Here is a 354,744-nt window from a genome sequence, read left to right as displayed (position 1 = left end):
CGAGTTGGTCCCACTCCTTCCCATCCCGAACAGGACAGTGAAACGACTTTGCGCCGATGATAGTGGACGGACGTCTGTGAAAGTAGGTCATCGTCAAGCTTTTATTCCGCAAACCCCACAGGTAACCCCTGTGGGGTTTTGTCTTTGCGGCGACCGAATGTATTGCGCTCGGGATCTCTCGCGCGATACCACCAGCCGCAATCCCAATGAAAAACCCCTCGCAGGAATATCCTGCGAGGGGTTTTGTTTTTGCGGCGCTCAGGTAAAAGCTTTTGAGCCAAAGCGGTAAAGCCGCTCAAGAGCGGCTAGGGCAGTTGGCGTCGCAAAGCGGCGAAGAACAGTTCGGATTGCAGGCGTTCGCCTTGGACCTGTGCGGCCACCTTGGCCGCCAGGTCAGGGTTGACCGGCAGCAGCGGGCGTCCCGTTGATTGCGCAAGCACCTGGGCGGTACAGGCGCGTTCCAGGAAGAACAGGTCGTCATAGGCATAGTCCAGTCTTTCCCCGCAGACTACGACGCCATGGTTGCCGAGGAAGACCACGTCTGCGCCCTGCATCGCATGGGCGATGCGTTCGCCTTCGCTGACGTCCAGCGCCAGGCCGTTGTAGTGTTGGTCGATTGCCAGGCGGCCGTGAAAGCGCATGGCGTTTTGCGACAGCGTGGTGTCGAGCGCGCGATCCGAGGTAAGGGTCAAGGCCGTGGCGTAGGGCATGTGCGTGTGCAGCACACAGGCCTTGCCGGCGATGCGGTGGATGGCGGCATGGATGAACATGGCCGTGGGCTCGACTGCATGCCGGCCGGCGAGCTTGTTGCCTTGGGCATCGATCAGCACGATGTCGTCCGCTTGCATTTCATGCCACATCAACCCGCGGGGATTGAGGAGGAAATGCTCCGAGTCGCCGGGCAGGGCCACGCTGAAGTGATTGCAGACGCCTTCGCCCAGACCATGCGCGGCCGCGGCCCGTAATGCGAGCGCAAGGTCGGCGCGCAGTGCCGCGACAGGTTCTGCGTGAAATAGCGCTTCGGCGTGGCGAGGATCGTGGTTCATGTCTGCCTTTTCTGATGTCTGGGTTTGTTAGGCCTGGTGCGGAACTGCCGGACCAGGATCAGTACAGGTCGCCATCCACATAGAACCACTGGCCGTCTTCGCGCACGAAGCGGCTGAGTTCGTGCAGGCGGTGGGCGCGGCCGGCCTGGCGGCTGCGGGCGACGAATTCCACCGTGGCGTGCTCGGGGTCTTGGCTGCGTGTCTGCTTGATCGCCAGACCCAGCCATTTCAGGTCGGGCGGATTGGGCTCGAGCGCGCTGGGACGGGTGCTGGGGTGCCAGGTCGCCAACAGATAGGGCAGCTCGTCCAGCACGAAGGCGCTGTAGCGCGAGCGCATCAGCGCCTCGGCGGTGGGCGCTTGCATGGCTTGCGTGCCTTCGTGCCAGCGCCCGCAGCATTCGGAATAGGGCTTGGGACCGCCGCAGGGACAGACCGTGGAAGGGAGCTTGGATTGCTTGGTCACGGTGCGAAATGCCGACAGGGTTCAGGCCAGCAGATCGCTGTACTCAGGGTGGCGGCGAATGTAGGTGTCGGCGTAGGAGCACAACGGCCGCACCTTCCAACCCCGGGCGCGGGCGTCGTCCAGCGCATATTTGGTCAGCGCAGCGGCGATGCCGCGTCCGCCCACCTGGCTGGGCACGCCGGTGTGCGTGATTGCCATGGTGCTGCCTTGCAACTGGTAGTCGAGCACGCACAGGACGCCATCGACGGTGGCGGTGTAGCGGGAAAGGGCGCTGTCATGTGTTACGGAAATCATATGGAGCAATCCTGCTATGGCAGAGGGCAGGCCCAGTGGCCTGCCGGTATTGAGGGATATGGCGCATTCCGGCCCGCTGCGGGCCGCCGCCGTTTCAGCGCTGCAGTGCTTTCAGCAGTGCTGTGAGTTGCGCATCGCGCTCCTGGACCAGGTCGGCGATGCTGCGCTCGCCTGCTTCGGCGTTGACGCCCGCGATCAGGCGCTGTTGCAGTTCGGGGGTGACTTCCGGCGCGCCGAGATCGTCCCACCAGGTCTGGACCGGGCCCAGCAAGTGGTCCATGAAATTGGCCAGCCCGCCCGCGCCGCCGCCCAGGTTGAAGGTCATGTGCGGGCCGAACAGCGCCCAGCGCAGGCCCGGGCCTTGCGACACGGCGGCGTCGATGTCGGCCACGCTGGCGACGTTTTCGGCTGCCAGGTGTATGGCTTCGCGCCATAGCGCGGCCTGCAGCCGGTTGGCGATGTGGCCGGGGACTTCCTTGTTCAAGCGGATGGGGTACTTGCCCAGGCTGCGGTAGAAGGCGATGCAACGATCGATGGTGTCGGCCGAGGTTTGTTCGCCGCCGACCACTTCGACCAGCGGAATCAGGTGCGGCGGATTGAACGGATGCCCGATGACAAAGCGCGAGGCATGGCGGCACTGCGATTGCAGGCGGCTCATGATGAGGCCGGAGGAGCTGGACGCGACGATGACCTGCGGCGGCAGCACGGCGTCCATGCGCGCAAAGAGGGCAGTCTTGAAGTCTTCGCGCTCGGGCGCGTTTTCCTGCACGAAGTCCGCGCCGGCCAGCGCGGCCTCCAGGTCAGGCTCGAAGCGCAGCGCATCAGCGGAGGCGCCGGGCAGCACGTGTCCAAGTTCCGCCAGCACGGGCCATGCTGCCTGTACGCGGGCGCGCGTCAGCGTTTCGGCGTCGGCGGCGGGATCGCTGACGACGACCTCAAGGCCGCGGGCGAGGAACAACGCAGCCCAACTGGCGCCTATGGTGCCGGCGCCGACGATGGCGACGCGGCGGATGGCGGGCGGGTTGGACGTGGCAGGGCTGGACATGCGGGTCTCCTGTGAGCACGGATAGGAGCATTGTGAAGCAAACGCCGGCCCGTTGCCACGCGCATGCCGCGCGGGCAAGATAGCGGCTCCCTTTGACCTCCAGAATCCAGGAGTCCTGCATGAACGCGACGCCAGCCTCCCGATCCGCCGTGCCGTATTTTTGCCAGTGGGAGTCGGCGCATCGGGCCAGCGAAATCATCCAGGGCACGCTGGCCCTGGCCGATGACCCGGCCTGGCGCGGCTCGGGCGCGCGCGACGTGGATGAGTACGCGCGCTGGGCCAGCCACGTCTGCGGCATGGCCTGCCTGAAGATGGTGCTGGCGGCCCGCGACGGGCGCCAGTATCCGACGTTGGAGCTGGCGCGGGGCAGCTTGGCTTACGGCGCCTATACGGTGGAAGGCGAACAGATCAAGGGCATGATCTACGCGCCGTTCGTGCGCTACGTGGACGAGGCATTCGGCCTGGCGGCGCGCGTGCATGTCGATCTGCGCGCGGACGAACTGCCTGGATTGATGTCCCAAGCCGCCTATTTCATGGCGCTGGATACGCTGGCCCGAGCGGCAACCGCCCAGGAAGGGCGGGCACCTGGTGCTGGTGACTCGCGCAACGCCGGACTCGGTGACCTTCCACAATCCTTCGGGGGAGCCCGGCACGCAGGCCGATGTCGAATTGCCGCTGGCCGTCTTCGACGAATTTTTCGCGGGGCGTGGCGTGGCGATACTCCCCGCCGCGAACGTTTGAGCGCTGCGGCCTTCATGGCCTGTGAAGGCCGCAGCCTTGCCCGCGTTCAGGCATTGCGCGCGCGTTGCAGGTAGCGCCATGCAAGCACGGCAGCGAGCAGATAGCCTGAGGTGATGACGATGTAGGCCGCGGGCAGGCTGGCGCTCCATTGCGGCAGCAAATGCAGGATGGTGCCCATCAGCGCGACGCCTACCAGCGCGCCGGATTGGCGGTTGGCATTCAGGGCGGCGGCGGCGCTGTTGGCGTGGCTCTTGCCCGAGACCTGCATGACCACGCTGGTCATGGCGGGAACGGCGACGCCCACGCCCAGATTGGCCACTGCGACGATGACGGCGAACGGCCAGTAGGCCATGTCCGGCGAGAACATGACGATTCCCGCGGCGCTCATGGCAGCGGCCAACGATACCCCGCCCAGCAGCGCCGCTGGCACGTTCCAGCGCGCCGATACCCGGCTGGACAACAGATTGCCCAAGGAGAACACGGCCAGCATGGGCACCAGCTGCAGGCCGGTCTCCAATGCGTCCGCGCCGCGTGCATGCTGCAGGAACAGGCTGAGCAGGAAGAGCTGGCCGTAGGCTGCCAGATTGATCAGAAAGCCGACGCCGTTGGCTGCCGCGAATTGCGCGGTGGCGAACAGGGCGCGCGGGATGATGGGGTCGGCATGGCGGCGCTCGCGCCGCACCAGCAGCAGGGCGGCGGCCGCGCAGAGGACCACCGTGCCCAGTATGAGGTTGGAGGACCAGCCGTAGGCGTTGCCCTGGATCAGCACGAAGCACAGCGAGGACAAGGCGATCACGCCCAGCAGGTGGCTCAGCGGATTGAGGGCGCGCGGGCGGCGCGCAACCGCCTGGATGCGGCGTCGCGCCAGCCATAATCCGGCCAATCCCAGCGGGATATTGATGAGGAAGATCCCGCGCCAGCCAAATTGGTGGATCAGCACGCCGCCCAGGAGCGGGCCGGCAGCGCCTGCCACCGCCACGATCGCGGACCAGGCGGCCAGCATGCGGTTGCGCACCTGATCGTCGTCGTAGGCATGGGTCAGCAGGCTGAGGGAACTCGGCATGAACAGGGCCGCGCCCAGCCCCTGCAGCATGCGGGCCAGGATAAGCATGTCCGCGTTGGGCGCCAGGCCGCAGAGCAGGGACGCCAGGGTAAAGACGCCCAAACCGGCCAGGTAGATCGTCTTGGCGCCATAGCGGTCGGCCAGCGCTCCTGCCACCAACAGCAGGGCCGCGAAAGTGAGGGTGTAGCCGTCCACGATCCAGACCAGATCCGTCAGGGGAACGGTGAACTGCACTGCGATGCTGGGCAGGGCGACGTTGACGACGGTGACGTCCAGCATCGCCATGACGAAGCCGATGGCCAGCGTGACTAGCGGCAGCAGGCCGGCCGCGGCGGGTTTGGCGGCCAGCGAGGGCGCGGTGAGGTTGGGGCAGGCGGAACTCATGGCTGGTGGTGTGGCGAGGCTGTCGAGGACTGAAGCTTAGACCTCTGCTTTGATGCAAAAAAGCCGAATAATTGCTTTATAGTGATGCAAAAATGCATCCTTAGGGCGAACGCGATGGACTGGGACAACGCCAGGATCTTCCTGGCCATCTACCGGGTGGGAACCCTGCGGGGCGCCGCCGCGCTGCTGCAGATCGACCAGGCCACCGCCGGGCGCAGGCTGGCGGCGCTGGAGTCCTCGCTGGACGCGCGGCTGTTCCTGCGCACGCCGGGTGGATACGTGCCCACGGCGGCCGGCGAACTGGCGTTCGCGGCCGCGGAGCGCATGGAGCAGGCGGCGGACCAATTGCAGCGCCAGATGCAGGGGCTGGATCATCGCCTGTCCGGCGTGGTGCGCGTGGCGACCTCGGAAACCGTGGCCAGCTACTACATCATGGAAGCGGTGCGGCGCGTGCATGCCCAGCACCCCGACATCCGCGTGGTGCTGTCCACGGCCATCCAGATCAGCAACCTGACGCGCCGCGAGGCTGACCTGGCGATACGGAACATCAAGCCGGACAACCCCGATTTGATACACCGGCACCTGACGCGCAAGGAGGTCGGGCTGTACGCTTCGCGCGCCTACCTGGCTGCGCATGGCGAGCCGCGGCCGGGCACTGCGTTCGCGGGGCACACGCTGGTGACGTACCAGCAAGCGGTGCTGCCGGGCTGGTCCGACACGTTTTGCGGCGAGCCCACGGGCAACGGCCGCATCGGCGTGGAGCTGAACTCCGGCCTGATGATCCTCGAGGCGGTCGCGGCCGGGCTGGGCATCGGCGAGGTGCCCACGCACATGGCGCCGGGGTATCCCGAGCTGGTACGTATCTGGCCGACGCGCAGCGAACCCTACGATTTGTGGTTGGTGATGCACGGCGACCTGAACCGCACGGCGCGCGTGCGCGCCGTGGCCGACGCGATAGTCGAGGTCTTCGAGGAGGACGAGTAGCGTTCCGGGCCGGCGGCGGCTTGTGGGCAGGCGCGGCAGGCGCTAAGGTTTGCCTGATCTTCCATGCAACCATGATTCAGGAGTCGCGCGTGTCCGATCTTTGGCGTTTGTCCGCAGTTGAGCTTGCCGCCCGCATCCGCAAGCGCGAGGTGTCCGTCCGCGAGGCCGCGCAAAGCGCGCTGGACCGGCTGGATGCCGTCAATCCCGCGATCAATGCCGTGGTGGACCACCGCCCGGACGATGTGCTGGCCCAAGCGGCGCAAGTGGATGCGATGCTTGCGCGCGGCGAAGACCCGGGGCCCTTGGCCGGCGTGCCCGTTACCGTGAAAATCAACGTGGACCAGGCGGGTTACGCCACGACCAATGGCGTGAACCTGCAGAAGGATGTGATCGCGGCGGAGAACAGCCCGGTCGTGGACAATCTGTTGCGCGCGGGCGCCGTGATCCTGGGCCGCACCAACACGCCCGCGTTTTCCTTGCGCTGGTTCACCGGCAATGCGCTGCATGACGATACCTTGAACCCGCGCAATCCGGCGCTGACACCCGGCGGCTCGTCGGGCGGCGCGGCTGCCGCGGTGGCGGCTGGCATCGGCCATCTGGCGCATGGCACGGATATCGCCGGCTCCATCCGCTATCCAGCCTATGCCTGCGGCGTGCATGGCCTGCGGCCGTCGCTGGGGCGCGTGGCGGCGTACAACGCGGCGCTGCCGGAACGCTCGATCGGGGGACAGTTGACCGCGGTGTCCGGCCCGCTGGGGCGCAGCATCGCAGATCTAAGACTGGGCCTGGCCGCGCTGGCGGCGCGGGATGTGCGCGATCCTTGGTGGGTGCCCGCTCCCTTGGTCGGGGCCGAGACGCCGCGCCGGGCCGCGCTATGCCTGAATCCGGACGGCATGGACACCCAGCCCGCCGTGGTCAAGGCCTTGCAGGAAGCCGCCCGCCGACTCAGCGAGGCAGGCTGGACGGTGGATACGCTGGATGCCGTGCCGCCGATGCAGGAGGCGGCGGACCTGCAGATCCGCATGTGGCTGGCCGATGGCTACGACGCCATGGTGGCAGCCGCGGAAAAAGAAGGCGATCGCGGAGCTCTGGTAGCGCTGGCTGGCCAGCGCGACAAGGCGGCGGGGGCCGACCTTGCGAGTTTTTCCGCCACGCTGACGCGGCGCGCTACGCTGACGCGCCTGTGGGAGTTGTTCTTCGCCGAGTATCCCGTGCTGTTGCTGCCCGTGTCGGCCGAGCTGCCGTTCCCTGACAAGCTCGATCTGCAAGGCGATGCCGCCTACGCGCGTGTCTGGCGCGCGCAGATGACGCAGATCGGCGTGCCGTTCATGGGTTTGCCAGGCCTGTCGGTGGCGATGGGCAGCGCGATGAGCGAGGCAGGCGCGAGCCCGGTGGGCGTGCAGGTGCTGGCGGGACGCTACCGCGAGGACCTGTGTCTGGATGTGGGGGAAATCATCGAGGCGGGCGCAGCGCCCATCGAGATCGCGCAGCCCGCGGCCCGCTAGTCCGCAAGAGCGGACCAGGCGGGCAGGGGACGGAAGTTCGGTGTGCGGCCGGGCGGGCTAGGGCTTGCTGAAGTGCAGGCGCAGGACGCCGAGGTCGCCGTAGGCGAGTTCGAGATCGCGGTTGGCGGGCACGTCCAGGAAGCCGGCATAGGAGCCGGTGATGACGTGCTGGCCGGCGCGTAGTCCCAGACCTTGTTCGCGCAGGAAATTGGCCAGCCAGTAGAGCCCGGCCTTGGGACGATCGTTCGGGTGGATGCCCGCGTGCTGCTCGGTTTCAACCCCGTCCACGGACAGCGTGATGCTCAAGGCGCCGGGGGCATCGTGCGGGGATGCGATGCGCGGACCCAGTACCAGCCCCTGGTTGAACATATGGTCGGCCAGGAGTTCCGGCAGGCTGGCATGTTCCGGAGCCGCATAACGGCAGCCCAGTACTTCCAAGGCCAGGCGCGCGCCGCCGATGGCCGCGTCCACTTCGGACTCGGTGTAGGGCTCGGGGCGCGCGGGCAGATCCCGGGCAATTTCGAACGCGATCTCGGGTTCGATGCGCACGGTCTGGGTCCGGGCCGCAACAGGGCCGGCTCCGGCGTACGCGATGGTCGAGGCATAGATCGGCGCGACCACGCTTTTCTCGGGCGTGGGCAAGGCGCTCTTCCAGGCGCCGATGTCGTCCTGATGCTTCTCGAGCAGCAGCTGCGCGGTGCGTTGCTGCACGGCGAAGGCCTGGTTCAGCGATTGGGGACGGCAGTCGGCGGGCAGGCGCGGGCCGGCGATGCCGGACTCGCGCGCGGCGACCAGATAGCGGGCCGCTTCGAGGCTGCCGGGATAGTCTTCGATTCTGATCTGCATGGGTTCAAGCTCCCAGGAACAGCATGATCCAGAGCACGATCATGGCGATCAGGCCGAGCCAGCACGAACCCCAGAAGCCGACGATCGGCCATTTCAGCGATAGCGGCGTCTTCTTCGGATCGACGTGGGAGAGCAGGTCGTTGGCGTTGCCGATCAGCCAGAAGCGCGTGCCGGGAAACATCAGGCGGAAAAAGTAATCCAGCATGATGGATGCCTGGATCGCAAGCGGATACTGATTGAATTGACGGTGCTGCAGGTACGGGTGCTTCAATTTGGCGTTGATCTGCTTGCTCTTGAAGAACAGCACGACGCCGCTGAGCGTGCATGTGATGAAGCACAGCAGGAAGAGGCTGAAGGCCATGGCCATCGCGGGTGAGTACATGGGGATCTCAGGAAGACGCGGCGCGCCGTGTTCGGATGAAAAGAATGCCTGCGAAAAACTGCTGGCCGTATTGTAGAAGGCTTGCCGCGGCCCCGTGTTCAGGGCCGCGTCAGTCTGCGTGCAGTCGGAGGCTCGGGATCAGCCGCGCACCTGGCCTTCGCCGCTGAGCACCCACTTCAGCGTGGTCAGGCCTTCCAGGCCGACCGGGCCGCGCGCGTGCAGGCGGTTCGTCGAGATGCCGATCTCGGCGCCCAGGCCGTATTCGAAACCGTCCGCAAAGCAGGTCGGCAGGTTGACGTACACCGAGCTGGAGTCGACCTCGCGCTGGAAGCGCTGTGCGGCGGACAGGTCCTCGGTGACGATGGCGTCGGTATGGCCCGAGCCCCAGCGCGCGATGTGCTCGATGGCGTCGTCCAGCGTGTCGACGATGCGCACCGCCAGGATGGGACCCAGGTACTCCGTGGCCCAGTCTTCTTCCGTGGCCGGTTTGGCGTGGGGCAGCAAGGCCAGCGTGCGGGGGCAGCCGCGCAATTCGACGCCGTGCTCGGTGAGGGCCGCGGCCAGGCTGGGCAGGATGGAAACGGCGGCGACCGCGTCGACCAGCAGCGTTTCCATGGCGCCGCAGATGCCGTAGCGGTAGGTCTTGGCATTGAAGGCGATGGCGTGCGCCTTGTCCGGATCGGCCGCCGCGTCGATATAGACGTGGCAGTTGCCGTCCAGGTGCTTGATGAGCGGCACGCGCGCCTCTTGCGACAGGCGGGCGATCAGCCCCTTGCCGCCGCGCGGCACGATGACGTCGATGTGCTCGGTCATGGTGATGAGCTTGCCGACGGCGGCGCGGTCGGCCGTGGCGACGACCTGCACCGCGTCCTGCGGCAGCCCCGCGGCGGCCAGGCCGGTCTGCACGATGCGGCCCAGCGCGATGTTGGAATGCAGGGCTTCGCTACCGCCGCGCAGGATGGCGGCGTTGCCGGACTTCAGGCACAGCGCAGCTGCGTCGATGGTCACGTTGGGGCGGGATTCGTAGATGATGCCGATCACGCCCAGCGGCACGCGCATCTGCGCCACGCGCATGCCGTTGGGGCGTACGCTGGTGGCGGTGATGCTGCCGATGGGATCAGGCAGGGCGGCGATCTGGCGCAGGCCCTCGGCCATGTGCGCCAGTGTCTTGTCCGACAGGGTCAGGCGGTCCAGCAGCGCCGGCTCCAGGCCGTTGCTGCGCGCTGCGGCCAGGTCTTTTTCGTTGGCGGCCTTGAGTTCGTCGTGGCTGGCGGCCAGGGCGTCGGCCATGGCGAGCAGCGCCTGGTTCTTGGCGGCGCCGGTGGCGCGCATCATGGCGCGCGAGGCGCGGCGGGCGTTTTCGCCCAGGGTGAGCATGGCTTGTTCGATGGAGGACGTGGACATGGCAGCGTCGATCATGAGGATGGGGCGGCGCGGACGCCACCTGGAGATTCAGTGTATATCCGGCCGCGAGGCCGGGCGAATGCCAGCGCATGGGCTGGCGCGGGAGGCGAAGGCGGCGGCTATGCCGCCTTCACGGTCGTCCGCCAGCGGCGGCGACACGCAGCGCGAGCCGCGTCATTTCTTCCCAGGGATCGGACAGGCGTCCTGGCACCGACAGGCCCTTGATCAGGCGATCGACCTCATGGGCATGCTGCACGGCGGCCGGCCACACGTTCGGCTGCACCCGGTTCAGCGCCTGCAACGCCAGCCGCTCGTGCGCGCCGAAAATGCGCAGGCGGCGCATCAGGCCGTTGACGTCCTGGCCCAGGGCGCGCGCTTCGGCGATGCGGGCCAGCAGGCGGATTTCCTCGCCGACCGCCCATAGCACCAGCGGCAGCGCTTCGCCTTCGGCGCGCAGGCCGTCGATCATGCGGATGGTGCGGCCGGTGTCGCCGGCGAGCATGGCGTCGCGCAGGCCGAAGACGTCATAGCGCGCAACGTTCAGCACCGCTCGCTCCACGTCCTCCGCGGCCAGCTGGCCTTCGGGGTAGAGCAGGCCCAGCTTCTGGATTTCCTGGTGGGCGGCCAGCAGATTGCCTTCCACCTTGTCGGCCATCCATTGCAGGGTGGCGCCGTCGGCGCGCTGGTTCTGGCGCGCCAGCCGCATGCCGACCCAGGCGGGCAGGCGGCCGCGTTCGATGTTGGCGATGTCGACCATCATGCCGCCGCGGCTCAAGGCCTGCACCCAGCGGCTTTCGCGGGTGGCCTTGTCCAGGCGCGGCAGGGCGATCAGCACGAGCGTGTCCGGATCCGCCTGCTTCTCGGCCTGTTCGGCCAGCTTGGCCAGGGTGTCGGCGCCGGACTTGCCGGGCTTGCCCGTCGGGATCTTGATTTCGAGGATGCGGCGGTCGCCGAACAGCGACACGCTTTGCGTGGCGGCGGTGACCGAGCTCCAGTCGCTGCGCGCGTCCATGACCATGGACAGGCGGTCGGTGTAGCCCGCGTTACGGGCCGCGGCGCGCAGCGCGTCCACGGCCTCGGTCACGAGCAGGGGTTCGTCGCCGGACACCGTGTAGAGCGGGGCCAGGCGGTTGCCTGGCCGCTGCAGGTGCTCGGCCAGGCGATCCGCGTCCAGGGGCTGTGCCATCTAACGCAGGATGGCCGGATCGGTGGTGGACGGCGTCTGCCACGGCGCGGGCGTGCGCTTTTGTTCCGGCGTGGTCGGGTCGTACAGCGGGGTCTCGCCGTCTTCCGCGCGCTCTTCGGCATTCTCGAATGCATGGCGCACTTCCGGCGCGGTCATGCGGCGCAGCAGGCGGGACACCAGGTCGCGCTGCATGGCCCGGTACAACGTTTCGATCTGGCCTTGCTTGGCTTGCACCACCTGGTCGTCATAGGGCATTTCGCGGTAGATCGACAGCGTGGTGTCCGGGATCAGGGCGCGGCCCTTGGCATCGATGAGGCGGAACGTGTAGTTGATGCCGAGTTCGTATTCCTCGACACGGCCCTGGGCGTTCAGCGACACCTCTCGCAGGGTGCGAGTGTCGGCGACCTGCTGCAGGATGGCTTGCGCCTCCTTGGGGGTCGACACGAGCTTGGTGTTCGGCGAGGCCGCGCGCAGCGCGCGGCGCACGTCGGCGCCGAACTGCGTGGTGTCGGAAATGCCGACATACAGCGTATCGAACGGCATCGGCGTGACGCCACGCAAGGCGAAACCGCAAGCGGAGAGCAGCATGAACAGCGCCAGGCAGGCGCCGCGCAGCAGCCAGGACTGGCGGGGGGAGTGCGTTTGTTGCCCGGCGAAGTGCATGCTTGACCTCATCAGCCTACGACGTTGACCAGTTTGCCCGGAACCACGATGACGCGCTTGGGCGGACGGCCTTCCAGGAAGCGGGCGACCTCTTCCTGGGATGCCGCGAGCTTTTCGATGTCTTCCTTGGCGGCCTTGGCGGCCACGCGGATGGAGCCGCGCAGCTTGCCGTTGACCTGGAGCATCAGCTCGATCTCGTCGGCGACCAGCGCCGCCTCGTCCACGTGCGGCCAAGGCGCGTCGAGCAGGTCGCCCAGCTCGTGGGCGTAGCCCAGGTCGCGCCACAGGTGCCAGGTGATGTGCGGCACCACGGGATACAGCACGCGCAGCAGCACGCCCAGCGTTTCGGCGTAGGCGGCGTCCGCGGCTGCGCCTTCGGGCAGCTTGGCGTCGTCGATGGCGTTGAGCATCTTCATGCATGCCGACACGACGGTGTTGTACTGGATGCGCTGGTAGTCGTAGTCGGCTTGCTTGAGCAGGCCGTAGACCTCGCGGCGCAGATCCTTGACCGGGGCCGGCGCCTGCGCCCAGTCGGCGCCATGGGCCAGGCCGCGCGCGATGGCCTCGCGCTGGCCGTAGCTGATGGACCAGAGGCGGCGCAGGAAGCGGTTGGAGCCTTCGACGCCAGAGTCCGACCATTCGAGGGTCTGTTCCGGCGGGCTGGCGAACATGACGAACAGGCGGGCCGTGTCCGCGCCCAGCGTGTCGATCAGCGATTGCGGGTCGACGCCGTTGTTCTTCGACTTGGACATCGTGCCTACGCCGCCGTAGGTGATGGCGGAGCCGTCCGACTTCAGCTTGGCGCCGACGATGGCGCCGCGGTCGTCGTAGACGTTTTCGACGTCTTCCGGCCAGAAGTACTCGATGCCGCCCTGCGGCGTCTTGCGCGAGTAGATATGGTTCAGCACCATGCCCTGGCACAGCAGCTTGGTGAAGGGCTCGTCGAAGTTGAGCAAGCCCATGTCGCGCATGACCTTGGTCCAGAAGCGGGCGTACAGCAGGTGGAGCACCGCGTGTTCGATGCCGCCGATGTACTGGTCCATCGGCATCCAGTAGTCGTTGCGTGCGTCGACCATGGCGTTATCGTTGCCCGGCGAGGTGTAGCGCATGAAATACCAGGACGAGTCCACGAAGGTGTCCATCGTGTCCGTTTCACGGCGCGCCGGCTTGCCGCACTTGGGGCAGGAGCAGGACAGGAACGCCTCGTTCTTGGCCAGCGGATTGCCGCTGCCGTCCGGGATGAGGTCGTCGGGCAGGACCACCGGCAGGTCTTTTTCCGGAACCGGGACCGGGCCGCAATCCGCGCAGTGGATGATGGGGATGGGGGTGCCCCAATAGCGCTGGCGCGAGATGCCCCAGTCGCGCAGGCGCCAGGTGGTCTGCTTTTCGCCCAGGCCTTGCGCGCCCAGGTCGACGGCGATGGCGTCGACCGCTTCCTTGTGGGAGAGGCCGTCGTACTTGCCCGAATTGATGGTGCGTCCGGCTTGCTTGTCGCCGTACCACTCCTGCCAGGCATTGGTGGAGTATTCCTTGCCGGCCACGTCCACGACCTGCACGATGGGCAGGTCATATTTCTTGGCGAAGGCGAAATCGCGCTCGTCATGCGCCGGCACGCCCATCACGGCGCCATCGCCGTAGGTCATGAGCACGTAGTTGCCGACCCAGACCTGAACTTCGGCGCCCGTGACCGGGTGCGTGACGTACAGGCCCGTGGGCATGCCTTCCTTTTCGCGCGTGGCCATTTCGGCCTCGGTCGTGCCGCCCAGCTTGCATTGTTCGATGAACGCGGCCAGTTGCGGATTGGAGAGCGCGGCCTGCGTGGCCAGGGGGTGTTCCGGCGCCACGGCGCAGAAGGTCACGCCCATGATGGTGTCGGCGCGGGTGGTGAAGACGTACAGCTTGCCGTCCTGGATCAGCTGGCCGTCCTGGCCGGCGATCTTGTGCGGGAAAGCGAAGCGCAGGCCCTCGGACTTGCCGATCCAGTTTTCCTGCATCAGGCGCACGCGCTCGGGCCAGCCGGGCAGGTCGTTCTGGACGGCGCCCAGCAGTTCGTCGGCGTAATCGGTGATGCGCAGGTAGTAGCCGGGGATCTCGCGCTTTTCGACCAGCGCGCCCGAGCGCCAGCCGCGGCCGTCGATGACCTGTTCATTGGCCAGCACGGTCTGGTCCACCGGGTCCCAGTTGACGACCTGGGTCTTGCGGTAGGCGACGCCCTTTTCCAGCATCTTGAGGAACAGCCACTGGTTCCACTTGTAGTACTGGGGATCGCAGGCGCACATTTCGCGCGACCAGTCGATCGCCAGGCCCATCGCCTTCATCTGCTTCTTCATGTAGGCGATGTTGTCGTACGTCCACTTCGCCGGCGGCACCTTGGACTTGATGGCGGCGTTTTCCGCCGGCATGCCGAAGGCGTCCCAGCCCATGGGCATCAGAACGTTGTAGCCGCGCATGCGCAACTGACGGGCCATCATGTCGTTGATGGTGTAGTTGCGCACGTGGCCCATGTGCAGCTTGCCGCTGGGGTAGGGCAGCATGGAGCAGGCGTAGAACTTCGGCTTTTCGGAGCCGTCGGCGTTCTTGGCGTGTTCGTGGACCAGGTAGACGTCGCGCGCCTGCCAATCTTGGTGGGCGGCTGCTTCGACGGTATTGGGGAGGTAACGTTCCTGCATGGGCTCGTGCACGATGGCAAAAAAAGGGTGAGCCGCCTCGCCGCGCGGGCGCGGAGGCGGCCAAAACCCCTGATTATAGGAGGTGCTAGGCGCGGGCAGGGGACGGAGCCGTTTCGGGGATGCGCGCGCTGGGCGCCAGGGCGCCATAAGCCAGCGTAATCACCCCGAGGACGGCGCCCGCCGTGACCACGCCGGGCCAGCCAAAATGGGCGTACAGCCAGGACGATACCAGCGAACCGGATGCGCCGCCGATGAAGTAGCTGGTCATGTAGCCGGCCGTCAGCCGGCTGCGCGCTTCGGGGCGCAGGCGGTAGAGGGCGCTGCTGTTGGTGACGTGCACGCCCTGGATCGCGAGATCCTGCACCAGGATGCCGACCAGCAGGGCCAGCACCGACACCTGGCCGAAGGCGATCAGTCCCCAGGAACCCAGCAGCAACAGCAGTCCGACGCGGGTGGCGAGGTTGCCCAGGCCGCGGTCGGCAAGGCGGCCGAAGCGGTTGGCGGCGTAGGCCCCTGCGGCGCCCGCCAGCCCGAACAGGCCGATGGTGGTGTTGCTGTATTGATAGGGCGGGCTGGCCAGCAGGAAGGTCAGCGGCGTCCACAGCATGCTGAAGGCCGCGAACAGCAGGCCGCCCAGCAGCGAGCGGGCGCGGAACAGCGGTTCCTCGACGAACATGCGCAGGATGGAGCCCAGCAGGCGCGGGTAGCTCAGCCCGGCCGGACTCTGGTGGCGCGGCAGCAGGCGCCACAGGGCCGCGGACATGATCAGCATCAGGATGGCCGCCACCCAGTACACGGTGCGCCAGCTGCCCACGTCGGCGAGCGCGCCGGCGACGGTGCGGGCCAGCAGGATGCCCAGCAGCAGTCCGCTCATGACGGTGCCCACGGCCTTGCCCCGCTCATGCGGCGCGGCCAGCGTCGCGGCGAAAGGCACCAGGATCTGGGCCACCACGGACAGCATGCCCGTCAGCGCCGTGCCCAGGATCAGCACGCCGATATTGGGGGCGAAGGCGGAAATCAGCAGACCGCCCGAGGACAGCAGGTTCATCAGCACGATCAGGCTGCGGCGCTCGAACATGTCGCCCAGGGGCACGAGCAGCATCAGGCCCACCGCATAGCTCAGCTGCGCGGTGGTGACGATGCTGCCCGCCGTGGCGCTGGACAGCGAGAATTGCTCGCTGATCGTATGCAGCAGCGGCTGCGCGTAATAGTTGCTGGCGACGGCGAGGCCGGTCGCGACCGACATCAGCAGGAGGATGGGCGCGGTCAGGACCGGCGTCTGGGAGGACTGGGTAGCGGAAGTCATGGATCGGGATCGGGGATGATGGCTGCGAAAGAGGGCTCGGCTCAGGCGCCGATGCCGCCAGGCGTTTCCTGGTCCTGCTTGATCAGCAGCTTCCTGAGGAGGCCGGCCAGTTGCTTGCGCTCGGCTGCGGACAGCGGTTCAAGCAGTTCATTGAGGTCCTTCAGGTAGTCCTTCAGCACCAGCTTGATGGTGCGCAAGCCTTCGGCCGTGAGCGACACGATGACGCCGCGCCGGTCTTCCGGATTGGGGCTGCGCGTGAGCAGGCCGGCCTGCTCCAGGCGGTCGAGCCGATTGGTCATGGCGCCGGAGGTCAACAGCAGGGCCTCCACCAGCTTCTGCGGATTCAGCGCGTAGGGCGAGCCGCTGCGGTACAGCGTGGCCAGCACGTCGAATTCGCCCTGGTGCAGGTCGTAGTTGCGGAAGCTGCGGTTCACGTTGCGCGCGGCCAGCGCGTTCAGACGGAACACACGGGTGACGACGGACATGGCGGCGAAGTCCTGGGCGGGACATTCGGCGGTCCATTGGGAGATCACCAGATCGACGAGGTCATTCATGGGTGCACGGGCTTTATTTTTACGTGAAGTATCTTAACATGAAGATAAATTGGAAAAAGCCGACCTATGCGTCGTGCAGGCCGGCCGCGGCAAAAAAAGAAGGGCCCGCCTCTTGCGAGGCGGGCCCTTCCGGCTTGACCGGAACTACGCGCGATTTACTGCGCGGCGTCCTTCAGCTTCTTGAGCGGGCGAACCTTCACCTTGACCGAAGCCGGCTTGGCGGGGAACCAGCGCTCTTCACCGGTGAACGGATCCTTGCCGAAGCGCTTGGCCTTGGCCGGAACCTTCTGCACGGCAACCTTGAACAGGCCGGGCAGCGTGAATTCGCCAGCGCCCTTCTTGTCCACGGAGCCCAGCACCGAGGTTTCCAGGCTGGCCAGGACGGCCTTGACCGACTTGGCTTCAACGCCCGATTGCTCAACGATGTAGGCGATCAGCTGGGTCTTGTTCAGGGCGGCCTTGATGGCCTTGGGGGCAGCAGCGACCTTCTTGGCGGCGACGACCTTCTTGACGGCCGGCTTTGCAGCGGGCTTCACAGCGGGTTTGGCAGCAGTTGCCTTCTTTGCGGGCGCCTTGGCGGCGGGCTTGGTGACTTTCTTGGCAGGAGCTTTTGCTTTCGTGGCCATGGTCAAAATCCGTATGTTGAGGTCATGGAGCAGCGCGCGCCGGGTATCGGCGTTTGACGCTACGCGGCCGATGATAGCGGAAGAGTGGCGATTAATGCGGTTTTCTAGCGGGTTTTTGGCCCTTGTTTGTTGTTTTCGACACAGAAAGTGCTTTGTAGAAGGGCTCCAGCAAGATGTCGTGACATTCATCGCGCATCTTTTCAGATGCCTGCGGCACTGAACCAACTGCGCCGGGCATGTTCCAATTGCGTGCCCTGCGCGAGACCCGCGCGGAAAAAACCAAGCATGGAAGCGAAGCAGTCATATGTTGATGAAGAAGTTGGCGGCGAGCCTGATCGTCGCGGCCGCGTGCATGTCGGGCGCCGTGGCGCAGACGGTGCCCGCGCCGGCCCTGTCGGCCAAGGCCTGGCTCTTGCTGGACGAGACCAGCGGACAGGTGATCGCGTCGCATGCGGCGACGACCCGGATCGAGCCCGCGTCCCTGACCAAGATCATGACGGCCTATGTCGTGTTCGAGGCGCTCAGCAAGAAAGAGCTGTCCGCGGCGCAAATGGTCACGGTGTCGACCCGCGCCTGGAAGGTGCCGGCGGGCAGCTCGAAGATGTTCCTGGAGCCGGGCTCGAAGGTGTCGGTGGACGATCTGCTGCGCGGCCTGATGATCCAGTCGGGCAACGACGCGGCCATCGCGCTGGCCGAAGCCGTGTCGGGCAGCGTCGAGGCCTTCGTGGCGCGGATGAACGACACCGCCGCCAGGCTCGGCCTGCACGCCACGCATTTCGCCAGCCCGCACGGCTTGCCCGATCCGGGGACCTACTCCACCGCCAGCGACCTGTCCATGCTGGCCACGCGTTTCATTCGCGATTATCCGCAGCTCTACAGGACCTACGATTCGGCCAAGCAGTTCACCTACAACAAGATCACGCAGCCGAACCGCAACCGCCTGCTGTGGCTGGATCCCAGCGTGGACGGGCTGAAGACCGGGCATACCGAATCGGCCGGCTATTGCATCGTCGCCACCGCGCAGCGTCCTAATGGCGCTGACCAGCGCCGCCTGATCACGGTGGTGGTGGGCACGGCGTCGGACAAGCTGCGCACGCAGGAAAGCCGCGAGTTGCTGGAGTGGGGCTTTCAGGGGTTCAATACCATCAAGCTGTACGCGCGCGGCCAGGCGGTCGCCACGCCCGAGGTATGGAAGGGCGAGCAGGACAGCCTGAAGGCCGGATTCGCGCGCGATGCCTACGTGACGGTGCCTGCGGGCGCCAAGGTCGAACCGGTCTGGACACCGCAGGATCCGCTGATTGCGCCGATCGCGGCCCAGTCCGCAGTGGGCGAGGTGCGTGTGCTGGTGGACGGCAAGCCCGCCATGCAGTTTCCGGTGGTGGCACTGGAACCGGTGGCCGAGGCCGGATTCGCGGGACGCGCGTGGGATTCCATCCGCTTGTGGTGGCGTGGCCACGCCGGATAACGGAGGTGTGCGATGGCGGTGAGCTTTCCTGGAGGCCCGGCCCCGGCGCCGGGCGCGGATGATCCCTTGGCTTTGCTGTCGGCCTGCCATGGCCGCATTTCCCGCCAGTGCGCGACCTTGGGGCGTCTTGCCGCGCACCTGCCGGTGCATGGCAGCGACGCCGCGGCTCAAACCGCGGCGGCCAGCGTCATGCGCTACTTCGATACCGCGGCCGCACACCATCACGAGGACGAGGAAGAGGACCTGTTTCCGGCCTTGATCGAATCCATGGCCGGCTCTGACGCCGTCTGTCTGCATGCGCTGGTGGACGGCCTGATGGCCGAGCACCGGCAGTTGGCGCGGCGCTGGGAGCCCTTGCGCCAGGCGCTCGCCGAGATCGCGGCGGGCCGCCAGGCCGAGCTGCCCGCCAGCCAGGTGCAGGATTTCACCGATGCCTACGCCGCGCATATCCAGCGTGAGGAAAGCGAACTGCTGCCGATGGCGGCGCGGCTGATCCCGGACGATACGCTGGCCGGGATCGGGCAGGCCATGAAGGCGCGACGCGGCGGCGAGGCCGGCTGACGTTTCGGGCAAGGCGGGGATTGGCGCTACGATGGCCGCAGCCGGCGCGCGGCGCGCCGGGTTTTTGCCTACGTGTCCGCCATGACCAGAAACGCCCGTTTCCGCCAGAAATTGCAGGATCCCGTCTTGATGCACGCCATGTCGGCGCACAACCCGCTGTCCGCCAGGCTGGCGGCCGATGCCGGGTTCGACGCCATCTGGGGCAGCGGCTTCGAGCTGTCGGCCAGCTACGCCGTGCCCGATGCCAACATACTCTCGCCCTCGCAGCACCTGGACATGATGCGGGCGATCGCCGCCGCGGTGGACGTGCCCGTGATTGCCGACATCGACACCGGATTCGGCAATGCCATCAATGTCTCCTACATGGTGCCGCAGTACGAAGCTGCGGGCGTGTCGGCGGTGGTGATGGAAGACAAGACCTTTCCCAAGGACACGAGTCTGCGCGCGTCCGGCAGGCAGGAGCTGGTGCGGATCGAGGAGTTCCAGGGCAAGATCGAAGCCGCCTGCAGCGCCCGCCGCGATGCGGATTTCTGCGTGATCGCCCGGACCGAGGCGCTGATCGCGGGCGCCGGCGAGCAGGAAGCCTTGGTCCGGGCGCGCGCGTATGAAGCTGCGGGCGCGGACGCCATCCTGATCCATTCCAAGCAGAACACGCCCGACGAGATCCTGTCGTTCGTCGCGGCATGGCAAGGCCGCGCGCCGCTGGTGCTGGTGCCCACCGCCTATCCGCAACTGCGCGAAGCCGATATCCAGGCGCTGGGCAAGGTCGGCCTGGTCATCTATGGCAATCACGCCATCCGCGCCGCGGTGGGGGCGATGCGGGACGTGTTCGCCCGCATCCGCAGCGATGGCGGCATCCATCAGGTGGATGCGGCGCTGCCGGCGGTCAAGGAAATCATCGCGCTGCAGGGCGATGCCCATATGCGGGAGCTGGAGCGCCGTTACCTCAAGTAAGCGGGACGCGTTGCGCGCGAGGGGCGCTAGCGATTACGCTAGACGACCCGCCGCCCGCCCTGTGCGCCGCAGGCGGAACCAATCAGAAAGCAGATGCCGAGGGACAAGAAAGAATGATGCAGGGGGGGATGAGCGTCGCGCGCCGGTTGTTCGGCTCGTGGGTGGACGAGGTCAATGCGCGGACCTTGCGCGCGGATGCGACGGCGGGCTTGCTGGGCGCCTTGCTGGTGTTGCCGCAGGGCGTGGCGTTCGCCATGCTGGCGGGCCTGCCGCCCGAGTACGGCCTGTATTCCGCCATCGTTCCCTGTATCGTCGCGGCGCTCTTCGGGTCCAGCCGCCATGTCATGTCGGGCCCGACCAATGCCAACTCGTTGGCGCTCTATGCGGTGTTGACGCCGCTGGCGGTGGCCGGCAGCCAGGGCTACATCCAGCTGGCGCTGGCCGTGACCGTGCTGGTCGGGCTGATGCAATGGCTGGTGGGCACGCTCAGGCTGGGCTCGCTGGCGCACTTCATCTCGCCGTCGGCGCTGTTCGGTTTCACCAGCGGCGCGGCGCTGCTGATCGCCGTGCATGCGCTGAAGGACGCGCTGGGCATGCCGTCGCCGGACGCGCACGGCGCGGGCGCCTTGCTGGCCAGCCTGGCCGCGAATCTGGCGCAGGTGCACTGGGGCGCCTTGCTGGTGACCCTGACCACCCTGGCCGTGGCGCTGCTGGTGCGGCGCCTGGACAAGCGCAAGCCCTACATGTTGGCGGGGCTGGCGGCGGGCGCGCTGGCGGCCGCGGGCTTCAACGCGCTGACCGAAGGTGCGCCGGTGTCAGTGCTGGGTGCGCTGGCCCAACCTTGGCCGCCTTTCCATATTCCCAGCGTCGATTGGCGCGCCTTGCCCGAACTGCTGAGCGTGGCCTTCGCGCTGACCATCGTGGCGCTGGCGCAATCCATCTCCATCGCCAAGGCCGTGGCCACGCGTTCGGGCCAGCGCATCGACGCCAACCGCGAATTCGTGGGGCAGGGGCTGTCCAATATTGTGGGCGGCTTTTTCTCCTGTTACCTGTCTTGCGGGTCGCTCAACAGGTCCATTCCCAACTACGAGGCTGGCGCCAAGACGCCGCTGGCGTCCGTGTTCTCGGCCTTGCTGCTGGTGGCGCTGGTGGCCCTGTCCGCGCCGCTTTTGGCCATGATTCCGCACGCGGCGATTTCCGGGCTGCTGCTGCTGGTGGCCTGGACCCTGTTCGACATTCCGCGCTGGCGGCAACTGATCCGCACCCAGCGCGGCGAAGCGATCATCGCCGCCGCCACGCTGGCTGCCACCATCACCATACGCATGGAAGTGGCGATCCTGCTGGGCACGGTGTTGTCGCTGATGGTCTACCTGCACCGCACCTCGCGGCCGGCGATGCGCACCATGGGCTTCGACTCGCGCGGCTTGGAGCGGCGCTTCGTGGTGTTGGAGCACGCGCCGGATGCCTTGCCGGAGTGCCCGCAACTGAAGCTGCTGCGCATGGAAGGGTCGGTCTATTTCGGCGCTGCCACGCACGTGGCGCAGCGCCTGCATGAGCTGCGCGCGGCGCCCGGCGCGCCGCGCCATCTGCTGGTGATGGCCAAGAGCATGAATTTCATCGACATGGCGGGCGCGCAGGTCTGGGAAGACGAACTGGCCGCCAGGCGGGCCATGGGCGGCGATCTGTACTTCCACCGCCCGCGGCCGGAAGTGCTGGACATGTGGCGTCGCACGGGTTTCCTGCAGCGGCTGGGCGAGGACCATATCTTTCCCGACAAGGCGACCGCGCTGCATACGATCTACGCCAAGCTGGACCGCGGCATTTGCGAGGGATGCCAGGCCAAGATCTTCTGGGAATGCCAGCCCAACGGGCTGAGGAACGACTGAGGCCGCGTGCGCGGCCGGCTCAGGCCGGCTGCGGCGCTTCCGTGCCCAGATAGGCCGCGCGGACCCGCTCGTCGGCCGCGATCGTTGCGGGTTCGCCCTCGGCCAGCAGGCTGCCGCGCACCAGCACTGCGATGCGATCGGCGTGCTTGAACACAACATCCAGGCTGTGCTCGGTGAACAGGACCGCAATGCGCTGGGTGTCCGCCAGCGTGCGCGTCAGCCGCATCAGCGCATGGCGTTCATTGGTGGCCATGCCCGCCGTGGGTTCGTCCATCAGCAAGAGGCGCGGCTGGTGCGCCAGCGCCATCGCCAGCTCCACCCGCTTGACGTCGCCGTAGGCCAGCGTGCCGCAATGCTCCTGCGCCTTGTCCGCCATCTGCACCTGGGACAGCAGCGACATGGCCTCCTCGGCCGCGTGCCGGGTGGCCCGGCGCCACGGATTCAGCAGCAGCCGGTCGCGCGACAGCAGCGCAGTCTGCACGTTCTCGCGCACCGTCATGGAGCGGAAGGTGGCCGCGGTCTGGAAGGTGCGTCCCACGCCCAACCGGCAGATCTTGCCTGCCGACAGGCCTACCAGTTCGCGGCCGTCCAGCAGGACGGAGCCCGAGTCGGGCCGCAGCTGGCCACCCAGCGCGTTGAAACAGGTGGACTTGCCGGCGCCGTTGGGGCCGATCAGCGCCAGCATCCGGCCCGCTTCCAGCGTGAAGGACACGCCGGCCAGCGCGTCGATGCCGCCGAATGATTTGCGCAGGTCCCGGACTCGCAGCAGGGGGGCGGTGTTCATGCGCGCCTCCTGTTCCAGCTTGCGGCCAGGCGCGCGGCAGCGCCTGCCAGCCCCTCGGGAAACGCCATGACCAGGGCCAGGATGGCCAGCCCCAGCACCGCGTGCCAGTACTCGGTGCTGCGCGCGGCGGCATCCTGCAGCCAGGTGTAGGACGCAGCGCCAACGAGCGGGCCGGCCAGCGTCTGCAACCCGCCCAGCAGCACCATGACCAGTCCGTCCACGGAGCGGCTCACGGCCAGCGTGTCGGGCGCGATGCTGCCCTTGGAAAATGCGTAGAGCGAGCCTGCCAGGCCGGCGGCGAAAGACGCGGCCACGAAGCCCGCCCATTGCACGCGCCGCGTGTCCATGCCCAGCGCCTCGGCGCGCAGGGCCGAATCGCGCACGCCGCGCAGCGCATAGCCCAGCGGCGAGAACGCCAGGCGGCGCAGCCAGGCGATGCCGGCCACGCACAGCGCCAGCGTCAGGTAATAGAACCAGGGGCCCTGGGCGAGCCAGGCCGATGGCCACAGCCCGATCAGGCCGTTGCTGCCGCCCGTCACGTCATCCCATTGATAGGCCAGCGCCCAGAGGATCTGCGCCACCGCCAGGGTCAGCATCGCCAGGTACACGCCCGACAGGCGCACGCAGAACCAGCCGAACAGCAGGGCGCCGAGCGCCGCGGCGAAGGGGCCGAGCAGCAGCGCCGCTTCCATCGGCACGGCCGCCAGCTTCAGGAGCAGCGCGGCGCCGTAGGCGCCCAGGCCGAACCAGGCGGCATGGCCAAACGAGGTCATGCCGGCCAGCCCGGTGAGGAAATGCAGGCTGGCGGCAAACAGCGCGGCGATCAGGATTTCGGTCAGCAGGATGCCCAGATAGGGGCTGTGAGCGGCCGCCACCGGCGCCAGTACCAGGAGCGCCAACAGCGCGCCATAGGCCAGCCGCAGGCCGCGGCCGGCCGGCGCGATGGGGCGCTCCGGGGCGGCGGTGTGGGATGCCGGCTCGGGCGGTTTGCCCAGCAGACCCCAGGGCCGCACGACCAGCACCACGGCCATCACGGCGAATTCCGCCAGCAGCGTGAGCTTGGACAGATTGAAAAGCCAGGGGCCGATCTGCACCTGTCCCAGGAACACGAACAATGCCTTGACCGAGCAGATCAACAAGGCGGCGAGGAAGGCGCCGGGAATCGAACCCAGGCCGCCCACCACCACCACCACGAACGCGCTGGCGATGATCTCCAGGTCCAGGCCCAGGGTGGCGGGTACCCGCGGCGCGGCCAGCGCGCCGCCCAGGCCGGCCAGGAACGCGCCCAGGGTGAATGCCGAGGTGAACAGCCAGGCTTGATTCACGCCCAGCGCGGCCAGCATCTTGCGATTTTCCGCCGCGGCCCGCAGCAGCCGGCCCCAGCGCGTACGCATCAGCAGCAGCCAAAGCAGGCCCAGTACCACGGGGCCGGCGGCGATCAGCAGCAGGTCGTATTCGGGATAGCGCCGGCCCAGGATCTGCACGGCGCCAGACAGGCCGGGGGCGCGCGCTGCGAACAGGTCTTCGGGGCCCCAGATGGCCAGCGCGGCGTCGCCGATGATGAGCACCAGTGCAAAGGTCGCCAGCAGCTGGAACAGTTCAGGCGCCTGGTACAGGCGCCGCAGCACCAGCCATTCGGCGGCCGCGCCGATAAGGCCCGTGGCCAGCGCCGCCAGAAGCAGCCCGGCCCAATAGCCGGCGCCGTCGCCGAAGTAGTTGGTGAAGGTCCAGGCCAGGTAGACGCCCAGCATGTAGAACGAGCCGTGGGCGAAGTTCACCACGCGCGTGACGCCGAAGATCAGCGACAGGCCGGCGGCGACCAGGAACAGCGCGCTGGCGTCCGCCAGCCCATTGAGCAGCTGCAGCAGCAGCCCTGACAGGCTCATCAGTGCGCCGGACGCATCTTGCGCACTTGCTCGTCAGGCGGCTGCAGGCGTGCGCCGTCGATATAGGCGAAGTCCTTCATGATGCCCTTGCCGTCTTCCACCGCGGTCACGCCCACGTACACGCCCATGGTCGACTGGTGGTCGATCTTGCGGTATTGGATGGGGCCATAGGGCGTGTCCACCTTCAGGCCGGCAAACGCGTCGACCAGTTTTTCGGTGTCCACTTCGCCCGCAGCCTTCAGGCCCTGGGCGATGGACATGAGGGACGCGTAGCCCACGACCGAGCCGACCTTGGGCGTTTCGTTGTAGCGCTTCTTGTAGGCTTCGACGAACGTGGTGTTGGCCGGGGTGTCGATGGCGTACCAGGGGTAGCCCGTGACGATCCAGCCGGTGGGCGTGTCGGCGCCCAGCGGTTCCAGGTATTCGGGTTCGCCAGACAGCACCGACACCACGGCGCGGTTCTCGAACAGGCCGCGGGTATTGCCCTCGCGCACGAAGCGCGTCAGGTCGGCGGCGAACAGCACGTTGAAGATCGCGTCGGGCTTGGCGTCGGCCAGGGCCTGCACCACGGCGCCGGCATCGACCTTGCCCAGCGGCACGGCCTGCTCCGCGACGAACTCCACGTCGGACTGGAACGAGGTCATCATGGCCTTGAAGGTGGCCACCGCGGACTGCCCATACTCGTAGTTGGGGTAGACGATGGCCCAGCGCTTCTTGCGCAAGGCCAGCGCCTTGGGGGCCAGCGCCGCCACGTGCATCCAGGTTGAGGGGCGCAGACGGTAGGTGTAGCGGTTGCCGTCCTGCCAGGTGATCTTGTCGGTGAGAGGCTCGGCCGCCAGGAAGAACACCTGCTGCTGTTTGGCGAAATCCGTCAGCGCCAGGCCGGTATTGGAAAGGAATCCGCCGAACAGCAGCTCGACCTTTTCGCGGGCCAGCAATTCCTGGGCCGCGCGCACCGAATCGCCGGGGTTGCCGTTGTCGTCGCGCGAGATCACTTCCAGCTTCCTGCCCAGCACGCCTCCGCCGGCGTTGACCTCTTCCAGCGCCAGCTGCCAGCCCTTTTTATAGGGGCCAAGAAAGGCGGGTATCGCCTTGTAGCTGTTGATCTCGCCGATGCGGATGGGTGGCTCCTTGTCCTTGGCCGAGGCGGCGGGAGCCAGCGCCAGGGCCAGGAGTGCCGGCGCCACGGCGCGGCGCAGCAGGGTAAGGCAGGGACGGAACATGTCAGGTATCGCGTGGAGAGGGAATCTGGCGCCAGCAGGCGCGGCGGATGACAGCGGCCCAATTGGAACATGGGCCTTCGCCCCGGGGCAATAGACAAGGCGCCCCATGCGGCGCTCGCCAGAAATGAAAAAAGGCCCTGCGGTGCAGGGCCTTTTCGACTTGCGGGAAAACCGGCTGAATTACTTCAGCTTGGTTTCCTTGTAGTCAACGTGCTTGCGAGCGACCGGATCAAATTTCTTGATCAGCATCTTCTCGGGCATGTTGCGCTTGTTCTTGGTGGTCGTGTAGAAATGACCCGTGCCGGCAGTCGACTCGAGCTTGATCTTTTCGCGGATACCTTTGGCCATGTCGTGCTCCTAGTATGTAGATTGGCGGGGAGGCTGATTAAGCCAGTTCGCCGCGGGCACGCATTTCGGCCAGCACGGCGTCGATGCCGTTCTTGTCGATCGTGCGGATGGCCTTGGCCGAAACACGCAGGCGGACCCAGCGGTTTTCGCTTTCAACCCAGAACCGGCGCGATTGCAGGTTGGGCAGGAAGCGACGCTTGGTCTTGTTGTTCGCGTGCGAAACATTGTTGCCCACCATCGGGCCTTTGCCGGTCACTTGGCATACGCGTGCCATGGATGCACCTCTTTAGGTCGTTCTTTTGTCGCGCATCGCTTGGGGGGTAGACAGGGTTTCAGCCGCCGGGCTGTAGAGGCGCTTGCGCTGCCTTTGCCGGCCACCCAGTCTTAGTGGATGAGGGGGGATCGGAGTGGCTGTTAAAGCCCGTCTGGTCCGCCCCAGTGCTTATACCCGCTGCCTGCCACCCGCGGAATTCTTGGAAGAATCTCTGGGATTTCCTAAGAAAATCGCCAGACGTTGCGCGGTTGGGGTCAGAGTGCTGAACTACAAAGCATAGTAGTCCGGCACGGGAAACTTCATGTGAAGACTTAGATTCTAATACGAAAAGCCTAAATAAATCAAGCGGCCAGGCTACTTGGTGTGCGATTGCGCCACGCGGCCCGAGATCCAGGACAGGCAGGCGCAGGCCGCCAGCGTGGTCGTCAGGGGCAGGGCGCTGTCGGTCTGCCAGGCGCTGACGGCGAAACCGGCCAGCGCGCCGCAGGACAATTGCAGCGTCCCCAACAGCGCGGAAGCCGCGCCCAGCCGCTTGCCCTGGTCCGCCAGCGCCAGCGCCGCCGAGTTGGGATTCACGAAGCCCTGGCTGCCCATGTAGCAGATCAGGCACAGCATCAGCAGGGGCAGGGTCATCCAGCCGCCCAGCGTCAGCGCGACCGCCGCCAGGCTGGCGCAGGCCAGCGAGGTCAGGGCGCGGCGCTGCAACTGGCGCGGCGTGTAGGTGCGCAGCAGGCGCGCGCTGATCTGCGAGCAGACGATGAGCGAGAGCGCGTTGGTGCCGAACAGCAGGCCGTAGTACTGGGGCGGCACGCCGTAGAGTTCGATGAAGACGCGCGGCGAGCCGATGATGTAGGCGAACATGCCGGCCTGGCCGAAACCGCCGGCCAGGCTGTGCGCCATGAAGCCGCGATGCGCGAACAGGTCGCGGTAGTTGCGCAGGATGGTTTCCCAGCGCAGGGGCACCACGCGTTCAGGCGCCAGCGATTCCTTCATGATCAGGATCACGGCAGCCATCAACATCGCGCCGCCGGCCAGCATGACCCAGAACAGGCTGCGCCACGAGGTGATGGCAAGCAGTTGGCCGCCCGCCAGGGGCGCGAGAATGGGGGCCAGGCCCATGATGAGCATCAGCAGCGACATGGCGCGCGCGGCTTCATGGGTTTCGTAGTGGTCACGGATGACCGCGCGCGGGATCACAATGCCGGCGGCCCCGCCCATGGCCTGCACCACGCGCCAGCCGGTCAGCGCTTCCACCGACCCCGACAGCGCACAGCCCAGCGAAGCGATCATGAACAGCGTCAGCCCCACCAGCAGCGGCGGCTTGCGCCCGTAGCGGTCGGCCATCGGGCCATAGAACACCTGCGCCATCGCCAGGCCGATCAGGTAGGCGGCCAAAGTGCGTTCGACGTCGCCGCGCGACACGCCCAGGTTCGCCGCGATCGTGGGGAACGCGGGCAGGTACATATCGATGGCGAACGGACCGATTGCGGTCAGCGCGCCCATGAGTATCAGCCAGCCAGGCAGGCCGCTGCGAAAAGACTGTGATGGGGGCATGTGGATTGCGGGGTAGCGCAGTGACAGGGCCCGGATGCGGTTTGTTGCACGGTTTGGGCCAAGTAAACGACTGTATCACGGGCAACCTTACAAGCAAATTGCAAGTTTTTTCCGATAAAGTCATTGCGGTCCGTACGTATTCCAGAGGAGAAGTCGTGAATCCTTTGTTGTCTGTTGTGGAACGCAAACTCCAGGCCCTGCCGGTCCCGGTCCAGCTGGTTCTGCCCGACGGCGCCGTGCTGGGGCCGCCCGAACCCCGCGTTCGTTTCGTCACGCACGACAAGACTGCGCTGGCGCACCTGGCCGAAGGCGCAGTGGGCGTGCTGGGGCAGGATTACGTGGAAGGCCGCATCGACATCGAAGGCAATATGCGCGATGTGATGGCCGCGGCGTCGGCGCTGCTGCCGGGCTCGCCGGTGGACGCGGCGCGCGGCGGCTGGCTGACCGAGCTGGTGCGCAAGGTGGTGTCGGTCTGGCGCCATTCGGTCGAACGCGACGCCAAGCAGATCGAATTCCACTACGACCTGTCCGATGATTTCTACGCGCTCTGGCTGGATCCGCGACGGGTCTATTCCTGCGCCTACTACCGTGAACCGGGCATGACGCTGGCCCAGGCCCAGGAGGCCAAGCTGGACCACATCTGCCGCAAGCTGCGCCTGCGTGCAGGCGAGCGGTTCCTGGATGTGGGGGCGGGGTGGGGCGGCCTGCTGCTGTGGGCTGCCGAGAATTACGGCGTGGACGCCACCGGCATCACCCTGTCGCGCAACCAGCATGCCCATGTCAGCAAGCTGATCCAGGAGAAGGGGCTCGCAGGCCGGGTCCGCATGGAACTGCTGGACTACCGCAAACTGGACGAATCCGCGCCCTACGACAAGATCGCGTCGGTCGGCATGTTCGAGCACGTGGGCCGCGCCCAGCTCGAGGGCTACTTCGCCAAGCTGCGCCGCCTGCTCAAGCCGGGCGGACTGATCATGAACCATGGCATTACCGCTGCCGGCGTCTACAACGCCGAGCTGGGCAACGGCATGGGCGAATTCATCGAGAAGTACATCTTCCCGGGCGGCGAATTGACCCACGTCAGCGTGGTGATGGAAACCCTGACCAACGGCGGGCTGGAAGAGGTGGACGTGGAAAACCTGCGGCCGCATTACGCGCGCACCCTGTGGGCCTGGAGCGATGCGCTGGAGGCGCGCCTGCCTGAAGCGGCGCGCATCCTGGGCGGCGAGCAGGGCGAGCGTTCGCTGCGCGCCTACCGGCTGTACCTGGCCGGCTGCGCCATGGCGTTCGAGCACGGCTGGATCGCGCTGCACCAGATCCTGGGCCAGCATCCGGCGACAGGACGCGCCGATGAGCTGGACAATCCGCCGGACCTCGCCTACCCCTGGCGCCGGGACTACATGTACGCCAAGAACGAGTAGCGGTCAGCGGGTGTCCGCAGGATGGCCGGTTTCAATGGGTTTGACACCGAGAAGTGGGCCGAAACGCGTCCGCCCACTGGCCGGAACCGCGATTTCCGGCCAATTCGAAACCGCTAAAGCGTATGGATATGAATTTATTATTTACTGAATGTATCTTTGCGTCTGAATCAAAATCCCCTAGGGAAAGCTGCTGTTTCACTCCTTGCGATTGCGGGTAATCCCGGACCGTTTTTTCCGGAAATGTATCTGATTCATTCCGAGGTGGGGTTGGGCTGAGCATCAATTTCGTTTAAGATGCTGGCTTCTTCGTTCAGTTTGTTCACTTTCTGTGGGTTTTCAAAAACTGCGTTTTTGAAGCTCCTGTCTTGCAAGATGCCGCACCCTCGCGGACCGTCTTGTTGCTAGTGTCGGTTTGTATTGGCGGTTCTGCCCGTCTTCCGCACAACCCCCTTAGCTCCATGGCACCTCCGGGCCCAAGCCTGGCGTGTGTCCCTGAACCTATGGAGGCAAAAGCCAATGCGTTTTACCCCTGTCAAGACCCTGGCCGCCGCGGCTGTGTTCTTCGCCTTTGCCGGTGCGGCCCAAGCCGCCGACGCCGTCCAGTGCGAAATCAAGCGCCCGGTCAATTTCGGCGCGATGAACTGGGAATCCAATCTGGTCCTGGTCGACGTCGAACGTTTCATCATGGAAAAGGGCTACGGTTGCAAGACCGAGACCTTGCCGACCGAAACCCTGCCCGCCCTGGCTGCGCTGGAGCGCGGCGACCTGGATATCAATACCGAGATCTGGCTGAACAGCGTCGCCGACCCCTGGGACCGCGCCGAGAAGACCGGCAAGGTCAAGCGCATCGGCGATCTCTACATGGGCGCCGAGGGCTGGTACATCCCGCGTTACACGGCGGAGCGCCTGCCCGAATTGAAGTCCGCCGCCGACCTGCCGAAGTTCAAGGACAAGTTCAAGGATCCGGAAGAGCCCGGCAAGGGCCGTTTCTACGGCTGCCCGGCAGGTTGGGGCTGCGAGATCACCAGCAACAACCTGTTCCACGCCCTGAAACTGGACGACAGCTACACCCTGTATTCGCCCGGCACGGGCGCGGCGCAGAAGGCGGCCCTGATGTCGGCCTACAAGCGCAAGCAGAACGTGGTCTTCTACTACTGGTCGCCCACGCCGCTGGTGGGTTCCATGGACCTGGTCAAGCTGGACATGCCGCCCTACGACGCCGAAAAGCACAAGTGCCTGACGTCGCCCAAGTGCGCCAAGCCCGAACCCAGCGCCTATCCCGACAATCCCGTCTTCACGGCGGTGAACACCAAGTTCTCCGAGGAAGCGCCCAAGCTCACCGAATTCCTGTCCAAGGTCTCGGTGCCGCTGCCGGTGATCAACGAAACCCTGGCCCACATGGAAGAGTCCGGCGACGAAGCCAACGCCGTGGCCAAGTGGTTCCTGAAGAACAAACCCGACGTCTGGACCAAGTGGGTCCCCGCCGACGTCGCCGGGCGCGTCCAAAGCGCGCTGTAACCCGCCATGTTCCTGGCTGCGCGCCGTCGCGGTGCGCTCCGGCCCTTCACGGGGCCGGATTTCTTGGCCAGGATGGCCGCCGGCCGGGCGCTCGCGGCCGGGCGCTCGCGCCCGGACCGAGATGCGCTGGCGCTGCCGGGATGGCCGGCCGTTTTCTAGCTGGAAGCCGCAAGCTTGCGCCGCATTGCCCGATTCCTGGGCATGCGGTCGCGGTCCGGGCGGTGAGTGCGCCAGAATGGAGTAGAACGAATGTTTCCTGAAATTATTCCCGCCCGGCAGGTCCGGGGGGCGATCGACGGCTTTGTCGATCACTTGGTCACCAACTATGCCGACACGCTGGAGACTCTGTCCCAGCCCGTGCTGCATGCCCTGGTGTGGCTGGAGCAGCTGCTGCGCAATTCGCCCTGGTGGGCGGTGGTCGCGGTGACGATCGCGATCGCCTGGGGCGTCAGCCGCCGCATCGGCCTGAGCCTGGCGATGGGCGCGCTGCTGTGCGTGATCGGCGTGCTGGGCCTGTGGGACGCCGGCATGCAGACGCTGGCGCTCATGATCATGGCGGCCGGCCTGTCGGTGATCATCGGCATCCCGCTGGGCGTGCTGATGGCGCGGGTCAACTGGCTGCGCTCCATCATGCTGCCGGTGCTGGACGTGATGCAGACCATGCCCAGCTTCGTGTACCTGATTCCCGTGGTCATGCTGTTCGGCCTGGGCAAGATCCCGGCCATCATCGCCACCGTGATCTATGCCGTGCCGCCGCTGATCCGCCTGACCGACCTGGGCATCCGCCTGGTCGATCGCGAAGTGCTGGAAGCCTCGCGCGCCTTCGGTGCCAATCCGCGCCAGCAGCTGTTCGGCGTGCAGTTGCCGCTGGCCTTGCCCAATATCATGGCCGGCATCAACCAGACCACGATGATGGCGCTGTCGATGGTGGTGATCGCCTCGATGATCGGCGCGCGCGGCCTGGGCTATGAAGTGCTGCTGGGCATCAACCGCCTGGAAGTGGGCCGCGGCCTGCTGGCGGGCTTGGGTATCGTGGTGCTGGCCGTGCTGTTCGACCGGATCACGCAATCGTATGGACAGCGCATGCGCATGGGAGGCCAGCGATGAGCAAGATCGAGGTCAAGAACATCTACAAGGTCTTCGGGCCGCACCCGAAGAAATGGCTGGAAGCCGCCCAGGGCGGCATGAGCAAGGAACAGCTGCTGGCCGAAAGCGGCCACACGCTGGGCCTGCGCGACATCAGCCTGTCGATCGAAGAAGGCAGCATCTACGTCATCATGGGCCTGTCGGGTTCCGGCAAGTCCACGCTGATCCGCCACTTCAACCGCCTGATCGAACCCAGCGCCGGCCACATCCTGGTCGACGGCGTGGACGTGGTCAGCCTGAACAAGCGCGACCTGGAAGTCTTCCGTCAAAAGAAGATGAGCATGGTGTTCCAGCGCTTTGGCCTGTTCCCGCACCGCACCGTGCTGGACAACGCCGCCTACGGCCTGACCGTGCAGGGCGTCGGCCGCGCCGAACGCGAAAAGCGCGCCCGCGAGTGGCTGGACCAGGTGGGCCTGTCGGGCTTCGAGAACCAGTACCCGCACCAATTGTCGGGCGGCATGCAGCAGCGTGTCGGCCTGGCCCGGGCGCTGGCCACCGACGCCGAAATCCTGTTGATGGACGAGGCCTTCTCGGCGCTGGATCCGCTGATCCGGCGCGAAATGCAGGACCAGTTGCTGCAGTTGCAGGCCAAGCTGAACAAGACCATCGTCTTCATCACCCATGACCTGGACGAAGCCCTGCGCCTGGGCAACCGCATCGCCATCCTCAAGGACGGCGAACTGGTGCAGGAAGGCACGCCGGAAGACATTCTGCTGAATCCGGCCAATGACTACGTGCAGTCCTTCCTGCAGGACGTGAACCGCACCAAGGTGCTCAACGCCACGCACGCCGTGAATCCGGCGCGCCTGACCCTGACCATGCGTTCGCGTCCCGCCCATGCCATGGACCGCATGCGCGCCCTGAGCTACGAGTACGCGCCGGTGCTGGACGGCAAGCGGCTGGCCGGCGTGCTGACCGCCGAGGCCGCCACGCGCGCCATCGAGGAAGGCGCGCGCGACATTTCCCGCTACGTCGAGGATCTGGCTTCCGTGCCCGCCACCGCTGGCCTGGGCGAGGTGCTGGCCCAGCTGGTGCACAGCGACCAGCCGGTCGCGGTGACCGGCGAAGACGATGAGTTCATCGGCATGCTGTCGCGCAAGAAGGTGGTGGAGCTGGTGACGCCGGCCCTGGCCGAAACCGCGCCTGCGGCGGAAGCCGCCGCTGCCGTCGACGCGCAGGAGCAGTCCGAACCCGAGCGCCGCGACCAGGCGGCCTGACAGGGAGAAACCCTAATCCAGATCGAGGCCGCGCGGCCGTCAGCGCGGTCCTGATCCGGATATGATGGTTTGCCGGCCGCCTGGGCCGGTTTCTCCTTTTTCGGAACATCGGAATCAGTCATGCCTATTTTGAATGTCCAGATCATGGAAGGCCACACGGCCGCCCAGAAGGCCGCGTTGCTGCAGGCCGCATCCAACGCCGTTGTCGAGAGCATCGCGGCGCCGCTGCCCAGCGTGCGCATCGTGCTTCAGGAAGTGCCGGCGGAGCATGTGATCGTGGGCGGCGAAATCGGCAAGGCCATGGCGCGCGTCGACGTCGCGCTGATCTCCGGCCGCGACGAAGCCAAGAAGGCCGCGCTGATCGCGGCGCTGAACCAGGCGGTGTGCGCCAGCATCGGCATCTCGGGCCAGGACGTGCGCGTGCTGCTGCGCGACGTGCCAAATACCGACATGGGCGCGGCCAACGGCATCACGGCCAAGGCCAACGGCCGCTGAGCTTTGCCGTCCGCCTGGCAGCTCAGACAGAAGCGCCCGCGATTCGCGGGCGTTTTTGCATCTGCCTTCAGCAACCGTCAGTCCAGCTTCACGTTGGCGGCCTTCACCACCTCTCCCCACCGCGCGATTTCGCTCTTGATGTAGGCGGCATATTCCTGCGGCGTGGATCCCAGCGCCTGCGCGCCTTGCGCCTTGAGCTGCCTGGTCATTTCAGGCGATTGCAGCGCGCGCCGGATTTCAGCGTTCAGCTTGTCGATGACCGGCGCGGGCGTGCCCGCCGGCACCACCACGCCTTGCCAGGCGCCCATCTCGAATCCGGGCGCCACCGTTTCCGCCACCGTCGGCACGTCGGGCAATTGCTCGCTGCGCGCGCCGCTGGTCACGGCCAGCGCGCGCAGCTTGCCTTCGCGGATGAAGCCCAGCGAATCGTTCAGCGTATTGGTCATGAGCTGCACCTGCCCGCCGACCAGATCCGTCATGGCCGGGGCGCTGCCGCGATAGGGGACGTGCACCGCGTCGATTTCGAGCGAGCGCAACAGCAACAAGGCGCCCAGGTGCGTGACGTTGCCGGCGCCGGCCGACCCATACGACAGCTTGCCGGGATGCTCGCGCGCATACTGCACGAACGTCCGGGTGTCCGGCGCCGGCACGGACGGATGCACCAGCAGCACCAGCGGGATCACCGCCGTGGACGACACCGGCGCGAAGTCCTTGACCGGATCGAAGGCCAGCGACCGGTACAGATTGGGGCTGAGCGCGATGGAGGAGGTGTTGTACAGCACGGTGTAGCCATCGGGCTTGGCGGCAGCCGCGTACTGCATGCCGATGTTGCCGTTGGCGCCGCCCTTGTTCTCGACCACGACGGTCTGGCCCAGCTGGTCAGTCAGCTGCTTGGCCAGCACCCGGGCGACCAGGTCGGTCGGCCCGCCAGGCGGGAAGGGCACCACCATGGTGATGGGGCGTTCGGGCCACGCTGCGTGGGCGCTGGCGGCGGCGCCCAGCGCGAGAATGGCGAGGCTGCCTGCCAGCAGTGCTTTCTTCATTGCTTGTCTCCTTGTGCTGTTCTTGTGACGCGGATCGCGTCCCGGCGCCAGCGCCCTCTACGGGGGGCGCTTGATCGCCTGATGATGGTTCAGGGCCTGCCGGCCAGCATGCGGGTGGCCGTGTATGCCATTACCGGCTTGCCGTGCTGGTTGCGTACTTCGATGACCGAGGCGACCACCGCCCGGTTGTGCTGCGAGGTGGGACGTATGCTCGTGACTTCGATCTCCGCCCAGATGGTGTCGCCCGCGACCACGGGCGCCAGCATTTTCTTGTGGACTTCCAATAGCGCCAGCCCGGTGCCTTGCACCATGCCCTGCATGATCAGCCCCTCGATCAGGCCGTAGGTCAGGCCGCCGGGGGCGGGGCGTCCCTGGATCGCGCCGTGGGCATACGTGGCGTCGATGAAGATCGTCTCCAGCATGCCGGTCACGCTGATGAAGTTGACGATGTCGGTCTCGGTCACCGTGCGGCGGAAGGTCTGAAAGCGCTGGCCCACGGCCAGGTCCTGCCAGTAATAGCCCTGGCCAAGCTGCTTGATATCGTCGGCGTTGCGGTCTGCGGTCATGCGGAGTCCTTGCGGTTGTTCGGGGTTGAGGGATGCGCGTCGCGGGCTGCGCCCGATTCCAGAAGCCCGGCGATCTGGGCTTCATCCAAGCCGGCCTGGCGCAGCACGTCCAGCGTGTGTTCGCCCAGGCGCGGCGGCATCGCGGGCGGCACATGGGAATGCTGCAGACGCACCGGGTTGCGGGGAAAGCGGTAGCGGCTGCCGGAGGCGCTGTCGAGCGGCGCGAAGAAGTCCACGCTTTGCAGGTGCGGGTCGGCCTCCAGGTCCTGCAGGCGGTTGATGGGCGCGGCGGGAATTTCCAGGCGCGCGCACAGCGCCAGCCAGTAGGCGGTATCGCGCCCGGCCACGATGCCGGCCTGCAGTTCATAGAGCGTTTCGATGTGCCGCGTGCGCGACGCGATGTCGGTAAAGCGCGCGTCTTGCGCCAGATCGTGGCGGTCCGCGGCGATGAAGAAGTCGTGCCAATGGGCGTCGGTGTAGGGCATCAGGCAGACATGGCCGTCGGCGGTCTTGCAGGGCTTGCGCCAGGGCGTGAGCACGCGCGGATAACCGGCCTCGCCGGGCTCGTCGACCAGGTGCCTGCCGTAGTAGTGCTCGACCAGCGCGTAGGACGCCATGCTTTCGAACATGGGCACTTCCAGCTGCTGGCCCGCGCCGGTGCGCTCGCGCTGGAACAGCGCGGCCAGGATGGCGTGCGCCGCGATCAGTCCGCAAGTCTTGTCGGCGGCCACGGTGGGCAGGTAGCGCGGTGCGCCGGTCTGGCGGTCCACCAGGTCGGCCAGGCCCGACAGCCCCTGGATGATGTCGTCATAGGCGGGCTGGCCGTCGTAGGCGCCGCCCGCGCCGAAGCCGTACAGGCCGGCGTAGACCAGGCGCGGGTTGCGCGCGCATAGCGTGTCCGGATCCAGTCCCAGCGCGGCCATCTTGGCGGGGCGCATGCTGTGCATCAGCACGTCGGCCTGGTCCGCCATCGTCAACAGCGCCTGGCGCGCCGCGGCCTGCTTCAGGTCCAGCACGATGCTGCGCTTGTTGCGGTTCAGGCCCAGGAAGATGGCGGCCAGCCCGGATTCCTGGGCGGGGCCGGTATGCCGCGTCGAATCGCCCGCAGGCGATTCCACCTTGATCACATCGGCGCCGTAGTCGGCGAGTATCTGCGAGGCGTAGGGGCCGAACACCACGGACGTCAGGTCCAGGATGCGCACGCCGCCCAATGCGCTGGCTTGGGATAGGGGAGTGTCTGTCATGGCGGAAATCCTATCGGCCGTCGGCATACGCGTCTAATATGGCGTAGGTATTGGGCGATATGGAATTTGTTATGGCTATCGATTTGCGGCAGCTCCGGCAGTTCGTCACCATCGCGGAGTTGGGCAGCTATCGGCGGGCCGCGGACACGCTGCACATTGCGCAACCGGCGCTGTCGGTCTCGATCCAGAAACTGGAACACGCGGTGGGCGCGCCGCTGCTGGTGCGCGGCCCCAAGGGCGTGACGCCGACGCCGGCGGGACAGGCATTGATGGCGGACGCGCGCCGTGCGCTGTTCCACGCCGACCAGGCGCGCCAGGCGGCCCGCCGCGTTGCGTTGGGCGAGTGGGGCACGCTGCGGCTGGGGTTTGTGGGTTCTGCCACCTACATGCTGCTGCCGCGCTGCCTGCCGGCCTTCCGGGCGCAGTATCCGGACGTGCAGCTGGACCTGCGCGAGGACAGCACGGTCGGCCTGGTCGCAATGCTGCGCGCCAACGATATCGATGCGGGCCTGGTGCGCGGTCCGCTGGCGGAAGACGCAGCGCTGGATTCCTGGGTGGTGGAGCGCGACGATCTCATCCTGGCCGTGCCGGCAGGGCATCCGTTGGCCGCGGGCGGGCCGGTCAGCCTGGAGCGTGCCCGCGCCGAGAACTTCGTGCTGTATTCGCCCCTGAAGGTGCCGGGTTTGCACGGCGTGGCGCAGGCGCTATGCCTGAAGGCGGGATTCTCGCCGCGCATCAGCCAGGAGGCGATACAGGTGCAGACGCTGATCAGTCTGGTCGCCAGCGGCATGGGCCTGGCGCTGGTGCCGGGCGTGACGCGCGCGTATTCCACCCCGCACGTGGCCTTCGTGCCGCTTAACGACGCCGACGCGCACGATGCGCTGTCCCTGTCGCTGGTGACACATCGCGACACGTCCTGCGCATCGGTGCTGCGCCTGCGCGACTGCATGCTGAACCCTGCGGGCTGAGGTCGCGGCTACGTCTTCAGGCCCAGTTCGGCCACGAATCTCTTTTCTTCCGCGACCTGCCGGACCGCGAAGTCGGTGTAGGCGGCGCTGTCCATCAGCATGTGCGGCTGGTCGGCGGTTTCCAGCGCGCGGTTGTATTCCGGATCGCGGGACGCGCGGTGGAATGCCTGCTGCAAAATGCGCGTGACCTCGGGATCCATGCCCTTCGGTCCGGCGATGCCGACTGGATTGGCCGCGACGATGGGATAGCCCAGTTCCGTCAGCGTGGGCACGTCGGGCACGCGTTTGGCGCGGGTTTCACCCAACACCGCGAGCAAGCGCGCCTTGCCGGTGTCTATCATCGGCCCCCAGCCCGCATCCGAGATCATCTGGATATGGCCGCCCAGCAGCGCGGTGGTCTCTTCGGCCGCGCCCTTGTAGGGGATGAAATTGAAGCGCGTGTTCGTCAGCCGCGACAGGCGCTCGATCGCGATGCGCCCCGAGCCGCCGGTGCCGGTGCCGCCGTAGCTGATCTTGTCGGGATGGGCGCGCGCGTCGGCGATCATCTCGTCCAGCGTGTGCCAGGGCGCGTCCTCGCGCACCACGATGGCGTACGAGTAGGCGGTCATGCAGGCGACGTAGGTGAAGTCCTTGAGCGGGTCGTAGTTGACCTGCTGCAGAAAGGGGTAGCGGAACAGCGTGCCTACCACCACCGACACGGTATAGCCGTCGGGTGCGGCGGTCTGCGCCATGGCCGCCGGGCCCAGCGTGCCGCCTGCGCCTGGCCGGTTGGCAATCACGACCGTCTGGCCCAGTTCGCGCGAGGCAGCGATCGCCAGCGCGCGCATCTGGGTGTCCGTCGCGCCGCCCGCCGGAAACGGCACGATGAGCGTGACGGGGCGGGCCGGAAAGCCCGAGGCGCTGGCCTGACGCGGCAAGGCCAGCGTGGCGGGCAAGGCCGCACCCAGCTTGAGCAGCCTGCGGCGCAGGGGCGAGGGAAGGCTGCGATGTGGATCTTTCATGATTGTCTCCGTCCTGGTTATGGTCGCTTGGGTGGCGGGCGGGGCTGGCCGTATGTGCCTACAGCGCAATGCCGCGCCCGATCAGGCTGGCGACGTCCGGCTCGCTGTAGCCGGCCTCGCGCAGGATCTGATCGGTGTGTTCGCCCGGCAGCGGAGCCTGGCGATGTATGGCGAACTGGAAGCCCGACATCTTCACCGGGCTGGCCACATGGGTGTTACGGCCATAGACCGGATGCTCGGTCTGCAGCGGCATGCCGCGGGCGACGAACTGCGGATGCGTCAGGCCCTCCGCCAGCTTGAGCACGGGCGACACGCAGCAGTCGGCGCCTTCAAACAGTTCCAGCCAATGCGCCAGCGGCCGGGATCCGAAGATCTGCTGCAATTCGCGGCGCACGCGCGCCTGCTGCGCCGCGTCGCCGTCGCGATGCAGCGGCGCCAGGTCGGGGCGATCCAGCCGCCGGCACAGCGTTTGCCAGAATTTCAGCTCCAGCGCGGCGACCGCCAGATAGCGCCCGTCCGCGGCGCGGTACTGGCCATAGCAGGCCAGCCCGCCGGACAGGGTATCCGCGCCCGCCGGCCGCGTGTCGCCGCGGGCATTGAGCGTGGCCAGCGGCACGACGGCGCCGGCCAGCAGGCCGTCGGCAATGGCGATATCGATGTACCGTCCGCGCCCGCTGCGCTGGGCGTCGTACAGCGCGGCCAGGATGCCCATTACCGCCGTAAGCGAACCTCCAAGTATGTCGGCCACGGGCAGGTTCGACAGCGCCGGCAGATCGGGCCCGCAGCCCATCTGGTCGGCGACCCCGGCGCAGGCCGCATAGTTCAGGTCGTGGCCGGCGGCGTCGCGCTGCGGACCGTCCTGTCCGTAGCCCGTGATGCTGCAGTAGACCAGCCGGGGATTGTGGCGCGCCAGGGTGGCGTAGTCGGCCTGCAGCCGCGCGGCCACGCCTGGACGGAAACTCTCGATCACCACGTCCGCGCCGCGCGCCAGCGCGGCCAGCGCCGCCTGTCCCTCGGGATGCTTGAGATCCAGCCGCAACCCGCGCTTGTTGCGGTTGCAGATGGCGCGCAGGGGCGGCGGCGCATAATCGCCCGCCTGCGTATCCTCGATCTTGATGACGTCGGCACCCAGGTCGGCCAGGTATTGCGCGCCCAACGGGCCGGGCAGCAGCCGCGACAGATCCAGGATCCTGACGCCCGCGAGCGGGGCGGTGTTCGGTGTATCCAAAGAGGGACTCCCGTAAATACGAAGTGGCATGCCCATTCGGGGTTCGGGCCAGTCTAGGCGCGGCTTTCCGGCTGACCAATGGCGGATTCGCTGATTGCGCTTGGCGAGAATGCTCACGCCGGCCATTCCTGTGCGCGCAGGCTTTGGCTACCATCGATCCATCGGCGTACGCCGGCCGCTGGATATCCTCATGACCCATCACACCATCGCCGTGGGACATATCGCCCAGATCCTGCAAGGCGCGCGCAGCCGAGGCGTGGACGTGGACCGGGTCCTGACACGCGCCGGCGTGCCGCCGTCCCTGCTGCAGGCGCCGATGGCGCGGGTATCGCAGGCGCAGCTCGCACAGATCATGCGGACGCTGCGCCGAGCCACCCGGGACGACTTCCTGGGCATGGGCCAGCATCCGGTTCCCATGGGGGCGTTCGACCATGCCTGCCGGCTCGCGCTGCGGGAAGACACGGTGGGGCAGGCGCTGCGCGTGGCGTTCCGCTACTACCACGGCGTGCTGCGGGATTTCACCGCCCGCTTGTGCGTGAGTGGCGAGCGGGCGCGCATCGTGCTCGACTCGCGCGCGCCCAGCAGCTGTGCGCGCTGGTATGGCGAACGCTCCTTTCTATTCTTCACGCTTGGCGTGGCCAACTGGCTGGCGGCGCGGCGCATCCCCATCCTGGGCGTGGACTACAGCAGCGGCGCACGCAGCGCCGATGCGCACAGGCTGTTCTACGCGCCGGTGCGCTATGGCCAGCCGGTGACGGGCCTGTGGCTGGAGTCGCGCTGGCTGGCCTTGCCGGTGGTGCAGAACGAACAGACGCTCAAGCCGTTTCTGGCCAATGCGCCGTTCGACCTGTTGGTGAAGTACCAGGACCGCACCACCCTGACCGATCGCATCCGCCGCCTGTTGCGCAACGATCTGTCCAGGGAGTTGCCGTCGCTGATCCAGGTCAGCGCGCAACTGGCGATGACGCCGCAGACGCTGCGGCGGCACTTGCGTGAAGAGGGGCAGGGCTTCCAGGCCCTGAAGGATGACTTGCGGCGCGATGCCGCAGTCGAATATCTGGGCCGCCACGATCTATCCCTGATGGATATCGCCGAGCGTCTGGGCTTTTCCGAACCCAGCACCTTCCACCGCGCCTTCAAGAAATGGACCGGCGTGTCGCCGGGAGAATACCGCCGCAACCGCCTGGTCTGCGGCCCCGAAGGCCGGCAAGCCGCTGACACTTTTCGCCTATCGGTTTGACGCCTGCGGCCATTGCCGCGATCCGGCTCCAAGGAGGAAGCTAGGGGCTCGAGGACGAACGCACGCTGTTCCGCGCAAGGAGCACGGCGCCGCAGGAGACGAGCACCATGTATCTGACACAAGGCCTGCATCGTGCAGGCCGGCTGCACCCCGGCAAGATCGCGCTGTGCGAAGACGCACGGCGCTGGACCTACGCGACGCTGATCGATTGGACCGCGCGCAAGGCCGCCGTGCTGCGCGGCCATGGCGTGCTGCCGGGCGATCGCGTAGCGTTCTGGGGCGCCAACGGCGCGGACTATGTGTCGTGGATCCTGGCGTGCTGGTGGCTGGGGGCGGCCGTGCTGCCTTTGAACACGCGCTGGAGCTGCCCAGAGCTTGCGCAGGCACTGGCCGACTGCAGTCCGCGCCTGCTGTTGGTGGACGAGACCATGGCCCCGCGCATGGCCGATGTGGACGTTCCTGCCAGCACGCAGCCGCTGTCCGCCGACGTGCTGGAAGCGCACGCCGCCGCGGCCGCGCCGCTGGACGATGTCCGTGCGGGTGGCGATGCGCTGGCCGCGATCCTCTTTACCGGCGGCACGACCGGCGCGCCCAAGGGCGCCGTGCTGACGCACGCGAACCTCTGGAGCGCTGCGGTGGCCAGGATGGCTACGGTCCCCACGCCGCCCGACAGCCGCACCCTGCTGGTCGCGCCGCTATTCCATGTTGCCGGATTGGGTCGATTGATCGGACAGTTTGTCGCGGGCGCATCGGTGGCGGTCCAGCGCGGCTTCCAGCCCCGCGCGGTGTTGCAGGCCCTGCAGGACGACGGCGTAACCGAAGTGCTGCTGGTGCCCAGCATGATCCAGATGCTGCTGGACGAACCCGGATTCGCGCAGTACCGGCTGGACGGCGTGCGGCGCGTGATCTGGGGCGCCTCGCCGATTTCCCGGGCGTTGCTTGACCGGGCGCTGGCGGCCTTTCCGCAAGCAGAGTTCGTGCATGCCTACGGCATGACCGAAACCGCCGCCACCGTCGCTATCAATGCAGACGTGCGCCAGGGCGGCGCGCGCACCGAATCGGCGGGACGGCCTGCGGTAGGCGTGGAGACGCGCATTCTCGCGCCCGATGGCAGCGAGGCGGCGCCCGGCGCCGTTGGCGAGCTGTCGGTGCGCGGGCCCATGGTGATGCAGGGTTACTGGAACCGGCCTGAAGAAACGCGTCGCGCGTTCGACGGGGACTGGTTGCTGACGGGCGACGCAGCCCGCCAGGACGAGGATGGATACCTGTACATCGTCGACCGCCTCAAGGACATGATCGTCAGTGGCGGCGAAAACGTTTACGGCGCTGAAGTGGAAGGCGTGCTGGCCCGCCACGCGCTGGTGGCGCGCTGCGCGGTCATCGGCGTGGCGCACGCGCGCTGGGGCGAGGCTGTGCACGCGGTAATCGTGCCGCATCCAGGCATGGCCGCCGACGCCGACGCCCTGGACAGGCATTGCCGCCTGCAGCTTGCCGCCTACAAATGTCCCAAGACCTACGAGTTCCTCAGCGAATTGCCCATGTCGGCCGCCGGCAAGGTGCTGAAGTCCGTGCTGAGACAAGACCATGAATCCAGGCGCGCGGCCGTCGCTGCGCCCGCTCATCAGGAGAGTCAGACATGAATCGGAAAGTATGGGTGGCAGGGGTCGGCATGATTCCTTTCAGCAAGCCCGGCGCCAGCGAGGCATATACCGTGATGGGCGCGAGCGCCGTGCGCCAGGCCCTGCGGGACGCGGGGCTGCAATACGACGCGGTCCAGCAGGCCTACGCCGGCTATGTCTACGGCGATTCGACCGCCGGCCAGGCGGTGGTCTACGGCGTGGGGCTGAGCGGTATTCCGGTGTTCAACGTCAACAACAATTGCGCAAGCGGTTCGTCGGCCCTGTTCCTGGCGCGGCAGGCGGTGGAAAGCGGGGCGGTGGAGTGCGCCCTGGCGGTGGGCTTCGAACAGATGGTGCCTGGCGCGCTGAAAGGCGTGTACGAGGACCGCCCGTCGCCACTGCAGGACTTCGTCCTGGCGATGAGCGAAATGCAGGGTTATGACACGGCCAAGCCGCGCGCCGCCCAGTTCTTCGGCGGCGCGGGCCGCGACTACATGAAGGAGCACGGCATCGGCGCCGACGTCTTCGCCCGCATCGCGGTCAAGGCGCGCCAGCATGCCGCGCGCAATCCTTACGCCGTGTTCCGCCAGCCGGTCACGCTGGACGAGGTGCTGTCCGCGCCCATGATCTTCGATCCGCTGACGCGCCTGCAATGCTGCCCGCCGACCTGCGGCGCGGCGGCCGCCATCCTGTGTTCGGACGAGTTCGCGCGCCGCCACGGCCTGGCGCCCGCCGTCAGCATTGCCGCGCAGGCCATGACGACGGACACGCCGTCCACCTTCGGCGCCGGCGACATGCGCAAAGTGGTGGGCTTTGACATGACGCGGGCCGCAGCCGACCAAGTTTATGAGGCCGCCGGTATCGGCCCTGACGACGTGGACGTGGTCGAGCTGCACGACTGCTTCACCGCCAACGAGCTGATCACCTACGAAGGCCTGCGCCTGACGCCCGAGGGCAGCGCCGAGAAGTTCATCCTGGAAGGCGACAACACCTACGGCGGCAAGGTCGTGACCAATCCATCCGGCGGCTTGCTGTCCAAGGGCCATCCGCTGGGCGCAACCGGCTTGGCGCAGTGCACCGAGCTGGTGTGGCAACTGCGAGGCCAGGCGGACTTGCGCCAGGTCGAAGGCGCCAGGCTGGCGCTGCAGCACAACCTGGGACTGGGCGGCGCCTGCGTGGTGACGCTGTACCAGGCGGCCTGAGGAGAACGCAATGCTCGATACCAGCCATATCGGCGCCGCCTTGCCGGCGTTCAACGCGACCGTGGAGGCAGGCCGCCTGCGCTTCTTTGCGAAGGCCACCGGCCAGGACGACCCGGTCTACACCGACGAAGCCGCCGCGCGAGCGGCCGGCTACCGGGGACTGCCGGTGCCGCCGACCTTCTTCTTCTGCCTGGAAATGGACAGCCCCCGGCCCGCAGCCATGCGTGAATTGCTGGGCATAGACATAGCGCGGGTGCTGCACGGCGAACAGGGATTCGTCTACCACGCCATGGCGCATGCCGGCGACGAATTGCGCTTTGAACCGCGCATCGCCGACATCTACGCCAAGAAGGGCGGCGCGCTGGAGTTCGTCGTGCGCGAAACCCGGGTGACCGACGCCGAGGGGCGCCTGGTCGCCGAACTGCGCGCGACGACCGTCGTGCGCAACGCCTAGGAGACAGGAATGACTGCGGCCATGAATCATGACGCCAGGGCCGGCGACGAGCTGCCCGGTTTTACCGCGGGGCCGATCAGCCGATTGGGGCTGGCGCTGTATTGCGGCGCCTCGGGCGACCACAACCCGATACACGTGGACCTGGATTTCGCGCGAGCCGCCGGCATGGACGACGTCTTCGCCCACGGCATGTTGTCGGCTGCCTATCTGGCCCGGCTGCTGACGAACTGGGCGCCGCAATCGGCGTTGCGCGAGTACGCCGTGCGCTTCGTGGCGATCACGCACGTGGGCGACGAGGTCCGCTGTTCCGGCAGCGTGGTGGAACGCTTTGAAGCGCAGGGAGAAACCCGCTTGCGGGTGGAGCTGCATGCGCGCAGCCAGACCGGCGAACTGCGCCTGAGCGGCGTGGCAGTGCTGGCAATTCAGTAGCCCAGGAAAGGAGAGAACGATGGGTACATTGGAAGGCAAGGTCGCGCTGGTTTCGGGCGCGGGACGCGGCATCGGGCAGGAGATTGCGCTGAAGCTGGCGCGCGAAGGCGCCAACGTGGTGGTGAACGATCTGGACGCGGTGCCTGCGGAAGAAACCGTGGCGCTGATCCGCAAGGCGGGCGGCCAGGCGCAGGCCTGCGCGGGCAGCGTGATCGAAGCGGGCTTTGCCGAACGTTTCGTCGGCGCCGCCGTGGACACCTATGGCGGCCTGGACATCATCGTCAACAATGCCGGCTACACCTGGGACAACGTGATCCAGAAGATGACGGACGAACAATGGGACGCGATCCTGGCGGTGCACCTGTCCGCGCCGTTCCGCATCCTGCGGGCGGCCTCCAGCTTCATCCGGGTCGCGGCCAAGGCCGAAGCGGAACAGGGCAGGGAAGTGTTCCGCAAGGTCGTGAACATCTCGTCGACTTCCGGAGTCATGGGCAATGCCGGCCAGGCCAACTACTCGGCCGCCAAGGCCGGCATCAACGGGCTGACGCGCGCATTGGCCAAGGAATGGGGTCGCTACAAGGTAAACGTCAATAGCGTGGCCTTCGGGCTGATCAAGACGCGCCTGACCGAAGCGCCGGCCGACGGTGATGCCACGCTGGATATCGAAGGCCGGCAGATCAAGGTGGGCGTCAATCCGCAAGTGCTGAAGAACGCCGAAAGCCTGATCCCCATCGGCCGCGCCGGCACGCCGGCGGAAGCCGCAGGTGCGGTGTACCTTTTCTGCCTGCCCGAGTCCAACTACGTCAGCGGCCAGGTCCTGGTCGTCGGCGGCGGCCGTCCTTGAAAGGGGGGAAGCGCTATGGACACGCCACGGCAAGGCTGGATGGATGCGGACCTGACGCTGTTCCAGGATTCGACGCGCCGCCTCTTCGAAAAGGAGTTCGTGCCCGACGAAGAGCGCTGGCGCAAGCAGCAGCACGCGGACCGCGAGGTCTGGAACAAGGCGGGCCGGTTGGGCCTGCTGTGCGTGAGCATGCCCGAGGCCTATGGCGGGGGCGGAGGCAACTTCGCGCACGAGGCCATCGTGGCGGCGGAGCAGGCGCGCGCCATGGTGCACGGCTTCAGCAACAACGTGCACAGCGCCATCCTGGCGCATTACATACTGAACTACGGCACGGAAGAGCAGAAGCGGCGGTGGCTGCCACGCATGGCCACGGGCGAACTGGTGGGCGCCATCGCCATGAGTGAGCCGGGAGCCGGGTCCGACCTGAAGAGCGTGCGCACCACCGCCGTCAAGCAGGGCGAGCAGTATGTCCTCAATGGCTCCAAGACCTTCATCACCAACGGCTTGCACGCGGACCTGGTCTGCGTGGTCGCCAAGACCGATCCCCAGGCGGGGGCCAGGGGCGTGTCGCTGATCATGGTGGAAACGCAGGACCTGCCGGGCTTCAGGCGCGGGCGGTTGCTGGAGAAGCTGGGTCAGAAAAGCCTGGACACGGCGGAGCTGTTCTTCGATGGCGCGCGCGTGGGCGAGGACTGCCTGCTGGGTGGCGTCGAGGGCCGCGGCTTCGCCCAGCTCATGCAGCAGCTGCCGCGCGAACGGCTGCTGATCGCGGTGGGCGCCGTGGCCACCATGCGTCGCGCCATCGAGGAAACCCTGGCCTACGCGAGCACCCGGCAGGTCTTCGGCCAGGCGCTCATCGAACTCCAGAACACGCGCTTCAAGCTGGCCGAGTGCGAGACAGTCGCCACCATTGCGGCGCGTTTCGTCGACGATTGCATCGAGCGCCAGCTGGCGGGCACGCTGGACCTGTCCACGGCGGCCATGGCCAAGTGGTGGACCACGCAGATGAACTGCCAGGTGATCGACGAATGCCTGCAATTGCACGGCGGCTACGGCTACATGCTTGAATACCCGATAGCCAGGCTGTACGCGGATGCGCGGGTCGGCAAGATCTACGGCGGCTCCAACGAGATCATGAAGGAAATCATCGCGCGCGCCATGACCGCCTGAGGCGCATGGCGGACAGTCAGAACAACGATGAGGAGACAAGATGCACCAAGCGCATTATCGGTACTGGCCCAAGGGGCTGCCGAAGGAGATCAGCCCGCCGCAGTCCAGCCTGTACTTCAACCTGGAGGCGTCCGCCACGCGCTATCCGGGCAAGGCCGCCATCGTGTTCTACGACACAGTGCTGGACTACGCGCGGCTCAAGCGCGAGGTCGACGCCCTGGCCGGCTACCTGCAGCACAGCGCGGGCGTGAAGGCAGGCGACCGCGTCCTGTTGCTGAGCCAGAACTGTCCGCAGTTTGTCATCGCGTACTACGCGATCCTGCGCGCCGAGGCGGTGGTGGTGCCGGTCAATGCCATGAGCACGCCGGACGAATTGGCGCATTACCTGGCGGACAGCGGTGCCCGCGTGGCCTTCGCGGCCCAGGAACTGTGCGCGCGGCTAGACGGCTTCGCCGCTGACGGACGCCTGGAGCGTGTCATCGTCCACACCTATTCGGATTATTTGCAGGGACCGGCTCCTGATGCGCCCGAATGGGTCGCCGCGCCCAGGCGCGCACCCGATGTGCGGGGCGGCGTGCCCTGGTACGGCGCGCTGGCGGTCAACGTACAGCCGTTGCCGCACCGGGCCGGGGCGAAGGACCTCTGCCTGCTGCCTTATACCTCGGGCACCACTGGCCGGCCCAAGGGCTGCCGCCATACCCACGGCACCATGAATGCATCCCTGGCCGGTTCGCAGCTATGGCGCGGCCTCACCTCCGAAGCGGTCATCATGGGCGTGGCGCCGATGTTCCATCTGCTGGGCATGCAGAGCTGCATGAATACGCCCATCCTGCTGGGCGCCACGGTGGTGGTATTGCCGCGCTGGGACCGCGAAGTGGCCGGGAGGCTGATGGCGCGTCATCGCGTCAGCGTCTGGGCCGCGCCGCCCGCGATGGTCGTGGATTTCTTCGCGCAACCCGGCATCGAAAAGCTGGACCTGTCCAGCCTGGCGCAGCTATGCGGCGGCGGAGCCCCCATGCCCGAGGCGGTCGCTGCCATGTTGGCCAGCCGCTACGGCATCACCTACAACGAGGCCTATGGGCTGACGGAAACCGCTTCGTTCCTGCACTGCAATCCGCTGGACCGCAACAAGCGCCAATGCATAGGCGTCCCCACCTTCGGCGTGGACACGCGGATCGTGGATCCGGCCACGCTGGTTGAACTGTCCCAGGGTGACACCGGCGAACTCGTCACGCGCGGCGCGCAGGTCATGCTGGGGTACTGGAACAATCCGCAGGCCGATGAGGAAGCCTTTTTCATGCTGGACGGGCAGCGCTATTTCCGCACCGGCGATTTGGGCCGCGTGGACGAAGACGGCTATTTCTACGTGACCGATCGCCTGAAGCGCATGATCAACGCATCCGGCTACAAGGTCTGGCCGGCGGAGGTCGAGAACGCGCTGTACGAGCATCCGGCAGTCCACGAGGCCTGCGTGATCGGAGTGCCGGATGCCTGCCGCGGCGAAACGGTGAAGGCTCTGCTGGTGTTGCGCGACGAGGCGCGCGGCAGCGTGCGCGAAGAAGAGGTGATTGCCTGGGCGCGGACGCGCATGGCTGCCTACAAGGCGCCGCGCATCGTGGAGTTCGTGGAGGTTTTGCCTAAGTCCAGCACGGGCAAGATCCTGTGGCGGCAGCTGCAGGAGGAGGGCAAGACGGCGGCCTAGCTCGGCGTGTCCGGCAGCTCAGGGGCCGGCGGGCCGCTCCTGGCCATTCTCGGCCCGCACCCCTGGCGCAAGCGGCTGATGCAAGAAGGGGCGGTTGGCTAGCCTATCTCAGGGTGATCCCCGTCTGTTGCACGACCCGCGTCCAATATTGGCGATCGTCGTCTATCCTTGCGGCGAGATCCCTTGACGTGCCGCCTTCAGCGATCAGTCCCAGTTGCGCATAGCGCTCGCGCACGTCGCTCGTTGAAAGCACGGTTGCCACATCTGTCGTGATGCGGTCGGCCACGGCCTGAGGGGTGCCGGGCGGCGCGTATAGCCCAACCCAGGTATCCCGGTTCAGGCCGGCGATGCCCAACTGGTCGAAGCTGGGCACGCCGGGCAGCAGGGGCGAGCCCGCCGGCGTGGTGACGGCCAGCACGCGGGTCTTGCCCGTCTGGGCCGCCTTGGTGGCGCCGGATGCGCTCAGGAAGGCGCTGCCTACGTGTCCCCCTAGCAGGCCGCTCAGATTGGGGCCTTCTCCCGCAAAGGGTATGTGGGTGATGTCGATGTCCATTTCGCGCTTGAGCAGTTCGCCGAAGAAATGCGTGCTCGTGCCTTCGCCGCTGGAGCCGAAGCTCACGGCACCGGGCTTGGTGCGAGCCAGCTCGACATACTGTGCGAGGCTATCCGCCGGAACCGCTTGCCGGTTGACCAGTAGCGCGACCGGTGTGGTGAAAAGGGTGGACACGGGCACCAGGTCCGCTGCCGCCGGCGCAGCGCCATCCTGGCCGCGGCTTAGCTGTTCGTTAAGGGTCGAATTGGTCGCCGCGACCAGGGTGTTGCCGGGCGGACTCTTGGCCGCCAGGGCCAGGCCGATGCGGCCGGAGGCGCCGGGGCGGTTCTCGACGATCACGGCCTGATTCCACAGGACGCTCAAGCGCTCGGCCAGGATGCGGGCGGCGCCATCGACGGCGCCGCCCGCGGGGTAGGGCACGATCAACCGCACCGGCTGGTCTGGGTAGGGGTCGGCGGCGCAGGCGGGCTCGGGGTTGAGCGCCGCGATCGCGACGGCCATGAACGCGATCAAGCGGATGGCATGGTGCATTGCTGGTCTCCCTTGTGCATATCGAGCGCTCAGATCACGCCGGCCGCGCGCAGCCGGGCGATGCTGTCTGGCGGCAATCCCAGCAGCTCGCCATAGACCGTTTCATTGTCTTGCCCCAGTTCGGCGCCAGCATGGCTGGGCTCCGTCGGATCGCGGGCGAAGCGCGGCACGACGTTGGGCATCTGCAGCATGCCGAAGTCGCGGTCCGGGACGTCAACGATGGAACGCCGCGCCACCACGTGGGGATCCTTGATCACCTGTTCGATGGTGTAGATCGGCGCCAGCGTGCCGTTGGCCTGTTCGAAGGCCGCGAGCACCTGGTCCAGATCGTGTCCGGCGCACCAATCGATGAAGACGCGGTTCAACTCCTGTTCATGCAGGACCCGGCTGGCGTTGTTGGCGTAGCGGGGATCCAGCGTCAGGTCCGGCCGGCCGATGGCCTGGCAGTTGTTGGCGAACATGGAGTCGATCGAGCCGGCCATGGATACCCAATGGTTGTCTCGCGTCCGGTAAACCGCGGAAGGTGCGGAGTAGGGGCTGCGGTTGCCGTTCCGGGCGGGCACGGTACCAAGCTGCTGGTAGACCCCGGGCATGAAGTCCAGCAGCCGGGTGATGCACTCCGTCAGCGCAAGGTCGATCTCTTCGCCGGGCCGGGCAGGGTCGCGGGCGCGGGGCCATAGAGCCGTGAGGATGCCGATGGCGCCGAACAGTCCACCGATCGAGTCGCCGAGCGGCACGCCGGCGTGCATGGGCTCGTCCTCGGCATGCCCGGTGACGGTGGTCAGCCCGCCCATGGCCTCGAAGATCCGTGCGAAACCGGGCCGCTCCGAGTAAGGGCCGGACTGGCCGAAGCCCGTGACCCGCAGGATCACCAGGTTGGGCTTCAGCGACCACAGCACTTCCTTGGTCAGGCCCCAGCGGTCGAGCGTGCCGGGCCGGAAGTTCTCGATCAGCACGTCGAACTGCGGCACAAGCTGCTTGAAAATGTCGGCGCCTTCCGGCGTGCGCAAGTCCAGCGTGGCAAAGCGCTTGCCGCGCTGGGCGGTCTTCCACCATATGCTTCTGCCATCCTTGAACGGCGGAAAGGCGCGCATGCCGTCGCCCTTGCGCGGCAGTTCCAGCTTGAGCACGTCGGCGCCGTAGTCGGCGAGCAGCGTGGCGGCGAAGGGGCCAGCGAGGACGGTGGCGATGTCCAGCACCTTCAGCCCGGCCAGGGGGCCTGTCTTGGCGTCGCGTCCTGTCATCATCGCGGCGCCAGTTGGCGGGCGATGATCTCCTTCATCACCTCATTGGCCCCGCCATAGATTTTCTGGCCGCGAGAATCCACGTACATGCGCGCGATGGGGTATTCACGCATGAATCCATAGCCGCCGAAGAGCTGCAGGCAGCGGTCGACCGTCTCGCACTCCTTCTGCGTGCCCCACCATTTCGCCATGGCGGCGGTAGCGGCGTCCAGTCTCCCTTGTTGCTGCCAGGCGATGCACTGATCGATGAATACCCGCGCCAGCGCGGCCTCCGTCTTCATCTCGGCGAACTCGAAACGGGTGTTTTGCAGCTTGAACAGGGGCTGGCCGAAGGCCTGGCGCTGATGCACGTGTTCCAGCGTCAGGCGCAAGGCCCGTTCGATGCTGGCGACGGCGCGTATGCCGATCAGCAGGCGCTCATAGGGCAGCTGCGCCATCATCTGGGCGAATCCCTGGCCTTCCCCGGCGCCCAGCAGGTTGGCGGCGGGAACCCTGGCCTCATCGAAGAAGAGTTCCACGGTATCCTGCGCCTTGAGTCCGATCTTGTCCAACGGCTCACCGCGGCGAAACCCCGCCAGCCCGCCGGTTTCCACCATCAGCAGCGACACGCCCTTGGCGCCCAGGGTGGCGTCGGTCTTTACGGCCAGCATCACCAGGTCCGCATGATGGCCGTTGGTGTTGAAGGTCTTGGAGCCATTGACCACATAGCTGTCGCCATCGCGCCGCGCGCGGGTCTTGATGCCTTGCAGGTCGGAGCCGGCGCCGGGTTCGGTCATGCCGATGGACGCGACGATGTCGCCGCTGGCCATGCCCGGCAGCCAGCGCCGCTTCTGCTCCTCGTTGCCGTAGTGGTGCAGGTAGTGGCCGACGATGTAGTGCGGGCCGAAACCAGGGCCGAAGCCGCATTCCGCGCTGACTTCGACCAGCGCCGCCAGATGGGCGTAATCGCCGTCGCCACCGCCATGCTCCGAAGGAAGATCAGCCAGCAGGAAGCCCATCGCGCCGAGCTGATTCCAGACCTCGCGATCGACGTAGCCCTGCGCCTCCCAGGCCGGCAGGCGCGGTAGCAGTTCGGCGCTCCAGTAGCGGCGGGCAGTTTGCTGGAACTGTTCGATCTCTGGCGTGCGCCAGGGGGATTGGTATTCGTCCATCAACACGTTGTTTCTCCTTTCTTGTCCGATGTGCGCCGGTCAGGCGCCGTACTTGCCCAGCACGGAGACGCTGCACACGTTCTGCCAGGGAAAGCCGCCCAGGTTGTGGATCACACCCAGGGCGGGATCGTCGGCGCGCTGGCGGGCGCCGGCGCGGCCCAGCATCTGCAGATACATCTCGTAGGCCATGCGCAGTCCGGTCGCGCCGATGGGATGGCCAAAGCACTTGAGGCCGCCGTCGATCTGGCAGGGAATCGTGCCGTCCGCGTCATAGAATCCGTCCAGCACGTCATGGGCGCCGCGCCCTTCAGCCGAGATGTGCATGTCCTCCATCGTCACCAGTTCAGTGATGGAAAAGCAGTCGTGCACCTCCAGCAGGTCGATCTGCTGGCGCGGCCGTCCTATGCCGGCCTCTTCATAGGCGCGGGCCGACGCGACCCGGGTGGTCTGGAAGTAGCTGCCGTCCCAGCTGTCGTGCCCGGCTTCGCTGCCGCTGGATACCGCCAGCTGGAGCGCCTTGATTGCCACCAGGTCGCGCTTGCCCAGGCCGCGCGCGATGTCAGGCGTGGTCAATATCGCGCAAGCAGCGCCGTCCGAAACGCCGCAGCAGTCGTACAGGCCCAGCGGCTCGGCGATCATCGGCGCGTTGATCGCGTCCTCCATGCTGATCGGATTGCGGAGATGGGCCTTGGGATTGCGGCCGGCGTTGGCGTGGCTTTTCACCGAGATATGGGCGATGGCGCGCTTCAGGTCGCGCGCATCGACGCCATGCTTGGCGCGGTAGGCGCTGGCCAACTGCGCGAACGAGCCGGGCGCGCTGATGTTGGGCCACACGATGTCGTTGAGCGGACCGCGCGGACGTTGGGGCAGGCCGCCGTAGCCGGTGTCCTTAAGCTTCTCCACACCGAAGGCCAGCGCAAAGTCGCAGGCGCCGGAGGCCACCGCATAGGCGGCGCCGCGCAGCGCTTCCGACCCGGACGCGCAGAAATTCTCCACTCGCGAGACGGGGATGTTGGGCAATCTCAGGGCAACGCCCAGCGGTACGCCGCCGCTGCCCAGGTGCTGCGTTTCGATGCCGGTGCCCAGCCATGCCGCCTGGATCTGTTCCTTGCCGATCCCGGCATCCAGCAGGCATTCGCCGAAGGCCTCCACCGCGAGGTTCTCAGCGCTGCGATCCCAGCGCTCGCCAAAGTGCGAGCAGCCCATCCCCAGGATCACCACCTTGTCACGAATTCCCGTTGCCATGCCTGTTCTCCTTAGGGTTGGCGACGGTCGCCTTCCAGAAATAGCGGGTGTAGCCGCGCGCGGCGTCGTACGCCTTGATCCGAAAGCTCATGCGCAGCGCAACGCCGACAGCGAGCTCGTCTTCGTCCATGTCGGCGTAGTCCATCATCAGGCGGCCTCCGCCTTCGAACTGAACCATGCCGTAGCAGGCAGGCGGATCGGGGGTATAGGCCAGGCGGTCCGCCGTGTAGCTCATGATCCTGGCCGGGGTGTCGGCGAACGGCAGGTCCTCTTGCGTGCCGCTGGCGCCGCAGGCGGGATTGACGCAGATGTCGGCGCGCGGCCACTGGGCCGTGCCGCAAGCGCGGCAACGCCCGCCGACGAAGCCGTGCACCGCCTTGCGGTTGCGGTATTCGACGGAGAGCGGCGTAAGCTTGTCGTTGTCGGCGCGCATGCCGCGTTCCAGCGCAAGCTGGTCGTTGAAAACCAGGAACTTCATGTAGTTGTCCTCGGCCTTGCCGCGCGCCAGCCAGCCTTGCGCGCCCAGCCGGCCAGGCAGGGCGGCCAGGGCCGGGGTGGTGCGCAAGACCAGCACGTCCACTCCCTGGCCGAATGCGACCAACACCAGCACTTGCCCCGGGGCGGCCGCACCCAGAGCATGTGCCAGCATCAGCAGCGGATGGGCGCAGCCAGCGTTGCCCACCGTGGCCGCCAGCGTGTCATGCGCGCGGTCGGGCGGGATGCCGGCGAGCTTGGCGATCCGCTGCGCCGCGCCCTTTTGCGGCAGCGCCACGCACAGGGTATCCACCTGGCCAGGGTCCAGCCGGGCCTGGCGCAGCGCCGCCGAGATGGCCTGCGGAATCTGCGCGCTGTGTCCTTCCTCGCGTATCCAGCGCTCTTCCCAATAGGTGTCGGTGGCCGCGCCGACGCCGCGATAGTGGTCGGCCATGTCGATGCTGCGGCTTTCCAGCGCCAGGGGTTCGGCGATGGCCTCGCCATCGCCCACCAGCACCGCGCCCGCGGCATCGCCGTACAGCAGCTCCTGCGCGCTGGCCACTTTGGCCTTGCGGCGGTCGCTCGCCACGACCAGCGCGCTGCGTCCAGCGCCCCCGCGCAGCGCCTGCATCAAGGCGGAGGTTGCACCGCGCTGCGAGGACGCGACGTCGATGGCGCCGATGTCCTCGGCCAGATTCAAGGCCTGCGCCACGATGCTGGCGTTCAACCGGCTGGCGTAGGGCAACGAGGTCGAGGCCAGCAGCAGGTCGTTCACGGCGGGGCTATCGAACCCCTGCAGGCAGTCGCGCGCGGCTTCCACTGCCATGGTGATGGCATCCTCGTCGTAACCGCACATGGAACGCTCGCCGGCGCGATGTGCCGCCAGCGAGGTGTCGTACCAGGAATGGCTGCGCACGATCGCCTCGCGCTGCAGGCGCAGGCGCGGAATGTAGGCGCCGAAGGAAAGTATGCCTCTCATGCGCCTGCTCCGTGCGCCGCGTCGATGATGGCCAGACCGTTGTTCAGCACCACTTTCTGGCGTTCCAGCGCCGTGGCGCGGAAGCGGACTTCGCCGCTGGCGCCCCAGGCTTCGACGCGGATGGTCTCGCCGGGATAGACCGGCGCGCTGAAGCGCACGTCGATGCGCTTGAGTCTGGCCGGCTCGTAGTCGCACAGCATGCGCAGCAGCCCGTGGCAGGCGATGCCGTAGGAGCAGAGGCCATGCAGGATGGGCCGCTCGAAACCGCCCGCGCGCGCGACCTCGGGGTCCGCATGCAGCGGATTCAGGTCGCCGGACAGGCGGTAGAGCAGGGCCTGGGATGTTAGCGTGGGCAGGTCGCAGACGTGTTCGGGCGTGCTTTCCGGCAGCTTGGCGGGCGCCGGTGACGGGCCGCTGGCGCCGCCGAAGCCGCCGTTGCCGCGCGCCATCACTGCCTGTTCCACGGTGGCAAGCAGGGCGCCGTCGCGCGTTTCCAGCGTGCGTTCCACGAAGAAAAGCGCACCGACGTCCGGCCCCTTGTCGAGGATGTCCTTGATCCGCGTACGTCCGATGACGGTGCCGGCTGGCGCCAGCGGACGATGCAGCTGCACCGACTGGCTGGCGTGCAGTACTCGGCGCCAGTCTATGCCGGTGTCGGGTTCCTGCATCCAGAAGCCGGGGTAGCCTAGCACCGCGGCCTGGGTCGGCACCGCCAATTGCCGCTCTTCGTAGACGAAGGGCAGTTCGCGCGCATCCAGCGGGTCGCGGCCCAAGCCCAGTCCCAGCGCGTACAGGATGGAGTCCTTGGCGGTGTAGGTCTGCTCCACCGGTTCGAAGTGGCGCCGCATCAGTTTGTCGGGGTCGAGTCTCATGGCGGGCCTCATACCGGAGTCCAGGCGAAAGCCTCGCGCGCGCTTTCCAGCGGCACCAGACTGGGCTGCATCGCAGGGATTGCATGCTCGGCGATGGCTTCGACGGTCCAGCCTTCCGAGCGATGCACGCTGCGTACCGGCCGCGGCTGGCTGAACAGCATGATTTCGTTCTTGCGCACGCCGAAGATCTGCCCGCTCACGCCGGCGGCCAGGTCTGACAGCAGGTACACGACCATGGGGGCGATCTTGTCGGCGGTCATCTGCTTGAAGCGTTCCAACCGGCGCTTCTGCTCCTCGGTTTCGTCGGGCAGGGTGCCGATGAGGCGGCTCCAGGCCCAAGGCGACACGCAGTTCGAGCGTACGTTGCAACGTTCCATTTCCAGCGCGATGGAGCGCGATATCCCGACGATGCCCAGCTTGGCCGCCGAATAATTGGCCTGGCCGATGTTGCCCACCAGGCCGGCTGCCGAGGTCATGTGCACGTAGGCGCCGGACTGCTGCTCGCGGAACATCGCGGCGGCGGCGCGGCTGACGTTGTAGGTGCCTTGCAGATGCACGTCGATGACCTGCTGCCAGTCCACGTTGCTCATCTTGTGGAACATCCGGTCGCGCAGGATGCCGGCGTTATTGACCACGCCGTCCAGCCGTCCGAAGTTATCGACGGCGGTCTGTACCATGCGCGCCGCCGCATCCGGGTCGGAGACGCTGTCGCCGTTGGCGACGGCGCGCCCGCCTGCCTGGCGGATTTCCGCGACCACCTCGGATGCCGGGTCCAGCGTGCCTGCGCCTTCGCCGTTCGGACTGCCGCCCAGATCGTTGACCACCACGGCTGCGCCCTCGCGCGCCGCCAGCAGGGCGATTTCGCGGCCGACGCCGCGGCCGGCGCCGGTGACCAGAACGACTTTCCCTTCAAGTACTCCAGCCATTTCATCTCCTTGGCAGGTTGATCCGTACACCCGGAATCGGGATGGGCCAACTGTAGGCATGGAGGGCGAGCGGGGTAAGCACGCGCAGCGGATGGCAGGTATGCAGGATCGGCAACGCTCAGGTCGATTCGCGGTGATTCGGTCCGTGCTGCGTGGCAGCAAGAACGCTCCCGGAGCTGCTGCGGGTTGATCCCGATCCGGCATGGATGAAGCAGCCGGTCGGCGCGCGCTTGCCGCAACGCAGCACCTTTGACGCGGCGCCGCGCCAGGCCGCATGGGCGCGATACGCCCTGATATGATCAAAAAAAACCAATGCAGGCTGTCCCATCCCGGCAGGAGACAGAAAGTGAAACTGGTGGCCCGCGCAGCCGATGAGCTGAAGATCGAGAACGTGTCCGCTTTCGTCGCGACTGCGGAGTCAGGCAGTTTTTCGCAGGCGGCGGTGCTGCGGGGATGCTCGCAGTCCATGCTGAGCCGGCGGGTATTGGAACTGGAAGAACAGTTGGGCGGCCGCCTGTTCAACCGCACTGGCCGCGGCGTGCTGCTGACCGAGTTGGGCGTGGCGCTGCTGCCCGTGGCGCAGGGACTGCTGGATGGCGCCACCGGCTTCCTGGAGCTGGCTTCCTCCACCAATGAGCAGCCGTCCGGCACGGTGGAGATCGCCTTGCCGCGCTGGGCCGCCGAAGGCCCGGTGTCGATGCTGGTGAATCGCATAACGTCCCAGTTTCCCAGGATCCATCTGGTCATACACGAAAGCTACAGCCGCGACGTGATGGACAGGCTGGCGGCGGGCAAGCTCGATATCGGCGTCTTCAACAGCTGCCAGCCCGAGCCGCCCGCCCAGGCACAGCGCCTGTTTTCGTCCGACCTGGTGCTGCTGGGCCGGCGCGATTCGCCGCTGTTGCGCGACCCCACCGTGCCGCTGGCCGCATTGAACGGCTTGTCCATCGTGATGCCGCCTTCGCCCAACCCCGTGGAGGCCGTGGTGCGTGAACGCACCCGCGACATGCAGCTGGAGTTGCGCGCGGAACTGGAGATCAACTCCGGCGCGATGATCCGCGAGGTGGTGCGCCGCTGCGGCCGCCATGCCATTACCCAGGTGCATCGCATCGAGGACTACCTGGACGAAGGCGACCTGGCGATTTCCCGCATCGTCGAACCGGCGCTCACCTTGCACACCTTCTGCGCCACCGGCGCCAAGCACCGCATCAACCGCGCCAGCCTTGCGGTAGAGCGCTGCCTGGTCGCGGTGCTGGGAGAGCACTTCGTCCGATTGCAGCAGGCCGCGCAGATGCGCGAGGCGCGCTGGGCCAAGGCCTGGCAGACAGCTGTTCAGACCGTGCATAGCTGATCGTCGGTTCCCGCATGGCACGCCGGAGTTCTTGTCGCTATCGTGACAGGCCACAAGAACCCGAGGAGACGAAACCATGTCCGTTGCCAGAACCGCGTGGCGCGCTGCAGTGCTCGCCTGCGCCGCACTGCTTGCTTCGATGCCGGCCGCAGGAGCCGGAGCCGATGCCTATCCTTCACGGCCCATACGCTTCATCGTGCCCATCGGACCCGGCAGCAGCGGCGATACGATGACGCGCACCTTCGCCGAGCACCTGCGCAAAGTGGCGGGCCAGTCCACACTGGTGGAGAACCGGCCCGGCGCCGAACTCTCGCTAGGCACCCAGGTGGCGCTGAGCGCGCCAGCCGACGGCTACACCGTGGTGTTGATCAGCCCCAGCGCGACAGTGATCAACCCATTGTTTGTAAAAGACTTGCCGTATCGCCCCGAGGATCTGCTGCCGATGATCAACGTGACCCGGCACGTGGCAGTGCTGGTCGCATCGGTGAGTTCGCCATACAAGAACCTGGGCGACGTCGTCGCGGCAGCCCGCCGCGACAAGGGCGGTGTCAGCCTGGCCACCTACGGCAACAGCTATCGCCTGGGCGCGCTCGACCTGGCCAGCCGCGCGGGCGTGGATTTCAACCATGTCCCATACAAGGGCGCCGCGCAGGCAGTGGCGGACGTGGTGGGGGGCTCGGTGGATCTGGCGTTGATAGACATCGCCGGCGCCGCGCCCCTGGTCGCCTCGGGGAAAATCCGGGCGCTGGCCGTAGCCGGAGACCAGCGTCATCCGCTGTTGCCCGACGTGGCGACCGTGCAGGAATCGGGCTATCCCGGCTACTCCCTGTACATTTTCATAGGCTTCGCCATACACGCCAAGACGCCTCCGGCGATAGCCGGCAAGCTTGAAGACATGATGCGACAGGTCATGGACGATCCGGCGCTGCGGGCGCAACTGGCCCAGCAGAGCGGTGGCGAAGTGGTGGGGATTGGGAGCAAGGAATTCTCCCGGGAAATTCAGGCCGAAAAGTTGCGGTACGGGGAGTTGGCGCGCACGGTCGGCGGCGCGCTGCCCTGAACTAGGGCCGGCTCGGCCGCGATCTCCCGCCAATATCCTGGATGTATCGGCTGACCCAAATATAGTATTTCCGGCGCTTGCAGTTCTTACCTAGGATGTCCAGCAAGACATTCTGGAATGGGAGCTGTCATGTTCGAAGGTGGTGTTTGCAGGATATCCGGGCCGCGCGGGATGCGCGTGCGGGCGGGGCGTTCGGGGTGCAGGGCATGAGTGGCCCGTTGGAAGGCGTGCGCATCCTGGATGTCACCACGGTGCTGATGGGCCCCTACGCCACGCAGATACTGGGAGACCTGGGCGCGGACGTGGTCAAGGTCGAACCTCCGGCCGGCGACAACGTGCGCGGCATCGGCCCGGCGCGGCATCCTGGCATGGGCGGAATCTTTCTGCACGCCAACCGCAGCAAGCGCAGCGTCGTGCTGGACTTGAAGCGGCCCGCCGGCCGCGACGCGCTGCTGAAGCTGGCGGCGACCTGCGACGTCCTGATCTACAACGTGCGGCCCCAGGCCATGGCGCGGCTGGGGCTGTCTTATCAGGAGCTGGCGCAGGTCAATCCGGCGATCCTGTATGTGGGCGTCTACGGCTACGATCAGCGGGGGCCCTATGCGGCGCGCGCCGCCTACGACGACCTGATCCAGGGCGCGGTGGCCATCCCGGCGCTGTCGGTCCAGGCTGGCAGTGAAACACCTCGGTACGCGCCCAGCGCCATTGCCGACCGCATCGTGGGCATCAGCGCGGCCAACGCGGTCAGCGCCGGCCTATACCACCGGGCCCGGACAGGACAGGGGCAGGCCATCGATGTGCCCATGTTCGAGACCATGGCGCAATTGATTCTGGGCGATCACATGGCAGGCCAGTCCTTCGAGCCGCCCTTGGGCCCTCCCGGCTATCCGCGCATCCTGAACGCGGACCGGCGCCCCTATGCCACGCTGGACGGGCATATCTGCGTGTTGATCTACGCGGACAAGCAATGGGCGGCATTCTTCGAATTGATCGGCCAGCCTGGGCGCGAGTCCACCGACCCGTGGTTCCGCGACATAGGGACTCGCACCCAGCACATCCATGCGATCTATCGCCTGGTGTCGGACGAGATCGCCAAGCGCACGACCGCGCAATGGCTCGAGGCGTTTGAGGCGGCGGATATTCCGGCCATGCCCATGCACACGGTGGAGTCGCTGCTGCGCGATCCACAATTGGAAGCTGTCGGGTTCTTCAACACGGTCGAGCATCCCAGCGAGGGCAAGCTGCGCACGATGGCGGTGCCGTCGCGCTGGTCCGGCACGCCGCCCGACCCCTCGCGGCATGCGCCGCGGCTGGGCGAACACAGCGTCGAGGTGCTGAAGGAGGCCGGCTACCCGGATGAAGCCATTGCCACGCTGCTAAGGGATGGCGTGACCTTGACGGCGACCAACGATGCCGCAGTGACCGGAGCTGCCCATGACTGATTTCCTGAAACTCGAGCGCCATGGGGCCGTGCTGCTCCTGACCATGGACCGCGCGGCTACACGTAACGCGCTGTCCGATCCCGACGCGATCGACGCGCTTGTGGACGTCTGCGCCGAGGTCAACGCGGACATGTCGGTGCGCGCCGTGGTGCTGACCGGCGCGCACGGCGTGTTCTCTTCCGGCGGCAATCTCAAGACCTTGTCCGCAGCCGTCGGCGCCGGCCTGGGCGAGCCGGTGCGCAGCCGGCAGGCCTACCGCGATGGCATCCAGCGCGTGCCGCTGGCTCTGTGCAATCTGGAAGTGCCGACGATAGCGGCGGTCAACGGGCCGGCCATCGGCGCGGGCTGCGACCTGGCCTGCATGTGCGACATGCGTCTGGCCGCCGAGGAGGCGCGCTTCGCCGAGAGCTTCGTCAAGCTGGGCCTGACGCCGGGAGACGGCGGCGCCTGGCTGCTGCCGCGGGTGGTCGGCATGTCGCGCGCGTGCGAGCTGGCGTTTACCGGCCGTAGCGTCGACGCCGCCCAGGCGCTCGACATGGGCTTGGTTTCGCAGGTGCTCAGCCAGGAGGCGCTGCTGCCGGCCGCCATGGCCCTGGCACAGGAGATTGCCCAGCATTCCGGCCATGCGCTGCGTCTGACCAAGCGCTTGCTGCGCGAAGGCCAGCACACCCGGCTGGATACCCTATTGGAATTATCGGCCGGCTTCCAGGCGTTGGCGCACCACACGCAAGAGCACGCCAGCGCACTGGACGCATACCTGGACAAGACGCGCGGCTGAGGCTTGCGCCCTGGCCACGGCAGCCTCGCCGACGCGCAACCGACAACGAGGCGACATAAGGAGGAGATCCATGGAGACAAAAAGAAGAACGCTGGTGGCCGCTTTAGGCGCGCTGGCTGGCCTGCCGCTGGCGCGCGCCGTCGCCAATCCCGCGGCGTGGCCGGCGCAGCCCTTGCGGCTGATCCTGCCTTACGCGGCGGGCGGTCCGACCGATGTGCTGGCCCGGGCCGTGGCGCAGCACGTGGCGCGGCAACTGGACCAGCCCGTGGTCGTCGAGAACAAGACCGGCGCCAGCGGCAACATCGCTGGCGAAACCGTGGCGCGCGCGCGGCCCGACGGATACACCCTGCTATATCACTCGTCGGGCCTGGCTATCAGCCCGGCGCTGTACCGGCAGCTGCCCTATGACCCATTGTGCGATTTCGCGCCGGTGGGGCTGACGGCCTCGATCCCGTTGGTGCTGATGACGACCAATGCCTTGCCGCCCAGGGACACCAGCGAATTCATCGCCTACCTCAAGGCGCGTCCCGATGCGCTCAGCTATGGCACTGGCGGCGTCGGCAACATCACGCATTTGAGCGTGGCGCTGTTCCTGCATGCCACCGGCACGCGCGCCGTGGGCATTCCCTTCAAGGGCACCAATCCGGCCATGGTGGCGATGCTGGGCGGCCAGGTGCAGTTCATGGTGGACGCGATCAGCTCGGCGCTGCCTTATATCCGTGACGGCAGGGTCAAGGCGCTGGCCGTGACCGGCGCCGAACGGTCGCCCGCGTTGCCGCAGGTGCCGACGCTGCGCGAAGCCGGCTTGCAGGACCTTACGATGAGTACTTGGCAAGGCGTGCTGGCGCCGGCTGCCACGCCGCAGCCGGTGATCCAGCGCCTGAACCAGGCGGTGGCCGCGGCGGTGCGCGATCCGGCCATCGCCGGACCGTTTACGGCGCAGGGGGTAGACCTGCGCAGTTCCTCGCCCGCCGAGTTCCAGGCTTATCTGGGGCAGGAGGTCCGGCGCTGGGGCGACGCGGTCAGGTTGGCAGGCATACAGCCTGAATGAATATGGCAAACGCCATGGCCGCGAGGCCATGACTATGAATGGAACAGCCTTGCGGAGACAAGTATGAATATCAGGACCCTGGCCATGACGGCGATGCTGGGCGCGGCGCTGGCGCTGGGCGGCAACGCCCGCGCCGCGGAAAAGTATCCCTCGCATCCGGTGAAGATCATCGTCTCGCTGCCGCCCGGCAGCGGCGCCGACACCACGGCGCGATTCCTGTCCAAACATCTGGCCGAGCAGTTCGGACAGCCGTTCATCGTCGAGAACCGGCCGGGCGCCAACAGCTTCATCGCCGCCCAGGCGGTGGCGACCGCCGCGCCGGATGGCTACACGATGTTCGTGGCCAGCAATTCGCCCATGACGACCAACGCCGCCGTCTTCAAGCACCTGCCCTATGACGCGATCAAGGATTTTTCGCCGGTCGCGCCCATCGCGCGTTTTCCCATGGCGCTGGTGGTGCCGGCCAACTCGCCATACCGCAACGTGGCGGACCTGGTATCGGCCGCCAGGGAAGCGCCCGGCAAGCTGAACTTCGCGAGCGGAACCGCGACCTATCAGGTGGTGCTGGAGCTGTTCCATGAGCAGAACGGGATCAAGGCCACGCACGTGCCGTACAAGGGCACGTCGGCCGCCCTGGCGGATCTGGCGGGCGGCGTGGTGCAGTACAGCCTGGCCGACGTCAGCGCCGCGCTGCCGCTGATACGCGGCGGCAAGCTGAGGCCGCTGGCAGTGACCAGCGCGAAGCGCATCAAGGACCTGCCGGACGTGCCTACGATGCAGGAGAGCGGCACCAAGGGCTACGAGGCCTATGCCTGGACGGCCGCGTTCTTTCCCGCGAAGGTCGATCCCGCCATCGTGGCGCGCGTGTCGGATGCAGTGCAGGCGCTGGTGCGCAGCGACGAGGGCCGCGCGTTCATGGCCAATCTGGGCGGCGAGTCGTTTGTCGGCGGCCCCGAGACGCTCGCGGCCTTCCAGAAGGACGAGCTCGAGTCCATGCGGCGCATCGCCAAGCTGGCCAATATCCAGCAGGAGTAGACGCGTCCAGGCCCCGTCATTCGGGGGCCGCGACCGTGGGCGCCGGCCGCATCAGGCGGCAGGCCATCTCGACGAAATTGGCGGTGGTAGGGGTGGCATTGTCCGGGTGCACTGCCAGGGCGATGCCCACCTTGATGGTTTCGGCCAGCTGCGAAACATTGACCAGGCGCACATTGCTGCCCGCTTGCCGGCGGGCCACCGCCGGCACGATGGCCACGCCCAGCCCGCTTTCGACCAGGCTCAGGATGGTCTGCACCTGGATCGCTTCTTGCGCAATGCGCGGCACTACGCCTGCCTGCTGGAAGGCATACATGACCAGCGCGTGCATGCCCGGAACATGCGTGCGCGAATAGCCGATGAACGGCTCATCCGCCAGTTCGCTCAACGCGACGTCCTCGCGCTGCGCGTGGCGGCTGCCCGCTGGCACTGCCAGCATCAGATGATCGGGTTGCAGCAAGGTGATGCGAGCGGCCGTGGGTTCGAGCACAGGGAATCGAACTAGCGCCACGTCCAGCGTGTGCGCGTCCAGCCGGCGCAGCAGATCGACGGTGGTGGACTCCTCGATGATCAGGTCGACGCGCGGGTAGTCCTTGCGGAATTCCGACAGCAGCCGCGGCATCAGCGAGTAGGTGGACGAGCCGACAAAGCCCACCTTCAGGACACCTTGTTCGCCGCTGGCACCTTCCCTCGCCGCGCGGCGGATCTCCTCGGCATAGAACAGAGTGGTACGTGCATACCGCAGCACAACCTGGCCTGCTGGCGTGGGCTGCAGGCCGGCCGGCAGCCTATCGAAAAGCTGTACGCCGAGCTCTTGTTCAAGCTTCTTGATCGCGGTCGACAGTGGCGGCTGTGCCATGTGCAGCCGCTCGGCGGCCCGATGGAAGTTGAGTGTTTCGGACAGGACCAACAGCTGCTTGAGCTGGCGTAGCTCCACGGGCGCCTCCCTTGATGCGCCGGGCTCGCGATATTTGTGATGTATTGCCCGGTCCACATCTAATATTAGACCGTGATGTGCCCCCCGTGTAGATTGCCATGAAGCCCGCGCGCTCCGCCGCGGGCCGGGTTTGCACGGCACTTTCGCAAATTGGAATGCGCGCGGCGGCGCCGTGACGCCGCGCGTTCCGGGGATCACATTGGGCGCTATCAACGAGGCACTGCAGCTTGCCGCGATTCCTGCGCAGGATGAGGCGTTGCGTCCGTCAGTGCGCGCCTTTCTGCGCGAGGCGCTGAAGGACATGCCGGCGGACCTACGGGCGCGCTCCTGGATGGGCTATGACGCGGAGTTCAGCCGCGCGCTGGCGAGGCAGGGATGGCTGGGCCTGACCTTGCCCGCCGCCTATGGCGGCGCGCAACGCAGCAATTTCGCCCGCTTCGTGTTGAGCGAGGAGCTGCTCGCGGCGGGAGCGCCGGTGTCGGCGCATTGGATCGCCGATCGCCAGACCGCGCCATTGATTCTGCGTTACGGCTCGCAGGCGCAGCGCGACTTCTACCTGCCGCGCATCATCCGGGGCGAAGCCTTCTTCGCCATTGGCATGAGCGAGCCCGATACCGGATCCGACCTCGCCAGCGTGCGCACGCGCGCTACCCCTGATGGCGACGGCTGGCTGCTCAACGGCCGCAAGATCTGGACCACCAACGCCCACCGCTCGCATTACATGTGCGCGCTGGTACGCACCTCGGGCGTGCCGGAAGACCGGCACAAAGGGCTGTCGCAGATGATCTTCGACCTGTCCTTGCCCGGCATTGAAATTCGTCCGATCCGCGACATCGCGGGAGATGCGCATTTCTGTGAAGTCCTGTTCGACAACGTCCGCTTGCCGCGCGATGCGCTGGTAGGCGAAGAGGGCAGCGGCTGGCGGCAGGTCACGGCTGAACTGGCGCTGGAACGCAGCGGTCCGGAGCGGATCTATTCCAGCATGGTGCTGATGGACGGCTGGCTCGCGCATCTGCGCCGGGCTTCCTCGCCGGACGAGGCGCAGATCCGCCTGGCGGGGCGCTTGGCCGGGCGGCTGACGGTGCTGCGGGCCATGTCGCTGGCGGTGACGCAGCGCCTGAACGAAGGGGCCGACGCCAGTCTTGCGGCCGTGCTGGTGAAGGACCTGGGTACGGAGTTCGAACAGGCCGTGCCCGAATGGATAGGCCAGGCCTTGCGCGCGAACGCCAATGCGGCGCCTGACGAGACGCTTGCCCGCACGCTGGCCTACCTGACCCTGATCAATCCGACCTTTTCACTGCGCGGCGGCACCCGCCATATCCTGCGCGGCATCATCGCGCGCGAGCTAGGCCTGCGCTAAGGCCCATCGAACACTGAAGGAGGGCCCATGCCGGCATCCATGCAGCAAGACCTGTACGACGAATTTGCGCGCGCCCTGGCTGGCTTGTGTCCGCTGGAGCGGGTCCGCGAGATCGAGGCGGCCGGCGAGGGCGCTGGGGCGGACAATCTCGTCGCCGATACGTGGCGGGACATCGATGCGCTCGGTTACGTGGACGCGTTGACGCCCGCGGAACTGGGCGGCGCAGGACTGTCGCTGGAGGACGCCGAGGGTTTGCTGCGTGCGGCGGGCGCCCTGGCGCTGCCTTACCCGCTGGCCGACACCATGCTCGCGCGCGCCTTGTTGCGCACCAGCGGCCAGACCGTGCCCGAAGGGCCCATCGCCCTGGCCCGAGCGCTGCCGGGGCCGCGCGGCCTGCGTTGCGTCCAGACGCCAGGAGCCGGACTGGCGCGCACCCTGTTGGTCCAGCGCGATGACGGCCTGTTGCTGGTGGCCGCGCCCGCCGCGTCGGACCCCGGCTTGTTCCGGCCGCGCGCGAGCGCCGCGCCCGAATGGGCGGGCTCACCGGCGGTCCTTGGCCGCATCGCCTTGCCGGACGACGCCGTGCGGGCCTGGCGTGACGCCGCCGACGCCGCCGGAATAGCCGGCGCGATGCAGGCGGTGCTCGATCGCTGCGTCGCCTTTGTAGGCGAGCGCCAGCAGTTCGGCAAAGCGCTGGGGCGCTTCCAGGCGATCCAGCAAGAGATCAGCATGCTCGCGGAGCAGGTGGCATCCACCGCCATGGCAGCACGGCTGGCATGCGCCAGCGGGGCCCTGTTTCCCGACGCCACGCTTGCGGCCTGCGCGCGGCTGCGGGCAGGCGAAGCCATTCCACTGGTGTGCGCCCTGGCGCACGCAATACACGGTGCAATCGGGATCACCGAAGAGCTGGCCCTGGGCATATACACCACGCGGCTGCATGAGTGGCGCGCCACCGGCACGAGCGAAGACGAGTGCGCCAGCCTGATCGGCAGGCAACTGCTGGCCGGCGACAGCCCGACCTTGCTGGACTTCGTGCGCGGCGTCATGTCGGCTGTGCCGGCGCGCGTTGCCGCGTAGCGCAAGGCGGACCGACAGCCGCGCATTCTTCGAACTCCCTTGCAATCGAGGTATCGACTCATGTCCAACCATTCAGATCCCGTCGTCATCGTCGGCGCGCAGCGCACGCCCATTGGCGCTTTTCAGGGAGCCTTGTCGCACTACACCGCGCCCGAGCTGGGCGCTCATGCGCTGGCTGCCGCAATCCGTCAGGCGGGTCTGGCACCCGATGCCGCCCAGGAGGCATTGATGGGCTGCTGCCTGTTCGCCGGACTGGGGCAGGCGCCCGCGCGCCAGGCCGTGCTGGGCGCGGGGCTGCCAATCACGGTGCAGGCGACCACGCTAAGCAAGATGTGCGGCTCGGGCATGAAGGCCGTAACCCTGGCGCACGACATCTTGAGCGCCGGATCGGCGGACCTGGTGCTGGCCGGCGGGATGGAGTCGATGAGCAACGCGCCGCACCTGATACCCAGGGCGCGGCAGGGATACCGGCTGGGCGATGGGCAATTGCTGGACCATATGTACCGCGATGGCCTGCAGGACGCCTACGAAGGCCATCTGATGGGGCACTACGCCGATCTGGCGGCGCGCGAGCACGGTTTCAGCCGCGCCCAACAGGATATCTATGCGGAACAGAGCGTATTGCGGGCTCAGGGCAGCATCGCCTCCGGGGCTTTCGCGGCGGAGATTGCGCCCATCGCGGCGCGGAATCGCCGCGGCGTGGCGCCAGGCGCGCTCGTTGTCGACGACGAGACGCCGGGCCTTTGCGACGCGACGCGGCTGGCCGGTCTGAAGCCGGTGTTCTCCACGGACGGCACGGTCACGGCCGGCAACGCGTCCTCGATCTCGGATGGTGCGGCCGCGCTGGCGCTGACGCGCCAAAGCCATGTGGCGGCGCTGGGACTGACGCCGCGCGCGCGTATCGTCGGACATGCCGCCGCAGCGCTGGCGCCGGGACAGTTCCCGGTCGCCCCGGTGCACGCTATCGCGCGTCTGCTCGACCGGGTGGGCTGGAGTCGCGACTCGGTGGACCTGTACGAGATCAACGAAGCCTTCGCGGTGGTTGCCCTGATCGCGCTGCGCGACCTGGGCCTGCCCGCCGAGCGGGTCAACGTCGAAGGGGGCGCCTGCGCGTTGGGGCATCCCGTGGGCGCGACCGGCGCGCGCATCATCGTCACGCTGCTGCACTCGCTCGAGCGGCGCGGCCTGCGCCGCGGCGTGGCCAGCCTGTGCCTGGGCGGAGGCGAAGCCACGGCCATCGCCATTGAATTGTGTTGATCCGGCGGCACATGCGCCGCCATGCATGGGGAGACGAACACATGGGACCTTTGGCTGGAATCAGGATCATCGAGCTGGCCGGCATCGGTCCGGGACCGATGGCGGCCATGCTGCTGGCCGACATGGGCGCGACCGTCCTGCGGATCGAACGCAAGGAGCCCGCCGACCTGGGGGTCAAGCGCGAGCTGAAGTACAACCTGCTGCTGCGCAGCCGGCGTTCCATCGCGCTGGACCTGAAGGACCCGCGCGCCGTCGCCCTGGTGCTGCGGTTGCTGCGCAAGGCCGACGGGCTGATCGAAGGATTCCGTCCCGGCGTGACCGAGCGGCTGGGCCTGGGGCCGCAAGCCTGCCTGGCGGAGAACCCCCGGCTGGTCTACGGCCGCATCACCGGCTGGGGGCAGGACGGCCCGCTGGCGCAAGTGGCCGGACATGACATCAACTACATCGCCGTCACCGGCGTGCTGGACGCCATCGGCCGCGCAGGCCAGCCGCCCACGCCGCCGCTCGCGCTGGTGGGCGATTTCGGCGGCGGCGGCCCCTATCTCGCATTGGGCATGCTGGCCGCCATCATCGAAGCGCGCCAGTCCGGGCAGGGCCAGGTGGTGGATGCCGCCGTGATGGACGGCGTGGCCTCGATGGCAACGGCGTTCTACGGCCTGGCCGCGTCGGGCGCATGGCAGTCCCAACGGGGCAGCAACATCCTCGATTCGGGCGCGCCGTTCTATGACGTGTACCCATGCGCCGACGGCCTATGGCTTTCGGTCGGCCCGATAGAACGCCGCTTCCACGAGCTGCTGCTGCGGCAGTTGGGCCTGGACGACAATGCCATCCGCGAACTGGGGGACCACCAGGACAGGAACACGTGGCCCCGTTTGCGGACGGTGCTGGCTGCGGCCTTCGCCCAGCGCAGTCGCGACGACTGGTGCGAAAGGCTGGCACATCTGGATGTATGCGTGGCGCCCGTGCAGACGCTGAGGGACGCCGCCATGCATCCGCAGGTCAGGGCGCGCGGCACGCTGCTGGAGGTGGACGGCATCACGCAGCCCGCGCCGGCTCCGCGCTTCAGCAGGACGCCCAGCGCCAGGCCGACGGCGCCGCAGCCGCCGGATGCCGAGGCTTTGAAAGATTGGCTGGATCCGGAGGACTTCGAGGCATACGGCAAAGCGCTTTGAAAGCGGCCGCCGCTGGCCGCGAGCTGGCGCAGGCTCCCAGTCCAATCCGGTTTCGTTCGCTCGATCGGCCGCGCCGGCCGGGGCCGTGCGATCGGAAACCGTGGATTGCCGGAGGGCGGATTTGTGGTGATAATTGCGATTAATTCCCATTATCGAAGTAATCCGACCACGTCCTCGCCATGCCTCCCCCCGACCCGACTTCCGCCGTCGCCGTGCAGCGCATCTACGACGCGCATCACGGCTGGCTGTTCGGCTGGCTGCGCCGGCGGCTGGGCAACAGCGCCGACGCCGCCGACCTGGCCCAGGACACGTTTGTCGGGTTGCTGAGCAGCTATCGCCGGCGCGCCATGCCGGAGTTGCAGGAGCCGCGCGCCTACCTGACCACCATCGCCAAGCGCTTGATGGTGGACCTGTACCGGCGCCATGCGCTGGAGCAGGCCTACCTCGACGCCCTCGCGGCCATACCGGCGCGGCATGCGCCGTCGGAAGAGCAGCGCCTGATGGTGCTGCAGACGCTGCGCGAGGTGGACGCCTTGCTGGCGGCCCTGCCGGACAAGGCCCGGATCGCATTCCTGCTGTCGCAACTCGACGGCCTGACGTACGAGCAGATCGGCGTCGAGATGGGGGTGAGCGTGCGCACGGTCAAGCGCTACATGGCCGAGGCCTTCAAGCATTGCATTCTGGCGGCGTCATGACGGCAGCGACGGACGCCATCGATCCGAAGATCGCGGGCGAAGCCGCGGATTGGCTGGTGCGGTTGCATTCGGGGCGCTTCTCCGATGCGGACAAGCTGGCCTGTGAGCGTTGGCGCCAACGCAGCCCCGAGCACGACCGCGCCTGGACCCGGGCGCAGGCTGTCCTGGCCAAGTTCGGCGGCTTGCCGCCGGGGCTGGGGCGGGCCGCCATGAACGCGGACGCGACGCGGCGCGCGGGTCTGCGGGTGCTGGCGGGACTGATCGTGGGGGTGCCGGCGGGCTGGCTGGCATGGCGCACGGCGCCCTGGCAGAGCTGGACGGCGGACTACGCCACCAGCAGTGGCGAACGCCGGCAGTTCCAGCTGCCGGACGGCAGCGTGCTGGCGCTCAATACCGCCTCGGCGGTGGACCTGGACTATTCGGCGGAACAACGTCTGGTGCTGCTGCGGGAGGGCGAAATCCTGCTGCGTTCGGCCCATGCGGCGCCGCCGGACCCTCGGCCGCTGCGGGTGCGCACCGCCGAAGGCAGCGTGCAGGCCTTGGGCACGTACTTCGGCGTGCGGCAACTGGATGCGCGCAGCCGGGTCGCGGTGATCGAAGGGCAGGTGCGGCTGCAACCGCGTGCGGCGGCGGCGGCGGGCGTCGTGCTGGCGGCAGGGCAATGCGTCGAGTTTTCGGACCGTGAAGTCCTGGCGCCTCGCGCCTATGTCCATCCGCCGCAAGCCTGGCTGGATGGCGTGCTTTATGCGGACGACATGAGGCTGGCCGACTTCCTGAAGGAGCTGGCGCGCTATCGCCCGGGCCTGTTGCGCTGCGATCCGGCGGTGGCCGATCTGCGCATCTCGGGCGGGTTCCAGGTGGATGACACCGATGCGGTGCTGCTGGCGGTGTCGCGCAGCCTGCCGGTGCGGGTGGTTTCGCGCAGCCGCTACTGGGTCAGCGTGGTGCCGGCCTGACCGTGGCGCGCGGATTTTTGGCCCCTTTTTTCGCTTCGTCCGACAAGTCCATATAGCACCTTCGCTCGTACTTCGTCGGGATCAGCATGCTTTCAAGCAAGAACAACGCGGCCAGGCCAGCTTGCCGCACGAACCGCCGCGCCGCCGCTGGCGCGCTCTGCGCGGCACTGGTGGCAGTGGCGCCGGCCATCCACGCGCAGCCGGCTGCGAATACGTCCGGCGCAGCCGTCCAGGCACGGTTCGACATTCCGGCGGGCCCGCTGGGACCGGCGCTGTCGGCCTTCGCCGGGGTGGCTCGCATCAATCTTTCGTTCGACCCGGCGCTGGCCGAAGGCTTGCGCACGGCCGGGCTGCAAGGCGCATGGACGGTCGAGGCCGGGCTGGCCAAATTGCTGGCGGGCACGCCGTTGGCGGCGCGGCGCGATGGCGCCAATGTCTACACGCTGAGGCGCGTGCCCAACGAGCCGGCGGCAGTGCTGCCGGCGGTGCGGGTGGAGGGCACGGACGAGTCGGCCTACGGACCCGTAGCCGGCATCGTGGCGCAGCGCAGCGCCAGCGGCACCAAGACCGACACGCCCATCCTGGAGATCCCGCAGACGGTGAACGTGGTCACGCGCGACGAGATAACGATGCGAGGCGCGCGCAGCATCGTCGAGGCGCTGGCCTACACGCCGGGCGCCTATTCGCCGGGCGGCAGCGCCGATCTGCGCTACGACAACATCTACCTGCGCGGTGGCCACGCCGCGCGCAACAACCTGGACGGCGCCCGGCTGCCATTTGGCGCATACAGCTTCGGCATGCTGCAGATCGAGCCCTACGGGCTGGAGCGGGTGGAGGTGCTGAAAGGGCCGTCCTCGGTGCTGTACGGCCAGAATACGCCCGGCGGCCTCATCAATATGGTCAGCAAGCTGCCGACGCCGGCGCCCCAGCGCGAGATCGAGTTGCAGACCGGGAGCTATGGCCGGATCCAGGCTGCCGCCGATTTGAGCGGCCCGATGGACCAGGACGGACAGTGGAGCTATCGCCTGGTCGCATTGCAGCGCGATGCGGCCCAGTCCGCCCATTACTCGGAAGAGGACCGGACCTTCGTCGCTCCGGCATTGACGTGGCGGCCGTCGGCGGCCACCTCGCTGACCTTGCTGGGCTTCTATCAAAAGGACCACCAGGTGCCCATGTACGGCAATCTGCCGGCGGCAGGCACGCTTTACTCCAATCCCAACGGCCGCATTCCCCGCGACCGCTATACCGGCGAACCCGGCTGGGATACCTATGACCGGGAGCAGTACTCGGCGGGCTATCTGTTTTCGCACCAGTTCAACGACACCTGGACCGTCAGGCAGCAATTGCGCTACAGCCACATGCGGGGCGAGGCGCGCACCACCGTGGGCTACATGCTCAATCCGGTGGACATGCGCACCTGGTCGCGTTCGATGTCGCAGGGCAAGGGCACCGGGGCGACGCTGAACGTGGATACCCAGGCCGTCGCGCGCTTCAACACCGGCCAGGTCGGGCACGAGTTCCTGGCTGGCTTCGACTATCTGGACATGCGCGACACCTACCAGTTCGCCAACGTCATCGCCGGCGTGCCGCCGCTGGACCTCTACGATCCGGTGTATGGGCGGCCCCGGCCGGGCATCTCGGACCTGATTCCCCGCATCGATTCGCGCCAGCGCACCGAACAGTCCGGCGTCTACGCGCAGGACCAGATCTCGTACGGCAACTGGCTGCTGACGCTGGGCGGCCGCTACGACATGGCGCGCAGCACGACCCGCAATCTGCTGACGTCCGGCAAGGTCGCGCAGAACGATTCGGCCTTTACCGGCAGGGCGGGCCTGACCTACATGCTGGAAAGCGGCCTGGCGCCTTATGTGGCGTACTCGACGTCCTTCGCGCCCACGGGCGGCACCGACTACGAGAGCAACCCCTTCCAGCCGACCAAGGGCCGGCAGATCGAGGCGGGATTGAAGTACCAGCCGCCGGGCAGCGACAGCATGGTGACGCTGTCGGCCTATCAATTGACGCAAACCAACGTGCTGACCAGCGATACCACGCCGGGCCGTCCGCCGGGCTTCCAGCTGCAGGCGGGCGAGGTCCGCTCGCGCGGGATCGAACTGGAAGGCAAGGCCAGCCTCGCGCGCGGCTGGGATGTGATCGCCTCGTACTCCTACGTCGACGCCGTGGTGACCAAGAGTTCCAACGTCGACATCGTCGATGGCGCGCCGCAGTCGCGGCAGGGCAAGAAGCAGTACTACGCGCCGGCGCACCAGGCCGCGGCATGGCTGGCATACAAGGTGCAGGAGGGGCCGCTGCAGGGTCTGGGACTGGGAGCGGGCGTGCGCTACATCGGCGCCGACTGGGGCGATGCGGCCAACACCTTGCGCATTCCGGCGGTGACGCTGGTCGATGCCGCCCTGTCCTACGACCTGGGCCGGATGCAGCCCGCGATGCGGGGCATGACGCTGTCGCTGAACGCCAGCAACCTGTTCGACCGCACGTATGTGGGCACTTGCGTGACCACCACGTCGTGCACCTACGGCGCCGGGCGGCTGGTGTTGGCCACGCTGCGGTACGCATGGTGAGGCCGCACGGCAATTGGCGCGGCGTGACGGCGCGCGCGGGCGCGGCCACACTGGGCGCGTATGCGCTGGTTTGGGCCGCTGTGGCAGCGGCGGCGCGACTGCCGCTGCCGCCTGCCGACGCCATCCTCTATCCGGCCCTGGCCGCCATTCCCGCGCACGTGGGCCTCGCGATATGGGCTTTCGCGGCCCGCAGCGTGGGCCGCGTGTGGCTGATCATTGCCGCAGGCTGCGCGGGCTGCTGGGCCATGGCGTGGGGAGCGGCGGCATGAACGCCTATCCGGAAGGAAGCCTGCGCCAGCGCATGGCCTGGCTGCATACTTGGGTCGGCCTGTTGTTCGGCTGGCTGGCGTTTGCAGTGTTCCTGACGGGCGCGCTCAGTGTCTACGCGCCTGAAATCAGCCTCTGGATGAAGCCGGAGAGTTCCGCGGCTGGTCGAGCGGACCAGCCGTCAACCCTGGAGCGCGCGCAAGACTGGCTGGCGCGCAATGCCGCGGCGGCGGCTTCCTGGCGCATCGAGCTGCCGGATGCGCGCCGTTCCCTGCTGGGGCTGTCATGGGAGGATGAAAAGGGCGGCGGCGCCGTGCTGCTCGATCCGGCCAGCGGGCGCGAGATCGTGCCGCGTGACACCGAGGGCGGCGACTTCCTGGTCGAGTTCCACTACAGCCTGCATGCTGGCCAGGCCGGCATCTGGGTGGTCGGCGCCTGTACCCTGGCGCTGCTGGCGGCGCTGGTTTCCGGCGTCATTGTGCACCGGCGCTTCTTCGCGGATTTCTTCCTGTTCAGGCCGCGTGCTTCGCCCGGCCGCGCGTGGCTCGATGCGCACAACGTCCTGTCGGTGCTGCCGCTGCCGTTTCATTGCATGATCCTGCTCACCGCCTTGAGCACGCTGTTGCTGGGCTATCTGCCCGCAGGCGTGCAAAGCCGCTATGGCGGCGACGTGGCGGCGATGGTGGCGGACGTGTTTCCGCAGCCGCCGGCCAGTTCGCCGCGCAGCGGTGCGAGCGCAATGCTGCCGCTGGCCGCCCTGGCGCAGCGCGCCGAGGCGGAACTGGGCGCGGGCAAGATCGCCGCGATCACGGTCAGGCAGCCTGGCACTCAAGGCGCGCTTGCGGATGTCTGGCGCCGGTACGATGACCGCCTGCTGGCCTTTCCCGACCGCGTCAGCCTGGATGCGGCGACGGGCCGGGTCGTCGATGCGCAAACCGCCTATCCTGGATCCTTGCAACTGATCCGGACGCTCGGAGGGCTGCACTATGGCTACTACGCCGCGCCGCTGCTGCGCGCGCTGTACTTCCTGCTGGCCCTGTCAGGCGCCGCCATGATCGCGACGGGACTGGTCCTGTACACGGCGCGGCCGGCGGCGGCCGCCTCCCGCTTCGGCCGCGCTGCGCACCGGTTGAATGTGGCGATGATCTGCGGCCCGACGTGCGCCTGCGCCGCGTACCTGCTGGCCAATCGCCTGGCCTGGCCACATGCGGCGGGGTTGCATGAACGCGAGGTGACGGCTTTCTTTCTGGCATGGATGGTTTGCGGCGTGCATGCCTTGGTGCGAGGCGAGCGCCGCTTGTGGACGGAGCAATGGCGGGCGGCGGCGCTGCTATGGCTGGCCGTGGCTTCTGCCGATATGCTGGCGATGGCGTTCGACGAGAGCCTGAGGTCGGCTTGGGCACGGCCGCTGCATCTTGCGGTCTGGGTGGCAAGCATCGCCGCCGCCTGCGTCTTCGGCTACATGGCGCATCGCGCCAGCAAGCGCCGGGAGTAAGATCGGCCGCATGGCTTGCAAGCGGACCTGAACCGCTTGCGCTATAAGCCGTGAAGTCGACGATGAAATCCGGGGATGTCCATGTTTATCCGTCAGCTCTCCTATCTCCTGGCCCTGGACAAATACCGGCATTTCGGACGGGCGGCGGAAAGCTGTCATGTCTCGCAACCCGCGCTGTCCAACGGCATCCGCGAACTGGAGCGCGAACTCGGAATCACGATCGTCAAGCGCAACCGGACCTTCGAAGGCATTACGCCCGAAGGCGAGCGGGTGATCCAATGGGTGCGGCAGGTGATGGCTTCGCTGGAGGGACTGCGGCAGGAGGCCGATCTCGTGCGCAGCGTGCCGCAAGGCCACCTGGCGATAGGCGCCATTCCCACTGCCAACCATGCGGCGACGCTGCTCAGCGCCCAGTATCGGGAGATCCTTCCCCAGCTGACGCTGGAAGTCACCTCGCTCAGCACTCCGGAAATCCTGCGCCGGCTGAAGGCCCAGGAAATCCAGTTGGGCATCCTCTATGAGCGGTCCGTGCTCGACAGCGCCGACTTTGACGTGATGCCGCTGTACGCCGAGCGCTACGTGCTGGTGGCGAACGAGCAGGCCTCCTTGCCGCGCCAATTGGATTGGTCGGAAGTGGGCGAACTTCCGCTCTGCCTGCTCAGCCCGGACATGCAAAACCGCCAGACCTTGAACAAATGTTTCGAGAGCGTGGAAGCCAAGCCGCGAGTGGTGCTGCAAAGCAACGACATCCGTGTGCTGCTGACGGAATGCCAGAGCGGGCGGGCTTTCTCCATCATGCCCCTGAGCGCCTTGCCCGCCCAGTATGAAGGGGCCGGGCTGCTGGCGCATCCCATCATTCCCGAACACGCCGAGGACGTCTGCCTGGTCAGGCTGCGGCGCGACAAGCCGCCTGCCTTATCGGACGCCGCCTGGCAGATCGCCGGCCAAATGGACCTGGAGGCCGTCCTCAACCACTCGCTGGCGGCCAAACCTTGATAACCATGGATTATCAAAAGGTTCACAGGAAAAATTAGATCATTTCTTGTCGTTGCCGCATGCTGGCGGGAATTGGGCGCTTGAAGGAGACCAGCCATGAAACAACGACGTGAAGTACCCGGCATCCGCCCCTATGACGGTCCGGCGGGCGGCTGGGGGGCATTGAAGGCCACGGCCCAGGCCGTGCGGCAACAGATGGAAGTGGTGGAGGCCCCCGTCGTCCTGCTGCGTACCAACCAGCCGGCGGGTTTCGATTGTCCAGGCTGTGCGTGGCCGGACAAGGAGCACCGCTCCACGTTCCAGTTTTGCGAGAACGGCGCCAAGGCGGTTACCTGGGAAGCGACGAGCAAGCGCGTGACGCCGGATTTCTTCGCCCAGCACACGGTGTCTTCATTGCTGGCGCTGTCGGACTACGAGCTGGAGGACTTCGGCCGCCTGACTCACCCGATGGCCTACGACGCGGCCACGGACAAATTCGTTCCCGTATCGTGGGATGCCGCGTTCGAACGCATCGGCGAGGCGCTGCGCAGCCTGGACGCGCCTGACCAGGCCGAGTTCTATACCTCGGGGCGGGCCTCCAACGAGGCGGCCTATCTGTTTCAGCTGTTCGCGCGGGAATTCGGCACCAATAATTTCCCCGACTGTTCGAACATGTGCCATGAGGCGACCAGCGTGGGCTTGCCGCAATCCATCGGCATAGGCAAGGGCACGGTCTCGCTGGAGGACTTCGACCATGCGGAGCTCATCCTTTCCATTGGCCATAACCCTGGCACCAATCATCCGCGCATGATGGGCACGCTGCACGAATTGGCGCGCCGCAAGGTTCCCATCATCGTCTTCAACCCCTTGCGCGAACGCGCTTTGGAACGCTTCGCCGATCCGCAGAGCATCGTGGAAATGGCGACCTTCAGCTCGACCAATATCGCCTCGACCTACTATCAGGTCCGGGCGGGTGGCGACGCAGCCGCGCTCAAGGGCATCATGAAGGCGCTGCTGGCGCTCGAAGCGCAGCGCGGGAACGTCCTGGATCGCCAGTTCATCGCGGAACACACGCTGGGCTTTGACGCGCTGGCCGCGGACCTGGAGGCAACCTCCTGGGCCGACATCGAAACCGAAAGCGGCCTGCAGCGCGCCGACCTGGAGCATGTGGCCGAGGCCTACGCCAAGTCCAACGCCACCATCGTCACCTACGGCATGGGGATCACCCAGCACAACACGGGCACGGCCAATGTCAAGCTGATCGCCGACCTGCTGCTCATGCGCGGCAACTTCGGCAAGCCCGGCGCCGGCATCTGCCCCCTGCGCGGCCATTCCAACGTGCAGGGCAACCGCACGGTCGGCATCACGGAAAAGCCCAGCCCGGAGTTCCTGGCAAAGCTGGAAGCGGAGTTCGGCTTCACGCCGCCGCAGGGCCATGGCCATGACGCGGTGCAGGCCATGGAAGCGATGGTCGACGGCACCGCCCGAGCGCTCATCTGCCTGGGCGGGAACTTCGCCGTGGCCCTGCCCGATCCCGAACTCTGTTTCGCGGCCATGAAGGAACTGACGCTCAGCGTGCATCTGGGTACCAAGCTCAACCGCTCGCATCTGCTGGTGGGGCGCGAGACCTTCCTGCTGCCGGTGCTGGGACGCACCGAACTCGACGTCCAGGCCGACGGCCCACAATCGGTGACGGTGGAGGACTCGATGTCCATGGTCCACGCCTCGGCGGGCAAGCTCAAGCCGGCGTCCGCCGAGCTGCGCTCGGAACCGGCCATCGTCGCCGCCATGGCCCGGTCGACCTTGCCCCACAGCAAGGTCGACTGGCTGGGGCTGGTGCAAAACTACGATCGCATCCGCGACCTGATCGAGCGCACGGTTCCGGGTTTCGACGACTACAACGCACGCATCCGCGTGCCCGGCGGCTTTCGCATGCCCTTGCCGCCGACCGAGCGCAAGTGGAACACGCCCACCGGCAAGGCCATGTTCTCGGTATTCCCCGGCGTGCGCGAGCGTTATGAACCCTGGCCGGACGAGGTGCTGCGGCTGGTGACCATACGCAGCCACGACCAGTACAACACCACGATCTACGGATTGGACGACCGCTACCGCGGCGTCTTCGGCCGCCGCGACGTGCTTTTCATGAATCCGGAAGACCTGGCCGCGCAGGGCCTGGAACACGGTGATCTGGTGGACATAGAAACCGTGTCGCGGAATCGGACGCTGCGGCTGGCAGGCATCACCGCGATTGAATACAGCATCGCGCGGGGCTCGGTCGCGGCCTACTATCCCGAGGCCAATGTCCTGGTTCCGCTGGACTATATCGATAAGGAATGCGGCACGCCTTCCTACAAGTCGATACCGGTGCGCATCCGCAAAGCCGCGCAGGGAGGCGCCCAAGCGTAAGCCGTCATGATCGTCCGCCCCGCATCCCGCTCTCCCTGGCTGCTGCTGTTCACGTTGAAGGGATCGATTGTTTCCATCATCTGGAAGCGCGTCGTCGCCATGATGCTGCTGGCCACCGCCGTGGTGCTGGCGGAGCATCGGCTGCCCTTGAGCGGGGTGGGGCTGGGCGCGGTGCCGTTGACGCTGGTCGGACTGACCCTGGCCATCTTCCTGGGGTTCCGCAACAGCGTGGCCTACGAACGCTGGTGGGAGGCGCGCAAGCTCTGGGGCGAGCTGCTCATCGTCATCCGCAACCTGACGCGGCAGACGCTGAGCCTTCCCGACGGCCTGCCCGCCGTGCGCCAGCGTGAACTGGCGCACGGCCTCATCGCCTATGCCCATGCCTTGCGGCACATGCTGAGGCAGAGCGATCCCAAGGAAGACCTGCAGCCCTGGCTGCCCGCCGCTACTGCGACCCGCATCATGCAGGCGGAGAATCCGCCCAGTGTGCTTCTGGGCGACTTGAGCCAAGCCTATGCCCAGTTGCGGCGGGAAGGGCGGCTGGACAGCATCCTGCTCGCGGACATCGATGCCCAGATCACGCGCCTGTCATACATAGGCGGCGGCTGCGAGCGGATACGCAGCACGCCGATTCCCTTTGCCTACATCCTGCTGCTGCACCGGACCGTCTACATCTATTGCCTGCTGCTGCCGTTCTGTCTGGTTGGCAGCATAGGCTGGGTGACGCCGTTCATGGTAGGCGTGCTGTCCTACACGTTCTTCGGGCTGGACGCCTTGGGCGAACAGATCGAGGAACCCTTCGACCGCCTGCCCAACAACCTGCCCCTGGATGCCTTGTGCCGCGGCATCGAGATCAACGTCGGGGAATTGCTGGGCGACAAGAATTTGCCGCCGCCGTTGTCGCCGCAGGACGGCGTGCTGTTCTAGCTGGCATCTTTTCCGATCGGGTACGGCGCGCGATGTTGGCCACGCAAGAATCCAGCGTTGCAGTGTTACCGCTTATCGCTTATTGTGCGGATCTGTAAAAATTTGCATACAAAAGCGACGTTGGCTCCAGCCGCGTCCAATGCGGCGTCACGACGGGCGGAACGGCCCTTCCAATCCTTGCAATCTCACTCGTAGACCAGGGCCATGCACCCCTGGGAGGTGCCATGAACCGAATTTACCGCGTGGTGTTCAACGCAGCCGTAGGCGTGTGGCAGGCTGTCAGCGAAATCGCTGGAGGCCCGGGCAAAGGCCGCCAACGCCCGCGGCGCGCGCGCCGGGCCGGCTTGCCCACGCTGACCGCCGCGACCACGCTGCTGGCCGCCGCGCTTGGCAACAGCGCGGCCTACGCCGCCTGTACGCCTGTGGCGCCTGCGGACGGCACTACGCTCACCTGTAGCGGCACGGTCCAGGACTACTTCGTCACCGGCAACGACCTCCTCTTTGATATTCAGAACGGTGCTACGGTCAGTTCCAGCGTCATCGGCCTGCCCTCGATGCACCTGCTCGGCCGCGGGATTACGGTGAACAACAGCGGCGTCTTCGACCCGACGGGCGGGGGCACTTTCAACCAGTCCACCACGGCGCTGAAAATGGAGGGAGGCGTCGCATCCAACCTGACCATCACCAACAGCAGCGGCGCCGCCATATACGGCGCGTCAGGCAATTTGCCGCCGAGCCTGTCCACGTTCGACGGCATGGCGATCGAGGTGAAAAATGCCGGCGGCGGGCTGACCGCCATCGACAACAATGGCACCATCGGCTCCAGGGCGCTAAGCGGCGCCATCGAGGCTGCCGATGTCAGGCCGGTGATCGCCGTCTATGGCGGCGGCCGGGTCCACCTGAATAATCGCGCCACCATCCATGGCCGGGTTGCGTTCGAAACGTCAGGCCAGGGCAATGTCGTCACCAATAGCGGCACGATATATGGCAGCGTGTCGCTGGGGGCGGGCAGTACCAACCAGTTCATCGCGGTCACCGGCAGCAGCGTCTCGGGCAGCGGCTCCAGCGGCGTCCTGGGCAACAATCTGGGCGTCAACCTGGCATTCGCGCCGGTCGGCATCGTCGATGGCGGCGCCAATGGCAACAACACGCTGACCCTGCGCAACGGGTTTGATTCGAGCGCCGCCGGGAGCGGTGCGATTTTCTCGTCGGTGTACACCAACTTCAGCAACCTGCAAGTCGAAGGCGGGACCTGGGCCGTCAACGGCGCGCTGTTGAGCGGCGCGGCCACCAGCACCAGCCTGACGGGCGGCGAGTTGGTGGTGGACAACGGCGGTTTCGCTGGCAGCGGCGTAATTACGGCCGCGGGGGGGACCCTGCGCAGCTCGGCCAGCCAGCTGACCGTGAACAATCCCATCTCCCTGGCATTGAACGTGCCTGCGGGGACCAATGGCCTGACCGTGACGGGTTCCAACGCCATCACCCTCAATGGCGCGATCTCCGGCTCTGCGGGCGCCACCCTCACCAAGACGGGCAGCGGCAAGCTGACCCTGGGCGGCATCAACACCTTCAGCGGTTTCACCACGATAGACGGCGGACGCCTGGACCTCGCTGCCGGCGCAAGCCTGGCCAGCGGCATGGTCAACGTCCGCAGCGGCGGCACGCTTGGCGGCAGCGGCGCCCTGAGCGGCGCCGTGACCGTCGCCGGCGGCGGCCGCCTCGCCCTGAGCAGCGGCAATACCCTGACCACGGGTTCCTTGACTCTGAGCAACGGCGCCACACTCGATCTCGCCTTGGGCGCGCCGAGCCTTACGCCGATGGTCAACATCCAGGGCAACTTGTCGATCACCAGCAGCACCTTCAACATCATCGACGCGGGCAACCTGGCCAATGGCAACTACCGTCTGTTCAATTACACCGGTAGCCTGACCGGCACCAACCTCGTTGCCGCCAGTACGCCCAGCGATCTGAGCACCGTCGATGTGGGGCGGGTCTTCGACATCGCAGGCAAGACGCTGACCCTCGTCATCAATTCGCCTACCCTCGGCACGCAGTATTGGGATGGCGGCAATACTGTCGCCAACGGCGTCGTGGAGGGCGGCAGCGGGATATGGAATAGCGTCAACAGCAACTGGACCAAGTCTTCCGGCAATGACAACGGCATCTGGAAAGGCACCAACGCGGTGTTCCTGGGGCAGAACGGCCTGGTAATGGTGAACGGCGCCCAGGATGTCCGCGCCATGCAGTTCAAAACCGACGGCTACATCGTCGGCCAGCTTGACGCGTCCGGTGCGCTGAACCTTATAAACGGCTCAAACGGCATCGCGCAGGTAATCACAGATACCGACGTCAGCGCGCTGATCGGCGCGCCAATCCAAGGCGCCGGCAAGCTCACCAAGACAGGCGCGGGTTCCTTGATCTTGAGCGGAAACAACAGCTGGACGGGAGGCACTGCGCTCAGCGCCGGCACCGTGGTCGTGCGCCACGACCGGGCATTGGGCACAGGCAGCGTGGCGCTGGGGAGCGGCACGACCTTGGCGACCGATATCATCGATGTCGCACTGGCCAACAGCCAGGTGCTCAATGGCGTGTCCACGGTGCAGACGGGTGTGGGAACCAATCTGACCCTGAACGGAAACGTCAGTGGTGTCGGCGGCCTGATCAAAGCGGGCAGCGGCACCCTGACGCTCAACGGCGTCAACAACATGCTCGGCAACCTCAATCTGACCGGCGGGAGGCTGGTCATCGGCAATCCGTTGGCGCTCGGTACGGGGATCCTCAACGCCATCAATGGCACGTCGATCGAGGCGGGCGTGGCGGGCATGAATGTCGGCACCAATGTGTGGGTCAGCGGGACCGTGGCCCTCGTCGGCGATCGAGACTTGACCCTCTCTGGCACGTTGTCTGGCACCGGCGACCTGGTCAAGCAGGGCAACAGTACGCTAAGCCTGACAGGCTCCAATGCGCTGGACGGCCAGACTACCCTGAACGGCGGCGGCCTGCGCCTGGGGCAGGACACATCGCTGGGAAACACGCTTCTGAACGTGAATTCGGCCTCTACCTTGCAGGCTGCCAACAGCATCACCGTGGCCAACGAGGTGCACCTGGGCGCGGCATTGACCGTGGATGGCGCCAATAGCCTGGCCCTGACGGGCGAGATGAGGAGCGGCGGCGATCTGATCAAGAACGGCAACGGCACGCTGATCCTTGGCGGCAGCAACCTGAGCCGCAGCGGCGTCACCACGCTCAACGCCGGCACCCTGGCTCTGGGCCATGACAAGGCGCTGGGCAGCGGCCGTCTGGACGTGGCTGGCACTGCGAGGCTGGACAGCACCGCTTTCGTGACGCTGGCCAACGCGGTAGACATCAGCGGTTCGCTGACCTTCGCCGGCACCCAGGGCCTGGCGCTGACGGGCACGCTCAGCGGCAACGGCGGCTTGACTAAGTCCGGGGCCAGCACGCTGACCCTGAGCGGCGTGAATACCTTTGGCGGCGTCTACAACATCGATGCCGGCCGCTTGATCGGCAGCGCCGCCAGTGGCCTGGGCAGCCCAAGCCAGGTCAACGTCGCGTCCGGCGCCACCCTGCAGTTGAACCAGGGCGGCAGCGCGGGGCAACTCAATGGCGCGGGCAGCGTGGACCTCCGGGCCGGATCCTTCAATGTGCAGGCTGGCAGCTTCAGCGGCGCGCTGAACGGCAACGGCGGCCTGAACAAGACCGGAAACGGCTCCTTGGTTCTCAGCGGCAATAGCATCCTGGCCGGCGCCACGACGGTGGATGCGGGTACGCTGCGCGTGGACGGCACGCTGGGATCTGGCAGCGTTGCCGTGGCCAGCGGCGCCACGCTGACGGGCTCGGGCACGCTGACCGGAGCCGTCAGCATTGCCGATGGCGGCCGCCTGGGGCTGGTCAGCGGCGCCACATTGAGTCTGGGGGCGCTGGCGCTCAATGGCGACTCCCAGATCGACGCGGCCTTGGGCGTCGCCTCGCCCAATGCGCCAGCCTTGGCCAAGGTCGCTGGCAACCTGAGTTTGGATGGCAAGCTCAACATCATCGACACCGGTGGCTTCGGGATCGGCGTGTATCGCCTGTTCGACTACGTCGGCACGCTGACCGATCGCGGACTTGCGTTCGGGACACTGCCCTCAGGCGTACGCGCCAACGACCTGGAAGTACAGACCAGCGTTGCCAGTCAGGTCAATCTGGTGGTGGGGGGAACGTCCAACGTCCGCTTCTGGGACGGCAGCGAGCCTGCCGGAAACGGTAACGTCGAGGGCGGCAGCGGTGTATGGAATAGCAGCAACACCAACTGGACCATCGCCAGCGGCGGGTTCAACGCGGGATGGAATGACAGCTTTGCGGTGTTCGCGGGCAGCCCCGGCACGGTTACCGTGGAAGGAACCCAGCGCACCACCGGGATGCAGTTCACCAGTGACGGCTATCTGCTGACGGCGGGAGCGGCCGGGAAGCTGGAACTGGTGGACGGATCCGCCGGCTATGCCGCCATCCGCGTAGACGCCGGCAAGACGGCCACGCTGAATGTCGACCTGAGCGGCAACGCCACGCTGGCCAAGCTGGACGCAGGCACCTTGGCGCTCAATGGCAACAACAGCTACACCGGCGGCACCCGCCTGGCGGGAGGCAAACTGTTGCTGGGCAATGGCGGCGCGCTGGGCGGCGGCAGCCTGCAAGTCGTAGGGGCGGCTGCGTTGGATAGCAGCGCTGCTATCGCGCTGTCCAACGCTATCACGCTGAATGCGGATCTGACCCTGGCGGGAAGCAACAACCTTGCGCTGAACGGCGATATTGCCGGTTCAGGGGGACTGGTCAAACTGGGCAGCGGTACGCTCGAACTCAACGGCAACAACCAGTATGCGGGGAACACGGTGCTCAATGCCGGCACCTTGAAACTGGGACAACAAACGGCCATGGGGAGCGGTGCGCTCCACGTCACCGGCGCTGCCCATCTGGATACCGCCAGCAGCATGACGGTGGGCAACCGCATGCAGCTCGATCAGGCGTTGACGGTGGACGGCAGCCACGATCTGCTCCTGAGCGGCGCAATCAGCGGCAATGGCGACCTCATCAAGCAAGGAAACGCGACGCTGACCTTGACTGGGCCGAACAGCGCCACCGGCGGCACAACCATCAACGCCGGGCGTCTGGTGGCGTCGGCGACCAGCATCGGCAGCGGCGCCATCATCAACAATGCGGCGCTGGAGCTGAACCAGGCCAGCGATGCCATCCTGGCCCAAACCATCAGCGGTAGCGGCAGCCTGATCAAGACGGGCGATGCCACGTTGATTCTTACGGGCGCGAACGCGTCGACCGGCGGCACCACCATCAACGCAGGCCGGCTGGAGGCCTCCGCCGCCAGCCTGGGCAGCGGCGCCATCGTCAACAACGCCGCGCTGGAGTTGAACCAGGCCGCGGACGCCACGCTGAGCCAAGCCATCAGCGGCGGCGGCAGCCTGACCAAAACCGGAGCGGGCACACTGAGCCTGACCGGAGCCAACACCTCCAGCGGCGTCACCCTCATCAATGCAGGACGCCTCATTGCGTCTTCGCACAGCCTGGGCAGCGGCGCCATCATCAACAATGCGGCGCTGGAACTGAACCAGGCCGCGGACGGCGCGCTGGCCCAGGCCATCAGCGGCGGCGGCAGCCTGAGCAAGACCGGCGCCGGCACGCTGACTTTGACGGGGGCCAACACATACACCGGCGCCACGCTCATCAACGCCGGCCGCCTGGTGGCATCGGCGGCCAGCCTGGGCAGCGGCGCCATCATCAACAATGCGGCGCTGGAACTGAACCAGGCCGTGGATGCCAGCATGGCGCAAGCCTTCAGCGGCAGCGGCAGCCTGAGCAAGACGGGCGCAGGCACTCTGACCCTGACGGGCGCCAACACCTCCACGGGCGCCACGTTCATCAGCGCCGGCCGCCTGGTGGCATCGGCGGCCAACCTGGGCAGCGGCGTCATCACCAACAATGCCGCCCTGGAGCTGCGCCAGACGCTGGATGCCAGCATGGGCCAAACCCTGCTTGGCAACGGCAGCTTGACCAAGACCGGCGCGGGCACGCTGACGTTGACAGGCGACAGCAGCGGCTTTGCCGGCAGCACGACCGTGCAGCAGAGCTATCTGGTCGTGGACGGCAACCTGGGCGGCGCGCTCACCGTAGCCGGCGGCGGCAAGCTGGCGGGCACGGGCTCGGTAGGATCCTCTGGCGCGAAGACCATCATCCAGAGCGGCGGAGCCTTGGCAGCGGGCCTGAGCCCCGATGCGGCAACGCCCTATGGGACGTTGCGCGTACAGGGCGATCTGGAACTGCAGGCGGGCTCTACCTACGAGGTGCGGGCCGACCCCGACAGCAGCGCCAGCACGCTGACCCAGGTGGCAGGCACGGCTACGCTGGCCGGAGGCGTGGTTCATATGGGTGCGCCGGGCAGTTTCGAGGTCGCCAAAACCTACTCCATCCTGTCGGCGAACAGCCTGATCGGCCGATTCGATACCGTGGCTTCGGACTACGCCTACCTGGCCCCGACGCTGAACTACACCAGCACCGACGTGACGCTGCAGTTGCGGCGCAAATCCAACGGCAGCTTTGGCAGCATGACCTTTGCCGATCTGGCCGAGACCCGCAATCAGGCCGCCGTGGCCAACGGGGCGGAGAGCCTGGCGCCTGCAAGCGCCCTGTACCGCTACGTTGAAACGCTGCCTGCGGGAACGCCCCAGGCCGTGTTCGACAGCCTGTCCGGCGAAAGCCACGCCACGGCCAAAGGCAGCATGCGCGCCGGCGCCGCCATGTTCGGCGCCAGTGCGCTCAATCACCTGCACGGCAATCTCACTGCCACGCTGCGCCCTGGCGCTCCGACCGCGCAGTCCGGCGGCACGATTGCGGCATCCGCCTGGCCAGCGTCCAACGCCTTGCCCATGTGGGCCGAGGTCGTCGGACATTGGCAAAACTACGCGGGCGACGGCAATGCCGCCAGCTGGAAACAAAACACCGGCGGCCTGTTCTTGGGGGGCGACGCCGAAGTGGCTGCCAGCGGCTGGCGGTTGGGCGGATCGTTGGGCTACACGCGCGCCGATGGCCAGGTGTCCGACCGCAGCTCCAAGGCCACGGTGGACAGCTACAGCGCCGCCATCTATGGCGGCAAATCCTTTGGCCTGGGGGCGGGCCGCCTGAACGTCATGGGCGGCCTGGCTTACACCTGGCACGACATCGCGTCGCAACGCCAGGTGACGTCCTTGAGCCAGACCCTCAAGGCCGACTATCACGCCAGCACCACGCAGGTGTTTGCCGAAGTGGGCTACGCCATGGGCCAGGACGACAAGGCAGGCATCGAGCCCTTCGCCGGCGTCAGCCTGGGCCAGCAACGTACGCGCGGTTTCCAGGAAAGCGGCGGCTTTGCGGCCCTGCGCGGCAACAATAGCAGCGACGACCTGGCCAGCACGACGCTGGGCGTGCGCGCCCATAGCGACTTCGCGGCAGGCGGCAGGGACGGGCGTCTGCGCGCCACGCTGGGCTGGCGTCATGCGTTTGGCGACTTGGCCACCCAGTCCACCATGGCTTTCGAAGGCGGGCAGGACTTCACTGTGGCTGGCGTGCCGCTGGCGCGCAACGCGGCGGTAGTCGGCCTGGAGGCCGAGGTGGACCTGAGCAATCGCGCCGCCCTGGCGCTGGGCTACAACGGCGAATTCGGAGGAGGCAACCGCGACCAATCGGCGCAGGTGCGTGTGCGCTGGGCGTTCTGAGGGCGAGCTCCAACCCGCGTATGCAATCCCGCGCTTTTGGTGAAAATACCTATTAAGAAAGCCAGGTTGCATGCCGTACCGACAGGAGATCTCGTCTACTCAGAAAGGATTGTTCATGGTCGCCAGGAATTGCTCGCGCACGGGATGGCTGAAGTCGGCTGCCCTCGTTGTCTACGCGGCGAACTTCGCCAGTCCCGCAAATGCCCAATCGGTCTCCGTCACTGGCCAGGTCTTGCCGGGGCCCGTCCAGACGCCGCATTGGAATGTCGGGGGCGATCTGACGGTCGGAGATACCCTGGCCGGGGAGCTGGTCATCGATGCGGGCGGTTCCGTAGAAAATGACTGGGCCAACGTTGGAATTTTTAATGGCGCTCCAGGCGCCGTGACGGTGAAGGGCCGCGACGGCAATGGCACGGCGTCCACCTGGACCAGCGCCAGCCCGGTGCTGATCGGGGGCGAGGCCGGCAGCATCGGCACGCTGAGTATCCTGGACGGCGGCGTGGCGCATAGCGACTCGGCCAGAATCGGCGTCGACAATGGCAGCGTCGGGAACGTTCTTGTTTCCGGGGCGGGGTCCACCTGGAATCTCAACACCATCGGCGCGTTCGAGATCGGCACGGGCGGCAAGGGCACGCTGCAGATCGACAACGGCGTCGTGCACAGCGGCCAGGCGATCATCGGCTGGAACGCCGGCGGCGAGGGGAGCGTCACGGTATCGGGCCCGAAGGCGGTCTGGGACCCGCTGAACAATATATACGTGGGTTTCGAAGGAACTGGCGACTTGCGCGTCCTGGATGGCGCCAGCGTCAGCACCGTCGGCTCGGGCGGGCCAGGCGCCGCGGCAGCGGTTTACATCGGCAAGAGCGCGGGCAGCGTCGGCACGGTGACCGTATCGAGCGCGACGGCCGATATCTCCACGCTCACCGCCAGCGACCGCATCGAAATCGGTTCGGAAGGCACGGGCACGCTGACCATAACCAAGGGCGGGGTTGCGGTCGCCGCCCGCAACACGTGGCTTGCCCCTGCCGGCACTTCCACCGGCACGCTCAACCTGACCGGCGATGCCAGCGGCCGCGGCGTGCTTGAGACCGGCTCGGTCATCAAGGGCGCGGGCAACGCCACGTTCAACCTGGACGGCGGCATCCTGCGGGCCAATCGTGACGAGGGTAATTTCCTGAACGGTTTCGCCACGCAGGCCGTGGGCAGCGGTGGCGCCTGGTTTGATACGAACGGCCACGACGTGGGCGTTTCTACCGCGTTCTCGGGGACGTCGCGCTTGAACAAGCAGGGCGCCGGTACGCTGACTCTGTCAGGCAATAGCGCGGCGTTCACGGGAACCACTGACATTCAAGCTGGGACGCTGCAGGTGGATGGCGTCCTGGGCGGCCCGGTGAATGTGCTTGTGGCAGCACGGCTGACCGGCACGGGACGCGTAGGCGCAACGGTCAACCAGGGCACGATCGCACCGGGTCCGCGCAGTGGCTTCGGCACCCTCTCGATCGCGGGCGACTATGCGGCGCAGGGCGGCAATCTGGAAATTCGCACGCAGCTTGGCGCCGATGATTCGCCGACGGACAAGCTGGTGATCACGGGCGACAGCGCTGGCACGACACCGGTCACGGTGAAGAACATGGGAGGCGCCGGCGCGCAGACCCAACGGGGCATCCAGGTGGTACAGGTCCATGGCCTGTCGGCGGGAAGATTCGATCTGGCCAACGGCGACTACGTCATCGGGGGGCGTCCGGCCTTGGTGGCCGGCGCCTATGGCTATGTGCTGCAACAGGATTCGGCCGACGGCGGCTGGTACTTGCGGTCGTCCCTGACCAATCCCGGCACCACTCCCACGGATCCCGGCACTACCCCGACGGATCCAGGCACTACCCCGACGGATCCAGGCACTACCCCGACGGACCCGGGCACTACGCCGACCGATCCTGGCACACCCTCGCCCGGCGGCGGTACGCCGGGCGCCGAGCCGCCCTTGCTCTATCAGCCCGGCGTGCCGGTCTATGAGGCCTATGCCAATACGCTGCTACACCTGAGCCAGCTGCCTACCCTGCGCCAGCGGGTCGGCAATCGCCTCTATGATCCGGCGGACGCCGGCCGCAACGGCGTATGGAGCCGCGTGGAGGGCTCGACGGGCCGGCTCGATCCCGCGGCGTCGACTACGGGCGCGCGCCAGGACATCGATAGCTGGAAAGCGCAATTCGGCGTTGACCGTATCCTGGCGGGCCAGGAAGAGGGCTCCCGTCTGGTGGGCGGCCTGGCCTTTTACTACGGCAAGGCCGACACGCGTGTGTCGTCGGTGTATGGCGACGGCACCATCGACACCACTGCCTATGGCCTGACGCCAACTTTGACCTGGTATGGCAAGAATGGCGTCTATATCGATGCCCAGGCTCAGGCGACCTGGTTCGACAGCGACCTCAATTCACGGCTGGCAGGAAAACTGAAAGGCGGCCAGAAGGCCCAGAGCTATGGGCTGGGTATCGAGGCAGGCAAGGCGTTCGGTCTGAGCGAGGGGTTCGCCCTGATTCCGCAGGCGCAGCTGACATACGTATCGACCCGCTTCGACCGCTTCAACGACAGATTCGGCGCGCGCGTCGAAAGCGACAAGGGCGACAGCCTGCTGGGCCGCCTTGGCATTGCGCTGGATTACAAGAGCAATTGGCAAACGGCCGGTGTAAAGCGCGAGTCCAGCGTCTATGGCGTCGTCAACGTGAAACATGAATTCCTGGACGGAACGCGTGTACGCGTGGCCGACACGCAGGTCGCCAGTCGCATGGCTCGAACCTGGGGCAGCGTGGGGGCGGGCGTGAATTACGGCTGGGGGGAACGCTATGCGATCTACGGCCAGGTCGACGCGGACTCGGATTTCTCCGGCAGCCATGTCGTCACCGCTACCGCGGGTTTCAGGATGACTTTCTAAGGTGGATGATGGCAGCAGACCGAGCGCTACGCTCCTAACCCGGATCCGTCTGCCGCAAGGTGTCCAGGAAGCGTTGCGCCGCCGCCGACAGGGATCGTTGGCGCTTGAGCAAGATGCCGATGTTCCGTGACGCGGCGGGCGAGTGCAGCGCCACGCTGCACAGGCGCGTGGTATCCATCAGGCGCAGGGCCAGTTGCGGCACTGCCGCTATGCCCACGCCGGCAGCCACCATTGCGCCTACTACCGAAATATTGTCGGACACGTAGTTCATTTCCGGCAGCCGGCCGGAGGCTGCCAGGATCTGGTCGGTGACCTGGCGGATGCTGCTGGCGGGCCCGCTCGCAACGTAAGGCCGGTCGGCAAAAACGCTCCAATCCACGCGCTTGCGTTGCGCCAGCGGATCGCCGATAGGGCAGATCAGCACGAAGTTCTCTTTCAGCAGTTGCGTGAATTGCACGCTGGCCGGCTGGTCGGGGATCTCGATGGAGATGCCGATGTCGGCATTGCCTTCCGATACGGCCTGCGTGATCTGGCGCGCGGAAACCGCGTGGATGTTCAGGCGTACCTGCGGGTGCGACTTCTGGAAAGTGCGCGTCGCCGCGGGCAGCAGTGCGGAGGCGACGGAGGGAAGGGCCCAGATGTTGATGCTGCCGCGACGGCCCGCGATGAATTCGGACAGATCGCTAAGCGAGTCGCGGAACTCCGACAGCATCCGCATCGCAATAGGCACCAGTTCCGCGCCAGCGGAGGTCAGCGCCACGCCATGCTTGTCACGGTCGAACAGCCTGGCGCCGAGCTTCTGTTCCGCCGCCTGTACGCGCCGGCTGAGCGCCGGCTGCGAAATCGGCACGCGTTCGGCGGCCATGCGGAAGTTGAGCGTTTCCGCCACCAACAGCACCGCCTCCAATTCGGAAATGGTCAGGGTCATGGCCTGCGTGATGCGTTTGGGTTATTACGAAGATATAAATATATCAATTTTCAGATCAGGCTGGCCGCAGCATACTAGGCCGCAAAGTAGCAATACGGACGGAGACAGACATGAATGAACCGCGCAAGCGGCTGCGCATCGGCGTAGGGGCCGGCATGGCGGACGACCGCATCGGTCCGGCCATGCCGCTGCTGGAAGACTGCGATATCGATTACCTGGTGTGCGAATGCCTGGCCGAACGGACCATTGCGCGCGAAACGCTGTCACGCAAGCATGACGGCGCTCACGGCTACAACCCGATGCTGGAGGAGCGCATGCGTGCCTTCCTGCCGGCGTGCCGGGAGAAAGGTGTACGGCTGGTGTCCAACATGGGCGCGGCCAATCCGGCCGGCGCCGCGCAGGCCGCGCTGGACATAGGACACGCCTTGGGATGGCAGGAGCTCAAGTGCGCCGCCGTAGTCGGCGACGACGTGGCCGAGCGCGTGCGCCTGCATCCTGAACTGCGCCTGCTGGATCGCGATCTGCCGCTGGAGGCGATCCTGCCCCAGCTGGCCTCGGCAAATGCCTACCTGGGCGCCGATGTGGTCCGCGATGCGCTGGCCACCGGCGCGCACGTGGTGTTGACGGGCCGGGTCGCCGATCCCTCGCTGTTTCTGGGCGTTGCCCTGCATCATCACGGCTGGAGCTACGAGGACCTGCCCAAGCTGGCGGCGGGCACCATCATGGGCCACCTGCTGGAGTGTTCCGCGCAGATCACCGGCGGCTATTTCGCCGACCCGGGAAAGAAAGACGTGCCCCGCCTGGCCGAACTGGCTTATCCCTATGCCGATCTTTACAGCGACGGCGAACTGTACATAGGCAAGCCCGCCGGCTCGGGCGGCCGCCTCGACCGCATGACCTGTACCGAGCAGGCGCTATACGAAATCCATGATCCCTCGGCCTACATCACGCCAGATTGCGTGTTGAGCCTGGAAGGCCTGCATTTTGAAGAGCAGCACGCGGACCGCGTGGCCGTGCGCGGCATACGCGCCGCGCCGCGCACCGATAGCTACAAGGTCGTGGTCGGCTACTTCGATGGCTGGATAGGCACTGGCGAGGTCGCCTATGCAGGCGTGAACGCGATCGCGCGGGCGCGGCTGGCGGCCGACACGGTGAAAGAGCGGTTCCGGCTCGACGGCGGCGCGGCCAGCGAGATCCAGGTCGATCTGATCGGCGTGAGCAGCCTGCATGGCGATCATCCGCAGGCCGTCGCCGGCCACCCCTACGAAGTCCGTTTGCGCGTGTCGGCCCGCTGTCCCGACAAAAAGAGCGCGCACTTGTTGGGGGATCACGTGCGGCAACTGAACATGCAGGGACCTTATGGCGCAGGCGGTCCCGTCAACCTGGGCGCCAAGGAAGTCATAGCCGTGGACGCCCTGTTGATTCCGCGCGACTGGGTCACGCCCGAAGTCATTACGGTGGGAGCCTGACCATGAGCATTCTGGTTCATGACCTTGCGCATGCGCGCGCTGGCGACAAGGGCAATACCTCGAGCATCGCCGTCATTGCCTACGACGAGGACGCCTGGCGCCTGCTGCGCCAGGCGCTTACCGCCGAGCGCGTCGAGCAGGCCTTTGCCCATCTGGGAGCAGGAAAGGTGAGGCGCTACGAGGTCGAAAGCCTGAGGGCGCTGAACTTTGTCATCCCGGACGTACTGTCCGGCGGCGTCACGCGCTCGCTGCGCCTGGATCCCCATGGCAAGTCGCTCAGTTCGTTGATGCTGGGAATCGAGCTTCCGGCCAGCCCATCGCAATCCTGAAAGGAACAGCAATGTACCCTCCCGCTGAACCCATGGGCTCCGAGGTCTACGCCCGGCTGCCCGAATCCCTGCACCTGACCGATCAGGCCTCGACCTGGCTGGCCGCGCGCCATGTGAAGATGCACTCCTTTCTGGAGGGGCCCGCCTTCGATCGCTTGGGCAATCTCTGGTGCGTCGACCTGGCGCATGGACGCATCCTGCGCGTGGATCCGGCAGGCAATTTCGAGGTCATCGTCAGCTACGAAGGCGAACCCAACGGCCTGAAGATCCATCGCGACGGCCGCATCTTCGTTGCCGACCATTTGCATGGCCTGATGCTTCTGGATCCCGAGACCCGCAGCATCCGGCCCTACCTGCAGCACGTGCGGCGGGAAGGCTTGAAGGGACTGAACGATCTGTTCTTCGCTTCCAACGGCGACCTGTACTTCACCGATCAGGGTGAAAGCGCCTTGGAAAACCCCACCGGCCGCGTGTTCCGCCTGCGCGCCGACGGCGAGACGGTGGACCTCATCATGGATGGCCTGGCGGGCCCCAACGGCCTGGTCATGAACAGGGCCGAGAACGTGCTCTACGTGGCCATCACGCACGACAACGCCATCTACGCCCTGCGGCTGGAGCCGGATGGCCAGATGAAGAAGGCCAGCCGTTTCATCCAGCTATCGGGCAGCACGGCCGGGCCGGACGGCATGGCCCTGGATGAGGCCGGCAACCTGGCCATCGTCCACGCGCAGGCGGGCACCGTATGGCTGTTCAGCCCGCTGGGCGAACCCCTCTACCGCATCCGTTCCTGCGCGGGCCTGCGCACCACCAACGTCGCTTTCGGCGGCGAGGACGGTCGTTCCTTGTTCATCACCGAGGCGGAGCAGGGCGTCATCCTGCGCGCCCGGCTGCCGCATCCCGGCAAGCGGATGTACTCGCACCGGGACTGAGCCGCGCGCCGCGAACACGATCCGCAAAAAAACCACTATCCATGGGAGACAACATCATGATTGCTTTTCGATTGATCGCCGGCCTGGCCCTGAGCCTGGCCGCCGTCACAGGCGCGCAGGCCGCCGATGCGTACCCTGCGCGCCCCATACGCCTGATCGCCACCTTCGGCCCCGGCAGTTCCATCGACATCATTGCGCGCCTGGTGGCCAAGCCCCTGGCCGAGCAACTCGGCCAGCCGGTGATCGTAGAGAACAAGCCCGGCGCCGGCGGCGACCTGGCCACCGACATCGTCGCCAAGTCCGGCAAGGACGGCTACACCATCGGCTTCGCCTCGGCCGGGCCGATCACGGTCAATCCCAATGCCCGCAGCAAGATGCCCTATGACCCGCTCAAGGATCTGGCGCCGGTTGCCTTGGTGGCGACGGGACCGAACGTCATCCTGGTCAACCCGTCGATTCCGGTGACCAACCTGAAGGAGCTGATTGCCTACATCAAGGCCAATCCGAACAAGGTCAACTACGCCTCGGCTGGCGTCGGCACCAGCGGTCATATCGCCGGCGAGCTGTTCCAGCACTTGTCCAAGACCGAAATCCTGCACGTGCCCTACAAGGGCAACAGCGATGCGATTACGGACACCCTGGGCGGGCGCACCCAGATGGTCATCAGCGGCGTCCCGCCCATCCTGTCGTTCGTGAAGTCCGGCCAGCTGCGCGCCCTGGCCGTGGCCGATACCAAGCGTTCGCCCTTGCTGCCGGACGTCCCCACTGTTGCCGAAGCCGGACTGCCCGGTGCGGAGAGCGTCGCCTGGTATGGCATCGTCGCGCCTGCCGGCACGCCGCAGGCGATCCTGGACCGTCTCCACGACGAAATCGTCAAGGCCGTGAACAACCCGGAAACCCAGGAGAAATTCGCCGGCCTCGGTATCGTTCCTTCAGCGGACAGCCGGGCGGACTTCGGCAAGCGCATGGCGGACGAGTACGTCCGTTTCAAGGAATTGTTCAAGCAGATCAACCTGGTCATGGATTGACGGAATCATGTCACGCACCGTAATCGTTACTGGCGCCAGCGGGCTGGTCGGCTCCGCTGCCGTCGATTCATTCCTCAACGCGGGCTGGGAAGTCATCGCGGTTTCCCGCCGGCGTCCGGAGATCATCAGCCAACGGCCGTACACCCATCTGCCGGTCGATCTGCAGGACGCGGAGGCTTGCCGCCGCGCCTTCGGGGATATGCCTGAAGCCACGCACGTTTTCTATGCGGCCGTCTATGAGAAGCCAGGGCTCATCGCCGGCTGGCAGGACCCTGAGCAGATGGCCACCAACCTGGGCATGATCAGGAACGTCATCGAGCCGTTGGCCGCCAGCGGCAGGCTGCAGCATGTCAGCGTGCTGCAGGGTACCAAGGCCTATGGCGTACACCTGCATCCCATCCGCACGCCGGCGCGCGAATGCCAGCCGCGGGACGATCATCCGAACTCGTACTGGTTCCAGGAAGACTACATCCGGGAAAAGGCCGCGCAGTCCGGCTTTGGCTGGACGATATTCCGTCCCACCATCGTGCTGGGCCCCAATGTGGGCGTGGCCATGAACACGGTGCCGGTCATAGGCGTCTACGCGGCAGTGTGCCGCGCCGAAGGCAAGCCGTTCTGCTATCCCGGCCACATTTCCTATCCGCGTGAAGCCGTGGACGCGCGCCTGATCGGCGATGCAGGCGTCTGGGCGGCGGAGAATCCGGCGTCCTGGAACGAGCACTACAACCTTACCAACGGCGAAGTGTTCAGCTGGCATGACCTATGGCCGTCCCTGGCGGAGTTCCTGGACGTTGAAGCGGGTCCGGACCAGCCCCTGCGCCTGGCCGAGTACCTGCCCGGCCGGGCGGACCTGTGGAACGAGATCGTCAAGCAGCATGGCTTGCGGCCGTTGAGTATGGCGCAGATCCTTGGCGAATCCCATTACTCCGCCGACGCCCGTTTCGGCTATGGCCTGAAGACCCCGCCCGCGCCCGCATTTGTCAGCACGGTCAAGATCAAGCAGGCGGGCTTCACGCAAACCTACGACACCGAGGCGTGCGTGAAGCACTGGCTGAGGGTGCTGATGGAGCGCAAGATCATTCCGTTCTCCCAAACGAGTGTCGCAGGCCGCGTTTGAGCGTTGATCGCGGCGAGCCGGAGTTGCGCTTGCGGTGCGCGAATTGCGGAAGAATCGCGAGGCCCGCGTTGCAAATCGAAGCGTCCCTGGCTTGCCAACTGACCTATCCTGATCTTTCTGGCCCGCTGGGGCCGCTTTCCGAAGGGTCGGCGCATGCTGGATCATGTCGAAATTCACGTGAGCGACTTCGAGCGCAGCCGGATGTTCTACCGCAGCGCGCTCGCGGCGCTAGGCTACATACCGCGCAAAGTGCTCGAGACCGGGATGGGCTTCGGAGTAGGCCAGCCTCACGAGTCGGAAGACCCGGGCGGCGAATTCTGGATCCATCAGGGCACGCCCAGCACCCCGCGCGTGCATCTGGCTTTTCGCGCCCGCAGCCGTGCCGAGGTCGATTCCTTTCACCAGGCGGCGCTGGCGGCTGGAGGGCGCGATAACGGCGGGCCTGGCTTGCGTCCGCAATACCACCCGCATTATTACGGCGCGTTCATCCTGGACCCGGATGGCTACAACATAGAAGCGGTGTGTCACCGCCCGGTCTGATCCGCGTACTTCCCAGTATTGGCACCGCAGCGTCAGCATGACGCTGCGTCTCCATGCGCAGAGACGAGCGCAAGATGCGTGCGCAATGCCGGGCCTCGCGCGCCAAAGCCAAAAGGCGAACTTCAAAGGCGAACTATATTCCTGCGGCCCAGGGTTTTCCCTAAACTCATTTTCCTTGCGGAAAATCAATCTCCTATAGGACACTTCGTGTCATGATGGTGCCGATAGGCGGCGCCCGTAGGGGGATGACATGAAGATTTCGGGAATCGCCGGCGCGCTGGCGTTGGTTGCGGCAATGGCGGGCAATGGGGCCCAGGCGGCCTATCCGGACCGGCCGATCCGGCTGGTGGTGCCTTTCGGCGCGGGCGGGATCACGGACATCGTGGCGCGTCAGGTCGGCAAGGGCATGGGCGACGCGCTGGGGCAGAGCATCGTGATCGAGAACCGGCCGGGCGCGGGCGGAGTGATCGCGGCGCAGGTGGCCGCCACCTCGCCGGCCGATGGCTATACGATCTTCATGGGTACGGTGGGCACGCAGGTGGTCAACCCGCTGATCTACAGCAAGCTCAGCTATGACGCGGACAAGTTCGCGCCGGTGGGCATGGTGTCGGGATCGCCGTATTTGCTGGCCGTGCGTGCGGGCGTGCCGGCCAAGACTTTCGGCGAGTTCGTGGCCTATGCCAAGGCCAATCCGGCCAAGCTGAACTTCGGTTCGGCGGGCAATGCGAGTTCGCCGCACCTGGGCCTGGAGCTGCTGAAGCTGACGGCCGGGCTGGACATCGTGCACGTGCCGTTCAAGAGCGGTAGCGAAGCCGTCAATGCCGCCATCGGCGAGCAGGTCGACGTGGTGATGGACGCCAGCCCGGTGATCATGCCGCATGCGGCGTCTGGCAAGCTGCGCGCGCTGGCGGTGGCCGCCGACAAGCGCCTGCCGTCCGCGCCGGACGTGCCCGCCAGCAGCGAGGTGGGCGACGCGGCGCTGCAGATCAGCTCGTGGAACGCGTTCTTCGCGCCCGCAGGCACGCCGCCCGACGTGATGGAAAAGCTGAACGCGGCGCTGCAGAAGACCCTGGCGTCGCCGGAACTGAAGGACCGGCTGGCGTCGCAGGGTACGCAGCTGTACACGGGCAAGCCGGATGAGTATCAGCGCTTCATTGCCGGCGAGAAGGCCAAGTGGACCGAAATCGTGAAGCGCGCCAACATCAAGATGGACTGACGATGAACCAGATACCGCATCCCTTGGCGGGCAAGCCGCTGGAACTGGCCGATACGCTGCGTTCGGGCAATGCCTGGAAGATCCGGCTGGCCTGCGGCTACATGGGCCTGCCGATCAAGCGGCGCACCTTCGATATCGTGCAGGGCGACCTGGAGACCGAGGGGTTCGCGCGCATCAATCCGTGGCGCCAGGTGCCGGCCTTGCTGACGCCGGAGGGCGAGTGGCTGGCCGAGTCGCAGGCGATACTCTGGTATCTGGCGATGGGCACGCCCTGGCTGCCCGCCGGCCGCCTGGAGCAGTCGCAGGTCAGCAGCTGGCTCAGTTTCGAGCAGACCCAGCACATGCACGCCTTTGCGCAGCCGCGCCTGCTGATCCATCTGCGCAACACCGCGCAGGTGGATGACCCGGCGATGCGGGCGTGGCGCGAGATCGGCATGAAGGCGGCCGCGTTGATGGACGCGCATCTGGCCGGCCGCGATTATCTGGTGGGTACCGCGCCGACCATTGCCGACGTTGCGCTGTATCCCTATACGAGCATGGCGGCCGAGGGCGGTTACGACCTGTCCGGCTTTACCCATATCGATGCCTGGCTGGCGCGCATGCGCGCCTTGCCAGGGTTTACGCCGCTGATCGAAGCGGCATGACAGAGACACTATCTTAGGAGTGACGACGATGGCCGATACGATGCACCTGGGCAAGGACGAACTGATCGCGCGGGCGAAAGCCGAAATGCAGCGCCAGTTCGAGACGCCCGACTGGAGCCTGCGCGAGCGCCTGGCGCTGACCTGCCGCATCCTGTTCGACGGCGGACATGACTCCGGCCTGGCCGGACAGATCACGGCGCGCGCGCCGGAGCCGAACCGCTATTTCACGCAACGCCTGGGCCTGGGCTTTGACGAGATCACCGCCAGCAATCTGCTGCTGGTGGACGAAGACCTGCGCGTGCAGGAAGGCGGCGGCATGCCCAATCCGGCCAACCGTTTTCACTCCTGGATCTACCGCGCGCGTCCGGACGTGAACTGCATCATCCACACGCATCCGCTGCACGCGGCTTCGTTGTCGATGCTGGAGGTGCCGCTGGAAATCTCGCATATGGACAACTGCCCGCTGTACGACGACGTGGCCTTCCTGAAGGATTGGCCCGGCGTGCCGGTGGGCAACGAGGAAGGGGAGATCATCTCGGCCGCGCTGGGTTCGAAACGCGCCATCCTGCTGTCGCACCATGGCATGCTGATTGCGGCGGGTTCGGTGGAAGAGGCCTGCGTGCTGGCGCTGCAGTTCGAGCGCGCCGCCCGCATGCAGTTGCTGGCCATGGCCGCCGGCAAGATCCAGCCCATTCCGCCGGCGCTGGGCCGCGAGGCCCATGACTGGATCCTGACGCCCAAGCGTTCGCAGGTCGGCTTTTCGTACTATGCGCGGCGCGCGCTGCGGGCGCATCCCGACGTGCTGGCCTGATGGCGGCGGCGGGCGGGGCCGGCTCGACGGCAGGGCCGGATTAGGGCATGCTTACCGGTCGTATTCCGCGACCGTATTTTTGCAACCCCGTCCATGATAGACCTGCCGCACCGCCTGCGCGCCCTGCGTCGCCAGCAAACCCTGTCCCTGGAACAGCTGGCGCAGCGCACCGGATTGACCAAGAGCTACCTCTCCAAACTGGAGCGGGGCCTGAGCGAACCCTCCATTTCCACCGTGTTGCGGCTGGCGGAAGCCTATGGCCTGGGCGTGTCGGAGCTGGTGGGCACGGACGATGCTGCGCAGGAAGAAGTGGTCAGCGTGGTGCGGGTGGCGGACCGCGAAGCCTTGCAGCGCCGGGGGCTGGGCAGCGAGTATCACTACGAGTCGCTGGCCGGCCGCCGCAAGGTCAAGGCGATGGAGCCTTTTGTGGTGCATCCGCCCCGCGATTTTCCCGATGCGACCGCGGTGTTTCCGCACCCCGGCGAGGAATTCCTGCTGGTGCTCAAGGGCGCCATCGAGGTCCATGTGGGCGAACGCCAGTTCCGCCTGGAGACCGGGGATTCCGTCTATTTCGACTCCGAACTGCCGCACCGCATGCGCACCGTCAGCCGGGCCATGGCCGAGGTGCTGGTGGTGGCCTCGCACTGAGCAGGCCTTCGGACTCATCATCTATCCGCATACAGGAGTGCCATGAAGAACGATCAATCGCGGCTCGTCCGCATCGATGCCGGCCCCATGAAGAATCCGGTGCCTGGAAAGCCCCGCCGCCCGATCTCGGGCGACGCGGCGTTCCGCACCGTGACTGCCTTCGAAGGCAACGGCGGCAAGGCTGAAGCCGGCGTCTGGGAAAGCACCGCGGGCGTGTTCCAGTCCAACACCACGGGCTATATCGAGTTCGGCTACATCGTCGAAGGCGCGGCGCGCCTGGTCGATCCGGACGGCACCGTGCATGAACTGACCGTGGGCGAGGCTTTCGTCATGCCCGAAGGCTATACCGGCCGCTGGGAAGTGGACCAGTTCGTCAAGAAGATCTATTTCATCACCCGCATGTAGCGCCGCGTAGACCGCGGCAGCCCAGGAGCCAGCCCCATGAGCGCAATCCCCGCCGTTACCGCGCAGGTGGATATCGTTTCCGTCCAATCCCAGGTCGTGTACGGCTGCGTCGGCAACAACGCCGCCATGCCCGTCTTCCGCAAGGCCAGCCTGCACGCGATCGCGGTGCCTACCGTGATCCTGAGCAACACGCCGCACTATCCGACCCTGCATGGCGGCGCGGTGCCGTTGGACTGGTTCGAGGGCCTGTTGCAGGGCCTGGACGAGCGCGGCGTCACCCGGACTGCGCGCGCGGTGGTCTGCGGATACCTGGGCCAACCCGGGCAGGCCGGGCTTCTGGCCGGCTGGCTGCCTGCGCTGCGCGCATCCCGGCCTGATCTGAAGGTGCACATCGACCCCGTCATGGGCGACCGTAACGACGGGCTGTACGTGAACGAAGGCCTGGTCGAACAATACCGGGACCTGCTGGTGCCGCTGGCCGACGGCATGACGCCGAACCACTTCGAGCTGGAGTTGCTGGTGGGGCGCGCCCTGTCGTCGATCGACGAGGTCGTGGCGGCGGCGCGCGAACTGATCGCGCGCGGTCCGGACTGGATAGTCGTGACCAGCGCCGCGCCCATGGCCGCCGCGGCCGGCACCTTGCAGCTGGCGGTGGTGACGCGGGATCAGGCCACGGTCGTGACGCATCCGGAGATTGCGATACCGCCTTCGGTGCACGGTACTGGCGACGTGTTCATGGCCGGCGTTACGGCGCAACTGCTGAACGGGCAGGTGCTGGTCGAGGCGGTGCGCTCGGCCGCCGCCCAGGTCACGGTGGCGCTGGAGCGCACCCGCGAACTGGGCTGGGAAGAGCTGGCGGTGGAAGGCTAGGACGCCTACGCGAGCCTGGCGGCGCGCCTTACGGCACCAGCGACAGGCCGATGCGGAACTGCGATTCGTTGCGCTGGTTGTAGCCCAGCAGCGTTTCGCCGTAGCCGTTGAAGTACTGCAGATGCAGGTAGCCGTTCATGTTCAGCCAGGTGCGCTGCAGCGGCCAGGCGAAATCGAGCTGGGTGGTTCGGCGCTTCTGGTCGCCCTGGCGGTACATGGCGGAGATGACCGCGCCATTGTCCTGGGCCCAGCGCAATTGCCAGTCGACGTGGCCGGCGTAGTCGGCATAGTCGCTGTTCTCGCTGGCGACGCCGAAGTAGGCCTTGACTCGCGGCGCAAAGGTGAGCGTGCTGCCGCCGTCGAAGCGGTAGTGGAAGCGCGGCTCGATATAGCCGTCGTTGAGCGAGCGCGAATCCTCGCCGTCCTTGCCGTTGGAGTTGTGCTCGACGCCGGTATTCATGCCGAAGCGCCAGTTCTGGCTGGCGGACTGCCAGATGTTGTCGGACAGCCAGAAGGCGCTGGGATTGAAGGTGGTGTCGATGAAGGGCATGGAATCGCCTTCCAGGTCCCACAGCGAGGTCTGCGTGTACGCCAGGTAGAAATTCTCGTCCCAGGTCGCGGGACGGTCGCCCGCGGGGCTGAAGAGTCGGTACTTGGCGCTGATCTGAAAGCGCGCGGTGGTCTGCCCGCGGGTGCCGACGTCGAAGTACACCGGCTTGTATTCGGAAATGGAACTGCGGAAGCGGTCGAACGCGGTCTGCTGCTGTACCGTCGGCACGGCGGACGCGTCGGGCGAGGGGCCGCCTTCGGGCGATGCGCCGACCGCGGCCACGGCCGCGGCGGGCACGGGTTCTCCGCTGCTGGCGTCCACCACCGGGCCGCGCGCGGGCGTGCTGGCCAGGGTGCCGCTGTCGCGGCCGGTGGCGTCCAGCGCCATCATCGCGGGCTGGCCTTCGATGGATACGGCCTGCAGGCCCTGGGCCGTGGCGGGCACGACGGCGGTCCAGGCCATGCGCGCGAAGTTGTTGACGGGCACGCTGAAGCTGGCCGTGCCGCCGCGCAGCTTGGCCAGGCTGCGCACGATCTGGCCGTCCTGGCCGCGCCATTGCAGCACCAGTTCCGGTGGCGCTTCCCAGGTGGAGCGGGAAGTGCCTTCGTTGAAGTACACCGCCTCGATGGTGACGGTCTCTCCGGGGGCGGCCGAGGGGCGATCCAGCCGGTACGACACGCCCGCGGTGGCTGCGCCCGCCAGGCCCATGGCCAGGGCGGCGGCCAGGGTGCGCAGGGGGAGGGCGGATCGTGCAGGACGGCTGATGGTCATCTGGTCATAACGTAGTTTTGTGACCAGGAAATGTAGCATCGACCCCCGCTACAGTTTGTAAGGCAGGCTAATCGTATGTAGAAAGCGTAAGCCCCCGCGCATGGCGGGGGCTTGTGGGGACAGCGTTGCGCGCGGGCTTATTCGCCGAACTTGATGCCCTGGGCCAACGGCAGCTGGCGCGAATAGTTGATCGTATTGGTGGCGCGGCGCATGTAGTTGCGCCAGGCGTCCGAACCCGATTCGCGGCCGCCGCCGGTTTCCTTTTCGCCGCCGAACGCGCCGCCGATCTCGGCGCCCGAGGTGCCGATATTGACGTTGGCGATGCCGCAGTCCGAGCCGGCCGCCGACAGGAAGGTCTCGGCTTCGCGCAGGTCATTGGTGAAGATGGCCGACGACAGGCCCTGCGGCACGCCATTCTGCAAGGCCAGCGCCTGGTTGAAGTCGGCGTAGCGCATCACGTAGAGGATAGGCGCGAAGGTCTCGTGGCAGACCACGTCGGTCTGGCCCGGCATTTCAGCGATGGCGGGACGCACGTACCAGGCGTCGGGATATTGCTCGGCCAGCACGCGCTCGCCTCCCGTGACCTTGCCGCCTTGTTCGCGCGCCGCCGTCAGCGCCGCCTGCATGGCGTCATAGGACACGCGGTCGATCAGCGGACCGACCAGCGTGCCGCTTTCCAGCGGGTTGCCAATGGTGGCGCTGGCATAGGCCTTGTGCAGGCGTTGCACCAGATCTTCGGCCACGCTCTCGTGCACGATCAGACGGCGCGTGGTGGTGCAGCGCTGGCCGGCCGTGCCGATGGCGCCGAACACGATGCCGCGCGCGGCCATGTCCAGGTCGGCCGTGGGGCCGACGATGATGGCGTTGTTGCCGCCCAGCTCCAGCAGCACGCGGCCAAAGCGCTGCGCCACGCGCGGGCCCACCTGGCGGCCCATGCGGGTCGAACCGGTGGCCGAGACCAGGGCCACGGCGTGCGAATCCACCAGCGCTTCGCCGATGTCGCGTCCGCCGATCAGCACTTCGGACAGGCCGGGGGGCGCGTCGCCGAAGCGTTGCGCGGCCTGTGCGAAGAGCGCCTGGCAGGCCAGCGCGGTCAGCGGGGTTTTTTCCGACGGCTTCCAGACCACGGCGTTGCCGCAGACCAGCGCCAGCGCGGCGTTCCAGGACCACACGGCGACGGGGAAGTTGAACGCGCTGATCACGCCGACCACGCCCAGCGGATGCCAGGTTTCCATCATGCGGTGGCCGGGGCGTTCAGAAGCGATGGTCAGACCGTACAGCTGGCGTGACAGGCCCACGGCGAAGTCGCAGATGTCGATCATCTCCTGCACTTCGCCTTCGCCTTCGGCCACGATCTTGCCGGCTTCCAGGCTCACCAGGCGGCCCAGCTCGCGCTTGTGCTGACGCAGCGTTTCGCCGAACAGGCGCAGCAGCTCGCCGCGGCGCGGCGCCGGCACGTCGCGCCACGCCAGGCTGGCCTGGCGCGCGCGGGTGATGGCGGAATGGGCCTGGGCCACCGTGTGCTCATGCACCTGAGCCAGCTCGACGCCGTCTATCGGGCTGCGCGCGCGCAGCGTGCCGCCAGTGAGCGATTCCGGGTTCAGCCCGAGCGCGCGCAGGATGTCTTGGGGAGTGTCCATGCCGGTTCCTTGGGTTGCCTGCGAAGAGCCTGTCTTCGCTTAAGGGTTATGCCTAAGTGGCGATTCTGGAAAAAAATTTACTATACGAAACTCCAGCGTGAATTGCGAAACCTTTTTAACCAGGGCAGCACTCATACGAAGGTGGATCCGTGGCGGAACCTCTGCTGGTAGTCCAGGCAGTCAGCAAGACCTATCAACGCGACGGGCAGGCCCCGCATCTGGCGTTGGACGGCATCGACTGCCAGCTCGGCCGCGGCGAGGTCATGGTGGTGGTCGGCCCCTCCGGATCCGGCAAGAGCACCTTGCTGCGCACGCTCAACGGACTGGAGAGCATCGACAGCGGCGCCATCCGCGTGGACGGCGTGTCGCTCACCGATCCGGCCACCGACGTCAACCGCTGGCGCACCGAAGTCGGCATGGTGTTCCAGCACTTCAATCTGTTCCAACACCGTACTGCGCTGGACAACGTCGCGCTACCCCAACGCGTGGTGCGCGGGCGCGCCCGCGCCGACGCCGAGCGCTACGCGCGCGAACTGCTGGGCCGCGTGGGCATGGGCGACTACGGTGCGCGCTATCCCAGCCAGCTCTCCGGCGGCCAGCAGCAGCGCGTGGCGATCGCGCGGGCGCTGGCCATGGACCCCAAGCTGATGTTGTTCGACGAGGCCACGTCGGCGCTCGACCCCGAAACCGTGGGCGGCATTCTTGAACTGATGCGCGCGCTGGCGCGCGACGGCATGACCATGGCCGTGGTGACCCATGAGATGGGCTTCGCCCGCGACGTGGGCGATCGCGCGCTCTTCATGGACGCGGGCCGCATCGTGGAAATGGGCACGCCGGACGAGGTGTTCGGCCACCCCAGGGAAGCGCGCACCCGCGCTTTCCTGGAAAAGATTCTGTAGTTCCTAGCAGCAAGGAAGCAACGGGTCGTCCGCATGCGCGGCGCCCGGCGGTAACCAGGGCCGGTCCGGCTGATCCGGGCGCTGCCGGCGCTCTGTGCTTTGCCCGGAATGATGTGAGTCCATTCACCACAAGGGGTAGGAAATGCTGAAAATCAAACAATGGCTGGGCATGGCCGGCATCGCCCTGGCGGCCGCCACTGTCGCCTTGCCCGCGCAAGCGGACGAACTGGCCGACATCCTCAAGCGCGGCGAGTTGCGCGTCGCGGTGCAGACCTCCGGGCCGCTGATGAGCTTCATGGACAAGAGCGGCAAGCGCACCGGCCTGGCCGTGGAAGTGGCCAAGCGCATGGCCGACGACCTGGGCGTGAAGCTGGTGCTGCAGGACTACGAGTGGAAGGGCCTGATTCCCGCGCTCTTGTCCGGCAAGGCCGACATGGTGGCCGCCGACATGACGCCGACCCCGCAGCGCGCGGCCCAGGTACTGTTCTCCACGCCCATGTTCTACGCCGATACCGTGGCCGTGGTGCCCAAGGATTCGCCCTACAAATCGTACGAGGAACTCAACAAGGACGGCGTGACCGTGGGCGTGCTGGGCGCCAGCACCTATGCGGAAGTGGGCAAGAAGATGCTGCCCAAGGCCACCATGAAGGAGTTTTCGGGCGGTAGCGCACCCGTGGGGCAAGCCCTGTCCAGCGGCCGCCTGGACGCCGGCATCATGTCGCTGTCCACCGCCAACCAGTTCCTGGTCGACTTCGGCAACCTGCGCGTGCTGGACGGCATCATGGTGCGCGAGCCGCTGGCCTTCGCCGTCGGTCCCAACGCCTTCCGCCTGAAGTTCTGGCTGGACAACTGGCAGACGCTGAAGACGGCCGACAACACGCTGCCAGAACAGGTGAAGTACTGGTACTCCACGGACTGGAAGAAAGACCACTGAGCCCATGGACTGGCTGCTCGACTTCTATAACTGGCGCATCGTCAGCCAGTACACGGGCCAGTTCGCCACCGGCCTGGCCAACACCCTGATCGCAGCGGGCGCAAGCCTGGTGCTGTCGGTGCTGGCCGGCATCCCGCTGGCGCTTGCCCATATGTCGCCCCGCGCCGCCATCTGGCGGCCGGTGGCGGCGTATGTGCAATTCATCCGTTCAACCCCCTTGCTGGTGCAGATCTACCTGGTCTATTACGCGGTGCCCATGCTGGTGCCGGGCGCCAAGGGCTGGAGCGAGATGCTGCTGGGCATCCTCGCCATGACGCTGCATCATGCGGCCTACATGAGCGAAATCATCCGCGTGGGCATCGAATCCGTGCCGCGCGGCCAGATCGAAGGCGCCAAGGCCTGCGGCATGAATTACCACCAGCGCCTGCGCTACGTGGTGCTGCCGCAGGCTTTCGCCAATACGCTGCCGCCGCTCCTGGGCCAGACCGCCGTGCTGATCAAGGACACCTCGCTGCTGTCGCTGATCACGGTGTTCGAACTGGTCGCGGCCGGCGTGCAGATGAACAGCGACCGCATCGTGCCCAACGAAAGCTTCCTGACCATCGCGGCCGGCTATCTGCTGATCTATGCCTGCATGCTGCTGCTGTCGCGCGGTGTGAGCATCTGGCTGGCGGGACCCGCCTGGAACGCGAGGTAAGCATGCTGGATTCCTATCTCTCCACCGCGGGCGTCGTGCTGCCCTTCCTGCTGAAAGGCTTCTGGGAGACCCTGAAGATCTCCTTCGTGGCCATCATCGCGGGATCCCTGCTGGGCTTCGTGATCGGCGTGATCCGCAGCTACCGCATCCGCGGCGTGCACCAGCTGCTGGGCTTATACATCCACATCCTGCGCGGCACGCCGTTCCTGGTGCAGCTCTACATCTTCTATTTCGTGCTGCCCAGCTCGGGCATCGAGATGCTGCATTGGGATTCCGGCACGGCCGCCTTCGTATCGTTGTCGGTCTACACGTCCTGCTATGTCGCGGAAATCGTCATGGGCGCGATCCAGGCCGTGCCGCGCGGCCAGACCGAAGGCGCGATGACGTTGGGCCTGCGGCCGTTCCAGATCCTGCGCCTGGTCATCCTGCCGCAGGCCATGCGCCTGATCGTGCAGCCCATGAGCGGCGTCTACGTCATGCTGATCAAAAGCACGGCCATTCTGTCGGTGGTGGGCATTACCGAGCTGACGCGGCAGGGCGAGGTCTTCATCATCACCTTCCCGGCCAAGTCGCTGTTCATCTACGGCATGATCGCCGCCATCTACTTCATTTACTGCTACCCGCTGCTGCGACTGGCCAACTGGCTGGAAAAGCGCCTGACGGGCGGCTTGCAGGGCGCGGGCCTGAACTGATGCCGACCTCCATGGCTTCCGAGTACATCGACACCTATTACAAGCGCACGCTGGCCGACGGCGACACCCGTTATGTGCCGCTGTCCGGCGCGGCCAGCACCGACGTCTGCGTGGTCGGGGCAGGGATGGCGGGCTTGTCTGCCGCGCTGGAACTGGCCCGGCGCGGCCGCGACGTCACCTTGCTGGAAGGGCGGCGCATCGCCTGGGGCGCATCCGGGCGCAACGGCGGTTCCGTCTCGCCGGCATACTCGGCCGGCGCCGACGCCATCAGAAAGCACGTCGACGAAGACCACTACCGCAAGCTCTACCGCCTGTCGATGGAAGGCGTGGAGATCATCCGCAACAACATCCGCGACCTGGACATCACCGACGCCCGCAAGGTTGACGGCCGGCTGCGCGTGGTGCGCTACGAGGCGACCGACGCCCTGCGGCAGTGGTGCGACAGCCAGCAACGCGACTTCGGCCGCGACGTGCGCCTTTTGAGCCGCAGCCAGGTCCGCGAACGGCTGCTGTCCGACGTCTACTTCCAGGGCGTCGAGGACCCCACGTCCTTCCACTTCCACCCGCTGAACTACGCCCGCGCGCTGGCCCGGGAATGCGCGCGCCTGGGCGTACGCATCCACGAGGACTCGCCTGTCGTGCAGGCATCGCTGGACGGCGCCGTAAAGCGCCTGAAAACAGAGCGAGGCCAGATCGATGCCCGCACCGTGGTGCTGGCCACCGGCGGCTACACCGAGGGCGTGGTGCCCGCGCTGCGCCGCGCGATGCTGCCCATCGCCACCTACATCATGCTGACCGAGCCGCTGGGCGACCGGGTGCTGGAAGCCATACGCACCACCGCCGCCATCGGCGACGACCGGCGCGCCGGCAACTATTACCGCGTGCTCGATGGCGGGCGCATCGGCTGGGGCAGTAGAATCACCACCCGTGTCGACGACCCGCCCGATCTGGCGGAGTCGCTGCGCCGCGAGCTCCTTTCCGTCTACCCCCAATTGCAGGGGCTGCACGTGGAGACGGCGTGGTCGGGACGCATGGCCTACGCGCGGCATCTGATGCCGCAGATCGGCCAGCTGACGCCGGACGTCTGGTACTGCACGGCGTTCGGCGGACACGGCATGAACACCGCGTCGATCGGCGGCCGGGTCGTCGCCGAAGGGATCGCGGGCGACACCCAGCGCTACAAGCTGTACGCGCCGTTCGGGCTGGCCTGGAACGGCGGCGGTCTGGGCACGGCAGCGGTGCAACTTACTTATTGGTCTTACCAGGCGCGCGACTGGTGGCGGGAGCGGCGGTCGCGGGCATGACAGGGTGCATAGATGGAAGGCAACAAACAAAGCGTGTTGGCACAGCGGCTGCGAGCCTTGCGCCAGGCGCGGGCGTGGACCTTGAAGCAGGCGGCCGCGGCCACCGGCGTGTCCGCGTCCACGTTGTCCAAGATCGAAAACAGCCTGCTGTCGCCCACCTATGACAACCTGATCAAGATCGCGGCAGGCCTGGAGCTGGACGTGGCCGAACTCTTCACCGCGTCCGACGCCCACATGGGCACCGGCCGCCGCAGCCTCAGCCGCCAAGGGGAAGGGCGCCAGTACGAAACCCCGTACTACGACCACCGCCTGCTCTGCACCGCGCTGTCGCACAAGCGCATGATGCCCTTCCACACCCGGGTCAAGGCCCGCTCCTTCGACGAATTCCACGACTGGAGCCGCCACCGCGGCGAGGAATTCGTCTACGTCCTGGAAGGCGAGGTCGAGCTTTACACCGAGTTCTACGAACCCGCCCGGCTGAAGACCGGGGAAAGCTTCTATATAGACAGCCGCATGGGCCACCGGGTGATCAGCCTGAGCCCCGAAGACGCCCTGGTGCTGTGGGTGTCGACCCATGCGGATATAGGCGAAGAGTAGGGTTCAAACCCAGGTATTGCGGGCCGGCCGCCCAAGCCGCCCGCAACAAGGTAAAATGCGGCGCCCGGATCCTTTCCGGGCCATCACCACACCGCGCGGCAGTAGCTCAGCTGGATAGAGCACGGGCCTTCTAAGCCTGAGGTCGGGGGTTCGAGCCCCTCCTGCCGCGCCAAAATCTCCCGAAAGATCAATCGCTTATTAGCGGTTTCGATTCGCTAACATGGCAAGCATTAGAACTAAATAGCCAGCGTTAGAATTTTACTCAGTCGCGGAAGCGCGTTTTACGCGTCGTCGGTCGTAGTGCCGGTGAGTGGTCGCAGGGTTTGCGTGTGCGGCAAAATCGTATGCATCTGCCTCGCGTTTTTGCAGCTTCGAAGTGATTGCGGTGGGTCGAATGTCCTGGAGATTGAAGTACATCGCGTGCGCAGTGAGGCTCTTCTCGCTAACCGCCGGATCGTAGGTCTGAATCCAAGCCAGCATGGCATCTTTCCAGGTTGAAGCCCATCCCCATCGTGTATAGGAACCGCTTCGTTTCGTTGGCGCGAACAGGTACGGGCTGTCTTGGTCCTGACGGTCGAGAGAACGGGCCACGACACAGCGCAACCGCGTGGACCAAGTCCGCTCTTTTTCGGTGATGACTTCGCCCTTCCGGCGCTTCGTCGCAATGACGCGTACGGCATCCTTCTGAATTCCAGACTTCAAGAATGGCCGTGCTTCGGACGAGCGAAAGCCCGTGAGATAGGTGAACATGGCAGCGCATCCCATCGTGCGGAAGTTCTGCCGTTGCTTTAGGCCCCACAGGTAGAACCGAAGGATCAGCCTGCGCGGCACGGCCTTGGCTTCCGCCGTTCCCCTGTTCTTCATCATATTGATGAACGGGTTGGCTGCGAGCAGGCCCCACCGCACCCCGTAGTGGCAGATGACGGAGAACTGGCTTATTTCCTTATTGGCTTTGATGGGGGCGCCGCCTGCGGCACGGTCCTCCAGGTATTGATAGCCGTGTTGGGTGGTCAACTGTGCCGGCCCCATCTTCCCGAAGAACTTGACGAGGTTTTCGTACATCGCTTTTCGGATCTTGCGGCCGTCCTTTGATTGGTCTGCGTAGTATTCCGGATCTACCTGAAGTTCGAATCGCTCGATCATGTCGGCGACCGAGCCCGCAACCACTGCGCCTTCCTGAATCTCAATGGCGGTTCGGCTCGCCTTTCGTTCAGCAGCAAAGCGTGCTTCTCGGTCCCCGACATCACATGACGCCAACGTTTGGGACCGGCCATCCATGTGTTTGTAGATCCAGCTAATGCGCTGCTTACCGACGCGCTTGTACAGCCGGGGTACTGCGGTTTTTTCCCATGCGGGCGAACGCTTCTCGGTTTGGCGCGCCGGTGAGGCTGGCTTTTTGCGGGCCATCTGATACTCCAAGTTTCTTATCTCGATAGGACCGCAGAACCCGCGGGACACCATTCTTGTCGATGGCATAGCGCCATCCATGTCGGTCGAGCCAGCGCGCCATCATTGCTCGTTGATTCGGCCTGCACCCGACCAGTTCGGCCAGGTCAGACGCCGATAGATACTCGTTCATCTGAATCTCCAAAGCGAAGCCCGCACTAGGCGGGCCTGTCGAAAATATGGTCGGGCACCATCGTTCACCCCCTTTTACCGCGCTGGGCGGCAATGGCGGCGTCGATGGCGGCATCCCATTCCGCGCCGGTCGGCGGTCGCGTGTCTCCTACGTCGCAGGGAAGGGCAGCGGCGACGGCCTGCCGGAGCTCGGTGTCCTCGGCCATCATCGCGTCGCGCCAGCCGCGATACCGCCGCGCATCCTGCGCATCGCCAGCAGCAGGAGCGGCGGTATAGCCCGCCGCCGCGAGGGCGGCGCGCATGCGGATACGGAAATGCTCCTGCTGATCCCGGCTGTCCGGCAGGGTGCTGAACCAGCCATTGATGGCGGCGTCCACGACTTCAACGGGATGGATATCTCGGGGGCGCTCATGCTGTGACTTCCTCCTTGCTGCGGTCGTAGGTTTCAATGCCCCAGGCAAGGGCGAAGCAGCACCAGCGGAACCGGCGCGTGTAGTCGTTGAAGTTGTGTTCCCAAAGATCGTCAAAGAACCAGGTACGGCCAGGGCCGGGGGTATAGCGGGACGGGGTCCAATTGAAGTCGTTTGCGGCGGTGCAGGCGTAGTGCTCGCCGTCATTGATACGGTTCAGCACGTGGCAGTCAACTGCCTCCCAGAGTTCGCGCCGTTCGTCCTTGGTCAACAGCCTGCGTGCATCGCCGCGGATCCAGTTCAGCCGATACTCTTCTATGACCTTGCGGAACTTTGCCGGGTCGAACTCTTCGGCAGCCCCGCCGCGCCGACTGCCGTTGACGGCCTCAAGCTTCTCGGACCAGTACGACAGATTGACTGCCAGTCGGCGCCCGCACCGCTGTGTGTATTCGCGATCTGTGCGGAAGAACTCGAACATGTCGACCAAGCGCGTAAACACATAGGTGCCCATGTCGCCCGTGTAGCAGAGGTATCCCGGCCAGGTGATCAGATCGAAGTGCATGCACATCGTGCCGGGCTCGCGGAACCGGATGTGGCGGTACACGCCTTCATCCCGCATGACCTCCATGACGTGATCGGCCACGTCGCGCAGGAATTCGTTTTCGGTAAGGGCGCTCATGCAGTGGCTTCCTCTTGTTGAAGGTCTATAGGTGCCTGTGTATCGGGGGCGGCTTGCTGTGCCTCCTTGGCGGCTTTCTCGGCGCGTTTGGCGCGGACGGTTTCGACGGCTCCGTGGGCTTCGAACAGGTCCAGCAGATCTTGCGTCTTGACCGTGATGGTGTCTGCGGCTACGCGGCCCTCCTGGATGTCGATGAGGATTGCGCGCTGGTTCGCGTCCAGCCCCTTGATGAAGGAGTCCACGCCGCTGATGAGCGGGGAGAGGACTTTGCGGGGGAGGGCGCGGCCGTGGATGGTGCTGGGCGTCACCTTTGATCTGCCCGCAGCCTTGGCCTTGTCAAACTGGGCTTGCAAGAACGCGCCGGCACCTTCGCCATGCATAGCGATTGCGTCGATGGCCGTGGACGCCTTGACAACGCCTGAACGGACCAGGGCGTGTACGTCGCTGTTTGCGTGGGCCAGGGCGAGCATCTTGGCGACCCACTGCGGCGAGACATTGTCCAGGCGGGCGATACGTTCGTTTTCCCACCTGAAACCTGCGAGCTTGGCATAGCCGAATGCGACCTCAAGCGGGCGGAGGTGGCGGCCCTTTGCGCTGCTGATCACTCGGGCGGTTCGGTCGGCGTCGTTACCCACGAATGCCACAACGTCAATCCAGACGATGCCGTCTTCGTCCTGGAGTGGTGCACCCTTTGCGATTGCCCGGCCGATCTGTTCGTGGCGGCGGTGACCGTCAACGATCCAAACCCCTGCGCCGGGGCGGGGGCGGACCTCCAGCGGGGGAACCTTGCCGCCGGCCATGATGTGTTCAAACAGCGCCTTGTCGTCTTGCTCGGCGGCCTCGCGTTCCTCGCCTTCCAGGAGTTCGATAGGGGTACGCAGGTTGAAATCAGGTTCGACGTACAGATCCTCATAGCGGACCTGCATTGCGTGGGCGCGCTTGATTTCCTTGGACAAGATCTTCTGGCGGAAGGATACGGGGGCCGTTGATTCGGTCATGGCTGACACTCCAGGACGGTTGAGATACGATGCGCCCCATATCTCTATGGAGAGCGATACATGAAAGGGATGCTCGTGGGAGCGGCATTAGCAATTGCTGGCATGCTCGTCGGCTTCGCTTTCGCGACGCAGACAGACGTCCTCGCCCAGGCCAAATGGTGGGATCTGATGACCGCATTCGGCACTGTTGCGGCTGCGGTCGTTGCATTGGGACTGGCGTTGCGGTCGGAGCTACTGCAGAAAAGGCGTGAGCAAGCCGCTGGCCTTACTGTTTTGAGGGCGGTGTCTGCTGAATGCTCGCAAACGAAGACATTTGTTTGGCAGGCCCTTCGGACGCTTCAGGATGCGATTGATGCAGATGACGGAGCAGCTCCTGCGCACTGCGCGCTTACGCTCCAGATGGCGCGGGAGGGGCTGCAATTGGAATTGACTAAGAGCCTTCTACCCAACGTGCATTTGATTGGCGATGCGGTTAGAAGTGACGCCGCTGCAAAAGCTGTGGGCTTGATACATGCTTTTCGTCACGGCCTTGAAATGGTCACTAAATTGCTGCCGTTTGTCGATGATTCGACTCGGACTACGCTCCGATTCTTAATGGAGATGGGAAGGGAACTTGACCGGAGCCTCGAAGCAGTAGTTGCAGGTACGAAGATCATGGAAGACCTGCGAATTAGTTAGGGGTTTCGCCACGCAACGTCCGGGCGGTGTCCAAGGGAAGAATAGTCAGCGTTTTGAATCACATGGGGATTGGCCCCTTTTTGGGTGTCTTCTGGGCGTTAGTCTTCTTGGCTGCCATGGTTCGGACTTGCCGAACCTCTTCGGCAGGAATGCGCCGCCGAGGGAGTGGAATGGAAGGAATCCAGCCCGCGCGGTCTCTTACGATGAACTCGATGCCGTTCATAGGACGAAGCGGAGCAACCAGCCCAGGAACTGCGGACCGAAGAGGAAGAAGGCAGCGAAGGCAAGGGCGCCAAGCCATGCCCACCAGGGGATATCCGCGTCCTTGCTCCAGTTGCCGCGGCCGGCGTGGTCGCGAGGCGCGATCAAGTTGCTCAGCTTGCGGCCGGCCTTCGCGATGGCTTGCAGGGGGCGGATGCGCACCGGGGGCGCGCTTGCGCGGTGTGTGGCTGCGGTCATTGGGCTGCCCCCGCCGCGTATCCAATCTCCCGGCGTACGGCAGTGCGCGGCATACCCTTCATCATTGCTGCGATGGCGGCCAGGTCCTCTTCGGAGTGCTGGCAAGGTTCATCCCCGTCCGTCCTCTCCCCGCTGAAGATATCGTTGCGGTTTATGAATGCGATGTAGGCCTGCTCCAAGGTCTTTTTGAGATCCCGCTGGAATGCGCGATAGTGAAGTTCGATTTCCAGGCACTGCGCTTTCGTGACGTTGAGCCAAATGGCTTTCTCGCCGCGGTACTTCCGCGAGACGAACGAATTTGTCTTCAAGACCATGCTCGCCACCTGGACAAGTAGCCGGCGGTCCTGGGCCGTCTTGAGTGGAAATTTCATCCATTCGAGGGAGAGCTCTTCTTCGTCCAGGTCGGCGAGCGTCATGCCGTGCTTCTTGAGCATGGCCTCCAGAAAGCGCTGCGCGTTGTCTCGTTCGCCGCCTTCGCCTCGCTTCGCGAGAGCCAGCAGCTTAAGCATCCGCTCGCGTGCCTTGTCATCGTTCATATTGCTTCCAGGGGTCTGCCGCGATATAGCGGCGGTTGAGGTATTCGCCGATGGGGACCAGCACCACGGCCACCAGGGCGAGCAGCGCCAGGCCCCACCAGATGGCGGGGATAGTTGAGGGCATGGAGATTCGCGCGGTGTGCGCGGTGGTGGGTGGGCTTCGGGGAGCGGGCCGGTAGCCCGGTGAATTCCTGAAAGTGACTTTCAGCGCCGGTGACGTCGCAGCGCCGGCCGCTCTCTGAAGCCACGAAGAATGGGATTCAGGGAGTGTGTTAATTCGTAACAGCTATATCTTTGTTGCGGCTAATCATTGATAGTGGCCGCGGGAACATTTTCCCTGCAAATCTAGGACTTACATTGAAGATTGAAACTGGTATCGTGAAGTGGTTTAACAACGACAAGGGCTTCGGGTTTATCATGCCGGAGCTGGGTGGCAAAGACCTCTTCGCCCATTTCTCTGAAATTCAGGGTGATGGCCACAAATCTCTGGAAGAGAACCAGCGTGTCTCCTTCGTGGCCGGTCAAGGGCAAAAAGGCCCCACGGCGACGATGATCAAAGCGATTTAATCGGCAGCTTGCCCTAAGGCAAGCTGCTTGCGGTACAGGGGCTGGATCCATTGAAACAGTGGATCCAGCCCTTTGGTTTTGTGGGCAACAGGTTGCATTGGGCCGATGCCCCGTTGCCCGCTTTTGAATCGAAGCGGCTTGCTGAAAGGTTGAAGGGGCTTTCTGCTCCAGCACTTCTTGGTGGAGATCGCTTTTTTTGCATTCTCATCGGCATCCGTTTGGAAATTCGATAGTGGTTCAACGAAGCTTGACCCACCGTTCTCGCTTCCATGTAAGACGTTGTCTTCTGCCGCCAAGTTTGTATTCCTGTCCAAGTCACGTAAGGTAGCCTACTTATCTTGACATGGAGAGGAAATGCCAAATAGGTACGGAAAACTCGCTTCCTGGATCTACCACCTCGATAAGCCCATTGGCCACTCATTCGGCGATCTGGAATTTTATCGGCAGCGCCTGACTGGATGTGATGGCCCGATCTTGGAACCTGCGGTCGGCAATGGCCGGATCTTCATACCGATGCTCGAGATGGGGCTCGCGATGGAGGGTTTCGACGCGTCGCAAGACATGCTCGACTACTGTAGGCAGGAGTGCCTAAGTAGAGGTCTTGCTCCCGCGCTGACCTGTCAAACATTCGAACAATTTAGCTACGATCGACGCTTCGCATGCATTGTCATGCCGGCGGGGTCGCTGCAGTTGATTACAGAGACCGCTTCGGCAATGGCCGTGCTCAAGCGGTTTTGGGATCATCTACTGCCCGGTGGCAGGCTGATCGTAGATATTGATTCCATCGAGAGCCTCATTGGAGAGACGAGCTCCGTGCGCAGTTGGGCGGTGGATGGCAGCGATTTGCTGACGCTGACCAGTCATCGGGCCGAGATTGATTACATCAAACAAACAACCCTTGATCATCTGCGCTACGAACACTGGCGGGATGGAGCGTTGCTGTCGACAGAGCTTGACCTATTCCATTTGCGCTGGTGGGGTGTCGAGGAGTTGGCTCTCGCATTGCGGGAAACTGGATTTGTAGATGTGGTCGTGTCGGGTGACTACCAGCATGGACGCTATCCCCGCAACGGCGCCCGGATCATCAGCTTTGAGGCGAGCCGCCCGAGTAGGTGTATTTGACCTAACCGAGCAATGCAATCGTAGTCCGCTTCTGGTTGGCAGTTGATCCTCTACATCTGCTCATTTGCATGTGGATCTGCGCGGTGTGTGTGGTGGTGGGATTCGGAGAGCAGGCCGGAAGCCCGATCATCGCCGGCCTGCTTTCCGAGGCCGCCCCGATGATCGGGGAGGTTGGGGAGGTCTTTCAGGTCGCCGTTGCTGTCCAGCACGTTGAGAATGGGCGCGAGGATGTCGAGCAGGGCTTCAAGAAACTCTTGATTAGGCAACAGCGCCTGCCGATACCGTGGATGCCATAGACAGGCATGAGACTTGCTGCTATCGAGCGACGGCGTAACAGGCCAAGAAGAGCGCCAGTTCGCCCTTCGGCGGTGCCAACAAACAAGAAATCCCGCCACGCGTGCGAGCGGGGCGACTGCAGCTGGAATCTTCGCCCGCTGCAAACCGGATTACGACACATGACAGACGCCAAACCTTGCGCAAAGCAGAAGGTTGTACTCGTCGTGGATGACGACTCTACCGCCCGGTGGATTCTCGCGGAGATCTTGGCGGGAGAAGGTTATGTCGTCGTCGAGGCAAGTAATGCTGATGATGCGCTGGTCTGCCTTGGCGCGCGCGCCGACATTCGCGCGGTCGTCACGGATATCGAGATGCCTGGCTCTATGGATGGTCTGGAGATGGCGGAGCTAATACGCGGTCAATCCCCAACAATTGCTGTGCTTTTGACGTCTGGGCGTCGTTACCCGGCCACCGATGCGCTTCCACCGGGGACGAAGTTCATCCAGAAGCCTTGGGCCGCGGATGATCTGATTCGTTTGCTGGAAACAGTGCTGTGTTGCAGCTACTGAGGGGGGCAGACCTTCGGAAAGTAGAGGGTGAACGTCGTTCCCCCTTCGGAAGAGCTGACCACATTGACATGTCCTCCCGTTTGCGAAACGTACCCGAAAACTTGGCTCAGCCCTAACCCCGTTCCTTTCCCTTCCGGTTTGGTGGTAAAGAAAGGTTCGAAGATGTGATGCAGAACCTCCTGGGGAATACCTTCGCCGTCGTCTGCAACGCTCACAACTACAAATTGGCCTGTGACCATGGGGCCATCCCCATCCGGGCGCGAGTCGGCACAATTGACGGTAATTTTTACATTGCCGCCGAAAGGCATTGCGTCTCCAGCGTTGACCACCAAATTTAGCAGTGCGTTTTCTAGCTGGCTGACGTCGGCGCATATTAGGCATGGTTCGCTAGGTAGATGGTATTGCACCCGAACCGCAGACCCCAGTGTGGCTTGGAAAATCGGTTTCATTCCTTCGACACATAAGCCCACGTCCACGTTGGACGGCTCAAGAGGCTGACGGCGCGCATATGCGAGCATCTGTTGCGTTAGATGAGTTGCGCGCTGCACCGTATCCGCAATTGCATTGAGGTACTTGAGGCGCTTTTCGGGAGCGAGTTCGGTATTGCGCAGCAATTCCGTAGCGCCACCGATGACTGAAATGAAATTGTTGAAATCGTGAGCCAACCCACCAGTCACGCGCCCAAGCGCTTCCAGGCGTTGAGCTCGATGCAGGGCCAGCTGCGTAGCCTGTAGCTCCTGCTGGCTTCGTTGCTTTTCTGTGATATCCCGTGTGACCTTGGCGAAACCGATGAGGTGGCCCGAGCTATCCCGTATGGGGTCTATTACTACGCTGGCCCAGAATCGCGAGCCGTCCTTGCGCACTCGCCAACCTTCGGCCTCAAATCTACCTTCGTTCGATGCGATCGCCAAAGCCTGCTCTGGCACGCCTGCAGCCCGTTCTTCTTCTGTGTAGAAGCGGGAGAAGTGTTGTCCGATGATTTCGGCTGCTTCGTAGCCTTTGAAGCGCTGGGCGCCAGCATTCCAGCTTGCGACGAAGCCATTGGCGTCGAGCAGAAAAATCGCATAGTCGAGAACGGCCTCTACCAGAAGCTTGTAGCGGTACGGTTCATCCTGTAGGACCAGGCTGCTAAGGTGAACAGTATTCCCTTGTTCCGGGGGCTCAACGGTGCTCATCATTGCTCCGATTCGCGATGCTGGGGTGATCAATTATTAAACGGCGAATGCTGTCTTGCAACGGTGTTTCGCTGACACCGTCCCTTCTCAAAAATAGGAACCAAAGTAGCGGGAAACTTATCTGTCTGCGTCCTGTTGCGGCGCAGGTGAATGGTGGGGATGATCGTTGCCAGCCCGGCTGGGTGTGACCACGCTTAAGAAGCCCAGGCACACAGGTTCCGGGGGGCTTACGCCTAGTTGTCCTGTTTCGTCCTTCCTTCTTTACTGGAGCGAGGGCCGGGGTAGGCCCGCTCTCCGAATTCCCCCGACCGCCTGAGGCGCAGGGGGAGGCTATTTAGCTGGCCAGGCGGTCTTTGAACTTTCCCATCGAGCACTGCATCGTCTTGCCGCCGCTTCGATACTCGACGGTATAGCCGAGGCCGCGACGCTTGATCGCTGTGACGTTGGCGCCGAGGGGCTTCCCGCGCGGGGTCGAGGGTTTCAGGGTGTAGGTTTGGCCGACGGTAATTTCGGACATAGATTCCTCTGGGATGATCGGCGCCGACCGGGCGCCACGGGTTGAAAATCTGGCTGCTGCGCGCGTTACCAGTGATTCGCCTTGGCGATCACGTGCAGGACGTTGAACAGGGCCGCGCCGAACTGGCGCAGCGAGTGCGTGAGCATTGCGAACATGATGGATGTCCTCGGGGGGGAGGTGGAGGGAAAAGGCCACTCAGGCCGGCGCACCTCGTCGCCAGGGGCGCGCCTTTCGTACAAAGTTGGCCCCCCCGGTCGGCGAACTGCCGAGGGGGATGCGCCGGCCTGAATGGCGGGAAGGGGGATGGGCCGGCCGTCGCCGCGCTCCTAAGAGCGAGCGCCCGAAGGCGCTTCACCATCATCGGGTCGGGCTGGATTCGAACCAGCGAGGCGTGCCTGCCTTCGGATGCGTCTGGGGCGCGACCCCTTGGCATTGCCGAACCTCCCGGACGCCGGGCGCTCTGTCCACTGAGCTACCGACCCGATGATGGTCCCCGTCTTTCCGGGGTGTCTAGCACCGTGGTGACACACGACACTTCGCGCAAGCTTCTGCCCGCGGCGGGAGGCTGTACCACCAGCACCCGCTACCGATTGCTGCGATGGGCTATCGGCGTTGCCCTACCGTTGCCGCCCATTTACCCGTGGGTGGTCAGCCGCAGCTTGCTGAGAGGCCGGGTTGCTCCAATCCAGGCACATTGCCTGCCGATACCCCGCACGCGGGGCATGAGCCGGAGGTGTCAGGATCTCCGGGAAGTGAAGTCTTCTCGGATTTCTATGTAGCGGATTCTCTATGTGCAAATGATTGAAAGGCTGGCTACGATATTCGGCGACTCCGGGGGGGCAATATGGAAGATTGGAATCGTCGTTTTGGAGCAGCCATTCGCCGTGGGTTAGAGCGAGTGAGCGCAGAGCATGAGAGCTGTCGCGCCGCATTCTCGCGGATCGGACTCGCGTCCAGTGGCGCGGCTGCGATCCGGGCTGAGGATATTTGGGTTCTGGAATGCTGGCGATTTGCGAGTCTATCCGCCTCGGCGCAGTGCATAGATGTGCATGAGCTTCTGTTAAGACTTGGCGCAGGGTCCGAACGCGAGTTAACTGAACTACTCAACCACTTTCAGGAAGGCTCCAATTCTGGCAACAGATACGACGCCTATGTTTTGGGTCGGATCGTTGAGGAATAAGTAGATAAGCGCCGGGACTGTCAGTCGTCGTACTGCTCGGAAGCGGCCGATTCCACGTCATCCGGATCCATGTCGAACTCGAGGCGGGTGCGACCAACGTACAGGGCGAGTAGCGTGGCCTGGAAGCCGCCGACCGCGTTCGGCAGGGACGAGGGGGTCACCTGATTGCCGTTCAAGCGCAGCGAATAGCATTCGCCTTCGGAGGTGAATGCAAGCTGGTAATCGGCGCCGAATCTGTCTATGGGTGCATCCCCGTAGCCGCGCGACTTGCGTGTCTGACTGTCGAGAGAGAGGTGCTTGTATCCGTACGACGATTCTTCAAGGTGAGCAAAGAATTCGGCGTGCCCATCGACGTGCAGACCCTCGCGTACACCCTTCATCAGGTCAGACAGCTTGACTGTGGCCGGCACGTCCGGCAGCACACTAGCGGCTGCTTCGGCCAGGGCGGCGTTTATGGTCGCTGCATTCTGGCCGTGGACCGCCGCGCGTAGGGCTTCGTTCAAGACGTGCTGGAACTTCGCCACGTCTGCCACGTGAAGGCCATGGGGCATTGCGCCAGCAAGTTGCTCCTTCAGTGCGGTGCGGAAAGTGCTGCGATAGCCTGTGGCGTCATCAATGGCGCTGGTGATGGCTCCAATGATGTGCTTGTCCAAAATGGGCTGGAGCTTCTCGGGGGCGAGTGCCTGGGCCAGCGCTGCTTCCAGGTCGATAGTGACTTTCAGTTCCATGGGATTCCTTTGCGTGGGCATGCGCAGGGGTGGGAAGGCTTCGGTAAGCGCCGCACGCGGCGCTGGCCGAAACCCGCTTTTCAGCGGAATCGGAAAGAGGCCGGGGTTATCGTCGCCACGCCCGGCTGGGCGTTGCCTGGCCGCAATGGGCCAGGCACACAGGGGCCGGGGGCGCGCTGGCGCCTGGTTGTCCTGTTTCGCCCTTCCCAGGTGGGGGCGGGCGGCCTCGGTTGTTAAAGAGCGGTACTGCTGGTGCCGCAGCTTCGCGGTGCTGGCCCTTGGCCTAAGCGGTGCGTTTCGGGCTGCGTTGAAAGAATAGTAGCAATCGCTACGCATTTATTCAATAGCAAATGCTACGCTTTTTTGTAACAGGCAAAGAAAAAGCCCGCGCGAGGCGGGCTGTAGGGGAAGGGCGGTCTAGTAGGCTGGCTGGCCCCAGAGGGCCAGTACCAGCACTACCACCACCCAGATGATGAACTTCATCATGCTGGCTCCTGCATCTGGGCTTTATTGCCCAGGTACATGGAAAGTCATGATCAATTGCAGGTAGAACGAAGCGGCGGACAACAAAAAAGCCACCCGGAGGTGGCTTTGGGACGCTACTTCGGAACGGAGGCGGGTGGCTTGGTCGCCTCAGGGGCCTGGGGTGCCGCCGACGCCGGCGGGGGAGCATTGGACGGAGAAGGTGACGTCGGCATAGGTGGAATTTGAATTATCACGGGCGCTGTCTGCGTCGATGGGAGGGCTGGCTTGGTGTCTAGCCGAGAGAAAAAGAATCCCATTACAGAGACGAGCACAGTCACCGTGGCAATGCCGATACCGGCAACCCACCGTATAACCTTGCCCTCAACCTCGATCACGTCTGCTTTCGTGGCGAGGCTCGGGACGGTCGCATCGAGACGCGCTTCGAGCGCAGATATACGTCCTTCCATGCCACCATTGTCACCGCCGGCGCCTGGCGGGTCAACCGGAGCCTTGCTTTTCGGCCCGTAGGGGCCTCGATCTCTCATTGGCTCATAATGTGAGGAATGGCTCATTATTCTTTCTCTGCCTGCTCATTGTCCATGTCGTGTTCCACGTACCACTGAAGAAAGCGCCGGTCATGCATCCGAATGAAGCCGCAGTTCACGCAGGCGAAAATAGCCATCCGAAGCTTCTTCCCGGGAGGGGGCCGATAGTCTTCTGTGAAAAGCGGTAGTTCGTCACCCAATTCGGCAGCGCATACGCCCCACTTGTTTTCCCCGCAGGCCGGGCAAGTAGAGGATATCTTTTTGCTCTCGAAGTATTTCTCCACCGCAGCGAGTGGAATCAGATCGTTCTCTTCGTCCATTGAATTCTCGTTTAACGATTCAGCCGAACATCAAACCCCTTGCGCAGGGCGCGCGAGGAGTTCTCAAGACCGCACCCACTGCCCCGCCTCATCATCCCGCAGCCTGGCGCCAGCCCAGACTACCTGCCCAAGCACCCGCACGGGATGGCTGTTTTCCAGCGGGATATCGTCATAGGAACGGTTGAACGACCTTGCAACCCAGCGTCCGGTCAGTCTGTCCTTGGTCACCGTCTTCACGATCATCTTGCCGTCATAGTTGATGGCGTAGACGCCGCCGGCAGCTAGGTCGCGTAGGGTAAGGTTCTCGTTCGGTACGACCAGTAGGGCAGCGCCGTCTCGAATGACGGGCTCCATGCTGTCGCCTTTCGCATACACGACCCGGCCTTTGCCGTTGTCCGCGCCAACTGCTTTGAGGAACGAGTGGCGGAACTGGATCATGCCGGTCTGCTCTTCGGCGTGGTTCTCGATGGGTTCACCGGCAGCCAGGCGAACGTCTGCTAGCTCGGGGATCTTCTCGAATTTGTCATTGGCCGCGGGCGGTTCACCCGCGCCGACATTCGCAATGACGCCCATTTGCGTGCTGATTTTGGAGGCCGGATCGACGTTACGCGAAGTATGGACGGGCCCACTACTACCCGTAAAGAACGGGTCGAGCGCAGAGTCCATATCCACGAGTCCACCGGCCTTAATTGATTGAGGGACAGCCGCAGTCGGAGGCGTCGTTGCAGAAGGTTGAGGCGAAACCTTAAGTCCCAACTTCAATTGCGAAATCGCGAGAGCTAACGCGCCCTCCAGTTCGCTTAGCTGATGGGGCGGAAGCGCTCGGACATCAGCCGCAAGAATCGAACGGAATGGCCAATCGGTCACCGGCTGGGAACTTGGGGGCGCAACGGTAGAGCCCTCGATTTCAAACCATCCCTTCATCCCGGGCATAGCTTCGATTGCCCAAATGGTCTTCTCAGTGACGGGACGAATGCCCGAAAGCATCTGACGAACGAATGCGCCGTCTTTGTAGCCAAGGCGGCGACCAAAGTCGGTCTTGTTCCCGTTAGATACGTGGTCCACGGCGGCCGACAGTCGGCCCATTCGGAACTCGTTTAGCTCGATCTCGTTCATGAGCGGAAAAGTAGCATGTGCTACGGGTGCATTTGCTACTTGCGAAACGTAGCAAACGCTACTAGTATGTGCGAATGGACTTGAACTCATACCTGACTTCTCCGGGCGCCATGACGGTGGCGCAACTCCGTGCGCGCATGGTTGAGCTTGGCTACGACGTCAAGAACGACGCGCAGATACGACAGTGGCGCACTCGATACAAGGATCGTCTCCCGTCCCCCGAGAACTGCGTTGGCCTGGAGTTGGCTACGGATGGAGCTATCCGCCGTCAGGATCAGCGCCCAGACGACTTTCTCCGAATCTGGCCCGAGTTGGCCGAAGAGGCGAGGGCGGCATGACATCAACTCTCCGCCATCCGCGCTTTGGCTTTCACGTCCATCAGGAGCCCTCCCATGCATAGGTCGGTGCAGACGCTTGAGCTGCTTCCCACCTCCTTGGTTTTTCACAACGGCCAGTGCGTCATGGAGGTATCAACCGGCGTTGACGGATTCTGGGTCGAACTTGGCCCAGAAGCTGGATTCGCGCTGTTCATGAGGTCATCCCCAGCAGGGTTCCGACTGCAGCAAGTGCAGCCGGTCCCGACTCCAGGCCTTTATCAACGAGCTTCAGTACGAGGTGTTTTGTGGTCTCGGCGGGCAGCGATCGAAGCTGATCGAGCCATCTCTTCTTTTCTGGCTGCGGGAGGTCCGATTGCAGGATCGTAGATTCAATCATCGCCTTGATGGTGTCGTCATGGAGCCGCACGGTCACTACACCGAGGATCGCGCCGAGGCCTCCATCGTCGGCAAGGAAATCCATCCCTTGCGCGGTGATGCAGGCAGCAACGACCTGAGCAGGCCCGGACATGGGGCGCACGATGGTTGCGTTGATCAAGCCGTGTTCATGCAGGTACGCAAGGTTCACCGAGCAGTCAGGGAACTCGTTTTCCCAGGAATCTACATCAACCTCGTTCGGATACTCCGCGGCCAGGCGTTGAAGGCAAATCAGCTGAGTCTCGCGATTGAGCGTCGCCATGGCAATTCCTTTTCAGAGGGTGTGTGGATTGAGGGCGCAAGTCATAGCAGTCGGGAGCTGCTCACTCCGCTTCGGGAGCCCTCCTATGCGTAGCCACGACGCTAGCAGACGCGCTCAATCATTTGTCGAAGGCCCATCCCATATTGCAGCCGGCGCAGTGCCAGTACGAATTCCGGCCTCCGGTGCGGAACCGGCGTTGCAGGACAACCTTGTTCTTACCTGGGCCGTCAAAGCACTTCTGACAGATGTAGTGATCAGGCTCCGGGGAGCTTGGGTCGCTGGCCCCGCAAAGTGTTGGGGAGGGATTTATCCGATAAGTCAGCTGGCCGTTACTGATCTCGACAAGCGAGTAGCGGCCGCGCTCTGCGAGGGCTTCTCTAACTTCTCGGAGTTCTTGTGTGGCATGGAAGTTCTCATGTTGCAGCGCGTTGATGGCAGCGCTGAGTTCGAAAAGACGCTGTTGGGCATCGAGCAGCTTTTCGTTCATGGCCCGGACTATGTCCATCGCTTTGGCCTCGTCTCTGACGGACATAGCCCCCTTGCCGAGGTCGATGGCGCCATTGATGGCAGCGACTGCGCTAGTGATGAGAGAAAAGTCCAAGAAGGTTCCCCCAGGGTAGGAAACGGTGGCGTAGGAACCACTGATTCTACGTTGCGTGGAACCGAGAAGATCCCGAACACAGAGCACTCGCCGTTGCCGGTGCCTCCGCCCGATTCTCGCGCGAGGCCCGGTGAGTAGCGTGCCGGTGCAGATATCGCTGACACCTGAACCAACAGGTCCCAAAAGAGCGTGGGGCGACGTCCAGCCAGTGGCGATTGATGGGCGGGGCGAGATTCTTGTTTCCATGCTGCGAAGCGTAAGGCCGCTGCGCAGCAATTAATACGTTCAGGAATTCATGAGATGAACATCACTACTGCGGCCGATCTGACGGTGCATGAATACAAGGGTGGGAGTGAGTCCCTGGGGCCGCTGGTTGGCATCTCAGCGGCCGTCCTGCGCAACAAGGTCAACCCCAACAACACCACGCACCACCTGACCCTTACCGAGGCGGATCGCATCGTCCGCATGACGGGCGATCCTCGGATCTTGGCCGCATTCGCGCACAGCAACGGGTATCTGCTGGTGAAGGCCCCAGAATCCTGCGGTGAAAGCGACATCTCCGTGCTGGAACAGGTCGCCGGCCTGATGGTCGCCCATGGCAAGTTTGGCCATGAGGTGTACGACGCCCTGGCCGACGGCGGCGTGGACCAGCAGGAGGTTGCACGCGTCACCGCGGCTGGACGCGTGGTCATGGAGGCTGTGGCGAGTGTTGCGAACCGTCTGAGCGGGATGGCCGAAGAATGATGCAGCGCGGAACATCGGGTGTACCCGTGCGGGCGCGTGTCCCGTCCGCGGAGCGTAAGGGGGCGGCGCTGTCGCGCACGGCTGCAATGATGTGCAGCAGTGCGAAGTTCCAGCGGTGGGTTGTTTCCCGCATCGGTGCCGCCCCTGTGGGCGTGTCCCCGAGCCAGCATGCGGCGCAGTACGTGCGCGACATGTGCGGGGTCACCAGTCGCGCGGAGTTGGACCACAACGCTACGGCAGCAGGGCTGTTTTATACGGCCATCCGCAAGCCGTTCGTGGCATGGAGCGGCATCTATGGCTGACTGCCTGCACATGTTCAGGGGCTACTGCGTGCCGCTGGCGACGGTGGAAGCTGTCCGCCAGGCCATTATCGAAACGCCGCGCCGTGTGGATGTGGGGGCGCTGCGAGCCATCGTTGAGCCCGCGTTGTTGCCGGTAGATCCCTGGTTCAGCACATCACGCGCCATGGCCGCCAGCTGCGCAGTCAATGCCTTCCTGTTCGATGCCGTTCGAGACGGGCTGGTCAGGCAACGCGTGAATGCGTGGCATCTGCCGGCATGGTGGCGTGTTCGAAAGCAAGCGGGGGCTGCATGACGCTGCAACGCAAGACGCTGCTTCGCCAGAAGACGCCGATGAAGCGTGGCGCGCCGCTGAAGGCCAAGGCCCCGATGATGCGCGCCAAGCCGCTGGCGCCGCCCCGCGCGGCCATGAAGGCGCGCAAGAAGGGCAAGAAGCCGCCCAAGACCGTCTATCGCAACCCGGCGCTGCTGGACCTTGCCAAGGACGAGGAATGCTTGCTGCGCGTGCCCAAGTACTGCCAGGGCGGCACAGACACGACAGTGGCATGCCATTCCAACCAGATCCGCGACGGGAAAGGGAAGGGGATCAAGGCGCATGACTGGGCCATCGCCTTCGGTTGCGGCGGATGCCATTACTTCCTCGATCAATCAACCGCGCCGTGGGAAATGAAGCTGAGCTACTTCGTTCCTGGGCTGCGTCTTACGCGCTTGCGCATCATCGCCTTGGGCAAATGGCCCGAGGACGCCGAGCGCGGGTACCAACGTTTGTATGGAGAGTCGCCATGAGCGTGAAAGTCATGGGGATGGTGTTCGAGCGGTATCCGAACGGCGGTGGGGAGATGATTCTCGCGCTGGCGCTCGCGGACCATTCGAGCGATCAAGGTACGGGCATCTATCCGTCCATCGCGTCCCTGGCCGAGAAGACCCGCCAGTCGGTGCGCGCCGTTCAGTACCAACTGCGCGGCATGGAAAAGGCCGGCTGGTTGATCCTGGTGAATGCTGGCAACGGCGGCCGCAATCAGCGCCGTGAGTACCGGATTTCTGAGGCTTGGATAAAGGGTGCAGATTTTGCATCCCTCAAACCGACGGACCCGGAGCAGGAAAACGGTGCAGATTTTGCACCACCTGAACCGGCGGAAAAGGGTGCAAACCACGACACAAAGGGTGCAACTGACGACGCAAAGGGTGCAAACGGCGACATGAAAGGGTGCAACGGGTTGCACCCGCATATAACCGTCATAGAACCGTCAGAACCATCAAGAACCGTCACAGGCGCGCGCAAGCGCTCGCCGGGGTTCGATCCGATGTGCGTGGAATTGCCGGATTGGCTGGATGCGGAACTGTGGGGGCGCTGGGTGCGTCACCGCGTGCAGATTCGGAAGCCATTGACCGAAGAGGCTGCCAAGCAGCAGGTGAAAGACCTGGCCGGGTTCCGGCACCAGGGCCACACGCCGGAAGCGGTCATTGCCCATGCCATCGGCAAAAGCTGGCAAGGGCTGTTCGCCCCAGGTGGGCAACCATCCGGCCGGGGCGGCAAGTTCAACCCCACGGAATACGTGAATCGCAATCGAGCCTCAGGAGGCAACGACTATGACGACGGTCGCACGATCAACGTCTGAGGGAAACGGCTGGCTCGTGCCCCGTGAAAAGCTGGATGGCATCACGCCGATTGACCATCTGTGGAACCGGCTGTCGGGCACGTACGGGGGGCGCTGGCTGAAGGACTTCCCGGACATGCAGAGTATCGAGAACTGGAAAGAGGCCTGGGCCGAAGCGCTGGACGAGGACCGCGTGACGCCTCAGGAAGTGGCCGAGGGGCTGCGGACCTGCCGCCGCATGTTCCCCGACTGGCCGCCCGCCGTAGGCGAGTTCATCCGCGCGTGCCGGCCAGGCCTGATCCCGGAGAACGCATTCCATGACGCTGTTGCGGGGATGACGGCGCGCCGCCGCGGCGAGGTGGGGCAATGGAGCCATCCCGCCGTGTACTGGGCTGCGGTGCGCGTCGGCTCCCATGACCTGCTGAACTGCGGCTACTCGGTGATGCAGTCACGTTGGGAGCGGGCACTGTCGGATGAACTGGGCCGGGGCGAATGGGCAGCCATCCCCGTGCCCGCTGTCGCATTGCCTCCGCCTGGGGCGACTCATGCGACGCCGGCAGAGGCCGCCAAGGCGCTGGAGGCAACGGGAGTGGGTGCGATCCTGAACCAGTCGGGCCGTGATCCGTTGCGCGGGTGGAAGCGGGTGATCGCTGAAACCGAAAACCCCAATGGCAAGCGCTACTCGCCAGGGATTGTCGCCATGGCGCGCAATGCGCTGCGCATGGGCACGGACCAGGGGGCGCAGGCATGAAGCGATGGCCCAACACTGCTGCTACTCGCACGCATTGCACGACCAGTCGCGTGGCGGTTCTCGCTAGACCCAGCGAAGACACCATTCAAGCCCAGGTTATACGTTGGGCCAACCTTCAGGCCGGTGTGTACCCGGAGCTATCGCGCCTCTTCCATGTTCCCAACGGCGGTCAGCGGCACGCGGCTGTAGCGGCAAAGCTGAAGGGGCAGGGCGTGAAGCCTGGGGTGCCAGATCTTTGTTTGCCGGTGCCGCGCTTCGGATGCCCGGGGCTGTGGATCGAAATGAAGACCAGCGACGGCCGGGTCAGCACAAGCCAGAAAGACTGGATTGCATACCTCAAGGGCGCGGGATATCGCGTCGAGGTGTGCCGCAGCTTTGATCAAGCGCGATCCGTCCTGCTGGAATACCTGAATCCGAAAGTGACTTATTCCCCGGGGGTGATTTGATGACCCCGGGACGAAATGCGGCCTTGCTGGCAGGACAGACGGCGTTGGCTCAGAAGATCTATGCGGTCTTGCCGGCCGAGCGCACCACCGCCTTTACCGCGTTGCGGATTGCTCAGGCCATGAAGGACACCACGGGCGCATCCCCGGATATCCACACCATGCGCGGATGCTTGAGGAGGCTGAGGGAGGCGGGGTTGATCAAAGAGGTTGTGCCGGGGTCGTTCCGGCGCATTGAGGTGAAGGAAAAATTGACGATGACGAATCAGGGGCAGCAGATGATGAGCAACACCTTCCACGGCAAGGAACCCGTTGATGTACTCGGGGGCACAAAGCAAGCGGCGCCCATGGACGTGCTGGCGATCATCGCCGAAAAGGTTCGGACGGTTATGGCTGGGCTGGGGACGTTGGCCGAAGAGATCGACCAGGCCGCAATCATGATCGAGGAGCGCGCGGCAGCGGATGCGAAAGAGTTGGCCAAGGTCAAGCAGATTGCCACGCTCCTTAAGGAGCTGGGCTAAGGCTCGGGGGCGCAATGGCTGACCGATTCGACGCTAACGCCGTTTTGTGGAACTGGGCGCGCTGGTGCTGGTCCGGTGCATCAGTTGGAAACATGGTGTGGTACGAGCCGGCGACTGAGGATTACCACCCGATCGAGGTGGACCATGCGATGGCGGTTGAGCGTCTGCATCAGGCGCTACCTCTCCTTGAACGCATGATCATCATCGCCGAGTATCCGCAGCGTCATGAACGGTTCGCAGGGCTGGAGGCGCACCAGCGGCGCGCGGCAGCCCTGCGCTGGATTGCCCAGGTGACGGGCAAGGCAATTTCGGCCACCGAATACAGGCTGTATCTGGGGCTTTTCAAAGACAAGGTGAAACGTGAAGTTTGCTAAGGAAATCATCGGGTTGATGGCCCCGTATCCCGGTCGAGAATTCAAGATGGCGGATCTCGTGAGAGCCGCGACGGGGGCGCGGGAACTGACAATCAAGGAGCGCACGGCGGCGCGGCAAGGCGTACTGCGCGCGGTCACCGCACTTATCGATCACGGGCAAGTGTTGCGCCGGCCCAGCCGCCCCGGTGTTCGCAACGCTGCTGTGTATCGGTGGAAAAGTGCGACATGAAGTAGTTGATTAGTGCGACAGGAACCGCGACAATTTCTCCGTCCACAGGTGCGCCCGCATGTAATGCACCCGAAAACCCGCCAGGCGAAAGCAGGCGGGTTTTTTCATGTGTCCTTTTGGCAATCCTCGCTGGGCGTTAACTCGCTAGTGCTTCAACGCTTAACCCTCATGGACACGTCCACATGCGTGCCCCGATCTAGATCTGCTCCGGGTGTTTTTTCCCACTGAGGGAGAGAAAGCAGTTCCTTGCCAACTTCGCCAGCTTGGAAGCGGCGAGCTACATCATCGAGCAATTGGGTGCGATTCGCGAAGTTTCTGCCGCTCAATCCACCGATGAAAAGTCGATAGGTGAGGTTGGGTACTTGGCCCTTCATGACCCCCAGATCGAGTACTTGACCTTGCTCGTTTCGAATTAGCAAATGGCCTGGGCGGGCGTAGATGCGGTAGATACGCCATGGCGACGAAATGACGGGATGTGAAGGTTTTGTTCTTATGCTCGATTCTCTCCCCGCATTTTGGGGTGATGCAGGAGGGAAAAGCTTAACAAAGGTGTGCGCGAGTCTAGCAATGGACCTTCTGATAGCGTTCACGTTATCGCCGATGATCGTGCGGACGTGAACGCCGTCCTCTGCCTTTCAAGTTGCAAGGATGGATCGTGCTGGCATTGGACTTGTTGCATGTTTGTACTCCCACATGGCGATACGGCGAGGTGACGCACGTTCAAACTCCATGTGTTCAGCATACGCGACCTGCGACTGGCCCATCGCAATAAAGGGAAGTCGTTACACAAGACTTAGCGAGCGTGTTGCACTCTGCCCGACACCCTGCGGCCAAGGTCTAAATTGCGGTTTGATGCTAATTAGAAACGTAGGTTGACTTTCGAAAGTTATGCGCCCATAGTGGGTTAGCGGCTTTTCGAGCATCGCGATTTCCGTCCGGTTTTGTACCCTTCAGGGTGCCTCATTGTTCGCAGTCCTTTCCTTGATTAGCTCCCTTTTCGGGCTTCGCCCGCTATGCAAGGAGTTGAAAAATGGAAACCGGAATAGTTAAGTGGTTCAACGACGCCAAGGGCTTTGGGTTCATCATGCCAGAGGATGGCGGCAAGGACCTATTTGCTCATTTCTCTGAAATCGTCAGTGGCGATGGCCACAAAGTATTGGTCGAGAATCAACGCGTGAGCTACGTCACCGCGCAAGGGGCTAAAGGCCCGCATGCAACGCAAATTCGTGCATTGTGAACAACGGTCCTGGACTGATGAATAGACAGGGAGGACTAATGTTCCCCAACAACGTGGTCTATAAAGGTTATCGACTAACGGCTAGTGTCTCTCGCATATCGGTTGGAGGCAGTCAGCGGCCCGCTTTTGTCGCAACTGTGGCATTGGGTGCCGTTTCGGACCAGCATGAGTTGAACGAGCCACAGGAGGTGCCACTCTTTGCCTCTGGAGGGTTTGTTTCAAGCCCTGTAATCGCGGTGGATGCGGCAATAAATCATGGGCGTCATTTGGTCGACGCTCATGTTCGACCTTTCTGATAGACGTCCGCTAGATTTCCTGCGCATGAAGCTGATGGGCTTTTTCAGATGTGTAGGAAGGTGGCACGATGCTGGCTCAGAAAATGACAAAGTACGAGCGGGCAAGTCGGCTGCGTGAGATGGCAGACGCCATAGAGCGAAACATGTTCATCGCAGTGGGCGACGCTTGAGATGAGTGCGGTATCTGCTGGGGCGTCTGCTTCGGATGAATGCCCCGCGGCCGATCAGCGAACGCAATGCCCGACAGTCGATGAGAGACTGTCGAGCAGACTCTCACGATCAGGCTGACATGTGAAAGCTGAGAGCGGGCCTATGCCTTACGCCATGCTCGACTCGAAACCGCCTTGCGAAAGGCGGTTTTCACATTTCTGCGGACTTCCCCATGGTAGGCAGCGGTATTTCAAGCAACGCAGTAAAAGGGCGATTCACTCCGCTTTCCCTTCAACTACTGCCGGCGACGATTAAGCGAGACGATATTGCCTGGACGGCCGTGCCGTCGGGCAACCGATAGCGGTTTGCGCCGAGCCATGAAACCACACGTCCGTCGGCGAGGCTGCTGTAGAAGTATGCATATTCGCCGTCATCTCCCGCCAGAACCTTGCAGCGTCGTTGGATGACGTATTTAGTACCGTCCAATGCCACAGCGATAACTTCAATTGTTCGTTTTGTGTAGTGTGGTTGCATAGTCCTCTCCGTTGAGGCATACCTTCCTGCAACCATTGATTCACTGTGCCGTTGGTTGGTCAATACAACTTCAGCTCACATCCAGCAGCCATGCGCGCTATGGTCGAAGTTTGTTTCAATTCTGTGGGCTTGGCAGAGTGCTCAGGCAGGGACCTTCCAAGCCTCTTACGTGGGTTCGTTCCCCGTAGCCCGCTACACTTCAGGGTACCCCCACACCAAAAAGCCCCGATATATAGACTCCGGTCAGAGCTCTTGCGTTTCAGCAGGCATGCGCATGGTGTGCCGTCGGCCTTACACGCCACACAGCGAGGATTCACGCGGTCTGTGACTAGGAGACACGTTCTATTCCGGGGGGGGACCATGTCCCTTCCCCTACTGGCAGGATCGAAGGTGGCGTCGTCTTTGGCCAGTAGAGCCGCATTACCAAGTAAATTGGCCCGTTCGGAGCGGGCAGCCAGTTAGCTTCTTTGTCTGCGCCCGGGGACTTGTTTTGTATGTAGAGCGTTCGGGACCCGTCTGCATTCGTGGCCATGGTGGGTAACATGGGTGAATTAATTAGATAGCGGTGGATCGGATTTTCGATAAGAAGTTGGGACTTTCCGTCATACATCGTGAGCGACCAGAACGAATTCACAGGTGGCAACTGCCCCGCCGGGAAGGTTAGCGTGTAACTATGCTTGCTGCCGTCTAACGTTTGCCCATCTTTGTCAACGCGTGTGAAAGGATAGGTAGCCTCTGCCGGATCATTGCCATAAATGCCGGCCTGAGCAGCGACGGCTCGCTTTAACCAGTCGCCATCGTAGTGAGCGCTATCGCCTGGAAGACCACTAACCCGCCAGCCGTTTATCGTCTTACCAACGTTGGCGACCGCCTCGTCGACCTTTCGCTGGCCCTCTTTCATGCCGAGACCAAGTTCCAGCTTTTGCTCCAGAGGAAGATCCTTAAAGTTCAAGGCCTTGCCAGGGCCAATGCCAATGCGTGCGAGCTGAGAGCGGATTCCCATCTCGTTGGATTCCGGCGGTGCGAACTGCAACGCAAAGTCGAGAAACTCGAAGAAGTTCGTCTTCACAAGTTCCTTGTCGATCTTGGGGAAGTCGATGGATGGTGCGGCTGGCGGCGGAGTTTGTTTCAGGTAGGCCGAGAGCATCTGCACTTTGTAGCCGGCCTGTACCTTCTTAACGTTATCGAGATCATCCGGCCCGAAAAGCTGAGTGCGATAGCCCGCAAGGGAGAATTGTGTGCTCGAACGGAACACCCGCTTGATGCCCGGTGGGGTATCGCCCTTCCAGGCAGGGCCGACCACCATGTAGTCGCCAGCCTCGCTTCCTGTGGCACGCGTGCCGATGTAGCCATAGTTGTAAGTATTGCCGTCGCAGAGCATGACCGAGTAATAGCGCTCGGGTTCGACCTCCGGAACGGAGAGCACCACGGGCTCCGCTCGCAGATCCATCCAAACAAAGGAATATGGGGTGTCACTGTTTGGTGTGACGATTGCCGTATCTTTATAGGTGAAGACGTTCGGTTCGTTCTTGATGTGATTGAACGGGGCCTTGAACTGCCCCGAATTGCGATCTACGGCGTACTCGTACATCACCGCATAGTTCATCACGATAGGCAAGCCGTAGATGAACCCTGCCTCAGCAATGTCCTTGGCGCTGAAGAATCCAGGTCGATCAGCGCTTGTCTGTGCGCTAGCCGGGCCGGACACTATTGTTGCGCCAGCGAGTGCTACGAGTGCACCCGAGCCTAGGAACTCGCGTCTTGTGGTCATTGAACGCCTCATCTAGTTGGAACAAGCTATGGGATGCTTCAATAGAACATAGGCAGTACAGGATCGGTCATAGAGATAACACTCTTATCGGAAAGTGAACAAGCAGATATTTGGGTGAGCGTGGGCCATCCGAGCCACTTAGACGCTGTGTTGATGGGCTCAACGAGGCCCGTTGCCAGATCGAAGACGGATGACTAAGGTTCTAGGGAAACCCCGGGGGCCCCTGCGGAAATCAGTCCGGTAAGGGTAATTCGAACCCCGAACGCTCGCTAGTCACGGGCGCGCTAAGGGGGGGTAATAATAATTTCGCCCACTTATCCATCGCGCGGGTTCGGCGGTGAGGGGCACAAATCTGAGACCGTCATGAAGCTGCGCCACCACTCTACGATTCGTGAGGGCGTGGATTTCTACGGCCAGGTTCAGAGGCAGCTGCCATATGCGACAGCCTTGGCCTTGAATCGGGTCGGGCAACACGTCCTCGATGCGCTGGCGCAGGTCACCGCAGAGGTCTTTGATCGCCCGACCCCGTACACGATGCGGGCGTTGCGACTTGTCCGGGCCACCAAAGACAATCTGGTGGCCACGGTCGATTACCGCGACGCCGCCGGCAAGGGAATTTCCGCCGACAAGTATCTGCCGCCCCAGGTTCTAGGCGGTGGGCGCAGGCTGAAGCGGTCCGAGCGCGCACTTGCCAGAGTAGGGCTTCCGACGGGGGCGTTTACGGTGCCGGCCGCAGCGGCGGAAATGGATGCCTACGGCAACATGTCGCGCGGCCAGGTCGTGCGCCTGTTGTCGTATCTGCAGGCGTTCGGCGAGCAAGGCTACAGGGCGAACTCCACGCCGCGCAGCCGCGCACGCACTGCGAAGGTGGGGCGGTCGCCTGAAGGCTACAGGCGCATCAACGGCGTGCAGTACTTCGTTTCCCGCGGCAAGGGGTCCATGTCCGGAAATCGTGAGCAGCATCTGTCTGCTGGTGTATGGCGGAAGACCGGAACGCACGGAGCGGACGTAAAGCCGGTCCTGCTTGCGGTGGCCCAGCCGACCTATACGCAGCGATTCCCCTTCTACGAAACGGCAGAAGCGGTCTATGGCGAACGCTACGACGCCGAATTTTCCACCGCCTTAGATCTGGCCCTGTCCACCGCAAGATGATCGACCTTGACAAGAAGACGACCCAGGCCCGGTTCGGGCAACTGGTCGGGATCACGCAGCCTGCCGTCAGCGGCTTGCTCATGCGTGGCGTCATGGTCGCGGGCGATACGCTGGGAAACTGGCTGCTGTCCTACTGTGGGCACATTCGAGACATAGCGGCAGGGCGCCAGGCCGGCGAGGAAACAAGAACGCTCGATCCTGCGGAGGAAAAGGCGCGGCTATATGCGGCACAGGCCGACAGGATCGAGATGGAGAACTCGGTTGCCCGCGGCGAGCTTGCGCCCGTCAGCGTGCTGGAGGAGGTCTTGACTCGGGCGGGCACGAAGGTAAGCGCGGCTATGGATGCTATTCCCACGGCACTGAAGCGCCGGCTGCCGAATCTGACTGATGCGGATCTGACGATTGTGCGCCGCGAGCTTGCAAGGGCTCGCAACGCAATTGCATCCCTGTCGCTGGAGGATCTGGAGGCTGACGAAGAGAACGAGGGTGAGTAATGCTCATAGAGTCCAATCGCGCCGCGGTCGCGCGCGCGCTGCGACGTGGGCTTGCAACCTTCGCCACTCCCGAGCCAATGACGTTGCGGGAGTGGGCCGAGCGCAACTTTTATCTTTCGGCCGAATCGTCGTATGTCGAACAGCGTTGGGAGGCTTGGCCGTTTCAGCGTGCCATCCTTGCCTGCGTTGGTAGCGACGATGTGCACGAGGTTGACGTAATCAAGTCGGCCCGCGTTGGTTACACGAAGATCCTGCTGGCGGCCATTGGGTACTTCGCGGAGCATAAGCGGCGCAACCAGGCGCTTTGGCAGCCCACGGACAGCGCCCGCGACGAATTCGTCAAGACCGAACTGGAACCGATGCTGCGCGACGTGACGGCGATGCATCCGATCTTTCCGACTCGCCTGGCGCGTCACAAGGACAACACGCTCCTGGTTAAGAAATTCCGTGGCAGCGTGCTGCACCTTCGCGGCGGTCGTTCGGGCGACAACTACCGACGGCTGTCTATCGGTGTCGCATTCTTGGACGAGTTCAGTTCGTTCGATTCGAACATTGACGGTGAGGGCGACCCCGGCCAGCTGGCGGCCAAGCGTCTTGAGGGCGCCACGTTCCCGAAGATGGTGGTTGGGTCCACGCCCAAGCTGAAAGAGACCTGCCTGATGGATAAGCGCGCAGCCGGCGCCGATGCGCGATATGACTATCACATCACGTGCCCTCACTGCGACGGGCATCATGCGCTGACCTGGGGAGGTAAGGACGAACCGCACGGGTTCAAGTGGATCGACGGCGATCCAGAATCGGTGAAGCACTTATGCCCGCACTGTGGTTGCCTTATCACCCAGGGCGAGTACCTGGAGGCATCGGAATCTGGATTCTGGTGCGGTTCGGACGGCACCACCATCGACCGCGACGGAGTTTTCCGTAGCGCGGCTGGCGAGGTAATACCGGCTCATCGGCGCGTCGCTTTCCACGTGTGGACTGCGTACAGCCCAATGGTTAGCTGGGCCAAGCTGGTCCGTGAGTTCCTGGAGGCCTACGCCAAGGCAAAGCTGGGCGATGACGAGCCGCTGAAGACCTTCTGGAACACCACCCTGGGCCAGGCCTGGGAGGGCGAGGTCGAGAAGATCGAGGCGGACGAGCTGAAGCGGCGCGCCGAGATCGAGGCCTATCGCCTTCCAGGCTTGGCCGAGAACCTCGTTCCTATGGGCGGTTCGTTGTTGCTCGCAGGTTGCGACACCCAGGGCAATCGGGTGGAGGTTGGCGTCTGGGGATTCGGTCGCGGCGGAGAAATGTGGACCGTCGATCACCAGATATTCCACGGGAACCCGGCGGAGGACGAGGTCTGGTCCAACGTGGCGGCTTACCTGTTCGAGCGGCGCTTCCAGCATGAAGGCGGCCAGCAGATGAGTATCTACGCCACGGCCATTGACAGCGGCGGCCACCATTCGAATGCGGTCTACGATTTCGCGCGCCGCAACAAGGCGCGCCGGGTCTTTGCCGTCCGCGGTCGCCCCTTCGGTGAGAAGGCCATCAAGGATGGCGCCGGCCAGGTGGATATCGACTGGCGAGGGAAGCGGATCAAGAAGGGCGTGATCCTGTGGCACGTCGGCACGAACCTGGCCAAGGATCTGCTGCACAGTCGCCTGGCTATCGAGACGCCGGGCCCGGGCTATGTCCACCTTTCGGAGGACTTGTCGGACGAATGGTTCCGGCAGTTCTCAGGCGAAGCGCGGGTGTCGCGCAAGACGGCGACCGGAGTTCGTACGCTGTGGACGGCGCTGCGCAAGCGCGTCGAAGCACTGGACTGCGCGGTGTATGCGCTATGGGTGGCGGAGCATCTTGGCCTTTCTCGCAAGTCGGACGCTTGGTGGGATGCCATGGCGGAAAAGCTTGATGCGTTGCCGCCACCGCGGGACGAGGAGGCTGAGGCGCCGCCGCCGTCAACCACGCGGCCGGCCGCCCCGGCGAAGGCCGCGCCAGTGGCGCCAGCGGCGCGTGCCGGGCCGGCCGTCAAGCCGGCGCGCCGGCGAGTGGCGGCTTCCAGCTACCTCCGGGGGCGCAGGTAGGCCGCAGAACAGAAACCAATAAGGCAAGGTCATGGCATACACCCAGGCGGACCTGGAACGGCTGGATCGCGCGATAGCGAACAGCCAATTGGAGGTCCAGTACGACGGCAAGCGCGTGCGTTTCCGCAGCACGGACGAATTGATGCGCGCCCGCGCCCATGTGGAGCGGGAACTCAGCAAAGGAAAGGGGCGCTCGCGGCAGTTCAGGCTGCGCAACGCCGGCAAGGGGATCCGATGAGCTATCTGAAACATCGTGGTTCCAGTCTGCTTGTGCCTCGTCGCCTTAGCGCGCAGATGAGCAGCAGCTACGAAAGCGGAAGCGCCACGGGCAGCAGGGCCCGAAATTGGAATCCCTCGGGGTCGGGGCCGAACGCCGCGGCGACGCAGAACCTGGGTCTGCAGCGTCGCCGCGCGCGCGACGCCGTGCGCAATGATCCATGGGCATTGACTGCGACCACACGCTGGGTATCCAACGTGGTCGGCACGGGGATCCAGCCGTACCCCAAGCACCCGGACCCCAACGTCCGACGGGCGCTGAAGGAACTGTGGGCCGACTGGGTGCAGGAGGCCGATGCCGACGGCAGGCTGGACTTCTACGGAATGCAGGCCCTGGCTGTGCGCAGCATCTTCCAGGATGGTGAGACCTTGTTCCGTTTGCGCGCTCGGCGACCTCAGGACGGATTGTCCGTACCTCTGCAATTGCAGCAGATGGAGGGGGACCAGCTGCCGGTCGAGCGGTCGCTTACCCTGCCGAACGGCGGCGAGATCGTGAATGGCGTGGAGTTCGATGCTATCGGGCGGCGCACTGCCTATCACATGTGGCGTCATCATCCTGGCGAATTCGGCCGAAACGCGGCTGGGCAGGATACGGTCAGGGTGCCAGCCGAGCAGGTCATCCACGCCTATCCAATGTTGCGGCCCGGGCAGGTACGGGGGGTGACTGCTCTGGCTACCGTCCTGCTCCGCTTGAAGTCCATCGACAACTTGGACGACGCTGTCATGTACCGGCAGGAGGTGGCAAACCTCTTCGCGGGCTTCATCACCAAACCGGATCCCGATGCCGATCCGAATAACCCTCTTACGGGCGAGGCGGACGGTTATGAGTTCGATGACGACGGCACGCCGCTCGTCTCCATGGAGCCGGGCACGATGCAGGAGCTGGCACCAGGTGAAGAGGTGACATTCTCCAGTCCGCCAGATGCCGGCAACAACTACGAGGGATTTATGCGGCAGCAGTTGATGGGGGCGTTTGCCTCTGTCGGCGTGCCTTATGAAATCGCAACAGGCGACCTGCGCGGTATCAGCGATCGAACGCTGCGAGTGGTGGTCAACGAGTTTCACCGGCTCATCGAGCAATACCAATGGCACTGCGTGATCCATCAGCTCTGCCGCCCCGTCTGGAATGCCTGGATCGACGCCCTGGCGCTTTCCGGCACCTTCCCCATGCCGGATTTCCACCGCCGCCGCCGTGAATGGTTGCGCGTGCTGTGGGTGCCCCAGGGATGGCCGTACTTCAACCCCGTGCAGGACGCGCAGGCCGACAAGGAGTCGGTGCGAAGCGGCTTTTCCAGCCGGTCGTCAATCATCCTCAAGAAGGGCGACGATCCAGACCACATTGCGGCGGAGATTCGCGCCGACAACGAAACAGCCGACGCCGAGGGCTTTGTGTTCGATAGCGATCCTCGGCATACGACCAGCGCCGGTAAGGCGACGGGATCAGAAGGGGGCGGCAGCCCCGACCCTCTCAATCAATGAATGGAGCCAATATGGCAAAGAAGGCTTGGTATTCGATCAGCGTCATTGCGCAGGCGGATAAGCCCGTGGTCGAGATTCGCATTTATGGCGAAATTGGGTTCTGGGGAACTACGGCCGAAGCGTTCGTCGCAGAACTGGACGCAGCAGCGGCAGGTGGTGCCGACATCTTGGTGTCGCTGAACAGCCCTGGGGGCGACGTTTTCGACGCGTTTGCAATCTACAACGCGCTTCATCGGTACGCCGGTCGGGTAACCACGCGAGTGGACGGCGTTGCCGCCTCCGCGGCCTCATTGATCGCGATGGCCGGCAAGCCAACGATCATGCCCGAGAATACGCAGATGATGATCCACAACGCTTGGATCATCACTGGCGGTACGGCCGAGGATCTGCGCACCACTGCAGAAATGATGGATCGGATCCGAGACGGCGTGGTGGCAGCCTACTCCCGTAAGAGTGGACTGGACAGTGACAAGATCATCGAAATGATGGACGCGACCACGTGGATGTCTGCGCTCGAAGCGCAGGCGTTGGGATTTTGCGACCTGATCGAGGAGCCCGTGCGTCTGCAGATGTCGGATAGTGCGGCTGCTGTGCTGCAAAAGCACAAGAATCTGCCTGACGACGTGAAAGCTATGCTCAAGTCCCTGGAAGAGAGCGACCCCGAGCCCGCGCCCAATCCGAAGCCCGAGCCCGAGCCCGAGCCCGAGCCGTCCCCGGCTCCTCCGGCGGATGCGCCGACGGCATCTGCGCTGGCCGCCCGTGTCTATGCGTCCTGCCGGCAAGAGGGGATTGCGGATCTGGCGGAAGGTGTGCTGCTCAGCGGTGCGCTGGATAGTCTTGAACTGGCGGATCAACGGGTCACGCAAGCCAAAGAGATCGCCGGCATCTGCTTGGCAGCAAAGCTGCCTGAGAAGGCTGCCGCTTTCGTGTCTGCGGGCCTCACGGTAGACCAGGCGCGTGCGCGCCTGTTCGAGCATGTCGTGGCCGATGCGGGCGACTCTATCAATAACCGACCTCCCACCAATTCATCGGCCCAGAAGCAGAGCGGGCCGAATCCCCAGGCGATCTACGCCAAACGAAAAGCCCTCTCTGCCCACTAGGAGTCAGCACCATGCCTTTCATCCATCAACAGGCCAGAACGGCCGATTTCATCCTCTCCGAAGCCAACGGCCAGCGTTCGCGCGAAAACGCAATCTTGGCTGCCACCCTCGTCGCCCTGGCTGCAGGGCAATTGCTCACGCTGGGCGACGACGGCAAATATGCCGCCTACGCCGGCCCGGGGGCGGACCCCGGCGCGCCGATCACCGCCGACGCCGTGCTGTACGGCAATGCCCCGGTGTCCGACGATGATCAGCAGATCGTCGTCATCGCGCGTGACGCGGAACTGGCGGGCGTGCTGCTTGTCGGCTTGGATGCGCCGGCGCGCGTTGCCCTGCAGTCGGCTGGCATCATCGTCCGCTGATCCCACCAACACAACTCCATCTATCCAACATTCGCGGTTGCCTCCGGGCGGCCGTTTCTATTTCTGGAGCCTGACATGGCCGATATCAATATCTTCCAAGACGAGAAATTCACGGTTTCCGCCTTGACCGCCGCCATCAACGAGCTGGAGAGCATCCCGGGCCGCATCGGCAAGCTCGGCCTTTACTCGGAAGAGGGCGTTTCCTCCACCGTGGTGCAAATCGAATACGACGGCCAGACACTGGGTCTGGTGTCCGCCAAGCCCCGTGGTGGTGTCGGTCAATCGGTCGTCCTGACCGGCCGCAAGCTGATTCCGTTCAACACCGTGCACTTGCCGCAACGTTCCACGATGCTGGCCGACGAAATCCAGGGCATCCGCGCGTTCGGGAGCCAATCGGAGCTGGAATCGGCCGAGGCGCGGGTTGCCAAGTACCAGAGGAAGCATCGCCAGCAACTCGATCTGACGCACGAATATCAGCGCGTGGGCGGCATCAAGGGGCAGATCCTGGATGCCGACGGCACTTCGGTGTTGCTCGACGTTTACCATTCCTTCGGCATCGTCCAGCAGGAATTCCCGATGGAACTCACGAGCGCAACCACCCTCGTTCGCCAGAAATCGGACGACGTCGTGGATCTGGTCGAGGATGCCCTGGGCGCCACCCCAGCCAGCGGCGTTCGCGCGCTGTGCGGCAAGGACTTCTGGAAGACGCTGATCAACCACAAGAGCGTACGCGAGACGTACCTGAATACCGCGCAAGCAGCCGAACTGCGGGGCAAACCGGCCGACTCCTTCGAGATCGGCGGCATTACCTACGAACGCTACCGCGGCAAGCTAGGGGGCGCTCCCTTCATCGGCGACGAGGAGGCTTACGCCTTTCCCGATGGCGTGTCCGATTTCTTCATCACGCGCTTCGCGCCGGCCGACTATATGGAAACGGTCAACACCGATGGCCTGCCGTATTACACGCGGGTCGAGCCGTTGCCGTTCGGGAAGGGGCTTGAGATCGAAAGCCAGTCCAATCCGCTGCATCTGCCGACGCGGCCCAAGGCCATCATCAAACTGAAGATGGGCACCTGAAGCCATGGAATGGGATAACTCCGTGTTCGACGAAGCCTTCGATGCGGTGGGTCTGCGCGAGCCGGCGTTGCTGCTGGATACGGAGCCTCCCGTCCCATTCAAGGTTCGGTTCGACCGCCCGCAGGTCATCGACGAAGGGGACCTGGTGCACTCGACCGACTACGAGATCGAGTACACCACCGCCGACGTCCCCGACCTTGCGTACCAAAGTCAGGTGGAAATCGGGGGCGTCCGGTACCGAGTCCGCCAGGAGCCGACCGCGGTAGGCGACGGCTTCTGGTCGCGCGCGATGCTGGAGCAGCTTCCATGACCACGCTGGCAATGCAATACGTGGTGGACCTCCGTGCCGCCCTCAAGGCGGCGCCCGGATTCCCCGCCGAAGTCGAGGCATCGCCTGTACGGGCAATCGCCAGAGAGGATCCGATGGTGATCTCCGTGCAGTTGGGCGGGGAGTCGGTGGAGAGCATTCACCCGCCGCGCGCCACCCGCGTACGTGAAATCCATGTCCTCGTTCACACAGCAGGCGATGACCATCAGGCCTTCGCAGAGGCGGTGTTCGAGCAGGCCCACCCCGTCGTTATGGCATACGCCGGCCCCAACGTGGTCGAGGTTGCCGAGTTCGGGACCGATGAGCCCAAGTACGTCAATGGCGACCTGCGGCGGCAGATTGTGAACAAGCGCTACCGCATCACCTACCAAACCGATGAGCACTCCCTAAGCGCCTGAACTATCGGAGAAGCATGAACAAAGAAAGGAAATCAGTCGCCGACGATCCGGTGAGTACCGATATCGCCCAGCCTGCGCAGGCGGTGACCGGGCCCCAGATCGATGAACACCATGGCCGCGGCGGGAGCTATCTCCGTGATTCGGCTACCGGCGAGCGAATTCTGATCGAGCGGACCGAACCCTGCTCAGGCTGCCAGGCCCGATAGGGCCGTCTCGCTATCAATCTGGCCCTTATTGGGCCTTCATTCTTGGAGCCCATGATGGCAAAGAAAACTCGCAATTCCGTCGTGTTGGCGAAACTGCAGACCACGGCCGGCACTGCCGCTCAGCCTGCCGCGGCCACGGACGCGGTGCTGGTCCGAAGCCTGACGGCGACGCCTCTGTCGGCAGAGTTCGTGGAACGCGAACTCCTGCGGCCCTACATGGGGAATTCCGGGCAAATCGCGACCACGCAGTATGCCCAGCTCGAATTCGAAGTGGAACTCGCAGGAGCAGGCACCGCGGGCAAGGCGCCTGCGTGGGGGCCTCTTCTGCGCGCCAGCGGCTTCGCTGAGACGGTCACGGTAGGAACAGACGCACGGTATTTGCCGGTGTCGACCGATTTTGAACTGATCACCCTGCATTACTTCCTGGACGGCCTGTTCCACAAGATCGTGGATGCCCGGGGGACGGTCGCTTTCGATCTGACGGCCAAGAGCATCCCGGTTCTGCGTTATCGATTCATGGGCGCCTATGTGCCGATCACGGACGGCGCCATGCCCGCAGGCGTGGATTTCAGCTCGTTCCAGATCCCGAAGGCGGTAAACAAGGAGAACACGCCGGCGTGGTCGCTCGGCGCCTTTTCGGGCTGCTTGCAGTCCATGACCTTCGACGTGGCGAACCAGTTGGTCTGGCGCTCGCTCATCGGCTGCGAGGGAGCGGAGATCACGGACCGCAAGCCGACAGGGAAACTCGTTCTGGAACTGCCGCGGATCGCGGATTTGGACTGGCCGACCATGGTGTTGTCCGGCGCCGGCACAGCACTGTCGATCACCCATGGGGTGACTGCCGGCCACATCATCGAAATCAAGGCCAGCACAGCCCAGATGACCAATCCGACGTACTCGGACCAGGAAGGCGTGGCGATGCTGAACCTGGATACGAACATCAACCCCGGCGCCGCCGGCAACGACGAGCTGGAAATCATCGTCAAGTAGTGCCGTAGGCACACCTTCTACTTTCCACACGACCTAGATATGCCCGGACCCGTCCGGGCATTTTTCATTTTGGAGCCACACATGTCTTTTGTCGTCACCAAGCGCCCGGTTGCCGCCATGCCCATTGATGTCATCGTCAACGGTGCCAATGGCAACCCGATGGAAATCAAATTCATCGCCCAGTACCACCGTCATACGCCTCAGCAGCTGGCAGATTTGCGTGACGGGATGACCGATCAGGTGCGCGCCGGTCAAGGGCTGAAGCCGTTGCAGCGTCCGGACGGTACCCGTGCCCCCGTTTACCAGTATGCGAGCGATATCGACTTCTTGAAGGACAAGATGGCCAGCTGGCTGGGCGTTCAAGGCGGGGGTGGTGAGTCCATCACCTACAGCGTTGATCAGCTTGAAGCTTTGCTCGACGACTGGCCGGAGCTGGTCATCCCGTTGTTCAACGGATTTTTCGGCGCCCACGAGGGAGCGAAGAAAAAAAACTGATCGAGGCCGCCAGGTACTGGGCCGGAGGAGGCAAGTCGTCAAGCGGCGGGTTTGTGGCCGACGACCAGGTGCTGGCGGCATTGAGGGCGGCGGGGGCGCCGTCGGAGGTCTTGGACGCTGCGAGTCCAAATTCACCGTCTGAAGACGAAGTATTCGAGGTATGGCCTGAGAACTGGCCAACAGTAGAGGCATTCCTGGCACTCGGGCGCAGCTGGATGTGGGTCGCACCCGGGATGGGCACGCCTGTACGAGTCGGCATCCCAGCGACCGAGGTGGAATCCACGCTCAGGCTGTTGGATGTCGGGCGGCCAGGGCGTCGCGAAATGTTCTTGGAACTCAGGGCGATGGAGCAAGCCGCCCTTGAGGTCTTTGAAGGCAACGAGTAGGCGCAACGCCGGAAAAATATATGAACGAGAAGATCCTTGCCGTACGGTTGACCGGCGACGAGGCGGACTTGTTGCGTTCGTACGGAGCTGGCAGTGCTGCGTCGGCGCAGTTTGCCGCGGCCACCGAAGCTTCGCTGACTCGCGCGGCTGCCGCGGCGGATAGGGTGGGGACGTCGTCCAGCCAGATGTCCCTGGCGGTCAATGCTGCGTCCGCTGGTGCCCAGGCATATGCGACCGCTGGTGATAGGTTCCTGCAGAGTCTGGAGCGCCAAGCGCAGGCCGCGGGCAAGACCCGGTCCCAGTTGCTGGAGTTACGTGCGGCGGAACTTGGGGTCGCGGCACAGGCCGCACCGATGATCGGCCAACTGAAAGCGCAGGAAACAGCGCTCAATGCGGGCTCGGCGGCCCTGAACAAGCATGGAATGTCGGCCGCCCAGACGGCAGCGGCGCTGCGCGGTGTGCCCGCACAGATTACGGACATCGTAGTTTCGCTGCAAAGCGGTCAGCAGCCCATGACAGTGATGCTGCAGCAGGGTGGCCAGCTGAAAGATATGTTTGGTGGGATCGCTCCCGCTGCGCGTGCGCTTGGCTCCACCCTGATGGGTATGGTTAACCCCTGGACGCTTCTTGCTGGCGCCGCCGTGGCCTTTGGCGTCGCGGCGTATCAGGGAAGTCAGGAGACTGAGAAGCTAAACCGGACCATACGGCTTACCGGCAACTACGCGGGCGTTACGGCCGGGAATGTCCGCGAGATGTCTGCGGCAGTGGCGGGCGTTTCAGGCGGTGGCCTAGGTAAGGCGCGTCAGGCGGTGGAGGCTCTCGTTGCCACCGGGCAGGTATCCAAGGACACGATTTCTAGCCTGAGCGCCACGATGGTGGAGCTGCAGCGCGCTTCCGGTCAGTCCATGGACGAGATCTCCAAGGACTTTGCGCGGATGCCGGATGGCGTCACGAAATGGGCGGAAGAGCACAACCGCTCGATGAACTTCATGTCGCTCGCCCAGTGGGACTACATCCGCACGCTGGAGGAAAGTGGCAACCGTGAAGCTGCCATGCAGGCGACGTCGAGGGCGCTGCATGACTATCTCGGCACCGAGGCTACCCAGAAAGTGGGCGCCTTGGAACGCGCCTGGAAGGGGCTGAAGGGAGAAATATCGGGCGCCTGGGAGGCAATGAAGGCGTTTGACCGAGACGCGTCGCTCGACGAGAAAATTAAGGCGGTCGAGGAACGAATTCGGCAGCGTGAGCAGCGGTTGGAACGGGGCGCCCTCTCCGATGTTAACCGCCGCCGCACCGAGATCAACCTAACTGCAGATCGCTCAGAGCTCTCGTCGCTCCAGGGTCAAAAGGGTGTGGAGGACGCGACAGCTCAAGTCAGAGGGCTCAATGCTGCCGCCAATGCTGCCTCGATAGCGGCCGCCAAAGCGCTTGATTCTCTAGACGACGCGGCGAACAAGTCGCGCCAGCTGAAAAAGGCTCTTGAAGAAAACGCGCGAAACGAGGCGAGCATCCGCGCGACCAACCCGAACGATGATCGGGTGTCCGCCACCGCTATCCGCGCTCGAGAAGCTGCCACCAGAAAGCGATTCGAAGACAAAGACGCCTCGGCGGCAGGGCAGAACGGCATATCTGCTCAGTTGGCCGCGATGCAAGCGCAGGCGCGCTTGCGCGAGGAAGAGCTTCGACGGGAAACCACGCGCCTGGAGGGCGAGCGTGCCCGTGGCCTGCTATCGGAAGAGCAATTCATCCACCGGCGCGGTGAAGCACAGCGCGCAGCCCTGCAGGATGAGCTGGAGGTAGTTCGCAAGCAGGCGGAGATCGCCGGAGGCAAGAAGCAGCTTGCAGAGCGGGAACGATACCTTGGCCGCGTAAAGGAGCTTGAGGCCCAGATCGTTCGCTCCCAGGAGCAAGAGGCCACCGATATCGAGAAGTACCAGGAGAAGATCCGCGGAGCGTTGCGGGCTACTCAGCTCGATATCGAGAACTATCAGGGGACGCGTGACCAGCAGGCCAGTCGTCAGATAAACGCGATGACGCTGGGGGCGAACGATCGCGCTCTGGTCGATTCGATCAACCAGGCGCAGGATCGTTTTCGCCGACTCCGAGACGGCTTTACCGACAAGGTGCTGCGCGAAGGCGGTGCGCGCGCTCTGGATTCCTCGCAGTATCAGGAGGGCCTCGCCAAGATCGATGCGGCCATGCTGGCCCAGGTCGAGCGTGAGCGCGCCTACATGCAGCAGCGTGTCGCCATCCAGGCTGATTGGAAGAATGGTGCGCTCTTGGCCGTCAACGACTGGGTGGACGGTGCTGCCAACATGATGGGCCAAGCACATCAGGCGTTCACAGGGCTCTTCGGCGGACTGTCTGATGGATTGGCGAAGTTTGTCCAGAAGGGAAAGATCGATATCGGCAATCTGGCGGACACATTCATCTACGAAGTCCTGCGGATGCAAATGCGAGCCAGCTTGTCACCGGTATTCGGGGCCCTTTCGGGGATGTTGGGTTCGGGATTTGGCGCGGCGGCAGGTACCGAAAACTATGCCAGTGGTGTTCAGGCCGCCGGAGGCGATGGTATAGGCGCGCTGATTTCATCGAATGGGTGGGCGGTTCCACACGCCAAAGGAGGTGCCTATGAGTCACCTAGTTTGTCGGCCTATTCGAGCGGGGTCTACAACTCTCCGCAGCTATTCGCATTTGCGAAAGGGGCGGGGGTATTTGCTGAGGCCGGCCCTGAAGCAATCATGCCCCTGCAGCGTGCTTCTGATGGCAGTCTCGGCGTTCGCGCGGTTTCTCCTAGGTTTCAGCAAGACCGAGCTGCGGGTGACGTCAATATTGACGTGCGAGTAGTGGGAGCACCATCCACCCCGGAGGTACAGGCGCGCCAGGATGCCGGCGGAGGTATTTCTATGGACATCATCTTCAAGCAAATTCGGCGGCAGGTCGCTGATGACATTTCATCCGGCCAGGGGGTCGTTGGCCGATCGATCGAAAAGCGATTTGGACTACGGCCAAAATTGGGATGAGCAAATGGCACTTCTTGAATGGCCTGCGGGTCTCCCGCAGGCAGATATATCCCTTGCGCCGCAATCTCCTTTCCAGCGGACGCAGATGGATAGCGGGCTCGCGCGGCACAGAAGGCGATTTCGCGTGTATCCGGTACAAGTGACGGCAAATCTCCTTCTTGATGGATCCCAGTATGCGGCTTACTGCGAATTCTGTGAGCGATCTCTAAATGGTTGGACGTCTTGGTTTCTCATGACCATTGCCGATGAGCGGGGTATCCGGAAAGCGCGGGTGCGCTTTGTGAGCGCTCCTAAGGCTGATCGAATTTCGAATAGGCCGCTGTGGAAGCTGTCCGCAACCCTTGAGAAGCTCAACACCGACTAGCAATTCACTAAGCCAGTTTCAGGGCCCGCTTCGGCGGGCCTTTTCTATTTCAAGGCGTTCAGATGAGTTTTGATCAGGCTGTGAAGGAAGCCTACGCCAGCGCGCCGCAGGACCGAGTGGTGTTCGACACGCTGGAGGTGCTGCATTCGAAGTTCGTGAACGATGAGGGGCTGCCCACGGCGATACGGGTGGTGCTTGGTTACGAGAACATCTCGGCCCGGCTAGAGGGCGATGCCCCTTTGCACGGTGGCCAATACGTGGAGTTCATCAAGGCCGCATTTGGCCTTTCGCTGCCTGGGTTCGAAGAAGATCAGGACCCCCAGATGAAGCTCACGTTGGACGGCGTTGCGCAAGAAGTGATTGCGCACCTGGAGGCAGCCGTCAGTACGCCGAGCGAGCCGATCGTAATGATCTATCGGCCTTTCGTGTCCACGGATCTATCCAAGCCTGGCATGGACCCTCCCATCATGATGGAACTCACGAACGTCAATGTCGCCGGCCTGCGGATCACTGGCACGGCCACGCTGGATGACGTGCATAACGCAGCCTTCCCGGGCCTCAAGTACCTGGCCAGCCGCTTTCCGGGGCTGGTTCGATGAGGGCCGATCAAGTTGCCGAGTACCTGTGGAAGCCGTGGGAGGCGGGTGCTACGGGGCCGGAGGCCTACGATTGCTGGGGATTGCTGCGAGCGGTACGCCTGACCCATTTCGGCGGCGGCATCCCGGCTTGTGTGCTGGGCGATGAGGCGCGCGCCTTACATGCTGAGAAGCTGCGTTCGGGCGAATGGGAAATCGTCTCGACGCCGGCGCATGGCGATGGCGTGCTGATGCGCGAGGGCAGTGAGCCACACGTTGGCATCTACCTGGACATCGATGGCGGTGGCGTGCTGCATGCCATGCGAGGCCGCGGCGTCATCTTCACTCATATGCGCGAACTCCGAATCATGGGGTTCGGGCGATGTCAGTTTTACCGGATCTATGCCTAAAGTTCTCTTCTGCGAAAACCCCTTCCGGCCGCAATTGAGCCGTGAGTTGGTTGCGGTTCGCGCCGGCACGCGCATCGACACGATGCTGAGGGCGCGCGGCGCGGTGACCGGCCGTGGCGAAAAGCTGGTGCGCAACCACGTCTTCGTGGTGCAGGTGAATGGGGAGTACGTGCTGCAAGCGCAATGGGCGCGGCGCATCGGCTCGTCCGACGTCGTTGCGGTCTTCTACCTGCCTGGTGATGGGGGCAATGGCGGCTCAAATCCCATGCGGACGCTGTTGCAGGTGGCTTTGGTCGTGGCTTCCATGTGGGTGCCGGGAGCGATAGGGTTGCAGGCGGGAGCCGCGACGGCGATGTCGGCGGGCATCATGATTGGTGGCAACCTGCTGCTCAATGCTGTGTTGCCACCGCCAACGGCCAATCTCGCTTCCGGCCGGGAGCAGGCCAGTCCGACCTATGGCATTAACGCCCAGGGGAATCGTGCGCGCCTGCTTGAGGCGATCCCCGTGCTGTACGGACGTTTCCGTGTGTATCCCGACTTCGCCGCCGAGCCATACACCGAGCTGGATGGAAACCAGCAATATCTTTACCAGCTCCTGGCTATCAGCCAGGGGGAGATTGAGATAGAGCAGCGGCTTATCGAAGATACCCCGATGGATAACTTCGGTGAGGTGCGGTACGAGGTTATCCCTCCTGGTGGCAAGGTAACGCTTTTCCCGGATAACGTGGTCACGTCCAACGCCGTTCAAGGCTTGGAGCTGAAGGGGCCGAATGAGACCGGCGGCGGTGCGGTCGGACCGTTCGTCGCCAATCCGGCAGATTCACTTGCCAACAGGATTGCCATAGATATCGCCTTCCCGGCAGGTTTGTATCGGGCCGACGACAAGGGGGACTTGGATCCTTTCACCGTGACCTGGGATGTTCAGGCGCAGGCGATCGACAACGCTGGCAGTCCGGTGGGCGAGTGGTTCCTATTGGGCATGGAGTCCTATCGCGCGTCCACGGCTACACCTCAGGCCAAGACCTATCGCTATGACGTGCCCGAGGGGCGCTACCAGGTGCGTGCCCAGCGCACGAGTAACAAGCAGACGGACACCCGGTATGGGAACGTACTGCAATGGTCCGGCATGCGTGCCTATCTGCCGCCGAGGCAGTCCTACGGCAATCTGACCATGCTGGCGGTGGTCATGCGGGCGACCAACAACCTGAACCAGTCGACGGCGCGTCGCGTCAACGTGATCGCAACGCGCAAGCTCAAGAGCTGGAATCCGGTAGATGGTTGGTCGCTTTCCACTAAGGCAACGCGTAATCCCGCCTGGGCGATTGCTGATGCGTGCACGAACAAGGAGTATGGGCGAGGGCTGGCGGACAGCCGCATCAACTTGTACGAGCTCTACCGCTTGGCGCAGGTGTGGGAAAGCCGCGGCGATGAGTTCAATGGTGTGTTCGACACGACCACCACGTTCTGGGATGCGTTGACCAAGATCGCGCGGGTGGGTCGTGCCAAGCCCATGTACTACGCCGGTGTGATCGACATCGTGCGCAATGAGCCGCGCAGTGTGCCGACGGCGATGTTCACGCCCATGAATATCGTGGCCGAGTCGTTTTCCGTGGACTATAAGTTCATGAAATCGGACAGCCCCGATCATGTGGTGGTGTCCTATATCGATGAGGAGACATGGCAGCCAGTGGATGTGCCATGTGTCCTGCCTGGAGGCACGCAGGAACGCCCCTTCACTGTCGAGCTGTTCGGCTGCACCAAACGAAAGCAGGCGTGGCAGGAAGGCATCAGCATGGCCGCAGCCAATCGCGACCAGCGGCGGTTCCCCAATCTCTCCTCTGAGCTGGATGGTCTGCTGCCGAAGTATCTTGATCTGGTGGCCATCACGCACGACGTGCCGAAGTGGGGGCTATCAGGGTTCGTGCGGGGCCACAATCCTTTTGCGCGCATTCTCACGATGTCTGAGCCATTGGAGTGGTGGGCCGGCGAGAACCACTACCTGAGCTTGCGCATGCTGGACGGCACTGTTCGCGGGCCGTTCTTGGTGACGCAGGGAGAGGATGAGTTTTCGGCGGTGTTGGCCAGCGCTCTGCCGGTGGACGTCGAAATTGCCTCCGGTGATACCGAGGAGCCGACGTATTACCAGTTTGGCCCAGGAGAAAAGCGGGCACTCAACACGCTCGCGCTGTCTGCCACGCCGGATGAGAACGGAAGGGTAGCGCTGACGTTCGTCAACTACGCCGACTCGGTGCATACGGCCGAGCTCGGCGGCGATGTGCCGCCACCGCCGCCGCCGTCGCTCCTGCCCAACAAGCCTGGCGCGCCGGTGGTGAACGAGGTGACCGTGTTCGCCACGGCCGTTACCGGCGTTCAGCAGATTTCGTGCACGCCGGCGCGTGGCGCCACGGCCTACGAGTTCCAGGCGAGCAACGATCAGGGCACGACCTGGATGCAGCTGGGTACGGTAGCTGAACCGAGCTTGAAGGCTCAGCTGTCAATGGGCGTCTGGTGGGTTCGGGCGAGAGGCATTGGTACGCTGCCTGGGCCATGGAAGACGTGGCAAGGGCAGATCAGCGCCACCATGCTGCCGCCGCCCAAGCTTACCTCGCTCACTGCGAGCGGCCAGGTGATGGGTATTGACCTGCACTGGGTATGGCCGTCTGGTATCAATCTGCGCGCGATTGAAATCTATCGGTCGTTGACCAATGACTTCACCGCGGCGTCTCCTCTCGGTACGTTCAGCCACCCGCAAACCTCCCATTCGCTCACAGGGTTGCGCAACAGCCAGGAAATGTACTTCTGGGCACGCGTCCGCGATGACGCGGATCAGCCTGGCCCCTGGTATCCCGGTGAGTTAGGCGTGCGGGGGCAATCCACTTCCGATCCGTCCGTACTGCTGAGCTACATGGAGGGCCAGATTGGTGCGGGCCAACTCGCCCCTGGGCTGATTGAGGAAATCAAGGCAGGGGTGACCGATGACGTTCTAGAGGACATCATCGGCGATCTGTCCGGCGACGACGTGCTGGACCAGAAGTGGTTCGCCGGGGATGACGATCGCAGCTTTGTCGGCACCGCTTCGACTACGTCTGTCATCAACGAGGGCGACTACCGCGAGGCCCGGCGCACGACCGCGCTCGCTGCGCAGGTTAACGGCAATCTGGCCGTGATCCGTGAGGACTTGGTTGTCACTGCGAACCTGAGTGCCGTAACGGCGCAGCAGATGCTGGTGCTGAGTGGCCGGGTGGGCACGAACGAGGCGACCTTGCAGGAAACGCGGGGTATCGCGGTCAATGCGCAGGATTCTGCAAATAGCGCTGGCCTGCTGGCCGAGACCACGAAGCTTGCGCTCAGCTCGAACTGGATGCTCAAGGCCCAAGTGCGGCAGGATGGGCGTGTTGTGCAGGCGGGTGTTGCGCTGGGCGCGGCGATTGGCGAGAACGGCCAAAGCCGCAGCGAATTCCTGGTGATGGCTGACACCGTGGCATTTCTCACGTCGTTGAATGGCAGGCTGCATACGCCTTTCGTTTTTGACGTGGTGAATGACACGGCCTATTTCGATACCGCCTACATCAAGAATGGGACGCTCGGTTCGGCGAAGTTCGTCGACAACCTCCAGTCGGACGCTGTGAATCCATGGGGGGTGCCCGTGTTGAACATCAACATGAGAACGGGGTTGATGTCATTCAACGGCACGGAGGCCGACGGCTCGCGTACAGAGGTTTCCAACAAGGGGATGCGCTACTACTACCCAAACGGGCAGCTTGGAGCAAGGTTTGGAGGGGTATAGATGGCGGTTGTCCCTTTAGAAATCTGGGATCAGAACGGCATCCCACTCTTCCAGTTTGGAACGAAGGTGGCTCGCCAATTCGGGAGCTTCGATACCGGCACCGTGGATAGCTACAACAGCATCCCAACCCTTGGACTGCCGAAATCCTGGTACGTATGCTCGGCAATTCATGGTGGCCTCAACCTTCCGATCATCAAGAGAAACGGCGCCGTGATTTCGTGGGAATTTATGGAGAATCCGAATGAAGCGAGGGCTTCCGTTCGCGTCTATTACGGGCTGGAGTGATTATGGCTGACGCCGCGATTGTGCTCTATGACGAGGTGGGAAATCTGATCGTGGATAGCAAGAACGTGAACATGTTTCTGCGCCATATGGGCGTGGGGACCAGCATCACGTTCGCTGCCGCCGAGCCGGTAGTGTTCTTTCGGCCCTTGGGGGAGTTCGGCACGCTTCGGCACTTGCTGATGAATGGCAATGGTACTTACACAGCCGTGTTTGTTGGCGGTCCCTGTGAATACTACGTGTTCGATAGGCCCTGGGTAACCGGTGGGCCGATTGACATCTGGTCGGAGGATGGAAGGCACATTTTCATGAGTACGGCCCGCCCGATGAATGTGTACACCACGTTCACCATCCCGCGGTACTGGAATTCAGATGGGACTGGTGTCGGCTACCGAGACGGCTACACCTATACCGGCTTGCCCAGCCGGAAATGGGCTTACAGCGCCGCGTACAACCGTCGAGGGTATCAATGCTACGCGCAAGCGGGTGGCGGGTGGAGCAGCTTCTTGTGGGGCGAGCACTACTCGGCCAGGGTGAACGGGATCTACTCGCGGATCCAAGACAACCTGGGTACGTATCTCGGTTGGGCGCCGTTGCGCAACAACGTTTTTTATTCAAAGGCCGAAGGGAACGACATTGCAGTAATTGACGTCACCGGCTGGCAATAGGAAGAAACAAGGCATGCAGAAAGAGATTCATGATGTGCTTATCCAGAACTTGGGCAATCGGCTGACGCCTGAGCTCATCAACGGCCTGGCCGCGACAATCCTCAGAATCGTCCGGAACGCGGGCGCGGACGCGATGAAACCGCAAGAGACGGGCGTGCAGGAGGGGCCCAAGGATGCCTGATATCTCGCTCCTCAAAGTGGATCTGACCACGCCACAGCCGGGTGGTAGGCGGGGGGAGTCGCCGCTCATGTCGTTCACCAAGTACAACCATTTGATTGACGTGCTGATGGCTCTGGTTCACGACTCCGGAACGATCGGCGCCGCCGTCAGGTTCGGTGATCTTGAGACAGGGGGGATCGTGCCCGCGGCATCGACTACTCGGGATTGCTTCACTATTCCGAGCCTGATGACCGGTCGCGGGATGTGGCGAGAACTCGTTGCGGGATCGGCGCCCAACGCGCCGGGCGGCGACGGCTACTGGCTGATCGAGATGATTCCCTATTCGGGCAGTGGCGGCCGCGATCTGTGCCTTATGGCTTACCCGCTATATCACTCGGGGAACGTAGGGCCTCGAGTGTGCCGTCGGGAGGCAGGCACCTGGCGCCCCTGGATAGCGACAACGGACACCGTCACGACCTCCGCAAACGGAACCGTATTCAGGACGCCAGGCGGCTGGCAGTCTTGCCAGCATTCCCTGCCCGTGGTGGCCGGTGTGGCGACAATGGTGGAATGGACTTTGCCGGCATCGTTTCTCTCAGGTGAGTTCTGGGCAGATGGCCGGCTGATTGGAGCGGCTGGTTACGATCCGGCTGCGGAAGGTGTGCAGCTGGTGGTGGGCGGGATCGTGTCGAGCTACGTCGCCTTCCGCGTGACTTCTCCCATTTCGACAACGCTGCGTGTCATTGCATCAGGAAGGTACAAATGATCATCAGCCTTTCGCCGCAGATATGCGATCTGCGCGTACCCGACATTGAGCGCGACGGCGATGCGCTGATCATCGACGGAACGCGATTCGACTTCAGCCAGTTGGCAGAAGGGGACGCACTGGCTCGCGAAGCGACGGCTTCGCCATACTTCGCTGGCGAGGTGCGGCGCCAGGATGGTCAGGTGCTTGTGCCCATTCTCTTCCCCATCGATGAACTTGCATCCGACGAGATGCGGTTTCCGGTTCCGTTCGTAGATCCGCCGAATGGGCGGCTTGAACTGCCTCGGGTCAAACCGAGAGAAATACCGACCCAGTGATACGCCCGCTTCAGCGGGCTTTTTTTCGTCCATACGGGAGGCAATCATGCGAACCGTCTACAGGAGCAGTGCAACTATGGAACCGAGTTCTACGGGGCTGGGAGGCCTCGCGGCCTTGAAGGTCGCAATGGCATACGGCATTCCAGCGGCGATTGCCGCGATTCTCGGGCTACTGATCATGCCGCCAAGGACGGCCCGGGAATTCACGGTCCGAACGGTATCGACCGTGGCGTGTTCGTTCCTGTTCGGCCCCGGTTTGGCTGCGGCCGTGATCGCCTGGAAGCCCAGCCTGATGGAGGCTATGACGTGGCTCGCCCAGCACGGGGCCGGCAGTGACGACGCGCTGCTGGCGAAGTTCTATGTCTTGGGTCCGAGCATGTTGATTGCGGGCCTGCCGGCCTGGTGGGTCTTGGGCGCCTACATGCGGTGGATGGCGACGATGCGCCAGAAGGGCCTGCTGGAATGGGTGGCCGAAGCACGCGCAAAGCTCTTTGGTGCGCGGCCTGGTGGGGAGGGCTGATCGTGGACCTGAAGACGATTGTTCGGACGGCGGTTAATCCCGCGCTGGCACTGTTGCCGGCCAAGATGGACACGCCTGCGGCGCGCGTCCAGATGCTGGCTATCGGCCTGCAAGAAAGTCGCTTTGTGGACCGCCGTCAACTGGTCGGAAGCCCGCCGCGGCCGGTTGGTCCCGCCAAGAGCTTCTGGCAAGCGGAGCGGGGCGGCGGCATGGTGCACGGCGTCCGGCTGCATGCGGCAACGAGCGCCGCGGCTGCCCACCTCTACCAGGCCCGAGGCGTGCTCGCGCGCGATGGCGCGATCTGGGACGCCATCGAGCATGACGACGTGCTGGCGGCCGGCCTGGCCCGTCTGCTGTTGTGGAGCGACCCAGGCCGGCTGCCGCTTATGGGTGACATAGAGGGCGCCTGGCGGTTGTATCTGCGCACCTGGCGGCCCGGCGCTTACGACCACGGCACACCCGCCCAGCGCGCAGAGCTTCGCGCCAAGTGGGGCCGCAACTACGCCCAGGCAGTTGCAGAGGTGGCTCCATGACCGCCTTGACGCGCGCGGCCGACGTGCTGGCAGGGTGGAGGGGCTACGCGGTCGTCGCGCTGCTGGTGGCTGGCGTGGTAGGTGGTTCGGCGTGGACGGCTCGCGGCTGGCTGGCCGACGCGTCCGAGGCCAAGGCCGCCTCGGATCGCGACAAGGAGCGGCTGGCCGAAGCCCAAGCCAAAATGACCGCCATCGAGGCGGCACGAGAGGAAGGAAGACGGCGCACCGCCGAAGTGGAGAAAGCCCGAGATGATGCCAAGAAACAAGCCGCTGCCGCGGTTGCTAGTGCTGCTAGCGCTCGTACTGAGCACAACAGGTTGCGCGACCGCGCCGACGCACTGGCTCGCGCCGCAAGCGGCCGAGATCCCGCCGCTGCCGGCGGAAGCCCGCCAGGGGCCGACGGCGTCGACCTGCTCGCCTACATGCTCAGACGCGTTAGCGACCGAGCTACGCAGTTTGCGGACATTGCAGACGGTGCCCGTGTCGCGGGACTGACCTGCGAGCGGATATATGACGCACTGCGTCAATAGTGATGTAACTGAATCGAGAGGTCGGCGAAGCAAACTGCGCAAATAGTCGTGGAGCGAAGGCGTGACAACAATACCCACGCCGCCGTCCCGATATTGTGATAGCGTCACGAAACCCCTATAGCAATTGGTTACATCATATGGGAGAAGGCGATGTTTCGTGCGAGCGATTGGACTAAAGCCGGAGAAGCATGGGAGGGTTGGGGAGAGGTCGCATTCCTCACAGTGGCATATTTGCTTGTCGGCCATCAGGTCTTAGTGGGGGCGGATGCCTATGAGCTGATCCGAATCCTTGTAATTCAGCATGAGCACTCTCAACTCGCTGAGGTCTTGCTTCTTTCAGCAATGGCGTTTCCCGTCGCCTGTATTGTGCTCTTCATCCAGCTGCGCCGCCTACAGCTAGAAACTCGGCGCCGAAGGGCGCTAGACGCGCGCATCACTGAGCTCTTTAAGCGGGTGCGGGATGCGAGGCTCGGCGAAATCAGCCGTAGCAACCCCTAGCGCGGCGCCATCCCCTTGCGCAGCTTGCGCGGCGAGTCCAAGTCTTGGCCCATGTCAGACGTAGCGGATGGTGACACCCGACCCTTAGCTCGATTGTATGCCCAGTGGTACCCTGGGTATGAATCTTGCTGCGCTCAGCAAGAACTCTTGGGGATCGATGTGAATACGGACGAGTTTGTTTCTAAGATGATCGTGACCGCCGGCCCTGAGAATTTGGGATTCGGAGACTGGACGGAGGTGCTCTACGCCTACGCCGCAGTGTTGGAGCGGATAGAAGCGCGGTTGACCGTGGAGGAGACTCACGAACTGGTTGGCGTGGGCGGCCAGTTCTATCGGACTCTCGCGCGTGCTGAAGACTATCGCCGCACGTTTACGCGTCATTCTTCCGCGGAGTGAACCTCGCGGCGATTCAGGTACGCGCCCCGTAATGGGCGCGTGCTTGAGACTTACACCGCATGTAGGCCTGCAAATTGAACGGGGCTCGGCGGCGGTCTTGTCACTTCCTTTTCCTTCGCCCATCCTGCTTCCCACGCATCGACCTTGGCCTGCCAAACTCTGGGTGATTCTCCCGTGTGCCCGGGCATCGCCTGGGCCTTGAGGTAGGGGCAGTCCCAAAGGGGCGATCCTTGGCGGGCGGCGGCTCCTCCCTGCTTTCGGATGTCGTCATACATTCCTGAACCCTCCAAAAGTAGATGGTCGAATGGAAAGTATGAAATGAGTTGGGATGCGAGTGCAATGGTGTTTCCGTACCAGAGTACGACGTCAACACGTACTAGGGCTGCACCAACCCTTTGCGCAGCTTGGTTGTTAGGGAGCGATACACTGCCTCCACCATCGCTATCTTTTCGAAGCGCACGTTCGCTATGCCGCAACTTCGACTTGGGGTACGCGCTCGAGCCTATCCAGCCAATTTCATAGCGACGTCTATGTGCGTGCCGCGATCCAGATCGACTCCTGACCCAGCAGCACACTCGTGAAGGTCAAGCTGTTCGCTCGTAATTTCACCGGCCTCAATTCGACTGGTAATGTCATCGAGCAACAGCTAGCGCGAAGCAAACCCCTGGCCAGTGAGACCTCGCATGGACAGCCGATAGGCTAACGTGGGCTCAGGTCCTTTCATAACGCCGAAGTCAAAGATTCTGCCTTGCTCATTCCGGAGAAACAGACGCCTAGGGCGAGCATAGATTATGTACACACGCCAGGGCGACAAGGTCGCCGCGTGGGGAGAGGGCCGATGTTCTCGGTGGCCGCCGTAGTGATTGAACGATGTCGTTGCAGGGAGGAATTTTCGGCAAGCAGTAGTGAGGCGCGCAAATGACTTGCTAAAAGGCTTCATGATGGGTAGCGGTCTGAATGAATCGCAGCGCGGCGTATACGCGAAAGAGTGAATCAGCTGATCGGGTCCGAGTTTTTGTTTTCTGGGCCGATTGGCCTCTGTCGTGGCCTTTGAACCGGTGCAGAAGTATCGTGTCGGGACGGATACACGACAACGCTGGCCCTCGCAATCATGCGATGAGTCAGCGTCTGCTCACAAGCTTTCAGTCATCCATCACCGGCCAAGCAGCTGCACTTTCCGTGACGGGAAGGGGCCGAAAGCGTGCGATTCGCTACTGAGGGGTACGCTGTTTCAGCGGGTCGTTCTGTGCTTGCTTACGAGCTGCCTCTTCTTTTTGTTCCTGGCTTTGCTGTTCTTGCTGCTTGTTAGGCACGTCTGATTGACCAGGCTGGGTGGGGGGACCTGCGGCGCTGAAGCGGGTAGGAAATGTCATGATGTTTACCTTTTTGGTTGTCGTGGCGAGTACCACATCCCCACAGTACGCTCTGTGGTAGGTCTGGCCTAAGACTAAATTGAAACAGGCGTAAGGCGTCGAGCAGTGCCTGCCCTACACTGGCTGTATGAAACCCTGTGGGAGGCTGCAGCATGTCACAGACAACCGGTACTAAAGCGCTAGAGCGATGGGACGATGAGGGGGGCTCGCAACTGGCTTCTCTGGCTCAGTCGTTCGCTATTGAGGAATTCGAGGTGTCTGAACGTCGAATTCTGGCTTTTCTCGGGGCGTCGGTACTGAGCCTCTGGGATGAGCTCCCGCTCAATGCGCGTCGGCGGGTATTGAATCGCGAAATCGCTCAAGCAGCATTCGACAGGTCTGCACTCAAGGCGAGGATTGCGCGCATCGCTGAAGGGGATTTTTCGGGGCAGCAAATATGATTCACGATCCTGATGACGCGGACATTGAGCGCTGGCTAAATGACGGCGGCATCCGATTGCCCACGTCAGTTGAAATGTTAGACACTGGCGTGCTTGACGAAGGCGAGCGGCGAGTCATTGCCTGCCTTGGGGCAGCGATCTTGAGCGTCTGGCGTGAAATGCCGACTGAAGTCCGGAGAAAGGTGCTACAGAGTGCTCTCAGCAACTCTACCTATGATGCCTCGCTGCTAAAAGCAAGGGTTGCAGTGTTCCTCAGAGGAAACAAGGATTCTTAATGAACGTGCCAGCTACCGCGCGATTGACGGCCGTGGCTGCACCTAGGGCTCTCGGGCTCGAAAGCCACTCGACGGGGCGGTGTGCTTGGCCTTGTCGCCTGGAATTGGTCAAGGAGATCAAGCCGGCGATCTAACGCATCAATGTGCATGATCGCTTTTGGGGATGAATCGTCCTTAATATCCTCTGCTCAATGGCTACGCGACATGGTTGAGCGGTGACAGCAGGCCGTGTGCGGATGTGATGTTCGAGAAGTTCGTGAGTAGTTATCGCGCTGCTTTGTGGCGTATCGCTGCTCATACACGGGGCGCCGATCGGGCTCGAAGATGGCCTCCATGGTAATGATGTAGCGCTGGCCGTTGGCCAACATTAGGCGAAATATCCAAAGTGTGTGTGCGGTCTCGCTCTGGACTTTGAAAGTCGCGATCTTCTCCACCTTCACCAACTTATCGACGGAGTACTCGGTGCAATCATGCCCCAGCGGCCGATGACGGCTTCTCGGCCCGGTACCGCGTCGTCTCAGGCATCGTGCTCTGGAGGCCAACGGATGAGCGGCCCCAGGTATCCGGGCCACAATCTGACTTGGCCGGCAATGGGATGCCCCGGGCCCGGAAGCACTTCTCCATCTGTTCCAGCTTCTTGAGCGCGGTGTGGCGGCTGCACGTTGATGGACCTTTGCGTTAGAACAGACGGTCTATGAACCGCATAAAACCGTAGCAGAAAAAAGAGAGCTGTTCTAACGCAAATATTAGAGACCCGCGAAAAATCAACGCGTTAGGTCGATTTTCCACGGGCCTTCTAAGCCTGAGGTCGGGGGTTCGAGCCCCTCCTGCCGCGCCAATATCTTCATTCGATCCCGTACTTCCCCGGCGCAATCACCCCATTCGGATCCAGGGCCGCCTTGATCGATGCGCAAGCTCGCACCAGCTCCGGCATGCGCTGCGCCTGGTGGAACTCGTGATACATCGTCGGCGCACGCCCCACGAAAATGCCTCGATCGGCGAACAGCTTGGCCAGTGTCCGGTAGCAGGCATCGGCGCGGGCGGTTTCGTCGGCGTCCTCGCGGTTGTAGATGATCGCGTGGATGGCGCGGGCGAATCGAGCGCCGCAAACGTTTGACAGCAGGTATTCCAGCCCGTGGTCGCGGCAGATGCGGCGTGCATCTGCCTGCAGGCTATTGACGATGTCACCCGCAACCGGGGAACCCGCCGACAGCCAGATCGCGCCGCCGCCCGGCCGCCAGCCCAGCATCTTCAATTCGCTGTCGGTCGGCACGCCGGTGTTGGAGTTGATGGCGATGTGCAGGGGGCCGATGTCCTCGGCTTCCTCCAGGGGAATCTGGCGTCCCTTGCCCGAGGCCAGGAAATGCTGGGCGATGCGGTCGATCTGGGGCTGTACGGCGGCGCGACTCGCGCCGTACACGGCGCCTGATACGGTCCAGGATCCCAGGTCATACTGCCTGCGCAGCGCGGCGCGGCCCTCGTCGGACAGCGCGTGTTTGCCGCCGCTGGCCGCGTATTCGGGGTTGGTGGCCGCCGAGGACAGCAGATACAGGTCGTTGGTGGCGCGAATCAGCGTCGGCACGAAATTGCTGAGCTTCAGCGGACGGATGCGTTCGACGATCTCCCCCAGATCTTCGTCGTCGGGGAAGGTGAAAAAGAAGGGTTCGATATGCGGCGGCCGGGGCATGAGCCACATGCCTACGCGGGTGACGATGCCAAAGTTGGATTGGGAAAACAGGCCGTCCAGCGTGGGGCCGAAGCTGTATTTGGAGACGTGCCAGTTGGGATGCGAGGAACCCGCCAGGCTGCCGTCGCCGGTGCGGATCACGTCGCCATTGCCGAGCACAACTTCCATGCCGCAACTCATGCCGAAGTGATCGGCGTAGGCGCCGCTGCCGCCGCCCTTGTCCAGGGCGTTGGCGAGGATGCTGCCCTGCGATGGACCTGCGGTCGGCGAGATCATCAGCTTGCTTTCCCGGCGCTGCAGCTCGTCGTGCATGGCGCGGAAGCTCACGCCGGGTTCGAGCACGCAATAGCCCAGCGTCTCGTTGACTTCCAGGATGCGATTCATGCGCCGGCCCAGGTCCACCACTACCTGGCCGGGACGGATGGGCGAGCGGGTGCCCAGACCGATGTTCTGACCATTGCTGATGGGATAGAGCTGAACGCGGAAGCGATTGGCCAGGCGCACCAGCGTTTGCACCGCCTCGGTCGAGTCGGGGTAGGCGACCGCGCCGGGGCGCACGTCGGCGCAGGGCAGGGTATGTTCGCCATAGCGTCCGAGGACGTCGTCACTCAGCGAGATCGCGTCCGCGCCAAGCTCGGCCGCCGCCGCATGGGCGAAATCTACGATAGGGTCATTGGAAGGCATACGTCTTTCACCACAGAAGATCGCCGCTGCCGGCGGTTGTCGGAACCGGCGTGGCCGCCGGCGTTGGAGTGTCGGCCGCTGCCTGCGGCGGCTTGGGCCGGAAGTCTTCAAGACCGCGTGGGGGCGGCCCGCCGGTGGCCCAGTCCAGCAGCTGGACCGTATGCGCCACGGGCACCGGCGTGAAGCGCGAGATCTGCACCAGGCATCCCATGTTGCCAGCGGCGATCACGTCCGGTTGGCCGGCCGAGGCGTGGGCCGCCTTGCGTTGTCCCAGCCGGTCCGAGATGGCCGGCTCGAGGATGTTGTAGGTCCCCGCCGAGCCACAGCACAGATGCGATTCCCCGATATCGCGCACCTCCATGTCCAGCTTGCCCAGCGCGCGGCGCGGCGGCCGTTCGATTTTCAGGCCGTGCTTGAGTGAACAGGAGTCGTGATACGAAACGGCCAGGCCTAGCGCCGAGCCGCTGGCGGTCAGCGACAGACTGGCGGCGATTTGCGAGATGTCCTGAGTGGCCTCGACCACCAGGCGCACCTGCGTCGACAGTTCGGGGCGGTCAGACAGTAGCTCTTCATAGCGTTTGATGACGGAGCCGCAGCCCGATGTGGTGCTGATGATGGCGTCGATCTGCCCCGCCAGCAGCGCGGCCGACCAGCTGCGGACAGCCTGTTCCATGTGCCGGGTGGCGGCCTCGCGCCGTCCCATGTGCAGTTCGAGCGCGCCGCAGCATTGCACGCCGGGCACGTCGACGACGGCGATGCCGGCGCGTGTGAGCAGCCGCTTGGCCGAGGCGTTGATCTCGGCGCCGAGCACCGATTGGGCGCAGCCGTTCAGCAGCGCGACGCGGCGCGTCGGGTTGGCGGGCTGCTGCGGAGCGGCTTCGGTGCGTGGCGCAAACGCCGCGAGTGCGGGGGCGCTGGATAGGGAGGCCAACGCGCCCAACGGGCCGCCGAGGCGGCCGGCGGCGCCGCGCAGCAACCGGCCCGCGGCCGCGGCCGGACGCAGCAGCGCGGGGGTTGTCAGTACCCGGGCCAGCGCTGAGCGCAGCAAGCGCTGCGTCAGCGGGCGGGCCTTGCTTTTTTCGATGTGCTCGCGCGCGCCGTCGATGATGGCGTGATACGAAACGCCGGCCGCGCAGGTGGTTTCGCACGACAGGCACGACAGGCAGCGGTCCAGGTGGCGCACGGCGGCCGGGCTGGGCGCTGCGCCGCTGTCCCGCATTTCGCGCGCCAGGGCGATCCGGCCGCGCGGTGAATCCAGCTCTTCGCCATCGAGCACGTAGGTGGGACAGACTGCGGTGCAGAAGCCGAAATGCACGCAACTCTCGGCGGCAGCGCGGACCGCGTCGGGGCGGTGAATGGTGATGGTCTTGGGCATGGTGCGACGGAAGCTTGCCGGCCAGGGCCGGGATGAAGCTCATTCTGCCGTCGGGCCGTGCGCGGGGCTGTGCCCAGCGCGTCAGCGGACGCCGCCCAGGGCGTCAGTCAGCCGCGGGTCTGCCCTTGCTTGAGCAGATTTACGGGCAATTCGCCGTATCGCTCGGAGAAGCGCCGCGTGAAGTGGGAGAGATTGTTGAAGCCGCAGGCGAAGGCGGCCTCGCTGACCGTGCGGGTCTTGCCGGCCGCCAGCAGCTCATGCGCGAGCGTCAGGCGGGCCTGCACCACGTAGGCTTCGAACGACAAGGCGGCATGCCGCGCGAACAGGCGGTGTAGGGTGCGGACCGATATGCGGCAGGCTGCGGCCACCGTTGCGGGCGACAGGTCCGGGTTGGCGATCGCCGTATCGATATGGCGCTTCACGCCGACGAAGCTCAGTTCGGTGGAAGGGGGCGCCGCGGCGTCCGCCAGGGATGCGCAATGCAGCGCCACGATTTCGATGACGGCATCCAGCAGCGTGTCGACGGTGCGGTCCTGCAGTTTCACCGTCGTATCGGTCAGCAGGCGCATGGCTTCGGTAAGCACGGGCGCGAACGGCATATCGGCCGGCAGGCTGGCCGGCGCGCGTAGCCGCCGCATGCCCGGGGCGCGCGCGCTCAAGGCGTGGCGTGGCAACAGCACCAGCCGGCGCGAGGTTGTTTCCGGGAACGTGATGTCGAACGCGGATCCGGTGTCGAGCAGCCCGAATTCTCCGGGCCGCAGGCACAACTGCTCGTCACCCTGGGACATCAAGGCGCTGCCCTGCAATTGCAGGCTGAGCATGATGTGATCGCCATTGAGACGGCTGACTTGCCGCTGGGAGCGGCGGATCATGTGCGGGGAGCTCGCGAAGTTCACGAGCCGGACTCCCGCGCGGTTCTGGCTGGACATGGTGCCGGCGAATCCGGCGTCGGGTTCGGCGCGGAATTCAGAATCGAGCACACCGGCGCAGACCGCATCCTGCCAGAACGCCAAGGCGTGCTGGCCGTGATCGTGGGTGCTCCAGTTGTGCCATTCAGGCGCCATTTCGGCTCCGGGGTCCGTTGCGTGCTGTCGCTGCCAGCGGCATCGGCTGGCACGTTGGGTCGTGCCCAATGTAGCGAGGCAGTGGAGAATGGGCCATCCGTGCATTCCCCAGTAACGGCGTACTGTGTTCAACGAATGGAGCGTGGCATGAAACGGTTTCTATCTTTGTGGGCAGGTGCAGCGCTCGCGTTGTCGGCTTTCTGTGTCGCGGCGCAAGAGTATCCGGCACGGCCCGTGCGCATGATCGTGGGCTTCGCGCCGGGCGGCGGCAACGATATCCTGGCCCGCCTGATGGCCGAGCAGTTGCAGCGCCGCCTGGGCCAGCCCTTCATCGTGGAGAACCGGCCGGGCGCCAGCGGCGCCATTGCGATCGGCGCCGTCAAGCGGGCCGAGGCCGACGGCTATACCTTGCTGGTGGGGCCGAGCAGCGGCATGACCGTCAATCCGGCCATCTACAACAACCTGGACTACGACCCGGTCGCCGATTTCGCGCCGATCTCCCTTGTGGGGGATATTCCGATGATCCTGACCGTCAAGGCTGAAAGCTCGGCGCGCTCGGTGGCCGATCTGGTCGGCCAGGGCAAGAAGAGCGGCAAGCCTCTGTTTGCAGGCTCGGGCGCCAACTCCTTCCAGCTCGCGACCGGACTCTTCGCCAAGCGCGTCGGCCTGGAAGCGGAGGTGGTCAACTACAAAGGGAACTCTGCCGTGGTCGCGGCCTTGTTGGCCAACGAGATCGACTTTGCGCTGATCGACACTGCGGCCGTATTGCCCCAGATTCGCAGCGGCCGGCTGAAAGCGCTGGCCGTCACGGGGGCGAAGCGCTTTACCTTGTTGCCCGACGTGCCCACTGTCGCGGAGTCCGGCGTGCCGGATTTCGCAATGTCATTCTGGTCGTCCCTGTACGCCCCTGCGGGCACGCCGCAAGCCGTCATCGAGAAGCTGCAGAACGCCGTATCCGCAGCCGTGCGAGAGCGCGCCGTGGCCGATCGCCTGCTGGAACTGGGCATTGATCCTGTAGGTAGCGCACCGCAGGTCCTGGCCGATACCATGGCCCGGGAGATTCCGATGTATGCCGCGGCCGCCAAGGAGGCGAACCTGTCGCCAGTGCAGTAGGCGCGTGGAGCCGACCTGTCCGAATTTGTCCTTTGCTTTACTGCAACTGTCGACAGGCGGAAGCTGGCCGTCTGCCGGCTATGAGTGATAGGTGCTGACTCGATGACCTACATAATTCCGCAAGATATACAGGGGCGCTTATGGGGACTGCTGGTGCTGACCTCCTCCCAGTTTCCACGCGGACCGCTTTAGCTATTTGATCAGTTCCTTGCTGTCCAGGTGTGTATGGCACACACCGCAAAGTCGTTGAACAAGGCCATGGTGGCCAGGTATTCCGCCAATGCGCCTGCGCCGATGAGCAGCATCCGGTACTGCGGCCCCAGCGTGGAACAAAGCGTCGCGCCGTCGAATTGCACTGTGGCGGGCGTCGAGGCCGGCGCCAATGTCACCGCTCCGGTGGCTACGTCAACGGTGCGCTGGACCAACTGGCCGGATTCGAGCCGCCGGACCAGGGCGTCCAGTGTTTCGTAGTCCGGCTGGAACTCCAGCAGCAGCTCCAGCGTGCCGCCGCAAGGCAGTCCGAACCGGCGCGCTTCGTCGGCTTCGATCCCGTAGCGCACCAGTTCAGGCGCGCCTTGCGCGATGGCGCCTGTGCCATGGGTGCGGGTGTATCGATGAATCAGGTCGTCTTCGATGCACCCGCCCGAAACAGAGCCGACGCAGCGCCCGTCTTCGCGTAGCGCCATCATGGAGCCGACGGGGCGCGGGGAGGAGCCCCAGGTCTTGACCACCGTGGCCAGCAGCAGCCTGTGCCCGTCCGCCAGCCAGGCGCGGGCTTCGCGCAACACGCGGACGTCGACCGTCTCCATGCCTAGGCTACCCTGCGCACCGGCAGGCTGCGGATCCGCTTGCCGGTGGCGGCAAAGATGGCATTGCTCAGCGCGGGCGCCACGGGCGGCACCGGGGGCTCGCCCACGCCGCCAGGAGGCAGGGAGTGATCGTCGTTGACCAGATGCGTGCGGATCACGCGCGGCGAGGCATTGTGGCGCAGCACTTCATAGTCGTGGAAGTTGCTCTGCTTCACGCGGCCGCGTTCGAACGTGATCTCGCTGGCAAGGGCAAGGCCCAGGCCCATGATGGCGCCGCCTTCCATCTGCGCGCGGATGCGTTCGGGGTTGATTTGCGGACCGCAGTCCATCGCCATGTCCACGGCCACCACGCGCACCTCGCCCTTTGCATCCACGGCCACCTCGACCACGGTGGCGGTGTAGCTCATGAAGCTGTAGCAGAATGCCAGCCCAAGGCCGTGGCCCTGGGGCAGTGTTCTGCCCCATTCCGCGCCTTTGCAGGCCGCTTCGATCACGCCGCGCAGGCGGCCCGTGTCGTAGGGATAGAGCTCGGGGGATTCTGAGTAGTTCCAGGTGTCGGCCATTGTGCCCGGGTCGATCCTGCGCGCCGGGCCGATGAGGTCGAGCGCGAAATCCTTGGGGTCCTTGCCCGCGCGGTGGGCCAATTCGGCGATGAAGCACTGGGCAGCGTAAGCGTGCGGAATGTTGGCTACCGAGCGGAACCAGCCAATACGGGCATGGGCCTCCACTTCGGCCGTTTCCACCCGGACGTTGGGAATGCGGTACGGCATGTTGATGGCCGACATGGCCGATTCGAAGAGCTGCTGGCCCTTGGCGCCTTCCGAAAAGAGGGAGGCGATGGTGGGGGCGGCACTGCGGTGCAGCCAGGACTGGACCTGGCCGTTCTTGTCCAGAACGGCCTCCAGGCGTTCGACCGACACGGTATGCAGATAGTCATGATGAATGTCGTCCTCGCGAGTCCACACCAGCTTGACTGGCGTGCCTTCGGGCATGGCGCGGGCGACGATGGCTGCCTCGTCCACGAAATCGGGCTTGGACTTGCGGCCGAACCCGCCGCCCAGCAGCAAGACATTGACCGTGACGTCGGCGGGCTCCAGTTTCAGCCGGGCGGCGACGGCATCGCGCGCGGCGATGGGGTTCTGGATCGACGTCCAAACCTCGGCGCGGCCATCTTTGATCCGGACGGTGGCCGCTGGCGGTTCCATGGAGGCATGGGCCAGATGGGGAACGTAGTACTCCGCGGCGACGCGCTCGGCTTCGGGCGCCATGGCCCAGGCTTGCGCGGCATCGCCCTGGCTGCGCATGGTCTTGCCGGGCTTGCGCGCTGCCGATTCCAGCGTCTGGCGGTAGGCGCTTGAGTCGTAGCTGCCGTTGGGGCCGTCGTCCCATTCGATTTGCAGCGCGTCGCGGCCTTGGCGGGCCGCCCAGGTGTTGCGCGCGACGATTGCGACGCCGCCCAGGGGCTGGAATGCGGGCGCCCCTTGCATTGGCGGAATCTCCACGACCTTCAGCACGCCGGGCACGGCCAGCGCCTTGGCGCTGTCGAGACGGCGCAGCTTGCCGCCGACGACAGGAGGACGTGCGACGACGGCATAGACCATGCCTGGCAGGCGCATATCCATGCCGTAGCTGGCCTGGCCCTTGCCGATGGCCTCCAGGTCCACCAGGCGCACGTGCTCCTTCCCGATATAGCGGAACTCGGCCCGATCCTTGAGCTTGAGGGCATCGCCCGCGGGAACCGGCTGTTTGGCCGCGTCCGCCGCCAACTCGCCATAAGTCAACCGGCGCCCGGAGGGCTGGTGCAGCACCTCGTGTTGCACCGCTTTGACCTCGGCCACAGGAACCGACCAGCGCGCTGCCGCCGCTGCTTCGAGCATCTGGCGGGCGGCCGCACCGACGCGTCGCATGGGCATCAGGAAGTGCCGCACGCTGCGCGAGCCATCCACGTTCTGGTTGCCATAGCGCGCTTCATCGGCCTGCGCCTGCATGACCTTGACGCGGTCCCAGCGCGCTTCCATTTCGTCGGCCACCACCATGGGCAGGCTGGTGCGCACGCCCGTGCCCATTTCGGCGCGGTGCGCGACGATGGTGACGGTGCCGTCCGCGGCGATGCTGACGAAAGCCAGCGGGTCGTCGACGGTGCCGCCGGGCATGCTGTCAGCGCCGTACTTCTGGGCGGGGGACTCGGCGGCCCAGGCTGCCGTGATCAAACCCCTGGCCGTGACCGTCAGGGTGAGCGCGCCCAAGGCGCCCTGCAGAAAGCCGCGCCGGGAAAGTTGAGCGATGTGCGTCATTGCTTGCCTCCCTGGGCGAGGAGCCTGGCCGCCTGCTGGATGGCTGCGCGGATGCGAGAATAGGTGCCGCAACGGCAGATATTGCCGCTCATGGCGTCCTCGATGTCTTGGTCGGTCGGCTGCGCCGAGACCTTGAGCAGGCTTACCGCCGTCATGATCTGGCCCGCCTGGCAGTAGCCGCATTGGGCAACGTTCTGTTCTATCCAGGCCTGTTGCACCGCCCGGCCGACCGCATCCGCCTCTATCCCTTCGATGGTCGTGATGCTGTGGCCTGCCACGGCGGAGAGCGGGGTGACACAGGACCGGATGGGCGCGCCGTCCATGTGCACGGTACAGGCGCCGCACAACGCCATGCCGCACCCGAATTTGGTGCCGGTCATGCCGAGTTCATCCCGTAAAGTCCAGAGCAAGGGCGTTTCGCCCGGGACGTCGATATCCTTGGCCTGGCCATTGATTTGAAGTTGGGTCATGGAGGAATCCTTGGTGGGCGGGCATGGCAGGCGAAAGCTTGCCTGAACCGTGAGTGAATCACTTTTTCAAATCGGAATTCTGCCTAAAAATTCAAAAAATCTGCCTAATTGTTCCAGACAGAACTTTAAGGGCGACGAGCCAGAGCTGGCGCCTGGAGCCCACGCGAACGGCTCCTTCGGATCGTCGAGGGTCAGCCCCGAGGATGTTACGCCTTCGGCCGGCCCGTCGGTGAGCACGGTGTATCCGTGCTGCCAGGTCGCGTGCAGGCCCATTTTTTCGGTTGCGCTGCAATGACGTCCACCCTGTCACATCCCATACCAGCATCTCCGCTGGCCTTCCCCGGTCCCCGATCCAGGCCTAGCCTGTCGGCTCTTTCATCTTCGACAGGAGACCCGCATGGTGAAGGCGAAACGGGTGAGCGTGCCCTATGGCGTGGAAGTAACGAACGGCCAAAACGTCCTGCTCTCCGACACGCAAAAAGACGGCAAGGGAGGAACTGCGGGCATGCGGCCGCACGAACTTCTTGAAAGCGCGCTAGCGGCCTGTGTCTGCATGTCCATCGGCATGGCCGCGGACCGCGCCGGCGTTGCGTTGCCCGAGGCGACGGTGCAGGTGGACATCGATAGGCTGGATGACGAAACCGGATTCGAGGTGAGTTTGCGCTTCGCTGCGGCGCTGACGGCGGCGCAGCAGGATCTGGTTCGCGACGCGGCGCAGGCATCGCCGGTTGCGCGCACGTTGGGCAAGACGGTGCGGGTGCGGCCAGCTGTGTTCCTGGTGGCCTGAAGAGGATGCGGGCAGAACGCGCTTCTGCCCGAGGCTCACCTACTGCCCGAACTCATAAACATAACTATTCGCCGACCCTGCCGCTTGGTTGTACAGCGGGCACCAGCCGTTGACCGGGGCCACTTCGCAATACCGGTTGCGGCCATACACCTGGGCGATCTTCCAGTCCTGGGTCTTGTCGGCGCGTTCCAGCAGGTACTGCATGCGCACGCCGCGCTCCTTGCGGTCGCGTTCGTCGTTGTCCACCGGAAAGCCGGGCGTGGAGGGCGTGGTGTTGCGGATCTGCGCGACGACGAAGGCGCGCGTGTCGGATTGGACATCGACGTTGACGACACTGCGCTCGTAGATCTCGACGCTGCATTTTTGGTCGCCGTTCTGCCGGGCCTGCAGCTGTGCGGTGCTCAGCGAGTCTTCGGCGGCGCTGAAGGGACGGTAGAGTTCGGCCAGTTCCTTGCAGGCGGTGGCGGTATAGCGGTCGTGCGCGTCGCGCACCTGCCACCAGGATTTCACCGCCGCTTCCGGCGTGTTGGCGGCCAGCTGCAGTTGCGGCGTGGCGGCTTGAAGCCGTTCCCAGGGGGTCTCTTCCTGCTTGGAGCAACCCGTCAAGGCGATTGCCAGAACGAGCAGTAGGGCGGGCTTGGTCACGGTACTGAATCGGGTAAACAAATCGGGGGCACCATGATACCCCTTCCGCCGTGGCGTCCGCCCTTCAGGCGGGACGCAATGCCCGCTTGTACGCTTCCAAGGTGCTGAACATCTTGCCCGCAAGCCGGAAATTGGCTTCGGCGTAGGCCCGGGCGTTACCGATCATGGCTTCGGTTTGTCCCGGATCGCTGCGGATTTGCATGATGCGGTCCGCGTAGCCGGCGACGTCGCCCGGCGCAGCCAGCCAACCGGTCTGGCCCGGCGTGACGATTTCCGGCAATCCGCCCACGTCGCTGGCGACCACGGGGCGGCGCGTGGCGAACGACTCGGGTACCACGCGCGACCAGGCTTCGGTGGCCGAAGGCACCAGCACCACGTCGGCGGCGCGGATCATCTCCGCAATATTGTTGCGATGACCGGCGAACACCACATGTTCGGAAATGCCCAGATCCACGGTCAGCTGGTGCAGCGCATAGGCATAGGGCTTGGTGCTGGCGGTGGGCATGCCGACCACCAGCGCGATGGCGGGCAGGCCCTGGCGGCGCAGCCGGTGCACCACGCGCAACAGATCGGACTGGCCCTTCTCGGGACGCAGCATGCCTATGGTGGCAATGACGCAGGCGCTGTCGGGGGCACGGATGCCCAGTGCTTGCCGGGTGCGCAGGCGTGACTGCGGCGTGTCGCCGGATTGGAAGAATTCGTCCGCGGCCCATTCTCCGACCACGCTGATCCGCTGCGCGGGCGCCAGGCGCGCCGCGACGAGTTCCTGCTTGCCCAGCAGGCTGGTCGCGATGACGTGGTCGCAGCCGATTTTCCATTCCAGCCGGCGACGCGGCGAGGAAGGCATGGGCTTGGCGAAGTGGCGCGTCCTGACGACCGAGCACAGGTCGCGGCACAGCGCGGCGGTCTTGCCGTCGGCGCGACTGTGGCTGTCGATCAGGTCGATGCGCAGCGTCTTGACCGCGCGCCGCAGCTTCAGGACCGTGGCCGGCGAGTAGGCGACGTCGAAGTCTATGTCCACGGCGCGCAGGCCGCGCTGCCGGGCTTCGCGCCCGATTTCGCTGTCCGCCGGAGCCGCGATCGCCACTTCGTAGCCATGGCGCTGCAGCCAGGAGGATTGCTCGAGGACGCGGAATTCCAGCCCGCCCAGGCTGCGCTCAGCCAGCGTATGCAGGATGCGCATGATGCTCCAGGACTTTGCGGCAGGCGCCCAGCACATCGTCGGGCGTGATGGAATTGATGCCGTCGCGGGGATGGCGGGGAACGACCGCGGCGGAGTAGGGGCGATCCCAGAACCACTCCGGGTTGGACTCGTTGAACACGCCCACGTAGGGCACGCAAGCGCCTTGGGCGATATGCGACGGGCCGCAATCGTTGGCCACGATCAGGCGCGCACGCAGCATGAGAGCGCTGAGCTCCGGCACCGAGCGGCAGTAGGCGATGGAAAATTCAGGACGCCGCATGGCTTCCAGCTTGTCGCGTTCGATGACCTCTTGTTCTCCCAGCACGAACAGGTAGCGGGTGTCCGGGCCCAGCAGCAGCTTTAGCCTCTCGGCCAGGCGCAGGTAGTTCAGCAGGCTCCAGCGCTTGAACGCGCCAGACCCGCCGCCCGGGATCAGGACCACGTCGGCCCCCTGCTCGGCATGCTGGTGCGGCTGGGCCAGCGTCTGGAAGCAGCGGCGCGCCACGGCCTCGGCGTCGAACTGCCGGTACGACGCCAACAGCCGGAGATTGGCCAAGCCGATGTATTCGGCAACGCTCTTGCGATGGGAGTGCGTCCAGGCCAGGTCGCTCATCCGCGCGTTGTGAAAACCGAAGCGCATGGTTGGCCGGCGCAGCAGGTTGATCAGGCCGAAGCGTTCGCTGCTGTGATGCAGGCTGACGCAAACCGGGGTGTGCTTTTTGAGCGTGCGCAGATAGTCACCGAACGTGGCGGCCCGGACGAACTCGTCGACCCAGGGCACGCCGCGGTAGAAGCCGGCCAGGTCGTCGCGGGCCACCACCCGGATCCGCCTGGAAGCCCACCAGGTTTTCAGTTGATAGAGCGCCGGCAGGGCGACGATCTGGTCGCCCAGCCGGGGCTGGCTTCTGACATAGACGACGACTTCCGACATGGGTAACCTCGTTTGCACGGCAGTTTTTTGGAGGTCCGCAGACCGCTGCCGCGCAATGTATCGATCCAGTCGAATGAATCTTTCCGAGGTCTTTTAAGGAGTGTGAAGAACCTGCCGGACGTGCTTTACACAACTAAACAACTACGCCCGTATGCGGTTCGCGTTCACGTCGTCGTTGCGCGCTTACTTGGAACCGCCCGAGTTCGGGTAGCCCGGAGGCGGCGCCGCGCCACCGCCCTTGGTACTGGGCACGTTGTCGTTGGCTTCGCGGTGGCGACCCTGCTTGTCGGTCTTGTGCATGTCCGACCGGGTGTGGTCGCTCTTGTTCAGGTTGGGCGGGTTGGTCGGCGTGTTCGGCGTCGCATTTGGCGCGGGCGGCTTCTGTCCGGGCGGCACGGGCTGGTTGGGGGGGACGGCGGTGCTGTCGTTGGGCGTGTTGGACGGCGAGGTGGGCATGGCTGACTGCGCCAGCGCACCGGCCGAAGCCAGTCCGGCGGACAGGGCCAGCGCGTAGGTGAAGGCTCGGATTTTCATGAGTACGCTCCTATGTGGGAAATGCTGGAACGTATCCGCAAGCGTCATGCCCGGCTGCGCACGGCTCTCGGTGATCCTGAAAGGAAAGGTGCTTTGCCCTGTGAACGCCTCGCGTCGCTAGCGGGCGTTCCATCCCAAGCTCGAACGCACCGGAAAAATATACCGATTCGCGCCGCTTCCTCGCCGGTCGTGCGCATTCCTGCTGCGGGTGGACGCTAACCGCAGGCATCGTCGTCTTCTAGCGTGGAGGCGCCCGCCTTGGAGCGCTCTTGCACGCGGACCACACTGAACTCTCCTGTTGCCTCCAGATAGGCTCTTTCGACCTCAGCCAGGTTGGCGACGCCTTTCAACCTTAGTTGCTCCATCAGTTCGCTGCGGGTGATGTGCTCTTTCCTGAGTCCATGGACCAGCACTTTGCCGGACCGGATCAGGCAGACGCGCTGTGGCTCAAGCAGGCGACGCAAGGGAGGAACGTAATAGCCCACCCGATCCAGCAGGTAGCTCCAGCCGACTATGGTGGCGACAACGATGATGCCGTCCCCCATGGAGTACGAATCGCCCGACATGGCATTGCCCGCGGCATCCGCCACCAAGACCAGCACCAGCATGTCCGCCATTCCCAGGGAGCCCATGTCACGTCTGCCGGAAATACGCAGCAACGCGTACAGCACCCAATACATGGTCGTGCCGCGGATGATCATTTCGGCAAAGCCCGCCTGCAACTCGAAGATTTGGGCGAATTTTTCCATGGCGTTTCGATAGCAAGCGCCGTGCCGCGTGCGGGCAGCGCAGGCACAGACGCAGTTGGGGCATGGCATTTGCTGAGAGGTCGTGATCCGTCACGAGGACGACCGCCATGAAACCCAAAGACCGCAAACCCAATCCTTCGGCCGATGACACCGACCGGGAACTCCAGGCCAGCCACCGCGATGGGCAGAACCGGACCAAGAAGGAGGGCCATGTCAGCCAAATAGGCACCGGACAGGATCAGCAAAGCAGGCGCAATCGAGGCGCTGGGGCGCGCAGCAAGGGCTGAGCGGCCGCTGCGTACCGTCCCGCCAGCGCGTACGCCAGGCGGGACGTCTTCGAGTGGCCGGATGGGCATGGCGCTTGCTGAATAGGTCCACTCGGATCGAGCGCAAGAAATGGCGTAGCGATACAGCCATGACCGTGGTTCAACGTGGGGATGGTCCCCGCATAGGAGAGACGTATGGAGCATCAAACCAATATCGTTGGCGGCCCCAAGGATTCCGCGACCGGGCCTGGCCCCGAGATCATGGCGGCGGACACCCTTGACGGCAACGACGTCGTCAACGCCTCGGGAGAAAGCCTGGGGTCGATCAAGGACATCATGATCGACGTGCCGCGGGGACGCGTGGCCTACGCCGTGCTGTCGCGCGGCGGCATCCTGGGCATGGGCGACAAGCTCTTCGCGATTCCGTGGGCGGCCTTGACGCTGGACACCGACCGCAAGTGCTTCATCCTGAATGTCGACAAGGAGGTCTTGAAGAACGCGCCGGGCTTCGACAAGGACGACTGGCCCAGGATGGCGGACGAAAGCTGGGCGTTGAGCGTGCACAAGTATTACAACCAGGATCCCTACTGGTAGGACGCAGCTCGGGAGGGCGGCCGCGAGCCGCCCTTTTTTCCCTCCATTTTTTCCCCTTTCTTCTTCCCATGCCGGTCGGCCGGCCCTTCCCATGCATACTCCTCTTACCCACGATGCTGTTCAGGCAATACGCCCGGCCCGGTTTTTGGGAAGACGCCACGGCGAACGAGCCCCTGTCTCCCTGGGCCGTCAGGCGGCGCTCAACGGCTTCAGCTTCCAGGCGCCGGCCGGTCTGGCCGCGCGTATCCGCCAGCGTATCGAGCAAGCCGAAAACGAAGCCTGGATGGCGCGTCTGTGGCAACGCGACGCCACGCTGTGGACCGGGACCGATGAGGATCGCTGGCTGGGTTGGCTGCAACCGGGCATGGCGCCCCGGGCGCTCGGCCGCATGACGGCAATCTGCCGCAGGTTGTGCGTGGCCGGGTTCTCCGATGCGGTGTTGCTGGGCATGGGGGGCGCCAGCCTCGGCGCGGAGGCGCTGGCCCGCACGCTGGGCGTGGCCAGCGGAGGCTTGCGCCTGCACGTGCTGGACTCCACCGACGCGGCCCAGGTGCGCGCGGTGCAGTCCGCGGTGGATCTCACGCGTTGCCTGTTTGTCGTCTGCAGCAAGTCCGGATCGACCCTGGAATCGCGCATGCTCGCTGCGTACTTCCACGAACAGGTGGCGCGGCGGCTTGGACGGCAGGAAGCGGGGCAGCGCTTTGTCGCCGTTACCGATCCGGGGTCTCCGATGCTGGACCGCGCGCGGGCGGACGGTTATGCCGCCGTCTTCGAGGGCGAGTCGTCCGTGGGCGGGCGCAACTCCGTGCTGTCGCCCTTCGGACTGGTCGCGCTGGCGCTGCTGGGGCACGATCCAGCGGCATTCCTGCGCAGCGCCCGCCCCATGGTGCGGGCATGCGCGGGGCAGGCCCAGGCGCGCACCAATCCGGGGTTGCTTCTGGGAGCGCTGCTGGGCGAGGCCGCATTGGACGGCCGCAACAAACTCACCATCCTGGCCGCGCCCGGGCTGGAGTACGTGGGGTGTTGGCTCGAGCAATTGCTGGCCGAATCCACCGGCAAGAATGGGCGGGGCATCATTCCCGTGGCCCACGAGCCCGCCGGGGATGCGTGCGATTATGGCCGCGACCGCATGTTCGTCCATCTTGCGCGCTGCGATACGCCCGGCGCCGAGCTGGACACGCGCATGCGGCGGCTGGCCGCTGCGGGATTCCCGGTGGCGCGTTGCGAACTGCCGTCTGCCCAGTCGCTCGGCCAGGAGTTCTTTCGTTGGGAAATGGCCACCGCCGTGGCCGCCGCCGTGCTGCGCGTCAATCCGTTCGATCAGCCGGACGTGGAAGCCAGCAAGGCGCGCACGCAGGCCCTGGCGGTGCGCCACGAAGCCGGCATCGGCGTAGCCGACGTTATGCCCCGGCTGGTCGAAGGCGCGCTGGCCTTCCATGGCGAGGCCGAGGGGGCGACCGCGATCGAGCTGCTGGCGTCGTACTTTGCGGGAATGGATCAGGGCGACTACGTGTCGCTGCTGGCCTATGTCGCCCGGAATCCGGTCCATGACGCGCGCCTCGCCGGGATGCGCTGCCGGCTGCGCCAGGCGATCGGCGTTGCAACCATGGTCGGGTTCGGTCCGCGCTACCTGCATTCCATAGGCCAGCTGCACAAGGGCGGCCCAGCGGGCGGACGATTCCTGTTCATTACCGCGGACGCCGGGGAGGAGCTGGAAGCGCCCGGCCACGCCCTGGGTTTCGCCGCCATGCAGCGTGCGCAGGCCTTGGGCGACATGGAAGAGTTGGCCTCGCGGGGCCGGCCGTGCCTGCGCGTGCACATCTCGGGGCCGGTGGAGGCGGGGCTCGCCCGCCTGGCCGCGCTGCTGGACCGCGCGTTGGTCCCACCGGCGCTCCGCTAGCCGGATTGCTCATCGGCGTCCTGCCGGGCGGGCGCCGGCAGGTGCACGATGCGCTCGGGGAGCGCCAGAGCGATGCCGGCCGTGTCCAGCTCGCGCATGATGCCCAGGTTGATCTCCTGTTGTATGTCCATGTAGCGGTTGTAGTCCGCTGTCATGACGTAGTAGACGGCTTCGTACTCCAGCGCGTTATCGCCGAAACGGGCCAGGTGCGCCCGGTCGTAGCGGGTGCCGGATTGGCGTTCGATCTGCTGTCGGATCAGCTCCGGCACGGTGGCGGCGCGGTCCACCGGCGTCATGTAGGTGATGCGGACGGTGAAGATGATGCGCCGTTGCTGCATCCGCTTGTAGTTCTGGATGGTCTGCTTGAGCAGCTCCGTGTTGGAACACACGATCTGTTCGCCGCCCAGGCTGCGGATGCGCGTCGTCTTCAGGCCCACGTGCTCGATGCTGCCGGCCACCTGTCCGAAGACGATGAAATCCCCAGCCTCGAAGGGCTTGTCGAGCCCGATCGAGATCGAGGCGAACAGATCGCTCAGTATGGTCTGGACCGCCAGCGCGACGGCGACGCCGCCGATGCCCAGGCTGGCCACCAGCGCGGTGATGTTCACGCCCAGATTGTCCAGCATGGCCAGCAGGGCGATGACGGCAACCAGTGTGCGCAGCAGGAACCGGAACAAGGTGGCGGTGACGGCATTGACCTGGCCGCGCGCGGCCAGTGCATGATCCAGTCCCACCTCGACTGCCCGGTCGAGCCACAGGGCGAGCTGAAGCGTCAACAGCACGAACCAAAGATGCTGGGCTTTGCCCGCGCTCCAGGGCAGTGGGGCGCCGATGAATTCGGCGCCGATCAGGATGGACAGCAACAGCAAGATGACACTGTTGGTGCGCCGCAGGACCTCGGAGACCGAACGCGCAAGAGGATGGCCTGGCGTGTCGGCGCGCTGCCGCAGCCGCGACCGCGTGATCCGCAAGGCGGCGCTCAGCGCGAAGAACAACGCGGCGCCCGCCGTCAGCGCCAATGCCCAAAGCATCAGCGGATGGTCCGAAAGGCCCCGGACCTCAGGCAGCCAGTTTGCGAGCATGCCGTCTCCTGGAGGAAAGCCGCAACGCAGCAATTGCCGTGCCGTCCGCGCGGGCACGTGGTTTGCTGATAGCGAGGCGGCGGCATTCCGCCCGCCTTCAGGAGCAGCGTCATGGACAAAGAGCGCGATACGACGGCGGCGCCCGCCGAGATCTTGAGCGAAGGTGAACTGAGGGCGCGGCGCACGCTCGAAGCAGCGCGGCGCTTGCTCGATCCGCAGGCGGAACCAGCTGCCGCCGTCTCTTCAGTTGAGGCAGAACTCAAGCGCTACGTCAGGGAGGCGTACCACAGGCGCTCATATGGCTCCTATGGTTGAGCGTTACGGCTGCGGTTCGTCCCAGACTGACGCATGCCGATATTGTTCGGCGCGCGCCAGCGTGCGATAGAAATCCGCGCCAACCCGTATCAGCCTTTCCAGCTCTTCGGGCTGCAGCCTGGGCTGCAGCGCCATCAGGCATTCCGCATAGTTGGCCAGCACCTCGGGCCAGTCATGGAAGTCCCGGTCGACCGCTGGCGTGGCGATCATTTGTGCCAATAGTTCCTCGCGATCCATATGCATGTTCCGCAGCAAGCGCACTGGTTGCAGATGCGCCCGCAGGTATGCGCATCTGTTCCTTCGCTGGTACTAATCCTCGGGAAGACTCCTATTTCTTGGCGGCATCCAGGCGTTGCTGCATGGCTGTCGCCATTTCCAGGTGTTGTTGCAGCACCGGCAGGGTCTCGATCGCGAATTGCTTGACGTCGGGATCCTTCACGTCGTTCGAGGCTTTCTCGAAGAGCTTCACCGCGTCCTGGTGCGCGGATACGCCAATCTCGTCCACATAGGCCTTGTCGAAGCTGTCGTCGCGCAAGCCCAGCGCCTTCAGTTTTGCCTGCTGCACCAGCGAGGGTTCGGTCGGCGCCTGATAACCCTTGCCTTGCGCAAGTGTGGCCAATTGCTGGCCGGCCTTGCCGTGGTCGTCGATCATTTTCTGGGCAAACGCCTTCACGTCCGGATCGCGGGCTTTTTCAAGAGCGAGCTTGCTGCCAGCGACTTCCAGGTGGCCGGCCTGGGCTGCGTTCTCCAGGAAGTCCCGGTCGGCGCTGTCCAGTTTCGCTGCCGCGGCCGTGGGAGGCGCGGCGGGCGCGGTTTGCGCCTGCGCAGCATGGGCGGCAGCCAACGTCAGCGAGGCGAGGATCGTGGCGGTCAGATAGCGGGTTTTCATGGAAACCTCCAGATTTGGGCGCGGTGCGCCGTTATGGGTGGGAGCCTGCAGCCACCAGCAATCGCTGTTCCCGCCCGTCAGCGACTTCAGCGGGGCTTGGGCTTGCCCGTCAGTTCGGCGTGGTACTCCACCAGACGCTGCAGGGCATAGCGGGCGCTGGCCAGGCGTATGCCGTTGCGGTTGCCGGAGAAGCGCCGGGTTTCGGCGTAGATTGCCGGCGCGGCATCGGCCTGGCCCGTCTTGAAGACCCAGGCATAGCACTGCGTGCCAGCGGGAATGTCGTCGTCGACCGAGTCGGTGACGCCTGTATTGGAAATGGCGATCAGCGCCGGGCTTTGCCGCGATGCGCCCAGCGCCATCTCCCGCGCTACCGGCTCGCTCGTGAGGTTGTGCCGCGCCAGGGTCGCGGGCGTCACCCCAAGGCAACGCATCTTTGCCTGCGGGGAATAGACCACGAATGCGCAGTCCAGCAGCGAACCTGCACCCGCCACATCCGCCAGCGTGGCGGCGATGAGGCCGGCCGTGCATGATTCCGCCGTGACCAGCGTCAAGGCGTGTTCATGCATGTACGCGGCGATGCGTTCGATCGCGTCCATGGCGGATGGCCCTTTCCGGTTGACGATCGCCTGGCCTAGCCGCCGTTGCGCACCGGGTCGGGCGGCTTGCGCGATACGCCGGCATGGTCTGCATCGGTGACCCGGTCCGCGCCTATGTCGGCGCCTTCGTGGTCGCGGTCGCGCGGGTTGGCGCTTTCGCGGTCGCCTGTGCCTTGAGCATCGCTATCGGTATGGACCAGGTCCTGAGGCAGGTCGCTGGCCGAGTCCGACGAATCGCTGGGACCCAGGTCGGGGCGGGGGGAGGGATCGGTCTGGGGATCGGGCAGGGAGTTGACGGGCGTGCCAGGCATGATGATTCTCCGTAGGGCTGCAATGGGCTCTATGAGACGTTGCGCAGCAAGCCGCGTGCCCGGCTGGCCCATCCTCCCGAGCGCCGCCGCGCATTACTGCGGATTTCGCACCTGGATGTTGTTGCGGATCTCCTTCACGCCCGCCACGCCCCGGGCCGCGCCGACGGCGGAGGCCGCGCTGTCTTCGTTGTCCGCAAAGCCGCTGAGCTGGACCACGCCCTGGTAGGTTTCAACCTGTATGGTGTTGGACCGTAAATTGGGCGTCTTCAGCAGCGCCTCCCGCACGCGCGCCGTGGTAGTGACGTCATCGGTGTACTGGCCCGTGCTGCGATGGCCGTCCTGCGCCGCGCAGCCTGCCAGCGCCAAGGCGAGCATTGCTGCGCCCAGGCCGTGAACTATGGATTTTCTGACCATGGATAGTGCTCCTTTGCCGTGGATGGCGGCAGGAAATGCCGCCGCGCGGGAAGCGAGCAACTCGCATGCCTGTGAGGGCCGCGCCCAGGCTCTCGCACCGATCAGGCCTGGGCGGCCTCCCAGCGGCTGGCCGAGAACTTCTCCGCCATCATCAAGCCGCCGCGTCCCATCGCCATTTCGGCGATGACCTCGCCCACCGCCGGCGCGATCTGAAAGCCCCCGCCCGAGAAGCCGAAAGCGTGCAGCAGCCGCGGCACCCTGGGGCTGAAGCCGATGACCGGGTTCTTGTCGCTGAAATAGCCTTCGATGCCTGACCAGCAGCGGATCACGCTGGCGCAGGCCAGCGCCGGGAGCACGGTCGGAGCGATGCGGCCGAGTTCGGCGAGCGCGGCGCGGCCCGGCCGGCTGCGGTCTCCCGGCAGCGCGCTGCCGTAGCCGCCGCCCATGACCACATTGCCGCGCGCGACCTGGCGGGCATAGAAGCCGCCGCCTTCCACGCCCAACGACACGCCGATCTGCGGCGTGAGAGGCTCAGTGACCAGCATGGTCGGATACTTGATCTGCAGGGGCAGGTCGTCGCCGAACCAACGGGCCACCGCCGCGCCCCAGGCGCCCGCCGCATTGATGACGGTGTCGGCGCGTATGCGCCGGCCGTCGGCGGCGGTCAGCAGGAAGCCGCTACCCTGGGTGTCTGCCTGCGTGATGGCGCAATGTTCGAGCAGGCTGGCGCCGGCGCGCGCCGCGGCATGGGCGAAGGCGGGCGCGACCAGTCGCGGATTGGCCTGGCCATCCTCCGGACATAGCGAGCCGCCGGCAATGCCCGGACCCAGCGCGGGAAAGCGGCGACGCAGCTCGGCGGCGTCGATGATCTCCAGGCCCAGGTCGAAGTCGCTGACCTTGTCGCGGTAGGCACAAAGCTTGTCCAGGTCGGACTCGGAGCGCGCCAGCTTCAGGTGGCCGCTGCGCACGTATTCCGCATCGGTGCCGATGAGGTCCGGCAGGCGCGACCAGATGCCGTGTGCGCGCTGCGCCAGATACAGCTGCTCGATCGAGCGTCCCTGGCGGCGTACGCCACCGAAGTTGACGCCGCTGGCGCGTGCGCCGCTTGCGCCGCCGTCGATCAGCGCCGTGGCGACCCCCATGCGGCGCAGCGCCAGGGCGGCGCTGGCGCCCACCAGGCCGGCGCCGATGATGGCGACTTCCGTGTGCAGCGGGTTCATGGTTCCACCTTGCCGAGCATGGACAGGTTCAGGGGCTTGACGGGCGCCTGCCCGCGTAGCCGGCCTATGTCCGCCAAGGCCAGTCCGCGGCAGTCGGCCAGCAGCTCGGCCGCGCCCGCCTGGCACATGCGTCCCTGGCACAGGCCCATGCCGATGCGCGTCAGCGCCTTCAAGCGGTTGAGATCGTGGATGGCGTATTGCGCGGCCGCGGCGCGCAACGTGCCGGCGCGCACTTCCTCGCAGCGGCAGACCATGACGGAGTCGTCGCAGTCGGCGCCCGCGCCCGGCAGGGGAAAGGCCCGGTCCAGGCCGCGGCGGAATTGCGCCCAGCGCGCCTGGCGGCGGGCCAGCCACTGCACCCTGGCGGCGCTGACGTCGATGCCGCTGTCTGCCAGCATGGCCAGCGCGGCGCGTTCGCCCGCAAGCTCGGCCAGGACCGCGCCGCCGATGCCGGCGCCGTCGCCGGCCAGATAGACGCCGGTCGCCGTGCTGCGGCCGTCCGGGTCGCGGCGCGGCAGCCAGGCGCGCTGCGCGGCATCGAAGTCGAAGGCGCAGTCCAGCAGGTCGGCAAGCTGCGTTTCCGCGCGCAGCCCGTGGCCCACCGCAAGCGCGTCGCAAGCAATGGCGCGCTGCTTGCCGCCCAGGGTCGCAAGCGCGCGCTCGACGCGGCCCGCGCCCTCGGCCGCATCCAGCCGTGCGCCATGGTGCACCGGCACGCCGTGGGCGCGCAGCCAGCCCAGGTAGTACATGCCTTTGGCCAGCATGCCGGGCTGGCTCAGCAGCGCCGGCGCGGCGCGGACCTGGCTGCCTGGCGGCGCGCAGTCCAGCACGGCCTGCACCTGGGCGCCGGCGCGCGCATATTGGTAGGCGACCAGATAGAGCAGGGGGCCAGTGCCGGCGAACACGATGCGCGGCCCAAACGTACAGCCCTGGCTCTTCAGCGCGATCTGCGCGCCGCCCAGCGAGTAGACGCCGGGCAGGGTCCAGCCCGGGAAGGGCAGGACGCGGTCGGTGGCGCCGGTGGCGAGCAGCAGCCGTGAGTAGGGCAGGGTTTCCAGTTCGCCGTCGCGGACCAGGTCCAGGCAGCCCGGGGCGGCATTCCACACCGCGGTGGCGGCGCGGTAGTCGGCGCGGGCGGCCAGGTCCGCGCCCGCCGCGTGGATGGCTTGCGCGCGCTTCCATTCGAAGCCATAGCGCTGGCGCGCGGTGCCGCGAGGGGCCGCGCCCTGGCGATAGATCTGGCCGCCAGGCAAGGCGGCTTCGTCCACGATCACCGGACGCACGCCGTGGCGCAGCAGCGTCTGCGCGGCGCGCACGCCCGCGGGCCCGGCGCCCACCACCACCATGCGCGGCGAGTCATCGGCGCCGGGCGGGTTCATTTGCATGCGAGTTCTCCGGGCTGGGCGCTGACCAGTTCCATGCCGTCTTCGACTGCGGTGGAACAGGCGCGCAGGCGTGCGCCGTCCGCCGTCTGCACCCAGCAATCCTGGCAGGCGCCCATCAGGCAGAAGCCGGCGCGCGGCGTGCCTTCGCCCAAGGTGACGCGCAGGTGCTGCGCGGCCAGCAGCAACGCCGTCAGCACGGTGTCGCCCTCATGGGCTTGCAGCGGCAAGCCGTTCCAGGTCAGGCGCAGCGGCGTCGATTCGGGCGCCGACACGCGGCGCAGCAGCGGTTTCATGCGGCGGTCTCCGCGCGGCGCAATTGCGACAGGGTGCGGTCGGGCAGGATGATGTCGGCGTCATAGCGCAGCTCCACGATGGCCGGCATGCGATGCTCCCGGGCATACGCCAGCGCGGCATCATAGGCCGGCGCAAAATCCTCCGTGCGCTCGACCGCAGCGCCGTAGCCGCCATAGCTGTGCGCGAGCCGCGCGAAATCGGGGTTGACCAGTTCCGTCGCCAGGGCGCGTCCGGGATAGGCGCGCTCCTGATGCAGGCGGATGGTGCCGAACAGGCCATTGTTGAAGACCAGCACCACAATGCCCAGCCGGTACTGCGCCGCGGTGGCCAGCTCCTGCATGGTCATCTGGAAACAGCCGTCGCCGGCGAAGCAGACCACGGCCGCATCGCGGTCGCGCAGCTTGGCCGCGATGGCTGCGGGCAGGCCGTAGCCCATGGCGCCGACGGCGGGCGCAAGCTGGCTGCCCGGTCCCTTGAAGGCGATGTGCCGGTGCGCATAGAGCGCGTAATTTCCCGCGCCCACCGTGACGCAGGAATGCCGCGGCAGCGTGGCCGCGACGTGGCGCGCCGCCGCGTTCAGGTCCAGCGGGCCGGGCGTGGGCGGCAGCGCAGGCGCTGCGGCGGCCGCTACAGCGCCCCGGCGGCGCGGCTGCCAGCCCGGCGTCGGCGCCAGTCCCGATGCGGCCTGGGCGAAGCCGTCCACACTGGCGACCATGCCCAGCGCCGGCGTGCACAGCCGCCCGATCTCGTTGGCGTCCGGGTGGATGTGGATCAGCGTCTGGCGCGGCGTGGGCGAGGCCAGCCATTCATAGTTGATGGTCGTCGGTTCGCACAGGCGGGTGCCCAGCGCGATGACGAGGTCGCTGTCCATGACGGCGCGCTTCTGGTGTGGGGGCATGCTGGCGCTGACCTGGCCCACGAAATTGGGATGGTCGTTGTCGAACAGCTCCAGGCGTCGCCAGGCGGTGGCCACGGGCAGGTCGAAGCGCAGCGCGAAGTCGCGCACGGCCTCGCGCGCGGCTTGCGGCCAGCGCGAGCCGCCCAGCAGCAGCAAGGGCCGCTCCGCCGCTTCCAGCAAGTCACGCAGGCGCAGCATGTCGGCGTCGGCCGGACGGGCGCAGGGCGGCTGTGGCGTAGCGGCCAGAGCCACGTCGGCGACGCTGGACAGCATGTCTTCGGGCAGGGAGAGGACCACTGGCCCGGGGCGTCCGCTAGTGGCGATCGCCCAGGCGCGCGCCAGGTATTCGGGAATGCGGTCGGCCCGCTCGATCTGCGCGACCCATTTCGCCAGCGGCGCGTACATGGCGCGGTAGTCCACTTCCTGGAAGCATTGGCGGTCGGCGGTGTCGCCGCCGACCTGGCCGATGAACAGGATCATGGGCGTGGAGTCTTCCCTTGCGGTATGCACGCCGATCGCCGCATTGGTGGCGCCCGGGCCGCGCGAGACAAAGCAGATGCCCGGCTGGCCGGTCAGCTTGCCATGCGCCTCGGCCATGTAGGCGGCGCCTCCTTCCTGGCGGCAGACCACCGCTTCGATCGCGTCGCGCCGGGCGTAGAGCGCATCGATGCATGGCAGGAAGCTTTCGCCCGGCACCATGAACACGCGCTCCACGCCATAGGCCTGCAGCTGCGCGACCAGCAGTTCGCCGCCGCTGCGGGCGCCGGGGGCAGGCGCGTTCATGCCGCGTCTCCTTGCAGCGCCAGCGCCACGCGTTCCGCGCCATAGTCGCGTTCGGCCGCGGCACGGCTGACCTTGCCGCCCAGCACGTCGTTGCGGATGGCGGTCGCGCTACGGTCAGCGGGCGCGCCGTAGCCGCCGCCGCCGGGCGTTTCCAGGCGCACGGACTGGCCGCTGGCCAGGCCGTGGCCGGCGATCTTGTTGGGCAGGCGCTGCTCGTCGGCGCGGCCGGGGTTCTGGATCACGCGCGAGGTGCCTCCCTCCAGGCCGCCGTTCAGGCCGGCCGCGCCAAACAGCGCGGCGTCGCAGCGGATGGTGCAGATCAGCTGGTCATGCAGCGAACGGATCTGGCGCGCGATGCCCATGCCGCCGCGGTGGCGGCCCGCGCCGCCGCTGTCGTTGACCAGCGCGTACTCCTCGACCAGCAGCGGGTACTCGATCTCCAGCGCTTCGGCGGGCAGGTTGGAGGTATTGGTCACGTGCACCTGGATGCCGTCCATGCCGTCGCCCTGCGCGCGTCCGCCCGCGCCGCCGCCCAGCGTTTCCAGGTAGACGAAGGTGCCCTTGCCGTCCTGCATGGGCACGGAGAACAGCATGGAAGGCATGACGTCGTTGCACGAAGCCATGGCGCGGTCTGGCGGCAACAGCTGGCCCAGCGCGCCGATCACCGTGCCGGCCACGCGCTGCGCGGTGGTGACGCGCGCGCCCACCGCCGCCGGAAAGCGCGGGTTGGTAATGGTGCCCTCGGGGGCGGTGATGGTGATGGGCTGGAACAGGCCGTTGTTGGGCATGAGCTCGGGGTCGAGCATGGCCTTCACCGCGAAGTAGACGCTGGCGTTCAGGGCGCTGGCGGGCAGGTTGAATGCGCCGCGCGCCTGCTTGCTGGTGCCGGTGAAATCGACATGGAGCTGGCCGTCGCGCGCCTCTACGTTGGCCTGGATGGTGACGGGATCGCCGCCCATGCCGTCGTCGTCCATGCGCTCGGTGAAGGTATAGGTCCCGGTCGGCAGTTGCGCGATGCGGTTGCGCAGGCGTCTTTCGGTGTACACCATGATGCTGTCGATGGCGGACAGCACGGTCTCCAGGCCCGACTGCTGCACCAGTTCCAGCATCAGCCTGGCGCCCTTGTCGTTGGTGGCGATCTGGGCGCGGATATCGTGCATCCGGTTGTCCGGTTCGCGCGTGTTGTGCGCAATCATCTCCAGCAGGTCCATGTCCAGCTCGCCCTCGCGCACGATGCGCATGGCCGGCAGGCGGATGCCTTCCTCCCAAACCGTCTTCAGATGGTGCGACGTGGAGCCGGGAACGGCGCCGCCGACGTCGGTATGGTGGCCGATGTTTGCCGCGAAGAAACGCAGCACGCCCTCGTGAAAGATGGGAGTGATGACGGTGATGTCGGGCGCGTGCGTGCCGCCAGCCAGATAGGCGTCGTTGCACAGGAACGCGTCGCCCGGGCGCACGCCGGCCGCGCCGTAGCGCCGCAGCACGGCGTCTATGCCGCCGGACAACGATCCCAGGTGCACCGGCACGTGGGCCGCCTGCGCTACCAGGCGGCCGGCGGCGTCGAACAGCGCCACGGAGCAATCCTTGCGCTCCTTGATGTTGGTGGAAAAGGACGAACGGATCAGCGTGTTGCCCATTTCCTCGGTAATGGACAGCAGGCGGTTGCTGAAGACCTCCATTTCGATGGGGTCGAAGGTGTCCGTGCCGGCAGCGGAAGTCGATCGATTGGTCATGGCGTACGCCTTAGCTGTTGAGGTTGACGACGAGGTTGCCGTATTCGTCGGCGCGCGCCTGCTGGCCCGGCAGCACGACGGTGGTCGAGCTCATTTCCTCGATCACGGCCGGACCGTCCACGGGCACGCCCACCGGCAGCAGGGCGCGGCGCAGAATGGGCGTGTCCACCCAGCCCGCCCCTTCGAAGTACACGTTGCGGCGTTCCTTCAGGGCGCCGGCCACGCTTTCGCCGCCTTGCACGCGGGCCAGGGGCGCGCGTGGCACCAGACCGATGGCGCGCACCCGGCAATTGACGATCTCCACCGGACGGCCGGCGGCGTCATAGCCATACTCGCGCACGTGCGCGGCGCTGAATGCCGCGACGAACTCATCCAGCGGCATCAGCTGCATGCCATCCAGCGGCACGGCGATTTCGAAGTTCTGGCCCTGGTAGCGCGCGTCGATCACGGCGGACAGGCGCTGCTCCGAGTCGTTCACGCCTTCGCTGGACAGCCAGGCGCGCGCCTTGCCGGCCAGGGCTTCCAGCGCCTGCCGCACGGCGGTCCAGCCGTCCGCGGTGGCGTGCGCCATCAGCGTCTGCACGAAGTCCATGGAAATGTCGGACAGCAGGATGCCGCGCGCGCACATGGTGCCCGGCTCCTGCGGAATCAGCAGGGTGCCGATGCCGCAATCGCGCGCCAGTTCGGCGGCATGCAGGCCGCCCGCGCCGCCAAAGGCGCAGAGGGCGAACTTGCGGATGTCATGGCCCCGTTCGGTGGAGACCGCGCGTACCGCGCGCGCCATGTTGGAGTTGGCGATGCGCAGAATGCCGTAGGCGGCTTCTTCCACGCTCAGTCCCAGCGGGCGGGCGATCTGCGCCTCCAGCGCCTCGCGCGCCTGGCGCGCATGCACGGCCATGCGGCCTTCCAGCAGCGCGACTGGATTCAGCCGGCCCAGCACGACGTGGGCGTCGGTGATGGTCACGACCTGGCCGCCCCGGTTGTAGGCGATGGGGCCGGGCACCGCACCCGCGCTCTGCGGGCCGACCTTGAGCGCGCCCGCGTCGTCGATGCGCGCGATGCTGCCGCCGCCCGCGCCGATGACGTGCACGTCCACCATCTGGGTCTTGACCGGATAGTCGGCCACCAGGCGGCTGGAGGTGAACAACGGCCGCAGTTCGGCCACCAGCGACACGTCGGTGCTGGTCCCGCCCACGTCAAAGGTGATCAGGTTGGGCAGCGCAGCCACGCGGCCCAGTTCGGTCGCGCCGATCACGCCGGCGGCGGGGCCCGAAACGCAGGTGCGCACCGGAGCCGTCAGCACCGATTCCACCGACATCAGACCGCCATTGGAATGCACCGTGGTCGGCTCGGCCGCCACGCCCATGGCGCGCACCGAACTTACCAGGTTGCGCATGTAGCCAGCCATGCGCGGGCCGACATAGGCATTGAGCGCGGTGGTGGACATGCGTTCATATTCGCGGAACTCAGGCAGGATCTCGCTGGACACGCTCAGATAGACGCCCGGCAGGTGTTCGGCCAGGATGTCGCGGGTGCGGCGTTCGTGGGCATCGTTGCGGTAGCTGTGCATGAAGCAGATGGCGACCGATTCGACGCGGGCTGCGGCCAGCTCGCGCGCCACCGCCACCACCTCGTCTTCGTCCAGCGCCTGCAGCACGGAACCGTCGGCGCCGACGCGCTCGGTCACTTCGAAGCGCCACTCGCGCGGTGCCAGGGGTTGCGGCTTGGTGACGTTGTAGTCGTACAGATGGGGGCGTGTCTGCCGGCCGATCTCCAGCACGTCGCGAAAGCCGCGGGTGGTGACCAGCGCGCAGCGCGAACCCCTGCGCTCGATGACCATGTTGGTGGCCACCGTGGTGCCGTGGCCCACGTGCGCCAGCTCGGAGCCGGCGATCTCGTGTTCGCGGATCAGATGGGCCAGGCCCGTCTGGATGGCCTCGGACGGATCGTGCGGTGTCGAAGGCACCTTGAAATAATGCAGTTCACCGGTGTGCTCGGCGAGCAGGGTGAAATCGGTGAACGTGCCGCCTACGTCGAAGCCGACGCGAAAACGGCGGGCGCCCGGGGCGGATGCGGTCTGGGTCACGCTGGTCTCCAGGATGCTGGCGCGCAAGGCGCCGGGAGTGGGATGACCAGAATGCTATTGACGCACCATCATTCGGTCCAATCAAAGATTGGTATCAGTGATTATCACTGTTGTGAATGATTTGTCGGTACGGATCAGTACGGATGGGACTCTGCCGGCTGCGCCTGGTCGAACACCATTCCTTGCGCCTGGCAGACCTTGAGTATCTCTTCGCGCAGCCAGCGATGCGCGGGGATGTTGTCCGAGCGTTCATGCCAGATCAGGTTGACCGTGCGCGGCGCGAACGGGAAAGGCGCCTCGACGGCTTCCAGCAGATGGCTGTAGGGGCTGTTGCGCACGGTGTTCAGCGGCACCACGCAGATCAGGTCGGTTTCGGCCAGCAGGCGCGGCGCCAGGGCGAACTGGTTGATGGTGAGCACCACGTTGCGCTTGTAGCCGTGGGGCGCGAGCTCATGGTCGATCAGGGTCGGCGTGCCCAGCAGGCTGACCATCAGATGGCGCGCGCGCAGGAAGCTGTCCAGCGTGAAGCGTGGCTGCGCCAGCAGCGGGTGGCCCTTGCGCATGGCGCAGACGTAGGTCAGCGTTTCCAGCGGCAGGGTGCGCAGGGACGAGCCGAAGTTCGAATACACGCCCGCCGCCATGTCGACTTCGCCTTTTTCCAGCAGCACGCCGGCGTTGTCCAGCGAGTAGGGATGCAGATGGATGCGGACATTGGGCGCCACTGTCTGCTGCTCCACGAACAGCGGCCGGATGACTTGGTCCGCCACGTAGTCGGACATGGCCATGCGGAACACGGCCTCGGAACGCGCCGGGTCGAAATCGTTGCGCTCCAGCGTGTCGGCGATGCGGGCCAGCGCGTCGCGGATCGGGGGCCACAGCAGTTCGGCGCGCTGCGTGGGCAGCACGCCGCCCTGGATCTTCACGAACAGCGGATCCTTCAAGGTCAGGCGCAGCCGGTTGATGGCGTTGCTGACCGCGGGCTGCGTCATGTGCAGCGCGGAGGCCGCGCGCGTGACGTTGCGTTCGGTCATGACCGCATCGAAGATGCGCAGCAGGTTCAAGTCCATCGAGGTCAGCATCGCAGTCCTGGGTGATTATCAACATTGGTGATAGAGATCTATTTTAATTGTTGATTAGCCATATAACGCGGGACCGCTTAATCTTCCCCGGGTGCAAGCGCAGTCGATACACCACGAGGGGAAATCATTGATGGTCAAGCATCTGAAAACTCTGGCCGCTGCCTGTCTGGCGGCCGGGATCGCCGCGCCCGCGATGGCCGCGGACGCCTATCCCAGCAAGCCGATCACGATCGTCCTGCCCTACGCGACGGGCGGGTCCGCCGACATGCTGGCGCGCTTCGCCGCGCAGGCTTTACAGACTGAACTGGGCAAGCCGGCCATCGTCGAGGCCAAGCCGGGCGCGGGCGGCGTGCTGGGCACCGAGTTCGTCTCGCGCGCCGAGCCGGACGGCTACACGCTGGCGTTGACCGCCAGCGGCACCATGGCCGTCAATCCCTACGTCTACAAGCTGCGCTACAAGCCGCTGGAAGACTTCAAGCAGATCACGGTACTGGTCGACCTGCCTTTCGTGGTGGTCACGAACAATGAATTCCCCGCCAAGAATCTCAAGGAATTCATCGACTACGGCCGCAAGAACCCGAACAAGATCACCTTCGGCAATGCCGGCCTGGGCACCCAGCAACACCTGACCCAACTCATGTTTGCGCGCGCCGCCGGCATGCAGGTCAACATCGTGCCCTACAAGGGCAGCAGCCCGGCCATGAACGACCTGCTGGGCGGCCATATCGACGCGGTGCTGGACAATACCGGCGTGCAGACGCCCTTCATCAAGGCAGGCAAGGTGCGGCCCTTGTTCGTCACGAACCCGGAACGCGTGGCGGCCTTGCCCGATGTGCCCACCGCGCCAGAAGCCGGCCTGCCCGGGTTCTCCGCGGTCGCCTGGTTCGGCCTGGCCGCGCCCAAGGGCACGCCGGACGAGATCGTCGACAAGATCCAGCAGGCCCTGGCGCGCGAGTTCGCCAAGCCGGAAATGAAGCAGCGCCTGCTGGACCTGGCGATGATTCCGCGCGTGTCCACGCCGGCCGAGACCACGGCCCGGGTGAAGAGCGACCTGGAAACCTTTGGCAAGATCGCCAAAGAGGTCGACCTGAAGCCGATGTGACGGGACGGCTTTGCCGCGTCAGCGGCATGGCCTTCTTACACGCCACGGCGGATGGCGCGCGCAGCGTTCAAGCGCGCCGATCCGCCCTGATCTCACCGATCTCCAGTCCGTAAAAACCCGGGTTCCTTGGCTTTTTATATCGTACTACGATCTATTTTCGTATGACGATAAAAACACCAAGGAGCGGGGATGGAACTTATCGATAACCTCATGCTGGGGTTCTCCGTGGCGTTCACGCCGGAGAACCTGCTGTATGCGCTGTTGGGATGCGTCCTGGGCACGCTGGTGGGCGTGTTGCCTGGCTTGGGCCCTGTGCCCACCATCGCGATGCTGCTGCCGATCACCTATGTGCTGCCGCCCGTTGCGGGGCTGATCATGCTGGCGGGCATCTACTACGGGACACAGTACGGCGGCTCGACCACCGCCATACTCGTCAACCTGCCAGGCGAGACATCGGCGGTCGTCACCGTGCTCGACGGCCACCAGATGGCCCGCAACGGCCGCGGCGGCGCCGCGCTGTCGCTGGCCGCCATCGGCTCCTTCTTCGCGGGCTCTGTGGCCACCATGCTGATCGCGGCATTCGCGCCGCCGCTGGCCGAGGTCGCGTTCAAGTTCGGGCCGGCCGAGTACTTCTCGCTGATGACGCTGGGCCTGGTCGGGGCGGTGGTGCTGGCCTCGGGCTCGCTGGTCAAGGCGATCTGCATGATCCTGCTGGGGCTGCTGCTCGGCCTGGTTGGCACGGACGTCAATTCGGGCGTCGCCCGATATGACTTCGGCATCCCGGAGCTGCAGGACGGCATCAATTTCGCGATCGTGGCGATGGGCGTGTTCGGCTTTGCCGAGATCATGAACAACCTGGAACTGAAGGACAAGCGGGTCGAGATCACGGACAAGGTGGGTTCGCTGTATCCCAACCGGCAGGAGGTCCGCGAAGCGGCGCCCGCGATCGTGCGCGGCACCGCGGTCGGATCGATGCTGGGCATCCTCCCCGGAGGCGGCTCGGTGCTGTCGGCCTTCGCTTCCTACACTCTGGAAAAGAAGCTGTCCAAGGAACCCGGGCGTTTCGGCAAAGGCCACCCGGCCGGCCTGGCCGGGCCGGAGTCGGCCAACAATGCGGGGGCGCAGACGTCGTTCATCCCCTTGCTGACGTTGGGCATCCCGGGCAACGCGGTGATGGCGCTGATGGTGGGCGCGATGACCATCCACAATATCCAGCCCGGCCCCCAGGTCATGACCAGCCATCCCGACCTGTTCTGGGGCCTGATCGCATCGATGTGGATCGGCAACCTGATGCTGGTCATCCTCAACCTGCCGCTGGTCGGGCTTTGGGTCAAGCTGCTCAAGGTTCCCTACCGCGTCCTGTTTCCGGCGATTCTGGTGTTCTGCACGATTGGGGTGTATTCGCTTAACTACAACACCTTCGATTTGTACATGACGGCCTTCTTCGGGGTCGTCGGCTACATCTGGAGCAAGCTGCGCTGCGAGGGCGCGCCGCTTCTGCTTGGCTTGGTGCTCGGCCCGATGATGGAAGAGAACTTCCGCCGCGCGCTGTTGTTGTCGCGCGGCGATTTCACGACATTCATTGAGCGGCCGCTATCTGCTTCCCTGCTGGGCGCGGCAGTGGTGCTGGTCGTGCTGGTCGCGCTGCCGAACATCCGCAAGAAGCGCGAGGAGGCGTTCGTCGAAGAGGACTGAGGCCGGGCCGCTTCCGCCTTTCGGGGGACCGGCCGTACTTTAGGCTGAAGACGTCCGGCTCCTGCGATCCGCGGTACAGATTGTCCATGCCCGGGCGCTTCCACAGCGCCAATCAGGTTTCTGTACTGTCGGCCGCCGCGATGCTGAAGCCTATGGCGGTGGTCCGGTTGGCCGATCTGGCGTAGCTGCGGCCGCCGTGCATGCGGGCGATGGCGGCGACGATGGCCAATCCCAGTCCATGATGGTTGGCATCGAACTCGCGGGAGGTGTCGCTGCGGTAGAAGCGGTAGAAAAGCCGTGGCAGATGTTCTTCCGGTATGGGTTCGCCGGTGTTGCGCACGGCGATCAGGATTTCGCCAGCGTCGCCGCGGGAGATATCGACCTCGATCACGCTGCCGGGAGCTGCATAGCGTACCGCGTTCGAGACCAGGTTCGACACGGCGCGCTGGAACAGCGCGCGATCGACTTGTGCCGACGCATCGCCCACCACCGCGATATCGACCCCCGCGTCCAGGGCCTCGGCCTCGTGGTATTGCGTCACCTCCTGGACGATGGCGGCCAGGCTGGCCTGCCAGCTGCCCCGGGCCTGCGCGCCGCGGTCGGCCTGCGACAGGAACAGCATGTCGTTGACGATGCTGGAGAGGCGCTGCAGTTCTTCCAGGTTGGAACCCAGCGTTTCGCGCAAGGCCTGCGGCGACGGGCGCGTGCTCAGCGCCAGCTCGGTCTCGCCGATCAGCGTTGCGAGTGGCGTGCGCATCTCGTGGGCCACGTCGGCATTGAATCCCTCCATCTGCACGTAGGCGCGCTCCAGCCGCTGCAGCACGGCGTTGAACTGGCGCACCAGGGGCCGGATCTCGCAGGGCTGGCCGCTTTCGTCGAGCCGTTCGCCGATGCGGTCCGGGGCTAGCTGCGCGGCCTGCTTGCCCAGCGCGTCCAGCGGCGCCAGCCCTCTGCGCACCAGCAGGGTTCCGACCGCCGCCACGACGATGGCGCCGGCCAGGGCGCAGGCGAACAAGGTCCAGGCCAGCGCCTTGCGCAGGAGGATATCGCTGGAGATGTCCAGCACCAGTTCGGCGTTCATGGCGTCGCCGGGCGCGCCGGGAAAGGGCAGCGTGAAAGCGATGCGCCGCTCATGCTTGAAGTCGTTGTCGCCGGCGATGGGGCTGCCGTAGTAGACCTTTTCGCCGTCGATCTCCAACACCAGCGAAAAATCGGGGCGGCCATAGAAGAAGTCGCTGAGCTTGTGGCGCAAGCGGGTGGAGTCCTGGCTGGCGGCGTTTTCCTCGACCAGGTGCCGTACGACCTCGACCTTCTGCTGCAGCAAGGCTTCCTGGCGGCTGGCCAGGTTGAGGTTGGTCGCGTAATAGACCACCGCGCATACCAGGCCGAGCGCGATGAAAGTCTGGATCGCCAGCCAGCGCGACAGCCAGCGGTGCAGCGATTTGGGGCGCTGCCCGGGCATCAGTCGCTCCGCGGTTCCAGCACGTAGCCCATGCCGCGCACGGTGTGCAGCAGTTTCTTGTCGAAGGGTTCGTCGACCTTGCCGCGCAGGCGGCGGATCGCGACCTCGACCACGTTGGTGTTGCTGTTGAAGTTGATGTCCCACACCTGTTCGGCCAGCTCCAGCCGCGACAGGACTTCGCCTTGCTTGCGCATCAGCAGGGCCAGCAGGGTGAATTCCTTGGCGGTCAGGTCCAGCCGCACGCCGTCGCGGCTGGCGCGCCGGCGCAGCAGGTCCAGTTCCAGCCCGTCGATGCGCAGCACGTTCTGGGCGATGGTCTCGGTCTGGCCGTGGCCGCTGCGCCGGCCCAGCGCCAGCACGCGGGCCAGCAGTTCCGACAAGGCGAAAGGCTTGGCCAGGTAGTCGTCGGCCCCGTCGCGCAGGCCCTTGACGCGGTCTTCGAGCTTGTCGCGCGCGGTCAGCATCAGGACGGGGACGCGGCTGGTCTTGCGGATCTCGGCCAGCACCGAAAAGCCGTCCATGGCGGGCAGCATCACGTCCAGCAGGACCAGGTCGTACTGGCTTTCACGCACCAGATGCAGTCCGGTGACGCCGTCCTGGGCCACGTCGACCACGTAGTTGTGTTCGGTCAGCGCTCGCCGCAAGTACTCGGCGAGTTTTTTTTCGTCTTCGATTACGAGTACTTTCATGTCAGCGGAAATAAAAAGAGTGCGCGGAAGTCCTCGGATGCTGCGTCTATTCTAGGCGGAATCGTTCTGGGGAATAAACGCAAACAGGGCGGCCCAGCCGCCCTGCGCAGCGCCGGCGGGCACGCGGGGCGCGTGCGCCACGGGCCCGGCGCTCAGCCCGGGGTGTAGATCTCGTCCAGGCGGGCGCGTTCGGCCGGCGTCATGGCTTCCAGCTCCGCCACCGCGTCGGCGCGGGTTCGGGAGGTACCCTGCTTGGCCCAGCCCGGCTTGGCGGCGTTCAGATTGGTCAGAAACCACTGCTTCGGGTCGGACTTGGCCACGGCCAATTCGGTCTTCACCTCGTCGCGCGTCTTGCCGCTGACGGCGTGGTCCGGCGCGATGGCGTAGCCGATCTCCGTGTTGGTCTGGTGCCAGGTGCTCGATGCGCTGGCGGCAAAAGGAAGGGCCAGGGCGGAACCCAGGGCGAGGGCAGCGGTAACGGTTTTGATCTTCATGGATATCTCCCAGGTTGAGCGCGGCGCCGGTCGCGGTGTTGCGTCAGGCGCATACACGCTGTTTGTGTAGCGACGGTGACACTCTACGGACCCATGCCCGTCAATTCGCCGACGCCCTGATTACGTTTTCGTAAGGCCGCGAACCTTACGGAAATGTCATTTTTCTGTCGCTCGATTGACGAACCCGTCTGGATACATTGCCGGCTCGCCCCTTTCCTGGTTGAACCATGCATGTATCCGCTATGCCGCTGATCCTGGCGGCCTCGATGATCGCCGCGTCTGCTGCCGCATCCGCGCAGAACGCGGGCGCAGCCCGAACTTCCGTACTCACGGCGCAGAGCGAGAACGGCGTCGTGCTGACGCTGGAGCGCGCCCTGGCCGCGGCGCTCGAACGCAATCCCGGCTTTGCCGCGGCGAAGAACGAGGCCGCGGCGAGCGAGGGCCTGCTCACGCAGGCGGGCGTGCTGCCCAACCCTTCCATCGACGTGAGCGTGGACGACACGCAATCGGCCACGCGCACCACCACCGCCATGTTGAACGTCCCGCTGGAAACCGGCGGCAAGCGCGCCGCGCGGGTCAAGGCGGCTGAGCTGTCCAGGGACATGGCGCGCCAGGGGGTCGCGGACACGCGGGCCGGCCTGCGCGCGGCAGTCATCGCGGCCTATTTCGATGTGGCGGTGGCGCAGGAGTCCGTGCGCGTGACGCGCGGCACCGTGGATATCGCCAGCGGCGCCTTGCGGCTGGCGGAGAGGCGCGTGGCCGCGGGCAAGGCGCCGCCACTGGAGGGCAGCAAGGCCCAGGTCGCGTTGGCCAACGCGCGCATCGAGGCGCGCGCGGCCGAGGCTGCGCTACTGGGCGCACGCCGCAAGCTCGGCCTGCTGTGGGGCGAAGCAGAGCCGGGTTTTGCCAGCGTGGGCGCGGATCTGAACGCATTGCCGGAACGGGCGTCGATAGACGAGTTGCGGGCAGGCCTGGCCGCATCGCCCAGGATGCAGGGCGGCAAGCTTGCCGTCGACCTGGGGCAGGCGCAGCTGGAAGTCGAGAAGAGCAAGCGCTATCCCGACATCACGCTGAGCGCCGGCGTGGCCCGCGACAACGAAGCGGGCCGCGACAAGGCCCAGCTTGGCGTGTCCATTCCGCTGCCGATCTTCGACCGCAACCAGGGCAATGTCTACGCCGCCACCATGCAGGCCTACAAGGCGCAGGACCAATACCGCGAGCTGGAATCCGGCCTGATGGGAGAACTGTTGCAGGCCGTGACCCGATTCGATCTGGCAGCGGGTTCCGCGCGCGAGTATCGGAGCGCCGTGCTGCCGGGGGCCACCCAGGCCTATGAGGCTGCGCGCAAAGGCTTCGAGGCGGGGAAGTTCGGCTTCCTGGAAGTGCTGGACGCGCAGCGCACCCTCTCCGACGGAAACATCGCCTACCTGACGGTGCTGGCATCCGTGTACCAGGCTTCCGCGGATATAGACCGCATTCTCGGACGTTGAAACGAGCATAAGAAAATGGCAAAGCACAAGAGCAAGCAACCCCCCAAGATGTGGACCGCGGCCGGCCTGTGCGCGGCGCTGCTGTTGGCGTCCGTGTATCCGGCGCAGGCGGCAGGCGAGGCGGAACACGGACATGCCGAGACCGGGCAGGGCGAGCAGGCCGAGAAGGAACAGGAAAAAATCGCGCTCACGCCCGAGCAGATCGCGGTGGCCGGCATCAAGTCCGAGGTCGCTGCGCCCGCCGCGCTGGCGACATCGGCGCAGTTCCCCGGCGAGATCAAGTTCAATGCGGACCGGACCGCGCACGTGGTGCCGCGCATGGCCGGCGTGGTGCAAAGCGTGTCGGCCGACCTGGGCCAGCAGGTCAAGAAGGGCGAACTGCTGGCCGTCTTGTCCAGCTCGGCGCTGTCCGAGTTGCGCAGCGAATGGCTGGCGGCGGCCAAGCGGCGCGACCTGGCCGCCCAGACCCACAGGCGCGAATTGCGCCTGTGGCAGGAAAAGGTATCAGCGGAACAGGACTACCAGGCGGCCCGCACCGCGCTGCAGGAGGCGGAAATCGCCGTGCAGAACGCGGAGCAGAAATTGCGCACCGTGGGCGCCGAGCCGCGCTCCAAGGACCTGGGCAGCCTGGAGATCCGCGCGCCCTTTGACGGCGTGGTGGTGGAAAAGCACATCGCGCTGGGCGAAGCCTTGCCCGACAACGCCAGCATCTTCACCTTGTCGGACCTGCGCACCGTCTGGGCCGAATTCGTGATCGCGCCCAAGGATTTGCAGGATGTACGCGTAGGCGAAGCGGCCAGCGTGAGCTCCGCCGCGTTCGCCGGCAAGGCCGAGGGCACGGTCTCGTACATCGGCTCGTTGCTGGGGCAGCAGACGCGCACGGCCACTGCGCGCGTCATGCTGGAGAATCCGGACATGGCCTGGCGTCCAGGGCTTTTCGTTTCCGTCGACGTGGTCACGCGGATGTCGGACGCCGCGGTGACGGTAGCGGCCGACGCGGTCCAGACCATCGACAACCAGCCTGCCGTGTTCGCGGAGGCGCCCGGCGGCTTTGTGGTGCAGCCGGTGAAGCTGGGCAAGGCTTCGAATGACCGGGTAGAGGTGCTGTCTGGGCTTGCCCCCGGTACGCGCTATGCCGTCGAGAACACCTTCGTCCTCAAGTCGGAGCTGGGCAAGGCCGGCGCCGAGCACGCACACTGAGCCGGGGCGGAACATGTTTGAACGCTTGATCCGTTTCGCCATTGAGCAGCGCTGGCTGGTGCTGTTCGTCACCCTGGGCATGGCCGCCATCGGCGTCTACAACTATTCCCGGCTCGCCATCGACGCGGTGCCGGACATCACCAACGTCCAGGTCCAGATCAATGCCGGGGCGCCTGGGTACTCGCCGCTGGAGACCGAGCAGCGCATCACCTATCCGATAGAGACGGTGATGGCCGGCCTGCCGGGGTTGCAGCAGACGCGCTCGCTATCGCGCTATGGCCTGTCGCAGGTGACCGTCATCTTCAAGGACGGCACCGACATCTATTTCGCCCGCCAGTTGGTGAACCAGCGCCTGCAGGAAGCGAAGGAAAACCTGCCCGAAGGCGTGACGCCCATGATGGGGCCGATATCCTCGGGCCTGGGCGAGATCTACTTGTGGACGGTGGAGGCGCAGGACGATGCCAGGAAACCCGACGGCACGCCCTACACCCCCATGGACCTGCGCGAGATCCAGGACTGGATCATCAAGCCGCAGCTGCGCAATATTCCCGGGGTCACCGAGATCAACGCCATCGGCGGCTATGCCAAGGAGTACCAGGTAGCGCCCAGCACCGAGAAGCTGGCCTCCTACGGACTGGCGCTGACCGACATCATGGCCGCGCTGGACAGGAACAACGCCAACACCGGTGCGGGCTACATCGAACGCAAGGGGGAGCAGTACCTGATCCGGGCGCCCGGGCAGGTCCGGTCCATGGACGACATCCGCGACGTGGTGCTGGCAACCGTGGAGGGCCAGGCGATCCGGATACGCGACGTGGCCGAGGTGTCCATCGGGCGCGAGCTGCGCACGGGGGCGGCGACCAGCAACGGCGAGGAAGTGGTGCTGGGCACGGTGTTCATGCTGATAGGCGAGAACAGCCGCGCGGTGTCCCAAGCCGTGTCCGTCAAGCTGGAAGCCATCAATAAATCGCTGCCGGCGGGCGTGCAGGCGGTGACGGTCTACGACCGCACCACCCTGATCGACAAGGCTATCGCCACCGTCAAGAAGAACCTGCTGGAAGGCGCGGCGCTGGTCATCGTCATCCTGTTCGTGTTCCTGGGGAACATCCGCGCGGCGCTGATCACGGCGATGATCATCCCGCTGTCCATGCTGTTTACCTTCACCGGCATGGTGACCTACAAGGTCAGCGCCAACCTGATGAGCCTGGGTGCGCTGGACTTCGGCATCATCGTCGACGGCGCGGTCGTCATCGTGGAGAACTGCGTGCGGCGCCTGAGCCACGCGCGGGCGCACCATGGCAGGCCGCTCACGCGCAGCGAACGCTTCCACGAGGTGTTCGCGGCCGCGCGCGAGGCCCGCAGGCCGCTGCTGTTCGGCCAGTTGATCATCATGGTCGTGTACCTGCCGATCTTCGCCCTGAGCGGGGTGGAAGGACGCATGTTCCATCCCATGGCGCTGACCGTGGTGCTGGCGCTGCTGGGGGCGATGATCCTGTCCGTGACCTTCGTGCCGGCCGCCGTGGCGCTGTTCATGGGGAACAACGTCTCCGAAAAGGAGAATCGCCTGATGGCCTGGGCAAAGCGCCGCTACGAGCCCCTGCTCGACGTCGCGCTGCGCCGCACGCCGCTGATCCTGGCGGGAGCAACCGTCTTGGTGGTGTTGAGCGGGGTGCTGGCGGCGCGCATGGGCAGCGAGTTCATCCCCAACCTGAACGAAGGCGACATGGCGATCCAGGCGCTGCGGATCCCGGGCACCAGCCTCACGCAGTCAGTCGAGATGCAGAAGCAACTGGAGACCAGGCTGAAGCAGAAGTTCCCGGAGATCGAGCGCGTGTTCGCCCGCACCGGCACGGCGGAGATCGCCTCCGATGCCATGCCGCCCAGCATTTCCGACGGCTACATCATGCTCAAGCCGATGGACCAGTGGCCCAGCCCCAGAAAGACCCGCGCCGAACTGCTGGCGGCGATCCAGGAGGAAGCCAGCCAGGTTCCCGGCAGCAACTATGAGTTCTCCCAGCCGATCCAGCTGCGCTTCAACGAGCTGATCTCGGGCGTGCGCAGCGACGTGGCGGTGAAGGTGTTCGGCGATGACAACGACGTGCTGAATCGTACGGCAGCAGAGATCGCCGAGGTCTTGCAGACGATACCGGGCGCTTCGGAAGTGAAAGTCGAGCAGACCACCGGGCTGCCGATGCTGACGGTCTACATCGACCGCGCCCGCGCCGCGCGTTACGGGCTGAGCATGGCGGACGTGCAGGACACGCTGGCCATCGCCGTGGGAGGTCGAGAGGCGGGGACCTTTTTTCAGGGAGACCGGCGCTTCGACATCGTGGTGCGTCTGCCCGAAGCCGTGCGCGAGAACCTGTCCGCGTTGAAGAAGCTGCCCATTGCCTTGCCCAGGCAGGACGGGCAGGCGCAGGCCGCCTACATCCCGCTGAGCGAGGTCGCCACCTTCGATCTGGCGCCGGGCCCCAACCAGATCTCGCGCGAGGACGGCAAGCGCCGCATCGTGGTCAGCGCCAACGTGCGCGGCCGCGACCTGGGCACGTTCGTGTCCGAGGCCACCGCGGCCATCGGGCAAAAGGTGCAGGTGCCGGCGGGCTACTGGACCTCCTGGGGCGGCACCTTCGAGCAGTTGCAATCCGCGGCCAAGCGCCTGCAGATCGTGGTGCCGGCGGCGCTGGTGCTGGTGTTCGCGTTGTTGTTCGCGATGTTCGGCAACGTCAAGGACGGGCTGCTGGTGTTCACCGGCATCCCCTTCGCACTGACTGGCGGCGTGATCGCCTTGTGGATGCGCGGCATACCGTTGTCCATAACCGCCGCGGTGGGCTTCATCGCGCTGTGCGGCGTGGCGGTGCTGAACGGCCTGGTGATGCTGTCGTTCATCAGCGGCCTGCGTGTGGAAGGCAAGTCCGTGGCCGAGGCCGTGCGTATCGGGGCGCTGACGCGCCTGCGTCCGGTGCTGATGACGGCGCTGGTGGCCTCGCTGGGCTTCGTGCCGATGGCGATCGCCACCGGCACGGGCGCCGAGGTCCAGCGTCCGCTGGCCACCGTGGTGATCGGCGGCATCATCTCTTCCACCATCCTCACGCTGCTGGTACTGCCGGCCCTTTACCGCCTGGCGCACAGGAACGACGACGCCGACGAACTTGAACTGTCGAAACCGGCCTTGGCCCGGGAGTAGGTCCGTTACGGAGGCGATCCGATGAATGCCAGACCCGATCTCGATATCGCTGTGCTGGGCGCAATCAGCCCGATACAGCTATCCGTCATCATTCCATTCCTCAACGAAATGGAGGTGCTGCCGGCCTGCCACGAACGCCTGCGGCGGGTCTTGAAGACGTTGGGGCTGTCCTACGAGATCGTGTTCGTCGACGACGGCAGCAGCGACGGCAGCGCCGAATACCTGCAGGCCCTGCTGCGCGAGGAACGCGGCATCAAGCTGGTCAGGCTGAGCCGGAATTTCGGCAAGGAGGCCGCGATGACCGCAGGGATAGAACATGCGGCCGGAGCCGCGGTCATCATGCTGGATGCCGATCTGCAGGATCCGCCCGAGGCCATCCCCGCCATGGTGCGGGCCTGGAAAGAGGGCGCCGACGTCGTCAGCATGCGGCGGCGCAGCCGTGCGGGGGAAAGCGTCCTGAAGCGCCTTTCCGCCTATGCCTACTACAGGCTGCTGAGCCGCTTGAGCAAGGCCGCTATCCCGCCCGACACCGGCGATTTCCGGCTGATGAGCCGACGCGCCGTGACGGCTTTACTGCAGCTGCCCGAACGGTGCCGCTACATGAAGGGCCTGTACGCCTGGGTGGGCATGCCGACCCGGATCATCGATTACGACCGCGAGCCCCGCGCCGCTGGCGTCACCAAATGGAGCTACCTGGCGCTGTTCCGCCTGGCCATGGAAGGCATCACCTCGTTCTCCACCGCGCCCCTGCGCTGGGCGACGGGGCTGGGAGCGGCCGCGGCCCTGGGCGGCGCGGTCTTCGGCGCCGCCATCATCTTCAAGACCCTGATGTTCGGCGATGACGTCGCCGGCTATCCCTCGCTGATGGCGATGATGACCTTCATGGGCGGCGTGCAACTCATCACCATCGGTCTGTTGGGCGAGTACGTGGGCAAGACCTATATGGAAAGCAAGCAGCGGCCGGTCTATCTGGTGCGCGACGTGCAGCACAGCGGAGCGGCGGGCATGGCGGCATCGGGCCATGGGAGGGATGCGGCTTGCAGCTGAGCGCGCGGACCATGGCCGCCGGGCTGGCGGCGATACTGGGCGTGCGCCTCTTGGCGATGGTCCTGGTGCCATTCGCCGACACGTCCGAGCCACGCTATGCGGAGATCGCCAGGCTGATGGCGGAAACGGGCGACTGGATCACGCCCTGGTTCGCACCGGGCGTGCCGTTCTGGGGCAAGCCCCCATTGGGGTTCTGGGCCGAGGCGCTGTCGATCCGGTTGCTGGGGCTGAGCGAATTCAGCATCAGGCTGCCGTCGCTGCTGACCACGGCGGCGACGCTTGCCATTCTTCATGCGCTGGGGCGCCGCCTGTTTACGCTACAGGCCGCCAGATGGACCGTGCTGGTGTACGCATCCATGTTCCTGCCCCTGGTCGCGGCCGGGGCAGTGTTGACCGATCCGTTCCTTGCCCTGGGCGTCACGCTGAGCATGGCGTCATTCATCCTGGCGCGCGCGCCGGCGGCGGGGTTCTGGCGCTACGGATTTTTCCTGGGACTGGCGATCGGCCTGTTGTCCAAGGGGCCGCTGGCCGTGGTGTTGGTGGCGGGCGCCATCGTGCCCTGGATGCTGTGGCATGGGAACGTCCGGGCCAGCCTGCGGCGCCTGCCATGGGCAGCGGGAAGCGTGATGACGGCGGTCCTGGTGCTGCCCTGGTACGTGGCGGCGGAGATCAAGACGCCGGGCTTCATCCAGTATTTCATCGTGGGCGAGCACTTCCTGCGCTTCGTGGATCCGGGCTGGACCGGGGATCTCTACGGCTCGGCGCACAGCCGGCCCTACGGCGCCATCTGGCTGGACGGGATCGTGGCGTCGTTGCCTTGGGGAGTGTTCGGCGTCTGGCTGCTTGCCCGACGCTGGCGCGGGCCGGTGCGGCGGGCCGGCAGATGGCTGCGCCGGCCACGCTGGACCTATCTGTTGGCCTGGGGCGCGGCCACGCCGCTCTTCTTCACCCTGTCGGGCAACATCCTGTGGACCTACGCGCTGCCGGCCTTGCCGCCGCTGGCCTTGGCGATAGGCGCATGCCTGAGCCGCGCCCGCGCCCTGGCGCCAGCCCGCGTGGCGACGGCCTGCATGGCGTTGGGGCCGATTGCGGTGATTGTTTTCTGCGGCTTGCTGCTGGCCCAGCCGGAGCGGCTCAAAACGGAAAAACACCTTGTCGCCCGGGCCGACGCGCTGATGGCGCCCGGCGAAAAGCTCTACTTCGTCGACAGCCTGCCGTTCTCGGCGCGCTACTACTCGCGGGGCGCGGCCGCACGGGTGCCGCTGGAAGGCTTGGAGGCCGTATTGCCCAAGGACGGCAGGGTATTCCTGGCAGTGGAAAAAGCGGATCTGCGGCGGGTGCGCGAGCAGACGGGCGTGGAGCTTGAGCCGGTCTACACCAGCCGGCGCTACGTCTTGGTGATCGCCGGTACGCCGGCAGATCGCCGCCGGAGGCCGGCGGCGATGGCTTTATCGTCAAGGGCCGGGCCTGGATCCGGGCCCGGCCAGACTCAGAAGCCCACGGCCTGACCGTCGCGGCGCGAGTCGGACGCCGCCACGTAGCCGCCTTGCGGCAGGCGGCAGATCAGCTGCGCCGAACCGAATTCCAGGCTGTCGGCGGGCGCCACGGCGACGTTGTGGCCGCGTGCGCGCAGCGCGTCGACCACGTCCGCCGGCAAGTGCGATTCCACATTGACCACCGGGCCTTTTTCCACGCGGAAGCGCGGCGCGTCGCTCATGGCCTGCGGGTTCTGGCCGAACGCCGCCAGGCGCGTGACCATTTGCAGATGACCCTGGGCCTGCATCGATCCGCCCATCACGCCGAACGACATCAGCGGCTGGCCGCCGCGCGTGACGAAGGCGGGGATGATGGTGTGCATCGGCTTCTTGCGCGGCGCGACCTGATTGGCGTGGCCGGGCGTCAACACGAAGTTCAGGCCGCGGTTGTGCAGGCTGATGCCGGTGTCGGGCACCACCACGCCGGAACCGAAGCCGTGGTAGTTGGACTGGATGAAGGACACCATGGTGCCGCTGGCGTCGGCCGCCGTCAGGTACACGGTGCCGCCGGTGGCGGGCGTGCCCGCGACCGGCACGCTGGCGCGGTCCATGGAAATCTGGCGCGCGCGCTCGGCCAGGTAGCTGCGGTCCAGCAGGGCGGCGGCGCTGGTGCGCATGTGGCGCGGATCGGCGACGTGGTGGTGCAGGTCCGCGAACGCCAGCTTCATCGCTTCGATGCTGACGTGGTAGTAGTCCGCGCTGTCGCGGCCCATGCTTTCCAGGTCGAACTGTTCCAGCATGCCCAGCGCCATCAGCGCCGAGATGCCCTGGCCGCTGGGCGGGATCTCGTGCAGTTCGTAGCCGCGGAACGATTGCGAGATCGGCGTGACCCATTCGGGACGGTGCTCCGCCAGGTCCTCGGCACTGAGCGCGCCGCCGGTCTGGCGCGCGAAGTCGGCGATCTTGCGGGCGAGCTCGCCGCGGTAGAAGCTCTCGCCGCCGCTTTCGGCGATGGCGCGCAGCGTCTTGCCCTGCGCGGGAAAGCGCCACCATTCGCCGGCCTGCGGCGCACGGCCCTCGGGCAGGAAGGCGGCGGCAAAGCCTGGCTCCTGCGCCAGCTTGGGCGCTTGCGTGGCCCACTGGCGGGCGATGGTGGGCGATACCGCAAACCCTTCCTCGGCATAGGCGATGGCGGGTTCGAACAACTGCGCGAAAGGCAGCTTGCCGAAGCGCTCCGACAGCGCCTTCCATCCCGCGACCTGGCCCGGCACGGTCACCGTGCCCCAGCCGGTGCCGGGCATGGCGTCGCGGCCGGCGAAGTACTCCGGCGTCCACGCGGCGGGCGCGCAGCCGCTGGAGTTCAGGCCATGCAGCTGGCCGTCATGCCAGACCAGCGCGAACATGTCGCCGCCGATGCCGTTCATGACGGGTTCGACCACTGTCAGCGCGATGGCGGTGGCGATGGCGCTGTCCACGGCGTTGCCGCCGGCCAGCAGCATGCGCAGCCCGGCTTGGGCCGCCAGCGGCTGGCTGGTGGCGACCGCGTTGGCGGCCAGGACCGGCATCTTCCGGGATGCGTAGGGGAAAGACCAATCGAAGGGTAAGGACATGGAAACGGGGAACTCGTAGTGAAAATTACTGCGGCGTGATGCCGGCCTGATCGATCAGCTGCTTGGTGCGCGGGATTTCGGCCTTGATGAAGGCGGCGAATTCCTCGCGGCTGCCGCCGCGGGGCTCCGCGCCAGCTTCCGCGAGCTTACTGCGCAGCGCCGGATCGGCAAGCACTTTGTTGACGGCGCGGTTGAGCTTGTCGAGCACCGGAGCGGGCGTGCCTTCGGGCGCGACCAGACCGTACCACGGCGCGATGTCGTAGCCGGCGTAGCCCTGTTCCGCGATCGTGGGAATCTCGGGCGCCAGCGCCGAGCGCTTGGCGTTGGACATGCCCAGCGCCAGCAGCGCGCCGCTCTTGGCCTGGGGCAGGCCGGTCATGATGGTGTCGAAGTACATCGAGACCTGGCCGCTGAGCAGCGCGGGGATGGCTTCGCCGGCGCCCTTGTACGGCACGTGCAGGATGTCGATGCCGGCCACGGACTTGAGCATTTCGCCCGCCATGTGCGAAGTCGTGCCGGTGCCGAACGAGGCGTAGGTCAGTTTTCCCGGGTTGGCGCGGGCGTAGGCCACCATTTCCGGCAAGGTCTTGAACGGCTGCGACGGATTGGCCAGCAGGATGTTGGGGGTGTACGCCACCATGGATACCAGCGCGAAGGCGTCGGGGTCGTAGGACAGGCGCTTTTGCAGGAAGCGGTTGGTGACGATGGCGGCGGGGCCGCCCATCAACAGCGTGTAGCCGTCGGGCGTTGCGCGTGCCACCGAAGCGCTGCCGATAGCAGCCGCGGCGCCCGGACGGGCTTCGACGACGAAGGGCTGGCCCAGTTCCGTCGACAGCGCGGCGCCCAGCTGGCGCGAAATCAGGTCGGTGGCGGAACCGGCCTGGAAGGGCACGACGATGCGCACCGGATGCTGCGGCCAGTCGGTCGCCTGGGCGCCCGCTTGGGCGGCAAAGGCCACGGCGGCGGCGCCTGCCAGCGCCCGGATGAAACGAAACTTCATGAATTCCCCTTGATCGCGTTATGGAGTGCGTGCAGGGATTAGACGCAAGCGGACGCTGCAAGGCCATTAGGATTTGCATCCATGGATCACTGGATCCAATTTGTGTTATTTTTGCGGTTATCTATCATGGCGGCTTTCGTGGGCCTATCCGTCGGCCCTAGCCCCGGGACTCCAATGCTGCAATTCCAAAAGACAGCCATCAGCGCCGAAGACGAGGCCTACCTGCATCTGCAGCGCGAAATCCGCCTGGGCCGCTACGCGCCCGGCCAGCGCCTGGTGCCCGAGGTGGTCGCGGCCGAAATCGGTACCAGCCGCATGCCGGTACGCGGCGCGCTGCGCCGGCTGGCCTCGGAAGGATTGGTCGAGATCCGCGCCAACCGCGGCGCGGTGGTGCGCGGCCTGAATCAGCAGGAAATGCTGGAAGTGTTCGAAATGCGGTCCGTGCTGGAAGGCCTGGCCATGCGTAACGCGGTGCTGCACATGGGCGCCGAGCACATCCGCCGCCTGTCGCTGCTGCTGGAACAGCTGGAGCAGGGGCCGGGCGAACACCTGGACTGGATCACCGCGCATCGCGAATTCCACGAATACCTGTGCAGCTTCTGCCAGCAGCCGCGCCTGCTGCGCCAGATCTCGGAGCTGCATTCCGTCGTCGAACCCTATATGCGCCTGTGGGTGGCCCAGCCCGGCCGCGTCCTGCGCGTGCGCGAATCGCACCAGGAATTGATCTCCGCGTTGCAGACGCGCGACCCGGTGCGTTGCGAAGCGGCCATGCGCCAGCATGTGCTGAACACGGTGCCCGCCCTGCAGGCGTTTCTGGAGCAGGCGGCCTAGGACGCGCGGCTTTGCTCTAGACTGGCCCCATCCTCTACGCGCCCGTCCCGTCATGACCGCATCCGCCGATCTCATCCGCCGCCTGGACCTGCTGCCGCACCCCGAAGGCGGTTACTACCGCGAAACCTATCGCGCCGCCGATGCCGTGACGCGCGGCGACGGCGCGCGCCGCTCGGCCAGCACCGCCATCTACTACCTGCTATGCGACGGCGCCTGGTCGACATGGCACCGCATCCGGTCCGACGAACTCTGGCATTTCCATGCGGGCGGCGCGCTGCTTGTCCATGTGCTGGCGCCGGACGGCGCTTACCGCTGCCTGCGGCTGGGCGACGCGCTGAAGGACCCTGAGGCCGCGTTCCAGGCGGTCGTGCCGGCCGGCAGCTGGTTCGCGGCAGAACTGGCCGACCCGGCCGGTTATGCGCTGGCCGGCTGCACGGTGGCGCCGGGCTTCGAGTTCAGCGAGTTCGAATTGGCCGACGCCGCCGACCTGCAACGGCTGTACCCCGCGCAGGCCGGATTGATCGCGCGCCTGGCCCGCTAGTCGGCGCCCTGTGCTTGCGGCTTTTTCCTGCGGGTGAACTTGGCCTCGCTTGCCAGCACGCCCGCCACGATCAGGCCGGCGCCTACCAACGCCAGCGCGGGTAGCCGGTCGCCGGCCAGGCGTCCCACGATGCCGCCCCACACAGGCTCGCCAGCATAGATGACGGTGGCCCGGGTTGGAGACACCGACTTCTGCGCCCAGTTCATGGTCAGCTGGATGATGGCGCTGGCCAGTCCCAGGCCGATGGCGGCACCCGCCCACAGCCATGAGAATTCGGGCACCGCTTCGCCCAACACGGGCATCAGCGCGAACGACACCAGGCCTGCCGTCAACAACTGTACGAAGGTGACGCGGCGGCTGTCGACCTTCTTGGCATAGTGGCCGATCAGGATGATCTCCGCGGCGATCGCCGCGGCTCCGGCAAGCGTGGCCGCTTCGCCCACGCTGAAATTCAGCGCGCCTGCCTGCGGACCCGCCAGCAGGATCAGGCCCGCGAAGGCCAGCGCCACACCCACCCAGCTCATCAGGCCTGGCGGCTTCTTCAGTACGGCCCATTGCAGCAGCGGCACGATGGGCACGTACATCGCCGTGATGAAGGCGGACTGGCTGCTGGTGATGGTCTGCAAGCCGTAGGTCTGCAGGAAGTAGCCCAGGAACAGGGCGCAGCCGATGGCGATGCCGGCGCCGACCTCCTGGCGGGTGATCGCAGCCATGTGCTTGCGGAACATCAGCAGCGCCATCAGGCCGGCGATGGTGAAACGCACGCCCACGAAGAACAGCGGTCCGCTGTGCTGCATGGCGATGTGGATGATGAGGAAGGTGCTGCCCCACAGCATGGTGACCAGCACCAGCGCGATTTCCTGGCGGGACAGGGCGAACATCGAGGTCTTGGACTTCACGGTCTGCTTCGGGCGCGACGAAATGGCGAGCACTATACAGCGCTTCGGTGACCGCTCACCGAACAGATTCCCGGATTCCGGGCGGAGCAGACATATAGCCAGGAGTAATATGACGCGTCCGGCGTCGTCAGGCCGCCGGAGATGACAAGCCGGTGCACGCCTCGTTCTTCTCGCTCCTGCCGCCGCCTCTTGGGCGGCGCTGGCGAACCTGGGCGCGCCAAGCGGCCACAAGAAGATATCGAGGAGAAGCGCAAGTGGAGAAGCAACAGTCGGGCGGCTGGTATTTCGGCTGGAACATCGTAGGCGCCGCTACGGTACTCACCCTGTTGACGGTCGGCCTGCGCATGGGGGTCGGGCCATTCTTCCTGCCCATCGCGGACGCCCTGGGCTTCACGCGCAGTACGCTGTCCGGCATCGTCGCGATCGGCATGCTCTGCTATGGGCTGGCCATGCCGGTAGCGGGTTATCTGGTCGGCACGCGCGGCACCCGCTTCGTGCTGCTGACCGGCACCGCCATCGTCGTGTTGTCGATCATCTGGACGGTCTACGCGCGCGGCCCCATCGAATTCCTGCTGTCCTTCGGCGTGGCGCTGTCCATCGGCCTGGGCTTCACCAGCCCGGTAGCGTTGACGCCGGTGATCAGCCGCTGGTTCACGCGCCAGCGCGGCATGGCGCTGTTCTTCCTGTCCACCGGTTCCATGGCCGGCATCGCGCTGATGACGCCAACCCTGACCTTCGCGATCTCGGCCGTGGGCTGGCAGGAAACACTGCTGGGCTTCGCCGCGCTGTTCGCGCTGCTGACCGTGCCGATGGCGCTCTTCGTCATGCGCGATGAAGCGCCCGAGCACACCGACCTGCTGCCGCACCAGATCATCGACAAGGCGGGACCGGCCAAAGCTGCGGCGAAGCAGCCTGCGCCCAACGTGCGCGCGGCGCTTAACTCGCTGCCGTTCTGGCAGGTGGCGCTGGGCCTGTTTGCCTGTGGTTTCAGCATGAACCTGCTGGGCACGCACGGCGTGCCCATGCTGATGGACCATGGCTTTGACGCCACCACCAGTTCGCTGGGCATCGGCCTGATCGGCCTGGTCGCCATCTTCAGCACCCTGGTGCTGGGGCGCATGTCCGACCAGGTCGAACGGCGCGCCATCCTGGCCGCGATCTATCTCGTGCGCGGGCTGGGTTTCTTCGCGCTGGTCATGGTGGGCGCGCATTGGGAACTGTACGCCGCGGCCACCCTGGGCGGCATCGCGTGGGCTGGCAGCATCGCCCTGTCGTCGGCCATTCTTGCCGACGTCTACGGCGTGCGGCTGGTGGGCGTGCTTTACGGACTGGTCTACCTGGGCCACCAGGTTGGCGGCATGATCAGCTCATGGCTGGGCGGCTGGGCCTATGAGACCTTCGGCACGCATTGGGTGGCCTTCGGGGCAGCGGGCGCGCTGCTGTTGGCGGCGGCCCTGATTTCCTTGCGCCTGCCGGCGCGGGGCCTGCCGCGCGCGGTAGCGGTGGCCGGCCGTTGATCCCCGCGGACTGTGGGCGATGCCGTCCGCAGCGTTTGCCATCGCATCCGTGACGCCGGATGCGATGGTCTCCAGGACCGTCCTAGCGGTCCTTCAACAGCGATACCAGTTCCGGCACGTAGCGGTCGCCGCCGCCCTGAGTGACGGCCTGGTCGAACGTGTGCTGCACGGCCGCGCCGATTTCCCGTACCGCGCCCGTTTCCGCGGCCATGGTGTTGTAGTAGGACAGGTCCTTCTGCGCATTCGACATGAAGAACCGCAGCGAGGACGGATCCTGTTCCAGCAGGTAAGGCTTGATGCGTTCCAGTGCCACGCCGCCGCCGCCGCCCTTGGCCAGCACGTCGGCGAACACCGCCGGATCGATCTCCGCGCGCAGCGCGCAAGCTGCGGCTTCCGACAGCAGCGCGACCACGCCCAGCGACACGTAGTTGTGCAGCAGCTTCATGCGATGGCCGGCGCCGATCGGGCCGGCGTGCGTGATGTTCTCGGCGAAGCAGGCCAGCAGCGGCTTGCATTCCTCGAACAGCGCGGCGTCGCCGCCCACCAGCAGATTGAGCCGGCCCTCGGCGGCTTCCTTGGGGGTGCGCGTCATCGGCGCATCGAGGAAGCGGCCGCCGGTTTCCGTCACGGCCTGCGCCACCTTGACGGTGGAAGAGGGGATCGCCGTCGAGCAATCGATGATGACCGTACCGGGACGCAAGCCCGCCAGCACGCCGCCCTCGGACAGCAGCACGGCCTCGACCTGCGGGCTGCCGGTAACGCAGAGGATGATCACGTCAGACTGGGCCGCCAACGTGGCGCCATCGGTCACGCTGGTTGCGCCCGCGGCCTTCAGCGCGTCCAGGGGCTGATTGCCCGGGTGCTCAAGCACGGTCAGCGCGTGCCCGTGCTTGACCAGATTGCTTGCAATGCCATGGCCCATGAGGCCGATACCAACCATGCCGACTTTCGCCATCTTCCACTGCTCCTGCCATGTAGGGGTTTGTTATGGCGTAAATCTTACTCTGACTTGCGGATCGTCCGCGCCGCGATCACAGGTCTGCGGATAGCGGTGCCGGCAGCAGACTTCTTTGCGATACTCGAGGTATTCCGCGTGAAAAAACCAGGCTTGAGCATGACAGACTCCATTCCTTCCGGTTTCGCGCCTTGGCGCCCCAGCAGCCCCTTCATGGAACATCTGGCCGACCTCGGCGCGCTCTACAAGCGCGATGCCGATTGCGTCCTGGCCCTGCGCGTGGGGATGGCGCACACCAATATGCACGCCATCGCCCACGGCGGCCTGCTCGCCACGCTGGCCGACAGCGCGCTGGGCCATACCATCGCCGAGCAGGCGCAGGCCTCGGTGGTCACGGTGCAGATGTCGGTGGAATACCTGAATCCGGTCAAGCCCGGGGACTGGCTCGAAGCCCATGTCCGCATCGACAAGCAGGGCCGCCGTCTGATCTACGCCACCTGCCTGCTGCAGGTCGAAGGCCGCGTCATGCTCAAGGCCAACGCGGTCTTCGCGGTGCGCGCCGCGCCCGCGCCGGCTTCCGACGGTTGAGCTTCCTGCGGTTCTACAAGTAAGGCGTAGCCAGCCAGATCACCTTGTTGCGCAGGCGCTTGGCGAACGGCGCGCGCAGCAGGTTTTCCAGCGTCTCGCGCTGGCCCTGCGCGATCAAGCCGTCGACCCGCGCGCCGATCCAGCGCGCCACGCCGGGATCGTAGATTTCAGTATCCAGCTCGAAGTTCAGCCGCAGGCTGCGCGGATCCAGGTTGGACGAACCCACATAGGCCCACGCGTCGTCCACCGTCATCAGCTTGGAGTGGTCGAACGCGCCATGCGAACGCCAGACCCGGCAGCCCGTGCGCACCACCTGGTCCAGCTGGGCCGTCATCGCGTAGTCCACCAGCCGCAGGTTGTTCTTCCCGGGAATCACGATGTCCACCACCACGCCGCGCCGCGCGGCCGTGGCCAGCGCGCCGATCAGCGTCTGGTCCGGCAGGAAGTAGGGCGACTGGATGCGCACGTGGCGCTGCGCCACCGCCAGCGCGCCCAACAGCATATTGTGCGTGCTGCCCAGCGCGCGGTCCGGACCGGACGGCACGCAGCGCATCGGCACGTCGCCTGTGGGGGGCAAGGCCTCGGGATCGAACCAGGGCCTGGCCGGCAGGGATTCGTGCGTCGTGAAGTTCCAGTCGTGCGCAAACACCGACATCAGCTGCGTCACGATCGGTCCTTCCACCCGGAAGTGCGTATCGCGGTTGGTGCCATCGCCCGCCAGCGCGCTGACGAAGGCCGCGCGCACGTTCATCCCACCGGTAAAGCCCAGGCGTCCGTCCACCACCAGCACCTTGCGGTGGCTGCGCAGGTTGGCATAGGGCATGCGCAGTACGCCCAGCGGATTGGTCATGAAGCGCGCCACTGGCACCCCGCCGCGCGACAGCATGCGCACGATGGGCGGCCGCGAATACTTGGAACCGATGGCGTCGATCAGCACCCGCACCTCGACCCCGCGCTCGCGCGCCTCGATCAGCGCCTGCGCCATCTCCCGCCCGATCGCGTCGTTGTCGAAGATATAGCTCTGCATCGCCACCGCGTGGCGCGCTTCGCGGATCGCCTGCAGCATCGCCGGATAGGCCTCGTCACCGCCGGCCAGCGGCCGCACCGCGTTGCCGCCCAGCAGGCGGAAGCGGCTGACGCGGTCGCCCAGCACCTTCAGCGACGCGAACTGCTGGCCCGAGATCGGCGCCACGTCCACCGGCGCAGTCTCGACCTGCTCCGCATCCACCACCATCGCCTCATCGCGCTGCTGCGACAGCCGCGTCTTGCGGATCCGGTTGATGCCCGCCACGAAATAAAACAACGCGCCGAACAGCGGCGAAAACAGCGCCACCCCCACCCAGCCTATGGCCGCCCGCACGTCCTGTTTGGTCATCGCGGCATGCACCGCCGCGCCCGTTCCGGCCACGATGCTGATGGCAAACACCAGATGGGGCCAGTAATCGATCAAGATTGCGTGTATGCGGTCCATGGCGATGGCGTAAGCGCGGCCTCCGTAGATGATCAATGGCGAAGGATAGCAAGGTGGCCCGCGCTGGCAAGTGGGGCGGCAGGGCCGGTTTCACACGGATTAAAAAAACGTGCTAGAATTCGGCCTCTTCGTTGTTGAGCAGCTTTCAAAAGCAGCGCAGCAAGGAAGAAAAGCAGTATCAGAGGTGGCTGTAGCTCAGTTGGTAGAGTCCCGGATTGTGATTCCGGTTGTCGTGGGTTCGAGCCCCATCAGCCACCCCAAAGAATTCAATGAAGATAAGGCACTTTCGCGAAAGCGAAGTGCCTTTTTTCATTTGCTGGCGCTTTACGCTTTCGGCGCATCTTGTGCTTCGCTTGCTCAGCAAGCGCGGGCTGAATTCCAGTCAAGAAAAAGCCATCCGGAGATGGCTTCTACGACTACCCGCAAGGCGAGGCCCCGAGACTTTCCATCACTCAGCCCGCCACTGCCCCGCCTCATCATCCCGCAACCTTGCCCCCGCCCACACAACCCGCCCCAACACCCGCACCGATGCCCCGTTCTCCAGCGGGATGTCATCGTGCAAGGGATTGAACGACCGCGCCACCCATTGCCCGGTTAGCCGTTCCCGGGCCACCGTCTTCACGATCATCTTGCCGTCGTAGTTGATGGCATAGACCCCGCCGGCGGCGATGTCTTGCAGCGTCAGGCTTTCATTCGGAACCACCAGCAACGCAGCGCCGTCGCGGATGACGGGCTCCATGCTGTCGCCCTTCGCATACACCACGCGGCCTCGGCCGTTGTCCGCGCCTACCGACCTGAGGAAAGACTTGCGGAACTGGATCATGCCGGTCTGTTCTTCGGCATGGTTTTCGATGGGGTCGCCCGCAGCCAGGCGCACGTCGGCCAGTTCCGGGACCTTCTCGAACCTGTCGTTGGCCGCGGGCGGTTCGCCCACGCCCACATTGGCGACCACGCCTTTCTGGGTGCTGATCCGGACCCTGCCTTCGCGTTCGGCCTGGCGCGTGGTCTTGCCGCCTTCCCAGGGCGCCGCAGGCAGGCCATCGATGCGCATGGGGAACTCGTCTCGGGACAAGTAGGTGTCCACCAGCGAGTCGCTGCGCAGGACCGTCGGCATTTGTGGCGCGGCGGTGGCAGGGGAGACGTCAATCCCCAACTTCAATTGCGCGATCGCCAACGCAATCGCGCCCTGCAATTTGTTCAGCTGATCCGGCGGTAATGCCCGCACCTGTTCTTCCGGTATGCCGGGGAAGGGCCACGGAGGGGGCGCCAGCGCCGCTGCGGCCACGGATCCATCGCGCGCGGGCAGTTTCGGGGCGGTGCCGTCGTACAGCCATTGCGCGTTCACGCGCAGCAGCGGGGCGACCTTGATGCAGGTCGCCATATCCATGCCGTTGGACCCATTGAACCAATGCGTCGCCGCGCCGGAAGAGGCGCCGGCTGCCTTCCATAGGTCTGTCTTGGTAAGGCGCGGTTCGGCCGCGTCCGCACGACGGGCCGCTTCCTCGTTGAACGCCTGTGTGATTCGCTTCTGAAAGGTCATCTTAGGATGCTAAACAAAAACAATCTTAGTTGGCTTGCATTTAGAATCTTAGCATTCTAAGATTTAAAAATGATAGCGAGGTAAGACTGGCGGGGATGCAAAAACACGCATGAACTACTACAGCCACAACATCGGTGACTACGCGCAGGCCACGGCGCATCTGAGCTTGCTTGAAGATGCCATCTACAGCCGCCTGCTGCGCCGGTACTACGCCGAAGAGCAGCCCATCGTGGACAACCTGCAGCAGGTATTCCGGTGGGTGGGGGCCCGTAGCGAAGAAGAAAGAGAGGCGGCCGCGCAGGTGCTGGCCGAGTTCTTCGTGTTGCGCGATGGCCATTGGCACAACAAACGGGCGGACGTGGAGATTGCCGCGTATCACGTCAAGGCCGAGACTGCCAAGGCCAACGGCCGGCGAGGCGGCCGGCCCAGGCTGGCAGAGCGCAATCCGGAACAACCCAGCGGGTTTCCCATGGGTTTCGACGAGAAACCCGGCCATGGCCCGGCAGATGGCGGATCGGAAGCTAACCAAGAACCAGGAACCAAGAACCAGGAACCAAAAGAACACACCTCCCGCAGTCGGGGGACCGGATTCGACGCGTCCGTGATCGAACTGCCGGATTGGCTGGACCGCGAGGACTGGGTCAGTTGGATTGCCGACCGCAAGGCGCGCAAAAAGCCGGTGACGCAGGAGGGCGCCAGGCGTCAGCTGCAACAGCTTGCCGCCTATCTGGCCGCAGGGCATCAGCCAGGGGCCGTGATCGCGAACAGCATCGCGGGCGGGTACCAGGGCCTCTTCCCTCCGCGCACGCCTGCTACAGCGGGCCATCCGGCAGGCAGGGCGCAACGCCTGGCCGACTGGACCGAGGAGCTGCGAGAAGTACTGGCCGACGACGGCCGGCCGCGCGAGCGGTTCATGGGGACGATCGATGCAACCCGCTGACATGCCTTCTGCCGCCATGGGCGCGCTGGTGGTCAATGAAATGCTGCTGATGTACGGCGCCAAGTTCGCGCAGCAATGGCAGGGCCTGACTGCCCGTGAACTGAAGGATTCATGGAACCAGAAATTGGCGGGCCTGGACGAGGTGCAGGTGCGTCGCGGCCTGGTCGCCTGCCTGATCCAGGAATGGCCGCCGACGCTACCGCAGTTCATCAAATTATGTTGCCCGTGGATGGTTCCCGAAGTGGCCTATCACGAGGCCGTGCGTGGCTTGTCCGCGCGCAGGCGCGGCGAGCCCGGTGTCTGGTCGCATCCGGCGGTGTACTGGGCCGCGGTGGGCGTCAGCACGGTGGATCTGCTGGGCTGCACCTACGGCGCCATCAAGGCGCGCTGGGAGAAGACGCTGAACGAGGAGCTGGCGAAGGGCGTGTGGGCGGATATCCCGCTGCCTCGTCCAGCGCTGCCCGCGCCCGGCCAGACGCTGGCCACGCGCGCCGAGGCCGAGGCGGCACTCAAGAAGATGGGCGCGCAAAAGGTGCTGCGGGACCGTGGGTGCCCGCCTCGGAGCTGGATCGAAAAGTGGGATGCGCGCATTGCGCGCGGCCACCACCCGAGTAAGGGCATCGCCGACATGCTCAAGCGCGCCAAGGGCGAAAGCCAGGATACGGAGGGCCGTCTGCAGAACGGTTCCAGCGGCAAGACAGGTAAACAATGCGAGGTGGCTGATGAGTAAATTGACGGGTGACGATCTGATCTGGAACTGGGCCCGCTGGACCTGGTCCGGCGCTACGGTGGGAAACATGGAGGTGTACCTTTCCGAAGAGGAGGACTACCGGCCCATCAACCATCACCACGCCATGGAGGTCGAGGCGATGCATGCCGCGCTGCCCTGGCACGAGCGCATGATCATCATTGCCGAATACCCGCAGAAGAATGTGATGTTCGGCCAGCTGGATGGCCGCGCGCGCCGCGCCAAGGCGCTGGACTGGATTGCCGATACGACCGGCGTGGCCCTGACCGAAACCGAATACAAACTGTACCTGGGTCTTTTCCGCAGCCTGGTGGAAAGGAGGCTGGCGTGAAGTACGCACACGAGGTGATGGATCTGATGGCCTGCTATCCCGGCCGCTCATTCCGTTTGATGGAGCTGGTCCGTCATGTGTCGCGCGGCCGGCCTTTGTCTGTTCCTGAAAAGACGCGCCTGCAAAGAGGCATCCAGCGGGCCATGGATGCGCTGCAGGATACCGGCAGCGTGCTGATTCAAGAGCCCGAGAAAGGCGGGCACGGGCGAACCTACGTGTGGCGTGTGACGGTTCCGTCACAAGACCGCGCCCCATAGGTCACACAATCGGTCACAATGGGTCCGGGGCATTGCGCCCCAAGCAAATGCAGCCCTGGCCACGCGCCGGGGCTTTTTGTTTTGGGCGCGTGGCCCCGGCTTTTTCACTGCTGGGGCAGGGGTCGAACTTCTTTGCACTGCATGTGACGGAACCGTCACAAGACCCCGCCCCAACGGTCACGCAATCGGTCACAATTTGTCCGGGGCATTGCGCCCCTGACAAATGCAACCTCGAAATGCAGCCCCGGCCACGTGCCGGGGCTTTTGCATTTGGGCGCGATGTTTCGGCGCCAGTCTTCTTCAGCAGGAATCCAACTCCATGAGCGTTCAGATCAGCATCACTGAAAACCAGCTGGTAGAGGACCTCGCCGCATTCTTCAAGACCTTGGTCGACTGCGACGTTGTCCGCGGTCTACCCGGTTGGGTTCCCGCGCCACCGCGCGAGTGCGTCGTCATCACTCCGCTGGCGGCGCAGGGACTTTCCGTGCCGGTCATGGCCTATGCCGATCCGTCGCCCGCGGCGGGGAAGCGGATCATGACCCAGGCCACGCAATGGTCTGCCCGCGTGGATGGCTACGGGGCGCGGGCCCTGGACCTGGCGCTCACGCTCTCGATCGCCCTGCGCAGCCAGTACGGGTGCGAGTTCCTGGGGAATCTGGGACGAACTCAGCCGCTGTACGCGGGCGAGCTCAAGCAAGTGCCCTTCGAGAGCGGGGAAAGCCAGATCTTCGAGCGGTGGTGGTTCGACGCCGTCCTGCAGTTCAACCCTTCCATCAGCATGCCGCAGCAGTTTGCGGATCACCTTCACGTGGGCCTCATCGAGGCCGACACCACCTACCCTACGGGAGCTTAATCCTATGTCCATTCCCGCCAGTGAAATCGTCCAGGTAGTGCCTGGCGTGATCTCCGCCGGCGGATCGGCGCTCGATTTGAACGGCCTGATCCTGACCCACGATACCGCCGTCCCCATCGGCACCGTCCAGAGTTTCGCGACCCCGCGCGACGTACAGCGCTTCTTCGGTCCGACCTCGACCGAGGCCGCCCTGGCCGACGTCTACTTCAACGGCTTCGACAACTCGACCCGCAAGCCGGGCAATCTGTTGTATGCCCAGTATCCGGCGGCAGCGGTTTCCGCCTATCTGCGCGGCGGCTCGATGGCCGCGGTGACGCTGACCCAGCTGCAGGCGCTGTCCGGCATCCTGACGGTGACCGTGGACGGCGTGGCGAAGACCTCCGCCAGCATCGACCTGTCGACGGCAACGAGCTTCTCGAACGCCGCCACGATCATCGAAGCCGGGTTCACCGCCATGGGCGCCACCTGCACCTACGATGCGCAGCGTGCCGCTTTCGTGATCGTCTCGGCCACCGATGGCGTCGCCAGCACGATCTCCTATGGCAGCGGCACCCTCGCGTCGGGCTTGAAGCTGACGCAGGCCGCTGGCGCCAAGGTGTCGCTGGGCGCCGCGGCCGGCATTCCAGCGGTGGACATGGGCCGGATTACCGACTTGACCCAGAACTGGGCGGCGTTCATGACGACCTTCGAGCCCGATACGGCCGGCAAAGTGGCGTTTTCGGCGTGGACGAATGCCCAGGGCGACCGCTACGCCTACGTCGGCTGGGACACCGATGTCACCGCTACCCAGCAGGGCAACACGTCCAACTGGGCGGCTGTCGTAAGCGCCAATGAATACTCGGGCTCCGTGCCGGTCTACAAGGACGTGCTGCATGCAGCCTTCGTCCTGGGCGCCGTTGCATCGCTCGACTTCGAACGTACCAACGGCCGCGCCACCCTGGCGTTCAAGGGCCAGTCGGGCCTCGCGTTCTCCGTGACTGACGCGACCACCGCTCAGACGCTGATCGACAACGGCTACAACTTCTACGGCGACTACGCCACCAGCAACGACCGCTTCCGCTTCCTGTACCCGGGCCAGATCAGCGGCAACTGGAAATGGGTCGACACCTACGTCAACCAGATCTGGCTGAACGCGGCGTTCCAGCAAGCGCTGATGACGCTGCTGACCCAGGTGAACGCCATTCCCTACAACATCGACGGCTACACGCTGATCGACGCTGCCTGCCTGGACCCGATCAACGCCGCGGTCAACTTCGGCGCCATCCGCGCCGGCGTGACGCTGTCGAGCCAGCAGAAGGCGCAGATCAACAGCCAGGCCGGCGTGGATATCTCCGACACGCTCCAGACCCGCGGCTGGTATCTGCAGATCAAGGACGCGACGCCGCAGGTGAGAGAGGCCCGCGGCACCCCGCCCATGACGTTCTGGTACCTGGACGGCGGTTCCGTCCAGCAGATCACCCTGGCCTCGCTGGCCATTCTTTAAGGATTCAACATGGCGACTTTGACCAGTGCCAACTCGGTTCTGATGCTTGCGGTGGGCGGCGTTTTTCCGGTGCCGCAGAAGATCGAGGGCTACGCTTCCGACAGCGCCTTCACCTTCGAGGCTGCCAAGCCCGCGCAGGTAACCATGGGCGTGGACGGCCGCATGTCGGCCGGCTACGTGCCGGTTCCCCGCGTGCAGACCATCACGATCCAGCCCGATTCCCCGTCCATGCGCGTCTTCGAGATCTGGATGGCAGCCAGTGAAACGGCCCGCGAAGTGTTCTATGCAAACGGCACCCTCAACATCCCGTCGATCGACCGCAAGTACACGCTGACCCGCGGCGTGCTGACGCAGATTCCGCCGGCGCCGGATGCCAAGGCGATGCTCCAACCCATGGCGTTCCAGATCACCTGGCAGAACGTCTCTCCGGCGCTGGTGTGACATGGCCAGAAAGCAAATAACCCTGACCATCGGCGCCGAAGGGCGCGACAAGGGCAAGGTGTTCATCCTGACGGAGCTTTCTGCCTACGACGCCGAGGAATGGGCCGGTCGGGCGCTGTTCTCGCTGATGAACGCCGGGGTGGAAATCCCGGACAACATCGCAGAGGCAGGGCTGGCCGGCGTGGCCGCCATGGGCATGAAGGCCATCGCCAAGCTGCCTTTCGAGAGCGCCAAGCCGCTGCTGGAAAAGATGATGGATTGCGTCCAGATCCAGCCCAGCCCGAACGTGACGCGCGAGCTCATGTCAGGCGATGTCGAGGAGGTGGCGACGCTGTTCGCGTTGCGCAAGAAAGTCCTGGGCTTGCACCTGGATTTTTTTACGGCCGCCGTCCCATCGACTTCGGGCTCCAAGTCCACGACGGCGGCGCGCGCCTGATTCGCTACGCCAATATCCCCCGGATTATTGGCGTGGTGATTTCCCGGCACCCGGGCCTGCTGCACGACCTGCAGACGGTCTACGGTGCCGAAGACCTGTACAACCTGCTTGAGGTGATTGCGGTGGACGCACACAACAGGCGCGTCCTAGCTGAACCGAGGTAATTGCATGGCCACCATCATCGACGCCTTGCTCGTCACCGCGGGTTTCGATCCGAAGCGTTTTGCGGCGGATAGCTACTCCGGTGCGGCCGGTCTGAGCCAAACGGCCCAGAATCTGGATATGAGCACCGAGCGGCTGTCCGCGTGGCAGAAGGCGGCCGAGCGGGCAGGCGGAACTGCGGAAGCCATTTCCGCCCAATTGAGGGAATCCTCGGTCGAGGTAGCCAGATTCAACCGCGGATCCGCCGCGGACTCGCTACCCGGGTTCTTCCGCAACGGCGGCAATGTCGGCGACCTCAAGGACGGGAACACCTACCTTCTGGCCAGGTCGAGGATCATTGCCGATCTTTACCAGAAGGACAGGGCCCAGGCCGCGCTGGCCGCCCAGGACATGGGTATCAACGAGGGCCTGTTCAATCTGTTCAAGCGCGGGCCCGATGAGCTCGAGCGGTTGCTTCAGGTCCAGGAGAAGCGCGCCGCCATCTCCGGTAGCGATGCGCAAGCTGCCTCGCAGCTGCGCGACCGTTACCTGGATCTGCGCGATACCTTTGAATCGGTGAGCGTCAAGGTGCTGCTGGCGCTCATGCCGGCGTTCGAGCGGCTTATCTCGCTCGCACATGGCTGGGGCGATTATCTGCTTGAGAACCGAGACGAAATCGTCGAGTGGGTCGACGGCGCGGCGCAGGCCATCGTGAAGTTCATTGATGCAGTCGATTCGGCGGCGCAGGCGGTGGGAGGATGGCAAAACGTCCTGCTAGCGCTGGGGGCGCTCAAGATTCTTTCCTGGGCAAATTCGCTGCTGAGCCTGGCATCTGCCTTGGGGGCCGTGGCTACGGCTCTCGGAACCCTTGGTGGCGCAGGCGCGGCGCGTGGACTGGGTGCGTTGAGAGGCTTGGGTCCTGCGGCGTTGAAGTTGGCTGGCCGCGCGGCGGCTGGCGCTGCGCTGTTCTTGTTTAGCAACGATCTGAATGGGGGCGAGCAAGAAGACCTAGTCGCGATGAGAAACCCCGCGCTGAAACGCAAGGAGGTTCTCGATGCGGTCAGGTACTTCGAGTCCAAGAAGGGCTACACCCGGGAGGCGGCCGTGGGGGTGGTGGCCAACCTGCAGGCCCAAAGCAACCTGGACCCCAGGGCCGTGGGCGCTGATGGCGTTTCCGCCGGCATCGGACTATGGAATCCGCGACGCCAGGCCGACTTCAAGCGCATATATGGCATGGACCTGCGCGAGTCCACGGTTGAACAGCAGCTGGATTTCGTCGCCAGTGAGTTGGAGAGCACCAGGCGCAGGGCGGGAGTACATCTGGCCGCTGCCACCACCCCGGCCCAGGCCAGCGTGGCCGTGTACCGCCACTTCGGATTGAACAAGTCCGAAGGGGCCAGCTCAAGCGAAGAGCGCAAGCTCGCAGCCGCTGCCGGGGCAATTTATGGGACGCTTTTCCTCGAAGATCAGGAACGAGGCGCCGCAGCTGCAGCTATGACGGTCGCGGCAGCCCAAGCCAGCGCTGCCGCCATCCCGAGCAGCACCGCAACCACCAGCAATACGTCCGAAACCCATATCCACGGCCCCATTACGGTTATGACGCAGGCGACGGACGGCGAGGGAGTCGCTCGCGATTTGGGGCGTGTGGGGCGCTCCCAGAATCTCGTCCAACAAGGCAATACGGGGATGTTCTGATGCCGCTTATTCCTTTTCCCGATGTTCCGAGCAGTCCGGGCGTCCCCGCAGTCTTCCGCGCCGCGTTCCTTCCTTCGGTCTCCGAACCGGCAAGCTTCGAACTTGTGGCGCTGACCGACAGGATCTTCGGTCCTCCTCGCTGGGGGCTGTATGGCGTCGATGGGCAGCAGATGCTGGTCTTCGAGACGTTCCTTGGAATCACCTTCAATCAGAGCGGCCAGATATCCAGCCATCCGGTTGAGCAGGGCGGATTCTCGTCCTTCAACAAGGTCGATGCGCCGTTCGAAGCGACCATCAAGCTGGCGCATGGCGGCGATCCAGTGTCACGCAAAGTCATGTTGTCCGTGCTGGAGCGCATCGTCGGCAGCACGGAACTGTATTCAGTGGCGACGCCAGAGATCGTCTATCCGTCGGCCAACCTGGTGAAGTACTCATACACCCGCGCCGACAAGAACGGCTCCAGCCTCCTGATCGTTGAACTGACTCTGCAGGAAGTCCGGCAGACGGCCGTCCAGCTATCGCCGGCCACGCAGGACCCCAGCGGCGCGAATGAAGTGAGCAATGGCCAGGTACAGGCGTTCGAGATTGACGCCTATCCCCGGCGCGATCAGAACAAGGTGGCCGATCTGGAGCCCATCCAATGAAGAGAATTCCCTTGAGGCCCGTTCCTGCACAAATGCTCAGCGTCGTGCTGTCCGGGCAGAACTGCCAGATCGCCGTCTATCAGAAGTCGACGGGACTCTATCTGGATCTTGAACTCGACAATGCGCCCATCGTGACGACGGTGCTTTGCCATGATCGAGTACGGCTGGTGCGGTCTGCTTACCTGGGCTTCGTTGGGGATCTGGCCTTTGTGGACACCCAGGGCCACGCCGACCCGCAGTATCAGGATCTCGGATCGCGCTTCGTCCTGGCCTACCTGGAGCCGCTGGAACTATGAGCTTCATCAAGCGCCGGTTGGACGTGACCATCAGCCTGGGCAAAGGAAAGTTCGGCGACGAGCAGGGGCCGGAAGTAACGCTCAGCGGCTACCGGATGTCGGTGACCATTCCTGCCTATACCGCATTCGAAAACAGTCCGATGACCCTGCAGATCCACGGACTGAATCAAGACCTGATGAACAAACTGACGACGATAGGACCCGTCATGACGGAGCGCCGGGGAAAGAATCTTGTCCGGATCGACGCAGGGGTGGAATCCGGTGCTCCCTGCCTGGTCTACGAGGGGGACATCGTTGAGGCCTGGGCTGGCTACGGAATGGGTGCAGAGGGCAAGGCGGCCGCAGGGGGCGTATTCACGGTCAAGGCCGAGGTGGCCGGGGCCAAGCAGGTAAAGCCCGCATCCGCCAGGTCGTTTCCCGGTGCGAAAAAGGCGCAAGAAATCATGTGTGATATCGCCAAATCGATGGGATACAAGGGCGAAAAAAGCGGGGAGGACTATGTGTTGGCCGACCCCTATTTTTCCGGAACCGACATGGACCAATTGCGCAGTTGCGCGAAGGCCGCCCGGGTCAACTTCACGATAGACCGCGGCGTCCTGTCGGTCTGGCCGGAGGGCGGATACAGAAAGGGCGATCCGATTCTCGTGGCGCCGGAAACGGGGTTGATCGGATATCCGGCGTTTACGAGCAAGGGGCTCCAACTGACGACGCTCTACAACCCGCATCTCGGATTGGGAAAAAGAGTGCAGGTCATCAGCACCGTCGAACCCGCGCATGGCGAGTGGATCATTGTGAGCTTGTCCCACAAGCTGGAGGCAGAGGTGCCTGGCGGCGTCTGGCAGTCGATGGCCGTATGCAAAAGGAATCTCAATGGCTAAGCAATACGGATACGCAGGGCTGGCGCAAGCCGGACAGGGCGACAGCGAGTTCGGCGCCTTGCAGTTCCTGATCAGCCAGGCCCTGAATCGAGTCAGTACCGCGACGCTGGTCAAGGTGGTGTCGGTGACGAATGCAGGCGGGCTGTCGCCCGTGGGCTTCGTCGATGTGCAGCCGCTTGTCAACCAGCTCGATGGCGCCGGCAATGCCGTGCCGCATGGGGTTCTGCATCGTCTTCCCTACTTTCGCCTTCAGGGCGGAGCGGACGCTGTCATCCTGGACCCGAAGGTCGGGGATATCGGGATGGCGGCTTTCGCGAATCGGGACATCTCGCTGGTGAAGACCTCGAAGGCGCAGAACAACCCCGGTTCCTGGCGTTCCCACGACATGGCGGACGGGCTGTATTTCGGCGGTCTGTTGAATGGAACCCCGGTGCAGTATGTGCAGTTCACGGCGGACGGCATACACATCGTGTCGCCCTCGAAGGTGACGGTGGCCGCGCCCAATATCGAACTGAACGCCAGCGCGCAGTGCGCATTGAATTCTCCACGGATCGTGCTGAACGGGACGGTGCAACAAGGCGGTGGATCCTTCGGCGGCACGTCTACCTGGCAGGGCGACATGCACACGCTGGGTACGCTGCGCAACAACGGCAAGGACGTGGGCAGCACCCACACGCATTCCGGCGTGCAGAGCGGGCCGGCAAACACAGGAGCGCCCAATTGAACACGATGCTGCTAGACCGGACGGCCTGGGACCTGGTGCTCGATGCCGCGGGGAATATCGCACTGGCGTCCAAGCCCTACGCCGTGGCGCAAGACGTCGCCAGCGCCATCAAGCTCTTCAAGGGGGAGCTGTTCTACAACACCGCCTCGGGCGTTCCGTACTGGGAAGAATTCCTGGGCCATCAGCCGCCGCTGGCGCTGGTGCGGGAACACGTCCGGCGAGCCGCGCTCACTGTCCCGGACGTGGCCGACGCGGGCTGCACGCTGACCTCCTATACCGACCGCGCCCTGGCGGGCTATGTCGCAATCACCCTGCAAGACGGAACGACGCAAACCGTCAGCTTCTGAGGAAACCATGCCGAACATCTCGAAAGTGCCGCGCGTGCAGTTCACGCCGGAAGGGCTGGTGCTGCCCAACGAATCCGCCATCCTTGCCGGCGTCCTGTCTGACATGGACTCGGCCTTCGGTGGCGGGCTGAATCCCGCGCTGGAAACGCCCCAGGGCCAGCTGGCCTCCAGCACCACCGCCATCATCGGCGACAAGAACAACGAGTTCGCGTCCTACGTGAATCAGGTCGACCCGGCTTATGCGCAAGGGCGGATGCAGGACGCCATCGGACGGATCTACTTCCTGGACCGCAAGCCCGGTACGCCCACCGCCGTCATCGCCACCTGCACGGGCCTGGCGGGTGTGACGATACCGGTGGGCGCGCGCGCGCAGGCGGTGGATGGCAATCTGTACCTGTGCACGCAGGCGGGAACGATACCGGCCAGCGGACGCGTCGACCTGCCATTCGCCTGCTCGGTCGACGGGCCGGTGGATTGCGCGCCTGGCGCACTGAACCAGATCTATCAGGCCATTCCCGGTTGGGACTCGGTGTCGAACGCGGATGCCGGGACGGTGGGCAGCCATGTGGAAAGCCGGGCCGAGTTCGAGGAGCGCCGGCGGCAGTCGGTAGCGCTGAACGCCCGCGGCTCGATCCCCGCAATCTACGCCAACGTGGCGAACGTGGAGGGCGTCATCGACGCCTACGTGACGGAGAACGATCTCTCCGTGCCGAAGACGGTAGGCGGCGTCGTCCTGCGTCCACACTCCATCTGGGTCGCGGTGACGGGCGGCGAGGCGGCGGACATCGCGGACGCCATCTGGCGCAAGAAGAGCAATGGCTCCGACTACAACGGCAACACCTCGTACACCGTGGAGGACAAGGAGGGATATGCCTATCCCTACCCGTCGTATGTCGTGACATGGGAAACCCCTGCCGCGTTGCCCGTGCGTTTCGCGGTGCAACTGGCGGACAACCCAGCCCTGCCATCGGACATCGTTGCCTTGACTAAGCAGGCGATCATGGACGCCTTCAACGGCGGAGATGGCGGGCAGCGCGCACGCATCGGATCGACCATTTATTCCAGCCGGTTCTACGCGCCCATTTCGGTGCTGAGCCCGGTGGTCTCCATCCTGTCCCTGCTTCTGGGCTCCGATACGCCATCGGCCGCCAGCCTGGCCGTTCCGATCAACCGCCGGCCCACGATCACGGCCAACGATATTGCGGTGACATTGATATGAGCGTCGTGCCTAAGCCGGGGCTGGCGGCCCGGACCCTTATCAGTCAATACGCCAACAGCCCCACGCTCGTCCAGTTGATCAACAACATGGACGACTACATCAATCCCGACGCCGATTTCGACGCGTTCCATGACTTCGTCTGGAACGTCGAGACCGCGCAGGGCTTCGGGCTGGACATCTGGGGCAGGATCGTGGACGTCGGCCGGATGTTGACGATACCGGGAGACGTCACCTATCTGGGGTTTGACGAGGCGCTGAATTGGCAGCCCTTCAATCAGGCGCCGTTCTACACAGGCGAGCAGGCCACGCAGACATATCGGCTTGCCGATGACGCGTATCGCACGCTGATCCTGGTCAAGGCGCTGGCCAATATCTCGGATTGCACGTCGCCCAGTTTGAACCGGCTGCTGTCCAATCTCTTTGCGGGTCGTGGCCGCTGTTATGTCTCTGATACGGGATACATGGAATTTCGGTATGTGTTCGAGTTTGCGCTAGAGCCGTACGAGATCGCCATCTTGACTCAGTCCGGCGCTATTCCCAAGCCTGCGGCGGTCTTGGCCAACCTGTTGCAGGTCGACATATCCACAACTTTCGGATTCAACGAAGGGCTGATGCAGCCCTTTGGATCCGGTGTCTTTTTCACTTCTTCGGGGCTTATCCATGCAGGCTAGCAACGTACCAATCAAATCCGCCGTGCCGTTCGCACAAGGCGGAACCAAGAGCACAATCCCGGTGGCCTCACAGATCGGTGTCACCCCAGGCGCGGCGTCGTTCACTGATGGTTTCCCGCCATTGACGATGACACCATTGGCTGCCGGTGGCGTACCCCCCTCTGGTGCCGACTTCAATGGAATCCTCAATTTCTTGAGCGCGGCTGTACGGTGGGGACAGGCGGGCGGCCGATATCCGTTTGATGCTGCATTCTCGACGGCCGTGGGGGGCTATCCTAAAGGCGCGGTTCTGGCCGAGGCGAGCGGGAATGGCAGCTGGTTGAATCTCGTCGACAACAACACGACGAATCCAGATGCTGATGGTGCTAACTGGGTGGCATTGGGCGCGGGCATTGCAAGCACTTTGCAGGCTCAGGCGATGACCGACGATACCGTGTTGACGACGCCGAAGAAGTTGGCGGATGCATTCAAGGGGGGGAACTACATTGAGGCCCAATTTTCTAGGTTGCCCAGTGGGTTGATCATCCAGCAGAGCACGGTCTTGAGCAACGCGGCAGGGTTTGCTCCTTGGACGTTCCCCCTAGCGTTTCCTACCTCCTGCGACTTGGTGATATCAACTGCTGGCCAGGAAGCCGGCTCTCTCAACATGATGGTTAGCCTGATCGGCACACCGACACAAGTGGCGACGAATTCCGCGGTCTTCGTAAATGGGGTTCAGTCCTCGATTGCCGGTCAAGTTAGTGTCCGGTACCTTGCTTTGGGGCGTTAGAAACTATGTACTACTCACCTTCGACGGGCGGCTTTTATTCTGTGGAAGTTCATAGCGACGCAATCCCCAATGACGCCATGGAAATTTCTGACATGGCGTATCAGGAGCTTATGAACGGCCAATGTCTTGGTCAGATGATCGTTGCCGGACCCAACGGTCGACCGTCGCTGCAAGAACTCGTCCTTTCTGCGGACCAAGTTCGAGCTGCGAATCGGAGGCGTCAAAGCGCGCTATTGGCTCAGGCGACATCCGCTATTTCTCCGCTGCAAGACGCGATTGATATTGGGGTGGCGACGGAGGCAGAGCATGCCATGCTGCTTGCGTGGAAGCGCTATCGAGTCGCAATCAATCGCATCGATCAACAACCGGGATATCCGAGCAATGTCGTCTGGCCCGAGCGACCGGACCAGGCCGCTTAACCCACCCGCTTCTGCGGGCCCTTTTACGTCTATAGGGGATGCGATTGAGTATCCAAGACTTCGATGCCTTCGCGGCGAAATTCGCCGGTGTGCTTGGCGCGGCGGTGTCCATGCGATACATGCAAGGGTCATGGCTGGCGCGTCTCAGTATGGCGATCAGCGGATCGCTGGTGGCCTACTACACGTCGTCGTACTTGGCGCTGGTCTTGGGAATCCCGGAGGGACTGGCCGGATTCCTGACCGGAATGTTCGGGATGGCCATCATGTCTCGCGCTTGGGAGATCGTTCAGGCGGCGCCTGTTAGCGCTCTGTGGAAGGCTGTGATCGACCGCGTGCGGGGTACAGGGGCGTGACATGGGCAAGCATTATCTCCCTCAACTTTGTGGCGGCCTGGCGCTTTTCCGTTGGTTGGCGGTGGCTGGGGGACGCGGCGCTAAAGGGCATCTATCTGACGGCGAGTGGCGGCGTGCAGCGCCGTAGCGGTTCATACATGTAGGGAGCCTGAAGCAATGAGCAGTTTCCAACTGTCGCAGCGGAGTCTGAAGCGCCTGGTTGGGGTGCATCCTGATCTGGTAGCCGTGGTTAAACTAGCCAACGAGCGCACGCTCGTGGACTTTACTGTGATTGAAGGTGCGCGCACGCTGGCTCAGCAGCGAGAGAATGTGGCCAAGGGTGTAAGCCAGACCATGGCCAGCTACCACCTGCCGCAGGTCGATGGTCTCGCCCATGCGGTAGATTTGGCACCACTCGTGAACAAGGCAATTCCCTGGAACGACTGGCAGGCCTTCGCTGACCTGGCTGGCGTGGTCAAGGCCTGCGCGGCCGAACTCGGCGTTCCGGTGGAGTGGGGCGGCGACTGGAAGACGCTCAAAGACGGCCCGCATTTCCAGATTCCACGCAACTGGAAGGGTCGCGCATGAACGCATCGCTGCGCGCGTTGGCGCCGTATCGGATCGGCACCGTCCTGGTGGCCGCCGCCTTCCTGTGTGTGCGCTGGTATGGCGCCGTTCAGTACCGCGCCGGAGTCGATCGGGCAAACGCCGACTATACGCTGGCCGAGCTCACCGAGTTCCAGCGCCAGACCGCGCGCCTGGGCGGAATCTCCGAATCCCTGGAAGTCGCGCTTGCCGCGTTGCGCGACGCCAGGCCCAAGATCATCGAAAGGTACACCCGTGTCGAAGTCCAGAGTCCCTTACCTGCTGGCTGCCACATTGACGCTGAGCGGCTGCGCTACATCAACGAGGCCGGCCGCCTGGCCAATTCTGCCGGCCAACCTGGCGCAGCCGTGCCCGCCAGTGCCCGAGGTGACGAGCGATAGCTGGGACGATCTGGCGCGCAGCTATATCGCGCTGGTTGCGTTGTACGGAGAGTGTGCGGCACGGCAACGTGCGGCGGTGCAGAGCTGGGAGAAATCCCGGTTCGGCCCGTCGTGAGGCTGCGATCCGCTAGGTCATGCTGCAACAGATAGCCCGCACTCCGCGGGCTTTTTTTCGTCCATCCAGGAGAAAGCCATGTAGACCGGATACGCGAACAGAGAATGCCCCCTAGCCCAGCAGCGGCAAATTTCCCGGAGATATCACATGACGATCAGAACTCTTTCCCTACAGCAACTGAAGCGCTCGGCCGAGAATTCGGCAGCAATGAAGCATCATGTCGATGATGATGCAACCGTTCTTCCGGAGCCTCGCACTTCCAGTTCTCCGGGCAACATGACTGGGTATTCTGTTCAAGTCCAGGACCATGGCCCGATCGTGGATGGCACGCTCCATACGCCCGCGGAGCGTTACGCCGACGTTGTCGGCCGCCCAAGTCGATTATCCTTTCGTAACCTCACTGGGCGAATCTATCTGCGACAGCGCGGAGCAACCCGCAATGGTCATGGCCGACATTACGACCACCACCGGAACGCTGGGACAGATGTGGGGCGAACAGAGCACCGCGTCGGGGCAGTGGCGAGCCACGTACTACGGTACGCCGGCCGCTGGGAATACTTTCGTCATCACCACGCGGGCTTGAGCATGGCCTGAGTGCCACGTTGTGGCGGGCAGTTGCCCGCCTCCCAAACAAAAGCCCGCAGGCGCAAGCCGCGGGCTTTTCTTCGCTACCCTTCAAAAGGACTCTTTTTCTTCCGCCGATTCACTGGTCTGAGGATTTCGCCTGACTTCAGCCGGTACACATCTTTCCCTTCCCAGATCACGGCGCCGCCGGTGGAGAGGCGGCATTGCAGCACTATGTGTGGATCGGGACTTTCGTCCGTCGCGGGTTCTTGAATGATATGTCGCTCGATCCGGTACTGGTCTCCTGCTGCCGAGACCGCAATCACATCCTCCAGTCGTCTGCATGAGATTGACATGATGAGCCTCCTTCACTGGCGCCACGTTGAAACCTGTGGCGCTGAGGTCATCGTCTCGACTGGCAAAATTCCTGTCAATGCTGCTGCGGCCCATCATCCAAGCGCATGCGCGGCGCGTCCCAGGGAAGCGTCGTGCAAACGCATGAGGCGATGCATGCGTTTGGTCTAGGCTGTTTTCGAGGCCGCGTGTGCGTTGAAATGCTGCGGCGGTTTGAGGTATTGATCGATGGCCGCCGCAAGACCTGGATCAAAGACTATTCAAGCTTCACGTTGGCGGACTGGATGACGCCGCGCCACTTCTTGTAATCCGCGGCGATAGTCTGGGAGAACTGCGCGGGGGTGGTGGGCATGGCGGTTGCGCCTTGCGCGGCCAGCGCATCCTGGACGTCTTTCATTGCGAGGATCTTGTTGAGTTCCGTGTTCAGCGTCTGGATGATGGGCTTGGGCGTGTTGGCGGGTGCAAGCAGTCCGTACCATACGCGCACGTCGAAGTCCGGATAGCCGGATTCTGCGACGGTGGGCACATCCGGCATGGCGGGGCTGCGCTTGAGGGAGGTCACGGCCAACGGGACGGCGCTGCCGGCCTTGATCTGCGGCGCGGCCGAGGGGATGGACGTGAAAATGACGGGGACCTGCCCGCCCAGCAGGTCGGCCATGGCCGGACCCGATCCCTTGTAAGGCACATGCACGAGCTTGATGCCCGCCTGGAGCTGCAGCAGTTCGGCGGCCAGGTGCGTGATGGTGCCTGCGCCGGGCGAGCCGTAATTGATGGTCCCGGGCGCTTTCTTGGCGGCGGCGATCAGGTCCTTGAGGGATTTGTACGGGCCGTTCTTGCTTGCGACGACCACCAGGGGGGCTTCACCGACGATGCCTATGGGTTCGAAGTCCTTGACCGGGTCATAGGCCAGCTTGGTGTAGAGCGAAGGCGCCACGGCCAGGTTGTCGACCTGGCCCATGACGATTTCGTAGCCGTCGGGCTTGGCGCGTGCGGCGGTGGTGATGCCTATGGTGCCGCCGGCGCCGGGCCGGTTCTCGGCGACGACGTTCCATTTGACCGAGTCGGACAGCTTGGCGGCGACGGTGCGCGACAGGAAGTCGGTGCCGCCGCCAGGCGTGAACGGCACAATGACGCGGATGGGCTGGTTCGGGTACTGCTGCGCGGCGGCGGGGGCGCAGGCGGCGAGCGCGCAGGCCGAGAACATTAGGGCACGTAGCATGGTTGTAGTCTCCATTCCTTGGTGGGCGCGTCCGGTCGTGATCGCCAGACGTCGGTTGCTGCGGATGCTGCTGACGCGTACTGCGGATTCGGTTGCGGCGGGCGGTTTCAGGCTCCCTGTTTGGCTAGACGGTTCCTTGTTCGCGTAGTTCCCTGATTCGGTCGCGCGACAGGCCCAATTCCTCCAGCACCGCATCGGTGTCCGCGCCCAATGCGGGCGCGGCGCTGCGGACCTGGCAGGGCGCTTCGGCGAACTTGATCGGAAAGCCCAGCATGCGCACCTGCTGGCCATCGGGATGGGCGACGTCCATGGCCATCTGCTGGTCCGCTACCTGCGGGTCGTCGAATACTTCCTGCAGGTTCAGCACCTGCCCGCAGGGCACGCCGTACTGGTTAAGGCGTTCGATCCAGTAGTGGCTGTCCTTCTGGCGAGTGCGGGCCTCGATGGCAGCCTTGATGGATGCGCGGTTCAGCATGCGGTCGGCGTTGGCCTGGAATTCCGGATGCACGCGCAGTTCGGGCAGTTCCAGCGCGTCCAGCAGCTTCTCGTACATGGCATCGTTGGACGGAGCGATCGCGACCTGGCCGTCGGCCGTCTCGAACAGCCCGTAGGGCGCGACGATGCCGTGGTCGTTGCCGGTGCGCGGAGGCAGCTCGCCGCTGGCGAAGTAGTTCGATGCCTGGAAGCTGAGCAACCCTATCATGCTGGAGAGCAGGCTGACGCTGATGGAGTCGCCGCGGCCGGTGCGCTCGCGGCGCAAGAGCGCGGCCACCACGCCCAGCGCGCCGTTCAGGCCGGCGGCCAGGTCGCTGATGGGCGGCCCCGCGCGCATGGGCGGATCGTCTTCGCCGCCGTTCAGGCTCATGAAGCCGCTCATGGCCTGGGCGATGAAGTCGAAGGCGGGCCGGTCGCGATAGGGACCGGACGCGCCGAAGCCGTTGATGCTGCAATGGATGATGTCCGGCCGCAACGCCTTCAGCGCTTCATCGCCGAAGCCCATCTTGTCCATGATGCCGGGCCGGTAGTTCTCGATCACGACGTCGCAGTGGGGTATCAGCTGGCGCAGGATGTCCTTGCCTTCGGCGCTGTACAGGTCCAGTGTCACTGACCGCTTGTTGCGGTTGTAGTTGGCGAAGTACCAGCTCAGGCCGTCCTTGAGCACGCCCTGGCGGCGAATGGGATCGCCTTCGCCGGGCGCTTCGATCTTGATCACTTCGGCGCCCATGTCGGCCAGTATGGATGTGCAGTAAGGCCCGGAGATGATGCGGGTCAGGTCCAGGACGCGGATTCCGGTAAGTGGCATGGTTTGCATCTGCTTGGATTTTGGTCAGCCGCCCAGTCGCGGCAGCCACAAGGTCAGGGGAGGAAAGGCGCAGATCAGCGCGAGCACGATCAGCGACCAGATGAAGAAGGGCACGATTTCGCGCACGATGGGGCCTATCGGCGTGCGGCCCACGGCGGACGTGACGAACAGCAGGATGCCGACCGGCGGCGTCAGCATGCCCGTCATCAGGTTCAGGATCAGGATCATGGCGTACTGGATGGGGTCCATGCCGAGCTGGGCGCCGATAGGCAGCAGCGCCGGCAGCGTGATGATCATGGCCGGCAGCGGCTCCAGGATCTTGCCCACCAGGATCAGGAACACGTTCACCGTCAGCAGCACCACCCAGGGCTGGTCGGAGATACCCAGGATGCCCTTGGCGATGGTGGCCGCGACGCGCGATTCGCTGATCAGCCAGCTGAAAGGACCGGCGGCGGCCAGCAGGAACAGCACCACGGCCATGGTGCGCCCGGCCGAGTAGAACGCCGATCCCAGCTCGCCCGGCTTCAGTTCCCGGTACACGGCCAGGCCCACGAGCAGGGCGTACACGGCCACGAACGCCGCGGCCTCCGTATCCGTCAGCAGGCCGAAGCGTATGCCGGCGATGATCAGGACGGGCATCATCAAGGCCCAGATGGACGCGCGCGTCACCCTGGCGCGCTCAGGCCAACTGGCCCGCGGACGCGATTGGTAGCCGTGGCGCCGCGCCTGCCAGGCGCATATGACCATGTAGCCCGCCAGCAGCATGAAGCCGGGAATGATGCCCGCCAGGAACAGGCGGATGATGGACAGGTTGGCCAGCACCGCATAGACGATCATCGGGATCGACGGGGGCAGGATGGGACCCAGCATCGCCCCGCAGGCGATGACCGCCTCGGGGTAGCCGCGCCGGTAGCCCTCGCGCTTCATCGAAGGGATCATGGCGGTGCCGATGGCGCTGGCGTCGGCCACGGCGGAGCCGCTGATGCCTGCCATGACCAGGTTGGTGGTCAGCGAGACTTGCGACAGGCTGCCGCGCATATGCCCGACCATGGCCATGGACCAGTTGATGAGCCGCAGCGTGACGCCGCCGCGGTTCATCAGTTCGCCGGCCAGGATGAAGAGGGGGATCGCGACCAGGGCGGTCTCGTCTATGCCGCCCAGCATTGACAGCGGCGCCTGGGCGATATCGACCCCGCCGCCGCCCTTGAACAGCATACCTATCAGGGCGGCGGTGATCATTGCGAAGCCTATGTCCAGACCGGCCAGGATGAGCACGACGAAAAGCACGACGGAGAAGAGGATCATGGATGCGTTCCCGGGGTGTCGGGCTCGCCGCGCGCGAAGGCGTCCTGCGGCGCGGGGGCGTCGGGGATGAGCAGGCGCAGGGCCAGGAACAGCATGAAGAACACCATGCCCACGGTCAGCGAGGCGTAGCTGACGGCGTAGGTGAAAGGCGTTCCGACGATGTCCTGGAAGTTGCCCACGGCGACCACGTCCAGGCCCTTGTAGAACAGGGTGGCGGCCAGCGCCAGCAGGCAGGTGTCGAACAGGCGGTCGCGCGCGCGCCGCACGCGTTCCGGCAGATGGCGGTCGATGATGTCTATGACCACGTTGCGGCGCTCGCGCAACGCCATGGCCGCGCCGACAAACGCGCACCACAGCATGCCGATGCGCGCGACCTGGTCCCAGGCGTCGAACTGCGTCTTCAGCAGATAGCGGTCCAGGACCTGGGCGAAGCAGAACACCAGCACCATGGCCAGGGTCAGGGCGACCGCCAGCCGGCCGATCCAGCACACGGCGCGGTCGGCGCTCAGCGCCAGGCCGCGCCAGCCGGAGGCCGCGTGGGACGAGGCGCGCACGGTCGGCGCGGGCATGGGCGCGGCCATGGCTTACTCCTGGATCTTCTGGATGCGTTCGACCATGCCGGCCGGCCAATCCTTGCCTTCGTACTGCTGGTAGACGGTGGCCAGCGCCGCCTTGAACGCGGCCTTGTCGGGCTGCGTGTAGGTAACGCCGGCTTCCTTCAGGAGCTTGACTGCGTTGTCGTCCAGCTCCTGGTCCAGGCGGGTGGCGACCTTGCCGCCCGCCTTGGCCGCCTCGGTCAGCGCCTGGCGCTGCCTGGCGTCCAGGCCTTGCCAGACGCGTTCGGAAATGAACCAGCCGGTCAGCTCGTAGGCGTGGTCGGTCGCCGCCCAGTACTTGGCTTCCTCGTGGAAGCGCAACGGGATCGAAAGATCAAAGCCGTTGTCCTGGCCGTCTATCATGCCGCGGCCCAGCGCGGTGTAGATTTCGGTCATGCCTAGCGGCACGACCTGCGCACCCAGCTTCTCGAAGGTGGACTTCAGGATGGGAATGGCCGGAATGCGCAGCTTCAGGCCCTTGACGTCTTCGGGCTTGTTGATGGGCCGCGATACGGTCTGCAGCGCACGCGGCGAGCGTATGCCGAAGGCCGCAAACACCCGCACGCCGGATTTCTTGGCCACGTCATCGAAGATCTGCGCGAACTCGTCGCTGTTGATGATGCGCTCGGCCTGTTCGCCGCTCTTGAACAGATAGGGCGCATACAGGATGTTCAGCGGTTGGGCGCCGCGCAGGAACACCACGGACCCGAGGCCGAAGTAGCCCATGTCCAGCGTGCCCAGCTGCATGGACGAGAGGATCTTGCTGATGTCGCCCAATTGCCCGTCCGTGTAGACGTGCACCTGCAGTTCGTTCTGGGATTGCCTGGCGGCCTCTTCGGCAAAGGCGCGCATGGCATGGTCCCAGGGACTGTTGGAGGCGGCGATGGTCGCGATCTTCATTTCCCGCGCCTGCGCCTGGCCTGCGGGCGCGAACGCGCCGGCGGCGGTGATCGAAAGCGCCAGCAGGGCTGCCGAGGCGCGGACCAGTTGCTGCGATATTTTCTTGTGCATGATGTCTCCTCCGGGATGCGGATCCGGCCTACCAGTTCCAGTGCACGGGCTTGAGCCCGGCGACCGGTGAATCGAACACCGCCAGGCGGGACCCATTGATGCAGCCCATGTAGGCGGTCTTGCGCTCTGGGCCCCCGAACGCCAGGCTGGTGATGTTCTGCAGCCGCTTGCTATGGTTGTCGTAAACCATGGGGCGGCTCAGGCGATTGGCCAGGTATTCGGCTTCCAGCCTGTCGATGTGCGCGGCGTCGCCGTCCTCCAGCATGAGCTGCTGCTGCCCTTGCGGGCTGACGCGTATGACCCGGTTGGAGACCACGCTGACCACCCAGATGTGGCCCTCTTCATCGACCGCCATGCCGTCGGGATAGGTACCCTTGCCGAATTCGGTGATGACGGCGCGTTCGCTCAGTTCGCCGTTGGCGCCGATGCGAAAGCGCAGCAGGCGCCGGCCGAAGGTTTCGTTGACGTACAGGTGCGTGCCGTCCGGATCGGTGCGGCATTCGTTGGTCCAATGCACGTCCTGGGCCACGACGCGGGTGCCGCGCTCGTCGCGCACGGCGATGAAGCCGTCGGCGATGTCGCGGCGGAACTGATGGTCGCCGCGGCGTACGGTGCTGACGCAGATCCACAGGCGTTCGCGCTCGTCCAGCCAGACGAAGTTGACGCCGGGCAGGGCCACGCCGTCGATCTCCATGATGTAGGGCTCCGCCGTGCCGTCGCGCTGCACGCGCCAGACGCCGCCGTCGTCGGCCAGGTTGGCGACGGCAAACGAGCCGTCGCGCAACAGGGCGAAGCCGTTGGGTATCAGTCCGGACTGGGCGCCGATCAGGCGCGCGTCGCCGTTGGGCAGGATGTGGCGTATGCCGCCGGCCTTGTCCGACACGTAGAGATCGCCCGCGGCCGTGCTCAGCACGCATTCGGGGCGGTTCAAGTTGACGCCGGTCTCGCGCACCGCCGACAGGTCCAGGGCCGCGCCGCCATTCGATTTGCTGTCCATGGGGGCTCCTCAGCCGATCGCGCCGGCGGCTACGGCATAGTCATGCAGGCGCAGGCGCGGCCCCGCCTTCATCAGCTGGCCGGGCAGGCCACGGCCGACGATGCCTTCCAGCCGCTGGGCTACCTTGATCAGCGCGCCCAGGTCGATGCCGCTGTCCACGCCCATCTCGTCCAGCAGGTAGACCAGGTCTTCGGTGCAGATGTTGCCGGTGGCGCCCGGCGCGAACGGGCAGCCGCCCAACCCAGCCAGCGAGGATTCGTAGGAGGTGACGCCGGCGCGCAGGCCTTCCACCACGTTCACCAGGCCGATGCCGCGCGTGTTGTGGAAGTGCAGCGATATCTTGACGCCGGGATGGTCGGCCCGCAGCGTCTCGACCGTGTCGCGCACCTGCCGGGGCGTGGCCATGCCGGTGGTGTCTCCCAACGTCACGGCGTCGAAGCCCTGGCGCGCGAAGTGGTCGAAGATGGTCCGGATGCGGCCCAGGTCCACGTCGCCTTCGAAGGGGCAGCCGAAGGCGACGGCAATGGCGCCCTTGCGCTTGATGGGGTGGTCTTTCAGCAGCTGCGCGATGTCCTCGATGTCGCGCAGCGACTGTTCGACCGGGCGGTTCAGGTTCTTGGTGTTGTGGCTCTCGGTGGCGGACAGGAACACGACGATCTCGTCAGCCTGCGACTGCAGCGCGCGTTCGACGCCCTTGCGGTTGGGCGCCAGCGCGCCCAGCACCACGCCCGGACGTTTGCGCACGCCCAGCAGGACTTCCTGCGCGTCGCGCATCTGCGGCACGGCGCGGGGCGAAACGAAGGAGGTGGCTTCGAAGTGCCGCACGCCTGCGTCGATCAGCGCGTTCAGGATCTGGATCTTGGTGTCGGTGGGCACGAACTCGGATTCGATCTGCAGTCCGTCGCGCATGCCGACTTCCACGATTTCGACTCGGTCTGGAAGGCTCATGGCTTGTCGTCTCCTGGCGCCCGGATCCTGCGCCCGCGAGGGCTTTGCGCGGCGATGTCCGGGACATGGGTGGTCGGCCACCATCTTCTGCGATGGACCCATGCAGGACAAATCGTCAATCTTCGGCGGGGGATCGCGAAACGCGATGGCTCGGGGGCCAGGCGTCGCGCATGGGCAGGCTCGCGGGTCCTATTGCTGCGTTGCGGCTTCAGCGATCAGATGATCCAGCAGTAGCCGGGCGGCGCCCGATAGCGATTCATTGCTGCGCACGCACAACTTGAGCTGGCGGTGCGCCCAGGCGTCAGTCAGCGGAATGATGCAGAGCGCGTCGCACACATAGGCGGATAGGGCCTTGGTGGGCACGATGCCGACTCCCAGGTCCGCGCGCACCATGGACACCAGCGCGTCGTAGGAGGTGACCTGGAAGCGCAGCCGCAGAGAACGGTTCATGGACGCGGCCTCGCGCGTGAACAGATAGTTCGCGGCGCTGCCCCGGTGCATGCCGACGTGGTCATAGTCCAGCGTATCGGCGAACGATACCTGCCGGTGTCGCGACAAGGGGTGTCCCGAGAGCGTCACCAGCGCCATGACGTCGCGGTGGTAGGGATATATGTCCAGCCCGTTTTCGTCGTCGGATTGGGTGTAGACGCCGATGTCGGCGGCGTTGTCGATCACCGCGCGGGTGACGCCGGCGCTGACGGACTCTTCCAGGTCGATCTGCACGTTGGGGTGCTGGGTCAGGAAGCGGCGCAGTTCCATCGGCAGGAACTGCGCAATGGAAGACAGGTTAGCCGCGACGCGCACGCGGCCGCGCAGGCCGGCGGAGTAGTCGCGGATTTCGGCGGCCAGGTCCTGGGTTTGATGCAGCAGCGTGCGTGCGCGCCGCGCCAACGCGTGTGCGGCGCTGGTCGGTTCGACGCCGCGCGCATGGCGCTGAAACAGTGGGACGTCCAGGACGCGTTCGAGTTCGGACAGGCGCTTCGATAGCGCCGATGGCGCGATATGTTCGCGCGCGGCGGCCGCGGCGATGCTGCCTTCTTCCAGCACGGCCAGGAACACCTGCAGGGTATACAGATCCAGACGAGGGGTCATGGGAAGTCGCGGATAGATACGTCCGCGAGGATAGCGGCAGTCGCGGGCCGCGGGCCTAGGGGATTACGCTTAGCCGATTTCCACCCAGTCCTGCGCCGCGCCGCGCGCCAGCAGTTCGTCGACCGCGATGATGGAGATCCGGCCATCCGCCGTTCCCAGAGCCAGTTTTTCCTCATGGGCATCCAGCGCGAAGACCAATGCAGGCAGGCCTTCCAGCCGCATCCTGGCGCGCAACCGGATCTCGCCCGACGCGGCATCCAGCAACAGCAGCCCGCCGTCCAGGAACGCGGCGGCGATCAGCCCGGGGCAGGGCATGAAGACGACCGCGCTGGCGGAGGCAGTGGTGGAATGTCGCCAGAGTTCGCGGTCACGGTCCAGCGGTTTGCGGTAAATGAAGCCGGCGCAGGCGACGTTGACGGCGGGAGCGTAGTGCCGCCCGCTGATGACCAGGCCAGCGCCTTGCGCGTCGTCGACGTAGCAGCCGGCAAGTTCCATGGCGTGGCTGTCGGGCTTGCCGTTGGCCTTGAGCACCGGCCACAGCGGCTTGGCCCGGCCGTCGGGCATGACCATGCACAGGCGTTTGGCCTCGTGGGAGCTTGCAGGCGTGCCTTGCACGCAGAACGGCGACGGCGCGCCGCTGATGCGGATGTAGTGATTGAAGCAGTCGTAGTGGCCCAGGTCCACGCGCCGTTCGGCGCCCGAGCCCAGGTCGCGCAGCAGGTCGCACGCGTTGCGGGTTGCGGGGTTGCGGTTCCTGCGGCCCAGCAATACGCCTTGCGAGGAGGCCGAGAACGTGTATTCGCCGTCGTACTCGCCGACGAGGTCCAGCCCGTCGTCCGTCAGCGTATACAGCCGGGAATCCTGGTGCCACTTCATGTCGGGCCGCTTCGAGGGTTCCACGACGTGTACATGGATGCCCGCCGCCCGGATGATCTCGGCGCCATGGCCGGCGCCGGCGTATGCGGCGACCAGGCCGTCTTCGACGTCTTGGATTTCCAGCAGGCAGCCGCCATGCGCTACCGCGATGCGCTTGGCGTCCAACCACGCAAGATCATGGATGGCCTTGCGGCTTCCCAGTTGCGGCAGCCCTAGCCATTGCGCGAGGCGGGACTCGGGCGCCGGCGCGGGGGGATCTGCTGCCGGCGCGATGTCGTCGCCTGACAGTTCCAGTTCGCCGGGACCGGCATCGGACCAGGTCGCCGCGTCGTAGGGCGTGCGCACGACGAACAAGGTGTTGAATGCGGCGTCGGGCGGATCGTCGGGCAGCCCTTCCCATTCTTCGTCCCAGGGCCGCACCCACGCCTCGATCCCGTCGCCCGAGGGGGTGAAGGCGCAATGCGCAACTTCGGGGATGTTGCGGAAGAACCGGCGCGAGAGCCCGCTGCGCCAATCCCAGACCAGCAGGTCGCCTTCGAACAGATAGCCGCCGTCATAACTGCCTGCGCCGATCGCGACCACGGATTGGGTGGGATGGAAAGCGATGTGGTTGACGGGATGGCGCAGTTGGTCGAAAGCCGCGAACGGGATGGGACTGCCGCGGCGGTACAGCGCCACGCGATAGCGCAACGTCTGGCCGCCATACGCCGCGCGGGCGCGAGGGTTCGCGAGCAGGGGAAACTCGGAGGCCACGGCCGCGATTTCCCCTGCAGGGTCGAAGAACACTCCGGTAATCTTGCCGCTGCCTCGCAGCGGCGGATCGGCGATCATGGCCATGCTGGTTTCCGCGAGACGCGCGCCATTGATCGCGAATGCGGGCGCTGGGCCATGGGCAGGCGGGATAAGCTTATTCGAGGAGCAGGCCGGGGCGCCCGACCGGGCTCATGTGCGAGCCCGGCTGGCGGCCGGCGTCTCCTTCTTCGCGCGTGGCTTGGGCGCGGGTTTCGGGTCTTGGGCAGGAGCGTCGAACTCCTGTTTGTTGCGTTCGCCCCGCGGGGTATTTTCCGGATGCGGCTTGGGAAAAGCCCAGGGCTTGGTTTTCTGATCCATTGCATGTACTCCTTGCACAGGCGGAACAGTAGCATTAGCCGTGGCACTGGGTAAGTGAGGGTTGACGTCAATATTCATCACATCGTGATTTTCGGTTGAAAAACGCGATGAATTCGACCCGCTTTGGCCCGTTCTGTTCCGCCTTGATGGATCAAGACCTGTCAACTCTGACAGGAAGTTCCCGTCGGTGCGAGCGCAGCCTCTAACCGGCTTCCGGCTGGTCTTCCTGCCAGATGCGGTCGAACTGTTCGCGCGCGTTGCGCGCCCAGTCGTCGATGGCGCTGCGCACGTCGTCCGCGGTGGGCTTGCGGTCAGCGGGGAGGTTGCCGCCCGTGACCGTGCCCAGCGAAGTGATCAGCAGCTCGTTGGTATTGGCGTCGCGCAGGGCGGCCTCGAGCAGCAGGCGCGCGGACTGGTCGCGGTAGCCGGCCGCCTTGACGGTCTGGCCGATCACGAAGCCGATGGGGATGTATTCCATCATCCTGGGGTCGCGCTCGTTGCGGAAGGTGCCGGTGATGGCGGCGCTCAGGCGCATTGCGTGTGGCGCGGGCCGTGTCAGCAGTTGGTAGCCGGCTTGTTCGAACTCGCGCCGGATCGCTTCGTTCAGGTAGGCCAGCGCGCGCTCGCGCATGGCGCTATCGGCTTTCATGTCCAGCTCGTCCGGTCGGTCGCCCTGGATGTATTGCACCGGTTCCAGAACTAGTTTTTTCTGGTACTGGCTGCCGATGGGCGGACCGGGGCGCACCCAGACCATGCCAGCGCTCCAGTCGGGATCCTGCTTGAGCCGGCTCTGGTTTTCACCCAGGGACGTGGAATAGTTCTGCGGCTTGGGCAGGTTGGTGCAGCCGGCAAGGCCGATCACTGCACAGCAGGCGGCCAGAGCGAGACGGATCTTCATATTCTTCTCTTCCTGAAAATGGCGCCCGGCGCGGCAGATGGAAAGGCCGTGCGCGTGTCGCGGGCGGCCCAATTATTGCCCCGTTTCGCGCCGCATTTTCCGCCTTGGCAGGGGTGGAAGCCCCGTTTCGCTGCAAAGCAGAATTCCATTTTGGGAAAACTGAAACGAAAGATCGGCGGGGCGTGGAAGACTCCATTGCGGGTAAGCCGTAATAGCTGCCGCGGAAAGCCGCCGCGGGACTACGATGGACGAGTGAACATAGGGAGACAACTATGGACACCGCCAAGCAATGGTATGCCGCCGTCAAGGACTGGCAGCGGGCCCGCGACGAGCTCACCGCCGCGATCGCCGCGATCAAGTGGCCGAATCCCACCCAGGATTGCCTGGACAACTATGACCGCGCCTACGCCAACGAAACCGGGGCGCGGGATCGCATGAACCAGGCATACGAACGCGTGCGACGATAAGCGCGCGCATCTCCTTGGGAGCGGCATTGCTACACTGCCGCGCATGACGGACCAACAACAGAAATTCATGATCAGGCCGAGCCGGCCTGAGGACGCAGTCTTGCTCGAAGACCTGCTGATGCGCACCTACGAAAGCACGTGGATGCCGGAAATGACGGCGGAAAGGGACGCCCAGTTTCGCGCAAGCGGCAAGACGGGCCAGTATGTGAGCGCCAGGGGCAGTCTTTTCATGGTGTGCGAAATCGACGGCGTGCTGGCGGGCATGGCGGATTGGGAAAACGACTTCATCTGGGCCTTGCATGTGCATCCCGCAAGGCAAGGGCAGGGTGTCGGCGGCGCATTGCTGGCCTGGATGGAAACGGCCATCCGCGCTGCGGGATTTGCTCAGGCGCGGCTGGAGACGGATTCCTTCAATATGCGCAGCCGCCAGTTCTACGGCAAGCACGGCTATGCCGAGATCGATACCTATCCTGACGAGGAATGGGACAGCGGCTTCACCACCATCCTGCTGGAAAAGCGCTTGCCAGCCTGATGCTGCTGGCTCCATGAAAAGAACCTGAGCTGGTCCTGGAAATGGAGCCACGATGGCGGTATGTTGTGGTTTTCAGCCGCTACCGCCGAACCCGCCATGTACCTGCCGTCCGCCTTTCGCGAAGACTCGCTCGAAGTCCAGCACGATTTCATCCGCGCCCATCCGCTGGGCGTGCTCACGACCAGCGGGGAGGGCGGGCTGATGGCGAACCACATTCCCTGTCTGCTGTATCCGGAAGGACCGCATGGCGTATTGCGCCTGCATGTGGCCCGCGCCAACCCGCAGCTTGCCGACCTTGCTTCGGGCCGCGAATGCCTGGTCGTATTCCACGGGCCGCAGGCTTACGTCACGCCGTCGTGGTACCCGACCAAGGCCGAGACGCACAAGGTCGTGCCCACCTGGAACTTCGTTGCCGTGCACGTCTGGGGCGCGCCGGTGATTCAGGATGATCCGGCCTGGCTGCGCGCCCAGTTGGATGCGCTGACCGACAGCCAGGAGAAAGCGCGCGCGCAGCCCTGGCGCGTGGCCGACGCGCCGGCGGATTTCATCGCGGCCCAGATGCGCGCCATCGTCGGCGTGGAGATTCCCATTGCGCGCATCGAAGGCAAATGGAAGGTCAGCCAGAACCGAACGGTTGCCGATAGGCGCGGCGTGGCCGAAGGCCTGGCCGGCGAAAACGGCGATGCCGTCATGGCTGGGCTGGTTGCCCGCCGCGGCGGGCTGGAGTAACGCGCCCCAACGCGAAACAGGCGATGGCGGCGGCCTGCAGGCTGGCCGCCGCCGCCAGGAACCAGAGCAGTGGCTGCCCGGCCTGTTCGGACCATGCCCGCAGCATGCCGAACAACGCGGGCGCGAAGGCGTAGGCGCCTTGCGACATGGCGACAATCAGCGGGACCACGCGTTGCGTGTCTTCGCGGGCGAACTCAGTCTGCGCGATCAATGGCGGCAGCGAGGTCGCGTTCCCTATGCCTGATCCGAACAGCAGTACGCCCAGCCAGATGGCCCAGGCGTGCTCTGCGGCCAGCATCAGAACCAATGAACCGGCGATCTGGATGGCGTAGGCCAGGCAGGCCACTTTGCGCCGGTCGGTGCCGGCAGGCATCAGCCAACCGACGAGCGTGCGCCCGCCGATGGCCGCGGCCGTAGCCAGGCCCATTGCCAGGCCCGCGGTCTGTGCGCCCAGCAGCGGCGCCAGCAGGGACAGCAGATGCGCGATCAGGCCGATCTGGGCGAACAGGCCCAGCGCCATGCCGGCGGCCAGGGTGAGAAAGGCGCGGTTGCGCCACAGGCCCGCCACCGGCGCGGGCGAGGCGATGCCTGCCGTGGCCGCCGGCGCCTGAGCTGCAGCGCAAGCGCCATCAGGCTCCTGGCCCAGCTGTTGCGGCGTCAGGGCAAACACCTTGCGCGACAGCACGGCGATCACGGCCACCATCGCCGCGCCTACCCACAAGGCCGCCTGGGCAAATCCTGCCTGGCCGATCAGGTAAACCCATAAGGGCGAAAAGACGATGCCGCCGACGCTGGCGCCGTTGTAGGCCATGCCCAGCGCGGCGGGGCGGCGGCGGACGAACCAGGGTGAGATCAGCGCATTGACGGCGGCGGCACCCAGCGTCACCCAGCCCATGCCCGAGAGCAGCGCCGCCGCATAGAGCTGCCAGGGCTGTGAGGCCGCGGCCCAGCCGCTCACGCCGAACGCGAGCAGCACGGCGCCGCCCAGCGTGACCGCCGGCACCCCGCAACGCCGGTACAGCCGCGGCAGCTTGGCGACCACCAGGGTGCCGCAAAGAAAGTGCAGCGTGACGGCGCCGGATACCAGGGCCACGCCCCACCCGGTACGCTGCGTCACGGCATGCAGGAACACGGGCGGGCCGTAGAAGCCGACGCCCCAGCCGAAGATCGCCAGCACGAAGGTGGCGTAAAGCACTGTCCAGCCAAAGAATTTCCGGGATGCGCGCATGGGTGTCCGGGCAGGCCGGCCGCTGTCTTGTTGCGTTGAGTCGCAGTATGCTTGACTCTGCACACAACACTTTGGTCTGTGACGAATCATGGAATCCGAGTTCGCCGACATCAATCTTTCCGCCGTGGCTGGCGCCATCGCCGATCCGGCCCGGGCGCGCATGCTGTGCGTGCTGCTGGACGGCCGCGCCCGCACCGCGACCGAACTGGCGGCCGCCGCCGACATCGGCGCCTCCACCGCCAGCAGCCATTTCCTGCGACTGCGGGAACAAGGGCTGGTGGAAATGGCCGTGCAGGGCAAGCACCGCTACTACCGCCTGGCCAATGGCGAGGTTGGACATGCGCTGGAGGCCTTGCTGGTGGTGGCCGGCGCGGAGCGCGTGCCGTTCAAACCCAGCACGCCCTCGGCGCTGCGCGAGGCGCGTACCTGTTATGACCACATGGCGGGCACCCTGGCCGTACGCATCCATGACGCGATGCTGTCGCGCCAATGGCTGACGGCGGACGGGCGCGATTACCTGCTGACGCCTTTGGGCGAGGCGGCCCTGGCGCAGATAGGCGTGGACGTGATGCAGGCGCGCCAACGCCGGCGGCGTTTCGCCTGTTCCTGCCTGGACTGGAGCGAGCGTCGCTCGCATCTGGGCGGCGCCTTGGGCGCGGCGCTGCTGGAGGCGCTGACGCGCCGCGACTGGATCAGCAAGGACTTGGATTCGCGCGCGTTGAGCGTGACGAAGAAGGGCGAAAAGCAGTTTCCCGCCTTCTTCGGGCCAGCGGATGAGCAGCCCGCCGCGAGCGCTGCGCGCCGGGACCGGAATGTCGCCGCATGAGCCTGCAATAAGGTGTGCATATGCAACAGATCTAGGGAAATCCCCGTGAACCCGGGTGGGGACGGGTTGCGGCAGCGCCCCGCGTTGCGCCGCAAGCCGCGTCAACCCTGGACATGCAGCGCGCGGATGGGCCGCGCGTAGCGTTCCTGGGAAACGGGGACGCACCTATCGCGATGCAACAGTGTTTCTATTTTCTGCCATCGTTACAAAACATATCCGAACTGTCATAGTCAAGCGGGGTATGCTGGATCGCACAAAGAGGGCATCCGAAGTGCATCAGAACAACTTGATCTACAAGGGATACCGGCTGACGGCCAAAGTGTCCCGGGGCGCAGACGCCGAGGTTCAGGCGCAATCCAGCGGCCCCGTATTCATAGCGTCGGTGATGGTGGTCCAGGCAGGCGCCGTGCTCGAAGGCGGCGACGAATATCCGGTTCCGCGTTTTGCCGAGGGCGGTTTTGTCTACAGTCCGCGTGAAGCGGTGCATGCAGCGATCCTGCACGGCCGCGAAATCGTCGACGGCCTGACCAACCTGCCAGCCTGACGCCGTCCTAGCCGGAAAAGACTTCCCGCCAATCGCGCGTCTTGGCCAGCGTCTGCACGGTCGCGGACTGTTCCAGGATGGTCACGGCCTTCTTGAATTCCTCGGCCGAGGCGCCGTCCTCCAGGATGACCATGCGCGAGTTGCGCGCGTCCGCCATCTTCACGTCCGACATCTTGCCGTGGGTCTGGTAGACCTGCGTCCAGTCCATTTTCTTGCCGGCCTTCAGGGCGATCGGTTCGATGTACGTCAACGCGGTGCTGCTGGCGGCGCGTACGGCGAAGGCGAAATCGGCCGTGTGGCCGCTGCTGCCCTTGGCGCGCGCGCCCTTGACCATGCGGTTCACGCCCACGCCCGCCGCCAGCGCCCGCCCGACCTGGGCGCGAAAGCGCAACTGGCTGAACTTCGGCATCCATTTGGCGCACTGGAACGACAGTGCCATCGCCAGCTTGACCGCGTCCCACAGCGCTTCCTGCAGCTGCTCGTTGGGACCGCTGGCGACGATGGCGCCGTCGCGGTCGAAGTGCGCCAGGCTGACGCCCGGGGTTTCATTCAGGATGTCGATGCGCTTGGCAGCCAGGTCGATGCCGTAGCTGGACGCGTGCATCGCGGTCTCACAGGCGTCGGTCAGGTAGAACGTGGACTCGTCGGGATGCGCGATGAAGAAGGCCGCGTGCTGCCCGTCCAGGCCCAGTGTCATGGGCGATATGGCGCGGATGGCGTGCTCGCCCGCCGGCAGGACGGTCCAGCCGGAGGCTTCCAGGAAAGTGCTCATAGGATCAGTTCGATTTGGCGGCCTTTGAGGGGATGCGCGAATCCGCCGGTGAGCGTCAGGTTCGCCCGCGGCAGGAAGTACTGCATCAGCGCGCCGATATTCTGCAGGGCGGGCACGATGGGCTCGGCATAACCTTCGCCATCATCCACCCAGATGTGTTCATGGCTGCGGTCCGCAAGCGGCTTGCGGTACTGAGGCCGGCCTTCGCCCACCAGGCTGGTGTGGAAGGAGTCGTCGGTGTCCACGCCGAACACGCGGTGCGGGCCTACGAAGAGGCTGGCGCAGAACGCTTCGGCCAGGAAAATCGTGGCCTGGCCGTGCACGGCCGTGCGCGCGCCGCGGTAGGTGGCGCGGAAGATCACGTCTTCACGCACTTCGCCCTTGACCCGGCAGGCGCAGGCGAATTCCATCCATTGGAGATTGCTGGCGGCGGGCTTGGGCACCCAGGCGATCGGTTTTACGGTTTCCTTGGGTTCGGCAAGAATCTCTTGCACCTCATCAACGGTGATTAGCGGTTCGAACTTGTTGGCCATGGAACTGATCTAGGGTCTTGGAAATGCGCGCGCCGGGCAGCGCGCCTGGCAAGCGCCGCGCGGCGGCGGGCGCACGCGCAACACTGCGAGGGGGCGTAATCTTACAAGATGAAGACTGCGCCGCCCTTTTTGCTGTATGGATGTACAGCCCAAGGGTGGCGCGTCGCGGCTATAGCGAGCTGGCGCCGAACGTGTCGCACTGCTTGATGCTGCCGCTCTCCAGGCCGCGCTTGAACCAGCGCACGCGCTGGGCCGAGGAGCCGTGGGTGAAGGAATCGGGCACCACATAGCCTTGGCTCTGCTTCTGCAGGCGGTCGTCGCCGATCGCGGTGGCGGCGGTCAGGGCCTCTTCCACGTCGCCGCTTTCCAGGATGTTGCGGGCCGCGTTGGCGCGCTGCGCCCACAAGCCGGCGAAGCAGTCGGCCTGCAGTTCCATGCGCACCGACAATGCATTGGCCTGCGCAGGATTGCGGCGGCGCAGGTTGTCCACCTGGTCCGAGATGCCCAGCAGATGCTGGACGTGGTGGCCGACTTCATGCGCGATGACATAGGCTTGGGCGAAATCGCCCGGCGCCTTGAAGCGGTTCTGCAATTCGTCGAAGAACGCCAGGTCTATGTACACCTTGCTGTCGCCCGGGCAGTAGAACGGCCCCATGGCCGACTGTCCGGTGCCGCAGGCCGTGGGCGTGGCGCCGCGGAACAGCACCAGCTTGGGCGCCACGTATTGGCGGTTCAGGTCCTTCTGGAAAATGGCGCTCCAGGTGTCTTCGGTTTCGCCCAGGACCTTGGAGACGAACACTGCCTGTTTGTCGTTGGCGGGCGGACGCGTGGCGGGCCCCTGCTGTTGCTGCACGGGCGGGCCTTCGGCCATCTGCAGGACCACGCTGGGGTCCACGCCGAAATACATGGCGACCAGGGCCAGCACGATCGTGCCTATGCCGATGGTGCCGCGGCCGCCGATGCGTGGGCCGCTGGAACGGCGGTCTTCCACATTGTCGCTTTCGCGCGAGTCATCAAGGCGCATACTGTTTCTCCGGGCGGGTCGGCGTTCCCGCCATTTTGCATCGCCGCTCTGTACTGAGCGGCCTTCAAGAGTGTTAGGATAAACCCATGGCCTTGTATTTCGATATTCATCCCGCGAATCCGCAACCGCGCCTGCTGAAGCAGGCGGCCCAATGGCTGGCCGATGGCGGGCTGGTCGCAGTGCCTACCGATTCGAGCTATGCCGTGGTCGCGCGGCTGGACGACAAGAACGCCGCTGACGGACTGCGCCGCCTGCGTGGCCTGGATGAACGCCATCATCTCACGCTGCTGTGCCGCGACCTGGCTGAAATCGGCCACTTCGCGCGCGTCGACAACCGCCAGTACCGGTTGCTGAAGGCCGCGACGCCGGGACCCTGGACCTTCATCCTCGAAGCGACCAAGGAAGTGCCGCGGCGCGTGTCGCATCCGTCGCGCAAGACCATCGGCATCCGTGTGCCGGACCATCCCGTCATGCTGGGCCTGCTGGAGCAGGTGGGGGCGCCCTTGCTGTCCACCACGCTCATCCCCAAGGACGAGACCGAAGCGTTGAACGACGCGGAAGAAATCCGCGAACGCTACGAACACTCCCTGGCGGCCATCATCGACGCGGGCGCTTGCCCGCAATCGCCCACCACCGTGATAGACCTCACCGGCGACGAGCCTGTGGTCGTGCGTGTCGGACGCGGCGATCCTGCCACCCTCGGTCTTGCCTAGCGCGCCCGCCGCGCCGACCTGCACGCCGGCATGCGCCGGCGCGTGGCTCATCTACAATCCGGTTCGCCATGAATGACATCATCCAAACCATTGCGGTCTACGCGATACCGGTCATCTTCGCCATCACCTTGCACGAAGCCGCGCACGGCTACGTCGCGCGGATGTTCGGCGATCCCACGGCCTATCAGGCCGGACGCATCAGCCTGAACCCTGCGCGGCATATCGATCCCGTCGGCACGCTGCTGGTGCCGGTGGCGATCCTGCTGGCCTCCAAGCTTTTGGGTAGTCCGGGCATGCTGTTCGGCTGGGCCAAGCCTGTGCCGGTGGATTTCGGCCGCTTGCGCCGGCCCAAGCAGGACATGCTGTGGGTGGCGCTGGCGGGGCCTGCCGCCAACCTGTTCATGGCGGTCCTGTGGGCGTTTTCGCTGCGCATCTTCCTGGAGTCCGGCCTGCAGGAATCGTTCTGGTTCGAGATGGCCGTGGCCGGCGTGAACGTCAACCTCGTGCTCATGGCCCTGAATCTGCTGCCCATCCTGCCGCTGGACGGGGGACGCATCCTTTTCAGCCTGCTGCCCAATCGCCTGGCCTGGCAATACTCGAAAATCGAGCCTTATGGCCTGGTGATCGTCGTCATCCTGCTGGTGACGGATGTGCTCTGGCTATTGATGCGGCCGGTACTCTCTCTGGGGACGACCATCGTCCAGTGGTTTCTGTAGGATTTCAGCCAATATCCGTTAAACTCATCGGTTTCATTGATTCTGGCCCCGGGGCATCCCGCCGCGGGGTTTTGGAGCCCTACATTTATGGCATCCCCTGCAACCGCCGCAGGCGTTAATTTCCAAGGCAGCATGGTGGCTCTGGTCACTCCCATGCAGCCCGACGGCAGTCTGGACTACGCGGCCTACCGGTCGCTGATCGACTGGCATATCCAGGAAGGAACCGACGCACTGGTGGTGGTCGGCACCACCGGGGAGTCGCCCACGGTCTCCATGGAAGAACATGCGGAGCTGATCCGCGTCGCGGTCGAACACGCTGCGGGCCGCATTCCGGTCATCGCCGGCGTGGGCGCCAACTCCACCGACGAAGCCATCCACCTGACGCGCCACGCCAAGGCCGTGGGCGCGCAGGCCGGCCTGTCGGTCGTTCCCTATTACAACAAGCCCTCGCAAGAGGGTTTGTACCGTCACTTCCGCACCATCGCGGAAGCCGTCGATCTGCCCACCATCCTGTACAACGTGCCGGGCCGTACCGTTGCCGACATGAGCAACGAAACGGTCCTGCGCCTGGCGCAGGTGCCGGGCATTATCGGCATCAAGGACGCCACGGGCGACATCGCCCGCGGCGGCCTGCTGCTGCGCGAAGCGCCGGCCAGCTTCCAGGTCTTCAGCGGCGATGACCCCACCGCCGCCGCCCTGATCCTGCTGGGTGCGCGCGGCAATATTTCCGTTACGGCCAACGTGGCGCCCAAGCTCATGCGCGAGCTCTGTGCCGCCGCCCTGGCCGGCAATGTGCCCAAGGTGCGTGAACTTAACGCGCACCTGGCGCGTCTGAACAAGGCTTTGTTCGTTGAAGCCAACCCCATCCCCGTGAAGTGGGCGTTGGCCGAAATGGGCCGCAGCGCACTGGGTTACCGGCTGCCGCTGGTTGAACTGGGATCGCAGCACCACGCAACCGTGCGTGCCGCGCTCCAGGAAACGGGCCTGCTCTAAATATCGTGAGGATACGTATGAACAAACGTCATGCCGGTTTGTCGGCATTGATGTCTCTGGTGTTGTTGGCCGGCTGCAGCGAGGTCAATCAATTCCTGGGCAATGAAGAGTCCGTCAATTACAAGAGCGCAGTCACCCAGCGTGGAGAGCCCCTCAGCATCCCGCCCGACCTGACCCAGGCCAACAGCGATCCGCGCTATCGCGCGCCGGCTTCGGGCTCGACCACCTATTCGCAATTCCAGCAGCAGGGCCAGGCGCAAGCCACCCAGCCCAAGACGAGCAACGTGTTGCCCGGCCGCCAGGACATGCGCGTCGAGCGCGACGGCGACCTGCGTTGGCTGGTGGTGGACCGTCCGCCGGAAGACGTGTTCCCGCGACTGGTGGACTTCTGGACCGAAAACGGCTTTACCGTCGCCAGCAACAATCCTGGCGCTGGCTTGATCGAAACCGACTGGGCTGAAAACCGGGCCAAGATTCCGGAAAGCTGGCTGCGTCAGGCGCTGGGCATGATTCTCGAATCGGCCTGGGACAGCGGCGAACGCGAGAAATTCCGTACCCGTGTCGAACGCGTCAATGGCCATACCGAGGTCTATGTCAGCCACCGCCAGATGCTTGAAAAGCGCGTGGGCAGCGACGGCATGCAGGTGCAGTGGCAGAACGGCAAGGAAGATCCGGGCCTGAACGCCGCCATGCTGGCCCGCATGATGGTCTACCTGGGTTCCGACGTCGACAACGCCCGCAAGCTGGTGCAGCAGGCCGAGGCCGCGCCGCAGAAGCCTGCCGTGCAGCAGGACGTCCGCGCACAGGGCGCCTCGCTGCTCGTCAGCGAATCGTTCGACCGCGCATGGCGCCGTGTTGGCGTGGCGCTGGACGGCGGCGGCTTCGCCGTGGACGACCGCGATCGCTCCGCTGGCGACTACTTCGTCCGCTATGTCGATACCGACACGGGCGAGAAGATCGACCAGCCGGGCTTCTTCAGCCGCATGTTCTCGGGCGACAAGAAGGCCGAGGCGCCGCAGTACCGTATCCACCTGGCTGCCAACGGCGACCAGACCGTGGTGACCGTGCTGGATGCCAATGGCGCGCGCGACAACAGCGCCACCGCCCAGCGTCTGCTGAGCGTGCTGAAGGACAAGATGTAAGACCAGACGGTTCTGCGCTCACGCGCAGCACCGCGCAAGAGAGGCCCCTGCGGGGGCCTCTTTTTTTGTTGGGCGCTTTGAAGATCTTGCGAGCCGGCAGGAAGGGCGAGCTTCCCGCCGCGAAGGCTTGTGGTTGCTGCGCCTTGCGCATATGCCCTCTGGACGCAAAAAAGCCCCGGCTGTAGCAGCCAGGGCTTTTTCTTGCGTCCTCAGAGCGGGGGTTCGTCGCTGAGTTTTTATTAGGACGCGGGCGTGGTCGAGCCGCCCGGGGTGGTCGAACCGCCACCCGGCGTGGTGTTGGGCGTGGGCGCCGGAGCCGGCGAAGTGGCCGGGGGCGTCGTGGTGGGGGCAGGCGTGCTTGCGCCCGGAGCGGGGTTGGTCGCGGGCGCCGGGGCATCTTCCTTCTTGTTGCAGGCGCTCAGCGCGACGGCCAGCACCGAGGCAATAATCAAGGTTTTGCTCATCATTTTTAGACTCCTGTAGATGACGACTCTTGAAACCCCATTAGGGGAAACCAGAGGTCAGGCTACAGGAACACGCGGGCGCAACGCGTATGAAAGTTAAAAAGGTCGCATCCTAACGGCAACAAACCTTTCAGCTTCGTGTTATCTCTTTCTTGATGTGTCCCGCGTATCAGACCTGATTTCCTTCTGTACAGGACTGATACGGGGCCGTGTCGGGATGCTACGCCGCGACGTAGCGGATCCAGCCGGAATCCAGCCAATCCGCCAGGCAGGAGCGGGCTTCGTCGCTCAACCGAGCGCAGGATGGGTCTGAGCAATCCAGGCTGCGCGCATCCGCCAGCGTGCGCAGGGCGGCGTCGGCGGGCACCATGGCGGTTTCGCCATTGATGAAGAGCTGCTTGCCGCGATAGAGCATGCGGCTGCGGCGGTCCAGCACCAGCCGGCCTGCGGTGGGCCAGTCTTCTTCCAGATCCACGTCCATGCCTTCGGGCGCGTCGAACACGCTGAGATTGCTGGGCTCGGTCAGCCAGCAGCCCAGGAAGCGCGAGGCCAGCGCATCGTCGAAGCGCAGCTTTTCCACGGTTTCCAGCGTGGCGGCCACCAGTGCGTCAGGCAGCGCGGCGGGGGTGTCGACTGCGGGCTGGCCGGGATCGCGATAGACGGCCGACAGCTTCGGGCCGGGCAGGGCGGGCTCGCCATAGGGGCCGCCCAAGAGGCCGACGCGCGCCATGACCTGATCCGCGGCTGCTTCGAGCAGCCCGCGCGCCAGCGTCGCCTGCGTGGGTGCGCGAAAACCGATGGAAATCGTCATGCAGCCGTCGCCCACGGCGACGCCGTCGTGGGCCGCCTGCGGCGGCAGGTAGAGCATGTCGCCAGGCGTCAGCACGGCCGTCTCTTCGGGCTCGAAACGGCTCAGGATCTTCAGCGGCAGGCCCGGTTCCAGCGACAGGTCCTTCTGGCGGCCATAGCGCCATTCACGCTCGCCCGCCGCTTGCAGCAGGAACACGTCGTAGCTGTCGAAATGCGGACCCACGCCGCCGCCATGGCTGGCGATGCTGATCATCACGTCGTCCAGGCGCGCATCGGGGATGAAGCGGAACAGCTGCATCAGTTCGGACGCGGCATCGCTGTGCAGGTCCACGCTTTGCACCAGCAAGGTCCAGTCGCCTTCATTGTCCTTGGGCAGGCGCGCGAAGGGGCCATTCTCCATCTGCCATTCGCCGTTCTCGCGCCAGATCAGGCGCGATTCCACATCGTCGCGGCGCGCCAGCTTCTTGATGGCGGCGATCGTGACCGGCGGCTTGAAGCCGGGGATGGCCTGGCGGATCAAGAGAGGCTTGCGCTGCCAGTAGCGGCGCATGAAGTCGTTGGGGCTCTGGTTGCCCAGCAGGGCCAAGGGATGGTCGAGGTTCATTGCAGGTGCTTCTTCAGGCGGTAGAGGGCGTCCAGCGCTTCGCGGGGGGTCAGGCTGTCGGGGTCGATGGCGGCGAGTTCCTCGCGCAGGGCGTCCAGGGCCTCGAGGTCGTCGGAACGGTCGGCTTCCGCATAGGCCTGGGCGTCGGCGTCAGCGGCGGCCGCGAACAGGCCGAGCTGCGGTGTGGGGGCGCCTTGCGCCTCCAGGCGTTCCAGTTCGCGCGAGGCCTGGCGGATCACGGCGGCGGGCACGCCCGCGCGCTGCGCCACCTGGATCCCGTAGCTGCGGCTGGCGGGGCCTTCGCGCACTTCGTGCAGGAACACGATGCCGCCGGCCGATTCCGCCGCGGCCAGGTGCACGTTGGCCGAGGCCGGCTGTTCCGCGGGGAGGCGGGTCAGCTCGAAATAGTGGGTGGCGAACAGCGTCAGCGCGCGGTTGTGGGCAAGCAGGCGGCAGGCGATGGCCCAGGCCAGCGCCAGGCCGTCATAGGTGGACGTACCGCGGCCGATTTCGTCCATCAGCACCAGGCTGTTGGGCGTGCTGGCCGACAGGATGGCGGCCGCCTCGGTCATTTCCATCATGAAGGTCGAGCGGCCGCCCGCCAGATCGTCGGCCGCTCCGATACGGGTGAAGATGCGGTCGATCTTGCCGATGCGGGCGCGCGAAGCGGGCACGAAACTGCCGATGCGCGCGAGCAGCACGATCAGCGCCACCTGCCGCATATAGGTCGATTTACCGCCCATGTTCGGACCGGTGATCAGCAGCATCCGACGCGCCGGCTCCAACCGGCAGCCGTTGGGCGTGAAGCGCTCGATGGCGTGTTCCACCACCGGGTGGCGGCCGGCATCGATGTCGATGTCGGCCTGCTCAGACAGTTCGGGCGCGATCCAGTCGTGGCGGCGCGCGTGATCGGCCAGCGCGGCCAGCGCGTCCAGTTCGGCCAACGCGGCGGCGCAGTCCGACAGCGGCCGCACGTGTTCGGCCAGCACATCGAGCAATTGCTCGAACAACCATTTTTCCCGAGCCAGCGAACGGTCCTGGGCGGACAGCACCTTGTCTTCCCAGGTCTTGAGCTCAGGCGTGATGTAGCGTTCGGCGTTCTTCAGCGTCTGGCGGCGGCGGTAATCCTCCGGCACCTTGGCGGTCTGGCCCTTGGTGACTTCGATGTAGAAGCCATGCACGCGGTTGAACTCCACGCGCAGGTTGCTGATGCCGGTGCGTTCGCGTTCGCGGGCTTCCAGCTGCACCAGGAAGTCGCCGCCGTCGGCCGCGAGGCCGCGCAGTTCGTCCAGTTCAGCGTCGAAGCCCGCCGCCAGCACGCCGCCGTCGCGGATGGCGACAGCCGGTTCGGCGGCAATGGCGCGCACCAGCAGGGCGGCCAGGGCCGGGTCCACCGACAGGTGCGAGACCAGTTCGCCCAGCCGCGGCGAATCCGCCATCGGCTCGACCTGGTCGCGCAGCGCCGGCAGGGCCTGCAGCGCGTCCCGCAGGCTGGCCAGTTCGCGCGGGCGCACCGAACGCAATGCCAGGCGGGCGGCGATGCGTTCGATGTCCGGGAAGGCGTTCAATGCGCTGCGCAAGGACTCCAGCAGCCCGGCCGAACCGAAGCCGGCCGCGCCGAAGGTCTGTTCCATGTCCATGCGGCCCGCCAGCAGCGCCGAGATGGCTTGCTGGCGCGCCAGCGCCTGTTCGTTCTCGCGTAGCGGATGGTGCAGCCAGCGGCGCAGCAGCCGGCTGCCCATGGGCGTGCGGCAGCCGTCCAGCAGCGAGAACAGCGTCGGCGAATCTTCGCCGGACAGCGTCTGCGTCAGCTCCAGGTTGCGGCGCGTGACCGGATCCAGCAGCACGTACTGCCCGGGGCGTTCCGCCGACAGGCTCTGCACGTGGGCCAGGGCCTGCGACTGGGTGCGTGCCGCGTAGCGCAGCAGCGCGCCCGCGGCGCAAATGCCGGCCGGCATGTCTTCGATGTCGAAGCCCGCCAGCGTATCGGTCTTGAAGTGCGCCAGCAGGTGGGCGCGGGCGCTGTCGGCTTCGAAGTGCCAGTCGGGCACGCGGGCCCGCGCGCCTTCGAAGGGGAAGTCGAACTCTGCGCTGTCGGCGCAGACGATCTCGGCCGGCGCAATGCGGTGCAGCTCGGATTCCAGCTGCGCCGGCGCGCATTCGGTCACGCGGAATTCGCCGCTGGCCAGGTTCAGCCAGGCCAGCCCGGCGCGCGGCGCGCGCGCGGTGCCGCCCACGAACACGGCGGCCAGCGCGCGGTCCGCCTTGGCCGGCAGCAGCGCGTCGTCGGTCAGCGTGCCGGGCGTGACGATGCGCACGATGCGGCGCTCGACCGGACCCTTGGAGGTCGCCGGATCGCCGATCTGCTCGCAGATGGCGATGGACTCGCCCATGGCGACCAGCCGCGCCAGGTACTGCTCCATGGCATGCACCGGCAGCCCGGCCATCGGGATCGGTGTGCCGTTGGAAGAGCCGCGCTTGGTCAGCGTCAGGTTCAGCAGACGCGCGCCGCGCTCCGCGTCTTCGTAGAACATTTCATAGAAGTCCCCCATGCGGTAGAAGAGCAGCAAGGGACCGGCCTCCGCTTTCAGGCGGAGGTACTGCTGCATCATGGGGGTATGGCCCGGGTGGGCGTCGGCGGCGGTGTTTTGCGTTGCGGAATTCATGCCCGTGATTGTATCGGGCGGGCACAGGGTGGGGGATGGGTGCGATCAAATTGTCTGTACTGCTGCGTTCGGCTGGTCTGTTTCCGCTTGCGCGACACATGCTGCGGCATGTTCGCCCAGCTATTCCGCCAGGTCGGAAAAATCTGGGGCCAGGCCGCATCACCATGTGTATTTGACCCCGATCCTGGCCGCATATTGGCGGTAATCCTGAGCGCCCCAGGAGGCCGCAACGTTTGTCCACCCGGTCCACCCCTTGGTGAAATCCGCGTGCACACCGAGCTTCAACTCATACCGGTCACGGGGATACAGACTGCCGACGGGCAATTGATTGAATGACACCGAGCTGTCCGTGTCCGTATGCCACCAGTTCAGCGTGACGAAAGGCTGGATCTTCCGGCCATTCTTCATTTCGTAGGTGCGGTGGGCGCGCACACCCAGACGGCCGATCGTACCGTTGGAGTCGGCCCTGCCCACGCTGGTGCCGTTGGATTCGGCAACGCTGTCCTGGTCGTAGCGTACGTAGATCAACTGCGCTTGCGGTTCCAGAACCCAATCGTTGCGCAGTTTGAAGGCGTAGCCGACCTCTCCCGACACCGCCCATCCTCGGGCGTCGTACTTTACGTCCGGCAAACTATCCCCTTCGACCTTGTTCTTGAACCAGCCGTACTGGAACCAGGTGTCGACGTAGGTTCCCAATTTGGTCTCGTTGTTTTCAAACCAGGTTCCATAAAGCCCGACGCTATAGCCTTCGACGCTGCCTCGGGCCTTGTAGGGGTTGCCGTCAGCCCGCGCGGTGCTGCGGCTGTTGCCGAAGCCGGCCATCGCGCCCAGGTGCAGGCGGTCCGTTTCCGAACCGAGCTTCCATTGGGCAAGATCGCCGCCGCCTTGCAGGAGAAACATGTCGCTGCTGACATCGAATTCTCCGTTCTTGCTATGCGTCCGGTCCCACTTTCCGGTCATGCGGAGCCACAGTGCTCGCCGCTTGTCGTCGTCGGCGGCGAACTGCTGGGTTTCGATGTACTGCGGTTCGCCCAGCCGGTCGTGCATGCTGTGCACGAACATCTGCGCGGCCAGCCGTTGGTTGGCGAGATATGCCGCCACTTCCGGACGATACAAAGGCTTTGGAGGGGCTGGCGGTTCGGGGGGAGGCCCCGGGGGTACAGGACCCGGAGGACCAGGATCCGGAGGAACCGGGTCGGGAGGAACCGGGGGAGGAGGCTCGGGATCTTTTTCAGAGCGCAGATACCAGTTATTGGCCTCTCCCGCCGTCGCGCCGCCGCGGAAGAGCCGGTACTCGTAAGGACCTGCAACGGCCCGGCCGGCAAGCGTGAATGCGGAAGGCGCCGTAGTCCCGCCACCCACCGCGTCGACCACCTTGATGCCGCTGGCCTGGGTAAGAGCCCCCGGGCCTCCCGTATTGCTGATGCGCAGGGCGCTCTGTCCGGTTGCCGCGCCTGAAATGACGATCAGGTCGGATGGCGCGCCGTCGCCTGCAAGAAAGGTATTCAGCGCGACGACGCTGCCCGCGCCGCCAACGTAGTTCGAGACTGTCAGAGTCTTGTAGACGTTGGCGGTGGGAGGCGAGTAGACGATCTGGCTTGCTGTGTTGGTCAAGTTGGTAATGTTGGAGTTGCCAGTCATCGTCCATAGCGTGTTCGACTGAAGCGCGACGTTCGATACGCTGCCCGGCGCGGTGGTTGCGGCTCCGGTCAGGGTTGAACCGACGACAGTGATGTTTGCTTGACCCGGGATTGAGGCGGCCGGAATTGGCGGCGGCGCAGCAACCGGATTGTTTAGCAGCGTGTCTGGATCGGGTATTCCGCCCAATGGCGCGTCGGGGCCCGCCAGCAAGGGAAAGTCGTCGATGGTGGCGACGCGCAGCCAGTTGCCGTTGCCGGAGACAACCGTATCGGTAAGCGTGACGTTGGCCAGACCGGCAACGCCTATTGCCGGTCCAGCTGCGCTGGTGACACTGGATCGCGCCAGTTCGATTTCCGCTGCCGGTCCAGGGTCTCCCAACGCGAACAAGCCCATGCCAGCGGCGCCGCTCACGCGAATCACGGCGCCGTCGCCGACGATCCGGCCGCCATTCTGCGCAACGGCACCATGAGCCTCCGGCCCCGTCACCGTCACGGGGGTTTGCCTAATCGTGATAAGACTGCCGGCGTCACGGGCAAGGGCGCCGTGCGCCGAGGCTCCCGATGTGGCGACGCTGCTGGCGCTGGATGTGATGACACCGCCGCTGATCGCGCGCAGGCCAACGGCGCCCGCGCCCTCGGTGGCGACTGTGGTGTTGAGCAGGCTGATCGTTGCCGGCGCTTCCAGGAAGCTGCGCTGAGCCATCGCGCCGTAGGCGCGCGAGCCCACGGTCCTGATAGCGGAGCCTTGCGCCGAAATGGCGGCGGGAAATTGGGGCCCGGCCTGCTCAACGACAGCGTAGGCGCCGAGCGCCAGCGTGCCGGCGGTGGTGACTGACGCATTTTCCAGGTTGACCGAACCGCCGTCGTCGGCGACAACCCCCATGGCTTCGTCGCCCACGGTCTGAGCCGAACTGCCTCGCACTGTGAGCTGTGCGCCCGGATTGCGCGCTGCTAGCGCGTGCGGACGCCGGTCGCCGGCAGAAACGGTTCCTTGAGTAGCGACGGATGAGTTCGTTACGGTTATGGCGCTGCCCAGGTCGGCCAGGACGCCCATTGCATTGCCGTCGCCTGTAGTAAGCACCCCGACGTTATCTACGGCTACCGTCGAGTTTGCGCCGAAGATTCCGTTGGCATTTATCCCGCGGCTGGTGACCGTCCCTTGCGACAAATTGACCGTGGCGCCAGCGCTGGCTCGTAGGGCGTGCGCCGTTGCGTTCGATGCGGATATCGTTGTGTTCGTCGCATTCAACGTGGAGCCGGTCCCGTCGATCTGCGCGCCAATCGAAGCGCCGCTACCCGCCGCGATGCTGGCTGAATCCACCGTAACCGCGCCGCCAGCCGAGACATCCAGCGCAATGGACCGTGTGCCATTCACCTGGAACGAGCCGCCGTTGACGATCGCAGTGGAGCCCGCTCCTTGTACCGACAGGCCATGCCCGAATTGTCCCGCCGCGGTGATGACGTTGTTTCCCTGCATGCGCACGCTGCTGCCAGACATGACAAGAACACCGGCAGCCGGATTGATCGTGGTGCCGGAGCCGCGTGTGCTGATCGATACGTCGGTCAATGACACGGCCGCTCCATTTTCGATGCGGACCCCCGCGGCGCTGGTGCCGCTGGCCGTGCTGACGGCGGGATCTCCGGTGACGATGGAGACGCCGGTCGCGTCTATGCGGCTCGGCACGACCGTAGCGCCGGCTACGGCCGTGCCGCTTGCCCACAGTCCATGGCTGCCGATGGCTGAACCGCCGGAGGTGATGGTGCCGGTGGTTGTGATCGATGTGCCCGGTCCGATGGTTGCGGTGGCGCCCGCGTCGACGCGGACTCCGAATGAGCCTCGGCCGGCTGTGCTGACGGTTCCGCCCGTAAATGCAATCGAGCTTCCCGGGCCGGAGGCATAGAGCGCATGATTACCCGCGCCGCCCGCACCTTGTGTCGCGACGCTGGACGCGATCATTTGCACGGTGCCTCCAGCAGTCGCAAGGACGGCAATGTTGTCATTGACCGTGGTGGTCAGACCCAGCGTGATGCTGGAACCCGTGGCCGTGGCGATGCTGCCGCCACCCGATGCGACCAGACCTTGCTGTCCTGTCGCCGCTTGCACCGTGACGATGGTGCCGCTGTTGAAAGTGATGCGACCGCCATTGCCTGCGATGGCGCCGACATAGTTGCGTGGCGTGGTCGACCCTGGGCCTCCCAGGTTCAGGCGCACTCCGCTGGCCGTAATCGCGCCGCCGGTGTTCTCGGCGTCCAGCCCGGGCTGGGTTGCGCTAAGCACATTGATGGTGCTGCCTGGCGTGACCGTGCATGCGCTTCCCGAGCGGGTGACGGGTCCCGCCGGACATGTCGTTTGCGCCACGGCATCCGCCGCGCCCAATGACAGCGACCCCAGCAGCAGCCAGCGAGCCGTCATCCATGTCTCAGCAGGGAGTGGCGCCGCGCCGCTATTGCATCCTTCCATCTGCCTGTTACGCATTCACGCCTCCATCGGGGCACTCGCGAAACAACCTGGGTAGGAACTAGGCAACCGACAATCGGAGATTCAAATACGAATCACCCGTGTAATGGCTTGCGACTCAACGTAGCACGGGGGGTCTCATGGAATGTGAAACTATTTGAAATAGTGTTGCTTATCGTGGACACCCGTTGCAGGCTGGCGCGGCGTGAACATCACTTGTTCATGATGTTCCCCAACTTCTTGATCACCTCGCGCTCCGTCTCCGCGCTGGCGTGGGCGGCCTTGGTGTAGGCAGCCGTATCCATGTACTGCGGCGACACACCAGACTGGCGCAACAGGGCCAGGAAGGCTTCATCCTTGAGCGTGTCGCGGAAGGCGCCGTCGAGCTTGGCGATCACGGCCGGGTCCATGTCCTTGGGGCCGGCGATGCCGAAGGGCGAGGTGTGCACCACGGGATAGCCGGCTTCCTTCAGGGTGGGGACGTCCGGCAGGTCGGGGGAGCGCTTGTCGCCCAGCGACGCCAGGATGCGGACCTTGCCCGAGGCGACGTAGGGCAGGATGGTGCTGGCGCCGACCAGCACCTGGATGTGACCGCCCAGCATGGCGGTCAGCGCGTCGGCGTCGCCCTTGTACGGCACGTGGGTCCATTTGGCCTGGGCGGCTTCGCCCAGTTGCACCATGGCGATGTGCTGGCTGCTGTAGGCGCCCGGCGTGCCGTAGGAGATCGTGTCGGGCTTGGACTTGGCGTAGGCGACCAAGTCGTCCAGCGTCTTCCAGGGCGAGTCCGCGGCGACCGCTACGTAATAGTTGTAGCCGGCGATCATCGAGATGTAGGTCAGGTCCTTGACCGGGTCGTAGCGCGTGCCGGTGATGTGCGGCATGCGGAAGATGCCGATGGGCACCATGGTGACGGTATAGCCGTCGGGTGCGGTGTTGAGCATCTGGGTCGCGCCCAGCGTGCCGTTGGCGCCGGTCTTGTTCTCGACCACCACGGTCTGGCCGAGGCGCTTGCCGGACTGCTCGGCCAGGGCGCGGCCGACCACGTCGGTGACGCCGCCGGCGGAGTACGGGATGATCAGGCGGATCGGATGGTTGGGAAAGTCCTGCGCCAGCGCGGGGGCGCTGCTTGCGCTTGCCAGGACCATCATGCCTGCTGCCAGGATCTTCTTCATGTCATTCCTCCTTTGTGTGCCGCCGGCTTGCCGGCCGTCTCCAGGTCTAGCGGGATGCCTGGTATTGAACGTCAATCGGTGATGCGCGCGCGGCTTGCGCCGAAGCCGATGCGCTGGAAACCCTCGCGGCTGCAATGGGCCGTCAGGGTGATTTCGTCTCCGGCCTCCAGGAACAGCCGGGTTTCGCCCGAGGGCAGGGTAATGGGTTGCGTGCCGCCGTGCGTCAGTTCGAGCAGGCTGCCGTGGCCGCTATCGTCGGGCGTGGAGATGGTGCCCGAGCCCAGCAGGTCGCCCGGGCGCAGGTTGCAGCCGCCCAGCGTGTGCTGCGCGACCATCTGCGCGGGCGTCCAGTACAGGTGGCGCGCGTCGGATGCGGACAACTGCCGCGGCGCCTGCGCGCGTTCGCGCATGAGCGGCGTGGACAGCCATGCTTGCAGTGCGATCTCCAGCCCGCCCGTGGCAGCGTCCTCGGCGTTGCGCAGGTAGGGCAGCAGTTCGGGATCGGCGTCGCCGCGCGCCATTGCGGCGCGGCGGAACGGGGCCAGCGCCTCGCTGGTCACGATCCAGGGCGAAACCGTCGACGCGAAATTCTTGCCCTGGAAGGGGCCCAGCGGCTGGTATTCCCAGGCCTGGATATCGCGCGCGGACCAGTCATTCAGCAAGCCGTAGCCGGCCACGTGGCCAGCGGCGAGTTCCAGCGGCACCGGTTCTCCGAGCGCGTTGCCGGGACCGATCCAGATCGCCAGCTCCAGTTCGAAGTCCAGTTGCGCCGAGGGCCGGAAGGCCGGGGTATCGACGCCGGCGGCGGTCCTGACCTGGCCGCGCGGCCGCCGCACGGGCGTGTCGGACGGGCAGATGGAGGATGCGCGGCCATGATAGGCGATGGGCACATGCCTGTAGTTCGGCATCAGCGGGTTGTTGGGGCGGAACAGTTTGCCCACATGGCTCGCGTGATGGATGCCGGCATAGAAATCGGTGTAGTCGCCCACGTCCGCGGGCAGCAGCAGTTCGCACTGCGCCTGGGGATGCAGCAGGCGCGCGCCCTGGGCCTCGTGCCGCGCGCGGCCGGGGTTTGCGGCGTCCAGCAGGGCGAACAGCGCGTGCCGCACGGCCTTGCGGGTGGCGGCGGGCAAAGCCATCCAATCGTTGAGCCTGCGCGCCGACAGCGCCTGGCGCGTGGCCGGGTCCAGCCTTTCCAGCAGGCCCAGCTCCACGGCGGCCCGGACATCCAGCACCTGCTCGCCGATGGCGACGCCGATTCGTGGCGCGCCGCCATCGCGGCGGAACACGCCCATCGGCAGGTTCTGCACCGGAAAATCCGGATGGCCGTCTGCGCTGTCGACCCAGCTCTGGGCGGTGGGCGCGTGGGTGTGGTCCAGCATCTTGTACTCCTCGCGGGCGTTATCGGTATCGCTGCGCGCTGTGGCCCGGCCTGCGCGCATATTCAACTAAGGCCGTCGTTGCGGCTTCAGGCCGCGGTGGTGCCGCCGTCCATGGCCCAGGCCACGCCCCGGACTTCGTCGGCGTCGGGCGAGCAGAAGAATTCGCACAGCCCGGCGATCTGCTCCAGAGTGACGAACTTGCCCGAAGGCTGGCGCAGGCCCAGCAGCTTGTTGGTGGCTGCGGCATTGTCCAGGCCTTCGCGCTCGGCCAGCGCGTCGATCTGCTTCTGCACCAGCGGCGTATGCACCCAGCCGGGGCAGATGGCATTGCAGGTGATGGCGGTCTGCGCGGTTTCCAGCGCTACCGATTTGGTCAGGCCGATCAGGCCATGCTTGGTGGCGTTGTAGCCGGTCTTGCCGGCGCGGCCGCGCAAGCCGCTGATGGACGCCATGTTGACGATGCGGCCCCAGTTGCGTGCGCGCATGGCAGGCAACGCGGTGCGTATGGTGTGGAAGCTGGCGGACAGGTTGACCGCGATCATGTCGTCCCACTTGTCGACCGGAAAGGCTTCGATCTGGCTGACGTGCTGGATGCCGGCGTTGTTGACCAGGATGTCCAGCGCGCCGTAGGCCTGGTTCAGCTCGGCCATCATGGCCTCGATCTGGGCTGGCTTGCGCAGGTCGCAGGGCTGGAAACGGACCGGAACGCCATAGGTATCGCGGAATTCGGCGCAGAGGGCGTCGGCCGCCGAGGCGTCGGCCAGGCCGTTGAGCACCAAGGTCGCGCCGGAGCGCGCCAGGCGCCGCGCTACCGCCAGGCCGATGCCGCTGGTCGAACCGGTTACCAGGGCCACGCGCCCCGAAAGATCAGCCATGCTTGTCTCCACGCTGTGTCGTTATGGAATGCGTGGCAGGTTAGGACGTGGAGATTGAGTCGTCCAATTTATTATCGATGCATGATTTATATTTAGTGGATATAAATAGCCAGCAGCCTTGGAACCACTCATGGAATTGCGCCACCTGCAGAGCTTCGTGGTCCTTGCCACGGAACTGAATTTCACTCGGGCCGCCTTGCGCCTGCACATCGCCCAACCGCCCTTGAGCCAGCGCATCCGCGAACTTGAAGACGAGCTGGGCGTGAAACTGTTCGACCGCAGTACGCGCAAGGTGACGCTGACGGTGGCGGGCCGCGTGTTCCTGGATAGCATCCAGCCCATGTTCCGGCAGCTCGATGGCGCGGTGGAGGCCTGCCGCAAGGCTGGCCGGGGCGAGACCGGCAGCCTGCGGCTGGGCTATACCGGACGCGCCAGCCATGTGCGCCTGCCGGGGCTGGTGCGCGATTGCCGGCGCCATTACAGCGATATCGCGCTGGATATCCAGGGGCCGCTGCCCACGGGTGAACTGCGCCTGAAGCTGCTGGACGGCACGCTGGACGCGGCCTTGTGTTTTCTGCCGCTGGAGGGCAAGCACATCGTGTCGCACGAGTTCATGCTCAGCGAGTTTTCCATTGCGCTGGCCGACGCGCATCCATTGGCCGCCAAGGCCAAATTGCGTGTCGCGGATCTGGCGCAGGAGCCGTTCATTGCCTATCCCTCGGGCAAGGGCTTCCACTTGCGCGGCGCCATGGATGCGATCTGCCTGGAGGCGGGCTTCCTGCCGCGCGTGGTGCGGGAAACGGAGGCTTCCCAGACTTTGCTGTGCCTGGTCGCGGCCGGCACCGGCGTGGCCATCATTCCGCGCGACATCGAATCCTTCAACATGGAGGGCGTGGTGTTCCGGCCGTTGCCCGCGGACGCCCCTAAGCTGCAGCACGGCATTGCGTGGCTGCAGACCAACCAGAATCCGGCGTTGGGGCGGCTGCTGGCATTGTGCGGCGTTGCCGCTGCGGCAGGATGAGCAGGCCGGCCTGCTTGCCCGCGCCCGTCCGCAAACGGCACAATCGCAGCGCGCGGCCCTGTTTCCGCCGCCGGAGTTTCTTATCCATGCAGGTTCTATCCGTCCCGGCCACGCTGGACGCCAGCGAGCGCATCACCATCTCCAGCGGTCCGCACCAGGCCGAATTCGCGCCGGGCGGCGGCGGCCGCCTGACGCGGTTGTCCACCGGCGGCCATGACTGGATCGTGCCCCTGACCGACACGCAGTGGCCCGCGGGACGCTGGCCGCGGGCAGGCTCCTATCCGCTGGCGCCTTACTCCAACCGCATCCGCGATGGCGTGTTCACCTTCAACGGCGCCAGGCACGCGCTGCAGTCGGTAGCCGGCCGGCCCCATGCGATCCATGGCGCGGGCCTGTACCAGCCATGGAGCGTGCGCAGCCACGGCCCGGACAACGTCGACCTGGTGCTGGAGCAGCCCGCCGGCGTGCTGGGCTGGCCTTGGCCTTTCGAATGCGTGCAGCGCTATCAGCTGGACGCGCGCGGCCTGAGCGTGGCGCTTGCCATCGTCAATCTCGGCGACACGCCCATGCCTTGTGGCCTGGGCCTGCACCCCTACTTCACGGCCGAGCGCGTCACGCTGCATGCGCGCCGCGAGTGGACGGCGGACGCCGACGGCCTGCCCAATGGCAGCAAGTCCGTCCATGTGCGCGAGCTGCGGCGTTCGGCCAGCGGCTGCGATACCTATCTGTCGCAGTGGGAGGGGCGAGCCACCCTGCATTGGCCCGATGGACATCAGCTATCGCTGCACGCCGACCCGGCGTTTGCGCACCTGGTGGTCTATACGGCGGGCGGGTCGGAGTTCCTGTGCGTCGAGCCGGTCACCAACGTGGCGGACGCGTTCAACCTGGCGGCGGGCGGCGAGACCCGCACCGGCATGCGGACGCTCGAGCCCGGCGCGCGCTTTACCGCGACCGCGTTGTTTGGCCTGGAGCCGCCCCGGGCCGCGCGTTCCTGACGCCCGCAAGCGGCGCTTTGAAAGCGCCGCCGCCTGCGGCGATAATCCGGGCAAACCAAGTCCAGGAGTCCTTCGATGAAAAAGCTCAGCACCGAACAATTGCAGGCCGCGGCCGAAACGCTGCGCCGTGTGCAGGCAAGGCTGGCGCGCGCCGGCAATCTGCCGCTTGAGCCCACCCTCTATGCCTGCGCGCAAGGATTCCGCCGCAACGTGCCCGACTATCTGTGGTCGTGGCTGTCAGGCCTGCTGGCGCCGCACAAAAGCCTGGGGGCGTGGATGGACGCACACCAGCCAGGCTGGCGCACGGGCAAGACGCCCGCCGCGGTGGTCTACGCGCGCAGCGAAAATGGCTGGTTGGAATGGCTGATCGCCGAACTGGAAGCCGAGATCAATGATCCCCACGCCCGCGCCAAGCGGGAAGGGCGCGCCTAGACCGGTGCATTGCCCGCGCGTCCAGCGTCCAGTCCGGACCGGATGCCGGCCGGGCGCTTCAGGCCCGCTCGGCTCGCGAGCGGCGCAACAGAAGGAATAGCGTCTCCAACACGGCGGCCGCCAGCAGGGCGGCCAGCACCGAACCCAGCACTTGCGAGTCCCATAGGCGCGGCGGCCCTACGCGGAACTGCACCGTGTCGAAGACCAGTCCGGCCGTGATGCCGGCGACGATGGCCGCCTTCCATCCTTGCAAGGGAGCCAGCCGCAGCATCAGCAGGGTGAAGGCCACCATCCCCCAGAGCACGGGTTCAAGCGCCTGATTGAGAATGTGGTCGAGCAGAAGAGACTCCCGATTGGGTCGCGCATGCGTTTGCGCGCAGTCGAGTTTGTACTGCTTTCTGCTTGCAATTGCGAGATGCCCCGCCGCCGCGAGCGGCGAGGCATGGCCCACGGGTCCTAGAACCCTTCCAGCACGATCTTGCCCTGCGCCTTGCCGCTTTCGATGAAGGCGTGCGCCCGGCGCAGGTTTTCGGCATTGATCTTGCCGTAGTGCGCGCCCAGGGTGGTGCGCAGCGTGCCTTCGTCGATCAGGCGGGCGGCCTGGTTCAGCAGTTCATGCTGCGCGATCATGTCGGGCGTGCCGTGCAGCGGACGCGCGAACATGAACTCCCAATGCAGCGAGGCCGACTTGGACTTGAGCAGGCGCACGTCGATGGCTGCGGGGTCGTCGATCAGGGCGATCTTGCCTTGCGGCGCAATCGCTTCGGCCATCTGCGCGAAATGCTGGTCGGTCTGGGTCAGGCCGGCGATATGACTGACGTGTTCGAAGCCGATGCGCTTGAGTTCGGCGGCCAGCGGCTGGCTGTGATCGATCACGTGATGCGCGCCCAGCTCGCGTACCCAAGCCTGGGTTTCCGGACGCGAGGCGGTGCCGATCGCCGTGAGTCCGGTCAGCTGGCGAGCCAGCTGCACCAGGATGGATCCCACGCCGCCCGCGGCGCCGATGACCAGCAGGCTGCCCTGGCTGGGCGCGGCGTTGTCCAGCACGCGCAGCCGGTCGAACAGCAGCTCCCACGCGGTGATCGTGGTCAGCGGCAGCGCCGCGGCCTGGGCGTAGTCCAGGCTGTCGGGCATGCGGCCGACGATGCGTTCGTCTACCACGTGCAGCTCGCTGTTGGCGCCGGGGCGGTTCAGCGCGCCGGCATACCAGACGCGGTCGCCCGGCTTGAACAGGCTGGTCTTTGCGCCCACTGTCCGCACGACGCCGGCTACGTCCCAGCCTATGACTTCGGGCTGGCCGTCCTTGGGCTTGCGGTTGGCGCGGATCTTCACGTCCACCGGATTCACCGAAATGGCACGGACTTCGACCAGCAGGTCGTGGTCGCCGGGCACCGGGTCGGCGACGGTGATGTCTTGCAGCGCCTCCGGGTGATCGGCGGGCAGGTTCTTGAAATAGGCGATGGCTTTCATGGCGGCTTGTCCGGATCAGATGATGGAACGCACCACGCCGCCGTCCACGCGCAGCGCCGCGCCGTTGGTGGCGGCGGCTTGCGTGGAGCAGGTGTAGACGACCATGTTGGCCACTTCTTCCACGGTGGCCAGGCGGCGCAGCAGCGAAGTGGGGCGGTGCTGGGCGATGAAGTCGCGCTCCATCTGGTCCTGCGTGACGCCTTGTTCCTTGGCCATTTCGGCAAAGAAGTCCGACACGCCTTCCGAGCGGGTGGGGCCGGGCAGCACCGCGTTGACCGTGACGCCGGTGCCGGCGGTCAGTTCGGCCAGGCCGCGCGACACGCCCAGCAAGGCAGTCTTGCTGACGCCGTAGTGGATCATTTCCGCGGGGATCTGCACCGCGGACTCGCTGGAGATGAACACGATGCGGCCCCAGCCGGCGGCCAGCATGCGCGGCAGGTAGTAGCGCGACAGGCGCACGCCGCTCATGACGTTGGTGTCCAGCATGTACTGCCAGTCGTCATCCGTGATTTCAGTGAAGGACTTGGGCGCGAAGTAGCCGGCGTTGTTGATCAGGATGTCGACGTCGGGATGGGCGGCCGAGATCGAGGCCGCGCCGTCGGCAGTGGCGAGATCAGCCTGCACGGTGCTCACGCGCGCAGCGGGAAACTGCTTGGCAAGTGATGCGGCGGCCTGGGCCAGCTTGTCGGCGTTGCGGCCGTGCAGCACGACTTCGGCGCCGGCCTCGGCCAGGCCCGCGGCGATGGCCAGGCCAATGCCGCCGGACGATCCAGTAACCAGGGCTTTCTTGCCGTTCAATTCGATTTTCATGAAGGGGACTCCTTGCGTGTCGGGGAATGGAGCCATGATTACCCAGCCCAAACCAGCGAAAAAGCGGCTAGCATCGCAGTCAGTTTCAATAATTTTTTGAAAATGAGGCCGGCATGGTGCGGTTCGAAGATCTGAAGATATTCATGGCGGCGGCGGACCAAGGCAGTTTTTCCGCCGCCGCGCGCGAATTGGACCTGACGCCCGCAGTCGCAAGCGCCGCGCTCAAGCGGCTGGAGCAGGCCCTGGATGCGCGCCTGTTCGTGCGTACGACGCGCAGCCTCAGGCTGACCAGCGACGGCGCACGCTATCTGGAGCATGCCCGCGCGGCGCTGTCGGCGCTGGACGCGGGCAGGAACGCCGTAGCGCGCAACAAGACGGAGATCTCCGGCACGCTGTCCTTGTCGATCCCGTCCGACCTGGGCCGCCACGTGCTGCTGCCGTGGCTGGACGAATTCCAGGAACAGCATCCGCGCGTCAATTTCCAGGTGCGCATCAGCGACCGCCTGGCCGACCTGTACCGCCAGCCGGTGGATCTGGCGGTGCGCTATGGCACGCCGAATGACTCGGGACTGGTGGCCCTGCCGCTGTCCGAGCACAACCGCCGCGTGGTGTGCGCCTCGCCCGCATACCTTGCGCGCCATGGCGTGCCGCAGGTGCCCGATGACCTGCGCCGTCACAATTGCCTGTCCTTCGTGCTGGGCGAAACCCTGCACGACCGCTGGGCCTTCCGGCACGAGGGCGCCGCGCTCACCATACCGGTCAAGGGCGACCGCGTCGGCGACGACGGCGAACTGGTGCGCCGCTGGGCCCTGGCTGGCCATGGCCTGGCCTACAAGTCGCGCTTTGACGTGCTGGCCGACCTGCGGGCGGGCAGGCTCATCGAAGTCCTGGCCGACTACACCAGCGAGCCCTCGCCGCTATACCTGCTGTGCGTGCACCGCATGCTGCTCTCGCCGGCGGTAAAGCGGCTGCGCGAATTCCTGCACGAACGCTTCAAGGCCTTCGAGGCGGGCTAGCCGGTCTTCTGGGGCTTCAATGCGCGTGGCTGGCCCGTTGGTTTGCCGCGCGCGTGCGGGCGGCTTTCTTCGCGGCAGCGGACCGGCCTGCAGCGCCCTTGGTGGCGGCAGCCTTCTTGGCGGCGGCCGAGCGGGCAGCGGCGCTGCGCTTGGAGGCCGATGCGCTGGCCTGCCGCGACAATGCGGTGCGCGAAGCGGGCTTGGCGCTTTCCTTCTTCAGGGCGGTGGTGGTGGCCTTGGCGCGTTTGGTGGACTTGGCATGCCCATCATGAGACGCGTCGCTGTCCTGCTTCGCCTTGCGCTTGGTCGCCGCGCTGGCCTTCTTCGGCGTAGGCAGGGCCACGCCGGCGCGGCGCGCCTTGGACAGCCCGATCGCGATGGCCTGCTTGGTGGACCGCACGCCATGTTTGCCTTCGCGCACGTGGTCGATTTCCTCGCGCACGAATTCTCCGGCCTGCGTGGAAGCGGATTTTCCTTGCCGTTTGTCGCGCGCCGCTCGTTCCAGGGTTTTTCGTTCAGGCATGACGACACCTCCTTGCTTGCGTTGCGGGAACGGGCTCCGCCGCGCCGAGGCCGGTGCGACGGAACTCGTAACACCACTCTAACGCCGTGGGCGTATGCTGTGTGTTCGAATGGATTGCCGGTCGTAAGCGCCGGAACACCGCCGCCAGACCGACGATGCACGACTCACCCCCTAAGCGGAGACGAGCTATGTCGAATCATGTCTACAAGCAAATCGAACTGGTGGGCTCTTCCACCAAGTCCACCGACGACGCCATCACGCAGGCCATCGCGCGCGCTTCCGAGACGCTGCGCAATCTGGATTGGTTCGAAGTCACCGAAGTGCGCGGCCATATCAAGGATGGCAAGGTGGCGTACTGGCAGGTCGGCTTGAAGATAGGCATGCGGCTGGAAGGGAACGAGTGAGTCCGCTTGCTGCTTCTTTCTTGAGCACGCCTTCCAAGTGATTGTCGGATAAGGAGTTTTTCAGCTTGTTATCCGACTGTTCAGAGGCTTGTCCACATTCGGTGGGGACAAGCCTGTCTCGCTTGTGGCTGCGGCGCTCAAGGTCCGACGTGGCATCGTGAACCCGCCGGCTGTGGGCGTTTCTTGAGCGGCCCCTCCAAGTGCTTGGCCCACAAGGCTTTTTGCGTCCTGCCCTCATACTGTCCTCAGGCTTATCCACATTTGGCGGGGACAACCTCGGCGCCTCGATACAGCATTTGGGCCATTTTTGACCACCCCTTGCAGGCGCTTGATATGCAAGGGAATTTCCGACCTGCCCTCATACTGTCCTCATGCTTCTCCACAGAACGCGGGGACAAATCCACATTCAGGCGAGACCGCCGCGGAAGTCTGCCCGGGCATCCTGATTTCAGTGGATAAGTGCGTCAAAAATCATCCAAAAGGATGATTGCGCAATTTTTGATCGGCCCTTGCAAGTGCTTGGCGGGGCACGGATTTTTCATTCTGCCCCAAGGCTGTCCTCAACCTTCTCCACAGTTGGCGGGGATAAGTATGAGCCCCCCACACCGCACTCGCTGCGCTCGCTTGCTGCCCCCCGAGGGGGCGGCCCGCCTTGGGGCGGCCCGGCGGCGGGCCGGTGCGCTGGCGCCATTGGATGCGCCAGCGGCGACCGTCGTCGCTGCAAAAAAAAAGCCCCCCGACGTATCGGGGGGCTGGATCGCCCGGAGGTAGACGGGCGATCTCTGCCGGCCGGGAGGAGCCCGCGCCGGCAGCGGCGGCGATCAGGGGTTGAACTTCTTGATCCAGTCCACGTAGCGGTCCACCCAGCCTTGCAGGAATTTGCGGGTGCCTTCGTTGGTGATGTTGTACTGGTCATCGACCAGGCCTTCCGTGTATTGCAGGAAGACCTCGGGCGTGGTCAGGGCGTTGGCGCCCTCGGCGGCCAGGATATTGCGCAGGTGTTGCTGCATCAACGCGGTGCCGGCAGCGCTGGGCGAAGTGCCGACGATGCCGACGGCCTTGCCGGTCCAGGAGTTCTGGCCCCAGGGACGCGAACCCCAGTCGATGGCGTTCTTGATGGCGGCGGGCACGGAGCGGTTGTGCTCGGGCGACACGAACAGGATGCCCTGGGCGTCGGCGATCTGCTGCTTGAGCTTGGCGGCGGGGCCGGGCAGGTTGTTTTCGTTGTCCTGGTTGTAGAGCGGCACGTCGCCCAGGCTCACGTATTCGAACTTGAAGTCCGCGGGCACCAGCTTTTCCAGCGCGCGGGCCAGCCGCAGGTTGAACGAGGCAGCGCGCAGGCTTCCGACGAAAACGGCAATCTTGTAGGTGCTCATGGGGCGCAGGCTCCAAGGGGTGGACGGGAATGTCAGTGTAGACCTGTAAGCAAGCCCGCTCAATCTCGATCGCGGATATGTTTATTCATGATCATGACGCGCTGATGTCGGCTGCGCGCGGGCTGGCGCATCAGCTCATCAGGCTGACATGGGCAGCGACCACGCGCCATCCTTCAGGCGTGCGCATCCAGGTCTGGCTTTGCCGGCCGATACGGTCGCTGCCGTCGCGCTGGAACTCCAGATTGGCCGTCGCGAAATCCTGCCCGTAGGTGGTGACGACCGTGCGCAACACGCGGCGGGCCAGGCCTTGCGGCGAACGCGCCGCGCGAAAGGCGCGGATGGCATCGTAGCCGTAGAGGTTTTCGCCGGCGCCATAGCGCAGCGTGTGAGGGCTGTTCCAGAAGAGCGCATCCAGCACTTCCACCTGGTTGTTCACCAGGGCGGTTTCGTAGCGGTCCAGGGCGGCTGTGACCTCCGCCACGACGTCGGGCAGATTGATATCCATGCTTGCGGCTCCAGTTGGCACCGTTCTGGTGCGAAATATAGGGGTAATCACCAATGTGGTGTGTCTTGCGGTGCGGCGCACCCATCTCCGCGGCCGCGGTCTTTCGGCCTCGTCGGGGGAGCGCGGCGCGACGATCCTGGCATGCCGCTTGCTAGGGTTAATACTGCATAACAAGCTACGCGCCGATCCAGGAGTTCCGCCATGTCCCGTTCCACCGTTCCCGCCCCGGTCACCATGCTGGTCACCCGGCACATCGCACCCGAACGCTATGGCGATTTCCTGTCCTGGATGCGCCAGGGGGAGATCCTCGCGGCAGGTTTCCCGGGCTTTCTCGGGTCCGGTGTGCTGCAGCCCGCCGAAGGCGGCGACCAGTACCAGATAGTCCTGCGTTTTGCCGACGCGGCCAGCCTCGCCCGCTGGGAAAACTCCTTGCCGCGCCGCATGTGGCTCGAACGCGGCGCGTCGCTGGTGCGCGCCAGCCACGAGCGCCGCGTCAGCGGCACGGATGACTGGTTCGCGCCCAGGACCAGCGCGCCGCCGCGCTGGAAGCAGGCCGTCAGCATCTGGCTGGCTTACTTTCCGGTGTTGCTGGCGTTTTCCGTGCTGGCCAGCGAACCGTTGAGCCTCTTGCCGGTGTTCTGGCGGGTGCTGATCACCAGCGTAGCGTTGACGCCCGTCATGGTGTTCATCTGCATGCCCCTGGTGGCGCGCATGCTGCAGCGCTGGCTGCGGGCGAGCTGAAGCAGGCATGCGCGGCCGGTTCAGGCCGCGCGCGCGCTGCGGGAGGAATACAACCGGTGCAGCGTGATCTTGCGCACCGCCGCCTGGCTGCCCTGGATATGCGCGTTCAGCAGCGCAACCGAGCGTGCGGCGTCGCCGGCCAGCGCCGCGTCGAGTATGGCCGCGTGCTCTTCGTAGGTCTTGCCGATGCGTTCGGGTAGCGTGAAGTCCAGGCGCCGCACGATGCGGATGCGCTCGGTGGCTGCGCGGTGCACGCGCGCGATCTCGGGGTTGCCTGCGGCGGCCACCAGATCGATGTGAAAGCGCTCGTCCAGGTCCGCCAGCCGCTCGCTGTCGGCGGATCGTTCGCTTGGGTCCACCAGCCAGATGTCGGCCAGCGGGCGCAGCGCGCGCTGGCGTTCGGCGGCGTTGGCCGTTGCGCACAGCGACTGCACCGCGGCCGCCTCCAGCACGCTGCGCAGCTCGTAGAAATGGTCCAGCGTGTTGAAGTCCAATGGCTTTACCAGCCAGCCATTGCGCTGGCGCACCTCCAGATAGCCTTCCCGCTCCAGCCGGAACAGGGCCTCGCGCACCGGCGTGCGGCTGACCTGCAGGCGGTCGGCGATCTCGGTTTCAGTGAAGCGGTCGCCCGGCGCCAGCCGGAAGTCCAGGATGTCCCGCTTCAGCGTGCCGTAGGCGGTGTCGGCCAGCGTGCGCGGTATGTCGATGACGGCGAAGGCGGTTCCCATGTGGTGGCCTCGGAGCGGTGGTTAAAGAGAGCGGAGGCGGGCAATGCCGGCCTGCTGCAGCGCATGTGCGGCGCGCAGGCAATCGGCTTCGCGCCACGGCGCGCCGATCAGTTGCACGCCCAACGGCAGGTGATCGTCCTGTCCGGCTTCGGGCCAGACCGGCGCGGCGCAGACCGGCAGCCCGATGCACGACACCGGCTGCGTCAGGATGCCCATGCTGGCGCGCGCCGGCAGCCGCTGGCCGGCCAGTGTCAGCCAGTCTGCGCCGATGGGCGTGGCCGGCACCGGCGTGGCGGGGGCGATCAGTACGTCGTAGTGCTCGAACAGCGTCAGCGCTTCGCGATAGACGCGATGGCGGATGCGCTGCGCCTGCTGCGCCCAGGTTGCGGGCACAAGGCTGCCTGCGACCAGCCGGTCGCGCGACAGCGGTTCGTAGTAGTCATAGTGCGTAACGAGCTTGCGGCGGTGCAAGGCGCCGCCTTCCGCCGCGCTGATGACGAAGGCCGCGGCGCGGGCTTGGGCCGCGCCCTGGAGTTCGACGACAGACGTGGCGTCCAGCGCGTGCGCCGCGATCTCGACGGCACGGCGGGCCTGCGGTCCGGCCCATTCGGCGAAGTAGCCGCCCAGCACCGCCACCCGCAGTCCGCGCATGCCGCCGGCCAGCGCCGCCAGCGTGGGTTCGGCCGGGCGTTGGGCGCAGGCCACGTCGTCGGCGTCCATGCCCTGCAGCGCGTCGTAGGCGGCGGCAAGGTCGCTGGCGCTGGCCGCGAACGGCCCCAGGTGGTCGAGGCTGCCGACGAACGGAAACGAGCCTGCGCGCGACAAGCGGCCGAAGGTGGGCTTCAGGCCGAACACGCCGCACAGCGAGGCGGGCACGCGGATCGAGCCGTTGGTGTCCGAGCCCAGCGTCAGCGGCACCAGGCCGCCCGCGACCGCGGCGGCGCTGCCGCCGGACGAGCCGCCGGCGATGCGGGTGGTGTCGTGAGGGTTGCGGCAGGGGCCGTAGTGGCTGTTTTCCGTGGTGAAGCCATAAGCGTGCTCGTCCATGTTCAGCGCGCCGACCAGCACCGCGCCGGCCTCGCGCATGCGTTCGACCAGTCTGGCGTCGCGCCGCGCGGGCGGGTTGGAGGCGTTGACCCGCGCGCCGGCCAGGGTGACCTGGTCGGCGATGTCGAACAGGTTCTTGACCGCATAGGGCACGCCGGCCAGCGGCGGCAGCGGCTCGCCGCGGGCGCGGCGTGCGTCGATGGCCGCCGCTTCCTGCCGCGCCCGGCTTTCGGTGATGGCGGTGAAGCAGTTGTAGCGCGGATCGCGCTCGCGCACGCGCGCCAGCGTGGCGTCCAGCACCGCCATTGCGCTGCGTTCGCCGGCGCGGACCTGGCGCGCGATATCCTGCGCGGGGCCGCTCACGGGCGGAACACCGCGGCAGATTCCAGCTCCACGGCCAGCGGCTCATCGACGAAGCCGGCCGCGATGTCCTGGATGCGCGCGAACTGCTGCGCCACGTCGGCCACGGCCTGCTCGCGCAAGGCATAGCCGGCCAGCGCCAGGGCGCTGCGCACGTATTGGTCGATGGTTTCCTGGGTCATGGCGGACTCTCCGGTACGGGTGATTTACTTGCGCACTTCGCGCTGGAAGATTTCCAGGCTGAGCTTCTTCATTTCGATGAAGCTGGGTTCTGACAGCGTCGCCACCGTGCGGGGGCGCGCGTCGCGGTAATCCAGGATCTCCGCGACCCGGGTGGGCCGCTTGGTCAGCAGCAGCACCTGGTCAGCCAGGTACACGGCTTCCTCCAGGTCGTGCGACACCAGCAGCATGGTGGTGCCGGTCTGCATGAAGACCTCCTGCAGCTTTTCGCGGATGAACAGCGTCATCTCGAAGTCCAGCGCGGAGAAGGGCTCGTCCAGGAACAGCACCTCCGGTCCGGGCGCCAGCGCGCGCATGATCGAGGCGGTCTGCTGCTGTCCGCCGGACAGTTCATAGGGATAGCGGTTCAGGTCGAACTTGACGTCGAACGAGGCCACCAGCTCGGCGACCCGCGCATCCACCTCGGCCTTGCTGCGGCCTTCCAGGCGCAGCGGATAGGCGATGTTGTCGATGGTGCGCAGCCACGGGAACATGGCCTCGCGGTAGTTCTGGAAGACGTAGCCGATCTTGGTCTGAGCCAGCGACTTGCCGTCGAACAGGATCTCGCCCGAGTCGATCGGAATCAGGCCGGCGATCATGTTGATCAACGTCGACTTGCCGCAGCCGTTGGGGCCGAACACCGAGACGATCTTGCCCTTGGGGATGTCGAGGTTGAAGTCCTCGTACAGCGGCCAGCCGGCGAAGTACTTGGTCAGCCCGCGTATGGTGATGTGGGTGCCCAGCGGGCCGGGCTCGAACGGCGCGGCGGCAGGGCCGGGGGCGATGACGGGATTGAGGACGGTGGACATCAGCGGCCGCTCCAGTGGACCACGCGCTTTTCCAGCACGAGAAAAAGAATGTTCAGCACATAGCCGAGCGCGCCGGCGGCGAGGATGGCCGCATACATGTCGCGCACGTTCAGCACCTGCTGCGCATTGATGATGCGATTGCCCAGGCCGCTGTCGGAGCCGATGAACATTTCGGCCACGATCACGATGACCAGCGCCATCGACACGCCGCTGCGCAGGCCCACGAAGGTGGGCTGCAGGCTTTCCCAGATCAGCACGTCCTTGAAGATGCGCCAGCGCGACGCGCCCATCACGCGCGCCGCCATGACACGCTGCTTGCGGGCGTTGATGACGCCGTACGCGCTGTTGAACAGGATCACCAGCACCGCCGCGAAGGCCGCGATGGCAATCTTGTTCATGTCGGTGACGCCGAAGATCATCAGGAACAGCGGAATCAGCGCGGAAGAGGGCGTGGAGCGGAAGAAATCAATCAGAAACTCCACGCTGCGATAAGCCTTTTCGTTGCTGCCCAGCAGCACGCCCAGCGGCACGCCGATCACGCCCGCGATGAGGAAGGCCTGCAGTGTGCGGTTCAGCGACGCCAGGAAGTCCGCCAGCAGCGGGCCGCCCGCCATGCCCTTGACCAGCGCCGCAAGCGCCGCGCTGGGCGTGGGCAGCAGCACAGGGCTGACCAGTTGCAGGCGCACCACCAGGTCCCACACCACGAAGAGCGCCAGCGGGCCGATCAGCGGCAGCAGGCGGCTCGTGTCGAATTTGCGCAGGGGCCGCGCTGTCGCGGCCGGGCCGGCCGCGGTTGTTGCAGTGGTTGCGGTCATGGCTTAGCCCTTGTAGAGCATGGTCGAGACGTCGACCTTCTGGGCGAAGACGCCCTTGTCGGCGAACAGGTCGAAGAATTTCTGGAAGTGCTGGATGTCGCCGGGCGTGAACTCGTTGTAGAGGGTGTAGGCGGCCAGCGGCACTTCCTCGGTCATCGGACCTTCGATGGCGGTGTAGCCCTTGAGGTAGGGGCGGGCCTCTTCCGGCTTGCTGCGGATCAGTTCGATGCCGCGTGCATAGGCGGCGATGAATTTCCTGCTTTCCTCGGGATGCTTCTTCAGGAAGGCGGTGGTCAGCGATGCCGACCCGCCGAACCACGGCGCCATCGGATCGCCCAGCACGTACTTGGCGATGACGCCCGATTCCAGCACGCGGGTGGTGCCGTTCAGCCTGCCCACCGTGCCCGTGGGCTCCAGCGTGTAGCAGGCGTCCAACTGGCCGGCGGCGACCGCGGCGACGTGCTGGCTTATCGCCAGCTCGACCACGGTCGCCCCGGTTGCGCCGGCGCGCTCCAGCACTGCTTTGGCCAGCGTGGCGTTCTGGATGCCGGGTCCAGATCCGACCTTTTTCCCCTTGAGGTCTGCGATGGATTTGATGGGACTGTCTTTCGCGACGATGAACTCATCCAGCACGTGCTTGGCGTTGCTGGGATTGGACGCAAAGATCTTGAACAGGCCGGGCGAGGCGATCTCGCCGATGGCCAGGTTGGCCGAGCCGGTGCCGTTGGCGCTGCCGTCCGCGCGGCCGGCCAGCATCGCTTCCATGACCTGCTGCGCGCCCGCGAATTTCAGCGGCTCGACGTTCAACCCGGCCTCCTTGAAATAGCCCTTTTCCAGCGCCGCGTAGAACGGCAGGCCGGCCGCCACGGGCCAGAAGCCGATGCGGATGACGGGTCCCGACTGCGCGCGCGTCAGCGCCGGCGCGGCCAACGTCGCGGCGCCCAGCGCGGCGCCCTGGATCAGCCGGCGGCGGGTGGCGTTGAAGGCATGGGGCGCGTTGCGGTAGATCATGAGGGAGCTCCTGGTGTGCAAGGAAAGTGGCGCTTGTAGACAAGCTGGCATACCAGGCATCAAGCAAGAGCCGTGCCAACTTCGTCCGGGGCGGCAGGCGCCCAGGGAGCGTGGCGGGCCGGCCTCGCGCTGGTGCCTCGCCTGAACCACATTGGTGCACGGCGCACCATTGAAGGGGACATAACCGGCCCTGTGTCGCGCTGCGCGCGATGGCGTAGCATGTGGGCGGATCGGAGCGTGCCGCTCCGGGTTCGTGAACCCTTGCGCGACGCCCTGGCTGCGTCATACCGAGATGAATACGCGTTTTGTCGAAGCCTTTCTGTGGTCGGCGCGCCTGGGCAGTTTCCGGGCGGCGAGCGACCGTCTGCACATTACCCAGGCCGCCGTGGCCAATCGCATCGCGTCGCTCGAAGAGGACATAGGCGCGCGCCTGTTCGAGCGCGACGCCAAGGAGCTCAGGCTGACGGCCACCGGCACCCGGCTGCTGGACTATGGCGAACGACTGCTGGAGATCCGCCAGCAGATCCTGTCGCTGGGCAAGGGCGGCGACGAGGTCTTCGGCCTGGTGCGTATCGGCGCCATCGAGACCGTGGTGCACACCTGGCTGATCGGCTTCCTGACCAATCTGCGCTCCACCTACCCGGGCATCGAGGTCCAGCTCACCTCCGAAACCACGCGCGCGCTGCACCGGGGCTTGCGCGAGGGCACGCTCGATATCGCGCTGCAGACGGACCTGCTGAACGACAGCGGCATCATCAGCACCGCCTGCCTGCCAATGGAGATGGGCTGGGTCGGACCGGCCGGCGACGAGGACGCTCTGAGCGCGCAACAGCTGCTGAGCGAGCCGGTGCTGACCATGAGCCCGGGATCGCAGCCGCACGAAGCGCTCAAGGCCCTGTACCGCGAAGTCGGCATGCCGCAGGGCAAAGTGCACTGCGTCAGCTCGATCTCCGCGCTGGCGCGGCTGGTGCGCAGCGGCTTCGGCCGGGCGCTGGTGCCGCTGCCGCCCATCTATGAATATGTGGCGCGAGGCGAGGTGCAGATCATCCGCTGCGACATCCCCGTGCCGCCCCAGCTGCTGGTGGTGAGTTATCTGGAAAGCGCCGGGTCGGACGCGATCCGCTTGGTGGCCGAACTCGCCAGCCGCGCTTCCGACCAGTTCACGTCCTCGGTCACTGCGCCGCGATTGGGTTCGGCGCAATAGTGTTATCCCTAGGGCGTCTTTCAGTAATTTTATTGCCGCGCAGAAGAATTACTCGTTTGTCCCGGGGCAGCCGGCCGGCTGAAGATGGAGCCTTCCGTAATCGAAGGAATTTCCTGTCTTCCGCCCATGAGCACGCGCACCGAATCCACTCTCCCGCCGCACGGCCTGCTGTTCGTCGCCACTGACGCCGACCCCGCCCACGAAGCCGATTTCAACCGCTGGTACGACCGCGAACACGTGGAAGAACGTGTGCGCATCCCCGGCTTTCTGTCGGGCGCGCGCTACCTGTCGCGCGCAGGCGGCCGCAGGTATCTGGGCCTGTATCGCACCGAATCGCTGGCCGCCTTCATCACGGCGGACTATCGCAAGGCGTTCGAGCGCCAGACCGAGTGGTCGGTGACCAACCTGGACCGCATGCGCGACCCGATGCGCCGCGTGTGCGCCGTGCGGGCCGTGACGGGCTTTGGCTCCGGCAGCGAGATCGCGGTCCTGCCTCTGCCGGCGACGAATGACAGCGAAGCGCTGGTGGCGCGGGCGCAGGCGCTGGGCGCCGAACTGGCGCAGGCGGACGGCTTCGTGCAGTCCTACCTGCTGGTGCCGGACGTGGCGCTCAGCACGCCGCTGCCGCGCGAGTCCGCCGAAAACCGCGTGCTGGCGCCGCTGTTCGTGGCGGAAGCGAGTTCCGCCGCTGCCGCGCGCGCGCTGCGCGACGATGCTTGCCGCGCCTTCGATGCCGATCCGGCCAGCGCCTGGCTGCTGCAACTGGGCTGGAAGCTGACGGCCGCCGACCTGCGCTGAGCCCATTGCGGCCAGTCACCAAACATCCGATTCAAGGGGAATCCCATGGCTGAACAAACGCTATACGGCGCCGCGGCGGTCAAGACCGCGGCAGCGCCCAACAAGATGCGCAGGCTGGCCCTGGCCAGCTCGGTCGGCACCACGCTGGAGTGGTACGACTTCACCATCTACAACCTGATGGCTGCGCTGGTATTCAACGCCATCTTCTTTCCGTCCTTCGACCCGCTGACGGGCACGATCCTGGCGTTTTCCACCTATGCCGTGGGCTACGTGTCGCGGCCCCTGGGCGGCTTCGTCTTTGGCCACCTGGGTGATCGGCTGGGACGCAAGTTCGTCCTGGTCGCCACCCTGGTCATCATGGGCGTGTCCACCGGCCTGATGGGGTTGTTGCCGACCTACGCGTCCTGGGGCGTGTGGGCGCCGGTGGCCCTGGTGGCCTTGCGCTTTGTACAGGGCGTGGCGCTGGGCGGCGAATGGGCTGGCGCGGTGCTGCTGTCGATGGAGCATGGCAAGCCGGACCAGCGCGGGCGCAACGCTTCCTTCACGCAGATCGGTCCGTCCTGCGGCACGCTGATAGGCACGGGCTTCATCGCCGCGGTCTCGGCCTTCCTGAGTCCCGAGGACTTCCAGGCCTGGGGTTGGCGCGTGCCCTTCGTCTCCAGCGTGGCGCTGGTGCTGTTCGGCCTGTGGCTGCGCCGCGGGGTGGAGGAAACGCCCGTGTTCCTGGAAATGGAGCAGAAGCGCGAAACCGCCGCCACGCCCATCAAGGAAGTGCTGGGCCAGTACTGGCGGCAGCTGCTGATCGCGGGTGGCTCGCGCATCGGCTCCGACGTGCTTTATGCGTTGGTGGTGGTGTTCACGCTGACCTACGTCACCACGGTGCTGCACCTGTCGCGGCCCATGGCGCTTACCGCGACCATGCTGGGCGCCGCGCTCAACGCGATTGCGGTGCCGCTGTGCGGGCATCTGTCAGACAAGATCGGCCGCCGTCCGGTGTATCTGGCGGGCGCGGTACTGGGCATGATCTGGGCCTTCGTCTTCTTCGTGCTGATGGACACCGCGCATCCCATCGCCATCTGCGCTGCCGTCGTGGTGGGCCTGCTGATCCACGCGCTGATGTACGGCCCGCAGGCTGCCTTCATCACCGAGCAGTTTCCGGGCCGTGTGCGCTATGCGGGTTCGTCCCTGGCCTACACCCTGGCCGGCATCGTCGGCGGCGGGTTCGCGCCGCTGATCATCGCCAGCCTGTTCAAGTCCTGGAACTCGACCTTTGCCATATCGCTGTACGTGGCGGCGGCGCTGATCGTGACGGCGGTGGCGGTGCTGGCTGCCAGGGAAACGGCGAAATCTCCGTTGCAACGCTGAGGCGCATCTAGGCCGGCCAGGCGCCGCCCGGACTGGAGTCCGGACGGCGCCTTGCGGTTCAAAGAAATGTCAGGTATCTGACTTTATTCTGAACACCAAACGAAAATTGTTTACACTCTCATCCTCAAAATTCGAGGTTGAGCGGGCCGCCGTGGGGGCGGGATCCGTTCCTGTTACGGGAGAGAGTCGATGCGCAAGTTGTTGTTGGGAGCGGTGTTGGCCGCTGCGGTGTTCGGGGGGACGGCCCAGGCTGCGGCCGAGCCCAAGGCCGTGGTCGCCACGTATTCGGATCTGGCGCTGGCCGGCTACGAAGACTCGCTGACTTCCGCCAAAGCCCTGCGCACAGCCATCGACGCCCTGATCGCCAAGCCCAGCGCCGAAACGCTGAAGGCCGCGCGCGAGGCCTGGCTTGCGGCGCGCGTGCCGTACCAGCAGACCGAGGCGTACCGCTTCGGCAACCCCATCGTCGACGATTGGGAAGGCCGTGTGAACGCATGGCCGCTGGACGAAGGCCTGATCGACTACGTCGACGCCTCCTACGGCACGGAAAACGACGAGAACGCCTACTACGCCGTCAACGTCATCGCCAATTCCAAGATCTCTGTGGGCGGCAAGACCGTCGATGTCAGCAAGATCACGCCCCAGCTGCTGTCCGAGGTGCTGCATGAAGCCGACGGCAACGAAGCCAACGTGGCCACGGGCTACCACGCCATCGAATTCCTGCTGTGGGGCCAGGACCTGAACGGCACCGGCCCCGCGTCGGCAGACCGCAAGGGCACGCCGCAGGAACGCCATGCCGGCAACCGTCCGTACACCGATTTCGATCCGAAGCAGTGCACGGGCGGCCACTGCGAACGCCGCGTGCAGTTCCTGAAGGCCGTGACCGATCTGTTGGTGACGGACCTGGAAGAGATGGTCGGCAACTGGAAGAAGGACGGCGCCGCGCGCAAGGCCGTCGAAGAAGATCCGAAGGCCGGCCTGATCGCCATGCTGACCGGGCTGGGCAGCCTGTCTTACGGCGAGCTGGCCGGCGAACGCATGAAGCTGGGCCTGATGCTGCATGACCCCGAAGAAGAGCATGACTGCTTCTCGGACAATACGCACAACTCGCACTATTACGACCAGATCGGCATCCGCAACGTCTACCTGGGCAGCTACACCCGCATCGACGGCAAGACCGTCTCGGGCGCCAGCCTGTCGGAAATGGTGAAGGCCCGCGATCCCAAGCTGGACGCCGAGGTTCGCGCCAAGCTGGACGCCACCGTGGCCGCCATGCAGGCGATGAAGACGCGCGCCGAAACGGTCGAAACCTACGACCAGATGATTTCGGACGGCAACAAGGAAGGCAATGCCGTGGTCCAGGCCGCCATCGACCGCCTGGTCGACCAGACCCGCAGCCTGGAGCGCGTGATCGCCCTGCTGGACCTGGGCAAGGTTGCCATCGAAGGTTCCGATAGCCTGGACAAACCTGACGCCGTATTCAAGTGAAACTCGTTTTAGCCGCCGTACTGGCGGCGTCGGCCCATGCCGGCGCCGCCGCCGCTCCAACCGGGCGTGACGACCTCACGCCCGAAGATCTGAAACGCGTGACCGCCATCACGGCGCCCACGCGCGATTTCTCCAAGGTCGAGACCTTCGAGACCATGCAGGCTGGGGCCGCCACCACCAACAAACTCATCAACGCCGACATCTTTTCGCAGCCGTCGGCCAACATGAGCTTCGAAGGGCGCCAGGAATTCCAGGTCGGCAACGGCCTGTTTCGCAAGGACTGGGTCTCGGCGCCGGCTTCCACGCAGGCGTCCGATGGCCTGGGCCCGCTCTTCAATGCGCGTTCCTGCCAGGCCTGTCACACCAAGGACGGACGCGGCACGGTGCCGGGCTTCGATCCTTTGGAACGTACCGATGCGGTAGCGCTGTTGCTGCGCCTGGCGGTGCCGCAGGGCGCCGACCGCGGCCACCCCAAGCTCGCGCCGGGCGAGATCGCGGCCTTGCCCGAACCCGTTTACGGCGTGCAACTGCAGAACTTCGCGGTCGCGGGCCTGCCCGCCGAAGGCCGCATGGAGATCGAATACCAGCCGGTCCCGGTCGCGCTCAACGGCGGTGAAACCGTCACGCTGATGAAGCCGGCCTACCGCATCGAGAACCTGGGCTATGGCCCGATGCGTGCAGACACGCAGATCTCGCCGCGCCTGGCGCCGCCCATGATAGGCCTGGGCCTGCTGGAATCCATCCACGAAGCCGACATCCTGGCCAACGTGGGCGCGGACAAGCGCGACGGCATTGTCGGCAAGGCCAACTGGGTCACCGACGCGCGCACTGGCGCGCGCGTGCTGGGCCGCTTCAACCTGAAGGCCGGCCAACCCACGGTCGAGCAGCAGAGCGCAGCCGCCTTCTCCAACGACATGGGGCTGTCCACGCCTCTGTTCCCTCAGCATTCCGGCGACTGCACGCCTTCGCAGAAGCAGTGCCTGGACATGCCGCACGGCGCGCAGCCACGCTTCGGCCCCGAGGAAGTGCCGGCCAAGCTGATGGACTTCGTCACCATCTATTCCACCAACCTTGCCGTGCCGCAGCGCCGTGACGCCGACGATGCGCGGGTGCTGGCCGGCAAGAAGCTGTTTTACGAAGCCAATTGCGTCGCCTGCCACGTGCCCAAGTACGTCACCAGCCGCAACGCCAAGCAGCCCGAGCATCGCTTCCAGCTGATCTGGCCTTACACCGACATGCTGGTGCACGACATGGGCGACGATCTGGCCGACGGCGTATCGGACGGGCTGGCCAATGGCCGCGAATGGCGCACGCCGCCGCTGTGGGGCATTGGCCTGACCAAGACCGTGAACCCCAATGCCACCTGGCTGCATGACGGACGCGCGCGCACCTTGCTGGAAGCCGTGCTGTGGCATGGCGGCGAGGCCAAGCCGGCGCGCGATCGCGTGGTGGCGATGACGCCGGAAGAACGCGCCGATCTCATTCGTTTCCTGGAGTCGCTGTGATGGCCGGATTTGCAAAGCTGATGTTCAAGCGCGCCGCGGCCGCGACGCTGGTCCTGGCCGCACCCTCGGCCGCGCTGGCCGCGCCGCCCTCCGACCTGGGCGAGCGCCTCGCGCGCGATTACGCCCGTCCCGCCGTGGCCAGGATGGTTGACGCGGCGTCGGCGCTGGACGGCGCGCTGGGCGGCTGGTGCGCGCAGCCCGGCGCAGCCGACGCGAAGCGCGTCAAAGAGGCTTTCGAAAATCTGGCCCTGGCGTGGTCCGGCATCGAGTTCCTGCGCTTCGGCCCGCTGGTGCAGGCCAACCGCTACGAGCGCCTGGCGTTCTGGCCCGATACGCGCGGCGTCATGCCCAAGCAGGTGCAGGCGCTGATCACCGCCCAGGACGGCGCCTTGCTCGTGCCCGGTGCACTAGCGGGACGCAGCGTGGCCGTGCAGGGCCTGCCCGCGTTGGAATACGTGTTGTACGGCGAGCCGGCCTTGCTGCGGCAGGATGGCGGGCAGGTCGGCACCTACGCCTGCGATTACGCCCGGGCGGTGGTCGCCAACGTCAGGCAGATCTCGCGCGATGTAGCCCAGGCCTGGAGCGCCGAAGGCGATTTCGGCCGGCAGTTTGCGCAACCCAAGGCCGGCAACGACCTGTACCGCGACCAGCAGGAAATCGCGGCCGAGGCCATGAAGTCGCTTTCCACGGGATTGCAGTTCGCACGCGACGTGAAGATCCTGCCGGTGCTGGGCGACACGCCGGAAGCGGCGCGGCCCAAGCGCGCCGCATTCTGGCGCAGCCAGCTGTCCACGCGCCTGCTGGCGGCCAACCTGGAAGGGCTGCAGGCCTTCTACCAGGCGGGCGCCTATGCGCTGCCCAAGGGCGATGCCTGGATGGCCGAGTCCGTGCGCGGTGAACTGGCCAGCGCGGCGCGCACGCTGCTGGATGTGCCAACGCCGTTGGAGCAGGCCTTGGCTCAGGAAGACGGGCGCAGGCAACTGACGCTGGCGGCGCTGACCCTGAAGAACGCCAAGGCCATCGTCGACGAGAATCTGGCGCCGGCCCTGGGCGTCACGATCGGATTCAATGCGCTCGATGGCGATTGACCGGCGCCGCTTCCTGTCGCTTGCGGCCGCGCTGGGCCTGGCTCCGGCGGCGGCGTTGGCGGCTGCGCCCAAAGACGGCGAAGTCCTGTACCTGAGCGCGCGCAAACGCGGCGGGCGCGACGAAACCGCGCTGCTGGACGCGGCCGGGCATGACCGGCTGGTGGTGCCGATGCCCGCGCGCGGACACAGCTTCGCCATCGATGCCGCGGGGGAACGCGCGGTCGTCTTCGGCCGCCAGCCGGGCTTCTTCGCGCTGGCCTTCTCGCTGCGCGGCGGCGAACCCCAGGCCTTGCCTATGCACGAGGAACGCCACTTCTTCGGCCACGGCGCCTACGTGGACGGCGGCCGGCTGCTGGCCGCCACCGAAAACGATTTTGAAGCGGGCCGGGGCGTGCTGGGGCTGTACGACGCCTCGCCCGGGGGCGCATACCGCCGTATCGGCGAATTCGACAGCGGCGGCATCGGTCCGCATGAAGTCGTGCTGATGCCCGACGGCAAGACGCTGTGCGTCGCCAACGGCGGCATCCTGACGCATCCCGACTACGGCAAGCTGGAGCTCAACCTGGACACGATGCGGCCCTCGCTGGCCTACATCGACGCGGCCAGCGGCGAGCTGCTGGAAAAAGTGGAGCTGGAGCCCGCCTTGCACCGCCTGTCCATCCGCCACCTGGCGCTGGCCGCCGACGGCTGCGTCTGGTTTGGCTGCCAGTACATGGGTCCGGCCTCCGACCGGCCGGCGCTGGTGGGACGGCACAGGCGCGGCGCGCAGCTGGAACTGTTCGAAGGACCCACGCAGGCGCTGCGCCAGATGCGCAATTATGTCGGTTCGGTGGCGGTGGATGCCGCGGGCGCCGTGGTCGCGACATCCAGCCCGGTGGGCGGGCAGGTGATCTACTGGGACGCGGCCAGCGGCCGTTGCCTGGGCACGACCGAACTGGCCGATGGCTGCGGCGTGGCGCCGGCCGCCGGAGACGGCTTCCTGCTGAGCAGCGGCCTGGGAGCGATGCTGCGCACCGACGCGTCCGGCAAGGAGCAGCCCGTGCTGGCGCCGTCGCGCGAGGTCTCCTGGGACAACCATTTCCGCAAAGTTCCGGCGCGGGCCTGAACCCGCGTGCTTACAAAGCTTGACACAACGGGGCCGCGATGCGGCCCTTATCGCAAGCGCCATCTGATAAAGTTTTCGGCTGCTTTTTTCAGGCCGCCAGGCGTCCGTTGCCGGGACGCTGCGCGGCCTCAACTTTTCCGCAGGAGTATCCATGGAAGAAGCCTTGAAAGAATTTAACGCCTGGGCTCCCAAGCTGGTCGACCTGGGCCTCAATCTGGCGGTTGCGCTGCTGATCCTCATCATCGGCTGGTGGGTGTCGTCGCTGCTGGGCAGTTGGGTCCGCCGCGCCGCGACGCGCTCCAAGAAGATCGATCCGACCATCGTGCCCATGTTCTACAGCACGGTGGTCTGGACGGTGCGCATCTTCACCGTGATTGCGGTGCTGGCGCGTTTCGGGGTGCAGACGGCCAGCCTGATCGCCGTGCTGGGCGCAGCCGGCCTGGCCGTGGGCCTGGCCTTGCAAGGCACGCTGCAGAACATCGCCGCCGGCATCATGCTGTTGATCCTGCGCCCGATACGCGCGGGCGAATACGTGGCGCTCAGCACCGGCGTGGACGGCACGGTGGAAGAGGTCGGCCTCTTCCTGACGCGCCTGATCCAGGTCGACGGCATCCATCTGACCTTGCCCAACAGCACGGTGTGGAACGCCACGATCACCAACTACAGCCGCAACAAGACGCGCCGCCTGGATATCCCGGTGCCGGTGCGCTATGGCGACAACCTGGAAGTGGTGGTGGCCAAGCTGCGCGCCATCGTCGACGCACGGCCGGAAACGCTGAAGGATCCCGAGCCGCTGGTGAAGGTGGTCGACTACAAGGAGAACGGCGTGGTCGTGAATGTGCGGGTATGGACCGAGTCGGCCAAGTACTGGGACCTGCGCTGGGGCCTGTACCAGGACATCCGCAAGTCGCTGGAAGACGCGGGCTTCCAGCCGCCGATCCCCATGCGCGAGATCCAGAACGCCAAGCCGGGAGCCGCGGCCTGAAGCAGGTGGCCTTCCCTGGAATGACAATGGGCGCCCCGCTGGGCGCCCCTTTTTTTTGCCGGCGGCAAGCAGGTCTCAGGCCTGCATCGACAGGCGCGCCAGTTCGTTCTTGATCCAACCGGCGATTTCGCGCTGGCGCTGGGCCGGCATGCGGTCGATGATGGCCGTGACGCTGACCGCCAGGATAGGCGCGCCCTGCGCGTCCAGCAGCGCGCAGCCCACGCCGAGCGCGCCGCGCACCGCGTGGTTGCCCACCACGGAATAGCCGCGGGCGCGGGTGTTTTCGATCAGGCGGAACATTTCCTGCGGCGTCATGCCGCCGTATTCGTCCAGCCGGCCCGAGTTGCGCTCGACGATGCCGCGCGCAACGTCGTCGGGCAGGGCGGCCAGCAAGGCCATGCCGCCCGATCCCACCCCCAGCGGCTGGCGCTTGCCGGCGTAGGTGGCCAGGATCTGCACCGGATAGCTGCCGATCTCGCGATGCAGGCTGATGGAGTCGTCCTCTTCGCGCACTACCAGGAATACCGCGTCGCCGGTGCGATCGGCCAGGCGCCGCAGCACGGGCAGCAGCTGGCGCACGCGCGGGTCGCGCGAGCGCGTGTCCGGGTCCACCGCCAACTGGGCGCGGTACTTCTTGGTGCCGGTCACGGCCAGCACCAGCCCGGCATCCAGCAGGGCGGCCAGCAGGCGGTAGATGGTGGGACGCTGTATGCCCGTGAGGCGGGCGATATCGGTCACGCTCAGGCCGTCAGGGCCCTGGTCCCGCAGGGCGGCCAGGACGGCCAATCCGCGCCGCAATGTGCGTGGGCCCGCGGCCGCGGCGTCGCTATCTTGCATGAAAATCTCTGAAAACTCGGGTTATTACGGAATATTCAAGGGAAAACCACTGTCCGTGCTGTGGACTCTACCTTGATGCAGTGCATGTGTATAGCTCAGAATGCTGCATCGAACAATTCAAATCGTCCATTCAATGGACAGTACCTGCACGGAGACTCTATGACTACAGGTCAAAAGCCTGGACTGCGGCGCATTGCCGCCACCCTTCTGGCTACCGCCGCAAGCGCATTCGCAATGGGTTCGGCCCAGGCCGCCTATCCCGACAAGCCCGTCCGCATCGTGGTCGGTTTTTCCGCCGGCGGCACCACTGACGTGATCGCCCGCATCATGGCCAAGGAGCTGACCGAAAGCCTCGGCCAGTCCTTCGTGGTCGAGAACAAGCCGGGCGCCGGCAGCAATATCGCCACCGACCAGGTAAAGCGCGCAGACCCCGACGGCTACACGCTGCTGTTCGTGGCCGTGACCAGCGCCATCAACCAGACGCTGTACAAGAACGTCAATTTCGACCTGACCAAGGATTTCACGCCGGTGGCGCTGGGCGCCAAGGTGCCGAACATCCTGGTGGTGAACCCGACAGTGCCCGTGAAATCGGTGCAGGAACTGGTGGACTACGCCAAGAAGAATCCCGGCAAGCTGGCGTTCGCCTCGTCCGGCAGCGGCACGTCCATCCACATGGCGGGCGAGCTCTTCAAGATGCAGACCGGCATCGACGTGCTGCACGTGCCCTACAAGGGCAGCGCGCCGGCCGTGACCGACCTGATCGGCGGCCAGGTGCAGTTCATGTTCGACAACATGCCGTCGGCCTGGCCCCACGTGCAGTCGGGCAAGCTGCGCGCCCTGGCCGTGACCACGACCGAGCGCTCCAAGAGCGCGCCTGACGTGCCGACCATGAAGGAATCCGGTTTCGCCAACTTCGACGTGTCTTCGTGGTTCGGCCTGATCGCGCCCGCCGGCACGCCGCCGGAAGTCGTCAACAAGCTCAACGCCGCCATGGTCAAGGCCCTGGACAAGCCCGAAGTGCAGCTCAGCTTCGAGAAGCTGGGCGCCGTGGGCGTGAAGACGACGCCGGCCGAATTCGGCCAGTTCATCAAGTCGGAAGTGGAAGGCTGGGCCCCCGTGGTCAAGGCCTCGGGCGCCAAGGTGGACTGATGTTCGATTGCCGGGCGGCAAGCCGCCCGGCAAACCTTGCTGGGGGACAGGCGTAAGCCTGCGCCCCTATTTTTTTGCCCCGCCGTTGCGGCGCGCCGTGGCCAGCATGGCGGTGCAGACACCGCGCATCATGTCCACCTCGTCGCGGCTCAGCGCAAGGCGGGAGTACAGGTGCCGCATGCGCGGCATCAGCTTCTTGGGGTGGGCAGGATCCAGGAACTGCACGCCGACCAGCGCTTCTTCCCAGTGCGCCAGGAAGGCCTGCACTGCCTCGCCCGAAGCCGGCGCCGCGCCGCGCGGCGCCTCTTGCGCGGTGGAGGCCGGCAGCAGCGCCGCGCCCTGGTCCACCAGCAGCGCGTAGCGCAGCTCCCAGGCGGCCAGCTGCAGGGCCTGGGCCACGTTCAACGAGCTGTACTCAGGATTGGCAGGGATATGGCAGATGCGATGGCACAGCGCGATCTGGGCGTTGGTGAGCCCGGCGCGTTCGGTGCCCAGCACCACGGCGGCCACGCCTTCGGCCGTTTCGCCCAGGTGGGCGCGGGCCAGTTCGGCCGCCTGGCGGATGTCGCAGGGCGGGGGGCCCAGGTCGCGTACCCGCGCGGTCAGCGCGAATGCCATGGTGACCGGGGCCAGCGCTTCTTCCAGGGACCCGTAAATGCGGGCATTTTCCAGCACGTCCAGCGCGCCGCTGGCGAGCGCCACGGCCTCCGGCTGGCTTGTTACATCTGGAAATTTAGGCTCGACCAGAACCAGTTCGGAGAAGCCCATCGTCTTGATGGCGCGGGCCGCCGAACCCACGTTTCCGGGGTGGCTGGGGTTCACCATAACGAAGCGAACACGTGAAAATGCTTGAGTCATTTAAAATGGCACGTTTGGCTTAGTGCCTTCCTGGTTTTTTGGGTCGATTTCCCCCTGTCGGGGAACGGCGGACCGGGGGGCGGCAAGCGGCCTATCATCAAGCCAACTCATCGCATTCGTACGGAATTTTATGCACCCGATGCTCAACATCGCCATCAAGGCGGCCCGGCGTGCCGGCACCATTATCAACCGTGCCAGCATGGATTTGGAACGACTCAGCGTGGCTCGCAAGGGGCCGCGGGATTATGTCACGGAAGTCGATCGCGCCGCCGAGGAGTCGATCGTCGAGACGCTGCGCGCGGCTTACCCGGACCACGCCGTGCTGGGCGAGGAATTCGGCCTGCAAGGCCCCGAGCAGGCGGAATTCCAGTGGATCATCGATCCCCTGGATGGCACCACCAACTTCATCCACGGCCTGCCCAACTACGCCGTGTCGATCGCGCTGACGCAGCGCGGCCAGGTCACGCAGGCGGTCATCTATGACCCGACCCGCAATGAACTGTTCACGGCCAGCCGTGGCAGCGGCACCTTCCTGAACGACCGCCGCGTGCGCGTCTCGGGCCGTACCCGCTACCACGAGGCCCTGCTGGGCGCGCACTGGCCCAACTCCGGCGATCCGGAACAAGGCTCCGCGCGTTTCCGCCAGATGGCCGAAGGCAGCACCGGCGTGCGCCGCCTGGGCTCCACCGTGCTGGACCTGGCCTACGTGGCCTGCGGCCGCCTGGACGGCTTCTGCGGCGTGGGCCTGAAGGCCTGGGACCTGGCGGCAGGCAGCCTGATGGTGCTGGAAGCCGGCGGTCTGGTGGCCGACTTCGACGGCGAGCAAGGCTGGATGGACAGCGGCAACGTGCTGGCCGCCAGCCCCAAGATCTTCACGCAGATGCTGTCCTCGCTGAATCCGCCTTCGGCGGCTTGAAGCGGAACGCTTCCGCCAGAATGAAATAAACCGGCCATGGCCGGTTTTTTCATGCGCGGGCGCAGGCTCAGCCGGCCTGACCCTGTAATACCAACTGCCCATCCTCCGCCACAAACCACGCGCGCAGCCCCAGCTCCCGCACCACCGCCTGCGTCGTTTCCAGCGGCATGTTCGAGAAAGCCGTCGATAGGGCATCGGCCATGGTCGCGGACGGCGCCATGACGGACACGCTCAGGTATCGCGGCCGCGCGCGGCCGGTGCGAGGATCGAACAGATGCGTGTACCGGCCCGCGGGGTCGATGGCGGTGCCATAGCCGCCGGAAGTCGCCAGGGCCTGGTTCGTCATGCTGGCGCTTGCGAGCAGGCGCGCTGGATCGCGCGGGTCGGCGATGCCGACCTTCCAGGGCTGCGGCGTAGCGCTGCCGTCCAGCCCCTGTATTTCGCCCATGTCTACCAGCGCCCGTTCCAGCCCGCCGCGCCTGAGCAGATCGGTGACGCGGTCGGTGATGTAGCCCTGGGCGATGCCGTTGAGCGTGATGCCCATGCCCGGCCGCAGCAGTTCGATGCGGCTGTCGTCCAGCATCACGTCGGCATGCGACACGCGCGATAGCGCCTGCGCGATGGCCTGGGCCGGCGGACCGTCGGCGGCGGCGCCGGGCTGCGAGAAGTGTTCGGCATACAGCTGCCACAGCGGCTGCACGGTGGGATCGAACATGCCTGAGGTCAATTCGCTGTAGCGCCGGCTTTCGCTCAAGAGCCGCAGCAAGTCGGCCGGCGGATTGTCCAGGAAGCCCTGGCGGTTCAAACGCGAAAGCGCGCTGTCGTCGCGATAGAGGCTGAAGATGGCTTCCAGCCGCCGCAGTTCCTGCAAGGACTGAGCGATCAGGCGCTGGGCCGCTGCGGCGTCGGGATGGTAGAGACGCAGCTCGGCATCGGCCCCCAGCGCCGTGCCTTGCCAGGTGATGGGTGCAATCGAGGCGGCGGCGCGGCGCGCGGCGACGGGGGCCAGTGCCAGCGCGCTGGCTGCGGCGGCGATGCCGATGAAACGGCGGCGGGTAGGGTTCATGGCGATAGGCCTGTAGAGGCGCGGGCTATTGGGCGAAGACATAGCTTTCCGGCACGTCGGCAAAGGTGACGACGCGGCCGCCGTGGGTATCGGCGAAAGCCTGCGCATGGTCGCGGCGGGAGAAGGGGATGGCATCTTCGGCGCCCATGCCGCCGATGTAGCGGCCTTCGATGACGTAGTACGCCTGCCGCGCGTCGATCCAGGCCGCCGGGTCCGGCGCGCCGCCCGCGCCCGCGGTGGACATGTCGTTGACGTAGATGGCGCTGATGCCCTTGGGTTCTTCGGGCAGCAGGGTGTAGGCGAAGACCTGCTTGATCGAGGAGAACCACACGGGCGCGGCCTGCCCCTTGACGAATATCTGTCCCTTGGGACCGTTGTGTTCGCTCAGCGCCATGCCGCAGTAATGGCCGACGGACTCCGTCGTCACGGCCTGCGGCGGAGGCGCGGTTTCGGGCGCGGCGCCGCTGCCGCAGCCCGCGGCCAGCAGCACGATGGAGGTGGCCAGCATGAGTCGCAGGGATTTCATAGCGGTTTGTTCCTGAAAGCGGCGGTCGCCAGCAGGAACGGCACGGCGATCCACAGCAGCAGCGCCGTGACCAGCGCGGCGAGCGGCAGGCTGGCCTGGTCGCTCACGCCCGCCATGCCGGCATACAGCGAAATGTTCTCGAAGCCCGTCAGGTTGAGCAGGCGGTATACGTCGGACGGGTTGAGCAGCAGCAGCGCGTTGAGCAGGCCGGGGCTGACGTGGCGGCCCTGGTCGGCCGCCAGCACGCCCAGCAGCGCCATGTCGTAGATCACCACGAAGAACAGCCAGACGCCGACGGCGATGCCGGCGGCCGTGGCGCGCTCGCGCACCAGCGAACTGATCAGGTAGCCCATGGCGAGAAAGCTCGCGCCCAGCAGCACGCTGGCGCCGATCAATAGGGCGAACGGCTGCCAGGCGCTGGGGTCCAGGCCGCCGTAGGCCCATTGCAGCGCCAGCCCGGCGGAACCGTAGCCCGCGCCCGTGGCCAGCGCCAGGATGGCCAGGTGGCCGATGAATTTGCCGATCAATACCTGGCCGCGCGAAACCGGGTAGCTGAGCAGCAGCGCCATCGTGCCCCGGTCGACCTCGCCGACCACGGCGTCATAGGCCAGCAGCATGGCAATGAGCGGCACCAGGAAGATCGACAGGCTGGACAGGCTGACCACCGTGACGGTCAGCGGCTCGGCCTTGACGGTGCCCGTGGGCGAGCTGCCCAAAAGGCCTAGCGCCAGCGCCAGCGCGGCCAGCAGCAGGGCGGTCGCCAGCACCCAGCGATTGCGCAGGCCGTCGCGGATTTCCTTGCCGATGATGGTGCATACCGCGTTCATACGTCTTCCCGTTCAAGCAGATGTGCATAGATGTCGTCCAGGCCCGGGACCTGGATGTCGAGGTCGGCGATGGCCGACGACAGTGCGCCGATGCCGCGGATCGCTTCGACCTTGCCGCTCTCGGGGCAGGCCAGTTCAAAGCGCCCGGCATCGATGCGGCGCCAATCGCCGCCGGGCGGCGGCGCGCTGGCATCGGCAAAGGTCAGACGGATGCGGATGGGCAGCCCGGTGGAGCGCCGCAGCGCCGACATCGCGCCGTCGGCGATCTTTTTTCCCGCCTTCATCACGACGATGCGGTCCGCATGGCCGGCCAGTTCGGACAGGGCGTGCGTGCTCAGCAGTATCGTGGCGCCGGCCGCGCGCAGTTCGTGGACGATGTCGTAGAACATCAGGCGCGACGCGGGGTCCAGGCCGGTGGTGGGCTCGTCGAACAGCAGCACGCGGGGCTGGCCCAGCAGCGCCTGCGCCAGCGCCAGGCGCTGCCGCATGCCCTTGGAGTAGCCGCCCACGCGGCGGCGCGCGGCGCCGGCGATGCCGACCTTCTCCAGCAGCGCGGCGTTGCCCGACAGCGGCTGGCGCTTGAGCCTGGCGTAGAACGCCAGGGTTTCCTCGCCGGTCATCGAGGGATGCAGCGCCACGGTCTCGGGCAGGTAGCCGATCCGGCCGCGCAGGCGCGCCGCGGCGGGGCTGTGCGCGTCCTGGCCGAAGATCGCGACGCGGCCGCGGGTGGGACGTATCAGGCCCAGGATGAGCTTGATCATCGTGCTCTTGCCGGCGCCATTGTGTCCGGCGAGCGCAACGCATTCGCCTTCGCGCAGCTGCAGGTCCAGGCCGTCGATGGCCTGATGCGCGCCATAGTGCTTGCTGACGCCGGTAAGCGCCACCAGGTCGGTGCTCATGGGGATTCCTTGGTGCTTGCGGTGGGCGGAGGCTGCATCAGCGGGGCGCTGTCGATCACGCCGCCTGGCAGGATGGCGGGAAACTGCGACTGGGCCCAGCGCACGATGGAAATCGACGGGCTGTTCAGCAGGATGCGGGCCGCCGGCGCGCGCCACAGCAACTGGTCGACCACGTCGTTCGGCCGGTAGGCGGTGTCGGCGATGCCGTCGCCGTCCAGGTCGAACGCGGTGTTGTCGCTCCAGTAATTGCCGCGCCCGTCCACCGACCAGTCCAGTGTGCGCGTGCCCACGTACTTCACCTGGTTGCGGTTGTTGATGAAGGCGTTGCCCGAGATCCGGTTGCCTTCGGACCCGGCCGTGAAATGCACGCCGATGTCGCAGTTGGAGAAATGGTTGTCCAGGAAGGTGTTGCGGTTGGCGTTGTAGATGAACACGCATTTCCCGGCGCGGTCCACCGTGTTGTTGGCGATCGTGGAATGGTTGGCGTAGTTCAGCATCAGGCCCTGCTCCTGGCTGTCCAGCGCGACGTTGTCGCGCACCACCAGCCGGTGCGAATACATGATGGCGTAGGCGATGTCGGTGCCAGTGGATACGTTGCCGCTGATCTCGCTATCGTTGGTGTACATGTAGTGCACCGCGTAGCGCAGGTCGTGGAAGCGGTTGCCGCTGAACGTGTTGAGCTTGCTGGTGTTGACGAAGATGCCATCGCGGCCGGCGGATATGTCGTTGTCCAGCACGCGCGTGCCTGGCGTGTTCCACAGCGTCACGCCGTTGCCTCTCTCGGCCACGCGCAGCTCCTTGTTGCCCACGATGCGGTTGCCGCGGACGGTAGCGTCGGCTGGCCCCCAGACGTGCACGCCGACCAGGTTGTCCAGGACGTCGTTGCGCTCCACCAGCGCGCGGTGCGCCTCGCGGTCCAGGAAGATGCCGGCGTCCATGTCGGACAGGCTCAGGCCGGAACGCGTGACGGTCAGGTTGCGCAGCGACACGTCCGCGGCCGTGACCCAGACGGTGCGCCCCTGGCGCGTGCCGGCGATGACGGCCGAACGGTCCTGGGGGCCTTCCAGCGTCAGGGGCTTGTCGATGACGATGCCGCCGGCGTAGGAGCCGGGCGCCAGCCGCAGCACGTCGCCGGCCGCGGCAGAGGCGATCGCCGCCGTCAGGTCGGCGCCCGCGGCGATCTCCACGGTCGCCGCGGCCGCCGCGCCCGACAGCGCCAGCCCGGCGGCCGCCAGCAGCGCGGCGCCGGCGGTCCTGCTTGCGCTCATCCCAAGGATTGCGGCGAGCTTCATATGCGCTACGCGGTCTTCTTGGGATGGACGACCATCTGGCCGGACATCTCCATGTGCAGGGCGTGGCAAAACCACTGGCAGTAGTACCAATACACGCCCGGCCGGTCCGCCGTGAAGGTGACCGAGGATGTGGCCTGCGGCCCGATCTCCATGGCGATGCCATGGCCTTCGAGCGTGAAGCCGTGCGTCAGGTCCTCGATCACTTCCATGTTCGTGACCACCACGGTGACCTCGTCGCCCTGGTTGACCTCGAACTTCTTGATGCTGAACATGGGCGCGACCGCCATCATGTACACGCGCACCTTGTTGCCGTCGCGCACGACCTTGGCCGCATCGTCCAGCGAAACGCCGTCCTTCTTGGCCATCTGGCGGGCGTCTTCCCACATCGGGTCGTCGCGCTTCCAGACGCTTACCGGATGGACCTTGGAGCGGTGCACCAGGCACATGTCATGCGGCTCGGCGAAGCTGGGGCCGTCATGCACCAGTTTCATCTCGTCGCCGGAAATGTCGATGAGCTGGTCGTTCTCGGGCTTGAGCGGGCCGACGTTAAGGAAACGGTCCTTCGAGAACTTGTTCAGCGACACCAGCCATTTGCCGTCGGCCTCGCGGGTCTCGCCCATGGTCGAATGGTTGTGACCGGGCTGATAGTGCACGTCCAGCTTCTGGATGATCGGGTCGACCTTTTCGCCCTTGTAGGCGCGCTTTGCCTTGTCGATGTTCCACTTGACCATCTGGCTGTCGATGAACAGCGTAGTGTAGGCGTTGCCGCGGCCGTCGAACGCCGTGTGCAGCGGCCCCAGGCCCAACTGCGGCTCCGCCACCACGCAGTCGCGCGGCTTGATCTTGTCGTCGAACAGATCGTCCAGCGTGCGCACGTCCAGCACCGTGACGGTGGGCGAGAGCTTGCCGTTGAGCACCAGGTGGATGCCGTCGGGCGCGGCGTTGCAGCCGTGCGGCGAGTTCGGCACGGGGATGTAGCGGGTGTACTTGGAACCGTGTCGTCCGTCGACGACCGGCACGCCGCCCATCATCTTGAAGTCGCCATTCTTGACGGCTTCCTCGATGCGCTTGATGTTGAACACCACGACCCAGTCCTGCTCGTTGGCCGAGGCTTCTTCCACCGTGACGCCCTTCTCCGAGTTGTAGCAGGTGGAGAACGAGTACTTGCCCTGGTAGTCGGCGTCGCCGTTGTCCAGGTTGCCGTCGACCAGCACCTGCCAGGCGACCTTCATGGTGTCGCCGTCCAGGGCGGTGTAGATGGCGAAGAAGTTCTTCTTGGGATCGTCCGTCACCTTGCCGTCGTTGGGCAGCGGGATGATGTGCTCGCCGTTGGCGAAAACGTAGCCCGTGCGCGGGTAGCGCTGCGGCCGCAGGCCATGCACGCCGGAGACGTTGGGCAGCTCGGTGATCTTGTCCGTCTTCATTACATCCAGGCGGATGCGCGCGACGCGGTTGTTGGCCTTGTCGTTGATGAACAGATAGCGGCCGTCGTAGGTGCGGTCGGTGAAGGACAGGTGCGGGTGGTGCGCGTCGCCGTTGATGAAGACGCCCCCCTTGTCCTTCAGGTATTCGCGGGTTTCGGGCGTGAGGCCTTCGGTCAGGATCTTGCGGCTTTCATTGGTGCGGCCCCAGCCGGTGGCGCTGCAATGGTTGAAGACCGGGATGCGCACCAGTTCGCGCATGGAGGGCAGCCCCAGCACGCGCACCTCGCCCGACTGGCCGCTGGAATTGAAGGCATAGTATTCGTCCAGCTCGCCGGGCGCGACGTGGCCCAGCACGCCGTTCGCGCCGCCCTTTGCATCCTTGCCGTGGGCGGTGGAGATCTGCGCCCCGGCCACCAGGCCGGCGGCGCCCGTGATGGCTGCGGTGCCGAGGAAGCTGCGGCGGGTGAGGCCGGCCTTGTCGGGATTCTTGTCTGACATGGATAACTCCTTGGTAGGGACGGCGCCCCGGGCGCCGCGGTGCGGAAAGCGGGATCAGGCGCCAGGTTCGCTATTCGGATTCGGCGCGCGGTGCATGACGATGACCTGCTCGGCGGGTTCGGCGGCGGGCGCGCGGCGGCGCTCCCGCTTGGCCTTCTTCTGGATCAGGTGTGGGCACTTCTGTTCGTGGTGGTAGAGCATCTGGCAGTGCAGGCATTGGATGCACTCGTTCGGATTGATCCCGCCGGTGGGGTCGATCGCCTGTACCGGACATTCGAGATTGCAGCGTTGACAGGGATTGCCGCAGTCGCGGTAGCGGCGCAGCCAGTTGAAGATGCGCAGCCGCGCAGGGATTGCCAGCGCGGCCCCCAGCGGACAGAGATAGCGGCAGAAGAAGCGCTCCACGAACAGGCCGGCGGCCAGCAGCGTCACGGCGAATGCGACGAACGGCCAGTAGCGCATGAAGCGCAGGATGATCGCGGTCTTGAAGGGTTCGACCTCGGACAACTGTTCGGCCAGCGCCAGGTCGTACAAGGAGAAGCCGAACAGCAGCAGGAAGATTACGTACTTCAGGGTCGACAGGCGCTGGTTCACGCCGTGGCTGATCTTGAGCTGGCGCACACCCAGGCGGCGGGCGACGCGGTTGCTGAGTTCCTGCAGCGCGCCGAAGGGGCATAACCAGCCGCAGAAGGCGCCGCGGTTCCAGAAGACCATGGAGATGGCCGTGGCGCACCACAGGATGAACACCAGCGGGTCCATCAGGAAGTACTCCCAGCGGAAGTCGCTGCGCATGGCCGAAAAGAAAGTCAGAACGTTGACCACCGAGAGCTGGGCCTGGCCGTACCAGCCGATCCAGAACAGTGCGAACGCCAGGAACGCCAGCCGCAGGCGGTCGTGCAGCAGCGGACGGCTGGCGAGCTGGTCCTGGAAGAAGAAGACGCCCACCAGCACCAGCAGCGCCACCGTCAGCACGGCGACCTGGCCGGCCTTGCCGCGCCAGATCTGTTTCCATAGCGCGGGCGCGGCGTCTTCTTCCTGCGCAGTCTGGGCAGGGGCGGCTTGATCGGCAGTCGGCGGGGGCGCGGTGGATGCCTGCGCGCCCGCCACCGGCCGGGTATAGGCCGCCGGCAGTTCATAGCTCAGGTCGAAGGTGACGAAGGCCTTGTCGCTGACGCTGAGCACGCGTTGCACCATCAGCTGCAGGCGCCAGGGCGCGACCGGATCCAGCGCGGCGTCCTCGGGCACGACGAACAGGGCTACTTCGCGGAACGCGGGCGCGCCCTGCGCGGCCACGTCGGCCAGGCGCTGGTGATTGCGGTCGCGGAAGCGGAAGCTGCTTTCATCCTGGATGATCTCGATGCGGTCGAAGATGCCGCCGCGCACGTAGCCCGAGCCCTTGAACGAGTAGGCGCCGTTGCCGGCCACCAGCACGGCCTGCTGGCCGGGCTTGAGCCTCTCCTGCAGGCGCTGCCATTCCGTGTCGCCCAGCAGGCTGCGGCCGATCGCGGGTACGCTGACCAGCGCGGCGTACAGGTCGATGAAGCCGTCCGCGTCCGTGCTGCCTTCTGTATTGGCTGCGGCGTCGTTCCTGCCCGATGCGCGGAAGGCCTGGTTCACGTCTTCCGGGTTCAGCCGCAGATTGCGCACCGCTCCGGCATCCAGCAGGTCCTGCCAGGACTGGACGGCATCGCGCGCATCGTCCACGACGCGGGCGGCAACGGGCGTGGCCGACGGCGCCACCGTGGCGGTCTTGTCGATGCCATGGGCGCGCGCCACGGCGATGGCCGAGCGCGTGATGCTGTCGCCGATCACCATCAGCGTGACGGTCGCGCCGCTGATGATGTCCACGGGCGGCGGGGCGCCATGGCGGGGAGGGGAGTCCACGAAGTTCAGCCCGACGTAGCCGCTGATGAAATGGTCGACCTTGGACTGCGGAATGCCGATGAGCACGATGGGCTCGTGGTGCTCCACGAGGCGCGCGCCGACGATGCGTCCGTCGTTGGCCAGGCCGACCAGCACGTCGATGGGCTTGCTGGAGTAGCCGCGGGTGTTGACGACGTCGGACGTCAGATAGACCACGCCCAATTGGCGCGTGCCCGCATACACCTTGGCAACCATGGGCTTGCCGGCGGGCGGGTCGGCGCGGTCCGCGCCGGGGAAGATCTGTCCGATGGGGATGCTGCCCAGGAAATCCGGCAGGCGTTGGGCCTGAGCGGCGCTGAAGACCTGCGAGCACAGCAGCAGCAAGAAAAGAAAGACTGCATGCACGAACCACTTGTACCGACTGAACCCGCGCCCCGCCGCTGTGCTGCCTTGCATTTTCGTACTCTGCTGATTGTGTTTGTTTGCAGGCATCCTAAGAATGCTTGGCATCGGTCGTATTGCGGTTTGTCAATCGGCGTACGCGCGCGGACCGTGCGGAGGCAATGCCCCTGCGTTCTGTAGGGGATATCCCCGTTTTGGAGAGGTTGAACGAGGCGCTATTGACGCCGGTCAATAGCGCGCTTTGCGCTGCGCCATAGACTTGTGCGTGGCGGCAGCGACGCTAGGCATGTGCCTCGCGCGTGTCGGAAGAGCCGCCAACGTTTACGGAGAATCTCCATGCTGGCAAAAGCCACCCTCGCCATCGCCCTGTCCGCAGCCAGCCTGCCCGCGTTGGCCGCTCAGTGCGAAGCAACCATAGAAAGCAACGACGCCATGCAGTACAACCTGAAGGAAATGGTTGTCGACAAAAGCTGCAAGCAATTCACCGTGCATCTCAAGCACGTCGGCAAAATGGCCAAGGTCGCCATGGGCCACAACTGGGTGCTGACCAAGGAAGCCGACAAGACGGCCGTGGCCACCGACGGCATGAACGCCGGCCTGCCGCAGGATTACGTCAAGGCGGGAGACACCCGCGTCATCGCCCACACCAAGGTCATCGGCGGCGGCGAGTCGGATTCGGTTACGTTCGACGTTTCCAAGCTCACCCCGGGCGAGGCCTATGCCTACTTCTGCTCGTTCCCGGGCCACTGGGCCATGATGAAGGGCACGCTCAAGCTCAGCGACTGATTGGCTGTCCTGGACCTGAAAGCCGGCTGCAAGCCGGTTTTTTTTTGTCCGCTCCGGCAATGGCGCCAGACCCCGGATGTCCTGGTTCTACAGGCCTAAACCGCGTGCGCCTCAGGCATAAGGACGGGGTTCGTCACCGGCGTGTCACGGATTTTCCATGTACGATTACCGGTCGTGTAACTTCTGGAGCTCCTGATGGAGTGGCTGCTGGACCCTACTGCGTGGGTCGGCTTGCTTACCCTGGTCGTCCTTGAGATCGTCCTGGGGATCGATAACCTGATTTTCATCGCCATCCTGGCGGACAAGCTGCCCCCTGCGCAACGCGACCGCGCGCGCATCATGGGCCTGAGCCTGGCGCTCATCATGCGTCTAGGCCTCTTGTCGGTCATGTCATGGCTGGTCACGCTGACCACCCCCCTGTTTTCCATCGGCCCGCTGTCGTTCTCGGGCCGCGACCTGATCCTGATGATCGGCGGCCTGTTCCTGCTGTTCAAGGGCACGATGGAACTGCATGAGCGCCTGGAGGGCTCCCAGCACGGCGGCTCATCGGGGCCGCGCGTGTACGCGAGCTTCTGGGTGATCGTCACGCAGATCGTGGTGCTGGACGCGGTGTTCTCGCTGGACTCGGTCATCACCGCGGTCGGCATGGTGGACCACCTGGCCATCATGATGATTGCCGTGATCATCGCCATCGGCATCATGCTGCTGGCGTCCAAGCCGCTGACGCGCTTCGTCAACGCCCACCCCACGGTGGTGGTGCTGTGCCTGGGCTTCCTGCTCATGATCGGCTTTTCGCTGCTGGCTGAAGCCTTCGGCTTCAAGGTGCCCAAGGGCTACCTGTACGCGGCTATCGGCTTCTCGGTCGCCATCGAGGCGCTCAACCAGGTGGCGCGCCGCAACCTGCTCAAGCTGGATGCGCGCCGGCCGATGCGCGAACGTACCGCTTCCGCCGTGCTGCGCATGCTGGGCAAGCGTCCGCCTGCCGACGAACCCGACCTGCCCAGCGCGAACGGCCCGGCCATCCCGGCTTTCGGGGTCGAGGAGCGCAATATGGTCAGCGGCGTGTTGACCCTGGCCGAGCGGTCGATCCGTTCGATCATGACGCCGCGCACGGACGTGTCGTGGATCAACATCGACGACGACCCGGAAACCATCCGCCGCCAGCTGACCGAGGCGCCGCACAGCTTTTTCCCCGTTTGCCGGGGTTCCCTGGACGAGGTGCTGGGCATCGGCCGCGCCAAGGATCTGGTGGCCGACCTGATCACCGAGGGCAGGGTGCGCCGCAACCGTCTGCGCGACCCCATCATCGTGCACGAGTCCATTGGCATCCTGCGCCTGATGGACACGCTCAAGCGTTCGCGCGGCCAGCTGGTGCTGGTGGCCGACGAGTTCGGCGCCATCGAGGGCCTGGTGACGCCGATCGACGTGTTCGAGGCGATCGCCGGCGAATTCCCCGACGAGGATGAGCTTCCCGACATCGTCGCCGACGGCGAGAACACCTGGAAAATCGACGGCGCGGCTGATCTGCACCATGTCGAGCAGGTGCTGGAAACCGAGGGCCTGGTCGATGACGCCCAGGATTTTTCAACCCTGGCGGGGTATCTGCTGTCGCGCTTCGGGCACCTGCCCAAGCCGGGCGACGTCTGCGAGTACGAGATCCACCACGAGCATTTCCGCTTTGAAGTCCTGGAAATGGACGGCCGCCGCATCGCGCTGGTGCGCGTCGAGAAGCGGCCGCAGGAAATGCTTGCGGACGACGAATCCCTAGCCAACGACTAACTGGACCGACCTGTCATCGTGACCGAAAACACCCTATATCTGATCAAAGCTTTCGTCCTGGGCATCATCGAGGGCCTGACGGAATTCATTCCCGTGTCCAGCACCGGCCACCTTATCCTGGTGGGCGACTGGATCAATTTCGAATCCAGCCAGGGCAAGGTATTCGAGGTGGTGATCCAGCTGGGCTCCATCCTGGCGGTGATGTGGGTGTTCCGCGCGCGCCTGCTGACGCTGATCCGCGGCACGCTGACCGGGGTGCCCACCGAGGTCGCTTTCACCCGCAACCTGATCATCGCCTTCCTGCCGGCCGCCGTCGTCGGCGCCATCTTCATCAAGTCCATCAAGAGCATCTTCTATCACCCGGCCGTGGTGGTCGTGACCCTGGTGCTGGGCGGCCTGATCATGCTGTACGTGGAGCGCAAGACGCACCATACGCCGGGTGACATGCCGGGCGCGGCCGACGATACCGCCTCGGATGAGCGCGCCACGGCCCGCACGCTGGAGCAGATCTCCTGGAAGCAGGCCCTCGGCGTGGGCGTGGCGCAATGCCTGGCCATGATCCCGGGCACCTCGCGCTCGGGCGCCACCATCATCGGCGGCATGATCGCCGGCATCCAGCGCAAGACGGCCACCGAGTTCTCGTTCTTCCTGGCCATGCCCACGATGCTGGGGGCGGCCGTGTACGACATGTACAAGAACTTCGGCGTGCTCACCCAGCACGACCTGTCGGGCATCGCGGTGGGCTTCATCGCCGCGTTCCTGAGCGCGATGGTGGTGGTGCGCGCGGTGCTGCGCTTTGTCGCCAACCATACCTACCGCGTATTCGCCTGGTACCGGATCATCTTCGGCGGCGTCGTCGCGGCCTGGATCTTCACGCGCTGATGGCGTGGCCGGCGGTTCGCCGGCAGCAGCAATGACAAGGGCCGCTTGCGCGGCCCTTGCTGTTTTCCGTCACGGTGCGCCCGAGGGCTACGCTTCCGTTTCCAGGTCGTAGAACTGCAGGCCGTCCTGGTCGATGACCAGCCAGCCGCCGCGGGCGGGCGACACGTGGTCGCAGTCCCAGTCGGGCAGGACCCAGCGCTCGCGCTTCTTGCCGTCCACTTCCAGCACGTGGCGGGCGGGGCGATGGGTATGGCCATGCACCAGCACGCGCACGCCCGTCTCGCGGAAGACGGATTCAATGGCGGCGGCGTTGACGTCCATGATCTCCATGGACTTCATCTGGTTGGCGGCCTGGCTTTCGCCGCGGGCCTGCTGCGCCATCGCCAGGCGTTCGGGGATCGTCCTGGCCAGGAATTCGGCCTGCCAGCGCGGATCGCGGACCATCTTGCGGAACTGCTGGTAGGCGGCATCGTCCGTACAGAACTCGTCGCCATGGGTCAGCAGGATTTGCCCGTAATCCGTTTCCAGCAGCGCCGGTTCGGGCAGCAGCTTGGCGCCCAGGGCCTGGGCCAGTTCTTCCCCGATGAGGAAGTCGCGGTTGCCGCGGCCCAGCCAGACCGGAATCCGGCTGGCGGTGTCGCGCAGCGCCGTCAGCGCCGTGGCGAGCCACGGCGGCGCGGCGCGGATCACGTCGTCGCCGATCCAGGCGTCGAAGATGTCGCCCGGCAGCAGCAGGGCGCCGGCTTCCTCCCGCGCGGCCTCCAGGAAGGCCAGAAAGGCCTCCGAGGTGGCCGGCGTGGCCGGTCCCAGATGCAGGTCGGATGCCAGCCAGATGGGGCCGGACAGCGCGATCTTATTCAAGAACTTCGGCCTTCTCGATGATCACGTCTTCGTTCGGGACGTTCTGGTGGAAGCCCTTGTTGCCGGTCTTCACGCCCTTGATCTTGTCGACCACGTCCGTGCCTTCGGTCACGGTGCCGAACACGGCATAGCCCCAGCCGTTGGGCGTGGGCGCGGTGAAGTTCAGGAAGTCGTTGTTGGACACGTTGATGAAGAACTGCGCCGTGGCCGAGTGCGGATCGCTGGTGCGGGCCATGGCCAGGGTGTACTTGTCGTTCTTCAGGCCGTTGTTGGCCTCGTTTTCGATGGGGGCATGGGTCTGCTTCTGCTTCATGCCGGGCTCAAAGCCGCCGCCCTGGATCATGAAGCCATCGATCACGCGATGGAACACCGTGCCGTTGTAGAAACCTTCCTTGACGTAGGTCAGGAAGTTTTCGACGGTCTTGGGCGCCTTGGCGGCATCCAGGGTGATGACCATGTCGCCTTGGTTCGTTTGGAGCTTGACGCGGGGGTTGGTGCTCATGGCTTTTGTGCCTTCAGAGGTGGAGGTGGAGGAATTGGCCGCGGGGGCGGCGCTGACGAGCGCTGGGGCGAATGCAGCCAGCGCGAACGAGCACGCCGTCAGGCGCAGCAGGTGTAGGGGGGAGTAGCGGGACATCATTTGCCGTGTTTATCCTTCAGCATGGTTTCGACTTCGCGGACCTTTTCCTGCATGCCGGGCACGCCATCGCGGGCGGCCTTCTTGTAGGTGTTCAAGGCCTGCAGAAGCTGCAGATCGCCCATATTGGCGCGGGCGGCGGCATAGTTGGGATCGGCGCGCAGGGCCATCGACAGGGCGTCCTGTGCGCGGTCGAGTTCGCCGCGCCCTGCATATAGAGCCCCCAGGTTGTTCCAAGGTTCCGGCAGCTCCGGAAAGCGGTTGGTCATCTCGGTGTAGACGTCGATGGCTTCGTTGGTGCGGTTCAGGGCCGCCAGCGCGCGGGCGTGCTGGAACATCAGTTGCACGTCGGTGCCGCGCTGGTCCTTGATCTGTTCCTGGCGCTTTTCGATCATGGCAAGCGCTTCTTCGTTGTCGCCGTGGTTCAGCAGGCGCTCGATGTAAGTCGTGATCTGCGAGGCCGAGGGCGTCAGGCGGGTGTCGACGCTGGGCTTGGCGGCTTCCAGCAGCTTGGCCAGACTGTCCCAGCCACCCTCGGGCGGGATGGGGTCCAGGGTGGTGCGGCTGGCGTTGGGGTTGGTTCCCCCGCCGCCGGCCATCGACTGGGCCAGAGAGGCTCCAACCGGCGCGCCCGCAAGGGCCAGGGCGAGCAGGGCGACGCGAAAGCGCGGCTTGATAGTCACTTGGGCATCCGTTAAAAGTCTTGGCAGGCCGACGCTTACGCGCGCGACCGGGCCGCTTGCTATACTTGACGACCGCCATTTTAGCCCCGGTTGAGTTTTGGCTCGACATCGGGGACGAAGCCCCGGGATATCGTTGATGGAATGCGGGCTCGGGATGCGGGTTCGGGGCGGTCGGCGCCAGTGGGATTATGGCCCGAGGCCGAGATCGGGATCGAAATCGGCGGGATTGGAATCCGACCCGGCGGCACGCGCCGAAGGTATTTTCCTTCGGCAGCAACTTTCCGCAACCGCCACGGAAAACTTAGATAAAGCCTATAAGCGCCATGCTGCAAATCTACAACACGTTGTCGCGTACCAAAGAACCGTTCAAGCCGGCCCAGGCTGGTCAGGTGCGCATGTACGTGTGTGGCATGACCGTCTATGACTTCTGCCATCTGGGCCACGCCCGCATGCTGGTGTCGTTCGACGTCGTGCAGCGCTGGCTGCGCGCCAGCGGACTGGCGGTCGACTATGTGCGCAATATCACGGACATCGACGACAAGATCATCCGCCGCGCCGTCGAGACCGGCCGCCGCATCGGCGAAGTCACCGACTTCTACATCGACGCCATGCACGCCGACGAGCGTGCGCTGGGCGTCCAGACGCCGGACCGCGAACCGCGCGCGACCGAGTACGTCGGCGAGATGCTGGACATCATCGGCAAGCTCGAGCAGAACGGCCTGGCCTACCAGGCCGACGACGGCGACGTGAACTACGCCGTGCGCGGCTTTCCCGGCTACGGCAAGCTGTCCGGCAAGACGCTGGATGACCTGCGCGCCGGCGAGCGCGTGGCCGTGGGTTCGGCCAAGCGCGATCCGCTGGATTTCGTGCTGTGGAAGTCCGCCAAGGCCGACGAGCCTGCCGACACCAAGTGGGAATCGCCGTATGGCATGGGCCGTCCGGGCTGGCACATCGAGTGCTCGGCCATGAGCAAGTCGCTGCTGGGCCTGCCGCTGGACATTCACGGCGGCGGTCCGGACCTGAAATTTCCGCACCATGAAAACGAGATCGCCCAGACCGAGGGCGCTTTCGGCGGCGCGCTGGCCAACATCTGGATGCACTGCGGCCCGCTCATGGTCGATTCGGACAAGATGTCCAAGTCCCTGGGCAATTTCCGCACCATCCGCCAGACCATCGCACAGGAAGAACCGGCGGCCGATCAGGCCGTCTACCGCGTCAACCCGCGCGAAGCGGAGATGGTGCGTTTCTTCATCGTGCGCAACCATTACCGCAGCTCGCAGAACTACACGCCGGACAACCTGATCGACGCGCAGAACGCGCTCGACCGCCTGTACCAGGCGCTGCAGAATGTGCCCGCCGACACGCAGGGCATCGACTGGAACGAGCCGCAGGCCCAGGCCTTCAAGGCGGCCATGGACGACGACTTCAACAGCTCGGGCGCGGTCGCGGCCTTGTTCGAACTGGCCTCCGACGCCAACCGCAACAAGAGCGCGCGCAGCGCCGGCCAGTTGAAGGCGCTGGCGTCCCTGCTGGGCCTGCTGCAGCAGGATCCCGCGGCCTATTTCCAGTCGCCCACGCGCTATTCGGCGGCCGCCATGGAGCAGGGCGAGCGCCGTGCGCTGGACGCCGAGGCCATCCAGTCCCTGATCGACGCGCGCGCGGCCGCCAAGGCCTCCCGCAACTTCGCCGAAGCCGACCGCATCCGTGCGGAACTGCGCGAAGCCGGTATCGAACTCGACGACAAGCCGGGCGGCGTGACGCAATGGCGTCGCGCTTGAACCCGCAGGACCCGCCCGCCATGTCCACCGTCGACCTCGAGATTCCCAAGCCCGAGTACTGGGAAGCCGCCGTAGCCCACCTGATGCGGCGCGACCGCATCCTGAAAAAGATCATTCCCCAGCATCCCGAAGTCTGGCTGACTTCGCGCGGCACGCCTTTCGTGACGCTGGCGCGGGCGATCATCGGGCAGCAGGTGTCCAGCAAGGCGGCCGACACCGTCTGGACCCAGTTCATCGAGGCCGTCGGCAAGCGCCCGACGCCCGTCGCCGTGCTGCGCGTCGGCCTGGAGGGCCTGCGCGCGGCGGGGCTGTCGCAGCGCAAGGCCGAGTACGTGCTGGACCTGGCCGTGCATTTCGGCGAACGCCGGGTCCATCCCGAGAAATGGGCGGCAATGGACGACGAAGCCGTCATTTCCGAATTGACCGCCATCCGCGGCATAGGCCGCTGGACGGCGGAGATGTTTTTGATTTTCAATCTGCAGCGGTCTGATGTCCTGCCGCTGGATGATCCCGGGTTGCTCAAGGCAATCTCGCTACACTATTTCAGCGGCGAGCCTGTCTCTCGCTTCGAGGCTCGCGAAGTCTCGTTGGCGTGGCAACCCTGGCGTACCGTGGCGACCTGGTATCTGTGGCGCAGTCTGGATCCGACTCCGGTCCAATACTGACGCAAGCCAGGCAGCCCATCTACGGAACCACACTACATGCGCAATACATTTCTGGAATTCGAACAACCGCTCGCCGAGCTTGAAAACAAGATCGAGCAGCTGCGCTACGTGCAGGCCGATTCGGCCGTAGACATCTCCGACGAGATCGGACGTCTGCAGCAGAAGAGCCAGACCTTGGCCAAGGAAATCTACGCCAAGCTCACGCCCTGGCAGACGGCCCTGGTCGCCCGCCATCCCCAGCGTCCCTACACGCTGGACTACGTGCGCGAAATGTTCACCGACTTCCATGAGCTGCACGGCGACCGCATGTACGCCGACGACCAGTCCATCGTGGGCGGCCTGGCGCGCTTCAACGGCACGCCCTGCATGGTCATCGGCCACCAGAAGGGACGCGACACCAAGGAGCGCGCCGCGCGCAATTTCGGCATGCCGCGTCCGGAAGGCTATCGCAAGGCCCTGCGGCTGATGCGCCTGGCCGAGAAATTCGGCATCCCCGTGTTCACGTTCGTGGACACCCCGGGCGCCTATCCCGGCATCGGCGCCGAAGAGCGCGGCCAGTCCGAAGCCATCGGCCACAACCTCTATGCCATGGCCGAGCTCAAGGTCCCCGTGATCTGCACCATCATCGGCGAAGGCGGCTCGGGCGGCGCCCTGGCCATCGCCGTGGGCAATGCCGTGCTGATGCTGCAGTACGCGACCTACGCCGTGATTTCTCCGGAAGGCTGCGCCTCGATCCTGTGGCGCAGCGCCGACAAGGCGCCCGAAGCCGCCGAGGCCCTGGCCATCATCGCGCCGCGCCTGAAGGACCTGGGCCTGGTGGACCGCGTGGTCAACGAACCGGTGGGCGGCGCCCATCGCGACCCGCGCGTCATGGCCCGCCTGTTGCGCCGCGCGCTGGGCGATGCCCTGCGCCAGCTCCAGGGCATGACGCCCGAGCAGCTCGTGGAGCAGCGCGTCCAGCGCCTGCTGTCCTACGGCGCCTACCAGGAAGTGCGCGCCTGAAGCAGGCAGCGCGCCGGCATCCCCGCCGGCGCCGCGGCCTAGCGCCACGCGCCATCCCGCCATGAACGCCCGCCCAGCGTCCGATCCTCCGCATCGGGCCTCGGCGGGCGTAGTTCATTCCCTTCCCGTGTCGGCCGAGCTTGCCGCGGCCTTGCGCCGCGCCTTGCTGGCCTTGCCCGAGCGTCCGGCGCGCATCGCCGTGGCGTTGAGCGGCGGCGCCGATTCGGCCATGCTGGCCGTGCACGCGGCTCCCGTGGCGCGAGAACTCGGCATGGATCTGGCGTTGTTCCATGTGCACCACGGCTTGCAGGACGCCGCCGACGCATGGACGCAGCATGCGCGCACGCTGGCGGACATGCTCGCGCTGCCGCTGTCGGTGGCGCGCGTGGAGGTGGCGCAGGCCGCGGGCAAGGGCATCGAGGCGGCCGCGCGCGACGCCCGCTACGCCGCACTGGCGCAATTGGCGCGAGAGCAGGGCGTGACGCATATCCTGTTGGCCCATCATCGCAACGACCAGGCCGAAACCGTCCTGCTGCGTCTGCTGCGCGGCACCGGGCTGGTCGGCATGGCAGCCATGGCGCCGCTGTCCCGGCGCGATGGGCTGGTCTACCTGCGACCCTGGCTGGAAATCGGCCGCGAAGCGATCCTGCATGCGGCGGACGAGGTGGCGCAAGCCAGCGGCTGGAGTCCGGTGCAGGACCCCACCAATACCGATCCGCACTACACCCGGGCTGCCCTGCGCGAACTGCTGGCGCCGGCGCTCGATGCCCGCTGGCCCGGATGGCGCGCCATCGTCGCGCGCCACGCGCGCCACATGGGCGAGGCGGCCGAGATTCTGGATGAGGTGGCGCGGGAGGATTTCGCCGCGCTCGATCCTTCTGATGACGGCGCCAGCTTTTCGCTGCAGGCGTGGCGCGGGCTGTCCGAGGCGCGGCAGGCGCACGTGCTGCGCCATTGGCTGGAACGCAATGGCGCCCGCATGCCGACCGACGCCAGGATGCGCGATCTGCTGCGTCAGCTGCGCGGGTTGCACAGCCTGGGCCATGACCGCCAGTTGCGGGTGGAACAGGCTGGCCACGTCATCCGCTGCCACCGGGGCAGGGTCTGGGTCGAACCCCGGGAATAAGCGGATCAGCGCCGCCAATGTCCCCAAATAATCGCGCTGTGGACAGAATTTTGCACAAGCTGCGCAAATTTTTACCGCCGCGCTAGAATATACGGCTTTGCCCGTCAACCTTTTGCGGCGGGTTCCCAGCCAGAGTACGAGATGTCCCTGATCGTTCACAAATATGGCGGTACTTCGATGGGCTCGGTCGAGCGCATCAAGAACGTGGCGCGTCGCGTCGCGAAGTGGCACGCTGCCGGCCACCAGGTTGTCGTTGTTCCGTCGGCGATGGCGGGCGAGACCAATCGCCTGCTCGGCTTGGCGCGCGAGATTACGCCGCAGCCCGACAGCCGCGAGCTCGACATGATCGCCGCCACCGGCGAACAGGCCAGCAGCGGCCTGCTGGCCATCGCGCTGCAGGCCGAAGGCGTGCCGGCGCGCAGCTATGCCGGTTGGCAAGTGCCTGTGCGCACCGATTCGTCGTTCACCAAGGCGCGCATCTCGTCGATCGACGACGAGCGCATCCGCGCCGATCTGGACGCCGGCCGCGTGGTCATCGTCACGGGCTTCCAGGGCGTTGACCCGGAAGGCCACATCACCACGCTGGGCCGCGGCGGTTCCGACACCTCGGCCGTGGCCGTGGCGGCCGCCATCAAGGCCGACGAATGCCTGATCTACACCGACGTGGACGGCGTCTACACGACCGATCCGCGCGTGGTGCCCGAAGCGCGCCGCATGGCCGTCGTTTCCTTCGAGGAAATGCTGGAAATGGCATCGCTGGGCTCCAAGGTCCTGCAAATCCGTTCGGTTGAATTCGCCGGCAAATACCGTGTGCCGGTCCGGGTCCTGTCCTCGCTGACCGACCCGCTTATCCCGCTCGCAGAAGAAATGGTCTCGGGCACGCTGATTACTTTTGAGGAAGACGAAAAAATGGAAGCCGCCGTTGTCTCCGGCATCGCCTTCAGCCGCGACGAAGCCAAAATCACCTTGCTGGCCGTTCCGGACAAGCCCGGCATCGCCTTCTCGATCCTGGGCCCGGTCGCCGCCGCCAACATCGACGTCGACATGATCGTGCAGAACCAGTCCGTGGCTGGCACGACCGACTTCTCGTTCACGGTCAACCGCAACGAATTCGCCCGCGCCGTTGATCTGCTCAAGCGCGAAGTCATCCCCGCCGTGGGCGCGCGTGAACTGTCCACCGACGAGAAGGTCGCCAAGGTCTCCATCGTCGGCATCGGCATGCGCTCGCACGTGGGCGTGGCCAGCCTGATGTTCCAGACGCTTTCGCAAGAAGGCATCAACATCCAGATGATCAGCACCAGCGAGATCAAGACCTCGGTGATCATCGACGACAAGTACATGGAATTGGGCGTGCGCGCGCTGCACAAGGCCTTCGGCCTGGACCAGGCGCCTGCCGAAAAGGCCTGATTCAAGACTCCGGCACGATTTTTTTTCAATAAGTGCCCCATAACGGGCAAGAGTGAAAAAAGTCGTGCTAGAATCTCGTTCTCTTCGGAGATGTGCCCGAGAGGCTGAAGGGGCTCCCCTGCTAAGGGAGTATGTGGCTAAAAACTGCATCGTGGGTTCGAATCCCACCATCTCCGCCAGATTCTCTCCGATCTGGCTTCGGTCAGCACCGGAGATAAAAAACCCGCAATCGCGCAAGTGATTGCGGGTTTTTTCATGGGCTCGCGGCGGGTCTGCGCCGCATGAGAAAATCGCTGATTCCCTTCCAGGCGCAGATTCCTTGAAACACCTGCTTGCCACGCTAGACCGGCTGAACGATTTCGATGAAGTCATCGATGTACGCACGCCGCTCGAATTCGCCGATGACCATATTCCCGGTGCGATCAACGCGCCGGTGCTGAGCAATGAAGAGCGCGTGGTGGTGGGTACGCTGTACAAGCAGGTCTCGCCCTTCGAGGCCTCGCGCGTCGGCGCGGCGCTGGTGGCGCGCAATATCGCCGCGCATCTGGACACGACCTTCGCCGACCGGCGCCAGGGTTGGCGGCCGTTGATCTATTGCTGGCGCGGGGGCACGCGTTCCGGCTCCATGACGACGATGTTCAACATGATAGGGTGGCGCGCGCGGCAGCTGGACGGCGGCTACAAGACCTATCGGCAGGCCACGCTGGACGCGCTGGAAAGCCTGCCCGCGGGCTTGCGCTACATCGTGCTGGCCGGGCCCACTGGCAGCGGCAAGACGCGCTTGTTGAATGCATTGGGAGAGGCCGGCGCGCAGACGCTGGACCTGGAGCGCCTGGCCGCGCATCGCGGGTCGCTGCTGGGCGCCTGGGCCGGTGTTGCGCAGCCCTCGCAAAAGGGTTTCGACACGCGACTTGCTCAGAGCTTGCGGGCGTTCGATGCGTCGCGGCCGGTGTTCGTCGAAGCGGAGAGCCGCAAGATCGGCGCGGTCGCGCTGCCTGCCGCGCTATTGAAGGCGGTGCATGCGAGCCCCTGCATCGAGGTCCGTTCCAGCCGCGAGGATCGCGCGGCCTTTCTGCAGCAGGACTACGCCCATCTGTTCGACGACCCTGCAACGTTCAAGGCGCAGCTTCAGCGCATGATCGGCCTGCACAGCCGCGAGCGCGTGAACGGCTGGCTGGCCTTGGTCGACAGCGGCGCGCGCGCCGAGCTGGCGCAGGAACTCATAGACCGGCACTACGATCCGGCCTATGCGCGCAGTTGCCATGCGCACTTCACGCAATTGCCGCAGGCGCTGAGCTTGGAATTCAGGCCCAATGACGGCGACGTCGTGGAGCAGGCGAGGGCGTTGCTGGCAAGAATGGATGCAAGGGCGGACGCCGCCTGACTGCGGTTCATCGCGGGCGCCGTGGTCGGATAAATCGGTGCCCAACTTGCGCGCTTCACGAAATAACGCTATTATTCAAGGCTTGCTTTCAAACGCGAATGCGCCCGTAGCTCAGCTGGATAGAGTACCTGGCTACGAACCAGGGGGTCGTAGGTTCGAATCCTGCCGGGCGCGCCAAGTTTGAAGTAAGTGCAGTAGAAAACGCAGTAAAAACGGCAAGATTTTCTGATATAATTTTGCCTCTTTGCCGGAGCGCCCGTAGCTCAGCTGGATAGAGTACCTGGCTACGAACCAGGGGGTCGTAGGTTCGAATCCTGCCGGGCGCGCCAAGTTCACTTGGCCAATACAGCAAAGAAAATGGAAAGGCCTTTGATCTCGTATCGAAGGCCTTTTTGTTTTGCGCCGCCATCTAGAAGCGGATCGTCAGGCCCGCCATCGGCCCTTGCAGCACGGCGTCGAACTTGAAGCCGCCGCTGCTGTAGTCCACGCCCACTGCGCGATAGCCTATCGCCGCCGAGACATTCTTGCTGAAGTTGTAGCCGAGACCCAGGCCCACATCCCAATCCGCTTCTGCGCCGCCCGCGCCGATCAGGCCCCAGCCGGTGATGTAGTACTTCGAGCTCAGCATGTAGTTTCCGCGCACGCCCACCAGGCCGTCGACCCAGGTGGCGCCGTCGCTGCGCGTTCTGCCGTTCAGGTGTGCGCCCTTGAGCGTGATGTCGGTGTCGACCGACCAGACGCGCAGGCCTGCGACGACGTCCAGCTGATGCGGTGAATTTTCCAGCAAGGAATAGCCGACGCCGAGCAGTCCCGCGAACGTGGATGCCTTTACGTCCGCACTGGAGGCCAGGATGCCGCGCGGCGTATCTCCCTGTGTGCCGATCTTGGTGTAGATCAGGTCGCCGAATACGCTGTAGCGTCCTTTGCGCGCCTCGCCGATGAGCATCGCGCCGAAGTCGAGGTTATCGAACAGCTCGTCGAAGTCCGAGTGGATGTCGATGACGGGCGAGCGCGAATGGGATACCTTGCCGGAGAGGCCGGCAGCCCAGAAGTAGGGCGTGACCGAGAATTGCCATTCGTTCGAAGGCACGGTACCCGCTGCGGAAGCGGGCTCCGCTTCGGCGCCCAGCGCAGTCCCGGCTTGCAGCAGCCCGCAGATCAGGCAGCCCATGATTTTCTTTTTCATTGCAAACCCTCCCCAAACGGCAGGCGTGATGAATCGCATCCATCACGCCTGCGGTGAGCGCAAAACCGGCCAGGGGCCGGTGCGGCGTAACCCAGGTATCAGGTGACCCGTCTTACGGGAGGGATGGTCCAGGAGCCGTCGATGATCGACGGGTTGCTTTCGTTGGGCCAGTAAAGACGCATCATCAGGATGAATGGGCCCTTGGGCGCAGGCAGCCAGTTCGACTCCATGTCCGGTCCGGGCGATTCATGCTGTATGAACAGGTCGATCGAGCCGTCGGGCTTGGCCTTCAGGGGCTGGCGCGCGCTGATCGAGTAGCGGTTCAGCGGGTTGTCGACGAAAAAGTAGCGCGCGTCATACATCGTCAGCGACCAGAAGCCCGACACTGGCGGCGTAAGCCCCTTCTTGAAGGTCAGCACGTACTTTTCCGACCCGTTGTAGGTGCGCTTGATGGCGCCGGTGTCTGACTTCAGGGACGTGGGATAAACGGCGTCCTGGGGGCGGTTGGCGCCCAGGCCGATCGCGGTGACCAGCGCCCGTTGGAGGTAGTTGGTGCCGTATATGCCCGTCTTGGTCGTGAAGCCCCAGCCATCCACGTCCTGGATGTCGCCACCGCTGGACTTGAAGTGCGTCATGATGCGTCCGAAGCCCACCTGCGGAACGCGCTTCGCAATGTCGGGGTCGAGCTTGCTCTTGTCGAAGTCCTGTCCTGGCACGATGCCTATCGAAGCCATCTTCGCGACGATGGGCGCGTCGGCGGCACTGGGCGGATTGCGCTTGAGCAGCTGCGCAAACAAGCTGAAGTACTCGACCGCGTCCATGTTGTTGACCTGTTCGCGCACCGAGGTCTTCATGTCTATCGCAGGGTCGACCTTGCCCGCGGGCGGAGTCCAGTCCTTGCCCCATGCGCTCAAGGGACAGAGCTTCACTTCGTCCTGCAGCTTGTGCACTTGCGCATAGTCTTCCGGCGTGCCGGTGCAGTAGATGCGGCCCAGCAGCCACACGATGCTGGTGGGAGATTTGTACTGGACCATGCCTTGCGGAATCGAGCCCTCCCATCCGGGGCCGCTGACCACGAAGGTTTGCGCACCCGTGCCCGTGGTGCGCTTGCCAGGCACATCGAACACCGTCGTCCAACCGTCCAGCATCGGAAACAGGGCATAGCGTCCATTCATGTCGGGAAGGCTGACGACCCAGGGTTCGTCGCCGACGTCAAAGAAGGAAGTGGTGTACAGCGTGTCGGCGTTCGGCGCGGTCACGTCGCGGAACTTGGCGTCGGGATACTGGCGCAGTTTGATGAGATTCCCCATCGGCGCTCGCGTGCCCTTGGGCTCCGCAACGTTGGTGATGACTCTTCTGGTCATCTCCATGGTCACCAGGGGATAGGCGTAGATGTAGACATCGGTCGCCAGTCCGAACTGCTCGTCGCCTTCGGGCAGATCCGCGATCAGGCCATCGGCGGCCCGGGCGGCGGCGCCCAGGGCGCTGGTTGCGAGCAGAGCAAGACCACCTGCATTCAATGTGCGGCGCGTTAGCTTCATAGGATCACTCCAACGGACTCATGGGTTGAAAATCACGAAGTGCCGCGGCACAGGCCAAGCTGTGCCGCGAGATGCCTTGCTCTAGCGTTGTCGTACGTACTTGCCTATTTCCCGGGCTGCGCCCGAGGTCCATTCATCGATCAGCGGCTGCAGTTTGGACAGGCGGACGCCGCCCGCGCCCTGGGTGGCGTTGGCGACCTTTTCGCCCGTGCCACCCCGCACGGACGCATACAGCAATTCATCCGACATACTGTCCGTGACCCGCGACTCGATGGCGACGCTGGCGTTGCGCGCCATGCCTCCTTCCATGGCGGCGCGGGCCTCGGTCATTACCAACGCGACGGGAATGTATTGATAGGCTCGCAGCGCCTGCTCCGAGGTTCCCACCGCGGTGATGGCGATGCGGATACGGGCGACGCCGGGCCCGGCGCGATCGACCAGCCTCACCTGTTCGCCGACCTTGCGCCGCAGCGTCTCGTTGACCGCCACGCGTATCTCCGTGAGGGTTTCCATGGAAACGTCCGCGGATGGCTGAGGCTCCGGGTAGTACTCGATCGGATCAAGCCACACCGCGGTATAGCGAGACGCGTTGAAATCAGGATTCAGGTAGACCAGGCGGGTTCCGCCGTCGGGGGCGGGCATCTGGTGCAGAAGCGAGTAATCCGACAGGAAGCCGGACTCCGTCGTTTTTGGAGCGGTGGAACAGCCTGTGGCCAGGATCGCGGCAGCGAGGCCCAGAACGAACGCGCCCGAGGAATTCTTGGTGTCCATGCAAGTTCCTTCTGACAGATGGGGGGCAGGAGAGCCCCGACTGCAGGCGTCGGCGAGAGGTCCTGTGCAAAAGCTACTTCTCCGCTCGTGGGCGCATTTTTTGTCCTATATGCACAGGAAACCAATTATTTTTCCAAGCGTGAAATTTCGCAACGCGGACGAGTGAACCGGGCTTTCTGAACTATTCCCTTTGTGCGCGTTTTGTGGAAGGAATCGCGCGGCCGAGGCGGGCCACGAATCGCGGGCGCGTGATTCGGACGCGGCGCGGACACAGGCTTCGGCCTGTCCGATTTGCGCACCCTTAATTTTTCATGGTATAAACACGCCTCTTTCGGAGCGCCCGTAGCTCAGCTGGATAGAGTACCTGGCTACGAACCAGGGGGTCGTAGGTTCGAATCCTGCCGGGCGCGCCAAGCTTCTTGCTTGGATGAAATGGAAAGAAAACGGAAAGGCCTTTGATCTTCGATCGAAGGCCTTTTTGTTTTGCGGCGCGGATTGCGCTTCAGTGCGTGGAGGCTGGTTCCGCGGCCCGGACCTGGTCTCGGGCCTTGTCATCTTCGTCGTCGAATCCCCAGTCTCCAACCGTGTACCAATCGTCTCCCAGGGTCTCTGCGGGATGCATGGTGCGGCCGGACCCGTTGCCGCAGGCCATCGAGTCGGTGGCGCAATAGCGGTCGCAGCCCCAGCATATGCGTTCGGGGTGCTTCGGGTGCAAGGGAAACTTCTTGGCCATGCGAAATGCCTGTTGACGGAGGGCGCCGCGATGGCGGCGCCGATCTTTCCGGATATATGTCCAGCGTACTGCCGGGCGCGCCCGAAATTCCTTGATCTGGCTCAAGCGTAGAGCCTGCAGCCCGATGCGCGCAGTATTGCGCGTCGGGCCGCGGTTCTGGGGAATTGGGGTGGAGAAAGCGCCGCCCGGTGAGGCGCGGCGCCGGTCTCATGCGCCTAATGGCGTCGTCGGTCCACCGCCGTCAAGGATGTGCCGCTCTTGAGCAGCTGGTAGGTCTGTCCGCCCAGCCACGCGACTTTTTCGCCCGTGCTGGTGCGGCATACGCAATGCGTCTTCGGATCGAAGCGCGAGGTGCCCAGCGCGGAATACGCGTCGGGGTCTGAGACGAATCGTTCAATGCGGTAGAGCGTGCCGTCCGGCGCGGTGGCGAGGACGTCGGTCAATCGTCTTGCGGTGCCGAGCATATGCGATACCTCCATGCGCGGGCCATTGGATATACGGCGCCAAAGTCGTTCAGGCACTTCAGTATGCCAGGGCGGGAAGCTTGATGTTCCCGCATCAGGCGCTAATGAAGGTGCCCTCCAAACAATGAATCGTCGAGCTGGTCGGGAGTGACGCCCAGGGCTTCGGATACGCGGTCCAGGATAACCTGCCTGGGCCGCGGGCGCGGCCGTTCCAGTTCGATATAGATGGAGTGGTCCACCCCCAGTCGTGCAGCCATATCAGCGGTGCTGATTTTGAGATGCTCACGCCAGGCGCGTATCAGGCTCCAGTCGTTGCCGGTTTTTAGATTGACGACAGCTAATGGTAAATGACTCTGCCCCTGCGCGGGTGTTTTGCGCGGGGCGGATTTTCTGCGGGCGTCGCGCAGGCTGCTCTTGGCGGCAGCGCTCTTGCGGGAATCGCCGCGAGGCGTGGTGGTAGCGATTTCGGCGGTGAAAATGGCGCCGCCGTTCAATTGGCGATACTGGTTGTCGCCGATCCAATGCAGGGCTTCACCGTTGTCGAGCATGCACTCGCAGTCCAGGTGATAGTTGCTGGGCATGCTCTCGAGTTGGGCGATGGTTTCCGCGGTCGTGGCGTGGCGCACCACGCGGTGCAAGACACCGTCTGGCGAGCGCACAAAGACGTCGGGAAGTCTCCAGGAAAACGGAATGATAATCTCCACGGCCAAACCTATCCCGCCACTGTATCCCGGGGTGCGGGTGGTGGGATTTGGGGTTTCCCCTCGCCTGACTTGAGCGGATGATTGTGCGCCACATCAGCCCTCAACATCTTCACAAATCTTCACGCCGCGCGAGGCTATCATCGCCGCGTTGCCTGGGGTTTTGGGCGTACTGTCCGAGTGTTGCCGATGTCTCTGGCCGCGGCTGGAATCGTGGATGCGCGACCGCGCGCGAGCAGGGCGGCGTGGTGGGCCGTGCTGGCGTCGTGCGCGTTGCATGCGATGGTGGCGGGGCTGTGGTGGCGCGACCGGATAGAGCCCGCAGCGCGCGCGCCGGAATTGCCGTTCTACGTGGATCTGTTGCCCGCCCGGTCGCCGCCCATGCCACAGGAACAGCCGGCGAAGGACGAGCCTGCGTCCGGATCGGCGCCTGCTCAGCCTGCCCGCGTCGACACGCCGTCGCCGGCCGTGGCTGCAGGGCAACGATCCGGCGCGCGCAGGACACCCGCGCCATCCGCGCCGAGGCTGGACAGGACACCCGTGCCACCGTCGGGCGCTGCGGATCTTTCGCGCGATTTCGGTTGGCGCCCCGAAGATGCGCAAGCGGCGGGCATGCCGCGCGCACGTGGCGAGCCCGTCGTGCGACTCGGACCCAAAGCGCCGGTCGAACAATCCGAGATCGCGCGCGGCATCGCCAAGAGCGCGCGGCCGCCATGCAAGAACGCCCATGCGGACATGGGCTTGCTGGCCTTGCCGCTTCTGTTGGCGGATACCGTTACGGATCGGGGCTGCAAGTGGTGACGCCGAAGCCCTCGCTGCCTGGACGCGCGCCGCGGCGGCGCTGGAGGAATATCGAGATGCGTGCTTTTCATTTTCAATCTTGCCGCCAGTCCGATACGCTGCTCGCGCGGCCTGTGGCCTGTCAAGAATAGCCAAGCGCGATTACCTGGGTAGCGGCAGGGGCAAGCATGCGCGTCTGTCCTGAATCGTGGATACTATTTTTTCAATCTGGGACTTCCAGAATTCATGGAGAGACGCAATGCCCGAATCTCAAGGCGGCCTGGACAGGCTGCGCCGCTTCATCGCCGCCGCGACCCGGTTGGCCACGCCCACGGGCCTGGCACAGACGCCGGAGCTGCAGGCCGCGTTCGCCGATCTGGTGCGCCACGATGATTGGCTGCCCGAGGCCTGTACCGCGCCCCATCCGCAGTACTACCAGCAGTATCTGCTGCACTGCGATCCCCTGGAGCGCTTTTCGCTGGTGAGTTTCGTGTGGGGGCCGGGCCAGTTCACGCCGGTGCATGATCACGAGGTCTGGGGCTATGTGGGCATGCTGCGCGGGGCCGAGGTCAATCAACGCTATGTCCGTGGCAAGGACGGCAGCGTCGCGCCCGCGGGCGCCGCGACCACTTTGCAGCCGGGCGACATAGAACGCCTGTCGCCCGCCGAAGGCGACATCCACCGGGTCTCCAATGCCCACGCGGACCGCGTATCGATCAGCGTGCATCTCTACGGCGGCAACATCGGCGCCGTGTCGCGCCATGTGTATGACCCCGCGACCGGGCAGGCCAAGCCTTTCGTGTCGGGGTATTCGTCGGCCAGCTTGCCGAACCTGTGGGACCGCTCGGAAGCCGTGCGGGCCGCCATTGCCGGGGGCGCACGCTAGGGTCTGTTCGCGCGCGGCGTCCCATGCTATTTTCTTGTCCTAAATATTAGGAAAACAAAAAATGGACAAGACGCTGCTCAAAGGTCTGATGGTGCTGGAGGCGGTGACCGACGTGGACAATCCGCCGCGCACCATCGATGCGCTGGCCGCCCGGGTCGGACTGACTCGCAGCAACACGCACCGCACCTTGCAGACGCTGATACATGCGGGCTATGTGACCAAGGACGATGACGGCGGCGGCTATCGCGGCGCGGTCCGGCTGTTCGAGCTGGCGGCGCGTCAGCTTGCCCAACTGGACGTGCGCAAGCTGGCCGCGCCCTACATGCGCACGCTGGCCGACCAGACCGGCGAAACCGTGCACCTTTCCGTGCTCGACGGTTTCGACGTGGTCTACGTCGACAAGATCGACAGCCCCCAGCCGATACGCGCCTATTCGATGGTGGGCGGACGCGCGCCCGCCTATGCCGTCGCCACGGGCAAGGCGTTGCTGGCCTACCAGCCGGAAGGCTATGTCGAGCGCTACGCCGACAAGCTCGTGCGTCATACGCCGTCGACCATCGTGTCCATGCCGCTCTTGAAGGACGAACTGCGCAAGATCGCCCGCACCGGCTATGCGGTCAATCGCGGCGAATGGCGCGAAGGCGTGGGCGGGCTGGCCGTGACCTTGTTCAACAGCCTGGACCAGCCCGTGGCCGCCATCGGCATCTCCGGTCCGCTGGACCGCCTGAGCGCCGCTAGGATGAAGCAGCTGGCGCCGGACGTGGCTGCCTGTGCCCAGTCCATCTCGCAGGGGATGGGCTATCGCCGGGGCTATCTGGACCAGTAGCGGGCCGCGCCAGCGCCGCGCTGATGCGCTGCGCCTGATCGCGGGCCAGCCGCGCATTGACATCCATGGACGTAGTCCAGAAGTACGTGCCGCCCGCGAGGCTACCCAGCACCGAGATATCCGGCTCGATCCCGCCTGCGGCGTTCTTGAGGCATCCCGTGGCATAGTCCAGCGCCAGGCCGCCATGGGGATCGGGCTGCGCATGGCCCTCGCGCAATAGCGCGGACACCAGCGGGTCCTGCGTGCGCGGCGTGTCCACCGAGAAGCTGGTGGCATTGATCAGATAGCGGCTGGCATGAGTGCAGACGGCGCCCGTCGCGTCGCGCAAGCGCGTGTGGAACAGGCCGCTGACGCTATCGTGGCGGCTGTCCAGATAACCGCCACAGACCTGCAGCTGGCCGTTCTGGAACAGGGCTTGCAGCTTCAATGCGTTGCGCATCGGAAAGGTGGCGCGCCGCGCCATCCACAGCGAACGCCATTGCGACTGGAAGCGGCTGCGCTCGGCTTGCGGCAGGAGATGCCAGATCAGGTCGACGGCGGCATTGGTCGCGGCCGCCACCGCCTGCCACGGGCGCGGGGCCTGTCCGGACCGACGTATCTCCTCGTCCAGTGCGACGTGGGCCTCGCCATCCATGCCGAACACGTCCGCGGTTTCCAGGCTGCCGCCCAGCGCCGGGACTTCTTCCTGGAGCGCGGTGACGATGATGTCCAGCGACAGTGCGCCTCCATGCCTCGCGGCCAGGCGCGGAACGCCCTTCGGGCTCAGTTGTTGCAGCGTGTCTGGCGCGCGGTTGTTGGGGCTGCGCACGGAAGGCAGGCGGCCATTGCGCGATACGCACAGGATGGGGCCGCGATGGGCCGTCTGTTGCAAGGCGGCGATGGCGTCCACGGCGCTCAGGCTGGTGCCGATGATGCAGACCGGCGCGTCGGCGGCGATGCCGCGGGTCAGCGCCTGGACCGGGTAGGGGCTGTTGAAGTAGCCGGGCGCATCGCGTAATTCCGGAAACGCCTGCGAAGGCAGGTTGCCGTTGCACAGCACGGCGTAACGCGCCAGGAAGGGCGAACCCGGTTCCGCTTCGACCCCCACGCCTCCGCCAGGCAGCGGCGCCACGCGGCGGACCCGGCCGCGCACGTGCGTGAGCGTGATGCCCAGCGCGCGGGCTAGCCCGCAAGCCCGTCCGTAGACTGCGCGCATGTAGGCGCCGAACAGCGGGCGCGGCAGGAAGTCCGCCGGCGCTATCGAGTCCGCGCCCTGCGCGCGCAGCCAGGCGGGATCCTGGGCGCGCAGCCAGTCCACGAAATCCATCCTGTGATCGGCCCGCGCCGACATGTTGCCGGCGGGAATGTTGAGCAGGTTGCTGGGCAGATCCTCCTGGTAGGCCTCGCCCGCGCCCGGTTCGGCCTGCGGCTCGAACAGCGCGATCGTCAGCGCTCGTCCAGCGGCAGGTTCCAGCGAGAGCAGGAATTGATAGAGGAAGCTGACGGCCACCGAGCCGCCGCCGACGATGGCCAGGTCCGCCGCTTGCGGTGTCGTGTCGGGCGCCGTCATTTGGCCGCCGACAAGCGGACCACGTCGGCCCAGCGGGCGACTTCCTGCTTGAGCACGCGGCTGGTATCGGCGGGCGTGGTGGCCACGGCGTCGGCGCCCAGCTTCTGTGCGGCCTGCTGCACGGAAGCCATGGCCGCCGCCTTCTGCATGCCGGCCGAGAGCTTCTCCACCACGGCGGGCGGCGTGCCCGCGGGAGCAAGCAGCGCGTAGGTGGTCGCGACCGAGTAGTCCTTTACGCCCTGCTCGGCGAGCGTGGGCAGGTCCGGCAGCGCCGTGGCGCGCGTGGCGGTGGTGACGCCCAGCAGGCGGATCTTGCCGGTCGCGACCTGGGGCAGCAGCGCCGGCAGCGTTTCGATCACCATGTCGATCTGCCCGCCCAGCAGGTCGGTGATGGCGGGGCCGCTGCCGCGATACGGCACGTGCATGAGCCGGGTGCCGGTGACGACCTGGAAGAGTTCGCCTGCCATGTGCTGGGACGTGCCGGGGCCGGCCGAACCAAAGGTGATGGTGCCGGGCTTGCTCTTGGCCAGGGCGATCAGCTCCTGCACGTTCTTCGCGGAAATCTTGTTGCTGTTCACCGCCACGGCCATGGGCATGCTGGTGGCCATCGACACGCCGACGAAGGCGGTGCCGAAGTCGTAGCCGGGCTTGTCGGGCATGGCGGCATGGATTGCGTGGCTGCCCACGGCGCCCATCAGCAGGGTGTAGCCGTCGGCGGGCGATTTGGCCACGTACTCGGCGCCGATCTCTCCGCCCGCGCCCGCCTTGTTTTCCACCACCACGCTCTGTCCCAGGTAGTCGCCCAGGTGCTGCGCATAGATGCGCGCGGCCGCGTCCGTCGCGCCGCCGGGCGGGAAGGGGACCACCATGCGCACGGGTTTCGTCGGCCAGTTGTCGGCCGCGGCCGCGCCGCCTGCCAAAGCCAGCACCATGCCCGTCAGGGCAATACGCCACATTTTTTTCATGGAAGTCTCCTTGGTGTCGGTGCGGGCCGTCCTATGCAGCGTCTCGGCCCTTTTTTTAAAATCCTATAATATAGGATTCAAGTATCAATAAATGATTTACTTAGAATTCCACACGGTGCTATGCTGGTCAACAATTAAGCACATCACCTAGGGAATGCACTAGGATTGACGCCAAAATACACAAGCATGCGCCAGAGATGGGCTGGATGATGCCAGTCTTGAAGGTCAGCTCTTATAATGTTTTCTTTGTCCCAAATATTGAATTTTCATAACGAGAGGTCAGACATGACACCCAGTTCGGCGCTGGCCGGCATCACGGTGCTGGAGATTTGCAATGTCGCGGCGGGGCCTTTTTGCGGCATGTTGTTGGCGGACATGGGCGCCGACGTGATCAAGATCGAAAACCCCGAAGGCGGCGACACGCTGCGCAGCTGGCCGCCCATTTCCGACGGCTACAGCGAAAACTTCGCGTCCCTCAATCGCAACAAGCGTTCGGTGACCTTGAACCTGAAGGATCCCGGCGACCTGGCCTTGGCGCGCGATCTGGCGCTGGCCGCCGACGTGCTGATCGAGAACAACCGGCCGGGCGTGATGGACCGCCTGGGCCTGGGCTATGCGCAGCTGCGCGAGGCCAATCCCAAACTGGTCTATTGCTCGATCTCGGCCTACGGCCAGTCGGGGCCCCGTTCGCAGGAAGGCGGCTTCGACCTGACCATCCAGGCCATGAGCGGCATCATGAGCGTGACCGGCGAAGCGGGCGGCGAACCCGTGAAGTGCGGCGTGCCCGTGGCGGACTTTTCGGCCGGCCTGTACGGCGCCTTCGCCATCGCGTCGGCCTTGCGCGCGGCCCAGGCCAGCGGGCAGGGCACGCATATCGACGTGCCCATGCTGGGCGCCACCTTGGGCATCGCGGCCTTGCAGACCTCGGAGTTCTTCGGCAGCGGCAAGGATCCGGTCAAGCTGGGGTCAGCCCATCCGCGCAACGCGCCGTATCAGGCATTCCGCTGCAAGGGCGGCTACTTCGGCATGGCGGCGGGCAACCAGGCCTTGTGGAAGGGCGTCTGCGCAACGGTAGGCCGCGAGGACCTGCTGGCCGATCCGCGCTTTACGGACACCAGCGCCCGTGCGCGCAACCAGACGGCGTTGCGCGAGATCCTCGAGGCGATCTTCGAAGCCGAGGACGCGCAGACCTGGCTGGCGCGTTTCCGTGCGGCGGGCGTGCCTTGTGCGCCCATCAACACCTATTCCGAGGTGCTGGCGGATCCGCAGGTCGAGCACATGGGTTGGGTGCAGCCCGTGGACCTGCCCAACGGCGTGCGCACGCGCACCTTCGGCCTGCCGGTGCGCTTTGACGGCCAGACCACGGCCTTGCGCCGCCGGCCGCCGGCCTTGGGCGAACACAACGATGAAGTGCTGGGCGCGCTGCGCGCCGCCAGAAAGGAGACGGCGGCATGAGCGAGGTCCTGCGCATCGACAAACAGGGCGCGGCGCATGTGTTGACGCTGGCGCGGCCCGACAAGATGAATGCGCTGTCAGCGCCGCTGGTGGAGGCGCTGATCGCCGCATTGGACGAGGCCGAGGCAGGCGGCGCCCAGCTCATCGTCTTGAAGGGCGAGGGCAGGAATTTCAGCGCGGGCTTCGACTTCGGAGGTTGGCAGGAACAGAGCGAAGGCGACCTGCTGCTGCGCTTCGTGCGCATCGAGATGCTGCTGCAGCGGCTGGCGGCTTCGCCGTGCCTGACGCTGGCGTTGGCGCATGGCCGCAACTTCGGCGCGGGCGTGGACTTGTTCGGCGCTTGCAAGTGGCGCGTCAGCGCGCCCGACGCCACGTTCCGCATGCCTGGGCTGAAGTTCGGCCTGGTGCTGGGCACGCGCCGTTACGCGGCCCTGGTCGGCGCCGAGCGGGCGCGCGCGGTGCTGGAGCAGGCGGCCACGTTCAGCGCGGAAGAAGCCTTGCGCGACGGCTTCGCCAGCCGACTTTCCGACGCTCAGGATTGGCATGCCGTCGAACGCGAGGCGCTGGACGCGGCGTCAGCGCTGAGCTGCGCCAGCCGTGTCCAGCTGTATGCGGCGCTGTCCTCTGAAACGCCGGATACCGATCTCGCCCGCCTGGTGCGCTCAGCCGCCCTGCCGGGATTGAAGGAGCGGGTGGCGGCTTATCTGCAGGCGCGTTGACCTAAGAAGAACACGCAGGGAAGGAGACATCATGGCATCGGGTTTCAATCAGAAGAACAAGCAGTGCACGCTGGCGGAGCTGGCGGCGTTGGTGCCCAACGGCGCGTCGATCGCCTTGGGCGGCAGCTTCCTGCACCGCGGACCGTTCGCCTTCGTGCGCGAACTGATCCGGCAGGGGCGGCGCGACCTGGAACTGGTCAAGCAGTCGCCAGGCTACGACGTGGACATCCTGTGCCGCGCGGGCGCGCTGCGCCGCGTGCGCGCCGGCATCGTCGCCATGGAAGGGAACTTCGGCCTGGCGCCCTGGTACCGCAAGGCGGTGGAGCGGCGCGAAATCGAACTTGAGGAACACGCGTGCGCCAGCCTCACGGCCGGCCTGCGTGCGGCGGCCTTCGGCGTGCCGTTCCAGCCTTGCGGCGGCCTGCATGGCAGCGGCCTGCCCGAACTCAATGGCTGGAAATGCCTGGACGATCCCTACGGCAGCGGTCAGAAGACCTGGGTGGTGCCGGCGATCCGGCCGGACTTCGCCGTGATCCATGCGTCCGAGGTGGACGCGCTGGGCAATGTGCGGGTGCATGGCACGGCGCATTGGGATCGCATCATGTCGCGCGCCGCGGGCAGCGTGCTGGTGGTGGCCGAGAAGGTCGTCGACAGCGCGGTGTTCGAGGCCAATCCGGAATCCACGCTGGTGCCGTTCTTCATGGTGCAGGCCTATGCCGTGGCGCCGCAGGGCGCATGGCCGGGATCCTGCTGGCCTGACTACGCCATCGACTATCCGGCAGTGGAGGCATACATGGACAAACACAGCGATCTGCAGGCGCACATGGCTGCGGCGCCCGAAGCGCGGGAGGTGCAGCATGGCTGAGCAATGGTCGGGTTTTTCCTACATCGTCACCAATCTGGCGCGTTTCATCCGGCCGGACGAGATCACCTTCAGCGGCGTGAATTCCACCATGCCCATGCTGGCCTGCCTGCTGGCCAAGCGCGCCTACGATTGGGACTTCGTCTACATCAACGTGGCCGGCGGCGTGAACCCGCGGCCCTCGCATGTGCCGATCTCCAGTTCCGACCCGGTGCTGGCCGAGCACACCGCGTCGATCTTCTCCAACGAAGACTTCTACGACCTGTGCACGCGCGGCCGTATGGATCTGACCTTTCTGGGCGCGGCGCAGATCGACGGCGCGGGCTGCGCCAACAACTCCTGCATCGGCGACTGGCATGAGCCCAAGGTGCGCCTGCCGGGCGGCGGTGGCGGCGCGGTGATGCTGCCCACGGCCAGGCGCGCCTGCACCTGGCGCACCGAGCACTCGCGGCGCACCTTCGTGCCGAAGCTGGACTTCATGACTTCCTGGGGCGGCTTCCACGGCGTGGTCACGCCGATCGCCGTGTTCGTCAAGCGCGACGGCCGGCTGGCCTTGCAGTCCTGGCACCCGGAATCCAGCCTGTCTGAAGTGCGCGAGCGCACGGGGTTCGAATTCGATGCGACGGGCGCCGAGCCGTCCGCGCTGCCCAGCGCAGCCGAGGCGCGCGCCTTGCGCGAGCTGGATCCCGACGGGCAGTTCGAACGCGACGCGGCCGTCGCGCTGCGCTAGGAGACTGCCATGACGATCGCCGATGCCACGCTGGTGGCCGCGTTCGCGCGCCTGTGGAGCCAGCCGCAATGGGCCGGGCGGCCAGCCATCGTGACCGCGGACGGCGCCTTGACGTATGCGGGCTTGCAGCGCGAGGTCGGGCGCATCGCGGGCGGCTTGCGCGCCGCCGGCGTGGCGCGCGGCAGCCAGGTGGCGATCGCGATGGAGCGGTCGCAGGCGCAGGTGCTGGCGATCCTGGGCGTGATGGCGGCGGGCGCCTGCCCGTGTCCCCTGGAGCCGCGCCTGTCGGACGCCGAGACCGCCAGGCGCGTGGCGGCGGTGGGTCTGGGCTGGATGCTGCACGACGCGGCCAACGCGGCCACGGCCCGGGCCAGCGGCCTGGCGCCGCAACACCTGCTGGACGCCGCCGCCGTGGCGCAAGGCCCGCTGGATTGGACGGGCAGCGGCGAGGCCGAGCCCGGCGACGCGGGCCTGCTGCTTTTCACTTCCGGTAGCACCGGCAATCCCAAGGGCGTGCTGTTGAGCCACCGCGGGCTGGCGAACAACGCGCGCGGGGTGCTGGCGCACACCGGCTTGACGCCGGCAGACCGGCTCCTGCACGTGATGCCGCTGCATCACACCAACGCGCTCAACAACCAGATCTTCGCGCCGTTGCTGGCGGGCGCCAGCGTGGCGCTGGCGGGGCGCTTCCGGGCCGAAGACATGCCGGGCTTGCTGCGCGCGTTCCGGCCCACCCTCATCACCGGCGTGCCCACCATGTATGCGCGCATGCTGGAACTGGAGTTCGACCCCGCAAGCCTGGCCGCGTTGCGCTTCGCGCGCTGCGGTTCGGCGCCCATCACCGAAGCGCTGCACCGGCGCATCGAAGCCTTCCTCGGCTGCCCGCTGGTGGTGTCCTACGGCCTCTCGGAGGCCACCTGCACCTCGACCATGAACCCGCCCGCCGCGCGCCGCGTGGGGTCGGTGGGCACAGTGCTGGCCGGCCAGAGCGTGACCTTGCGCCTGCCGGATGGCAGCGAGGCCGCGCCGGGCGGCGAAGGCGAGATCTGCATCGCGGGCGACAGCCTGATGCTGGGCTATGTGGGCGTGGACAGCGCCGACGCGGGCGCGCCGCAGCTGTTGCGCACTGGAGACTTGGGGCGTTTCGACGAGCAGGGCTACCTGAGCATCACCGGCCGCATCAAGGACGTGATCATCCGCGGCGGCGAGAACATATCGCCGGCGCTGATCGAGGGGGTAGTGACGGGTCTGCCGGGCGTGGCCGCCTGCTGCGTGGTGGGCGCGCCCGACGAGGACCTGGGCGAAGTGCCCGTGATCTTCGTGCAGCGCGCGGGCGAGGCCGCGCCGGATGCGCCCGGCATACAGGCCGAGGTGCTGGCGCGCCTGGGCCGCATCTACGTGCCGCGCGAGGTGTTGTGGATCGAGCGCCTGCCCGAGAACGCGGTGGGCAAGGTCGACCGCAAGGCGCTGGCGCGGCAGCTCGCGCCCGCCAGCCTGCGTTCATGAAGCGTAGGGACGCCTCGGGCGTCCCGTTACGCTATTCGACCTTGCCGATCCGGTTGACCGCTGTCTCCAGCGAGGCCGTGTCCTGCTTCCAGTATGCGTCGAACGCGGGCGCGTCCAGGTACTGCACGGGGCTCCCAGTGCCGGCGATGCGCGCCTGGACTTCGGGATTGCTGGCGACGTCCTTGACGGCTTGGCGCAGCTTGTCGATGACGGCCGGCGGCGTGCCGGCCAGGGCGAATACGCCTGACCACTGCACGAAGCTGATGTCGTAGCCCTGCGATTTGAAGGACGGTACGTCCGGCAGGCTGTCGAGCTTGCCGTCGCCCCAATGCGCCAGCGCCTTGACGCGCCCCGCCTGGATCAGCTGCATGACGCTGGACGGCCCGGTGGCCAGGGCATCGACCTGGCCGCCTACCAGCGCCTGCACTGCGGGGCCGGCGCCGGTGAAGGGCACATGCATCATCTTGATGCCGGCCGCGTTCTGCAGCATTTCCATCGGCACGTGCATGGTGCCGTAGATGCCGGAAGAGCCGTAGCTGAACTTGCCGGACTGCTTCTTCGCCGCGTCGACGAATTCCTGCAGCGTCTTGTACGGCGCGTCTGCGCGCACCACCAGCACGGTGGGATCGGCGGTGATGCGCGCAATCGGCACGAACTGGTCCAGCTGATAGGCCGGCTTGCGTTCCAGCAGGCGGTCGGCTGCGGGCAGGATGGAAATCGACGACAGGCTCATCAGCAGCGTATAGCCGTCGGGCTTGGCGCGCCCGGCCTGGCCGATGCCGATGGCGCCGCCCGCGCCGCCCTTGTTTTCGATGACCACGGCCTGGCCCAGCCTGTCGCCCATGGCCTGGGCCAGCGGCCGCGCGATCGTGTCGGCGACGCCGCCGGGCGGGAAGGGCACCACCATGGTCACGGGGCGTTCAGGGTAGCCGGCAGCCAGCGCATTCGCGGCTCCCAGCCATAGCAAGGCGGCCGCGGCCGCCCGGTAGCAACGCAGATTCATGTCTCACTCCTTGTGCTTCCTGCTGCCGAGCCGCCCCGTGTTCATTCCGGGGCTTGTACTCAGACGAAGCGGTTTTCGATATGTCCGATGCCGTCGATTTCCACGCGCACCACGTCGCCGTGCTTGAGGAACCGAGGCGGGTTCAGGCCCTGGCCCACGCCGGCCGGCGTGCCGGTGGCGATGACGTCGCCCGGATACAGCGTGATGCCGCGCGAGCAGGTTTCGATCAGCGTGGGGATGTCGAAGATCAGGTCCTCGGTATTGCCGTCCTGGCGCAGTTCGCCGTTGACCCAGCAGCGCACGCGGGTCTTCTGGCCGTCCAGCTCATCGGCCGTCACCAGCCAGGGGCCCATGGGGCAGAAGGTGTCGAAGGACTTGCCCAGATCCCATTGCTGGTGGCGCATCTGGACGTCGCGCGCGGTGACGTCGTTGACCACCGTGTAGCCGATCACGTGGCTCATGGCCTCGGCGCGGGAAATGTTGCGACCGCCCTTGCCGATGACCACCGCCAGTTCGGCTTCGTAGTCGATCTTGTCGGACACGCCCACGGGCAGTTGCACGTCGGCCCAGGGGCCGACCACGGTCTGCGGCACCTTGGTGAACACGATGGGCCAGGATTCGGGATTGGCGTCGTTGTCCTTGAAAACCGAGTCGCGCAGTTCCTTGGCGTGGGCGTGGTAGTTGCGGCCCACGCAGAACAGGTTGCGCCGCTGCGCCGGCAGCGGCGCTTCATGTTCCACCTGGTCCCAACCGTAGGACGAGCCGATCTTGCCCGGCAGGGCGCGGCCTTCGGCCAGCCACTCCACGGCGGTCAGCGCGCCGGCCGCTGCGAGTTCGCGCGGGAAGTCCAGGGCGGTCACGCTGCCGCCGTCGTCGGAAACCACGCCGATGCGGCGTTCACCGTTGATCCGGAATACTGCAATCTTCATGCTTGCTCCCTGGGCGGTCCGGCCGCCCGTGCTTAATACCAAAAAGTACCAATTGAGTGAATCGTCAGGCCCAATTGCGGAGAAGGATATACCAAATAAACCAATTTTCCTAACAGGATTAATAGTTTTTTAGGCGATTATTGGTCTGTTTTGGTATCATCTGGCCGCTAGCCATTCTGGGACGGTCCATGGACAAAGCTTCCGCCTTGCGCGCGGTCATCATTGAAAATCTGCAATCCGGCGCCTGGCCCGCCGGCCATCGCCTGCCCACGGAACGCGCCCTGAGCGAACAATTCGGCATCAGCCGTTCAACGGTGCGCCGCACCCTGGCCGACTTGAAGGTCGAAGGCTTGATTTCGCAGCGCGTGGGTAGCGGCACCTACGCCAATCCGCCCTTGGTCCTGGCGCAGGCCGAAGGGCTGCTGCGCACCGAAGTGCTGTCCACCAGCCCGGCCGAACTGATGGCGGCGCGCTTGGTGCTGGAACCGGCGATTGCGGCCTTGGTAGTGCAGCATGGCAGCCCGGCCGATTTCGCCGCCATGCAGGACGCCTGCGCGCGGGCCGAGGCCGCCGACAGCTTCGAAGCGTTCGAGATCTGGGACGCCAAATTGCACGAATTGATGGCCACGGCCACGCACAATCTCTTCATCGAAAAAGTGTTCGCCCTGATGACGGCGGCGCGCTCGCAGGCGACCTGGGGCGCCTTGAAGCGCAGGAGCCTGACGCCCGAGCGGCGCCAGGCCTATCAGGTCGAGCATCGCGAGATCGTCGATGCGCTGCATGACCGGGACGCCGAACGGGCCATGGAGGCCGTGCGGCGGCATCTGCTGCACGTGAGGGACAACCTGCTGGGCTAGGGGTCGCAGCGTCCGCAGGGCGCAGGGGACTGCGGCGCGGCCGGGTCTTGGCCGCAGCAAGAGCGGCCGGCGCGGGATGCGCGCCTCAGGGTTGCGCGCGCAGCCTGGACAGTTCGGCGGAAAGCTCGGCCACCAGGGCCTGGGCGCGCGCCAGCGGATCGTGGCCCTCGGGCGAGGGCTCCGCGGGCGTGTCGGGCGTCTGCAACCGGGGCTGCACGCTTTCATGACCCATGCTGACGTCCACGTCGAACACCAGTTGTTCGGCGCGGTGCCAGGTGGTGAACCATTCCAGGGGGCGGCCATGCTGGTCCATGCCCTGGCCTTGCAGCATCAGCAACGGCGTGCCGGCTTGCGTGCCCAGCAGTGCGGCCAGCGTCTGGTCGGCGGCAACCGCCCGGATCTGATTGCGCCCGGCGCCTGGACGCAGGCCGAAGCGGCGCGTCAGCACGCCATGCAGGGACGCGTCGGCGAGATCTTCGGCGCGTAGGCCCGGTACCGCGTCGGCGGGCAGCCAGGTGCGCACGTAGGCCAGCGGCGCGTCGGCCACATGGCGCAGACGCTCCAGCATCAGCAATTGCGTGGTGCCGAAGAAGGCGGCTACGTCCGCGGGCGGCTCGGCGCGCGCGAACGCGAGCACGCGGGTCTGCAGGGCCACGCCGGACTGCGCGAACTGCTCGTACAGGCCGGTGGAGCGCTGTACCAGCCGGCGGTGTTCCTGGGGCGCGGCCACGCTGGCGGGACGCCCGGTTTCGCGCTGGATCAGGCCTTCGGTGGCCAGGGCCGCCAGCGCCTGGCGCACCACGCTGCGCGCCACGCCGAAGCGTTCGCACAGCGCCGCCTCGCTGGGCAGCACGGCGCCGGCCGCGAGCTTGTTCGTGCGGATGTATCCGCGCAGCAGGGTCGCCACCTGGGCGTGCAGCGGGATATCGCCGGAGCGATCAAGTACGGGCAATGCGTCGTGCGTGGCGGGCGCCATGGGAATCAACCTCCGGTTTGTGCCCGCGCAGTTTCCCACACATGCGTCCAGCCCGGGGCCAGATGCGCGGCGCGCTCGGCGGCCAGGATCAGGCTGTCCTCGCGGGCGATGCCGCGGCCGGCAATGTCGAAGGCGGTGCCGTGGTCGACGGACACGCGCACGACGGGCAGGCCCACCGTGATGTTGACGCCGTCGTCGCCGTAGACCGCCTTGAAGGGCGCGTGGCCCTGGTCGTGGTAACAGGCGATCACGAACTTCCACTTGCCGCGCACGGCCTGCGGGAACAGCGCGTCGGCCGGAATCGGGCCTGCGGCCAGGATGCCGGCGGCATTGGCTTCGGCCACCGCGGGCGCCAGGATGTCGGCGTCTTCGGTGCCGAAGATGCCGTTTTCGCCGGCATGCGGATTCAGGCCCGAGACTGCCACCGGCTGGTCGCCGCGGCCCAGCGCCTTGGCGAACGAGCCGGCCAGGCGCAGCACTGCGCGCATGCGCGCCGGGGTCAGGTCTTCGATGGCCTGGCGCAGCGACACGTGAGTGGTGGCATGGAAAATGTAGAGGTCGCCGGCTGACAGCACCAGCGAGAAGGTCTTGACGCCGAACTCGTGCGCCAGCAGTTCGGTGTGGCCGGGCCACTTGTGGCCGGCGGCGTGCATGGCGGCCTTGTTCAGCGGGGCGGTGACGATGCCGTCGACCTCGCCGGCGCGCGCCAGGGCGCAGGCCGTAGTGACAAAGCGCACCGAGCCGTCGCCCGCGTCCGCGCTGATCTCGCCCAGCTTTACATGGGCCAGCGACGGGCCGGCCTGCAGCACTTCGATCGTGCCGGGCGTGTTGGCGCAGTCGGCCGCGCGGTCCAGCTTGCGCACGATGGCGGGGTCGCCGCCCAGGCCGCGCACGGCGTTGGACATCACGTCGACGTCGCCGACCACGAGCAGGCGGGCCTTCTGGCGCAGTTCGTCATGGCCCATCAGCATCTTGGCCGTGATTTCCGGCCCGATGCCCGCCACGTCGCCCAGGGTTACGGCCAGCAGGGGCAGTTTGCCCGGTTGGGGTTGTGTCATCGCTTGAATCTCCTGTCGCGGATCGCGCGCACCGCGCGAACCAGTACATCTTCGGTGCCAAAGCCGCCGGCCTTGGTCACCACGGGCAGGCCGGCGGCCGTGCCTCCGGTCAGCGTGCCCAAAGGCACGCCGCCCATCACTTCATCCACCAGCGCGATGCCGCGGGCGCCCAGCGCCACCAGCACGCTGCGCGCGCCGTCGCCGCCGGTGGCGACCACGCCGGCCGCGTTCGCGCTGGCGATCAATTGTGCGGCCAGGCCGCCCAGGCGTTCGGCGACGGTCTCGGAATCCAGGCCGTCCAACTGGCCTTCGGGCGCCAGCAGCAGCACCGTGCCGGCTTGCGCGGGCGACTGGGCATGCGCCTGCAGCAGCGGCTGGCTCCAGGCCTGCCATGCTGCGTCGTCGGCCAATTGGGCCAGCGAGGGCGTCCAGGTGTCGGCGCCCGAGGCTTGCAGAGCCGCGGCTTGCGCGCGTGCCGCGCTGTGCTGCGAGGTCACCACCACCACGACCGGCGCGGTCTGGTCGGCGCCGGCCCAAACGCGGGCCAGCGGTACGGCAAGGCCGCCCGCGCCCACGGGCAGGGCGTGCACGCCCAGCAAGCCGATGGCGCGCGCCAGGCGTTCCAGGTCGGCTTCGGTGGCGGCGTCAACCACCACGGTGTTGCCGGCCGCGCGGATGCGCGCCGCCAGCGTTTGCGGCGTGTCGCCTGCCTGCGCCGCCACATGGGCGCAGCCCAGCAGGGTGGGGATATGGCTTTCGGTCACGGGGGTGACCGGATCGGTGGCCGCCGAGGTCTCGGTGACCGGCTTGCCATTGACGTAGAGCACGCCTTGTTCGACGGTGCGGCCGGTGGCCGGGAAAGCCGGGCATATCACCGCAATGGTGTCCGGACCCCAGGCCTCGCGAGCCGCATCGATCTCGGCCTTGAAGGCGCCACGCAAGGTGGAATCCACCTTCTTGTACAGGCGTGTGACGCCGGCCGCGCGCAGGCGGCGCACGTTGTGCCAGACGACTTCGGCCGCGTCGGCGGTCGACAGGGGGCGGCTGTTGGTGGTGACCGCCAGCACTTCCACGCCGGCGGCGCCTGGACCGGACAGCGCCTCGTCGGCGCCGCCGATGGACAGATGGGTGTTCCAGCCGGCGCGCACGAACTGCACCGCCGTGTCGCCGGACCCGGTCAGGTCATCGGCGACGATGGCGATGGCGGGATTCAAAGCGCCTCTCCGCGCGCTTCACGCAGGGCGGGCGCGACCGTGGGGTCGGCGTCCTCGGATTTGAGTTCGCCGGCGCGCTTGAGGAAGTACGAGGCCAGCATCGGCGCCAGGATCGAGCTGATCAGCACGCAGGCGGCGACCTGCGCGGTGGCGGTCGACACGTACTGCTGGAAGTTGGGGTCTGCGGCCGCCACCACGGCCGGGGTCGCGATGGCGTTGCCGGCGGTGGTGCCGGCTGCGAAGCCCAGGCCGCTCTTGCCGCCGCGGCGCAGGATGTAGCGATAGCCCAGGTAGACCAGGCCGCCGGTGATGGGGCTGATGATCAGGCCCAGGATCAGGCCGCTGACGCCGCCGGAAACCACGGCGCCCAGGTTGATGCCGGTGCCCAGCGCGAAGGCGAAGAACGGGATGACGATGTTGGGCACGGGCTTGAGCACGTCGCGCCACTTGGGGTCCAGGTTGCCGACCACCACGCCCAGCAGGAACGGCACCAGCGCCGCCACCAGGGCGATCATGGGGATGTCGGCCAGGCCCGAGGCGCCCAGGAACAGCAGGCTGAAGAAGGGGCCGTCGTTGACCGCGCTGGCCACATAGGCGCCGCGGTCGCGGGCATCTCCGTACTGGCCGGTATAGGCCAGCCACAAGCCGCCGTTGCTGTTGTCGAAGGCGGCCAGCAGCGCCAGGATGGAGACGCCCAGCACGCCGTCCAGGCCGACGTAGCTGCCCAGGATGATGATGAGGGTGGCGGGCACCAGCGTCTTCATCAGCAGGATGGTGCCGGCGGTGGCCAGGATGGGGCCGCCGGTGCGCGCATTGACCTGGGTGCCGGTGGCGAAGATCAGCAGCGCGATCAGGGGCAGGGCGCTGTTCTTGAACAGTGCCGTGGTGAACCCGCCGATCGCCAGGGCGTCGGGAGCGAAGGTGCCGATCAGGGAACCCAGGATCAGCGGCACCAGCATCAATCCACCGGGGATTTTCTGCATCGTGCCAAAAAAGGGCGAGCGGGAAGTTTCGGTCGACACTATCGGAGTCTCCAGGACGGTTTTTCTGGGTTGCAGACGTTCGAGCGCGCGTCTGTCAGACGGTTGAACAGGGATGAAAAACCGTAGTGTACACCTGTACGTACAGCATGTACGTACAGGTTCCCAGGCCCGGAGGCAGTTCCGATTTTAGAAGCGGTAGGCGCCGCTCAGCATGACGGTGCGGCGCGCGCCGTAGAAGCAGTCGCCGCGATCCAGGCAGACCACCTCATAAGTGCGGTCCGCGATGTTGTTCACGTTCAGCGCATAGCGCCAGGGACCATTGTCGTAGCTGAGCATGGCGTCGAACAGCGTGACCGCCGGGGTTTCCGGGGCACCACCGTCGCGGAACGCCGACAGGTAGCGCACGCCCGCGCCCACCGCGAAGCCGGGCTGGCCGGCCAGCGCGAAGCGGTACTTGCCCCACATGGAGGCGATGTGCTTGGGCTGGGCCTCAAGCTGCGGGTCCAGGTCGGTGTAGATATAGTTGGCGATCACGTCCAGTTCCTTGGTGACGCGGCCGCGCAGTTCCAGCTCCACGCCGCGGGTACGGGTCTTGCCGGCCTGGATCTGGTTGTTGGGATTGTCCGGGTCGTTGGTCTGGCGATTCTTCTCGCGCAGGTCATAGGCGGCCGCGGTGAATTCGATGTCGGCGTCCTTCGGCATGTACTTGATGCCAGCCTCCACCTGTTTGCCGCGCATGGGCTTCCAGCGCTGGTTGTAGAAGTCGGCGCCGGCGATGGGCGTGAACGATTCGCTGTAGCTGAGGTAGGGCGACCAGCCGTTGTCAGCGGCATACATGAGGCCGAAACGCTTGGTGGTGGCCATGTCGGTTTCCCGGTCCTGGCCTTCGGTGGTGCTGTCGGCGCGGTCGCGGCGGATGCCGGCCAGGAAAATCCAGTTCTTGTCGAATTTGATCTGGTCCTGCGCGTAGAAGCCGATCTGCTGCTGATTGATCTTGGGGTTGTCCGACAGTTCGTACTCGGGCACGTTGCCGTACACGGGGTGGTACAGGTTCAGCGGCGAGCCCGCGCCGCTGGCCGTCTGGCTGGTCTCGCGGTAGCGCGAATAATCCATGCCGAAGATCACCGTGTGCTCCGTGCGGCCCCAATTCAGCTTGCCTTCCACGTTCTGGTCCGCCAGCAACGTGCGCATGCGCGGCTTGTTGACATAGAAAATGCGGTCGACGGTGGTTTGTTCCGGATCGATGTAGGAATCGCCGCGGCGCGCGCCGTAGACGTTGGGATAGAGCGTCTTGTAGTCGACGCTGCTGACCGTATTGCGGAAGTTCTGCCGCACTTTCCAGGTGTCGTTGAACTGATGCTCGAACAGCCAGCCGACGCTGAACTGCTCAGTGTCGTAGGCGTCGAAGCCCGGTTCGCTGGCGAAACGCCGGGTCGGGATGCGGCCGTTGGGATTTTCCTGCACCGAGCCGCTCCAAGGCAGGAAGGATTGCGTGGTGCCCGCGCGATCCTTCTGCCAGGTGGCCTGCAGCGTCAGCGAAGTGGCTGCGCTGGGGCGCCAGGTCAGGGACGGCGCCAGCATCAGGCGGTCGTCCGGCGCGTATCGGACCTGGGTATCGCTGTCGCGTCCCACGGCGATCACGCGGTACAGCCATTGGCCATCCTCGCTGGCCGGACCCGTTAGGTCGGCCTGGATTTCGCGGCGGTTGTGGTTGCCCAGCACCACGCCGATCTCGCGCTGCGTTTCCTCCAGAGGGCGCTTGCTGACCAGGTTGACGATGCCGCCCGTGCTGCCCTGTCCGTACAGCATCGAGGCGGGGCCGCGCAGCACTTCCACGCGCTCCATCGCATAGACCTCGGTGCGCGGGTTGTTGAAGCTGAAGTACTGGCGCAGGCCGTCCAGGTACTGCACCGGCTCCACGCCGCGGACGCGCACGTAGTCGGCGCGGTTGTCCACGCCATACGCGTTGGGGCGCACGCCGGCCGCGTAGTTCATGGTGTCCTGTATGTTCTGCGCGCCCTGGTCCACGATCTGTTCACGCGGGATCACGGTGATGGCCTGCGGCGTTTCGGACAAGGGCGTGTCGGTCTTGGTCGCGGTGGCGCTGCGCGTGGCGACGTAGCCTTCTACCGGACTGGTCGCGGTTTCGCCGGTGCCGGTGACCTGCACGGCGGGCAGGATGGTGGCGGGTTCGCCGGATGCGGCGGGCTGGGCCTGCGCTGCGGCGCCCATGCAGGCGGCAAGCGCGGCGGCAGCAGGCAACAGGACCAGCGGCCGCGCGCGCCGGGCGGCGGGATCAGGGTGGCGTTTCAACGGATTTCCCCTTCGGCCTGAGTTCGGCCGATTTTGGATGCAAATGACAACGATAACTATTATTAATTTAATAGATCAAGGATGTCAGAAAATCCGCGGTCCGCAGATGTAAAAAAGCCGTGCAAAGCTTGCCGGGCGGTAAGGTGGACGACGAAAAACGCCGTCCTATCAGTAGCTTGGCGAGGTCTGGGAAAGGCGCGAGGGAGCCGCTCGCCTGTTGGCGAGGCGCGACAGAACGGCTCAGGCGTGGCGCGGCCGGCGGGTGCCGCCGTCGCGCCGGCTGGCTTTTTCCGAGACGATATTGCCCTCGGCCATGCGGCGGCCGCGCTGTTCGATGCGGCCCAGAAGGTCGCGCAGCAAGGCGACCTCGTCGGCGCTCAGGTCCTGCACCAGCAGGTCGTTCAGGTGCGAGACTTCGGGCAGCAAGGCGTCGTACAGGGTGCTGCCTTCGGCCGTGGCTTCCACACGCACCACGCGGCGGTCGGCGCTGTCGTGCAGGCGGCGCAGCCAGCCTTTTTCGCATAGCGCGCCCAGGGTGCGCGAGGTGCGCGCCAGATCCAGTTTTGCAGCGGCCGCCAGTTCAGCCGAACTCATGATGCCGCCCTCGACGGCACAGGCCAGCACCCGCCATTCGCGCCGCGTGATGCCGAAGCGTCCTTCGCACAGGCGCAGGAATACGGGATTCGATTGCGACCATGCCTGGTATAGCCGGTACATCAGCATGTCCGAAAGCTGGCGCTGCCCGGACGCGGAATCGGTCGGCATGGCGTCTCCTCCTGGTGGTGTTGCAGTTCGCGCTGCATATCGTTATGGGAAGTCCTGGATTAGATCAACAAATACGGGCGTTGCTAAAGTCAATTTTCCTATTTGAGTATCGGCCAGGCAGTGACAACCATAATCGACAGCGGGCCGCTGTCTCCAGGAGTTGACCATGCGTAAATGGATATCGGGCGCTGCCGCGGCGGCAATACTTGCGGGGGGCGCACCGTTGGCCGGCGCGCAGCAGGCCCCGCTGGACGGGACGCTGACGGTGGTGGTGGGTTATCCGCCAGGCGGCAGTTCGGACCGCATTGCGCGGCTGGTCGCGGACCGGCTCAAGGATCGGGTAGGCGTGCCCGTGGTGGTCGAGAACAAGACGGGGGCGGGCGGCCGCATCGCGGCGCAGGCCCTGCACACGGCGCCGGCCGGCCAGAACGTGCTGATGCTCGCGAACCCGGCCGTGATGGTGGTGGCGCCGCTGGTCTATGCCCAACCGGGCTATGACGCGCAGCGTGACTTCAAGCCCGTGTCGCTGGTCAGCAGCTACAAATTTGCGATGGCGGTGGCGGCGAATTCGCCGATCCAGGACCTGGCTGGCCTGCGGCAGTGGCTGAAGGCGAACCCCAAGCAGTTCGCCGTCGGCGTGCCGGCCACCGGCAGCCTGCCGCACTTCTTTGCGCTGATGCTGGGACGTGAACTGGGCCAGGAGCCGGAAGTGGTCGGATACCGCGGATCGGCGCCGCTGATTTCCGAATTGATAGGCGGCATCCTGCCGCAGGGCATCGATACGCTGGACACCTTGCTGCCGCAGCACCGCGCCGGCAAGATCCGCATCCTCGCCGTGTCCGGCGAGGCGCGCGATGCCGAACTCAAGGACGTGCCCACCTTCAAGGAAAGCGGGGTGAACCTTGCGGCAAACGGCTGGAACGCCTTCTTCGCACCGGCAGCGATGCCGCAGGCCAAGGCCGACAGGCTGGGCGCGGACATCGCGGCGGTGTTGCGCGAGCCCGCCATGCAGGAGGCCGTGCGCGCAGCCTACCTGGAGCCGGTATCGCTGGATGCGCGCGGCACAGCCGACGCCTTGACTGCGTACCGCGAGCAGTGGGAGCCCGTGGTGCGTGCATCCGGCTTCACGGCCACGCAATAGGAGGACGACGATGAGCGATGTGCAGAACGTGCTGTTCATCATGGCCGACCAGCTGCGGGCCGACCACCTGAGCTGTTATGGCCATCCTTATCTGCAGACGCCCAGCCTGGATGCGCTGGCCGCGCGCGGGGTGCGCTTTGACCGCGCCTTCGTGAACTCGGGCGTGTGCGGGCCTTCGCGCATGAGCTATTACACCGGCCGCTATCCCTCGCGCCACGGCGCCACCTGGAACCGCGTGCCGTTGTCGGTCAACGAGATCACGCTGGGCGAATACCTGGCGGGGCAGGGCCGCGAACTGGCTCTGGCCGGCAAGACTCACATCATCCCCGACAAGGCCGGCATGGAGCGGCTGTCGATCGATGGTTCCTCGGAGCTGGGCGCGCTGCTTGGCCGCGGCGGCTTCACCGAACTGGACCGCTACGACGGCCACCACACGCCGGGCGACGAAAGCGGCTATCCCGCCTTTCTGCGGCGCCACGGCTACGACAGCGCGGACCCCTGGACCGACTACGTGATCGCCGCGGTCGACGCCGCGGGACAGGTGGTCAGCGGGTGGAACATGCGCAATGCGCACCTGCCGGCGCGCGTGGCCGAGCCGCATTCCGAGACCGCCTACATGACGGACCAGGCGCTGGACTTCATGAAACGGCGCGGCAGCCAGCCCTGGGTGCTGCACCTGAGCTACGTGAAACCGCATTGGCCCTACATGGCGCCGGATCCCTACCACAAGCGCTACACCCCGGACCAATGCCTGCCAGTGCGGCGCAACCATGAAGAACTGGAGAACGCGCATCCGGTGGTCGCGGCCTACCGGCAGCAGGAAGAGAGCGTCAGCTTTTCGACCGACGAATGCGTGCGCGTGGTGCGTCCCGCCTACCAGGGCCTGATCCGGCAGCTGGACGACCATCTGGGCCGGCTGTTCGACTACATGGAAGGCGCGGGCCTGATGAAGAACACGCTCATCGTGTTCACCGCGGACCATGGCGATTTTCTCGGCGACCATTGGCTGGGCGAAAAGGAGTTGTTCTACGACACCGTGCAGCGCGTGCCCTTCATTGTCATGGACCCCTCGGCTGCGGCCGACGCCACGCGCGGCCGCGCGTTGGACGACATGGTGGAAAGCGTGGACCTGGTGCCCACGGTGCTGCGCGCGCTGGGCAAGCCCGGACCCGGCCATCGGCTGGAAGGCCGCGAATTGCAGACCTTGCTGCACGGCCGCGATGGCGCGACTCCTTGGCGCGATTGCGTGTATTCGGAGCTGGACTACAGCTTCCGCCAGGCCCGCCTGTTGTGCGGCAAGACGCCGCAGAACGCCCGCGCCTGGTCGGTGCGCACGGACCGCTGGCGCTACGTGTACTGGCTGGACGAGCGTGAACAACTTTTCGACCTGCATGCCGATCCGGACGAGTTCCAGGACCTGGGAGCGAGCAGCGCGCATGCGCAAACGCGCCTGGAGCTGCGCCAGCAGCTGCTGGAATGGATGCTGCGCGGCAAGCGCCGTACCACCATCAGCGACGAGGCCGTGGAAAAGGCGACCAACGCCCACAAGCGGGCCGGAGTGTTTTTCGGGCAGTGGTAGGCCGGGCTGGCCCCCGCCGCCGGCCCGCGGTCGGCGCGAGCCGGTGGCTGTCCAGGCCTAACCCGGCTGCCGGACTTGCGCCTGTACGGCTTCCTGCGCCGCCGGTTTCAGTTCGCGGCGCAGGATCTTGCCGACGTTGGTGCGGGGCAGGTCATCGCGGAACTCGATGTAGCGGGGCACCTTGTAGCCCGTCAGCTGCTTGCGGCAATGCGCGATCAGGGTCTCGGCGTCCAACGCCGGATCCTTGCGGATCACATACAGCTTCACGGCCTCGCCTGAGCGCTCGTCGGGCACGCCCACCGCCGCCACTTCGCGCACGCCGGGATGCAGCGCGGCCACGTCCTCGACCTCGTTGGGATAGACGTTGAAGCCGGACACCAGGATCATGTCCTTCTTGCGGTCCACCAGGAACACATAGCCCTTTTCGTCCACGTAACCCACGTCGCCGGTACGCAGGAACCCGTCGGCATACAGGACCAGCGCGGTTTCGTCGGGCCGTTGCCAGTAGCCCTGTGTGACCTGGGGACCGCGCACGCAGATTTCGCCGGTCTCGCCCACGCCCAGTTCTTGGCCCGCATCGTCGCGGATGGAAATGTCGGTGGATGGCACGGGCAGGCCGATGGAACCGGTGAACTCCTGCACGTCCAGCGGATTGATCGTGACCGCGGGCGAGGTCTCGGTCAGGCCATAGGCCTGCGCCAGCGAGCGGCCGGTGACGGCGCGCCAGCGGTCGGCCACCGAGCGCTGCACCGCCATGCCGCCGCCCATCGTCAGGCGCAGCCGCGAGAAATCCAGGCGCGCGAAATCCGGGTTGTTGAGCAGGGCGTTGAACAGCGTGTTCACGCCCGTGAAGGCCGAGAACGGCACCTTGCGCATTTCCTTGACCAGCCCGGGAATGTCGCGCGGGTTGATGATGAGCAAGTTGCTGGCGCCCATCTTCATGAAGGTCAGGCAGTTCGCGGTCAGCGCGAAGATGTGATACAGCGGCAAGGCGGTCACGATGCACTCCTCGCCTTCGGTCACCAGCGGCCGGACCCAGGCATAGGCCTGGCTCAGATTGGCCACCAGATTGCCGTGGGTGAGCATGGCCGCCTTGGCCACGCCGGTGGTGCCGCCGGTGTATTGCAGGCAGGCCAGGTCGCGCTGGTCCAGTTCCACTTCCGTGAAGGGCGCGGCGGCGCCGGCGCGCAGCGCATCGCCCAGCCGGATGGCGCCGGGCAGCGACCACGCGGGCACCATGCGCTTGACGCGGCGGACCACGAAGTCCACCAGGCGTCCCTTGAGCGGTCCCAGCAGCTCGCCGATGGACGTCACCACCACGCGTTCTATCGCGGTGCCGTCCAGGGCCTTCTGCACGGTAGCGGCAAAGTTGTCGGCGACCACGATGACGCGGGCGCCCGAATCGGCCAATTGGTGCTGCAGCTCATGCGGGGTATAGAGCGGGTTGCAGTTGACCACCACGCAGCCGGCGCGCAAGGCGCCGAACAGGCATACGGGGTATTGCAGCAGGTTGGGCATCATGAGCGCGACGCGGTCGCCGCGGCCCAGGCCGTTGGCGTGCAGCCAGGCCGCGAAGTCGCGCGTCAGCCGGTCGAGCTCGGCGTAGCTGAGGGACTTGCCCATGCTGATGTACGAGGTCTTGTCGGCGTAGCGCCGGCAACTTTCGCGCACGACCGACACCAGCGTCGTCACGCCGTCCATTTCGATGTCCGCAGGCACGCCCGCGGGGTAGCTTTTCTGCCAGATTCGTTCCATATGCCGGATTTCCGTGTGTGGCCTGTACAGCAAGAGAGCCTTTGGGCCCTAGCCGCCCAGCAGGGCTTTTTTCAGGGAGGCTTGCGCGGGTTTGTCGCCCAGCCAGACCCTCAGCAGGGCGCGCGCGAACGCGGGGCTGTCGATGCGGCCTTGCGGCTTGCCGTTATCGGTGACCGCGACGCCGCGGGCGTCGAAATCCAGGTCGACCACGTCGCCTTCGCGCACCGCGCCGATTTCCGCCATCAGGGCGGACAGGCGGGCGGCCGGCGCCTTCAGCTCGGCCAGCTCTTGCGCTGATGTATTGTCGCGCAATCCGTCCTGCAGGGCTTCGTCCAGGCTTTTGCTGTCGACGTCGCGCAGCAGCAAGAGGCGCATGCGGCGCGGCTCGTCGCTGTTGACCAGCGCAGCCGCATCGCCGCTTTTCGCGGTGGCGTACAGCGCCGCCACGTAGACCTTGACGACGAACTTGGTGCGCACGCCGGCGCCGTTCAGCACCAGCGCGCGGCCGCCTTCCGACAGGCTGTCCGGAACGCGCAGGCCGGCGACTTCGACGTCGGCGGCCTGTGCGGGGGCGCCGGCCAGGCAGGCGGCAAGCATGAGGCTCAGGGCGGCGATTCGCCCTCCGGGGATGCGACGCATGATTCTCCTCCAGTGTTCTTCTGCTTGTAGAACTTCTTGTCTGCGATATAGATCGTGCGTTCCACGACGGCGTAGACCACGCCGTCGCGGTCCTTGAGTTCCACCGTATAGGTCCGGGTGGTTTCATGGTCGCGCGCGAGGATTGCGCGGATTTCCGCGATTTCGTCGGGCGGGAGCCGGAAGTCCACATACAGCGTGGCGTACGCCGGCTTGCGGAAGCGTATGGTGGCCGCCTTGTCCCACACGATGTGGTCCGCGCCCAGCGCGGACATCAGCATCGTGGGGTGGGCGCCGTCGGTCACCGCGAACAGCGAACCGCCGTACATCGAGCCGACGATATTGCGGGTACGCCGCAGCAGCGGCAGCTTGATGCGGATGTGATGGAAATCCGCGGATACATGCACCACTTTGCCGCCGGTGGCGCGGAACGCGGGATGCAGGTTGAAGCCCACCCGCATCAGGCGCGCCCGCCAGGTCGGCGACAGGTTCTTGAACCAATAGGGCTTCATGTTCCGCGCCGCTCCGCCTACATCGCCTCGAACAGGCCGGCCGCGCCCATGCCGGTGCCGATGCACATGGTCACCAGGCCGTACTTGCCGCCGGTGCGACGCAGGCCGTGGGTCAGGGTGGCCGTTCGGATCGCGCCCGTGGCGCCCAACGGGTGGCCTAGCGCGATTGCCCCGCCCAGCGGATTCACCTTGGCCGGATCCAGCTTCAGCTCGCGGATCACCGCCAGCGATTGGGCGGCGAAGGCCTCGTTCAGTTCGATCCAGTCCAGCGCGTCCTGGCCGATGCCGGCGCGTTGCAGCACCTTGGGGATCGCGGCGACCGGGCCGATGCCCATGACTTCGGGCGGTACGCCGGCCACGGCGAAGCCGGCAAAGCGCGCCAGCGGGCTCAGATTGAATTCGCGCAGGATGCGGTCGGACACCAGGATCACGGCGGCGGCGCCGTCGGACATCTGCGAGCTGTTGCCGGCGGTGACGCTGCCGCGCGCGGCGAACACCGGCTTCAAGCGGGCCAGCGCCTCGGCGCTGCTGTCCGGGCGGGGACCTTCGTCCGTCTCGACCAGGCGGCGCGCGACGCGCACCGTGCCGCTGGCGTCGCCGGGCTGGCGCGACACCGTTTCATAAGGCGTGATCTCGGCGCGGAAGTGGCCGGCGGTGATGGCCGCGCAGGCCTTCTGGTGCGAGGCCAGGGCGAAGGCGTCCTGGTCCTCGCGCGAGACCTTCCAGCGTTCGGCGACCTTCTCGCCGGTCAGGCCCATGCCGAAGGCCATGCCGATGTTTTCCTGGTGTTCGAAGATGGCGGGGTTCATCGACACCTTGTTGCCCATGATCTGCGGCATGGCGCTCATGGATTCGGTGCCTGCGCCGATCATGATGTCGGCCTCGCCGGTGCGGATGCGCGCCGCGGCATCGGCCACCGCCTGCAGGCCTGATGCGCAGAAGCGGTTCACGGTGACGCCGGCCACGCTTTGCGGCAGGCCGGCGAGCAACAGGCCGATGCGGGCCACGTTCATGCCTTGTTCGGCTTCCGGCATGGCGCAGCCGGCAATGACGTCATCGATGCGCGCGGCATCCAGGCCCGGGACCTGCGCCAGCGCGCCATTGAGCGCGGCGGCCAGCATGTCGTCGGGACGGGTGGTGATGTAGGCGCCGTTGCGCTTGCCCACCGGCAGGCGCGTGGCGGCGACGATGTAGGCGTCTTGAATCTGCTTGCTCATGTCAGTTCCTCAGGGGCTTGCCGGTGTCGAGAGTGTGGCGGATGCGGGCCTGGGTTTCAGGCGTGCGCAGCAGCGCCACGAATTCCTTGCGCTCCACGGCCAGCAGCCATTCCTCGTCCACCTTGGCGCCGGTGTCGACCTCGCCGCCGCACAGGGCCACGGCGGCGCTGCGCGCCACGCGGTAGTCGTGCGCGCTGATCATGCCGCCTTCGCGCATGTTGACCAGCACCATTTCAAAGTTGGCGATGCCATTGCGGCCCGCGACCGGAATGTCGCGCAAGCGGGGCGGCGGCGTGTAGCCGGCCTCGGCCGCGGCGCGGGCCTGGCCGATGGCGACGTACAGCAGCTCGTCCGGATGGAACACGACGATGTCATGCTCGCGGGCGAAGCCCGTGGCGATGGCTTCCAGCGCGCTCTTGGCGACCTGCGCCGTGGCGATGGTCTGGAATACCGGTTGCAGATAGGGGAAGACCTCGCCCGGCGTGGCTGTCTTGGCGGCCAGCGCCGCGGCGCGGCCGGCGAATTCCTTGCTGCCGCCGCCGGCCGGAATCAGCCCGACGCCGGCCTCGACCAGCCCGATATAGCTTTCCAGCGCCAGCACCCGGTGCGAGGCGTGCATCAGGAATTCGCAGCCGCCGCCCAACGCCATGCCCTGCACGGCCGCCACGGTGGGAATCTGCGCGTACTTGAACGACTGCGAGGCGCGCTGGAACTTTTCAACCGTGGCCTCCAGCATGTCCCATAGCCCGGCGGCGCAGGCCTCGGAGACCTGCTGCAGGTTGGCGCCCACGGCGAAGGGCGCGTCATGCCAGATGACCAGCCCGTCGTATTCGCGTTCGGCGCGCGCCACCGCCTGCAGGATGCCGTCGAGCACTTCCGCGCCCAGGGTGTGGTTCTTGGAGGTGACCGAGAGGATGGCCACGCCGGCGTCGACCTGCGGCAGGTTCCACAGGCGCACGCCTTCGTTTTCCCAGATCGTGACGCCGCGCTCGCTGGCGCCTTCGCCGTACACACGCTCGGGGAACAACTGGCGGCGGTACACCGGCAGCGTCGAACGCGGGCTCAGCTGGCCGGTACGCGCGGAGTAGGAGCCTTCGGGCGCATGCACGCCATTGCGGCCGGGTTCCAGCGCCCAGGCCGGCAGCGGCGCGTCGCTCATGGCCTGGCCGGCGGCGATGTCCTCGGCCACCGCGGCGGCGATGGCCTGCCAGCCGGCGGCCTGCCAGGTTTCGAACGGACCTTGGGCCCAGCCGAAGCCCCAGCGCATGGCCAGGTCCAGGTCGCGCGCATTGTCGGCCACGTGTTCGAGTTGCACGGCGCTGTAGTGGAAGATGTCGCGGAACAGGCTCCAGAGGAACTGGGCCTGGGGATGGCTGCTCGCGCGCAGCGCGGCGAAGCGCTTGCCCGGGTCGCGTTCCTTGAGCAGGGCGGCGACTTCGTCGGCCAGCTTGCCGGCGCTGGGCACATAGTCCTGCGCCTTCAGGTCCAGCACCTGGATTTCGCGGCCCTGCTTGCGGTAGACGCCGGCGCCGGTCTTTTGCCCCAATGCGCCCTTGGCGATCAGCGCGGAGAGCCACTCGGGCAGCTTGAAATAGCGGTGCCAGGGGTCGTCCGGCAGATTCTTTTCCATGGTGCCGACCACGTGGGCCAGCGTGTCCAGGCCGACCACGTCGGCCGTGCGGTAGGTGGCGCTCTTGGGGCGGCCGATCTTCGGGCCGGTCAGGGCGTCGACCTCATCGAACGCCAGGCCCAGGCGGGCCGTGTGGTGCATGGCTGCCAGGATCGAGAACACGCCGATGCGGTTGGCAACGAAGTTGGGTGTGTCCAGCGCGCGGATCACGCCCTTGCCCAGGGTCGAGGTCAGCCAGGTTTCGAGCTGATCCAGCACGGCGGGCTGGGTGTGCGAAGTGGCGATGATTTCCACCAGCCGCATGTAGCGGGGCGGATTGAAGAAGTGGATGCCGCAGAAGCGGTCGCGCAGGCCCGCGGGCAGGGCGTTGGCCAGCGCGTCGATCGACAGGCCCGATGTATTGGAGGCGATGATGGCGCCCGGGGCCACGTGCGGCGCGATGCGCTCGTACAGCGCGGTCTTCCAGTCCATGCGCTCGGCGATGGCCTCGATGACCAGGTCGCAGCCGCGCAGGCGTTCGAGGTCGTCGTCGTAGTTGGCGGGCGTGATGTACGCCAGGCGCGCCGCGCCGGCCAGGGGCGCGGGCTCCAGCTTCTTCAAGCCGGCGATCGCTTTCTTGACCGTGCCGTTGCGGTCGCCTTCGGGGGCGGCCAGGTCGAACAGCGTGACGGGCACGCCGGCATTGGCCAGATGGGCGGCGATCTGCGCACCCATGACGCCGGCCCCCAGGACGGCGACGTGTTTGACGACGAACTTGCTCAAGGCAGTCTCCTGAAAAAAACGAATGGCGGGCCGGACCGGGCCGGACCGCCATCCGGGGCGGGTTAGAAGCGGGACGACAGCTGTATGCCCAGGATGTGGGCATTGCTGTCATAGGTGCCCGCCACGCGGCCCTTGGTCAGCTGGTTGCCGGACGTGGTGTCGATGTCCGTCTTGCGCAGGTAGAGATAGGTATAGCCCACGTCCAGCGTGGTGTCCTTGGTGGCCTGCCACTGAATACCGGTCGAAAGCCAGTAGCGGTCGTTGTCCGGCAGCGAGGTCGGACGGTCGGCTTCCTTGTACACGGGCGATTGGTCGAAGGCGACGCCGACCTTCCACTTCCAGTTGGGCGCGAACTTGTAGTTGGCGCCCAGCGCGACGCGCCAGCTGTCGCGGAAGTTCAGCGGCAGGTCGTCGTCGCGCGCACCCGGCCCCGAGTTGCGGATCTTCAGATTCGGAATGCTGCTCCAGCCGGTCCACGAGACGTCGCCCAGCAGTTCCCAGCGTTCGTTCAGCTGGTGCGCCGCGCTCAGGATCAGGGTGTCGGGCAGGGACACGGTGGCCTTGGCGTCGAACGACACCGAGTTGCCGCGCGGATAGATGCTGGTGATGTCGGTGTCGCCCTTCGCGGTGTGCTTGATCTTCGAGCGGTAGGACAGGCCGATGCGGGTGTCTTCGGTGGGTTGCAGCATGAAGCCCACGTTCCAGCCCCAGGCATCGCCCTTGAGATTCAGGTCGGCGTCGCCGGTCGTGCCCAGCGGCATGCCGGGAACCGGCAGTACGGTCTTCTTTTTGTAGTTGGCGTCGATGTGCTGCCAGTTCACGCCGAAGCCCATGGAGAACTTTTCGTTGACCTTGTAGGCGATCGAGGGGTTGACGTTGATCGTCTTGATCTCGAACTTGTTGGAGTGGTACTGGCCCACCCAGCCGTCGTCGTACTCGGTCATGAGCCCGAACGGGGCGCCCACGCCCAGGCCGATGAACCATTGCTCGTTCAACTGCCAGGAGGCGTACATATTGGGCACCACGCCGAGGTTGCCCGCGTCGCCGCCGTTGCCGCCGGTCGGGCGCGATCCGCCCAGTCCGGTGCCCGGCAGGCCGGGAATGCTGGGGTTGCGGCTGTCGCCGTTGTCTGAAAACTTGAATGACGGCTTGATCAGGTTGACGCCGCCGGACACATTGAAGCCGGGCAGGTAGGTCATGCCGGCCGGGTTGTAATAGATGATGCTGGCGTTCTCCGGATTCGCCGCAGAGCCTGCATAGGCGTTGCCCAGGCCGCTGGCGTTCTGCTCCAGGAGCTGAAAGCCGGCCGAGTGCGTTGCCGTGGATGCGCCCAGGCCGACCACGAGGGCCGACAAGGTGCTCAGGGACAATGAACGTCTGCTCATGGTACTGCCTCCTCGTGATGGATGATGTCTCTATGGCACTGCCGGTCTTGTCGTTCCGGTTTAGGTTGTACAGGTCCTAATCGGCCTCAGCCGGTCTTATACTCCGCACCGCGTTGCTGCTTTGGTAATGCAAGGGACCGCCCGTGAATGGCGCGAACCCCGTTCCGAAAATCACGCCCGCGTCGGCCAGGTCGGCGTCGGCGACGATGCCCGCATCCACGCGCTGGCGGGTGGCGTCGATCAGCGGTTTTATCAGGCGCTGCGCCAATCCGGCGGGCGCGCCGGACTGGCTGGCGCCCTTGACCGGTTTGCCGTCGCGCCAGGCGTAGAAGCCGCGGCCGCTTTTCTTGCCCAGGTCGCCGCGCGCCAGGCGCTCGGCCAGGCAGCGCGGCGGCTCGGCGCCGCCAGCAAGTTCCGCGCCCGCCGCACGGGCAATATCCAACCCCACGGTATCGGCCAGCTCCAGCGGCCCCATCGGCATGCCGAATGCGACCATGGCCGCGTCCACGGCTTCGGGCGCCTGGCCCTCGTCCACGCTGCGCATGGCCTGCAGCATGTAGGGCGCCAGCACGGCGTTGACCAGGAAGCCCGGCGCGCTCTTGACTGGCAGCGCCAGCTTGTCGATCTGGCCGACGAAGGCGCAGGCGCGGGCTTGCGCCTCGTCCGAGTCGCCGTCGGCGTGCACGACCTCCACCAGCGGCATCTTGGCCACGGGATTGAAGAAGTGGATGCCAACCAGCCGTTGGGGCTGCGCCAGATCCGCGCGCAAGGTCTCCAGCGACAGGCTGGAGGTGTTGGTGGCGAGCAGCGCATCGGCCTTCATGCGCGGCTCCAGCGCGCGGTAGAGCGCGCGCTTGGCTTCGGGCTGTTCGCTGATGGCTTCGATGACGATGTCGGCCAGCGGCACGCCGCCGCCTGCGGGATCCGGCACCAGGCGGTCGAACGCCGCGCGCGCGAGTCGCGGATCCTTCAGGCGGCGCGAGAACAGCTGGGCGGCGCGCTTGATGGCGGGCGCGATGCGCGCCATGTCCTGGTCCTGCAAGGTGACCGTCATGCCCTTGAGCGCGCACCAGGCCGCGATGTCGCCGCCCATCACGCCGGCGCCGACCACGTGCACGTGGCGCGCGGGCGCAATGCCGGCCTGCTTGCCGTTGGCCTTCAGCCGTTCCTGCAGGCGGAACACCCGCAGCAGGTTGCGGGCGGTGTCGGAGGAAATGATGCGCTCGATCAGCGCAGGCGCCTGCAAGGCGTTGCCGCCATGCTTTTCCCAGATCTCGACGATGGCGGGCGCGGCCGGATAGTGGCCCAGGGGATCCTTGGCCGCGATCTGCTTGCGGGCGCGGTTGGCGACGATGGCCTTGAGCGGCCAGCGGTTGGCCCAGGCGCCGAGGCCGCGCGCGCGGCGTGGCGCCTTGCGCGACAGCACGGTCTGGCGCGCGGCGGCCAGCAGCAGGCGGGGCGGCACGCGCGCGTCCGCCAGGCCCAGCGCCGCAGCGCGGCGCGCGTCGGCGCCTCGGCCGGTCAGCATCATGTCCAGCGCGGCCGGTGCGCCGATCAGCCGCGGCAGGCGCAGCATGCCGCCCCAGCCGGGAAAGATGCCGAGCATGACTTCGGGCAAGGCGAGCGACGTGCCCGGCTGGTCCGCCACCAGGCGGTAGCGGCAGGCTAGCGCGAGTTCGAGCCCGCCGCCCAGGCAGTGGCCCTGGATCAGGGCCAGCGTGGGATAGCGTACCGCGGCCAGTCGGTTGAACAGGTCCCATCCGCGCGCCACCAGCGCGCGTGCCTGCTCGGGCGTGTCCAGGCTGGCGAATTCATTGACGTCAGCGCCCACGACAAAGCCCGTGGATTTGCCAGACCGGATCACCAGGCCCGCGGGCGGGGCCGCGTCCAGCGCGTCCAGCACCACCGCAAGTTCGCTCATGGTGTCGGCGGACAAGGCATTGACCGCGCTGCCGGCGCGGTCGAAGGTCAGCCACGCCAGGCCGTCGGCATCGCGCTCCAGGCGCCAGTGCGCAAGCGTGTCGATAGTCGTCATGAGCGGTCCTCGTCCAGGGTTTCGACCAGCATCGCGCCGCCTTGGCCGCCGCCGATGCAGATGGCCGCCATGCCGCGCCTGTCGCCGCGGCGCTTGAGGGCCGCCAGCAGGTGCAGCACGATGCGGGCGCCGGAAGCGCCCACGGGATGCCCGATGGCGATCGCGCCGCCATCGACGTTGAGCCGGGCCGGGTCGAGGTCGCCCCAGGCCGGCGTGCCGAAGTGTTCCTGGCAATAGGCATCGTCGCGCCAGGCCGCCAGGCAGCCTAACACCTGGGCGGCGAAGGCCTCGTTGATTTCCCACAAGTCCAGGTCATTGAGGCCCAGCCCGTGGCGCTGCAGGATGGGCGTGGCCGCATGCACCGGCCCCAGGCCCATCTGCGCGGGATCGAGGCCGGCCCATTGGCTGTCGAGGATGCGGCCCAGCGGCCGCAGGTTCCATTTGCGCACCGCTTCCTCTGAAGCGAGGACCAGCATGGCGGCGCCGTCGGTGACTTGCGAGCTGTTGCCCGCGGTGATGTTGCCCCAGGGCTTGTCGAAGACGGGTTTGAGCTTGGCGAGCTTCTCGGGAGTGGAGTCGTCGCGCACACCGTCGTCATCGGGATACAGCTTGCCCTGCGTGTCGATCAGCGGCGAGATCTCGCCAAGGGCGCCGGCCGCGCGGGCCGCCAGCGCGCGCGCATGGCTCTGCGCCGCGTAGGCGTCCATCGCGGCGCGGTCGATGCCGAAGCGGGTCGCGACGTTCTCGGCAGTCTGCCCCATGGACAGGCCGACCACCGGGTCGGTCAGACCCTTGAGCAGACCGATGACGGGCGCAAGATTGCGCAGACGGAAACGGCCCAGCGCCGCGAGCTTGGCGCCCGCGCCGCGCGCGGCATACCAGCTGGCCAGCCAACGTACCATCTCGTCCGAATACAGCACCGGCGCGCGCGACAGCGCATCCGTGCCGCCGGCCAGCACCAGCTCCGAACGGCCGGACTGGATGTTGGCCACCGCCGAATCCAGCGCTTGCATGCCCGAGGCGCAATTACGCATGACGGTCCAGCCTGGCACCTTGTTGCCGCAGCCCAGGCGCAGCGCGATCACGCGGCCGATGTTCACTTCGTCGGGCGAAGGCGCGGCGCAACCCACGATGACCTCGTCCAGGTCGGTGGGCGCATAGGGCTGGCGCAGCAGCAGGGCGCGTCCCGCCTGCACGGCGAGATCGCCGGCGGAGAAGGGGCCCGGGCCGGTGCGCGCCTTCAGGAAAGGCGTGCGGGCGCCGTCGACGACGTAAACCGGTTTGAATGCCATCCGATTCCTCCTGTTCAGGCGGCCCTGCGTTCGGCGGCGGGGCTGCCCTGGTCCGCGGCGCGCAAATCAAAGGGGAAATCATCCACTTTCACCACCGTGTCGCGCAAGCGGTTGCGGCGTTTCACCACTGCATATTCTTCGGCGGTGATGCCGCCGATGGCGAAGGCGGCATCGGCGATATCGCGCACGTTGGCCTGTGGATTGCCGTCAAGCGCGCCGCGCTTTTCGAGTTCGCGGATCTTGGCTTCGATGGGCTCGGCATCCAGTGTGGCGGCCAGCGCCAGCTCGATCGCGCCCACCGGCTCGGCCTCGGTCGCGGGCAGGTGGCAGCCGGCGGTCAGGCGGTCGCGCGTCGCGCTGGGATTGATCAGCAATCGCGCCACGTCCTGGCCCAACTGGTCCGAGGGCAGGGCTTGCGTGCGGCCCCAGGGGAAGACCAGGCGGCGCAGGCTCCAGGCCACGAAACGGTTGGGGTAGTTGTCCAGCACGCCTTCGACGGCTTCCTGCAGCTTGTACAGCGCGTCCTGGATGGACCAGTGCGCCAGCGGCGCGTCGGCCGCCTGGCGGCCTTCGTCTTCGAAGCGCTTGAGCGTGGCGCTGATCAGGTACATCTGCGACAGCACATCGCCCAGGCGCGCCGACAGGCGCTCGCGGCGCTTGAGGCTGCCGCCCAGCACCAGCATCGAGGTGTCCGCCAGCAGCGCGAAGGCGGCACTGTAGCGGCTGAGCAGCTGGTAGTAGCGCTTCATCTCGGGAGCGACATCGGCGTTGACGCCGACCCAGCGCGCGCCCGTGAGCGCCGTGCCCAGCGCGCGCAGCTTGTTCTTCGCGACGAAGCCCACGTGGCCCCAGAAGGCGCGGTCGAAATCGTCCAGGCCCTGCTTGCGGTCGGACGATTGCGCGGCCTGCATTTCAGCCAGCACGTAGGGATGGCAGCGGATCGCGCCCTGGCCGAAGATGATCAGGCTGCGCGTGAGGATGTTGGCCCCTTCCACCGTGATGCCGATCGGAATCTGCTGGTAGGCGCGGCCCAGGAAGTTGGACGGGCCCAGGCAGATGCCCTTGCCGCCGATGACGTCCATGCCGTCGTTGACGACCTGGCGCGCGCGTTCGGTCACGTGGTACTTGACGATGGCGGACACCACCGATGGCTTTTCGCCCAGGTCCACCGCGCCTGCCGTCATGCTGCGCGCGGCGTCCATCATGTAGGTGTTGCCGCCGATGCGCGCCAGCGCTTCCTCCACGCCTTCGAACTTGCCGACGGGCGTGCGGAACTGGCTGCGCACGCGCGCATAGCCGCCCACCGCCCGGGTCGTCAGCTTGGACATGCCGGTGTTGGAGGAGGGCAGCGAGATCGAGCGTCCCGCCGCCAGGCATTCCATCAGCATGCGCCAGCCCTGGCCGGCCATGGCAGGACCGCCGATGATGAAATCCAGCGGCATGAAGACGTCCGCGCCGCGCGTGGGGCCGTTCATGAACATGGCGTTCAGCGGGAAATGGCGGCGGCCGGTGTCCACGCCCGGATGGTCGTGCGGCACCAGCGCGCAAGTGATGCCGAGGTCTTTCGCGCCGCCCAGCAGGCCGTCGGGATCGTACAGGCGGAACGCCAGGCCCAACAGGGTGCACACAGGCGCCAGCGTGATGTAGCGCTTGTCCCAGGTGACCCTCATGCCTATCACTTCGCGGCCCTGCCATTCGCCCTTGCAGACGATGCCGCTGTCGGGGATGGCGGCGGCGTCGGAGCCGGCCCAGGGGCTGGTCAACGCGAAGGCGGGCACTTCCTCGCCGCGCGCCAGGCGCGGCAGGTAGTGGTTCTTCTGGTCGTCGGTGCCGTAGTGCAGCAGCAGTTCGGCGGGGCCGAGCGAGTTGGGCACCATGACTGAAACCGCCAGCGCCGACGAGCGCGTGGACAGCTTGGTCACGATTTCGGAATGGGCATAGGCCGAGAACCCCAGGCCGCCGTATTCCTTGGGAATGATCATGCCCAGGAAGCCCTGGGTCTTCAGGTAGCTCCAGACCTCGGCCGGCAGGTCGTGGCTTTCCTGCGTGACATGCCAGTCGTTGACCATGCGGCAGGCCTCTTCGGCCTGGACGTCGAGGAAACGCTGCTC

General features: G+C 65.6%; 347 protein-coding genes, 7 tRNA genes, 1 rRNA gene and 2 pseudogenes (1 of these 357 running past the window's edge). 193 read left to right on the top strand and 164 right to left on the bottom strand.

Annotation, left to right across the window (positions count from 1 at the left end; genetic code table 11):
• A 5S ribosomal RNA gene (rrf, locus tag HV793_RS27590) occupies window positions 1-99 on the top strand; the annotation flags it as partial.
• Between the two features lie 206 nt (window positions 100-305).
• Here the strand turns inward: rrf and HV793_RS27585 are convergent.
• From HV793_RS27585 to HV793_RS27570, 4 genes are all read right to left on the bottom strand, one after another.
• Window positions 306-1,046, bottom strand: a complete 741-nt coding sequence (locus HV793_RS27585; RefSeq protein WP_175214258.1) for an aldolase — start codon at window positions 1,044-1,046, stop codon at window positions 306-308.
• A gap of 58 nt (window positions 1,047-1,104) precedes the next feature.
• Entirely contained in the window at window positions 1,105-1,509 is a 405-nt protein-coding gene (locus HV793_RS27580; RefSeq protein ID WP_175214257.1) for a YchJ family protein, read from the bottom strand.
• A 21-nt stretch (window positions 1,510-1,530) separates the two neighbouring features.
• Complete coding sequence (locus HV793_RS27575; protein ID WP_175214256.1) at window positions 1,531-1,803, bottom strand: GNAT family N-acetyltransferase; 273 nt, start codon at window positions 1,801-1,803, stop codon at window positions 1,531-1,533.
• 94 nt (window positions 1,804-1,897) lie between these two features.
• A complete protein-coding gene (locus tag HV793_RS27570; protein WP_054451194.1) occupies window positions 1,898-2,848 on the bottom strand; it encodes a 3-hydroxyacyl-CoA dehydrogenase NAD-binding domain-containing protein in 951 nt (316 codons plus the stop codon).
• A 119-nt stretch (window positions 2,849-2,967) separates the two neighbouring features.
• On the opposite strand from HV793_RS27570, the gene HV793_RS27565 reads away from it, so the two are divergent.
• A complete protein-coding gene (locus HV793_RS27565; RefSeq protein ID WP_244958704.1) occupies window positions 2,968-3,663 on the top strand; it encodes a hypothetical protein in 696 nt (231 codons plus the stop codon).
• Here HV793_RS27565 and HV793_RS27560 read toward each other — a convergent pair.
• Window positions 3,636-5,036, bottom strand: a complete 1,401-nt coding sequence (locus HV793_RS27560; protein ID WP_119451013.1) for an MFS transporter — start codon at window positions 5,034-5,036, stop codon at window positions 3,636-3,638. The genes HV793_RS27565 and HV793_RS27560 overlap by 28 nt on opposite strands.
• Window positions 5,037-5,150: 114 nt before the next feature.
• On the opposite strand from HV793_RS27560, the gene HV793_RS27555 reads away from it, so the two are divergent.
• Both HV793_RS27555 and HV793_RS27550 read left to right on the top strand, forming a co-directional pair.
• Window positions 5,151-6,020 (top strand): LysR family transcriptional regulator, encoded by an 870-nt coding sequence (locus HV793_RS27555; protein ID WP_175161783.1) that lies wholly within the window; start codon window positions 5,151-5,153, stop codon window positions 6,018-6,020.
• An 89-nt stretch (window positions 6,021-6,109) separates the two neighbouring features.
• A complete protein-coding gene (locus HV793_RS27550; protein ID WP_175214255.1) occupies window positions 6,110-7,525 on the top strand; it encodes an amidase family protein in 1,416 nt (471 codons plus the stop codon).
• A gap of 57 nt (window positions 7,526-7,582) precedes the next feature.
• Here HV793_RS27550 and HV793_RS27545 read toward each other — a convergent pair whose 3' ends face one another.
• The 9 genes from HV793_RS27545 to HV793_RS27505 all read right to left on the bottom strand — a co-directional run bounded on the left by HV793_RS27545 (window position 7,583) and on the right by HV793_RS27505 (window position 17,161).
• A complete protein-coding gene (locus tag HV793_RS27545) occupies window positions 7,583-8,371 on the bottom strand; it encodes a 2-keto-4-pentenoate hydratase (RefSeq protein WP_175214254.1) in 789 nt (262 codons plus the stop codon).
• 4 nt (window positions 8,372-8,375) lie between these two features.
• A complete protein-coding gene (locus HV793_RS27540; protein ID WP_175161796.1) occupies window positions 8,376-8,753 on the bottom strand; it encodes a hypothetical protein in 378 nt (125 codons plus the stop codon).
• Window positions 8,754-8,891: 138 nt separating this feature from the next.
• Window positions 8,892-10,172, bottom strand: coding sequence for a glutamate-5-semialdehyde dehydrogenase (locus HV793_RS27535; RefSeq protein WP_059371744.1), 1,281 nt, complete (start codon window positions 10,170-10,172; stop codon window positions 8,892-8,894).
• Between the two features lie 115 nt (window positions 10,173-10,287).
• Entirely contained in the window at window positions 10,288-11,343 is a 1,056-nt protein-coding gene (gene holA, locus HV793_RS27530) for a DNA polymerase III subunit delta (RefSeq protein ID WP_054451201.1), read from the bottom strand.
• Complete coding sequence (locus HV793_RS27525; protein WP_054451202.1) at window positions 11,344-12,006, bottom strand: LPS-assembly lipoprotein LptE; 663 nt, start codon at window positions 12,004-12,006, stop codon at window positions 11,344-11,346. It abuts the gene before it with no gap.
• Between the two features lie 11 nt (window positions 12,007-12,017).
• Window positions 12,018-14,675: a leucine--tRNA ligase gene (gene leuS, locus HV793_RS27520; protein ID WP_054451203.1), complete on the bottom strand. Its 2,658-nt coding sequence runs from the start codon at window positions 14,673-14,675 to the stop codon at window positions 12,018-12,020.
• A gap of 85 nt (window positions 14,676-14,760) precedes the next feature.
• Window positions 14,761-15,981, bottom strand: a complete 1,221-nt coding sequence (locus HV793_RS27515; RefSeq protein WP_054451204.1) for an MFS transporter — start codon at window positions 15,979-15,981, stop codon at window positions 14,761-14,763.
• 41 nt (window positions 15,982-16,022) lie between these two features.
• Complete coding sequence (locus HV793_RS27510; protein WP_054451205.1) at window positions 16,023-16,535, bottom strand: MarR family winged helix-turn-helix transcriptional regulator; 513 nt, start codon at window positions 16,533-16,535, stop codon at window positions 16,023-16,025.
• Window positions 16,536-16,690: 155 nt separating this feature from the next.
• The gene (locus tag HV793_RS27505) at window positions 16,691-17,161 is read right to left on the bottom strand and encodes an HU family DNA-binding protein (protein ID WP_054451206.1); all 471 of its coding nucleotides are present in this window, start codon (window positions 17,159-17,161) and stop codon (window positions 16,691-16,693) included.
• A gap of 304 nt (window positions 17,162-17,465) precedes the next feature.
• Between HV793_RS27505 and HV793_RS27500 the strand changes: the two genes are divergently transcribed.
• From HV793_RS27500 to HV793_RS27485, 4 genes are all read left to right on the top strand, one after another.
• Window positions 17,466-18,626, top strand: a complete 1,161-nt coding sequence (locus HV793_RS27500) for a D-alanyl-D-alanine carboxypeptidase family protein (RefSeq protein ID WP_082400716.1) — start codon at window positions 17,466-17,468, stop codon at window positions 18,624-18,626.
• 12 nt (window positions 18,627-18,638) lie between these two features.
• Window positions 18,639-19,187 (top strand): hemerythrin domain-containing protein, encoded by a 549-nt coding sequence (locus tag HV793_RS27495; protein WP_054451207.1) that lies wholly within the window; start codon window positions 18,639-18,641, stop codon window positions 19,185-19,187.
• Between the two features lie 81 nt (window positions 19,188-19,268).
• A complete protein-coding gene (locus HV793_RS27490; RefSeq protein WP_175214253.1) occupies window positions 19,269-20,141 on the top strand; it encodes a phosphonopyruvate hydrolase in 873 nt (290 codons plus the stop codon).
• 128 nt (window positions 20,142-20,269) lie between these two features.
• The gene (locus tag HV793_RS27485; RefSeq protein ID WP_054451209.1) at window positions 20,270-22,027 is read left to right on the top strand and encodes a SulP family inorganic anion transporter; all 1,758 of its coding nucleotides are present in this window, start codon (window positions 20,270-20,272) and stop codon (window positions 22,025-22,027) included.
• A gap of 19 nt (window positions 22,028-22,046) precedes the next feature.
• Here HV793_RS27485 and HV793_RS27480 read toward each other — a convergent pair whose 3' ends face one another.
• The 6 genes from HV793_RS27480 to HV793_RS27455 form a co-directional block, all read right to left on the bottom strand.
• Window positions 22,047-22,811, bottom strand: a complete 765-nt coding sequence (locus tag HV793_RS27480; RefSeq protein WP_054451210.1) for an ABC transporter ATP-binding protein — start codon at window positions 22,809-22,811, stop codon at window positions 22,047-22,049.
• On the bottom strand, window positions 22,808-24,697 hold the full coding sequence (locus HV793_RS27475; RefSeq protein ID WP_175214252.1) for an ABC transporter permease: 1,890 nt from the start codon (window positions 24,695-24,697) through the stop codon (window positions 22,808-22,810). Before HV793_RS27475 ends, HV793_RS27480 begins: the two co-directional genes overlap by 4 nt.
• Window positions 24,697-25,920 carry an ABC transporter substrate-binding protein gene (locus tag HV793_RS27470; RefSeq protein ID WP_054451212.1) on the bottom strand — a complete coding sequence of 408 codons (1,224 nt, stop codon included), beginning with the start codon at window positions 25,918-25,920 and terminating at the stop codon, window positions 24,697-24,699. Before HV793_RS27470 ends, HV793_RS27475 begins: the two co-directional genes overlap by 1 nt.
• A gap of 180 nt (window positions 25,921-26,100) precedes the next feature.
• Entirely contained in the window at window positions 26,101-26,268 is a 168-nt protein-coding gene (gene rpmG, locus HV793_RS27465; protein WP_003810296.1) for a 50S ribosomal protein L33, read from the bottom strand.
• Window positions 26,269-26,305: 37 nt separating this feature from the next.
• On the bottom strand, window positions 26,306-26,542 hold the full coding sequence (rpmB, locus tag HV793_RS27460) for a 50S ribosomal protein L28 (protein WP_006385639.1): 237 nt from the start codon (window positions 26,540-26,542) through the stop codon (window positions 26,306-26,308).
• A gap of 354 nt (window positions 26,543-26,896) precedes the next feature.
• Window positions 26,897-28,045, bottom strand: coding sequence for a Bcr/CflA family multidrug efflux MFS transporter (locus HV793_RS27455; protein WP_054451213.1), 1,149 nt, complete (start codon window positions 28,043-28,045; stop codon window positions 26,897-26,899).
• A 206-nt stretch (window positions 28,046-28,251) separates the two neighbouring features.
• Between HV793_RS27455 and HV793_RS27450 the strand changes: the two genes are divergently transcribed.
• The 5 genes from HV793_RS27450 to HV793_RS27430 all read left to right on the top strand — a co-directional run bounded on the left by HV793_RS27450 (window position 28,252) and on the right by HV793_RS27430 (window position 33,890).
• The gene (locus HV793_RS27450) at window positions 28,252-29,514 is read left to right on the top strand and encodes a class I SAM-dependent methyltransferase (protein ID WP_156337314.1); all 1,263 of its coding nucleotides are present in this window, start codon (window positions 28,252-28,254) and stop codon (window positions 29,512-29,514) included.
• A gap of 516 nt (window positions 29,515-30,030) precedes the next feature.
• Entirely contained in the window at window positions 30,031-31,032 is a 1,002-nt protein-coding gene (locus tag HV793_RS27445) for an ABC transporter substrate-binding protein (RefSeq protein ID WP_054451214.1), read from the top strand.
• Window positions 31,033-31,281: 249 nt separating this feature from the next.
• Window positions 31,282-32,139 carry an ABC transporter permease gene (locus HV793_RS27440; RefSeq protein ID WP_054451215.1) on the top strand — a complete coding sequence of 286 codons (858 nt, stop codon included), beginning with the start codon at window positions 31,282-31,284 and terminating at the stop codon, window positions 32,137-32,139.
• A complete protein-coding gene (locus HV793_RS27435) occupies window positions 32,136-33,395 on the top strand; it encodes a quaternary amine ABC transporter ATP-binding protein (RefSeq protein ID WP_054451216.1) in 1,260 nt (419 codons plus the stop codon). Before HV793_RS27440 ends, HV793_RS27435 begins: the two co-directional genes overlap by 4 nt.
• 120 nt (window positions 33,396-33,515) lie before the next feature.
• Window positions 33,516-33,890: a tautomerase family protein gene (locus HV793_RS27430; RefSeq protein ID WP_175214251.1), complete on the top strand. Its 375-nt coding sequence runs from the start codon at window positions 33,516-33,518 to the stop codon at window positions 33,888-33,890.
• 77 nt (window positions 33,891-33,967) lie between these two features.
• On the opposite strand, the gene HV793_RS27425 is transcribed toward HV793_RS27430, so the two are convergent.
• The 3 genes from HV793_RS27425 to HV793_RS27415 all read right to left on the bottom strand — a co-directional run bounded on the left by HV793_RS27425 (window position 33,968) and on the right by HV793_RS27415 (window position 36,743).
• Complete coding sequence (locus tag HV793_RS27425) at window positions 33,968-34,933, bottom strand: Bug family tripartite tricarboxylate transporter substrate binding protein (protein ID WP_125471078.1); 966 nt, start codon at window positions 34,931-34,933, stop codon at window positions 33,968-33,970.
• 89 nt (window positions 34,934-35,022) lie between these two features.
• A complete protein-coding gene (locus HV793_RS27420; protein ID WP_054451219.1) occupies window positions 35,023-35,499 on the bottom strand; it encodes a MaoC family dehydratase in 477 nt (158 codons plus the stop codon).
• A complete protein-coding gene (locus HV793_RS27415; protein ID WP_175214250.1) occupies window positions 35,496-36,743 on the bottom strand; it encodes a CaiB/BaiF CoA transferase family protein in 1,248 nt (415 codons plus the stop codon). The genes HV793_RS27420 and HV793_RS27415 overlap by 4 nt, the downstream gene beginning before the upstream one ends.
• Before the next feature lie 71 nt (window positions 36,744-36,814).
• Between HV793_RS27415 and HV793_RS27410 the strand changes: the two genes are divergently transcribed.
• The gene (locus tag HV793_RS27410; RefSeq protein ID WP_225589079.1) at window positions 36,815-37,711 is read left to right on the top strand and encodes a LysR family transcriptional regulator; all 897 of its coding nucleotides are present in this window, start codon (window positions 36,815-36,817) and stop codon (window positions 37,709-37,711) included.
• 8 nt (window positions 37,712-37,719) lie between these two features.
• Here HV793_RS27410 and HV793_RS27405 read toward each other — a convergent pair whose 3' ends face one another.
• The gene (locus tag HV793_RS27405) at window positions 37,720-38,712 is read right to left on the bottom strand and encodes a tripartite tricarboxylate transporter substrate binding protein (protein WP_175214249.1); all 993 of its coding nucleotides are present in this window, start codon (window positions 38,710-38,712) and stop codon (window positions 37,720-37,722) included.
• 58 nt (window positions 38,713-38,770) lie between these two features.
• Complete coding sequence (locus HV793_RS27400; RefSeq protein WP_370540118.1) at window positions 38,771-39,970, bottom strand: CaiB/BaiF CoA transferase family protein; 1,200 nt, start codon at window positions 39,968-39,970, stop codon at window positions 38,771-38,773.
• Between the two features lie 160 nt (window positions 39,971-40,130).
• Between HV793_RS27400 and HV793_RS27395 the strand changes: the two genes are divergently transcribed.
• The 8 genes from HV793_RS27395 to HV793_RS27360 all read left to right on the top strand — a co-directional run bounded on the left by HV793_RS27395 (window position 40,131) and on the right by HV793_RS27360 (window position 48,600).
• The gene (locus HV793_RS27395) at window positions 40,131-41,180 is read left to right on the top strand and encodes an AraC family transcriptional regulator (protein WP_119451015.1); all 1,050 of its coding nucleotides are present in this window, start codon (window positions 40,131-40,133) and stop codon (window positions 41,178-41,180) included.
• A 107-nt stretch (window positions 41,181-41,287) separates the two neighbouring features.
• Window positions 41,288-42,820: a class I adenylate-forming enzyme family protein gene (locus HV793_RS27390; RefSeq protein ID WP_175214248.1), complete on the top strand. Its 1,533-nt coding sequence runs from the start codon at window positions 41,288-41,290 to the stop codon at window positions 42,818-42,820.
• Window positions 42,817-44,001 (top strand): lipid-transfer protein, encoded by a 1,185-nt coding sequence (locus HV793_RS27385; protein WP_054451223.1) that lies wholly within the window; start codon window positions 42,817-42,819, stop codon window positions 43,999-44,001. Before HV793_RS27390 ends, HV793_RS27385 begins: the two co-directional genes overlap by 4 nt.
• 10 nt (window positions 44,002-44,011) lie before the next feature.
• On the top strand, window positions 44,012-44,455 hold the full coding sequence (locus HV793_RS27380) for a MaoC family dehydratase N-terminal domain-containing protein (RefSeq protein WP_175214247.1): 444 nt from the start codon (window positions 44,012-44,014) through the stop codon (window positions 44,453-44,455).
• A 9-nt stretch (window positions 44,456-44,464) separates the two neighbouring features.
• The gene (locus HV793_RS27375; RefSeq protein ID WP_054451225.1) at window positions 44,465-44,884 is read left to right on the top strand and encodes a MaoC family dehydratase; all 420 of its coding nucleotides are present in this window, start codon (window positions 44,465-44,467) and stop codon (window positions 44,882-44,884) included.
• A gap of 19 nt (window positions 44,885-44,903) precedes the next feature.
• Entirely contained in the window at window positions 44,904-45,728 is an 825-nt protein-coding gene (locus HV793_RS27370; protein WP_175214246.1) for an SDR family NAD(P)-dependent oxidoreductase, read from the top strand.
• Window positions 45,729-45,743: 15 nt separating this feature from the next.
• Window positions 45,744-46,898, top strand: a complete 1,155-nt coding sequence (locus HV793_RS27365) for an acyl-CoA dehydrogenase family protein (protein WP_175182076.1) — start codon at window positions 45,744-45,746, stop codon at window positions 46,896-46,898.
• Window positions 46,899-46,938: 40 nt separating this feature from the next.
• Window positions 46,939-48,600 (top strand): long-chain fatty acid--CoA ligase, encoded by a 1,662-nt coding sequence (locus tag HV793_RS27360; RefSeq protein WP_175214245.1) that lies wholly within the window; start codon window positions 46,939-46,941, stop codon window positions 48,598-48,600.
• Window positions 48,601-48,703: 103 nt separating this feature from the next.
• On the opposite strand, the gene HV793_RS27355 is transcribed toward HV793_RS27360, so the two are convergent.
• Genes HV793_RS27355 through HV793_RS27325 form a run of 7 tightly spaced genes read right to left on the bottom strand, consistent with a single transcriptional unit; the run spans window position 48,704 to window position 56,575 of the window.
• Window positions 48,704-49,684 carry a Bug family tripartite tricarboxylate transporter substrate binding protein gene (locus HV793_RS27355; protein WP_175214244.1) on the bottom strand — a complete coding sequence of 327 codons (981 nt, stop codon included), beginning with the start codon at window positions 49,682-49,684 and terminating at the stop codon, window positions 48,704-48,706.
• A gap of 29 nt (window positions 49,685-49,713) precedes the next feature.
• Window positions 49,714-50,931 (bottom strand): CaiB/BaiF CoA transferase family protein, encoded by a 1,218-nt coding sequence (locus HV793_RS27350; RefSeq protein ID WP_244958703.1) that lies wholly within the window; start codon window positions 50,929-50,931, stop codon window positions 49,714-49,716.
• A complete protein-coding gene (locus HV793_RS27345; protein WP_175161898.1) occupies window positions 50,928-52,079 on the bottom strand; it encodes an acyl-CoA dehydrogenase family protein in 1,152 nt (383 codons plus the stop codon). Before HV793_RS27345 ends, HV793_RS27350 begins: the two co-directional genes overlap by 4 nt.
• A 39-nt stretch (window positions 52,080-52,118) precedes the next feature.
• A complete protein-coding gene (locus tag HV793_RS27340) occupies window positions 52,119-53,324 on the bottom strand; it encodes an acetyl-CoA acetyltransferase (RefSeq protein WP_175161826.1) in 1,206 nt (401 codons plus the stop codon).
• Entirely contained in the window at window positions 53,305-54,777 is a 1,473-nt protein-coding gene (locus HV793_RS27335) for a 3-oxoacyl-[acyl-carrier-protein] synthase III C-terminal domain-containing protein (RefSeq protein WP_175214243.1), read from the bottom strand. The genes HV793_RS27340 and HV793_RS27335 overlap by 20 nt, the downstream gene beginning before the upstream one ends.
• A complete protein-coding gene (locus tag HV793_RS27330; RefSeq protein ID WP_175214242.1) occupies window positions 54,774-55,649 on the bottom strand; it encodes a MaoC family dehydratase in 876 nt (291 codons plus the stop codon). Before HV793_RS27330 ends, HV793_RS27335 begins: the two co-directional genes overlap by 4 nt.
• Before the next feature lie 8 nt (window positions 55,650-55,657).
• Window positions 55,658-56,575, bottom strand: a complete 918-nt coding sequence (locus tag HV793_RS27325; RefSeq protein WP_175214241.1) for an SDR family NAD(P)-dependent oxidoreductase — start codon at window positions 56,573-56,575, stop codon at window positions 55,658-55,660.
• Window positions 56,576-56,921: 346 nt separating this feature from the next.
• Here HV793_RS27325 and HV793_RS27320 point away from each other — a divergent pair, with 346 nt between their 5' ends.
• The 6 genes from HV793_RS27320 to HV793_RS27295 all read left to right on the top strand — a co-directional run bounded on the left by HV793_RS27320 (window position 56,922) and on the right by HV793_RS27295 (window position 63,292).
• Window positions 56,922-57,926 (top strand): LysR family transcriptional regulator, encoded by a 1,005-nt coding sequence (locus HV793_RS27320; protein WP_175161834.1) that lies wholly within the window; start codon window positions 56,922-56,924, stop codon window positions 57,924-57,926.
• A 76-nt stretch (window positions 57,927-58,002) separates the two neighbouring features.
• A complete protein-coding gene (locus tag HV793_RS27315; protein ID WP_175214240.1) occupies window positions 58,003-58,986 on the top strand; it encodes a tripartite tricarboxylate transporter substrate binding protein in 984 nt (327 codons plus the stop codon).
• A 206-nt stretch (window positions 58,987-59,192) separates the two neighbouring features.
• Entirely contained in the window at window positions 59,193-60,428 is a 1,236-nt protein-coding gene (locus tag HV793_RS27310; protein WP_175214239.1) for a CaiB/BaiF CoA transferase family protein, read from the top strand.
• Entirely contained in the window at window positions 60,421-61,206 is a 786-nt protein-coding gene (locus tag HV793_RS27305; RefSeq protein ID WP_175161839.1) for a crotonase/enoyl-CoA hydratase family protein, read from the top strand. The genes HV793_RS27310 and HV793_RS27305 overlap by 8 nt, the downstream gene beginning before the upstream one ends.
• Before the next feature lie 70 nt (window positions 61,207-61,276).
• Window positions 61,277-62,257, top strand: coding sequence for a Bug family tripartite tricarboxylate transporter substrate binding protein (locus HV793_RS27300; RefSeq protein WP_175214238.1), 981 nt, complete (start codon window positions 61,277-61,279; stop codon window positions 62,255-62,257).
• A gap of 63 nt (window positions 62,258-62,320) precedes the next feature.
• Entirely contained in the window at window positions 62,321-63,292 is a 972-nt protein-coding gene (locus HV793_RS27295; RefSeq protein WP_175214237.1) for a Bug family tripartite tricarboxylate transporter substrate binding protein, read from the top strand.
• A gap of 16 nt (window positions 63,293-63,308) precedes the next feature.
• Here the strand turns inward: HV793_RS27295 and HV793_RS27290 are convergent, their stop codons facing one another.
• Window positions 63,309-64,226 carry a LysR family transcriptional regulator gene (locus HV793_RS27290; RefSeq protein ID WP_175161845.1) on the bottom strand — a complete coding sequence of 306 codons (918 nt, stop codon included), beginning with the start codon at window positions 64,224-64,226 and terminating at the stop codon, window positions 63,309-63,311.
• Window positions 64,227-64,425: 199 nt separating this feature from the next.
• Between HV793_RS27290 and HV793_RS27285 the strand changes: the two genes are divergently transcribed.
• The 14 genes from HV793_RS27285 (at window position 64,426) to HV793_RS27220 (ending at window position 90,078) form a co-directional block, all read left to right on the top strand.
• A complete protein-coding gene (locus HV793_RS27285; RefSeq protein ID WP_175214236.1) occupies window positions 64,426-65,586 on the top strand; it encodes an acyl-CoA dehydrogenase family protein in 1,161 nt (386 codons plus the stop codon).
• A gap of 27 nt (window positions 65,587-65,613) precedes the next feature.
• Window positions 65,614-66,663 carry an acyl-CoA dehydrogenase family protein gene (locus HV793_RS27280; protein ID WP_175214235.1) on the top strand — a complete coding sequence of 350 codons (1,050 nt, stop codon included), beginning with the start codon at window positions 65,614-65,616 and terminating at the stop codon, window positions 66,661-66,663.
• A gap of 60 nt (window positions 66,664-66,723) precedes the next feature.
• A complete protein-coding gene (locus tag HV793_RS27275) occupies window positions 66,724-67,920 on the top strand; it encodes a thiolase family protein (protein WP_175161851.1) in 1,197 nt (398 codons plus the stop codon).
• Between the two features lie 41 nt (window positions 67,921-67,961).
• The gene (locus HV793_RS27270) at window positions 67,962-69,092 is read left to right on the top strand and encodes a CaiB/BaiF CoA transferase family protein (RefSeq protein ID WP_175161853.1); all 1,131 of its coding nucleotides are present in this window, start codon (window positions 67,962-67,964) and stop codon (window positions 69,090-69,092) included.
• A gap of 179 nt (window positions 69,093-69,271) precedes the next feature.
• Entirely contained in the window at window positions 69,272-69,787 is a 516-nt protein-coding gene (locus tag HV793_RS27265) for a sigma-70 family RNA polymerase sigma factor (RefSeq protein ID WP_175214234.1), read from the top strand.
• Window positions 69,784-70,743 (top strand): FecR domain-containing protein, encoded by a 960-nt coding sequence (locus HV793_RS27260; protein ID WP_175214233.1) that lies wholly within the window; start codon window positions 69,784-69,786, stop codon window positions 70,741-70,743. The genes HV793_RS27265 and HV793_RS27260 overlap by 4 nt, the downstream gene beginning before the upstream one ends.
• 86 nt (window positions 70,744-70,829) lie before the next feature.
• Window positions 70,830-73,322: a TonB-dependent siderophore receptor gene (locus HV793_RS27255; RefSeq protein WP_175214232.1), complete on the top strand. Its 2,493-nt coding sequence runs from the start codon at window positions 70,830-70,832 to the stop codon at window positions 73,320-73,322.
• Window positions 73,316-73,591 (top strand): hypothetical protein, encoded by a 276-nt coding sequence (locus HV793_RS27250; RefSeq protein WP_054451232.1) that lies wholly within the window; start codon window positions 73,316-73,318, stop codon window positions 73,589-73,591. The genes HV793_RS27255 and HV793_RS27250 overlap by 7 nt, the downstream gene beginning before the upstream one ends.
• Window positions 73,588-75,084: a PepSY-associated TM helix domain-containing protein gene (locus HV793_RS27245; protein WP_175214231.1), complete on the top strand. Its 1,497-nt coding sequence runs from the start codon at window positions 73,588-73,590 to the stop codon at window positions 75,082-75,084. The genes HV793_RS27250 and HV793_RS27245 overlap by 4 nt, the downstream gene beginning before the upstream one ends.
• A 75-nt stretch (window positions 75,085-75,159) precedes the next feature.
• Window positions 75,160-76,080: a LysR family transcriptional regulator gene (locus HV793_RS27240; RefSeq protein WP_125471094.1), complete on the top strand. Its 921-nt coding sequence runs from the start codon at window positions 75,160-75,162 to the stop codon at window positions 76,078-76,080.
• Window positions 76,081-76,176: 96 nt separating this feature from the next.
• Window positions 76,177-78,465 carry an FdhF/YdeP family oxidoreductase gene (locus HV793_RS27235; protein WP_054451235.1) on the top strand — a complete coding sequence of 763 codons (2,289 nt, stop codon included), beginning with the start codon at window positions 76,177-76,179 and terminating at the stop codon, window positions 78,463-78,465.
• A 6-nt stretch (window positions 78,466-78,471) separates the two neighbouring features.
• On the top strand, window positions 78,472-79,392 hold the full coding sequence (locus HV793_RS27230; RefSeq protein WP_175214230.1) for a bestrophin family protein: 921 nt from the start codon (window positions 78,472-78,474) through the stop codon (window positions 79,390-79,392).
• 224 nt (window positions 79,393-79,616) lie between these two features.
• Entirely contained in the window at window positions 79,617-87,149 is a 7,533-nt protein-coding gene (locus HV793_RS27225) for an autotransporter-associated beta strand repeat-containing protein (RefSeq protein ID WP_175214229.1), read from the top strand.
• 115 nt (window positions 87,150-87,264) lie between these two features.
• On the top strand, window positions 87,265-90,078 hold the full coding sequence (locus tag HV793_RS27220) for an autotransporter family protein (RefSeq protein ID WP_175214228.1): 2,814 nt from the start codon (window positions 87,265-87,267) through the stop codon (window positions 90,076-90,078).
• Between the two features lie 34 nt (window positions 90,079-90,112).
• Here the strand turns inward: HV793_RS27220 and HV793_RS27215 are convergent, their stop codons facing one another.
• Window positions 90,113-91,006 (bottom strand): LysR family transcriptional regulator, encoded by an 894-nt coding sequence (locus HV793_RS27215; RefSeq protein ID WP_054451249.1) that lies wholly within the window; start codon window positions 91,004-91,006, stop codon window positions 90,113-90,115.
• A 110-nt stretch (window positions 91,007-91,116) separates the two neighbouring features.
• Here HV793_RS27215 and HV793_RS27210 point away from each other — a divergent pair, with 110 nt between their 5' ends.
• The 12 genes from HV793_RS27210 (at window position 91,117) to pdxK (ending at window position 101,012) form a co-directional block, all read left to right on the top strand.
• Complete coding sequence (locus HV793_RS27210) at window positions 91,117-92,475, top strand: acyclic terpene utilization AtuA family protein (protein ID WP_119449541.1); 1,359 nt, start codon at window positions 91,117-91,119, stop codon at window positions 92,473-92,475.
• A 2-nt stretch (window positions 92,476-92,477) separates the two neighbouring features.
• Window positions 92,478-92,804, top strand: a complete 327-nt coding sequence (locus HV793_RS27205) for an AtuA-related protein (protein WP_054451251.1) — start codon at window positions 92,478-92,480, stop codon at window positions 92,802-92,804.
• 11 nt (window positions 92,805-92,815) lie between these two features.
• Window positions 92,816-93,733 carry an SMP-30/gluconolactonase/LRE family protein gene (locus HV793_RS27200; RefSeq protein WP_175214227.1) on the top strand — a complete coding sequence of 306 codons (918 nt, stop codon included), beginning with the start codon at window positions 92,816-92,818 and terminating at the stop codon, window positions 93,731-93,733.
• A gap of 56 nt (window positions 93,734-93,789) precedes the next feature.
• Window positions 93,790-94,761 carry a Bug family tripartite tricarboxylate transporter substrate binding protein gene (locus HV793_RS27195; RefSeq protein WP_119449600.1) on the top strand — a complete coding sequence of 324 codons (972 nt, stop codon included), beginning with the start codon at window positions 93,790-93,792 and terminating at the stop codon, window positions 94,759-94,761.
• 7 nt (window positions 94,762-94,768) lie between these two features.
• A complete protein-coding gene (locus HV793_RS27190) occupies window positions 94,769-95,878 on the top strand; it encodes an SDR family oxidoreductase (RefSeq protein ID WP_119449543.1) in 1,110 nt (369 codons plus the stop codon).
• Window positions 95,879-96,031: 153 nt separating this feature from the next.
• On the top strand, window positions 96,032-96,418 hold the full coding sequence (locus tag HV793_RS27185) for a VOC family protein (RefSeq protein WP_119449544.1): 387 nt from the start codon (window positions 96,032-96,034) through the stop codon (window positions 96,416-96,418).
• Between the two features lie 250 nt (window positions 96,419-96,668).
• A complete protein-coding gene (locus HV793_RS27180; protein WP_175214226.1) occupies window positions 96,669-97,634 on the top strand; it encodes a Bug family tripartite tricarboxylate transporter substrate binding protein in 966 nt (321 codons plus the stop codon).
• Between the two features lie 2 nt (window positions 97,635-97,636).
• The gene (locus tag HV793_RS27175) at window positions 97,637-98,278 is read left to right on the top strand and encodes a glutathione S-transferase family protein (protein ID WP_175214225.1); all 642 of its coding nucleotides are present in this window, start codon (window positions 97,637-97,639) and stop codon (window positions 98,276-98,278) included.
• Window positions 98,279-98,306: 28 nt separating this feature from the next.
• Window positions 98,307-99,089, top strand: a complete 783-nt coding sequence (locus tag HV793_RS27170) for an aldolase (RefSeq protein WP_054451267.1) — start codon at window positions 98,307-98,309, stop codon at window positions 99,087-99,089.
• Between the two features lie 93 nt (window positions 99,090-99,182).
• A complete protein-coding gene (locus HV793_RS27165; RefSeq protein WP_054451268.1) occupies window positions 99,183-99,737 on the top strand; it encodes a helix-turn-helix domain-containing protein in 555 nt (184 codons plus the stop codon).
• A 42-nt stretch (window positions 99,738-99,779) separates the two neighbouring features.
• Window positions 99,780-100,142 (top strand): cupin domain-containing protein, encoded by a 363-nt coding sequence (locus HV793_RS27160; protein WP_054451269.1) that lies wholly within the window; start codon window positions 99,780-99,782, stop codon window positions 100,140-100,142.
• Window positions 100,143-100,178: 36 nt separating this feature from the next.
• The gene (gene pdxK / locus HV793_RS27155; RefSeq protein WP_054451270.1) at window positions 100,179-101,012 is read left to right on the top strand and encodes a pyridoxine/pyridoxal/pyridoxamine kinase; all 834 of its coding nucleotides are present in this window, start codon (window positions 100,179-100,181) and stop codon (window positions 101,010-101,012) included.
• A 28-nt stretch (window positions 101,013-101,040) separates the two neighbouring features.
• On the opposite strand, the gene HV793_RS27150 is transcribed toward pdxK, so the two are convergent.
• Both HV793_RS27150 and amaB read right to left on the bottom strand, forming a co-directional pair.
• Window positions 101,041-102,333, bottom strand: coding sequence for a phospholipase A (locus HV793_RS27150; protein WP_175214224.1), 1,293 nt, complete (start codon window positions 102,331-102,333; stop codon window positions 101,041-101,043).
• Between the two features lie 137 nt (window positions 102,334-102,470).
• Complete coding sequence (gene amaB / locus HV793_RS27145; RefSeq protein WP_054451272.1) at window positions 102,471-103,973, bottom strand: L-piperidine-6-carboxylate dehydrogenase; 1,503 nt, start codon at window positions 103,971-103,973, stop codon at window positions 102,471-102,473.
• 149 nt (window positions 103,974-104,122) lie between these two features.
• On the opposite strand from amaB, the gene HV793_RS27140 reads away from it, so the two are divergent.
• From HV793_RS27140 to HV793_RS27110, 7 genes are all read left to right on the top strand, one after another.
• Complete coding sequence (locus HV793_RS27140) at window positions 104,123-104,872, top strand: amino acid ABC transporter ATP-binding protein (protein WP_054451273.1); 750 nt, start codon at window positions 104,123-104,125, stop codon at window positions 104,870-104,872.
• Window positions 104,873-105,014: 142 nt separating this feature from the next.
• Window positions 105,015-105,806: an ABC transporter substrate-binding protein gene (locus HV793_RS27135; protein WP_054451274.1), complete on the top strand. Its 792-nt coding sequence runs from the start codon at window positions 105,015-105,017 to the stop codon at window positions 105,804-105,806.
• Window positions 105,807-105,810: 4 nt separating this feature from the next.
• On the top strand, window positions 105,811-106,503 hold the full coding sequence (locus HV793_RS27130) for an amino acid ABC transporter permease (protein WP_054451275.1): 693 nt from the start codon (window positions 105,811-105,813) through the stop codon (window positions 106,501-106,503).
• A 2-nt stretch (window positions 106,504-106,505) separates the two neighbouring features.
• The gene (locus tag HV793_RS27125; protein WP_054451276.1) at window positions 106,506-107,195 is read left to right on the top strand and encodes an amino acid ABC transporter permease; all 690 of its coding nucleotides are present in this window, start codon (window positions 106,506-106,508) and stop codon (window positions 107,193-107,195) included.
• 11 nt (window positions 107,196-107,206) lie between these two features.
• A complete protein-coding gene (locus HV793_RS27120) occupies window positions 107,207-108,499 on the top strand; it encodes an NAD(P)/FAD-dependent oxidoreductase (protein ID WP_175214223.1) in 1,293 nt (430 codons plus the stop codon).
• 12 nt (window positions 108,500-108,511) lie between these two features.
• Window positions 108,512-109,096: a helix-turn-helix domain-containing protein gene (locus HV793_RS27115; protein WP_054451277.1), complete on the top strand. Its 585-nt coding sequence runs from the start codon at window positions 108,512-108,514 to the stop codon at window positions 109,094-109,096.
• Between the two features lie 95 nt (window positions 109,097-109,191).
• Window positions 109,192-109,268: transfer RNA gene (locus HV793_RS27110), tRNA-Arg, on the top strand.
• Between the two features lie 86 nt (window positions 109,269-109,354).
• Here the strand turns inward: HV793_RS27110 and HV793_RS27105 are convergent.
• From HV793_RS27105 to HV793_RS27085, 5 genes are all read right to left on the bottom strand, one after another.
• On the bottom strand, window positions 109,355-110,503 hold the full coding sequence (locus tag HV793_RS27105) for a site-specific integrase (RefSeq protein ID WP_165867933.1): 1,149 nt from the start codon (window positions 110,501-110,503) through the stop codon (window positions 109,355-109,357).
• The gene (locus HV793_RS31315; protein ID WP_165867934.1) at window positions 110,403-110,675 is read right to left on the bottom strand and encodes a DUF4224 domain-containing protein; all 273 of its coding nucleotides are present in this window, start codon (window positions 110,673-110,675) and stop codon (window positions 110,403-110,405) included. The genes HV793_RS27105 and HV793_RS31315 overlap by 101 nt, the downstream gene beginning before the upstream one ends.
• Window positions 110,676-110,739: 64 nt before the next feature.
• On the bottom strand, window positions 110,740-111,051 hold the full coding sequence (locus HV793_RS27095) for a hypothetical protein (RefSeq protein ID WP_118934005.1): 312 nt from the start codon (window positions 111,049-111,051) through the stop codon (window positions 110,740-110,742).
• Between the two features lie 31 nt (window positions 111,052-111,082).
• Window positions 111,083-111,763: a hypothetical protein gene (locus HV793_RS27090; RefSeq protein WP_118934006.1), complete on the bottom strand. Its 681-nt coding sequence runs from the start codon at window positions 111,761-111,763 to the stop codon at window positions 111,083-111,085.
• Window positions 111,760-112,761: a hypothetical protein gene (locus HV793_RS27085; RefSeq protein WP_175214222.1), complete on the bottom strand. Its 1,002-nt coding sequence runs from the start codon at window positions 112,759-112,761 to the stop codon at window positions 111,760-111,762. The genes HV793_RS27090 and HV793_RS27085 overlap by 4 nt, the downstream gene beginning before the upstream one ends.
• Before the next feature lie 60 nt (window positions 112,762-112,821).
• Between HV793_RS27085 and HV793_RS27080 the strand changes: the two genes are divergently transcribed.
• Window positions 112,822-113,439: a hypothetical protein gene (locus tag HV793_RS27080; RefSeq protein WP_175214221.1), complete on the top strand. Its 618-nt coding sequence runs from the start codon at window positions 112,822-112,824 to the stop codon at window positions 113,437-113,439.
• A 219-nt stretch (window positions 113,440-113,658) separates the two neighbouring features.
• Here HV793_RS27080 and HV793_RS27075 read toward each other — a convergent pair whose 3' ends face one another.
• Genes HV793_RS27075 through HV793_RS31260 form a run of 3 tightly spaced genes read right to left on the bottom strand, consistent with a single transcriptional unit; the run spans window position 113,659 to window position 114,558 of the window.
• Window positions 113,659-113,898, bottom strand: a complete 240-nt coding sequence (locus tag HV793_RS27075; protein ID WP_175214220.1) for a hypothetical protein — start codon at window positions 113,896-113,898, stop codon at window positions 113,659-113,661.
• Window positions 113,895-114,434: a hypothetical protein gene (locus tag HV793_RS27070; RefSeq protein WP_175214219.1), complete on the bottom strand. Its 540-nt coding sequence runs from the start codon at window positions 114,432-114,434 to the stop codon at window positions 113,895-113,897. Before HV793_RS27070 ends, HV793_RS27075 begins: the two co-directional genes overlap by 4 nt.
• Window positions 114,424-114,558, bottom strand: a complete 135-nt coding sequence (locus HV793_RS31260) for a hypothetical protein (RefSeq protein ID WP_280528346.1) — start codon at window positions 114,556-114,558, stop codon at window positions 114,424-114,426. The genes HV793_RS27070 and HV793_RS31260 overlap by 11 nt, the downstream gene beginning before the upstream one ends.
• Window positions 114,559-114,791: 233 nt before the next feature.
• Here HV793_RS31260 and HV793_RS27065 point away from each other — a divergent pair, with 233 nt between their 5' ends.
• A complete protein-coding gene (locus HV793_RS27065; RefSeq protein ID WP_054451283.1) occupies window positions 114,792-115,001 on the top strand; it encodes a cold-shock protein in 210 nt (69 codons plus the stop codon).
• On the opposite strand, the gene HV793_RS27060 is transcribed toward HV793_RS27065, so the two are convergent.
• A complete protein-coding gene (locus HV793_RS27060; RefSeq protein ID WP_175214218.1) occupies window positions 114,998-115,297 on the bottom strand; it encodes a hypothetical protein in 300 nt (99 codons plus the stop codon). The genes HV793_RS27065 and HV793_RS27060 overlap by 4 nt on opposite strands.
• A 58-nt stretch (window positions 115,298-115,355) precedes the next feature.
• Here HV793_RS27060 and HV793_RS27055 point away from each other — a divergent pair, with 58 nt between their 5' ends.
• Window positions 115,356-116,123: a methyltransferase domain-containing protein gene (locus HV793_RS27055; RefSeq protein ID WP_175214217.1), complete on the top strand. Its 768-nt coding sequence runs from the start codon at window positions 115,356-115,358 to the stop codon at window positions 116,121-116,123.
• Between the two features lie 50 nt (window positions 116,124-116,173).
• Here the strand turns inward: HV793_RS27055 and HV793_RS27050 are convergent, their stop codons facing one another.
• Window positions 116,174-116,389: a hypothetical protein gene (locus HV793_RS27050; RefSeq protein WP_175214216.1), complete on the bottom strand. Its 216-nt coding sequence runs from the start codon at window positions 116,387-116,389 to the stop codon at window positions 116,174-116,176.
• Between the two features lie 189 nt (window positions 116,390-116,578).
• On the opposite strand from HV793_RS27050, the gene HV793_RS27045 reads away from it, so the two are divergent.
• Window positions 116,579-116,968: a response regulator gene (locus HV793_RS27045; RefSeq protein ID WP_118934011.1), complete on the top strand. Its 390-nt coding sequence runs from the start codon at window positions 116,579-116,581 to the stop codon at window positions 116,966-116,968.
• Here the strand turns inward: HV793_RS27045 and HV793_RS27040 are convergent.
• The 8 genes from HV793_RS27040 to HV793_RS27005 all read right to left on the bottom strand — a co-directional run bounded on the left by HV793_RS27040 (window position 116,962) and on the right by HV793_RS27005 (window position 124,629).
• On the bottom strand, window positions 116,962-118,143 hold the full coding sequence (locus HV793_RS27040) for a two-component system sensor histidine kinase NtrB (RefSeq protein ID WP_175214215.1): 1,182 nt from the start codon (window positions 118,141-118,143) through the stop codon (window positions 116,962-116,964). The genes HV793_RS27045 and HV793_RS27040 overlap by 7 nt on opposite strands.
• A gap of 334 nt (window positions 118,144-118,477) precedes the next feature.
• The gene (locus HV793_RS27035) at window positions 118,478-118,660 is read right to left on the bottom strand and encodes a hypothetical protein (protein WP_175214214.1); all 183 of its coding nucleotides are present in this window, start codon (window positions 118,658-118,660) and stop codon (window positions 118,478-118,480) included.
• 361 nt (window positions 118,661-119,021) lie between these two features.
• Window positions 119,022-119,142 (bottom strand) — tRNA-OTHER (locus tag HV793_RS27030).
• Window positions 119,143-119,860: 718 nt separating this feature from the next.
• Window positions 119,861-120,568 (bottom strand): hypothetical protein, encoded by a 708-nt coding sequence (locus HV793_RS27025; protein ID WP_175214213.1) that lies wholly within the window; start codon window positions 120,566-120,568, stop codon window positions 119,861-119,863.
• 1,036 nt (window positions 120,569-121,604) lie between these two features.
• A complete protein-coding gene (locus HV793_RS27020) occupies window positions 121,605-121,898 on the bottom strand; it encodes a hypothetical protein (protein ID WP_175214212.1) in 294 nt (97 codons plus the stop codon).
• A gap of 63 nt (window positions 121,899-121,961) precedes the next feature.
• Window positions 121,962-123,014 (bottom strand): S24 family peptidase, encoded by a 1,053-nt coding sequence (locus HV793_RS27015; RefSeq protein WP_175214211.1) that lies wholly within the window; start codon window positions 123,012-123,014, stop codon window positions 121,962-121,964.
• Between the two features lie 528 nt (window positions 123,015-123,542).
• Complete coding sequence (locus tag HV793_RS27010; RefSeq protein ID WP_175214210.1) at window positions 123,543-124,028, bottom strand: hypothetical protein; 486 nt, start codon at window positions 124,026-124,028, stop codon at window positions 123,543-123,545.
• Window positions 124,029-124,146: 118 nt separating this feature from the next.
• Window positions 124,147-124,629 (bottom strand): BUD32 family EKC/KEOPS complex subunit, encoded by a 483-nt coding sequence (locus HV793_RS27005; RefSeq protein WP_118934019.1) that lies wholly within the window; start codon window positions 124,627-124,629, stop codon window positions 124,147-124,149.
• A 300-nt stretch (window positions 124,630-124,929) separates the two neighbouring features.
• On the opposite strand from HV793_RS27005, the gene HV793_RS27000 reads away from it, so the two are divergent.
• The 8 genes from HV793_RS27000 (at window position 124,930) to HV793_RS26965 (ending at window position 129,359) form a co-directional block, all read left to right on the top strand.
• On the top strand, window positions 124,930-125,373 hold the full coding sequence (locus tag HV793_RS27000) for a phage regulatory CII family protein (RefSeq protein WP_118934020.1): 444 nt from the start codon (window positions 124,930-124,932) through the stop codon (window positions 125,371-125,373).
• A 294-nt stretch (window positions 125,374-125,667) separates the two neighbouring features.
• Entirely contained in the window at window positions 125,668-125,967 is a 300-nt protein-coding gene (locus tag HV793_RS26995; RefSeq protein WP_059374239.1) for a hypothetical protein, read from the top strand.
• Complete coding sequence (locus HV793_RS26990) at window positions 125,964-126,458, top strand: nuclease domain-containing protein (RefSeq protein WP_175214209.1); 495 nt, start codon at window positions 125,964-125,966, stop codon at window positions 126,456-126,458. Before HV793_RS26995 ends, HV793_RS26990 begins: the two co-directional genes overlap by 4 nt.
• Window positions 126,455-127,291: a phage replication initiator YdaU family protein gene (locus HV793_RS26985; RefSeq protein WP_118934024.1), complete on the top strand. Its 837-nt coding sequence runs from the start codon at window positions 126,455-126,457 to the stop codon at window positions 127,289-127,291. Before HV793_RS26990 ends, HV793_RS26985 begins: the two co-directional genes overlap by 4 nt.
• Window positions 127,263-128,021, top strand: coding sequence for a replication protein P (locus HV793_RS26980; protein WP_124260397.1), 759 nt, complete (start codon window positions 127,263-127,265; stop codon window positions 128,019-128,021). Before HV793_RS26985 ends, HV793_RS26980 begins: the two co-directional genes overlap by 29 nt.
• Window positions 128,018-128,467 carry a VRR-NUC domain-containing protein gene (locus HV793_RS26975; protein WP_118934026.1) on the top strand — a complete coding sequence of 150 codons (450 nt, stop codon included), beginning with the start codon at window positions 128,018-128,020 and terminating at the stop codon, window positions 128,465-128,467. The genes HV793_RS26980 and HV793_RS26975 overlap by 4 nt, the downstream gene beginning before the upstream one ends.
• 44 nt (window positions 128,468-128,511) lie before the next feature.
• A complete protein-coding gene (locus HV793_RS26970) occupies window positions 128,512-128,985 on the top strand; it encodes a hypothetical protein (protein ID WP_156337365.1) in 474 nt (157 codons plus the stop codon).
• Window positions 128,986-128,999: 14 nt separating this feature from the next.
• The gene (locus HV793_RS26965; RefSeq protein WP_054453617.1) at window positions 129,000-129,359 is read left to right on the top strand and encodes a hypothetical protein; all 360 of its coding nucleotides are present in this window, start codon (window positions 129,000-129,002) and stop codon (window positions 129,357-129,359) included.
• 381 nt (window positions 129,360-129,740) lie between these two features.
• Here HV793_RS26965 and HV793_RS31195 read toward each other — a convergent pair whose 3' ends face one another.
• Window positions 129,741-130,178: a hypothetical protein gene (locus HV793_RS31195; RefSeq protein ID WP_082400924.1), complete on the bottom strand. Its 438-nt coding sequence runs from the start codon at window positions 130,176-130,178 to the stop codon at window positions 129,741-129,743.
• A gap of 440 nt (window positions 130,179-130,618) precedes the next feature.
• Between HV793_RS31195 and HV793_RS26960 the strand changes: the two genes are divergently transcribed.
• Complete coding sequence (locus tag HV793_RS26960) at window positions 130,619-130,825, top strand: cold-shock protein (RefSeq protein ID WP_054453614.1); 207 nt, start codon at window positions 130,619-130,621, stop codon at window positions 130,823-130,825.
• A gap of 38 nt (window positions 130,826-130,863) precedes the next feature.
• Window positions 130,864-131,121, top strand: a complete 258-nt coding sequence (locus HV793_RS31310) for a hypothetical protein (RefSeq protein WP_082400922.1) — start codon at window positions 130,864-130,866, stop codon at window positions 131,119-131,121.
• Between the two features lie 441 nt (window positions 131,122-131,562).
• Here the strand turns inward: HV793_RS31310 and HV793_RS26955 are convergent, their stop codons facing one another.
• Both HV793_RS26955 and HV793_RS26950 read right to left on the bottom strand, forming a co-directional pair.
• Window positions 131,563-131,805, bottom strand: coding sequence for a hypothetical protein (locus tag HV793_RS26955; protein ID WP_124260398.1), 243 nt, complete (start codon window positions 131,803-131,805; stop codon window positions 131,563-131,565).
• Window positions 131,806-132,133: 328 nt separating this feature from the next.
• Complete coding sequence (locus tag HV793_RS26950) at window positions 132,134-133,576, bottom strand: DUF1254 domain-containing protein (protein WP_118934027.1); 1,443 nt, start codon at window positions 133,574-133,576, stop codon at window positions 132,134-132,136.
• Between the two features lie 363 nt (window positions 133,577-133,939).
• On the opposite strand from HV793_RS26950, the gene HV793_RS26945 reads away from it, so the two are divergent.
• The 26 genes from HV793_RS26945 (at window position 133,940) to HV793_RS26820 (ending at window position 157,214) form a co-directional block, all read left to right on the top strand.
• Complete coding sequence (locus HV793_RS26945) at window positions 133,940-134,728, top strand: hypothetical protein (RefSeq protein ID WP_175214208.1); 789 nt, start codon at window positions 133,940-133,942, stop codon at window positions 134,726-134,728.
• Window positions 134,725-135,222, top strand: a complete 498-nt coding sequence (locus HV793_RS26940; protein ID WP_054453595.1) for a terminase small subunit — start codon at window positions 134,725-134,727, stop codon at window positions 135,220-135,222. Before HV793_RS26945 ends, HV793_RS26940 begins: the two co-directional genes overlap by 4 nt.
• A complete protein-coding gene (locus HV793_RS26935; protein WP_175214207.1) occupies window positions 135,222-137,288 on the top strand; it encodes a phage terminase large subunit family protein in 2,067 nt (688 codons plus the stop codon). The genes HV793_RS26940 and HV793_RS26935 overlap by 1 nt, the downstream gene beginning before the upstream one ends.
• Before the next feature lie 31 nt (window positions 137,289-137,319).
• Entirely contained in the window at window positions 137,320-137,526 is a 207-nt protein-coding gene (locus HV793_RS26930) for a phage head-tail joining protein (RefSeq protein WP_043544039.1), read from the top strand.
• Window positions 137,523-139,043 (top strand): phage portal protein, encoded by a 1,521-nt coding sequence (locus HV793_RS26925; RefSeq protein WP_175214206.1) that lies wholly within the window; start codon window positions 137,523-137,525, stop codon window positions 139,041-139,043. Before HV793_RS26930 ends, HV793_RS26925 begins: the two co-directional genes overlap by 4 nt.
• An 11-nt stretch (window positions 139,044-139,054) precedes the next feature.
• Window positions 139,055-140,143, top strand: coding sequence for a head maturation protease, ClpP-related (locus tag HV793_RS26920; protein ID WP_175214205.1), 1,089 nt, complete (start codon window positions 139,055-139,057; stop codon window positions 140,141-140,143).
• A gap of 11 nt (window positions 140,144-140,154) precedes the next feature.
• A complete protein-coding gene (locus HV793_RS26915; RefSeq protein ID WP_054453587.1) occupies window positions 140,155-140,505 on the top strand; it encodes a head decoration protein in 351 nt (116 codons plus the stop codon).
• 75 nt (window positions 140,506-140,580) lie between these two features.
• Window positions 140,581-141,582, top strand: a complete 1,002-nt coding sequence (locus HV793_RS26910; protein ID WP_054453580.1) for a major capsid protein — start codon at window positions 140,581-140,583, stop codon at window positions 141,580-141,582.
• A gap of 22 nt (window positions 141,583-141,604) precedes the next feature.
• Window positions 141,605-141,892, top strand: coding sequence for a head-tail joining protein (locus tag HV793_RS26905; protein WP_124260411.1), 288 nt, complete (start codon window positions 141,605-141,607; stop codon window positions 141,890-141,892).
• On the top strand, window positions 141,889-142,308 hold the full coding sequence (locus HV793_RS26900; protein ID WP_054453576.1) for a hypothetical protein: 420 nt from the start codon (window positions 141,889-141,891) through the stop codon (window positions 142,306-142,308). Before HV793_RS26905 ends, HV793_RS26900 begins: the two co-directional genes overlap by 4 nt.
• A 260-nt stretch (window positions 142,309-142,568) precedes the next feature.
• Entirely contained in the window at window positions 142,569-143,504 is a 936-nt protein-coding gene (locus HV793_RS26895; protein ID WP_175214204.1) for a phage tail tube protein, read from the top strand.
• 81 nt (window positions 143,505-143,585) lie between these two features.
• Entirely contained in the window at window positions 143,586-143,999 is a 414-nt protein-coding gene (locus HV793_RS26890; RefSeq protein WP_175214203.1) for a hypothetical protein, read from the top strand.
• A 53-nt stretch (window positions 144,000-144,052) separates the two neighbouring features.
• The gene (locus tag HV793_RS31305; protein ID WP_175214202.1) at window positions 144,053-144,385 is read left to right on the top strand and encodes a DUF1799 domain-containing protein; all 333 of its coding nucleotides are present in this window, start codon (window positions 144,053-144,055) and stop codon (window positions 144,383-144,385) included.
• A 20-nt stretch (window positions 144,386-144,405) separates the two neighbouring features.
• Window positions 144,406-147,408: a phage tail tape measure protein gene (locus tag HV793_RS26880; RefSeq protein ID WP_175214201.1), complete on the top strand. Its 3,003-nt coding sequence runs from the start codon at window positions 144,406-144,408 to the stop codon at window positions 147,406-147,408.
• Between the two features lie 426 nt (window positions 147,409-147,834).
• Window positions 147,835-148,371: a DUF1833 family protein gene (locus HV793_RS26875; protein ID WP_175214200.1), complete on the top strand. Its 537-nt coding sequence runs from the start codon at window positions 147,835-147,837 to the stop codon at window positions 148,369-148,371.
• Window positions 148,368-148,757, top strand: coding sequence for an NlpC/P60 family protein (locus HV793_RS26870; RefSeq protein WP_175214199.1), 390 nt, complete (start codon window positions 148,368-148,370; stop codon window positions 148,755-148,757). The genes HV793_RS26875 and HV793_RS26870 overlap by 4 nt, the downstream gene beginning before the upstream one ends.
• Window positions 148,750-152,544 carry a host specificity factor TipJ family phage tail protein gene (locus tag HV793_RS26865; RefSeq protein WP_175214198.1) on the top strand — a complete coding sequence of 1,265 codons (3,795 nt, stop codon included), beginning with the start codon at window positions 148,750-148,752 and terminating at the stop codon, window positions 152,542-152,544. The genes HV793_RS26870 and HV793_RS26865 overlap by 8 nt, the downstream gene beginning before the upstream one ends.
• Window positions 152,545-152,829, top strand: coding sequence for a hypothetical protein (locus HV793_RS26860; RefSeq protein ID WP_125471450.1), 285 nt, complete (start codon window positions 152,545-152,547; stop codon window positions 152,827-152,829). It abuts the gene before it with no gap.
• Window positions 152,830-152,831: 2 nt separating this feature from the next.
• On the top strand, window positions 152,832-153,494 hold the full coding sequence (locus tag HV793_RS26855; protein ID WP_175214197.1) for a hypothetical protein: 663 nt from the start codon (window positions 152,832-152,834) through the stop codon (window positions 153,492-153,494).
• 13 nt (window positions 153,495-153,507) lie between these two features.
• Complete coding sequence (locus tag HV793_RS26850) at window positions 153,508-153,675, top strand: hypothetical protein (RefSeq protein WP_175214196.1); 168 nt, start codon at window positions 153,508-153,510, stop codon at window positions 153,673-153,675.
• A gap of 67 nt (window positions 153,676-153,742) precedes the next feature.
• The gene (locus tag HV793_RS26845; protein ID WP_175214195.1) at window positions 153,743-154,420 is read left to right on the top strand and encodes a hypothetical protein; all 678 of its coding nucleotides are present in this window, start codon (window positions 153,743-153,745) and stop codon (window positions 154,418-154,420) included.
• Entirely contained in the window at window positions 154,417-154,737 is a 321-nt protein-coding gene (locus HV793_RS26840) for a hypothetical protein (RefSeq protein WP_175214194.1), read from the top strand. The genes HV793_RS26845 and HV793_RS26840 overlap by 4 nt, the downstream gene beginning before the upstream one ends.
• A 76-nt stretch (window positions 154,738-154,813) precedes the next feature.
• Window positions 154,814-155,257 (top strand): hypothetical protein, encoded by a 444-nt coding sequence (locus HV793_RS26835; RefSeq protein WP_175214193.1) that lies wholly within the window; start codon window positions 154,814-154,816, stop codon window positions 155,255-155,257.
• Window positions 155,258-155,259: 2 nt separating this feature from the next.
• Window positions 155,260-155,790, top strand: coding sequence for a hypothetical protein (locus tag HV793_RS26830; RefSeq protein ID WP_175214192.1), 531 nt, complete (start codon window positions 155,260-155,262; stop codon window positions 155,788-155,790).
• Complete coding sequence (locus HV793_RS26825; RefSeq protein ID WP_225591492.1) at window positions 155,787-156,320, top strand: DUF2514 family protein; 534 nt, start codon at window positions 155,787-155,789, stop codon at window positions 156,318-156,320. The genes HV793_RS26830 and HV793_RS26825 overlap by 4 nt, the downstream gene beginning before the upstream one ends.
• Before the next feature lie 657 nt (window positions 156,321-156,977).
• Window positions 156,978-157,214, top strand: coding sequence for a hypothetical protein (locus HV793_RS26820; protein WP_054453741.1), 237 nt, complete (start codon window positions 156,978-156,980; stop codon window positions 157,212-157,214).
• Window positions 157,215-157,264: 50 nt separating this feature from the next.
• Here HV793_RS26820 and HV793_RS31275 read toward each other — a convergent pair whose 3' ends face one another.
• Together HV793_RS31275 and HV793_RS31185 are read right to left on the bottom strand one after the other, a co-directional pair.
• On the bottom strand, window positions 157,265-157,489 hold the full coding sequence (locus HV793_RS31275; RefSeq protein ID WP_082400914.1) for a CrpP-related protein: 225 nt from the start codon (window positions 157,487-157,489) through the stop codon (window positions 157,265-157,267).
• A gap of 227 nt (window positions 157,490-157,716) precedes the next feature.
• A pseudogene (locus HV793_RS31185) lies at window positions 157,717-158,154 on the bottom strand (hypothetical protein).
• A gap of 585 nt (window positions 158,155-158,739) precedes the next feature.
• Between HV793_RS31185 and HV793_RS26815 the strand changes: the two are divergent.
• A complete protein-coding gene (locus tag HV793_RS26815) occupies window positions 158,740-159,027 on the top strand; it encodes a hypothetical protein (protein ID WP_175214191.1) in 288 nt (95 codons plus the stop codon).
• On the top strand, window positions 159,024-159,302 hold the full coding sequence (locus HV793_RS26810; protein WP_054453545.1) for a hypothetical protein: 279 nt from the start codon (window positions 159,024-159,026) through the stop codon (window positions 159,300-159,302). The genes HV793_RS26815 and HV793_RS26810 overlap by 4 nt, the downstream gene beginning before the upstream one ends.
• 844 nt (window positions 159,303-160,146) lie before the next feature.
• Here HV793_RS26810 and HV793_RS26805 read toward each other — a convergent pair.
• The 3 genes from HV793_RS26805 to HV793_RS26795 all read right to left on the bottom strand — a co-directional run bounded on the left by HV793_RS26805 (window position 160,147) and on the right by HV793_RS26795 (window position 164,112).
• Window positions 160,147-161,673, bottom strand: coding sequence for an FAD-binding oxidoreductase (locus HV793_RS26805; protein ID WP_054453543.1), 1,527 nt, complete (start codon window positions 161,671-161,673; stop codon window positions 160,147-160,149).
• 7 nt (window positions 161,674-161,680) lie between these two features.
• Complete coding sequence (gene glcF, locus HV793_RS26800; RefSeq protein ID WP_175214190.1) at window positions 161,681-163,048, bottom strand: glycolate oxidase subunit GlcF; 1,368 nt, start codon at window positions 163,046-163,048, stop codon at window positions 161,681-161,683.
• A 107-nt stretch (window positions 163,049-163,155) separates the two neighbouring features.
• Window positions 163,156-164,112 (bottom strand): helix-turn-helix domain-containing protein, encoded by a 957-nt coding sequence (locus HV793_RS26795; RefSeq protein ID WP_054453540.1) that lies wholly within the window; start codon window positions 164,110-164,112, stop codon window positions 163,156-163,158.
• Between the two features lie 147 nt (window positions 164,113-164,259).
• On the opposite strand from HV793_RS26795, the gene HV793_RS26790 reads away from it, so the two are divergent.
• Window positions 164,260-165,225, top strand: a complete 966-nt coding sequence (locus HV793_RS26790; protein WP_119449551.1) for a Bug family tripartite tricarboxylate transporter substrate binding protein — start codon at window positions 164,260-164,262, stop codon at window positions 165,223-165,225.
• A 233-nt stretch (window positions 165,226-165,458) separates the two neighbouring features.
• On the opposite strand, the pseudogene HV793_RS26785 reads toward HV793_RS26790, so the two are convergent.
• The 3 genes and pseudogenes from HV793_RS26785 to HV793_RS26775 form a co-directional block, all read right to left on the bottom strand.
• Window positions 165,459-166,034 (bottom strand): annotated as a pseudogene (locus tag HV793_RS26785) (XdhC family protein); the annotation flags it as partial.
• A 2-nt stretch (window positions 166,035-166,036) separates the two neighbouring features.
• Window positions 166,037-168,328 carry a xanthine dehydrogenase family protein molybdopterin-binding subunit gene (locus HV793_RS26780; RefSeq protein ID WP_175214189.1) on the bottom strand — a complete coding sequence of 764 codons (2,292 nt, stop codon included), beginning with the start codon at window positions 168,326-168,328 and terminating at the stop codon, window positions 166,037-166,039.
• The gene (locus HV793_RS26775; protein ID WP_175214188.1) at window positions 168,325-168,798 is read right to left on the bottom strand and encodes a (2Fe-2S)-binding protein; all 474 of its coding nucleotides are present in this window, start codon (window positions 168,796-168,798) and stop codon (window positions 168,325-168,327) included. Before HV793_RS26775 ends, HV793_RS26780 begins: the two co-directional genes overlap by 4 nt.
• A 397-nt stretch (window positions 168,799-169,195) precedes the next feature.
• On the opposite strand from HV793_RS26775, the gene HV793_RS26770 reads away from it, so the two are divergent.
• Entirely contained in the window at window positions 169,196-169,585 is a 390-nt protein-coding gene (locus HV793_RS26770) for an OsmC family protein (RefSeq protein ID WP_175214187.1), read from the top strand.
• Window positions 169,586-169,624: 39 nt separating this feature from the next.
• On the opposite strand, the gene HV793_RS26765 is transcribed toward HV793_RS26770, so the two are convergent.
• The 5 genes from HV793_RS26765 to HV793_RS26745 form a co-directional block, all read right to left on the bottom strand.
• Complete coding sequence (locus HV793_RS26765) at window positions 169,625-170,230, bottom strand: hypothetical protein (RefSeq protein ID WP_119449602.1); 606 nt, start codon at window positions 170,228-170,230, stop codon at window positions 169,625-169,627.
• A gap of 64 nt (window positions 170,231-170,294) precedes the next feature.
• Window positions 170,295-171,413 (bottom strand): glycosyltransferase family 4 protein, encoded by a 1,119-nt coding sequence (locus HV793_RS26760; protein WP_175182058.1) that lies wholly within the window; start codon window positions 171,411-171,413, stop codon window positions 170,295-170,297.
• Window positions 171,388-172,344, bottom strand: a complete 957-nt coding sequence (locus tag HV793_RS26755; protein WP_054453525.1) for a glycosyltransferase family 9 protein — start codon at window positions 172,342-172,344, stop codon at window positions 171,388-171,390. The genes HV793_RS26760 and HV793_RS26755 overlap by 26 nt, the downstream gene beginning before the upstream one ends.
• Before the next feature lie 183 nt (window positions 172,345-172,527).
• Window positions 172,528-172,878 (bottom strand): hypothetical protein, encoded by a 351-nt coding sequence (locus HV793_RS26750; RefSeq protein ID WP_054453523.1) that lies wholly within the window; start codon window positions 172,876-172,878, stop codon window positions 172,528-172,530.
• A 215-nt stretch (window positions 172,879-173,093) separates the two neighbouring features.
• The gene (locus tag HV793_RS26745; protein WP_125472929.1) at window positions 173,094-173,627 is read right to left on the bottom strand and encodes a DUF421 domain-containing protein; all 534 of its coding nucleotides are present in this window, start codon (window positions 173,625-173,627) and stop codon (window positions 173,094-173,096) included.
• A 107-nt stretch (window positions 173,628-173,734) separates the two neighbouring features.
• Here HV793_RS26745 and HV793_RS26740 point away from each other — a divergent pair, with 107 nt between their 5' ends.
• From HV793_RS26740 to HV793_RS26730, 3 genes are all read left to right on the top strand, one after another.
• Window positions 173,735-173,914, top strand: a complete 180-nt coding sequence (locus tag HV793_RS26740; RefSeq protein ID WP_125472928.1) for a hypothetical protein — start codon at window positions 173,735-173,737, stop codon at window positions 173,912-173,914.
• 174 nt (window positions 173,915-174,088) lie between these two features.
• Entirely contained in the window at window positions 174,089-174,487 is a 399-nt protein-coding gene (locus tag HV793_RS26735; RefSeq protein ID WP_054453518.1) for a PRC-barrel domain-containing protein, read from the top strand.
• Window positions 174,488-174,632: 145 nt separating this feature from the next.
• Complete coding sequence (locus HV793_RS26730) at window positions 174,633-176,387, top strand: phosphoglucose isomerase-related protein (protein WP_175214186.1); 1,755 nt, start codon at window positions 174,633-174,635, stop codon at window positions 176,385-176,387.
• On the opposite strand, the gene HV793_RS26725 is transcribed toward HV793_RS26730, so the two are convergent.
• The gene (locus HV793_RS26725) at window positions 176,384-177,469 is read right to left on the bottom strand and encodes a mechanosensitive ion channel family protein (protein ID WP_175182056.1); all 1,086 of its coding nucleotides are present in this window, start codon (window positions 177,467-177,469) and stop codon (window positions 176,384-176,386) included. The genes HV793_RS26730 and HV793_RS26725 overlap by 4 nt on opposite strands.
• Window positions 177,470-177,580: 111 nt before the next feature.
• Here HV793_RS26725 and HV793_RS26720 point away from each other — a divergent pair, with 111 nt between their 5' ends.
• A complete protein-coding gene (locus tag HV793_RS26720) occupies window positions 177,581-177,784 on the top strand; it encodes a hypothetical protein (protein ID WP_054453512.1) in 204 nt (67 codons plus the stop codon).
• 3 nt (window positions 177,785-177,787) lie between these two features.
• Here HV793_RS26720 and HV793_RS26715 read toward each other — a convergent pair whose 3' ends face one another.
• The 12 genes from HV793_RS26715 to HV793_RS26660 all read right to left on the bottom strand — a co-directional run bounded on the left by HV793_RS26715 (window position 177,788) and on the right by HV793_RS26660 (window position 189,472).
• Entirely contained in the window at window positions 177,788-178,021 is a 234-nt protein-coding gene (locus HV793_RS26715; RefSeq protein WP_054453510.1) for a hypothetical protein, read from the bottom strand.
• Between the two features lie 91 nt (window positions 178,022-178,112).
• Window positions 178,113-178,673 (bottom strand): DUF4142 domain-containing protein, encoded by a 561-nt coding sequence (locus HV793_RS26710; RefSeq protein WP_119449578.1) that lies wholly within the window; start codon window positions 178,671-178,673, stop codon window positions 178,113-178,115.
• An 86-nt stretch (window positions 178,674-178,759) separates the two neighbouring features.
• On the bottom strand, window positions 178,760-179,269 hold the full coding sequence (locus HV793_RS26705) for a CinA family protein (protein ID WP_175214185.1): 510 nt from the start codon (window positions 179,267-179,269) through the stop codon (window positions 178,760-178,762).
• Window positions 179,270-179,304: 35 nt separating this feature from the next.
• On the bottom strand, window positions 179,305-179,580 hold the full coding sequence (locus HV793_RS26700; protein ID WP_054453505.1) for a hypothetical protein: 276 nt from the start codon (window positions 179,578-179,580) through the stop codon (window positions 179,305-179,307).
• Between the two features lie 93 nt (window positions 179,581-179,673).
• Window positions 179,674-179,994, bottom strand: coding sequence for a BON domain-containing protein (locus HV793_RS26695; protein WP_054453503.1), 321 nt, complete (start codon window positions 179,992-179,994; stop codon window positions 179,674-179,676).
• 101 nt (window positions 179,995-180,095) lie between these two features.
• The gene (locus HV793_RS26690; protein WP_175214184.1) at window positions 180,096-181,214 is read right to left on the bottom strand and encodes an NAD(P)/FAD-dependent oxidoreductase; all 1,119 of its coding nucleotides are present in this window, start codon (window positions 181,212-181,214) and stop codon (window positions 180,096-180,098) included.
• Complete coding sequence (locus HV793_RS26685; RefSeq protein ID WP_054453501.1) at window positions 181,211-182,599, bottom strand: FAD/NAD(P)-dependent oxidoreductase; 1,389 nt, start codon at window positions 182,597-182,599, stop codon at window positions 181,211-181,213. The genes HV793_RS26690 and HV793_RS26685 overlap by 4 nt, the downstream gene beginning before the upstream one ends.
• Window positions 182,590-182,892 (bottom strand): (2Fe-2S)-binding protein, encoded by a 303-nt coding sequence (locus tag HV793_RS26680; protein WP_175214183.1) that lies wholly within the window; start codon window positions 182,890-182,892, stop codon window positions 182,590-182,592. The genes HV793_RS26685 and HV793_RS26680 overlap by 10 nt, the downstream gene beginning before the upstream one ends.
• Window positions 182,889-184,574, bottom strand: coding sequence for a thiamine pyrophosphate-dependent enzyme (locus HV793_RS26675; protein ID WP_175214182.1), 1,686 nt, complete (start codon window positions 184,572-184,574; stop codon window positions 182,889-182,891). The genes HV793_RS26680 and HV793_RS26675 overlap by 4 nt, the downstream gene beginning before the upstream one ends.
• A complete protein-coding gene (locus HV793_RS26670; protein ID WP_175181835.1) occupies window positions 184,571-186,307 on the bottom strand; it encodes a hydantoinase B/oxoprolinase family protein in 1,737 nt (578 codons plus the stop codon). The genes HV793_RS26675 and HV793_RS26670 overlap by 4 nt, the downstream gene beginning before the upstream one ends.
• A 10-nt stretch (window positions 186,308-186,317) precedes the next feature.
• Window positions 186,318-188,393: a hydantoinase/oxoprolinase family protein gene (locus tag HV793_RS26665; RefSeq protein WP_054453738.1), complete on the bottom strand. Its 2,076-nt coding sequence runs from the start codon at window positions 188,391-188,393 to the stop codon at window positions 186,318-186,320.
• Window positions 188,394-188,527: 134 nt separating this feature from the next.
• The gene (locus tag HV793_RS26660) at window positions 188,528-189,472 is read right to left on the bottom strand and encodes a LysR family transcriptional regulator (protein WP_054453496.1); all 945 of its coding nucleotides are present in this window, start codon (window positions 189,470-189,472) and stop codon (window positions 188,528-188,530) included.
• Window positions 189,473-189,602: 130 nt separating this feature from the next.
• Between HV793_RS26660 and HV793_RS26655 the strand changes: the two genes are divergently transcribed.
• Both HV793_RS26655 and HV793_RS26650 read left to right on the top strand, forming a co-directional pair.
• Window positions 189,603-190,574, top strand: a complete 972-nt coding sequence (locus HV793_RS26655; protein WP_054453494.1) for a Bug family tripartite tricarboxylate transporter substrate binding protein — start codon at window positions 189,603-189,605, stop codon at window positions 190,572-190,574.
• A gap of 189 nt (window positions 190,575-190,763) precedes the next feature.
• Window positions 190,764-192,269: a tripartite tricarboxylate transporter permease gene (locus HV793_RS26650; RefSeq protein WP_054453493.1), complete on the top strand. Its 1,506-nt coding sequence runs from the start codon at window positions 190,764-190,766 to the stop codon at window positions 192,267-192,269.
• A gap of 112 nt (window positions 192,270-192,381) precedes the next feature.
• On the opposite strand, the gene HV793_RS26645 is transcribed toward HV793_RS26650, so the two are convergent.
• The 3 genes from HV793_RS26645 to HV793_RS26635 form a co-directional block, all read right to left on the bottom strand.
• Window positions 192,382-193,731, bottom strand: a complete 1,350-nt coding sequence (locus HV793_RS26645; protein ID WP_054453491.1) for a heavy metal sensor histidine kinase — start codon at window positions 193,729-193,731, stop codon at window positions 192,382-192,384.
• Window positions 193,731-194,420, bottom strand: coding sequence for a heavy metal response regulator transcription factor (locus HV793_RS26640; RefSeq protein ID WP_054453490.1), 690 nt, complete (start codon window positions 194,418-194,420; stop codon window positions 193,731-193,733). Before HV793_RS26640 ends, HV793_RS26645 begins: the two co-directional genes overlap by 1 nt.
• Before the next feature lie 152 nt (window positions 194,421-194,572).
• The gene (locus tag HV793_RS26635) at window positions 194,573-194,914 is read right to left on the bottom strand and encodes a DUF4148 domain-containing protein (protein ID WP_054453489.1); all 342 of its coding nucleotides are present in this window, start codon (window positions 194,912-194,914) and stop codon (window positions 194,573-194,575) included.
• 227 nt (window positions 194,915-195,141) lie between these two features.
• Between HV793_RS26635 and HV793_RS26630 the strand changes: the two genes are divergently transcribed.
• From HV793_RS26630 to HV793_RS26610, 5 genes are read left to right on the top strand one after another with little or no spacing between them, the layout of a single operon-like run.
• Window positions 195,142-196,404: a TolC family protein gene (locus tag HV793_RS26630; RefSeq protein ID WP_054453487.1), complete on the top strand. Its 1,263-nt coding sequence runs from the start codon at window positions 195,142-195,144 to the stop codon at window positions 196,402-196,404.
• Between the two features lie 15 nt (window positions 196,405-196,419).
• Complete coding sequence (locus tag HV793_RS26625; RefSeq protein WP_175214181.1) at window positions 196,420-197,604, top strand: efflux RND transporter periplasmic adaptor subunit; 1,185 nt, start codon at window positions 196,420-196,422, stop codon at window positions 197,602-197,604.
• Window positions 197,605-197,617: 13 nt separating this feature from the next.
• Window positions 197,618-200,788, top strand: a complete 3,171-nt coding sequence (locus HV793_RS26620) for a CusA/CzcA family heavy metal efflux RND transporter (protein WP_054453484.1) — start codon at window positions 197,618-197,620, stop codon at window positions 200,786-200,788.
• Window positions 200,789-200,809: 21 nt separating this feature from the next.
• Entirely contained in the window at window positions 200,810-201,835 is a 1,026-nt protein-coding gene (locus HV793_RS26615) for a glycosyltransferase family 2 protein (RefSeq protein ID WP_175161651.1), read from the top strand.
• Window positions 201,826-203,343 carry an ArnT family glycosyltransferase gene (locus HV793_RS26610; protein WP_175214180.1) on the top strand — a complete coding sequence of 506 codons (1,518 nt, stop codon included), beginning with the start codon at window positions 201,826-201,828 and terminating at the stop codon, window positions 203,341-203,343. The genes HV793_RS26615 and HV793_RS26610 overlap by 10 nt, the downstream gene beginning before the upstream one ends.
• Here HV793_RS26610 and ggt read toward each other — a convergent pair.
• The gene (ggt, locus tag HV793_RS26605; RefSeq protein WP_054453480.1) at window positions 203,325-204,920 is read right to left on the bottom strand and encodes a gamma-glutamyltransferase; all 1,596 of its coding nucleotides are present in this window, start codon (window positions 204,918-204,920) and stop codon (window positions 203,325-203,327) included. The two genes, HV793_RS26610 and ggt, sit on opposite strands and share 19 nt — an antisense overlap.
• 25 nt (window positions 204,921-204,945) lie before the next feature.
• The gene (locus HV793_RS26600) at window positions 204,946-205,920 is read right to left on the bottom strand and encodes a Bug family tripartite tricarboxylate transporter substrate binding protein (protein ID WP_054453478.1); all 975 of its coding nucleotides are present in this window, start codon (window positions 205,918-205,920) and stop codon (window positions 204,946-204,948) included.
• A gap of 174 nt (window positions 205,921-206,094) precedes the next feature.
• Between HV793_RS26600 and HV793_RS26595 the strand changes: the two genes are divergently transcribed.
• Complete coding sequence (locus HV793_RS26595; RefSeq protein ID WP_054453476.1) at window positions 206,095-206,751, top strand: GntR family transcriptional regulator; 657 nt, start codon at window positions 206,095-206,097, stop codon at window positions 206,749-206,751.
• Window positions 206,752-206,803: 52 nt separating this feature from the next.
• Entirely contained in the window at window positions 206,804-207,292 is a 489-nt protein-coding gene (locus HV793_RS26590) for a cupin domain-containing protein (protein WP_054453474.1), read from the top strand.
• On the opposite strand, the gene HV793_RS26585 is transcribed toward HV793_RS26590, so the two are convergent.
• Window positions 207,289-208,173: a DMT family transporter gene (locus HV793_RS26585; protein WP_054453736.1), complete on the bottom strand. Its 885-nt coding sequence runs from the start codon at window positions 208,171-208,173 to the stop codon at window positions 207,289-207,291. The two genes, HV793_RS26590 and HV793_RS26585, sit on opposite strands and share 4 nt — an antisense overlap.
• Before the next feature lie 272 nt (window positions 208,174-208,445).
• On the opposite strand from HV793_RS26585, the gene HV793_RS26580 reads away from it, so the two are divergent.
• Window positions 208,446-209,708: an MFS transporter gene (locus tag HV793_RS26580; RefSeq protein WP_175214179.1), complete on the top strand. Its 1,263-nt coding sequence runs from the start codon at window positions 208,446-208,448 to the stop codon at window positions 209,706-209,708.
• 82 nt (window positions 209,709-209,790) lie between these two features.
• On the opposite strand, the gene HV793_RS26575 is transcribed toward HV793_RS26580, so the two are convergent.
• On the bottom strand, window positions 209,791-210,663 hold the full coding sequence (locus HV793_RS26575) for an NAD(P)-dependent oxidoreductase (protein WP_054453470.1): 873 nt from the start codon (window positions 210,661-210,663) through the stop codon (window positions 209,791-209,793).
• 159 nt (window positions 210,664-210,822) lie between these two features.
• Here HV793_RS26575 and HV793_RS26570 point away from each other — a divergent pair, with 159 nt between their 5' ends.
• On the top strand, window positions 210,823-211,251 hold the full coding sequence (locus HV793_RS26570) for a PaaI family thioesterase (protein ID WP_054453468.1): 429 nt from the start codon (window positions 210,823-210,825) through the stop codon (window positions 211,249-211,251).
• Window positions 211,252-211,264: 13 nt separating this feature from the next.
• Here HV793_RS26570 and cls read toward each other — a convergent pair whose 3' ends face one another.
• Window positions 211,265-212,722: a cardiolipin synthase gene (gene cls / locus HV793_RS26565; RefSeq protein ID WP_175161679.1), complete on the bottom strand. Its 1,458-nt coding sequence runs from the start codon at window positions 212,720-212,722 to the stop codon at window positions 211,265-211,267.
• A gap of 184 nt (window positions 212,723-212,906) precedes the next feature.
• Here cls and HV793_RS26560 point away from each other — a divergent pair.
• Window positions 212,907-212,982 (top strand) — tRNA-His (locus HV793_RS26560).
• Between the two features lie 188 nt (window positions 212,983-213,170).
• On the opposite strand, the gene HV793_RS26555 is transcribed toward HV793_RS26560, so the two are convergent.
• A complete protein-coding gene (locus HV793_RS26555; protein WP_175214178.1) occupies window positions 213,171-214,262 on the bottom strand; it encodes a S24 family peptidase in 1,092 nt (363 codons plus the stop codon).
• Between the two features lie 109 nt (window positions 214,263-214,371).
• On the opposite strand from HV793_RS26555, the gene HV793_RS26550 reads away from it, so the two are divergent.
• The 23 genes from HV793_RS26550 (at window position 214,372) to HV793_RS26445 (ending at window position 229,570) form a co-directional block, all read left to right on the top strand.
• Window positions 214,372-215,202, top strand: coding sequence for a YdaU family protein (locus HV793_RS26550; protein WP_175214177.1), 831 nt, complete (start codon window positions 214,372-214,374; stop codon window positions 215,200-215,202).
• On the top strand, window positions 215,189-215,932 hold the full coding sequence (locus HV793_RS26545; protein WP_175214176.1) for a hypothetical protein: 744 nt from the start codon (window positions 215,189-215,191) through the stop codon (window positions 215,930-215,932). Before HV793_RS26550 ends, HV793_RS26545 begins: the two co-directional genes overlap by 14 nt.
• A complete protein-coding gene (locus HV793_RS26540) occupies window positions 215,925-216,281 on the top strand; it encodes a hypothetical protein (protein ID WP_054453336.1) in 357 nt (118 codons plus the stop codon). The genes HV793_RS26545 and HV793_RS26540 overlap by 8 nt, the downstream gene beginning before the upstream one ends.
• Complete coding sequence (locus tag HV793_RS26535; protein ID WP_175214175.1) at window positions 216,278-216,538, top strand: hypothetical protein; 261 nt, start codon at window positions 216,278-216,280, stop codon at window positions 216,536-216,538. Before HV793_RS26540 ends, HV793_RS26535 begins: the two co-directional genes overlap by 4 nt.
• 319 nt (window positions 216,539-216,857) lie before the next feature.
• Window positions 216,858-217,391, top strand: a complete 534-nt coding sequence (locus HV793_RS26530) for a phage neck terminator protein (RefSeq protein WP_175214174.1) — start codon at window positions 216,858-216,860, stop codon at window positions 217,389-217,391.
• Window positions 217,392-217,395: 4 nt separating this feature from the next.
• Window positions 217,396-218,874: a DUF3383 domain-containing protein gene (locus tag HV793_RS26525; protein WP_175214173.1), complete on the top strand. Its 1,479-nt coding sequence runs from the start codon at window positions 217,396-217,398 to the stop codon at window positions 218,872-218,874.
• A gap of 9 nt (window positions 218,875-218,883) precedes the next feature.
• Window positions 218,884-219,315 carry a phage tail fiber protein gene (locus HV793_RS26520; protein WP_054453328.1) on the top strand — a complete coding sequence of 144 codons (432 nt, stop codon included), beginning with the start codon at window positions 218,884-218,886 and terminating at the stop codon, window positions 219,313-219,315.
• Window position 219,316: 1 nt separating this feature from the next.
• Window positions 219,317-219,751, top strand: a complete 435-nt coding sequence (locus HV793_RS26515; RefSeq protein ID WP_054453326.1) for a hypothetical protein — start codon at window positions 219,317-219,319, stop codon at window positions 219,749-219,751.
• Between the two features lie 168 nt (window positions 219,752-219,919).
• The gene (locus HV793_RS26510; protein ID WP_175214172.1) at window positions 219,920-221,587 is read left to right on the top strand and encodes a phage tail tip lysozyme; all 1,668 of its coding nucleotides are present in this window, start codon (window positions 219,920-219,922) and stop codon (window positions 221,585-221,587) included.
• Window positions 221,587-222,231 carry a phage baseplate protein gene (locus HV793_RS26505; protein ID WP_175214171.1) on the top strand — a complete coding sequence of 215 codons (645 nt, stop codon included), beginning with the start codon at window positions 221,587-221,589 and terminating at the stop codon, window positions 222,229-222,231. The genes HV793_RS26510 and HV793_RS26505 overlap by 1 nt, the downstream gene beginning before the upstream one ends.
• The gene (locus HV793_RS26500; protein ID WP_119450089.1) at window positions 222,228-222,527 is read left to right on the top strand and encodes a phage baseplate plug family protein; all 300 of its coding nucleotides are present in this window, start codon (window positions 222,228-222,230) and stop codon (window positions 222,525-222,527) included. The genes HV793_RS26505 and HV793_RS26500 overlap by 4 nt, the downstream gene beginning before the upstream one ends.
• Window positions 222,524-223,405 (top strand): baseplate hub protein, encoded by an 882-nt coding sequence (locus HV793_RS26495; protein WP_175214170.1) that lies wholly within the window; start codon window positions 222,524-222,526, stop codon window positions 223,403-223,405. Before HV793_RS26500 ends, HV793_RS26495 begins: the two co-directional genes overlap by 4 nt.
• Entirely contained in the window at window positions 223,398-224,129 is a 732-nt protein-coding gene (locus tag HV793_RS26490; RefSeq protein WP_175161703.1) for an oxidoreductase, read from the top strand. The genes HV793_RS26495 and HV793_RS26490 overlap by 8 nt, the downstream gene beginning before the upstream one ends.
• Window positions 224,130-224,134: 5 nt before the next feature.
• Window positions 224,135-224,476 (top strand): contractile injection system sheath initiator, encoded by a 342-nt coding sequence (locus HV793_RS26485; RefSeq protein WP_244958706.1) that lies wholly within the window; start codon window positions 224,135-224,137, stop codon window positions 224,474-224,476.
• Window positions 224,477-224,483: 7 nt separating this feature from the next.
• Window positions 224,484-225,695: a baseplate J/gp47 family protein gene (locus HV793_RS26480; RefSeq protein ID WP_175214169.1), complete on the top strand. Its 1,212-nt coding sequence runs from the start codon at window positions 224,484-224,486 to the stop codon at window positions 225,693-225,695.
• Window positions 225,692-226,366 (top strand): DUF2612 domain-containing protein, encoded by a 675-nt coding sequence (locus tag HV793_RS26475; protein WP_054453311.1) that lies wholly within the window; start codon window positions 225,692-225,694, stop codon window positions 226,364-226,366. The genes HV793_RS26480 and HV793_RS26475 overlap by 4 nt, the downstream gene beginning before the upstream one ends.
• Window positions 226,356-227,135, top strand: a complete 780-nt coding sequence (locus tag HV793_RS26470) for a gp53-like domain-containing protein (RefSeq protein ID WP_125472833.1) — start codon at window positions 226,356-226,358, stop codon at window positions 227,133-227,135. The genes HV793_RS26475 and HV793_RS26470 overlap by 11 nt, the downstream gene beginning before the upstream one ends.
• 5 nt (window positions 227,136-227,140) lie before the next feature.
• Window positions 227,141-227,554, top strand: coding sequence for a tail fiber assembly protein (locus HV793_RS26465; protein WP_082400894.1), 414 nt, complete (start codon window positions 227,141-227,143; stop codon window positions 227,552-227,554).
• A gap of 44 nt (window positions 227,555-227,598) precedes the next feature.
• Window positions 227,599-227,907, top strand: a complete 309-nt coding sequence (locus HV793_RS26460; RefSeq protein WP_054453305.1) for a hypothetical protein — start codon at window positions 227,599-227,601, stop codon at window positions 227,905-227,907.
• Between the two features lie 156 nt (window positions 227,908-228,063).
• The gene (locus HV793_RS26455; RefSeq protein ID WP_054453303.1) at window positions 228,064-228,474 is read left to right on the top strand and encodes a M15 family metallopeptidase; all 411 of its coding nucleotides are present in this window, start codon (window positions 228,064-228,066) and stop codon (window positions 228,472-228,474) included.
• On the top strand, window positions 228,471-228,872 hold the full coding sequence (locus HV793_RS26450; RefSeq protein WP_175214168.1) for a hypothetical protein: 402 nt from the start codon (window positions 228,471-228,473) through the stop codon (window positions 228,870-228,872). Before HV793_RS26455 ends, HV793_RS26450 begins: the two co-directional genes overlap by 4 nt.
• On the top strand, window positions 228,766-228,987 hold the full coding sequence (lysC, locus tag HV793_RS31300; protein ID WP_425265257.1) for an Rz1-like lysis system protein LysC: 222 nt from the start codon (window positions 228,766-228,768) through the stop codon (window positions 228,985-228,987). Before HV793_RS26450 ends, lysC begins: the two co-directional genes overlap by 107 nt.
• A gap of 445 nt (window positions 228,988-229,432) precedes the next feature.
• Window positions 229,433-229,570, top strand: coding sequence for a hypothetical protein (locus HV793_RS26445; protein ID WP_166738422.1), 138 nt, complete (start codon window positions 229,433-229,435; stop codon window positions 229,568-229,570).
• An 85-nt stretch (window positions 229,571-229,655) separates the two neighbouring features.
• Here the strand turns inward: HV793_RS26445 and HV793_RS26440 are convergent, their stop codons facing one another.
• From HV793_RS26440 to HV793_RS26385, 12 genes are all read right to left on the bottom strand, one after another.
• Window positions 229,656-229,907, bottom strand: coding sequence for a hypothetical protein (locus tag HV793_RS26440; RefSeq protein WP_125472828.1), 252 nt, complete (start codon window positions 229,905-229,907; stop codon window positions 229,656-229,658).
• Window positions 229,908-230,161: 254 nt separating this feature from the next.
• Window positions 230,162-231,124 carry a Bug family tripartite tricarboxylate transporter substrate binding protein gene (locus HV793_RS26435; protein ID WP_054453299.1) on the bottom strand — a complete coding sequence of 321 codons (963 nt, stop codon included), beginning with the start codon at window positions 231,122-231,124 and terminating at the stop codon, window positions 230,162-230,164.
• Window positions 231,125-231,248: 124 nt separating this feature from the next.
• Window positions 231,249-232,427: a CaiB/BaiF CoA transferase family protein gene (locus HV793_RS26430; RefSeq protein WP_225589088.1), complete on the bottom strand. Its 1,179-nt coding sequence runs from the start codon at window positions 232,425-232,427 to the stop codon at window positions 231,249-231,251.
• Between the two features lie 24 nt (window positions 232,428-232,451).
• Complete coding sequence (locus tag HV793_RS26425; protein ID WP_175214167.1) at window positions 232,452-233,732, bottom strand: TRAP transporter large permease; 1,281 nt, start codon at window positions 233,730-233,732, stop codon at window positions 232,452-232,454.
• A complete protein-coding gene (locus HV793_RS26420; protein WP_119450078.1) occupies window positions 233,729-234,313 on the bottom strand; it encodes a TRAP transporter small permease in 585 nt (194 codons plus the stop codon). Before HV793_RS26420 ends, HV793_RS26425 begins: the two co-directional genes overlap by 4 nt.
• 3 nt (window positions 234,314-234,316) lie before the next feature.
• Window positions 234,317-235,339 carry a TRAP transporter substrate-binding protein gene (locus HV793_RS26415; protein ID WP_175214166.1) on the bottom strand — a complete coding sequence of 341 codons (1,023 nt, stop codon included), beginning with the start codon at window positions 235,337-235,339 and terminating at the stop codon, window positions 234,317-234,319.
• A gap of 28 nt (window positions 235,340-235,367) precedes the next feature.
• On the bottom strand, window positions 235,368-236,336 hold the full coding sequence (locus HV793_RS26410; RefSeq protein ID WP_175214165.1) for an SMP-30/gluconolactonase/LRE family protein: 969 nt from the start codon (window positions 236,334-236,336) through the stop codon (window positions 235,368-235,370).
• A 9-nt stretch (window positions 236,337-236,345) separates the two neighbouring features.
• Window positions 236,346-237,284: a hydroxymethylglutaryl-CoA lyase gene (locus tag HV793_RS26405; protein WP_175214164.1), complete on the bottom strand. Its 939-nt coding sequence runs from the start codon at window positions 237,282-237,284 to the stop codon at window positions 236,346-236,348.
• 189 nt (window positions 237,285-237,473) lie between these two features.
• A complete protein-coding gene (locus HV793_RS26400) occupies window positions 237,474-238,376 on the bottom strand; it encodes a LysR family transcriptional regulator (RefSeq protein WP_125472821.1) in 903 nt (300 codons plus the stop codon).
• Between the two features lie 69 nt (window positions 238,377-238,445).
• A complete protein-coding gene (locus HV793_RS26395; RefSeq protein ID WP_175214163.1) occupies window positions 238,446-240,089 on the bottom strand; it encodes a hypothetical protein in 1,644 nt (547 codons plus the stop codon).
• 105 nt (window positions 240,090-240,194) lie between these two features.
• Window positions 240,195-240,362: a hypothetical protein gene (locus tag HV793_RS26390; RefSeq protein WP_165867876.1), complete on the bottom strand. Its 168-nt coding sequence runs from the start codon at window positions 240,360-240,362 to the stop codon at window positions 240,195-240,197.
• A 202-nt stretch (window positions 240,363-240,564) separates the two neighbouring features.
• Window positions 240,565-241,260, bottom strand: coding sequence for a DUF3313 domain-containing protein (locus HV793_RS26385; protein WP_175214162.1), 696 nt, complete (start codon window positions 241,258-241,260; stop codon window positions 240,565-240,567).
• A 272-nt stretch (window positions 241,261-241,532) separates the two neighbouring features.
• Here HV793_RS26385 and HV793_RS26380 point away from each other — a divergent pair, with 272 nt between their 5' ends.
• The 3 genes from HV793_RS26380 to HV793_RS26370 all read left to right on the top strand — a co-directional run bounded on the left by HV793_RS26380 (window position 241,533) and on the right by HV793_RS26370 (window position 242,988).
• Window positions 241,533-241,727, top strand: coding sequence for a hypothetical protein (locus HV793_RS26380; RefSeq protein ID WP_054453278.1), 195 nt, complete (start codon window positions 241,533-241,535; stop codon window positions 241,725-241,727).
• A 43-nt stretch (window positions 241,728-241,770) separates the two neighbouring features.
• Complete coding sequence (locus HV793_RS26375; RefSeq protein WP_054453276.1) at window positions 241,771-242,259, top strand: GNAT family N-acetyltransferase; 489 nt, start codon at window positions 241,771-241,773, stop codon at window positions 242,257-242,259.
• Window positions 242,260-242,355: 96 nt separating this feature from the next.
• Window positions 242,356-242,988 (top strand): FMN-binding negative transcriptional regulator, encoded by a 633-nt coding sequence (locus HV793_RS26370; RefSeq protein WP_175161764.1) that lies wholly within the window; start codon window positions 242,356-242,358, stop codon window positions 242,986-242,988.
• Here HV793_RS26370 and HV793_RS26365 read toward each other — a convergent pair.
• Window positions 242,948-244,216 (bottom strand): MFS transporter, encoded by a 1,269-nt coding sequence (locus tag HV793_RS26365; RefSeq protein WP_175214161.1) that lies wholly within the window; start codon window positions 244,214-244,216, stop codon window positions 242,948-242,950. The genes HV793_RS26370 and HV793_RS26365 overlap by 41 nt on opposite strands.
• An 88-nt stretch (window positions 244,217-244,304) precedes the next feature.
• Here HV793_RS26365 and HV793_RS26360 point away from each other — a divergent pair, with 88 nt between their 5' ends.
• Window positions 244,305-245,042 carry an ArsR/SmtB family transcription factor gene (locus tag HV793_RS26360; protein WP_054453272.1) on the top strand — a complete coding sequence of 246 codons (738 nt, stop codon included), beginning with the start codon at window positions 244,305-244,307 and terminating at the stop codon, window positions 245,040-245,042.
• A 271-nt stretch (window positions 245,043-245,313) separates the two neighbouring features.
• Entirely contained in the window at window positions 245,314-245,586 is a 273-nt protein-coding gene (locus HV793_RS26355; RefSeq protein ID WP_054453716.1) for a hypothetical protein, read from the top strand.
• Between the two features lie 7 nt (window positions 245,587-245,593).
• Here the strand turns inward: HV793_RS26355 and HV793_RS26350 are convergent, their stop codons facing one another.
• The 3 genes from HV793_RS26350 to ypfJ all read right to left on the bottom strand — a co-directional run bounded on the left by HV793_RS26350 (window position 245,594) and on the right by ypfJ (window position 247,915).
• A complete protein-coding gene (locus tag HV793_RS26350) occupies window positions 245,594-246,358 on the bottom strand; it encodes a DUF1828 domain-containing protein (RefSeq protein WP_054453270.1) in 765 nt (254 codons plus the stop codon).
• On the bottom strand, window positions 246,355-246,891 hold the full coding sequence (locus tag HV793_RS26345) for a hypothetical protein (RefSeq protein WP_054453268.1): 537 nt from the start codon (window positions 246,889-246,891) through the stop codon (window positions 246,355-246,357). Before HV793_RS26345 ends, HV793_RS26350 begins: the two co-directional genes overlap by 4 nt.
• 169 nt (window positions 246,892-247,060) lie before the next feature.
• Window positions 247,061-247,915: a KPN_02809 family neutral zinc metallopeptidase gene (gene ypfJ / locus HV793_RS26340; RefSeq protein WP_054453266.1), complete on the bottom strand. Its 855-nt coding sequence runs from the start codon at window positions 247,913-247,915 to the stop codon at window positions 247,061-247,063.
• Between the two features lie 86 nt (window positions 247,916-248,001).
• Here ypfJ and HV793_RS26335 point away from each other — a divergent pair, with 86 nt between their 5' ends.
• The 4 genes from HV793_RS26335 to bamC all read left to right on the top strand — a co-directional run bounded on the left by HV793_RS26335 (window position 248,002) and on the right by bamC (window position 251,479).
• The gene (locus tag HV793_RS26335; RefSeq protein ID WP_054453264.1) at window positions 248,002-248,628 is read left to right on the top strand and encodes an L-threonylcarbamoyladenylate synthase; all 627 of its coding nucleotides are present in this window, start codon (window positions 248,002-248,004) and stop codon (window positions 248,626-248,628) included.
• Window positions 248,629-248,696: 68 nt separating this feature from the next.
• The gene (locus tag HV793_RS26330) at window positions 248,697-249,344 is read left to right on the top strand and encodes a site-2 protease family protein (protein WP_054453262.1); all 648 of its coding nucleotides are present in this window, start codon (window positions 248,697-248,699) and stop codon (window positions 249,342-249,344) included.
• Between the two features lie 87 nt (window positions 249,345-249,431).
• Window positions 249,432-250,337 carry a 4-hydroxy-tetrahydrodipicolinate synthase gene (gene dapA / locus HV793_RS26325; RefSeq protein ID WP_054453260.1) on the top strand — a complete coding sequence of 302 codons (906 nt, stop codon included), beginning with the start codon at window positions 249,432-249,434 and terminating at the stop codon, window positions 250,335-250,337.
• Between the two features lie 17 nt (window positions 250,338-250,354).
• Window positions 250,355-251,479, top strand: a complete 1,125-nt coding sequence (gene bamC / locus HV793_RS26320; RefSeq protein WP_054453258.1) for an NlpB/DapX family lipoprotein — start codon at window positions 250,355-250,357, stop codon at window positions 251,477-251,479.
• A gap of 239 nt (window positions 251,480-251,718) precedes the next feature.
• Here bamC and HV793_RS26315 read toward each other — a convergent pair whose 3' ends face one another.
• The 7 genes from HV793_RS26315 to HV793_RS26285 all read right to left on the bottom strand — a co-directional run bounded on the left by HV793_RS26315 (window position 251,719) and on the right by HV793_RS26285 (window position 263,550).
• Window positions 251,719-251,946: a hypothetical protein gene (locus HV793_RS26315; protein ID WP_013395215.1), complete on the bottom strand. Its 228-nt coding sequence runs from the start codon at window positions 251,944-251,946 to the stop codon at window positions 251,719-251,721.
• Window positions 251,947-252,163: 217 nt separating this feature from the next.
• A complete protein-coding gene (locus HV793_RS26310) occupies window positions 252,164-253,357 on the bottom strand; it encodes a ribosomal protein uL16 3-hydroxylase (RefSeq protein ID WP_175161734.1) in 1,194 nt (397 codons plus the stop codon).
• Window positions 253,354-256,023 carry a DNA mismatch repair protein MutS gene (mutS, locus tag HV793_RS26305; protein ID WP_225590524.1) on the bottom strand — a complete coding sequence of 890 codons (2,670 nt, stop codon included), beginning with the start codon at window positions 256,021-256,023 and terminating at the stop codon, window positions 253,354-253,356. The genes HV793_RS26310 and mutS overlap by 4 nt, the downstream gene beginning before the upstream one ends.
• 159 nt (window positions 256,024-256,182) lie before the next feature.
• Window positions 256,183-260,076, bottom strand: coding sequence for an autotransporter outer membrane beta-barrel domain-containing protein (locus HV793_RS26300; RefSeq protein WP_175214160.1), 3,894 nt, complete (start codon window positions 260,074-260,076; stop codon window positions 256,183-256,185).
• A 257-nt stretch (window positions 260,077-260,333) separates the two neighbouring features.
• Window positions 260,334-261,293: a tripartite tricarboxylate transporter substrate binding protein gene (locus HV793_RS26295; RefSeq protein WP_175161738.1), complete on the bottom strand. Its 960-nt coding sequence runs from the start codon at window positions 261,291-261,293 to the stop codon at window positions 260,334-260,336.
• Window positions 261,294-261,364: 71 nt separating this feature from the next.
• Complete coding sequence (gene fahA / locus HV793_RS26290) at window positions 261,365-262,675, bottom strand: fumarylacetoacetase (RefSeq protein WP_175161740.1); 1,311 nt, start codon at window positions 262,673-262,675, stop codon at window positions 261,365-261,367.
• A gap of 86 nt (window positions 262,676-262,761) precedes the next feature.
• Window positions 262,762-263,550 (bottom strand): 3-hydroxybutyrate dehydrogenase, encoded by a 789-nt coding sequence (locus tag HV793_RS26285; protein WP_054453250.1) that lies wholly within the window; start codon window positions 263,548-263,550, stop codon window positions 262,762-262,764.
• A 130-nt stretch (window positions 263,551-263,680) separates the two neighbouring features.
• Here HV793_RS26285 and HV793_RS26280 point away from each other — a divergent pair, with 130 nt between their 5' ends.
• From HV793_RS26280 to HV793_RS26270, 3 genes are all read left to right on the top strand, one after another.
• The gene (locus HV793_RS26280; protein ID WP_054453248.1) at window positions 263,681-264,571 is read left to right on the top strand and encodes a LysR substrate-binding domain-containing protein; all 891 of its coding nucleotides are present in this window, start codon (window positions 263,681-263,683) and stop codon (window positions 264,569-264,571) included.
• Between the two features lie 86 nt (window positions 264,572-264,657).
• Complete coding sequence (locus tag HV793_RS26275) at window positions 264,658-265,566, top strand: aldose epimerase family protein (protein WP_119450103.1); 909 nt, start codon at window positions 264,658-264,660, stop codon at window positions 265,564-265,566.
• Between the two features lie 75 nt (window positions 265,567-265,641).
• Window positions 265,642-265,998, top strand: a complete 357-nt coding sequence (locus tag HV793_RS26270; RefSeq protein WP_054453246.1) for a hypothetical protein — start codon at window positions 265,642-265,644, stop codon at window positions 265,996-265,998.
• A gap of 58 nt (window positions 265,999-266,056) precedes the next feature.
• Here the strand turns inward: HV793_RS26270 and HV793_RS26265 are convergent, their stop codons facing one another.
• The 3 genes from HV793_RS26265 to HV793_RS26255 all read right to left on the bottom strand — a co-directional run bounded on the left by HV793_RS26265 (window position 266,057) and on the right by HV793_RS26255 (window position 268,278).
• Window positions 266,057-266,290, bottom strand: coding sequence for a hypothetical protein (locus tag HV793_RS26265; protein ID WP_054453243.1), 234 nt, complete (start codon window positions 266,288-266,290; stop codon window positions 266,057-266,059).
• A gap of 164 nt (window positions 266,291-266,454) precedes the next feature.
• The gene (locus HV793_RS26260) at window positions 266,455-267,468 is read right to left on the bottom strand and encodes a zinc-binding alcohol dehydrogenase family protein (protein ID WP_175214159.1); all 1,014 of its coding nucleotides are present in this window, start codon (window positions 267,466-267,468) and stop codon (window positions 266,455-266,457) included.
• Between the two features lie 15 nt (window positions 267,469-267,483).
• Entirely contained in the window at window positions 267,484-268,278 is a 795-nt protein-coding gene (locus tag HV793_RS26255) for an SDR family NAD(P)-dependent oxidoreductase (RefSeq protein ID WP_119450069.1), read from the bottom strand.
• A gap of 113 nt (window positions 268,279-268,391) precedes the next feature.
• On the opposite strand from HV793_RS26255, the gene HV793_RS26250 reads away from it, so the two are divergent.
• Entirely contained in the window at window positions 268,392-269,294 is a 903-nt protein-coding gene (locus HV793_RS26250) for a LysR family transcriptional regulator (protein WP_054453237.1), read from the top strand.
• A gap of 16 nt (window positions 269,295-269,310) precedes the next feature.
• Here HV793_RS26250 and HV793_RS26245 read toward each other — a convergent pair whose 3' ends face one another.
• Window positions 269,311-269,817, bottom strand: a complete 507-nt coding sequence (locus HV793_RS26245; protein WP_054453235.1) for a DUF6496 domain-containing protein — start codon at window positions 269,815-269,817, stop codon at window positions 269,311-269,313.
• Between the two features lie 188 nt (window positions 269,818-270,005).
• Between HV793_RS26245 and HV793_RS26240 the strand changes: the two genes are divergently transcribed.
• Window positions 270,006-270,221 (top strand): dodecin, encoded by a 216-nt coding sequence (locus HV793_RS26240; protein WP_054453233.1) that lies wholly within the window; start codon window positions 270,006-270,008, stop codon window positions 270,219-270,221.
• An 821-nt stretch (window positions 270,222-271,042) separates the two neighbouring features.
• Here the strand turns inward: HV793_RS26240 and HV793_RS26235 are convergent.
• Together HV793_RS26235 and hpxZ are read right to left on the bottom strand one after the other, a co-directional pair.
• Window positions 271,043-271,597 (bottom strand): NADPH-dependent FMN reductase, encoded by a 555-nt coding sequence (locus HV793_RS26235; RefSeq protein WP_054453230.1) that lies wholly within the window; start codon window positions 271,595-271,597, stop codon window positions 271,043-271,045.
• Window positions 271,598-271,727: 130 nt separating this feature from the next.
• Complete coding sequence (gene hpxZ, locus HV793_RS26230; protein WP_054453228.1) at window positions 271,728-272,102, bottom strand: oxalurate catabolism protein HpxZ; 375 nt, start codon at window positions 272,100-272,102, stop codon at window positions 271,728-271,730.
• A gap of 201 nt (window positions 272,103-272,303) precedes the next feature.
• Between hpxZ and HV793_RS26225 the strand changes: the two genes are divergently transcribed.
• Window positions 272,304-272,843 carry an antibiotic biosynthesis monooxygenase gene (locus HV793_RS26225; RefSeq protein ID WP_054453226.1) on the top strand — a complete coding sequence of 180 codons (540 nt, stop codon included), beginning with the start codon at window positions 272,304-272,306 and terminating at the stop codon, window positions 272,841-272,843.
• Between the two features lie 20 nt (window positions 272,844-272,863).
• Here HV793_RS26225 and HV793_RS26220 read toward each other — a convergent pair whose 3' ends face one another.
• Genes HV793_RS26220 through HV793_RS26195 form a run of 6 tightly spaced genes read right to left on the bottom strand, consistent with a single transcriptional unit; the run spans window position 272,864 to window position 277,832 of the window.
• On the bottom strand, window positions 272,864-273,571 hold the full coding sequence (locus HV793_RS26220; RefSeq protein ID WP_054453224.1) for a GntR family transcriptional regulator: 708 nt from the start codon (window positions 273,569-273,571) through the stop codon (window positions 272,864-272,866).
• 21 nt (window positions 273,572-273,592) lie between these two features.
• Entirely contained in the window at window positions 273,593-274,981 is a 1,389-nt protein-coding gene (locus tag HV793_RS26215; protein WP_082400888.1) for an AtzE family amidohydrolase, read from the bottom strand.
• Window positions 274,978-275,160 carry a DUF4089 domain-containing protein gene (locus tag HV793_RS26210; RefSeq protein WP_054453222.1) on the bottom strand — a complete coding sequence of 61 codons (183 nt, stop codon included), beginning with the start codon at window positions 275,158-275,160 and terminating at the stop codon, window positions 274,978-274,980. Before HV793_RS26210 ends, HV793_RS26215 begins: the two co-directional genes overlap by 4 nt.
• Before the next feature lie 24 nt (window positions 275,161-275,184).
• The gene (locus HV793_RS26205) at window positions 275,185-276,006 is read right to left on the bottom strand and encodes an ABC transporter ATP-binding protein (RefSeq protein ID WP_054453221.1); all 822 of its coding nucleotides are present in this window, start codon (window positions 276,004-276,006) and stop codon (window positions 275,185-275,187) included.
• Window positions 276,006-276,821, bottom strand: coding sequence for an ABC transporter permease (locus tag HV793_RS26200; protein ID WP_054453219.1), 816 nt, complete (start codon window positions 276,819-276,821; stop codon window positions 276,006-276,008). Before HV793_RS26200 ends, HV793_RS26205 begins: the two co-directional genes overlap by 1 nt.
• A 3-nt stretch (window positions 276,822-276,824) precedes the next feature.
• Entirely contained in the window at window positions 276,825-277,832 is a 1,008-nt protein-coding gene (locus HV793_RS26195; protein ID WP_054453217.1) for an ABC transporter substrate-binding protein, read from the bottom strand.
• Window positions 277,833-278,124: 292 nt separating this feature from the next.
• Here HV793_RS26195 and HV793_RS26190 point away from each other — a divergent pair, with 292 nt between their 5' ends.
• The 8 genes from HV793_RS26190 to HV793_RS26155 all read left to right on the top strand — a co-directional run bounded on the left by HV793_RS26190 (window position 278,125) and on the right by HV793_RS26155 (window position 287,370).
• Window positions 278,125-279,036, top strand: coding sequence for a LysR family transcriptional regulator (locus HV793_RS26190; protein WP_054453214.1), 912 nt, complete (start codon window positions 278,125-278,127; stop codon window positions 279,034-279,036).
• A 126-nt stretch (window positions 279,037-279,162) separates the two neighbouring features.
• A complete protein-coding gene (locus HV793_RS26185; protein ID WP_175214158.1) occupies window positions 279,163-279,834 on the top strand; it encodes a DUF4286 family protein in 672 nt (223 codons plus the stop codon).
• A gap of 45 nt (window positions 279,835-279,879) precedes the next feature.
• Entirely contained in the window at window positions 279,880-281,199 is a 1,320-nt protein-coding gene (locus HV793_RS26180) for an MFS transporter (RefSeq protein WP_054453211.1), read from the top strand.
• Between the two features lie 189 nt (window positions 281,200-281,388).
• Window positions 281,389-282,687 carry an imelysin family protein gene (locus HV793_RS26175; protein WP_175214157.1) on the top strand — a complete coding sequence of 433 codons (1,299 nt, stop codon included), beginning with the start codon at window positions 281,389-281,391 and terminating at the stop codon, window positions 282,685-282,687.
• Window positions 282,684-284,192 (top strand): di-heme oxidoreductase family protein, encoded by a 1,509-nt coding sequence (locus tag HV793_RS26170; RefSeq protein ID WP_119450067.1) that lies wholly within the window; start codon window positions 282,684-282,686, stop codon window positions 284,190-284,192. Before HV793_RS26175 ends, HV793_RS26170 begins: the two co-directional genes overlap by 4 nt.
• The gene (locus HV793_RS26165; protein WP_175181866.1) at window positions 284,192-285,280 is read left to right on the top strand and encodes an imelysin family protein; all 1,089 of its coding nucleotides are present in this window, start codon (window positions 284,192-284,194) and stop codon (window positions 285,278-285,280) included. Before HV793_RS26170 ends, HV793_RS26165 begins: the two co-directional genes overlap by 1 nt.
• Window positions 285,270-286,385: a DUF1513 domain-containing protein gene (locus tag HV793_RS26160; RefSeq protein ID WP_054453204.1), complete on the top strand. Its 1,116-nt coding sequence runs from the start codon at window positions 285,270-285,272 to the stop codon at window positions 286,383-286,385. The genes HV793_RS26165 and HV793_RS26160 overlap by 11 nt, the downstream gene beginning before the upstream one ends.
• Window positions 286,386-286,536: 151 nt before the next feature.
• Window positions 286,537-287,370 (top strand): mechanosensitive ion channel family protein, encoded by an 834-nt coding sequence (locus HV793_RS26155; protein ID WP_054453202.1) that lies wholly within the window; start codon window positions 286,537-286,539, stop codon window positions 287,368-287,370.
• Between the two features lie 75 nt (window positions 287,371-287,445).
• Here HV793_RS26155 and HV793_RS26150 read toward each other — a convergent pair whose 3' ends face one another.
• Window positions 287,446-288,207: an IclR family transcriptional regulator gene (locus HV793_RS26150; protein WP_054453200.1), complete on the bottom strand. Its 762-nt coding sequence runs from the start codon at window positions 288,205-288,207 to the stop codon at window positions 287,446-287,448.
• Between the two features lie 159 nt (window positions 288,208-288,366).
• Between HV793_RS26150 and HV793_RS26145 the strand changes: the two genes are divergently transcribed.
• Complete coding sequence (locus HV793_RS26145) at window positions 288,367-289,356, top strand: Bug family tripartite tricarboxylate transporter substrate binding protein (protein ID WP_175214156.1); 990 nt, start codon at window positions 288,367-288,369, stop codon at window positions 289,354-289,356.
• Window positions 289,357-289,422: 66 nt separating this feature from the next.
• Here HV793_RS26145 and HV793_RS26140 read toward each other — a convergent pair whose 3' ends face one another.
• Window positions 289,423-290,214 (bottom strand): RNA methyltransferase, encoded by a 792-nt coding sequence (locus tag HV793_RS26140; protein WP_119450064.1) that lies wholly within the window; start codon window positions 290,212-290,214, stop codon window positions 289,423-289,425.
• A gap of 130 nt (window positions 290,215-290,344) precedes the next feature.
• Here HV793_RS26140 and HV793_RS26135 point away from each other — a divergent pair, with 130 nt between their 5' ends.
• On the top strand, window positions 290,345-291,130 hold the full coding sequence (locus tag HV793_RS26135) for an inositol monophosphatase family protein (RefSeq protein WP_175181868.1): 786 nt from the start codon (window positions 290,345-290,347) through the stop codon (window positions 291,128-291,130).
• 67 nt (window positions 291,131-291,197) lie between these two features.
• Here HV793_RS26135 and HV793_RS26130 read toward each other — a convergent pair whose 3' ends face one another.
• The 7 genes from HV793_RS26130 to HV793_RS26100 are packed head-to-tail and all read right to left on the bottom strand — an operon-like array spanning window position 291,198 to window position 299,981.
• Entirely contained in the window at window positions 291,198-292,196 is a 999-nt protein-coding gene (locus tag HV793_RS26130; protein ID WP_175214155.1) for an FAD:protein FMN transferase, read from the bottom strand.
• Window positions 292,197-292,221: 25 nt separating this feature from the next.
• Window positions 292,222-292,722, bottom strand: coding sequence for a nitrous oxide reductase accessory protein NosL (locus HV793_RS26125; protein ID WP_119450062.1), 501 nt, complete (start codon window positions 292,720-292,722; stop codon window positions 292,222-292,224).
• Window positions 292,719-293,549 (bottom strand): ABC transporter permease, encoded by an 831-nt coding sequence (locus HV793_RS26120; RefSeq protein WP_175214154.1) that lies wholly within the window; start codon window positions 293,547-293,549, stop codon window positions 292,719-292,721. The genes HV793_RS26125 and HV793_RS26120 overlap by 4 nt, the downstream gene beginning before the upstream one ends.
• Window positions 293,546-294,448 carry an ABC transporter ATP-binding protein gene (locus HV793_RS26115; RefSeq protein ID WP_054453189.1) on the bottom strand — a complete coding sequence of 301 codons (903 nt, stop codon included), beginning with the start codon at window positions 294,446-294,448 and terminating at the stop codon, window positions 293,546-293,548. Before HV793_RS26115 ends, HV793_RS26120 begins: the two co-directional genes overlap by 4 nt.
• Window positions 294,445-295,716 (bottom strand): nitrous oxide reductase family maturation protein NosD, encoded by a 1,272-nt coding sequence (locus HV793_RS26110; RefSeq protein ID WP_225589090.1) that lies wholly within the window; start codon window positions 295,714-295,716, stop codon window positions 294,445-294,447. The genes HV793_RS26115 and HV793_RS26110 overlap by 4 nt, the downstream gene beginning before the upstream one ends.
• Window positions 295,717-295,745: 29 nt before the next feature.
• A complete protein-coding gene (nosZ, locus tag HV793_RS26105; RefSeq protein WP_054453182.1) occupies window positions 295,746-297,662 on the bottom strand; it encodes a TAT-dependent nitrous-oxide reductase in 1,917 nt (638 codons plus the stop codon).
• A 54-nt stretch (window positions 297,663-297,716) separates the two neighbouring features.
• Window positions 297,717-299,981, bottom strand: a complete 2,265-nt coding sequence (locus HV793_RS26100) for a NosR/NirI family protein (protein ID WP_244958702.1) — start codon at window positions 299,979-299,981, stop codon at window positions 297,717-297,719.
• A gap of 282 nt (window positions 299,982-300,263) precedes the next feature.
• Between HV793_RS26100 and azu the strand changes: the two genes are divergently transcribed.
• The 3 genes from azu (at window position 300,264) to HV793_RS26085 (ending at window position 303,374) form a co-directional block, all read left to right on the top strand.
• Window positions 300,264-300,713 (top strand): azurin, encoded by a 450-nt coding sequence (gene azu, locus HV793_RS26095; RefSeq protein ID WP_054453180.1) that lies wholly within the window; start codon window positions 300,264-300,266, stop codon window positions 300,711-300,713.
• Window positions 300,714-300,908: 195 nt separating this feature from the next.
• Window positions 300,909-302,492, top strand: coding sequence for a TerC family protein (locus tag HV793_RS26090; protein ID WP_054453178.1), 1,584 nt, complete (start codon window positions 300,909-300,911; stop codon window positions 302,490-302,492).
• A gap of 18 nt (window positions 302,493-302,510) precedes the next feature.
• Window positions 302,511-303,374, top strand: coding sequence for an undecaprenyl-diphosphate phosphatase (locus HV793_RS26085; RefSeq protein ID WP_054453176.1), 864 nt, complete (start codon window positions 302,511-302,513; stop codon window positions 303,372-303,374).
• An 87-nt stretch (window positions 303,375-303,461) separates the two neighbouring features.
• Here HV793_RS26085 and HV793_RS26080 read toward each other — a convergent pair whose 3' ends face one another.
• The 3 genes from HV793_RS26080 to HV793_RS26070 form a co-directional block, all read right to left on the bottom strand.
• Window positions 303,462-304,235 (bottom strand): UDP-2,3-diacylglucosamine diphosphatase, encoded by a 774-nt coding sequence (locus HV793_RS26080; protein WP_175214153.1) that lies wholly within the window; start codon window positions 304,233-304,235, stop codon window positions 303,462-303,464.
• Complete coding sequence (locus tag HV793_RS26075; protein WP_042794482.1) at window positions 304,228-304,737, bottom strand: peptidylprolyl isomerase; 510 nt, start codon at window positions 304,735-304,737, stop codon at window positions 304,228-304,230. The genes HV793_RS26080 and HV793_RS26075 overlap by 8 nt, the downstream gene beginning before the upstream one ends.
• A 134-nt stretch (window positions 304,738-304,871) precedes the next feature.
• Complete coding sequence (locus tag HV793_RS26070) at window positions 304,872-305,555, bottom strand: tetratricopeptide repeat protein (RefSeq protein ID WP_054453172.1); 684 nt, start codon at window positions 305,553-305,555, stop codon at window positions 304,872-304,874.
• Window positions 305,556-305,878: 323 nt separating this feature from the next.
• Between HV793_RS26070 and cysS the strand changes: the two genes are divergently transcribed.
• The 9 genes from cysS (at window position 305,879) to HV793_RS26025 (ending at window position 313,246) form a co-directional block, all read left to right on the top strand.
• Window positions 305,879-307,333, top strand: a complete 1,455-nt coding sequence (gene cysS, locus HV793_RS26065; RefSeq protein ID WP_119450057.1) for a cysteine--tRNA ligase — start codon at window positions 305,879-305,881, stop codon at window positions 307,331-307,333.
• A 20-nt stretch (window positions 307,334-307,353) separates the two neighbouring features.
• A complete protein-coding gene (locus HV793_RS26060; protein ID WP_175214152.1) occupies window positions 307,354-307,998 on the top strand; it encodes a DNA-3-methyladenine glycosylase family protein in 645 nt (214 codons plus the stop codon).
• Window positions 307,999-308,034: 36 nt separating this feature from the next.
• Window positions 308,035-309,000, top strand: a complete 966-nt coding sequence (locus tag HV793_RS26055; protein ID WP_042794478.1) for an acetyl-CoA carboxylase carboxyltransferase subunit alpha — start codon at window positions 308,035-308,037, stop codon at window positions 308,998-309,000.
• 151 nt (window positions 309,001-309,151) lie between these two features.
• Window positions 309,152-310,126: a tRNA lysidine(34) synthetase TilS gene (tilS, locus tag HV793_RS26050; protein ID WP_370540121.1), complete on the top strand. Its 975-nt coding sequence runs from the start codon at window positions 309,152-309,154 to the stop codon at window positions 310,124-310,126.
• A gap of 141 nt (window positions 310,127-310,267) precedes the next feature.
• Window positions 310,268-311,533, top strand: coding sequence for an aspartate kinase (locus tag HV793_RS26045; protein WP_054453165.1), 1,266 nt, complete (start codon window positions 310,268-310,270; stop codon window positions 311,531-311,533).
• 86 nt (window positions 311,534-311,619) lie between these two features.
• A tRNA-Ser gene (locus HV793_RS26040) sits at window positions 311,620-311,712 on the top strand.
• Window positions 311,713-311,852: 140 nt separating this feature from the next.
• Entirely contained in the window at window positions 311,853-312,917 is a 1,065-nt protein-coding gene (gene mnmH, locus HV793_RS26035; RefSeq protein ID WP_175181871.1) for a tRNA 2-selenouridine(34) synthase MnmH, read from the top strand.
• Window positions 312,918-313,017: 100 nt separating this feature from the next.
• A tRNA-Arg gene (locus HV793_RS26030) sits at window positions 313,018-313,094 on the top strand.
• 75 nt (window positions 313,095-313,169) lie between these two features.
• Window positions 313,170-313,246: transfer RNA gene (locus HV793_RS26025), tRNA-Arg, on the top strand.
• 80 nt (window positions 313,247-313,326) lie between these two features.
• Here the strand turns inward: HV793_RS26025 and HV793_RS26020 are convergent.
• The 3 genes from HV793_RS26020 to HV793_RS26010 all read right to left on the bottom strand — a co-directional run bounded on the left by HV793_RS26020 (window position 313,327) and on the right by HV793_RS26010 (window position 316,415).
• Entirely contained in the window at window positions 313,327-314,103 is a 777-nt protein-coding gene (locus HV793_RS26020) for a hypothetical protein (RefSeq protein WP_175214151.1), read from the bottom strand.
• A gap of 98 nt (window positions 314,104-314,201) precedes the next feature.
• Entirely contained in the window at window positions 314,202-315,644 is a 1,443-nt protein-coding gene (locus HV793_RS26015) for a DUF1254 domain-containing protein (RefSeq protein WP_054453160.1), read from the bottom strand.
• Window positions 315,645-315,725: 81 nt separating this feature from the next.
• A complete protein-coding gene (locus HV793_RS26010; protein ID WP_125473825.1) occupies window positions 315,726-316,415 on the bottom strand; it encodes a DUF3313 domain-containing protein in 690 nt (229 codons plus the stop codon).
• Between the two features lie 336 nt (window positions 316,416-316,751).
• On the opposite strand from HV793_RS26010, the gene HV793_RS26005 reads away from it, so the two are divergent.
• Window positions 316,752-316,828: transfer RNA gene (locus HV793_RS26005), tRNA-Arg, on the top strand.
• 89 nt (window positions 316,829-316,917) lie between these two features.
• On the opposite strand, the gene HV793_RS26000 is transcribed toward HV793_RS26005, so the two are convergent.
• The 3 genes from HV793_RS26000 to HV793_RS25990 all read right to left on the bottom strand — a co-directional run bounded on the left by HV793_RS26000 (window position 316,918) and on the right by HV793_RS25990 (window position 318,316).
• Window positions 316,918-317,148: a DUF3079 domain-containing protein gene (locus HV793_RS26000; RefSeq protein WP_054453156.1), complete on the bottom strand. Its 231-nt coding sequence runs from the start codon at window positions 317,146-317,148 to the stop codon at window positions 316,918-316,920.
• 215 nt (window positions 317,149-317,363) lie between these two features.
• The gene (locus tag HV793_RS25995) at window positions 317,364-317,591 is read right to left on the bottom strand and encodes a hypothetical protein (protein ID WP_054453154.1); all 228 of its coding nucleotides are present in this window, start codon (window positions 317,589-317,591) and stop codon (window positions 317,364-317,366) included.
• A 122-nt stretch (window positions 317,592-317,713) separates the two neighbouring features.
• The gene (locus HV793_RS25990) at window positions 317,714-318,316 is read right to left on the bottom strand and encodes a helix-turn-helix domain-containing protein (RefSeq protein ID WP_054453692.1); all 603 of its coding nucleotides are present in this window, start codon (window positions 318,314-318,316) and stop codon (window positions 317,714-317,716) included.
• A gap of 186 nt (window positions 318,317-318,502) precedes the next feature.
• On the opposite strand from HV793_RS25990, the gene HV793_RS25985 reads away from it, so the two are divergent.
• From HV793_RS25985 to HV793_RS25975, 3 genes are all read left to right on the top strand, one after another.
• Entirely contained in the window at window positions 318,503-319,114 is a 612-nt protein-coding gene (locus HV793_RS25985; RefSeq protein ID WP_156337355.1) for a hypothetical protein, read from the top strand.
• A gap of 238 nt (window positions 319,115-319,352) precedes the next feature.
• Window positions 319,353-319,979, top strand: a complete 627-nt coding sequence (locus HV793_RS25980; protein ID WP_119450048.1) for a cysteine dioxygenase family protein — start codon at window positions 319,353-319,355, stop codon at window positions 319,977-319,979.
• Window positions 319,980-320,040: 61 nt separating this feature from the next.
• On the top strand, window positions 320,041-320,805 hold the full coding sequence (locus tag HV793_RS25975; RefSeq protein ID WP_082400883.1) for an IclR family transcriptional regulator: 765 nt from the start codon (window positions 320,041-320,043) through the stop codon (window positions 320,803-320,805).
• Here the strand turns inward: HV793_RS25975 and HV793_RS25970 are convergent.
• Both HV793_RS25970 and HV793_RS25965 read right to left on the bottom strand, forming a co-directional pair.
• Entirely contained in the window at window positions 320,714-322,354 is a 1,641-nt protein-coding gene (locus HV793_RS25970) for an FAD/NAD(P)-binding protein (protein WP_175214150.1), read from the bottom strand. The genes HV793_RS25975 and HV793_RS25970 overlap by 92 nt on opposite strands.
• Window positions 322,351-323,319 carry a tripartite tricarboxylate transporter substrate binding protein gene (locus HV793_RS25965; RefSeq protein ID WP_175214149.1) on the bottom strand — a complete coding sequence of 323 codons (969 nt, stop codon included), beginning with the start codon at window positions 323,317-323,319 and terminating at the stop codon, window positions 322,351-322,353. Before HV793_RS25965 ends, HV793_RS25970 begins: the two co-directional genes overlap by 4 nt.
• Window positions 323,320-323,604: 285 nt before the next feature.
• Here HV793_RS25965 and HV793_RS25960 point away from each other — a divergent pair, with 285 nt between their 5' ends.
• The 5 genes from HV793_RS25960 to HV793_RS25940 are packed head-to-tail and all read left to right on the top strand — an operon-like array spanning window position 323,605 to window position 328,591.
• Complete coding sequence (locus tag HV793_RS25960; RefSeq protein ID WP_175164074.1) at window positions 323,605-324,774, top strand: CaiB/BaiF CoA transferase family protein; 1,170 nt, start codon at window positions 323,605-323,607, stop codon at window positions 324,772-324,774.
• Entirely contained in the window at window positions 324,771-325,493 is a 723-nt protein-coding gene (locus HV793_RS25955; RefSeq protein ID WP_175214148.1) for an enoyl-CoA hydratase/isomerase family protein, read from the top strand. The genes HV793_RS25960 and HV793_RS25955 overlap by 4 nt, the downstream gene beginning before the upstream one ends.
• 31 nt (window positions 325,494-325,524) lie before the next feature.
• Entirely contained in the window at window positions 325,525-326,358 is an 834-nt protein-coding gene (locus HV793_RS25950; protein WP_054453140.1) for a CoA transferase subunit A, read from the top strand.
• Window positions 326,351-327,085, top strand: a complete 735-nt coding sequence (locus HV793_RS25945; RefSeq protein WP_054453138.1) for a CoA-transferase subunit beta — start codon at window positions 326,351-326,353, stop codon at window positions 327,083-327,085. The genes HV793_RS25950 and HV793_RS25945 overlap by 8 nt, the downstream gene beginning before the upstream one ends.
• A 9-nt stretch (window positions 327,086-327,094) precedes the next feature.
• Window positions 327,095-328,591: a class I adenylate-forming enzyme family protein gene (locus tag HV793_RS25940; protein WP_054453137.1), complete on the top strand. Its 1,497-nt coding sequence runs from the start codon at window positions 327,095-327,097 to the stop codon at window positions 328,589-328,591.
• Between the two features lie 31 nt (window positions 328,592-328,622).
• Here the strand turns inward: HV793_RS25940 and HV793_RS25935 are convergent, their stop codons facing one another.
• Together HV793_RS25935 and HV793_RS25930 are read right to left on the bottom strand one after the other, a co-directional pair.
• Window positions 328,623-329,594, bottom strand: a complete 972-nt coding sequence (locus HV793_RS25935) for a tripartite tricarboxylate transporter substrate binding protein (protein WP_175214147.1) — start codon at window positions 329,592-329,594, stop codon at window positions 328,623-328,625.
• A gap of 59 nt (window positions 329,595-329,653) precedes the next feature.
• Window positions 329,654-330,523: a fumarylacetoacetate hydrolase family protein gene (locus HV793_RS25930; RefSeq protein WP_054453133.1), complete on the bottom strand. Its 870-nt coding sequence runs from the start codon at window positions 330,521-330,523 to the stop codon at window positions 329,654-329,656.
• A gap of 188 nt (window positions 330,524-330,711) precedes the next feature.
• Here HV793_RS25930 and HV793_RS25925 point away from each other — a divergent pair, with 188 nt between their 5' ends.
• On the top strand, window positions 330,712-331,380 hold the full coding sequence (locus tag HV793_RS25925; RefSeq protein ID WP_175214146.1) for a FadR/GntR family transcriptional regulator: 669 nt from the start codon (window positions 330,712-330,714) through the stop codon (window positions 331,378-331,380).
• Window positions 331,381-331,465: 85 nt separating this feature from the next.
• Here HV793_RS25925 and HV793_RS25920 read toward each other — a convergent pair whose 3' ends face one another.
• The 6 genes from HV793_RS25920 to HV793_RS25895 form a co-directional block, all read right to left on the bottom strand.
• On the bottom strand, window positions 331,466-332,356 hold the full coding sequence (locus tag HV793_RS25920; protein ID WP_175214145.1) for a GntR family transcriptional regulator: 891 nt from the start codon (window positions 332,354-332,356) through the stop codon (window positions 331,466-331,468).
• A 5-nt stretch (window positions 332,357-332,361) separates the two neighbouring features.
• On the bottom strand, window positions 332,362-333,414 hold the full coding sequence (pdxA, locus tag HV793_RS25915) for a 4-hydroxythreonine-4-phosphate dehydrogenase PdxA (protein WP_175214144.1): 1,053 nt from the start codon (window positions 333,412-333,414) through the stop codon (window positions 332,362-332,364).
• Window positions 333,411-334,628 carry a D-threonate kinase gene (gene dtnK / locus HV793_RS25910; protein ID WP_119450041.1) on the bottom strand — a complete coding sequence of 406 codons (1,218 nt, stop codon included), beginning with the start codon at window positions 334,626-334,628 and terminating at the stop codon, window positions 333,411-333,413. Before dtnK ends, pdxA begins: the two co-directional genes overlap by 4 nt.
• A complete protein-coding gene (locus HV793_RS25905) occupies window positions 334,625-335,650 on the bottom strand; it encodes a 2-keto-3-deoxygluconate permease (RefSeq protein ID WP_082400881.1) in 1,026 nt (341 codons plus the stop codon). The genes dtnK and HV793_RS25905 overlap by 4 nt, the downstream gene beginning before the upstream one ends.
• Before the next feature lie 147 nt (window positions 335,651-335,797).
• Window positions 335,798-337,843: a TonB-dependent siderophore receptor gene (locus HV793_RS25900; protein ID WP_244958705.1), complete on the bottom strand. Its 2,046-nt coding sequence runs from the start codon at window positions 337,841-337,843 to the stop codon at window positions 335,798-335,800.
• Window positions 337,844-338,164: 321 nt separating this feature from the next.
• On the bottom strand, window positions 338,165-338,689 hold the full coding sequence (locus tag HV793_RS25895; protein WP_054453118.1) for a MarR family winged helix-turn-helix transcriptional regulator: 525 nt from the start codon (window positions 338,687-338,689) through the stop codon (window positions 338,165-338,167).
• A gap of 166 nt (window positions 338,690-338,855) precedes the next feature.
• Here HV793_RS25895 and HV793_RS25890 point away from each other — a divergent pair, with 166 nt between their 5' ends.
• Entirely contained in the window at window positions 338,856-339,830 is a 975-nt protein-coding gene (locus HV793_RS25890) for a Bug family tripartite tricarboxylate transporter substrate binding protein (RefSeq protein WP_175214142.1), read from the top strand.
• Between the two features lie 10 nt (window positions 339,831-339,840).
• Window positions 339,841-341,409, top strand: coding sequence for a sulfatase-like hydrolase/transferase (locus tag HV793_RS25885; RefSeq protein WP_175214141.1), 1,569 nt, complete (start codon window positions 339,841-339,843; stop codon window positions 341,407-341,409).
• Between the two features lie 57 nt (window positions 341,410-341,466).
• Here HV793_RS25885 and HV793_RS25880 read toward each other — a convergent pair whose 3' ends face one another.
• The 9 genes from HV793_RS25880 to HV793_RS25840 form a co-directional block, all read right to left on the bottom strand.
• Window positions 341,467-343,164: an AMP-binding protein gene (locus HV793_RS25880; protein ID WP_119450037.1), complete on the bottom strand. Its 1,698-nt coding sequence runs from the start codon at window positions 343,162-343,164 to the stop codon at window positions 341,467-341,469.
• Window positions 343,165-343,212: 48 nt separating this feature from the next.
• Window positions 343,213-343,803, bottom strand: a complete 591-nt coding sequence (locus tag HV793_RS25875) for a chalcone isomerase family protein (protein WP_175181881.1) — start codon at window positions 343,801-343,803, stop codon at window positions 343,213-343,215.
• Window positions 343,767-344,312, bottom strand: coding sequence for a PaaI family thioesterase (locus HV793_RS25870; RefSeq protein WP_054453108.1), 546 nt, complete (start codon window positions 344,310-344,312; stop codon window positions 343,767-343,769). Before HV793_RS25870 ends, HV793_RS25875 begins: the two co-directional genes overlap by 37 nt.
• Window positions 344,313-344,329: 17 nt before the next feature.
• Entirely contained in the window at window positions 344,330-345,529 is a 1,200-nt protein-coding gene (locus HV793_RS25865; RefSeq protein WP_119450035.1) for an acetyl-CoA C-acyltransferase, read from the bottom strand.
• A 1-nt stretch (window position 345,530) separates the two neighbouring features.
• Entirely contained in the window at window positions 345,531-347,921 is a 2,391-nt protein-coding gene (locus tag HV793_RS25860) for a 3-hydroxyacyl-CoA dehydrogenase/enoyl-CoA hydratase family protein (protein WP_119450034.1), read from the bottom strand.
• 62 nt (window positions 347,922-347,983) lie between these two features.
• Window positions 347,984-349,306, bottom strand: coding sequence for an OmpP1/FadL family transporter (locus HV793_RS25855; RefSeq protein ID WP_054453102.1), 1,323 nt, complete (start codon window positions 349,304-349,306; stop codon window positions 347,984-347,986).
• A 76-nt stretch (window positions 349,307-349,382) separates the two neighbouring features.
• Window positions 349,383-351,341, bottom strand: coding sequence for a 3-hydroxyacyl-CoA dehydrogenase NAD-binding domain-containing protein (locus tag HV793_RS25850; RefSeq protein WP_175214140.1), 1,959 nt, complete (start codon window positions 351,339-351,341; stop codon window positions 349,383-349,385).
• Complete coding sequence (locus HV793_RS25845; protein WP_175214139.1) at window positions 351,338-352,633, bottom strand: acetyl-CoA C-acetyltransferase; 1,296 nt, start codon at window positions 352,631-352,633, stop codon at window positions 351,338-351,340. Before HV793_RS25845 ends, HV793_RS25850 begins: the two co-directional genes overlap by 4 nt.
• 14 nt (window positions 352,634-352,647) lie before the next feature.
• Window positions 352,648-354,744, bottom strand: the 3' portion of a protein-coding gene (locus HV793_RS25840; RefSeq protein WP_054453097.1) for an acyl-CoA dehydrogenase. 252 nt of this gene lie beyond the right edge of the window; the window shows 2,097 of its 2,349 coding nt (coding positions 253-2,349); its start codon lies beyond the right edge, outside the window; it ends in the stop codon at window positions 352,648-352,650.

This window comes from Achromobacter aegrifaciens (assembly GCF_902859965.1).
Lineage (GTDB): Bacteria > Pseudomonadota > Gammaproteobacteria > Burkholderiales > Burkholderiaceae_B > Achromobacter > Achromobacter aegrifaciens.
Note: the sequence above shows the minus strand (reverse complement) of the source record. Positions and strands in the feature narration are given on the sequence as shown.

Bases quoted from the DNA above. Each gene is read 5' to 3' on its own strand.
- HV793_RS26805 (WP_054453543.1), bottom strand. From the start codon at position 161,673: ATGCCTTCCAATGACCCTATCGTAGATTTCGCCCATGCGGCGGCGGCC.
- HV793_RS26055 (WP_042794478.1), top strand. From the start codon at position 308,035: ATGCGCAATACATTTCTGGAATTCGAACAACCGCTCGCCGAGCTTGAA.
- HV793_RS26770 (WP_175214187.1), top strand. From the start codon at position 169,196: ATGGTGAAGGCGAAACGGGTGAGCGTGCCCTATGGCGTGGAAGTAACG.
- cls (WP_175161679.1), bottom strand. From the start codon at position 212,722: ATGGACCGCATACACGCAATCTTGATCGATTACTGGCCCCATCTGGTG.
- HV793_RS26100 (WP_244958702.1), bottom strand. From the start codon at position 299,981: ATGCAAGGCAGCACAGCGGCGGGGCGCGGGTTCAGTCGGTACAAGTGG.
- HV793_RS26190 (WP_054453214.1), top strand. From the start codon at position 278,125: ATGAATACGCGTTTTGTCGAAGCCTTTCTGTGGTCGGCGCGCCTGGGC.
- HV793_RS26640 (WP_054453490.1), bottom strand. From the start codon at position 194,420: ATGAAAGTACTCGTAATCGAAGACGAAAAAAAACTCGCCGAGTACTTG.
- HV793_RS26120 (WP_175214154.1), bottom strand. From the start codon at position 293,549: ATGAACGCGGTATGCACCATCATCGGCAAGGAAATCCGCGACGGCCTG.
- HV793_RS26855 (WP_175214197.1), top strand. From the start codon at position 152,832: ATGGCTGACGCCGCGATTGTGCTCTATGACGAGGTGGGAAATCTGATC.
- HV793_RS26895 (WP_175214204.1), top strand. From the start codon at position 142,569: ATGGCAAAGAAAACTCGCAATTCCGTCGTGTTGGCGAAACTGCAGACC.
- HV793_RS26475 (WP_054453311.1), top strand. From the start codon at position 225,692: ATGAGCGTCGTGCCTAAGCCGGGGCTGGCGGCCCGGACCCTTATCAGT.
- rpmB (WP_006385639.1), bottom strand. From the start codon at position 26,542: ATGGCACGCGTATGCCAAGTGACCGGCAAAGGCCCGATGGTGGGCAAC.
- HV793_RS27370 (WP_175214246.1), top strand. From the start codon at position 44,904: ATGGGTACATTGGAAGGCAAGGTCGCGCTGGTTTCGGGCGCGGGACGC.
- HV793_RS25935 (WP_175214147.1), bottom strand. From the start codon at position 329,594: ATGAATCTGCGTTGCTACCGGGCGGCCGCGGCCGCCTTGCTATGGCTG.
- HV793_RS26345 (WP_054453268.1), bottom strand. From the start codon at position 246,891: ATGGCCAACAAGTTCGAACCGCTAATCACCGTTGATGAGGTGCAAGAG.
- HV793_RS25875 (WP_175181881.1), bottom strand. From the start codon at position 343,803: ATGCGTCGCATCCCCGGAGGGCGAATCGCCGCCCTGAGCCTCATGCTT.
- holA (WP_054451201.1), bottom strand. From the start codon at position 11,343: ATGGCACAGCCCCTGGACGCGGATCGCCTGGCCGAGCACCTGCAGCGG.
- HV793_RS25985 (WP_156337355.1), top strand. From the start codon at position 318,503: ATGTCTCTGGCCGCGGCTGGAATCGTGGATGCGCGACCGCGCGCGAGC.
- HV793_RS25920 (WP_175214145.1), bottom strand. From the start codon at position 332,356: ATGGCGCCCGCCACGCACGACGCATTGCCCGTACTTGATCGCTCCGGC.
- HV793_RS26420 (WP_119450078.1), bottom strand. From the start codon at position 234,313: ATGGCCGCGCCCATGCCCGCGCCGACCGTGCGCGCCTCGTCCCACGCG.
- HV793_RS25890 (WP_175214142.1), top strand. From the start codon at position 338,856: ATGCGTAAATGGATATCGGGCGCTGCCGCGGCGGCAATACTTGCGGGG.
- HV793_RS27040 (WP_175214215.1), bottom strand. From the start codon at position 118,143: ATGAGCACCGTTGAGCCCCCGGAACAAGGGAATACTGTTCACCTTAGC.
- bamC (WP_054453258.1), top strand. From the start codon at position 250,355: ATGAACAAACGTCATGCCGGTTTGTCGGCATTGATGTCTCTGGTGTTG.
- HV793_RS27230 (WP_175214230.1), top strand. From the start codon at position 78,472: ATGATCGTCCGCCCCGCATCCCGCTCTCCCTGGCTGCTGCTGTTCACG.
- HV793_RS26740 (WP_125472928.1), top strand. From the start codon at position 173,735: ATGAAACCCAAAGACCGCAAACCCAATCCTTCGGCCGATGACACCGAC.
- mutS (WP_225590524.1), bottom strand. From the start codon at position 256,023: ATGAATTCCGCAACGCAAAACACCGCCGCCGACGCCCACCCGGGCCAT.
- HV793_RS26530 (WP_175214174.1), top strand. From the start codon at position 216,858: ATGAGCGTTCAGATCAGCATCACTGAAAACCAGCTGGTAGAGGACCTC.
- HV793_RS27430 (WP_175214251.1), top strand. From the start codon at position 33,516: ATGCCTATTTTGAATGTCCAGATCATGGAAGGCCACACGGCCGCCCAG.
- nosZ (WP_054453182.1), bottom strand. From the start codon at position 297,662: ATGTCAGACAAGAATCCCGACAAGGCCGGCCTCACCCGCCGCAGCTTC.
- HV793_RS27270 (WP_175161853.1), top strand. From the start codon at position 67,962: ATGGGACCTTTGGCTGGAATCAGGATCATCGAGCTGGCCGGCATCGGT.
- HV793_RS25940 (WP_054453137.1), top strand. From the start codon at position 327,095: ATGACGATCGCCGATGCCACGCTGGTGGCCGCGTTCGCGCGCCTGTGG.
- HV793_RS26515 (WP_054453326.1), top strand. From the start codon at position 219,317: ATGGCCAGAAAGCAAATAACCCTGACCATCGGCGCCGAAGGGCGCGAC.
- HV793_RS26520 (WP_054453328.1), top strand. From the start codon at position 218,884: ATGGCGACTTTGACCAGTGCCAACTCGGTTCTGATGCTTGCGGTGGGC.
- HV793_RS31260 (WP_280528346.1), bottom strand. From the start codon at position 114,558: ATGCCCTCAACTATCCCCGCCATCTGGTGGGGCCTGGCGCTGCTCGCC.
- HV793_RS26780 (WP_175214189.1), bottom strand. From the start codon at position 168,328: ATGACGCACATCGCTCAACTTTCCCGGCGCGGCTTTCTGCAGGGCGCC.
- HV793_RS26235 (WP_054453230.1), bottom strand. From the start codon at position 271,597: ATGAGCACCTACAAGATTGCCGTTTTCGTCGGAAGCCTGCGCGCTGCC.
- HV793_RS26920 (WP_175214205.1), top strand. From the start codon at position 139,055: ATGGCAAAGAAGGCTTGGTATTCGATCAGCGTCATTGCGCAGGCGGAT.
- HV793_RS26330 (WP_054453262.1), top strand. From the start codon at position 248,697: ATGAATGACATCATCCAAACCATTGCGGTCTACGCGATACCGGTCATC.
- HV793_RS26810 (WP_054453545.1), top strand. From the start codon at position 159,024: ATGATTCACGATCCTGATGACGCGGACATTGAGCGCTGGCTAAATGAC.
- HV793_RS26575 (WP_054453470.1), bottom strand. From the start codon at position 210,663: ATGGCGAAAGTCGGCATGGTTGGTATCGGCCTCATGGGCCATGGCATT.
- HV793_RS27250 (WP_054451232.1), top strand. From the start codon at position 73,316: ATGGTGAGGCCGCACGGCAATTGGCGCGGCGTGACGGCGCGCGCGGGC.
- HV793_RS26490 (WP_175161703.1), top strand. From the start codon at position 223,398: ATGGCTAAGCAATACGGATACGCAGGGCTGGCGCAAGCCGGACAGGGC.
- HV793_RS27185 (WP_119449544.1), top strand. From the start codon at position 96,032: ATGCTGGATCATGTCGAAATTCACGTGAGCGACTTCGAGCGCAGCCGG.
- HV793_RS26945 (WP_175214208.1), top strand. From the start codon at position 133,940: ATGAAGCTGCGCCACCACTCTACGATTCGTGAGGGCGTGGATTTCTAC.
- HV793_RS27515 (WP_054451204.1), bottom strand. From the start codon at position 15,981: ATGACTTCCGCTACCCAGTCCTCCCAGACGCCGGTCCTGACCGCGCCC.
- HV793_RS27120 (WP_175214223.1), top strand. From the start codon at position 107,207: ATGGCTTCCGAGTACATCGACACCTATTACAAGCGCACGCTGGCCGAC.
- HV793_RS27400 (WP_370540118.1), bottom strand. From the start codon at position 39,970: ATGCCACTTCGTATTTACGGGAGTCCCTCTTTGGATACACCGAACACC.
- HV793_RS26075 (WP_042794482.1), bottom strand. From the start codon at position 304,737: ATGAGCACCAACCCCCGCGTCAAGCTCCAAACGAACCAAGGCGACATG.
- HV793_RS27350 (WP_244958703.1), bottom strand. From the start codon at position 50,931: ATGATGACAGGACGCGACGCCAAGACAGGCCCCCTGGCCGGGCTGAAG.
- HV793_RS26130 (WP_175214155.1), bottom strand. From the start codon at position 292,196: ATGAACCCTACCCGCCGCCGTTTCATCGGCATCGCCGCCGCAGCCAGC.
- HV793_RS26375 (WP_054453276.1), top strand. From the start codon at position 241,771: ATGACGGACCAACAACAGAAATTCATGATCAGGCCGAGCCGGCCTGAG.
- HV793_RS26660 (WP_054453496.1), bottom strand. From the start codon at position 189,472: ATGCTGACCTCGATGGACTTGAACCTGCTGCGCATCTTCGATGCGGTC.
- HV793_RS31310 (WP_082400922.1), top strand. From the start codon at position 130,864: ATGTTCCCCAACAACGTGGTCTATAAAGGTTATCGACTAACGGCTAGT.
- HV793_RS27470 (WP_054451212.1), bottom strand. From the start codon at position 25,920: ATGTTCCGTCCCTGCCTTACCCTGCTGCGCCGCGCCGTGGCGCCGGCA.
- HV793_RS26175 (WP_175214157.1), top strand. From the start codon at position 281,389: ATGCGCAAGTTGTTGTTGGGAGCGGTGTTGGCCGCTGCGGTGTTCGGG.
- HV793_RS25965 (WP_175214149.1), bottom strand. From the start codon at position 323,319: ATGAAAAAAATGTGGCGTATTGCCCTGACGGGCATGGTGCTGGCTTTG.
- HV793_RS27070 (WP_175214219.1), bottom strand. From the start codon at position 114,434: ATGAACGATGACAAGGCACGCGAGCGGATGCTTAAGCTGCTGGCTCTC.
- HV793_RS26550 (WP_175214177.1), top strand. From the start codon at position 214,372: ATGAACTACTACAGCCACAACATCGGTGACTACGCGCAGGCCACGGCG.
- HV793_RS26840 (WP_175214194.1), top strand. From the start codon at position 154,417: ATGATCATCAGCCTTTCGCCGCAGATATGCGATCTGCGCGTACCCGAC.
- HV793_RS26510 (WP_175214172.1), top strand. From the start codon at position 219,920: ATGGCCACCATCATCGACGCCTTGCTCGTCACCGCGGGTTTCGATCCG.
- HV793_RS26225 (WP_054453226.1), top strand. From the start codon at position 272,304: ATGTCCCGTTCCACCGTTCCCGCCCCGGTCACCATGCTGGTCACCCGG.
- HV793_RS27410 (WP_225589079.1), top strand. From the start codon at position 36,815: ATGGCTATCGATTTGCGGCAGCTCCGGCAGTTCGTCACCATCGCGGAG.
- HV793_RS27260 (WP_175214233.1), top strand. From the start codon at position 69,784: ATGACGGCAGCGACGGACGCCATCGATCCGAAGATCGCGGGCGAAGCC.
- HV793_RS26685 (WP_054453501.1), bottom strand. From the start codon at position 182,599: ATGCAAATGAACCCGCCCGGCGCCGATGACTCGCCGCGCATGGTGGTG.
- HV793_RS26200 (WP_054453219.1), bottom strand. From the start codon at position 276,821: ATGACCGCAACCACTGCAACAACCGCGGCCGGCCCGGCCGCGACAGCG.
- HV793_RS26940 (WP_054453595.1), top strand. From the start codon at position 134,725: ATGATCGACCTTGACAAGAAGACGACCCAGGCCCGGTTCGGGCAACTG.
- HV793_RS26115 (WP_054453189.1), bottom strand. From the start codon at position 294,448: ATGAGCACCGACCTGGTGGCGCTTACCGGCGTCAGCAAGCACTATGGC.
- HV793_RS27545 (WP_175214254.1), bottom strand. From the start codon at position 8,371: ATGCAGATCAGAATCGAAGACTATCCCGGCAGCCTCGAAGCGGCCCGC.
- HV793_RS26615 (WP_175161651.1), top strand. From the start codon at position 200,810: ATGAATGCCAGACCCGATCTCGATATCGCTGTGCTGGGCGCAATCAGC.
- HV793_RS26680 (WP_175214183.1), bottom strand. From the start codon at position 182,892: ATGAAACCGCTGCTGCGCCGCGTGTCGGCGCCCGAATCGACGCCGCTG.
- HV793_RS26440 (WP_125472828.1), bottom strand. From the start codon at position 229,907: ATGTCAATCTCATGCAGACGACTGGAGGATGTGATTGCGGTCTCGGCA.
- HV793_RS26350 (WP_054453270.1), bottom strand. From the start codon at position 246,358: ATGAGCACTTTCCTGGAAGCCTCCGGCTGGACCGTCCTGCCGGCGGGC.
- HV793_RS27395 (WP_119451015.1), top strand. From the start codon at position 40,131: ATGACCCATCACACCATCGCCGTGGGACATATCGCCCAGATCCTGCAA.
- cysS (WP_119450057.1), top strand. From the start codon at position 305,879: ATGCTGCAAATCTACAACACGTTGTCGCGTACCAAAGAACCGTTCAAG.
- HV793_RS27535 (WP_059371744.1), bottom strand. From the start codon at position 10,172: ATGATCGACGCTGCCATGTCCACGTCCTCCATCGAACAAGCCATGCTC.
- HV793_RS31275 (WP_082400914.1), bottom strand. From the start codon at position 157,489: ATGTATGACGACATCCGAAAGCAGGGAGGAGCCGCCGCCCGCCAAGGA.
- HV793_RS27435 (WP_054451216.1), top strand. From the start codon at position 32,136: ATGAGCAAGATCGAGGTCAAGAACATCTACAAGGTCTTCGGGCCGCAC.
- HV793_RS26760 (WP_175182058.1), bottom strand. From the start codon at position 171,413: ATGCGCATCCTGCATACGCTGGCTGAGCGCAGCCTGGGCGGGCTGGAA.
- HV793_RS25980 (WP_119450048.1), top strand. From the start codon at position 319,353: ATGCCCGAATCTCAAGGCGGCCTGGACAGGCTGCGCCGCTTCATCGCC.
- HV793_RS26390 (WP_165867876.1), bottom strand. From the start codon at position 240,362: ATGGATCAGAAAACCAAGCCCTGGGCTTTTCCCAAGCCGCATCCGGAA.
- HV793_RS25930 (WP_054453133.1), bottom strand. From the start codon at position 330,523: ATGAAGATTGCAGTATTCCGGATCAACGGTGAACGCCGCATCGGCGTG.
- HV793_RS26555 (WP_175214178.1), bottom strand. From the start codon at position 214,262: ATGACCTTTCAGAAGCGAATCACACAGGCGTTCAACGAGGAAGCGGCC.
- HV793_RS26795 (WP_054453540.1), bottom strand. From the start codon at position 164,112: ATGGCGCCTGAATGGCACAACTGGAGCACCCACGATCACGGCCAGCAC.
- HV793_RS27425 (WP_125471078.1), bottom strand. From the start codon at position 34,933: ATGAAGAAAGCACTGCTGGCAGGCAGCCTCGCCATTCTCGCGCTGGGC.
- HV793_RS27390 (WP_175214248.1), top strand. From the start codon at position 41,288: ATGTATCTGACACAAGGCCTGCATCGTGCAGGCCGGCTGCACCCCGGC.
- HV793_RS26890 (WP_175214203.1), top strand. From the start codon at position 143,586: ATGTCTTTTGTCGTCACCAAGCGCCCGGTTGCCGCCATGCCCATTGAT.
- HV793_RS25870 (WP_054453108.1), bottom strand. From the start codon at position 344,312: ATGAAGCCCTATTGGTTCAAGAACCTGTCGCCGACCTGGCGGGCGCGC.
- HV793_RS26690 (WP_175214184.1), bottom strand. From the start codon at position 181,214: ATGAACCCGCTGCACACGGAAGTCGCCATCATCGGCGCCGGCCTGGTG.
- HV793_RS27105 (WP_165867933.1), bottom strand. From the start codon at position 110,503: ATGGCCCGCAAAAAGCCAGCCTCACCGGCGCGCCAAACCGAGAAGCGT.
- HV793_RS26930 (WP_043544039.1), top strand. From the start codon at position 137,320: ATGGCATACACCCAGGCGGACCTGGAACGGCTGGATCGCGCGATAGCG.
- pdxK (WP_054451270.1), top strand. From the start codon at position 100,179: ATGAGCGCAATCCCCGCCGTTACCGCGCAGGTGGATATCGTTTCCGTC.
- HV793_RS27010 (WP_175214210.1), bottom strand. From the start codon at position 124,028: ATGGCGACGCTCAATCGCGAGACTCAGCTGATTTGCCTTCAACGCCTG.
- HV793_RS27325 (WP_175214241.1), bottom strand. From the start codon at position 56,575: ATGGCTGGAGTACTTGAAGGGAAAGTCGTTCTGGTCACCGGCGCCGGC.
- HV793_RS26645 (WP_054453491.1), bottom strand. From the start codon at position 193,731: ATGCCCGGGCAGCGCCCCAAATCGCTGCACCGCTGGCTGTCGCGCTGG.
- HV793_RS26425 (WP_175214167.1), bottom strand. From the start codon at position 233,732: ATGATCCTCTTCTCCGTCGTGCTTTTCGTCGTGCTCATCCTGGCCGGT.
- HV793_RS26445 (WP_166738422.1), top strand. From the start codon at position 229,433: ATGGCCGACATTACGACCACCACCGGAACGCTGGGACAGATGTGGGGC.
- HV793_RS26380 (WP_054453278.1), top strand. From the start codon at position 241,533: ATGGACACCGCCAAGCAATGGTATGCCGCCGTCAAGGACTGGCAGCGG.
- HV793_RS26400 (WP_125472821.1), bottom strand. From the start codon at position 238,376: ATGACCCCTCGTCTGGATCTGTATACCCTGCAGGTGTTCCTGGCCGTG.
- HV793_RS27035 (WP_175214214.1), bottom strand. From the start codon at position 118,660: ATGTCCGAAATTACCGTCGGCCAAACCTACACCCTGAAACCCTCGACC.
- HV793_RS27405 (WP_175214249.1), bottom strand. From the start codon at position 38,712: ATGAAAGATCCACATCGCAGCCTTCCCTCGCCCCTGCGCCGCAGGCTG.
- HV793_RS27170 (WP_054451267.1), top strand. From the start codon at position 98,307: ATGGCCGATACGATGCACCTGGGCAAGGACGAACTGATCGCGCGGGCG.
- HV793_RS27020 (WP_175214212.1), bottom strand. From the start codon at position 121,898: ATGGACGAAGAGAACGATCTGATTCCACTCGCTGCGGTGGAGAAATAC.
- HV793_RS26525 (WP_175214173.1), top strand. From the start codon at position 217,396: ATGTCCATTCCCGCCAGTGAAATCGTCCAGGTAGTGCCTGGCGTGATC.
- HV793_RS26815 (WP_175214191.1), top strand. From the start codon at position 158,740: ATGTCACAGACAACCGGTACTAAAGCGCTAGAGCGATGGGACGATGAG.
- HV793_RS26650 (WP_054453493.1), top strand. From the start codon at position 190,764: ATGGAACTTATCGATAACCTCATGCTGGGGTTCTCCGTGGCGTTCACG.
- HV793_RS27305 (WP_175161839.1), top strand. From the start codon at position 60,421: ATGACTGATTTCCTGAAACTCGAGCGCCATGGGGCCGTGCTGCTCCTG.
- HV793_RS27045 (WP_118934011.1), top strand. From the start codon at position 116,579: ATGACAGACGCCAAACCTTGCGCAAAGCAGAAGGTTGTACTCGTCGTG.
- HV793_RS27360 (WP_175214245.1), top strand. From the start codon at position 46,939: ATGCACCAAGCGCATTATCGGTACTGGCCCAAGGGGCTGCCGAAGGAG.
- HV793_RS26995 (WP_059374239.1), top strand. From the start codon at position 125,668: ATGGCTGACTGCCTGCACATGTTCAGGGGCTACTGCGTGCCGCTGGCG.
- HV793_RS27475 (WP_175214252.1), bottom strand. From the start codon at position 24,697: ATGAGCCTGTCAGGGCTGCTGCTGCAGCTGCTCAATGGGCTGGCGGAC.
- HV793_RS27235 (WP_054451235.1), top strand. From the start codon at position 76,177: ATGAAACAACGACGTGAAGTACCCGGCATCCGCCCCTATGACGGTCCG.
- HV793_RS26750 (WP_054453523.1), bottom strand. From the start codon at position 172,878: ATGAAAATCCGAGCCTTCACCTACGCGCTGGCCCTGTCCGCCGGACTG.
- HV793_RS26195 (WP_054453217.1), bottom strand. From the start codon at position 277,832: ATGATCTACCGCAACGCGCCCCATGCCTTCAACGCCACCCGCCGCCGG.
- HV793_RS27440 (WP_054451215.1), top strand. From the start codon at position 31,282: ATGTTTCCTGAAATTATTCCCGCCCGGCAGGTCCGGGGGGCGATCGAC.
- HV793_RS26110 (WP_225589090.1), bottom strand. From the start codon at position 295,716: ATGAGCGCAAGCAGGACCGCCGGCGCCGCGCTGCTGGCGGCCGCCGGG.
- HV793_RS26850 (WP_175214196.1), top strand. From the start codon at position 153,508: ATGCAGAAAGAGATTCATGATGTGCTTATCCAGAACTTGGGCAATCGG.
- HV793_RS27180 (WP_175214226.1), top strand. From the start codon at position 96,669: ATGAAGATTTCGGGAATCGCCGGCGCGCTGGCGTTGGTTGCGGCAATG.
- HV793_RS27330 (WP_175214242.1), bottom strand. From the start codon at position 55,649: ATGAGACTCGACCCCGACAAACTGATGCGGCGCCACTTCGAACCGGTG.
- HV793_RS26140 (WP_119450064.1), bottom strand. From the start codon at position 290,214: ATGACTCAAGCATTTTCACGTGTTCGCTTCGTTATGGTGAACCCCAGC.
- HV793_RS25950 (WP_054453140.1), top strand. From the start codon at position 325,525: ATGGCATCGGGTTTCAATCAGAAGAACAAGCAGTGCACGCTGGCGGAG.
- HV793_RS26300 (WP_175214160.1), bottom strand. From the start codon at position 260,076: ATGACGGCTCGCTGGCTGCTGCTGGGGTCGCTGTCATTGGGCGCGGCG.
- HV793_RS26360 (WP_054453272.1), top strand. From the start codon at position 244,305: ATGGAATCCGAGTTCGCCGACATCAATCTTTCCGCCGTGGCTGGCGCC.
- HV793_RS26980 (WP_124260397.1), top strand. From the start codon at position 127,263: ATGACGACGGTCGCACGATCAACGTCTGAGGGAAACGGCTGGCTCGTG.
- HV793_RS26145 (WP_175214156.1), top strand. From the start codon at position 288,367: ATGACTACAGGTCAAAAGCCTGGACTGCGGCGCATTGCCGCCACCCTT.
- HV793_RS27345 (WP_175161898.1), bottom strand. From the start codon at position 52,079: ATGGACGAATACCAATCCCCCTGGCGCACGCCAGAGATCGAACAGTTC.
- glcF (WP_175214190.1), bottom strand. From the start codon at position 163,048: ATGCCCAAGACCATCACCATTCACCGCCCCGACGCGGTCCGCGCTGCC.
- HV793_RS27510 (WP_054451205.1), bottom strand. From the start codon at position 16,535: ATGAATGACCTCGTCGATCTGGTGATCTCCCAATGGACCGCCGAATGT.
- fahA (WP_175161740.1), bottom strand. From the start codon at position 262,675: ATGCTGGACCACACCCACGCGCCCACCGCCCAGAGCTGGGTCGACAGC.
- HV793_RS27525 (WP_054451202.1), bottom strand. From the start codon at position 12,006: ATGCACTTCGCCGGGCAACAAACGCACTCCCCCCGCCAGTCCTGGCTG.
- HV793_RS27340 (WP_175161826.1), bottom strand. From the start codon at position 53,324: ATGGCAACGGGAATTCGTGACAAGGTGGTGATCCTGGGGATGGGCTGC.
- HV793_RS27420 (WP_054451219.1), bottom strand. From the start codon at position 35,499: ATGACCGCAGACCGCAACGCCGACGATATCAAGCAGCTTGGCCAGGGC.
- HV793_RS27315 (WP_175214240.1), top strand. From the start codon at position 58,003: ATGTCCGTTGCCAGAACCGCGTGGCGCGCTGCAGTGCTCGCCTGCGCC.
- HV793_RS27210 (WP_119449541.1), top strand. From the start codon at position 91,117: ATGAATGAACCGCGCAAGCGGCTGCGCATCGGCGTAGGGGCCGGCATG.
- HV793_RS26500 (WP_119450089.1), top strand. From the start codon at position 222,228: ATGAAGAGAATTCCCTTGAGGCCCGTTCCTGCACAAATGCTCAGCGTC.
- HV793_RS25880 (WP_119450037.1), bottom strand. From the start codon at position 343,164: ATGGAACGAATCTGGCAGAAAAGCTACCCCGCGGGCGTGCCTGCGGAC.
- HV793_RS26675 (WP_175214182.1), bottom strand. From the start codon at position 184,574: ATGAACGCGCCTGCCCCCGGCGCCCGCAGCGGCGGCGAACTGCTGGTC.
- HV793_RS27265 (WP_175214234.1), top strand. From the start codon at position 69,272: ATGCCTCCCCCCGACCCGACTTCCGCCGTCGCCGTGCAGCGCATCTAC.
- HV793_RS27455 (WP_054451213.1), bottom strand. From the start codon at position 28,045: ATGGGCGCGCTGACCGCAATCGGTCCGTTCGCCATCGATATGTACCTG.
- HV793_RS26090 (WP_054453178.1), top strand. From the start codon at position 300,909: ATGGAGTGGCTGCTGGACCCTACTGCGTGGGTCGGCTTGCTTACCCTG.
- HV793_RS26900 (WP_054453576.1), top strand. From the start codon at position 141,889: ATGACCACGCTGGCAATGCAATACGTGGTGGACCTCCGTGCCGCCCTC.
- HV793_RS27375 (WP_054451225.1), top strand. From the start codon at position 44,465: ATGACTGCGGCCATGAATCATGACGCCAGGGCCGGCGACGAGCTGCCC.
- HV793_RS25900 (WP_244958705.1), bottom strand. From the start codon at position 337,843: ATGGGCGCCGCAGCGCAGGCCCAGCCCGCCGCATCCGGCGAACCCGCC.
- HV793_RS27310 (WP_175214239.1), top strand. From the start codon at position 59,193: ATGAGTGGCCCGTTGGAAGGCGTGCGCATCCTGGATGTCACCACGGTG.
- HV793_RS26470 (WP_125472833.1), top strand. From the start codon at position 226,356: ATGCAGGCTAGCAACGTACCAATCAAATCCGCCGTGCCGTTCGCACAA.
- HV793_RS26625 (WP_175214181.1), top strand. From the start codon at position 196,420: ATGGCAAAGCACAAGAGCAAGCAACCCCCCAAGATGTGGACCGCGGCC.
- HV793_RS27150 (WP_175214224.1), bottom strand. From the start codon at position 102,333: ATGACCATCAGCCGTCCTGCACGATCCGCCCTCCCCCTGCGCACCCTG.
- HV793_RS26270 (WP_054453246.1), top strand. From the start codon at position 265,642: ATGAAAAAGCTCAGCACCGAACAATTGCAGGCCGCGGCCGAAACGCTG.
- HV793_RS27365 (WP_175182076.1), top strand. From the start codon at position 45,744: ATGGACACGCCACGGCAAGGCTGGATGGATGCGGACCTGACGCTGTTC.
- pdxA (WP_175214144.1), bottom strand. From the start codon at position 333,414: ATGACACAACCCCAACCGGGCAAACTGCCCCTGCTGGCCGTAACCCTG.
- ggt (WP_054453480.1), bottom strand. From the start codon at position 204,920: ATGTCCTTACCCTTCGATTGGTCTTTCCCCTACGCATCCCGGAAGATG.
- HV793_RS27190 (WP_119449543.1), top strand. From the start codon at position 94,769: ATGTCACGCACCGTAATCGTTACTGGCGCCAGCGGGCTGGTCGGCTCC.
- rpmG (WP_003810296.1), bottom strand. From the start codon at position 26,268: ATGGCCAAAGGTATCCGCGAAAAGATCAAGCTCGAGTCGACTGCCGGC.
- HV793_RS26880 (WP_175214201.1), top strand. From the start codon at position 144,406: ATGAACGAGAAGATCCTTGCCGTACGGTTGACCGGCGACGAGGCGGAC.
- HV793_RS26405 (WP_175214164.1), bottom strand. From the start codon at position 237,284: ATGAGCCTTCCAGACCGAGTCGAAATCGTGGAAGTCGGCATGCGCGAC.
- HV793_RS26010 (WP_125473825.1), bottom strand. From the start codon at position 316,415: ATGGACACCAAGAATTCCTCGGGCGCGTTCGTTCTGGGCCTCGCTGCC.
- HV793_RS26870 (WP_175214199.1), top strand. From the start codon at position 148,368: ATGAGGGCCGATCAAGTTGCCGAGTACCTGTGGAAGCCGTGGGAGGCG.
- HV793_RS27225 (WP_175214229.1), top strand. From the start codon at position 79,617: ATGAACCGAATTTACCGCGTGGTGTTCAACGCAGCCGTAGGCGTGTGG.
- HV793_RS27295 (WP_175214237.1), top strand. From the start codon at position 62,321: ATGAATATCAGGACCCTGGCCATGACGGCGATGCTGGGCGCGGCGCTG.
- HV793_RS27205 (WP_054451251.1), top strand. From the start codon at position 92,478: ATGAGCATTCTGGTTCATGACCTTGCGCATGCGCGCGCTGGCGACAAG.
- HV793_RS26875 (WP_175214200.1), top strand. From the start codon at position 147,835: ATGAGTTTTGATCAGGCTGTGAAGGAAGCCTACGCCAGCGCGCCGCAG.
- HV793_RS27505 (WP_054451206.1), bottom strand. From the start codon at position 17,161: ATGGCCACGAAAGCAAAAGCTCCTGCCAAGAAAGTCACCAAGCCCGCC.
- HV793_RS26720 (WP_054453512.1), top strand. From the start codon at position 177,581: ATGGACAAAGAGCGCGATACGACGGCGGCGCCCGCCGAGATCTTGAGC.
- HV793_RS27555 (WP_175161783.1), top strand. From the start codon at position 5,151: ATGGACTGGGACAACGCCAGGATCTTCCTGGCCATCTACCGGGTGGGA.
- HV793_RS25895 (WP_054453118.1), bottom strand. From the start codon at position 338,689: ATGCCGACCGATTCCGCGTCCGGGCAGCGCCAGCTTTCGGACATGCTG.
- HV793_RS27560 (WP_119451013.1), bottom strand. From the start codon at position 5,036: ATGAGTTCCGCCTGCCCCAACCTCACCGCGCCCTCGCTGGCCGCCAAA.
- HV793_RS26590 (WP_054453474.1), top strand. From the start codon at position 206,804: ATGACCGCATCCGCCGATCTCATCCGCCGCCTGGACCTGCTGCCGCAC.
- HV793_RS26845 (WP_175214195.1), top strand. From the start codon at position 153,743: ATGTCGTTCACCAAGTACAACCATTTGATTGACGTGCTGATGGCTCTG.
- HV793_RS26465 (WP_082400894.1), top strand. From the start codon at position 227,141: ATGTACTACTCACCTTCGACGGGCGGCTTTTATTCTGTGGAAGTTCAT.
- HV793_RS27025 (WP_175214213.1), bottom strand. From the start codon at position 120,568: ATGGAACTGAAAGTCACTATCGACCTGGAAGCAGCGCTGGCCCAGGCA.
- HV793_RS26410 (WP_175214165.1), bottom strand. From the start codon at position 236,336: ATGGACAGCAAATCGAATGGCGGCGCGGCCCTGGACCTGTCGGCGGTG.
- ypfJ (WP_054453266.1), bottom strand. From the start codon at position 247,915: ATGCGCCTTGATGACTCGCGCGAAAGCGACAATGTGGAAGACCGCCGT.
- HV793_RS26180 (WP_054453211.1), top strand. From the start codon at position 279,880: ATGGCTGAACAAACGCTATACGGCGCCGCGGCGGTCAAGACCGCGGCA.
- HV793_RS25850 (WP_175214140.1), bottom strand. From the start codon at position 351,341: ATGACGACTATCGACACGCTTGCGCACTGGCGCCTGGAGCGCGATGCC.
- HV793_RS26955 (WP_124260398.1), bottom strand. From the start codon at position 131,805: ATGCAACCACACTACACAAAACGAACAATTGAAGTTATCGCTGTGGCA.
- HV793_RS27540 (WP_175161796.1), bottom strand. From the start codon at position 8,753: ATGTACTCACCCGCGATGGCCATGGCCTTCAGCCTCTTCCTGCTGTGC.
- HV793_RS26950 (WP_118934027.1), bottom strand. From the start codon at position 133,576: ATGACCACAAGACGCGAGTTCCTAGGCTCGGGTGCACTCGTAGCACTC.
- HV793_RS26250 (WP_054453237.1), top strand. From the start codon at position 268,392: ATGGTGCGGTTCGAAGATCTGAAGATATTCATGGCGGCGGCGGACCAA.
- HV793_RS26860 (WP_125471450.1), top strand. From the start codon at position 152,545: ATGGCGGTTGTCCCTTTAGAAATCTGGGATCAGAACGGCATCCCACTC.
- HV793_RS26485 (WP_244958706.1), top strand. From the start codon at position 224,135: ATGCTGCTAGACCGGACGGCCTGGGACCTGGTGCTCGATGCCGCGGGG.
- HV793_RS27220 (WP_175214228.1), top strand. From the start codon at position 87,265: ATGGTCGCCAGGAATTGCTCGCGCACGGGATGGCTGAAGTCGGCTGCC.
- HV793_RS26755 (WP_054453525.1), bottom strand. From the start codon at position 172,344: ATGTCGGAAGTCGTCGTCTATGTCAGAAGCCAGCCCCGGCTGGGCGAC.
- HV793_RS26715 (WP_054453510.1), bottom strand. From the start codon at position 178,021: ATGGATCGCGAGGAACTATTGGCACAAATGATCGCCACGCCAGCGGTC.
- HV793_RS27500 (WP_082400716.1), top strand. From the start codon at position 17,466: ATGTTGATGAAGAAGTTGGCGGCGAGCCTGATCGTCGCGGCCGCGTGC.
- HV793_RS26415 (WP_175214166.1), bottom strand. From the start codon at position 235,339: ATGCACAAGAAAATATCGCAGCAACTGGTCCGCGCCTCGGCAGCCCTG.
- HV793_RS26295 (WP_175161738.1), bottom strand. From the start codon at position 261,293: ATGAAGAAGATCCTGGCAGCAGGCATGATGGTCCTGGCAAGCGCAAGC.
- HV793_RS25975 (WP_082400883.1), top strand. From the start codon at position 320,041: ATGGACAAGACGCTGCTCAAAGGTCTGATGGTGCTGGAGGCGGTGACC.
- amaB (WP_054451272.1), bottom strand. From the start codon at position 103,973: ATGGACACTCCCCAAGACATCCTGCGCGCGCTCGGGCTGAACCCGGAA.
- HV793_RS25845 (WP_175214139.1), bottom strand. From the start codon at position 352,633: ATGGCATTCAAACCGGTTTACGTCGTCGACGGCGCCCGCACGCCTTTC.
- HV793_RS26735 (WP_054453518.1), top strand. From the start codon at position 174,089: ATGGAGCATCAAACCAATATCGTTGGCGGCCCCAAGGATTCCGCGACC.
- HV793_RS26155 (WP_054453202.1), top strand. From the start codon at position 286,537: ATGGAAGAAGCCTTGAAAGAATTTAACGCCTGGGCTCCCAAGCTGGTC.
- HV793_RS27000 (WP_118934020.1), top strand. From the start codon at position 124,930: ATGAACATCACTACTGCGGCCGATCTGACGGTGCATGAATACAAGGGT.
- HV793_RS26165 (WP_175181866.1), top strand. From the start codon at position 284,192: ATGGCCGGATTTGCAAAGCTGATGTTCAAGCGCGCCGCGGCCGCGACG.
- HV793_RS27300 (WP_175214238.1), top strand. From the start codon at position 61,277: ATGGAGACAAAAAGAAGAACGCTGGTGGCCGCTTTAGGCGCGCTGGCT.
- HV793_RS25960 (WP_175164074.1), top strand. From the start codon at position 323,605: ATGACACCCAGTTCGGCGCTGGCCGGCATCACGGTGCTGGAGATTTGC.
- HV793_RS26865 (WP_175214198.1), top strand. From the start codon at position 148,750: ATGCCTAAAGTTCTCTTCTGCGAAAACCCCTTCCGGCCGCAATTGAGC.
- HV793_RS26915 (WP_054453587.1), top strand. From the start codon at position 140,155: ATGCCTTTCATCCATCAACAGGCCAGAACGGCCGATTTCATCCTCTCC.
- HV793_RS25945 (WP_054453138.1), top strand. From the start codon at position 326,351: ATGGCTGAGCAATGGTCGGGTTTTTCCTACATCGTCACCAATCTGGCG.
- HV793_RS27240 (WP_125471094.1), top strand. From the start codon at position 75,160: ATGTCCATGTTTATCCGTCAGCTCTCCTATCTCCTGGCCCTGGACAAA.
- HV793_RS27355 (WP_175214244.1), bottom strand. From the start codon at position 49,684: ATGCACCATGCCATCCGCTTGATCGCGTTCATGGCCGTCGCGATCGCG.
- HV793_RS27380 (WP_175214247.1), top strand. From the start codon at position 44,012: ATGCTCGATACCAGCCATATCGGCGCCGCCTTGCCGGCGTTCAACGCG.
- HV793_RS26020 (WP_175214151.1), bottom strand. From the start codon at position 314,103: ATGAAAAAGAAAATCATGGGCTGCCTGATCTGCGGGCTGCTGCAAGCC.
- HV793_RS26260 (WP_175214159.1), bottom strand. From the start codon at position 267,468: ATGAAAGCCATCGCCTATTTCAAGAACCTGCCCGCCGATCACCCGGAG.
- HV793_RS27255 (WP_175214232.1), top strand. From the start codon at position 70,830: ATGCTTTCAAGCAAGAACAACGCGGCCAGGCCAGCTTGCCGCACGAAC.
- HV793_RS26790 (WP_119449551.1), top strand. From the start codon at position 164,260: ATGAAACGGTTTCTATCTTTGTGGGCAGGTGCAGCGCTCGCGTTGTCG.
- HV793_RS27445 (WP_054451214.1), top strand. From the start codon at position 30,031: ATGCGTTTTACCCCTGTCAAGACCCTGGCCGCCGCGGCTGTGTTCTTC.
- HV793_RS26585 (WP_054453736.1), bottom strand. From the start codon at position 208,173: ATGTTCGCCCTGTCCCGCCAGGAAATCGCGCTGGTGCTGGTCACCATG.
- HV793_RS26975 (WP_118934026.1), top strand. From the start codon at position 128,018: ATGAAGCGATGGCCCAACACTGCTGCTACTCGCACGCATTGCACGACC.
- HV793_RS27175 (WP_175214225.1), top strand. From the start codon at position 97,637: ATGAACCAGATACCGCATCCCTTGGCGGGCAAGCCGCTGGAACTGGCC.
- HV793_RS27160 (WP_054451269.1), top strand. From the start codon at position 99,780: ATGAAGAACGATCAATCGCGGCTCGTCCGCATCGATGCCGGCCCCATG.
- HV793_RS27585 (WP_175214258.1), bottom strand. From the start codon at position 1,046: ATGAACCACGATCCTCGCCACGCCGAAGCGCTATTTCACGCAGAACCT.
- HV793_RS26435 (WP_054453299.1), bottom strand. From the start codon at position 231,124: ATGCTACGTGCCCTAATGTTCTCGGCCTGCGCGCTCGCCGCCTGCGCC.
- HV793_RS27415 (WP_175214250.1), bottom strand. From the start codon at position 36,743: ATGACAGACACTCCCCTATCCCAAGCCAGCGCATTGGGCGGCGTGCGC.
- HV793_RS27495 (WP_054451207.1), top strand. From the start codon at position 18,639: ATGGCGGTGAGCTTTCCTGGAGGCCCGGCCCCGGCGCCGGGCGCGGAT.
- HV793_RS27280 (WP_175214235.1), top strand. From the start codon at position 65,614: ATGCCGGCATCCATGCAGCAAGACCTGTACGACGAATTTGCGCGCGCC.
- HV793_RS26990 (WP_175214209.1), top strand. From the start codon at position 125,964: ATGACGCTGCAACGCAAGACGCTGCTTCGCCAGAAGACGCCGATGAAG.
- HV793_RS27055 (WP_175214217.1), top strand. From the start codon at position 115,356: ATGCCAAATAGGTACGGAAAACTCGCTTCCTGGATCTACCACCTCGAT.
- HV793_RS26960 (WP_054453614.1), top strand. From the start codon at position 130,619: ATGGAAACCGGAATAGTTAAGTGGTTCAACGACGCCAAGGGCTTTGGG.
- HV793_RS26135 (WP_175181868.1), top strand. From the start codon at position 290,345: ATGCACCCGATGCTCAACATCGCCATCAAGGCGGCCCGGCGTGCCGGC.
- HV793_RS26220 (WP_054453224.1), bottom strand. From the start codon at position 273,571: ATGGGAACCGCCTTCGCCGTCATCGACATACCGCGCACGCTGGCCGAC.
- HV793_RS26365 (WP_175214161.1), bottom strand. From the start codon at position 244,216: ATGCGCGCATCCCGGAAATTCTTTGGCTGGACAGTGCTTTACGCCACC.
- HV793_RS26670 (WP_175181835.1), bottom strand. From the start codon at position 186,307: ATGACCAATCGATCGACTTCCGCTGCCGGCACGGACACCTTCGACCCC.
- HV793_RS27090 (WP_118934006.1), bottom strand. From the start codon at position 111,763: ATGAGCGCCCTTACCGAAAACGAATTCCTGCGCGACGTGGCCGATCAC.
- HV793_RS26150 (WP_054453200.1), bottom strand. From the start codon at position 288,207: ATGCAAGATAGCGACGCCGCGGCCGCGGGCCCACGCACATTGCGGCGC.
- HV793_RS26985 (WP_118934024.1), top strand. From the start codon at position 126,455: ATGAGCGTGAAAGTCATGGGGATGGTGTTCGAGCGGTATCCGAACGGC.
- HV793_RS27385 (WP_054451223.1), top strand. From the start codon at position 42,817: ATGAATCGGAAAGTATGGGTGGCAGGGGTCGGCATGATTCCTTTCAGC.
- HV793_RS26595 (WP_054453476.1), top strand. From the start codon at position 206,095: ATGCTGCAATTCCAAAAGACAGCCATCAGCGCCGAAGACGAGGCCTAC.
- HV793_RS26705 (WP_175214185.1), bottom strand. From the start codon at position 179,269: ATGGACGCGATCGAACGCATCGCCGCGTACATGCATGAACACGCCTTG.
- HV793_RS26635 (WP_054453489.1), bottom strand. From the start codon at position 194,914: ATGAAGATCAAAACCGTTACCGCTGCCCTCGCCCTGGGTTCCGCCCTG.
- HV793_RS26015 (WP_054453160.1), bottom strand. From the start codon at position 315,644: ATGAAGCTAACGCGCCGCACATTGAATGCAGGTGGTCTTGCTCTGCTC.
- HV793_RS26925 (WP_175214206.1), top strand. From the start codon at position 137,523: ATGAGCTATCTGAAACATCGTGGTTCCAGTCTGCTTGTGCCTCGTCGC.
- HV793_RS27080 (WP_175214221.1), top strand. From the start codon at position 112,822: ATGAAAGGGATGCTCGTGGGAGCGGCATTAGCAATTGCTGGCATGCTC.
- HV793_RS26385 (WP_175214162.1), bottom strand. From the start codon at position 241,260: ATGAAGATCCGTCTCGCTCTGGCCGCCTGCTGTGCAGTGATCGGCCTT.
- HV793_RS27130 (WP_054451275.1), top strand. From the start codon at position 105,811: ATGGACTGGCTGCTCGACTTCTATAACTGGCGCATCGTCAGCCAGTAC.
- HV793_RS25955 (WP_175214148.1), top strand. From the start codon at position 324,771: ATGAGCGAGGTCCTGCGCATCGACAAACAGGGCGCGGCGCATGTGTTG.
- HV793_RS26825 (WP_225591492.1), top strand. From the start codon at position 155,787: ATGACCGCCTTGACGCGCGCGGCCGACGTGCTGGCAGGGTGGAGGGGC.
- HV793_RS26480 (WP_175214169.1), top strand. From the start codon at position 224,484: ATGCCGAACATCTCGAAAGTGCCGCGCGTGCAGTTCACGCCGGAAGGG.
- HV793_RS27200 (WP_175214227.1), top strand. From the start codon at position 92,816: ATGTACCCTCCCGCTGAACCCATGGGCTCCGAGGTCTACGCCCGGCTG.
- HV793_RS26245 (WP_054453235.1), bottom strand. From the start codon at position 269,817: ATGCCTGAACGAAAAACCCTGGAACGAGCGGCGCGCGACAAACGGCAA.
- HV793_RS27075 (WP_175214220.1), bottom strand. From the start codon at position 113,898: ATGACCGCAGCCACACACCGCGCAAGCGCGCCCCCGGTGCGCATCCGC.
- HV793_RS27570 (WP_054451194.1), bottom strand. From the start codon at position 2,848: ATGTCCAGCCCTGCCACGTCCAACCCGCCCGCCATCCGCCGCGTCGCC.
- HV793_RS26620 (WP_054453484.1), top strand. From the start codon at position 197,618: ATGTTTGAACGCTTGATCCGTTTCGCCATTGAGCAGCGCTGGCTGGTG.
- HV793_RS26745 (WP_125472929.1), bottom strand. From the start codon at position 173,627: ATGGAAAAATTCGCCCAAATCTTCGAGTTGCAGGCGGGCTTTGCCGAA.
- HV793_RS26910 (WP_054453580.1), top strand. From the start codon at position 140,581: ATGGCCGATATCAATATCTTCCAAGACGAGAAATTCACGGTTTCCGCC.
- azu (WP_054453180.1), top strand. From the start codon at position 300,264: ATGCTGGCAAAAGCCACCCTCGCCATCGCCCTGTCCGCAGCCAGCCTG.
- HV793_RS27485 (WP_054451209.1), top strand. From the start codon at position 20,270: ATGAGCGTCGCGCGCCGGTTGTTCGGCTCGTGGGTGGACGAGGTCAAT.
- HV793_RS25855 (WP_054453102.1), bottom strand. From the start codon at position 349,306: ATGAGCAGACGTTCATTGTCCCTGAGCACCTTGTCGGCCCTCGTGGTC.
- hpxZ (WP_054453228.1), bottom strand. From the start codon at position 272,102: ATGGATATCAATCTGCCCGACGTCGTGGCGGAGGTCACAGCCGCCCTG.
- HV793_RS26210 (WP_054453222.1), bottom strand. From the start codon at position 275,160: ATGACCCAGGAAACCATCGACCAATACGTGCGCAGCGCCCTGGCGCTG.
- dapA (WP_054453260.1), top strand. From the start codon at position 249,432: ATGGCATCCCCTGCAACCGCCGCAGGCGTTAATTTCCAAGGCAGCATG.
- HV793_RS26725 (WP_175182056.1), bottom strand. From the start codon at position 177,469: ATGCTCGCAAACTGGCTGCCTGAGGTCCGGGGCCTTTCGGACCATCCG.
- HV793_RS27480 (WP_054451210.1), bottom strand. From the start codon at position 22,811: ATGAACACCGCCCCCCTGCTGCGAGTCCGGGACCTGCGCAAATCATTC.
- HV793_RS26370 (WP_175161764.1), top strand. From the start codon at position 242,356: ATGTACCTGCCGTCCGCCTTTCGCGAAGACTCGCTCGAAGTCCAGCAC.
- HV793_RS26600 (WP_054453478.1), bottom strand. From the start codon at position 205,920: ATGAAGTTTCGTTTCATCCGGGCGCTGGCAGGCGCCGCCGCCGTGGCC.
- HV793_RS26540 (WP_054453336.1), top strand. From the start codon at position 215,925: ATGAGTAAATTGACGGGTGACGATCTGATCTGGAACTGGGCCCGCTGG.
- HV793_RS27245 (WP_175214231.1), top strand. From the start codon at position 73,588: ATGAACGCCTATCCGGAAGGAAGCCTGCGCCAGCGCATGGCCTGGCTG.
- HV793_RS27490 (WP_175214253.1), top strand. From the start codon at position 19,269: ATGACCAGAAACGCCCGTTTCCGCCAGAAATTGCAGGATCCCGTCTTG.
- HV793_RS27125 (WP_054451276.1), top strand. From the start codon at position 106,506: ATGCTGGATTCCTATCTCTCCACCGCGGGCGTCGTGCTGCCCTTCCTG.
- HV793_RS26430 (WP_225589088.1), bottom strand. From the start codon at position 232,427: ATGCCACTTACCGGAATCCGCGTCCTGGACCTGACCCGCATCATCTCC.
- HV793_RS25865 (WP_119450035.1), bottom strand. From the start codon at position 345,529: ATGAGCAAGCAGATTCAAGACGCCTACATCGTCGCCGCCACGCGCCTG.
- HV793_RS26125 (WP_119450062.1), bottom strand. From the start codon at position 292,722: ATGAAATCCCTGCGACTCATGCTGGCCACCTCCATCGTGCTGCTGGCC.
- HV793_RS26275 (WP_119450103.1), top strand. From the start codon at position 264,658: ATGCAGGTTCTATCCGTCCCGGCCACGCTGGACGCCAGCGAGCGCATC.
- HV793_RS26205 (WP_054453221.1), bottom strand. From the start codon at position 276,006: ATGTCCACCGTCCTCAATCCCGTCATCGCCCCCGGCCCTGCCGCCGCG.
- HV793_RS26395 (WP_175214163.1), bottom strand. From the start codon at position 240,089: ATGGCCATGATCGCCGATCCGCCGCTGCGAGGCAGCGGCAAGATTACC.
- HV793_RS26935 (WP_175214207.1), top strand. From the start codon at position 135,222: ATGCTCATAGAGTCCAATCGCGCCGCGGTCGCGCGCGCGCTGCGACGT.
- HV793_RS27275 (WP_175161851.1), top strand. From the start codon at position 66,724: ATGTCCAACCATTCAGATCCCGTCGTCATCGTCGGCGCGCAGCGCACG.
- HV793_RS27085 (WP_175214222.1), bottom strand. From the start codon at position 112,761: ATGACCGAATCAACGGCCCCCGTATCCTTCCGCCAGAAGATCTTGTCC.
- HV793_RS27115 (WP_054451277.1), top strand. From the start codon at position 108,512: ATGGAAGGCAACAAACAAAGCGTGTTGGCACAGCGGCTGCGAGCCTTG.
- HV793_RS25925 (WP_175214146.1), top strand. From the start codon at position 330,712: ATGGACAAAGCTTCCGCCTTGCGCGCGGTCATCATTGAAAATCTGCAA.
- HV793_RS26280 (WP_054453248.1), top strand. From the start codon at position 263,681: ATGGAATTGCGCCACCTGCAGAGCTTCGTGGTCCTTGCCACGGAACTG.
- HV793_RS26315 (WP_013395215.1), bottom strand. From the start codon at position 251,946: ATGATGAGCAAAACCTTGATTATTGCCTCGGTGCTGGCCGTCGCGCTG.
- HV793_RS26965 (WP_054453617.1), top strand. From the start codon at position 129,000: ATGGCTGACCGATTCGACGCTAACGCCGTTTTGTGGAACTGGGCGCGC.
- HV793_RS26455 (WP_054453303.1), top strand. From the start codon at position 228,064: ATGAGCAGTTTCCAACTGTCGCAGCGGAGTCTGAAGCGCCTGGTTGGG.
- HV793_RS26265 (WP_054453243.1), bottom strand. From the start codon at position 266,290: ATGGTGGCCTTCACCCTGCTGATGCTGCGGCTGGCTCCCTTGCAAGGA.
- HV793_RS26835 (WP_175214193.1), top strand. From the start codon at position 154,814: ATGGAACCGAGTTCTACGGGGCTGGGAGGCCTCGCGGCCTTGAAGGTC.
- HV793_RS26240 (WP_054453233.1), top strand. From the start codon at position 270,006: ATGTCGAATCATGTCTACAAGCAAATCGAACTGGTGGGCTCTTCCACC.
- HV793_RS26710 (WP_119449578.1), bottom strand. From the start codon at position 178,673: ATGAAAACCCGCTATCTGACCGCCACGATCCTCGCCTCGCTGACGTTG.
- HV793_RS26570 (WP_054453468.1), top strand. From the start codon at position 210,823: ATGACAGACTCCATTCCTTCCGGTTTCGCGCCTTGGCGCCCCAGCAGC.
- HV793_RS27575 (WP_175214256.1), bottom strand. From the start codon at position 1,803: ATGATTTCCGTAACACATGACAGCGCCCTTTCCCGCTACACCGCCACC.
- HV793_RS27165 (WP_054451268.1), top strand. From the start codon at position 99,183: ATGATAGACCTGCCGCACCGCCTGCGCGCCCTGCGTCGCCAGCAAACC.
- HV793_RS31315 (WP_165867934.1), bottom strand. From the start codon at position 110,675: ATGAACGAGTATCTATCGGCGTCTGACCTGGCCGAACTGGTCGGGTGC.
- HV793_RS27135 (WP_054451274.1), top strand. From the start codon at position 105,015: ATGCTGAAAATCAAACAATGGCTGGGCATGGCCGGCATCGCCCTGGCG.
- HV793_RS27195 (WP_119449600.1), top strand. From the start codon at position 93,790: ATGATTGCTTTTCGATTGATCGCCGGCCTGGCCCTGAGCCTGGCCGCC.
- HV793_RS26000 (WP_054453156.1), bottom strand. From the start codon at position 317,148: ATGGCCAAGAAGTTTCCCTTGCACCCGAAGCACCCCGAACGCATATGC.
- HV793_RS27215 (WP_054451249.1), bottom strand. From the start codon at position 91,006: ATGACCCTGACCATTTCCGAATTGGAGGCGGTGCTGTTGGTGGCGGAA.
- leuS (WP_054451203.1), bottom strand. From the start codon at position 14,675: ATGCAGGAACGTTACCTCCCCAATACCGTCGAAGCAGCCGCCCACCAA.
- HV793_RS25970 (WP_175214150.1), bottom strand. From the start codon at position 322,354: ATGACGGCGCCCGACACGACACCGCAAGCGGCGGACCTGGCCATCGTC.
- HV793_RS26450 (WP_175214168.1), top strand. From the start codon at position 228,471: ATGAACGCATCGCTGCGCGCGTTGGCGCCGTATCGGATCGGCACCGTC.
- HV793_RS26045 (WP_054453165.1), top strand. From the start codon at position 310,268: ATGTCCCTGATCGTTCACAAATATGGCGGTACTTCGATGGGCTCGGTC.
- HV793_RS26695 (WP_054453503.1), bottom strand. From the start codon at position 179,994: ATGGTCAGAAAATCCATAGTTCACGGCCTGGGCGCAGCAATGCTCGCC.
- HV793_RS27565 (WP_244958704.1), top strand. From the start codon at position 2,968: ATGAACGCGACGCCAGCCTCCCGATCCGCCGTGCCGTATTTTTGCCAG.
- HV793_RS27335 (WP_175214243.1), bottom strand. From the start codon at position 54,777: ATGAGAGGCATACTTTCCTTCGGCGCCTACATTCCGCGCCTGCGCCTG.
- HV793_RS25885 (WP_175214141.1), top strand. From the start codon at position 339,841: ATGAGCGATGTGCAGAACGTGCTGTTCATCATGGCCGACCAGCTGCGG.
- HV793_RS26505 (WP_175214171.1), top strand. From the start codon at position 221,587: ATGCCGCTTATTCCTTTTCCCGATGTTCCGAGCAGTCCGGGCGTCCCC.
- HV793_RS26655 (WP_054453494.1), top strand. From the start codon at position 189,603: ATGGTCAAGCATCTGAAAACTCTGGCCGCTGCCTGTCTGGCGGCCGGG.
- HV793_RS26630 (WP_054453487.1), top strand. From the start codon at position 195,142: ATGCATGTATCCGCTATGCCGCTGATCCTGGCGGCCTCGATGATCGCC.
- HV793_RS26495 (WP_175214170.1), top strand. From the start codon at position 222,524: ATGAGCTTCATCAAGCGCCGGTTGGACGTGACCATCAGCCTGGGCAAA.
- HV793_RS26700 (WP_054453505.1), bottom strand. From the start codon at position 179,580: ATGCCTGGCACGCCCGTCAACTCCCTGCCCGATCCCCAGACCGATCCC.
- HV793_RS26545 (WP_175214176.1), top strand. From the start codon at position 215,189: ATGCAACCCGCTGACATGCCTTCTGCCGCCATGGGCGCGCTGGTGGTC.
- HV793_RS26255 (WP_119450069.1), bottom strand. From the start codon at position 268,278: ATGAAAATCGAATTGAACGGCAAGAAAGCCCTGGTTACTGGATCGTCC.
- HV793_RS26060 (WP_175214152.1), top strand. From the start codon at position 307,354: ATGTCCACCGTCGACCTCGAGATTCCCAAGCCCGAGTACTGGGAAGCC.
- HV793_RS26335 (WP_054453264.1), top strand. From the start codon at position 248,002: ATGGCCTTGTATTTCGATATTCATCCCGCGAATCCGCAACCGCGCCTG.
- HV793_RS26185 (WP_175214158.1), top strand. From the start codon at position 279,163: ATGAGCACGCGCACCGAATCCACTCTCCCGCCGCACGGCCTGCTGTTC.
- HV793_RS27015 (WP_175214211.1), bottom strand. From the start codon at position 123,014: ATGAACGAGATCGAGCTAAACGAGTTCCGAATGGGCCGACTGTCGGCC.
- HV793_RS26310 (WP_175161734.1), bottom strand. From the start codon at position 253,357: ATGAACCTCGACCATCCCTTGGCCCTGCTGGGCAACCAGAGCCCCAAC.
- HV793_RS26285 (WP_054453250.1), bottom strand. From the start codon at position 263,550: ATGGCTGATCTTTCGGGGCGCGTGGCCCTGGTAACCGGTTCGACCAGC.
- HV793_RS26775 (WP_175214188.1), bottom strand. From the start codon at position 168,798: ATGACCCAACTTCAAATCAATGGCCAGGCCAAGGATATCGACGTCCCG.
- HV793_RS26160 (WP_054453204.1), top strand. From the start codon at position 285,270: ATGGCGATTGACCGGCGCCGCTTCCTGTCGCTTGCGGCCGCGCTGGGC.